This is a genomic window from Brucella sp. MAB-22 (assembly GCF_025908475.1).
In the GTDB taxonomy this organism is placed as follows: domain Bacteria; phylum Pseudomonadota; class Alphaproteobacteria; order Rhizobiales; family Rhizobiaceae; genus Brucella; species Brucella anthropi.
This window is the reverse complement of the sequence record NZ_CP109781.1, coordinates 565,344-1,026,716: the sequence shown is the minus strand read 5'-3', so window position 1 is coordinate 1,026,716 and position 461,373 is coordinate 565,344. Positions and strand designations below refer to the sequence as shown.

Below are 461,373 nucleotides of genomic sequence, written 5' to 3'. Positions count from 1 at the left end.
GATGAGATTGTCGAGGCGCGCAAGGATGTGGCCGTGGTTCTGCACCCACTGACTGACGACCGCCGTCTTCTTCCATTGGAACGTACCGGCGAGTTGCTTGAAGCACCGGACCGCTTCATGCTCGTCGTATCTTATAATCCGGGTTACCAGAACCTGTTAAAATCACTGAAGCCGAGCACGCGCCAGCGCTTCGTCGCCATTGAATTCGACTTCCTGCCCAAGGAACAGGAAATCGCAGTGGTGAGCGAAGAGAGCGGCCTCACGGCTCAAAAGGTTGCGCCACTGGTGGCGTTGGCTCACCGGCTGCGCGGGCTGAAAGGCCATGATCTGGAAGAAGGCGTTTCAACCCGTCTGCTGGTCTACTGCGCCACGCTGATCGACGCCGGCATGTCGCAACGCGAAGCGGCGCGTGCCGCGATGATCGAGCCGCTGACCGATGAGCCTGACGTGAAAGCCGCTTTGATTGAAGTTGCCGATGCAATGCTGAAATAGGCGGGCATATCATGCTGGATTTTCTGGAACTGGAGGAAACCGTTGGCCGGGCCTGGCACCGCCTGATCGGCAAGACCGGATCGTGGCCGCATTATCCCCAGCACGCCGTGCAGCTTGGCGATATTCGCCAGAAGCTCGCCATCTGCTTTCGTGGTTTTGGTGGCGATGTTGCCGTACAGATTGCCCCGGCCCGTGCGCGAACCTCAGGGCACAGGCTGGGCTTGCGGCAGCGCATGGCTCTGGGCGAAGAGAAACTTAGTCAGCCGTTGCGGGATGAAGCGACATTGATGCTGCCGCCCGAAATTGCGCTCTTTCCCGATCGCATGCTCAATTACGATCTCTATGTCTGGCTTGCAGGCTATATGGCGGTGATGCCGACTGAAGTGGGCGAGCTTCCGCATGACCCATTGCGCCGTAATCTTGCAGCGCTTGCAGTGGCATCGGATACGGTTGCAAAGACTTGCCGGATATTTCCGGGCCTGCAGAAACGTTATGCGCGATTGTGCGAAGCGGTGTTGGCTGTGCGCCCCAAACGTCCGCTCTATGGTCTGGAGCAACAAGTGGAGGAGCGCATTCTGGCGCTTCTGAAACAGGGAGCAGGACTGCCGGACGACAGTCTCGCTACCATCTTTCCGCATTGCGCACCCGCGAGCTATCTGCCCGCCCTGCCCGTCCCGCTCTGGCCGGAGTTGATCAGACGCGAAGAGACCGCGCCGCGCGATAACGATGACCAGCCAGTGCTGAACAGCAAGGCGGACGGTGTCGAAACCGGACGGCAGATTGCCAACCGCGAGAAGCAGGATCCGAGGCTGGCCAACCGGAGTCCGTTCATTCTCAATCGCTTTGAGAAAATCCTTGCCATGGCGGAGATGGTGAGCGTCGACAGGCCAACGGACGATAGCGACGAGCAGAATGCAAAATCTGCAGACGAGCTTGACGATCTGACATTGGGCGAACGCAAGGGCAGACCCGCCGCCCGTTTCCGTTTCGATCTCGACCTGCCGCCCGAAGCCGTCGACCGAACGGCTCTTACCGCCAAACTGACCTATCCGGAATGGGATTACCGGAAAGGTGTTTATCTTCCCGACCATTGCAGTGTTCTGGCAGGACCAGCACAGGGCCGTGAAGAAGCTATGGAACTGGATGACGAGGCACAAAGCCTTGTGCGTCGGGTGCGCCGCCAGTTCGAGATATTGCGGCCAGGGCGTGAATTGATGCGGGCACAGCTTGATGGCAACGATCTCGATCTTGATGCCGTGGTGCGTTCACGATGCGACTTTGCCGCCGGAGGACAGGGCAGCGACCATGTGCACCTGATGAGCCGACCCAAGGCAAACGACCTTGCCGTCACCATTCTGGTGGATGTCTCACTGTCCACCGATGCATGGATCGACAATCGGCGTGTGCTGGATGTTGAAAAGGAGGCGCTGCTGGTTCTGGCCAACGGCATCGCCGCATGTGGCGACCGCTGTTCCATCCAGACATTCACCTCACGCCGTCGTTCATGGGTGCGGGTCGAAACGGTAAAGGACTTCGACGAAACTTTTGGTCCTGCCGTAGAACACCGGATTGCGGCGCTGAAGCCCGGTTTCTACACGCGCATGGGAGCCGCCATCCGTCACGCAACAGCAAAGCTTGCCGAACAGCCCAACAGAAAGAAGCTTCTGCTGGTCCTGACGGACGGCAAACCGAACGATGTTGACCATTATGAAGGCCGGTTCGCACTCGAAGACAGTCGCAGGGCCGTTGCTGAAGCACGCACAACAGGCGTCAACGTCTTTGCCGTGACCGTTGATCGGGAGGCGAATGCATACCTTCCCACGCTTTTCGGCCGTAGAAACTACGCTCTTGTCGCCAAACTGTCGAAACTGCCTGTCGCTCTACCGGCGATCTATCGAATGATGACCGGATGAGTAATCGTCACGGACAGCATTTCAAGTCAGTGAACAGGGCATGTAGCTTGCCGGTGTCTTTGACACCTTGAGTACCGAAGCAGGCCAACCCGCCGCCAGTGATCAATGGCGACGGGTCTGAAAAGCGATTAAAGAGAAGTCGCCTACAGGCTGTTCACCAGACGGTGCGAGACGTTTTTCACGACCGTATAATGATGCAGTCCTTCGGCGCCGCCTTCGCGGCCGAGTCCGCTATCCTTGACACCACCAAATGGCGTCTCGGCAACAGAAGCCTCAAGCGTGTTGATGGAGACGTTTCCAGCTTCCAGTCCCGTCATCAGACGGTCCACATTTTCCGCTGAGTTTGCGAAACCATATGCCGCCAGACCAAACGGAAGCGAATTCGCCTTTTCAATAGCCGCATCAAGAGAGGCAACCGGATTGATCAGCGCCAGCGGACCAAATGGCTCCTCCGACATCGCGCGGGCATCGTCCGGCAGTTCAGCCAGAGCCGTTGGCGGGAAGAAATAGCCATTGTTCTTCAGGCGACGACCACCGAAAAGCAGTTTCGCACCTTTCGCTTCTGCATCGCTGACCAACTCTTCGAGAGCCATGACGCGGCGATCATTGGCGACCGGGCCCATCTGGACCCCCTCATCCATGCCGTTGCCCACACGGATCGATTGCGCCGTTTCGATGAAAGCCGCAGTGAAACGTTCATAATGGCTTTCGTGAACGAAGAAGCGCGTCGGCGAGGTGCATACCTGACCCGAATTGCGGTATTTGCGGCGCGCCGAGGCAATACCCGCAACGACCGGATCGGCATCCTCGCAAACGATGACGGGAGCGTGGCCGCCAAGTTCCATCAGCGCCGGTTTCATGTGGCGCGCAGCGATTTCGGTCAGGTGTTTGCCAACGGCAGTCGATCCGGTGAACGCAATCGCCCGGATTTCCGGGCGCGGGATAAGAAACTGCGAAATATCGGCAGGAACGCCGAAGACCAGATTCAACACACCGGCTGGCAGGCCTGCATCCTCGAATGCACGCGCAATATGTGTCACCGCCGTCGGTGTTTCCTCGGAAGCTTTCAGGATAATGGAGCAACCGGCAGCTAAGGCGCCTGCAATCTTGCGTGCTGGCTGGCTCATCGGGAAATTCCACGGCGCAAACGCTGCGACCGGACCGATTGGCTCGTGCACGACGATATAGCGAATGCCGGGCGCGCTCGGAATGACGCGGCCATAGAAACGAATGCACTCGCCAGCATCCCATTCGAAGAATTCGCAGCCACGAATAACCTCAAGCCGGGCTTCGCTGATCGGCTTCCCGTTTTCCAGCGTAATCGCGCGTGCAATCTCTTCCTGCCGCTCGCGCATGAGCGCCGAGGCCTTCATGATGATCGCAGCACGGGCCGCAGGCGCAGTGTTGCGCCAGACCTGATAACCGTCCCACGCCGCCTGAAGTGCCGCCTCCAGATCCTCGCGTTCCGCGACCGCAACTTGCCCGATTTCAGTCTCGTCTGCGGGATTGATGATGGGAAGCGTATTGGCGGTCTTGCGCCATTCACCACCTATGAAAAGCTGCACGTCGGATTTTTGCATCAGAAAGCCTCTGCAATCTAAAAATTCGGGCCACGCCCAGATCATCGTTACGGTCAGAATGGGATGTTTTAATTCATGCGACAATTCATCTTAAAACCATATATCCATGAGGATAACCGCATGAATTAGTATAAAGCTGGCAAGTTTTGCCCGCGCGAAACCACCAGCCGCGCTTCGCTACGCGACCGTACAATTTCTTTTCGAAAGCCGATCAGAGCACGTTTCGATCTGATCGAATCAGATCGGTGCTCCAAATATTTGCTTTGAACCGCACATCTTTTCCGAAACCCGTTTCACACTTTTCGGGATACGCTCTAACACTACAGTTGCAAATTCGTCAGGCCGTGGCGAAAAGAGTGATTTGGAGTACCGGAGCGGAGCGTACTTAAAGGTACGTGAGCACCGAAACGCAGATAAAGCGCTCTTTGCAGCCCGGCATCACGAAGAATGCAACTGTAGTGCTAACCGATGTTGCGAATACCGGCGAGCAGAGCCTGCGACATCTCGGTTTCGGACGAGCACCAGTCCATCAGAATATCGTAATGGTTCCGGTTTGCGACCTCGATGGTTTTCACCTCTCCGCCTGCTGCAGCCCAGCCTTTGGCATAAGCGCGGGACTGACGCTTGAAACCGTCAGCCTCATGCTCTGCCCATGCCACGGCAATCGGACAACCACGCACGGGAATGTGGCGGATCGGACTGAGCTGATCGACATCGGCGGGCCCGAGATTCAGCCATTCCTGCGGAAAGGTTGCCGCCAGTGGTGCAAGCTCGAAAAGCCCGCTGACCGGCATGGCAAACTTAACAACATCCGACGGCAAACCGAAATCGTCCTGCCAGCCTTCCGCAACAAGCGCACCAGCAAGATGACCACCTGCCGAACTCCCCCCAACCGATATCCGGTCGGGATCGAGACCATATTCCCGTCCATGACGCCAGACGAAGGCAAGTGCCGCGCGCACCTCCCGCGTAATTTCCGCGAGGGAGACTTCCGGCGCCAGACGATAATCGACGACAACGGTCGCAATACCTTCGGCCGCGAGCATCCCCGCCATCATGGCAGAATCTTCCTTTGACAGCGCGCGCCAGTAACCGCCGTGAACAAACACGAAGACCGGACACGGTCCACTTTGGGAAGGCGGGCCGAAAATATCGATCCGCTGTCCGCTTTCTTCGTCATAGACCACGTCGAAATGCCGGCCCCAATCGGCCCGGGGCGCGATGCTTGCCTCGCGATAGCGCACCATTTCGGCGGCGAAAGCTTCCGGCGAAACGGTGGCCTTGGCATTGTAATCGCGATCAAGGCGGGCAGGCTCGAAACCTGCTTCTTCAGTGAGTTTTATCATGCGTTGAACACGCTGATGACGTTGGCCACATTCGCAGGCTGTTCAAGCGTCGGGAAATGGGTCGTACCGGGGAGCTTCTTGGGCTGGAACCACGGATTGCGAGCTGCAAAATCCACCTGTGCCTGCGTATATTCCGGCTCGAATGGCTGCGAATAAATATGGGTGATCGGACGGTTTTCGGCCATGGCTGCCATCCGCTGCATGGGGCTGCCCCATTTGCGATAGGCTTTGCCGATCTCCCGCCCCGAGCGGGCCCACATTTCATAGGAATAGCCCGCCATCTCGTTGTTCACGTGATTGACGATATCGGCATTCTTCGTGTCGCCGATCCAGTAATCGAAGAAGCCTGCACGACCATTCTCCCAGACCTGCCGGTCCTGAATACCGTCGATCAGTTCGAAGAAGGTTTCGTTCGGCTGGTTCATGATCCAGTCAATAACAACCGATTTCGGCACGCGGCTTGATCCCAGCCGGTCAGTGACTTCGATATTGGCCCAGCCGCCATGAGAGGTCGAGACGGGAAGAAAGGTCTCAAGCTCCAGCGCGTCGACGAAAGCGACAAGATCGTCGGCTTGCTGGTTGATGTCGAAGTCGCCGTCATGGTCACGATGGTCGCCGTGACCGCGCCAGTCGAAGCGGATGACGCGATGATTCTTCGCCAGTTCCGGCGCCAGTGTCTTGAACAGACGGTGATCCTGACACCATCCGGAAAGCAGCACGATGGCCGGGCCGCTTCCGGTTTCATCCCAGGAAAATATATTGTTGCCAATTTTCATCGAGTTCATGGAAATCTCCATCATCCGGCGTTTCAGGCTGCGCCTGTTGGAATATGCAAAGCGGTCTTCATACGTTCGGCACCAAGCGGAGCGCATTTCCCGGTAATTTTCAGCACTTGCGAGCGCACGTCGTCGGGCCAGTAATTCATGTCGCCCAGTCGCTCCGCAGTATCCTGCGTATGTTCGGTCAGCGGGCGTTCGCGCGCCTCCCAGGCAGCCAGCGCTTCGCTCACATCCGTATGTTCGTCCAGCGCAACCGCCAGACCGAGCGCATTCATCAGAGCGCAACCACCGCCTTGTCCGAGATAAGGCGGCATCGCATGAGCGCCATCACCGAGGATCGCCACCCGGCCCTTGCTCCATGATTTCAGCTTCAGGACTTCGAATGCATCCCACCGCCCCGCATCGCCGAAACGAGCGATCAAAGATGCAAGATGCGGGAAACTTTCGGTCCAGAGCGCGGTATCGACCGGTGTGCGATAGGCCGCCTCGTCTTCAACCGATGCACAGAGCGCGATATAGAGATCAGTCTCGCTGGCGGGCGTATAAAGAATACGGCGCGAGCCGGAGAAATGCTCGATATAGCGCGGCAGATCTTCAACGGGAGCGTCTGCGCTATCACGCTTTATCATCATGCGCACGGCACCGTAGCCAAGCGGCTTTCGGTACATCATGAGATCGAGCGAATCTCGAACCTTGGAATTGATGCCATCCGCCCCGATGACCAGATCGGCAGCAAGTCGCTTACCGTCGGCCAGCAGCAATTCACCCTCGGGCGTTGCGCCGACAGCTTCCGCACCGGTGACGACTTCAACGCCGGCACGACGCGCAGCATTGAGCAATGCCGTCAGCAATGTTTCACGCAGGATTGTTATGAGGCGCGCTGGTCCGTTGCCATTGATTGGAATCTCTTCCATCGTTTCATTGCGGTGATCGCGCGTATGGAACTCCGGTCCTTCATGAGCGCCGATCACGGCCTCGTCGTAAGCGCCGAGGGCCTTGAGCACATGCAGGCCATTGCTCCAGATATAAATCCCGGCACCGAATGTGCGCAGATTGGGCGAGCGCTCGTGCACCCTTACGCTCCATCCGCGTTGGGCGAGCGCTGTGGCAGAAGCCAGCCCCGCAATGCCTGCGCCAGCGATCTCCGCGTGACGTTTCGTCATTCCAATTCTCCTCAACCCATTTCGATGAGAGATTTCCAAGTCCTGCCGACAAAGGAAAGTGAATTCTGACCGCGACAGATATGAGGAAATAGAATATCTGTGAGCGGACATATCCTTGAGGAGGCGATATGGCATTGCTCACCAATCATCTGACGATCCGGTATATCCGCATCATCGATGCGATCGAGGAGGAGCGCAGCATTGCGCGCGCTGCCGATCGGTTGAACGTTACCCAATCCGCCGTCACCAAGGCATTGCAGGAAATCGAAGCCCTGACCGGATTGCGGCTTTTCACGCGCACCAACAGGGGCGTTGTCCCGACCCATGCGGGTATGCAGCTGACCACAGATGCAAGACGTCTTCTGGCTCATCTGATGGTGGCCGAGCAAAATCTTGCCGATCTGCGCGACGGGACAGGCGGACGGCTGGCCATCGGGACCCTGCTTTCAGCGTCTGCCGATCTGCTTCCCAGAGCCATCGCCAAAGTCCGGCGCGACAATCGCCGCATCGTGGTCAAGGTCGTGACGGGAACGGATGATGTCTTGATGCCAGCATTGCGGGCGGGTGAGCTGGACATGGTGATAGGCCGCCTTTCCGAGCGACATGAACCGGTCAATCTCGTGCAGGAAGTCCTGATTCCGGATAACGCCGTCGTCGTTGTGCGCCGCAACCATCCATTGACGCTGCGCCCCGCACTTCGCCTTCATGATCTGATCGAATGGGATTGGATCTTGCCACCGAAGGAAACCAATCTCCGCCTCCAGATCGATCGCACATTCCGCGAGGAAGGCGTTCCGCCGCCTGCACAATCCGTCGAATCCGTCTCACCGCTCATCAATAGGGGCTTGCTCTTGCAGGCGGATTATATTTGCGTCATGCCCGCGCAGGTGGCGCGGATTGAAGAAGCGTCGGGACAGCTTGCCATCCTGCCGGTTCAGCTTGGCGCCACTTCCGGCTTTCTGGGGATCACCACGCTTCCTGAGAGCAACCGTTCCGCCACGGCCGACCTGTTCATTCAGGTGCTTCGGGAAATTGCCCGGACAGGTTGAAGACAGGTTGAAGACAGGCTCCCTCCCATACTCGACACACCCTTCTGATATTCCTGAGCCTCATAGCAGTGCGAAGAGTGTTCAGTTTACGGACTTCAAGTTTCAGCATGAAATGACCGGCAAGACCTCCTGTCCGGAACAACGTTTTCAAGCGCGGGACAGAGAAAAGGTCGTGAAGGGCAATCAAGAGAGGAACTTTCATGCTCAAGCTTTCACTGCTTGGTGCTTCGGCACTCTGTCTATCTCTGGCCGGAACTGTCGCGGCTTTCGCCAAGGAACCCGTTACCATCGGCATGATCACAACCTTGTCCGGCCCTGCCGGTTATCTTGGGCAGGACATTCGGGACGGTTTCCAGCTCGCAATCGATCAGAATGGCGGCGAACTGGGAGGCAAGCCGGTCGCGCTCAAGGTCGAGGATGACGGCCTCAAGCCGGGCAATGCCAAGCAGATTGCCGAAGCCATGTTGTCCGAACAGGGCGTAAAACTCTTTACCGGCATGGTCTTCGCCAATGTCGCCGGTGCGGCTCTGCCAGATATTCTCGACGAAGGCGGCATCTATATCAGCCCCAACACCGCATCTGCCGAATTTGCAGGCAAGGAATGCCACCCGAACTATTTCGTCAGCTCCTGGCAGGATGACAGCCAGGGAGAAAGCGCTGGCGCGCTGGCGCAATCAATGGATTATCCTTCGGCATTCCTGATCGCGCCGAATTATCAGGCCGGGCGCGAGACGATGGATGCGTTCAAGCGCTTCTACAAGGGCAAGATCGTCGGCGAAGTCTATACCCAGATGGACCAGACCGACTTTGCCGCTGAAATCGCACAGATCCGTGCCGCAAAGCCAGCGATGGTCTATGAATTCGAACCGGGCGGTATGGGCATTGCGTTTCTGCAGCAATATCAGCAGTCAGGTCTGCTGAAAGAAATCCCGATGGTCGTCCATCCGGCATCGCTCGATCAGGTGATCGTCAATGTTGTCGGAAAGGCAGCCGACGGCGTACGGGTGACCAGCCACTGGAACGACGATTTCGACAATCCGGAAAACAAAAAATTCGTTGCCGCCTGGAAAGCGAAATTCGGGGATCGCCCGATCACCTATTATGCCGCACAAGGCTATGATGCCGCGCTGATGATGGGTGCCGGTCTTGCTGGCGTCTCGGGTGACGAGATCGATGCCAAGACATTCCGCAAGGCGTTGCTTTCCGCGCAAATTCCTTCCGTGCGCGGAGAATTCAAACTCGGACCGAACCAGCATCCCGTTCAGGATTGGTATGCGCTGGGTGTAGCCGAAGGCGCCAACGGCAAGCCTTATCTGAAGACCGAGAAGAAAGTCCTGACCGCGCATGGCGATATCTATGCCGCACAATGCAAGATGGATGCGGAATAAGGCTTCCGAATAGAAAAAGCCCCGCTACTGCGGGGCTTTTCGTTAAACAAGTGCATCAGATGACAGTCGTGGCGACACGGTTCTCGATCGCACGCACAAGGTTGAGCGCGGTCATTTCAGACGATTTCGGGTTGGTCGCGAGCGGACCATTTTCAAAACGCAGATGCATCCGACCGAAATCGCCTTCGGCAATGATCTCATGCGTGTTGAGACGCGCTGCCGGGTCCGCAACCAATGTGACACGGGTACGATCGAGACCAATCCCAGCAAGCGAGGTAATCACCGCGACATTGGCATTTTGCGGAAAAGCATCGGCTGCCTTGCGTGCCGTATCCATGAAGAAGACCGTGGCCTCACTGATTTCATCGAGCGGCACCAGCTGGGCGGCCTGCGTGCCCGCCCATGCTTTTGCAGGCTTGATGATGCGATGCTCGACACTTTCAATCGAAAGCCGGCTTGCAGCCGAAAGCGCGTCGATGCCGCCCAGCGCGCCGGGTGGAATAATAAGCTTCGCGCCGCTGGCCGCAGCCGCATCCTTCAGCCTTTGAAACAGGGCATCATCGACGAAAGCCGATGTCGATGAAACCGCAAAATCCATTCCGACGGAAAGCGCCGCCTCGCCCCACGGCAAGACGCTGGGGCGACCTGCCGCCTCCACCACAAGACTTGCGCCGGTGGCAGCAAGCTCGGCAGGATTTTCGATGAGCACGGCACCGGCAGGCAGTCCGTCACGGGATGCCGCCCGGTCACGCACCGCCACCGCGCCGATTCTTACTGGACTTTTCCGCTCAGCGAGAAGGTCCGCAACCCGCTTGCCGATAGCGCCCCATCCAACGAGGACGATCGTCTCAGATACCGACATAAGCATGCACCTGCTCACGGTCGCGTTCGAGATCGGCACTCGTCCCGCGCCAGACCGTTCGACCTTTCTCGACAATATAGTGGCGATCCGCCAACTTCTTCAAAACCGCGATATTCTTATCGATCAGAAGGATCGACTGGCCCATTTCGCGCAATTGCATGATGCAATGCCAGATTTCCGTGCGAATGACGGGGGCAAGCCCTTCCGTCGCTTCATCGAGGATCAGAAGATGCGGGTTCGTCATCAATGCACGCCCGATGGCCAGCATCTGCTGTTCGCCACCTGAAAGCGTGCCCGCCGTCTGATCCGCCCTCTCCTGCATGCGCGGGAAAAGCGCATATATCTTGGCAAGATCCCATGGCGACTGTCGCTTGCAGCGGTTGGATGCGGTTGCGACCAGATTTTCCCGCACGGTCAATGTCGGGAAAATCTGTCGGCCCTCCGGCACAAGACCGACGCCAAGGCGTGCCACTTTTTCGGGGCTGTAGCTGGTCGTGTCGCGCCCCGCGATCTGGACCTGTCCCCCTTTTGGAGCGAGCAGACCCATCAATGTGCGTATGGTGGTGGTCTTGCCCATGCCGTTGCGGCCCATGAGGGTGACCAGTTCCCCTTCATTCACCTCCAGCGAGACGTCGAACAATACCTGCGAATGGCCATAGGCGGCCTGAAGTCCTTCGATTTTCAGCACAGTTCCTCCTCCCCGCCGAGATAGGCTTCCCGCACAGCTTCACTTGCCCGAATGTCTTCTACCGTACCTGTGAGGATGAGACGACCATAGACCAGCACCGATATGCGGTCAGCGAGCGCAAACACCGCCTCCATATCGTGCTCGACGAGCAGCATCGAAACCTTGCCGCGCAGCCCCTGCAAAAGCTCGATCATTTCCTGGCTTTCGACATGGCCGAGACCAGCCATCGGTTCATCGAGGAGCAGAAGCTTCGGCTTTCCGGCCAGCGCCATCAGCAGTTCCAGCTGCTTGCGCCCACCACTCGACAGATCGCCTGCAAGCTTCTCCGGGTGATTGGCCAGACGGCTTCCGGCAAGGATTGCATCAACCTCACGCCAGATGGCGCTGCGGCCTTTCAGACTGTCGAGAATCCGGAAATTGTGCCCCTCCCGCGCCTGCACCGCCATCGCGATGTTCTGGCGCACACTCATATCGTTCAGGAGCGTCGATATCTGGAATGTGCGTCCCAACCCGCGCCCGACACGCGTTGCTGCGGGTAGATTGGTGATATCTTCACCCATCAGGCTGATCGTCCCCGATGTGGGAGCCAGCTCACCACACAGCTGATTGATGAGCGTGGACTTGCCCGCTCCGTTCGGGCCTATCAGGGCATGGATATGCCCTTCCGTGACGTCGAGCGTCACATGATCCGTCGCGACCAGTCCGGCAAAGCGTTTCACCAGATCGCGGACCTGCAATATCGTCGTCATGCGGGCACCTCAACTTTCCGGTCTTTGCGAAACGGACGGCAAAGCGCGCGCCAGCCGCCGACAATACCGCCCTTGGTTCCCAAAACAACGACGAGCAGAATGATGCCCATGGCAAGCTGCCAATGTTCAGTCCAGGAGGCGAGATAGGTCTGCAGGATCAGGAAGGCGGCTGCTCCCCAGATCGGCCCGAAGAACGTGCCGACCCCACCCAAAATGACCATCACCATCAACTCGCCCGATTTGGTCCAGTGCAGCGTATCCGGGCTTGCAAAACGCATAAAGATGGTGAGAAGCGCGCCAGCCAGACCAGCGCCCATTCCGGCAAGGACAAAGCCGTAAAGCTTGTAGCGATAGGTTTCGATCCCCATGGCCGTCATGCGCCGCTCGCTCTGGCGAATGCCGGAAAGCACCGCGCCATAGGACGAATGCACGACCCTCCAGAGGAAACCGAAATACAGGATCATCGAAACGAGGATGACATAATACATCGTCGTCTTGTCACGCAGGCTGAGGCCGAAAAGATCATTTGCCCGGCGCACGATGATACCGTCTTCGCCGCCATAGGTTTTGAGCGAAACGAAGAGGAAGAACAGCATCTGGGCAAAGGCGAGCGTAATCATGATGAACTGCACGCCGGAAGTGCGCAGCGCCAGCGCACCGATGACCAGCGCGGCAAGACCTGCCACCAGCATGGCCGCCGGAACGGTGATCAGAAACTGGTCGGAACCCGGAATGAAGCCGAAAAGCAATGTCTCTTCCGCGTGGTGGAAATAAAGGATACCCACGACATAGGAGCCGATCCCGAAGAAGGCGGCATGACCGAAGGAAACCATCCCGCCATAGCCGAGGATCAGATTGAGGCTGGCCGCGGCGATGGCATAGATCATGATCCGGGCAACAAGGCTGGATGCAGCCGTCTGCCCCAGCGCTTCGGCCCCGAAGGGGAAAAGTGCAAGCGCCACGCAGCCGAGGAAAACAAACAAAATACGATATGACATGATTCAGGCTCCCACCGGAAAGAGGCCTCTCGGGCGGAACAGAAGAACGATGGCCATCAGCAGATAGATGCCCATGGACGCAATGCCCACGCCAAGCGCGTCAGCTTCGGCCCCGGCCATGAATTGACGCAGAATGGAAGGCAGAAAGGCGCGCAGGCAGGTATCGATGATACCGAGCGAAATACCGGCAATGAAGGCTCCCTTGATCGAGCCAACGCCGCCAATAACCACGACCACGAAGGTGGCAAGCAGGATTTGCTCGCCCATACCGACCTGAACGGCAAGGATCGGTCCGGTCATGAATCCTGCAAGACCCGCAAAAGCCGCACCAAGCGCAAACACCAGCGTATAGAGCAGACGGATATCCACGCCGAGCGCGCGGACCATATCGCGGTTGGTCGAACCTGCCCGAACCAGCATGCCGATGCGGGTGCGGTTGATGAGCAGATAAAGACCACCGGCAACCAGCAGGCCAGCCACAATGATGAGCAGCCGGAACGGCGGATAGCTCAGGCCTGAAAACAGTTCGATCGGTTGCGAGAGCGATGCAGGCAACTGCGTGAAAATCGGTTGGCGGCCAAAGATCAGCACGGTCAGCTCATTGAAAATCAGAATGAGCGAAAAAGTCGCCAGCACCTGATCCAGATGATCGCGCTGATAGAGCTTTCGCATGACGCCAAGCTCGATCACGATACCGGCAATCGTCGCGGCCAGAATGGCTGCGGGCAAGCCCAACCAGAAATTCCCGGTCTGCACGGCCACCCAGGTGCCGATGAAAGCGCCGATCATGTAGAGCGAGCCATGAGCGAGGTTGATGACGCCCATGATCCCGAAGATCAGCGTCAGCCCTGCTGCCAGAAGGAACAACATGACGCCGTAGAGAAGGCCATTCAAAAGTTGCTCGAAGATGAGTGTCATTGGAGGAAACGACCTTCATGAGAAATGAAAAGAAGCGTGGCGCGCACTTTCGCGCGCGCCGAACGGTGGCTGTTAGAGCTTGCACTCTGCAGAATAGGAATCACCGTAATTTTCGATCAGCTTCTTCTTGATCCTGGTGGTAGGGTTGCCGTCCTCGCCCTTGACGACATCAAGGAGATACCAGTCCTGCAACGGATGCTGGTTCGGACCGAAGGCAAAATTGCCACGCACCGACTGGAAGTCAGCCTTCCGCAACGCTTCGCGCACCGCATCGATATCGTCAACGCCGCCGGTCTGCTTCAAGGCAGAAGCAATTAGGCGAGCCACGTCGTAGCCTTGCGTGCCGTAATAGGTCAGAGGCCGGTCAGGATAAGCGGCTTTCCACTTTGCCACGAGTTCCTTGCTCGCGGCATTGTCCATATCCGGGCTCCAGTGGCTGGTGGCCATGATACCGACCGAAGCATCACCCAGTGATTTGAGGATCACCGCATCGCTGGACGGTTCGGAAAGAACCATCGGAATCTTGCCGAGAAGGCCTGCCTGCTGATACTGGCGCATGAACGCAATGCCCATGCCGCCTGGATGAAACTGGAAGACCACATCAGGGTTTGCGGCGCGAATTTGCGCCATCTCAGCCGAATAGTCGGTCTGGTCGAGCTGGGTGTAGATTTCACCGACAACTTCGCCCTTGAACCGGCGCTTGAAACCTGCCAGCGCATCCTTGCCTGCCTGATAGTTCGGCGCAAGAATGAAGGCGCGCTTGAACCCTTCCTGTTCCGCAGCAATGCCCGATGCCTCGTGGAGCGAGTCATTCTGCCAGGAAACCACGAAGTAATTCGCATCGCAGCCCTTGCCCGCCATGTTCGATGGCGCGGCGTTGGCGCTGATATAGATACTGTCATTATCGATGATATCCGGCACGGTTGCGCCGGCTACATTCGAGAAGATGATGCCGGTAAAAAGCTTGACGCCGTCTTCCGACATGAACCGCTCGGCGATCTGTCGTCCGTTGCCGGGCTTGGCAGCGTCGTCCTCGACCTTCAGTTCAACCGGCACACCGCCGAGCTTGCCACCTTCGGCATCAATGGCAAGCTTCATGCCATCGCGCACGTCCTGACCGAGATAACCTCCCGGACCTGACAAGGTCGTAATCACGCCGATCTTGACCGGTTCAGCAGCAGCAGCACCGGTCGTCAGCCCCGCCAGCAGGCCGATCATCAGGAGTTTGTTTTTCATTTCATTTCCCCTTGTCTTTTTATGGATGGGTGCCCGGCAGTTCCGCCGGGCATGCCTCGTCAGAGCGCAACCCAGCCTTCCGGCGGGTTCTTGCCGGGGTGGACGGTATTGCAATGTGGGCAGGTCCGCAGTTTCTCATCGTTGTAGAAAGCAGCGTAAAGCGGCGGCAGATCGTCGACGATGGATTCCAGATCCACTTCGGCGCGATGAACGAGACCGCTGCATTCGAAGCAATACCATTCGACGGCATCGAGAACGCCTTCAGGACGGGCCGGTTCGATCACCAGACCGATGGAACCTTCCTGCGGGCGCTGCGGCGAATGACGGATATGCGCCGGCAGAAGGAAGATATCGCCTTCGCGGATCGGCACGTCGTAAAATTCGCCCGTCGACGTGTCATGCAGCTTCAGCAGCATGTCGCCCTTGAGCTGGTAGAAGAACTCTTCGACCGGATCGTCGTGGTAATCGGTGCGCTTGTTCGGGCCGCCAACGACCGTCACCATCAGGTCCGCGTCCTTGAACACCAGCTGATTGCCGACAGGCGGCTTCAGCAGGTGCTTGTGTTCATCGATCCATTTCTGGAAATTGAAAGCGCTGAGTTTTGTCATTCTTGTTCCCCTTTTCGGTTCGATCAGGACAGTTTGAGACCGCAGCTATCAAATGCCTCCCGGATTGCCCGTTTTTCAGCGTCGGTCAGCTCAAGCATCGGCGCGCGAACAGGTCCACCAACCTGGCCGAGCAGCTCCTGCCAGTATTTTTGATGCGAAGTGGGCTTTTCAGCCGGTCGCGTCGACTTGAAGGCATGACGGACAGGCTCGAGGCTCTGCCAGACGGCGCGCGCCTCGGCCTCTTTGCCCGCAAAGGCCAGGTCGGTATAATCGCGCATGCGGCGATCAACCTTGGTCTGCAGCGTGTAGGGCGGTGAAGAGCAGAGATAGAGCTGCCAGCCCAGTTCGAGAATATTATCCAGCCATTCGTCTTCCGATGCGGTCGAGACCAGAATGCGGTCGCCTGCAAGTTCCGTGAGCTTGCGATACATGTCGCGCGGGACCGAATATTTGATCGCGACGACGGTTTCTATATCGGCCAGACGATTGCAGAGCTCAGGGCTCATCAAATAACCGCTATCCGGATGCGACCAGAGTGCAAGACCGATATCCACCTTCGAGGCAATGGTTTCATAGTAGCGCAGCAGCGTTTCGTCCTGCGCACGCAGGAAATGCAGAACAGGTGCATGGACGACGATATAGTCCGCGCCGCAGGCCTGCGCATGCTTGGCCAGATCGATAACCACATCCATGTTCTGGTCCGAGCAGGACATGATTGTCTGCGCCTTGTCACCTACTGCCGAGACAGCCAGATCGAACATGCGCTTGCGCTCGTCAACCGACATTGAGAAGAATTCGCCCTGCTTTCCCGCGACGAAAAGTCCGTCAATGCCCAGATCGTTGATCCAATGGTCGACATTCTTGCGAAAGCCGCCTTCATCGATCGATCCGTCCTGATTGAAAGGCGTGTTTGCCGCAGCCCAGATACCGCGCATCGTAGCGCGCGAATGGGCCTTGGCGTTCTGACGGTCATACTTCATCGGAATCCTCGCTTCGGGGCGGGTCACTCCAAACCCGCGTCTCCCTGATCGAGCCTGACTTTCTTTCATTCGAGAAGTCTTGTAAGTAGAATATATTCATAAACAAAAACTCATAAGTGAGCCGATGCGTCCCACTCTCCGCCAGATTGAATGTTTTCAAGCCGTGGTCGAACTGGGAAATTTTTCCCGCGCAGCCGAGCGTGTCAGGACGACCCAGGCCAATCTTTCCCACACGATCCGTGATCTGGAGACGGTGCTGGACGCGCGGCTTTTCGACCGGACAACACGGCGCGTCAGCCTGACAGATGCCGGACGTGCCTTTGCCGAAGGTGCGCTTGCCGGTCTTGCCGAAATTGACCGCGCCGCCGAAGTCGTGCGCGATCTGGGGAAATTGCGGCGCGGTCAGGTCAGCATCGCAGCCCCGCCTTTGCTGTGCACGACAGTGCTTCCGCATCTGGTTCGCCGTGTGGCTGATGAACACCCCAACCTCGTCATCAAGATCGAGGATGTCGGACCCGAAATCGTCATCGAACAGGTTCGCAACGGGCGTTGCGACCTCGGCGTTGGCACTTTTTCCGGTGAAGATTCCGACGTCGAAAGCCAGATGGCACTGCGCGATCAGCTGATGATTTTCGTGTCGCCCCATCACGATTTCGCCGGGCATGAGCAGGTCCGTTGGACAGAACTCGACGATCAGCCCATCATTACACTTACCCAGAAAAGCAATATCCGGCTTTTGACGGAAATCGGCTTCGAACAGGCAAAACTGGCGCTTCGACCGCATATGGAGGTCAACCAGATTCACTCGGTGTTGTCGCTGGTCGAGGTCAATGCCGGTATTGCTGTTCTACCCGCCTATGCCTTTACCGCGCTGCGCGGTCGCGGCATCGTGGCCCGCCCCCTGACGGACCCGGCCATCGTGCGCGAGGTGCGCCTTATCACGCCCCGCGACCGCGAACAGTCTGCAGCCACCGTCGCCGTACGATCCATCCTGCGAAACCTGCTGCGTCAGATGATCCCCGAAATCCCCGGAACCGGCAGCGCCAGTTAAACCATCTCTACGCATGCCTCCCGAGCCTTTTGAGCTTGCTTCACGAGCCTTTGCGCGTTCAAATGCTGCCGCACCGCTGTTTAGAATCATCTGAAAAAGTCGATACTGAACAACCCGTTGAAGGTCGGTCGCGTCGCAAGCAAGGGAATGCAGCCTCATGAATACATACGGAAAACTATTTTCAGCCGCGCTGGTCGCGGCTGCGCTCAACAGCACGGCGGTCGGACAGGTCTTTGCCAAGACGTTGATCTATTGCTCCGAGGCATCTCCTGAAATGTTCGATGCGGCGCAAACGACATCCGGCGCCGTGTATGACGCGTCGGCGCGCAATGTGTCCAACGGACTTATCAAGATCAAGCGCGGCTCGACGGAACTGGAACCCGGCCTCGCGGAAAGCTGGGACGTTTCTGCCGACGGCAAGGAATATACGTTTCACCTGCGAAAGGGCGTGAAGTTTCACACCACGAGTTTTTTCACTCCGACGCGTGAATTCAATGCAGACGATGTGATCTTCACGTTCGACCGTCAGGGGAACAAGGATAATCCCTACTACAATCAGGGTACATGGCCGCAATTCGGAGCCTATTCCTTCCCGTCGCTGATCGAGAAAATCGAAAAGATCGACGATCACACGGTCAAGTTTGTGCTGACGCATCCCGAAGCGACCTTTATCTCGACGCTGTCGCTGACATTCGCCGTCATTCAGTCCAAGGAATATGCCGACAAGCTGGTCGCCGAAGGCCGCATTGCGGAGTTCAGCCAGCAGCCAGTCGGAACCGGCCCTTATCAGTTTGTTGCCTATCAGAAGGATAGCGCCATCCGCTATCAGGCCAATCCCGACTACTGGGCGGGCAAGCAGAAAATCGACAATCTCATCTTTGCGATCACGCCGGATGCGGCAGTGCGCTATCAGAAACTGAAGTCGGGCGAGTGCCATATCATTGCCGCTCCCAATCCCGCCGATATTGCGGAGATGAAGAAAGACCCGGCCGTCGAAATGCTGCACAAGGAAGGTTTGAACCTGTCCTTCCTAGCCTACAACACCCAGCAAAAACCGTTTGACGATGTGCGTGTCCGCAAGGCGCTGAACATGGCAGTCAACAAGGCTGCGATCATCGATGCGGTCTATCTCGGCTCTGCGGTCGCTTCGGTCAATCCGCTCCCGCCCAGTGTCTGGGGCTACAACAAGAACGTCAAGGACGACGCTTACGATCCTGAACAGTCGCGCAAGATGCTCGATGAAGCGGGCGTCAAAGACCTGAAAATGAAGATTTGGGCCATGCCCGTGCAGCGGCCCTATATGCCGAATGCGCGCCGTGCAGCCGAGCTCATTCAGTCCGACTTCGCCAAGGTGGGGGTAACGGCGGAAATCGTCACCTATGACTGGGGCGAATATCTCAAGCGTTCGCTGGATAAGGACCGCGATGGTGCCGTCATGCTTGGCTGGACCGGTGGCATTGCCGATCCCGACAACTTCCTCGCCGCTCTTTTGAGCTGCCAGGCCATCGGCAGCGCCAATCGCGCAAACTGGTGCGATCAGGACTTCGAGAAGCTCATTCAGGCAGCCAAGCTGACCACCGATCAGGCCGAGCGCACCAAGCTCTACGAGCAGGCGCAGGTCGTGTTCAAGGAACAGGCTCCCTGGCTGACCATTGCTCATCAGATTGTCGAGCAGCCGATCAGCAAGAAAGTCAAAGACTTCCGCATCGATCCCTTTGGCGGCTATCTGTTCGAAGATGTCGACATCGAAGAATAGGCTTCGTCCTCCGCCGGTTTGATGACTGGTGATGAAATTCGGGGTAGCGGGCATAGAGCATAATCCGACCGGAGTGAAACGAGGATCGATAAGATTATGCTTTGGAGAGAAACGTTTAGAGCGCCGATCTGATTGAATCAGATCGGCGCTCTAAACGCCCGCTATTCTTCTTTGGTTCTCGGATCAAATCCGGGCCGATTCCGACCAATAGCCGAGAAAATATAATGGATATCGTAGACCGCTTTCTAGCCTATACCCGCATCAACACGACCGCTGTGCCGAATGCAAGCAACCTCCCGTCGAGCGAGGGACAAACCGATCTCGCAAAGTTGCTCGCCAGCGAAATGCGCGCCATGGGCATGGATGTTGAAGAGCGTGACCACTCGATCGTTGTCGGCACATTGCCTGCCAATGTCTCGAATGCCGATCAGCAGTTTCCGACGATTGCATGGGTCGCCCATCTCGATACGTCCGGCGAATATACGACCGATACCCGTGCTCATGTGGTCGATTATCGGGGCGGAGATATCCTGCTCAACGAAACGACCGGTGCTGTCATGCGGCTTGCCGAGTTCCCGGAGCTGGAACGTTATGTCGGGGACCGGATCATCGTGACGGACGGCACCAGCCTGCTCGGCGCCGATAACAAATCTGCCATTGCCGAGGTCATGCATGCCATGCAGATCCTGACCACGCATCCCGAAATCGAGCACGGCACGGTCAAGGTTGTTTTCGTTCCCGATGAGGAAATCGGATTGCTCGGAGCCAAGGCGCTCGACGTCGCGTCCCTGAACGCCGATTTCGCCTATACGCTCGACTGCTGTGCGGTTGGCGAGATCGTGTATGAAAACTGGAACGCCGGTGAATTCCGCCTCACCTTCAAAGGCCAGCCAGCCCATCCGATGTCGGCCAAGGGCAAGCTGCGCAATGCCATTCTCTACGCCCAGCAATTCATTGCCATGATGCCGGGCGGCGAACGCCCGGAATATACGGAAGGTACCGAAGGCTATTATTGGGCCAAGGGCATTCAAGGAACAGTAGCCGAGACCAGCCTGATCATCGACATCCGTGATTTCACGAAGGACGGTTACGAAACACGTCGTGCATTCATCGAAAACCTCGCCGCAAGTTTCAACCAGCTTCATGGCGAGGGCACGGTTCATGTAGACTACAAGGCTGTCTACCGGAACGCTGCCGAGAGCCTGCAAGGCGAAAATCGCTATCCGGTCGTTCTTGCCCTTCAGGCCATGAAGGCAATAGGCGTGACACCGACACCGCTGCCGATGCGCGGCGGTTATGACGGTGCGGTGCTGTCCGAAAAAGGACTGCCATGCCCGAACCTGTTCTGCGGCGCGCACAACTTCCACTCGATTTACGAATTTCTGCCGGTCGGTTCGCTTAACAAAGCCTCCGAAATGGTCATCGAAATACTGAAGAGCGCACGGATAACCGACAAAAGCATTGGTTGATCCGACACAGACATTGAGGAGACGTGAATTCATCTCGTCTCCTCGCTCTGTCTATGCCTTCGGCCACCGGCAAAGCGGTTCTGTTTTAGAGCATTTCCTGTTTTGATTGAATCATTAGAAATGCTCTATCTGTTTGTTTTTACGCATGTCTTTATCCCGAAACCGGTTCCCAATTTCGGGAGACATGCTCTAGTATCCTATTGCAGCACCAGCGACGGCACGGCTGTCGATAGCACCGTAGTAGCGGTTGTCGCCACCCTTTTCGATGGCTGCCATATCCTTGCCGCCGACAAGAATGCCAGCTGCCTCGCCCCAGACCGGCCAGTCAGCGTCTTCCCCGACCATATAGCCCATGCCGGTCAGCAACCGGATCGTATCCGGCGAAAGCGCGTTCGCTTCCATATAGACCCGATCCGGCAGCCACTGGTGATGGATGCGCGGGGCATCGATAGCCTCCTGAATGTCCATGCCGTGATCGATGACATTCATGATCGCCTCAAGCGTGATCGTGATGATGCGCGAACCGCCGGGGCTGCCGATGACCATGAACGGCTTGCCATCCTTCGATACAATAGTCGGACTCATTGAGGACAACGGTGACTTGCGCGGTTCGATGGCATTGGCTTCGCCTTGTATGAGACCATAGAGATTGGCCACGCCCGGCTTGATGGTGAAGTCGTCCATCTCGTTGTTGAGGAGAATTCCGGTGCCCTCAGCCACCTTGGCCGTGCCGAACGATCCGTTCAGCGTATAGGTCACGGCGACAGCATTGCCGTCCTTGTCCACGATGGAATAATGCGTGGTTTCGTTGGACTCCTTGAATTCAGCCGGCTTCAGCGCCTCGCTGACACCAGCGCGATAAGGATCGATACGACTGCGAATTTCTGCAGCATAGGCCTTGCTGGTGAGCTTCTCGATCGGATTGTCAACGAAATCAGGGTCGCCCAGCGCCGTGTTGCGGTCCACATAGGCGTGGCGCATCGCTTCCACCATCAAACGCGTGGTTTCCGCGGAACCATAGCCCAGATAGGAAATCGGGTAGCCCTCAAGCACGTTCAGGATTTCACAGATGATCAGTCCGCCCGAAGAAGGCGGCGGCGACGAAACGATGTCATAGCCGCGATAGCTGCACTTGACCGGTTCGAGCTCACGGACCTTGTATTCTTCGAAATCGGCCTTGGCGAGAATGCCGCCATTCTCCTTGCTCGATTTGACAATCAGATCGGCGATATCGCCCTGATAGAAGGCCGATGGCCCCTTTTCCGAAATGGCCGAAAGCGACTTTGCCAGATCCGGCTGGACAAGCTTCTCGCCCAACGGAATCGGTTTTCCGTCTTTCAGGAAGATTTTCGCCGCCGCCGGGTCTTTAGCCAGTCTTTCATTGCCATCAGCAAAGGAGAGAATATCGCCCAGCTCGAGCGTAAAGCCATCCTTGGCAAGTTTCAGTGCCGGGTCGATCAGCTCCTCGCGCTTGCGGGTGCCATATTTTTCGCGTGCTTCCTCAAGGCCAGCCACCGTGCCCGGCACGCCGATGGCGAGATAGGTTTCAGTGCTGGCGCCTTCGACCGGCTTGCCATCCTTGTCCAGATACATGGTCTTTGTTGCAGCAAGCGGCGCACGCTCGCGAAAATCGAGAAAGGTGCTCTTGCCGTCCTTGAAGCGGATCGTCATGAAGCCACCCCCGCCGAGATTACCGGCAGTCGGATAGACAACCGCCAGTGCATAGCCGACAGCGACAGCCGCATCGACGGCATTGCCGCCGTTCTTCAGCACATCGATACCAACCTGCGAGGCAAGATGCTGGGCCGTAACCACCATGCCGTTCTGGCCTTCTGCCGGCGCTGGTGATGCCGCGTAAGCCGAAGGCAGATGGCCCGCAACGGCAATGACTGCGGCAAGGGAAAGCGATTTCAGTCTGTAATGCTGCATGTCTTTCCTCCCGTATGTTCTCCCGAATGGGAGTCCGACAACAACGTCCGCAATATCTTGCGCAAAAGCAAGCGTGAGAAATTCTATCCAGCCGAACTTGCGGATAGAGCGCTAAGAGATGATAATGCGAAGTATTCGGTTCAGATGCTGCTGGACTTGCAGCCGAACCCGAAGCCCTAGCCAGTTCCTTCCGGAACACTCCGGCCATTCGGGCTGTATTTCCATTCCATTTCTGATGATGCGATCTCACCTTGCAGGAGAAATCCATGACCTATGCTCAATGCGTATGCGGAAATCTGACAGTAACGCCCCACGGGCCACCACAATTAACGGCACTGTGCCACTGCTTCGCCTGTCAGCGGAGAACAGGTTCGCCATTCAGTGCAAATGCCTTCTATGCGATAGGCTGCGTTGAAATTTCAGGCGCATCGACGGAATTCATTCGGACGGCGGAAAGTGGCCGCAAGGTCCGGATGCATTTTTGCCCGGCTTGCGGCTCGACCGTCTATTGGCTGCCTGATGCGGTCCCTTCCGTAATCGGCGTGGCAGTTGGCCTTTTTGCCGATCCGGCTTTTGCCCAGCCCACCCTATCTGTATTCGAACAATCGAAGCATGAATGGGTGTTCCTTGATGAAACGATGGAGCACTTTCCACGTTTGCCGGAAAACGACTAGAGCATGTCTCTCGAAAGAGGGAACCGGTTTCGGGATAAAGACATGCGTAAAAACAAACGGATAGAGCGTTTCCTATGATCCAATCAAAACAGGAAATGCTCTGGCAGTCTGCTTCCGACAGATCGTCAAACTATTCCGATCATTCTTCTGGAACTTTACGCACCGGTCGTTGCCAGCGTTCGTAGCAGGGTTGAGAAAGTGAGGGAGCGGTTCGCGTCAGACTGGCTGTCACTGATGCCGTCGTTTCGCGACAGCGACTTGCGGACATTGCTCGGACTATAGCCAAAATGCTGCGTGAATGCCCGCGTGAAATTGGCTGCCGTATCGAAGCCAAACAGCTGCGCTATGTCGGACACCCTGCGGTTTTCGGATGCATCCGCAAGCATCTCATGTGCTGCAAGCAAACGCTTCTGGCGAATATAGTTGAGTACCCCGCCCGAGCCTTCGAACAGCTGATAGAGATGTGTGCGTGAGATGGCGAGCTCCTTGCTCAGTGCATCGGGCGTGAGTTCACGGGACGTGAGATTTTTCTGGATGAAGCGTCTGGCCTTGGTCATCAACCCCAGAGAGGCCCCGAGAGACGCATTGTGTTCGCTCGCATCGTTTTCCTTTACCAAAGGGGCGATCGTGTCAAATACGATCTGGCGCAGGGCGTCGCGCAGCTCCGGCAGGTCTTCGCTTCTGATATGGTCAAGTCCCGCCTGGATCGTCGATACGAAATCGATCAGCAGCTTGGCGCGATAGCCTCCGAGCGTCGCATTGTTACACGCTTCCGGCATACCGCCCAGACCAGCGAAATGATCGACCGGAATGATCAGCAGCACCACGTCCGTTGCCAGCGCACGACCGCGAAACGGATAACCAAACGAACGGATATTGATCATGCCGGGCTCGTTTTCCGCCACACGATCATCCACCGCCGTCCATGTGCGACCGCTTCGCAGAAAACTGATCTGCCAGTGATCAATCGGGCTGGAACGAACCTTTTCCGCTGTACGTTCATAACTGAATGGAGGAACAGTCTGTTCTATCAGCAGCATGCCGCGCAGATTCCAGACTTTCTGGGTAACGGCAAAACCGTCTTCGGCGTTCACACCATCCGGCATCCGCACATCATAGAGGGGAGCCACGTGCTGTTGCCATGTGGGAAACTGTGCGCAGGGTTCCAGCTCTTCGGTCGTAAAGACCAGCGGGGTCAGAATATTGGTGCTTCGGGCATCTTCTCCAAGGGGCGCGAGTGGAACGCGCACTGACTGGCGGCGCTCCACAAAATCGGGCTTCAGATCACGCGAGGCCTTGTCGCTCGGGGATGTCACGGCAACTCCCTAAACCAACCCGGAGGCTCGAGGCGCGGTAATGGCGACCCAAGCCCTGCGTTGATAGTAGCATTTGCACGTATAAAAACAAAATAAGCTGGAACACTATCAGCCACGTAACCGTTCAGACCGGTAGCCGACGTTTCCTCTTACGCGCCGACAACCCCGCTTTCCCGGCCTTTTCCCAGATTTGGCCGGAAGTGTCGGAGCGCGCAAAACGGTCTCTGAAATGAGTTGATTGCATCCCATTTGATGAAAATTTTCAGGAAAATCCGGCCAGAATATTAAAACGCGTCCGATAGAAAGCACGGTAATAACAACCGGAGGCAATCGCATGAACAATGTATTTGCATATACTGTGCGCCGCGAAAGCTTGAAATGGGCTGCCGCTATTGTCGTTGGACTGTCCGCTTCATTATGCCTGACGGCAGGCGCCGAAGCCAAGGATGCCCGCAAGCAGAAAAGCGAAACAGTTTCCGTTTACCTCGTCAAGTACAAGGTGAATAGCCAAGCGCGCTACAACAAGCCTGCATCGGCCAAGGTCATCAGGGTTTCCGCCACGCAATATGCGGCCGGCACGCCCTATGTGTGCACGCCGAGCGGTTTCGGGCAGAAATCCCGCTGCTTCATCCGCGATTAGAGCACAATCCGACCGGCGTGAAACTGTTTTCGGAATGCACTCCTTGGCATACCGGCTCGCAAGAACTCCATACAGATCAGCGAGCCGGCATGCTTGCCTGGCGATTATCTCGCCTTGGCTTTCATGATCGCCAGTCCCTTGCTAACACGGTCGCCGCGCAGCAGCTTGGCGGCCTCATCGGTCGGGCGTGGCGGATTGTTGCGGAAGACATACCAGCTGCCGCCCAGTGAGCGCTTCTGATAGATGACGCCATCTTTCTCACGATGGAGGAAGCAGGTCGTATCGCTGCCGCCGCCCATCTTGTTGACCCAATAGGCCTGCAGGCAAAGCTTGCCGCGATTGGTGGCATACCAGCGCCCCTGCCCGTAAGACCACGCCCTGCCTTTCTGCGACCAGGCGATGAAACGATGTCTGTCGGCGGAGAAATAGCCGCCACCATCCTTCCATTTCCATGACTTACCGGAATAGAGCGCCTCAAGCGCGTCGGCTGACAGCGGTGCAGCCGCCGCAGCCTTGATGGCGATCGGGTCCTCGGTTTTCTGTTTCGGCGCCGCATCGGCAGCGCCTGCCAGAAGAAGTACGGACAGCGCCGCACTTACGGTTCTCAAACGGATCGAAAACATTGTCGTATTCCTGTTCAGACGTTGGAGCATTTCCAGCAAAAATGCGAAGCGGTTTTGCGTGAGGTAAATGCGACATCAATCAAGCGGATGGTTCGCAACCCGCCAGTCAGGCCGCCCGACACCCCGTGGCCACGGATAGACTTCGCGGTCGTTGAAGTAGACGGTCGCAGTCAGTTCCGGAAATTCGGGCTGCGGCTTGTTGGTTTCCTGTGCCCAGGCCCGGACATAGGCGTCGCTTCCTTCATAACCGAGCTCGGCGATAACAATCGGCTTCTTGAAGCCTACCACCCGGTCGTATCCCGGTTTTGTCCGTTCAACGAATGTGGACGCATGTCCCAGTTCCAGCATATCGTAAGGTTCGTAGCCGAACACCGACAGGCCGATCACATCGACATAACCATCGCCCGGATAATAGGCCTCAAGCCCCGCATCTCCCTTCGGCGACCACATATATTTGGCGTTCGGCAATGACTTGCGGCAGACATTGACCGCATGCTGATAGGCGCGGACATACCCCTGTGCCGACCAGTAGGACCAGGTGAACTGACCCGTCTTGTCGTCCATTTCCTGCGCCCAGCGAATGGTCACAGGGCTCTTCAGCTTCGAAGCAGCGGAGCAGACGGCGGCCATGTTTGTATCGTAATGCCCCCGCACGATTCCGCTCAGGAGATCATCCGGTGCAACGCGCCAGTCGCGAGCCCACGACCAGGGTTCGACGGTGATCAGCAATTCGCGGCCCCGTTCCTGCGCATAGGCATCAGCGGTTGACAGGCTCGTCAGGTCCACATCCTCCCACGGAAGGAACAGATGTTCGATGCGGGAATTGGGATCGTTGGTGAAATCCCCGTGCGGATCATAGGCTCCGAACGTGATGGATTGCGGTGTTATCACCGGGCGCTTGTCGTGGAACATATTTCGAGTGTCGACATTGGCACCCGAAACACCGCTCGCCGCGTAAACAGCGGTTGAAAGCAGCCCACCGCAAAGAATGGCCGTTGCTATTTTATATGAGGTTTTCATCGCCGCCTCCTTTATTGTACGGGCGATTGGGCAACGGGCAACGCCAGATTCAGCGCTTCCGTTTTGGGCGTTATTGTTTCGATGGAGAGAAGCTTGCGTGCTTCGTCATCCTTGTTTCCGCCAGCATGGCGGAAGACGTACCAGACACCGTCCGGCTCGCGTTTCTGATAGATCGTCCCATCGGCGATACGGTGGGAGAAACAGGTCTTGTTCGGGAAGACGCCCTGAGCCAGATGCCATTTCGCATCGAAGCACATCTGGCCCGACCAGGTGATCCGCCAGCGGCCTTCAGCCCAGGCCTTGCCCTTCTCCCCATCGACACGGGCGGTGAAACGGCGGTTCTGGCTTTCCATCCGGCCAGCGCCGTCAGCCCACTGCCAGTTCTTGTCGCGATAGAGTAGGTAAAGCTCGGCAGGCGTCATCACACGGGCGCCGTCGGGCAAACCATCTGCCGGAACCGTTGCCGCTCCAGCCGGTCCACTTAGCCCCGCAAGCAGGACAACCAGCGGCAGGACATATCTGCTCCGATCAGTGTTCCGACCAGATCGGGACCGTTGGCCTTCAAACATCACATGTTTCATTTGAACCTCCCACGACCTTCAGGTTGCGCGCACCCGCCAAGGGTTCTTGCGATTGACGGATGCGCGCGTGCGGCAGAACGTTTGTTGGTCTTGTTTCCTGCCGCAGTTGAACAGGACGGCCGATTGTCGAAATCCGGAAGCCCAGATTCTCGGCAACCGCCGGTGAAAAGACATTGCGCAAGTCAACGAGTACGGCGTCCCGCATGACCTGTTTCATCCGAACGAGATCAAGCTTGCGGACACTGTCCCATTCGGTCACGACCACTGCCGCATCGGCAGTGCTCAGGCACTCGTAAGGGTCGTCGTAAAACTCGACGTCGCTGAGAAGACGGCGCGCATTCTCCATTCCGGCCGGATCGTAGGCCCGGATGCTGGCACCGAAGCGTTGCAGGGTTTCGATGAGCGGGATGGACGGCGCATCGCGCATATCATCCGTATCGGGTTTGAACGTCAGGCCGAGGACGGCAATCGTCCGGCCTTCGACACTGCCGCCGAGCGCATCCAGCACCTTCAGCGCCATGCGACGCTTGCGCGCTTCATTGACGGTGACCGTTTCCTCGACCAGCCGCAGGGCGACCCCGTGATCCTGCGCAGTGCGCAGCAGCGCTATCGTATCCTTCGGAAAACAGGAGCCACCATAACCCGGCCCCGCATTGAGAAAACTGGTGCCGATACGCTTGTCCAGTCCCATGCCGAGCGCCAGCTCGGTGACATCGCTGCCGACTTCCTCACACAGATCCGCCAGTTCGTTGATGAAGGTGATCTTGGTGGCGAGAAAAGCGTTGGCCGCATATTTGATCAGTTCCGATGTCCGGCGCTGCGTGATCACGATTGGCGTCTTTGCGGCCTCAAGCGGTGGAGCGTAAAGGGCGACGAGCGCAGAACGAGCGCGCTCATCTTCCACGCCGATGACGACGCGATCGGGCTCGAGGAAATCGCGGATCGCGACACCCTCGCGCAGGAACTCCGGATTGGACGCAACAGAGAATGTGCCGGGTCGGCGCACCGAGCCGATGATCTTCTGCACCACATCGCCTGTGCCGACCGGAACGGTGGACTTGACCACGACGACGCTATGGTCTTCGATCAGCGGCGCAAGCTCGCGAGCGGCCATATAGACGAAGGACAGATCGGCATCGCCGTGCCCCGCCCGTGCCGGTGTGCCGACGGCAATGAAGACAAGCTCCGCACCCTTGACGGCTTCCGCCAGATTGGTCGTGAAGCTGAGCCGGCCAAAGGCGAAATTGCGTTCCACCAGTTCATCCAGCCCCGGCTGGTAGATCGGCACGATGCCGCGCTCCAGCCGGACAATCTTCTGGGCATCCTTGTCGACGCAGACGACCTCGTGTCCCCATGCCGCGAAGCACGTGCCACTGACCAATCCGACATATCCCGTACCGATGACAGCGATCTTCATAATCGTCGCGCCTTTCCCGCTAGTTCGTTCCACTGGCGGTATTCGTGCGCCAGCGTGGATTGAAAATTGTCCTGTGGACGTCGCGTCCGCCTACACCGGCACCGGCAACCGAGAAGCGGTCGTCAAATACCGTGAAGCTTTTCGTGCCCCAGCTCAGTGCCTCGATGCCGTCGCGTCCGCGCTCGACAGTGGTAAAGCCGGTCAGCGCGACCAGCGCCGTAAAACTGCATGCCATTGCCGGTCGATAGAGGCGGCTCGTCATCCGCACGTTATTTTCGCGTGTGTGCTGGATCACGATCATTGCCATCAGGAACAGGTAGAAGCACGCATTGATGATGGCGAAGATGAAGAAGCCCCGCGTCTGATCCGCACCGCCGACGAGAAGGACCGGCAGAATGGACAGGCCGGAGATCAGCGCATAGGGAGCGATTACCCGTAGCGGCACCGGATCGACCTCGGATGAGCCTTTCGGCGTGACACGAAAATCGACAAAGGAACCGGTCAGCCAGTCACGGAAAGCTGCGAAGGTTCCAGCCAGAACCCAGGGCCACCGCGCCAGTAGGAACAGCATCGCTTCCCAGCTGAAAATCCTGCCGTCGACCGGACGGAACGTCTTGCTCGACCGCCACCAGAATGCCAGCGCCAAAATCACGAGCGATTGCGGCATGAAGTGCATCAGGAAAGCGGGATAGGTAACGCTGACGAAATTATCACCATAAGCCAGAATGGCTATCGGCAGAACGAATGTCAGTGCCAGAAAGAAAGCATAGAGAGGATACCAGAGCTGCGAGAACAGAAACTGGATCTTCAGGCGCAGCGGCAACCGACCGATCAGCTTCGGCGTATATTGCAACAGGATCATCACGAGGCTGCGCGACCACTGGAATTCCTGCGTCACAAGATCGGCGAAGGTGCGCGGACCGTCGCCATGGGCGATGGCATCCAGCGCGTGAACACCCCGCCAGCCATGCGCGTTCATGAACAGGGTCGTGGAATGATCCTCGGCCAGTTCCGGCCCAAGACCGCCGATCTCCTTCAGCGCTGCCGTGCGTACCGCATAATGAGAGCCGATGCAGACTGGGGCAAAGCCGCCGTTGTAACCGGCCTGCAGCGAGCCATGCATGCTGGCTTCCACATAGAGACGCCCGCGGGCCGACCAGCTTTCATGCGCATTGCGATCACAAATGCTTGGCGCGGAAACATAACCGACAGCGGGATCAGCGAAGGGCCGCAGCATATTGAAGAGATAACCCGGCTCAGGCACATGGTCGGCATCGAGCTGCGAGACGAAATCATAGCGCTCATAGCCATAGTGATCGTAGAAGAAGGCGAGATTGCCTTCCTTGCACCGGGTACGGCGCGGCCAGGTCTGCCGATGATAGTCGGCACGGCCCTTGCGTGTGGAAACGAACACGCCATGCTCACGGCACCAGGCAAGTGTCGAGGGTGAAGGATCCTCATCGGCAAGCCATGTATCGTGCGGCACATCCTGCGCCAGCATGGCGCGCAATGTTTCAGCCACCACCTCGAAAGGCTCAGACGGAGCCTTGGTGACGACCATGGCGACGCGGCTTCCGGCGGGGATGCGAAGCGGGCCGGTCGGGCGCGCTGCGTGGAAGAAAATAGTGATGAAATAAAGCGGCAGGATCGTGATCCAGGCCAGCAGCGCGGTCACCAGAATGGAGCCGAGCAGATGATTGTGCTTCGCGCTGATGAACCACCATTGCCAGAAATAGGTGATGGCGAGCGCCCACAGGATGATGCCCACCACATATTCCACCCGCTTGCGGCCAGTGAAGATGGGCGCCAGCAATGGTTCCCTTTCGCCGTTGTCGCCGTCAATGGCCGGATGAAATCCGCGCCGTGTCATGTCCGCATCTCCAGACCAAAGAAGGGCGCAGCCGTGCGGATGATCGTGTCAAGATCGGAATGGAGCGTGCGAAACCCAAGCTTCGCTGCCGCTTCAGCCGGGTCGGCATAAAGCACCGGCGGATCGCCAGCCCGGCGCGCGCGCATTTCGACAGGCACCTTGCGTCCGGTAAGCCGGTCTATCGCATCCACGATTTCCTTGATGGATGTTCCGCGCCCGGTTCCCAGATTAAGGACCAGATTGCCGCCGCCATTCAGCAGATGCTCGACCGCAAGCACATGCGCCCGCGCCAGATCGACCACGTGAATATAGTCGCGAATGCAGGTGCCATCCGGCGTTTCATAATCGTCGCCATAGACTTCCAGACAATCCGCCATGCCCGCCGCAGCCAGCATGGCGCGCGGTATCAAATGAGTTTCGGGATCGTGCTTTTCGCCCAGTTCGCCATCCAGATCAGCACCGCAAGCATTGAAGTAGCGCAGTGCCGCATAGGGCATGCCATAGGCTGCCGAATAATCGGCCAGCATATGTTCCGCGATCAGTTTTGTGCGTCCGTAAGGGTTGATCGGATTCTGCATTTCGCCTTCGCGGATCGGCAGCACATCCGGAATGCCATAGGTGGCGCAGCTCGACGAGAAAATGACCGGGCGTCCACCTGTCAGGCGGCTGGCCTCCAGAACGGACTGGATGCCGCCGACATTGTTGCGATAATATTTTGCGGGGTCCGTGACGGATTCACCCACATAGGCCGAAGCCGCAAAGTGGATGATGGCAGCCGGATCGAAGGTTCTGATAGCAGCGATAAGCTGTTCCTGCGAAAGCGTGTCGCCCTCGACAAACTCGCCCCAGCGCACGGAAGACCGGTGACCCGTCGACAGGTTGTCATAGACGACCGGCGAGAATCCGCTCTTGTGCAGAAGCTTGGCGGTATGGCTGCCAATGAAGCCAGCACCACCGGTGACGAGTATATTTTGCCGGGTCATCTCGCCACCTCGAAGAGCTCGCCCGATGGTCTGACCAGCTGGCGTTCAAAATAGGCGATCGTCTGCTTCAGCCCTTCGACAAGTGCAATCTGTGGTTCCCAGCCAAGTTCACGCTTGGCGAGCATGATGTCCGGGCGCCGCTGGCGCGGATCATCAGTTGGCAGCGGGCGATAGACGATGCGCGAGGACGAATTTGTCAGCGCAATGATCTGCTCGGCCAGCTCACGCACAGTAAACTCGCCCGGATTGCCGAGATTGACGGGCTTCTGAACCTGGCTGCTCATCAAGCGGCTGAAGCCTTCGATCAGGTCATCGACATAGCAGAAGGAACGGGTCTGCGAGCCGTCGCCATAAATGGTGATATCTTCACGCTTGAGGGCCTGAACGATGAAGTTCGACACGACACGACCATCGTCGGGCCGCATGCGCGGGCCATAGGTGTTGAAGATGCGCACGATACGGATATCGACGCCGTACTGCTTGTGAAAATCGTAGAACAGCGTTTCGGCCGAGCGCTTGCCTTCGTCGTAGCAGGACCGGGGGCCGAAAGAGTTCACATTGCCCCAATAGGCTTCCGGCTGCGGATGCGTTTGCGGGTCGCCATACACTTCCGAGGTTGAAGCCTGAAAAATCCGAGCCTGATAATGCGCGGCAAGCTCGAGCAGATTGAGCGAGCCAATGACGCTCGTCTTCATCGTGTGCACCGGATCGGCCTGATAGTGCGGCGGCGAAGCGGGGCATGCGAGATTGTAAATCTCGTCCACCGGCAGATCGATCGGGTTGACAATATCGTGGCGCACGAAGCTGAACGTGTCGTAGCGCAGGAGATTGCGCAGGTTCTCAAGCCGCCCTGTCGAAAAATTATCGACGCAGATGACGAAGTTTCCTTCGTTCAAAAGACGTTCGCAAAGATGAGAACCGAGAAATCCGGCACCGCCTGCTACAAGAATGCGCCGTGTTGACATGCGCTCTGCAGATATACCCGATGATCTGAAGTTTATACTCACGAGAACCTCCAACGCTACTTCTTCACTTGCGTGATCCGGCAAAAAGCAAAGAATTTTCCTCAACGCACCCCAATAGAAGCGCGCTGGTCGGTGTTTTTCGATTGCTTTACTAGATGATTGAAGATAGCGGGGCTGAAGTCTTGAGTCGTTAGCGTAGAATCCGGAATCTTATCCTTGCGTCCATTTTTGAAATGGAGCGATTTTTGTTATCCGGTGCTTTCGTGCTGCTGTGAATGCGCTGTTTCGCGCCATATTTCAGAGCATGTCACCCATAAGGGAAACCGCTTTCGGAAAACATGCTCTAACGCAAAATATCGGACAGACGCTTCTGTTCTTTTTCGACGCGCTCGAGATTGAGGCCCGCCAGAAGATCAAGAATATGGGTCTTCATCAGGGCCGCAGCGTCGTCGCTCCTGTGCTCTTCGATGGCATCGACCAGCGCATGATGCGCGTCGCTCTGGCAGGTCGTCTCGCGCCGTTCCCAATAGAGCGAAATGATGAGCGAGGAACGCGGCAGCAGATCGCCGACAAAACCCGCCAGGATCGAGTGTCCCGAAATTTCGGCCAGATGCGTATGGAAAAGCGCCGACAGCATGATCGCCTCGCTGTCGCGTCCGGCATGAAGTGCTTCGTGCTCGTCATGGAGATGCTGGCGCAGCTGCTTGACCTGCTGGGGCTTGATGACCTTCGCCGCAAGCGATGCCACCTCCGGCTCGATCAGCAAGCGCGCCTCGAACACTTCGCGCGCTTCCTCGCGCGAGGGTTCGGCAACGAAGGCACCGCGATTGGGTTCCAGACGCACCAGCCTGTCATGCGCCAGCGCCTGCAGGGCGGAGCGAACAAAGGCACGGCTGACGGAATAGATCGTCGCCAGCTCGTCCTCCGGCAACTTGGTGCCCGGAAGCAGACGATGGCTGACGACCGCCTCGCGCAAGCCGTTATAGACCGGAAGCCAACGCACATTCCCGCCGTTTTGGTCTGTCATGTTCGTCGCAGCCAGGTTCATCATCATCCAGTAGAAGCTGTTCAAATGGCAGATGCAATCGGTCGATACTGCATCCGCAAATCCTCTATCAATTTCCTTACATATCGAACACAGGTCCGGCGAGTGTCAACAATGTCGCGAGTTTTGATGCACAAACCCGACTGAAATCATCTGAACGTCAATTCTGGGGCGAAAAAGGTTCAAAAATACCTTGAAAATCCTTCATTCGCGGCAGCTGATAGCCACCCAGTTTCGATGTTTTCAAGCCGAGACCGACAAGGCTTTCACACAGTTTCACCGCACAGGTCACGCCGTCGATGACCGGCAGCCCATGCTCCCTGGACAGAGAAGCAGCAAGGTCGGCCATGCCCGCACAACCAAGCACAATCGCTTCGGCATGGTCTTCCCGAATGGCCTTCGCGATCTCGTTCGAGACCTTGTTGCGCGCGTCTGATCCCGGAATTTCGAGGTCAAGTACGGCCACGTCGCTGGCCCGAACACGGGCGCAACGCGACATGAGACCATAGCGGGACAGGTTATGCTCGATTGCAGGCACCGAACGCGACAATGTGGTGACAACGCTGAACTTTCCGGCAATGAGGCTTGCCATGTGAAAAGCCGCCTCGCCGATGCCGATCACCGGCATGGTTCCGGCACAGCGCGCTGCATCAAGGCCGGTATCGTCGAAACAGGCAATGACGCAGGCATCGGCGGTAGGGCGCTTCTGCATTTCCCCGATCATGCCAGGAATGGCAAAAACCTCGTCGAAATATCCTTCGATGCTCGGCGGACCGTCGGCGGGATTGCTCGCGATGATTGTCGTGCCGGCACCTGCCACGCTGCGTGCAGCCTCGCCGATCTTGTGCGTCATCGATGCAGTTGTATTGGGGTTGATGACAAGTATTTCCATTTTCCTCGAACCATCGAAATATTTGTTTTCGTTCTGGATGGTCCAGAGCGTCTTTCGGACGCTCTGCCTAGTCTGCAATACCGGCGGTCAGATTTCCCCGCCCAGATAGAGTTTCGCGACGCGATCATCCGTCGCCAGTTCTTCCGAATTACCGGACAGGACGATCTTTCCGGTCGTCAGGGCATAGGCGCGCTGCGAGATGCGGAGCGCCATGCGTGAATTCTGCTCGACCAGAAGAACGCTCACCTTTTCGTCGCGGTTGATGGCGACGATGGAGCGGGCGATATCCTGCACCAGTTTGGGTGCGACCCCGAGAGATGGCTCGTCCAGCAGCAAAAGCTTCGGTTTGGCCATGAGCGCGCGCCCGATGACCAGCATCTGCTGCTCGCCGCCGCTCATTGTGCCTGCGGCCTGCGAATAGCGTTCCTTCAGGCGCGGGAACCGCCCCAGAACCATCTCCAGCGTGTTGGCGATATCCGCCTTGCTGGAACGGGTGAACGCCCCCATCATCAGATTGTCACGCACGCTCATATAGGGAAAGACGCGGCGGCCTTCCGGCACCATGGCAATCCCCATCTTGACGATCTCATCCGACCGGGTGCCGTCGATCCGGCGGCCCTCATAATGGATTTCGCCCTTGCGGATCTTTTTCAGCCCAGTGATCGCCCGCAGGATCGAGGATTTGCCCGCACCATTTGCGCCGATCAGCGCGACTGTCTCTCCCTCCTGAACGCTCAGCGAAACGCCTTTCAGCGCATAGACGTGATCGTAATAGAGTTCGGCATCGGAAACTTTGAGAAGCTCTGCCATGGTCAATATCCAATCGTTTCGTCTTCTGCGCCGAGATAGGCTTCGATCACCTTCTCGTTTTCCTGGATCTGCTTCGGCGTTCCTTCCGCGATCTTCTGGCCGAAATTGATGACGACGATCCGGTCGGAAATATTCATCACCGCCGGCATGTCATGTTCCACCAGCAGCACCGTGACACCCCGGTCACGGACCGCCCGCACCATTTCCACCGCCTTGACGGTTTCGTCATGGTTCATCCCGGCAAAGGGTTCATCCAGAAGCAGGATTTTCGGCTCCGTGGCGAGACCGATGGCAATGCCAAGCGCCCGCAAGTGACCATGCGGCAGGTTCTGCGCAACCTCGTCCCGCTGCTTCCACAGGCCGAGAAACTGCAGGATTTCATCGGCGGAGCGTCCGAATTCCTCCTGATCCCGGCGAGCAAGGCTTGACCCCACATAGCAGCCGAGGAAACTCGCCTTGGCGCGCAGATGGTGGCCGACAATCACATTGTCGCGCACTGTCATGCCCTTGAAGATCGTCGTTTCCTGAAAGGTGCGCACCACGCCCTTTCGCGCCACGATATGCGGTGCCAGACCGGAAATGCGTTCGCCCTTGAAGCGGACTTCCCCGGAGGTGGGCGTGAGAAATGAAGCGATCAGCTTGAACAGCGTGGATTTGCCCGCGCCATTCGGCCCGATGACCGACAGGATTTCCTTTTCACGCACCGAAAAGGAGACATCGTTGACCGCCACCAGACCGCCGAAACGTTTGGTAACGCTTTTGACTTCCAGAAGATCGCTCATGATCCTGCTCCCTTCTTTCCGGTCAGTCTGAGGCTGAGAAGCCCGTTAGGCAGGAACAGCATCAGGATGATGAGAACGCTGGAGAAGATCAGAAGCTGGAACTTGCCGGTCTGGAACAGGAAGTCCCAGCCGAAATAGAGGACGAAGGTTCCAATGATCGGACCGAAGACATAGCCAAGCCCGCCCAGGAAGCAGTTGAGCATGAAATTGACCGAGTCCGTGACGGTGAAGCTCGACGGATAGATCGACTGCGAGATCGCCACGAACATCGCACCGCCAAGCCCGCCAAGGAAGGACGAGATCGCATAGGCCAGCACACGCAGATTGGTGATGTTGACGCCAATCGACGAGGCAAGCTCCTCATTTTGCTGCAACGACTGGCAAAGACCACCGATGCGCGAATTGATGAGGCGATAAAGCCCCGCGAAGCACAGCACCATCAGCACAATGGATACGAAATAGAAGGCCGCGCGCGGGTTCTGCAATGTTGCGAAATCCGGCAGGATGGTCAGGCCGAAAAGCGATATGCCACCCGGCATCGGAATGCTGACCATGCCCTTGGCGCCATTGGTGATGGGCAGCGCCATCGCCAGAAGACGGGCAACTTCGGTCAGAACCAGCGTGACCATGGCGAAATAGACGCCGCGAAGCCGCAGGATCGGAATGCCGATCAGGATGCTGGCGAACGCGCAGAACAGCCCGGCCAGAGGAAGCGTCAGCCAGAAGGAGACGCCATATTTCACCATCAGGATCGCCGACACATAGCCGCCCATAAGAGCATAGGCACCCTGGCCGATATTGATGCGACCGATATAGAAGGTGAGCCACACCCCGCCACTGACGATGGAGAGAAGCGCCACCGAAGTGAGCGTATAGTAAAGGTCGTGCCGTCCGGTCGTCTCGATCAGGACCGGAATACCGATGAAGATCAGGGCCAGAAAGGCGGCAACGCCGATAAGCTTTGTTGTCTTTGTCATGATTGCCCCCTCAACCCCACGGCTTGCCCATGAGTCCATTCGGACGGATGCTCAGGAACACCATCAATGCGGCGAAGATGACAAGATAGGTGATGTCGCCATAGGAGCGCAGCACCGTCAGCCCGACGGATTCCATCATGCCAAGGATGAAGCCGCCAGCAATGGCACCGCTCACGACGCCTGCGCCGCCGATCATCACCATCATGAAAGCCTTGATGGAGATGGCGCCGCCGATGCCGGAATTGACGCCGGTAATCGCGACCGGCAACCCGCCCACCAGACCTGCAAGCATTGCCCCCAGCGCGAAGCCGATCATTGAATAACGATCGACATTCACACCCATCAACTGCGCGGCCACGCGGTCCTGGGCAAGTGCGCGCATGGCGCGACCGGGTTTGGTGTATTGCATGAAAAGAACGAAAGCTGCGATGAAGACCACGGCAAGCACACCGATCAGAATGCGGTCATAAGGCATGATCAGGCTGTCGGAGACGAACACGCCATTGACGATCTTCGGCACGCCGCGTTGTTTTTCACCGAACAGAAGCAGGATCACCGCATCGAGGAAGAAAGCGACAGCCGCAGCAAGCAGCATCGTGCTTTCATCGCGTAGACTTCGCTTGATGACCGGCCGGAAGAGAAATTTTTCGATCAGCGCACCAACGATCATCAAAGTGACCGCGGAAGCCAGAAGAGCGACAACAAACGGCAGGCCAAGCTGTCCGTAAACCGTATAGGTGACAAAACCGCCCAGCACATACATCTGGCCGTGCGCGAAATTGAGGACGTTCATGAGCGCGAAGATCAGCGTCAGTCCCAACGCGATCAGTGCATATTGCGCACCCAGATATAGCCCATTGGCTATCACTTGTTCCATGAAGGCAGACTCCCTCGTGCGAAGTGTCGAGCAAACTGCAAGGCAGGCCCAAAACTCCGTGACAGTTCCTGGAGCATTTCCCGTTTGGCATGAGCCATTGGAAACGCTCTAACTGTTTGTTTTAACGCGCATCTTATCCCGAAAACCGCTTCGCACTTTTCGGGATGCGCTCTAGCGATTGGGAGGCCCGAAGCAGAAGTACCCCTCTTCCGCTTCGGGCTTTTCACAGGCCTATCGGTTAATCGACCTGGCCGACGAAAAGCGTTTCAAACTTGCCGTCCTTGTATTCTGTCACAACCATCGGAATACCGAGCTGGCGCTTCTGCGTGAAGGAGGAGGTGCCGACATAGGTCAGCTTGGAACCGTCGCCATCGCCCTTGACGAAAGGATTGGGCGCGGAGAACGTGTCCACCGTCTTCTTGAATTCCTCGACATTGTCGACCGCAGCCGGGTTGGCCTTCAGCGTCTCGACAATGTATTCGAGCGCATAGACCTTGGTGTTGGACTCGTCATTATATTCGCCATAGGCCTTGGTATAACGGTCAACGAATTCCTTCATCACGTCTGATGCAATTTCAGGCGTGGAAGCGCCACCCACCGAGATGAAGCCATTGGCGAGTTCGCCTGCACCTTCTTCCAGAACCTTGGCGTCCTGCGCGGTTTCGGTGGAAATGAAGCCCTGATAACCAAGCTCACGCGCAGCGCGGATCAGCAACGGCGCATTGCCCGGCGCAACGCCCGACAGAACCAGCAGATCCGGCTTCTGCATGACAATCGGCGTCAGAACAGGCGTGAAGTCGCGCGTATCGTTCTGATAGGCATCGTTGGTGGAGACGACTTCAAGACCGAGCGCCTTGGCTGCCTCGATGCCGCTGTCGCGCTGGCTGAGCGGATCGGATTCATTGGCCGCCACAAAGGCCACCGTCTTGATGCCCTTGTTTTCCTTCAGATATTTATAGATCGCCGGGCCGGACTGATAGTTGGCGATCATGCCGAGAACAGCATTGGACGCTGGTGGCGTATAAAGTTCCTTCGGGAAGGAATAAGGGAAATAGATGATGCCCTTGGCTTCCGCCACCGGACGGACGGCAGCGGCGCCGTCATCCACATTCGGACCCACGACGTAGTGAATGCCTTCCTGTGCCATCTTTTCCATGCCGGCGATGGCGCGCTTCGGGTCTTTCTGATCATCGAAGGTGACGACTTTGATCTTGTAGGTATCGTCGCCGATCTTCACGCCGCCCTGCTCGTTGAGCCAGTCGGCACGAACCTGCATCGAGCGAACATTGGATGTGCCCCAGGCCGCCGCAGGGCCGCTGGTGACACCGACGAAACCGATCTTCAGCTCCTTGTCCGCTGCCTGGGAGGCCGACGCGGACATGAGCGCAAATATAGAAACGGCGCCTAGCGCCGCAGTCTTAACAACTGCGCGTCTATTGATCATTTTAGTTCCCCTTACTTAGCTTTACCTTTCCCTCATTTGGCGGAGAAAGGATATTCAAGCTAAACACGCGTTCGAAATATTGTCAACAATCTGAATATTTTTAATGAACGATCTTGGAACGACGCGTCATCAATTCCAGAAAATTTCTGAACGGAAAAAGGCGCGTCGGTTTCCGACGCGCCTATTGAAATGACAAACTGGGAACAGACTAGCTCCGCGCCTGCAACTGCGCGAAATGGGCGAGCATCCGGTTCGGGTCAGCCTTGATGCCACTGAAGAGTTCAAACGCGCCGACCGCCTGAAACACAGCCATGCCGCCACCGTCGAGTACGCGGCATCCGCGCTCCCTGGCAAGCCGGACAAGCGCCGTCTGCAGAGGAAAATAAACAATGTCCGAAACCCAGAGGTGCGGCTGCACCAGCTCAGGCGCAAGCGGCAGACCCGGATGCGCGTCCATGCCCGTTGGTGTTGCATGGACCAGACCCGAAGCCTGTGCCAGAGTCTCCTCCAGATTGGCCCCGGCAATGAAACTGCATTGCGGCTGCACCGAAACAAGCTTGCCAATTACCGCATCGACCTTCGCGGCATCGAGGTCGAAGATGTGGACCTCCCGTGCGCCCATTTCCGCCAGCGCATAGGCAACGGCAACGCCCGCCCCGCCCGCACCGAGCAACACGACACGCTCCAACGATGCATCCGGCAGGCCGCGGCGAAACCCTTCAGCGTAGCCCCACCAGTCGGTATTGTGACCGATGCGCCTGCCGTCGGAAAACACCACCGTGTTGATTGATTGCAGGGCCAAGGCATGGGGCGAAAGTTCATCGACCAGCGCCACCGCAGCCTGCTTGCAGGGATGGGTGATATTGAGCCCGGCAAATCCTGCAGCTTCGGCCTCCGCGACAAGGGCCGACAGATCGCGTTCCGAACGCCCGTTCTCGGCGATGTCGATAATGTCGTAGCGATAGGCCAGCCCGGCGGCCTCGCCTTCCCGCATATGCATTGCCGGCGAAAGCGAACGTTGAATGTTTGCGCCGATCAGACCCACATGCACACGACGTTTGGTCACTTCACTTATCAATTCTCATCTCCGCAGGATCGGACGACATGTCGATCCTCGTTATTCCGGGCTTTTCAAAAGAGCGATGATCGTATCGCTGATCAGGCGGCGATGCCGTGCCTTCACGTCGGACGCCATCAGATCGGTGCCGAAAATCGCGCCGAACGTATGTCTGTTGGACACACGAAAGAAGCATTGCGCACTGATCAGCATGTGAAGGTCGAGCGCGGAAATGCGCCGTTGAAAGATGCCCTGCTCGCGCCCGCGCTCAAGGATTTTCTCGATCGTTTCCAGAATGGTTACATTCTGGCGCGACAGAACATCGGAGCGTTCCATATGTTCGGCGCGGTGAATATTTTCCACCGCAACGAGCCGCACGAAATCCGGATTGGCATCGTCATGGTCGAAAGTGCTTTCCACCAGACTGCGCATGGCGGATTCCGGGTCCTGATCGTCGAGCGACAGTGAGCTTTCAAGCGTGCGTATCTTGCCATAGGCCCGTTCCAGCACGGCGAGATAAAGCCCATCCTTGCTGCCGAAATAATAGTAGATCATGCGCTTGGACGTGCGGGTCTGCGCCGCGATTTCATCCACGCGCGCGCCGGAGAAACCCGATGCCACGAACTCCCGCGCCGCGACATCGAGAATATTCTCGCGCGTTGCGTCAGGATCGTTCTTGCGCGGCTGCGCCTTGGCGAGTGCCTTTGCCATAGTCCTCCCCCTTCAGCGTTCAGAGTGCCACAGCACTTTTTGGCATGCCCGCCGGACGCATGTATCGCCGCAGCGCCGCAATGCGGAAGATCGCATTGGCTGCGCCATATCCCTTGTAGCCTCGCCTCTGCACGACTTCGAAAAAGAAGCCCTGATCGTCGGTCGGGCTGTAAAGCTGGAAATATTCGCCGCTCTCGTCGCGATCATAAAGCACGTTCGCGGCCTTGAGCCGGTCGGTGAATTCCGGATCGAGACCGAGACGTGCTTCCAGATCGTCGTAATAATTCGGCGAGATTTCCAGCGTATGGAAACCGTTGTCGCGCAAAGCCGCAGCCGTCGCGAAGATATCATCCGTCGCAAAGGCCAGATGCTGGATGCCCGACCCGAAGGTCTCGGCAATGAAGCGACCGGCCAGCGTGCGACGGTTTTCCGCGCCGTTGAGCGTGATGCGCAGCGTTCCCTCGTCGTTTTCCACCACCTGACTGCGCACGACACCGCCCGGATCGACGATGTCGACCATGGGCGACTTTCGCGATTCCGTAAGCGAAGTATAGAAAAGCAGCCAGGTCAGAAGTTCATCGAACTTCATCGTCTGGGCAACGTGATCGATATGGGTGAGACCAACACTGGTCCCTGTATCATTGCCTGCAACCGGCTCGAACTCGATATCGAAGATGCGACCGAGATCGGTCTTCTCATCGAGGAAATAGACCAGCCCGCCGCCAACGCCACGAATGGCGGGCATACCGATTTCGCCCGGATCGAGCGGTTGCTCAAAACTTTCCGCGCCCATGGCCACTGCGCGGGCATGGGCCTCAGCCGCATCGTCCACGACAAGCCCCATGGCATAAGCAGCAGTGCCGTGTACTGCATAGGCCGAGCTGGCGAAGCCGCGCGTATCCGTATTGATGACGAGGTTGATGTCGCCCTGCCGGTAGAGCGCAACGTCCTTCGTGCGATGCTTGCCAGCGAGTTTGAAGCCCAGCGCACCAACTGCGGAAACCAGCCGTTCGGCATCATCGGCATGGGTGGCAAACTCGACAAAGCCGACACGGTGCACCTTTGCGCGGGGCGGCATGGCAGCAACCGTCAGCTTGTTGTCCGGCTCGACCCGGCGAACCTGATCGCCAAGATAGATCAGCGAACGGCGTCCGTCGGCGGCGATGGTGGCTGGCGATCCGCCACGGAACTGGTCGTTGAAGATTTCGAGCGAGAAATAACCGTCATAGCCGGTCGCAGCCACCGCACGCATGAAATCCAGCACCGGCAGGTCGCCCTCGCCCGGCATGTTGCGATAATGGCGGCTCCAGTAAAGCAGATCCATATCGATCAGTGGCGCGTCGGCCATCTGGATGATGAAAAGCTTGTCCTTCGGAATGGAGCGGATCGAGTTCACGTCGATCTTGCGCGCCAGAGTATGAAAACTGTCGAGGATAAGGCCGACATTGGGATGATCGGCGCGGCGCACAATCTCCCATGCATCGCGATGGTCGCTGATATGGCGACCCCAGGCGAGAGCCTCATAACCGACACGCAGATTGCGCCGTGCCGCTCTTTCGCCAAGCTCGCGAAAATCGTCCGCCGCGCGGTCGATGCCACCAATGGCAGCTGGCGACACGTTGGAGCAGACCAGAACGAGATCGGTGCCCAGCTCCTGCATGAGGTCGAACTTGCGTTCCGCCCGATCGAAAGTGCGGCTGCGCAAAGGCTCCGGCATGCCTTCAAAATCACGGAATGGCTGGAAAAGTGTGATCTCCAGGCCAAGGTCGCGCGCCATCTGGCCCACCTGACGCGGGCTTTCGTCAAAGGTGAGAAAATCGTTCTCGAAAATCTCGACCCCGTCGAAACCGGCTTTGGCGATGGCCCCCAGTTTCTGCTGGAGATCGCCGCTGATGGAGACGGTTGCTATCGAAGTCTTCATGTCACACTCCTGTCTCCGGCCAGACCGGAGTCCACTGGCGGTTCCGGACAAATCGGCCCGGAACCATCTAGTTCAGTATCGGCAAGATATTCAGCCGTACTGTTTTAGTTTTCGCCGCGTACCTTCTTCAATTCGGCAAAGAGTTCATCGACCGTTTCTGCACCGATTTCGGCGGTAAACTTGTCGATGATCGGCTTTACCGCATCGCGCAGGCGCGTGGTTTCTTCCGGCGTAAGCTCGGTAACCTGCATGCCGGTCTTCTTGATCTCGTCCAGCGCCGTCGCATCCTGCTCGCGCGAAACCTTGCGCTGATAGTCCCGCGCCTCGACCGCCGCCTGTTCGATCACCGCTTTTTCCTCATCGTTGAGGCGATCCCAGAACTTCTTGCTGATCATGACGATCTGCGGATTATACTGGTGGCGGGTCAGCGTCAGATATTTCTGCACTTCATAGAATTTGGCATTGATGATGTTGGCATTGGGATTTTCCTGCCCATCCACCGTACCGGTTTCAAGCGCCGTATAAAGCTCGGTATAGGGCAGCGGCACCGCATTGGCGCCAAGTGCATTGAACAAGGCAACCGGAACCGGCGATTGCAGGGTGCGGATCTTCAGCCCGGCAATGTCCTCCAGCTTTGCGACCGGATGACGGTTGTTGGTCAGATTGCGGAAACCGAGTTCCCAATAGGCAAGCCCGATCAGACCCGTATCGGGCAGGCGTTTCATCAGATTGGTACCGAAGGGGCCATCCATGACCTTGTCGGCTTCCTCGCCGCTGTTGAACAGGAATGGCAAATCAACCGCTTCGAATGCCTTGACGGTGCTGGACAGGATGCCCGCATTCATCACCGTCATTTCCACGACGCCGCCCTGCAAGCCGGAAAGTGTCTGCGGATCGCTGCCCAGAACACCGCCGGGGAACAGTTTCACATTGATCTGCCCGCCGCTCTTTTCCTTCACCAGCTCGGCAAATTTCTCCATGCCCGTGACCTGCGGATGGCCCTTGCTGTTGGCGGCAGCAAACTTGATTGTCTGCGAACGGATTTCAGCCATGGCGTTGGTCGTCATCAGTGCCAGCGGCAGCACCACGCCCAGTGCCATTGTCTTCAGTATTTTCTTCATGTCTTCCTCCCACTCAAAAATTCTGTCTCTGTTTTTACGCATGTCTCCCGAAACCGGTTTCCACTTTCGGGAGACATGCTTTGATTTAATGGAACCAGTTCATCGGGACCGTCACCAGTTGCGGGAACAGCACCATCAGGAAAAGCACCACCAGCTGTGCAATCAGGAACGGCAGCACGCCCGTCATCACCTTCTCAAAGGGCAGGCGCGCGACGCCGCAAACCACATTCAGCACCGTGCCGACAGGCGGGGTGATGAGGCCGATGGAATTGTTGATGATGAACAGCACACCGAAATAGACCGGATCGATGCCCGCCTCCTTGATGATCGGCATCAGCACCGGCGTCAGGATCAGGATTGTCGGGGTCATGTCCATCGCCATGCCGACGAGAACAACCAAGAGCATGATGGCAAGCAGCAGCAGCGTCTGGTTATCCATCAAAGGCCGCACCAGTTCGGCCAGTTCACCCGGCACATCGGCAACCGTAATCATCCAGGCCGAAACGCTGGCGCTGGCAACGAGGAACATCACCACGGCGGTCGTCTTCGCCGCATCGACCATTGCTGGATAGAGCCTTGAAAGCGGTAATTCCCGATAGATCACGGTTGCGACGAACAGCGAATAGACAGCGGCAACCACGCCCGCTTCCGTCGGCGTGAACACACCGAAGCGAAGGCCGACAATGATGATGACCGGCAGCATCAAGGCCCAGATACTGTCGAGGAAAGCCCGCATCCGTGCACCGGGTTCGGCCTTTTTCGGCAGTTCGAACTGTTCGCGACGCGCAAGGATGAACCAGGTCACGCACAGCGCGACGGCAATCATCAGGCCGGGGAAAATCCCCGCCAGAAACAGCTTGGTGATCGAAACGCCGCCGACCACGCCAAACAGGATGAAACCGATGGATGGCGGGATGATCGGTGCGATGATCGATGCCGAGGCGATCAGCCCGGCGGCGCGACCCGGCTCGTGTCCGGCATTGCGCATCATGGGAAACAGCAATGCGCCGAGCGCTGCCGCATCGGCGACCGCCGAACCCGAAAGGCTTGCAATCACACAGGCTGCAAAGATCGCGACGAAACCGAGACCGCCGCGCACATGCCCCACCATGACCAGCGCCAGATTGACGATGCGGCGCGAAAGGCCGCCCGCATTCATGATTTCCCCGGCAAGCAGGAAAAAGGGAACGGCCATCAGCGGAAAACTGTCGGCGCCGTTCAGCACGTTCTGCGCCACGATCTGGGCGTCGAACAGATCCATATACATCATCAGCGCCGCACCGCTGATGATGAGCGCAAAGGCAACCGGGACGCCGAGCGCCATTGGAACCAGAAGGGCGGCGAGAAAGATGAGCAAGGTCATGGTCGGCGCGCCCTATTTACGATCTTCGTCGGTCGGGACGGGCGTGACATGCTCCTCGCTGTCCGTCACGAAATGCGTTTTGGCAACGTCGATCCGCCCGGTTGCGATGCCAAAGCCGTTCCACGCAATGATCAGGAGTGCAGGGACGGCAAAGGCCAGTCCTGCGCCGTAAAACCAGCCCATCGACATACCCGTCGCCGGGGCCAGAGTCGGAATATTGATAAGCGTCTGCGTCCAGCTTCCCGAAAGAACGAGCCATGTCGCGCCAAACATCATGATATGGCCAGCGACCAGCGCAATGCGCGCGCCCGCAGGTGACAGGCGGCGCACCAGAGAATCCACGCCCAGATGCGCATGGTCGCGCATGGCAACCACTGCGCCAAGAAAGGTGAGCCAGATGAAGAACATGCGCGACAGCTCTTCCGAAACGGTTATGCCCTGATTGAAGGCATAGCGCAGCACCACATTGCCGAACACGAGCACCACCATGCAGCCCAGAAGGCAGGCAATGGCGAACCGCGCCGCGGTAAAATAGAAATCGACTAGACCTTTCACGGTTCCTCCTCCCGGCCTCCTCGGCGCATCGCTTGCAGACTGCTGCCCCTTTTCGGGTTTCGGGTGAAAGCAACGCAGCATCACTGGCAGGATGCGCCGTGCATCCGAGGTGAAACTTCGCTTTCTCCACAGTCCTTGACCGTTTCCGGGCCGACCATCACAATGAAAGGCGCGTCAGAAAACCATTCCGGCTCCCCGCAGTGCCTCATCGCGAGCTGCAATCCGTGCCTCCTCAGTCCATCCCACTTCAGAACTGAATCGCATCGGTCGGCTGCGCCACCCCCCTAAAATGTACTAACTGGTTAGGAAGTCAATCGCTTCTGTTCAAACAGGCGCATGAAAGGCTTTCATTCCATCAATATCAGGAATGTTCCATCTGGTTCAAAATCGCTGATTTCTGTGCGGAGTGCAGGCTATTGGAGAAAATCAGCCGCCGTTCACCAGCGCCAGAACAAGCTGCTGGACATTGCCGCCATTGCCCATCTCGACCTTGTCGAAGGCGCGGCCCTGAGCACGCTGGACGTCCACCATATCGGTGATTTCCTTGATGAGCACCTTGCGGATTTTCTGGCATTTCGGGTCGTTTGGAACCGACAGGCCAACGGTCCGGCGCACGATCTCGCGTGTCATGTCCTTGGCATGGTCGCCATGCACAAGCTCGTGCTTGCGGATGCCTTCGGAGAAAGTTTCCCAGTGTTCTTTCACCGGGGAATTGAGCTTCTGCGAGGGCTTCGGCAGCGTATAGGTGATCTTCAGCTTCGGCGTGGCGGACAGGATCGTGCAGGCATTGTTGGAGCGGTCGAACTTCCGGTCCCAGGTCAGCACATAGCTGGTATGGGCGATGACGCGGGTTTTGCCGCCGCCGATCTTCGGGCCACGCTCGCCGATGGATTCATAAAGTTCGGGACCGGTTTTCCCGGCTATGGCGTAGGTCTTGATTTCCTCGACGGCTTTCCAATTGTCTTCTGCCAGTGCAGGTGCCGCCACCAGAATTCCAAGGAATGCGAATGCTGCCGCTTTTTTCACGCTTGCCCCGATCCATCGATTTGCCCGGATGATTTGCGGGCAAGCTACAATATCAGCGGGCGATGCGTAAGCGGCTTTCCAGCAAAAAGCCCGCCCCGGTTTCCCGAGGCGAGCTTTTTAGATCATATATTGATCTTACTTTTCGATGGTACGATTCCAGCGGCTGTTGAGCTGCTGGCGACCTTCATTGACGGCATCCCAGTCGAGCGTATTGGCTGTTTTCATGTAACCGTTGAAAGCGTCGAGCTTGGCTTGCGCATCGGGCGTACCGGCCTTCGCCTTCTGGTTCGACGGAATGAGGTTGCCATGGTCGAGCGCCTTGCTCTGTGCATCGGCGGAAAGCAGATAGTGAGCAAGCTTCTGGCTCAGTTCCGGTTCGTTATTGCCTGCAAGCACGCATTCGGTCACGGCGAGGACGACAGAGCCTTCCTTTGGCTGTGCATATTCAACCGGAATTCCCTTGGCCTTCAGGTTGTTGACGCCCGTCGGCGTCAGCGGGAAGATCGCTGCCTCGCCGGTCTGCACCATTTCCGAAATCTTGGCCGATGACGGAATGTATTCCAGAACGTTCTTGCCGATTGTGTCCGGGAATTTTTCGAAGCCCGGCTCGAGGTTCTTTTCATCACCGCCCTGAATGCGGTTGAACATCAGGAAGGCATGGAGGCCGAAAGTCGAAGCGGAAGCCGACTGGAACACCACGGCGTTCGCATATTTTTCGTCGGCAAAGTCCATCCACGAGGTCGGTGCTGCCCAGCCCTTTTCGTCGAAAAGCTTCTTGTTATAGGCAATGCCGGTCATGCCCATATCGATGCCGATGGCCATGTCGTCCTTGAGGCGTGCGGCAGGCTGAATGTCAGCCAGAACCGGATCATCCGAAATCTTCTGGCACAGGCCGGAACTGATCGCGCGCACCATGACGCCGTCGTCGAGCAGCATGACATGCATCTGCGGATTGTCTTTCTGCGCGGTTGCCTTGGCGAGAATATCCGCCGAAGTGCCCGGCACGACAACGACCTTCACGTCATTGGCCTTTTCGAATTCCGGCAGAACGTGCTCGGTATAGGCCTTCTCCATATTGCCGCCATTCATGCCGATATAGAGCGTCTTGGTTTCAGCCGATGCGGCGGAAGCAAAGGCGACCGACAGGCCGAGCGCCAACAGGGCGGACTTGGTGATGGCCTTGTTAGTGAATTGAGTTTTCATGCTACTCCCCTTTGTGGTTTGAGTTTTTATCGAACCGGTCGATGCGGAATGCATCGATCGGTGTTTCCGTCTCGCCTTTAACGGCGAGATCGCAAAGAACGGCACCCACAGCCGGACCGGTCTGGAAACCGGCGCCGCAAAATCCGAAGGCGTGAAAGAGGTTTTTGACCCGGCTGCTTGGCCCGATCACCGGATTGTCGTCCGGCATTTCCGATTCAGTGCCAGACCAGAAACGGATAACCTGGGCGTTTTTCAGATGCGGAAAAAGTTCGATGGCGCGCAGCATCACCGATGAAGCCGCATTGACCGAAGGCCGTGAAAAATCCGGGTTTTCAAGCGGCGTGCCGCGTCCGCCACCCATAACATAATTGCCGCGCGTGACCTGACGGCCGTAGAAGCCGCCGCCCTCTTCGCCAAGGCTCATCGGCAGGCGAAACGGCATTGGCTCGGTTACAACCATCGACGGATAGATACGCTGGAGCGGCACCGGCTCGCCAAATGAAGCCGCAAACTGATCCGACCATGCACCGGCACAATTGAACAAGAGACGCGAGCGGATTTCGATACCGTTTCCCGCCAAAATGGCAAAACCATCGCCGGTTTCACGCGCTTCGATGACCGGGGTGTTTTCCAGTACAGTGGCCCCCGCTGCCAGTGCAGCGCGGGCAAAGGCAGGTGAAACCAGACGCGGATTGGCATGTCCATCTTCCGCACAAAGCGAAGCACCCGCGACGTTGCCCGGAAGCCATGGGAAACGCTCTCGCACGGCATTGCCACCGATCAGCTCGACATCGAGCCCAAGCGGCTGAACTGTAGCCGCATAGGCTTCAAGCTTCGCAAAATGCGCTTCCGTGCGGGCAAGCTTCAAATGGCCGCTGCGGATATATTCGCCATCGATGCCGATCAGTTCCGGCAGACGCGCCCACAATGCGTGCGAACGCTGTGCGAGCGGCAGCTGTTCCGGCGCCCGACCCTGCCTGCGAACGCCACCGTAATTCACGCCGCTTGCCTGCGCCCCGCAAAAGCCCTTGTCGAGCAGAATGACCGACAACCCGGCCTGACGCATGAAAAGCGCCGCCGAACCGCCAACAATCCCGCCGCCAATAATGACCACATCGGCCTGAAGATGCTTTGTCATGACGAAGCGCCTTCTCTGGCCGGGGCGCCAAACCCAAGCGGGATCGGCTTGACTGGTGCCTGGGCGCGGATGCGGCCCGCTTCTTCGGGCGCCTTGTCCTGCATCGACGCCAGAAGTTCTGCGGCGGCAGCGGTACACATGCGCCCCTGACAACGCCCCATCCCCACACGGGTAAGCGCCTTGAGCCGGTTGATCTCGCGCACATCACCCTTGCCGATAACCGTCTTGGCATCACGCACCGCGATTTCTTCGCAACGGCAAAGCGTGACATCGCCTGCGATTGTATCGAACCAGTCGCGCGGGAACGGGAAAGCTTTTTCGACGATCAGGCGCTCGCGATAGATATGATCGAGCTTTGCGAGAAGGCCGCGTTCGGTGCCTTCGTCAAACGGCAGGCCCCTGTCGCGCAGCAAGGCCATCGCGGCCAATGACCCACGAATTTCAGCAGCATCCGCACCCGCAATGCCCGCGCCATCGCCCGCCACGTAAACACCTTCGCGGCTTGAACGGCCGAGCTTGTCGGCAGCAGGAAGCCATGCGCGGTCACGTTCTTCAAAGCGGAATTCGCAACCGGCGAGATCGGCAAGCTGGGTTTCAGGACGCAGCGCAAAACCATAGGCCAGCGCATCGCATTCAACCTCGCGAACATGCTTGCCCGTGCGATAGCGAATGGCTTCGACATGGCCCTCGCCCAGAACTTCATCTGGTCGCACATTATAGTGGATCGGCACGCCACCAAGCTTCAGTCGCAGGCCGTAATAAGCGCCGAGAGCGACAATGCGCGGTGCATAAAGCGCCAGATGTGCCAGATGAAACTTTGAAGCGAAGGGCGCTGTGTCCAGCACGGCTGCAACCTTCGCACCGGCATGATGATATTGCCAGGCGACCAGATAAAGCAGCGGCCCCGAACCCATGAACACCACGCGTTCGCCAACCGTGCAGCCTTGCGCCTTGAGTGCGGTCTGTGATGCACCAAGCGTATAGACGCCGGGCTTGGTCCAGCCTTTGAACGGCAGAACCCGATCAGTCGCACCCGTCGCCAGAATGAGATGGCTGTAAGGCAGCTGGCTATGCACACCCTTGGTCAGGAGATCGAGACGATCACTCTCACCGCGCGTGATATTCCAGACCAGTGTTTCCGGACGATAGTCGATTACGCTACGCAACGCGTCGAATGTCTTGTGCAGCGCTTCGGCCTTATGCGCTTCCGACCCGTAACGGTTGCGATAGCTGCGCCCGTCATCGAGCGGCGGGCGACGATAGATCTGACCACCGGAACGAAAACCTTCGTCGAGTACGATAGGCTTGAGACCCGCCTTGACCAGCGTTTCGGCGGCGCGAATGCCCGCAGGACCAGCGCCCACAATAACCGGATTGGGAACCGCACTCATATGGCAGGCTCCGTCACAAAGGCCATGCCGTCTTCCAGAAGCGTGGTGCAGGCGCGGAGCTTGTGGCCCTCAGCCGTCATGACGTGGCAATCCTGACATGCGCCGATCAGGCAGAAGCCCGCCCGCGGTTCGCCGGTAAATTCGGTATGACGCAGCTTTCCCTGCACGGAGAGAATGGCGGTCAACACGGTATCGCCACGGCGTCCCTCGAAGGAAACGCCGTCAAGCGCGAAGCTGATCGGCTGCTCAGTCAGCCGATACCGTCTGCGGAACTGAGCCGCTGAAGGGGAAACCGGGATCGTCATGATCTGCCTGCTCAGCCCTTGCCCACCAGCAGCCGGTCGAGGCCGAACATGCGATCGATGATAATCATGGTCACGGTGGCGACGAGGATCATCAGGGCCGAAACCGCTGCCATCATCGGGTCGATGGATTCGCTGGCATACATATACATGCGGACCGGCAGCGTGACCGTGGACGGCGAGGTCACGAAGATCGACATGGTGAGTTCGTCGAACGAATTGATGAAGGCAAGCAGCCAGCCGCCCGACAGACCCGGCACAAGCAATGGCAAGGTGACGCGACGGAACACGGTCCATTCACCGGCGCCCAGCGTGCGCGCCGCGTTTTCCGCATTGCGATCCATGCTGCCAAGCGAAGCAAGGATAAGGCGCAGTGCATAGGGCGTGACGACAATCGAATGTGCCGCAACCAGCCAGACGAAGGAGCCGGTAAAGCCCATCAGCGAGAACAGACGCAGGAACGCCACACCCAACACCAGATGCGGGATGATGAGCGGCGACAGGAAAAGCGCGTTCAACGCATCGCGACCACGGAAATTATACTGCGCAATCGCGAGCCCCGATGGCACGGCCAGAAGCGTCGAAATGGATGCCGAGAAGAAGGCGAGCTGCACACTGTTATAGAACGAGGTCATGAAATCATTGTGCGCAAACACGGCAGCGAACCAGCGCAGTGAAAGGCCGTTCCACGGCATTGTCAGCGTGTTTTCCGGCGTGAAGGCCACCAGACACACCACAACCATCGGCGCCAGCATGAAGATGACGATCAGCGTGTGGAAGAAAAGAGCGAAAGGACCGTTCTTTGTCATGGCGGTTACCCCAGCTTCTTTCTCGCTTGCCCTTCGAGCATGCGATTATAGGCAATCATGATCACGAGATTGGCGACCAGAACGATGATGGCGATGGCAGCACCCAGCGGCCAGTTCAGCTCGATCAGGAACTCGTCATAGACAACCGTTGCCGCCATCTTGAGACGACGCCCACCAAGCAGGCCCGGAATGGCAAAGGAGCTGGCCGAAAGCGCAAACACGATGAGGCTGCCCGACAGGATGCCAAGCACTGCCTGCGGAAACACCACACGGCGAAGTGCTGTCAGGCGCGATGCGCCGAGCGTCAGCGCTGCGGCTTCCACCGACGGATCGAGCTTTTGCAGCACGGTCCAGACCGGGATCACCATGAATGGCAGCATGATATGCACCAGACCGATGACGATGGCTGTCTCGCTGTAGAGGATTTGCGTCGTCGGCAGGCCCACCATGTCGAGCGCGCTGTTCACGAGGCCATTGCGCCCCAGCAACATGCTCCAGCCAAATGTGCGGACCACGACCGAAACCAGAAGCGGGCCGATGATGACCAAAAGGAAGATCGAGCGCCATGGCTTGCGCATATTGGAAAGAATATAGGCCTCGGGCACACCGATCAGCACCGTGATGACGGTTGTGATCAGCGCCAGCTTGAGCGTGCGCCAGAAGATCGAGAGGTAATAGGGGTCTTTGAGAACCTGCGTATAATTGGCAAGCGTGTAGACGTTCTCGATGCCTTTGTCATAGCTGTAGCTGTTGAATGAAAGCAGCACGGTGAGACCGAGCGGCAACAGCACCAGCGCGAAGAACAGAAGCGTCGACGGCCCGACCAGAAAGAGCGGCGTCAGATCGCGCTGCCCTTTGGGCGCGGCGGATGTATCCTGTGAGGTGACGGCCGACATGTTCAGTTCACCCCTGCGGTGAGGATACGGCAATCCTCATGGTTCCAGCTGAGGCCGACCGATGTGCCTTCCGATGGCGGTGGGTTGCCAAGATTGGGCAGGGCCACCGAAAGCTGGCCCGCAGGCGTGGTCACGCCGAGCAGCCACTGCGCACCCATGAAGTAGCGCGTCGTCACTTCACCGGCGACATGCCCCTCACCCGCTGCAACGAGCTGCACCTTTTCAGGACGGATGAAGACAGAAAGCTCGCCGGAAACCTGTTTGCCATTTGCAGGGAAGCGGATTGTCGTTTCGGCCAGCGCGATCATATCGCCTTCAGCGCGCGCCTTCAGGAAGTTCGACTTGCCGACGAAGTTGGAAATGAAGTGGTTATGCGGATGCTCGTAGAGCTTGTAGGGCGCATCGACCTGCGTGATGACGCCCTTTTCCATAACCACGATGCGATCGCTGATCGAAAGCGCTTCGGCCTGATCATGCGTCACCATGATGGTGGTAATGCCGACAGTACGCTGGATGCGACGCAGCTCGAACTGCATTTCTTCACGCAGCTGCGCATCGAGATTGGACAGCGGCTCGTCGAGCAGCAAGACCGGCGGATTGATGACCAGCGCACGGGCAATGGCCACACGCTGGCGCTGACCGCCCGACATTTCACGCGGATAACGATCGGCAAGTGCGCTGAGATGCACCAGTTCCAGCACGTCGCGAACGCGCTTTTCGCGCTCTGCCTTTGGCACCTTGCGCATTTCAAGACCAAAGCTCACATTCTGCGCCACCGTCATATGCGGGAAGAGTGCATAGCTCTGGAAAACGACGCCCAGTTCACGCTTGGCCGGGGCAAGGCGCGTGATTTCACGTCCGTCAAGCGTGATGGAACCTGCCGTCGGCGTCACCAGCCCGGCGATCATCTGCAAGGTCGTGGTCTTGCCGCAGCCGGAAGGACCGAGAAGCGAAATGAACTCGCCCTTTTCAATCGCCAAGTTGAAATTGCCGACAGCCGCGAACTTGCCGTAGTGGCGGGAAATTCCGGAAAGGGTCAAAAAGCTCATTGCATCTCCCTCTCGGCCCAATCTCCCCCTGAATGACAGGGAGCAGAAACGCCGTGATATTGTCTCACGTCGCCTCTTCATCGGGGCTGGCTGGCGGGAGCGGCTTGATCGCGCATTTTCTGCGCTGACCGGACCTTGGGTCTTTTGAACGCGTGATTATCCAGCCGCTAACGCAGCCGCAGCGTTCCCCATTGCGTCAAGTTAAAACCGCCGACCCGCTTACAGCATTGGTTGCAATACCTTGCCGGACCTTCCCATTGGCGACGGTTCCAGTTGGCGGAAAATCCCGCAGGAATGCAAATTATAATTTCCATATCCGGAAGAAATTATATATTTCTTTCAAAATACAGAATTTGGAAGCAATCTTATGGATGATATATCTGAGAATCCGAAATCCGGCGCCGCACTTAACTCAAGTTTGGTGAAGGCAATCCATATTTTGAAAGGTCTGGCATCCAGCACCGAGGATGGCGTGCGGCTGATCGATCTGGCGCGGGACCTCGAACTCAGCCAGCCATCGACCCATCGCCTGCTGAAGACGCTGATTGCGGAAAATCTTGTCGAACAGCTTCCCGACAAGAAGGCCTATCGCCTGTCGCTGGAGTTTTTCGCGATGGCAGCGCAGGCGCGCCAGCGCGACGGCATATTGAGCATTGCGCGCCCGTCACTGCTGCGGCTTTCGACCACGTTCAACGATACGGTCTTCCTGCTGGTGCGCAGCAACTTCGATGCGGTCTGCCTCGACCGCGTGGAAGGCCCGTTTCCGATCCGCTCCTTTACCGGCGACATTGGCGGCAAAGTGCCGCTCGGCATCGGTCAGGGCAGCCTCGCCATCCTCTCCTTCCTGCCTGAAGAAGAGCGAGAGGCGATCATACGCTTCAACATGCCCCGCATTCTGGACAAATCGTCAGTGGACGAGGTCGACCTGCGCATCATGATCGAGGAAGTGCGCAAGAGCGGTGCGGCAACCTTCAACTTCAACATGATCGACGGTATGGCGGGTCTCGGCGTACCAATTTTGAACGGCGACGGTGAAGCCGTGGCAGCGCTCAGCATCGGCACGCTTGCCGCGCGCCTCACCGAAAAGCGCCAGCAGACGGTGACGGAACTGCTGCGCAAGGAAGCGGCAATCATCTCGCAAAAGCTCAATCCATTCGACCCGACACTGCGGCATCCAAATCAGGCTTTATTGAAATAATCGAAAGCTTTAGCCCCGTTGCGCGCAACAGACTTGCTTTGTCCACAGCGGGCAAAAAGTTTGGCGATTGACTCACACACGCCGTCAGCGTTTGATCGCTGTCAGGTGTGGGGGTTCTGTGGGCGGAGGCAAATTATCCAAAGCAGAAAATCCATCTCTATAACGCTACAGTATTGGAGTTCTGTTGTGATCAAATCCACCAGACGGGGAATAATCCACCTTGCCTTTGCTCTCGCCGCATCGACGGCGATGGGCACGTTTGCCACCACGGCAGCACAGGCTCAGGACAAGATCCTGCTCATCATCAATGGCGCGCTCGGCGACAAGTCGTTCTTCGACAGCGCTGCCAAGGGCATGAAGATGATCAAGGACAAGTATGGCGACGACGTCGAGACCAAGATTCTCGAAATCGGCGACGATCCGACCAAATGGGAGCCGGTGTTCCTCGATGCGTCCGAGCAGGACTGGGACCTGATCATCGGCGGCACCTACCAGATGTCGGAAACCGTCGGTTCCGTTGCCCAGCAATATCCCGACAAGAAATACATCCTCTATGATGCGAGCGTGCCTTATGAAGAAGGCGGCTACGACAATGTCTATTCCATCCAGTACAAGCAGAACGAAGGTTCTTATCTCGGCGGCATGCTGGCAGCTTCGCTCCTGAAGGAAGGCAAGCTCGGCGATACCGGCAAGAATCTCGGCTTCCTCGGCGGCATGGACATTCCGGTCATCAACGATTTCCTCGTCGGCTACATTGCCGGTGCGCAGTCCGTGATGCCTGATGCCAAGATCGCGATTTCCTATGCCGGTTCCTTCATGGATGCCGCAAAGGGCAAGGAGCTTGGCCTCGCGCAGTATCGTTCCGACGTGTCGCTCGGCTTCGTCGTCGCCTCGCAGACCGGCCTCGGCCAGCTTTCCGCTGCCAAGGAAACCGGCAAATATGTTCTGGGCGTCGATTCCGATCAGGAAGCGATCTTCAAGGACAGCGATCCGGCCATTGCCAAGCAGGTCGTCAGCTCCGTTCTGAAGAATGTCGATGTCAGCCTTCTGCAAGCTTATGAACGTTTCAAGGCAGGCGACCTGCCGTTCGGCAAGGCGGAAGCGCTTGGCCTCAAGGAAGGCGCTGTCGGCATCGTGCAGGACGGCAACATGGCTTCCATGGCCACGCAGGAAATGAAGGATGCCATCAAGAAGGCTTCCGACGAGATTTCCGAAGGCAAGATCACGGTTCCGACCGCATTCGGCATGAGCACCGAGGATCTTAACGCGATCCGCAACAAGGTTCGTCCCTGATCGTGGAAAATCCAGCTGAAAATATTGAAGGCGGCGATGCTATCGTCGCCTTCCGCCCAATCGTCGCCTTCCGCGATGTGAGCAAGGTCTATCCGAACGGCACGCAAGCGCTTCGCGACGTGTCTTTTTCGATCCGCGCAGGCTCCATCCACGCCATTTGCGGCGAGAACGGTGCGGGCAAATCCACGCTCATGAAAATCCTGTTCGGCATCGAAAATGCCACGGCAGGCGAAATCATCGTCGATGGACAGCACATTGCGTCCTGGTCGCCGGAAGATGCTGCGGCACAAGGCATTGGCATGGTGCACCAGCATTTCTCGCTCGTGCCGACCCTGACGGTTACCGAAAACATCATTCTCGGCCATGAGCCGGTGAAGGCCGGGCTGATCGACCGTGTGAGCGCGCGCAAAATGGTCGAAGCGCTGATGCAGCAATATGATCTGCACGCTGACCCCGAAGCGATCACGGGCGTGCTTTCCGTCGCCGCCCAGCAGAAGGTTGAAATCCTGAAAGCGCTGGCGCGCCGCACGAGGCTCCTGATCCTCGACGAGCCGACCGCTGTTCTCTCTCCGCCGGAGATCGAGGAGCTGATGCGCAAGCTGAAGGCGCTGCGCGACGAAGGCATTACCATCCTCTTCATTTCCCACAAGCTGAACGAAGTGCGCGAGCTGGCTGAAAGCGTGACCGTATTGCGTGCAGGCGCGGTTGCGGGCACGGAAAAGCTTGCCGACGTGCCGGACGATGCCATCATGCAGATGGTGATGGGCCATGCGGTCGACATTCCGCAACGCGCCCACAAGCACGGCACAATGAAAACCGTTCTCGACATGAGGAATGTCACGACAAAAGCAGCCGACCCGGCAGACCGCATCAAGGATGTGAACCTGACCGTCGGTGCAGGCGAGATCGTCGGCGTCGCCGGTGTCGATGGCAGCGGCCAACGCGGCCTCGTATCGGTGCTTTCCGGCCTTGCCGAAGCGGCCAGCGGCACGATCAGCCTCAACGGTGAGGATATGCTGCGCGCCGACACGGCAAGCTGGCGCAGACAAGGTCTCGCTCATCTGCCAGCCGACCGCTTTTCGCAAGGTGGCGCACCCGGCCTGTCTCTCGCCGAAAACGCGATCGCCGGAACTGGATCGATTACCGCCGACAAGCAGATCTTCTGGGGGCCGTTCCTGCGCTGGAATGCGATCAAGGCCCGTGTCAGCGGAATGATAAAGCAATATTCGGTGCGCGCAGGCGCAATCACCGAACGGCTCGATTCCCTTTCCGGCGGCAATGCGCAAAAGCTCATCGCCGCGCGCGAACTTGCCACCAATCCGAAATTCCTGATCGCCGACCAGCCAACACGCGGCATCGACGTTTCGGCGGCAGCCTTCCTGCACCGCCGCATCGACGAAGTGGCGCAAGGCGGCTGCGCCGTGCTGCTGGTCAGCGCCGATCTCGATGAATTGCTGCGCCTGAGCGACCGAATCGTCGTTCTCTTCAACGGACGTATCGTTGCCGTTCTGGAAAACGGACCAGACATCACACCGGCTGTCCTTGGACCTTATATGCTGGGGACACGAGCATGATCCCAAAAAGTGTAACGCGGTTTTTGGATGAGATCATGCTCAAGCAGAGAGTTGCAGCGTAATGCGCAGACTGATTTCCTATCTCATTCCATTCTTCCTGACCGTGCTTGTCATCGCCGTCATCATGGCGGTGCTTCTGGTGCCGCTGGCGCTGATGCAGGACAATCCCACCGGGGTTCTCAAGACGTTTTTCCTCGGACCATTCGGCAGCATTCGCCATATGGGCAATGTGGTGGAAGCGGCAACGCCGATCATGCTGACCGGCCTTGCGATCACCATCATGTTCCGCTCCGGCCTGTTCAATCTCGGCGCGGAAAGCGGCTTCTTCCTCGGCGCGCTCGGCGCTGTGGCGGGCGCTGTTCTGCTCCCTTCGCTCGGCTGGTTCTCGCTGCCGGTCGCCATTTTGTGCGGTGCGGTTGCGGGCAGTTTCGCCTGCACCATCCCGGCAGCGCTGCGGCTGCGTTTCGGCGCATCGGAAATGGTGACGTCGCTCGTCCTGAACTACGCCTTCCTGTTTCTCGGCCTGTTCGTCCTCAACTATGTCATCCGCGACCCGGCTGCGGGCGGGATGATGTCGCTCAGGATTCCGCCGGATGCCAAGCTTGACCGCCTGCTCGCCGGTACGCGTCTCAACAGCGGTTCGATCATTGCCATTCTGGCCTGTATCGCTGGCGGCATCTGGCTTTACTGGACGCGCTCGGGCCTCAATATCCGTATCGCAGGCTCCAGTCCTGGCTTTGCCAATCATCTTGGCCTGCCGCTCAAGGGCATCATCATGCGTGCCCAGATTGTCGGCGGACTGGTGGCGGGCATGGCCGGTGCGCTGGAAGTGCTCGGCCTTCATGCCCGCTTTGCCTGGCTCGATCTGCCCGGCTATGGCTGGACCGGCCTCGTCGTCGCCATTCTGGCGCGCGAAAATCCGTTCCTGCTTATTCCGTCCGCACTTTTCCTTGGCTTCGTGCAGATTGGCGGCGATCTTCTGGCCCGCAACATGAACATCCCGACCGAAGTGGTGGGGCTTGTGACCGCCGCCATCATGGTGGGCGCGACGGCAAGCGTCATTCACAATCATCCGACCGTATTGCGGCTCATCCGCAACCTTCGCAATCGCGAAGGAGAACAAGCGGTAGTGCAGGCCGGAGTACAACCATGAGCATGGTTCTCGCACAAATTCTCGATCCATCCTTCATCGGCACCATCCTGCGCGTGGCAACACCATTGTTGCTGGCGGCACTTGGCGTGATGATTTCCGATCGCGCAGGCGTTCTCAATATCGGCATGGAAGGCATGATGCTGTCGGCGGCGCTCATTGCCGTTCTGGCCAGTGCGGCTACCGGAAGCCCGGCTATTGGCCTGCTGGCAGCGCTCATCACAGGTGCAGCTCTTGGCTGGCTGATGTCGCTTTCGGTCAACCGGCTGGGCACTGACCTTATCATGACCGGCATTGCACTCAACATCGCGGCTGCAGCGGCAACGACGCTCGGGCTTTTTCTTGCTACGGGCGACAAGGGCATGTCGGGCGCGTTGAAAAGCGGTGCTCTGCCAAGCCTTCCCGTGCCTTTCATCGGCAATATCCACATATTGACCTTCGCCGCCCTTCTCGCCGTCCCGGCGGTCAGCCTCCTGATGATGCGCACGCGCTTCGGCCTGCATCTGCGCGCCACCGGCGTTGATCCGAAATCGGCACGCGCCGCCGGTATCCATACGGGCCGGGTACAGATGATGGCGCTTGTCCTGTCCGGTCTCTTCGGCGGTGCAGCCGGTGCCTATCTGTCGCTCGGCTATGTCACCTGGTTCGCCCAGAACATGACTGCGGGTCGCGGTTTCATCGCCATTGCGGCGGAAGTCATGGGACAGGGAACCGCATGGGGCACGCTTGTGGCAAGCCTGGTTCTTGCGGCGGCTGAATCTTTCGCCATCACGCTTCAGAGCCTCGGACTGCCGTTCGAACTGATGCAGATGATCCCTTATCTCGTCCCGGTCGTCGTGCTGACGATCCACGCGGCGCGCCGTCAGCGGCGCGCAAAGCAACTGAAAAACTCCTGAAATGCATAAAAATGAGAATGAAATGAAAGCTTGGGAATTGACCCGCGATCTGCTGCGCGACACCAAACCGGTGGTGCGCACAGCGGAAGAACAGACCTGGGATGCAAGCGCCGTCATGAAGGCGCAGGACGATCTCATGGCCATGTTCTGGAAAAGCAATGTGCCGGGATCGGCAGCACCTGAATGCCTGATGGCCGGTGCGCTGCAATCGCTGGAAAACAAGGGCTTCGTTCTTGCTCCCTATGAGGAGCTTCTTCGCGACGGGCTGACCGCACTTGAACGCGGCGATTTTGAAACGCTGTATCGCATCGACATGCGCCTGCGTGTCCTCATGCGCGCTGCACGGCCCGATCCGGACCATCCGTCGCAAAAGACGGTGCGCTATGGGTCGTGGGACGAATTCGACGCTGCCGTTCAATGGCCTGACGATGTGCTCTATGCCGTCCAGTCCGATGATTTCCGCGACCGCACCGCTGCCGCCTGGATGGCGCAGCTCGTGGGCGCTGCGGCTGGCACGGCGCTCGAAGGCTACACGGCGGAAAACATCGCCGAGGTCTTCGGACCGATCCGCGATTATGTGCGCGAGCCAAACACCTATAATGACGACATCACTTTCGAGATCGCATTTCTCGAAGCCTTCGGCGACAAGGGGTCTGCTGTGACCAGCGCCGACATTGCCGAGCGCTGGACGTCGCTGATCCCGCTTGGCTGGTCGGCGGAGGCAATCGCGCTTTCCAATATGCGGCGCGGCCTCACCGCGCCTGAAACCGGCACGTCCGACAATCCGTTCGACGAATGGATCGGTGCACAAATGCGCGGCACTATCTGCGGCATGGTTGTACCGGGTCGCGCCCGCGAAGCCGCCCGCCTCGCATGGATGGACGCGGAAATCTCCCATGCCGGAAACGGTATTTTGGGCGAAGTCTTCAATGCTGTCATGGCGGCGCGCGCCTTTGCGGTCAGCGACACGCGCGAATTGCTGGTCTCGACAGCGGCGCTTTTCTCAACCGACACCGAATATGGCGCGGTTCTGGCCTTCGCGCTCGACGCCTGCCGTTCTGCCGGCAACTGGCAGGACGCATGGGCGAAATGCGATGTGGAATATGCCGAATATAACTGGATTCACGTCTATCCGAATGCAGCCGCACAGGTAATTGCGCTCTGGTTCGGCGAAGGCGATTTCGACCGCACGCTCGAAATCGTCTGCGGCATTGGCCACGACGTCGACTGCAATGCCGCGCAGATTCTGAGCATGATCGCCATCCAGCGCGGGTCCGCCATCATCGCCGAACGATGGTCGAAGCCGCTGCTGGCCGACGACATCGTCACCTATATGCGCCGCCCGGCGAAAATCTCCTTTGACGCGCTTGTCGACCAGACGGTCAGTGCCGCGCGCAACGCTCTCTAAATCCCCTCATCAGGAAACCATCATGGCCCGTAAAATCATTATCGATACCGATCCCGGTCAGGACGATGCAGTCGCCATTCTTCTGGCCTTGGCAAGCCCGGAACTCGACATTCTCGGCATCACCGCAGTGGCAGGCAACGGCCCACTGGCGCGCACCGAAATCAACGCCCGCACAATCTGTGAAGTGGCCAAAAAGCCGGAAACCAAGGTTTTTGCAGGCTCCATCCGTCCTCTGGTACGCCCGCTTGTGACGGCTGAAAACGTCCACGGCAAGACCGGTCTCGACGGTTACGACCTGCCCAAGCCGACCATGCCGCTGCAGGCGCAGCACGGCGTCGATTTCATCATCGAAACGCTGATGAAAGAGGAGCCGGGCACCGTCACGCTTTGCCCGCTCGGACCGCTGACCAACATCGCATCCGCACTGATCCGCGAGCCGAAGATTGCTGAGCGCGTCAAGGAAATCGTGCTGATGGGCGGCGGCTATTTCGAGGGCGGCAACATCACACCGTCGGCGGAATTCAACATCTATGTTGATCCGCACGCCGCTGCGGTCGTGTTCAAATCCGGCATCAAGATCACCATGATGCCGCTCGATGTGACACACAAGGTTCTGACCACCGAAAAGCGCATCGCCGCCATTCGCGGCATCGGCACCCATGTTGGCGAAGTAGTCGCCGCATGGCTCGAATTCTTCGAGCGCTATGACGAAGCCAAGTACGGCACCGACGGCGGCCCGCTGCATGACCCGAACGTCATCGCCTATCTCATCAAGCCGGAACTCTATTCCGGACGCGAGTGCAATGTGGAAATCGAAATCAATTCGGAACTGACGATCGGCGAAACGGTCGTCGACTGGTGGGAAGTGACCGACCGTCCGAAGAACGCGCTCTTCATCAAGGATGTGGATGCAGACGGCTTCTTCAGCCTGCTGACCGAACGTCTCGCAACGCTCTGATTTTTTCTGAGCATGATCCCGAAAACCGGAAGTTCACTTTTCGGGATCATGCCATAAACCACATTTTTGCCACAAAAAAGCCGCGAGCACCTTATTCTCGCGGCTTCTTCGCCATGTTTGACAAGAGGTTTTTGCGCAGTTTTCTGCTCAAAATGAGCGAAACTGGCGCAAAATGCCCCGAGTTTTCATTCGGCCTTAATTTGCAGAAGTGCCGCCACTTCCCCGGCGGTCGGTGCAGCCGCTCCCGCGCCCGCTCTTGTGACTGCAATCGCACCCGCTGCCGAGCCATACCGCACGCAATCATGCAAGGGTTGGCCCTGCGAGAAAGCGACCGCAAAACCGCCGTTGAAACTGTCACCGGCGGCAACCGTATCCACCACCTTGACCTTGAACGGCGCGAAGTGTTTCACCTCGTCTGCCGTCACCAGCAATGCGCCACGGCTTCCAAGCTTGACGATGACCGTCTTCGGCCCGCGCTCCAGAAGATTGCGCGCGGCAGCTTCCGCCGAAGCAAGATCGGTCGGCTCGATACCGGTAATTTCAGCAGCTTCTGTTTCGTTGGGAGAGATGATGTCGCTCAATGAAATCAGGTCCGCCATGCGGCTTGCATCGCCGACCGGTGCCGGGTCAAGCAAAACACTGCCGCCAGCCGCACGCGCGGCTTTTGCCACGGCAAGATTGGCTTCATGCGGAACTTCGCGTTGCAACAGCGTAATCTTCGCCCTGGCAATATCGGCAGTATAGGCATTGACGTCGGCAGCCGACCAGTGCGCATTGGCTCCGGCACAAACAGCAATCGTGTTCTGTCCGGCTTCCTCAACCTGAATGATCGCCATGCCCGTATCGACACCGTCAATCACGCGCACGCTTCCGGTGTTGAGGCCAAATTCCTGCATCTGCTTCAAGGCCAGCTCGCCGAAGGCATCGTTGCCGACAGCACCGACGAAGCGGACATCACCGCCCATCTTGGCGACCGCAACCGCCTGATTGGCACCCTTGCCACCGAGGCCGATACCATAGCCCGATGCATTCACGGTCTGCCCCGGACGCGGCAGCGCGGCCATCCGGGCGCTGACATCCACATTCACACTGCCGAAAATAAAAATCTTCAACGGTTTTCTCCATCGCTTTGCTGCCGCACCATAGCTGCGCCGAAACAAAACTTCCACGCCGGGCTTGCCACCATGCACAGAGAGAAAAAAGCCGCGGATTTCTCCGCGGCTTCATCATAGGACCTGTTCAGAGGCTTATTCGGCCTTCAGGAACTCACCCACTTCCAGCAGCACGAATTCATTGTCATCCACCTTGTCGAGGAAACGACCAGCTGAGAACGGCAGATTGTTGTCGTTGCCGACCACAATATGCGTGTCGTCCACACGATCCACATTCTCGATGGTCAGGAACGGCATATCGTAAATGCCTTCACGTCCACCTTGACGGCGCTTGTTTTCCGGGTCGGCGATGGCGAGCAGATCGATATAGCCGATCTTGCGCACTTCCTTGCCGACATTGCTGTCGTCGAAAGCGATCTTGTAGATGCGCTTGACCTTCGACGGCACATCGAAGCAATCGGCCTGCGGCTTCTTCGGATCGGCGCAAGCCTTGTCCGCCGTGCCGACGCCGTTGTCACGCTCGATGACCAGCGCCGTGGTTTCATCCAGCATGTTGAAATCGCCGATGGCTTCGCCACCCTCGGCCAGAGGATAGAGCCAGGAGCGGCCTGTCCACTTCTTGTCGGCAACGTTGAATTCGATGACCCGCAGGCCCGTCTTGCCGCTTTCAGTCTTTTCCGGCGCGCCATCGACGAAAAGCGGGCCTTCCAGAAGACCATAAAGCTTCGAGCCGTCCTTCGACATCGCCAGCCCCTCGAAGCCCCCCGAGCGCTTCAGATTGTAAGACGGCAGTTTGAGGCTCGGATTGGCGGGCAAAGCGAGCTTCGGATTGTCCGGTGACACGACTTGTGTCTCACCGACAACCGTCGGAATAACGTCGGTCAGCTTGCCGTCCATATCGAATTTCAACAGGAAAGGACCGAATTCCTCGCCGACCCAGAAGCCATCCGCAACGGGCTGGATAGATTCCACATCGAAATCGGCGCCGGTCAGATAGCGCTTTTCAGCGCCTTCCATGACGATGGGAAACGGAGCCTTCTTGTCCGGATCGCTGAGGAACACGGTCTTCACGCGCTCCACCGTACCCTTGTCCCAGTCGAACTTGACATTGTGCAGCATCAGCATGGCATCCGGCGAGTTAAGCTTGGAGCCGAAGCCATTGTCGGACAGTGACCAGAAGCTGCCGTCTTCCATGGTCTTGATGCCGGAAAAGCCCTGCACCGGCTGGCCGTCGAACGGCAAAGACAGGCCGGTCTTGCGCACGCCGTCCTTGCCTTCAACAGTGCCGATGCCCTCAGCACGCTTGCGGTCGGCGGTGGTGAACTTGCCCGACGTCTTCAGGTGATCCGCCGCGTCTTCCGGTGCAGCGATGATCGTGTTCGCGGGCAGGATGGCATGGGCCTTGAGCGTTGCAGGAAAAGCCTTTTCTTCAGCGGAGGCCGGAAAAGCCAATGCGACGGCACCGGCAAGCATGGTCGAAGCGACGAGACGCGATATCATGATAAGTCCCCGTTGGAATTCAAATACAGGGACGCAATTAGGCTGGCTTTGTATCGCTGGCTTGACGCTTCCATGAAGCTTTGACGAAGGCCCCCAACTTTCACCGGGGGCCAACTGTCTCATCAAGTCATTACACCAGGTCGCTGAGATGCTAACGCATCACGCCCTGAAAATGCTCAGTCGCCGCACGGGCTTAACCAAAACTCGATGAGTTAAACTCATCGAGTTTTGGTATTACACCGCGATCTTGCCGCCGCCCTGCTTGGTGATTGCCACCACGGCAGGCCGAACCGGCATATCGTCCTTGAAATCCGGCCAGCGGGTGGACAGGTCCTCGTAATAGGACGGACGGCCATGACCGTCCCAATCCTCGCCGCCGTCGCCCGGATGCTGCACGGCGACGAAAGCCGTCTCATCGTCGGGTGCGAACAGCGGACCGCACATTTCTGCACCCACCGGCACGCGGTAGAACAGTTTCGAGGTCGCGCGCGCATCGCCTTCCGTATCGACCGCCCAAAGTCCGTCCGTGCGACCGGTACCCTTGTTGCTGTTGCCATCGGTTGCGACCCAAAGCCGACCGGCACTGTCGACGGCGGCGTTGTCCGGCATACCGAACCAGCCATTGCGCGTCGTATCGGTGGAAAAGCTGGCACCGACTTCTGCCACAGAAGGATCGCCGCATTTCAACAGCACCTCCCACTTGCCCGTCGTGGCGGCAAAATCCTGACCATCTTCCTCGATCTCGATGATATGGCCGAAGGCGTTCTTGGCGCGCGGATTGGCGGCATCCACCTGATCGTCCTTGCGCTTGGTATTGTTGGTGAGCATGACATAAACACGGCCATTGACCGGGTTCGGCTGCACGTCCTCGGGGCGATCCATCTTGGTCGCGCCGAGAAGATCACCGGCACGCCGGGTTTCGATCAGCACATCGGCCTGACTTTTGAAGCCGTTCTGCTCGGTCAGCGGACCCTGACCGAATACCAGCGGCATCCACTCAACCTTGCCATCTTCATGGAATTTGGCCACGTGAAGCGTGCCTTCATCCAGCAGATCCATATTGGCAGCGCGATCATCCGGGTTGAACTTGCCCGCCGTCACGAACTTGTAGACATAGTCGAAGCGTTCGTCGTCGCCCAGATAGAAGACCACGCGCCCGTCCTTGTTGACGATGGATTCGGCGCCCTCATGCTTGAAACGGCCAAGCGCGGTCCGCTTCTTCGGCACGGAGTTCGGATCGGACACATCGACCTCGACGATCCAGCCGAAACGGTTCGGTTCGTTCGGTTCCTTGGAAACATCGAAACGGTCGTAGAAACGTCCCCATTCGTATGAACCTTCGGGAATGCCCATGCGCTTGTAATTGGCCGTCTCCGCGTGACCTTCCGGCAGTTCGCCGATGAAATAGCCATGGATGTTTTCCTCGGCCATGATGTAGGTGCCCCAGGGTGTGACGCCGCCTGCACAATTGTTGACCGTGCCGAAAACCTTGGTGCCGGAAGGATCGGCATTGGTCTTGACGCGATCATGACCGGCGGCGGGACCGCTCAGCGCCATCTCGGTATTGGAGGTGATGCGGCGATTGTTTGCACCGTCGAGCACCGGTTGCCACTTGCCGTCCTGCTTGCGGATTTCGACAATCGTGCCGCCATGGGCGGCCATTTCGATATCCACCTGTTCCTTCGAAAGCGGAGCCTGCTCTACCTTGCCGTCGACGATCTTGACGAGACCGGGGAACATCAGGTGCGGATTGGTATATTCGTGATTGACCACGAGGAAGCCATGTTCCGGCGATCCCTCGATGGCGATATAGCCGACATAATCATTGTTGTAGCCGAACTGGCGCGCCTGCGCTTCGGCTGACTGTTTGGTCGGATCGAATTCCGGCGCATCGGCGAAAAGCTTGTCACCCCAGCGCAAAAGCACATCGGCATCATAGCCTTCCGCGACATGGTGATGGGCATCCACACCGGCCTCGACCTCCTTGAAGGAAAAGGCCGAACCGGATGCAGCGCGCGCATCACCGGCGCTCATCAGGGCGAGCGGGCTGACCGTTGCCGCAATGGCCGAGACAGCGAGCGATCCACGCAGAAAGCCACGGCGGGAAAAGCGCCGGCTGATGATTTCGCCCATGGTTGGATTATCGGACGGATTGCGCGGATCGGCATCTGCTTCTTCCAACTGGCTGGTCTTGAACAGACTTTGCTGGGAAAGATTCTCTGACATTGCTGGCTCCCTATCGAATTGTGGAGTTGCAAATTAGAAGCACTAGATGACAGCCGGACGACATCGGGCTGTCCAAATTGGATTCCCACATGCATCGCGGGCCTGCATGGTTGCGTCTCTGTTGTCCGCTCAGGTTTTGTATGAGTGAAGACGCGCTCGCTGATGCGATAATTATTCAAACTGATAGACCAGCAGCCCAACTCTGCCTACTCTGTCAGTATAATTTCATTCCAGATTTGAGATATATTCGCTCTTCAATAAGTATATAGGTGAAGAATGGCTATCGAAATCTCGTTGAAACCCGGATTCTTGGTCATGAATGGCGATGATCACGAGTATGTTTTGGTGACACTAACCAATAACGGACAAGGTTTTTCCGGAGAGGTAAATATATATTCCGATAATTCGACAGAGCTTTTAACTGCGCAGTTCGGTATTGACGAAAGCACTATAGTTACAAAGCCGGATGGCACATATGAAGCTGGCTTCTCATCAGATTATGATGGGCGATCAAAACCGCCACATAGCGGCCCTCTGCCCACGATGAATGGTACAATTTACTTTCAATACGCTGACGATCATGGCGTCAATACCGCCTGCAATGTCTCTATCGGAGCACTGGACGAATAATATTATGGGCTAATTGCCAAATATCCTCTTAAACCCGGATGCGTCGTCACATCCATCTCATCGTTTGAAACGGAATAGCTGACCCAGTCAAAAAATGTTCTAACCAGCTGTAGAATAATTTTGCCGGTAAATGCGCTTTCCGATAAAACCATCCCGGTTTATCGATTGAGGGGTTGGTTATGACCGACGCGACGGCTGCACGACGCAATATTGTTATCCTGACGATTGCACAGGCACTGGGCGCTTCCAGCCCGCCTATCGTGATTTCGCTTGGCGGTCTGGTAGGCCAGAAACTGTCTTCCGATCCGGCACTCGTCACGCTGCCCGTCAGTCTGTTCAATCTCGGCCTTGCGCTTGGCACACTGCCTGCCGCTTTCTTCATGCGCCAGTTCGGACGCCGCAATGCCTATATGCTGGGCGCGCTTGTCGGCGCCTCGGCAGGTGTGATCGCAGCCGCAGGTATTTTTGCCGCCTCCTTCCTCATCTTCTGTCTCGGAACGTTGACTGCCGGTTTCTACGCCTCTTATGTCCAGAGCTATCGCTTTGCCGCGACCGATGCGGCAACGGACGACATGAAGGCGCGCGCCATATCATGGGTCATGGTGGGTGGGCTCGTTGCGGCAATCGTTGGGCCACAGCTCGTCATCTGGACACGCGATACCATTCCGGATGCGATGTTTGCTGGCAGTTTCCTCAGCCAGGCTGTTCTTGGGCTTCTCGCCCTCCCCGTCCTTTTCATGCTGCGCGCACCGAAGGTCCGGAAAGATCCGAACGCTATCCATGATACAGGCCGCCCGCTGGGCGAAATTCTCCGTTCACCGCGCTTCATCCTTTCCGTGGCTGCTGGCGTCTGTTCCTATGCGCTGATGACTTTCGTGATGACGGCAGCGCCCATCGCCATGGTCGGCCATGGCCATTCCGTCGATCATGCGGCCCTTGGCATCCAGTGGCATGTGCTTGCCATGTTCGCGCCAAGCTTCTTCACCGGAAAGCTCATCACCCGTTTCGGCAAGGAAAAGATCACCGCGCTCGGTCTGGTTTTGATCGCGTTCTCCGCCATTATTGCATTGGGCGGCTTTGATGTCGGTCATTTCTGGGGTGCGCTGATCTTCCTTGGTATCGGCTGGAATTTCGGCTTTATTGGCGCGACTGCCATGGTGACCGACTGCCACACGCCAGCTGAACGCGGCAAGGCGCAGGGCGCCAATGATTTCATCATGTTTGGTACAGTGGCCTGCGCTTCGTTCTTTGCAGGGTCGCTGCTGCATTCGTCAGGCTGGGAAACCATCAACTGGCTCGTCTTCCCGATCGTCGCCCTTGTTCTGGTTCCGCTTATCCTGCGCCTGAAGCCGAAAGGCGCAGCAGCCGAAGCCTGACCGATTAAAAACCCTGCTCTCTCATCCAGAGCCTGCCGCCTTCGGACACCGCGTCATAAACCGTACCACCGAGAGCGGCGCCGATATCCGTATGCAAACCCGCATATGATGCTGCCTCTCCCGCCTGCCCGTGTGGAGCGGAAACGGCGATGCAATCCGTTCCAGTCCCTGTTGCGGTTCTACCGCCGACAATTAGGCCAAGTTCGATAATGGCAGTGGTGCGGGCCTCGGCAGCAATCGACATTGCCTCTATATGGGCTGCGACCGACAATGGTTTGTCGATGTGGACCAGAAGATTGATCGTTCCAACGGGCATCTTCATCTGTGTGAGTTCCCCCACCCTTCCCGCATTCGACAGGCCGACAGTGGCAAGACAGGCGGCATGCGTTTCGCCGGAGCGTCGCGTCGCAACATGGTGCTTCTGTACGCTGCGCGATGTCATCATCTGCACCGCTCCGCCGTAACCGGCTTCGGCCAGTTTCTCCTGCAGCATAAGCACCGGGTCCACTTCCAACGTCAGATCGTCATTGCGTACTTCCAGCCAGGCGACGGAGCACGCCGAAACGAACCCCGGACGTGTCAGAGACCAGCTCAGGATGTTTTGCCTGTCTGGGAATTCAGCCGCGAGGATCGGGCCGGAACAATGGATTGAAAAAGGCAGCATGACCAACCTATCGCAGATCGGTGCGAAGTTCGCGACCAGCGCCTGCCAGCCATCCACAGGAGCGCAATGTCGCGATACCAACGGCGCGGCGATAAAGCACGCCTTCGTGACTTGGCCCTGGTTTCGCCAGACGGTATTGATCTCGGGATATTGTTTCGCGCGTCACGGAAACGGACAAGCGGTTTGCTTTGGATTGCGTCATGATCAACGATCTCACCGATGAGATATTCTGGATATTCACCATCGGGTGCTGCATCCTCTTCATCATGCGCCTTCTTTCGCCTCCCCCGCGTCATAAGGTTGATCAAAAACAAGACCTAAACACTTTGCGCCCTCGCCGCCGTTCACGCCGTCGCCGCTTTCAGGCACTGGACTAAGACCAGACCTAGCAGCCACATAAAGTTTCAAAGCGCGAACCCTTCGCGAGCTGTATAGTCTTAACCGCAATTGCCGTGTCTGTTTTCCGGCCTACACTGGATAGCTTGATCTCCTTGAACTTCATGAACGATACGAAACCTAAATAGCCGTTTGGTTTTGTCACGCTGACTGGGCTTTATGGTTAACGACTTTGTCCATTCAGGGCAGCCATAAGCATTGGTCTGATCGAGAACGAACCGTTGGCAGCCTTTTCCGTCAGAATTCGCAAATAGCCGCCAGCGGACTGGATTTGCTCATAGCGCTGCAGGATATAAGCGATCACGATCGATGCATTGTGAGTTCCCAGCGTTTTCTTTGCGAGATCGTAGAGCTTTCCATCGATCCCGAGGAAAGAGCGTACTTTCTCTGCTGTATTGGCCAAATCCTGCCAATGTCGGATGGATGAAATCGCATAGGCCGTGATCTCGGGACAGGAACGGAGCACCATGTCGAGCGAAACCGTGGGTTCAAACGGAGCGCTGGTGATTTCATTGATGCGCTGATCGATAAATTCAGGCGTTGCCTTTTCAAAATGGGAATCTGGATTCGATTCAATTTGCTGCCGCTCATTTTGAGATTCATTGGCGCGCAAATTTTGAACATTTTCATGAATTTTCAACGCGTTATCGATTTCTGTACGAATGTACTGCATGGATTCGACCAGAGCCGCCAGTTCTTCATAGTCTGCACGACGAGGAATGCTGTCGACGATCAGGCGGAAACGATGATGGATGTCTTCCCAGTCTCCGGCCAGTTCTTCCAGTGCGGCGAATTCGATAAGCTTGGTAATGTCACGGCGCAGCAATGTCAGGCGTTCGCGCATTTCACGCAACGCCGTCTTTTCTGCCCTCACCTGCTCTGCAGCCGCTTCCAGTTCACAAGCACGTGCCAGCAGCGGTGTCAGTGAAAAGCCGAATGCAATTTGCACGTCTCCACTTTTGGCACGGCGTGCATAGCGCTTACCATTCGGGCTGTCCTGACGATGGATGAAACCGCTATCGACCAGCGCTGCCAGATGACGGCGCAAGGTTGCATCGGCCATGCCATGGGCTCGCAATGCCAGTTGCTTGTTGGACGGGAACACGATCAGGCTGTTCTGCGCATTCAGTTCCGTTTCCGGATAGAATGACAACAGGGCTGAAAGAACCGCCAGAGAACGATCATTCAGGCCGAACTGCGTCTTTGCTTCGCACAGCCAGCGATGTAGTTGCCACTTATCGGCAACCGTTCCCGGTGCGATTTGCTGTGTGTTCTGTTGACTTGCCAACAAGGCAAACGTCATCCTTCGACTGCCAAACGGCGTCGAGGCCAATTGAATCTCCATTTTCTTTCACCTTCCACAAGGCAAAAGAAATCCACCCGCCGAAATGACGCTAATTACACTTGACAGTGATTCGTGGATTTGCGATTCTCTAGCTGCTAAACCAATGAGAAGGGCTTCCACACGGCGACGTTTGGGGGCCTTTTTCTTTTGCTGTCTCGTTCCTCTTCCTGAACAGTTTCAACGCAAACACACTTACTATTGAACGCTAGCGCATTTCCTGTTTGTTTGAACGCATTGGAAATGCTCCATTTCTTTGTTTTACGCATGTCTTTACCCCGAAACCGGTTCCCACTTTCGGGAGACATGCTCTACACAGTCGAACCGTGGCAACCGCCGCCGTTCGTTACGCTTACTTACTTCTCCTCGCTCTGGAACGACGCATAAAGTTCATCCAGATTACGAGAAAGCCAATCGGCAAAACGAGGCCCGTTGGCTGCACTGAGCGCCAATGTAGCCGATTTGCCATTCTGTTTGATAACTGCGCTGACCGTCTTGTCAGAAGCTGTCCAGCTGGTGCCAGGACGCAGAGCCGCCTTGGTAACAGGCTTCTTCTGCTTGCCGCCTTTCAGATAGCCGTAAAGCTGCTCAAAACGATCAACGGACGTCGCGTTTGAAAATGCTGATGTCACCAGAAGCTCTTCTGCAGCATCTTTTCTGCCCGGGATCTCGATCAGTTTCCGCAGTTCCAACCAGCGGTCACGACCAATGCCCTTGGCCGGACCGATAGCCAGAAGAATATGTTCCGGAATAGCCTTCGGAATGGTCAGCATCTTCGACAAGGTCTGGTAATCGACTGTCAATGCTGCCTGTATGGCTTCACGCTCAAAACCAAGCGCTTCCAGACGCGCTGCAAAGAAAACACGCTCAATGAAGCTCAAATTGGCGCGCGCCGAGTTTTCCTGGCCCTGGCTCAGAATATGTTCCAGATCGGCGAGGGGCTTGATGACGGCTTTGACCTTGATGCCAAGCTCTCTGGCAACCCGCGCGCGCCGATGGCCGAAAACGATCATATAGCGATCGCTGGTCTTGGGATGCGGACGAACGAGAATAGGACTGTCCTGACCACGTTCGCGAATGGCTTCCAGAAGTTCCCGATATTCTTCGTCATCCGTTTCAGGCAGACGGTCCGCCACGAAGGAGACATCAAGATTGGCGGGATCAAGCTCGATAATGGCTTCGCCATCAAGCTTCTGGGCTGCCTGCTTTGCCAGCTCGTCAATCGAAGCGGACAGAGACTTGGCGGCACCGAACCGGCGCGATACGTTTTCGACCGACTGTGAGGCTTGTTCGGCCGCCGGTTCGTCCCGCATAACGCTTTCGAAGATGTTCTTTCTTGCCATTCTCATGTCCTCAAACCGGTCAGAGACCTGATTTTATTCAATATTCGCCGCTTTAGACGGCAGTCTAACGCCCCCATGCCTCGTGAATGAGGCCGCGAATTTCAGCGTTAACCGCTTCCATGGCTTCCATGGCGCGATCATAGGTGCCGCGATTCATCGATGAACGCTCGACCTCGTAAAGCGTCTGCTTGGTCAGACCAGCATCCGAAATCGCGGTTGATTTCAACATCTGGTGCTTCAGCATGTGCGAGGCGAGCATGCTCTGCATAAAACCGACCATCTGCGCCTGCGGAACGTCGGTCGGCTCGTAACGGGTAATCAGATAGCGGAACCAGTCGAGTTGCACCGCACCACCTGCCTGACGAACGGTCTTCAGAATGTCGCCGAGCATCAGGAGGAATTGCGACATGGACATCAGGTCGAGCATCTGCGGGTGAACGGTAATCAGGACGGATGTTGCGGCAGATAGCGCCGTCAGCGTCAGATAGCCGAGCTGGGGAGGGCAGTCGATGACGACCACATCATAGTCACCATCCACATCGGCGAGAGCCTGCGCGATGCGGTTCCAGAAAGTCTTGCCCTCGCCGCCATTCTGCATGGCAAGCGGGGTATCATACTCATATTCCTGCAGCTCCAGCATGGCTGGAATAATATCGAGGCCGGGGAAATTCGTCCGGCGAATGACCTCACGGATAGACTTCCTTTCGGAATCGTAACGAATGGCTTCATAGAGCGACGGAAACTCATCGAGCTCCGGCTGAATGCCATGCAGAGCCGATAGCGAAGCCTGCGGGTCGAGATCGATTGCAAGTACGCGATGACCGGTCAGGGCCATGTGTTGCGCCAGATGTGCAGCCGTTGTCGTCTTGCCCGAGCCGCCCTTGAAATTGACGACGCCGATGACCTGAAGCTTCTCATTGCCGCGACGATGCGGAACGTAGCGCTTCACCTCAGCGCGACCATTCTGGTCAAGCCACTGGCGCAGCTCCTGAATCTGTTCGACACTATAGGCGCGACGGCCACCTGTCAGAATGGTCGGCTCGACACCTTTACCTTCCAGATGTAGTTTCTTGAGATTGCTGGGGGAGACACCAAGGAAGTACGCAGCCTCGGCCATCGAAAACTGGCGCAGCATATTCTTGCGCGCATCTGGCGGAAAGTTTTCGTGACGCAGCAGATTGAGCTTGCGAGAAATCTCGCGCCCTTGCGATAGTATCATGTCGTCAAACGACAAAGCTGCTGCTGGATTTGCGATATTCATTTACTTGGGATCCCTAGTGACGGCACTGGAACTAATACCGCCTAAATATCGTCATTATGTCCGATTCTTATTCTATCGCAAGAGGCGACCGAATTAACAAAGAGTTAGCGCCGAGAGTAAAACTAAACAAAATTTTATCGATTCGGCTGAAGTTGGTCTATCTATTTGTTTTTGTATGATAATATTGATTTTAGACGGCAGTCTATGATTCAGAGGCCTCCTTCATCTGAAGATTTCAATTGAGAAGAGTCTGTTTCCACATGGGAATGAGGCAGCTTTCCCGTTGTTGGAGGCACCGGGCTGATTCTCTGACGGTATAGTTTATCAAGCATCATTCCGACGCCGAAATGATAAATTGGCATTGCTTGAACCCGTCGGACGGAGTGGTTCTGCTCGGATCCTAGCTCGAGAAGAGACAGGTTATACAGAACGGAAATTTGGGGCGTTACCAACGCGTATGTTGTTCGCAGCGAAGCATGCCTTCTGCGCTTTTCCCCATGCTGAGGTTTGTCCTGAATGGTTTTTGACCAGGTCGATAACCGCCGTTGGAAAGTACAAGGAAGGCGACATACTCATTTTATGACGGGATGATTTCGCTAACGGCTTTATTTCGGCCCGCTTCACATGACTTCCTGCAGATGCGACGGAGCGAATACGAAACGCGCAATTGCGGAACGATAGAAGGTGCGCCGGTGGCTCCGGCGATCTAACGACGAAAGCTCGAAGAGGGGAGGGGCGGTGAATTTTTTTTGAAAGTTAGAGGCCGGATTCGTTGCGGCTCGGTTCCAATTTTGATGTCGAGCTCGTTTTTTGGCTTCCGATCACTGGTTTCAATGACCATGGCCTTTCTCCCACGATGGTGCAAACCAGCGCCTCCCATCTTTCAGTCTGTGGGGCTTTTCATCTCTGGGGGATAGATTTCTTAACCAAATCGGGTTAGCATCGGAATCGTCAAGGAGATTGCTCCTGCGCTGTCAGATCAACGCATCGCGACGCGCCACATACCCTTCCCAGAACAGCGAAAACCATTGTCAGCCAGACGAAATCTAAGGCGGATTTAGCTTTAGTAGTGTCCATAATCGCTAAGTTTTTCAGTATATTACCTATGCGACTCGACATCATAGAAAGTGGCCGACAGGATTGATTGGTTATGCGTGTTCGGTAAGACGATGCTCGCAGGAGTGCTATGCAAGAGAAGAAGCTGGCGACGGCTTCATTGCATATGGCCATTGCTATCTCTGGCTGCGAAGAGATGCGTTATGCCAAGCTCATGCTTTCAAGCTGCATAGGCTGTCCGTTCGTCAGCCCTGCCCTCTTTGCCTGGGCCGACAAGTGTTGAGCGTAGGAAAAATTGTAGGGAGCGCTTGTCAGCAATGGCGCCCCGAACTTCGCCACGTCCTTCGGTACCAATCCAAATCGTGCCTTGAATGCCTTCGTAAATTGTGTGCCGTCATTAAAACCGCATTGATAGGCTATTCTTTTCAGTGAGGCCGACGGTCCTGTCTGCCTCACCAGCGTTTGGTATGCACTGTCGAGCCGTTTATCGCGAATGACCTTGGCTACGCCTCCATCAGGTTCAAAGGCGCGATAGAGGTGTGAGCGAGAGACGCGAAAGTTTCGCATGATGGATTGGGGGCTGAGCGAGGGGTTGTTCAGGTTTTCATTGATGTGAGCGAGGATGCATTTACGCATCGTGAGGTTCACGGCTGCATTTTCGATGGCGTCGCCTTTGATGCTGGCATTCAGCAGAGAAAGCATCGCTTCTTGCGCTGAATAGACCTCTGACGCACTCAATTTGCTGGCTACGTCGTGCAGTCCTCGTAAATAAGCAAACAGGAGACGCGTCATTGGTTCATGGGCACGCAGAACGACGCCATGCAGATTTCGCCACCCAACCACCTTCTCCAGCTCGTCGCGCGCAAGCATCACGGTGATGCGGCTTCCTTCATATGCCGTGCTTTGAACTGTTTGTGTGAAATCTATGATGACGATATCGCCAGGCTTGGCCCAGACGTCGACGCCGTTGAAATCGCCGCGTAAATCCCCAGCGGTTATGAGCTGGAGAATATATTGGTCGAGGCCTCCATGTGCGATGATCTTAGGCGTGCGTAGATAGTTTTGGGTGTTGAAACGGGTCGAGCCAATTTGAAGGGAAGAGCTGATCGCACTGCCCCTTGCGAAGCCAAAAAGCTGATAATTTCGTATTTCTCCATCCAATGTGATTTCATACATTGGCTTCAGAACTTCACGCCAAAAATCGTTACGTAATTGATCTTCGATCATATCTGTCGAAAAAGAGATCTGATTCATTATGGCTTGCCGACATGCCCAATCCGAGAAACAGTGGCTATCATAGCCCTGTTTATAGGGAGTTTGGAAGATCGATTATTGGTTCAGCTGCAAACGGATTGCTCGGGATCGCGTCGTCGTCATTTTGGCGTTTCAGGAGCTGCAGTTTTTGATGTTCTGAGGTTGCCAATTTGATCAGTTCTTCGTTCTTTCCTGAAGACATAGCCAGCACCGGAGCGGACATGCCGGTGTCGAATGCGTTCTTAGGCAGGTGGTCAGCTGTTTTCGCATAAGCCATGACACGTTATCTGAAACAGAAAAATCAAGGTTTCTGAGGTTCAGGCTAATATAGATAGAACTCAGTTTAAATATATAATAATTTAGAAATTTATTGCTCTATTCAATACCGGTGTATTCATTCAATATATTATACGGAAAGGGAGGGATGATTATATTATGAACAAGTGATCGAAAATTATTTCGATATTTTATATTATATTGCATAGCATATTAGCTAGTATTGATATTTTATTTCATCGATTAAGAAATTTTCTAAAAGGATATTGCAATGAAGAAATATGCATTGATGCCACTGGTTATTGCTTCCATTCTTTGGGGTGTTGGCGGCGCTTTTGCGGTAGAAATGAGTAATCAAAGCGTTCAAGCGATGAGCATGTCGACCCGTAATCATTCGCTTACGCAGATTGCCGACGGCGGCAGTCAGGAAGAATGCAAGAAAAAGGCGCAGACCATTTGCAACCCCATAAAAGACCAGCCTTACGAGTATAATAACTGCATCAAGCGTGAAGTGGCAAAATGCATGGGCACGCCCTTCAAGTTCTGATCGGATACTTGCTTTAGGATGAATGAATGCCTGACACCGGAACTCCGGTGTCAGGTTTTGCCGAGTCGTACCCAATTTATGAGGCGGCCGATGACGCAGCTGAGCTCCCACCGCCTCGATTGCTTCTATGATGCCTGCAATCCTGTGAGCAGGCAGAGTATCCAAACAAGCAGAAATCTTTTCGACCCGCGTTTCGCATCGGTCGGATCATGCTTTAATTCTTCGAAGCGGTGGTTAGCGGAACGACGATCTCTTTCCAGAATTTGTCTTCATCGATGTAGTTCTGAATGGCGGCTTTCTGAGTGCCGACCGGTCCCGGTTTTGCCTCCGCATTGCCTCCTATATCATTGTTGGTGAAAGCAAGGCTTCGGCCATAGTCGAGACCCATCTCGGTGTTCACGTCGACATAGACACCGGTGGCAGGTACAGCTGCGCCATCCTTGGGGCGAGGGGCATTGTTCCAGGCAAGGACAATCGACGGGTCGATGACATAGGCGGCCGCAAACAGGTCCCAGACGTTATCGGGTCCGAATGTGGTTCCGCCTTGCGCCTTGATCTGTTCTTCCCGTGCAAGCCAGAGTTTCTGAATGCCGGGAGGGCTATTGTCGACCATTTTCCGATAGAGGTCCTCCGGCATTCCTCCCGTATGTTCATTGGCTTCCAGACCGGAGATCACCTGATTGCCATATGCCTTGAAGGATTCGGAATTCGGATCGCCCCATTTCGACCTGACACTGATCTTGGCGGCTTCAGGGTCTGCCCACCAGTTGAACTCTGCCGATGCCGACGAATTCCCCGGAACGTAGAAGGCGCCGCCCATATAGACGATTTCAGCGACCTTCGATGGAAAGCTCGGATCCTTCAGGATGGCGCGTGCAATATTGGTGAGTGGACCAATTGCCACCAGCTTGACCTGGCCGGGATACTTGTTGACGGTGTCGACGAGAAAATCCACAGCGTCTCTGTTGCCATCCGGGTCCGGATTATCCAGGCCATACACCCGTTTATAGGATGGGGCCTCGCCATATTTATGCTTGTAGACGTCGGACCATTTTGCCGTCGGATCGGCATCAATCTCATTGCCCGCATCCGGCCGCAGATAACCGCCCCAACCGGTGATCGGGCTGATTTGCAGTTCGGCTGCCAGCACCTCCGGGGTGGCTTTGTTTCCTCGCCAGTTGCGAATGCCGTAACGGCTGCCTTCGTAGATTGGCACCTCAGAGCCGAGCGCCTCCAGTTGTCGCGCGCCCGCGGCGACACCAGCTGGCATGGGTGTGTTTCCTGAAACGACGGTTACGCCCAGCAGGTCGATGTTGGGAGCGCGCTCCAGCAGAAGCATGGCGGTGCCATCATCGAATAGCTCGACCATATCCGCGTCTAAAATGACTTTCGTGCGCGTTTCTTGAGAAAATGCAACGCCAGATACTGCCAGCGAACAAGTCAAAGTCCAGGCAAAGATAGACGGCCTGATATCCATTCTGTCCTCCCTTTGTGTTGATCGGTTCTCACAGATCGAAACAGGATGAATAAAATATTACACAGTTTTTTTGTCAACATGAGGCGGTGATGTATAGCGAAACATTATAGAACAAATCAGCAGTCTAAATTATGGAGTTACAGTTAGAGTTTGGTCTGTGTCTATTAGAGTGCCGACGCGCCTACATATTCTGTAGCAATTATTTTTTCAGTGAAGGTTGTTACGGAGTTTCGGTTTTTTTGAAGTCGAGCGTCCCGGGCGTTTGTTGCATACTGGCGTCAGTTCCGGCGAGGCGAAAAACACTCTAACGGAATAGTCCAATGATTTCCGTCGTTTATGAAGTGGTTGGATATTGATGGATGCTATCCCGAGAGAACAAGAGACTGTTTGGGATAATTTCCGCGCCAGCAAATTCAATGACTTACGTTTAGAAAATGCGAGCGGATCAAGAACCGTTAGCCTTAGCCCTGCCCAGCCTGGTCAACGCAAAGAGATACTCGGCTTTGCCCCACGTTGGCCAGATATATCTTTTCATCATACGACACACTACCGCAGACTTGGGTGTGTGTTCGCAAGACAGCGGGCGCATAATATGAGAACGGGAGGCTCTTCAGAAACAGTAAGGTGACCATCATGAAACCGTACTCACTATTCGTTGTTGCTGGATTGGCGTTAATGAATGCCACAATTGCTTATGCGGGTTCAAACACAGCATTACAAAGCACGTCCACATTACCATCGACTGATCCAGCAGAGACAATCGTCCATGGGGCAACGTCAGCGCAGCTGAAAGCCGCTAAGCCACGAGTCTGTCAATATAAGACTTGGCAAGATTGCATAGCAGCCTGCGGAACCTCGCTGTGCATATATTGCTCAGGCAATGGAAAATATGCCTGCGAAAAGGAGAAATGAGACGTGGTGCATGGATGCGGACGGAATTCAGGTGTGTACACAGTTCAACATATGATCGAGTGCTCAGCAGCCAAGGACGACTTCCGTTCGCTAATTGGGGTCGGTTCCAGCAGAGGGCGAAATGGTACGTTTAACTGTCTCAATTTAACCCGTTCGCATTTTCTAAACGTAAGTCATTGAATTTGCTGGCGCGGAAATTATCCCAAACAGTCTCTTGTTCTCTCGGGATAGCATCCATCAATATCCAATCATTCATAAATATCGAAAATCATTGGACTATTCCGTTAAAGTTTTTTCCGCCCCAGCCGAAACCGACCCAATAATCCGATCTGCTTCAATCAAATTGAATCGCACCCCGATTGTTTGACGGGCACAAGACATTCTCCGACATAAAAACGTTTTTATTTTTCTTGAAAACGTTTTTATATGTTGTTACCGTTTTGGTATGACGATTGTGGGAGCTTGAAATGTCGAGGTCGATTGACCGAATAAAAACGCGTGTGCGACCGACGATCAAAACGCTCGCGGAACACACGGGCTATTCGATTGCGACGATTTCGAAGGCATTGCACGGTTCGCCGGTCGTGACGGAAGAGACACGCAAGATTATTCTCTCCGCTGCAGACGAGCTTGGCTATCAGGCCAATGCCCGTGGCATGGCGTTGCGTACCGGCAAGACCTATCAAGCCGCCGTATTGATGCCGATGAATTCGGTGGCGGGTTATGAATGGGACGGTGTCGAATATACGCAGATTCTCAGCGGTCTCAGCCAGATTCTCGATGATAGCGATTATCAGCTTTCCGTTTATGGCTATCGCAGTTTTGACGATGCCTGTGCCATCACGCGCCGCATCGTCGATCAAAGCCTCGCCGATGGTCTGATCTTTTCAGGCGTTCTGGCCGACGATGCGCGCATCGACATGCTGGTCGAGGCTGACTTTCCTTTCGTGTCCCTGGGGAGATGCCGCAAATCGCTCGTTTATGCCCATGTCGACGTGGACAATGAATGGGCCGCACATGCCGCAACTGCACGACTGATCGCTGGCGGGCACCGGCGCATCGGTCTGGTGAATGCGGATGCGCGTTTTTCCTATGCTCTCGACAGGATCGATGGTTTTACGCGTGCCTTCACAGAGGCAGGTGCTGCGCCATGTACCGATCTGGTTATCGGCGGCGACTTGTCCACACGCTTCGGACGCGATTCTGCGCTGGCTCTCCGGGAAGAGCGTGATCCACCGACGGCGCTGGTCTGTGTCAATGAAGCGACAACGCTCGGTGTGTTGTCCGCATTGCGGTCGCTGGGGCTGGAAGTCGGGCAGGACATCGACGTCATCGCCTATGACGACATCAATGTCAGCGCCTATTTCACTCCGCCGGTCACGACCCTCTATCAGCCGATCGAAGTGTTGGGGCAACGGCTGGGGGAATTTCTGTTGCGGCGTATGGGAGGGGAAGACCCTGCGCAATTGAGGGAGGTTTTTCGTCCGGAGCTCGTCGCGCGTCAGCCCGACGATCTGGGCGGGAAGCTTAATTCCTAGAGCGGTTTGGCCTTCTCACGGGGTGGCGGGAACCGCTCCGGCGAACAGCTTTCAATGCTGTTTCAGAGGCGCAACCGCTTCGTGCATTCGTCGAAAGTGTTCTAATGGGAGGAGTACACATGAAAAAGACAATTCTGACTTTGGCGCTCGCGCTGATGTCCTCTGTCGCTGCACATGCGGCCGATCTTGAGGGAAAAATGCTCAAGGTCGGTTCCGACACGACCTCGCCGCCGATGGAAAGCGTCGATCCGGCTACGGGGCAGATCGTCGGCTTCGATGTCGACGTGGTGAATGCAATCTGCGCCAAGATCAATTGCAAGGCGGAATTCGTGACCACGGGCTGGGATGGCATTTTCGCGGCTCTGGAGCAGGGCAATTTCGATCTCGTTGCATCGGGAGTCTCGATTACCGATGAACGCAAGAAGGCGATGGATTTCTCCGAGCCTTACATCGTCAACAGCCAGGCCGTTTTGATGCGTGCCGAAGATGATGGCCTGACACTTGATGACTTCAAGTCGAAAGGCAAAAAGCTGTCGGCGCAGGCGAATACGACCGACGCTCAGGTAGCCGAAGGTATTGTCGGCAAGGATAATGTTGTTGCCTATGACAGTTTCAGCGCCTCCGTCATCGCGCTCAAGAACAAGGACGTCGACGGCGTGGTGATCAACGGGGCCAATGCACCCGCCTATGAAAAGGAATTCGCAGGCGAGCTCGTCGTTCCAATTCGCGACCTGCAATCCGATCCGCTGGGGCTGGTCTTCCGCAAGGGCGATGAAACCGCTGCCGCCTTCAACGAAGGGATCAAGGCCATCAAGGAAGACGGCACGCTCGATGCACTCATCAGCAAATATTGGGGCGCAAAATAGTCCGGAACATTTCTGGCGGTGAACCTGCGAAAGTAAAGCACGTGCTGCCGAGATGATGCGCAAAACCAAGAAGGTGAGCCTATCCCGAAGAACGCATGGCGGTTTTCGGGATAGCCAAAACAGATAGAGCAGTTCCAACGACTCCAACTCCGTTGGCCTTGGCCCACACGCAACGCCTCTGGAACATCGCATCCAGAGGGTCGGGAGACGGTTCAAATGTATTTTTTGATGCGCTTGCGTCCGAGCAACATGATCGTGCTCGCCGCACTGCCATTTGTCGTCTATCTCTTCGCCAGTTCAAACGACTACCAGCGTTCGCTTCTGGCTATCCTGGGCGTCGAGCCGGGATCATCAGCTTTCGTGCCGGGTTTTGTGCTGCTTTGCGCAGCCTTTGCCTCCGGTCTTGCCACGATGTTGTTCATGCGCAGGAACAATACGCGCTGGGGGATTCCTTGCGCGGCGCTCAATCTCCTGTCGGCTGCCGCGCTCGTGGCAACACCTGTTGTGTATCCCTATCTGCACTCGGTTGTGGCCAATGGGGTCGATCCGTTCACGTCCGATCTCGTGGTGAAAGGCGTCACACCGCGGCGCCTTACCGAGGCCGCGGCACTAGCGACGGATCGGTACGGGTTCATCATCCTGTTGAGCTATCTCGGTGCGACCGTTCTGGGTCTGCTCCTGAGCCTGACGGGGCGATCCGGGAACGGATTGTCGGGATCGCGCAAGGCGGGTTTCATCCTGCTGGCAACGATCAACGGGCTTGGATTATTTCTTGTCCTCTTTGCAGCGCATGTGGCATTTGCCGCCGGGGTTGCAACGACCATTCGGGCGGCCATTTCGGCCTATATCATTGCGGCGCTTCTGGCCCTGCTTTGGGTTGGCCTGCAAAAGCTTCAATATAGCAGCCGGGGAGACTTTATCTTCATCGGCCTGACGTTGCTGATGGCCTGCATGGCTGCCTGGTTTCTGTTTCAGCCGCGCCAGGCCTATACGCTCGCCGGCACCCTCGACGGCAAGATCGGCGTGGTAACCGGCACGCCATCGAGCATGATCGGTACGGTGCGATACGGCCAGTTTCCCGATGGTCCCGAAAACGAAGTGCCATTGCGCACATTTCGCGGTCCGCCTGAAGCGCTCGCCGCCCTTGGCAAGAAGGCCGATGTCAGCGCGGTACTGCTTCCGGCGGCTTCAGTCCCGGCGAACGTGCCTGTCCTGTGGCAGACGGAAGCGTTGAACGACCGCGACAAGTCGGCGGGCATTGCCTTCGTCGTTCTGGCCATTGCGCTCGGATTGCTGACGGCTTGCGGTCATATCCATCGCCGTCATCCTCTCTCCATCGGCTCAGAATTCATCGTGGATACGATCCGGGGCATTCCCATGCTCGTCATCGTACTCTATGTCGGCCTGCCCTTGAGTGGCGCATTGAAGGACGCCACGCAGGGCGTGATCGATCCGCCGAATATGGCTCGCGGTGTGGCGGCGATGGCGTTGGCCTACTCGGCCTATCTGGCGGAAATTTTCCGCTCCGGCATCAACGCAATTCCGCGGGGACAAATCGAGGCGGCGCGCAGCCTTGGTCTCAACGGCTGGCAGACCGCCCGTCTGGTGATCCTGCCACAGGCTTTCCGTATCATCATCCCGCCGCTCGGCAACGAACTGATCGCTATTCTCAAGGACACGTCGCTTCTGTCGATCCTGTCCATTCGGGATATCACGCAGCGCATGCGCGAGTTCCAGTCAGCAAGCTTCCTGCCGTTCGCGCCGTATAATTCGGCTGCGATCTTCTACATCCTCCTCACGCTGGCTGCGGCCAGTCTCGTCAGCACAATCGAGAGAAAATATGATGCCAACAAACATCGTTAAAGCCCGCCAAGACCTGCAGCAGCGCGCCTCCGGACTGGTCTTTCCGAATAATTTTGCCTTTGGTGCCGCGACCTCGGCCTATCAGATCGAAGGCGCCCCTTGTGAAGACGGCAAGAGCGAGAGCATCTGGGACCGGTTCTGCAAAAAGCCGGGCGCCATCATCGACCAGTCCAGCGGTGACGTTGCTTGCGATCACTACCATCGCTGGCGCGAGGACATTGCGGTGCTGAAAGCGATGGACCTCAAAGCCTATCGCTTCTCCCTCGCCTGGACCCGGATTCTGCCGGGGGGGTACGGTGCGGTCAATTCCAAGGGAATAGGCTTTTACGACCGCCTCATAGACGATCTACTGGAGGCGGGCATCGAACCCTATGCGACGCTCTATCATTGGGATCTGCCGCAGGTCTTGCAGGACAAGGGCGGCTGGTATGTTCGGGAGACTGCGGATGCGCTGGCCGAATATGCCTCGGTTGCCGTTCGCAGTTTCGGTGATCGCGTCAAGAAGTGGACGACGCTCAATGAACCATGGACCTTCTGCTGGTCAGGCCATGCCAGCGCCGAAGATGCGCCGGGCTTGGCTGATGGCGTAAAAGGCGGGGTCACGTCAAGCCATCATGCACTGCTTGGCCACGGCAAGGCTGTTCAGGCCATTCGTGCAGAACGCGCTGATGTCTCCGTGGGCATTGTGTTCGATCTCAACGTGGCGGAACCGGCCAGCGACGATCCGCGTGACGTTGCGGCAGCGAAACGTTTCGATGGTGCACAGAACCGCTGGTTCCTAGATGCCGTTTTCAAGGGCGCCTATCCGCAGGACATGTTGGAGCTTTACGGCGATCTCCTGCCGCCCATCCATCCGGAAGACAACAAGACGATTGCGGAGCCGCTCGATTATCTGGGCGTTAACATCTATCGCCGGTCTGTGATCGCGGCAGGTGACGAACTGCCACCGCTCAACTATCGTCGCGTACAGCCGGAAGGCACCTATTCCGCAGTTGGTTATGAAGTCTGGCCGCGCTGCATCTATGACATTCTTCATTATGTTAATGACGGCTATGCGCCAAAGGAAATCTATATTTCCGAAAGCGGCGTGGCAACGCGGCCGGAAGATGTGGGGCCGGATGGGCATGTCTGGGACGATCTGCGAGCGAAATATTATGTCGATCATCTGGAGCAGGTGGCCAAAGCCATTGATGAGGGCGTGCCGGTGAGGGGTTACTTCGCCTGGACGCTGACAGACAATTTTGAGTGGGCCTTTGGTTACACGACACCGTTCGGCATTACCCATATCGATTTCAAAACCCAGGAGCGTCGCGTCAAATATTCTGGCGAGGTTTATGCCCTCATTGCAAGGCAGGACGGAAATATTGAAACGAGGAGCGCGGCGATTGGCTGACAACGGGCACAGGACCGTCCTCATTACCGGAGCCACACGCGGCCTTGGCCGCGAACTGGCATGGCAATATGCCAAGGATGGCTGGCGTGTGATCGCCTGCGGTCGCCGGCCGCCTGAAACGCCATGCGCCCCCGGTATCGAGTTTCAGATGCTCGATACGGCTGACCCGGTTTCGGTGGCAGCGCTTGGTGATCGTCTGGCCATGCGTTCTCTGGACCTTGTCATCAACAATGCGGCTGTTCGCAGTCGCATTGCTGGCCTTGCGCCGCTCGATCCGGATGATTTCATGGCAGTCGTCAGGACAAATATGCTCGGCCCTGTTCTGGTAGCGCGCGCATTGCGGAACTGCCTGGCGCGTGGCACGGAGCCGATGATTGCCAATATCAGCAGCCGGGCCGGCTCGATCTCAGAGGGTCTGCTGGACGATGACGATGACGATTATGCCTATCGGTGCTCCAAAGCCGGATTGAACATGGCGACCGCCCAACTGGCCTTGGATCTTCGGGCTGAAGGCATAAAGGTGATTGCACTTCACCCCGGCTGGGTAAAGACGGATATGGGCGGTGAAGGAGCAGTCGTGAATGCGGAGAACAGCGCGTGTGGATTGAGAACGGTAATCGCCGGTGCTCCCAAAACCGGGGCCTTCCTGTCCTATAATGGCGACGAAATCAGTTGGTAAGCTGAAAGATCAGGACACTACGCCCGGCCATCATCTTCGACAAGAAGTGGGCGACGGCCACTACAATTCTCCGAGTTTGGTTTTCAGTTGCTCCTTAAAAGGAGTTTGAGCCGGGCATTTTCGGCTGCCAACGCTTTCGGTTCTTCAATTTTGTAACGAGACGTTTGCCGGTAGTCGCATCGTCGGGCGACCTTCCTGCTCGCGCTGGAATGGATTGAATAGATGCTGTTTGTCTAAGACAGGCGGCACGACGGCCTCAGCGACGATAACCGATCACAGCTGCTTGAGCGGAACGCAAGGAACGTGTTGGTAGAACTTGCCTCCAGTGAGACGATACGGATTCAATCACAATATTCATAATTATATCAATTTCATTGCAACATATTTATTCAATATAATAAATATAATTATTAGTAACTTGAGTTATATAATAGAATTATTTTTTATTGGATTGGTGGATTTAATTCATATACATTGATAAAAATTCAATTATTTTCTCCGGAAATATTATGATCAAATTATATACTTTCTTCTTAAATGGTGCATCATATTTGGCTCTGACCATTTCCGTTGTGTCTCCACTAACGGTTGCGCCTCTCATTGGCGGCGTCACTATCGCTCGCGCCGATGATCTGCCAGGGAATGCCGGAGGGGTGGGAACGACAAATGACGATACAGACTTGCCAAATGATATAACTGCCACAGGCGGTCGAGGTAATGGCTATGGAGGTGGGGGAGCCGGTGGTAGTCTAGGTGCCAGTCATACTCTAGGTGGGAATCCATCAATAGATGGGGCCGGTGGAGATGGTGCCTTCGCGATCGTTAACGGAAAAACGTATCTGGGTGGTGCGGGAGGGAGTGTTGGCCAGACGGCTCTTGGAACGGATACTGTACATATAAATGGCGGGGCCGGCAGTCAGGGCATTAATGAAATAGGTTCAGGCGGCGGCGGTGGTGGCGCAGGTTTGTTTCTTTCGGGTGGCGGCTCTTTCTCGCTTGCAACCGGCTCGACGATTACGGGAGGAGCAGGAGGCTTTGGCGGTGCCGGTATTTATTCAGGCGCTAACGGAGCCGGCGGCGGCGGCGGCGCTGGCGTATTATTGCGTGGGACGACCCTGATTACATCAACTGCGACAACAGTTACCGGAGGCAATGGCGGTAATGGAGGAACCCGTCCCGGCACATTGAAGTCCGGCGGTGGTGCGGGGGGCGACGGCGTTGTCGTTCAGGGCGGGGTACTCGTCAATCAGGGCACTGTAACGGGAGGTACTGGTGGTAGTGCTTCAGATAGCTACGCCGATACTCAACTCGGCTCGTCTGGAGGAGACGGGGGTAGTGGCGTCTACGTCAGTCAAGGTACGCTTGTAAACCGCGGGCAGATCAATGGCGGTGTGGTTGGCCGCATTCCTCAAAGGAGCACAGTTGGAGCATCGGGTTCCGGTGTCCGGGTCGGATCGAACTCACATGTCGTCAATGAAGGCACAATTTCTGCAGGCGGGGCCGACGCCAATGCAGTCGATATTCTCGGCAGCAATAACACATTTGAGATTCATGATGGCTCGTCCATCACAGGAAACGTTGTGGTGGCAGGTGGCACACAGGGAAATACCTTTGTGCTTGGCGGTTCAGATGACGGCAGTTTCGACGTATCTTTGATTGGTACACAGTATCAAGGATTTCAATCCAATCGCAAAGACGGTTCCGGTACCTGGACACTGACCGGAACAGGCAATTTTACTCAAGGTTTTACCATTGCCGATGGTGTGCTTTCCGTTTCTTCGGATGCGAGCCTTGGTGCGGCTGCTGCCGGTCTGACGCTTGACGGCGGCACGCTGCAGGTGACGGGTACGAGCTTCACCTCCACCGCTCGGTCACTGACCTTGGGTGAGCATGGTGGCGGGCTTGATATCGCGGATGCCGGTAACACATTCACTGTTTCACAGGCATTGTCGGGCAATGGGTATCTTCGCAAGCAAGGCGATGGCACTTTGGTGTTGTCCGGCAATAACAATTTTACCGGTGGCCTGATCATTGAGAAAGGGACAGTTCAAGCTGGAACTGCCGATCATGCTTTCGGTTCAGGTCTGTTGACCGTCAATGAAGGTGCGAAGGTCGATCTCGCGAATTTCAATACGACGACAGGTGGTCTTGCCGGTGCGGGCGATGTCGCTATGGGCGGCGGCAATCTCAACCTTGACCAGAGTTTCGATACGCTGTTCTCCGGTGTGGTCGATGGCTCCGGCGCTTTGACCAAGACTGGTTCCGGCACACTTACATTGGCTGGCGTCAATAGTTACACAGGCCAGACGGTGGTTTCCGGCGGCACTTTGAAACAGGGCGCACAAGGCGCTTTCAACGCATCATCTTCGGGCTATGAAGTTGCCAGCAACGGCACACTTGATCTTGGTGGCTACTCCACTTCGCTTGCCAGCCTTGGCAACACCGGGAACGTCAATTTCGGCGGAACAGGCGGAACCGTGCTCAACATTGCAGGCAATTACACCGGCAATGGCGGCATGATGACCGTCAATACGGTTCTGGGTGGCGATGATTCCAAAACCGACATGCTGAAGGTCGATGGTGATACATCGGGGTCGACAAAGCTATATGTGAACAATGCAGGTGGTTCCGGCGCACAGACCGTCAACGGCATCAAGGTCGTCGATGTGTCAGGCTCATCGAATGGCTCGTTCTCGCTGGCAAACAGCTACAAGACCAAGGATGGCCAGCAGGCAGTTGTCGGCGGAGCCTATGCCTATACCTTGCAGCAGGGCAGCAAGAGGACGCCGGCTGACGGTGACTGGTATCTCGTCAGTCATGTCGATGGACCCAATTCCGGCTCCAACCCGAGACCCCGTTACAGCGCCGGTGTTCCTGTTTACGAGGGCTATGTTCAAAACATGCTGGCTCTCAACAAATTGCCCACCCTCCAGCAGCGTGTCGGCAGTCGTTACTGGACTGGCGAGAACGGCAGTGGTTCAGACAACGGCGCAACGGTGAATGAGTATGGTGTCTGGGCACGCGTCGAAGGCGGGCATAATCGTCTTGAGCCAGACACGTCAACGTCGCAGATGAAGCAGGACATCAATACTGTCATCATGCAGGCCGGTGTCGATGGCCAGTTCTATGAGGGCGAGAATGGCAAGCTGATTGGCGGCATCACCGGACAATACGGCCATGCCCGCGGCGATGTCTCTTCCTTCCATGGCGATGGTGATATCAGCACGGATGCATGGAGCCTTGGAGCGACCGCGACCTGGTACGGCAATAACGGCTTCTATGTTGACGGTCAGGGTCAGGTGACGTGGTTCGACAACGACCTCAACTCCTGGACCGCCAATACCGGCCTTGCCGATGGACGCAAGGCGACAGGCTATGCACTGAGCATCGAAGCCGGGCAGCGTATCCCGATACGGGGCAGCTGGGCACTCACGCCACAAGCACAGCTGATGTGGTCATCCATTGATGCAGATGAATTCAGCGATACATGGGGCAGTCGCGTCAGTTTGCATGATGGTGACAGTCTTTTGGGACGCCTGGGCCTCGCAGCGGATTATCGCTCGGACTGGAAAGGCAATGACGGACTGATGGTCAATACCAGCGTCTATGGCATTGCCAATGTCTATCAGGCATTCCTTGGCGGGACGACGGTCAACGTGTCCGGCATCGACTTCGAAACCGACAATGACCGGACCTGGGCTGGGATCGGCGCTGGCGGCACCTATGCCTGGGCAGACAACAAATATGCTGTCTACGGCGAAGGCTCTATCAACACTTCCCTCAATCACTTCGCCAACAGCTATGCCGTCAAGGGGAGTGTTGGCTTCAAGGTGAAGTGGTAGGTGCTGGCTTCGACGATAACCTTCGCAGCATGAGACTCCCTATCTCCATCAATGATATGGGAGTCTCATTCTCGCACTCTGGAAAGATTAAAAGAAAAATGCACCGCCATCAACGCGATGGGGAGTATCATCTCGATATTGAAAGAGTTTGAGCGGGAGCAGCAAATACCTCATTCTATTCAGCCTATCGAGACAAGCTCTTGTGAAAGAACGTTCATGGTTTCAGCGCCATCGGCGGTGATGAGGAACTGTTCTTCGATCATGAGGGCTCCTAGTCCGTTTGCGTAAAACGGCGCCTCCACGGCCAGCACCATGTTCGGTTCGATGGCCATGTCGTTGCCATGCGAGATGAAAGGCCATTCCTCGATCCCGAGCGCCGAGCCGACCGAGTGCCCGAAATGCCCACGATAATATTCGCTAAAGCCATGACGACGCATGGTGGAGAGCATCGCTTCGTGAACCTGACCGAATGTGTTGCCGGGTTTCAGCAGAGCTGTTCCGGCTTGAAAGGTCTCCTGGAGCGCTTTGTAAATCTGCTCTGCAAGAGGAGCAGGCTTGCCATAGACGAAGGTGCGCGCGCCATCCGAAGAATAACCATTCACAAGCGTGCCGACATCGGCCTTGATGAGGTCGCCTTGCGCCAGTTGTGCGGCAGGGTTTTGAAGGTTCGGCCCGACCGAAATATACGCCCAATGGCCGGACAGGCTCTGGCCGTTTGCTTTGGCAGCATTGGTCGCTCCGGTCAGCCAGGCATCGGAAAGCTCGGCGGCTGTGGAGCCCGACCGCGCTGCAGTCGCCATATTCTGCAACCCGCTTTCCGCATAACGGGCGGCATTGCGTAGATATCCAATCTCGCGGGGGCTCTTTATCAGGCGCAACCGCCTTACGATGCTGGAAGCATCGCGCCATTGGGCAAAAGGCAGAATTTCTTTCAACAACACAAAATCAGCCACAGGCATGAATTCAAGGTCGACGCCGAGGCTGGCTTGAGCGAGACCACGTTCGGCAATCATATCTGCAAGCAGTTGAAAGGCTGCTTTCTGGTCGAAGGTTTCCGGGCGGGGACCGATATTACCACTGTTGCGATAGGCAGCGTTGAGGTCTTCTATCGAGTGGGCGTCTCGAACCGTGACGGCGTCAATCCAGATTCGATGCGAGCGGAAGTCGATCTCATCAGCCGTTGCGCGTGCTGCTGTCAGCGCCTGATCGCTGACAATAGCGCCAGGACGTGCCGAGGCATCCGCTGGAACCAGCGCTATGGCCGAACCGGCGCGCCCCCACATTGTCGCCACGCCCGCAGCAATTCCGGTGGCATAACGAAAGTTTTCCGGCTGAAAAAGCACCAGTGCATCCAGTCCTTCTGCAGTGAGCAGATCCTGTACGCGGTTCCGATCCATATAAGTCATGGCTGATCTCTTGAGGTTATGCTTTGTCAGTGCGCCTTATATCGGACGGCTTGTGCTGCAGTCCGGATGGTTTGTCCAATAGATTGACTCTTTATGGAATAAATTTCTAATAATTCTCGCTATCTCACGGTGCCACCGCTTACCGATGCTCTCGCGGTCGCGGTATAAGCGTTGCTAACGGAGAGCCTGATAGGGCGCTTTCCACGCAGGAGAATAATATGGGCGGCTTCAACATTCGTGATCGCAAATCTGGATTGGCTTACTGGAGCTTGAGCGCGGCATTGGCCGTGACGCTCGGTATCGGATCGTTCAGCCAGGCGTTGGCGCAGGAAAGCGACCCGGACGCGACAATCAATATCGGCTCGCTCTACGAGCCGCAAAACCTCGACAATACCGCCGGTGCAGGGCAGGGCATCAACGAAGCCTTCAACGGCAATGTCTATGAGGCCCTGTTCCGGCTTGCCGACGACGGCAAAGTCGAGCCGGTCCTGTCGAAGGATTACAGCGTCAGCGACGACGGGCTGACCTATACGTTCAAGCTGCAGCCGGGCGTGACTTTTCACTCTGGAGCGCCGTTGACTTCCAAGGACGTCAAATTCTCCATCGAGCGCGTTGCCGCGCCGGAATCGAAGAGCTCACGCAAAAGCAGCCTCAAGACTATTTCGGCCGTTGAGACTCCGGATGATGAAACCGTTATCGTCAAGCTGTCTTCGCGCTCAATCTCGCTGCCGTACAATCTAAGCTATGTATGGGTGGTGAACGACGAAGCGAAGGATCTGCAGTCGAAGGAAGACGGAACCGGACCTTACGAGCTGGAAGACTGGCGTCGCGGGTCGTCCCTGTCGATGAAGCGCTTCGATAAATATTGGGGCGCCAAGCCGAAAAACGGCGAGGTGGTGTTCCAGTATTTCACCGATGCAAGCGCGCTGAACAATGCTTTGCTGACCGGTTCGGTTGATATCATCACGTCGGTTCAAAGCCCGGACTCGCTAGCCCAGTTCAAGGACAATCCCGATTTCACCGTCAGCGAAGGGCAGTCGACCACCAAGCTGCTGCTGGCCTATAACGACCGTATTGCGCCATTCGACAATGTCAAAGTGCGCAAGGCGCTCGCCCGTGCAATCGACGACCAGAAGCTTTTGAAGGCTGTGTGGGGCGATTATGGCACGCTGATCGGCTCATTCGTACCGCCGACCGATCCGTGGTATGTCGATCTCACCAAGGTCGACGCCTATGATCCTGAAAGTGCCAAGGAACTTCTCAAGGAAGCTGGTTACCCGGATGGCTTCACCTTCACTATCGATACGCCGAATTACGATCCACACCCGATTGCCGCGCAGTTCATCCAGAGCGAGCTGGCCAAGGTCGGCGTAACCGTCAAGATCAACGTCATCACTGCCAATGAGTGGTACACGAAGGTCTATAAGGCACACGATTTCCAGGCCACCTTGCAGGAGCATGTGAACCATCGCGATATCGTGTTCTATGGCAATCCCGATTTCTATTGGGGTTATAACAATCCGAAGGTTGTCGAGCTCATCAAGGAAGCGGAAGCAAGTGCTACGACGGATGAACAGACGGCCAAGCTGACCGAGGCGAACAAGATCATTGCCGAAGATGCGGCCAGCAACTGGTTCTACCTCTATCCGCAGATCGTTGTTTCGAAAAAATCAGTGAGCGGCTACCCGATCAACGGCCTGAACTCCCAGTTTTCTGCCTATGACATTGTGAAAGCGGAATAATAACCGCCAGTCGATATCGAGAACATCAACTCGACAGATCGCGCCGCCTGAATTAATTTCCGGCGGCGTTGTCGCATTTGCATGAGGGTCCGAGCGCTGCCCTGACATCGGAGAGGTAAACGCTATTTTCGCCTATATCATACGCCGTTCAGCCATATTGGTTCTGTCGGTTTTCATCGCATCGATCGTGTTGTTTCTGCTGTTGCGCCTTCTGCCGGGCGATCCCGCAAATGCGCTTGTTTCTGTCGGCGCGGATGCGGCGCAGATCGAGGCAGCGCGCAAGCAGGTCGGTTCGGACCTGCCTCTCTACGAGCAGTTTCTGCGTTTTATCGGTAGCCTCCTGCGCTTTGATCTTGGTAATTCCTTTGTGAGTGGAGCACCGGTTCTTGCCGAAATCGGCAAGCGGCTGATTGTGACCGTGCCTTTGACGCTGATGGCATTCGTCGTTGCGATCATGATCGCGGTGCCACTCGGCATTCTGTCGGTTGTGCGCCAGAACCGCTGGTATGGAACGGTGATATCCGTCATCTCCCAGCTCGGCATCGCCGTGCCTGTGTTCTGGATAGGCATTCTGCTGGTCTGGTTTTTTGCAGTTAAGCTGCGGTTGTTCCCTTCGGGTGGTTTCCCATCACGAGGATGGCAGTCGGCGCCGGCTGCTTTTCAATCGCTGGTGTTGCCGGTCACAACCATTGCCATCGTCATGTCGGCATCGTTGATCCGTTATGTCCGTTCGGCCACGCAGGACGTGCTTGGCAGCGACTATCTTCGTACCGCACGGGCGCTTGGCGCGACATTCTCGCAGGCTCTTGTCCGTCACGGTATCCGCAACGGCGCGGTGCCGGTGATCTCGATCCTCGGTATCGAGCTTGCCTCGACTTTGCTTGGTGCTGTGGTGGTCGAACGTGTCTTCTCGTTGCCGGGTCTCGGTTCGATGCTTCTGCTCGGCATAGAGCAGCGCGACTATCCCAATGTTCAGGGTGTTCTGTTTGTATCGACGCTTCTGGTGCTGCTGGTCGGCTTTGCCGCAGATCTCCTGCAACGACTGATCGACCCGCGCTTGCGCCAGCGGTCTGCGGGAGGTCGTGCATGACGGAGCCTGCTGATATGACGCCTGCCGTCGGGGATGAAAAGCCGGCTTACCGACTGCCATGGCCCCTTATTGTGGGTGGATTGCTGCTGGGGTTGCATCTGGCCGTCGCTCTTCTCTCGCTGGTCTGGACACCTTACGGTGCTGGCGAAATGGTCGGTGGACGACTGGAGGCTCCGTCCTGGCTGCATTGGGCCGGTACGGATCGTCTGGGACGCGATTTGATGACACAAATCATGATCGGTTCGCGCATTGCGCTTATCGTCGGCTGTGGAGCCATCGCACTCAGCGCAGTGATTGGCGTCACGCTGGGTGTGCTTGCGGCGTTTGCAACGCAGACGCTTGATGACGTGCTGGCGGCAACGCTCGATATTCTCATCGCCTTCCCAACCCTGTTGCTGGCCATGTTGATCGTGGCTTCCAGCGACGGTGCAAGCCTGACGACCGCCATCATGGCCATCGGTATCGCCGGATCGGCCATCGTGGCACGTCTGACCCGCATCCTCGCAAAGCGGGTTCTGGCGATGGATTACATTACGGCATCGCGCATTTCCGGCACATCACGGCTCGGGTTGGTCCGCATCCATGTGCTGCCGAACATCTGGCCGACACTGATCGTCAATTTTGCGCTTCAGTTCGGTCTGGCGGTGATCGCGGAAGCATCGCTTTCCTATCTTGGTCTTGGCGCTCCACCGCCCAATTCATCCTGGGGACGGCTTCTGCAGGAGGCACAGGCGTCGGTTTATACGGCGCCGTTCGGTGCCATAGCACCCGGTCTGGCGCTTGTCTCATTGGTGATCGGGCTCAATCTGTTTGCCGACGGGCTGCGTGACGTGGCCGACCCAACACGGAGGAGACAACGTTGAGCATTTTGCTGAATGTGGAGAACCTCCAGATAGAAACGGCAGGCAGGTCTCTGGTTTCCGGCGTCTCGCTGTCGGTTGGGCAGGGGGAACGGGTCGGTCTGATCGGTGAATCCGGTTCGGGCAAGTCGTTGACGGCTCTTGCCATCATGGGACTGTTGCCGGACGGCATGCGGGCAAGCGGATCGATCACGCTCGACGGCCACCAAGTGATAGGGGCGCGAGACCGTGAGCTGGTGCCATTGCGCGGGCAGAGCATTGCAACGGTTTTTCAGGAACCGATGACGGCGCTCGACCCGCTGATGCGGATTGGCAAACAAGTCGGTTTGGTCGTCCGTCGCCGCGCGCTTCGGGATGGTCGCAGAATTGGGCAAGCTGACGTGAATGCCGAGGTTCACTCGCTTCTGGAGCGTGTATCCCTGCCGGACCCGGAACGCATTGCCCGTTCCTGGCCACACGAAATATCGGGCGGTCAACGCCAGCGTGCGGCTATCGCTATGGCTCTTGCCTGTCGCCCCAAGCTTTTGATCGCGGATGAGCCGACGACGGCGCTCGATGTCACCACGCAGGCCGAGATTTTGAAACTACTGGAGCAATTGGTGCGGGACGAGGGAATGGGGCTTCTCTTCATAAGTCACGATTTGCCAGTGGTTGCGACCGTTACCGAACGCGCGCTGGTCCTGCGGAACGGAAAACTTATAGAAGAAGGGCCGGTTGCGGCACTCTTCACCGATCCGCAGCAGCCATATACGCAGGGGCTCGTGGCCGCTGCACGGGCGTTTGATGCTGCTCTGGAGGTTGCGCGATGACATTGATGGACCTTTCGGGCGTTTCCTTTGCCTATGCCGGTGGTAAGACGGTTTTGCATGATGTCGATCTGAAACTTGAGACCGGAAGCAATCTGGGCATTGTCGGTGAGTCCGGTTCCGGCAAAACAACCATGTTGAAACTGCTGCTTGGACTGCAGCGCCCGTCTTCGGGGAACGTTTCGTTTCGCGGCAAGCCTCTGGATATTGGCAATCGCGGTTTCATGCGCGATTTTCGCCGTTCGGTGCAGGCGGTGTTTCAAGATCCCTATTCATCGCTCGATCCGCGCCAGCGTGTCTTCGACATCATTGCCGAGCCGCTGCGATCTTTGAAAATCGAGACCGATATTGCGCAGGCTGTTGCGCAGGCGCTCGATTCCGTCGATTTGCCAGCGGATGCCGCCCGCCGCTATCCGCACGAGTTTTCAGGTGGCCAGCGCCAGCGTATAGCCATCGCTCGGGCGATTGTCTCTAAACCTGAGCTCGTCATCGCCGACGAAGTGGTCAGCGCGCTCGATCTGACAACACGGGCCCGTATCATCGATCTCATGCGCTCTCTTTCAGAACGCACGACTTTTGTGGTGGTGTCACACGACATCGCACTGGTTGCGCTCTTGTGCGAACGGCTGATCGTTCTGGAAAGTGGCCGGATCGTGGAGCAGGGCAATACGCGGGACATTCTGGCCGATCCGCAGCATGCCTATACGAGGAAACTGCTGACCAGTTTGCCGAGAATGCCTCAACCCGCTTGAGGATCGAAGCATCATTATATCATCGCGATGCCGGCTCATTGATCTGCAAATGATGTGATATTTTAGGTACATCCGGGCAACAAAGTTTCCGCCGCCGCCCTCTTGTTTCCAATGAAAGCGGGCGCGAGTTCCCCGCCGAAGCCAATGTTTTAAAACGATAAAAGATGAGTATTTGACGCATGTTTGTTTTCTCTGCCTGGAACTCTTCTAAATCATTGTGATTGCGCGATATTTTCCGGGCCTTTATCGCGTGAATGAGTGTCTGTTCGTCCGCAGATGCTGGAGCATATGTTTAGTTCGGAGCACGCGAACAAATGACTTCCCGGTTGTGGGATCTGGCAGAACTCTATGAAAGCGAGCAGATCAGTCTGCGGGCTTTTGTGCGTCGTATTGTCGGAAATACCGCCACGGCTGAAGATGTCGTTCAGCAAGCCTTCCTGAACCTGCTTTCCCGCTATGAAGATACGGCACAGGCGCCAGGTCCTGCTTATGTAAAGCGCACAGCGCGCAATCTTGCGCTCAATCACTTACGCGATGCCCGCCGCAGGGCGGATGTCGAAATCGAGGTCGATGAGCCCGAGCGCTTTGCCGATGCGCGACCATCGCCGGAAATGACGGTGCTTTATCGCAGCGAGCTTCATCGTCTTTTACATTCCGTCGCGCAGCTTCCGCCGCGTCGGCGCGAAGCCTTTGTTCTCAACCGGATCGAGGGGTTGAGTTATGACGAAGTTGCCGAGCGTATGGGAATTTCCCGAAATACGGTTATAACGCAGATCGTGTCAGCGCTGGCTGAACTCGACTGGCGGCTTTCAGAGTAATTATAAGCGGGAACATCAAGACGCCCATGAAGGAGTTTGAAACCGATCCGGTTTACATGAAGGCGCTGGAATGGTTTGTGCTGTTACAGGACAAAACCGTCAGCGCCGATGACCGGCGTGCGTTTTCAGCTTGGATTGCATCTGACCCTGCGCATCGAGTGGCCTATGAGCGTGCGCAGACGCTGTGGCAACGCTTCGATGCCGTGAAGCCTGAATATGACCGCATCCGCCAATCGGGCCATAAATCGGACGGTCGTGTGGGCCGGCGCGGCGTTGTTCTGGGTGGCCTTGCCGCTCTCGTTCTTCTGCCTGGCGCTTATCTCTTGTCGCGTCCCGGTCTGTTTGCGACTTATCAAACGGGTGTCGGTGAACGTCGCAGCTTTACGCTTGCCGATGGAAGCACTGTCGAGCTTGGCAGCTATTCGGCGCTTTCCCTCGATTTTTCGGGCAACGGGCGCAACCTTGTGCTCCATGAAGGGCAGGGGTTCTTTCAGGTCGCCTCCGATCCGTCGCGCCCCTTTGTGGTTAGCGCCAATGGCGGCACGATCACTGCGCTCGGGACTGCTTTTGACGTGAAACTGATCGATCGGGCGGTCACTGTTTCAGTGGTTGAGCATGCAGTTTCAGTGGCTTTTGGTCAAAGCGATCCGGTGCGCCTTGATGAGGGCTGGCAGATAACTTATGGCCGTGATGAAGCGGCTTTGCCGCAACGGGCCGACCCGCAGACGGTTGAAGCCTGGCGCAATGACAGGATTATCTTTGAGGACGTTCCGCTCAGCCGCGTACTGAGCGAGCTGGAACGCTATCGTCGTGGCAGGATTTTCCTCACCGACACAGAAATCGGCAATATGCCGGTTACGGCAATTTTTGATACGCGTGATGCCGAAGCGGCTCTTGCAACCATTGCCGAAACCTTGCCGGTCAGAGTCCTGAACGGTTCCGGCTGGGTGACCGTCGTTACACGGCGATAATAACTGGATTAAAAAAATCAAATTTTTTTAATCTACCGATCATTAGATCGCGTTTCCGAGGTGTCTATTCCACTGAGGGGCTGCGAGGCAGCCATGAAGTAACAGGAAAATCCTGCCCAAAGCAGGGGTGTCAGACATCGGGGATTAAACTATGCGCGTCGATATGAAGAGCCGAATTAAGACCGGTCGTGGCCAAGGTTCGCGGGCTTTTCTTAAAAGCGGGCTGTCAGCGCATTTGCTCGCGGCGAGTGCGCTGGTTGCGGTTGCCGCATTTGCGCCGAGTGCTGTCTGGGCGCAAGCCGCAGCAAACAGCCAGGTGCAGCGCACGTCGTTTGATATTGCAGCACAGCCATTATCCAAAGCGCTGGTGCAATACTCGAACAAAACCGGCGTTCAGCTGTTCTTTGATGCAAATATTGTGCGCGGCAAGAACTCCGGCGGTGCACAAGGTTCGCTGACACGTTCGGAAGCACTGGGCCGAATTCTCTCCGGTTCTGGCCTCACATATAGTTTGCGCGGCAATACCGTCGCGATATCGGCGCAGCAATCAGTCGATGCTGGCGCGGTTGCTCCTGATGGGTCTTTGCTCCTCGATACGATTACCGTTGAAGGCAATAGTGGCAGCGACACGTCGAGGAGCGTTGTCGTTGAAAGCTCTGGCGGAGCCACCAAGACCAATACGCCGCTTATCGAGGTGCCGCAGTCAGTATCTGTTGTCAGCCGCAAGCAGATCGAGATGCAGAATGCGCAAAGCGTCACGGAAATGCTGCGTTATGTCCCCGGCGTAAGCATTGAAACCTATGGTCCGGATCCAAAAGGCTATGACTGGATTTTCATGCGCGGTTTCAACGCGCAGTCGACCAGTTCCTATCAGAACGGCCTGCGTCAGCTCTCCAATTCCTACACCTTCTTCCGTACCGATCCATACGAGCTGGATTCCATCGAAGTGCTGCGTGGTCCTGTTTCGTCGCTTTACGGACAGAGTGATGCTGGCGGTCTGGTCAATCGCGTTACCAAGAAGCCGCAGGCTGAAGCTTCGCATGAAGCATCGGTCGAATATGGCAGTTTCAATCGCAAGCAGGTTGGCGTCGACCTGACCGGGCCGGTCAATGAAGACAAGACGCTGCTCTATCGTTTGGTCGGCGTGGTTCGCAAGGGCAACACGCAGTTCGAATATTCCAATGGCGACGAGGTCAAGGACGATCGCTACATGATCGCGCCTTCGCTCACCTGGGCACCCGATGCGGATACGTCGCTGACGGTTTCGGGCCAGTTGCTGCGCGACGATAGTGGCGGCAGCGTGCTGCCTGCGACGATTAGCAGCCTTTATCCGAATTACCCAAACATTCTGGTTGGTGATCCTGATTTCAACCGCAGCGTCCAGAAACAGGGCAGCATCGGCTATGAGTTTGAACATCATATCAACGACACCTGGACGGTGAAGCAGAACCTTCGTTACGGACAGGTCAGCTTCCTGCTCGACAATGTGCTGGCGCTTGGGCTCGGACCGACCGGCATCACCCGTCAGGCGCGTCGCTTCGATGAGAATATGAGCGGGCTGGTGGTCGACAATCAGGCCATCGCAGAATTTGAAACCGGCAATATTTCGCATCAGGCTCTGTTCGGCCTTGATTACTCCTATTCGGATTCCGATGTGACGCAGTATCGTGATCCGGCCCCGACGCTGAACCCGTTCAATCCGTCTTATGGTATTCCGATTTCTGTTCCGACCACGGTAACGCAGAGCTATCGCCAGAAATACAACCAGACCGGGCTTTATGCGCAGGATCAGATCAAGTTCAATGACAACTGGATTGTCACTTTGGGCGGGCGCTATGACTGGCTGGACCTCAACAGCCATAATCGTCTCGATTCCAGTGATACAGATCAGAATATCGGGAAATTCAGCGGTCGCGCAGGTGTCACCTATGTGACGCCATGGGGCATCGCGCCCTATGTCAGCTATTCGGAATCCTTCGTGCCCAATCTCGGCGCGGATAACAGCGGCAACACTTTCGATCCGTCGGAAGGCCGTCAGTGGGAAGTCGGCGTAAAATATCAGCCAAAGGAAATCGACGCGCTGTTCACGCTGGCGTGGTTCGACATCGTGAAATCGAATGTCGTTTCCTACAGCTATATCGATGGGCCACAGGCAACGGGCGAGGTGCATTCGCGCGGGCTGGAACTCGAAGGCAAGGTCGATCTGAGCTATGGCTGGGATTTCGTCGGTTCCTACACCTATACCAAGGCGGAAATCACCGAAGATGCTGCGGCGTTCATCGGCAAGCAGGTGACGATGGTGCCGGAACACCAGGCTTCGGCTTGGCTCAATTACACGTTCAACAGCGGCATGCTTGAAGGCCTCAGCCTTGGTAGCGGCGTGCGTTATGTGGGTGCGAGCTATGGCGACAAAGCCAATACGATCAAGGTCGATGGCCGAACACTCGTCGATGCCGGTGTGAGCTACAAGTACAAGGACATGACCTTCCAGGTGAATGCCACAAACCTGTTTGACAAGAAGTATTTCACCACCTGCGAGGATGCGTTCAGCTGCTACGAAGGCGATCGCCGCTCGGTCATAGGCCGTGTGAAGGTCAGTTTCTGAGGCGAGCGTTTTGCTGACACGTCGCCAGATAATGTTCGGTTCGGGCCTCGCGCTTTGCGCGGGGCTTTCTGGCTTTGGTTTCAGAGCCGCCGCTGCATCTCCTCCACGTGTGGTGGCGATCGACTGGGCAGCGGCAGAAGCCATGCTTTCATTCGGGATTGTGCCCGTAGGGCTTTCCGATACAGCATTCTATCGTCAGCGCATGGCAGCACCGGTTTTGCCGGAAACGGTTGTTGATGTCGGGCCGTTCTGGGAGATCAATCTTGAAGCCCTTGCAGCGCTGAAGCCCGATTTTGTGATAGCAACGGATTATAATCTCGTGATGACGCCGCGCATCGCGGATGTTGCGCGTGTCGAGCTGGTGCCGAGCATCACAACGCCGAATGTCGAACGATACCAGCTGGCGATCGAGATACTGAACCGCGTCGCGGACTTGTGCGGTGTTTCGCCTTCCGTGCCGTCTTCTGTGGTTGAGGACGCGGAAAGCCGCTTTGAAAAGGCACGCGAGACTGTCTCGAAGCATAAGTATGCGGTGGGTATCATGCTGCCTGATATCGGCGGGCGTGAAATGACCATGTACGGCGAAGGCACGCTGCCCGATGCCGTGTTGCAGAAACTTAGACTTTCCAATGTCTGGAAAGGCCCGGTGAATGGAACCGGCATGGCGCGTGTCGGACTTGATCGGCTGATGGAAAGCGCTGATGCGGCGTTTCTCGTCGTGGATATTCCCTCGCAGCGGGTTCAGACCGAACGCTCCTTACAACAGAACACGATGTGGAAATTGCTGAGACCAGTGCGTGACGGGCGCGTGGCATGGTTGAACCAGTTCCACCCTTTTGGCGGTGTACCTTCTGCGGCCCATCTGGCCGATCTCATCGCCTCGGCATTGGAGAACATGGCGTGAGCAGCGTTGAAGTAACCCACGGTCGCACGCGAGCTTCCCCGCTGCGCTGGGCAATGCTGGGTTTGTCGGTCGCATTTGTATTGTCGCTCATTGTTCAGGGCTTTCTCAGCATTGCTGCGCCTTCGGAATGGCTGCGCATCGTGACAGCTACCAATCTGGACGATCCACGCCATGTGATCGGTTATTACAGCTTTCTGCCGCGTCTTGCGGTTGGCCTGCTTGTGGGTGGTGCGCTCGGGCTTGGCGGCGCAGTGTTTCAAACCGTTCTGCGCAATCCGCTGGCTGAACCCGGACTTCTGGGCGTTGCCTCCGGCGCGCAGATCGCACTGGCTTTCACGCTGGTTTTCGCACCCGGCCTATGGATTGCGGGCAACGAAGTCATCGCGCTCATCGGTGCTGGACTGGCACTCAGCCTTTCGCTGTTTATCGCCTCTCGCGGACGGTTTTCATCGACAACTGTGGTGCTGGCCGGCTTGATGGTCGGGCTTTATTGCAATGCAATCTTCAGCCTGCTCGTACTTTTCAATCATGATTACCTCATTAACCTGCTGACGTGGCAGGCCGGTTCTTTGCAGCAGGGGGGCTGGGAAGTCTGTCTTTATCTTCTCCCGCGTCTCCTGCCGCTTGCTGCACTCATCTTCATCCTGCAACGACCGCTCAGCCTTCTTTCGCTTGGCGATAATCAGGCGAAGGGGCTTGGCATTTCACCAGCAATGATGCGGCTGGTTCTGCTTGCTGCTGCGGCGGCCATTGCTGCGGTTGTTACCAGCAGTCTTGGGCTGATTGGTATGATCGGACTTGCCGCCCCCAATCTGGCGCGTGCCTTCGCGCCCGGCCAGGATGGCCGCAGGCTCTTGTGGTCGACCTTGCTTGGCGCGTTGCTGCTGGTGGGTATCGATCAGCTGCTGCGGGCCATAGCACCTTTCGTCGGCAATATTCCCGCGGGTGCCGCTGCAGGTCTTTTCACAGGCCCAATTCTTGTCATTCTGGCAAGCCGCGTTCGTCTGCCTGCTGTGCCTTCAACGCAGGAAATCACCCCGGCGAGAGAGCAGATCAAGAAACCGCTTCGCCTGCTTTTAGCGCTTTCATGCACTCTTGCCCTTTGCATGATCATATCGGCGCTGGTGTCGAGAACACCTGAAGGCTGGAGCTTGGGCGCACCAGAGGTCGTAACATGGTGGCGTGTGCCACGTATTTTTACGGCGGCCGGCGCAGGCATATGTCTTGCGGTTGCGGGCCTTGTTCTACAGGGTACGCTCCGAAACCCGATGGCCAGTCCCGACTTGCTTGGCATTGGTTATGGCGCGGGCTTCGGGCTTGCAATCGCAGTGCTCTTCATTGGCGATGCAAGCGGCCTTTCCAAGCTTGTGGTTGCCACCATCGGCGCTTTGGTGGTGCTCAGCGCCATTGCCGGGATCGGCTGGCGTATGGCGTTCCAGCCAGAGCGTGTTCTTCTTGTCGGCGTCGGCTTGGGAAGCATGTTCCATGCTCTGATGATCCTGCTTCTTGCCAGCGGCAATCCACGTGTAGCTGGCCTCCTGAACTGGTTTTCCGGTTCCATGGGCAATATCGGCTGGAATGATGCGGCCTTGGTTTGCATCTGCGCGATTATCGTTCTGCTTGCGGCTCTTCTTTTCAGGCGCCCACTCGACATCTTTCCGTTGGGCGATGTGACAGCGCGCGCTGTTGGCCTCAAAGTCTCGTCAAGCCGTGCGATCCTTCTTGCTCTTGCAGGTGTTGGAACAACAGCGGCAACGATCACTATCGGGCCTGTCAGTTTCATCGGTCTTATGGTGCCGCATTTTGCTGCCCTGCTCGGGTTCAAAAGCGTGACGACGCGCCTGCTGGCCAGCGCTCTGCTCGGCGCATTGCTGCTCGTTTTTGCGGATTGGCTTGGGCGCAATCTCGCTTATCCGTGGCCCATGTCTGCAGGGTTGCTCGCATCCCTCATCGGGGGCGGCTTTTTTCTCAGGTTACTTTCCAAACCAAATTAGCCAAATCAAACTAGCCAAGTAAAACTAGCCAAGTAAAATTGGATTGACCTTTAGTCTGAAAACCATTCCGGCTTTCAATCATTCCAGGCAGATTGAAGAAGCGAGTGACACTATTCGCTTTTCGCGTAAGGTCGACTGACTTCTATTGGATTTCTGGAACTCGCATTCATCGGCAAAAAATCCGTGACGAGATAATCCATCGGAGGGGCTTGACTGACAAGGACCCGATACAGAAAACCTAAACCATAAAAAGATACATGCCTTCTGAGAAACGGGAGAAATAAACTTTGGCAGTCGGTCGTCAATCCATGCCGCCGCTCAACGCGCTGGTAGTTTTCGACAGTGCGGCTCGGCTCGGGAGTTTCTCTCGCGCAGGTTTGGAGCTCGGCCTCACCCAAAGCGCCGTCAGTCGGCAGATTGGCAAGCTGGAAGCCTTCATAGGCTCGAAACTGTTCAACCGTCTGCCTGTCGGCGTGCAGTTGACTGCTATCGGAGAGAGCTATGCTTCGGAGGTAAGCCGACTTCTGGGCGATCTGAGCGCTGTCACAGACGGCTTGCGGGCATGGATTGGGCCGCGACAAATCACGATCGCCTGTTCACGCGGGATTGCCGATCAGTGGTTCCTATCACGAATAGGCAGGCTGAAGGCGGAAATTCCCGGAATCGAAATCCGGTTGCGTGTAACTGATGATGTGGCACATCTGCGCCTGGACGAGTTTGATCTCGCGCTATTCTATCGCAAGGAGCGGCCCATCGGGGTCAATCTGACCGTGCTGGGCCGGGAGGAAGTCGTACCCGTCTCAGCGCCAGGCGTGCCCGGTATCATGGAGCAGGAGGCACCGGTTCTGCTCGCCATCGAAGACACAATGCGCGAGTGGCAGGGTTGGCCGGAATGGTGGCATGATGCCAGACTTTCTCGTCCTGCCGGTGCACTGGAATGGCGGCTCGGTGACTATGGTCTTTGCGTTGCTGCCGCAACGCAGGGCATCGGTATCACGCTAGGCTGGACTTGGCTTATCAAGGAGCAGCTTGCGAGCGGAACATTGGTCCCGGCGCATAGCCACATGATGCGGTCGGACGCCTATTTCTATCTCATGCGACCAGCTGATCGTCACCAGCGCAAAATCGTGCGGGAAGTATCCGACTGGCTGATAGCAAGCAATGGAACCGATCCAATCACATAAAGATGATCGGATCTGTTAAACATATCATTCCTGCGGAAGAGCGACGCGGCGACGCGCAACCATGCGGAAACGGATGTATCCGATAACGGTGATGATCAGCCAGGCAACCTGTGAGATGAAGGAGCCGAGGTTGAAATTCCAGGCAAGCGAATAGATCAGCGCGACCCCGCCCAAAACATTCAGCAACGGAATGACCGGATCATCGACGGTAAAAATACGCAATTGAATCAGCGCATAGCCCAGAAGGTAAAAGAACGCGCCCACCAAGCCGACCACATCCGGCAAACCCATTTTCGATCTCCAGGATCATCAAAATCTGAAAAAGCAGGGATTGCTTTCCTGAACGAAAAGCACCCCTGCCATCACTGTTGAACGCTCCTTTATTCCTGTTCGTGCAAATGCCAAGACACACATTTCGCATGGGGGTATGCACAAAAGTCATACCCAGAAATTCGACATCAACCCTTGAAAATAAGGGGTCCAGTGAGCTACCCCACCCGCAAAAGCCAATAAGCTATGACTTAAACACAGGGGTACAGAATGCCTGAGCAAAAAAGCCAGTTTCAATTGACACGCCGCTCTTTCATGTCGGGCGCAGCCGGCTTTGGCCTTGTTGCGGCAAGTGGCATGAGTGGCCTTATCAATTCTGCAATGGCGGCAGAAGGTGATGGCACACCAAAGAAAGGCGGAGTGCTCAAGCTCGGCATTGGAGGCGGCTCTACCACAGACAATTTCGATCCGCGCCTGCTGAAGGATTGGGTTCCGGTCAATCAGGCTTACATGCTGATGAACGGCCTTGTCGAAATCGACGCCAACAACAAGGCTGTGCCTGAGCTGTTTGAAAGCTGGGAACCGTCTGCCGACGCCAAGGAATGGACCTTCAAGGTTCGTCAGGGCGTGACCTTCCACAATGGCAAGACGCTCGACGCTGACGACATCATCTATTCGATCAACCTGCATCGCGGCGAAACCACATCCGGTGCTCGTTCGCTCGCTTCGGAATTTACCGATGTCGTCAAGGTTGATGCCGCTACAGTCAAGATTACGCTGACGAGCGGCAACGCCGATCTGCCTTACATCCTGTCCGATTATCACTTCCTCGTGGTTCCCAAGGACTGGACCGATTTCAACAAGCCGGTCGGCACCGGTCCTTTTGTCTTCGAGCGTTTCCAGCCGGGCGTGCGTTCGCGTTTCACGCGTAATGAAAGCTACTGGAAGCCCAATACGGCCTGGGTCGATGCAGTTGAAGTCATCGTCATCAATGATGTGTCGGCCCGTACCAACGCCATGATGTCCGGTCAGGTGCACGCCATCAATCAGCTTGATTTCAAAACCGTCGATCTGCTCAAGCGCAATCCGAACCTCAACATTGTCCAGTCGTCCGGCGGCCAGCATTTCTCCTTCCTGATGGACTGCACGCAGGTGCCGTTCACCGACAACAACGTCCGCCTTGCCGTCAAGCACGCCATCGACCGGGAGCAACTGCTCAAGACAGCCTTGCGCGGCTACGGACGCTTGGGTAACGACAATCCGATCCCGAGCACCGACCCGTTCTTCGACGCTGCACTGCCGCAGCGTGCCTATGATCCGGAAAAGGCAAAGTTCTATCTGAAGCAGGCTGGCATGGATTCACTGAAAATCCAGCTTTCGGCTTCTGACGCAGCCTTCACCGGCGCCGTCGATGCAGCCGCGATCTTCCGCACTGCTGCAGCCAAGTCAGGGATCGAGATCGATATCAAGCGTGAGCCAGCCGACGGATATTGGGACAATGTCTGGATGAAGGCACCGTTCTGCATGTCTTATCGTGGTGGTCGCCCGACTGCTGATCAGGCCCTGTCGGTCGCTTATGCATCCAACGCATCGCAAAACGATACGCATTGGAAGAGCGCTGATTTCGACGCCAAATTGCTCGAAGCCCGTGCAATGCTCGATCAGGCCAAGCGCAAGGAAATCTATGCCGAGCTGCAGGCCATGATCAGCAATGATGGCGGCGCGCTAATCCCAATGTTCGGCGACTATCTCGACGCCACCTCCAAGAAGCTCAAGGGCGTCACCACGCATCCGATGTTCAATCTGATGGGCGCTCGCCTTGCCGAAAAAGTCTGGCTGGAAGCATAATGTTCGTTCTAATTCTCAAGCGTGTGGGGCTCGGGCTCCTCACGCTGTTCCTCGTGTCGGCGTTGATTTTCGCCGGCACGCAGATTCTGCCGGGTGATGTGGCGTCCGCCATTCTCGGTCAGAATGCCACGCCGGAAGCGCTTGCCACTTTGCGCGAAAGCCTCGGTCTCAATCAACCGGTCCTCGCACGCTATTTCGCGTGGCTTGCAGGTTTCGTGACCGGTGATCTTGGCACCTCACTTGCCAACCAGCAGCCAGTTGCCGATCTTTTGTGGCCACGCTTCTGGAATACGATGGCACTGGCAGCCTTTGCCGCGGTCGTCAGCGTTCCAATCGCCATCCTTCTCGGCCTTGTCACCGCGGTCAAACGCGGCGGTATTTTCGACCGTGTTATCAACATTGTGGCGCTGGCCTTCGTTTCACTGCCTGAATATTTCCTCGGCCTGTTGCTGATCCTGTTCCTGTCGATCCGCTTCAACCTGCTGCCAAGCCTTGCCGACACCTATGAAGGCATGACCTTCCTCGAATGGATTCAGGCCACGGCCCTGCCCGCATTGACGCTGGTTCTCGTGACCGTCGCGCAGATGATGCGCATGACCCGCACGGCCGTTTTGTCGGTGATGGATCAGGCCTATGTCGAAACGGCATATCTCAAAGGACTTCGCACCAAGCGCGTTGTGACCAAGCACGCCTTGCCCAATGCGGCGGCGCCTATCGTCAATGTGGTGGCGTTCAACATCGCCTACCTCATCACCGGTGTGGTGCTTGTCGAAGCTGTTTTCAACTATAACGGCCTTGGCCGCTTCATGGTTGATGCCGTTTCAAAGCGTGACCTTCCGCTCGTGCAGGCTGCGGCCCTCGTCTTTGGCGCGGCCTATGTCATTCTCAATATCATCGCCGATGTCGCTGCCATCGCGCTCAATCCGCGTCTGAGGCACCCCCGATGAAAAAGTCTATTCCCCTGACGGCGTGGGTCGGTCTTGCGATCGTCACGCTCTGCCTCCTGATGTTTCTGTTCGGCCCGCTAATCGCGCCTTATGGTCAGGAAGAAATCGTTGGTGCACCGTTTGATCCGCCATCGGCACAGTTCTGGTTCGGTCTCGATCAGAATGGTCGCGACATGCTCTCGCGCTTGCTCTTCGGTGCGCAGATGTCGATTGGCGTGTCGCTCGCAGCGTCGCTCCTGTCATTCAGCGTTGGGGTGCCGCTCGGCTTCCTTGCAGCCATCTTCGGCGGCTGGGTCGATACGATCCTTTCGCGCATCGTCGATACCGTCATGTGCATTCCGGTGCTCATTTCGGCGCTTGTCATCCTGCAGGCGCTCGGCTCGTCACTGCCGGTTCTGATCATCACCATCGCATTGCTTGATTCCACCCGCGTGTTTCGTTTGGCGCGTATCGTGGCGCAGGGCGTCAATGTGCTGGAATATGCTGAAACCGCCCGTCTTCGTGGCGAAGGTCTTGGCTGGTTGATCTGGCGTGAAATCCTGCCGAATACGCTGCCGCCGCTGATTGCGGAATTCGGCCTGCGTTTTTGCTTCACCTTCCTTTTCGTGGCCGGTCTGTCGTTCCTTGGCCTTGGCATTCAGCCGCCATTCGCGGACTGGGGCGGCATGGTGAAGGACAACCAGCAGGCTATTCTCTACGGCCTCTACGCACCGCTTTTCCCGGCGGCTGCAATCGCCATCCTCACTGTTGGCGTCAATCTCGTCGTTGACTGGCTTCTCGCCGGACGCACGACCACGCAGGGAGCTGATCGATGAGCAAGGATATCGTTCTTTCAATCTCCGACCTCGTCGTCAAAGCACCCAATGGCGCAACGCTTGTTGATCATGTCGATGTGACGCTGAAGCGCGGTGAAGTGCTCGGTCTCATTGGCGAGTCCGGTGCAGGTAAATCCACCATCGGCCTTGCCGCGATGGGCTATGGCCGTGGTGGCTGCAGGATCGCTGAAGGCACAGTTGTCGTTGACGATATTTCGCTGATGGATGGCACCCGCGAGACCCGTGAAAAGGCGCGCGGCGCACGCATCGCCTATGTGGCACAAAGTGCGGCGGCGTCGTTTAATCCGGCGCACCGCATCGGTGATCAGATCATGGAAGGACCGCTTTATCACGGCCTCATGACCAAAGCCGAAGCAAAGAGCTGGATGCTGGAGCTGCTGCATACATTGCAGCTTCCAGATGCCGACACTTTTGGCGATCGCTATCCGCATCAGGTTTCCGGCGGACAGTTGCAGCGCGCGATGGTTGCCATGGCCATGTCATGCCGCCCGGATATTCTGGTGCTGGACGAGCCGACAACCGCGCTTGACGTGACAACGCAGATCGAAGTGCTGGCACTGCTGCGCAGCCTGATCCAGCGTTACAACACTGCCGCTCTTTACATCACGCATGACCTTGCAGTCGTGGCCCAAATTGCCGACCGCATCATGGTTCTGCGTCACGGCAAAATGGTCGAGCTTGGTTCTGCAGAAGAAATTCTCGAAGCGCCAAAGCAGGACTATACCCAGCGTCTGGTGTCTGAGCGTGAATCGAGCATTTCGGGCGAGCAGGCCGAACACAAGACCGGCGAAATCCTGCTCGAAGTGAAAAACGCAACCGCCTATTACGGCAAGAAGCTCGTCCTGACCGATGTGGGTTGCTACATCCGTCGCGGCGAAACGCTTGCGGTCGTGGGTGAATCCGGTTCCGGAAAATCAACGCTTGCGCGCATTATTGCAGGCCTGCCGCCGCACTCAAGCGGTATCATCACGCTTGCCGGACAACGGCTGGAAGCGAACTACAAAAAGCGCTCGCGCGAAGAACTGCGCCGCATTCAACTGGTTTACCAGCTGCCCGATGTGGCATTGAACCCACGCCAGACCGTTGGTGAGATCATCGGTCGTCCGATGAAGTTCTATTTCGGCATGAATGAGGACCAGCGCGAGATCGAGGTCAAACGTCTGCTTGAACTGATCGGACTGCCTGCCGATTTCGCAAGCCGCCTGCCGGGTGCGCTTTCGGGCGGACAGAAGCAGCGTGTGTGTATCGCACGTGCGCTGGCAGCAAAGCCTGATCTCATCATCTGCGATGAAGTCACCTCGGCGCTCGACCCGCTCGTGGCTGAGGAAATTCTCAGACTTCTGCGCAAGTTGCAGGACGAATTGCACGTGTCTTATCTCTTCATCACCCACGACCTTGGCGTCGTCCGTCGGCTCGCCGACCGCACCATGGTGATGCAGAAGGGCAAGGTGGTTGAAACCGGCACCACGAAGGCAATCTTCGAACCGCCTTACGAGCCCTATACGGAGCAGCTCATCACATCCGTTCCGGAGCTGCGCCGCGACTGGCTGGACGACATACTCAAGGTTCGCGCCGCCAGCTAAACTACCGATGCGGCGCTAATGCCGCACCGGCTCCTCTTTATTGAAATTGGAACCGATCATGACCGTCAATATCACCGAGCACCTGTGGATCACCCTGAAAGATGGCACCCGTCTTGGCGCGCGCCTGTGGCTGCCTGAAGGCGCCGAGGCAAATCCCGTTCCTGCCGTGCTCGAATATATTCCATACCGCAAGCGCGACGGCACGCGCGGCCGCGATGAGCCAATGCATGGCTATTTCGCACAGAACGGCTATGCCGCGATCCGTGTCGACATGCGTGGTACGGGCGAATCCGATGGACATATGGCTGACGAATACATCCAGCAGGAACAGGATGACGCGCTGGAAGTCATCGCCTGGATCGCTGAGCAACCATGGTGCAGCGGCAATGTCGGCATGATGGGCAAGAGCTGGGGTGGCTTCAACGGCCTTCAGGTCGCAGCCTGCCGTCCACCAGCATTGAAGGCGATCATCACCGCCTATTCGACCGACGACCGTTTCCGCGACGACATCCACTACATGGGCGGCCTGCTGCTCAATGATAATCTCTGGTGGGGCACCATCATGCTCGCCTATCAGTCGCGTCCGCTCGATCCGGCGATTGTGGGTGCCAGTTGGCGTGATGCATGGATTGAACGTCTGGAACGCCTGCCATTCTTCCCGGCGCTCTGGCTCGAACACCAGCATTACGATGAATACTGGAAGCATGGCTCGGTCTGCGAAGACTGGTCGGCAATCCAGTGCCCGGTTCTCGCCATTGGCGCATGGGCCGACAGTTACACCAATGCTGTTCCGCGCCTGCTCGAAAACCTGCAAGTTCCTGCGCGCGGCATTATCGGCCCTTGGGGCCATGTCTATCCGCAGGACGGCCTGCCGGGTCCGGCAATCGGCTTCCTGCAGGAAGCAGTGCGCTGGTGGGACCAGTGGCTCAAGGGCAAAGACACCGGCATCATGGACGAGCCGAAGCTGCGCGCCTATGTCTGCGATACCATCGAGCCGACTGGCTCACGCGACTTCACCAATGGACGCTGGGTTGGCGAACAGAACTGGCCGTCGACGGAAATCACGCCTAAGTCCTTCGCGCTTGGTGCAGATTTCACGCTGGGCAAGGCCGATGCCGCCAAGGCTGTGCTTTCGATTTCCTCGCCAAACAGCCACGGTAAGGCTGGCGGCGAATGGATGGCAACGGGTTGCCCCGGCGAACACCCGACCGATCAGCGTCTTGACGATGGCGGCTCGCTCAACTTCGACACACCCGTCCTGACCGAAGATCTTGAAATTCTGGGTGCGCCGGTTGCTCGCCTGACATTTACCGTTGATCAACCGGTTGCACAGGTTTCGCTGCGCCTGAGCGACGTTCTGCCGGATGGCCGCATCACCCGCGTCAGCTATCAGGTCTTCAACCTCAACCACATCAACGGCCACGACAAGCCGGAAATGCTGGTGCCGGGCAAGACCTATGAAATCGCGATCAAGCTCAACGATAGCGGCTACAGCTTCAAGAAGGGTCATCGCATCCGTCTTTCGGTTGCAACCGGCTACTGGCCGATGGTCTGGCCATCGCCAAAGCGTGTAACACTGACGCTCGATACCGCTTCGTCGGTTCTCGATCTGCCAGTGCGCCCGGCATCTGTCGATGACGCGAAGGTTGTCTTCCAGAAGCCAGCGCATGGCCCCGCAACGCCGATGACCCAGCTTGATCCGGGCAGCGTCCGCCGCTGGACCGAACAGGATCACGTCACCGGCGAAACGCTCTATGTGACGGAAGGCATCGGCGGTCTGTTCGGCGAAGGCATCTTGCGCTTTGACGATCTCGGCACGCAGTTGAGCCACAGCCTCAAGCGCGAGCTGCGCGTCAATGACAATGATCCGCTATCGGCATCCTATGTGCTGACACAGGCCTATCAGATGGGGCGTGAAGGCTGGATGATCGACATCGAAAGCACCACGAAGATGCATTCAGATGCTGAGAGTTTCTACATTTCCGGCGTACTGACGGCGAAGGAAAATGGCGAGACGGTCAAAATCCGCGAATGGAACCAGACTATTCCGCGCGACCATCTTTAAATGGTCACCACCAGCGTCAGTCCACTTTATTGGATTGACGCTGGTGATGAAACGTATGCCGGACAGCACAATGCCAGTTCAATTCAGCTGAACAAAACGTCGTCGGACGTCAACTCGCTCAGCAAGACACCTTCAATTACAATCCCATTCGTTGCGCCATCGATGCTGACGAAAACACCGTCTGGTGTATCAACTGACGCGGCGACGAAGCTGGCGAAATCAGTTATGACCTCAGTATCCCGGAACAAAAGCACATCGCCACCTTGGACATCAAAGTCGGTGACGTGATCAATATCGTTGGATTGCAGTGATGCATTGTCCCAAATGAATGTATCGGCTTCAGTTCCACCGCTGAGAGTGTCTGCACCGGTTCCGCCCAATAACCGGTCAGAGCTTGCGCCACCATACAGTTTATCATCGCCCTCGCCACCGAGAAGGCTGTCCAGCCCAAACGCTCCATGGATCACGTCGTTGCCCCCGCGACCATTATAGGTATCGTTCCCACTCAAACCTTCACGATAACTCTCGATGCTGACGATGCGGTCGTCGCCGTTTCCGCCGAATATCTGAGCACCCTGATAGGCGGAGATGACGCTGATGTTGAACACCTCGGTCGAGTTATAGTCGGCGGCGTCGAATTTGAAACCGGCTGCCACATCGTCGAAAGTGACGGCCAATGTATCAATACCGTCGCCTCCATCAATGGTGCCAAGTCCTCCATCCGAATAGATCGAAAACGTGTCGTTTCCGGCACCGCCGTGCATTTCAAACCAATAGCCACTATAGCCGCTGTCTATTGATCCTGCGGTGAAGTAGTCGTTTCCGTCGCCTCCAAACAAGGTATCGCCGTCCGTGCCCGTGTTTTGTAAATAGTCGTCGCCTGCTCCACCCAATAATATGTCGGTTCCAGCTCCGCCGTAGAGACGGTCATTGCCATCTCCTCCATTCAGCGTGTCGTTACCTTCGTCGCCCATCAGGGTATCGTTTCCCCTGCCGCCGCTGAGCTTATCGTTGCCATCATTACCGGACAGCGTGTCATTGCCATTACCGCCGTCGATCACATCATCACCGCTGCCGCCCTTGATCTGGTCGTCACCATCCCCGCCCAGTAGATTGTCGTGGCCCGCTCCACCGGTTATCTGGTCGTTGCCAGTGCCGCCTCGCACATAATCATTGCCCGCGCCTGCATGTATGTTGGCAAACTGGAAGCCCATAGCATCTATAGTATCATTGCCAGCGCCGGTCTTGAGGTTGAGGCGTTCCAGATCGGTGAAGTAGAGGTGATCAAAGCTTGAGCTGCCATCTCCCCAATAGGCATGCCCCTGGATTGCGTTAAACGCAACTGAGTCTGAACGATTGGATAAATCGGTAACGAGCGTATCAACCCCTTCACCACCTCTTGCCGCACCGCCCGAAAAATTGAATATGAGGCGGTCGTTGCCGCTGGCGCCGTTTAATTCATCGAACTCCGGCACATTGCGCCATGTTGTTGTCAGGACGTCATCGCCCGCACCGCCGTCGATGATATCGCTACCAAGACCTCCGTCAACGATGTCATTTCCCGCAAAGGCCCAGATGCGGTCATTCTCTTCCGTGCCAACTATAGTATCGGCATCATTGGTTCCAACGATCTTCGGCATCGCATGTCCTCCTACTGAAGATAGCAGAAGTATGGGCGAATATTTCATCATAGTTAAATAAGATAATATTACATTCAAAACTATTTTGATTATCAAAGTAATTTAATGATAGATATTATGGTATATGGAAGGTAATTGTAAATTATAAGTCGACTTGGTTGTTAGCCGATATTCTCATCGAAGCGAAGTGCGATTTGGAACGGAAGCTTCGATTACTTTCATCCAGATGGATGCTTCATCGACCGCAACTGACCGGTGTATGGACGGTACGATTAGGCTTCGTACTCAGTCCCTATTGCAATAGCAGTGCGCGCTTGCTTAATTGAAAAAATGGCGTTTACCCTGCGGCAGTTACAATATTTCATCGCTGTGGCCGAACAGGGGTCTGTGACCCGTGCGGCGCAGAAACTATCCATTTCCCAATCGTCTGTCACGGAAGCCGTCAAAGAACTTGAGACGGACCTGAATGTAGAGCTTTTCGAACGGCACCCTCGCGGCCTTACCGTTACACATAACGGTCATCAGTTTTTGCGCCACGCAACGAAAATTCTGGCAGACGTATCGGATGCCCGTCGCTCCTTCACGGACAATCGCATTCAGGAAAAAGGTAAACTCAATCTCGGCGTCACCTCGCTCGTCGCGGGTTATGTGCTGTCGGACCTGCTTGCCCGCTATCGCCGGGCTTTTCCCGGCGTTGAAATCAGCGCCATCGAGGATAACGGTTCCTATCTTGAACATCTCCTGGTCGGTGGTGAACTGGACGTGGCAGTGATGGTTATCTCCAATCTCCGGGACCGTATGGCACTTCACGCGGAAATTCTCGAAACCTCGCCCTATCGGCTGTGGCTGCCTCTTGGCCATGAGCTGGTCTCCATTGACAGCATTTCTGTTAGCGATATCGCGAAGGAACCTCTGATCATGCTGACAGTGGATGAAATCGAGGAAAATACCGGCAAGCTTCTGGCCGCCCTCGGCGCCCGTCCGCATGTGGCTTTCCGCACGCGTTCGGTGGAAGCCGTGCGCAGTTTGGTAGCCACCGGTGCAGGCATCGCGCTCCTTCCCGATCTCGTCTATCGCCCTTGGTCGCTGGAAGGCGATCGCATCGAAAGCCGCGATGTTTCGGGGTCGCTGCCCGTCGTGCAGATCGGCATGGCCTGGCGCAAGGGATCGAGCCTGCCCCAATCCGCGCGTGACTTTATTGGCATTGCCGAAGCTGCCCGTTCCGGCAGGCTGCGTTAGTCTTCGATATCGGAAAAACCGATATCAGCTTTTCGATAAATGAATTTGCGAAAGGCAAGGTTTCAGCACACGATCCGTTCCGGGAACAAAATCACTGAATGTGAAAAAACGGGAGTGGTCGATGAAAAAGATTCTGCAATCCTGTACCGCTTTGATGGCTGTCGCAAGCTTTGCGACGCAGGCCATCGCCGCCGAACCGCTGAAAGCGATCGGCGAAGGTGAAGGCGCGCTGAGCATCGTGGCCTGGGCGGGCTATATTGAACGCGGCGAGACCGACAAGAATTACGACTGGGTTACGGATTTCGAGAAGGAAACCGGCTGCAAGGTCAGCGTGAAGACCGCCGCCACTTCCGATGAAATGGTCGCGCTGATGAATGAAGGTGGCTTCGATCTGGTCACCGCTTCCGGTGATGCCTCACTTCGCCTTGTGGCTGGCAAGCGTGTTCAGCCGATCAATACCGACCTTATCCCAAGCTGGAAGACCGTAGACGAACGGCTGCAAAATGCGCCGTGGTTCACCGTCAAGGACGTGCATTACGGTGTGCCCTATCTCTGGGGGCCGAATGTGCTGATGTACAACACTGATGTTTTCAAGGACGAAGCGCCGAAGAGCTGGAACGTGGTGTTCGAAGAACAGAACCTGCCGGATGGCAAGTCCAACAAGGGCCGCGTGCAGGCCTATGACGGGCCGATCTATATTGCGGACGCTGCCCTTTATCTCATGAAGCACAAGCCGGAACTCGGTATCAAGAATCCATACGAACTCAATGAAGATCAGTACAAGGCTGCGCTTGACCTCTTGCGTGGACAGCGCAAGCTCGTCAGCCGTTATTGGCATGATGCCATGATCCAGATTGACGATTTCAAGAATGAAGGTGTCGTAGCTTCCGGCTCATGGCCGTTCCAGGTCAATCTTCTGAAATCGGAAAACGCAAAGATTGGCTCGACTTTCCCGGAGGAAGGTGCGACCGGCTGGGCCGACACCACCATGCTGCATGTGGATAGCGAGCACCCCAATTGTGCCTATAAGTGGTTCGAACATTCGCTAAAACCGAAAGTTCAGGGCGATGCCGCAGCCTGGTTCGGTGCTGTACCGTCCGTTCCGGCAGCCTGCAAGGGTAATGCGCTCCTGACCGATGAAGGTTGCGCGACCAATGGCTTCGATAATTTCGCCAAGATCAGCTTCTGGCGCACGCCGACAGCCAAATGCGAAAGCCAGGGCGAATGCGTGCCCTATCATCGCTGGGTATCGGATTATATCGGCGTCATTGGCGGTCGCTGACATCGACTATCATAAGCTCGAAGATCGCCCTTCCTTCTGTTGAAGGAAGGGAACGGAAAGACGTGCCCGCCCGCCAACAGAGGCTGGCGCTCCATGATGGATAGAACCATGACAGCAGCAGTTCGTTTCGAAAATGTGAGCCGTTACTTCGGCGAAGTCCGTGCCGTCGATCATGTCAATTTGACCATCGCGTCCGGTGAATTCTTTGCCATGCTCGGCCCTTCCGGTTCTGGCAAGACAACCTGTCTGCGGCTGATTGCAGGCTTCGAGCAGCCGACTGACGGCAAGATTGAGATCTTTGGCGAAAGTGCTGGCGGCGTGCCGCCCTACCGGCGCAACGTCAACACGGTCTTTCAGGATTATGCGCTGTTTCCGCATCTCAGCATTCTGGACAATGTGGCCTATGGGTTGATGGTGCGGGGCGCCGGAAAGGCCGAACGACACCGTGCCGCCGAGGACATGCTGGAACTGGTCAAGCTGCCCGGTTATGGCGCACGCAAGCCGAGCCAGCTTTCCGGCGGACAGCGACAGCGCGTCGCGCTGGCTCGCGCCCTCGTCAATAAGCCCAAAGTGCTGCTTCTCGATGAACCGCTTGGTGCCCTCGACCTCAAACTGCGCGAGCAGATGCAGGAAGAGCTGAAGAGCCTGCAAAAGGCGCTTGGTATCACCTTTGTTTTCGTGACCCACGATCAGGGCGAGGCGCTGTCCATGGCGGACCGTATCGCTGTCTTCAACAATGGTCGTATCGTTCAGGCCGGAACGCCGCAGGAAATATATAACCGCCCGCAAACCCGGTTTGTTGCCGATTTTGTCGGCTCCTCCAATGTGGTCGCGCCGGAGGTTATGGCTGCATTCGGCGGCGAACGACGTTGGGCAAGCCTCCGACCGGAATCCATTCGCCTTGCAGACAAGAGTGATACGGTTGGGGTCGCGGCGCGGATCGAAACCGCCAGCTTCCTTGGGTCCGCTACACGTCTCGGTGTTGAAGCTGAAGGCGCCAGACTGCATGTCATGCTGCCGGCTGGTGCAACCGTTCCCGAGACCGGGTCGGAGATCCGTATTGTCTGGAATCCGGGTGACGTTCATTACATGGATCAGGCAGCATGAGCGGCGCGCAGGCTTCCACACTCGGAAACTCCGGAGCAAATCCGACCTCCATCATGCCGCAGCGCGGCGGAATGCTCGGTCGTCTTTCGGACCTGTTCTGGCGTCGTCCGGGGTTGCTCCTGTTTCTCATGCTCACGCCGCCGCTTTTGTGGCTGGGCATTATCTATATCGGCTCGCTGATAGCGCTTCTCTTGCAGAGCTTCTTTTCGGTCGATGATTTCTCCGGTCTGATCGACTATAATTTCACGCTCGCCACCTATGCTCAGCTGCTGAATTCCGCCAATCTCGACATCATCATACGCACCGTCCTCATGGCTACGCTGGTCACGGTCGCTTCGGCTTTCGTCGCCTTTCCCATCGCCTATTATGCCGCCCGTTACGCACGCGGACGCTGGAAGGCGCTGTTCTATCTCGGCATCATGCTACCACTCTGGTCGAGCTATCTGGTCAAGGTCTATGCGTGGAAACTGATCCTTGCCAAGGAAGGCATCCTGACCTGGATATTTGCGAAGCTGCATTTGTCCTGGCTGCTTGACGGCATCCTGTCCTTACCCGTCATCGGCGGCAATTCGCTGTCGGTCAGCTATCTCGGCACGTTCATCGTCTTTGTCTATATCTGGCTGCCCTATATGATCCTGCCGACGCAGGCAGCACTTGAGCGTGTGCCCGGCAATCTGGTCGAGGCGTCGTCCGATCTCGGGGCAACGCCGGCGCAGACTTTCCGAACCGTGCTTATGCCGCTTGCCATGCCCGGCATCATCGCCGGCTCGATCTTCACCTTTTCGCTGACACTTGGCGATTACATCATTCCGCAGATCATCGGTTCGTCGCGCCTGTTCATCGGACAGGCCGTCTATACCCAGCAGGGAACGGCAGGCAATGTGCCGCTGGCGGCTGCCTTCTCCGTCGTGCCGATCGTCATCATGGCCGTCTATCTCTGGATCGCCAAGAAACAGGGGGCTTTTGATGCGCTCTGATCGCAACAACCGCGCTTCCTTCGGATTGAAGCTTGCTGCCGGACTGGGCCTCGCCTTCCTGCATCTGCCGATCCTGCTGATCTTCGTCTATGCCTTCACGACGGAAGAAAAAAGTTATCAATGGCCGCCGCCGGGCTTCACGCTGCAATGGTTCGCAGTGACATGGAACCGTGCCGATGTGTGGTCATCGCTTGCGCTCTCCGTGCAGGTGGCCACGATTGCCACCGTGATCGCGCTCGTACTCGGAACGTTGTGTGCTGCCGCCGTCAGCCGAACGCATTTCTTCGGACGCGAAAGCATTTCGCTGCTGGTCATCCTGCCCATAGCTTTGCCCGGCGTTGTAACCGGCATCGCCTTGCGCTCGGCCTTCTCGCTGTTCGACATTCCGTTTTCGATGTGGACCATCGTGCTCGGTCACGCGACCTTCTGCGTGGTGGTCGTCTACAACAACGCGGTTGCACGTTTCCGGCGCACCTCCGGTTCGCTGATTGAAGCCTCGATGGATCTTGGCGCCAACGGGTTCCAGACATTCCGCTATGTGATCCTGCCGAATATCGGAACGGCCCTGCTCGCAGGCGGCATGCTCGCCTTTGCACTGTCCTTCGATGAGGTGATCGTCACCACATTTACTGGCGGCCAGCAGATGACCCTGCCGATCTGGATGCTTCAGGAACTGATCCGTCCACGCCAGCGCCCCGTCACCAATGTGGTGGCCATGGTGGTGGTTCTGGTGACCTTCCTGCCCATCCTCGCAGCCTACTATCTCACTCGTGATGGCGATCAGGTCGCCGGTCATGGGAAATGACACAAGGGAGAACGACATGAACACCGAAATGTTGATTGGCTCGCGCTTTGAAGCGGGTACGGAGACGGAAGAAAACGTCCTCAATCCCAAGACCGGAGAGACCGTTCTCAAGCTGCCCGAGGCATCGCTAGGACAGGTCGACGCTGCAGTCGCCGCCGCCGACAAGGCATTCAAGACCTGGTCACGCACCACACCCGCCGAACGTTCCAATTATCTCCTCAAAATCGCCGATGCGATTGAGCGGGACGCTGAAGGGTTCGCCACGCTGGAAGCGCTCAATTGCGGCAAGCCGATCAATGCTGTCATCAATGACGAGATTCCGGCCATCGTGGATTGTTATCGCTTCTTTGCGGGTGCAGTGCGTAATCTTCATGGACCGCTTGCCGCCGAATATATCCCGAACCACACATCGATGATCCGTCGTGATCCGGTTGGCATTGTCGGCTCCATCGCTCCTTGGAATTATCCTTTGATGATGATGGCATGGAAACTGGCGCCAGCCATTGCGGGCGGCAATACGGTGGTTTTCAAACCGTCCGAACAGACCCCGCTGACCGCGCTGAAAATGGCCAGGCTGCTGGCGGATATTCTGCCCGAGGGCGTCGTCAATGTCGTTCTGGGGCGCGGTGAAACCGTGGGCAATGCGCTGATCAATCATCCGCGCATCGACATGGTGTCGATTACTGGCGATGTCGCGACCGGCAAGAAGGTCTTGCAGGCCGCGGCCAAGACCGTGAAGCGCACTCATCTGGAGCTTGGCGGCAAAGCGCCGGTCATTGTTTTCGACGATGCGGACATCGAAGCCGTCGTCAACGGTATCCGCACCTTCGGCTATTACAATGCCGGACAGGACTGCACCGCTGCCTGCCGCATCTATGCAGATGCACGCATTTACGACCGTTTCGTCGCTGACCTGTCGTCGGCCGTTTCCAGCATTCGCTACAATCTGGACGACGACAGCCAGAACGAGATCGGACCGCTCATCTCCCGCCGGCAGCGCGACCGCGTCGAAAGTTTTGTGGCTCGCGCTCGCGAGCACAAGCATATCGAAGTGACGACCGGCGGCAAGACATCGGGTGCCAATGGCTTCTACTTCGAGCCGACCGTCATTGCAGGTGCATTGCAGGAAGACGAGATCGTGCGACGCGAAGTATTCGGACCAGTCGTATCGGTGACGCGCTTCAGCGATGTCGATGAAGCCGTGCGATGGGCCAACGACAGTGATTACGGCCTTGCCTCGTCGGTCTGGACCAAGGATGTCAGCAAGGGAATGCAGGCCGCAGCCCGCCTGCAATATGGCTGCACATGGATTAACACCCACTTCATGCTGACAAACGAGATGCCGCATGGCGGCCTGAAACAGTCGGGCTACGGCAAGGACATGTCGATTTACGCGCTGGAAGATTACACCGCCGTGCGCCATGTCATGATAGCTCACTAGGGGAAATGCCGAGAAGTGAGAGGCATTGTTCGGAACGAGATGCGCGCCCAAAACCATAATAGTTAGAGCGTTGATCCGATTGTAACAGATCGACACTCTAACGCTCGCGACGGATGTGTTGATCGGTGTGGATAGCAGCGGGTTCCGCTGCTATCCACAAGTCGTTAAGCGCGCATATCTGGTTTTGTTATGATTTCATCAGGCCAGAAGTAAAATATCTCCGTGTGCAATTTTGCTGCGAGCCCCGCAAGAACATGAAACGGCGAACAATGGTCTTTTGCGAACTGGTTGCAATTCTGGAAGGTAGTCGCAATCGGACGCCCTTTGGTTCCGCGGCGAACCAGAGGAAGATGCTTCAATCTCATAGATCTGGTCAAATAGCCCGAAGACACGGCTAGCAATACTCCTAATGGGATCTTGCTCGTTCATATTTTGCGTTGGCAACGATGCATCTCTGCATCCAAGAAAGCGCTTTCGCTCAAAATAAAAGAATAGTTCTATTTTTAGAATAGACGTACTCTATATATAAATAATCCTCTATTTTTTATCTCACAACTTATACTATAAATATCTCTTCGTAATCCCGTAATCCGATTTTGTAAATTACGAAGATGCTCATGAAATGAATCCCTGAGAGCAGTATTATCCGGGGATCCATCAAGGCCGATATTTATATTTCTACGCTCGCCAATCAGGTCCGATTTCTCTCTTGTTAGGCTTGTATGCTCATTCCTTAACTCTCTCACGCTATGATTTTCATAAGGCTGTGCATTTGGATTTTTCTCTGGTCCAAATTCTGGTCTGTTTAGCTCCTGATTTTCCCCATCGCCTCGTGGGTTTCCACTGCCACCGGGAGCATCACCGCCGCCACTGCCACCCGAGGCATCGCCACCGCCACTGCCGCTTGGAGCGTCACCGCTGCCACTGCCACCCGGGGCATCACCGCCGCCACTGCCACCGGGAGCATCACTGCCGCCACTTGGCTCGTTGGGTCGGGATTTTTTAGCAGGCGGTTCATCGCTGTCGACGTCTTTTGCTGCGTCTTCAGCGCCGTCCTTCAGAGCCCTGTCACCGGCTTTCTCGGCATCTTTTACCAGCGGTTCTTCATCGCCATCTGCCACCTCAGCTGCCTGAACGCCAACCCTAACTGCGTCATTCAATACCGGCGCCACGGGCCCTAATACTTTATCCTCGACATCCACTACATCTCTTTCAACTCTTCTTACATCTTTCCTTATCGCCTTAAATACATGAATATGTCCGGTTGGATCGGTATTGTTGATGGGATCGCCCGCACAATAGGCATAGGGATTGATGCCGCCTTGACCGAAAGGACTGAGACTGTCGGGTGCCGTGAATCGACGCAAAACGGGACTGTAGAGCCGATATCCATTGCCCAGATGATAGCCGTCGAGGAGCGCAGATTTGCGTTCGCCATTGTAACCAAGCAGACTGGTATCGTCGGCGTCAGTCGATTGTTCCCCATGCGGACCATAGGCCAGGGGGTGGGACGTATTGCTGCTGTCAACGCTGAGGATGGATCCGCTGGCATCAGCACCTGAAAGCCAAACACCTGCATTGCTGCCCGTGTGCACCTGAGCGAGATTGCCGCCCGGCCCGGCAACGAAACGCACGTTGTTGGCATCCTGGATTTGATTGACGAGCGTGGAGCCCCGATAGAACAGTTTGGTTCCATCTTCATCGATGAGGCGGCCCAGGGGGTCATAGGCCAGGTTCGATGTCTGGCCTGCTTTCGTGACAGACAGGAGCGCGCCGCAATTGATGCCGATATCGTAAGTAAATATACGCCCCTCGCCATCGTTCACAAGACACCCGGCTTCATCATAGATGAGCGTGGTGACAACGGGCATTGTGGTCACGCCGAAAGAACTCGTCTGTATATGGGTGACGGTTTTCAGTTGACACGGATCGGTAGCGTCGTAGGCGCAAAGCATTTGATCGTACGACTTGTCCTGATAGGTCGTGGAAAGTTGCGTGATGTTGTCGTATGGATCATAAGTGAACGTCTGTTTTTGTATGGCCAGTCCCTTGGAATCCTGGGCAGGCTCTGTGCCGCTGCAGTCATACTCAGTGAGACGATTGCGCGCGTCGTAAGTGTAGGTTTCAACGCGAACTGAGTTGCCATTGCGCTTCAATGTTTTGCCGGCAAGCTGATGGTTGACATTATAGGTGGACGTAAGGGACCAGCTATTTCCAGATGAGCTGCTGGTGACCGTCCAGGTGTCTTCACGATCAAGCTTGTCCCAAGCGAGCGTTGTGGTCAGGGTTGGTTTATTGCCGGCGGAAAGATCGGTCGCTTTCCAGCTATTGAGGCGGCCCAGCACATCATAAGACAGGTCAAGCTGGACATCCGTGTCAGCCACTTGTGTCGGGCGGCCATAGTGGTCACGATTCTTGATACTCCATGTAACGCCGGTCACATCGGTATAGCTTTTTGTCTTTCCTGCTGTGGTGTAGGCGTATGCGGTAGCAGCAGAACCACCCTGAGAGAAAGTTTCACTTTGAAGGCGGCCCGTTGCCTCAAATGTGTTGGAAATGCTGGAGCTGCCTTGCGCGTTCGTACTCGTGGCGGTTTCCAGTGCTCCGGTCCATTTTTGGTAGGTCAGGGTTTTGCTGTCTGCGCCCGGACCGGTGTTACCTGTTACTGAACTGGACGCGATCTTTTTGCTGGCAAGCTTGCCACCCAATTCCGCTTGGTAGATATAGTCTACGGTTACGCCATAAGGCGAGGTGACAGAGGCTGGCGCAGTCAGGCTGCCGCAATCACTATCGTAGGCTGCTGTAAAGCTGCGGCCGCCTGAGGTCTGGCTGGTACAACGCCCTAACCCGTCCACAACACGCTTGCCCATCGAAACGCCATTCACACAGATATCAATCAGAATTTGCGATGGAGAGTCCGGACTGTATGCGCGCGTCACCACAGTCGCGCTCGTCTCTCCATCCGCCTGCGGTAATGTCGTTTTGATGACCCGATCAAAAGCGTCGTAATCGTAGGTGGTTGTCCGACCGAGCTCGTCCGTGCTTGAGCGCAACCGGTTCCATCCGTCATATTTCTGGGTCACGGTGCTATAGGCTGATGCACCACTTGCAGCATCGGATGGATAAAGTGCGGTGTGGGTAGCGTATAGGGAGACATCCTGCGTCGAAACTGTTTTGCTGGTTTTCTTGTCGTCGTTCGTAGTATCTTCATACACACTATCTTCACACAAACTATCTTCACACAAACTATCTTCATACACACTATACTTGGCTTTTGTCAGTGCAATGGGATCCATTGAGGCAAAATGCTGGATATTCAACGCAGTCGTGCAATCGGAATTGCCCCAGTCATCATAATTCGTGCTTGTTGTAATCTGGCCATAGAAGGTGGTGCTGGTCAGCAGATCAAAATCCTGGCTGGTTGTGCTCGTCAGGCGACCGGCATCATCATAGCTGCGCGTTTGCATGACTTGCCAGTCCGAACCACCCTTCAGCATTACCTGTCCGGTAAGGAAGCCACCCAGCCCATCCATTACGGTCTGGCCTTTATTGCCGAATGCATCGGTCGCCGTGATTGTATACGGGGCAGTACTATTGCCGATCACATAGTCGAACGAACGGGTATTTTCGTAATCCGTTCCAACGGCTGTTGTAGCAGCTACAACGCGGCCAAGCTTGTCATAACTTGCCTGCGAGACAACGCCGAGGGCGTTGACGGTTTCCGTAACACGACCTGTAAACCGTGAAGCCGTTTGCTTCTGACTGGTGCCGATGCTGTCGTGTGTCGTGACGGTTGTGGTGCGCGTGATTGTAGGGTCAGAGGGCGTCGTTTTCATAACCGCAGTGGTCACATAACTATCGGAAGCCTCTCCTTGCGGATAATGGGTCTCAACTGTCTGCAAAAGCCGTCCGAATTCACTGCTGGTGCTGTCATACGTATATTCTATTTTTGCCAGAAGCTGATTGCCGCTGAAATGCCGTTCTTCAGCCTTGAGGACGGCATAGCTGTCGAGGCCGGCTGTTGTCGCCTGGGTGGGAAAATTATACTTCTCATAACGATATTGCACCACGTGGTTCTGAACATCGCTGTAAGATGTGGTCGCCGGCGTGGTGGTTTGTGTTTTGATGAAACGGGGAATGTTGCTTGTGATATTGAAGGGATTGGGATCGGCCGGGCAGCCGAGGCCATTTTTGTCATCTTGATCTTCGCCAGACGGCTCGTAATAAGCGTAAGTGATCTGTCCCAACGAAACAGAGTTTTGGGCCGCATCCTGCTTGGTGGAACTTTGTGTCACCATGTTGCCGAAATCGTCATAGGTGAAACTGGCCGTTTCCTGGCGCGACTGGGTTACAATTTTGCCGTTTTCTGTTGTGGTGCGGCTCCAGGTCGTCGTGCTTGCCGTAGGGAACTGGTAATTGGCGGGCTGGCCAGTCACTGGAGTATTCGCGGTTGTGTTATACGTCGTGGATTTGGTGACCGAGCAGTCTTTTTTCTTCGTCACCTGTGAAATCATTTGGTGAAAGCGGTTATAGGTTCGCGTAATAGTCGCGTTCACCTGATCGGCATCAGTGAATGTTTCTGCTGATTGATACGTGTACTCGTTCGCACAGTTTAAAAGTGTGTCCTGTGATGCGTCCCAGGAAAAGACATTCGGCGCACCAAAACCAAGGAAATTGTTGCCGGTGTTATCGGGATTATAATCATAGGTCAGCGTCAAATCGGGCTGTTGAGCGCCCCCACCTGGCTGGCGCGTGAACCGAGTGACATAAGGCAATCTCAGATTCTGCATTGAAGTTGCGTTCAAGGGAAAGCGGTGACCGGTGCCATAAGTGGCTGTTTCAACCAGACCGCCGGGGCTTGTCAGCTTGTATGCCCATTGCCCAGGCCACTTGGAGCCGAAGCTGGTATAATCTATTGCCCACTCCAGGGTCTTGTCTGACGCACCCAGCGCATCGCAATTCGCCTTGAGCAAATAGCCATTATTGAATGACAGAGTGACATTGTATCCTTCTGTTCTTTCCGGCAGTACGGAAAGGACCGTCTGGAGACTGCTGGCATCAGGATACTTGATCGAAAGCAGGGATGTTCCTGCTTCATCCTGAATAGATTGCAAGCGCGGCGGGTTCTGGCTGTAATCCCAGCTCAGGGAGACATAACGACCTTCAGGGGAGAATATCTTTCGCGTCACCTTGACGGCATTGGCAGTGCCCGGCCCGTCAAGAAGCTCAACCGTGCCGTTCTTGTAAAGGACTTTGTAGTTTTTGCCGTCATTCTGAAGCGAAACTGCCTGAAGCCTGTTTTGTTTCAGAATAAGTTTCGTATCCGTATAATATTGTTCTCCACTCGATAACGACAACAGTGTCTGCTGCGTGTCATAACTGGACAGGCCAATCGAAAATCCAATGCCGAAACCCATATTGCCCGTATTCTGAGGCGAGTAACTCAGCCCTAGGGGAATACTGGGACCTAGCAAGTCATTGGCGTTCAATGTGCCGATCGCCAGGTTGATCGTATACTGCCCCATGCGCGGGTCGACGTTACCCGAAAGCGCCGAAGCAAAATTCGTCGCCCTCGTGTAAAACTGAGAAGATATACTGGTCATAGAATACTACTTTCAATATTGATATAAATATAGATTCCATATAAATAAATTTATTGGGTATAATGTATTTGAATATTGTTATAAAGAAGATCATCTGTCAATTGTAAGAGGTGGCTTGAAACCAAGCGAAAAGGCCGAATCTCCGATATCAATTCCGCTGACCGACTTCCGCTCAGCTATTAATCGCCTCGGGGCCTCAGCGTCCATGATCGATGTTGATGACGCCAGTCTGAAGGGCAGGCTGGCGTCATCACGTGCATAAAACTCGAGCGATGACTGCTTTACAGATCGTCCCTATCTACTTACAGGTATCAAACGATACGATTCGGGCTCTCTGTTTGACAGCCAGTTTGCTCTTAATGGCTTTTTCGAAATAACCATTCGACCATTATCGCACCTTCATCATGTATCAGAGATGAACCAGACCGCGGTTCCCTTCTGGGGGTCCATCCCGCTGCTGGAATAAGCTCCCAAATAAACATTATAATAACCGCTATTTTCATCCGAAATGGCTTGTGACATATCCACGGTCAGGTAAAGAGCTTCTTCCTGGTTGTATATTGCAAATGCTTGTGACGACCATATTGGTAGGAAACTATATAATATACTTTGTTGCCAATTATACTGAATATCGACAGAATAAAAAGTCAATGTTAAGCTAGGGACTATAGGGCTGCTTTTCCCGTATGGAGTGTATTGGCTTTCTGTTTCAGACATGTACTGGTCTGTTTGTACGTTATTGACATAAAATGAAAGGGAATTATATGTATAAAAATACCAGCTGGAAGTATTAGGATTTCCAATTATATTGTCTTTGACAATAATATTTTTTGTAGGCTGATTTCCACTCAATTGTAAGCATGCGTATAACCCCGCTGGGGTTTTCATGGACATGGAGCCTTTTCGGTAGTGAGTATTAATCGCACCAGGGGTGCTGGATGGAGAGGCGATGGCCGTCCATGTGGGAGTGTTTGGAGGTGGGGCCGCCAGATCCGTATAGCTCGGAAGAGCGACTGAAGGGGAAAAAGCCCCAGAATTTCCGGACAGATCATAAGCTGTAATGATATAATCATAGGTATAATCAGTGAAGTTTCTAGAGTCGTCACGTACAAGACTTGGGCTGAATATCAGGGTACCCCTTATGGTGTTGGGGTTTTTCACAGTAATATCAATATAAAGGTAGTCTGTGTAGCCGGGAATTGTTATTCCTTGCTGAGCATCGGCATTATCAGGCCAAATATATGCTGTAGTATTGTATCCATTTTTGGATTTACTGGCGTATGGTACAAAACCGCTGGGGTAGTTTAAAGCAATGGTTTGCGTTGGTACATTGGGAGATATTCGATAGATAACAGATGTCCCAGTATTCAAAGTAATTCCAAAATTATATTGACGCCATATTTGGGGAGCGAAATCTGGATAGTTCGTCGGTGGGGTCGTTGAGAAGCTGTCGGTCTCACCATCGTGATATTTATGTTCCAGAGTGCAAGAAAAATCACCTGCTCCATACACTCGGGGAGGCTGTGCCATAATCTCTTTTGGGCCATTGCTGCCTAAATTAGACAATCCGTTCCTATAGTACTTGAGAAGATCACCATCAGTGGGCTGTATTTGAACGCCGAGCGTAAGAGGATTTCGATTGGGATTTGCCATGTTGCATAGAATATAGAACGTTACGCAACTTTGGGAGCTGTCATCAATTTGCCTCGACGAAGCCCCTGTACCTAGGGTTATAAAATCGTTGGCCGTTTGGGTTTGGGCCCAACTCTTGAAGTTCTGAAATTCAGGGGACGAAACAGGGTGATCAGGTGTTGGCGGCGTCGTTAGAAATGGTATTTCCGCACCTGTGTCATAGTCGATCAACCGGGTAGCTGAATTTAGGATGTCTTGAGGAGCGGAAGCTGGTATTGGTGCATTTCCCGGCCCATTTGAATAAGTAGGTGTGAACCAGACATCGACACGCACCATATTATAACCATTGGAATAGAGAGTTTGACTGTAATCTGGATCTATTTCAAGGTTAGTGACAGAATCCCATAACATGGCGTCGTCATTCAATTCGCGATAATTTTTAGGCATTTCTTTCCAATCTGCTTTAATGAATACTATTAATATTATACTCATTAAGTATATTTTTTTATATAATTATCTCAATATAATATCTTGATAGGCAATATTATTAAATTATAGTTATTCTTTACTCTTAACATGATTTAATATTAGATATAACTGTTATTAATTCGGGTTTCGATATAGTGAATACGCACTGTAACTCTACTCGCGTAAAGCCGACCTTGGTATCGCGGTGCTTCGGATCAGAGCTTCAACCGCAACAGCATTTGAAATGAAATGCGGCTTTACGATCAGGCGCTGACATAAAGTATGGCAGTGCCTATGATCATTCATCAATATTGTTGAACGATATCTTCCATGTTAGAACTTGTCCGTCATGGAATGCGCGGTGGCGTATCGTGGCGATCCAAACCCAAGAGAACCACAGAGCGCTTCATGAAGATAAATTCGATCACGCCGCGGCCTGCCGATGCCGCTGCTCGCATGGCCGTCAAACCAGTGATCTGTTATCCGGTCGATACGCTGCCACGACCTGATCTCGATGCCTATCGCGCCCTTCGCGACAAACTTGTTCTTGTCGAGCGCATCACCGTGCAGCCGAGGGATGCAGAGTGCTGGTCCGTTCCGGCCGGGCATTTCTGCCGTATCGTATGCAGCGAGGGACCGCAGGTCGGTGATCTCAACCTGTTCAATGCGGACGACCTCAACGAGAAATTCTATAGCGGCAAGACGCGCGCGCTCAACGGAACCCATGTGGGGCTGGGAGACCAGCTGTTCTCCAGTTTTCCTTACTTGCGTCCGATGGCCACCATCACTCACGACAGTCTGGACTGGTATGGTTTCGACGAATTTGGCGGTGCGGTGCATGACGTGATCGGCACGCGCTGCGATCCTTATACCAATAATCTTCTGAGTCATGGCGGGCAGTACCATCACTGCTGCCATTCCAACCTTACGCGCGCTTTTGCGAAGCAGACGGGCAAGCCGCTGCACGAGGCCGAAACCTATATTCACGACGTGCTCAATGTGTTCATGTGCACGGGCTTCACCCGGGATACTGGGCAATATTTCATGAAGGCAAGCCCTGTTCGACCGGGCGACTATCTGGAATTCTTTGCCGAGATCAATCTTCTTGGCTGTCTGTCGGCCTGTCCCGGGGGTGACTGTTCGGCAGAACATTCTTCCGATACTGCCGCCTGCCATCCGATGGTGGTAGAGATTTACAAGCCAGAACGTCTGCCGGAAGGCTGGGCGCCGCCTGCTCTCAACGGATATGATCGCACACACGGTTTCTGAACCAACAGCAGATCAACAAAAACGCCGCGATCAATCGCGGCGTTTTCTTTCAATTGCCGAAAACTCTATACTTCAGTCGGCGGGAGCGTAGCTGCCATCTTCGCGGTGCACCTCATTGCCAGCCAGCGGTGGCGTGAAAACGCAGACCAGTACAAGGTCGCCCTTGGTCGCGCGCAGGATATGCGGGTCGTTTTCGTTCAGCGCATAGATGGTGCCGGGGCGGATCGGAAACACTTCGCCGCTCAACTTGTGTTCGACTTCGCCTTCACCGGAAAAGCAATAATTGGTTTCGAAGTGATTCTTGTAGTGCAGGTGCAGTTCAGCGCCTTCCTTGACGCGGGTTTCGTGGACTGAATGGCCCATGCCGTCGTCACGCACGATCATGCGGCGGCTTTCCCAACCGGGTCCGGAAGCATCGCGTGCGGTGCCTGCGATTTCATCGGATGTCACGACAATCATAGTATTCTCCTCATTTCAGTGTCAAAAAAGGCTGTTAAAACTTGGCGGCCAGCGGATCGAGTACTTCTGCGATGGCCAGTAGCGTCTCGTCCTCGCCGCGCAGTCCGGTCAGCATGAGACCGGCAGGGTGCTTCCCGATTGGCAGCGATATGCTGGGCAGATCAAGACGATTGGCGAATTCTGTCAGCGAGAATGCACGCCGGTTGAGCGCCAGATAGGTTTCCTCGTCAGCAAGCGTGGCCAAGGCGGGCGGCAGCATAGGAACGGTCGGCAGAATGAAACCGTCAAAACCCTCGATTTCCGCGTCGAACTGCTCACGGCAGGCAGCAAGGGCGTTCAATGCATTCACATAGAGATAGGCGGGATTTTCCCGACCTTTTTGAATGCGTGTTCCGACCAAGGGATCGTAACTATCGAAATCGACGGCGAGCCGCTCGCGGTGAAGCGCGTAAGCCTCGGCACCGATCATCCCGCCATCGACGGCAATCCTGGCACTCTCGATCAAGCTTGGAAGTTCGATATCCTGGACGACAATTCCTGCTGCTTCCAGAGCGGACCGGCAAGCCCCGTAAAGATCTTCAACGGTATCGTCGAGAGCGGTTTCCGAAAGCAGGCGGGGAACTGCCAGTCTTATCTGCTTTGAGTGTCGCGGTTTCCTTGCCAGAATGCCGGTGGCAACATCATCGATCAGGCGACAATGGGCGACGGAAGTGCCGATGATCCCCGGCACGTCAAAGCTGGTCGACAACCAGTGCATTCCATCGGTTTCGTAGCGTCCGCGGCTTGGTTTGAAGCCCACGACGCCACAGAAAGCCGCTGGAATGCGTGCTGAACCGCTGGTATCGGAGCAGATGGCGAAATCGCTATATCCGCGCGCGACGGCCACCGCTGCACCGGAACTAGAGCCGCCAGCGATTGCCTCTCCGGCAGGGTCGAGCGGCGTGCGTGGCGTGCCGAAATGTGTGTTGACCCCCAGCGCGCCATAAGCGAATTCGGTCATGTTTGTCTGCGCGAGCAGTGTTGCGCCACCCATGCGAAGTCTGCGCACCAGAGCAGCGCTTGCACTTGCAGGAGCTGCCTCTTGTAATGCTTTCGAACCACAGCTTGTCACCCAGCCTTCAGTGTCGAAGCAGGCCTTGACCGTCATTGTCAGTCCTGCAAGCGGCGGGAGTTCACGATTGGTTTCACTGAGTGCTTGCCAATGGCCGAGCTCGGTGCGGGCCGCCTCGAACCGCCGGTTGAGAAAAATCTCTCGCGCATTCCAGTCACGCGCCACATAGTCGGCCAGCGCCAGGTCGAGCTTTTCAACCCGGTTGCAAGCCATGGCAGATCCCAATCCGGATTTGTCTTGCGGATCGTGTTTCATAAAGCATGTCCCGTTAGAGCATTATCCGACCGAAGTGAAACGAGGATCGATAAGATTATGCTTGAAATATAAGAGGTTAGAGCGCCGATCTGCTTCAATCGAAGCGAAACGCGCTCTATCGCAATCGGCTGCGATCAGTTCCGGACCAATGCCGTCAGCATTTTCTCTGAATCCGCCAGATAGTTCTCAAGCTGATCGGCGGCGGCTTCGCAGTCACCCGCTGCGATGAGGCGGCAGATTTCGGCTTCTCTTTTCAACCAAGGCTCATGGAAAGCCTGTTCGTTGCCGGTGACGAAAACCAGACGCAGCTGGGTCACGAGCAGGGAGAACATCTGATCGAAGATAGGACTACCATGCAGCGATACGATTTCCTGGTGAAAGAGAAGGCTCTGGCGGGCCACCGCCGTCCAGTCCGCGCGTGCGGTCGCTTCACTTTCATTGCGGATCACCTCGTTGAGCCTTTCCAGCCAGTCGGCGGGAACCGAGTTTCGCCCACGGAGGGCGCCGAGCTCGACGACCCGGCGCACCACGAAGATGTCGCGAATGTCCGTTTCCGTTAGCCTTTTCACGCGGACGCTCTTGTTCGGCTCCTGCGAGACCAGTCCCTGCTGGCGCAGAAGCTGCATGGCTTCGCGCAGGGTGTTGCGCGATACATCGTAGACATTGATCAGTTCGGCCTCGATCAGGCTCGTGCCGCTCAACAGGCGGCCTTTGAGAATGTCGTCGCGTATGGCATTGGCGACGCGAATGAATGCGGGATCACGAAGGGTGGCAGGCTGGTTCATGTGTCAGACCGTCATATTCTTCAGGAAAGGTTTCAGCTGCGGATAGATACCGGATTTGAGTTTATCCGGCGTATCGTCGCAGACGACCTTGCCCGCGTCCATAAAGAGAATTCTGTCGGAGACTTCGAAAGCGAAGTTCATTTCGTGGGTTACGATGACCATCGTCACGCCTTCGCTTGCGAGCGAGCGGATAGCGCCCAGCACTTCCTCGACGGTTTCCGGGTCGAGTGCCGAAGTGGGTTCATCGAACAGAATGATGCTTGGCGACATCATCAGGGCGCGAGCGATTGCAACGCGCTGCTGCTGACCGCCCGAAAGCTGGTGCGGATATTTTTCCGCATGGGCGGCCATGCCCACCTTGTTCAGATAATGAAAGGCTTGCCGCTCAAGGTCGGCTCGCGCACCGATCTTGTGGTACAGAGGCGCGAGGAGCATGTTTTCAAGCACAGTCTTGTGATTGAAAAGATTGAAGCTCTGGAACACCATGCCGACATCGCGGATCAGGGAAACGTCTTCCCGGAAGACATGCTTGCCCGATTGCGTCAATTCGGCCGAGATGAACGGCGAGCCGTGCAGTTTTACTTCACCGGCATCGAGACGTTCCAGTCCGTTGAGCAGGCGAATGAAGGTCGTCTTGCCCGAGCCCGAACGACCGATGATGGAGATGACCTCACCGGATTTCACCGTCAGGCTGACGCCCTTCAACACTTCATGCGAACCATAGGCCTTGCGAAGTTCAGTTGCTTCCAGGGCAATGGTGTCGGCTTGCTGGGATTTGCCTTGCGCGCGATCGACGGGAGCTTCAGTGCCGGACAGTTTTGCCGCAACCTCCTGTGGCGACAAGGTGCGTGCCTTCTGACCGCGCCGTATCACATCCGAGCGGCGTTCCAGCATTGAAAGACCGCGATCAAACAGCGTGACGATGAGGACGTAGAAGAAGGCGACGACGGTGAGCGTCTCGAGCACCAGAAAATTCTGCGTATAGAGCCGCTGGCCGACAAGCAGGATTTCGGCAAGCGAAATGACGGAAACCAAAGAGGTAAGCTTGACGATGGTGACGAGTTCATTCGACATTGCGGGTAATGAAACCCGGATTGCCTGTGGAACGACGATCAGGCGCTGGATACCGAGGAAGCTCAGACCCAGCGCACGCCCCGCCTCGATCTGGCCTTTATGAATGGCGAGCAAACCACCCCGATGGATTTCTGCCATATAAGCGGTTTCACTGATGACAAGCGCGATCAGGCCAGCCGCGAAAGCATTCGACAGGAGGGTGCGAAGGACCGGAAAGACCTGCGGCAGGCTGTAGATGAAAATCAGCAGTACCAGAAGCGGAAGGCTTCGGAAGAACCAGATATAGGCCCGCGCGGGACCGTTGATCACCGACCATGATGATTGCTTTGCCAGTGCCAGACCGAAGCCCGCAATCGCCGCCAGAAGCCAACTCAGCAGGCTGAGCTTGATCACAACCCAGCTCGCCTCCCAGAAATCCCGGTCTGCAAGCAGACCGAGCGCGTAATGCCAATCGTAGTTCAAGCGAAGCCTCCCGTTTCGGCCATGCAGAGGGAAATGGGGCCAGTCCGCCCCGCTTCCGGTTTATTGAGCCGTGGAAACGACCGCTTTGATTTCATCGTCGGTGACAGGCTCCATGCCATAGGTTTTGACGAGCGCGTCATAGGAACCATCCTTTCGCATCTGGGCGAAAGCATCGTTCATGGCATTGAAAAGCTCTTTGTTCTGCGGGGTGGTGGCTACACCCACCATGATCGGATAGATGAGCGCACTGGATGTAACGGCATAATCGTCGGGGAACTTCTTCAGCAGTTCGGCAGCAACGACATTATCCATGAATTCCACGTCGACCGAGCCGCTGCGCAATGCCTGCGTGACCTGCGCATCTGTATCGAATTCGCGTGTCTCGATGGCGCCGAGATTGTTCTTGGCGCAATAATCTTCCGAGAGTGCCTTCAGCTTCGGGAGCCAGGACGCTCCTTGCATCGACCCGATGATCTTGCCGCACAGCTCCTTTTCGTTCGCCGGGCGGAACTTGGCGTCCTTCAGCACGAGCAGGGACGAGCCAGCCTTGATGTACGGGATGAAATTGAGAATCTTCTGCCGCTCAGGCGTGACGTAAAGCGCCGATGCAATGACATCGAAATGGTTGGCGCGTGCACCAGTGATGAGGCTGGTGAAGCGCGTGTCCTTGAACTCTGCAGCAAGCCCAAGCTGCTTTGCCACCCCTTCCATCAGCTCGACATCGAAACCTGCCGGCTTGCCGTCCTTCATGTAGACGAAGGGAGGATAGGTCAGGTCAGATCCGACCGACAGTGTGTTTTCCTTGACGGTCTGAGGCGCGGCTGCGGCCTCATGCGGCGCCAACGCGACGACGGCAAATGTGGCGGCGAGCAGGGCTGATTTCAGTTCAGTCACGCGTTTTGAGATTGTCGGAGCAGGCATATCGTTCCCTTTTTTGTTCAATAATATTGTTGAACAATTAAGAGATGGGCTGTGCGATGTCAATATGTCTTCACGCGGGAGCGATGAAGACACGTATGCTCGTCTCTTCCGATGCGATTAGGCGGTATCGGAGCTTCATTTTCGGAACTGGTTTCCAAAACTGGTCTTGGCAAGTTTAGCAGACTTTTGAAGGGTAGCTTTTCGCCAGAGCGCTCCCAGTTAAAACGGAGTCGCTGAAACCGCCCTAAGTATTTGGTTCATTGCATTTGCCTCACGTAAAACCGCTCCGCACTTTTGCTGGAAATGCTTTAACTCTCGAAATCGCCAAAAATATCCTGGAGACGGGTCAGGCTCTGCACTCTTTCATCCACCTGACTACCGAGCTGTATGATGATATGCGAAAGCATGAGATCCATGATGGCAGTCATCGTTGCGGCGCCGTCCCAAAGTGGACCGTGAGAACCGGGTACGATCAGCGCAATATCGGCGACCTCGCTTGCCCACGGGCAAAATTCATCGGTAAAAAGTATCACTTTTACGCCCATTCGGCGCGCTTCAATGGCTAGAGGGCGGGCTTTTGACGCGAAACGGCGGACATCGTGCAGAAACAGAACGCGGTTTTCCCTGGAACCATCCAGGACTTCTGCATAGGTGCCGTTCAACCCGTCCATGAAGGACACTCCCGGACGCGAATAGGATAGCTGTGACGCAAAATATTGCGCTATGCCGCGCACATTCTGATAGGCTGCAACATAGACCTCGCTTGCCCCGATCAGTGCGTCGATGGTCTCCTGCCATTCAGAACGGGTAGTCAGCTCGTAGACGGTGCCGAGATTCTCGATCTGCTGTTGCACCAGGCCGGCAAGCAGTTTGCCTTCGCGAAAATCCTGCTGGAGCCGGGCAACCGGCCCCTTGACCTGCCATGCAGGATTGGAACGACCGCGCCTTAATGCTGTTTTTAACTCCTCCAGCCCGTCGAAACCGAGCCGTCGCAAATAGCGACCGACCGTCATCTGAGAAATGCCAAGACGCTCGGCGATGGACTTTGCCGTTTCGAATGGCAGTTCTGCCAGATTACGCTCGATATAGCTTGCGATCAGCTTGTCGGCCTTGGATTTGCGTAATTCCGCACTTTGGAGACGTATGAGAATTTCTTTAGACAAACTTACCCCTCCCGCTTTGGCTCCGACCCTGATGATGAAGACCGGAGCCAGCACAACAGCTTATTGCGCTGTTTTTACCTTTGTCCATGCCCGGTCGAGCTGGCGCACGCCGGAACCCAGATCCTCGAAGATCTGGAGCCGTTTCATCGTTTCGTCTGTCGGATTGATTTCCGTGCTGTTCTTGATGTTGTCAGGTGTCAGCTGACGTGCCGGCACATTGGGCGTCCCGTTGGTCTGTTGGGCTACGTTGAGCGCGGCGATTTCCGGGCGCGTGTAAAACTGCATGAACTTGATGGCATTGTCCTTGTTAGGAGCTGTTTTGAGAACGCACATATCTTCCTGGTACATGGTCGCACCTTCTTCCGGAATGACGTAACCCAAATCTTTCGGATTGCCTAAGACATCCACCATGCTGCCGATAAAATAATGCGCGGCGGCAACGTCGCCCGCGCCGACCATGGGACGGGAATCATAGGTGAAAGCAGCCACATACGGCTTCATTTCGATGACGGTGTCTGCGGCCTGCTGAAGTTGCTTCGGGTCGGTGGAGTTTACGGAGTTTCCGTTGAGAAGAAGCCCAACACCAAGCACCTCACGCATGTCATCGAGAAGCGTGATCTTGAGACCCTTTTCCTTGACCGTCGCAAGCAGATCCTTCCAGCCGGTCACGTCCTTGCCGAGCACGCGACGGTTATAGAGAATGCCCACCGTGCCGAAGGCGTAAGGCAGGCAATATTCTCCGTTGGGGTCGCTTTTGGCGCGCAGAAAGCGCGGGTCGATGTTCTTGAAGCCCTCATATGTATTGATATCGGTTTTCGCAAGCAGATCGAGCTTGGCCATGATGTCCTGCATATGCACGGACGGAAACACGATATCGTAACCGCTGGCGCCACCCTGAATCTTGGCCAGCATTTCCTCATTGGAGGAGTAGGTCGATAGATTGACCTTGACCTTGGTCTCTTCTTCGAATTTCTGAAGCACCGCAGGATTGATGTATTCGCCCCAGTTATAGATGTTCAATTCATCTGCAAAGCTATTGCCTGCAGACATGCCCAGAACGGTGAGCGCAATCAATCCAAGGCGCGGAACGGCACCATTGAAGATCGTCATTGTAGTTCCCCTTGTCATATTTTTCCCCGCAGCCCGCTTTCATTTCTCTGCCTTGGCAGGGATGCAAAGTACGGTCTTCGAGGCGTTGACTTGTACTGGAAAATGATATCAACATAACCAAATCACGCAAGAGTTAATTAAATAACATTTCGGGGAACGAAAATGCGGGATGCGATTGTACGGCTGGTTTCCGCGGCCAAGACCTTTGCGAGTCCAGAAGGCGGCGAGGTCAAGGCACTGGACGGTATCGATCTGGATATCGGCCGTAATGAATTCATCACTTTGCTGGGCCCGTCGGGCTGCGGCAAGACGACTTTGCTACAGGCGATCAGCGGGTTCGCTGCGTTGGATGCCGGACGGATCGAGATCGACGGCGTCGACATGACGGATCGTCCACCTTATCGCCGCCCGGTCAATACGGTCTTTCAGAACTATGCGTTGTTTCCGCATATGAGTGTGGGGCAGAACGCCGGATATGCTCTGGAAGTCGCCGGTATCGGCAAGGCGGAGCGCACGGAGCGTGTCAGGGCTGTTTTGCAGATGGTGGGGCTGGCTGGTTTGGAGGCCCGCCTGCCGCGACAGCTCTCGGGTGGCCAGCAGCAACGTGTGGCTCTGGCCCGGGCCATCGTGGCCCGCCCTAAGGTGCTGTTGCTCGATGAGCCGCTATCTGCACTTGATAAGAACCTGCGCGAGGCGATGCAGTTCGAACTGAAGACCTTGCAGCACGAGCTGGGCATTACCTTCATCTTTGTCACGCACGACCAGCAGGAAGCGCTGACAATGTCGGATCGGGTGGCGGTGCTCTCGAATGGGCGCATCCAGCAACTGGACGCGCCGCGGGTTGTGTATGATCGCCCGGTCAATGCCTTCGTCGCCAATTTCGTCGGTGCGAGCAATCTTCTGGAAGGACAAGTCGACGCCAACGGCTTTGTGCTGACGGATGGAACGGTTCTGCAGCACGATGGTGAAGGCAAAGCCAAAGGCAGGGGCACCGCACTTCTGCGTCCAGAAAATTTCTCGCTTATCGCGCGCAATGAAAGACAGGGGGCGCTTGATGTCACGCTCGACCAGATTGCCTTTATCGGTTCGTCTTTCGAATTGCTCGGACACCTCGCTTCCGGGCGCAAGCTGACGGCGCAGATTCCGGCGGTGGACCGAAACTCGGTCAATGATCTGCAGCCGGGGCAGGCCGCGCGCTGGTATTATGATCCGGCTACAGTCCATCTTCTTTGCGAAGGGGAGGCTGCATGATGAACCTCGCGAGCTTGCGGCGTCTTCAGCTGGCAGTTCTTCTCGGACCGGCGACGCTGTTCCTGATCGTTTTCTTCGCCATTCCGCTCGCGATCATGGTGGTAACGAGCTTTCTCGCACCTGGCCTTTATGGTGGTGTCGAATGGGAGTTCTATCCTCATAATTTCGGGCGTATCCTCGGTTTTGCGGATCCGGCATTTGAGGAATTCGACCCGATCTATCTGGCGATTTTCTTCCGATCGGTGAGGATCGCCATCGTGACGGTCATTGCCGCATTGCTGGTCGCTTATCCGGCCGCCTTTTATATCAGCAGGCTTCCCGACAGGTGGAAGAACTTCTGCATCTTCCTCATTACCTTGCCATTCTTCGCCAGCCTGATTGTGCGGCTGTTCGTATGGGTGATGATCCTGCGCCCGACAGGGTTGCTCAACGAGACCTTGATGTCGCTCGGCATTATCTCGCGTCCCCTCGACATGATCTATACCGACGGCGCTATCGTGCTGGGCATGGTCTATGTGTTCCTGCCGTTCATGTTCATGCCTGTCTATGCAAGCATTGAAAAGCTGGACTGGCGTCTGGTGCAGGCGTCGCTTGATCTGGGGGCCGGCCCGGTGCGGACATTCTTCCGGATTGTCCTGCCGCTGACCACGCCCGGCATTGCTGCCGGTTCGGTAATTGTCTTCATTCCTGCGCTCGGAAACTTTGTCGTGCCTGCAGTGCTGGGCGGAGCCAAGGTGATGATGCTCGGCAATCTGATCGAAGGACAGTTCCTGTCGGCGCGCAATTGGCCGTTCGGGTCGGCGCTCGCGATGATGGTGATGGCCGTCATGTTGCTGCTGCTGTTTGGCTATGTGCTCTTTACGAACCGGCGCAATGCCGCCGAAGCGTTGTCGCGGTAAGGGAGACGCAACCATGAAAATCGCCCGTTCCCTCTTCAATGGCGGATTGCTGCTCTACGTCGCGCTGTTCTTCGCCTTCATCTATATCCCGCTGGCACTTATCATCGTCTATTCGTTCAACGCCAATCCGGTGAACATGATGGTGTGGAGCGGCTTTACGACCGACTGGTATGCGCAGGTTCTGGGCTTCAAGACAGTGGTTTCGGAAAGCGCACTCTATATTGAATCGACGGATCAGCTTGTGGCAGCCGTGTTCAACAGCCTGAAGATTGCGACTTCAACGACACTGATATCGACTGTTCTCGGAACTGCGCTGGCGCTGGCCATGCATCGCTACAATTTTCTGGGAAAGCGGTTCTATCAGGTGACGCTTTTCATGCCCATGCTGATGCCGGATATCGTGCTGGGCATTGCGCTCCTGATCTTCTTCGTCAACGCGGGTATTCATCTGGGGCTGACCACGATCATCATCGGCCAATGCACTTTTCTGATCTCTTATGTCTTCATTGTCGTTTCGGCCCGGCTGGCCGGCATGGACCGCACGCTGGAACATGCATCGGCCGATCTTGGCGCTAATGAATGGACCACGTTCCGCAAGGTCGTCATGCCCCAGCTCATGCCCGGCATTCTCGGTGGCGCGTTACTTGCCTTCATCATTTCCATGGATGACCTCGTCATCACCTATTTTATCGCAGGCGTTGATGTTACGACCCTGCCGATGTTCATCTTCGCCATGCTGCGTCGCGGCATCAAACCGGAAATCAATGCGATTGCCGTGATGATGCTGACCTTCTCATTCGTTGTGGCTTCGCTCGGTCTCTATCTTCGTTCTCGGCAGAAATAATATGACTTCACAAACACCTACACGTAAACTGCGCGCTCGCGATCTGGGGCTTCCTTTCACTGGTGTGACCGGTCCGTACAACGCGATCACCGATGTCGATGGCGTTGGCGTCGGCTTTCAGACCATTATCGAGAACGAGCCGCGCCCCGGCCGCAAGCGTCCGGCGCGTAGCGGCGTGACCGCCATTCTGCCGCATATGCAGTCTGAAACCCCGGTTCCGGTTTATGCAGGCGTCCATCGCTTCAACGGCAATGGTGAGATGACCGGAACGCACTGGATCGAAGATGGCGGCTACTTCCTCGGCCCTGTCGTTATCACCAACACGCACGGTATCGGCATGGCACATCATGCGACAGTGCGCTGGATGGTCGACCGCTATGCCTCGACCTACCAGACCGACGATTTCCTCTGGATCATGCCGGTTATCGCAGAAACTTATGACGGTGCACTCAACGACATCAACGGCTTTCCTGTGACGGAAGCGGATGTGCGCAAGGCGCTCGACAATGTTGCATCCGGCCCGGTGCAGGAAGGCAATTGCGGCGGCGGCACCGGTATGATCACCTATGGCTTCAAGGGCGGTACAGGCACGGCATCGCGCGTCGTGGAGTTCGGCGGTCGCAGTTTCACCATCGGTGCGCTGGTGCAGGCCAATCACGGGCAGCGCGATTGGCTGACCATTGCCGGTGTGCCGGTGGGGCAGCATATGCGGGATGGCACGCCGCAGAGCCAGTTGCAGGAGCGCGGCTCGATCATCGTCGTGCTGGCGACCGATCTGCCGCTGATGCCGCACCAGCTGAAGCGCCTTGCGCGTCGTGCAAGCATCGGCATCGGCCGTAACGGAACGCCGGGCGGCAATAATTCCGGCGATATTTTTATCGCTTTTTCCACCGCCAACCAGCGACCTATGCAGCATCGTTCCACGCCCTTTCTGGACGTCGAGATGGTGAATGACGAGCCGCTTGATCCCGTCTATCTGGCGGCGGTCGATAGTGTGGAAGAGGCAGTGGTCAATGCGATGATTGCGGCTGAGGATATGGGTGGAACACCCTATGATCGGCTGCTTGTTCAGGCCATAGATCACGAACGTCTTCGTGCTGTGCTGCGCCAGTATGGGCGTCTTGCCTGACTCTTCGTAGGATAAGGATTGGAACTCCAGTTCCATCTGATAGCGATCTGGTTCGTGTCACGCGGTTTCCGTCATGCAGGACGGAAATCGCGAATGTCTCCCTTTATCTTGCCGTCTTGACAGTATTCTATCGACGGCACTACGCTACAGTAACACGGCAGATTTTACTGAAGTGAGGGGAGGAATTCATGACTAAAAGTTCAATTATTACAGGGCTGGGTCGGGTTTCAATTTCACGACGCCAGTTTATAACATCGAGCGCACTGAGCGCCGGTGCTCTGCTTCTACCGTCCCTGCCATCTTTTGCAGCTGACAAGCCCAAAGTCGGTCTGGTCATGAAGTCGCTCGCCAACGAGTTCTTCAAGCAGATGCAGGCAGGTGCGGAGGACTACGCCGCCAAGAAAACCGACAAGTTCTCCTTTGCCGCTGTTGGCATGAAGGACGAACGTGATTTTGCCGCACAGGTCGATGCTGTGGAAAATTTCATCACGCAGCAGTTCAATGTGATCGTGCTGGCTCCGGCGGATTCCAAGGCCATGGTGACGCCGGTTAAAAAGGCTCTGGAGGCCGGCATCAAAGTCATCAATATTGACGTGGCGCTCGATGAAGAGGCGAAAAAGCAGGCGGGTGTTGACCTTGCCTTTTTCGGTCCGGACAATCGCGAGGGCGCAAAGCTTGCCGGCATGGCGCTTGCCAAGGAGCTCGGCAAGGGCGGCAAGGTGGTTATCCTTGAAGGCAATCCTGAGGCAGACAATGCCAAGGAACGCAAGAAGGGCTTTGACGATGCCGTGGCCGAAGGCGGTTTGACACTGCTCGATTCCAAGACTGCCCATTGGGAAACGGAAGAAGCCAACACGCTGATGACCAATTTCCTGACCCAGTATCAGGACATTCAAGGTGTTATGGCGGCCAACGATTCTATGGCGCTCGGCGTCGTGAAGGCGCTGGATGCCGCCGGAAAATCGGGCCAGATCAAGGTCGTGGGCTTCGACAACATTCCTGCTGTCCAGCCTTTGATCAAGGACGGCAAGATGCTCGCAACCGTCGATCAGTTCGGCGCACAGATGGCGGCCGTGGGCATTGATTACGGCCTCAAGGAACTGGCAGGCGAAAAGTTCTCCGGTTGGGTCAAGACGGACATCAAGCTCATCACGGCCCAGGATCTCTGAAAACCGGGATCTTCCAAACATTGCCAATTGTGGGCGGCGCTCCAAGTGCCGCTCCTCTTCACCCGGCAGGCAGGAACAGATATGCAGTCAGCCGACGCCATTTTGAGATTGGAAAATGTCGGCAAGACCTTTCCGGGGGTGGTTGCGCTAAACGGTATCACGCTGGAGCTGCAGCGTGGCGAGACGCATATCATTCTGGGTGAAAACGGTGCGGGTAAATCGACTCTCATCAAGCTTCTTGCTGGCATATATCAGCCCGACACAGGCGAGATTTTTCTGAACGGCCGGCCCTACAAGCCAAAGACCCCGCATGACGCGCAGGTTCAGGGAATCCGCATCGTTCATCAGGAACTCAACCTGCTGTCGCATCTTTCCATTGCCGAAAACCTGATGCTGGAAAGCCTGCCGAGACGTTTCGGCATCATGTACCGAGCGACATTGAACCGGCGCGCCGAAGAGCTTTTGGCCGAGGTCGGTCTGGCGGTCGATCCGCGTATGCCGGTTTCGGAGCTGGGCGTTGCGCAAATGCAGTTGGTCGAGATTGCCAAGGCGCTCGGTTATGACAGCAAACTACTTGTTCTGGATGAGCCGACGGCGACATTGACACCGCCGGAAATCGAACGGTTGTTTGCGATCATCAAGCGGCTGAAGGCAAAGGGTGTCACGATCATCTACATCTCCCACCGTCTGCACGAGGTCTTCGAGATTGGCGACCGCGTGACGGTGCTGCGCAATGGCCGTCTGGTCGAGACGCGCGACCTGCAGGGGCTGAGCGTGCCGGATCTGGTACGCATGATGATCGGTCGCGACATTGCGGATGAGTATGGCTTTAATGCCGATATCAAGCTTGGTTCCGTCGCTCTGGAAGTGAGGAACGTGAAGCGCAACAGCGGCGCTCCGCCGGTTTCGTTTTCGGTGCGTCATGGAGAAATTCTGGGTGTCGCCGGTCTGGTCGGGTCGGGCCGCACCGAGGTGATGCGTGCAATCTTCGGCGCCGATCCAAGATCGGCAGGGGAAATCGATATAGATGGAAGGCCGGTGACTATCCGTGACCCGCGCGATGCCGTGCGTAATGGTCTGGGTTTTCTGACAGAAGACCGCAAGAGCCAGGGGCTGCTGCTTGATATGCCCGTGTCCGTCAACACCACGATCACCGACCTGAAGAAAATCTCGCACGGTGGCCTGCTGGATAGCCGGGTGGAGAAAGGTGCGGTAACGGAGCTGGTCGAGCGGCTGCGCGTCAAGACTGCGTCTATCGATACGCCGGTGCGTAACCTCTCCGGAGGCAATCAGCAAAAGGTGGTTCTGGCAAAATGGCTGTTTCGCGGGTCATCCACATTGATACTGGATGAACCGACGCGTGGGGTCGATGTCGGCGCCAGACGCGAGATTTATCAACTTCTGTGGATGCTGGCTGCGAACCAGAAGGCCATTATCATGATTTCGTCGGATCTGCCCGAGCTGATCGGCATGTGTCACCGCATCATTGTTTTCTCGAACGGCAAACTGGTTGGGGAACTGGACCGGTCGCAATTTGATCAGGAGCGTATTCTTTCGCTCGCCTATCAGGAGCATGTTCACGCATGACGGAACCCATTTCTCCATCTGCCCAACACCCCGGTGCTGCCGACCGTCAGAAGCTGAAGCGCTTCCTGTTGCGTGATGCCGGCGTATTCTTGGCGTTGATCCTGATAACGCTGGTATTTTCCGTCACTGCGCCCTATTTCGCAACATCGGGCAACGCGCTGAAGATCTTCGTTCAGATTGCGATCAACACAGTCCTTGCGGCAGGTATGACTTTTGTCATTCTGACTGGTGGCATTGACCTCTCAGTCGGCTCGGTTCTCGCCTTATGCACGGTCGTCGGTGCGCTTATCATGACGTCCGGTCTGGAGCCTGCCTTGTCAATTCCGCTGGCTGTTCTGGCATGTATCGCCGTTGGCGGGCTTTGCGGCTTCATCAACGGCAAGGTGTCAACCTACTGGAAAATCCCGTCGTTTATCGTCACGCTGGGCATGCTGAACATCGCCGCCGGTGCGGCACGGGTGGTTTCCAACAACTCCACCATTACCGGTCTTCCGCAGGGTTTTGTCGATTTCGGTAATCTGATTGTCGGCGGCTTTCTGCCGTCAATTTTCCTGATCGCAGTGGCCGTGATCGCTGTCGGCTGGTTCGTTTTGCGCTTTACCGTCTTCGGTCGCATGATCTATGCGGTTGGCGCCAATGATGAGGCTGTGCGCCTGTCGGGACACAATCCCGACACATACAAAATCGCTGCGTTTGTCATTTCCGGCGTCACCGCTGGTATTGCCGCGATTGTCTATCTCCTGCGCCTGAACATCGGCAGCCCGATTGCAGGGGTTGGCTATGAACTGAACGCGATTGCAGCCGTCATCATCGGCGGGACGAGCCTTTTCGGTGGTAAGGGCTCAATCGTCGGCACATTGGCCGGGGCCTGTATTTTGCAGGTGCTCGCGACCGGGCTGCAATTGCTTGGTATCGGCGATAATTACAAGCCGATCATAATTGGCACCGTGATCATCCTCGCCGTGATTGTCGATACCTATCGTGAGAGGCTGTTACGGCGTATTCGCTGACACCGATACTCGAGATGCAGCCACGACCGAACTCAAAAGAAGGCTTCTTGTCCCGCTAACGCATCACGTAATCGGGACGAAGCCATCTTATGCTGGAGTTCAACTGCAGTTAGATATTGATGTTGCCGCGATCTCCGGTCGGAGCCTCCATTTTATTTATAGATGTTCGGCAGGATCGGAGGGAGATTTCGCTGTAGTGGCAAGAGACGGCAAAGTTGTGAGTTTCTCAGAATATTCTTTGCTCCGAATCCTAAGGAAATAACACCATATTTCTCATGAGGCGTAATTTATATATTATAAATTACTGATACTTAAAGTAAATTACAGGAATTGATTTTAACATAAATCAGGTTATACGTTTCAAATAAGCCATTATGAGATTCTCATGGATGAGAATTATTCAATGAATTTCCAAGCAGGCGTCAAATGTTTGGAAATTATAAACAAAATTATTAATCGTCAAGAATTATATTAATACAGAAATTATTAATATAATTATTTTCGGAGAAATTAATATGCATTCCCGTCTGAATTCATCCATTGCGAGTAATATTATAAGTCGGGATGTATTGAGATTAACTTCTGGAATCAGCGCAATAAGTATTCCATTGCTTTTTGGTGTTTTGTTTTCTACCCATGTTAACGCCACGGACTATACAGCACCTGTAACCACCAGCCTTCAAAACGGTGATACTGTCACGATTGTCGGTAATGGCAATGAGGTGAGGGCGCTGTCGAGTGCAAATGGAACAACGCTGACGCTGCCGGGAAATAACACCATAACTGCAACTGGCCCCGCAGCCGCCGGGCTTTATGCCACCGGAAGCGGTTCGGTAATCAATGCTACGGGGGTTGTTGTAATCACCACTGGTTCCAGCAATTCATTCGGCGTTGGTGCCGTCAGTGGTGGGGTCATCAATCTTTATGGCGCGCGAATTTCGACCTCGGGGACGGGAAGCCATGCACTGAAGATCGGTAGTGCTGGAAGTAATGTTACGACCGACAAGAATACGAAAATTTCAGCTTCCGGTGCCAGCGCCTACGCGATTCAGGTCTATTCCGGTGCAGTGAAACAATACGATAAGACATTACCTGCCAATGCTCTGGCAGGAGAGATCAGCGCAACCGGGACCGACGGCGCGGCATTTCAGGTAACTGGGACCGGCTCAAGGCTTATTTTTAAAGATATTGATTTCGCCAACGACACGAAAATCACGCTTGGCAACTCGTCATGGACAGGAATTGTCGCATCAAACGGGTTCATGCAGTTTCAAGGTAATAGCAGCGCCTCCAATTCAAGGTTCCTTGTCGGCACGGGAACACTAGGTTTCGCTGGGAATTCCACTGCACAAGGCAGCCAGTTCACGTTGAACGGTTCGAGCTCTATTCTGGATCTGCGGAGTTATACGGGGACGTCGGATTTTAATGTTGCCAGCATTGACGGGGCTACTGGCGCACGCATTCTGATAGGCAGCAACACATTTGTGGTTGACGGAAGTACGTCAACCACTTTCTCCGGTACCATCGATGGCACCGGGCGCCTGGTGCGCGGTGGAAGCGGCACTCTTACACTTTCCGGCACCAACACATATTCCGGCGGAACTTTTTTCAACTCCGGAGCCATTGCGGTCAGCAAGGATGCCAGCCTCGGCGCATCAACTGGAGGGCTCAACTTCAATGGCGGTACGCTTCAACTGACCGACAGTTTCGTATCGGCGCGTTCTGTCACACTGGGTGCTCAGGGAGGTACGGTTCAAACGGCGGCAAACGAGATTAACGAGCTCTCGGGCGGTATTGTCGGATCAGGCAAGCTCATAAAGACGGGTGCCGGTACGCTGGTTTTGTCGGGTTCCAATACCTATAGCGGCGGCACCGTGATCAATGGCGGCACTGTATCGATCAGTGCCGATAAAAACCTAGGCGATGCCACCGGCACGTTGGCCATGAATAATAACGCCACGCTTCTGCTGGTTGATAGTTTCGACAATAGCCGGGCGGTTACGCTGGGCAGCGGTGGAGGCACGATTCAGACCGTCATGGGCAAAAGCAACGCTTTTGCTGGCGCAATCGACGGCTCAGGTCCGCTGACAAAATCGGGCGATGGCACGCTGACGCTTTCGGGCGCCAATACTTATAGCGGCGGGACGGTCATCAATGATGGTGTTGTCTCGGTGGGCGCGGATAGCAATCTTGGGGCTGCGACCGGTGCGCTTTCGTTTGACGGCGGCACGCTGCACCTGACGGGCAGTTTCAACAACAGCCGTGCGGTGACGCTTGGCGCCGGAGGCGGTACGATCCAGACAAGCCTGCTTCACAGCAATGAGTTTTCGGGGACGATCGGCGGTACAGGCAAGCTGACGAAGAACGGCGCGGGTACGCTGACGCTTGCAGGCGACAACAGCTATACGGGCGGCACGGTTGTCAATGCCGGTGTTTTGTCGGTCAGCGCCGATAAAAACCTTGGTGATTTGTCGGGCGGAGTGCAGCTCAATAGCGGCACGCTGCGGCTGACGGGCGATGTTACGAGCGATCGGGTGGTTGCGTTTGATGCGGCGGGTGGAACTATTGATGCGGCGGCTGGTACCAACAGCACATTCTCCGGGCTGATTGATGGACTTGGCTCATTGACCAAGACTGGCGCAGGCATACTGGTACTGTCTGGGAGTAATGATTATCTGGGCGGGACCGTTGTTGAAGCCGGCACACTGTCAATCAGTTCGAATGACAATCTCGGCGATGCAGCAAGTAACTTGACCTTCAATGGCGGTACGCTTCGAGTTGCAGATTCTATCACGACTGACCGCAATGTTGTTCTCAACGCAAATGGCGGTACGATCGAAACCACTGCAGGTACAAGCACCTCTTTCACGCAAGGCATTACCGGCACAGGCAAACTGAACAAGGATGGTGACGGCACCCTGATCCTTACAGGCAACAATGTCTATGCCGGTGGAACCCACGTCTCGAAAGGTGTTCTTCAGATAGGGGCAGGCAGTACGGTTGGACAGATCGGCGGCAATGCCCAGGTTGATGCGGACGCTGCTCTCGCTTTCGATCGATCCGATGATATTATATTTGCCGACGTTATCAGTGGGGAGGGCGCCCTCCGTCATGATGGCTCAGGAAAACTGACGCTTACCGGCGAAAACAGCTTTACTGGCGGGACCACGATTTCGACAGGCGTGCTGGAAATCGGCAATGGCGGTACAACCGGCAGTATTGCAGGCGATGTGGCCAATAACGGCACGTTAGCCTTCAATCGCAGCAACCCGCTCGACTTCTCCGGCGCCATCAGCGGCACGGGACTTGTTCAGCAGAATGGTGCGGGCAGCCTGACACTGAGTGGCGACAGCAGCGCTTTCGGCGGTAGCACCTCCGTTGCAGCGGGCACGCTTCTTGTTGACGGTTCGCTTGGCGGAACTGTGAGTGTTGCCAGCGGTGCCAGCCTCGGCGGCGGCGGAACCATCGGCGGCAATACGACGGTTGCTGACGGCGCAACATTGGCGGGCAGTGGGGCGCAGACGCTGACATTTGATAAGAACCTCAGCCTTGGTGCTGCTTCAGTGGTTTCTGTCAGCTATGGCACTAGCGCCGGTTCATCGCCTTTCCTTGTGAAAGGCGATCTCGCCCTTGGAGGCGTGATCAATGTCACTGACTTCGGTCACAATGGCCCCGGCATCTATCGCGTGTTCAGCTATGCGAATAATCTGACTGGCACGATTGGATTAGGCAGCCTGCCAACCAGTATAACCGATCCGTCTACTGTTACTCTCCAGACCACGGATGATGCAGTCAATCTGATCAACACCGTTGGTCTGGTTCTCAATTTCTGGGATGGACAGGCTGCAGGCCATTCTTTGAATGGTCAAGCCAACGGCGGTAGCGGCACCTGGAACAAACAGAACAACAACTGGACGGGCCTGCCGGATTTCCAGTTGAATGGTCCATGGTCGACAGGCGAGTTCGCCATCTTCCAGGGCGCGAGCGGCATCGTTACAATCGACAACAGCGCCGGAACCATTTCAGCAGCGGGTATGCAGTTTACAACCGGTGGCTATGAAATCACAGGCGACGACCTCACATTGGCATCGACTGCGGCCAATGCCGGCGATACGCCGATAATCCATGTTGGCGATGGCTCCATTAATGACGACACCGAAGTGGTGACGATTTCGACGCGAATTCTTAGTACAGAAGGTATTGATAAAACGGGCTTGGGTACGTTGGTGCTCACCGCAGACAATAACTATACGGGCGGTACATTTGTCACGGGTGGCATCTTGCAGCTTGGCGACGGAACATCTGGCGGTAAGGGCGGGGTTGAAGGTGAGATCAATCTTGGCTCTACAGCTGCTTCCGCAGGTACGCTTGCAATCAACCGTGCTGGCTCTGTTACAATTGACAATACCATTACCGGCTCTGGTCATGTTGTCATCGACAGTCCTGGCGAGATCGAGTTCAATCAGACGAATTCTTATCTGGCTGGTACTTTCATCAAGAATGGCGTTTTGATTGTCTCCAGTGACGACAATCTCGGGGACACCAACAGTGATGTGCAGATTGAAGGCGGATCGACACTGCGTTTCAAGTCTGCTTTCAGCAGCAGCCATAACTATGTGTTGGGAACAGGTGGCGGTTCGATTGAAACAACGGGCACCAACATCAACAAGATCCTGACTGCCGTTACGGGCGTAGGCTCTCTGACCAAGACCGGCACCGGCACGTTGGTTTTTTCGGGTGATAATGATTATGTTGGTGTCACGACGATTTCGGATGGCACTTTGCAGATTGGAGATGGCGGCGGCACGGGCAGTGTTGTCGGCGACAACACCAACAATGCGCGTCTGGCCTTCAACCGCAACAATGCTTACGCTTATAACGGTTTGATTTCCGGTACGGGCTCTGTTGTGCAGGCGGGGACCGGTACTACGACGCTGACAGGCCAGAACACCTATGCGGGCGGCACGGTTGTGTCTGCGGGCGTCCTTCAAGTGTCCAGTGACAAAAATCTTGGTGCAAGCTCAGGCAATCTGACCATTGACGGCGGTACTTTTGCCAACACGTCTGCTTTGACCAGTGCACGCGCTGTCAATGTCACTGCAAATGGCGGGTCGATCCGCACGGATGCCACTTTGACCCTGACCGGAGCCTTTGATGGTTCGCCGGCTTCAGACTGGCACAAGACCGGTACCGGCCTTCTGGTGTTTGACAGCAGTGCGACCGGTGACGTTGGCGCTGGAGCCAATGTCGACGCTGGCAAGATCGTTGTTGAGGGCAGCCTCGATGGAAGCTTCGCTGTAAACAGCGGTGCGACGCTTGAGATCAGTGGCACGCAAGGGGGCGATGTCAATGTGAACGCCGGTGGCACATTGATGGGGTCCGGTCAGGTCGGCCAGAATGTCGTGGTCGCGGACAATGGCAATTTGCAAGGCAAATATGGCCAGACGCTTCAGATTGGCGGCAATCTTGCTCTTGATGCCAACAGCCAGGTCAATGTCACACTCGGCATGCCGAGCCAGACCGCCCTTTACGATGTGCAGGGCAATGTCACTCTGGCCGGGTCGCTGAACATCACGGACGGCGGCGGCTTCGGTCCGGGCCTTTATCGTCTCATCGACTATCAGGGCAACCTGACGGACAATGGGATGACCATTGGCACGGCTCCGGGAGGTGATCCCACACGGATGTGGATCGATACGGATGAGGCGAACAAGCAGGTCAATCTGATGAGCAGCTACGGGGTCAGGCTGAACGTCTGGGATGGCGGCAATGGTGCCTGGAACCTTGTGTCCGATCATTCCAATGATGTCTGGACGGATAATGCAGACAATATCAAGGGTCCTTATGATCAGGGGTCGTTCGCCGTGTTTCGGGGTACGCCGGGTACGGTGACGATCAGCAATGCCGCAGGCAATGTGACGGCATCCGGTCTTAATTTTGCAACCGATGGCTATGTTTTGGCGGGCGATGCGCTCGATCTCGACAATACCGACCAGCCGATTATCAACGTCGGTGACGCCACCGATGCAAGCAAGTCGATGACGGCAACTATCGCAGCGACGCTGACGGGCAACAAGGGCATCAGCAAGACCAACTACGGCACCTTGGTTCTGACGGGTGCGAACAGTTATAGCGGCGGGACGACGGTGACAGGCGGTGTCCTGCAGATCGGTGACGGTGGCAATACGGGCAGCATCAAGGGTGACGTTGCGGTTTCGAGCAGCGCCTATGGTGACGGCACGCTGGCCTTCAACCGGAGCGATGATACGGAGTTTGACGGCAACATCACCGGTGATGGCAAGGGTGGTGTGGTCCAGAAAGGCGCAGGCACAACGACGTTTACCGGCGACAACACCTTCTCGGGCGGTCTGACGGTTGAGAATGGCGGGGTCAAGGCAGGTGTCGCTGGCCATGCCTTCGGCACGGGCACCTTGAAGGTCAAGGCGGGTGCAACGGCCGATCTCGACGGCTTCGACACGACGGTTGGCGGTCTTGCGGCCTTCGACGCGAGCGGCACGACGGGCGATGGCGATATTGCACTTGGATCGGGCAAGCTGACGGTCGAACAAAGCTTCGACAGCAAGTTCTCCGGTGTAATCTCTGGTGCTGGCGATTTGACCAAAAGTGGCACTGGTACCCTGACCCTCAATACGGCCGGCACCTATACCGGTGCGACCAATGTCGATGGCGGCACGCTGAAGCAGGGCGCAGCCGGTGTCTTCAACAATGCATCGTCGGGCTACACTGTCGGTACAGACGGGACGCTCGATCTTGGCGGTTTCGATACCACGCTGGCCGCGCTGTCGAATGGCGGTCTCATCACGATGGGAACACAGCAGACGGCAGGTACGACACTGAGCGTGACCGGCAACTATACCGGCACCGGTGGCACGGTCGTCATCAATACGGTGCTCGGCGACGACAGTTCCAAAACCGATCGCCTGAAGGTGGGTGGTGACACATCCGGCACGACTAATCTGAAGGTCAACAATCGCGGCGGACTGGGGGCACAGACTGTCAACGGCATCGAAGTGGTCGAGGTTGCCGGTCAGTCGAACGGAACCTTCTCGCTTGTCAGCGACTACACCACCAAGGACGGTCAGAAGGCGGTTGTCGGTGGGGCCTATGCCTATACGCTGCAACAGGGGGCGGGCAGCGGCAACAAGGACGGCAACTGGTATCTGACCAGCCAGACGACACAGGAACCGCCGGCCCCCGATTGCCAGCAGACCAATACCTGCCCGGTCGATCCGGACAACCCGCGCTATAGTGCCGGTGTTCCGGTCTATCAGGGCTATGCGCAGAACATGCAGGTGCTCAACAAACTGCCCACGCTGCAGGAACGTGTCGGCAATCGCTATCTGACGAGCGGGAACGACAACGACGCGAGCAATACAGGCAGCAGCACTGTCGACAGCCGCGGGATCTGGGCGCGCATCGAGGGCGCGCATAACCGGCTTGAGCCGCACAGCGCGACCGGCATGAAGCAGGATATCAACAGCTTCATCATGCAGACCGGTGTCGACGGGCAGTTCTATGAGGATGCCAACGGGAAGCTGATTGCCGGGATCACCGGGCAATATGGTACGGCACATGGCAATTCCAGCTCGTTCTTCGGTGACGGTTATACCGACACCAGCGCCTGGAGCCTTGGCGCGACCGCAACCTGGTATGGCAATGACGGCTTCTATGTCGATACGCAGGGCCAGCTGACATGGTTCGACAATGATCTCAACTCCGATACGGCCAATAGCGGGCTGGCCGATGGCGCAAAGGCATTCGGCTATGCGCTGAGTGCCGAGGTGGGGCAGCGGATTGCGCTCGACGAACATTGGTCGCTGACGCCACAGGCGCAGCTGATGTGGTCATCACTCGATGCGGATGCGTTCCACGACATCTGGGGCAATCGTGTGCACATGCAGGATGGCGACAGCCTGACGGCGCGTTTCGGCCTTGCCGCCAACTATCAGGACAGCTGGCAGGGGGATGACGGCCGCATGGTCAACACATCGGTCTATGGCATCGCCAATGTCTATCAGGAGTTCCTCGGCGGCACCCGCATCAATGTGGCTGGTGTCAACGTTGATACCGACAATGACAAAACCTGGGCCGGCATCGGCGCCGGCGGCACCTATGCATGGGCCGACAGCAAATATGCAATCTACGGCCAGGGCTCCATCAACACCTCCCTCAACCACTCAACCGACAGCTATGCCGTCAAGGGGAATATAGGGTTCATCGTCAGGTGGTAACCAGCAAGCCACAACCAAAAATCGCCGCAATACAAGGCTCGCGCCTCCAAAGGACCTGCGCGAGCCTGCTTTCCTAACGCTAAAAGAAGGGCGGATGTGCGCATACATTCTTGTCAGCCATGTATTACAGCGACCGCCGTCCGCTAGCTTTGATTTAACCAGTACTAAGTCTAGTTATCCTGTCCCGTCATCGCGCTGATAAATCGTGAGAACAGCTCTCCCTGCGAATTGATGTGAAGTTTACCGTATATATTGCGTCGATGGATGCGCACGGTTCCACATGATATTCCTAAAGCATGTGCGGTCGCTTCGGCTGAATAGCCTTTCAGAATATACTCTGTTACCTCCACCTCACGGGTGGTTAAAATCTGACGTTCCAGATTGCGAAAAGCATGCTGGATAATTTTTGAAAGATTGTCTGTTTCCGGTTGCTGAGAGGTTTGGGTGAATTGCTTCGACAAGTCCGCCCAATTGTGCCGTCCTACTGCACCAATGAATGGCACCAGTTCCCCCAGCTTGCGAAATTCATGCGCAGAAAACGGCTTTGAAGTTCGCATGGCAGAAATTACAATGCAGATATTTGGTTCAACATTGAACATGAACCCGATTTCTTCGGCCAGTTCCGTTTGGACATAGTAGTTACGGAAATACTCTCCCTGATAAAAACGGTCGGGTGCCATATCCCGCAATCGTACGAGGCGGGGATCACCGGGCCGGGATGATTGCAGGTAAAATGGATCGAGGAGATAAGGTCCTTCCTGATAGTCCTCGACCATAACCTTGTGTTTCCATACGGGGAATTCTGAATGCAGAGCGATGGGGCGCCGGTTGCCACAATAGGCGAAGGTCACCGTATGCTCGAAAGGCACCACGCTGCGGATCGCTTCGATCAGCGTTGCTGGAAAATGTGGCTGGTGTAACGCATCAATGACCCGTGCAGACGTCTGCGCCCAGTTCATTCGGAATCTCCGTCTCTATGCCTTTTGTGATATATACACATATCGACTAGTTTTATATGTTTTTCTCAAAATAAGGGATATGCCGCTTTAGGCAAAGCTCTCTAGGGGAATATATTTTGATGGTATACGCTACCGAGGCTTCTGTTGGTCGAAGCAGCGACACTGTTGCGGAATTTGTCGGCACCACGAAACGCTATGGTGCCGTACTTGCAGCCAGTCAGCTGAACCTGCGAATCCGGCGAGGGGAGTTTCTTTCCTTTCTCGGACCATCGGGCTGCGGCAAGACAACGGCACTGAGGATGTTAGCCGGATTCGAGCAGCCAAGCGAAGGCGAAATATTGATCGACGGGTCAGAGGTGGGGACGACACCGGCCTACAAGCGCCCCGTCAATATGGTATTTCAAAGCTACGCTCTCTTCCCGCACATGACCGTAGCCCAGAATGTGGCTTATGGATTGAGGCAGCGTCGACCGCGATTGGCAAAGTCCGACATCGAGCTTCGGGTCGCAAAAGCGTTGGAAACCGTTCGCCTTGCCGATTTCGGCGGGCGGCGGATCTGGGAGATCTCGGGTGGCCAGCAACAGCGCGTGGCACTTGCCCGTGCGATCGTGAACGAGCCAAAGATATTGCTGCTCGATGAACCCATGGCCGCACTCGACGCCAAGCTTCGGACCGAGATGCAGCTTGAACTTTTGTCGCTACAACGCGAGCTGGGCATCACTTTCGTTCTCGTCACTCATGATCAGCAGGAAGCATTGTCGATGTCCGACCGCATCTGCATCATGGGGCATGGCCGTATCGCTCAGATAGGGACGCCGCGCGAACTCTATGACCGTCCTGCCAATCGCTATGTTGCCAACTTTGTTGGGCGCGCCAACATTCTCGCCGGGAAGGTCGAACATACCGACGGTGACGATGTGGCGGTCAGCCTGGCTTCGGGCCACAAGGTGGTAGTTGAGACAGCTTTTGCTGTGGCGCCCGGCGATGTTGTCGACGTCATGATCCGACCTGAAGCGCTGCGCCTGACTATCTCCCCAACGGAGGGGGAGCAGACGATTGAAGTACAGGTTGCCAACAAGATTTTCCTCGGCGAGCACATCGAATTCCTGCTGACGCACCCGGTTCTGGGCCAGTTGCAGGTTCTGGTTCCGAGGCAGGCGGAAAGAGCATTGCCGGGCGTCGAAGTGGGCTCGAGCGCGCATCTTGTCTGGGATCGTGGAGCAGGACTGATCCTTGAGCGTGGCGAATGAGTTTTGCGAGTTTGGCGTCTGGCTGGCATCCGTGAGGACAAACCTCAAGCGCCAAATTCGATCTGCTGACAATAAACGGGAGGGATGAAATGACGAAGAACGACAAGCCGGTTTCCCGGCAGACTTTCATGGAAGAACTGCGCCGTTACCAGAAAGGTTCGGTTACACGCCGCCATTTTTTGGGCGTGACCGGATTGGGTGCCGCAACGGCGGTCCTGGCGGGCGCAATACCGGGATTTTTGCCAACACGCTCCTGGGCAGGCGACATTGGTGACCGGGTTTCGATCGCAACATGGCCAAATTATCAGGACCCCGACAATTTGGCGGCCTTCCAGAAAGCGACTGGCGCAGCGGTGCAAGTGAATGTTTTCGGTTCAAACGAGGAAATGTTCGCCAAGCTGCAGGCCGGTGGAGCAGGCTGGGATATTGTGGTCGCTACGAACTACGCTATCAGCACCTATGCCGACAGCAAGATGATAGAGCCACTCGATCTGACAAAAATACCCAACTACAACGCCGAGTCCTTCGAGGCGCGTTTCGCAACGCCCGGCACTGTCGACGGCAAGCTCTACGGTATCCCAAAACTATGGGGCACAACGGGTATGGCCTGGGACAGCAACAAGGCGAAGACACCTTTCACCAGCTGGAAGGATTTTTTCGACCGGACCAAAACCGACTTTTCAGGTCGCACAATTATCCACGACTATCAGCTGACCGCTATCGGAAATGCCCTGAAATATTACGGCTATTCGTTCAATTCCGTCGATCCGAAGGAATTGGCCGATGCAGAGAAACTGCTGATCGAGGTGAAGCCGCATCTCTTTGCCATCACCTCCGACTATCAGCCCTCCATGCGTAACGGCGATGCCTGGCTGACGATGTGCTGGACCGGAGATGCGAAACAGATGAATCGCGATCTGCCGGAAATCCAATACACGCTCGGAAAGGAAGGCGGCGAAATCTGGTCCGATTTCTATACCATTCCCACAAGCGCGCCCAATCGTGAAGGCGCTTACGCATTGCTGAACTTCCTGCTCGATCCTTCGGTCAATGCGCGCGAGGAACTCTTCCATGGTTATCCGGTGCCCGACGCACGCGTCGAAGCTCTGGTGCCGGAGGAAATGCGCAATGATCCTATCCTTCATCCGGCGGCGGAACTTCTGTCGACACTGGAGTTCGGGGCGGCGGTCACGTTGACCGATCCAAACCGGGCAGAACTTATTGCCCGCTTCAAATCGGCATAACGGACGGACACAATGGCACTGTCTCAGCGAAAAATGCGCTGGCTCCTGCTGGGGCCGGCGGGCCTGTGGTACGCTGCGCTCCTTGTACTGCCGCTGGCGGTCGTCCTCGTCTATTCCTTCGGGGAGCGCGGGGCAGCTGGTGGTTACGAGCCGGCTTTCACCCTTGCGCAATACGCCAATCTGGGAAGTCGCTGGGCCGCATTCCGCAACACATTGACGCTGGCGCCCATCGGCACCATCGCGGCGCTGCTGATCGCTTATCCGCTGGCCTATTATCTTGCATTGCGGGTCGGCAAGCAGTGGCGAACATTGCTGCTTGTGTTGGTGATTGTGCCATTCTGGACTTCGATCCTGATCCGCTCCTATGCGTGGATATTTCTTCTTGGCGGGCGGGGAATTCCCCAATTGCTGTCGGCGTTCGGGCTCGGTGAGTTCCGCCTGATCAATACGCCTTTCGCCGTTCTGGTGGGCATCGTCTACGGTTATCTGCCGCTGATGTTCTTCCCGATCTATGTGAGTCTCGAAAAACTCGACCGACGGCTGTTGGAAGCGGCAGACGATCTTGGGACGCCACCCTGGCGGCGTTTCCTGCAGATTACCCTGCCCCTGTCGCTCCCCGGCGTGGCAACCGGCTCGATGCTCGTCTTCATTCTGCTCATGGGTGAATATCTCATCCCGCAGATGCTGGGTGGAGGCAACGTTTTCTTCGTCGGAAATGCGCTGGTCGACCTTTTCCTGCAATCGCGTAACTGGGCGTTCGGCTCCGCCGTGTCGATAACGCTGGTGGCGATCATGTTGCTTGTCGTCTCCCTTTACATGCGTTTCCTGCGCTTGATGGGGACAGCGCGCGACGATGTCAGTTTGATGTGAGGAAACCATGCGCATTTATGCTTTTGCAGTTTATCTGTTCCTCTATCTTCCTATCGGGATTATCGCGCTGTTCAGCTTTTCTGCGGGCCGATCGGCGAGCCAGCTTCAGGGTTTCTCGACGCAATGGTATTCCAAGGCACTCGACAACCCATTCGTTATCGATGCTCTCAAGACTTCGGCATCAGTCGCGTTGACATCGGCGTTCCTGTCTTGCCTGCTTGGCACGATGGCTGCGATTGCATTGACGGGCCTGAAAGGAAAATTGCGCGTTCTCTTTGATGCCCTCATCTATATTGCAGTGATGATCCCAGGCATTGTCATCGGCATTGCAACGCTGATCGCGTTGGTGACCGTATTCAACACCGTTAATCCCTGGCTTCAGGCGGTGACGGGTTTGAAGCTCTCTTTGGGGTATGGCTCGCTCATAGCGGCGCATGTGCTGTTCACCATGTCTCTCGTTATCATTCTGGTGCGTGCCCGTATCGACGGCATGGATCGTTCTTTGCTGGAAGCTTCCTTCGATCTCGGTGCAGGGCCAATCGGCACCTTCCGGCAAGTAACACTGCCAATGCTGATGCCTGCGATAATGGCCGGATTCCTGCTCAGTTTCACCTTCAGTTTCGATGATTTCATCATCGCTTTCTTTGTTGCCGGGCCAGAAACGACCCTTCCGATCTACATCTTTTCGTCAATCCGTCGCGGAGTGACGCCGGAGATCAATGCCATCGGCACGATGGTAATGGTGTTCTCTCTGCTGCTGCTTGTCTTCGCACAAATCATTCTCCGGCGCGGGAAACCGGCAGGTCATTAGATGCCAAAAGCATTTCAAGCGCCTGCCTTCCTCCTGTTCTCCGCGATCATTCTAGGGAAAAAATCATGAAATCTTGTCTTGAGGGCCGGGTTGCCCTTGTCACTGGCGCCGGATCAGGTATCGGCCGCGCAGGCGCGATTGCCATGGCGGCAGAAGGCGCGACCGTTGTAGTTACGGATCTTCGCGCGGAACTTGCTGAAGCGACTGCGCAGGCGATCAGAGATGCCGGAGGGCAGGCGGAGAGCGCAGTGCTCGATGCCCGTGATGACGCCGCCATCACAGAAACAGTTTCCGGCGTTGCCGCTCGTTACGGACGACTTGATGTTGTGCATTCGCATGTCGGCATCCAGATTGCAGGCAAACTGGAGGATGTGACGCCTGCCCAGATGGATCTGGCATGGGCGTTGAATGTGCGGTCGCATTTTGTTGTGGCGCAGGCCGCGCTTGCGCCAATGCGGGCGCAGGGCGGGGGATCGGTGATTATTACTGCCTCCAATTCCGGATGCCAGTATGATCGCGGCATGATTTCATATGCCACTACCAAGCATGCAGCCGTGGCGATGGTACGGCAGATGGCGGCTGACTATGCGCGGGAGAACATCCGGTTCAATGCGCTTTGTCCGGGATTTGTCGATACGCCTTTCAATGCTGGCTTTGAACAGCAGATGGGTGGTCGAGAGGCCCTCGAAAACTACGTCGCCGAAACGATACCGATGGGGCGCTGGGCATCGCCAGAGGAAATTGCAGCCGGTATAGTATACCTCGCCTCGCCGCAGTCGGCTTTCGTGACTGGTCTCGCGCTGGTCATCGACGGAGGCGAAGTTCTTTAGAACGATGGGGTGGATCCTGCTTGGCGTGCTATGTGACATACCCACAAAAGAGTATGTGATTTGACGGATCTCGAATGGTCAATGCTTGAACCGCTTCTTCCGACCGAAGTGCGCGATAAGGAGCGTATTGATGATCAGCTCCTCATCGATCCGCGTTCATCAACATGGGACCAAAGATCCGAAAAAGCGAAAGATCAAGTTGCATGGGTCGCTCGCGCGGCGGGATGACCACAAAATTTATGTTCTTGTCGATGCCAATAATGGAAGTGGCTGCCCGGCAATTACTAACGGCTGAATTCGGCTCGATGTTGGTCGCTCGCTGATTTCATAAGAGACAGATTGCAGTGCTTGACAAGAGCTTTCATTGCGGGGGTATCTTTGGGCGAAGCAAGATTGCCGTTGATCGATTTGGAAGGCGGCGCCACATTAAGTTGCGCGCAACGCTTGGGTGGTATGCCAGGAGAGATGAAGCAACAGGTACGGCGATAAGGGTGAAACAGACTGCAAAGCGAAAGATGAAGCCGAAACTGGCAAAGCAGCGGGCGTCAGTGTCCCGATCTCATGTCAATCCAGCAACGCGGCATCAAGATTCGGTTATGCGGATTATCGCGCTCAATTCAACGGACAGGCAGAACCGCTCGCTTACCGGCATCCCTGATATCACGGCAACGCGATGGATGTGTTTTGGCATTGCCATGCTCTTGTCGTGTGTTGCGTTGGCGCTTCCTGCACTCACGTTTCTCATCCGACCCAGCCTTGACCATGATCCGATAGCCCTCATTGTATCGACACTCGTGGCGGCAATGCTTCTTGTTCCGGCCTTCATGTTTGCACGCGCTGGTCTTTTGGCTGGTGCCTGGATCACCATTACACCGGAGAATGTCCAATATGGATCAGGTGATGGGCTTGCGGATCAGCAAGGCACCAAGATCGAATGGGCGCGCATAGCGTTCGATCAGATGGCACGTTATGACGTGCGTCTCATTTTGAAAGGGCCCGTGCGGGAGCCCCGGATAGCGTTCGGTTATAAAATGCCCGACGGAACGCAGAGCGAGTATTCGCTTCCAATGTCATTGCGGGAACGTGGCATGCAATGTCTGTGGTTCGTCAATGCTGACGCCCTGCGTATTGCTCTGCTACAGAACATGGCAGCTCGCTCGAATTTGCGTTTCGACCCGGATATTTTCGTTGAAGCCGGTATTGATCCGGAGACGTGGCATCTGATGCCAAAGCCCCGCAAGGTTGAGTGGGCGATAGCCATAGCTTCGATGGCAGCGGTGTTGATATTCGGCAGTTTTATATCGGCGACGACATCTGTCGTGTTGGTCGTTGGGGGTGTTTTCGCAATTCTGGGATTGGGCCTTCTTGCAACATTCAGTTTCAGGAAGAGAGCTTATCCGGGCTTCGATCACGTCATCTGTTTTCGTGAAAACCGATAGTTCGTGCTGGGTTACTGTGGTTCTTCCATATCCGCATAAACCAGATAGCGAAGCGGTCCAGGCGTGATAGCATCGAATGGATAACAGGTTGCCAGCACAACATGGCGGCCTTCGCTATTCACGGCGATCTTCGCTTCATCCCAACGCGCGACGGCCATATGACTGACACGATAGGAAATCGTCTTACCGTCGCTGCGGGTGACGAGTATCTGATCGTTCTTCTCGATATTCTTCAGAAAAGCGAAATGTGTGTCGCGATGCGCAGCATAGACGGCTGTTCCCCGTTCCCCAGCCATCGGCGTATTGTCCAGATGACCGGGGCCGAAAGCCAATGCCTGACCGCTGGCGCCTTTCAGCGCGATGGCGGATTCATTAAGTCGTGGAGCTTCGATGCGGGCAACCGGCCATGTATCGACCCAGCTCCAGGGTTTGACTGGTGCGCCAGTTTCAATGCTTTCCGCAAAAGCTCGTTCGAGGAGGATCTGTGCCACAAATGCCTTCGCATGGATCCAGATTCCCTGACTGGCAATTATCATCCCGAGCGCAATCAGCACCATGCCCACCGTGGGAAGTAGGGAGCGCCACAGTGCGCTCCCCGTCATAATCGGATTGATAGACATCACACGTTCTCCTTGCGGCGGAAGAACCAGAAGACGAACAGGCCAATCAGCATCAAACCCAAGCCTTGCATGAGCAGCAGTGTCGCTAGCGTTGCCGTCTGCGGCAACGGGATCGACTGCGATGGCGATGATGGTGATGCAGGGCTTTCGTGGCTGCGGACAGCGTCATTTACACCATTCATGTCCATGCTTGCGTGATCCCCGACGGTGCGATCCGCACGGATGTCGAACAGCTTGTCATAATCCCAGCCCGCGGGCAGTTGCAGAGGAATATCGGCACGGGTCAGCGGAGAATTTGCCGGTCGCGACGGTGTCTTGTCGACAGCCACAAGGCTCGTCAGCCGGCTGACCAGATGATGCTCCAGTGCAAGGTGGAGAATGCGCGCATCAGCAGCGTCCTGGGAAATTTTCCCAAGGGTTAGTTCCACTTCCGCATCATCGATTTTGCGACGTGCCCACAGTTTTGAAATGCCTTCAGCATTCATTGCCTGATCGAGTGGCAGATTGACTGTCCACGGACGGCCATCAATCTGGCCTTCAATAGCAAGGTTTCTGATCGCCTTGCCCATTCGCGCTGCGATGACAAGTGGTTCACCACGATAAAGATCGGGCAAAAGGGAAGGTGTCATGCTCACATTCTTTTCCGAGAAATTGGCCTTCAGATCGGTAACAGCCGGGTTTTCAAGCTTGTCGAACAGAGCCCGCATGCGTTCGTCCACTTCAGCCGCCGACCCGATATGGGTGAAGGTTCCACGTCCAAGTTCTGCCGCACGGTTCATCAGATAGGAGTTCGGGGCAGAGCCGATGCCGACCATGAAAATACGCGAGCGCCCCCGACGTGCTGCAACGGCATCCAGCAATTGCTGCTCATTGCTGATCTCGCCGTCGGTCAGAAACACGATCTGGCGCAATCCATTACCCTGATTACTGTCATCAAGCGCGGCATGAAGGGCAGGCAACATTTCCGTGCCGCCTTGCGCTTCAAGGCTCGTCACGAAACGGCGGGCGGACGCGATATTCTCCTGATTGGCATCGACTGAATCTTCGAAGAATTTGGTCAATGTGTCGTCGAAGCGGATCACGTTGAAACGATCTCCGGGCTGAAGTTGCGACAGTGCATAATCCAGGCTGGCCTTCGCCTGTTCAATGGAAGTACCACCCATTGATCCGGAATTATCGATCACGAAGATGACCTCACGCTGGACCTTTTTTGGGCTGGCAAGCGCCGGTGGCGTAACATAGGCAAGCACATAATCGTCCTTGCCGATATGTTCGCGGAACAGCCCGACCTGCGGTGCATCGCTTGCGACGGCGCTCCACTCCAGAACGAAATCGCGATCTGCAGCCGCCATTCCGTCCAGCGTGATTTCCCGTGTCGCGTCGTTCGTCGTATCGATCTTGACCTTGTGGAAAAGGCTCTCAACCTTTCCAAGCGGGAAGCCTGCCTTCAGTTTGACTGAGATGCTCACAGGATTTGTTCGCAGGGCAGCCGGTGGGGCCAAAGGCGTTACGAGTGGCGCATTGTAAGTATCAGGCTCGCCCGTATCGCTCGACTTGCCCCAGCCGTTCTTCATTTCGACTTCCTGGACAACCGGGGAGGCATTGTCCGGATTGTAACGGGGTGCGACGACCAAAGGCACACGCAGCGAGAAACGCTCATCGGAAAGTCGCACCGCCTGCTGATACTCGATCTGGATGACGACTTTCTCGTGCGGACCGATATTGGCGACCGCATTGGTAAACACGTTGGGTCGCTGCTGCTCGATCAGCGTTGCTTTTTTGCCTTCGCTTTTCGCCTGTTCATATATTTCGCGGGCTGTCTGCTTCTCCTTGATGTCAGCGACAATCACGCGATCACCGATGACCATCTTCAGCGAATAGACCGCACTTTCTTCTGGCAATGGGAAAACATACAAGGCTTCAACGAAACCATTGGTCGGGTTCTCGAATGCCTGCGTCAGCCGGGCTCGGGCCGTCGGTCCACTCACATCGAGATTGACGTCCGTTGCGAGCCGAGGCGCTTCGACGTAACGTCCGGCTTGGTTTGTCTCAAGCAGAAGGCTGCCGGATTGAACCTCGTTCGGCGTGACCAGAGCGGGCGTTTCAGCGCGGGCCTGCACGATCTGCAACAGACAGAAAAAGACAGCCAATGCGGGCAACAACGCCATGTTGCAGAACCAGACGAGTGAGCAGAAGCAAGAGAGTACCCGACCTCTATTGCTATGATTTGGAAGATTTATCGCGGGTGACATGACGTGCTCCTTGTTCACCTCGAAGAACTGGAGCCATTGTCGCTGGAGCCACTGTTTCCACTCCAGCGTAAGCTTTGCCAAGTTTCAGCCGTCACTTTCCGCAAACCGCCTTGCCGGTTACGCATATGTGTGGAATTGTGCAGAAAAGTACGCAGTTCAGGATAAGCCATGTCCGATCAGGACCCTCATCTACCCGACCAGATCAATGCCCGTGTTGCAGTCCGGGTTCGTGAGGAAATCGCCCGACGGCGTATTTCGCGCCAGCTTCTGGCCGATGAAGCGCGGATCAGCCTCTCGACTTTGGAAAAGGCGCTGTCGGGTCACAGGCCCTTCACGCTCGCAACCATCATCCGGCTCGAACAGGCAATGGGTGTCGCCCTGCGCGAACAGGCAGGTGAAGCGCCCGCCCAGCTGGCCAGAAATGGCAACAGTCACGCAGCGGAAGAGCTGGGCGCCTATTCGCGCGCCTCGGTTTCATGGCTCGAAGGTGATTACCTGACCTTGCGTCCGTCCTTTGGGGAGGACAAGGCCATCTTCGCTTACATCACGGAAATCGGTTGGGATTTCGATGCCGGGCATCTCAATTTTCGTGAGCGTGAACGTTCTGACGTCTCGTTCTCACAACAGGGGGCTGTCTCCGTTCCACATCTTTCGGGACACATCTATCTCGTCACGAATACATCCGGCCAGTACCGTATGGCCGTGCTCTCCCGCCCAAGCATCACAGGCGAAATGTTCGGCATCCTGACGACATTGCGCGCCGGGCAGGGTGCACATCTGACACCAGTTTCGACACCACTTGCACTTGTTCCCATGAAGCAGTTCGCTGATCCGTCATTTGGGCGGGTGCGACCTGGCGACATATCCTTTGCAGCTTATTCGGCAATTCTGCACAAGACATTGGACGACGGCTATGCGGGTTTTATTTCAGGGTAATTTTACAGCGAAATCCAATTCGTTTTGGCCTTACTCCGTTCAATCCCTCTGTCCGTGAACGGTGTCGTTATGATGATTAAGTGTACTTCCGTAGCCATGAAATCTCGTATACTTTCCGCTGGCTAACTCCTAACCCGGAGGATTGTCGCGTTGAAAAATTTATTGAGCGCAGCATTTTGTGTCCTGCTACTTGGGGCTTTCAGCCAGTCCGCGTCCGGTGCGTCAATCGGTGCTGGCAATCCCTATCCTGTTAGCCACTACAAGTGCGAGGATGGCACTCAGTTGGCGGTACGCCTCTTCGGCGACCGTGCTTCCGTCTCTGTTAACGGCAATGCGGCGATTGATTTACCTTCTATCGGCAAAGAAGGTACGACCTATTCGAACGGCCGACAAACGCTGACCATCATACAGGGACGTCTCTCATGGGGCGTGGGCCGCGCTGTTCCTTCAGCATGCAAGGGCGGTTGAAGGGCAGGTCTTGCCACGTGGGAATTGGCAGGCATAGGAAATCAGTCCATTGAACTGATTTCCTTCGTTAGGTGCTTTGCGTGTTTACTGGAAATGGCCTAACTCGGACTGTGAATAATCCAAAACTTCTCCAGATCACTCGGATTGTCCCATGCTGCTACAGCGCCGGGACGAACGAGGAAGATATCGCCCGCCACGAATGTCACGCTTCCCTCATCAGGGTTTGACAATGTCACCTCGCCCCTGCGCAGCATCATCAATTCCGAGAATGAATAGGTGATCGGATGACGAGCATAAGGCGTCGTGGCCCAGATGCCCCAGGCGATTGGATCGTCACTTTGGAACTCGTGACGGGAAGTTGTTGGTGCAGGGGTGGTCAGAAGTGCCGGATTGGGCGCTCCGCCGGGTGACATGGGATGGTCAAGATCAAGTTTACCGAAGGATACGCTTAGGCTCTCTTGATGTATCGTGAGGATGACACAATCTGCCGCGCGCGCCTCCCATGAAAATATGCCTGCAGGCAGACTTGCTACCTCACCTTGGGTCAGTGTGATTTCGAGACCATTATTGTCCCGGATATTCAAAGCACCATCACGCAGCATTATGATGGAGGAAAACAGGCTTTCCACCCCTGTTCCTTGGCCAGAAAGGATTGCGCGTCCGAAGCCGAAAGGTTCCGTCGACTGACCGTCCAGGCTGACGGCTCGGAAAGCTGTTTCCAGATCGGAGCCGCAAGAAGGTGCAACGCCCAGATTGATTACGTTTCTCAGCACGTTAGGTTCTCTCTGCATGGGATTTATTTCGATGCGAAACCAAGGCTGTCCTTGATCCAGTACCAGCGGATGCCGAGGTCCATGACAGGCTTGCGGATCGCATGCCAGGCAAGGCGCGGTATATTTGTGGTTGGATAAACCATGGGGCGGCCTTCGGCGATATATTCGGCATACATCTTGCCAAAAGCGGTGGCCATGGCAACGCCCCGGCCATTATAGCCAAGCATGGCATGCAAGCCCGCAGTAGGATTGTGAAGATGTGGCAGGCCATCCATGGTCAGCGCCACGTGCCCGGACCAGTGATAATCGATGCCGATACCTTCGAGCTGTGGAAACAGCCGCACCATTCCGGCTTTCAACGCTTCCATCAGCGCGTTCTTTTCGTTCATTCCGACGGCGCCGCGTCCGCCAATAAGAAAACGCCCGTCTTCAGATTGGCGCATATAAAAAGCGATCTTGCGTGTTTCGGATAGAACCACTCCGCCTGGTATGATCTCCCGCCGCTGCTTTTCTGAAAGCGGCTCTGTCGCGATCAGCATGCTTTGCACCGGAAGAATGCTTTGAGCAAGACCCGGTACGAGGTTGTCAGTGTAAGCGTTGGTGGCGACAAGTGCTTCGCGCGCGCGAACCGACCCATTTGCGGTCTTTGCAATCCAGTCGCCTTTCTCCGGCATCAGAGAAGTAACGGAGGAATCTTCAAAAATCTGAACGCCGCGTGCCGTGGCGGCGCGGGCAAGCCCACGGGCATAATCCAGCGGCTGCAGAGCACCTGCGCGAGGATCGCGCCATCCGCCGAAATAGCGCTCAGTGCCGGAAAGTTCAGTAATCTGCGCGCGATCCAAAATCTCGACTTCGACGCCTTGTGCCTGCCATTGCCGCGCACGCTTATGGACGGCAGCGGTTGCAAGCTGGGAATGGGCGGCCTGTATCCACCCGGCTCGAACAGGAGAGCATTGGATATCATGTTCGCGTACAAGGTCGAAAACAAGATCGCCTACACCACCCACGAGGTCGATCATGCGCTTGCCGTGTTCTGGACCATAGGCAGCCAGAAGATCTTCTGGGTCATGCTTCAAACCGGGGATCACCTGTCCGCCGTTGCGTCCCGATGCGCCGAAGCCGACATGGCGCGCCTCAAGGATCACCACCGTTTTCCCGCGTTCGGCAAGGAACAACGCGCTGGAAAGGCCTGTAAAGCCACCTCCAACAATAACGACGTCCGCCTCATGCACACCGTTCAGTTTGGGATGATTCGGTTTTGCCTCGCCAGCTGCGTTCCACCATAATGAGCGTGAGAAGCTCTCAGGGCTGCTTGCCATTTTCATCTTTCTCCAGCGTTTTTTCGGCCTGTCGAGCGACTTCACTCGGGTTTGTTCACCCAGAGCACGAAGGCTTCGGCTTCACCATTATTGAAGAATCTGTGGCGGGTCGTTGAAGGCAGTGCAAATCCGTCACCTGCTGAAAGCAGGTACTGTGCGTCTTCAATCTGCAGCGTGAAACTGCCCGAAATGACGTAACCCAGCTCCTCGCCGGAATGCGTGTAGCATTCCTCACCGGAACTCCCGCCCGGAATGATCCGCACCGCGAAGGATTTCATGGTCTCAATGAGTTCAGGCGAAGCACGGTGCTTGATGACACCACCAGCGTTCAGCACTTCTGGCTGTTCTCCGGCACGCAATACATAGGGATTAGCTCGGGCAGCTGCGGCAAAGCCTTGCGGGTCGATGAGCTGGGCCGGGCTCATGGAGAGCACCTCGGCAATCGTATAGAGGGTGCGCACAGTCGGCGATACGAGGCCCCGCTCGATCTGTGACAAGGCACCCGTCGACAGACCAGAGACTTCCGACAGATAACCGAGAGTGAGACCCAGCGTCTGCCGTCGCAAGCGAATGCGCGCTCCGATATCCCCTGCGTCGTTGGGAGCAGGCTCGCTGGTCGGGGCGGTCGGGGATATTTCTGCCTTGTTCACTTTTGGCATCCTTTGATGGCTCTCGCTACAAACAGGATTGAATCGGGGTTGATTAGTTTTCACTATTCTGCTTCATATTTGATCTACGTTCAATAAACTAAAAACAAAATCCATCCAAAACATGGAGGGGGACATATCGGACATGGCTCACAAGGATACACCTTATTGGTGGGAAGCCGCTCCGCCGCGTAGCATCGAGAACCACGAGATCGAGCGGGATTGCGACGTTGCCATTGTTGGCGCGGGTTATGCGGGGCTTTGCGCTGCTCTTCATCTGGCGCGCGCAGGGCGAAAAGTTCAGGTTTTCGAGCGGGAACAACTGGGGTTTGGCGCTTCCAGCCGCAACGGCGGCTTTACCAGTGGCAATATTCGTCCCGACGACAAGACACTGGTGCGCAAGTTCGGCTTGGAGCGTGCGGTCAAGATTGCTGCTGAAGGCCATGAAGCGCGTCGCTTCATGATCGATTTTCTGGCTAATGAAGGCATCGACGCGGATTTCCAGCTTGTGGGACGGTTCAGCGGTGCGATGACGCGCGCCGAATATGACGATATGGCGCGAAGTGCTGAAGGTATCCAGCGCGCGACCGGCATTGAATCCTATGCGGTTCCCTTGAACGAGGTTCGCCGCCATATCGCCACGGACCTCTATGCTGGCGGCAGCGTGCGTATGGATATAGGCGGTCTGCATCCGGCAAAATTTCATGCGGAACTGGTGCGGCTTGCACTCGCTGAAGGGGTGCTGATTCACGCCGAATGCCGCGTAGAAGGTATCGACCAAGGCGCTGATAAAAAGACAGTAATTACCGCGCGTGGCCGCGCTCAGGCACGCGAAGTCCTTGTTTGCACGAACGGTTATACCGACCATTCGGACCGTTGGTTGCGTCAGCGGCTGGTGCCTTTGCGTTCACGAATCATCGCAACCGAGGATCTGGGTGAGGAACGTGTGCGCGACTTGGTGCCGGGGTTGAAAATGCTCACCGACACCCGTGCTATGACTTACTATTTCCGCCCATCGCCGGATGGACGGCGCATTTTGTTCGGTGGGCGTGACGTAACAAGCCGAGGCGACCCGGATAGTGCCACGCAGCGCAATTATGCAGAAATGTGCAGGGTTTTCCCTCAACTTGAAGGCGTTGGTATCTCGCATAGCTGGTTTGGCTATGTGGCGATGAATCGGGACATGGTGCCTCGAATTTTTCAACGTGGAGCGGTTCATTATGCAACCGGTTTCTGTGGCTCGGGTGTTGTCTGGGCTCCCTGGCTCGGCCTCAAAGCAGCGCAGAAAATACTGGGTGTACCGAACAGCGAGAGCAGTTTCGATTTTCGTCCCCCACGTCTTGTTCCTACGTGGCGCGGAAAAGCCTGGTTCATGCCGCTGGTTTTCGCCGACCTTGAACGGAAGGATCGCAAGTTGGAGGCAACCGCATCCAGTGAACGAGCATTGAGAAACAGCACGGGTTCTCAGGGTGGCCACAAGTGAGAAGCCGCAACGCGGACGCTGGTCACAACGAATTTCACTTTATCAAACGCGGTTTCACAACCGGCGTTACGAATAACAGGCTTATCGCTGCATTTAGGAAGGAGAATGTCATGCGTCTCAAGAAAATTTTCGGTCTGGCGGCTATGGCGGTCATCATGGGGGGCGCGATGCCTGCCTTGGCCCAGGAGGTCGTCAAAGTAGGCTCTTCGCCCACCGGTTTGCCGTTTACTTTTGTGAACACGGAAACCAAGGCGATGGATGGCGTATTGGTCGATGTAGTCAAGGCCATTGAATCGGATATCGGCATCAAGCCGGAATTCGAAGCCGTGCAGTTTTCGGCGCTCGTGCCATCGCTAACCTCGAACAAGATCGACATGATTGCTTCGGCAATGTTCATCACGGAAGAACGTGCAAAGGTCGTGGACTTCTCTGATCCTGTCTATGGTTATGGCGAAGGTGTCTTCGTACCGGTTTCGGATGATACTGCCTACAAGACCTATGCGGATCTCAAGGGCAAGACCATCGGCGTGCAGGTGGGGACCACTTTCGTCGATCTCTTCAAGAAGAGCGGGCTGTTCAGCGATGTTAAGGTCTACAAGGGCATTCCCGATATCATTGCTGACGTGAACGCCGGGCGTATCGATGCCGGTTTCGGGGATGGTCCGATGGCTGCGTATTATCTTTCGCAGGGCCGGTTCCCCAAGGTGAAGATGGTAGAGAGTTATGAAGCTTCGGCTGGCGGCGAGTTTGGCCTGGCCCTGCGCAAAGGCGATGAACGTATGCCCAAGATCAACGCGGCCATTGCCCGCATCAAGTCGGACGGTACGCTTCAGAAAATTCTTGCGAAATACGGACTGAAATAATTCCAGTGCGAGCATGGGGATCAATCCCCATGCTCGAAATTTCAGGTGTGCTCCACGCGCGCGTCCAAGCTGAAGCTCTTCATGCTTTTCGGTCTGCGCACGAGACGGGGCCTACCGGCCGCAAGGCCTAATCCCCGTTTGATCGCGCCAAATAAATAGAGTTAAAGCCAATGCAAAATTTTCTCATGGACATCCGCGAGTTCTTCCCGATCTTGCTGGAAGGCGTAAAATACACGCTTCTCGTGACCCTGGGTTCCCTTGTCCTTTCGACGCTTCTGGGGCTCGTTTGGGCGCTGATGCGGGTATCGGGGATCCGTTGGGTGTCGGCCATTGCCGCAGCTATCGTTAATGTGATCCGCGGTATCCCCATTCTGGTGCAGCTGTTCTATATCTACTTCGTTCTACCGGAATTCGGCATTGCGCTTTCCGCTCTTCAGGCTGGTATCATCGGTCTCGGCATTGCCTATTCGGCCTATCAGGCAGAAAATTTCCGCGCCGGTATCGAAGCCATCGACCATGGGCAGACGGAAGCCGCGCAGTCCATCGGTATGGGCTGGTTCATGACGATGCGCCGCGTGATCCTGCCGCAGGCTGTTCGTGTGATTCTGCCGCCTTACGGCAACATCATGGTCATGCTGTTGAAGGACAGCTCGCAGGCATCGGCCATCACCGTTGCTGAACTAACTCTACAAGGTCAGCTGCTTGCCTCTTCGACCTTCAAAAACATGAGCGTCTATACGCTGGTTGCCATGTTCTACCTCTGCCTGAGCTTGCCGTTGATGATGGCTGTCGGGCGTCTCGAAAAGCTCTTTGGTAAAAGAAACGGACACTGATCATGGCGATGATTGAAATAAAGAACGTCACCAAATCCTATGGTCCGCTTCAGGTTCTCAAGGGCATCAGTGCTGATGTGCAGAAGGGTGAAGTGGTCTGCCTCATAGGTCCCTCCGGTTCGGGAAAATCCACGATGCTGCGCTGCCTGAACGGGCTGGAAACCTATCAGGGCGGCGATATTCTGATCGAAGGCCAGCGGGTCAACGCGAAGGATCGTTCGATCCACGATATTCGCACGCGAATGGCGATGGTCTTCCAGCGGTTCAACCTGTTTCCCCATCGAACCGCACTTGAGAATGTCATTGAGGGGCCGGTCTACGTCAAAGGTGAAAAGCCGGCCGAAGCTCGCAAATATGGCGAGCATCTGCTTCAGCGTGTGGGTCTCGGAGACCGGGCCAACCATTATCCGGGCCAGCTTTCCGGAGGTCAGATGCAGCGTGTTGCGATTGCTCGCGCCTTGGCGATGCGGCCGCAGGCAATCCTTTTCGATGAGCCCACGTCTGCGCTCGATCCTGAACTGGTGGGCGATGTGCTCGATGTCATGCGTAGTCTTGCCGATGAGGGGCTCACCATGCTGGTGGTGACGCACGAGATGGGTTTTGCCCGCGACGTAGCTGACCGTGTACTTTTTCTCGACGGCGGCGTCATCGTTGAACAGGGTAAGGCCAAGGACGTGCTCGGCGCACCCCAGCATCCGCGTACACAGGACTTCCTGCGCCGCGTTCTCAATCATTGATCCAAATTTACGCGTGACACATGCCTTGTGTCGCGCTGGAGGCGTCATGGCTTTCTATTGTTATCTGGATGCAGCGCGGACCGAGCAGATTCGCGACGTGTTTGCCCACGAACTGCCGGAGATGGAGTTCCTCTCCGGCGCGTTGGATGCAGACACTGCGGCAAGGGTTCGTCATTTATTATGCTGGCAGGTTCCTGAAGGGCTGGCGGAGCGCTTCCCTGCATTGGAAATCATTTTCTCAAGTGGGGCGGGCGTAGAGCAATTTCTTGAAGCAGATATTCCTTCTCACGTTCGCATTGTCCGCATGACCGAGCCAGGTCTTGCACGGATGATGCAGGAATATGTGACGCTCGCCGTGCTGTCCGTATTCCGGCAATTGCCCGCTTATCTGAAACAAAGCCGTGACGAGATTTGGCAGACGCTTCCTCAGCCAAGTGCGCATCGCCGCCGGGTGGGTGTAATGGGGCTTGGATATCTTGGACAGGCCGCGTTGACGGCGCTCAAGCCTTTCGGTTTCCCACTGTCCGGCTGGAGCCGCAGCGAGAAGAATATTGAGGGTGTGCAGTGTTTTTCCGGTGAGGATGGGCTTCACGAATTCGTTGCGCAAACAGACATACTGGTTTGCCTTCTGCCGCTCACAACGGAGACGGAGGGCTTGATCAATGCCGGGTTTATTGCGCGCCTGCCGAGGGGGGCAAGTGTGGTTCTGGTCGGTCGCGGGCCGCATACGGATTATGATGCGCTTCTTACAGCTCTCGATAGCGGACATCTTTCGTCGGCTTTCATTGACGTGACTGCACCTGAACCACTTCCATCGGCGCATCCCCTCTGGTCGCATCCAAAAGTAATCCTTACCCCCCATATTGCTTGCGTGACTGACAGCCATGGAGCGGCTGACATACTCGTTGAAAACCTGCAGCGGCTGCAGACGGGCGAAGCGCTTATGGGGGAGATTGACCGCAAGCGAGGCTACTGAAGCAGAGGGGGGAGCCATAACGTTGGCGATCGATCAACGAACCTCCATCGTGGCGGGGTGCAGTTTGATATTGTTCACTCCGTTGCGGCAACAAGGCGTTTGCATGCGCTGACCAGATCAGGTTCCGACAGCAGTGCACCGCCGACGAGGTACATGATGTCATTGCCGTAAGCTTCGCGCATTTCCGGGATGCGGGCGAAGGTCATGCCGCCGCCGGGAGCGGCGACGATGGCCTTGGGACCACCCATATCCACGGAGCAGGTCTTTGCGATCGATTGACATTCCTCGCGAGTAAAGCCGAAACGGCCACCGAAATTTGGATAGACCACGGCGTCAGCGCCCATCAGGCGGTGCAGCGTGCCAAAAAAGGCACGGTGCGAGAAGCCACAATCGGGTGAGACGACGTTGGCGCCGGAAAAGGCCGGGTGCGAGACGATAGGCAGGGAAAAATCCGAATCTGCAGCAAGTGTACGCACGATATCATAGCCTGCAAGCGCTGGAGCGATCATCACACCGCCTGCGCCGTATTCCTGCGCCTGCTTTGCCCGCTCGATGATCGCGGTTGCAGGGCCTGTGATGTTAGGAACGAAACTCGTGCGACCGCCGCTCTTCGCATTAGCCTCGCCGACCGCCTCAATACAGGCCTTCAGCCGCTCCTCGAAGGGAGCGGTCTTCTGGTCGACGAGACCGTGGTCGTCCTTCACAAAATGCATACCGCCCAGCGTGAAATCATAGGCGAGGCGGGCAAGCTCCGTAGTCGACAGGCCGGCCGGCTTGATGGCGGACATCAAGAGCGGCTTTTCGCCGATGCCAGCGCGGGCACGCAGGCCTACTATGCCGTGGCGTGGTCCCTTGCACAGATCAAGCAGGCCCGGCGACAGGCCAATATCCTCGACCTTGATGCCGGGCTTGATGGAGCTGTTACCGAAGACGATGTTGAGAAACTGCAGGAAATCCCCGCCGATATCGTCCTCCGAATAGGAGATTGCGGCGAGAAATCCCGGTCTGCCTTCGGGATCCTGGAGCAGGCTTTCCAACCGACCGAGTATCTCGTCCTCGACATAGCCTTTCGGCACGACGTTGCGCGGGATTTCCACGGTCTGTTCCAGCGCGATGTCGAGCGCACGCGCTTTGGCCTCCGCCTCGTCGGCGGCGCGCACGAAATAGGTAACCGTAAAGCGCGGTGCCATCAAAGCGCCTCGGCCTTCTGTGCGGAATGCACATGATCGAGGCGCACTTCCACCAGCTCCTCTTCGCCGATGGCGAGATTCTTGCCGACAAGTTCTTCAATTGCCGAAACCAGAGCGCCAGCATCAAGCCCATATTTCTTCATGAGATATGGCTTCGAGGCGCCGTGCGCAAAAGTGTCGTTGAGACCAAGGCGCTTGAGGCGGATACCAAGCCCTTCTTCCGCAAGGATTTCCGAGACAAGCGAGCCGAGGCCGCCGATGATGGTGTGGTTTTCCAGCGTGACGATACCCTTCTTGCCGCGCGCGGCTCTCAGGAGACCGTCCTTATCGAATGGTTTCAGCGTGGAGGCGTGAAGATGATGGATGCCGACACCACGCGCGGCAAGTGGGCCGGTGGCGCGCAGCGCTTCCTCGGTACATACGCCGGAAGAGACGACGAGGATATCGTCGCCTTCCGAGAGCGTGCGCAGCTTATTGAATTCAAAGGGCGTTGAAAACAGACGAGGTACTTCGCCGCGCAGGATGCGCACATAGACCGGGCCGTCGATGCTGTCGGCGACTTCCAACACAGTCTCGACTTCCGTCGCATCACCCGTTTCGAGGATCGTCATGTTCGGTACCGCGCGCAACACGGCAATATCCTCAATCGCCTGATGCGTAATGCCGCCCGGTGTGGTGATGCCGGGAAGGAACCCCATCAATCGCACCTTGCGATTGGAATAGGCAATCGAGTTGATCAGCTGGTCATAGGGCCGTCGATAGAGGAAAACTGAAAAGGTATGGATGAACGGCCGGAACCCCTGCATGGCGAGACCGCCAGCAAAGGACAACATGTTCTGTTCGGCCATGCCGAGAGTGAGAAACTGCTCCGGATGCCGATCGCGAAAACCGTCGACTTCGCAAGACGAGGTGAGATCAGCCGAAAGGCACAGAACTTCCGGACGCGCGGTGGCGAAGGCTTCGAAAGCCTTGGCGTAAGGGCGGTTGACGATTTCGACCATTGTCAGGCCCTTTCCATCGCAGTGAGTTCGATACCGAGTTCGATGGCAAGTGCCGTCTGCATTTCCTGCCTCTCTTCCGCGCTCTTGAATCGGACATAGTGCAGGCGCGGGAAACGCTTTTTCAGAAAATCCATGCCCTGGTAAGGCGAGGTGTTGGCGAGGATGACAAGTGGTTTGCCAGCTTCCGCGCTCTCGGCAGCTGCACGTAGTGCGCCCAGATCGTGGCCATCCACCGAACGGCAGGTGACCCCAAAGGACGCCACACGGGACGCAAGGTCGCCAAGGTCGAGCACGGAAGACATGGCGCCGTCGCATTGCTGGCGGTTTACATCGACGATCACGCGGATGTTGTCGATCTTGTGGTAGCTCATCGCCGCAAGACATTCCCAGGTCTGGCCTTCCTGGAATTCGCCGTCGGACATATAGACCCAGACTTTGCCGGGCTCCTTTTTACGCAGCCGCGCCCAGGCAACGCCTGACGCCATGGAAAGCCCCTGGGCCAGCGATCCTGTGGTCACTTCCATGCCGGGGCTATGTTCGGCGCCGATCATTTCGACGGAACCGCCATCCTTGTTGAAATGATCAAGCGCGTGTTCGTCCATCCGTCCCATTTCGATCAGCACGGAATAGATGACGAGCGCATAATGGGCAGGCGAGATGAAGAAGCGGTCGAAGTTCGGACCGACGGGACCATGATATCCGGCGCCGGTGAAGGCATCCGGATTATGCGCCGAAGGCACGCCACGGAAAGGCAACGGCACTTTCGGCAGGGTTGGCTCGCCGAGCGTCAGCAACTCATTGTAGAGCAGCGCAAGGCTCTCGGCGGCGGAGCAGGCCTGGCTCAGATAGCCGCCATTGTTCTTCATCGTATGGAAGAAGACCCGTCGACGGATGCCGAGTGCGATTTCCTCGGTGGATTTTTCGTTGGTCAGAATCATCGTCTCAGCTCCTTTCCGGGAAGAGCGCCTTCAGGCCTTCAGGCGACGGCGTTGCGATGCCGCGCTCCGTGATGAGGCCGGTGATGAGGCGGGCTGGCGTGACATCAAAGGCGGGATTGGCGGCAGGGCTGCCTTCGGGCGAGATGCGGACGCTCGCAATGGACCCATCGGCGGCGCGGCCCTGGACGAAGCTCACTTCGTCGGCGGTGCGTTCTTCGATCGGGATTTCCTTGACGCCGTCCTGCACCGTCCAGTCGATGGTTGGCGAGGGGAGTGCAACATAGAACGGCACGTCGTTGTCACGCGCCGCGAGCGCCTTGAGGTAGGTGCCGATCTTGTTGCAGACATCGCCGTTTGCAGTGGTGCGATCTGTGCCGACGATCACCATATCGATATCGCCGTGCTGCATCAGATGTCCACCGGCATTGTCGACGATCAGCGTGTGCGGCACACCATGGCCGTTCATTTCCCAAGCCGTCAGATAGGCACCCTGATTGCGCGGACGCGTCTCATCGACATAGACATGGACCGGGATTCCTTCTTCAACGGCCATATAGATCGGCGCGGTCGCGGTGCCATAATCGACGGTAGCAAGCCAGCCGGCGTTGCAATGGGTAAGGATGCGCACGGGCTCGCCCGGCTTCTTTTTCGAAGCGATCTCGCGAATGACATCGAGGCCGTTCGCGCCGATTGCGCGGTTGAGCTCAACATCTTCTTCGGCGATCTCGGCGGCACGCTTATAGGCAGCATCCGCACGTTCTGCCTCAGGCAATGGACGCAGATATTCGCGCATCGCATTCAGCGCCCAGCGCAGGTTGATGGCGGTGGGGCGGGTCTCGTTGAGTTCTTCCCATACGGCATCGAGGTGAGCATCCGAGGGGTCTTTCGCCATCGCGATGGCAACGCCGTAGGCGGCGGTGACGCCGATCAGCGGCGCGCCGCGTACCCACATGTCGCGGATTGCATCGGCGACATCGGCGACGGTTTTCAGTGTTACGACACGGAATTCATGCGGCAGCCAGCGCTGGTCGATGATGTCAACGGAGCGACCGTCTTCGTTCAGCCAGATCGTATGGTAGTGGCGTTCTCCGACTTTCACGCGAGAATCTCCTTTTCAAGCCGTTCCACGGTCTCTCGGATATCCCGAAGACTATGGATGCGCTGCCGGTTGACGGCGAGGTGACGCCCGAACTTCAGCGCCTTGCTCTCGCAAGAAGCGCGGCGGTCGGGGTCGGTGATGGTTTCAAAATCGGCATTGTGGGCAAGACCCAGGATGCGGCGATGGGTTTCGATGCCGGCAAAGCCCAGCATTTCGTGCCAGATCTCGTCGATGACGATGTTGAGTGCCTGTTCGGCGGCAAGCGGGTCCTGGCGATCTTCGAAGAGGCTTGCCTGATAGAGGATACCCTTACGCTCCGTACGCCACAGGGCAGCGAATTCGGCGCGGAACGTTTCCCAAAGTGTGTCGATCGTATCCAGAAGATAGGCACGCATGCTGTCGCGAGCGCCGGGTGCAGTCTCATGACCAGCCTGTGAAAAATAGCTCATCCAGAAATTGGCGATCAGCATACCGACGTCGAAGCTGATCGGACCGTAAAAGGCAAATTCCGGATCGATGACACGGGTCTCATCGTCGGTCACCATGACCGAACCGGTGTGCAGGTCGCCATGGCATAGTGTTTCAGCCTTGGCAGAGAAGAGGTGTTTCAGCCGCTGCGCTTCCACCTTGAGCTCGCGGTCGGCGCGCAATTCCGCCACGATTGGATCGAGCTGCGGTGTGGTGTGGTGATTGAGCTTTGCCTCGAAATAGGGATCGGAAAAGACGAGATTTTCCGTGATGTCACAGAGCTCGACATTGTCAGAGAACAAGGCGACGTCCGCTTTCTTCTCGCGGGTCACCATGGAAAGGTCGGACCCCCGGAAAAGAGTACGAGCAACGAAGAGGCCGAGGTCACGACCGATCTTCGGAAGTTCGCGACCGTCAATCAAAGCGCGGCGCAGAATGATGTGCGGGGTCAGGAATTCCATGACGATGATTGCCTGGGCTTCGTCAAAGAACAGGATTTCCGGCACCATACCCGGGTCACGCGCACCCTGGCGCTTGAGAGCGTGATATTCGAAAAACGAGCGTTTGAGCGGAAGCGGCCAGCTTTCGCCGACGAGGCGCACGTAAGGCAGTGCCTGCTTGACGATCACAGCGCCCGCTTCGCCTGTGACGATGAAGACCAGATTGAGATTACCGTCACCAACTTCCCTGATGGCCCAGCGTGACGAATCGCTCCCGACCTTCTCTTTCATGGCGGCATTGCCACCAAGCCGAACTGGCAATGTCTCTGTACTCAGCGCCTCGAAGACGTGGCTGTCCATAATGCTCTCCTCCTGCGCATGGGCCGCCTCCACCATGCGCCGCCATGCCGTCTTTCCCACAGCTAAGGCATCATTCTGTCAAATGTCAATGGCCTTGACATTTGATGGCAGCCTATCTTAACGTGGCGTCAGTGGGAGGAATTTATGAGCGAACAGCCAGTGTTTCGCATTGAGGGCGTGCGCAAATCCTTTGGACCGGTGACGGTCTTGCAAGGTGTTGACCTCGACCTCAAAGCAGGCGCAGTGACGGTTTTGATGGGGGCCAACGGCGCCGGAAAATCGACGCTCGTGCGCATCCTCTCGGGCGTCTATACACGCGGTGCCGGCACTATCACGCTGGCAGATGCTGCCTTTGATCCAGCGACGCCCGCCGAGGCAATCCGTGCTGGCGTTGTCACAGTGCATCAGAACATCAATGACGGCGTCATCGCCGATCTCGATGTGGCGACCAATCTCACGCTCGATCGGTTGAACGGGCGTGGTGCGCGGCTTTTTTTCAATCCGCGCCGGGTGCGTCGCGAAGCGGCGGCGGTCGCCTCGCGCATGGGCCTTGCCATCGACCTTTCGGCCAAAATCACTGACCTGACACTTGCGGATCGCCAGATGGTGGCGATTGCGCGTGCCATGGCGCATGAACCGAAGGTACTGATCCTCGACGAACCAACATCGTCGCTTTCCAGTGCCGAGGCGGATCGTCTGTTCGACCTCGTTGATCGGTTGAAGGCGCGGGGTGTCGCCATTCTCTATATCTCGCACCGCATGTCGGATATTCGTCGCCTTGCCGACAGCATCGTGTCGCTGCGCGACGGTCGCATCACTGGCCGTTTCGAGGGGCCGGAACTCGATTACGAGGGCGCGGTCAATGCCATGCTGGGGCGCAAGGTGTCGGCTGGTGCCGTTGCCGTGCGTGACGCAAGTCGTCCGGTCTTTAGCGTGCGGGGCCTTAAGCTTTCCGAACAGGCGCGACCCTTCGATTTCGATCTCGGGGATGGTGAGATCGTCGCGGTCACGGGTCTTGTTGGTGTCGGCAAGACGGCACTTGCTGAAACGCTGTTTGGTGCGCGGACCCCGGAAGCAGGCGAAATGACGTTGGATGGTGTGAACTACGCACCGAAGACGACTGGTCAAGCGATAGCCAGAGGCGTTTTCCTTGTCGCCAAGGACCGTGCGATCAGCGGCATCGTGCCGGACTTCAATATCTACGAAAATATCAGCTTGCCATTCTTACGCCGGCTTTCGACTTTCGGCATTTCAAGCCGACGGGCAGAGAAGGCAACGGCGCGCCAGCAGATTTCGTCGCTCGGTGTCGTCTGCCGCAATGAGCGTGACGAGATGCAGACGCTGTCGGGCGGCAACCAGCAGAAGGTTATGGTCGGTCGCTGGCTTTCCGAGCCATCGCGACTGCTCATCCTCGATGAGCCCTTCCAGGGAGTTGATATCGCCGCTCGTCGCGACATAGGTGAGAAGCTGCGCGCTTCTGCGGCAGGGCGCACCACAATTCTTTTCCTGACGGAGCTCGACGAAGCCTTCGAAGTCGCCGACCGCATTCTCGTGATGTCGGAACACACTATCGTGGGCGAGCACCGCAATGTCGACATCGATGTCGAGCGGCTGCTCTCCGAGATTGCCGGACAATCCCATCAACAGGTCAGTGCATGATGATAAGTGAACAGAGCAAATCCACCGCCACCGGCGCAATTCCGCCTGCGGGCCTGAATATCCGGGAAACCGCGATCAAATATGGCTTCCTCGTGCTGCTTGCTGGCATGGTGCTCTATTTCTCGGCTGTGACCGGTGGTTTCGCTTCGCCCCAGAGCGCGGTCTTTATCCTGCAATCCGTGTCTATCACCGGTATTCTTGCACTTGGTGTCACCGCGACGCTCGTTGTTGGCGGTTTTGATCTTTCCATCGGTTCCGTCGCAACGACTGCCATGATGGCTTCGTCTTATGTGATGGTGGTCATGGGTGGGGACGCCCTGACGGCGACACTTGTTTGCCTTGCCGTCGGTGTGCTCGTCGGTTTGGTCAATGGGATCATCATCGTCTATATGCGCGTTCCCGATCTTCTGGCGACGCTCGGAATGATGTTCCTGCTGCTCGGCCTGCAACGCATCCCGACTGAAGGACGCTCGATTGCAACGGGCATGACGTTGCCGGATGGCTCGACGGCAGCCGGTGCTTTCAGTCCGGCCTTTCTGGCGCTTGGCCGTCATCGTTTCGATTTCATCCTGCCCAATCTGGTGCCAGTTTCGGTAGTGGTGCTGATCGTGCTGGCCATCGTCATCTGGTTCTTCCTTGAATATACCCGCTTCGGCCGGATGATGTACGCTGTCGGCTCCAACGAGCGCGCGGCAAGCCTCGCTGGCGCGCCGGTCAATGCCTACAAGATCTCGGCCTATATCATCTCCGGCGTCTTCGCCTCGATCGGCGGCATTCTGCTTGCCGCCCGCCTCGGGCGCGGGGATATCGCCTCGGGCAATAATCTGCTTCTCGATGCCGTTGCCGCGGCCCTCATTGGTTTCGCAGTGCTTGGCGCTGCCAAGCCGAATGCGTTCGGCACTGCCGTTGGCGCTCTCTTCGTCGGCATTCTTTTGCAGGGCCTGACGATGATGAACGCGCCTTACTACACACAGGATTTCGTCAAGGGCGCCGTGCTCGTCATGGCCCTGATTTTCACCTTTGCGCTCTCGAAAAGAGGCAAACGCTGAGGCGGGAACCTTCAGCGGGCTAACAATATTGATCAGTGGAGGAGACTGACATGAATTTCACGCGTAGAACCCTGGGCAAGCTGACGCTCGGGCTGATGGCTGCAGCAACATTTGGTACGCCATCCTTTGCGGCCGATATGCCGAAACCCTTTGACAAGCCGGGAGAGGTGAAGATCGCACTCGTGCGCTATCTGTCGACCGGCGACTTCTTCCAGTCCTACCTCGCGGGCGTTGAAGCACAAGCCAAGGCGTTGGGTGTTCAGCTGCAGGTGTTCGACAGCCGTCAGGATGCAGCTCTGCAGGCCGATATGGTCGATCAGGCCATTGCGCTTGGTGTGCAGGGCATCATCATCCAGCACGGCCTGACGGAATCCATGAAGGAGGCCGCCAAGCGTGCGGTCGACGCGGGCATCAAGGTGGTCGCTTTCGATGTGAACGTCGAGAACGAGAATATCCCGCAAGTCGAGCAGTCCGATCATGATCTCGCTCGTTTGGCACTTGAGCAGGCGATCAAGGACAATGGCGAGAGCTTCAAGGCTGGCTATGTCTATGTCGCAGGCATCGCACCGCTCGACCGTCGTGACGAGAAATGGAAAGAGTTCAAGGCGAAATATTCCGGCATCAAGGAAGCCGCCCAGTTCGGCACGATGGACAATCCCATTGCAAATTCGGTCGCCAATCAGGCACGCTCGGTGATCTCCGCCAACCCTGACATCACGGTGATGTTTGCACCCTATGACGAATTCGCCAAGGGCGTGAAGATTGCGGTCGACGAAGCTGGTATGTCTTCCGACGTGAAAATTTACTCGGCGGATATCTCGACCTCCGACATCGCCGCCATGCGTGAATCCGGTTCTGCATGGGTTGCGACGGCAGCGACCAACCCGGCTGTAGTTGGTCAGGTGTCTGTACGCTCGCTCGCCATGCTGCTGGCCGGTGAAAATCCTGGCAAGCAGGTCATCGTGCCGCCGACCCTGATTACGCAGAAAGATCTCAACGATCAGGACATCAAGAATATGGAAGAGCTCGGCACGAAACTGCCGCAGTTCGCTCATGCCGATGTTGCCATGCCTGCATGGATGCCGAAGCCCTGATTTAGAGCATTTCCAGCAAAGGTGCGAAGCGGCTCTGTGTAGGATAATGCGCCGAAACAACTGCTCTAGGCATGACGGAATGAAGAAGGGGCGGTCCATCGGACCGCCCCTTTCTGTATGTCTGGAAGGCTGAAGCAGTTGTCTGCACCAGCCCAAAAGATCAACGCATGGCTGCTGCGATATTGCCGCCATCGACTGTAGTCACGTCGGCAGTCGTGCGTTCGGCTAGTGCGTGATGGACAAAGGCACGGGCAACGTCTTCAGCCGTCACTTCAAGGCCAAGCAGATTGCCGCCCATATAGTCCTTGACGGAGAGGCCGCGAGCCGCAGCCCGATTGGCAATCATCTCATCGTTCAGCAGGCCGGAACGGATACGATCGGCATTGACCGCATTGACGCGGATGTTGTCGGCACCGTGTTCCAGCGCGTATTGGCGCGACAGGAAGAGCGTTGCCGCTTTCGGCAGGCCGTAGGCACCGAATTTCGCGCCGGGATTGACGGCCTGCTTGGAGGCATTGAACAGCAGAACGCCGCCGGTTTTCTGTGCCTTCATGATGCGCACGGCATTTTGTGCGACGGTCTGATGAGCGAAGAAATTGAGCTCGAAACTCTTGCGCAGCAGCGTGTCGTCCATCGTGGCGATAGGGCTTTCCCAGGCCGCGCCGGCATTTGACACCGCAATATCGACGCCGCCAAATGTTGCGACTGCCTTGTCAAAGGCGGCTCGCACAGATGCGGGATCGGTGATGTCGCAGGCAATGCCGATGGAACTGTTTCCGGCAGCCTTCGCAACCGCCGAAGCCTTCTCGCCATCGAGATCGAGCGCAACGACATGAGCGCCCTCGGCTGCAAAGGCCTTGACGACGGCAGCACCGATGGCCCCCGCACCGCCAGTGACGACAGCGACCTGCCCAGTGAACGGTTTCGGCTTGGCGCCCGCGAGCTTTGCCTGTTCGAGCGACCAATATTCGAGATCGAAGAGATCGGGACGACTGACCGGCTCAAAGCGACCAACGGATTCGGCATCGCGCGCTGCTTCGATCCACATCTCGCCGACATCGACGGCGATGGTCGCATCCTTGAAGGTTCGACCATGGCCAAACATGCCAAGGCCGGGCACCAGCGTCAGGCGCGGCATGGGGTCGAGCATGGTGCGCTTGACGTCGTCGCGCGCATCGTTGCTACGGAAATATTCGGTGTAATTGGCGACGAAGGTTGCGACGTGCTCGTCGATGACGGCACGGTAGCCGGCGAGATCATCCGTGGCCGGTGCGGGCAACACCATAGGGCCGGTCTTGATGCGGATTGAAAGATCGGGTGTGGAGACACCGCGCGCCGCCATGTCCGCGACCTCGCGGGCATTGACGAAATCGAGAATAGCCGGAGTTGTGCGGAAAACGCTGACCATCCGGTCATAGCGGCCTTCTCCCTTGTCGACGGCAACTGCGCCGCGCAGCATGGAGACGATATCGCCGGGCCTTGCCAGCGAAGCAGGCAGGGTAGCGGGCGTGAACGGATTGCGACCGTGGTTCTTGACGTGATCCTCCGCGACCGTGACATAGTGAATCATCCGGTCATAGGCTTCCTTCGCAGTGTCGCCAAAGGTGAAGATGCCGTGCTTGTCGAGGATCAGGCCCTCAACCGTCGAGTCCTGTTCGAACACTTCGGCGGCCGCTTTGGCGAGCGCGAAGCCGGGCATGATATAGGGCACAAAGCCCATTTTCTTGCCGAAGAGTTCTGTGCTCATTTTCTGGCTCTCGGCCTGATCCGCAATGGCGAGAATAGCCGTCGAATGTGTGTGGTCGATGAACTTGTGCGGGAGGAAGGCATGCAGTAGCGCTTCTACCGAAGGGTTCGGAGCGGCGGGTTCGATGAGATTGGCGCGCAGCAGCGTCACCATATCCTCGTCCGAAAGCCTGTCGAGTTTGCGGCTCTTGAGAAGGGCGTCGATTTTCACAGCGGGCAGGCCTGCCGGTTCGATAGTTCCCATGTCCCAGCCGCTGCCTTTGACGCAGAGCACCGCATGCGTGTCGCCGACGAGGTCTGTCACCTCGGTTTTTACCGACGTGTTGCCGCCGCCATGTAACACCAGTCGTGGCTCGCCGCCCAGAAGCCGCGTCGTATAGGTACGCAGCGCCAAATCGCGGTTGACGCCTTTCGCGGCGTATTCGGCGATGACCTTTTCCGCTTCGTCATCGCGCCAGAGATTTTCCATGGTAGTCAGCCTCCCGATAAACCGGCCCGGCCGGCATCGGCGGACCCAAACTTTTCTGGCTCAAGCCTTGCTTGAACCGCCTTTGCCGAGCCCATCCTTGCTCCAGCGATCCAGAATCCGACGCGCCATCGAGGTGGTAATGACGAGATGGGAAGCAAAGCCGCCCTTCAATGCCGCCACCAGCGGCTCGAACTTGTTGTCTTCCTGCACGACAAGCATGCGTTTCTTGATGGCGCGAATGGAAGCGAGGTCGGCGGAAATGCAGCGCCTGTTGTGATTGCAATCCAGCCATTGGCCATCGCGGTCTATGAGCTGACCGGCAATGACCCCGGCAGCGCCCTTTTCGCCCATGGCATGCATGTCGGCGGCCGAAAGCGCGCCGCATTTAACGAGATGGCTGTCATCCTCAATACCGCCGACGGAATAAAGCGCCAGATTGCAGTCCGGGATTGTAGCGAGCTGTTCTTTGATGACAGGTTCACCGCGCAATTCATCAGCGAGGCGCTCGGAAGAGAGAACGAGCGGCGCATAGAAGTTGATGCCTTCCGCATTGAGACGGCGGGCGATTTCCGTAGTGCACTGGTCCGGCCTATAGGAATAGGGCGCACCGAGATTGCCGCAGAGCTGGACAACGGTAACGCCGCTCAGATCCGCGAAAGGCATTACGTCGGCAATGTGATAGACGGTGCGGCCCCAGGCAACGCCGACGCGGTCGCCCTTGTTGAGGAGTTCAAGGAAAACAGAAGCTGCGACGACAGGCATTTCAGCTGCGGGATCCATCGCTTGACGGTCTTCCGGCACCAGCCAGACAGTGTTTAGGCCCGTCGCGTCTTCCAGTTCGCGCGCCAGCACATCGTCTGAAAACAGTTCCGAGGAGGTCGAGATGGTAACAATCCCCATCTCGCGGGCCTTGCGCAGATACATTGCAATCGAGGCGCGGGAGATTTCGAGACGTTGGGCCACTTCGTCCTGGCGCAGGCCGTGCGTATAATAAAGCCAGGCGGCCTTGTGGATGATCTGGTCATTCGGTCGGACAGGCATTGAGGTTCTTTCGTTGGATATTCTGACATTAGTCACTGATGCTGACAAAAGTCAATGCTCCAACATGGTGCGGCAGCGTGATGGTTGACGAGAAACGACGACCTGCCGTCGCGGTCGCAATATTTTGCAACGCGACGATGGAAGAAGGTAGTTCCATTGCTACCGGTATTCCTTGGTTTGCATCTTCCCCGACGAACACATTAGGCACCCTTGCGCGTACACCATTTGTCGACTTTGATGCCAGAACTTGAAGCGAGATGGTGTTACACAATCTCATTGAGTTTGAAACCCGGCTGAATAGATTGAGGAAGTGCGCGAAAAAGCCCTTGAACGATCAGCTGACCGTAATACGCTATGGTCGATGATGGCTTTCGATCTTTCCAAACAATTTTGAAAAACGGGGTGGGACCACGCGCCGATGACCAAAGACTATCCATGGCGTAGTGTTCTTAACGACGAACTGCATTCGCGTCCGTCGATTTATTTTGATGCTCCGGCAGTGGTTTGGCATGAAGCTTTTTTTGTCGGAAACGAGACCACGCGTGTTCCCGACACTCTTCTAAAGCTGGGATTGAAGAATACCAGTGACGGCAAAAGCGGTATTGCACAAACGACAAGCGGTCGCATCAAGTGGGAAATCCACGCTGAATTTGTATCGCTGACCTATGTCATTCAATGGAGCGGCGACTACAATGCCATCCCGCTCAGAGAAGAAATCTGGATCAAACTCGTCAATGAAATGCCGGGACAGCGCATCAATTCCATTGAAATTGTCGTTGGTCTTGCGGGTACGCATGATGCGAAGCTTATGCTCGGTGCAGAAACGGATACAGATGTTGCCGTTTCTGCAATAGGCAATTGCGACGCTGAAATCTGGTCGACGTTTCGGTTCAACGAAGCCAACGCGACGCGCTTTGTCCTGCTCAATCACAATCTCAATGCGTTTCGGACCGGACGTATGGTTCGGCGATTACTCGAAATCGAAGATTACCGTCTCATGGCGTTGATCAGCCTGCCGCTGGCGCAGGACACTTTTGCACGTTGTTCCGAGTTCGAGACCCGGTTGCAGACAATCGTTGATGCACTTGGCAAAGAAGCCCACCAGCAGGAACGTCTTCTCAAGGATTTGGCACAGCTTGCCAGCGAAATTCTCGACGTATCGGTCAATACGGGGGAGCGCTTCAGCGCCACTGCTGCCTATGCGGAACTGGTGTTTGCGCGGCTTGCTGAATTGCGCGAACAACATGTCGATGGTTATCAAAGGCTCGGCGTATTCATCGAGCGTCGTTTCCGCCCCGCTATCAGGTTTTGCGCGCAAGCCAGCAGACGCGTCGAGAATTCAGCCACCCGCGTTGCCCGCGCCAGCGATTTGTTGCGAACGTCGGTTCAGGTTGAGTTGGAGCAGCAAAACCTGCAACTGCTGGAATCGATGGAAAAACGGGTGCAGGTGCAGACCAAGCTTCAGGAAGCCGTTGAAGGGTTCTCTATCGTCGCCATCAGCTATTACGCCATCGGTCTCTACAAGACGCTACTGGAAAGCCTGAGCCATGTTGAAGTTATCTCCGGTCTGAAAACGCTTCTGACGCTTGCGGGCTTCCCGGTAATCATTGTTGCCGTGTGGTATCTTGTGCGCCGGGCGAAAAAACTTACCCATCTCTGACCGGTGAACTGTTTTCGTTACAGGTTGGATATCGCTTGGCGGGAAGTTTGACTTCGGAGTAAGCATAGATGAGCGGTTGCTAAAGCCTGAAATTTTCATTTGTCTAGATGGATTGAACATGGCCACAGATGGTATTTCTTCGCTCCCAGTTTCCCAGTCAGTTGTCGGAAAGCTGACGAGAGCCGCTATCTTTCTTGTCGTAACCATCAACGAGGGCGTTGATGCAGAGCGGACGGTTCGGGGGTTGTGCGCGGACCTTTCAAGCCTTGTACGAGGCGTTGGATTTCGGCGGTTGAATGGACAGCTCTCCTGCATAACCGGTTTTGGTTCGGAGGCTTGGGACCGGCTCTTCGGCTCACCAAAGCCGAAAGAACTGCATGCGTTCCGGGAGATTCGCGGTGTTCACACGGCTGTATCGACACCCGGCGATATTCTTTTTCACATACGCGCAGACAGCATGGATCAGTGCTTCGAGCTGGCCAGCCACATTATGTCCAGGCTTTCAGGTAACGTTGCAGTTGTTGATGAGGTGCACGGTTTCAAGTTTTTTGATGACCGCGACCTGTTGGGTTTTGTTGATGGCACGGAAAACCCGGTTGATCAGGCAGCCTTGTCGGCAACTCTCATCGGCAATGAAGACCCGGAATTTTCCGGCTGTAGCTACGTAATCGTCCAGAAGTATCTTCATGACCTCGATAGCTGGAACAAAGTCCCCGTTGAGGAACAGGAGAATATAATAGGTCGGCACAAGCTTTCCGATATTGAGCAACGCGATGAGCAAAAGAAACCCTACGCACACAATGTACTGACAAACATTGAAGAGAATGGAGAGCAGTTGCAGATCGTGCGTGACAACATGCCCTTTGGCGAGATTGGAAAAGGCGAGTTCGGAACTTATTTTATCGGCTTTGCCCGTTCGCCGTCACGTATTGAAAAAATGTTGGAGAATATGTTCATCGGCAACCCGCCGGGAACCTATGACCATGTTCTCGATTTTAGTCGTGCGGTAACGGGCTCTCTGTTCTTCGTTCCCACGGTGAACTTTCTTGATGACGTCACCCCGGACACAAAAAACAACAGGAAGCTTTGATGCTTGAAACGCACGTCGGATGTCTGTGTCGTTAAGGACCTGGCGTCATCTGACAATCGGCCAACTGCGAACCAGCAAACGTCGCGGTCGGTTACCGTCTTCAAATGCTCGATACGGCTTCCTCTAATCGCCCTTGGAAAAGTGGTAAATTATACATTCTTAAATTATTATATAATTAACACAAAGAGTTACTTATATATTGGCGTTGAAAGGTTTTCGTATTTGATGTCAAATAACAATGCAAAGATAATTAGCTTTGCTTAGTAAATATGGAGAAATATTATTATGATTAAGAAAACTTTTATTACGCTTTTTATTGCTCTTGCTCCTTTTGCAGCCCATGCCGGGACCATGAAGTCGCCAGTAGAATCGGGCGTTGCTCAAAAGTCCCCGGCAGCGACGACCCTGTTCCAGGGCAATGGTGGCAACAATACTGGTAATGGCAACAGCGGCTCCGGTAACTCCGGTGACAATAGCGGCAACGGCAACACCAACAACGGCGGCCGTTGGTAAAATAAATGAAGCGCCTACCTGAGATATGGTAGGCGCTTATAATAGGTATTATGGGGGCTCTGGGGCGAAAGTTGTTCAGCGCTTTGTCTTTCGACATACTTGTGCCGCAGGGTCTTCATCGGCATACTCGCTGTCACCGACGACTTTACGATAATACTCCACCAGAGCCTTGTTTACACCTCCAGCGCGATAGCGCTCGATTGACCAGCCGATGGCACTCCAGTTCTGGAGCCGCGTATTCCTGTTAAGAGATTTCTCGTAGTGGCACTTGGTGAACATCAAGCACGTTCTGCACTTTGAAAGGCCAAGGCCTTGGTCGGCATCGTCGCCGAGATGTTCAAAATAGAGACCTTCTATATCGCTCAAATTATCGCGAGCCAGGGCAGTCTTCTGGAAGGCCGCCTGGCTCGCGCTGGTCTGGGAAATAATATTATAGACCTAGTCTAAGCGATCAATACAACCTCCAAATTTTGGTCAACTTTAGTTGTTATTGCCATTTCCGCTATAGTCTCCGCTATTTCCACTGCCAGAATTGTAGCTATTTACGATATTGTTATAATCTTTTTTGGATCTATTTCTGTTATTCAACAGCAATATTGGCAGAGTGCTGGATAGCGTGCTGCTGGATGAACTAATCAAAGCATTGGCGATGCTACTTTCGGATCCAACCGCGTGGGATACCAATTCGCTCTTCTTGTTTGGGCGAATATGAAAAGTTTTAACGCCGGTTACAGTAGGGGAGAGCCCTTTTCCGTCAGACCCAACGGTAACGACATCTTGATATGTGTCACCATTACTTAATTTATATGGGGGAAGCACTTTTGAACTCGGCGTCGAGCAGCCAAATAAAAAGAAAGGGATGCAATAAATAAATAAATTGTTCTTCATTTTATAGTCCTCATTTTTAAATATATAAATAGTATAATTATGTATTTATAATAAATGTTATAGTATAGAATTAGTCATAATAATATGACTATCGTATCTTATTTTATTAGATTTATATATCGCTATTGATTGCTATCTCAAAAAATTAACTATTCCATGGCGGTATTCTTTTTTTGTATATAATTTCCTTATTTTCTGAGATCAGATTGCTGGCAAAATTGGATGCTTATTCGAGCGTCTATTTGAATTCTAGAAAGCATGAGTTTGCATGAGCGTGTATTCATGATCGCGGTTTGTCTTTCGAGGAATTACTGGGCTCCGTGGGCTTACCGGACGTGTTTCGTTCCCGGAGAAGATCTCTTTTCGTTTCTCGCTAGAGGTGGTCACCGTCCTGCCAGGCTGATCATTCAGTTCCGAGGAAACATCGTCAGTTGGCTCGCTTAGCTCACAGATGCTGGGCCGATGTATCAGAGATATCTTCTCGGCATGGCTTTTCCAGGATGTCTTGAATTTTCAATCCGGCCCGACGAGTGCGCGGTTCCGTTGTCGAGTCAATGGGACGAAAGCTCGTAAAGGCTCGTCGATGCCCAATCCAATAGGAATGATGTGGTCAGATCATCTTGAAGCTCCCCAGGGTGCGGCAGCTCAGCGCTTCATGTGGAATTTTTGTCGATTATAGAGTATATTTTCAGCAAAATAAGTATATATAATTATTATATATTAGTAATGTATGATAAATAATCAAGCGAAATGCACCATAATTTCTATACTATTGAGGTATTTGGGAAATCAGTTTACACCGTTCATTAATAACGCATGTGATTATTTTTTATGTCATACTTCGTGGAGAAATCCTTTGGCGGGTTTTTATTGCTCAGTTTCAGCAGTCGTGCCGTTCACACGGCGTGAAACCAGATATAAAAAATCTGGCGGTGGCGTCCTGGCTTCCGCAGCGCTTGTGCTGGCCATTTCCGTCTCCACGCTGGCGCTTTCCGTCGGCTCCGGAAGGGCGATGGATTATTTGACCACGGTGACCAATCAGAATTTGCAAGTCGGCGACACTATTACGACGACAGCAGACAATACACCGGGATTCCATGCCTCCAGCGGCACGTTTAGTTTTGGCGGCAGCAACCAGATCACCACGTCGGGCGCTGGTTCAGCCGGAATTTTGGTTGAGAGTGGCAATAGAGTTGTCACGAATGGTGCGACAATCAAAACCACTGGCGATGGCAGCCATGGGGTGGTGGTGCATGGGACTGGCTCTGCTGATCTGAGCGGCGCGACGATTTCGGTTTCCGGCAAGCAAAGCGCTGGTGTCTATTTTGACAATCAAGGTGGAGGGTCGTGGGGGCCTTGGAATGCCAATGCGACATTCGATAACAATACGAATATTACGGTAAATGATGACGGCGGGTACGGTATCGAAGCTCGACTCGCGACGACCGTGACATTTGATTCAACGCATCAGCTTCCGGGAAAAATAACCGTATCTGGTAGTAACTCCGCTGCTTTTTATGTCGCTGATAGGGTTCAAGCTGGAGGTGCTCTCGGCACTTCATTTATTTTTAACAACGTTGATCTTGTTTCTGGAAATAATATAGTATTGCAGAATGGTGCATGGACTGCAAAGACAGGTAACTACGGGATCATAACATTTCAGGGGACTGCTCGAGCAGAGAATGGACGTTTTTCCATTGCTTCCTCCAGCAACATAGAATTTGACAACCAATCCAGTGCTCCCGACTCTTTTATTTATCTTGACGGGCGGATGATTGTTAATGCCACACAAGATGTCACGATTGGGTCTCTGTCAGGGAGAGGGGGCGCTGAATTAACGTCGGCAGGTCTCATTTTTTCTGGTTCTGAAACCGCAAATTTCAGTGGCGTCATTAGTGGCGGATACGGCTTACATTATAACGCAACTGGTTCCGGCACGCAGACACTGAGCGGAAACAATACTTATACGGGCGGAACTTTCCTCAATTCAGGTACCCTGATCGTTAGCAGCGACACTAATCTCGGCGATCCGACTGGTGGTGTGACATTTGACGGCGGTACGCTCGGACTGGCCGGAGACTTGACGCGTGCTGCGACGCTGAACGCGGGCGGCGGCGGGCTTGATGTGGCCACCGGTGCAAGCCACACCTATTCCGGTGTTTTGTCTGGTACGGGCGGATTGAACAAGACCGGCGCTGGCACGCTGACGCTTTCGGGCACCAACACCTATTCCGGCGGCACGTCACTTAACGCGGGCACATTGATTGTCAGCAGCGACAGCAATCTTGGTACAGGCGCTTTGACATTTAACGGCGGCACACTCGGGCTGGCAGGGGACCTGACACGCGCGGCAACCTTGAATGCAGGCGGTGGCACCATTGATGTGGCTACGGGTGCAAGCCACACCTATTCCGGTGTCATGTCCGGCACTGGCGGGTTGACCAAGACCGGTGATGGCACGCTGACGCTTTCGGGCACCAACACTTATTCCGGCGGCACGTCGCTCAATGCGGGTACTTTGATCGTCAGCAGTGACAGCAATCTTGGTACGGGTGCTTTGACATTTGATGGCGGCGCGCTTGGTCTGGGCGGCGACTTGACCCTGGCTGCGACGCTGAATGCTGGCGGCGGCACGATTGATGTGGCCACGGGTGCAAGCCATAGTTTCAGCGGCAAGCTGAGCGGCACCGGCAAGCTGACCAAGACGGGCGCTGGCACGCTGACGCTTTCAGGTGCCAACACTTATTCCGGCGGCACGGATATCAATGCGGGCACGCTTGCCGTTGGCGGCATGAGCGCACTCGGCACGGGTCCGCTTGGCTTCAACGGTGGTGCCTTGCAGCTGACCGCCGATGTCAGTTTCGGCGGTACGGTTGCGTTGGGCGCGGGTGGCGGCTCCATCGAGACGAATACCAGCACGAACAGCACGTTTTCAGGGGTGATGAGCGGCGCGGGCAGCCTGACCAAGACCGGTGCGGGATCGCTGAAGCTTTCGGGCACCAACAGCTATACGGGCGGGACCTTTATCAATGACGGTGTTCTGAAGGTCACAAGCGATGCCAATCTGGGTGCTGCAACTGGCGCGGTGACGCTCAATGGCGGCACGCTGGAAACCGACGGAACTTTCTCCTCCGCACGCAAGATGCATCTCACTGCAGATGCTACAATCCATAACACTGGCGGAGCCGCATCATTCTCCGGCGTAGTTGATGGGAATGGTGCGTTGACAATTGAAACGTTGAATTACTACACGGCAGTAACCCTTACAGGTCAGAATACATATAAAGGGGGTACTGTTGTAGCGGATAGTTCATTGCTGGTGATCAGCAGCGATGAGAATCTGGGTGATGCCAGTGGGGACCTGACATTATATTCATATTCTACGTTGCGATTGGCCGACCAGTTTTCCACAAATCGCAAAATTCATCTGGCCAGTGATAGCGGCTGGGTCGACACCAACGGCCATGATGTGATCTTCAAGGGCGCGATTGATGGTACGGGTATGTTGGCCAAGGACGGGGAAGGTACGCTGACACTTTCAGGCAACAACACCTTTTCGGGTGGCGTCGGCCTTGTAAAGGGCACGCTGATTGTCAGCAAGGATGAGAATCTTGGCGACAAGGCAGGTGTTATCGAGTTTGACGGCGGCGGTCTGCAGCTTAGCGGTTCCGGCTTTTCGTCCGCGCGGGAATTGCGTCTTAACGCAGCCGCAATGATCGATACCAATGGGTTCAATGGCACTTTGAGCGGTGTTATTCATAATGGCGATGACCCCGACTACAAGGGCCAGCTGACGAAGTCTGGCGCGGGCACGCTGACGCTTTCGGGTGTCAATACGTATACGGGCGGGACGGTCATCAACGGTGGTGTTGTCTCGGTGGGCGCGGATGAGAATCTTGGGGCTGCGACCGGCGCGCTTTCGTTTAACGGCGGATTGCTGCAGCTGACGGGCAGCTTCGACAACAGTCGCGTGGTGACGCTCGATGCCGGTGGCGGCACGATCCAGACCAGTCTGCTTCACAGCAACGGTTTTTCCGGTGTGATCGGCGGTGCGGGCCAGCTGACCAAGACGGGCGCGGGCACGCTGACGCTTTCGGGCGTCAATAGTTATACAGGCGGGACGGCGGTCAATGGCGGTGTCCTGTCTGTCGGTGCGGATGCCAATCTCGGGGCTGCGACCGGCGCGCTTTCGTTTGGTGGCGGCACGCTGCACCTGACCGACAGTTTCGACAACAGCCGCGCGGTGACGCTCGGCGGGAGTGGCGGTACGATCGAGACAACGGCGGCCAAGAGCAACGGTTTTTCCGGTGTGATCAGCGGTGCGGGCAAGCTGACCAAGACCGGCGCCGGCACGCTGGCACTTTCAGGCGTCAACAGCTATACGGGCGGGACGGCGGTCAATGGCGGTGTCCTGTCTGTCGGTGCGGATGAGAATCTTGGCGCGACGGCTGGTGCGCTTTCGTTTAACGGCGGCACGCTTCTGCTGACCGACAGTTTCGACAGCGCGCGCGCGGTAACGCTCGGCGTGGGTGGCGGCACGATCGAGACAACGGCGGCCAAGAGCAACGATTTTTCCGGTGTCATCAGCGGTGCTGGCAAGCTGACCAAGGACGGCGACGGCATACTGGTCCTGTCAGGCGCGAATAGCTACAGCGGCACGACGACGGTCTCGAAAGGCACGTTGCAGATCGGCAATGGCAGCACGACGGGCAGTATCACAGGCACAGTCGATATCGCCTCGGGGGCCACGCTCACCTTCAAGCGCAGCGATGCATATACATATAGTGACGTGATCAAGGGCGCCGGGGCACTGCATCAGGATGGCAGCGGCACGCTGACGCTGACAGGGACAAACACCTATACGGGCGGCACCACGATTTCGGCGGGCACGCTGCAGATCGGCAATGGCAGCACCACCGGCAGCATTGCCGGCAATGTGGACAATAACGGCACGCTGGCGTTCAATCGCAGCAACACGCTCGACTTCTCCGGTGTCATCAGCGGCACGGGCATTGTTCAGCAGAATGGTGCAGGCAGCGTGACATTGAGTGGTGACAGCAGCGCTTTCGGTGGTAGTACCTCCGTTGCGGCGGGCACGCTTCTTGTTGACGGTTCGCTCGGCGGAACCGTGAGTGTCGCCAGCGGCGCCAGCTTTGGCGGAGCCGGAACCATTGGTGGCAATGTGACGGTTGCCGACGGTGCTTCACTGGTCGGTCAGGCCGGTCAGGTCCTGACTTTCGACAAGAACCTCAGCCTCGCCAATAACAGCACCATCGAGGCCTCATTCGGCGGCGCCAGCCAGACGGGGCTGTTCAATGTCAAGGGCGACCTGACGCTGGGCGGCACAATCAATGTCGGCACTTTCGGCGACGATGGGCCGGGTATCTACACGGTCTTCGACTATTCCGGAAACCTGACAGACAATACGCTTTCTGTAGGAACCCTGCCGTCCGGTCAGGATGCTGCCAAGGTGAGCGTGCAGACAAACCAGCCGGGCAAGATCAATATCGTCAATACCAACGGGGGTGAACTGACGTTCTGGGATGGCGACGATGCTGCCAACCAGGGCGACGGTGTGCCAAACGGCGGTGACGGCACCTGGACGAACGAGGCCAGCAACAAAAGCTGGACCGATCATAACTATCTTCTCAACGGTCCATGGGACGATTCCGGCTTTGCGATCTTCACAGGGGCCAAAGGTACGGTAACGATCGACAATAGCGCCGGTGCAGTCAAAGCTTCGGGCATGCAGTTCCAGACCGACGGCTATGAGGTGACCGGCGGTGATCTCACCCTGGTGTCGCCTGCCTCCAATCTGTCGGGAGCACCGATCATTCGCGTTGGCGGCGGCACGAATGACGGCGATATGAAAGCCACGATCTCGGCCAAGCTGGTTGGCACTGATGGAATGCGCAAGACTTATGCGGGGCGGTTGGTCCTGACGGCTGATAATCAATATACCGGCGGCACTGACATTCTGGGCGGTACTCTGCAGCTTGGAGATGGCGGCACGAGCGGAAGCGTTCTGGGCGATATCGACACGGGCATAGACGGCATCAACAGAGGGCTTCTTGCTGTCGACCGTTCCGGTACTGTGACGGTTGACAATACGATCACCGGCACGGGAGTCGTCAGTATTACAGGCAGTGGTGAAATCACACTCTCGGGTAACAACAGCTATAGCGGCGGAACGTATGTCAGGTCTGGAACTCTTGTCGTCGCGCAAGATGACAATCTGGGGCTTGCCGAAAGCGTCGTAGCGGTCGGAGCGGACCCCGAGGATGTCGCCGGAGGCGCTACCGGGAACGCGGTCTTGAAGTTCGGCGCGGACTTTACGGGCGCAAACACTTTCACACACACAATCGAGCTGAATACAGCGCAAAGCCAGCTCGACACGAACGGCCATACAGTCATTGCCAGCGGCGTCATCCTGGGTAGCGATGGTCTCACCAAGACGGGCGACGGTACGCTGATCCTGACCTATAACAATGACTATGACGGCGGCACCACGATTTCGAAGGGAACTTTGCAGATCGGTAATGGCGGAACGTCCGGCACGATCGAAGGCGATGTGACCAATAACGGCATTCTGGCTTTCAACCGTTCCGATGCCTATGCGTTCGATGATAAAATCTCCGGTACCGGCAGTGTCGAACAAATCGGCACCGATACGCTGACGCTTACAGGCGCGAATGATTATACGGGTGGAACCTCTGTCAAGAGCGGCACGCTGGCCGTGGCATCGAATGGTGTACTCGGGGACCAGTCTGGCAAGCTGACGCTGGATGGCGGCATATTCGAGAACACGGCAGCCTTCTCGACGCAATCACGGGCCATCGAGATCGGCAATGGCGGCGGCACGTTCCAGACGGATGCCGATCTGACACTTGAAGGTGCACTCACGGGAACCGGAACCTGGACCAAGACCGGGACCGGCGACCTGATTTTTGGCGGTGACGAAAGCGCCTTTGCGGGCACAGGCACAGTTCAGACCGGCACGGTGCGCGTGGATGGCACGCTCGGGGGCGATCTGGCGGTTCAGACCGGGGCAACGCTCAGGGGAACCGGTACTATCGATGGAAATACGACAATCGATAGTGGTGCAACACTTGTCGGGCTGGATAATAATACGCTGACAATGAACGGTAATCTGACGCTTGCGAACGGTAGCATGACGAATATCGCGCTCGGCACGCCAACCGGAAGCGCGCTGTTCGACGTCAAGGGAGATCTGACGCTTGGTGGTACACTGAATGTGACCGAGGATGTTGGCGGCTTTGGCGCCGGGGTGTACCGCATCTTTGATTATGGCGGCACCCTGACGGACAACGGGATGACCATCGGCACTGTCCCCCAGAACTCTGACGCATCTGGAATGTGGATTCAGACGGATTACGAACATCAGGTCAATCTGGTCAATCAGAACGGTGTCGAGGTGACGTTCTGGAATGCGGAAGGTGACCGCAGCCAGAACAACCAGAACAGCAAGATCGTCGGCGGCAGCGGTACCTGGGATGTCAGCAATGACAACTGGACCGAGGACGACAAGGGCTCCCAACAGGGGCAGCTCTTTAACGGTCGCTGGGATAATGGTTCATTTGCCGTGTTCGGCGGTAATGCCGGTACGGTCACAATCAATAATCAGAACGGAACGGTGACGGCATCCGGTCTTAATTTTGCAACCGATGGCTATGTGCTGACGGGCGATGCGCTGATGCTCGATAACGGTGCGCCGGGCACTGCGCCAATCATTCGCGTCGGCGACGGCAAGGCGGATTCGAATATCACGGCAACGATCAGTGCCGAACTGCAGGGAACGGGCGGTTTGCGCAAAACCGACTACGGCACCTTGGTTCTGACGGGTGCGAACAGTTATAGCGGCGGGACGACGGTGACAGGCGGTGTCCTGCAGATCGGTGACGGTGGCAATACGGGCAGCATCAAGGGTGACGTTGCGGTTTCGAGCAGCGCCTATGGTGACGGCACGCTGGCCTTCAACCGGAGCGATGATACGGAGTTTGACGGCAACATCACCGGTGATGGCAAGGGTGGTGTGGTCCAGAAAGGCACAGGCACAACGACGTTTACCGGCGACAACACCTTCTCGGGCGGTCTGACGGTTGAGAATGGCGGGGTCAAGGCAGGTGTCGCTGGCCATGCCTTCGGTACAGGCACCTTGAAGGTCAAGGCGGGTGCAACGGCCGATCTCGACGGCTTCGACACGACGGTCGGCGGTCTTGCGGCCTTCGACGCGAGCGGCACGACGGGCGATGGCGATATTGCACTTGGATCGGGCAAGCTGACGGTCGAACAAAGCTTCGACAGCAAGTTCTCCGGTGTAATCTCTGGTGCTGGCGATTTGACCAAAAGTGGCACTGGTACCCTGACCCTCAATACGGCCGGCACCTATACCGGTGCGACCAATGTCGATGGCGGCACGCTGAAGCAGGGCGCAGCCGGTGTCTTCAACAATGCATCGTCGGGCTACACTGTCGGTACAGACGGGACGCTCGATCTTGGCGGTTTCGATACCACGCTGGCCGCGCTGTCGAATGGCGGTCTCATCACGATGGGAACACAGCAGACGGCAGGTACGACACTGAGCGTGACCGGCAACTATACCGGCACCGGTGGCACGGTCGTCATCAATACGGTGCTCGGCGACGACAGTTCCAAAACCGATCGCCTGAAGGTGGGTGGTGACACATCCGGCACGACTAATCTGAAGGTCAACAATCGCGGCGGACTGGGGGCACAGACTGTCAACGGCATCGAAGTGGTCGAGGTTGCCGGTCAGTCGAACGGAACCTTCTCGCTTGTCAGCGACTACACCACCAAGGACGGTCAGAAGGCGGTTGTCGGTGGGGCCTATGCCTATACGCTGCAACAGGGGGCGGGCAGCGGCAACAAGGACGGCAACTGGTATCTGACCAGCCAGACGACACAGGAACCGCCGGCCCCCGATTGCCAGCAGACCAATACCTGCCCGGTCGATCCGGACAACCCGCGCTATAGTGCCGGTGTTCCGGTCTATCAGGGCTATGCGCAGAACATGCAGGTGCTCAACAAACTGCCCACGCTGCAGGAACGTGTCGGCAATCGCTATCTGACGAGCGGGAACGACAACGACGCGAGCAATACAGGCAGCAGCACTGTCGACAGCCGCGGGATCTGGGCGCGCATCGAGGGCGCGCATAACCGGCTTGAGCCGCACAGCGCGACCGGCATGAAGCAGGATATCAACAGCTTCATCATGCAGACCGGTGTCGACGGGCAGTTCTATGAGGATGCCAACGGGAAGCTGATTGCCGGGATCACCGGGCAATATGGTACGGCACATGGCAATTCCAGCTCGTTCTTCGGTGACGGTTATACCGACACCAGCGCCTGGAGCCTTGGCGCGACCGCAACCTGGTATGGCAATGACGGCTTCTATGTCGATACGCAGGGCCAGCTGACATGGTTCGACAATGATCTCAACTCCGATACGGCCAATAGCGGGCTGGCCGATGGCGCAAAGGCATTCGGCTATGCGCTGAGTGCCGAGGTGGGGCAGCGGATTGCGCTCGACGAACATTGGTCGCTGACGCCACAGGCGCAGCTGATGTGGTCATCACTCGATGCGGATGCGTTCCACGACATCTGGGGCAATCGTGTGCACATGCAGGATGGCGACAGCCTGACGGCGCGTTTCGGCCTTGCCGCCAACTATCAGGACAGCTGGCAGGGGGATGACGGCCGCATGGTCAACACATCGGTCTATGGCATCGCCAATGTCTATCAGGAGTTCCTCGGCGGCACCCGCATCAATGTGGCTGGTGTCAACGTCGATACCGACAATGACAAAACCTGGGCCGGCATCGGCGCCGGCGGCACCTATGCATGGGCCGACAGCAAATATGCAATCTACGGCCAGGGCTCCATCAACACGTCCCTCAACCACTCAACCGACAGCTATGCCGTCAAGGGGAATATAGGGTTCACAATACGATGGTAGCCGTTGTGAAAAGATAGCCAATGAAGAAGCCCTTCGGGGCTTCTTTCATTTTCTGGTGCGTGTGGGACGTTGTGACAGTCAACTGTTGCTACTGTGGCTCGAGCCAAGGCCAAGGCTTTGCAGGTGAATTCAAATGATCTTAGGTTTCGAACGTCTGTCCGAGTTGTTGGCGTCAATAAAACCCATAATCCGTTGGGCCGGAACCGTCTGATTCTGGCAAGCGATGTTTGATGCTATTTCATGTACGATCTAATCGGTGCCTGTTGTAGAGTGATTTCTCTCGATGACGGTTCCGCTGCCGGATATATGGGAAAAAGCTTTCTACTCTTTCCGCTCGACGAAAATCAGATATCACGTGGGATGATCAGTTCCGTCGGTATCATTTCCGGTAGGTCGGTTGTTTGAACTGGTTCGTCCAGAAGCTTAAAGGCGCGTTCGATCATTGCTTGAACATTTTGCCGGACCATCACAACCGGGAAGTGGAGAACTTCGATGAAGGGATCCCAGTCGAAACATCCGATGGAGCACTCCCGAACCTCGTCAACCGGCAGTGTCTTGAGAAAACTGACGACGCCCTCAAAGGGACTCGTCGAATTAACGAACAATGCCTCTGGCAATCCATTCAACTTGCCATAAATGTCCCGGATCGTCACTGCGGCGGTATCGGGACCATATCCATTCGTGACGATGGTGTCGGCATGAATGGCGATGTTCAGTGCAGCTAGCTCATCTTGATAGCCGAGCACGCGTGCACGCGTGTTGTGGTCACTATCCACGCCACCGATGAAGTAGAAGCTGTTTTCCTTTCGATGTGACCTGCGACTGGCAATCTGTTGCGTCAGCACGCGGGCGCCTTCATAATTGTCACTGATTACGGATGCACCGTGCTTCCCGGGAAGGTCCACATTTATATGTTTCAGATGAGCCTTTTCGCAGAGTTCGGCGACACTGTCCGGATCGGTTGCGCCCGCGATCAGCAAAGCGTCGACATTGTGGGCAATCAATGTTTCCACAGTGCTGCGTTCCTGTTGTGGATCGCGCAATGTGCTGGCTACGACGGGAATAAGATTCCGTGAGCGTGCTACCGTCTCAAACGACGCGGCCATGGAGCTGAAGTAACGGTTGTCCAGCATCGGCAAGATCATGCCGATCAAACCCGAATTGGATATGCGTAACCCGCGTGCTTGAAGGTTGGTGGTATAGCCAAGTTCACTCGCTATTACTCGTACTCTGTCAGCTGTTGCTTTTGTAATTCTCCGATTTTCCCATGAGCCATTCATAACGGAAGCAACCGTAGATGCGGATACACCGGCTCGCTCCGATATATCATATATGGTTACTTTGCGGGGAATGTTCATTAGGACTGCTTTTCGTCTGGATTGGCCCTCGATCTTAGCGGTCCGATAGCATTCGCTGCAAGTAGGGGAAGACGTAATCCAATCCATTCCTCTGTCATTTTTCCCCTTGACCAGATGCCAGATGTTGAGCGATGGTTATGCTGCACTATCGATGGTGCAACTTGATTATATGCCGAGAGGAGCGGTGCACACATGCCGAGGCCGGGAAAAAGGCTTCCCTTCATGCGTGACAAGCCCTGTGAGTATTGTTCGATTTGATTGTCGTGCCGCAAAGCAAGACGGCGCCGGAATACAGGAGTCTCAGGGAGCCGGAGGTCGCTATAGGGAGAACATATGGGGTGGAATAGCGAGATAAAATTTGTCTGCAAGTTTACGTAAAATACAAAATTAAAACCCAATGGGAGTGAGACATGAAGAATATACTTGGTAAAGCAGCTTTTGCTGCAGTGGTGCTGTCGTCGTTCGCGGGCAATGCGCAGGCAGAAGTGAAGGATGCAGTGGTCGGCTTTTTGATGCCAGACCAGGCATCGACACGCTATGAGGAGCGCGACTATCCGGGCTTCGCCGCAGAGATGAAGAAAATCTGTGAAAGCTGTAAGGTGCTTTATCTCAATGCCGATGGCGATGCGAGCAAGCAGCAGCAGCAGTTCAACTCGGTCATTTCACAGGGTGCGAAGGTGATCGTGCTCGACGCGGTCGATACGGCGGCGGCAGCTTCGCTGGTCAAACTCGCCCAGTCGCAGGATATCAAGGTCATCGCCTATGACCGTCCGATCCCGGATGCGACCTCCGATTTCTATGTGTCGTTCGACAATGAAGCTATCGGCAAGTCGATTGCGGAATCACTGGTCAAGCATCTGAAGGACAAAGGCGTTGCGGGTGATAAGGGCGGCGTTCTGCAGATCAACGGTTCGCCGACCGATGCTGCAGCCGGTCTCATCAAGAACGGTATTCATGCCGGCCTGAAGGATAGCGGTTACAAGACGCTTGCCGAATATGACACGCCGGAATGGGCGCCGAGCAAGGCTCAGCAGTGGGCGAGCGGCCAGATCACCCGCTTCAACGACCAGATCGTCGGTGTGGTCGCTGCCAATGATGGCACTGCAGGCGGTGCGATTGCAGCTATGAAAGCGGCTGGCATTGATCCGCTTCCACCTGTTACCGGCAACGATGCGACGATTGCCGCACTTCAGCTCATCATTTCGGGCGATCAGTACAACACGATCAACAAGCCGTCTGAAATCGTTGCAGCAGAAGCCGCCCGCGTCGCAGGTCAGCTTCTGAACGGTGAGACCCCGAAGGCTGAAGCTACGCTCTACAATACGCCGTCGAAGCTTTTCGTTCCGGTGGTTGTAACGGCTGAAAACCTCAAGGCGGAGATCATCGACAAGAACATCGTTTCAGCTGAAACGCTGTGCGTCGACCGTTACGCCGAAGGCTGCAAGAAGCTCGGTATCACGAAGTAACCCAACCATGGCGTCCGGCTTGGGCCGGACGCTTTCTTTCCCCGCGCGTGTTAATATGCGCGGTGGATGTTGGGGAAAACTGCGACACCCAGGGAAAAGCGAACATGTCCCAAGATCACAATGCCGCTATATCGTCGCGGCAGCCAGTGCTGCGTCTAAGCGGAATATCCAAGAATTTCGGCGCCGTTTCAGCGCTGACAGATATCGATCTGGAAGTCTTTCCGGGCGAAGTTGTCGCTCTTGTCGGCGATAACGGCGCGGGAAAGTCTACCCTTATCAAGACGCTGGCAGGCGTCCATCAGCCGACATCCGGCACCATCGAATTCAATGGCGAGAAGGTTGTGCTTTCGTCGCCGGGCATTGCGCTCGATCTCGGCATTGCGACGGTCTTTCAGGATCTGGCGCTTTGCGAGAATCTCGACGTTGTTGCCAATATTTTCCTTGGCCGCGAAATGAGCCCCTATCGCCTTGATGAAGTGTCCATGGAGATCAAGGCGTGGAAGCTTCTGAACGAGCTTTCCGCCCGTATCCCGAGCGTACGCGAGCCGGTCGCGTCCCTGTCGGGTGGTCAGCGCCAGACGGTTGCGATCTCGCGCTCGCTGCTGCTCGATCCGAAGCTCATCATGCTTGACGAACCAACGGCGGCACTGGGCGTAGCACAGACGGCCGAGGTTCTCGATCTTATCGAGCGTGTTCGCGACCGTGGGCTCGGTGTCTTGATGATCAGCCACAATATGGAAGATGTGCGCGCAGTTGCTGATCGCATCGTGGTGTTGCGCCTTGGCCGCAACAACGGCGTTTTCTACCCGGATTCCTCGAATGAGGAACTGGTCGCGGCCATCACCGGCGCGAGCAGCAATTCCGTTTCCCGTCGTGCCGAACGGCGTCAGGCGCAGCATGAAGCCGATCAGACCCATGATCGGGGAGAAGCATAATGAATCAGGCAAGCGGAAATACCCCTCTCGACCGTCAGGATACACGCGTGCGCCATGATGAAGGCGTTTCAGGCGCGCTGCGCAGTTTCTTTGATCGTGTGCGTTCAGGCGACCTCGGATCACTGCCGGTTATCATCGGACTCGTCATCATCTGGACTGTTTTCCAGACGTTGAACCCGGTCTTCCTGTCGAGCAACAACCTTGTCAATCTGCTGTTTGATTGCTCGACCATCGGCGTGATTTCGCTCGGTATCGTCTGCATCCTGATGCTGGGCGAGATCGATCTTTCGGTCGGTTCGGTTAGCGGTCTGGCATCGGCCATCGTCGGTGTGCTCTGGGTCAATCATGGCTGGCCCGTCGGCTTTGCAATGCTGGCGGCACTGTGCACTGGCGCGCTGATCGGCCTGCTTTACGCATTCCTCTATAACCGCTTCAGCATGCCGAGCTTCGTTTCCACGCTGGCCGGTCTGCTGGCCGCGCTCGGTCTCCAGCTTTATCTGCTCGGTAATACCGGCTCAATCAATCTGCCTTACGGCTCCTGGCTCGTGAGCTTCGGCCAGCTTCTGGTTATGCCGCGCCCTGTGTCCTACGCATTGGTGCTGATTGCCGGACTTGCCATCTTCTTCACCGGGTTCCGTTCTGCACAGCGTCGCCGCGAAGCCGGTCTGTCGGCGCCTTCGTCGGTTGGAATTGCGTTCAAGGCTATCGTCATCACGGTCATTGTCGGTGGCGCGGTATTTTATCTCAACCAGTCGCGCGGTGTGCCGTGGATGTTCGGCCTGTTCGTGGCGCTAGTCATTGCGATGAATTATGCACTTACCCGCACCCAGTGGGGGCGTGCCATGCAGGCGGTTGGCGGCAATCGTGAAGCAGCGCGCCGTGCCGGTATCAATGTGAACTTCATCTACATATCGGCCTTCGTAACTTGTTCGGTCTTGGCCGCAGCAGGTGGCATCTTGGCCGCTTCGCGTCTTGCCTCATCCAGCCAGCAGGCCGGCACCGGTGACGTTAACCTCAACGCCATTGCGGCGGCTGTCATTGGTGGTACCAGCCTCTTCGGCGGACGTGGCAGCGCCTGGTCGGCTCTGCTGGGTATCATTGTCATCCAGTCGATTGCCAGCGGTCTGACGCTGCTCGATCTGTCATCTTCGCTTCGTTACATGATCACAGGTGCAGTGCTTGCAATTGCGGTGATCGTCGATTCTCTCGCCCGCCGCTCGCGCCAGTCGCACGGCCGCGCCTAAACCTTCAAGGACTGAAAAATGGCTCAGGATCTCAACGGAAAAGTTGGCGCCGTTACTGGTGCTGCCTCTGGCATCGGCTTCGAATGTGCAAAGCACATGATCGAAGCGGGCATGACGGTGTTTCTTGTCGACCGTGATGACAAGGCGCTTAAGGAAAAATGCGCCGAGCTTGGCGACAAGGCCAAACCGTTGGTCATCGATCTGCTCAATCCGGCGTCTGTCGCCACGATGATGCCGCAGATACTCGAACAGGCGGGCCAGCTCGACGTGTTCCATGCCAATGCGGGCGCTTATATTGGCGGACCTCTTTGGGAAGGCGACCCGGATGCATGGGACCGCATGCTGAACCTCAACATTAACGCGGCCTTCCGCACCATTCATGCCGTGCTGCCGCATATGATGGAACGAAAGACCGGCGATATCATCATGACAAGTTCCGTTGCGGGTGTTGTGCCGGTGATCTGGGAGCCGATCTATACGGCATCCAAACACGCCGTTCAGGCCTTCGTGCATACGGTTCGCCGTCAGGTCGCCCCGCATGGTATCCGCGTTGGCGGCGTTCTGCCGGGACCGGTTGTGACCGCACTCATCAGCGACTGGCCGAAGGCCAAGCTTGATGAAGCACTGGCCGCAGGCAGCCTGATGGAGCCAAAGGAAGTTGCGGAATCGGTGATGTTCATGCTGACCCGCCCGCGCAATATCACCATTCGCGATCTGGTCATTCTTCCGCAGAGCCTCGATCTGTAAATGGGAGCGACCATGACCAGCTACTATCTGGGCGTCGATGTCGGCACCGGTAGCGCCCGCGCCGGTCTGTTCGACGCGAGCGGCACCATGCTTGCTTCGGCCAAGCGCGATATCACCATCTGGCGTGAGGCGGGCAGCATTGTCGAGCAGTCGAGTGCCAATATCTGGCAGGCTGTTTGCGAAAGCGTGCGTGAGGCGGTCGCGATCGCTGGCGTCGACCCGACGGATATCGCCGGTATCGGCTATGACGCGACCTGTTCGCTGGTTGTGCTGGGCGAGGGCGGCAAGCCGCTTGCCGTAGGTCCATCCAACGATCCTGCGCGGGACATCATCGTGTGGATGGATCACCGTGCTGTCGGACAGGCCGAGCGCATCAATGCGACCGAGGCTAAGGTCCTCGACTATGTTGGCGGTACCATTTCCCCTGAGATGGAGACGCCGAAGCTGTTGTGGCTCAAGGAAAACAAGCCCGAAACCTTCGCTGCTGCCTGGCAGTTTTTCGATCTTACCGATTTTCTCACATGGAAATCCTGCGGCAGTCTTGCTCGTTCAGCCTGCACGGTCACTTGCAAATGGACTTATCTCAGCCATGAAAAGCGCTGGGACGAGGCTTATTTCCGTGAAGTCGGCCTTGGCGAACTGGCGGATGAAAATTTCGTCCGTATCGGTACCGACGTTCGCGCTGGTGGCGAAAACCTCGGTGGTTTGAGCGAACAGGCTGCGGCAGAACTTGGCCTCAAGCCGGGTACTGCAATTGCCGCCGGTCTGATCGACGCTCATGCGGGCGGCATCGGCACAGTTGGAGCGCGTGGTTCGGAAGGCCAGATATTGTCACGCATGGCCTATGTGTTCGGCACTTCGGCCTGCACCATGACCACGACCGAACAGCCTGTTTTCGTGGACGGTGTGTGGGGCCCGTATTATTCGGCAATGGTGCCGGGTCTCTGGCTCAATGAAGGTGGCCAGTCAGCAGCAGGTGCTGCTATTGATCACCTGATCCATATGCATCCCTTCGCGGCAGAAGCTGAAAAGCTGGCAGCAGCTCAGGGCAACGGTTTAGCCGACAGTCTTGCTGCTGAAGTTGAGGCAAGGGGCGGCGTTGAAAAGACGGCCATGATCGTTGGTGACATTCATGTCGTGCCCGAATTCCTCGGTAATCGTGCACCGTTCGCTGATCCCGATGCGCGTGCGATCATTGTCGGGCTCGATCTCGACGCCGGGATCGATAGTCTGACGGCGCTTTATCTCGCCGGTCTGTGCGGTCTCGGCTATGGTGCGCGGCAGATCGTCGAGGCACAAAAGGCAAAAGGTATCGTGACCGATACCATCGTCGTCTCAGGTGGGGCTGCGCGTTCGCATCTGGTGCGACAAGTGCTTGCCGACACAACCGGCCTTGTCATCGTCGCCTCCACCTCGCCAGAGCCGGTTCTGCTCGGCTCTGCCATGCTGGGCGCTGTGGCGTCAGGGGCATATCCTGACCTTGCCTCTGCGATGCATGCCATGTCGGAACTTGGTGAGGTGAACAGACCGGATGCCGGGCGCGCCAGATGGCATGACAGGCGTTTCGAGGCTTTTACACTGTTGCAGGCAACTGCGCGGAAAATCCGCTCTATGGATGGCTCGAACTAACTTGAAAATAAACAGGCGGCGACAGGAAGTTTCCTGTCGCCGCCTGTTTATGCATTAATCTCACGCGACCTGTTGTCGCCTTGTCAGAATGAGACCTTGAGACCGACGGTGCCATTTACGCCGAAGCTATCGCTTGGATGCGCAAGGCTGGTCTTCAACATGCCTTCTCCGTAAAGCGAATATTTCCCGCCAGACCAGCTGTAAGTGCCGCCAAGGCCGACGCCGCCCCAGAATCTGTCGTTCTCGGTGCTGAGGGCTGTTCCTGCAAGATTGACACGAGCGCCATCTAGAAACTCATAGTAGAGATTGGCGATGCCATATACGTTGGTGCTGGAAATCAACCCGTTCGCAGCCTGCCAGCTTTTGCGATAGTCAGCTGATAGGCCAAGGCGACCATTGAGGCTGTCGCCGTCTTTCAGCGATACGCGTGCACCAAACCCATCGTTAAAGCTGTCAAAATCAATCGACGAATAGATCAGTTGCGCTTGTGGCGTCAGCGTCCAGCCAGGGGCAACGGCAAACCGTTTTCCGGTTTCCATGCCCAGCGCATAGCCAAAGCCCTTGTTGCCATCGGTCATGCCTCTTTCTGCTGTCACAGAAGAAAGATCGCTGTCGAACCAGTTGGCCTGAACCTGACCGTCGACATAAATGCCATTGTCGCCATACCATGTCAGTGTCGCGCCAAGCCCGTAGCCATCGGTATCGATGGTACCGTCACCGAATACTGACCAGACGTCTGCGGATGCCTTGCCATATTGCGCCGTCAATCCGCCGATCAGTCTACCGCTATCGCCGTCGAAGAACTGGCCATCGAGGCCAGCCTGCATTTTGTAGGTATCGACGTCGTACGATGTCAATGTCGTCGTCGAGTTGGGCGTGAGGCGGTTATGTGCGCCTTCAATTCGACCCCATACCGACGATCGGGTCGTGTTGCTCGTGCCCCCATTCTCGTCCGTAGCCCAATAGCGATCACCAACTCGCTGTTGCAGCGTAGACAGGCCGTTCAATGCCTGAAGCACCTGCGGATAAGCTTCATAGAGCGGAGCACCCGCCTGATAGAGCGGCTTTGAAGGGCTTGTCGGTGTTACCGGATCGACCGTTTTGGGCTTTAATGCCGAACGCAGGTACCAGTCGCCGTCGGTCGGATTGGTTTTACCGTTCTTGTAGAGCTGATAAGCGTATGCTCCAGCTACAACAGCCTGCTCGCCCTGGATTTCATAATCGCCCTTGAGTGAAAATTCGCCGTCGGACACTCCGCCGATCTCAATAATTTTAATCCCCTCGACGGTCGGCGCACCTTCGCCTTTGAGATTGTTAACGTTGACTGTGGAATTGCCTGAAGTGTCGCCGGTGACCACGAGCCTATCCGTAGCAGAATCATCGCCTCCAAGATCGGTGTTCAGGATAAGCAGACCATCGTTGCCAGTATAGTTTCCGGCAATCGTCAATGTTGTTCCGGGCTTCGTGCCAAATTTCAACGTGCCTGCATTTGAAAAACTGGCGATGGATTGATTATAACCACCGAGATCGAGTGTGGCTCCTGCGGCCAGATCAACGGCGCTGGCTGCACTGAAAGTGTTTGCAGCGCCAGCCCGCAGCGTGCCAGCCAGCACATTCGTGGAGCCGGTATAAGTGTTGGCGCCCGCAACGATCAGGGTGCCGTCTCCTTGCTTGGTGAGGGAACCGTCGCCGCTGATATTACCGCCGAGCGTTTCATTGAAAGTGCCGGTATCGATTGCCGATGTGTTGCCGCTTGCAAGAATGATGTCATTCTTAATCACCAAGTCATCGACGAGGAAGCCGAGTGCAGCAGTGCCTTGCATGTTTACCGCACCGCTGCCCAATGCCTTGGCATTGCCAACGTACAGATGGGCGCTGTTGATATCTGTGCCACCACTATAAGTGCTTTCTCCGGAAAGAACGGTAGTGCCTTGCTGCAAGATGAGCTTTCCGGTTCCCGAAATCTGTCCGGCAAAGTCGTTCCCGCCTTCGTTCAAGGTCAGATTGCGTGCGCCGAGCACGATGCTGCCATTGCCGGTCAGGACGGCCACGCTGGTGCCTCCCGGAATTCCCGAAGGGTCATACTGACCGTCGGCGGTCGCAGAAATATCGAAAACACCGTCGACACGAACAACGCTGGAACGTCGCAAGCTGGCAGTGCCTATCAGAGCCAGTGTTCCCTGTTGGATCCAGGTGCTTCCGGAATACTGCGCGGGCGAGTCAGTGAATGCCGAATTATTGGTGTATCCTTCGATAGTCAGAAGCCCTGCGCCAGTCTTGACCAGATTTCCCGAACCAATAATTTCATAACCTCCGGTTACATTCATTAGGTTGGCTGTGTTGACTGGATCAAAAGTCACGGTATAGCCGTTTGTCTCAAGAAAGCCCCTGGCACCTGACCCGACAGGAGGAGCATAAAAACTAAATCCGCCCCCGACTTCGTTGGTCGCCCGGATGGATATATTGCCCCCGACATTTGTTCCGCGGAAGAAATTTATCATCTGGTCGGCATCTGATTGGACGCCCAAACCGTCGATCCCATTGATGGTAATGGTAGCAGCATTTGAAGACTGATTGAACGTGTTCAGGGCGCTGGTTTGGGTTATCCATATTGAACCAATAGCGCTTGCAGCGGGGATGATTCCAGTTGCAGATCCCGCAATAATGGCCCGGTCGCTGCCGCCGGGAATCTTGCCTTCTGCCCAGGACGCAGGCCTACCCCATCTGTCTATAAGAGAGTGTGTGCCGATATAATGATAATCATCGGCCCAAACGGGATTGGCAATGGCTATTGTCGCCGCTCCAGCCAACGCAATTGCAGAATAGGAGACGGTCGAGCACAAGTACTGCGAAAGACCGTGAGCCAATGCCTTTATGCGCCTTTGCGTAAGCTTGGCGGATGAGGTGGTGCAATCTGTTCCGGTTGAATGTTTCATACTGCTCCTGCCGCTCAACGAATTTGCAAGACAAGCAGTTTCGTCGAAAATATTGCAATCAATTCATAAGTCACTAATTGAGTATAGATTATGGATTGGCAACAGCCCTGAAGTTGTAATGAGCGCCGAGTTTTCTATATCTATATTTTTAGTTGATTTAGAGACTTCTTAAATAATAATAAATAAGAATGTGCTAGATATATATATTTGGTTATCATTAATAATGAGCGAGCGAGAGTTGTCTTGGAAAGCAAGCTTGCCGGAGTTCGAGCGTCTGGACTGCCGAAGCCTGCCGCTTGAATATGACGAGCTGATCCTTGTGCTCGAAGGCAGGCTATCGATTGAAACTGTATGAAACGCTGGAGGCGGGCATGTTCGATACGATCTGGTTGCCTGCCGGAACAGAACTCACCTATTTAGCCGAGAACGCGCTGGTATTTTACAGCCTTTATCCGTCCGACTGGGCGCAGCAGTTTGAAAGCAGACCATGAAGAAGATCGGATTACTTCCCCAAGATGACAAGACCAACGGCTGGAGCGCACTTCTGCCAGCACGGCAACCGAAGCCGTCATTGCGCGGTGATATTGTCGCCGATTTTGTTGTCATCGGTGCCGGATTTGCCGGACTTGGTGCTGCGCGTCGTCTTGCGGAGCTACGGCCAGATGCAAAGATTGTGATATTGGATGGCCAGCAACTTGGCGAAGGATCATCCGGGCGTAATTCCGGTTTTGCCATAGATCTCCCGCACAATGTCGGGTCATCTCTGGAGGAACTGGCGAAGGGGCATGCTTATCTGCGGTTGGCACGGGCAGGCATCGCTTCATTACGCGATAGCGTTACAACATATGGTATTGACTGCGACTGGAGTGAGGACGGCAAATATCATACGGCTTCGTCGGAGCGTGGCGCGAAAGAGATTCTGCAGCCGACGCTCGAGATGTTGAAGACGCTGAATGAGCCCTATGAATGGCTGGATGGCAAAGAAACGACGAAACGTCTGGGCACGTCGCATTTCGCGGCCTCGATCTATACGCCCGGTACGGTTCTGATCAATCCGGCTGCGCTCAATCGTGGGTTGGGCGACGCATTGCCAGAGAATGTGACACTCTTTGAACAGTCTCCGGTTCTGGAGGCGGATTTCGGTTCGAAAGTGCTTCTGCGGACTGCGGAAGGAACTGTTGCCGCTCCGAAAGCGATTGTGGCGGTTAACGGCTTTGCGATGCGCTTCGGTTTCTGGAAGGGACGACTTCTGAATTTTGCAGCCCATGCCAGTTTCACGAGACCTCTGACCGAAAAGGAACAAGGTATTTTCGGTAATATCGGGTCATGGGGCTCAACACCTGCCAACGCCTTTGCAGGCATTACGATGCGCTATACCAATGATCGCCGTATTCTCATCCGGCAGAACATTGAGTTCAGCCCCGGAATGCGCCAGTCGGATGCGCGCCGGGCTTCGGTTCGGCAGGATCACCAGCGTCTTTTTGACGAACGGTTTCCGATGCTTCGTGGCGTCGATGTCGAGCACACATGGACCGGCTATATCTGCCTTTCGCGCAATGGCGCGCCGGGTTTCGGCAAGGTCGCTCCAAATGTCTGGAGTGCCGTCTGTCAGAATGCAGTCGGTGTCGCCAAGGGCACGATCAGCGGAAGGCTGGCTGCCGAAATGGCATTGGGTGAGGATAATGGGCTGATCTCTGATATATTGAGCCTCGGCACGCCATCGGCTGTTCCGCCAAGACCGTTTCTCGATATCGGTGTTCGTGCAAGATTTGCCTATGAGCTCTATCGCAATCAGCACGAGGCATGATCGGGTTTCAACCGGCGCCAATTTTCCAGACTGCCGCGCCTGCAAGCATTCCGGCACCGGCTGCCGATAAGAGCAGCCGCTCGCCTGACTGAAAAGGCCGCGATTTTGATGCGAGCGATAGCGAAAGCGGGATCGTCGCCGCCGACGAGTTGCCGAACACGTCAATCGTTCTGGCGGCGATGGAAGCGGGCAGATGCAATTGATCGCACACCGTATCGATGATCCGTCCATTCGCCTGATGGGGAAAGAACCGGTTCACATCGGCGGCGGTAAGTTTTGCCTGTTCAAGCGCATCCATTGCGCAGTTTGTCATCATGCGAACGGCCTGCGTAAAGACGGCTTTTCCGTCCTGCATGGCTATACTCTTTTCACCGGCGGGAATGGAGATCAGGCCATAATTTCCGCCATCGGATATGAGCGCCGATCCACCAAGTCCTTCATGCGGATTGCTTGACGGTGCGAGCAGAACGGCTCCGGCAGCGTCCGCGAAGAGAATTGCCGTGTTGCGTTCCTCCATGCTGATGCGACGGCTCAATATATTGGCGGCGACGACCAGAACCGGCTTTCGGAAGTTTTTGACGAAGCCGTCGGCCAGCACAAGTGCATAGAGAAAACCTGAGCAAGCGCCCGCCAGATCGATCCCGCCGCAGTTTTCCAGCCCCAGCTTGTGCGCGAGAAGGGGCGCGGAAGGCGGCAGAAGATGATCGGGCGTCGATGTGGCGAGAATGACGAGCGCTACCGAATTATGCGGAAGACCGGCATCGTCGAGCGCCATTGTTCCAGCCTTCATTGCCATATCCGTCAGCGTTTCATCCGGCGCCGCCCAGCGTCGTTCGCGGATGCCGGTGCGTCTCTCGATCCAGCCAGCTTCAAGCCCAAAACGCTGCTCCAGTTCGGCATTTGCAACACGGCGGTCTGGCACATAATGACCGAAGCCCGCCATACGGCTCGAAATGCTCATCGCGCCCCGCCCCTTATCGTGTCCGCTGCCGCGTCGATCGCGTCATAGGCGAGGTCCAGATCAGCTGGCGTCACGCAATAGGGCGGCATTAGATAGATCACATTTCCGAGCGGGCGCAGAAGCACACCCCGTTCGCGGAAGAAGGCTTTCAGTTTCGGCCCCGCATCGGAGAGATAGCCGGTTTGTTCGACCGCGAGATCGAGGGCAGCAATGGTCCCTTGCTGGCGCAGATTGGTAAAACGAGGATCACCCTGAAAGCGTGAAAGTCGTTCGGAATGCCATTGACCGAGCGTCTTGATACGATCCGCAACGGGTTCTGTTTGCCAGACTTCGATATTGGCACATGCTGCCGCGCAGGCTATCGGATTGGCCGTATAGGAACTGGAATGAAAGAACGTGCGGCTGCGGTCTTTCGAAAAATGCGCATCGAAGATTTCAGCAGTACTGAGCGTCGCAGCCAACGGAAGAGCGCCGCCAGTAATACCTTTGGAAAGGCACAAAATATCTGGCGAGATGAATGCGTGTTCGCAGGCGAACATGGTGCCCGTGCGTCCCCATCCGGTCATCACTTCATCGGCGATGAGAAGTGTTCCGTGGAGCTGCGTAATCCGCCGGAATTCAGCCAGCAAATGCGCGGAATAGATTTTCATGCCGCCTGCACCCAGAACCAGCGGTTCAATCAGCAGGGCTGCAACCTCGCCATTGCGGCAGAAATGTTCCAGCGCATCAAGCGTTTCCTGCTCTCGCCCCGCCGACGGAAACGGAATGGTGTCGACCTGAAACAGCAAGGGTTCATAAGCGGCGTTGAACACGCCGCGCGCGCCGGTGGACATGGTGCCGATCGTATCGCCGTGATAACTATGCTCCATCACCACGATGCGTGAACGCGGTTCGTTTCTGTTGTGATAGAAGCCGAGCGCCATCTTGATCGCGACTTCGACCGCTGTGGAACCGCTGTCGGAATAGAACACATGGGCGAGGCCCTGCGGGGCGAGTTTGACCAGTTCTTGCGCCAGCCTTTCTGCCGGTTCGTGAGTGAACTCGGCAAAGATGATCTGATCAAACTGTTCCAATGCGTCCCGGATTGCCGCCATGATCTTTGGGTGGCGGTGCCCATGGGTAATCACCCACCATGACGATATGGCATCCAGCACGGAACAGCCGGTTTCATCCTGCAGATAGGCACCGTCAGTTTTGACGATCCTGCGGAAAGCCGGTTCGGTGGCGTGTTGGGTGAAAGGATGCCAGACGGGAGACGAATGCGCGGTCATTCGGAAGCTCCGCCAAAAATGTTTATGTCGAAATGCTCGCGAAAGGCTTGGCGGAGTGCGTCCGGATCAAGTTTCGCAAGGCGGGGCAGCCGCCCCAGTCTGCGCACGCCGCTCAGTTCCGGGATGATCTTCTCTGTATCCGGTTGATGATCGCCGACGAAGGCAATGCCGAGCACGGGAATATTGCGCCGGTTCAATGCCTCAAGCGAAAGCAATGTGTGATTGATGGTGCCGAGGCCGGTTCTTGCACAGAGGATGACTGGCTTCTGCCAGCGCGCAAAGACATCGATGAAAGTCGTGCGCCGCGTCAGCGGCACATGCAATCCGCCTGCGCCTTCAATCACCAGAGGCGCGTCGACCGATGGCACTTCGAGTGCATCCGCATCAATTTCCACTCCATCGATCTGTGCTGCAAGATGCGGCGAAGCAGGCGTGTTCAGGCGCCAGCTTTCCGGGATGATGTTCTGGTGTGAAAGCCCGGCAAGCTGGATAACCGTTTCGCTGTCGGTTGCTTCTTCCAGTCCCGACTGAACTGGCTTCCAGTAATAGGCACTGAGCGCACCCGCGAGAGCTGCAGAAAACACAGTCTTGCCGATACCCGTATCGGTGCCGGTGATGATGAAGGTGCGGTTCATATCATTTCCTCTACCATGATCGCGGCAAGGTGCTCGAACATGCGCGCTATCGTCGGTTCATCGACATTGAGCGTGATGGTGATGCGCAGTCGCGCCGTGCCGGCAGGCACTGTTGGCGGGCGGATGGCGCGTATGTCGAAGCCTTCTGCCTGCATGCGATGTGCAATGCGCAAGGTGCGGTCGGCATCGCCGATGATGAGCGGCAATATCTGTGTCCCGCTGCCGGGTCTGCCGAAGAGATTGGCGAATTGTGCATTGGCGACGTCGATAAGCCGGTGCAATTCGTGCCGACGGTGTTGTTCGGCGATCATGGTTTTCAGCGCAAGCCGCGTTGCGGACACTTGCAAGGGTGAGGGCGCGGTCGAATAGATGAATGGCCGTGCGCGATTGACGAGAAAATCGCGAAGGATTGGATTTGCCCCAACCAGCCCGCCGGCGCTGCCCATTGCTTTGCCGCAGGTATGTAGCGTGATGACGTTCTGCCGGCCTTCCAGTCTCGCAGAAAAGCCGCGTCCGTCCGGCCCGTGCACGCCCGTTGCATGGGCTTCGTCAATAAAAAGAAAAGCGTCGTGGCGGTCTGCTATCTCAATGAGGTCGGAAAGCGATGCGCAGTCGCCATCCATCGAATAGAGGCTTTCTACCACAATCCAGGGGGTGCCAATTCCTCCCTTCTCGCGCCATATGCGGATGGCTCTCTCGAATGCATCCGCATCGTTATGCGGAACGGAGACGATGTCGGCCTTTCCGGCCCGCATGCCTTCATGTGCGCTGGCATGGATCAGTTCGTCATAGACAATCAGATCGCGGCGTTGCGGCAAAGTCGAGAGAACTGCGAGGTTTGCCGCATAACCATTGCTGAAATAAAGCATCGACGGCGCGCGAAAACAGGAAGCAGCTTCAGCCTCCAGAAGCTCGTGTTCCGGGTGATTGCCGCGCAACAGCCGGGAGCCGCCAGACCCGGCGGCAAGGCCGTTTTCCAGCTCGGCAATCAAAGCATTGCGGATCGACGGTGATGCGGCAAGGCCCAGATAGTCGTTCGAACTGAAGTCTGCGCCCTTATTGCCCGAAAGCGTGCGCAGATGCCGCCGCCGCTCAAGGTTTTTCAGCTTGGCGGCGTAACGGGCCAATGGATTCGTTTTATGCATGGTTGTCCAGCGTATCGGCGGTCAGGCCAAGCCGCCTCATAAGGCTTGTGTCGCGGTCTTCGCCCGGATTGGCGGCGGTCAGCAGCGTGTCGCCGATAAAGATCGAATTGGCGCCTGCGAAAAAGCACAGAGCCTGCATTTCATCGCTCATCGAATTGCGCCCGGCTGTCAGCCGCACATGCGATTGCGGCATCATCAGGCGGGCAAGCGCGATAATGCGGACAAAGGCGATAGGATCGACGGGCGATGCGTTCTCCAGCCGCGATCCGGGCATCGGGATCAGCATATTGATTGGCACGCTTTCCGGTGGTGTCGGCAGATTTGCCAGCGTCACCAGCATATCGATGCGATCATCTTCGGTTTCTCCAAGGCCGAGAATGCCGCCGCTGCAAACCTTGATTCCGGCTTCACGAACATGGGCGAGTGTTTCCAGCCGATCATCGAAACTGCGCGTCGTGATGACCTGCGGATAAAACCGCTCCGACGTATCGATATTGTGGTTGTAATAATCAAGGCCCGCTTCCGCAAAGGTCTGCGCCTGATCCGGGCTCAACATGCCAAGCGTCATGCAGGTTTCCAGGCCGAGCGCCTTCACCTGTTTGACCATTTCCACGATTGCCGGTTCGTCGCGCGGCTTCGGGCTGCGCCAGGCGGCACCCATGCAATAGCGGGTTGCGCCGCTATCCTTCGCCCTCTGCGCTTCTTCCAGAACCGTATCCAGGCTCATCAGTTTCGAGGCTTTCAGACCCGAGGCATGATGTGCCGACTGGCTGCAATAACCACAATCTTCGGGGCAGCCGCCCGTCTTGATGTTGAGTAGTTTGCTGAGTTGAACGCGGTTCGGGTCGAAATTGGCGCGATGAACGCTCTGTGCCTCGAAAAGCAGATCGTTGAATGGAAGATCGTAGAGCAGGCGCGCGCTTGCGAGCGTCCATGCGCCTTCATTCGATTTGGGCGCTGTTTTCTCAACGCCTCCGGGGATCGATTGCACCGTGTCGAGCATGCTTTCTCCATTTTATCTATAAAAACAGAAAGAATCTATGAAATATAGATTATTCGCATGTATGCTGGCGACTCAAGTGAAATTATTATAGATAAAAAAGGCGTGTTAAATGACGCACTGCATTGTGACTGCGCCAGAACGAAAAACGCCGCGATCAACGGATCACGGCGCTATAAAATCAGTGGGGCAGAGAAGTCAGCAAAAGCCTGTTGCAGCGCAGGCGGCTATCCGTCTGAGGGTTCGAGCTGCGTTTCAAGACGTTCTTGACGGAGGCGATGACGTCCCAAAGGCAGCATGATGGGGCGACCGGAGGTCGGGTCGGTCATGATGCGGCTTTCCAAATGAAAGACATCGCGGACATTTTGTTCCGTCAGCACTTCGTCAGGCGTCCCGGTTACGTGTAGCTGTCCGTTAGCCATTGCGACCAGAAAATCTGCATAGCGGGCAGCAAGATTGAGATCGTGCAGAACCATGACGATTGTGGTTCCGCGCTCCCGGTTGAGGTCGGTGAGGAGGTCCAGAACCTCAACCTGGTGACTGATGTCGAGAAAGGTCGTCGGCTCGTCCAACAGGAGGATGTCGGTCTGCTGCGCCAGTGCCATCGCAATCCACACGCGCTGGCGCTGGCCGCCGGAAAGTTCGTCTACCGGTCTGTCAGCCAGTTCGGTTGTCCTAGTTGCTTCAAGTGCCGCTGCGATTGCTTCGTCATCGGCCCGCGTCCATTGCGAGAAAACGCCGTGATAGGGGTTTCGACCTCGGCTGACGAGATCGGCGACCAATATGCCTTCTGGCGCCACCGGCGATTGCGGCAGCAGACCGAGCGTCTGCGCCAGTTGCCGGGAGGGGAGGGTGTGGATCGACTTGCCGTCAAGCAGCACCTGCCCGTGGCGCGGGACCAGAAGCCGTGACATGGTGCGCAGCAAGGTAGACTTCCCACAGGCATTCGCTCCGACTATCGCGGTCACCTTGCCGGAGGGGATTTCAAGATCGAGACCGTCCAGCACAAGCCTGTCACCATAGCCGGTGGTCAGCTCACGCACGATGAGAGTGTGATCGGTCATAGGGATGCCCCGCTGCGATTGGCACGTATGATAAGGTAGATGAGATAGGGAGCGCCCAGAGCTCCGGTGACGACGCCAACCGGATAGCGGCCCGGCAGCAGGAATTGTCCGCAATAGTCGCCAGCGAGAACAAGTATGGCTCCGATCAGCGCAGACGGGACGAGCAGGGAACCGTTACTGCCGATGATGCGTGCTGCAATGGGGCCGGACAGAAAGGCGACGAAGGCGATGGGGCCTGAGACGGCTGTGGCGAAGGCTATCATACCGACGGCGGCAATGATGATGACGATCCGGGTTCGCCCGACATTGGTTCCCAATGCTGCAGCGCTGTCGTCGCCCAGCCGCAATGCTTCGAGATCGCGAGACCGGCTCAAAAGCAAACCGCCTAAAACGATCAGGGCGATCAGAAGCGGAAGCATCTGGTCCAGCCTTGCGCCGTTGACGCTGCCGGTGAGCCAACGCATGGCTTCCTGCAAGCTCCATGCCGGCGCGCTCGACAGAATATAGGCGATGAAGCTTTCGAGCATCGCCGAAACGCCAATGCCGACAAGGATAAGACGGGTTCCGGCAATCCCGTTCCTGAAGGAAAGTCCATAGACGGCAAGCGCTACGGCAAGCCCAGCCACAACGGCAAAGATCGAAACAATGGGGCCGCTCAGCGAGAGCACAACGATTGCAAAAACAGCTGCAGCACTTGCACCGGAACTGATGCCGATAATGTCGGGGCTTGCGAGCGAATTGCGCAGCATAAGCTGGAATGCGACGCCGCCGAGGCCGAAGCTCAGCCCTGCCAATACGGACAGGACGGCGCGCGGCAGGCGCAACTTCCCGACCGTGAAGCTTGCGCCTTGAACATCTTCGCCCAGAAGCACCCGCACAACATCTTTCGGCGGGGTGAAAGATTGGCCCAGCATCAAAGTGAGGAGGAAGAGGGCGACGAGAATGACCAGAAGAAGGCCGATCACAAGATTGCGCTTGCGGGTGCGGCTGCGACGGTTTCGGGCGATGAGATCAGCGGTGGCATGCAGCATGGTTACAACTCGCGAACCCGTTGGCGTCTGACGATCCAGATGAAGAACGGCGCACCGATCAGGGCGGTGACGATCCCGACATCGAGTTCGGCAGGACGGGCAATGAGGCGTCCGACAATATCGGCAACAAGCAGGAGACAGGCTCCGCTGAGGGCCGAGAACGGTAACAGCCAGCGGTGATCCACGCCTACCAGCAGGCGGCAGAGATGCGGCACAACCAGACCCACAAAGCCGATGGGACCGCAGATGGCGGTGGTTGCGCCACACAGCAGAATTGCACCGAACGCCGCAACAGCGCGTGCGACGGCAACCTTTTCTCCCAACCCGGCGGCAAGTTCGTCGCCGAGTGCGAGCGAGTTCAGTTTGCGCGCCGATAGAAGGCTGACAATGAAACCGGCGGCGAGAAACGGCAGCACATAAGAGAGCCGGTCGAAAGTTGCACCGCCAACGCCGCCGATCTGCCAGGCGCGAATGCCACCGGCAATGTCGTTGCGAGGCAGCACGACGGCGATAACCAACGAGGAAAATGCCACCGACGTGGCTGCACCGGCCAGCGCGAGCTTGAGCGGTGTCGCGCCGCCACGGTCAAGCGATCCGACCATATAGACGAAGACGGCGGCACAACCGGCACCGAATATGGCTGCCCAGATATAAGCCGATGCGGAAACGATGTTGAACCATGCAACACCGATGACGACAGCAAGCGATGCGCCCATATTGATGCCCAGAATGCCGGGGTCCGCCAGCGGATTGCGGGTGATGCCTTGCATGATCGCGCCCGCCAGTCCGAGTGCCGCACCGGCGAGAACCGCCAGCAAGGTGCGCGGAATGCGCATGGCGACAGCGGCCTGTCCGACGGTGTCCATATGGCCGCGCAGGGCCGCGACAATGTCAGACCACGGCACTTCACGCGTGCCGAGCGACACGGATAGAACGCAGAGGATCACGAGAAGAAGGACGACGGCGCCGAGCCAGCCGGTCCTTGCTTTGTTGGACCGATATATAGTGATCGGCTGGCTTGAGCGCCGGACGCGGGCGAAAGTCATTTTGCTTTATCGTCCGCGCCGGCGAGAAGGGCGACATAGTCCTTCAGTACCCAGGAAATGGAAAGCGGCGTGGGATTGGCAGCGGTCCCGAGCGGATTTCTGCCCAGCATGACCACTGCATTGTTTTCGACCACTGGCATTCTGGCGAGAAGCGGATTGTGTTTCATGGCATCCAGCAATTCCTGACTGCCATAGGTCACGACGATGTCCACGTCATCGAACATGTCGACGCGCTCGGCACTGATGGAGCCAGAGAACTGGCCCGGCTTGGAGGCGTCGACCACGCTTTTGGGGGAGTTCAGGCCAAGGTCCTTGAAAAATCTCACCCGCGTATCGTTGGTGGTGTAGAAATTGACCGTGCTCAGGTCTGTCGTGTCGAGATGCGTGACGAACATGGCCGACTTGTCCTTCAGGTGCGGATACTGGCTGACCGTCTCGGCAATCTCGCCTTCGATCTTTGTGATCAGCGCTTCACCTTCTTCCGCCATGCCCATGCCGGCGCTGTTGAGGCGGATCATGTCGCGCCAGTCGGTTGACCAGGGCGCTTCGGGATAGGCAACGACGGGGGCGATCTGGCTGAGTGTCTCGTAGTCGGACCGGCTCAGGCCGGAATAGGATGCGAGGATGACGTCGGGCTGCGTTTCGGCCACGGCCTCGAAATCGATCCCGTCGCCCTCATCGAAGAGCACGGGCGTATCAGCGTCGAGTTCCCTCAACTTTGCGGCCACCCAAGGCAAGAGACCATCATTGTCCTCATCACCGAAATTGGCTCGCGCAAACCCAACGGGAACCACGCCGAGTGCAAGGGGAACCTCATGGTTCGCCCAGGCAACGGTGACAATCCGCGTCGGCTTTTTCTCTATCGTGGTTGTTCCGAAAGCATGTTTTATAACAATCGGGTAGGCTGTTTTCTCATCAGCTTGAACCCCTTGCGGCGCGATGATCGCCAAGCAGGACAGGGCAACGAAAACGAGAGAGCGAATGGACCACGTCATCCGGCGCATTCTCCTTGTGTATAAAGTGGCCTTTCAGTCTCAAGTTAAGCTCATCGCGTCAAGGCCGAAGCTCGCACCTTGATAAAGCTGTTGCGAATTAACCGTGATTTCCTACAAAAAAGCAGTTTTCTACAATACTGGACAAAGCTTCTCAAGTTAGTGGCGATCCGGGGACAATTTCAGTTTCTTGATTGCTTCGACGATCGGGCTCATCCGGTCGTTGATCGCAACGCTGGTCGATGTCTCCACACTTTGAAAACCGTCGCCGAAAGCGATCGCCGCAAACTGCATATCGGACCTGACCATGGACATTGAAAAGACCGCTGAGATGAAGAAAACCACCCAGGTTCGCTACCGCAGGGCAATTCTTCTGGGGTGCACGGCGCTTGTCGTTTCCATGCCGGGTCTGGCTTTGGCGCAGCAGGCGACGACAACGGAAGCGCCGACGGTGCTCAAGACCATTACTGTTGATGGGACTGGCGGGCGCGACGACGATTCCAAGTCGATTGTCGCGACGAGAACCACCGGCGGCGGCAAGATGGCGACGGATATCATGGATACGGCAGCGTCCGTATCGGTGATCACCGCCAAGGAAATACAGGAGCGCAACGCCCAGACCGTCGAACAGGTGCTGCAATATACGGCAGGCGTTTCCACCAATTTTTACGGGTCGGATGACCGGTTCGACTTTTTCCAGATCCGCGGCTTCGATGCTAACACCTATCGCGATGGGCTGTCCCTCGGCCGTCCTTTTGGCGGCATACGCGAAGAACCCTATGCGTTTGAACGGATTGAAGTTCTGAAAGGCGCGAGTTCCACGGCTTTCGGTGTTTCCGATCCGGGTGGCATGGTCAATTATGTGACCAAGCGCCCGAAGCGTGAGCGCTTCGGCGAAGCCTATGTCACGGGCGGCTCGTTCAATCACAAGGAAGTCGGCTTCGATTTCGGTGATAATCTGACCGGCGACGAAACGCTGTCCTATCGCCTAACCGGCAAATTCAAGGATTCCGACGCCGAATATGATTATTCGCGCGATGATGAAAAGTTCATCATGGGCGGGCTGACGTGGCGTCCGAGCGATGCGACCAATCTGACGGTGATCTTCGATCATCTTCACCGCAATGGCGTGCCCGGAAGCGGTGGTCATCCGGTCGGCACTAATTTCAACAGAAGCCGCTTTTTCGGCGAGCCGGATTTCAACTATCGCGGCACCGACAGAAATACTGTCAGCGCCATGTTCGATCATGATTTCGGCAATGGTTTGAGCATGAGCGCCAACGGGCGTTACAGCAAGCAGGACACCGATTTCGGCTATGCCTATATTGCGTCCACACCGACCGATGGTTCCACGATTGCCAAGCGCGACTTCTTCGGCAATGAAGCTTCAGCCGAGAACTTCGTGGGCGATGCGAACCTGAAATATGAGACAAGCTTTGACCGGTTCGAAAGCCGGACGATGGCGGGCGTCGAATACAATAATTATTCGGCCACCAACAAGACGCTCTGGGGCCCGGCACCGAGCATCGACTGGACCAATCCTGTCTTTACCGGTGCTCCGGTCAATCTGCCTCTTATCGGCAGCACGTCAACCAAGCAGAAAACCAAGGCGATCTACTTTCAGCAGGATCTGACATTCGCGGAAAAGCTGATCGCCAGTGTGGGTCTGCGCAATGACTGGCTCGACCTGTCTCAGACGAACAATCTCAGCAACAGGACGACAGATGGCGATCTGAGCGAATTCACCAGCCGCTTCGGCCTCACCTATCGGGTGACGGATGAATGGGCGGTCTATACGAGCTATGCTGAATCGGTCGCTCCTCCGGCCATCGGCGTCGATCCCGAGCGCGGCGAACAGATCGAAGTCGGCGTGAAATACCAGCCAACTGCATTTCCGGCCCTGTTCACCGCGTCCGTTTATGATCTGACCAAGAACAATATCTCGGTCAACAATCCTATCACGCTTCAGCCATCCACGATTGGCGAGGTTCGCGTTCGCGGCATCGATCTGGAAGCCAAGGCCGAGCTGACGAACAATCTCAACCTGATCGCGGCCTATTCCTATATGGACCCGGAGATCGTAGAGAACGGTACCGGTGGCAATGAGGGCAACCGCCCGCAATTTGTTTCTAAGCACCTCGCTTCGCTTTGGGCGAACTACAAGATCGAGGGCAGTGGTCGTCGCGGCGACATGACAATCGGTGTCGGCGGTCGTTATATTGGTGCGTATTACTTCACGCCAGCCAATACGTCGGGCACCAGCGGCAATGTCGTGTTCGATGCCGCATTCACCTACGAGTTCCTCGATAATTCAGCGCTGCAGGTCAATGTCAGCAATCTGTTCGACAAGAAATACGTCGCCTATGGCGGTTTCGGAGCGGATTTCTACAATCCCGGTCGCGAGATCACGGCAACGCTTCGCCGCACCTGGTAGGATGAGCAGCTCCGCCGGAAACAGGCGGCGGAGCTTACAATCCGAAATTGGTCAGCGGTTCGACTGGAAGCGCCGCCATGCGGCTGGCGTTTCTCCCACCACCTGACGGAAAGCCTTGGTCAGATGAGCCTGATCGGTGAACCCGAGCTGTGCTGCGATGCCAGCGACGGTCAGGTTGCTATCTGCCAGCAATTGTTGCGCCAGATCGATGCGCTTCGCCATTTGCCATTGCAGCGGAGTTTTCCCGGTTGTCTGCTTGAAGACATTGGCAAACCAGCTTTCCGACAGACCCACCGCTGCCGCCATTTCGGCGACGCTTAACCGGCGATCACCGCAACTGTCGAACCGTGCGTTCAGCTTGTTCATCTGCGCCATGGTGAGGCGGCCGTAGCCCTGCTTGTTATCCTCGTTCGGTATATCGAGAAGCCCGGTCAGAATGCTGCCGATGAGGTTTTCCGCAAAAAGCCCGTGTTTTACCGGATTGGCTGTTTCATCGACGAGCAGGCGGGCAAGCATTTCTATGGCGCCAAGGTCCTGAATTTCCACCGGACTGCGCATGGCGGCCATGGCCATAGAGGTGCCGAGTGTCGGACTTAGATATTTGAGCAGCCGATCCTTGTGAAAATGCAGGTTCAGGTGCGAAAACCGGTGAAGCGAAACCGTATTCGTCCACATCGGTACGCCAGCGGGTATGTAGATCGCACGCGTCATCGGGCGGTGATGCTGGGTAAGGACGCTGCTGTCGTTCGATATGCGAATGTTTGACGAAACATCCTGAAAAAAGATCATGATGCGGGGATCGTGCGACAGGAAATAGCCATTGGCTCCCGTCTGGCTTTCAGCCTCCCAATAGACACTGACCAGCCCGTCCAGTACGCGCCATTGAACCGGCGCAACCACCCGGATGCCTTCGGCTTGCCAGATCATCGAATGCCAGAAGCCCAAAACGTTCCGATCCGTATGCGACAGCGTTTCATTGGAATTCCGGCTTCATGGCCGGACATGTTTCGTAAGAAATGCGTCGGGATATCGTCGCATTAACATGACTAAAATTATCATCTTTGAAGACGAAGACAAGATAATTCTACCAAAATGCGGGGGAGACGTTGCCCCTATTTCACTCGAGGTCCTCCTGCTCGAAATGTTGGGTAACGTGAATATCGGTTGTTTCCAGACGCCCGGGCCCGAGATTGATGAACTTGTGCGGTATGTTTGCCGGACCGAAGACAACCTGTCCCTCCGTCGCCTCGATCTGTTCATCGCCAACAATGAACAGGGCATTTCCCTGACGGACGATGAAAATCTCGTCATAGGGTGCCGGTGCAGTTTGGGACCATGCCCTACAACATCGGTCGAGAAGAATATGATCGACGCATCGGTGCCAAATCTCTTGCCTTCGACGCGCCCAGACCAGGCATCATCACGCCTCGCCCATTCTTCTCTTTTCAAGACAACGGCTTGTTTCGTCAAAACGGTTCTCCCGGCTTTTCAAGGCACTGGAATTTCGACCCTGCTGTTGGCATTTCCCGATTGGGAACGGAAGGTCAAATTCTAACGAGACCGGAGCGCTTCAACAACCCCATCAGAACCAAGGGCAAAAGCGTGGTGATGAGAATGGCGATGAATGCCATGGCCATGCCGAGGCCGACTGAGCCTTGCTCGAACTGACGCCAGATGAAGATCGAGATGGTCTGCATTCCAACCGGAGCCACCAGTATTGATGCGACGAGCTCACGCGTGGCGACGGCAAAGACGAGCAACATCGCCGTTATCAGGCTGGGGGCGATCAGAGGCAGCATGATGCGCCGGAAAGCGGTAAAGCTGTTTGCGCCGCACACTCGTGCCGCAGCTTCCAGATTGTCGCCGATCTGGTGGAAGGCAGCCGATGCATAGCGGATCGGCTGCGGCAGAAGAATGCAACAATAGGCAAGCAGCAGGATCAGCGGCGTATTGTAGGGCGAGACAGGCAGCATCGGCTGGTTCCATGCCAGAATGAGACCGACTGCGACGACGACACCGGGCAAAGCATTTGGCAGGACGGTCAGTATGTCGAGCCAGAAACGCCCGCGAAAGCGCATCTTCACGACGGCATAGGCGGCAACCGCGCCGAGCAACCCTGTCAGCAGGGCACTCGCAACACCGAGTGACAGGCTGTTGACCAGTGCACGCATGCCACCTGCGCTGTCTTTGGCAATGGCTGCAAAATTGTCGAAGCCGAGGTTCGATGGGGTCAACCCGCCAGATACGGTTTTGGAAAGAGCGGTCGCCAGAATGGCCAGCAGAGGAATGCCGGTTGCAGCAAAGGCGATGATGGCGAACAGAACCACCACCGGAATTGTAAGGGCTCCAAGCGGACGCTTGTCCTTTGCCTGCGGCTTGCCGCCCGTCGTCACATAGGAGCGGCGCGTCAGTATCCAGCGCTGGACGAGAAAGGCGGCCAGCGACAGGCATACAAGCGCCAGCGAAAAGACGGCAGCTCCAGCAAGGTCGATGGGCCAGTCGGAAATGCGCAGATCAATTTCCGTCACCAGAACGTCAAAGCCGGAACGGCGTCCAAGGGCTGCTGGCGTACCGTATTCCTCGATAGCTGCCGCGAAAACCAGAAGAAGACTTGCCGCGAGGCCCGGCGTCGCCAGGGGCAGGGTAATGCGGAAGAAGGAGCGCCACGGCGAAGCCCCGAACACCCGTCCGACATCGGAATAGCGAGCACCAACTGCTTCAATCGTACGCGACACCGCAAAATAGACGAGCGGAAATGTGTTCAGCGCCATGACGAAGCTCATGCCTGCGACCGAGAACAGGAAGGGAGCCAGATTGAACCCGGCGAGCTGCTCAAGATAGCCGCGCGGCTGCAGGGTCATTATCCAGCCAAGCGTGGCGATATAGGGCGGGATCATGAAGGGCACGAGCATCAGCACGTCCCACAGCACGGCGAACGGCACCTTGTAGAGTGCCCGGAACACTGCAAGCGGTACGGCGATAAGGGCGGAAAGCACAACCACCGAAAGCCCGAGCAGAACGGTATTGCCGCTCATGCGCAAAAGCTTCGGGTCTTCAAACAGGGCCGAGAGATGCAGGAAAGGCTCGGCCAGCGAGCCTCTCCCCAGTTGCGGAAAGATCGCCTGAAGGACGATGAAGACGAACGGCACCGCGACGATGAATGCGAGCCCGGCGACCGCAACGAATCCGAGCGGATTGCCAGCCGCCGCACTGCCTGTCTTCATGTCTGCTGATCCTTCAAGAGTTAGTTGCTGGCGGCGAAAGCGGCACCGAATTCCTTCAGCGTATCGTTGCGCTTGCCATAGACGTCCTTGGCGTCAATCGGCAGGATTTTCAGGTCGCCGATCAGCGGGCGATTGGCCGGAATGTCGGTGCGCGACGGCATCAGATAGGTGTCGGCAACCATTTTCTGGCCTTCGTCGGACAGCATATAATCGATGAACTGCTTGGCTTCGTCCTGGTTCTTCGACCATTTGAGGATCATGGCCGGGCGTGGCGCGATCACGGTGCCGGATACCGGGAAAATGACGTCGATGGATTCACCCTTGGCCTTGCCCGCGAGCGAGATGTAGTCGACGGCACCGAACACGGCGGCCTTGGCGCCCTGAAGGACGGGGTTCAAAGCTTCTGCATTGGCACCGGCGACAGTTGCACCATTCTCGTGCAGGTTCCGGAACAGGTCCCAACCCTGTTGCGCCTGAAGGGCGGCAACGAGCTCGAAGGTCGCTCCCGACTGTGCCGGGTCCGGCAGATTGACGAGATCCTTGTATTCAGGCTTGGCGAGATCCGCCCATTCGGCGGGCTTCGGCGTCTTGCTGGCTGGGTTCCACGCGATACCGAGGGCAGAGACGCCCTGCGCGACCGCTGTTTCATTCTTGAGGAAATCCGGCACTTTTTCGGCGTTCGGGCTGGTATAGGCGACCAACCAGTCACGCTTGGCAAAATCGGTTGCCGTATCCCACGAGGCCGAGATCAGAACGTCGACAACCGGATTGGCGGCTTCCGCTTCGATGCGCGCCATGACTTTGCCGGTCGTCGCCTGAAAGACATTGACCTTCGCACCGGTCTTGGCGGTGAAGCCTGCGGCAAGCTTTTCGATCAGGCTGCCCGGACCAGCCGAGTAAACCGTGATATCTGCATAGGCCGCAGTGCTGGCCAGCAAAGCGGTGACAAGCGCAAGCCCCGCGCCGAGAATGGATTTTTTCATGTTTGCCTCCTGAGATATTCCTGATGGAAAGGTCTATTTTGAGAACCAGCGCAGCTGGCTGGCATCGATTGAGATGCCGACAGGAACGCCGGGTGAAAGACGGATGCTGTCGAGATAGGTCAGTTCGTGGCCGTCCTGCTGCGAGCCGATGCGCACTGTGGTCAGATGACCGTCGCCGCGAAACTGCGAGCGCAGGACCGTTGCCGGGATTGCAGCTTCATGGACGGGCACGCTGCGAACCGAGCGCGACGGCAACAAGACATGCGTTGCCTGTCCCGCATGAGAGCCATGGGCGATGTGGATCTCGGTGCGCGCAATCCTGTAGGCGTTTTCACACCGCTCCACCGGGACGACACAGCCGAGCCGCAGAAAATCTGCAACTTCCGGTGTCGTCGGTTCTGCGACAAGCGCCTCGGGGGCGGCGAGCTGTTCGATCACACCGGCGCGCATGACAGCTACCTGATCGGCAAGCGAGAAAGCTTCGCTCTGGTCGTGGGTGACATAGATCGCGGTCAGGCCGAGATTGGCGACAAGCTGTCCGATCTCGGTGACCATGTTTTCGCGTAGTTCGCGGTCGAGATTGGAAAGCGGCTCGTCGAACAATACCAGTCCCGGCTCGGCGACGATGGCGCGGGCAATGGCGACGCGTTGCTGCTGGCCGCCCGACATATCGCTGATGGCACGCTCGCCGAAGCCCGAAAGACCGACGCGGTCGAGTGCCGAGGCAACGCGCTTTTCGCGCTCCGCACGACTGAGGCCGCGCATTTCGAGCGGAAAGGACACATTGCCGAAAACAGTCATATGCGGCCAGAGCGCATAATCCTGAAACACCATGCCGAGATGGCGCTTCTCAGGCGGAATGAACGATCCTGTCTTGGCATCGGCGACGGTGACGCCGTTGATTGTGATCGAGCCCTTGGTCGGGGCGAGAAGGCCAGCCACGAGACGGAGCAGCGTTGTCTTGCCGCAACCGGATGGCCCGAGCAAAGCGAGCGTCTGTCCCTTCGGCAGTGAAAGATCGATATTTTTCAAGATGGTGGCCGTGCCGTAGGCCAGATTCAGCCCTTCGGCCCGAACGGCGACATCCGCTTTAATATTCGAGGAATGCAACATTTTCCCACAATCCAAATAGATTGGGAGCTTCTATTCCGATTGCATGACAGTGGCATGACGCTGCGGAAGCCCATCTTGTTTACCGTTGGGAACCAATCGCCATCGCATCGGTTTGTCCCTTCATGCGACAAAGGAAGGGAAGACGATGAGATTTGGAAAACTTGCTCTTGGTCTGACAGGATTGGCGGTAGGATATGCGCTGACACGGGCAAGTTCGCCGCAAATCCCGCAGGGTATCGTGCCGGTAAAACCCTTCGATCTCACGCGCTATCTCGGCAAGTGGTACGAGATCGGGCGGATTGAAAACCGCTTCGAGCGCGGTTTAACCCGGACGACGGCGGAATATTCATTGAATCCCGATCAAACCGTAAAAGTGGTCAATCGCGGCTTCGATCCATGGAAAGCGCGTTGGACGCAAGCCACAGGAACCGCCCGTTTTGTGCGATCCGCCGACGAAGGCGCGTTGAAAGTTTCATTCTTCGGACCCTTCTACGGGGGCTATAATATCGTGGATATCGATGAAGACGATTATCAGTGGTCGATCATTGTCGGTTCGACGCGGAGCTATTTCTGGGTACTTTCGCGCGAGCCCGAGGCAAGCGGAGAACTGAAGGCGCGAGCGGTCGCACAGGCCCTCCTGTTGGGGATCAATCCAGACACTATTTTGTGGGTGCCGCAATAAGCGCGAAAACCCTGCATGAAAAGGCCCGCCGAAGCGGGCCTTTTGGTTCTGATCTATGCTCCGTATGGCACCCAGATATTCTTCACCTGAATGGCCCGGCGCAGATAATCCCGGCCCTGTCCTTCGGTCTTGTTGAGCCAGTTCGGCAAGCGGCCATTGCTGACCCACGTGGCCTTGAGATTGCCTGCTGACGCCTTTTCGACCATGGCGCTGCCTTCGCGTGAACCGAAATACCAGAGCGCTGCAACGTCATCATGTTCGGCAAGTGTCTTCGTCAGAAGATCGCGTTCGCCGGTGACGATGTTGACCACGCCGCCCGGTACATCGGATGTGTCGAGCACCTGATAGAAATCACCTGCGATCAGCGGATGACGGCTCGAAGGTACGACCACCGTGCGGTTGCCCATGGCAATGGCGGGAAGTATCAGCGAAACGAGCGATAGAAGCGGCGCTTCGTCGGGGCAGACGATGCCCATCACGCCCCACGGCTCGTTCATCGCCAGTGTCACATGACGCGACTTGGTGGAATGAACCGCTCCGTCGAACTTGTCGGCCTGTGCGGCATAATAGAAAATCCGGCGCAGCGCGGTTTCAAATTCCTCTTCCGCTTTTTTCTCGCTGATGCCGGTGTTTTCGATCAGCCGTGCCACGAAATCCGTGCGGCGTGCATCGAGGTTTTCACCAAGATAATAGAGTACCTGCGCTCGGTTGTGCGCCGTCGCCGCGCCCCAGCTTCCGGCCTTGCTTGCAGCTTCTACGGCGTTGCGGATGTCTTTGCGGTTGCCGATGCCAGCCTGACCGATGACCACACCGCCCTTGCCGGTGACCGAATAGCTGTAGCCGCCATCCGGACGTGCCTGCTTGCCGCCAATATAGTTTTTCATCGTGCGGTCGATACCGTCGATGGTGATCTTGTCATCGCCGGAGGGTGAAGCTGATGGCACGAAGGCGTCCGTAACCTTGGCCGAGGGGAGCGCTTTCTCCCAATCGGAAACAAGATATTCGTACATGCCTTCGCGTGCGCCCTCGCGACCGAATCCGCTTTCGCGGTAGCCGCCGAAGCCTGCGCCCGCATCCAGCATGTTGGTGCAGTTGATCCAGACGACACCGGCTTTGACGCGGGCTGCAAGATCAAGCGCGACATTGATGTTTTCAGACCAGATCGACGCGGCAAGCCCGTAGCGCGTATTGTTGGCAAGCGAGACGGCTTCGTCCGGCGTGCGGAAGGTTGTTGCTGCCGCAATCGGCCCAAAAATTTCCACCTGACAAACGGTTGATGCCTGATCCACATCGGTGAAGAAGCCGGGAGCGATATAATTGCCTTTGGCCGGAAGCGGATTCGGCGTCTGCCAGAGCTCGCCGCCTTCGTCGATACCCTTTTGGATAAGATCGGAAATGCGCTTCACTTGACCGGGTGAAACGATGGCGCCGACATCGGTGGATTTGTCCAGCGGATCGCCGACGCGTAAACTTTCGAGACGCTTTCTGAGCTTGGCATAGAAGCGGTCGGCAATGCCTTCCTGCACGAGCAAGCGCGAACCCGCACAGCACACTTCGCCCTGATTGAACCAGATGGCATCGACCACGCCTTCAACGGCGGCATCCAGATCGGCATCTTCAAAGACGATGAAGGGCGATTTTCCGCCCAGTTCCAGCGACAGCTTCTTGCCCGATCCGGCAATCTGCTCGCGAATGACACGACCGACCTGTGTTGAACCGGTGAAGGCCACCTTGTCCACACCATTATGACCGCAGATTTCCGCGCCGGTCGTGCCATCGCCCTGCACGATGTTGACGACACCGGCGGGCAGGCCGACTTCATGGCAGATCTCGGCAAAGGCAATGGCCGAGAGCGGCGTCAGATCGGCGGGTTTCAGCACGACCGTGTTACCGGCGGCCAAAGCTGGTGCGATCTTCCAGGCAAGCATGAGAAGCGGGAAATTCCACGGAATGACCTGACCGCAGACGCCAACCGGCGAAAAGCCCTTGAATTCGTCTTCAACCATCTCGGCCCAGCCTGCATGGTGATAGAAGTGACGGGCGGCGAGCGGAATGTCGATGTCGCGGGTTTCGCGGATCGGCTTGCCGTTATCCATGGTTTCCAGCACGGCCAGAAAACGCTCGCGCTTCTGAATATGGCGCGCGATGGCATAGAGATACTTGGCCCGCTCATAGCCCGAAAGTTTGGACCATTTGCCGAAAGCGGTGCGGGCAGCTTTCACCGCCTGATCGACATCATCCGCATTGCCGCAGATGATGTCGGCGAGCTTGTCACCATTGGCCGGATTGGCAACCGAAATTGCCTTGCGGCCTTCCGGTTTGACGAAGGCCTCGTTGATATAGTGGCCGAAAGAACGGCCATGCTGTTCCAGCCACAGGTTCACATCGCCGTTTGCTTCGGGGGAAGGTCCATATTCCATGGTCTTCAGGATGTCCTTGATGGGTCGCATTGAATTCATTCCTTACGAGCATTTCCAGCAAAAGTGCGAAGCGGTTTTGCGTAGGAGAATGCGAAATTCCAAGTTTAAGCAGCGGCGTGACGGTTGGCGGCGGAGTAGCGCCCGGTCACGAAGTGCTCCAATTGCCGTTCGATATCGCCAAGCATCGACGATGCGCCGATGCGGAACAGATCGGGCTCCAGCCAGCGAATGCCGAGTTCTTCCTTCATCAGCGTGAGCCAGGCCAGCGCGTCCTTCGCGGTCTTGAGGCCGCCCGCGGGTTTGAAGCCGACACTCTGACCGGAAAGCTCGCCATAATCGCGCAGCGCCCGCACCATGGTCAGGCTCACTGGCAAGGTGGCGTTGACGTCCTCCTTGCCCGTCGAGGTCTTGATGAAATCGGAGCCTGCCTGCATCGCCACCATCGAGGCGCGATAAACATTGGTCAGCGTATTGAGATCGCCGGTGGCGAGGATCGCCTTCATATGCGCATCCCCGCAGACTTCGCGCATGGCGGCAATTTCATCGTAAAGAGCCGACCAATTCTGTGTCAGCACATGCTCGCGCGTAATCACGATGTCGATTTCATGTGCGCCTTGCTCGACGGCATAGGTGATCTCCGCAAGGCGGAGCGGCAGCGGCGTCAGTCCGGCGGGAAAGCCTGTCGCCACCGAGGCAACCGGAATGCCGGAACCTTCGAGCGCCTTAACGGCATGGGACACCATGGTCGGGTAGACGCAGACCGCGCCGGTGGTGATGCCTGCATCTGCAAGGCCGAGTGCTTCCAGAATATCCTCGCGCACCGGACGGCGCGCCTTGGCGCAGAGCCTGCGCACGCGGCCCGCCGTGTCGTCGCCTGCAAGCGTCGTCAGGTCTATGCACTGGATGGCGCGGATGAGCCACGCCGCCTGATATTCCTTTTTCACCGAACGGCGGGCGCTAATCGTGGCGGCACGGCGCTCGGAAGCGCTGCGATTGACGGATACATCCTCAAACCATTCCGGCTTGAGCGGTGTCCCGTTATTGCGGGGGAGGGCTTCGGTCATTTCATTGTCCGTTCGTGGGTTCAATTACGTTCAAGTGCGATCAGGCACGTTCGGTCGAAGGGGCGTGATCGCGGCAGAACGTTTCGAATTCTTCCTGGCTGGCATAGGCTTTCTGCGTGCCCGGCCGGGTGATGGAATGGGCCGCATAAAGAGCGGCCTTGCGAAGCGAGGCTTCCACATCGCCGGTCCCGGCGTAGAAGCGGGCAAAGGAGCCGATAAAGGCATCACCCGCGCCTGTCGTGTCTTTCGGTGTGACCTTGACTGGTGGAATATTGACGATTTCGCTTGCCGTAATCATGCGCGCACCGCGTCCGCCGAGCGTGACGATGACGGTGCGGATGCCGCGCGCGATGAGCGAACGCGCAGCGGTAATGATTTCATCGTCCGTGCCGGTCGGCAGGCCGGAGAGGATCGCAAGCTCGCTCTCGTTCGGCACGAGAAAGGTCACCTGCCGGATAAGTTCGGGGTCAAGATCGGCGGCAGCAGGCGCAGGATTCAAAATGGTTTCGATGCCGTTTTCAGCGGCGAAAGCGATGGTGTGATAGACGGTCTCGACCGGAACTTCCATCTGCATCAGGATGAGGCCGCACGCTTTCAGATCGTCCGCAGCCTTGTCGACTTCGGCAGGCAGAAGATCGGCATTGGCGCCCTTGACGATCAGGATCGAGTTTTCACCCGATGGTTCCACGAAGATGGGTGCTACACCGCTCGACTTGCCGGAAACCTTGCGCACATGGCGCGTATCGACGCCGAACTCGTTCAGGTTGCGGATGGTATTGTCGGCAAAAATATCGTCGCCCACACGCGTGACCATCATCACATCTGCGCCAAGGCGCGCGGCAGCCACGGCCTGATTGGCGCCTTTTCCACCACAGCCGATTTCAAATGTCGGGGCTTCCAGCGTTTCGCCGGGGCCGGGCATACGGTTCACATAGGTGATGAGGTCCACCATGTTGGAGCCGACCACTCCGATCTTTCTGGTCATGAGACGTTCCTTTGAAATTTCAGAGTGCCTTGATCGAGGCTTCAAACTGCTCGGCGGCGGTTGTATCGAGATAACCGACGCGCACGGGGAAAACGGCGCGCTCACCCGATGCCAGCACCTGCACATTGTTCTTGGCCTTTTCCGCCAGATAGCCTTCCGGCTCGCAGGTCGAGGGCAGGGCAAAGGCTGCAACCTGGGCATCGCCGTTCACGAGAATCCAGCGCACGGTTTTTGGGAAGATTTCGGTCGGGTAGGAAATGCCAAATCCGTCGCCCTCGGGAAGCTGCATCATCAGATGGGTGTTGCCTTCGGCATCTTTCGGCAATCCGCGAATATAGAAGACCTGCTCGGGATCGTAGCGCTCCGGTTCGTCCAGCACTTCCATCGCGGCTGGATCGGTGGCCAATTCGTCGATCAGCGACAGGTAATCATCATTGGGCGTAACGTGGCCGGGAACGGCTGTGCGAACCTGCACGTGATCCGGCGTATAGGGCACTGGCTGGACGATCCGCGCGCCTTCCGCATAGGCAAAATTGACGTGGCACATATACATCAGCTCCATCGGAGCGGATGAGAGGTTTTCGACATCCATGGTAATGTCGAACAGCGTTGCATCGGCGTAAAGGCGGACACTTGGCCGTGCCAGATAATGCGCGCCAAAGCCCATCACATATTCATATTCGCTGGTGATTTCGACGAAGGCGCCGCGCTCGTCATGGCCAAAGAGAAGGCCGGCCTTGTCCATTTTCGCGCAAGCCATTTCGCCATGCAGAAGATGATTGTCCTGAGGCGAAGGACAGCCATTGCGCAGGATGCCGCTATGGAACGCAAAGCAGCCGTAGGTCTCGACGATGGTCGTTGCCGGGCGCGGCATGGAGAAGCTGTTGCCCATGGTCAGATCGACGCCGTCGAACTCCGCGCCCCAGATCATCTGCCCCATGAAAGGCAGCACGATGAGATTGCCGCGTTCGTTCTCGACCAGCAGCGCCTCGATGCCGCTTGGATAGCGAAAGGCGGTGACGCTGAGGCCATAGGTATTGGCGACGACATGCGGCTGTTGGACAAAATCCTGACGGCGAAGATGAAATTCGATGTCCTGCATAAGGGATCACCTGCCCTGATTGCGCGATGCGTTGATCGCAATGACGAGAATGAGGAAAGCGCCCCAGATGAAATCGATGAGGTGGTTGGAGAACCGCATCATCTGGAAGCCGGAGGAAAGCAGCATCAGTGCAATCAGTGCGATGGCAATGCCCAACACACGCCCCTTTCCACCCGCCGGATTGGTGCCGCCGAGAACGGCGATCAACACGGCTTGCAGCAGATAGGATGCGCCATAGTCCGACTTGGCGGCATTGGTGCGGCCCGAAAGGATGATCCCGGCTATGGAGGCGAGCACGCCGGTGAGCATGTAGGAATAGAGGATCATGCGATCCTTGCGGATACCGGCAAAGGCGGCTGCACGCGGATTGGTGCCGATCAGCATGAGATTGATGCCGAGCGTCGTGCGTGTCAGGAGAATTGCCACGACGATGCACACGGCGATGAACAGCAGGAATGGCGTGGCGATGCCGAACAGCTTGCCATTGCCGACCCAGTTCCACGCATCAGGGAAGCCGACGATGGCCGGGCCGCCTGTCAGAACCAGTGCCAGCCCCATCAAAACCTGTCCGGTGCCGAGTGTGGCAAGGATTGGCGTGATGCGGAGTTTGGCTATGAGCAGGCCGTTGATCAGTCCCGATAGCAGGCCGATCAACACGGCAAGTAATATGCCGATGATGGTGTAGAACAGCATGCCGGAGCCCGACGTCTGCGCTGCCTGCACCATGGACGAATGGAAATAAACCCCGGCCATGATACCCGCCAGATTGGCGATGCCCACCACCGAAAGATCGATGCCGCCTGTCAGCATGGCAATCATCATGGCGACGGAGAGGATGCCCAGCTCCGGCATGATGTAGCTGATGGATTCGAAGTTGTAATAGCGCAGGAACTTGTCCGGGTTCATCCAGGTCATCAGCGCAAAGACCAGTACGGTGATGACGATGAGCTGGATGATATTATTGTCTCCGCCAAGGATGCGGCGCATGTCGAAAGACTGTTTCATGTCGCGTTCTCCCCTCAGGCGATACTTTTGCGGTCACGCCATGCGGTGATGGCTGTGGCGACGATGATGATGAGGCCGACAACGACGCGCTGCCATGTGGTGTCCACCTTCATGATGATGAGCGAGTTCTTGACCATGACGAGCATGAAGACGCCCATCAGCGTGCCGAGAACCGTGCCCCGTCCGCCGAAGATCGATGCGCCGCCCAGAACCACGGCTGCGATCACGTCCAGTTCAAGCCCGACGAAATCGCGCGGATTGGCAAGCCAGATCATCGAGGAATGCAGAAGCCCTGCGAAACCTGCCAGTGCACCGGCCACGCAATAGACGAAGAAGATCGTGCGGCGGGTATTGAAGCCGACACGCTTTGCCGCTTCCGGTGAGCCGCCATAGGCATAAACGCTGCGCCCGATCATCGTATAATTGAGGATCAGGTGGATCAGCAGCGCTAGCGCCAGATAGACGAGGAACATTGCGGTCAGGCTAAAGGCTGTTCCGGCGGCATTGGTCAGCGAAACAACATCCGTCTTGCCAAACTCGATCAGCTCCTTCGGCATCTTGTTGATGTTAACGGTGCTTGTACCCACCAGACCAAGCACCAGCCCGCGCACGATGGAGCCAGTACCGAGCGTCACGATCAGCGGGATCATCTTGAAACGATGGATGATGAAGCCGTTGAATGCGCCAAGCAGCAGGCCGATCAGCGTTGCTGCCACAAACGGAATGAGCACGCCGTCATAGCCGAGATAAACCATGGCGCGGACGGTCAGATACATGGCCGCGATGGCAAAGGCGGTGAAGGAGACGTCGATGCCGCCGGAAATCATCACAAGCAACACACCGAGCGCCATGATGCCGATCACGACATTGGAACGCAGAAGGCCGAAGATATTGTCCAGCGACCAGAATGCCGGATTGATGAGGCCGATAATAACCATGGCCGCGAACAGCACGCAGGCAATGATGAATTCGGTACTGCGAAAAAACTTCATGTGCCGGTTCCTCAATTCAGCGTCTTGAGCCGGTCATTGACGGCATCTTCGGTCATGGTTTCACCGGAAAGTTCGTCGACGAAACGTCCGCGATGCATCACCAGCACACGATTGCAGTTCTGCACCAGCTCGGGCACATCGTCGGAAATCATCAGGACGGCGAGCCCTTCATCACTGGCGAGCTTGCGGATGATATTGTGGATCTGTGCCTTGGAGCCGACATCGACACCGACGGTTGGTCCATTGAGGATCAGGATTTTGGCACCTGTCAAAAGCCAGCGTGCCAGCACCACACGCTGCGCATTGCCGCCCGACAGGTGATTGACCGGCGTATGCGGACCGGGGGCAACGATGTGCATCGCCGAAAACATGTCGCGGGTTGTGGTGTCAGCTTGTCTGCGGTCGATGAAGAGGCCGCGCACGAATTTTTCGATGGAAGTGACGATGATGTTGCGCTCGATCGATTGCGTCAGGAACAGGCCTTCCGTCAGGCGGTCTTCCGGCACATAGGCGACGCCGCAGGCGATCCCTTCCTGAACTGTCTTTGGATGAACTTGCCTGCCGTCGATACGAACAGTGCCGGTGAAATCCGGCTTCATGCCGAAGAGCGCGAGTGCGAGTTCCGTGCGACCGGAGCCAATCAACCCGGATATGCCGACGATCTCGCCCGCATTGAGAGTGAGGCTGGCATTTTCCACCGACCCCGGAACAGAAAGGTTCGTGATTTCAAGGGTCGGATTGGCTGGAGCGCCTTCACGCGGGGTCCAGTGATAATGGTCCGATGTGAGTTCCTGACCGGTCATCGCGCGGGTGATCGACGGTTCGTCGAAATCGGAAATCGGGCCTTCGGCAACCTTCTTGCCATTGCGGAAGACGGTCAGCCTTTCGCTGATTTCCAGCATCTCGCGCATCTTGTGGCTGACGAAAAGCACCGCGATGCCTTGTGCCTGAATATCGCGCACGATCTTGAACAGTGCATCGACTTCATGCCGCGTCAGCGCGGTGGTCGGCTCGTCCATGATAATGAGGCGGGCGTCAGCCATGACGGCGCGCGCAATCGCCACGATCTGCTTGCCTGATGTCGGCAGGCTGTCCACATCCGCATCGAGGTCGATGCTGACATCGAGCCGCGCCAGCGCCTTCTGTGCTAGGTCACGCACGCGCTTCCAGTCGACGCCCTTGCGGCCTTCGATAAGAAAAGTATTGATTGCCAGATTTTCAGCAACCGTCAGGTTCCCGAACAGCGAGAAATCCTGATAGATCACCTGAATGCCGTGGTGAACCGACTTGACGGGGTCAAGTTTGCCGACTGATTTGCCGTCGATCAGTATCTCGCCGTCTTCCGGCGTGTAGACGCCCGACATGACCTTGATGATGGTGGACTTGCCGGAACCGTTCTCGCCCGCGAGACAGTGGATTTCGCCGGGCTTGATGGCAAAGGAAACATCGTCCAGCGCCCTGACGCCACCGAAACGTTTTCCGATATGGCGCAGTTCGATCAGGTTTTCATTCATATGGGGGCCTCGTGCAAGGCTGGAATGCGATTTGTCCGATAGGAGGGGCAGGAAGCCCCTCCCGTCAGGCAGCCATGGATATCAGAAGTCGTACTTATCCATGTTTTCCTTGGTCACACCGACCCAGCCTGCACCATAGAGCAGGTTCGGCTTGGCAGCGTCAGGCGCCAGCAGGCTTTCATAGCCCGGCAGACCCAGATTGAGACCGGCCTTGATCTGGTCGTTCTTCTTTTCAAGCGCTGCGACGGCCAGCATGTTCATGGCATAGCCCGCAACTGCCGGGTCCCAGAACTGAATATATTGAACGTCGTCATTCTTGATATATTCGCCTGCGACCGAAACGAGACCGGTGCCCGCGAAGAAGACCTTGCCCTTGAGGCCGCCTTCGGCGATCAGGCGTCCGGCACCGGCAGAGGTCGGCATCGGCGCACCGAGGATGCCCGTGATGTCCGGATAGGCGGTCATCGCTTCCTTGAGCTTGTTATAGTCGGTGTTGGCATCGTCATAGGTTTCGAGACGGCCAGTTGCTTCCGACATTTCCGGGAAATTGGCCTTCTGGTATTCGACGGCACCGTCGATCCATTCCATCTGCGACTTGGAGGTCAGGCTGCCGACGGTCGTGACATACTTGCCCTTGCCACCCATCGACTTGCCGAGTTCCTTCATGAGATTGGCGCCATAGGCCTTGTTGTCGAAGGCTTCGATGTCGTAATCGACGTTCTGGATGTTGGAGGCTTCATGGCTGATGACCACGATGCCACGCTCACGCGCCTTCTTCAGAACCGGCTCGACGGCTTCAACGGAGAACGGCACGATGGCGATGGCGTCAACGCCCTGCGCGATCAGGTTTTCGACAATCTGCACCTGTGCCGCGGCATCCGCCTGGCTCGGACCGACCATCCAGACATCGTTGCCGGTGTCTGCCTTGAACTGGTCGACGCCGTCGCGCATACGGTCGAACCATGCAATGCCATCAACCTTCACGACGGTTGCGATGGTGTATTTCTTGTCATTGGCAGTGGTAATCAGTTCCTTGTTGATCTTCGACGTATCAACGACGCCTTCCGCGAAAGCGTGCGGAACGGCTACGGACATGGCAATCGCCACGGATGCTAGAAATTTTTTCACCGGTGTTTCCTCCCAAGACGCATCTCCAAAGCGCTGACCGGTTCGGATAGATGCGCATTACTCCAAAATTTCGGAGCTCCTTCAGCGTATTCGACCAGAAGAAACTCCGAACTCCCTGTCCCGCCGCGCCATTGGCTGCAGTAGGACGATGCTGACGCTGACGCACCCTGGAACGGTAGGGCGCGTCAGCGTTCTCCTCCATGCCCGGCTTCCCGGCCGGGCGAAAATTCGATCTGTTTTCCCGCCTGTCTGACGTCCTCGAAGAACGGAATTCTGTTCGAGGCGTGCAAAACCCTGTTGTTTTATCCTCCCAACAATGCGAATTATAATGTTACAATCCGATCATTATGTTTGGATCGTTTCACATTTATGTTCGGCCTGTCAAGATCGGATGATCGCATTGCGTGAAATGTGACGGACGTATAAACGGGTGAGCGGATCGCAAGGATTGGGGACAGCGTGAGCAGAATCAGCCGGAAGGAAGAGCGGATTGCCGAACTGGCGGCGCTGGTCGATGACGTTGGCGTGCTTCGCCTGCGGGATGCGGCAGCGCGTCTTGGCGTGTCGGAAATGACGATTCGCCGCGATATCGGCAGCGATGGCGGGATGCTGAATTGTTTGGGTGGTTACATTATTCCCACGCAGGACGGTGTGAATGGCGATTATGTCTTTGATTTTGAAAAAGACAGCCATGCCAATGCCAAAGCGCAGGCTTGTGCCGCAGCGGCAGCGTTGATCGAACCCTATGATACTGTTTTCATAGATTGCGGCACGACAATGCCGCACCTTGCTCACCGCATACCGCAGAACCAGCATATTACGGTTGTCTGCTACGCTCTCAACATTGCGGAAATCCTGTCGCAGCGCCGTGATGTGCGGCTTATTGTTTTGGGCGGACTTTATCACCCGGAAGCGGCGTCGTTTTCAGGGGATGAGGGGATCGACGTCCTGAAGCGCGTCAACATCAACAAAGCTTTCCTGTCGGCTGGCGGCGTCGACGAGCAGCACGGGGTTACGTGTTCACACTTCCATGAAGTACCGATCAAGCAGATGGCGATGCTGCGCGCTGTCGAAAAACATCTCGTCGTCGACAAGAGCAAATATAGCAAGGTTCGCGCGGCGCGCTTCGCGGGCATAACCGACTTCACGTCGATTGTGTCGGGCTAGTTCATTTTTTTCGGATCAGCAGGCCTTCCAGAAGCTTCCGGAATGCCTTGACGGCCCGCTTCGATGTGGCCTCGGGATCGTCTGAATTGGCAATCCATTGCGCCGCAGCACTGCTCGCCGCATTGATCAGCCGCGCGGCGGCTTCCGAGTCGATATCGACGATGACACCTTCTTCATGCAATGCGACGAGGCTGGTCGTTATCGTGCGGATACAGCCATTGGCGCTCGGCCAGCTGGAGGGATCGCCGAACACCGCCGGTCCGTCGCGAAACATGATGCGCTGGATTTCCGGTTCCAGTGCCATTTCGATATAGGCCGTATTCTCGTCGACAAAGCCCTGCCAGCGGTCGGGTGCCTTGGCGGAAATCGTGCACAGCCTTGCGGCCATCTCGCAATCGATTTCGTTGATTACGGCCTGCAGAAGGCCTTTCTTGTCGCCGAAATGATGATAGAGCGCGCCGCGTGTCAGCCCGGCAGAGGCTGTAAAATCATCCATCGAAGCCTCAGTGTAACCAACGGTCCCGAAAGCCTTGCGGCCCGCAGCCATCAGCTTCGTCCTCGTTTCAGCAATCATTTCGCTTCGCGGTTTACGCATCATGATTCCTTTTATTTGCATACGCTGCGTATATTAGTTGACATACGCCGCGTATCAATTATTTAATTAACATACGGACCGTATGCAAGTGTTGTAATTTCCCCTTTCAAGGACCCACTCCGATGTCCAATCCATATAGAGAAATTTTCAGCGCCCCAGGCGCTATCGGCTTTTCGGCGGCGGCCTTTTTCGCCCGTCTTCCCATCGCGATGGCCCCTGTCGGCATCGTGGCCATGCTTGCGCAGACGCACGGCGAATATTGGCTGGCGGGCGCGGTGTCTGCCACTTTCGCGCTCACGAATGCATTCATAGCGCCGCAGATTTCACGCCTTGTCGACCGTTACGGACAAAGCCACATCGTCATGCCTGCCACGGTCGTTTCGGTGATAGCCTTCGCCTTTCTGCTCGTAGCGACAAATCAGGGCTGGGCAAACTGGACATTGTTCGTCTCGGCATTTTTTGCCGGTGCCATGCCCAGCATCCCGGCCATGGTAAGGGCAAGATGGACGGAAATTTTCCGCAATCGCCCCGAACTGAACACCGCTTTCGCATTCGAGTCGGCGGCGGATGAACTGGTCTATATTTCAGGCGCTTCCCTTTCCGTGGCGCTGGCGGTGTCCCTTTTCCCCGAAGCGGGGATGCTTATCAGCACGGCTTTTCTGGCCGTGGGCACGATCGCCTTCCTCCTGCAGCGCTCCAGTGAACCGCCAGTTCGTGCGCTCGATCAGGACAGCCCGCAACGTTCCGCTATCTGGTCGCGTCCCGTTCAGATCATCACGCTGGCACTTATCTTCGTCGGCTCCACCTTTGCGACAGCCGAAGTCAGTGCTGTGGCGATCACAAGCGAGCTTGGTCAGCCCGGTGCGGCCAGCCTTGTGATCGGTGTCTATGCCATCGGTTCGTTTCTTGTGGGGATAACGCTCGGTGCATTGTCGCTTCGGATGCCTCTGCAGCGCCAGTTGATGATTGCCGTCAGCGTGCTGGCACTGACTGCCTTGCCATTACCCTTCGCTGGCACATCGACCACGCTTCTTGCCGTGGCGGTGTTCGTCAGCGGTGTTGCGATTTCTCCGACATTCATCACGGCCTTCGGCCTTATCGAACGCCGCGTGCCTGAGACTATGCTGACCGAAGGCATTACCTGGGTCATGACGGGCATCGGCATCGGAATGGCGTTTGGTGCGTTCGTTTCCGGTTGGGTGGTCGACAATTTCGGTGCAGCAAACGGCTTCTGGGTTTCTGTTGTCGCCAGCCTCAGCGCGGTCGCAACCGTCGCGCTTGGTCAGGCCAGCCTGTCCGGCACGCGGGAAGCAGTCGAATGCGACGCGCTGTGCGCAGCAGAAGCGGCAGAGTAGCTAAATAAGGACGAGCGGGTAGGGCCCGCTCGTCAATCTCCGTAAATACGGTCTTCAAGCGGTGTGGAAACGATCAATCCCTTCAATCCGGCCAGCATGGCTTTCTCGGCCTTGTTGAGATTGGTTTCCGGATTGTGGATCAGGAAAACATCGATAGCGGGCGGGTTATCGTAAGGCGGCAAACGCCAGAGAAGGCCGTCATCGATCTCGCGTCGCGCCACATGCAGCGGAAGCGGGCCGATACCAAGGCCGGTAATGATCATCCGGCGCACTTCTTCAAGGCTCGACGAGGTGCCGACGACATCCGGTGAAAGCCGCGCCTCACTGCGCAGCAGAGCTACCGGGCGCAGCGCGTCAGCAATGTGGTCGGTCTGGAATGAAACCGACGGTTCTCCCTTCAGATCGGCAAGCGTCAACCCGGACTGGCCGAACATCCGGTGTCGGGGGCCGCAGAAAAACCCGAAGAACTCACGATAGACCATGATGTAGTCGAGCGCGGGATCACGATTGCTCACCAGCCCAAGACCGAAAGAAGCGCGCTTCTCCCGAACCAGTCGCGCGACTTCGGTGCTGGCGGATACATTGATCGTCAGCGTCGCTCGCGGGTGCTGTTCGTGAAAAAGTTCAAGCGCCCGGTCGAAGATCGGCGAAACAATGTGACTGGCCACCGATATGGTGACATGGCCGGTTACATCGTCACCGACCCCACGCACAAGCTGCGGCAGTTGCGAAATAGCGCCGAAGACTTCGATGCTCTGTTCATAGAGCAGTTTGCCGACTTCGGTCAGCTCAAAATGGGTGGCGTCACGCTCCACCAGTCGCTGGCCGATGCGGTCTTCCAGCCGGCGCAGCGCATTGCTCACACTTGGTTGCTTGAGATTGAGCCGTTCCGCAGCGCGGGTGATGCTTTTCACTTCAGCAATCACCACGAAACTGCGCAGAAGGTTCCAGTCCAGATCCCAGACAAGGCGCTCGGGGCGGTGCAGCGACATGGCTTTATCCATTCATGAAATCTATGCAATCCATTCCCATTATCTATTTGCGAAATGAATCCATAAAAGCAATCATGAAAATTGGGAGGCATCAAATAGCCTCAAGAAAAACAAACAAGAGGAAGTCGGGAACAGCATGTTTAACAAATTCACGGGTTTCATTGCCGCTGCTGCGATTGCCGCTACCGCAGTTTTTGCGGTTGCGTCCGCACAGGCGGATGATCTTGAAAAGATCAAGGCATCGGGCGAACTGAAGATCGCCATGAGCGGCCAGTACCCGCCGTTCAATTTCGTCAATGAGAAGAACGAGGTCGTGGGTTTCGATGCTTCCATCGGTTCGGCGATTGCCGAGCGCATGCAGTTGAAGCCACAGCTCATCACCACCGCATGGGACGGTATCGTTGCCGGTCTTCGGGCGGGGAAGTTCGACACGGTGGTCGGCTCCATGACGATCACGCCGGAACGCGAGAAGGCAGTGGACTTTGTGGGACCATATTATCACGCGGGCCGCGCGGTTTTCGTGAAGGAAGATTCCGCCGTTCAGAAGCTCGACGATCTCAAGGGCAAGACACTGGGCGTAACGCTTGGTGAAACCCATGAGAAGTGGGCGCGAGAACAGGGTGGCTGGACCATTCGCACCTATAAGGGTCTGCCGGAACTGATGCTTGAACTGAATTCGGGTCGTGTCGACGCCATTGTCGTCGACAACATCCCGGTCATGGTGGCGATCAAGGAAACCGGACAGAAAGTCCGCAAGCTCGATACGCCGGACATTGAAGGCGGCAGCGTTGCAATCGGTATCGCCATTCGCAAGAACAATCCCGAGCTGAAGGCAGCGATGCAGAAAGCTCTCGACGAGATCATGGCCGATGGCACCTATGAAAAGATCTCGATGGAATGGGTCGGCAGCGACATTCGCTGATACGTCGTCATTCCGGCCCGGCATATGTCCGGGCCGGTTGAGAACCGATTGACCGGAGTTTTCCGATGGATTTTGCGTTGATGCAGCGCGTCCTCCCGTTCTTTCTGGAGGCGGCATGGGTAACTGTGCAAATTTCCGCGCTGGCCCTGATCCTGGGCTTTGCGGTGGCCGCAATACTCGTGGCGGGCCGCTTGTCTCGTTCCCCCATTCTGCGCGGACTTGCAACTGCCTATGTCAGTGTCTTTCGCGGCACGCCTTGCCTTGTGCAGCTCTTCATTCTCTATTTCGGCGGTCCGCAGATCGGCATCAATCTGGAACCGTTTGCCGCTGGCGTCATCGGGTTGGGTTTAAACATCGGCGCCTATATGTCGGAATCGATCCGTGGCGCGATCCAGAGCGTTGATCGCGGCCAGAGCGAAGCCGCGCGCTCCATCGGCTTCGGGCGTGGCCAGACCATGCGGTTCGTCGTGCTGCCGCAGGCCGCTCGCCTCATGATCCGTCCGCTGGGCGTCAACGCTATTGCCCTTTTGAAGGGTTCGGCGCTGGTCTCGACCATTTCGGTGGTTGAGCTGACCTATACGGCGCAGCGTTTCATCGGTTCGACCTACAAACCGTTCGAGATTTTCGGCGTTGCAGCCGTTCTCTACATGATCATCATCTATATCGTGGCGCGCGGGGTCGATCTCCTCGACAAGCGCTTCGCGGCGCAGTGAGGGAGGACTGGATGCAAGCCCTCGATTTCAGCATCGTCACTCCCTATACGGATCTGCTTCTGATCGGCCTTTGGTGGACGCTGGTTCTGACCGTTTCGTCGGCATTCTTGAGCTTCGTGCTGGGGATCGCATTTGCGCTGGTTGTGCTTTATGCGCCTGCCATTCTGGCCTATCCGGTGCGCTTCTTCATGTGGCTGTTCATGGGAACGCCGCTTCTGCTGCAACTGTTCCTGATCTATTTCGGGCTGGTACAGATCGGCATCAATATTCCCGCCCTCGGCGCTGGCATTATCGGCCTTAGCCTGCACTTCGCGGTCTATAATGCCGACATCATCCGGGCAGGCATTGTGGCTGTCGATCCCGGCCAGATGGAAGGCGCCCGTTCCATCGGTTTCAGCCACGGTCAGGCTTTGCGTTATGTTGTCATTCCGCAGGCGATCCGCAACACGATCCCGCCCATTGGCAACAACATGATCGTTCTTCTGAAGGACACGTCGCTGGTTTCGATCATCGGCATTGCGGAACTGGTGCACAGCGCCCAGCTTGCCATCAGCGAAACCTTCAGCCCGTTTGAATTCTATATCACCGTCGCGGCCATCTATTACGTGGTCAATCTCGTCCTTGAGGCAGGCCTGCGGCGCATTGAAAGAAAAGTGGAGGTCACGCGATGAGCAGCTCCAAATCGGCAAAACCGATGGTCGAAGTGAAGGATGCCCGGAAGGCTTACGGCGCGCTGGAAGTGCTGAAAGGCATCGACCTTTCAGTGGCGCGCGGCCAGATCGTGGCGATCATCGGTCCCAGCGGTTCCGGCAAAAGCACGCTTCTGCGTTCGATCAATCATCTGGAAACGCTGAATGGTGGCGAAGTCTGGCTCGATGGCGTGCAGGTCAACCAGCCGCTGGCAGGACAGGCCTTCGAAAAGCACATCAATGCGGTGCGCCAGCAGATGGGCATGGTGTTCCAGCACTTCAACCTGTTTCCGCATCTGACGGTGCTGGAAAACATTACGCTCGGTCCGATCAAGCTCAAGGGCATGGGCAAGGATGCGGCCCGCACACTGGCGCTGGAGCTTTTGTCGAAGGTGGGGCTTGCCGACAAGATCGACGTTTACCCTTCGCGCCTGTCGGGCGGTCAGAAGCAGCGCGTGGCCATTGCACGTGCGCTCGCCATGCAGCCGAAGGTGATGCTGTTCGACGAGGCTACTTCGGCGCTCGATCCCGAGCTGGTGGACGAAGTCAATGCCGTCATGAAGCAGCTTGCCGCCGAACATATGACGATGCTGATCGTCACGCACGAGATGCGTTTTGCGGGCGAGGTGGCTGACCGCATCCTGTTCATGGATGGCGGCGTGGTGGTGGAAGAGGGATCGCCGGATCAGATTTTGAGCAATCCGGTGCAGGAGCGTACCCGCTCCTTCCTCAAGAAATATCTGGCTGCGTGAGGTATCAGAATGAGCGAGAGACACCTCAACGACTTTCCTGATTTCGGGCTGACCCCGGCGCAGCGGCGTGAAGCCGTGCTTGGCCATTATTACGAATATCCTGGCATGGACGGGCCTCGCGGCGAAATCTGGTGCTATACCGACGCCTATTCCTATCTTCCGGGTGCGACGGTTCATCTACAGGTGAGCGCAACGGCCTCGCGTTTCGATATCGAGATTGTGCGGGATGGGGCGGTCGAAACGCCGGTCTTCTCCAAACGCGGGATTGACTGCAAATGGCAGGAAACACCGGCGCAATGTTCGGTTGTCGGTTGCGGCTGGGAAACGACTTTCGATTTCAAGACGGATGAGAACTGGCCTTCCGGTGCTTATCGCATCACGTTGAAGGCGCATGGCAATGACGGTCAGCCGATCCATTGCCATCACCTTTTCATCCTGCGCCCAGCAGCGGGCCGTAAGCCGGGTCGTATCCTGCAGGTGGCTGCAACCGGCACATGGACGGCCTATAATACCTGGGGCGGCTCCAACCATTATCAGGGCATCACAGGGCCGAATGGCGATCAATATGCAACGACGGTGAGCATCGAGCGCCCGTTCTGCCGTGGCTTTGTTGTCCTGCCGTCCGATGCGCCTCGTGTTCCGCTGGAAATTGTGACGCCGCCTGCCGCGCCGCCGCGCTATCCGCATATGGAATGGGCCTACGCCAACGGCTATTCCAAGAAATATACCTCTTCCGGCTGGGCAAGTTATGACAGCCTGTTCTTCCGCTGGGCGGAGCGGGAAGGCTATGCGGTCGATCTTGCCAGCCAGCATGAGCTGCATTTCTCGCCGGAAATCCTCGAGGGTTATGACTGCGTTGCCTTTGTCGGCCACGACGAGTACTGGACGTGGGAAATGCGTGATGCCGTCGATAATTATGTCGATGGCGGCGGTCGTGCGGCCCGTTTTGCGGGCAATTTCATGTGGCAGACACGGCTTGAGGACAATGGCAAGCGCCAGACCTGCTACAAGTATCGCGCCCGCGCCGAAGACCCGGTCTATCGCTCCGCTGATCCGCGTCGCACCAGCGGGTGCTGGGAAGCGACTGAAACCGGACGGCCTGCTGCCGAAACTTTCGGCCTCAATGCGTTGCGCGGGCTTTACGTCGGCTGGGGCGGTTGTGCCCCGCGCGGCGTACGCGGCTTCCCGGTCTATCGCCCAGAGCATTGGGCCTTTGCGGGAACCGGCATCTATTACGGCGATCTCCTGGGCTCGGAAGGCCATGCCTTCGGCTATGAGGTTGACGGGCTCGACTATGTGATCCGGGGAGGATTGCCGGAGCCGGAGGAGGGCAGTGGCGCTCCCGATGGACTGCAGATTCTGGCGCTCGGCATGTCGTCTCTCAAGGAGGAGAGTGCGGATATTCCAGCCGACGACCAGTTCCTCTCCGATGCCGATGCCAAATTCGTGGCCGATACGCTGATCGGCGACAATGGTGATGCAGCCGTCGAACGCATCAAGCGCGGCTGCGGCATGATCGTCAATTTCCCACGCGGCAAGGGCGAGGTCTTCCACGCCGGAAGCTGCGAGTGGGTAGCGGCTCTCAAACGCGGCGACCGCATGGTCGAGCGTGTGACCGCCAATGTTCTCAACCAATATCTCAAGCGCTGACAGAGTAACGCCATGCTCAACACAAAAGCACAGAACGAACGCCCGGCATCGCATCTTTTCTACCAGTCACGCCTGCGCAGGCCGCTGGTGGATCGTGCCGAAGGCATCTATATCTGGGATCAGGACGGACGCCGCGTCATCGACGGGTCGAGCGGCGCGATGGTGGTCAATATCGGCCATGGCAATCGCAACGTGCTCGATGCCATGAAAGAGCAGATGGACCGCGTGACCTTCGCCTATCGCCTGCACTTTGAAAACGAACCGGCGGAAGATCTGGCACGCATGGCCGCCGAGCGTATGCCGGAAGGGCTGGACAAGATATTCTTCGTTTCCGGCGGTTCGGAAGCGGTCGAATCCTGCATCAAGCTCGCCCGTCAATGGGCAGTCGCGACCGGGCAGGGCAAGCGCTGGAAAGTGATTTCGCGCTTTCCGTCCTATCACGGCGGCACGCTTGGCGCGTTGGCTGTCACCGGCTACGCGGCCCTGAGCGAGCCCTTCGCGCCCATCATGCGCGAAATGCCGAAAGTCCCGGCTCCGACCGCCTATCTCGACCGCGATAATCTCACGATGGAGCAACGCGGGCAGAAATATGCCGACATGCTGGAGGAGAAGATTCAGGAAGAAGGTCCTGAAAGCGTGCTTGCCTTCATCATGGAGCCGATCGGCGGAGCGTCCACCGGCGCGCTGGTTGCGCCCGACAGCTATTATCCGCGCATCCGCGAAATCTGCGACCGTTATGGCATCCTGTTGATTCATGACGAGGTGATGAGCGGTGCCGGGCGCACCGGCAAGTTTTTGGGCGGTGATCACTGGAACTGCAAGCCTGATCTGATCGCGCTTTCCAAGGGCTTTGCCTCCGGTTATTGCCCGCTTGGCGCGATGGCGGCACCGGCCCGCATCGTCCAGCCGGTTTTGGATGCCGGGGGCTTTCTGCATGGCTTCACTTATGCCGGCAATCCGCTGGCCTGTGCCGCGGGCAAGGCCGTGCTGCAGGAGATCGATCGTCTCGATCTGGTCGGCAATGCCGATCGCATGGGCGATGCATTGAAGGGTGAGCTGGAAGGGCTTGCGAAACGCTTCCCCTTCATCGGCGACGTGCGCGGCAAAGGCCTGCTGCTGGCTGCCGAGTTTGTTTCTGACCCCGAAACCATGAAGCCGCTGCCGAAGGAACTGAACGCCCATCAGCGCATGGTCGATCTCGCCTATGAACGCGGGCTCATCATCTATTCGCGCCGCACGCGCGGCGGCGTCGAGGGCGATCATTTCCTCGTCTGCCCGCCAATGATCGTGAGCCGCGAACAGGTCGGCGAGATCACCGCCATTCTCGGTGATACGCTGGAGGTTCTGGCGCGTGAACTCAAACTGCCTGTGAACGCCTAAGGAAACCGGATCATGACCGACAAGAAGAAGACGCGTCGCAAGGTGATCATCACCTGCGCGGTGACAGGCTCCGTCCATACGCCCTCCATGTCGCCGCATCTGCCGGTGACGCCCGACGAGATTGCGAGCGAAGCCATTGCGGCGGCGGAAGCGGGCGCATCCATCCTGCATCTTCACGCCCGCGATCCACGCGACGGCAGGCCGTCCGCCAATCCGGACCTGTTCATGCAGTTTCTTCCGCGCATCAAGCAATCGACGGCGGCGGTGGTGAATATCTCCACTGGCGGCTCGTCGCTGATGACACTGGAAGACCGGTTGGCCGCGCCGCTTAAGGCGCAACCGGAAATGTGTTCGCTCAATATGGGCTCGATGAATTTCGCGCTGTTTCCGGCACTCGACAAGCCGCGTGAATGGAAACACGCGTGGGAGCCGGAACTGCTGGAGGCCACCCGCCATTCGATCTTCAAGAACACTTTCGCGGATATGGAAGGCATTCTGACCAGTCTCGGCCAAGGCTGTGGCACCCGTTTCGAATTCGAATGCTACGATGTCGGCCATCTCTATTCGCTGGCGCATTTCCGCGACCGGGGGCTGGTGTCCGGCCATCTGTTTATCCAGTTCGTCTTCGGGGTTCTGGGTGGTATCGGGGCCGATCCGGATAATCTCATGCATATGAAGCGGATCGCCGACAAGCTGTTCGGAGACGACTATTCCTTCTCCGTGCTGGCGGCGGGACGGCACCAGATTCCGATGATTACCATGGCAGCGGCGATGGGCGGCAATGTTCGCGTCGGGCTGGAAGACAGCCTTTATGACGGGCGTGGCCAGCTTGCCAAAAGCAATGCCGATCAGGTGCGGCGCATCCGCAGCATTCTTGACGGCCTGTCGCTGGACGTTGCAACGCCTGACGAGGCGCGTGAATATCTGGGTCTCAAAGGTGGAGACAGGGTGGCGTTCTAGAGCATGTCTCCCGAAAGTGGGAACCGGTTTCGGGATAAAGACATGCGTAAAAACAAAAGGATCGAGAGTTTCCAATGATTCAATCAAAACAGGAAATGCTCTGATGCCGAAGATCGTGTTGGACAGTAAAACCGGCGTCGTGGTTCGGCTTGGCGAACTTGCCGATGCCGAACAGATTCACGCAGCAATCTGCACGATGGGCGCAGGACTTGGCGCTACAGACAAAATCTCCAGCACGGTTGAGGATTTCCGCTGTTATGGTTTTGGTCCCTATGCGGCTTTCACCAGTCTGATCGCCGAGGTGGACGATAGGTTTGCCGGTCTTGCCCTGTTCTTCCCGATCTTCTCGACATGGTTGGGCAAACCGGGCGTCTACGTGCAGGACCTCTATGTCGACGAAACCTTTCGCGGCAAGGGGATCGGCGAGGTGCTTTTGCGTCATGTCGCCTCCTGGTCGATGGCGCGTGGCGGCGTCTATCTGCGGCTGGCCGTGGACCGGGACAATGTCGCAGCGCAAAGATTTTATGACCGGCTGGGTATCGGCTGGATTGAAGCCGACCGCGATCACGGTGCCTATGGCGATGATTTCGCCCGCTTGGCGCGTATCAATCAAATCAGGGAGTAATCATGAAAGCCTTTTACGCTGTCGAGCAGAAGCGTCACGACCCGAAAGCCTTTCTTTCCAGCGGTGCGCCGCAGCCTAACCCCGAACAGCCGGAACGTGTCGAGCGCCTGCTCGCCGGCGCGAAGGCCGCAGGCTACGAAATCATCCGTCCGCAAAATCATGGTCTGGGCCCGATTGCAGCCGTGCATACGCCGGAATATCTTGAATTCCTCCAGCACATCTATGCCCGTTGGCGGCGTATTGATGAGGCTTCGGAAGAGGTGATCCCGAATATCCACCCGCTGGCGCGTGATGGCCGCTATCCGGCGTCTGCCGTGGGGCAGGTTGGCTATCACATGGCTGATACGGCGTGCCCGATTGCTGAACATACTTGGGAAAGCGTGTGCTGGAGCGCATGGAGCGCGGTCGATGCCGCCGATGCGGTGCTTGCAGGCGAGGTCGCGGCCTATGCGCTCTGCCGTCCCCCGGGGCATCATGCCTTTGCCGATGTGGCTGGCGGTTTCTGCTTCGTCAATAATTCGGCGGTCGCAGCCCAGCGCCTGCGCTCGAAAGCCGAGCGCGTGGCGATTCTAGACGTTGATCTGCATCACGGTAACGGGACGCAAGGCATATTCTATGCCCGTCCCGACGTGCTGACCGTCTCGATCCATGCCGATCCGGTGCGCTTCTATCCATTTTTCTGGGGCCATGCCGATGAGCGCGGCGAGGGTGCGGGGCTTGGTTACAATCTCAACCTGCCGCTGCCGCGCAAATCCGGCGATGCCGAATTCCTTGCGTCACTCGACACGGCCTTCCGCCGTATCGAAGCCTTTGCGCCGGATGTGCTGGTGGTGGCGCTTGGCCTTGATCCATTTGAAGGCGACCCGTTCGGCGGATTGTCGGTCACCACTGGCGGTTTTGGCCGGATTGCCGAAGCAATCGCGATGCTTCGGCTGCCAACCGTTATCGTGCAGGAAGGTGGCTACCTTTGCGATGCGCTGGGCGATAACCTCACGGCTTTCCTCGGTGGCTATCAATCGGTGGCGCGATGAGTGGTCTTGTTACCTTTGTTGGCGTCGCGCATCCGTGGGTGTGCGATGTCATGGGGCACATGAATGTCCGGCATTATGCCGGGATGTTCGATGATGCGAGCTTTCAGCTTTTGGGCCATATCGCTGGGAAAATTCCCGATGACAGCTTTGGCTGGGCAGATGTGCGCGCGACAACCGAATACAAGCAGGAAGTGCCAGCCGGAGACCTGCTGACGATCCGTTCGCATGTGCTGAAAGTCGGGCGCTCGTCGATCACCTTTCGCCAGATCATGGTGGGTTCGCTGGACGGCGAACTGCGCGCGGTCAATGAGACGACTACGGTTTGTTTCGACAAGATTGCGCGACGTTCGACCGAGCTCGGATCGGACATGCGTGTCAGGGCCGAAAAGCTGCTTGCGGATTATCCCGCTGGCTGACACGAAAAACGCAGCACGCTTTTCGTGCAATCGCATTCGAGGTCGCGCAACAGGCCATCTTTGAGGCCGTAAATCCAGCCATGCACGACGATATCCTTGTTCTGTTTCCAGGCCGATTGCAGAACCGGCGTGCGCGACAGGCTTTCCACCTGCGAGGCCACGGTCAGCTCGCAAAGCCGGTTCAGACGTTCTTCGGGATCAGCAAAACCGTCCAGCTCCTGTTCATTTGCCTGCGCAATATCGCGAACCGGCTGGAGCCAGTTGTCGATGATGCCGTGGCCATATCCGGCCATGGCAGCACGCACGCCACCGCATCCGTAATGGCCGCAGACGATGATGTGCTTGATCTCCAACACCTCGACGGCAAACTCAAGCACCGACAGAAGGTTCAGATCGGCGCGATGGACGAGATTGGCGACATTGCGGTGTACGAAGACTTCGCCCGGCTGCAATCCGGTGACGACATTGGCCGGAACGCGACTGTCCGAACATCCGATCCAGAGATATTCCGGACGCTGCATCGATGACAGCCGGCTGAAATATTCAGGGTCTTCCTGGCGCTTTTCCGCTGCCCATTGCCGGTTGTGTTCGAAAAGGTCTGATAACATGAGCCCGTCTCATCCGGATGATCTTCGTTCACAGACATAGACGAATACAAAAATACAGTAATTGATGTCGATCAAGTATGAGCTGCTTCAGCATGGAAGGAGCGGGACAAGTGCCCGCTCCCCTTTGTCTTATGCCGCAGGTTTCTCGCTGCGACCAATGCCGAGCAACTGATAGAAGACGAGAGCGGCAAGCGTCGATGTTGCAATACCGCCAAGAGCGAAATCGCCGATCTTCAGCGTGAAGTCGCCGGCGCCGAAAATCAGCGCCACGCCAGCGGTGAAGAGATTGCGGGAATCCGCGAAGTCCACCTTATTGACGATCCAGATGCGGGCCATTGCCGAGGCGATCAGGCCGAACACTGAAACGGCAAGACCCGCCAGAACCGGGGCAGGGATGGTCTGCAGGATCGCGCCGAATTTCGGCGACATGCCGAGGATCAGTGCCATGACGGCCGCAATGACAAAGATCAGTGTCGAATAAACTTTGGTCATCGCCATGACGCCGATATTTTCGGCATAGGTGGTGACGCCGGTGCCGCCGCCCGAGCCGGAAATCATGGTGGCGATGCCATCGCCGAGGAAGCCGCGGCCGATGTAGCGATCCATGTTCTGGCCGGTGATGGAGCCGAGCGCTTTGATATGACCGAGATTTTCAGCCACCAGAACGACGGCGACCGGCGCGATGAGGGTGATCGCCTGCCAGTTAAATTCCGGCGCGGTGAAATGCGGCAGGCCGAACCAGGCCGCGTTGCTGACGGCGGTGAAATCGATGCCGGGCACGATGCCGAGGCCGTTGCCGAGGATCAGGACGAGAAGATAGCCGAACAGCAGTGCGAAGAGCACCGACAGGCGCTTGGTTCCACGGGGTCCATAGGCTGCGATCATCGCCATGCAGAGAACGGTGAGCAGCGCGATGGTGATGTGCGTGCCGCTTCCCTTCAACTGGCCGACGGCGACCGGCGCAAGGTTGAGGCCGATGGAAACGCCGATGGCGCCGGTGACGACTGGAGGCATCAGTCGTTCGACCCAGCCTGTGCCGATGGCCATGACCACAAGGCCGATAAGGGCATAGAGCGCGCCGCAGGCAATGATGCCGCCGAGCGCGATGGCGATATTGGGATTGGGGCCGGAACCGCTATAACCGGTTGCGGCGATCACGACCGCGATAAACGCGAAGGACGAGCCGAGATAGCTTGGCACACGACCTGCCGTCAGCACGAAGAACAGAAGCGTGCCGATACCGGAGAAGAAGACGGCCACATTGGGATCGAAACCCATCAGCAGTGGGGCGACGATGGTCGAGCCCGACATTGCGAGAAGATGCTGCACGCCCATCGGTATGGCGGCGGCGGCTGGCAGGCGCTCGTCAGGAAGCACGACGGCGTTTGATGTCAAACGCCAACTTGGAAAATAGCCCATGATGTCCCTCTGGAAAATATTATCCTGTTGCCTTTATCGCCTCATGGCGGCGATTTCCAGAGAAGAAAGGCCCAAACGGCAAGCGAGCTGTTGATGAGCCGACTCAACAATTCCTATCCTGTTACCGTCACGCGGCCTGCATCGTCTGTCACCTTTCCGACGATGCAGGCAGATGGATAACCCGCGCCGCGGATGCTGTTCAAAAGCCTTTCGGCTTCCTCCGATGCGCAGGATATCAGAAGCCCGCCGGAGGTCTGCGGGTCGGTCAGCAATTGCTGTTTCCAGAGCGGATAATCGTCCGGCAGCTGCACATCATGTCCATAGCTTGCCCAGTTGCGGGTGGAGGCTCCGGTCACGAAACCGCCTTGCGTCAACTTTTCGGCCTGCTTGAGAAACGGCAGCGCAGCATAGTCGAGGCTGATACCTGCATTCGAACCGCGCGCCATTTCGAGTGCATGTCCGAGAATGCCAAAGCCGGTGACGTCGGTGACAGCGTGGACGGCACTATCCTTGCCTAGCTCGACGCCAACCCGGTTCAGCAAGGTGACGGACGCCATCATTTCATCGTAACCGGCGCTGTCGAGTTCCTGCTTCTTGAAGGCAGCGGAATAAATACCGACACCGATTGCCTTGGTCAGGATCAGTGTGTCTCCCGGACGCGCGCCGCTGTTCTTGCGCAGGCTGGAAAGCTTGCAAGTGCCGATAACGGCCAATCCGTAGATCGGCTCCGGCGCGTCGATGGAATGTCCGCCCGCGACCGGAATGCCAGCTTCAGCACAGATGCTGGAACCGCCTTTCAGGATTTCGCGGATCATTTCGGTGGGCATCTTGTTCACCGGCATGCCGAGGATCGCCAGCGCCATGATCGGTGTTCCGCCCATGGCATAAACGTCGGATATTGCATTGGTGGCTGCGATACGTCCGAAATCGAACGGATCGTCCACCATCGGCATGAAGAAATCCGTGGTGGCGATCACGCAATTTTCGTCATCCAGTTGCCAGACAGCGGCATCGTCGCCGGTTTCCGTTCCGACAAGAAGCTGGCTGAAAGGCTGCATGGCGGGTTGGCCCGACAGTAGATCCTGCAGGACGGCGGGAGCCAGCTTGCAGCCGCAACCGCCACCATGGGCAAGTGTGCTGAGACGAATGGGCGACGCGATATCCATGCTATTTCCTCAAGCTAAATTGTTATTTCGCGTGCGGTCATCGCGTAACGGAATGCATCCGCGTCGAGGCAATCCAGACGGGCGCTGGCAACTTCGGCCTGCGGATACATCAGGAAGCCGAGTTCCGGTCCTTGAGCAGAAGGCAGGGCGATATCGCTGCCATCATTGAAGGCGATCCAGTTGCCCTCCCACGACCCGAAAAGCTTTTGCCGCACGGCAGCGACACGCGGATCGTCGGCGGTCAGCCCGTCCTTTTCCTCTTCCAGCATCACCTTGCGCACATCTGCCGGATCAGTTGCGACCCAGCCAATACCGTCGAGATAGATTTCGGCGCGGCAATGCTGGGCCTTGGTGATAACCTCGTTCTTTGCGCCGAGGCTTTTGTAGCCGAAGGCGGAAGGCGCAACGCGCACGCCATAGAGGTCGCGGGCCGGAATTCCCGCTGCCCTGACCAGCGCCACGAACAGCGGATTGAGGTCGGCGCATTTGCCGCCGAGATCGCCGCTGTCGAGTATGGCGACGATATTGCCGTCGCCACAGCCTCGTGTCGAGGCGCGCCGGTAGGTGTTGGCGACGACCCAATCGTAGATGAGGCGGGCCTTCTCCTGATCGGTGTCTGCACCTGCAACGATCTTGTCCGAGGTCTGTTTGACGATGCCATCAACGGGTGCAAGGCGCGTCCCGGCCAGATAGCGTTCGCGTTCTGCGTGGGTCAGCGGCACGACCTTTGCCGATGTATCGAGATTGCTTGCACGGTCGCGGGTGGAGATGAGGCTGATGACTTCGGCTTGCGGTTTCGCTTCGTTTGCGTCCCATTCGAGGTAAAGCAAGCCGGTGCCGCTGGCCGGATCGCGATCGAGCCGCGCGACCTTGGCGTTTGTCGTCCAGCGATTGCCTTCCGGACGATTCCAGTCATTGCCATTGAACCCGGCCATCGGAACCCAGACACGAATGACTTCCCCCGAAGTGGCAGGCGTGATGCTGGTGGTGACCTCGAAGCTGCGCCAGCCCGACGGTTGCGGTGCGAATGTATTTCCGGCCGCAGATGCAAAATTCGGCAGCATGCTGAAAGCAGCGCAAGCCGCACCGGATTTAAGAACTTCCCGACGGTTCATGACGATCCCCTTTTTGCTTTGAATTGTTGTTGTTGCGATTACGCGAGAAAAATCGTTCCGCCGCCTTCAGTTCGGAAAGCGGCAGGTATGCAGCGATTGCAGGAAATCTGGATGCAGCTTTGCTCGATTGAAGAGAGCCTGAGCTGAGGGCCGCACAACACCGTCGCACCGGGTCAAAGAAGCCGACGCGAGGCAAGAGCCACACAAAATTCATGCCCCGAAACTCGGGAGCAACAAAAGAAGCCACGACATCAGTCTGGCGTTTTTACACAGGAACGTCAATCAGCCAGCGCGTTTTCAAGTCATTCTCGTGATGAAGTCCATGTATTAATACATGACAATTAAAGTCATGTTATTGATAAATGCACCTTATTGTTAATTTTTTTAGCCTGCTGTTCGGTTGACAACTTGGTTTTATTGCGGTGAACTGATGTCAGGCAAGTCCAATTTAAAGAAGAATATGCTTCGGCGTTTTTCTTCTGACGATCAGGGAGGTGCAGCGCAATGAATGTGGAGCTCTCACGCCGCCAGTTTCTGGGCGGAACGGGGGCGGTAGTGGCGGCTTCGGCGCTTGGGTCCTTCGGTTTCGGTGCAGTGGAAAGCGCCTATGCCGAATCCATTCGCCCATTCAAGTTGACCAACACGGCCGAAACCCGAAATACCTGCCCTTACTGCTCGGTCGCCTGCGGTATTATTCTTTATTCCAAGGGTGATGTCAGGAAAGGCGAAAAGGCCGAGCTGATCCACGTTGAAGGCGACACGGATCATCCGACCAATCGCGGCACGCTTTGCCCCAAGGGCGCGGCACTGAAGGATTTCGTCAAGGCGAAGACCCGCCTGCAATATCCGCAGGTACGCGAACCGGGTTCGTCCGAGTTCAAACAGATTGCCTGGGAAGATGCGCTTGACCGTATCGCGCGGCATCTGAAAGACGACCGCGACGCCAACTTCATCGCGAAGAACGCGGCGGGCACCACGGTCAATCGCTGGACCTCGACAGGCTTCCTTGCGGCTTCGGCAACCACCAATGAAACGGCGTTTCTCACCTACAAGGTGGTGCGCAGCACAGGCATAGTTGCATTCGATAACCAGGCACGCGTCTGACACGGCCCGACGGTGGCGAGTCTCGCCCCAACATTTGGCCGCGGAGCAATGACCAACTCCTGGACCGATATCAAGAACACCGATCTCGTCGTCGTCATGGGCGGCAATGCGGCGGAAGCGCATCCTTGCGGCTTCAAATGGGTGACGGAGGCCAAGGCCAACCGCGGTGCCCGGCTGATCGTCGTCGATCCGCGGTTCACGCGCACGGCTTCCGTGGCGGATTTCTATGCGCCTATCCGGCAGGGTTCGGATATCGCCTTCCTGCTTGGCGTCATCAATTACTGCATCCAGAATGACAAGGTGCAGTGGGATTATGTGAAGCATTTCACCAATGCCAGCTACATCATCAAGGATGGCTTCGAATACAAGGACGGGCTGTTTACCGGCTATGATGAGGAAAAGCGGGATTATGACCGCTCGAGCTGGGACTATGTGATCGGCGATGACGGCTATGCGGTTGTCGATGACACGTTGCAGAACCCGCGCTGCGTCTGGAACCTGCTGAAGCAGCATGTTTCGATCTTCACGCCGGAAATGGTGGAACGCATCTGTGGCACGCCGAAGGAGAAATTCCTGAAAGTGGCCGAGATGATGTCCGAATGCTCGGCGCCCGACAAGACGATGACGTCGATGTATGCGCTCGGCTGGACGCAGCATTCCAAGGGGTCGCAGAATATTCGCTGCATGGCGATGCTGCAGCTGATCCTCGGCAATATCGGCGTGCGTGGCGGCGGCATGAATGCGCTGCGCGGTCACTCCAACATTCAGGGGCTGACCGATATCGGTCTGATGTCCAATCTTCTGCCGGGCTATATGAATATCCCGGTTGAAAAGGAAACCGATCTCGAAATCTATATGTCGACACGCGGTTTCAAGCCGCTGCGCCCGAACCAGACGAGCTACTGGCAGAACTATCGCAAGTTCTTCGTCAGTTTCCAGAAGGCGATGTGGGGCAGTGCCGCAACTGTCGAAAACGACTTCGTCTATGACTGGCTGCCGAAGCTGGACGTGCCGAATTACGACATGCTTCGTATCTTCGACATGATGTATGAAGGCAAGGTCAACGGCTATGTCTGTCAGGGCTTCAATCCGCTGATGGCGGTGCCGAACCGCAAGAAGCTGACCGATGCTTTGTCGAAGCTGAAATTCCTCGTGACGATGGACCCGCTGGAAACGGAAACCTCCCGTTTCTGGGAAAACCACGGTGAATTCAACGATGTGGATTCGGCTTCCATCCAGACGGAAGTGTTCCAGCTGCCCTCCACCTGCTTTGCAGAGGATGAGGGTTCGCTCACCAATTCCGGACGCTGGCTGCAATGGCACTGGCCTGGTGCTACACCGCCCGGCGACGCGAAGACCGATAACTGGATCATGGCGCAGATATATCTGCGGCTGAAGGAGCTTTATCGTAAGGAAGGCGGTGCTTTCCCCGATCCGATCCTCAATCTCGTGTGGGATTACAAGGATGAGGGCGAACCGACGGCTGAAGAACTGGCCAAGGAACTGAACGGTCGTGCGATTGGCACGGTGACCGATCCAACCGATCCGACCAAGGTGGTTGCGGAGGCTGGCAAACTTCTGTCCGGCTTTGCGGCATTGCGCGACGACGGTTCGACGGCATCAGGCTGCTGGATTTATTCCGGCTGCTTCACCGAAGCTGGCAACAATATGGCTCGCCGCGACAACCATGATCCGGACGAGACAGGCGCCTATCTCAACTGGTCTTGGTCGTGGCCTGCAAACCGTCGCATTCTCTATAACCGCGCCTCCGCCGACCTCAACGGCAAGCCGTGGGACCCGAGCCGCAAGCTCATCGAATGGGACGGTTCGAAATGGACGGGCTATGACGTGCCGGACATCGCGCCGACCGCCAAGCCGAACGAGGTCGGTCCGTTCATCATGAATGCGGAAGGCTCGTCGCGCCTGTTCAGCCGCGGCATGATGCGTGACGGTCCGTTCCCGGCCCATTACGAGCCGTTTGAATCGCCTGTCGCCAATGTGATCGCGCCGAAGGTTCGGGGCAATCCGGTGGCACGCGTCTTCAACGACGACTTCAAGCAGTTCGCGGAAACGGCCTCGGAGGAATTCCCCTATGCGGCGACTTCCTACCGCCTGACCGAGCATTTCCACTACTGGACGAAGCACGTCACAGTGAATGCCGTTCTGCAGCCGGAATTCTTCGTGGAAATCTCGGAAGAGCTGGCGAAGGAAAAGGGCATTGCCAAGGGCGACTGGGTGCGGGTGTGGTCGAAGCGCGGCTCGGTCAAGGCCAAGGCCGTGGTGACCAAGCGCATCAAGCCGCTCATCTGCGACGGCAAGACGGTGCATGTGGTCGGCATCCCGCTCCATTGGGGCTTCATGGGGGCTGCCCGTAAGGGCTTCGGTCCGAACTCGCTGACACCTTTCGTCGGCGACGCGAACATCGAAACGCCGGAGTTCAAGGCGTTTCTGGTCAATATCGAGCGCTCAAGCGCGCCTGTAGCTTAGGAGGGACTAGAGATGTTTCCACCCGTTCCCAATCCTAGCGTCCAGCCGCAACAGCCGCGTTTCGGTGACAAGGACCTGATCAGGCGGTCGGCGTCGAATGTGACGCCGCCTGCCGAGCGCCAGACCGAGGTGGCGAAGCTCATCGACGTGTCGAAATGCATCGGCTGCAAGGCCTGCCAGTCGGCCTGCGCGGAATGGAACGACACGCATGAGGAGGTTGGCATCAATGTGGGTGTCTATGACAATCCGCACGATCTGACGCCGAACACCTTCACCTTGATGCGCTTTACCGAGTGGGACAATCCCGACACCGGCAATCTGGAGTGGCTGATCCGCAAGGACGGCTGTATGCATTGCGAAGACCCCGGCTGCCTCAAGGCATGTCCCGCGCCAGGCGCAATCGTGCAATATTCCAACGGTATCGTCGATTTTATCCACGATAACTGCATCGGCTGCGGCTATTGCATCAAGGGGTGCCCGTTCAACATTCCGCGTGTTTCGGAAGTAACCCACAAGGCCTATAAGTGCACGCTCTGCTCCGACCGCATCGCGGTGGGACAGGGACCGGCCTGTGCCAAGGCCTGCCCGACACAGGCCATCGTCTATGGTACCAAGGACGAGATGAAGGAATGGGCCGATGGCCGCATCAAGGATCTGAAATCGCGCGGCTTCGAAAATGCCGGGCTCTACGATCCGCCGGGCGTTGGCGGCACGCATGTCATGTATGTGCTGCAACACGCCGACAAGCCGGAAATCTACGCCAACCTGCCGAACAATCCACGCATCAGCCCGGTTGTCGAAGCGTGGAAGGGTGTGTCCAAATATGCAGGCATGGCCGCAATGGGGCTGGCTGCGGCAGCAGGTCTGCTGCATTATATCTTCAAGGGTCCGAACGTCGTGACAGAGCATGACGAGGAACAGGCCGAAAAGCTCACGGGAGAGAAAAGCTCATGAGCAAGACCGACTTTGACGATGTTGAACGCGGTGACGGGATAGAACTCGGTAAGCCGGTCAAGGTGCATCGCTATTCCGGTGGCGCACGCATCAATCACTGGATCACCGCCATCAGCCTCGTGCTGCTGGCCCTGTCCGGCCTTGCGATGTTCCACCCATCGCTGTTTTTCCTGTCGGGCCTGTTCGGCGGCGGACAATGGACACGCGCCGTCCATCCATGGATTGGCGTAGTGCTGTTCTTCAGCTTTCTGGGGCTTTTCGTGCGTTTCTGGAGCGCCAATCTGTGGAAGCGCGAAGACAGCCAATGGCTCGCACATGCTAATGATGTGATTTCCGGCAATGAGGAAAAGCTGCCTGAAGTCGGCAAATATAATGCCGGTCAGAAGCTTGTCTTCTGGTCCATGTCTTTGCTGATCATCATCCTGATTGTTTCCGGCGTGATGATCTGGAACGAATATTTTGGTTCCTTCACCAGCATCAACCAGCAGCGCTGGGCCCTGCTTGTCCATTCCATGGCGGCGGTGGCGGCGATCTGTGTCTGGATCGTGCACGTTTATGCCGCGATCTGGGTCAAGGGCACGATCAATGCGATGACACGCGGCACAGTTACCGGCGGCTGGGCATGGCGACATCACCGCAAGTGGTTGCGCGAACTGACATCGAAGCAGAAAGTGAAGCAGGGCGGCAGCAAGCCTGCCGCCTGAACTTACTCGGCGTCCTAGAGGGTAATAATATTCCGTGGTTTACGTGACCCGTTGGGTTCGTGAGGAGTGACATGGCAGGCAAGAAAGATCTGGTGCCGGACCCGACGGTCATCGGCGAAATATCGGCCCCACCCTTCGTGCAATTGCCGGACCCCGGCGCGCTTTTTGCCAGAAGAGCAGAGCGTCTGCGTTTTCTGGGTTCGGTCAGCCCGCTGAAACCTTATCTGGAGTTCATTGCCGACCTGAGCGAGGCACAGTCTGAAATAGCGGCTGGTCTCGGTCCTGTCGCCGCGCGACACGGCGACGACCGGGGACGGGAATTCGGCATGCCGACGATCGATCGTGCGGATGCCATATCGGAACCAGCACTCGGGACTGTCTTCGACCGGCTGTTCGAGCACGCCCGCACGATCGCCAAACCGCAAGATGCCGCCGATGCGCTGGAACGTGTGGCGAACAGCGATGCGGGTGCGCGTCGCCGAATGATCGAGGCAATTTTTGCCGGTATTCTGCCGCCGGAAGCAATTGCTGAACATATCTATGTCTGGGCAGGCTTGCAGCTCCATTTCACGCGGCTTGCAGCGGCGCTTGACCCGAAGTCGCTGAAACCCGTTGCCGATGGCGTCTGCCCGACTTGCGGCAGCATTCCGTCAAGCTCGATGGTCGTGGGCTGGCACGGTGCGCATGGCGCGCGTTTCTGCTCCTGTTCCGTCTGCAACACGCTCTGGCACTATGTCCGGGTCAAATGTGTGTGCTGCGGCTCGACAAAGGGTATCGGCTACAAGGAAGTCGAGGAAGGTGGCGGCATTATCAAGGCTGAAACCTGCGACGAATGCCAGCGCTGGGTCAAGATCATCTATCAGCAGCTATCGGCGGATGCCGATCCTATGACCGACGATATTGCGAGCCTCGGCCTTGATATATTAATGCGCGAGACGCCTTACAGGCGAGGCGGCTTCTCGCCGCTTCTTGCCGGACTGTGAGGCAGCATGGACCAGATCAAGTCTTCGCTGCGTCACCTGCCGTCCGTGGATACCATCCTGCAAATGCCGGAGCTTTCCGGGGCATTGGAGAGTTTTGGCCGCGCGTCGGTGACTGAGGCTATTCGCAAGGTGCTGGGCGATGAGCGCGAGGCGGTGAAATCCGGCGCCTCGCTCTCCAGCAACATGCATTTGGCTGAACGGGTTCTCCACTTGCTTAAAGCGTCAGGGCAATCGAGCCTGCGCCCGCTGTTCAATCTGACCGGAACTGTCCTGCACACCAATCTGGGGCGAGCCATTCTTGCCGAAGCCGCCGTCGAGGCTGCCACACAAGCCATGCGGCAGGCGGTTTCGCTTGAATTTGACCTGTCATCGGGCGGGCGTGGCGAGCGCGATGATCATCTGCGGGCGCTTGTCTGTGAACTGACGGGGGCGGAAGATGCCACCGTCGTCAACAACAATGCCGCTGCTGTACTTCTGGTGCTGAACAGCCTTGCTGCAGGCAGGGAGGCCATTGTGTCACGCGGCGAACTGATCGAGATCGGTGGCGCGTTTCGCATGCCGGACATCATGACCCGCGCCGGGACACGGCTTGTCGAAGTCGGCACCACGAACCGCACCCATCCGCGTGACTACGAGAATGCAATCAACCCCGATACAGGGCTGGTACTGAAGGTCCATACGTCCAATTATCGGATCGAAGGATTTACGCGGGAGGTCACAGCGTCGGAACTGGCCGCTATTGCGCAGGCCAAAGGCGTGCCGCTGGTCAATGACCTTGGCTCCGGCACACTTGCCGATCTGACTTCCTTCGGTCTCACACACGAGCCGACAGTGCGCGAAGCGGTCGCTGAAGGTGCAGATATCGTCACCTTTTCCGGCGATAAGCTTCTCGGTGGACCACAGGCGGGCTTCATTGTCGGGCGACGCGATCTGATTGCCCGTATTAACAAGAACCCGATGAAGCGTGCTTTGCGGGTGGACAAAATCAGGCTCGCAGCACTTGAAGCGACGTTGAAACTTTATCGCAACCCCGAACGACTTTCTGAAAAGCTGCCGACTATTCGCTATCTGGCGCGTCCGCAGACCGAAATTGCCGCGCAGGCGGCACGGCTCAAGCCGGAGCTGGAGAGAATACTCGGCCCGGCTTTCATTGTGGCGGTGACAGATTGCGCCAGCCAGATCGGCTCCGGCGCATTGCCGCTCTCGACCGTTCCAAGCGCCGGATTGTCGATTGTGCCGAAAAACGGTAGCGGCTCCGCGCTGACAGCGCTCGGCGGTTCATTGCGTGCACTGCCTCTGCCGGTCATCGGGCGGATCGAAAAGGGCGCACTCGTGCTCGATCTGCGCTGCCTTGATGACGAGACCAGTTTCGTTCGGAACCTGTCATCCTATGCGGCTCGCTGATCTTTTCACCCGCAAGCCCAAGCCGGATACGACAGCTCAAGCGCTGGAAAAGGCGCTTGTCGTTGCAAAGGCGGGTGATTACGCAGCGGCGCTTTCCATCTGGGAGCCGCTGGCGCGTGCAGGCAATGCGCGCGCGCAGAACAATATCGGTGCCTGCTTTGCGGGCGGCATGGGCGTTGAGAAAAATGTCGTCCTTGCGCAGCGATGGCTGACCCTGTCGGCCGTGGCTGGCGATGCTTCCGGCCAACGCAATCTCGCTTCGCTTTTGTTCAAGGGAGAAGACATTGAAGCCGACTATCCGGAAGCCGCAAGGCTTTACCGGCTGGCAGCAGAACAGGGCGACCCGCAGGCGCAGGACATGCTGAGCTGGATGCTCATGGAAGGTGAGGTGATAGCCGCCGACCCGGTTGAGGCGCGCGAATGGGCGTTGAAGGCGGCGGAAGGCGGCATAGCTGCAGCCATGACGCGGCTTGGCATGATCTATCATAATGCTCTCGGCGTGCCCCGCGATCCCTCTCAGGCCGTACACTGGTGGCGGAAGGCGTCCGCCGCAGGTGACCCGGATGGCGAAGCCATGCTTGGCGCGGCACTCCATCTTGGCATGGGTGTAGAACGTGATCCTTCGTCGGCTTACGAACATCTGCTGCGCGCTGAGGAGGCCGGCAGCGCCCTTGCCTCCCCTTTCATCGAGGCAGCGCGCAATGCGCTGAACGAAAAGCCATGATCGTCGGAACGGCGGGGCATATCGATCATGGAAAGACCTCGCTGGTGCGCGCCCTTACACAGGTCGACACAGACCGGCTGAAGGAGGAAAAAGCGCGGGGCATTTCCATCGATCTCGGCTTTGCCTATCTGCCCTTGTCCGGCGACGAAAAGGGCATACTCGGCTTTGTTGACGTGCCGGGGCATGAAAAATTCGTGCATACGATGCTTGCCGGTGCGGCGAGCATCGATTTTGTCATGCTGGTTGTCGCTGCCGATGACGGGATCATGCCGCAAACGCGCGAACATCTGGCAATCGTCAACCTGCTCGGTATCCGGCGTGGCATCGCCGTCATCACCAAATCCGATCTTGTCGAACCTGACCGTCTTGCCGAAGTTGAAACCGCTATCAGCAATGAACTGGCGCTGACGGGACTTGCCGACATTCCCGTGCTGGCGGTTTCCACCGTGTCCGGTGCTGGGATCGACGATCTGAAGGCGCTGCTGGAAGTGCAAGCGCATGCATTCGGTGAGCGGCGGACAAACGGACGCTTTCGTCTTGCGGTGGACCGCTCCTTCACGCTCAAGGGCGCTGGCACAGTGGTCACGGGCACGGTGCTGTCCGGCAAGGCCGCCATTGGCGATCATCTGGTCATCAGCCCGTCTGGCAAGGAGGCGCGTATCCGCACCATTCATGCGCAGAACCAGCCAGCCGAAATAGCGCATGCGGGTGATCGCTGCGCGCTCAATCTGGCAGGTGACGGCATAACGAAAGAGGCGGTACATCGCGGCGACACGCTGGTTTTGCCCGGCCTTCATCGCCCGACGGATCGCATCGACGCATCGTTGCAAATCCTGTCCTCGGAGAAAAAGCCGCTTGGTCAGTGGTTCCCGGTTCGCTTGCATCATGCCTCGACGGAAGTCGGTGCCCGCATCGTGCTTTTGCGGGATGAAGAGCTCCAGCCGGGCACCGAAGATCGGGTGCAACTGGTGCTGGATCGTCCTGTCTCGGCTGCAGCCGGAGACCGCTTCGTCATCCGTGATGTGTCCGCACAACGCACCATTGGTGGCGGACGTTTTCTCGATCTGCGCCCGCCGCAACGCAAGCGCCGCAGTCCGGAGCGCATGGCACAGCTTGACGCCCATTCCATTGACGACCCGGTAGAATCGGCACGCGCACTGCTGGCTGCTGAACCTTACTATCTTGATGCGACGGCATTCCTGCGCGACCGCGCGCTGGCGGACGACCCGCAAGGTTTGGCGCACGCGCTCGATGCCGTAATGCTCCCGCAGGCAAATTCCGTGCTGTTGTTATTGCCGCAACGATGGGACGCTCTGCGTGACGATATTCTGGCGCTACTGGCCACCTTCCATGACGAAAATCCAGACCTGATCGGCATGGGTGTCGAACGGCTGCGGTTGTTGTTGAAACCGCGCCTGCCAGCGCCCGCCTTTCGCGCTGCCATCGCTGCGCTGGTCGAGGCGGACCTGCTGAGACTGGACGGTGCCTGGCTTCGCCTGCGTGATCATGAAGTGACGATGAGCGATTCCGACGAGGCGCTCTGGCAGCGTATCGCACCTCTGCTTGGCGGTGAGGCTCGTTTTCGTCCGCCGCGCGTGCGCGATATTGCGGGTCTGCTTGATGAGCGGGAGGAAGATATTCGCCGCCTGCTCAAGCTTTCCGGGCGTATGGGCCGGGTGCATGAAGTGGCGCACGACCATTTTTTCCTGCGGGGAACGATTGCTGAAATGATCGGCATCCTGTCGGATATGGATGCGGCATTTGATAGTGGCTGGTTCATTGCGGCGCGGTTTCGCGACCGGGTGGATAGCGGTCGCAAGGTGGCGATCCAGATACTGGAATTCTTCGATCGCAACAGCGTCACGATAAGGCGCGGAGACATGCGCCGCCTGAACCGCCGCAAGCTGGACTTGTTTGGCGATTTCACGCAAGGGGAAGCAGGGACAACCGGAGGAACAAAGTGAAATCTCTGTCGACGACTATCTGCCTGTTACTCGTTCTGGCCGCCATTGGCGGCTGCGCCAACCGACCGTGCAATGAATGGCCGGGAACCTGCATCATTCAGTGACCGGCGACTGGAATCCAGCCGTCCAGATTGACGCTTTGATTGCTCGTGCTGTAGGAATGAGGAGCGAATGAAAGAGTAGCAACAGGTTGGAAATCTGCCCTTTGCTACAGCGTGCCGATACGAATTTATGCAATGAATTCAATATATGGAAGGGATACATGCCCGGTGGCATGTCCGGACTTCAAATCCGGGAGGGGCCGATAGACGGTCTTTGGTGGGTTCGACTCCCATTCTCTTCCGCCAATCGGCTTTTCAGGTCATCTTGAGCGTACGATGCTCAGCACATTGCGAACCACTTCGTCCTGAAGCGGGCGCTGCTTCTCGATGTTGAAATGGCCGATATCCTTCATGCCTGAGAAGTCGCGATTGTCGAGGTTGCCCTTGAAACGCGGACCGGCAGCCAGCGGCATGCCCCAGCCGTGCTGCTTGAAATAGAAGTTCACGACACGCCTTATATTGCCAGGCAAAGGGGCTGGCGCGGTGGCGGCAAAGGTGGCCATATAAGTGACCTGAATGCCCTTCTTTTCGAGCGCGGTTGCAATATCGATGACGGCATTGGCGCCGAGTGAATGGCCGATCAGCACCACGGGTGCGCGTGGGTTCATTCGCTGGTCGGCGAGGATCTGGTTCAGCACGAAACGCCAGGCCTGATGCCCCTCGACATGCGCATCCACTCCGTTGGCCTGCAACTGCTTGCCGATCTCGTCGATGCCGGTGGAGAAGACGTCCCCGAAACCGCGCAGAAGATAGACATCGGCTTGCGGCGAGCTTCTGGAAGGCGTTTTGGGTGCCGCCTGTGCCGCGCTACTATAGAACGCAAGTGCAGCCCCGGCAAACAGGAGGCCGCGACGGGTCAGGGATTTCGGACGCAAACTGTTCGTCTTTGAAGTCATCTTCGATTACTCGTTGGAGCACGTTCGAGAACGATGAAACGACTTTGAACGCGATATACTGGAACAGGTATCTAGAGCGCCGATCCGTTTCAGCCAAATCACTAGAACTTGATTTTTGGAATGACACGGCCTGTCCGGCTTGCATATTCGTCATAGGATGTGCCGAATGCCGCGCGCATCATCGCCTCCTCGTGATCGACTCGATAGAAATAGAGGATAGCGACGCCGACAAGGCCAGCCAGACCGGCAAACCAGTTCGGCAGCAGGCAGAATTGGGCAATCGCCCACAGCCAGAATGACAGATACATAGGATGACGGACATATTTGTAAAGCCCGTCCGTCACGAGCTTGTGCTCGCGGCGGATTTCAAGCGAAACAGACCAGTTTTTGCCCAACTGGCGATGGCTTGCATAGAAAAGCCAGAGGAACGCGATCTCGACAATCAGACCGATCCAGGCCAGCCATGGCTGGAAAGCATAGTCAGCAAAGGCGGGAAAGCCGGTTGCGACATAGGCAATCGGGATCAGCGACAGGCCGACGCTCGCCGCACCCAGCGCCAGCCGATCAGCCAGCGTTTTTGCATTGTTCGCAACCTTGATCTTGCGCGCGCGCCGCTGATGCGGAATGCGGATAACGACCCAGGCAACAAGCCCTATAGCCCAGACGATTGCGGCCAGTGTCGGTGTCATTCTGCAATAGCTTCCTTCTTTGGCAGGGCACCGATTATTCGGTCATCCGTCCGGTCTCTAAGCGAGATCGGACCACAACAAATCTGAAAGAAATCATACCAATAGGGTTTCGTATTTCCGAATACATATTGATAGTGCACGCGAAAAAGATTCCGCTTCACACGTTTGTAGATTTCCGGCTGCAGCATTTCCTTCATCCGCACGGTCTTTGTGACAGGGAAGGGCCGTTGCGGCTCCCGCTTCAGGCCCATCTCGGCCACAGGATCGGTCTTGTAGAAGTTGATCGCGTCGGTCAGGCACTGGATTTCCACCCAGTCGATCTTGCTGTCGTCCACGAGCCGTTGCACGCCTTCGCGAAAATGTCCGCCTGCAGGGTGATAGCCTGCCTTGAGCGCGGTTGAACCAAGCGTGAGGACCGTCACTTTGGGCGCGCGGCTGCTGAACTCCGGATCGATGGCAAGGCAGCGCGCGGCAACGTCCAGCATCAGCATGCCGCCGGTGCTGTGGCCGATCAGAATGACTTCGTCGTAATGTTTTGCGGTGATGCGCTCCACGATACCGGCTGCAAAGCGCTGCATCAGAGATTCAGCGTCCTGCCGCCGCCCCCGAATGAAATTGAGCGAAAACGACCATAGGTCCATCAGATGGTTGGTTGACCACCGCTTGCCGAGAACGGCGAGCGCTGCGGAAAAAACCATCAGACCGAGGAGCCAGCTGACGGCGCCCAGCCATTGCACAGTCCATCGCGCCACGGCATAGCCTGCTGCTGCAAACAAAGCGAGCACAAGAAACGGGTAGAGGAAATAGAGCCCGAAGCGCCAGGCTTTCGCAAAGAAACGAAAGGCTGTGCCGGTTACGACGAAATCGCCGAAAGCGACAAGATATTTGGCCAGCCTGACAGGCAGGGGGCGGTCGAAATCCGCCAGCACTATTCTGTCCAGAACGAGAAAATTAAAGTCGGTTTCGGTATCCCAATCGTCGTCGGCAGGAACCGTTTTGATCAACACGGAGCCGATTTCGCAATCAGGCGAGATGCTGACATCCGAAACATCGGAACGAACGCCCCAGAGTGTCTCGAACCTTTTGATTTCTCTATTCAATCGACCAAAAAACGCCTTGGGCGTTTTAGGGTCATAGCCGCCAATGAAGAAGACAGCGCGTCGTCGAACCGGTTGCTTCATGCGCAAACCGTAGTTTGGGGGTTTCTGATTGTCGAGATCATTGCCGGTCATCCCCAAACAAATATGTTTGAACTTGCTCGCTTATCTCATGTCAACGAGACCGCGCCTTATTGCTTCACGGGTTGCCTCGGCGCGAGAAGAGACGCTCAGCTTTTGATAGATGGCCTTCACATAGTCGCTGACTGTATGTTCCGATAGTCCAAGTTTGCGGGCGATTTCACCATTTTTGTGCCCGTCCCCGATCTCCTTCAGCACTTCGGTTTCCCGGCGCGAAAGATGGATGAACTCGCCTTCCAGTTCCATTGCCGCCGGATGGGCGGATATGGCTTTCACCCGAGCGACCAGATTGAGCCTCGCGCGGATTGTGAGGATGAGAACGTCGAAATCGATTGGCTTGGTCAGATAATCGTCAGCGCCGGCCTCCCTGCCGGTCAGCTCGTGGCTGCGGTCAGCGAGCGCAGTCAGAAACAGGAATGGCGTTCCCGCAAGGTCAGAACGGGCGCCGCGAATCTGTTCCAGAAACTGCAGGCCATTGGTGCCGGGCATCAATATATCGCAGATGATGATGTCGGGCGTCGTCGTGTCCAGCATGCGCAGCGCTTCGCCTGCATTGGCCGCGCCGATAGCGTTGAAACCCGAAGTGCTCAGTTCATCGATCAGTTCTTCCAGAATATGGGTTTCGTCCTCGATGCAGAGGACGGTCGGCATGGAGAGGGTTTCAGGTAGTCGCATGCGGGGCCACCTTTGGTAGGGTCAGAATGAACACCGTACCTTGTCCTTCAACCGAAGTGAAGACAAGCGTTCCGCCGTGTAATTCGGCCAAAGCGCGCGACAGGCTGAGACCAAGGCCGGTGCCTGCCATGTGCGATGCGTTGCTGGCGCGGAAAAAGCGCGTGAATATGCGGTCGGTATCCTCTGCCGGTATGCCGATACCGTAATCGCGAACGATGCATCTGAACCCGTTTTCGTCTTCTTCGGTGGTCACCTCGATGGGCTTGTCGGCAGGGGAATATTTGGTGGCATTGCCAAGCAGGTTGACCAGAATCTGCTCGACCAGAATGCCGTCGCAATAACAGAAGGTCTCGCTGTCCTGAATGTTTGTGACCAGCTCCAGCTCCGGATGCAATTCCTGATGATAGGTGCAGGTATTGCGGACCAGTTCCGAGAAATCGACTGGTTGCCGGTTGATCTGAAATCCGTTCTCATCAAGACGTTCCGCATTGGCGGTACTCTCCAGAAGCAGGATCAGGCGGCGGCTGGCGTTCCGCATCCGCTTTGCCTTGTCGACGATGATTTCGGGCGTGAATTCGTCGGCGCGACGGATGAAACGCTGGGCGATGATGTCGATGATCGATACGGGTGTGCGGAACTGGTGAGACACCGTGGTGATGAAACTCTTGTAGAGTTCTTTGGCCTTGCGCTCACTCTCCAGTGCCTCGCGCAGGGCGGCTGTGCGATCAGCGACGGTGTGTTCCAGTTGCTGCTTGTATTCCTGCAACGCCTTGTGGGCGCGCTCGGCCTTGCGCATGTTGGAAAATACCTGCCATGACAGAATGGCGCCGGTGGCCATGATGCCCAATACCGCGAACATGATCAGATAGATCGACTGCAATTGCTGGTCGCGCTGTGCGCCGCCGCGGTCACGCTCCAGTATCATCGCATCATTGGCAACTTTGGTCAGTTCCTCGCGCATGGGAACCAGCGCTTCATAGATGGCAATCGGATCGAATTTGTCAGGCTTCGCATCGATCATCGCCTCGATCTCGGGAAGCCGGTCGGCATTGCGCTGGATGGTTTGGGCGCCGCCCGGAATGCGGGCGAAATATTTCTTCTGCGGGGCATCGGCCAGCAGCGCAAAACGGCTGTAGAGAACGTCGAGACGGAGTGAGAGATCGGCGGTGTTTGTGTTGCCGCTTGGTAGGGTCAGCGCGGTTTCGCCGAGACGCCCGGCGTCACGTTCGGTCTGGGTGATGGCCCAGACCATGTTTTCGCCGACATAGGTAGCGAGCGATTTCTGGATGACGAGAAGCTGAATGAAAGCATAGGCGAGCAGGGCCGCAAACCCCACCATGACAAGGCCGGAAAGAATGTAGCCCCGCTTTAATCTCATTTCACCTCGATCTGCTTCAGCTGCCATGCCCAGCGGTGATCATAGCGCGAATCGTTCAGTTCCTCATGCTGGTCGCGCGGGTAGACGATCCAGTATGGCCCCTTGTCTCGCCGGTTCAACTCCTTGCCGTTCATCTTGTGCGCGACAAGGACGTCGTATTTATAGGCGTCTTCCAGCGGAATGCTGATGCTGTAATCGTTGAGCGCAAGCACCGTAATCGAGTGGCTGCCTGCTTCTGTTCCGTCGACACCCACCGTCGCCAGCACATCGCGCAGCAATACGCCGTCGAAATTCTGCGGCCCTTCGGTCCATGCGGTGTTGGTTTGCAAGCTGTTCTGCGGCAGTTTCGTGAAATCATCGCTGCTCAGCACGCGCGTCGTTCCATTCGGAGCGACAATAGTCAGTGTGATGGTTGCCGCAGCGGGTGGTGCGGCATCAGCCGGGCCAGTGAAATGGATGACTTGGCAGATGGCGAAAAGCGCGATCAGTGCCCTGAACGCCAGAAGACGCTGGAAAGCGAACATCCAGTTTGCACATGACACGTGAGGCATCTCCAGAAGCGAAAAATTGCGAATGTATCCAAGCTTAAACGGGAGGACGCGCGCAATTTCAAGATTCTCTTGAGCTTGCCGAGCGAAATTCTCCTTCAAAAGCGATAATTCACACATAACACTAAAAAATTTTGGTCCAATTCCAAATAAATATCAAACTGATTCACGAAATTTTTTAATCTCTACCGGCGGTTACACGTCAGTTTTGGATAAAATGGTTGGTTTTTCTTTGTGAACTATCCCCCTGAATAGGGGAATTGTTTTTCGCTACTAGAGCGTTCACTAAATGATCGCCGGCCTGTTGGGGCTTAGGAGGCTGGCGCAAAAATTGGGCGGGGGCTGCTTATCGACCGCGGGGAGTCGGGGTCGATAGGCAGCCAACCAGTCCGGATAGCGCGGAAGCGGCGATAACGGTTACTCTCGGAGCGATGCGTTTCGAGCTACGAATAAAAACCGATCCTGCAATCATTGTTGCTTTCCGGGAAGAATGGCCGACTGGCATCTGGTCGAGCCTTGTGAACCTGCCGTTCGGGTTCCTCGATCAGAGCGAGCTTGCACCTCTTTCGCGTCCTTCATCTGGAGGGCGCGCTTTTTTTTGGCGTTTCGCTGAAGCGCATAATGTTTTTTTGGTCATGCTTCGCGAATTCTCGGTTGTGCGCTGCTGCATCTATTGGTTGCAAGTACATCGAGGAAAGCTTCGAATAAATCCAATATTACTACCAAAAAATTGCGGTTTCTTCTTTTGTTTCAGCAATTCGCAATGTAAAAGCGATAAAGCGCGTTCGCGCTGTTCAATAAAATCTATGCATCGCAGGCGGGTTTCCGGGGGGATTCACATGACAGGCGTGTTGCGTCACAAATCCATGCTGTTGATGACGACGGCGGCGCTGGGTTTTTACGTAACGACCGCACGGGGGGCAGGCGTCGATCTCGACACCGCAGGGGGTTCCTATGACATTAGTGCGGCAGGCGGAAACCAGACCATTGAATCCTTAAGCGGCGTTTCCGGTACGTCTGTTTTGCTCGGTCCCAACACACTGACATTCGGCAATGCGACCAGTCAGACCTTTGCCGGGACGATCAACGGTACGGGTGGTATTGTCAAACAGGGTAGTGGCACACAGATACTCACTGGCACAAACATCTATACCGGCGGCACGACAATCAACGCAGGCAAGCTGGCACTGGGTGCCGGCGGGGCGCTTGCGGCTGCAGGTTCTGTAAATCTCGGTGCGTCAGGTGCTGGTTTCGATATCAGCGGGGCAGGCAGCAACCAGACTATCGGCGCATTGAGCGGTGTTGCTGGAACAAGCGTAACACTTGGTCCCAACACACTGAGCTTCGGCGATGCCACCAATCAAATCTTTGCCGGGACGATCAGCGGTACGGGTGGAATTGTCAAACAGGGTATTGGCACACAAATCCTCACCGGCGCCAATGATTTCAGCGGGGGCACAAACTTTGCCGCTGGTGGTATCGTCGTCGGCAATAATAGTGCATTGGGAAGCGGCGGCATTACGGTCAATGGGAATGCCCAGCTCGACAACAGCGCCTCTGTCAGTCTTGCAAACCGTATAGATGTGGCTGGTGGGGCGACGCTTTCGGTGAACGGCTCCAATGGATTGACCCTGGGCGGGGTCATTTCAGGGGGCGGCGGATTGACCAAGAACGGCGCCGCCACACTAACGTTGAGCGGCTCCAACACCTATACCGGCGGCACAACGATCAATTCAGGCACGCTGATGATCACTAGCGGTGGGGCACTTGCAAGCACCGGCGCTATGAACCTCGCAGGTGCAGGTGCGGCTCTGGATATCAGCGCGGCTGTCTCGTCACAATCTATTGGTGAACTGACCGGAGCGGCCGGAACCAGTATTGCTATGGGAGCGAACTCCCTGACATTAGGTGGTGCCGCAAACGCCACATTCGGCGGAACGATCGGCGGCATGGGCGGAATCACGAAAACGGGGTGGGGCAGGCAGACACTCACCGGCACAAACACTTATACCGGCGGCACGACAATCAATGCAGGCACGCTGGCGCTCGGTGCCGGTGGGGCGCTCGCGACTGGTGGCTTTGTAAATCTCGGCGCGGCAGGCGCTGATTTCGACATCAGTGCAGCAGGCAGCCAAACCATCGGCGCATTGAGCGGTGTTGCTGGAACGCGCGTAACACTTGGTCCCGGCACGCTGAGCTTCGGCGATGCGACCAGCCGGACCTTCGCCGGGGCGATCAGCGGTGCGGGCAGCATTGTCAAACAAGGCAGCGGACGGCAGGTTTTCAACGGTATCAGCATCCATGCCGGACTTACCAGTGTCATGGCTGGCAGTCTCATTATCGGAGATACAAGAGGCACGAGCGCATCGATTGCGGGCAATGTTACGGTTGGTGCAGGCGCAACAATTGGCGGGCATGGTCGCATTGGTGGTGATTTGACCCTCGCCTCGGGCAGTCATTTAAGCCCTGGCGCCAGCATCGGAACACTGACGGTCGACGGCAATCTTACGGTTGGGCAGGGGAGCCAGCTTGATTTCGAGTTTGGCGCGCCGGGTATAAATTTCGCGACTTTCGGTCAGAGTGACAGTGTCAGTGTCCGAGGCGATCTGACCGTAAACGCTTCTGTCCTCAATGTCATCAACGGCGGTGGCATGGGGCCGGGTCTATACAATCTGTTCAGCTATGGTGGGGCTCTCAGTTTCAATGGCGGGGGGTTCTTTCCGCCTGCGGGAAGTGCTATCCAAATTCTCACCGGTACCAAGCAGATCAATCTGGTCAACATGACTCCCGGGGTCGAACTCAATTTCTGGAATGCAAACGGCCTGGCAGGTCCCTCCCAGATGGGCGGCGGCTCTGGTACGTGGTCCGTTGCCAACGCGAACTGGACGGATAGTCAGGGCAGTTTTACGGGGCCTATGACTCCGCAACCGGGTTTTGCAATATTCGGTGGAGCGTCGGGCACCGTCACGGTTGATGACAACGCCGGGACGGTTGGCGCGCTTGGAATGCAGTTTGCCAGCGACGGCTATCGGCTAGACGGCGATATTCTGATCCTTCAGAGCCAGAACGCGACAATGCCTGAAATTCGCGTGGGTGACGGTTCGGCCGCAAGCGCAAACTGGACTGCAACCATCGACACCGTTATCGCTGGTATAGACGGTATCACCAAGACCGGCGCGGGGACGCTCGTTCTCAATGCCAGCAATCTCTATAGCGGCGGTACACGGATCAGCGCCGGCACACTTTCTGTATCGAACGACAGCAATATGAGCTTTGTCAGCGATGGCCTCATCCTTGATGGCGGAACGCTGCGGATTACGGGAACAGGGTTCTCGCAAACAGCCCGCAGCGTGACCATGACTGGCAATGGCGGTGGCTTTGACATTGCCGACGCTGCGGCACGCTTTACGGTGTCGCAGGCTCTCTCGGGCAGCGGCGCTCTGGTCAAATCCGGTGACGGCACCTTGGTGCTGTCAGGCGCAAACAGCTATAGCGGTGGCACGCTTGTCAGCGGCGGCACCTTGCAGGGTGATGCGGCAAGCCTGCAGGGCAATATCACCAACAATGCACGGCTCGTCTTCGACCAGCAGAGCGACGGCACATTTGCAGGGGACCTTTCCGGCACTGGCGCATTTGTCAAATCGGGCAGCGGCACATTGGTCCTGTCGGGCGCCAGCAGTTATAGCGGCGGCACGCTTGTCAGCGGCGGCACCTTGCTGGGCGATACGGCAAGCCTGCAGGGCAATATCACCAACAATGCGCAGCTTGTCTTCGATCAGCAGAGCGATGGCATTTTCACAGGTAGCCTTTCCGGTAGCGGAAGCCTTGTGAAACAGGGTTCGGGCATGCTGGTTTTCAACGGCAACGGTGCGGGTTTTGCCGGTTCCACAGTCGTCGAAAACGGTATGCTCAAGGTCGGCGATGCCGACCCTTCCGCTGCGGTTCTGGGTGGCGATGTCACCATCGGGACAGGCGGCACCTTGCGAGGTCACGGCGTCATTCTCGGGTCGGTGACCAATCAGGGCATCTTGCGTCCGGGCGGTTCCGTCGGAACGCTGACCATCAATGGCAATCTGGTGCAGACGGCAAACAGCGTCCTGCAGATCGACACCACGCCTGCGGGAGAGGCCGGCAAGCTCGTGGTCGGCGGTTCTGCGCAGCTTGCGGGTGGTCTTTCGATCATTGGCGAAAATGGCAGTTGGTCACCGCAGACCAACTATACGATCCTGACTTCGGCGGGTGGCATCAGCGGGACCTTTGCGAACATCGACAGCAATCTGGCATTCCTGACGCCAAGCCTGACTTATGGCGCGACGACACTCGATCTCCGTCTTGACCGCAACGACACCAGCTTTGCCAGCGTCGGCGAGACGCGCAACCAGAAAGCGGTGGCGGGCGCTGCCGACAGGCTGGGCCGTGGCGAGGTTTACAATGCGCTCGTCAGCTTGAGTGCTGCCGAAGCGCGAGCAGGTTTCGACGCCTTGTCGGGCGAAATCCATGCCAGCGTCAAAGGCGCTCTGATTGATGAAAGCCGGTTTGCACGTGACGCCATCGGCGACCGTTTGCGCGCTGCGTTCGATGCAAATTGCAAGGCGGGCAATCCGGTGTGGACCGGCAAAGGCAGCGCCGGAGCCTACGGTCAAGCTTGTGCCAATACCGCCGAAACGGCCTTCTGGCTGCAAGGTTATGGCGCTTGGGGCTCCAATGATGGCGACGGCAATGCTGCCAAGCTTTCCGGTTCTACAGGCGGTGTTTTCATCGGTACCGACATTCCGGTCGGCAGCTGGCGTACCGGTCTGATGGCAGGCTATGGCAATTCTTCCTTTGATGCGGATGACCGCTTTTCAAGCGCCGATGTAGACTCCTATACGCTGGGTGCCTACGCCGGAACTGTGATCGAAAAGGTTGGCGCAGGCGATATAGGGCTTCGTTTCGGCGCGACCCATAGCTGGTACAATATCGACACCGGGCGCTCGATTTCCTTTGCCGGCTTCAAAGCGGTGGAAGAAACTTCGTATGATGCACAGGCGCTGCAATTGTTCGGCGAGGCCGGATACAAGATGCAGGCCGGTCGCGCGAGCTTCGAGCCTTTTGCCAATCTGGCCTATGTGCGGCTTCATACTGACGGTTATGATGGGGATGGCGTCGCTGGCCTTCACAGCGACAGCGACAATAGCGACGTCACCTATACGACGCTGGGGCTCAGAGCCGCGACCGATCTGACGCTTGGCGGTTTAGCCTCGACATTGCACGCAACGCTTGGCTGGCAACATGCGGCGGGTGACATCACACCCGTTGCCCGTCATGCCTTCGCCGGTTCGGAACCCTTCAGCGTGGCAGGCGTGCCGATTGCCGAAGACGCAGCCCTGATCGAGGCTGGTCTGAACTTCCAGTTCAGTGAAAATGCTTCACTTGCTGCCGGTTACAAGGGGCAATTCGGTGATGGAGCGGTGCGGAATGGCTTCAACGCTTCGTTCAACGTGAAGTTCTAAAGCGGTTCCAATTAAACTGAATCATGGAACCGCTCTATTTATTTATTTTTACGCATTATCCTGCGCAAAAGTGCGAAGCGGTTTTGCTGGAAATGCTCCTATAAAAATTTGTGACGATGGTTGCTTATGGCAACGATCGTCACAAATGAAGATATGGCAGTTCAGCTTCAAACATTCCGGCAGCTATTTCTGTTCCGGTGCCGTTGTCTGAATGCTTGCAGTTGTCTGAGGCTTCTCCATCTTCGTGGAGGATTGAGCATTATGATAAGTGCAGTCTGCCATCGCAGCTGTAACCGACAGAGCGAGGACAGCTGTAGTCACGAATACGACTTTCATGTCTGTCTCCCTTCAGTTTGGGTGTGGCATTGCAACGGCAAGTTTAGCAGAGCGGGATCGCCCTGTCGCATCACATTGTCCCGGAATATCATCTGCCATATTTTGGTCATGATTTAGTCGGGCGTTCGCCGTAATTTCCGTCGGGAAAACGCAATGCTTCTGCTCGTAAAAACGCATCTGGCGCGAAAATCGCGCCAGATCATGGTTATGCCTTAATGTGATTTAGGGGCGGTCAGGAGGCGCAGCGGCTCACCACTGCCCGCTTGCCACCCATGGACAGGAACGAGATATGCAGCGACTGGCCGACAGGTGAAATAGTGATGTTTTCGTTCGACTGTTGACCGTTGGCAGTGCAGGACATGGCGACGGTAAACGTGCCTTCGTAATTGTTGATCCGTGTTACAGAGCACTGGCTGTTGCGGCTGTCAAAACGCTCGCCGGAAATGGAGAACCGCTGGCCATCGGAGCTGCACCAGTTGCCGGTGATGGGTGTCGGATCGACAGGCGGTTTTGCAGGAGCGGCACTTGCCGACGGGCCGGGCGTTGTTTCGGAACACGCTGTTAGCGCAGTGACAACAAGGGCGAGGGCAAGCAAACCGGACTTTTGCAACAATCTTCTCCTTCATGCATCGAACAAGCTCCCTCTTAAGAAACAGATTCGGGCGATATCGCGACGCGAAGAAAATAAATCCGCTGACTACATGAAAAGGGCCGGATTGCTCCGGCCCTTCTGATCAGGTCTTGAGGTGACGCCGGGGTTATTCCCCCGGCGCCAGATGCGGGGCTTCGATCTTGGCGCCTGCATGTTTCAACGGGCGTTCGCCGGAGAGCTTGCGGATCAGCACATAGAACACCGGCGTCATGAAGATGCCGAAGGCTGTCACGCCGATCATGCCTGCAAAGACCGCCACACCCATCGCTGAGCGCATTTCCGCGCCGGCACCTGTCGACATCACCAGAGGCACCACGCCCATGATGAAGGCCATCGAGGTCATCAGGATCGGGCGCAGACGCAACCGGCTTGCCTCGACCGCCGCCTGCACGACGCTTCGTCCGGACAGCTCCAGCTCGCGGGCGAATTCCACGATCAGGATTGCGTTCTTCGCCGATAGCCCCACAAGGACTATCAAGCCGATCTGGGTGAAGACGTTGTTGTCACCTCCTGTCAGCCAGACACCGGTGAGTGCGGCCATGATCCCCATCGGCACGATCATGATGATCGACAGCGGCAGGGCAAGGCTTTCATATTGCGCAGCCAGAACCAGATAGACGAGCAGCAGCGCCAGCGGGAAGACGAGGAAGCCTGAGTTACCGGCGAGAATTTGCTGGTAGGTCAGATCGGTCCACTCGTAAGCGATGCCCGGAGGCAGGGTTTCTTCCGCGATCCGTTCGATGGCAGCCTGTGCCTGACCGGACGAGAATCCGGGAGCCGGGTTACCGTTGATATCGGCAGAAAGGAAGCCGTTATAACGGATGGCGCGTTCCGCACCCACGGTCTGCTCGACTTTCAGAAGAGCCGACAGCGGGATCATCTCGCCCGACTGCGAACGCACTTTCAGCTTGCCGATATCTTCGGCATGGCTGCGATAATTCGCGTCGGCCTGAATGCGCACGCTGTAGGTGCGTCCAAAGGCATTGAAGTCGTTGACATAGAGCGAACCCAGATAAATCTGCAGGGTTTCGAACACATCGGTCACAGCCACGCCCAGCTGCCGTGCCTTCGTGCGGTCAAGATCGGCATAGAGCTGTGGCACATTGATCTGGTAGCTCGAATAGAGACCGGCCAGCTCGGGTGTCTGATAGGCCTTGGCGAGAAACGCTTTGGTCGCATCGTCCAGCGCCTTGAAGCCAAGCCCGTTGCGATCCTCAAGCTGGAGCTTGAAGCCGCCTGTCGTGCCGAGACCCTGAACGGGCGGTGGCGGGAACATGGCGATGAAAGCATCCTGAATGGCGCCGAACTGCTGGTTCAGTTCTCCCGTGATTGCATTGGCCGAAAGTTCCGGCGATTTACGCTCCTCGAACGGCTTCAGCGTCACGAAAACGATGCCGGAGTTCGATGAGTTGGTGAAACCATTGATCGACAGGCCGGGGAAGGCGATGGCATTGGCCACACCCGGATGCTTGAGGGCAATGTCGCTCATGCGGCGGATCACGTCTTCCGAGCGGTCGAGCGTTGCCGCATCCGGCAATTGCGCGAAGCCGATCAGATATTGCTTGTCCTGCGCCGGAACGAAGCCGCCGGGCACTGCACGGAACAGCACGAAGGTGACGCCGAGCAGCACGACATAGAGGCCCATCACCAGCGACTTGCGCGAGAGAATGCTGCCAACGCCGCGTCCATAGGCGTTTGAACTTGCACCAAAGAAACGGTTGAAGCCACGGAAGAACCAGCCGAACAGCTTGTCCATGATCCGCGTCAGACGATCCTTCGGCGCATCGTGGCCGCGCAGCAGCAGAGCTGCCAGAGCAGGCGAAAGCGTCAGCGAGTTGAAGGCGGAGATCACCGTCGAGATCGCGATGGTGAGAGCGAACTGGCGGTAGAACTGACCGGTCAGACCGGTGATGAAGGCAAGCGGCACGAAGACCGCAACCAGCACCAGCGCGATGGCGATGATCGGCCCGGACACTTCCTGCATGGCGCGATAGGTTGCCTCGACCGGCGACAGTCCTTGTTCGATGTTACGCTCGACATTTTCCACCACCACAATGGCGTCATCGACCACGATGCCGATGGCAAGCACGAGGCCGAAGAGGCTGAGCGCATTGATGGAGAAGCCGAACACATACATCACCGCAAACGTGCCGACGATGGAGACGGGAACGGCAACCAGTGGGATGATGGAGGCGCGCCATGTCTGCAGGAACATGATAACGACGATCACCACCAGCACGATGGCTTCAAGCAGGGTATGAATGACCGATTCAATCGAGGCTTTCACAAACGCCGTCGTGTCATAGACGATGTCGAAATCCACGCCTTCCGGCATAGTTTTCTTCAGGTCGGCCATGGCGGCATGGACGTTTTCGGAAATTTCAAGCGCATTGGAGCCGGGTGCCTGAAACACACCCATGCCAACCGCTGACTTGTTGTCGAGGAGCGAGCGCAGGGAATAATCAGCGGCGCCCATTTCGACACGCGCAACATCGCCCAGCCGGGTGATTTCACCTTCGCTGCCTGATTTCACGACGATGTTGGCAAATTCTTCCGGTGACTGGAGACGGCCTTGCGCATTGACGGATAGCTGAAGGTCGAGGCCCGAAACGGACGGCGATGCGCCGATGACACCGGCAGCAGCCTGAACGTTCTGCTGGCGGATGGCAGTGGCGATATCGCTTGCAGAAAGTCCGCGTTCGGCTGCCTTCTGCGGGTCAATCCAGACGCGCATCGAATAATCACCGCCGCCGAATATCTGCACCTGACCGACGCCCGGAATACGGGCTATACGGTCCTTGACGTTCAGAACGGCATAATTGCGCAGATAGTTCACGTCATATCGCCCATCGGGCGAGATAAGGTGAACGACCAGCGTCAGGTCGGGCGAGCTTTTGGCGGTTGTGACGCCAAGGGTACGCACTTCTTCCGGCAGGCGCGGTTCGGCCTGCGAAATACGGTTCTGCACCAGCTGCTGGGCCTGATCGGGATCGGTGCCGAGCGCAAATGTGACGGTCAGCGTCATGACGCCGTCGGCGGTCGCCTGGCTCTGCATATAAAGCATGCCTTCGACGCCGTTGATCTGTTCTTCAAGCGGCGTGGCGACGGTTTCGGAAATAACGGCTGGGTTGGCGCCCGGATATTGCGCGCGGACCACGATCTGTGGCGGCACGACTTCCGGATATTCAGAGATCGGCAGACCTGTCATGCCGATCAGACCGGCAACGAAGATCAGGACCGACAGAACGCCAGCGAAGACCGGGCGGTCGACGAAAAAGCGAGAAAAGTTCATGTCAGTATCCCCCTTTAGGCGGATGGGCAAAGACTCTCCCGGCCCGCGAAATCGGCAGATTCCGCGGGTTAATGAGGCCGAGCATTTGCGTTTATGCGCGTTTCAGGCGCGCACTGCTGCGATCAATTTTTTGCAAGCGTTTCGGTTACAGGCTGCGGTACGACGACCACGCCCGGACGAATGCGTTGCAGGCCGTTCACGACGATATTCTCGCCGGGCTTCAGCCCGCTTTCGACAATGCGCAAGCCGTCATAGTTGCGGCCGAGAACCACCTGCCGGTATTCAACCTTGTTATCCGTGCCGACTACGAAAACGAACTTCTTGTCCTGATCGGAAGAAATCGCCCGGTCGCTCACCACCAGTTTTTCATCCGGTTCCGGCTCACCGAAACGAATGCGGACAAACTGGCCCGGAATGAGCCTTCCGTCCGGATTGTCGATTGCCGCACGAACCCGAATTGTGCCGGTTGTGGCATCGACTTCATTGTTGATGAGCTGGATATGGCCGGAAATCGGGGTGCCTTCATCGGAAGCGGTGCCGATCTGGACAGGAATGCGCTCGATGGCGTTTCCGCCAGGCGAGGCTGCAAGCTTGGCCAGTGCCTTGGTGACGACTTCCTCATTGGCGCTGAAGCTTGCATAGATCGGATCGACCGAAACAAGCGTGGTCAGAACCGGCGAGGCGGAACTTGCCGCAACGAGATTGCCTGCCGTGACTTCCAGCCGCCCGACGCGACCGGAAATCGGTGCGCGCACTTCGGTATATTGAAGATCGAGCTCGGCGGAACGCAGGGCTGCCTTGGCGGAACGTAAGGTCGCCTGCGTCTCGTCATAGGCGCTGGAGCGCTGGTCGAGGCCGCTTTGGGCGATCGTACGGGTGGTCACGAGCTGGCGCCCGCGTTCCAGTTCGGTCTTGGCCAGTGCGACGCGGGCTTCTTCAGCGGAAACCTGCGCTTTTGCCTTTTCGACGGCTGCCGCATAGGGCTCGGGATCGATGGTGACGAGCAGGTCACCCTGTTTCACCAGAGCGCCTTCGCGGAAATGGGCTTTCAGGATGGCGCCGCCGACACGCGGCCGAATTTCTACCCGGTCAATCGCTTCCAGACGGCCGGAAAACTCTTCCCAGCTTACGATGCGTCGCGATTCTGCCTTGGCGACCGATACCGGCACGGCAGGCGGTGGAGCGGAAATATCGGTTGCAGCATCGGCCTTGAGGTGAGGCGCGCCAAAGAGAATGGCGCCGCCGCCGGCTGCAGACAATAGGATACTCAGGCCGGCGCCCCATAGGGCCCGGCGGGCTGTGATCGATGTCATTGTTGTATCTCCTGGAGCATAATCCGACCGGAGTGGAACGAGGATCGGTCAGATTATGCTTTCAATAAAGGAGGTTAGAGCTTCGCTCTAACCGGTGGGGGCCGGCTTCAATGTGAGCACCAGATCAAAGCTTGGGAGGACTTTAAAACTGGTTATTTCAAGCATGTCTTTGTCCCATCGTAGCGGGATCAGAAATCAATCCAGTGGATTGATTTCCCCGCGAAGGCGGTTCCCACTTTTGGGAGACATGCTTTATGCTGCGATTGGCTTTGCTCCTGCCTGCCGGAAGAAATCGGAAAACAGGTCGATAAGTTTATGTTCCTGTGGCGACCAGTCGGTGCTCGCCACCTTGTTTTCGGGTATCCAGCCAGCTTTTCCGGGCAGGACATGAGACTGAACCTTCACGCCCGCCTGACGGAGACGCTCGGCATAGGCCTGCGTTTCATCTCGCATCGGGCACTGGGCGCTGGTGACAAGCAAGGTGGGTGCCAGACCAGCAAGACGCGTACACAGGGCAGGCGCGGCGTAGGGGTGGGTGAAACCCGCACACTCGCCCAGATAATGCTGCCAGCCATCCGACATCGTCTGGACGGCGCTTTCCGGGCAATACTTGCGGAAAGACGCCGTGGCGAGGCAGGGGTCGAGCATGGGCGAAAGCAGTATCTGACCCTTGAGCTCGGTCAGATATTGATCGCGCGCCATGAGGGCTACGCCGGCAGCAATATTACCGCCCGCCTCTTCACCGGCGACGAACAGCATCGACTTCTTGTGCGCTAATTCAGGGCAACGCGCGCGCATCGAAGACAAAATGGAGTAAGCTATCTCAAGCGCCGCCGGGAACGGGTTGAGACAGGCCGACGAATATTCTGGCGACACGACCACCGCACCTGCCTCGGCAAGTGTTTCGGCAACGCGCTCGCAGTCACCAAGGCAGTTGACCGAGAAAGCACCGCCGTGAAGGTGCAACACCACCGGCGGAGGAGAGAGCAACTTGGCGCCCTTATAAATGCGCGCCGTGCAGTTGGTGGTACCCGCCTGCCCATGGGCTTGCCCGTGAAGCTGCAATGTCTCTACACTAAACTTCTCGCACATCTTTCTTGGCCTTCATGTATAGCGGCAAACCGCCATAATTAGATATTAGCATTGTCTATAGGCTGGAATAGTCCCCTATAATTGGTTACACTGTCCAGAATTTCGAACAATGACGGCTTTTTGATAATGGACCAGCTCTCGGCCATGCGCGCTTTTCTCCGGGTTGTTGAAACCGGGAACTTCACGCGCGCCTCCGCCTCCCTCAATATGCCCAAGGCAACGATCAGCAATCTTATCCAGGGATTGGAAGCCCATCTTCGTACAAAACTCCTCAATCGTACGACCCGCCGTGTTCTCGTAACACCGGACGGCGCACTTTACTATGAGCGCGCTGCACGATTGCTGGCCGATCTTGCGGAACTTGACGGCAGCTTGTCGAGCGCCCAGACCTTGCCCAAAGGTCGCCTGCGCGTCGAAATGGCAAGCGCGGTCGCCAATCTCATCATCATTCCGGCGCTGATCGAGTTTCATCAGCGTTATCCCGATATCCAGATCGATCTTGGCGTATCGGACCGGCCTGTCGATTATGTGGCGGAGAACGTCGATTGCGCCATCCGCATTGGCGAGCTGGCCGACCAGTCGCTGATTGCGCGACGCATCGGCGACATGCATTTCATCGCCTGTGCTTCCGCCGAATATCTCGACCGTTGTTCCACGCCGCTGCATCCGTCCGATCTCGGCAGGAACTGCACGGTGGTCGGTTATTTCCGGCCATCGACCGGCCAGCAGATGCCGTTCCGTTTCAAAAAAGGGACGGAGGAAATCGAGGTCAACGGACGCTATGTGGTGGCAGCGAACGAATCGACCACCTATCTCGCTGCCGCTCGCGCAGGTCTCGGCGTGGTGCAGGCGCCTTTGTTCATGGTGAAGGACGACATCGAAAACGGCACGTTGCGCCCTGTCCTGCAGGAGTGGGAAATCGAGCCGATGCCGATTTATCTGGTTTATCCACCCAACCGGCATCTCAGCAACCGCCTTCGTGTCTTTGCCGACTGGGTGGTCAAGACCGTTGCAAAGTCACAGCTCAACGGGAATTAGCGCGCACAGCGTCGCTTGTTGAGCCGGACCTTGATCTTGTCGGGAGAGCTGCTTTTTGCCTTGTGACCCGACGAGACGATATGCGCGCGCACGGTGCAGTCGCCTGCGAGAACCTCGAAATTATTGGAGCGGATATACATCACCGTATTGATCGGCTGGTCGGGCATTTTCTGCGCGACGGCGTTGACGACAGCGGTGACTTCCTTCGCCCTTTGTTTCGAACTGCCATTACTGGCAGCCAGCGCCGGGCTGAGCGCGGATGAAAATGCGAATATGCCCGCAAACAGAAAAGCAGTCTTAGCTTTCTTCATTGGCATGGCCTCCGATTGAGCTGGAATTGAATGGACCAACATAGGCCCCAATTGCGTCAATACCAGTACCGGAAAGCCGTTTTACCCGCTCTTTGTCTCGCTTATGCCGTTTGCGATGCGCTTGACCGTAGTCGCGACCAGAAGCAGGCATAGGAGCGGCTGCAGCCAGAAAATCCATTGTGGCAGAATGCCATCAATGGCAATCCACGCACCGAGCACGCCAAAGACCACAGCGCGGTCGCTTTTGCCCATCGGGCCGTCATAGCGGCGGTTCGCACCCACGGACGCACCGGCAACGCCTGCAAATTCCGTAAGGGTGGCCAGAAAGATAATCGCGAATATCCATGGGCCGGTGAACGGCGCGATGATCGCGAAGGGCGCATAAAGGGCAGCATCGGAAACAACGTCTCCAATCTCGTTGAGATAGGCACCCAGCGTCGATTTCTGCCCATGTTCGCGCGCCAGCATTCCGTCGACGGCGTTCAGCGCCATCCGCAGGAAAAGCCAGATCGGGACGAGTGCAAACCATGCCGCGTTACCGCTCCACGCCAGAAAAGCGCCAAGTATGATCGAGACGAGCGCGGCAGCGACTGTAACCTGATTGGCCGTTACACCGCCTGCAGCAAGTCGCACGACAAGAGGTCTCAGTAAATTCTGGAAACGCGACTTGAGTTGATAAACCGACATCAAGAATCTCTTGGGAAACGAAGAATAAGTATTGAACAGCTATTTGCGGTTCGCTCCAGCTCGTTTATTCAAACATTTTGTTTCACTCAATAGAAATTGCGGGCAATTGTCCCATGAGGAAACAGGTGGAGAGGGGATGGCATGAACGAGCACGCTACAAATCGGCATCGCGCGGCGCAGGAAAGCCAGTTCGTCACCCATGACGGCACGTCGCTGTTCTACCGTTTCTGGCCGGCAATTTCCGGCAAGCCGAAAGGCGTGATTGTTCTCCTGCATCGTGGCCATGAGCACAGCGGACGCGTCGCGCACCTCGTTGATGAGCTGGGGCTGGATGACTACGCCTTCTACGCCTGGGATGCACGCGGCCACGGCCAGTCGCCGGGCGTGCGCGGCTTCTCGCCGTCCTTCGGCGCGTCGATCCGTGACCTCGACAGTTTTGTCGCCCATATCCGTCAGGAAACTGGCACCGCCATCGAGGATGTGGCAATCATCGCGCAGAGTGTCGGCGCGGTTCTGGCTGCGGCCTGGGTGCATGACTATGCGCCGAATATTCGGGCGCTGGTGCTGGCTTCGCCCGCTTTCGACATCAATCTCTATGTGCCATTCGCCAAGGAAGGCATCGGCCTGTGGCAGAAGCTGAAAGGCACTTTCTACGTCAATTCATACGTCAAGCCGCAATTCCTGACCCACGATCCGGAGCGCATCGAATCCTATCGTACCGATCCGCTGATCACGCGCCCCATCGCCTCGCACATCCTGCTGCAACTCTATGAGACGGCGAAGCGCGTGGTGGACGATGCGCGGGCGATCACCGTTCCGACACAACTGCTCATTTCCGGCAGTGATTTTGTCGTGCGTCCTGCGCCGCAACATCGCTTCTTTGAAAATCTCGGCAGCCGCATCAAGGAGCGGCATGTTCTGAAAGGGTTCTATCACGACACGCTCGGCGAACGGGATCGCAAACCCGCAATCGAACTCATCCACGATTTCATCGAGGTCCGTTTTGCCGAAAAGCCGCAGCGCGCCGATCTGACGGATGCGCATATTGCAGGCCACACGCGCGACGAGGCAGACCGGTTGTCGAGCCCGCTGCCGCTTCTGACTGCGCAGGGGCTTTACTGGGCGTCGACACGCGCTTCGATAGCCTTCGGTGCGTTGTTTTCGGAAGGGTTGAAAGTCGGCAAGCGCACGGGATTCGATTCCGGTTCCACGCTCGATTATGTCTATGAGAATGAAGCGCGGGGCCTCGGGCCGGGTGGCAAGCTCATCGACAAGCAGTTTCTGGAAGCGATCGGCTGGCGGGGTATCCGCCAGCGCAAGGTGCATCTGGAAGAACTGATCGGTGCGGCGATAAAGCGGCTTAAGAGCGAAGGTCGCTCGACCAATATTCTCGACATTGCCTGCGGCCATGGCCGCTATGTCATCGATGCGGTGGTGCGTGCCGACGCCATGCCGGACAGTATTCACCTGCGCGATTATTCGCCGATCAATGTGCTGGCGGGTAACAAGCTCATCCGGGATCGCGGGCTTGAAGCAATCGCTCATATGGAAGAGGGTGACGCTTTCAACGAGGAAAGCCTTGCAGCGGTCACGCCGCAGCCGGACCTCGCCATCGTGTCCGGTCTTTACGAACTTTTCCCCGATAATGCGCTGATCAACCGGTCACTTTCGGGCCTCGCCCGCGTGCAGAAACCCGGCTCATTGCTGATCTACACCAACCAGCCATGGCATCCGCAGCTTGAAATGATTGCGCGTGCGCTCACGTCACATCGCGGCGGCGAGGCATGGGTGATGCGCCGCCGCACGCAGGGCGAAATGGACCAGCTTGTCGAGAAGGCCGGTTATCGCAAGATCGAACAGCGCGTCGATCAGTGGGGCATTTTCACCGTCTCGATTGCGGAGCGCGTGGGAGACGGCGAAGCGTGACAGTGCATTTGACGGAACTTGACGGATCTTCGCGGCGGCCTGTGATCCGTCGCGCGATCCTTTGGCTTCTGTTTCTCGCGCCCTTTTTCTACCTGACCTACGGTACGGCCAACTGGCTCGCATCGCAGCAAGGTCATGTGCCGAACCTTGCTTTCGGATGGGAAAGCCAAGTTCCGTTTATCGCGTGGAGCATCGTTCCCTATTGGTCGGTCAATCTGTTTTATGCGATTGCGCTGTTCGTCAATGACAGCCCCGAACAGGTCGACCGGCTGGCAAAACGCTATCTGACGGCACAGATCATCGCTGTTCTCTGCTTCGTCGCTTTTCCGTTGACCGCAACTTTCGTAAAACCGGCAACGGCTGGTCTTCCGGGTTTTATGTTCGATGTACTTGGCGGCTTCGACAAACCCTTTAATCAAGCGCCCTCGCTGCATATCGCGCTCTTGATCATCATCTGGGATCAGATGCGCCGCGTGATGGGTGATACCATGCGCGTGATCTGGCATGTCTGGTGTCTGCTGATCGGTCTGTCGGTGCTGACCACCTATCAGCACCACGCGGTCGATATTCCGGCAGGCGCTTTGCTCGGGCTGTTTGCCTTGTGGCTTTTTCCCCGCAGCGGTCCTCCCCCGCTGGCAGAGTTTCGGTTCACATCAGACCCCAAAGCCAGAAGGATCGGGTTTTACTATCTGGCAGGCGCAATCCTGTTTCTGGTGCTCGCCATCCATGGCCTGACCGTCACCGGCTATGCAGTTTTCTGGCTCTGGCCTGCAACCGCACTGGCCATCGTGGCACTTGGCTATTTCGGTGCAGGTGCTGGCATTTTCCAGAAGCTGACAGACGGTTCGGTCAGTCTCGCAAGCCGCTGGCTGCTTTGGCCCTACCGGTTTTTTGCCCGGCTGAATGTGCGGTTCTGGACACGCAAGCTGCCGCCGCATGTCGAGCTTGCCGACGGGGTGTTTCTCGGGCGTTTTCCAAGAGCCGCAGAACTCTCATCCGTTGCTGCCGTCATTGATCTTGCCGCTGAAATGGTGCCACCGCTGCATGTCACGGAATGGAAAAATTTTGGCACGCTCGATCTGGTCGCGCCGTCATCGGAAAAGATGCAACTGGCCTCCGATGCCGTTGAAGCCGCACGCCATCACGGCCCGGTTCTTGTCTGTTGCGCGCTTGGTTTTCAGCGCAGCGCAACAGTTGCGGTCGCATGGCTCATCTCTACTGGCCGTGTCGCCAATGCGCGGGAAGCCGAAGCGCTGATCCGCGCAAAAGGCTGGCCGGTGCATCTGCATTTGGCGGAGGAGCTGACATGAATTCTCCGGCAGCGTCCACAGCAATTGTTCTGCGCCGCAATGCCTTTCTCGGCATCGTTGTCGCCATGGCTTTGCTTGCGGTCGCGCCCTTCATGCGCCCGGTGCATGATCTGGCCTTCTGGCTGATCTGGCCGCTTTTGTTGGTAAGCGCATTGATCGTGCTGGGTATCGCTGCGCACCTCCTGTTCGATGCCGCGCTTTTCAAGCTGATCGCCGGTTCCGGTGAAACGGGATTGGGTGAGGTAGACAGCATTCTTGAGCGCATGGGTTTGCGCTCCAATGACGGCACGGTCCGTCCACTTGCGAAAAGGATAGAAGGCTCGCGACGCATCATGGGGCGTCTGCGGTTCTTCATGGGGCTGGGTATCGTACTTTTCATTCTGCTGGCCACGGTGCCATTGGGTCAGGGGCTGTGACATGCGGGAACTGATCCGCCATCAGGTGCAATCCACGTTCGGTTCGTTTCTGGCAATCCTGTCGCGCGGGATTACCGGCGTGCGGCCAATCTGGAGCGGCACTGGTCCGTCGCGCAATCAGCGTATCTATTTTGCCAACCATACAAGCCACGGCGATTTCATCCTGCTTTCCTCCTGTCTCGATCAGGAAGAACGCGCGCGTACCCGCGCTGTCGCTGGTGCCGATTACTGGCGGGGCAACCGCGTGCGCCAGTTCATGGCCGAAGTTCTGTTGCGCACTGTGCTTGTTGAGCGCAACTGGGTTGAGCGTACACAGGATCCGATGGAAGTGATGCTGAAAGCGCTGGCCGATGGCCATTCGCTCATCATCTTTCCCGAAGGCACACGCAACATGACCGACGAGGCGCTGCTGCGCTTTCGTTCCGGCATCTACAATCTGGCGCTGGCACGCCCCGATGTCGAGCTGGTGCCGTGCTGGATCGAAAACATGTCGCGCGTGCTACCCAAGGGCGCCATGCTGCCGGTGCCGCTTCTTTGCCGTGTCATTTTCGGTGCGCCGGTGCAGCTTGGTGAGGGTGAGGACCGCAAGGAATTTCTCGCCCGCGCCCGTCAGAGCCTTCTCGATATTCAGCCTCAGAATGGTAATCACTCATGAGTGAAACGACCCGATTATTCCTTGGCCTCATGGGCGTTCTGATAACGGCAAGCGCCGTTGCCGGTGTTCTTTCATGGCGCGCGCCGAAGCCGCTTTCATCCACGCTGGTCAATCTCAATGCCCGCATCAAGGCGTGGTGGATCATGGTCGGGGCCATGTGCATCGCCTTCCTGTTCGGCAAGGGCGGCGTGATCGTGCTGTTCGCGCTGATATCATTCGCGGCCTTGCGCGAATATGCGACGCTGACGCAGACACGACGCGCCGACCATCGCGTGCTGCTCGGCATGTTCCTGCTGGTCATTCCGGTGCAATATTATCTGATCTGGATCGACTGGTACGGGCTCTATTCCATCTTCATCCCGGTCTATTGCTTCCTCGCCATGCCGGTTCTGACTGCACTTTCCGGGGACACGTCGCGCTTTCTGGAGCGTATCAGCGAGCAGCAATGGGGCATCATGCTGTCGGTCTATTGCATAAGCCATGTGCCCGCGCTGATGACACTGGATATTCCCGGTTTTGACGGCAAGAAACTGCTTCTGATCGCGTTTCTGGTGGCCACCGTGCAGGGCAGCGATGTGCTGCAGTATATTTTCGGAAAGCTGTTTGGAAAACATCGCATCGCGCCCAGCATATCGCCGTCCAAAACCTGGGAAGGTTTTGTGGGCGGTGTCGCGAGCGCCTCTCTTCTGGGGGCCGGTCTTGCATGGCTGACGCCGTTTTCGCCTGTGCAGGCGGGTGCCCTTGCGGCCACATCATGCATCATGGGCTTCTTCGGCGGGCTTGTTGCTTCCGCTATCAAGCGCGATCGCGGCGTGAAGGACTGGGGCCACATGATCGAAGGACATGGCGGGATGCTCGACCGGGCCGACAGTCTCGTCTTTTCGGCTCCGGTCTTCTTCCATATCGTGCGCTATTTCTGGACCTGAGCTCTGAATATTTGTTTCGTCGCATTATGCTACGCAAAACCGCTTCGCACTTTTGCTGGAAATGCCCGGGTCGGTCAGGGCAGCTTCAAAGCAATGAACTGTGAAACCTGACCGTGGTTGAAATTGTTATCCGAGGCAAGGATCAGCGTTCTCTTGCCGTCAGTCACCGGCCCGAAGGTGATGGCCTCGATATTGTCGATGTCGAGGCCGAAATCACCTTCGTTCAGCTGGAGGAAAAGTTTCTTGCCGAGCGATGTCACAGGCTGACTGGCCAGTGAGGGCACATCCTTCACATTGCTGGCGCCATCGAAAGATGCGCGGTAGAGCGTAATGCGATTGCCCACACCCATGGCGAAGGAGCGTTCGACAGTGAGGAGATCGTTTCCATCAGAAACGAATTCCGACAGGCCATTATCGTTCCAGAAGGGCGGCAGCGTCGCCTTGGTGAAGATCGGGTCGGTGTCATAGGCATATTCTGCCGTCACATTGCCTGAGGCGAGGTCAAAGGCGATGATGCGTGAACGGCTGCCATGGTCGAGTGTCGCCTTGTCTCCATCCTGTGTCAGGGCGTTTTCCGTCCCCGCCAGAAGCGTCTTGCCGTCCGGTGTGATGGTCAGGCTTTCAAAAGACAGATTGTTGCGGACGCCGCGTGTCTTGCCTTCGTCGGGAATGTAGGCTTCCGGCAAAGCAAATTCGCGAATGAAACCGCCATCGGTCTTTGCTTCGCCGATAAAAGGCCTGCCGTTCTTATCGCCTTCGCTTGACCAGTAGATCGTGCCGGTCGCCACGTTGAAGCGGATGCTTTCAGGGTCCACATCCTTCAGCGCAAATGATTTGCCGGCCTTGTCCAGAAGCGTGACCGTTTCCAGAACATCAAGGCTTTGCACGCCGGAACCGTCGATGGCGAGCTTGAGCTTGTAAAAGCGCGCAGGTGCGTTTTCCGAACGATCGTCGGATATGGCGTAATAGATATCTTCACGTGGGTCGTAGTCGAGGCCGGAAATTCCGCCGAATTCAATGCCACCGATTTTCAGGCCGGTCGGTAGCGTGATAGCGCCGATAAGTTCCGGCTTCTGCATTTCCTGCGCCGCGGCGCTGGTGGCAAGGGCAAGAAACAGTGCAACAAAAGGTGCTTTCATGGCGGATATCCGTTCGATCAGGAAAGTCACCGGATAGTCGTTCTGTTTGACAGGAAGATGAAAGCCGGTCTCAAACCCTGTCGGCCGTGCGCGCCGGTTCTTCCCTGTCGATCAGATGGGAAGGTGCCGCAAACTGCAGCAGCTTGTTCTTGTTCGTGATCTTGATTGCAGAGGCCTGCACACTGACACCGTGGGACCCGAGCGTTGCAAAACTGCGCGACAGGTTCTCCGGCGTCATGCCGAGATAGGCGGCAAGTGTCCGTTTTTCATAAGGGATCATTACGACGTCGGCGCCGTTGTTAAAGAGCGATTCCTTGACGATCCAGTTGGCGAGGCGCTGCACACTGCTTCTAAGCTTCTGCGCCTTCAGCTCTTTGACCAGACGACGATAGGCGCGTGCCGTTTCAAAGACGACGGCGCGCATGAAACCGACGTCCTCGCTCATCAAGTCCCGAACCAGACTTGAAGGCACCATCAGCACACGGGTTGGCGTGAGAGTCTGTGCAGTTTGCAGGCACACATCGTCATTGAGCACGGCTGCGAGAATGAAAATATCGGCGGCGCGCAATATTTCCAGCGCGGTTTCGCCGTCGTCCGATTTCGCGGACATCAACACGAGGCCGTCCAGGATTGCGAACAGGAAGTCCGCAGGCTCGTCTTCCTTGATAAGGGTCGTGCGTGGCGGAAACGACTGCACGAAGCTCGGGCGCATGATCCGCTCGAAAGTGGCATCTGCCATATCCATGAAGAGCGGCAAATTCTTCAGCGCGTCGATGTCTTCTTTCCGCATTAAACCTCACTTTTGGGGTCAAGTTTTTATCAGTCTATTATGCTTGATAAATATCAATTGCGCAATGCGCATAAATCAATACTTTGAACTAACTAGGTCTATTTTGGTCGTTAAGCCACGAATATCTAAAATTCAACTTGAATAGTCTAAAGATATTGATCTTAATCAATGTATTCATCTGAAAGTCGACGCATAAGTGCATACGAAACCTCCAATGGTATTCAATTCGGAGTACGCCTATGCAACATGTCGCAGGGGAAAATCCCAGGGCGCAGACCACGGCGCTAGCGATGAGTACGACCGCTTTCACAGTGTGTTTTGCGGTCTGGACCATCTTTGCAATCATCGGCATTGAAATTCGATCCGAGCTGGGCTTAAGCGAAACCCAGTTCGGCTTGCTCGTCGGTACGCCGATCCTTACGGGATCGCTGATCCGCGTCATTCTGGGCATCTGGGCGGATCGCTATGGCGGTCGGGCCATCTTCACGCTCACAATGCTGGTCTCGGCGGTTGCCACCTATCTTCTGACCTACGCCACCACCTATCCGCAAATGCTGATTGCAGCGCTTGGCGTTGGCGTGGCGGGCGGGTCGTTCTCGGTTGGCGTTGCCTATGTCTCGCGCTGGTATCCGCCGGAAAAGCAGGGCGTTGCGCTTGGCATTTTCGGCGCGGGCAATGTTGGAGCGGCGGTGACGAAGTTCTTCGCGCCGATGGTCATGGTTGCATTCGGCTGGCATACGGTCGCCGAAGTCTGGGCGGCCGCGATGGTCGTCATGGCGTTGATTTTCTATTTCACCACGAGCGACGATCCGGTCCTGGTCGAGCGTCGGCGCAAGGGCGAAAAACCCGCCAGCACCCTGATGGAGCTGGAACCGCTGAAGAATATTCAGGTCTGGCGTTTCTCGCTTTACTATTTCTTCGTCTTCGGCGCCTTCGTGGCTCTCGCGCTGTGGCTGCCGCAATATCTGATCCATGTCTATGGCGTCGATATTCGCCTCGCAGGCATCATCGCGGCGTTCTTCTCTGTCCCGGCAAGTCTTTTCCGCGCCTATGGCGGACATCTTTCGGATGTCTATGGCGCGCGCCGGGTCATGTACTGGACCTTCGCCGTCTCGCTGGTCGCGACATTCATACTGTCCTATCCGCCGACGGATTATGTCATCCAGAGCGATAATGGCCCACTGGCCTTCCACGCGGAAATGGGCGTGATCGGCTTCACCATCACCGTCTTCATCCTCGGCTTCTTCATGGCGTTGGGCAAGGCGGCCGTCTTCAAGCACATTCCGGTCTATTATCCGGGCAATGTCGGCTCCGTCGGCGGTCTGGTGGGCATGATCGGCGGTCTTGGCGGCTTCATCCTGCCGATCCTGTTCGGTGTACTTCTGGACCAGACCGGCCTCTGGACGAGCTGCTTCATGCTGCTCTTTGTCATCGTCGCGGTTTCCTTTGCGTGGATGCATGTCTCGATCCGCCAGATGGAACGCGCAGCCGAGGGCAAGACGACGGAAGAGCTTCCGGCCTTTGCTGAATTGCAGGGCTTGAAGAAAGCCGATGTCAAGCCGGCAAAGGGCGATTCCGTCCTGACCGACTGGCGCCCGGACGACCCGACCTTCTGGGAAGAGAAGGGAAGGAGGATCGCCAAGCGCAACCTGTGGCTTTCGATCCCGGCACTGCTTCTGTCCTTCGCCATCTGGCAGGTCTGGTCCGTGGTGGTGGCAAAGCTGCCGCTGGTGGGTTACCAGTTCACGACCGATCAGCTGTTCTGGCTGGCGGCGCTCCCCGGCATTTCGGGCGCGACCTTCCGCATCTTCTATTCCTTCATGGTGCCGATCTTCGGCGGCCGCCTGTGGACCACACTGACCACCTGGTCGCTGGTCATTCCGGCCATCGGTATCGGCTATGCCGTGCAGAACCCGAATACGCCTTACTTCATCTTCCTGCTGCTGGCGCTCTGCTGTGGCTTCGGCGGCGGTAATTTCGCCTCCTCCATGTCCAACATCTCCTTCTTTTTCCCGAAGAAAGAGAAGGGCAATGCGGCAGCGCTCAATGCAGGCCTCGGCAATCTCGGCGTCAGCGTCGTGCAGTTCGTGGTTCCGCTGGTCATCACTGCCGGTATCTTCGGTAAGCTTGGCGGCGATCCGTCAATGGTTGCGACCGAAGCGGGCAGCACGCCGCTCTGGCTGCAGAATGCCGGCTTCTTCTTCGTGCCGTTCATCATCGTCACGGCTTTCGCCAACTGGTTCGGCATGAACGATATCGCGTCGGCCAAGGCTTCCTTTGCCGATCAGGCCGTCATTTTCCGCCGCAGGCACAATTGGATCATGTGCTGGCTCTATACCGGCACGTTCGGCTCGTTCATCGGTTATTCGGCTGGCTTCCCGCTTCTGACCAATATCCTGTTCCCTGAGGTTAATGCGCTTCAGTTCGCCTTCCTCGGGCCTCTCGTCGGCGCGCTGTCGCGGTCGGGTTCGGGCTGGCTTGCCGATAAATATGGCGGCGGACGCGTCACCATCTGGGCATTCGTCCTGATGATGATCGGCGTGGCGGGCGTGCTGTACTTCGTCGGCATCAAGGATCAGCCGAATGCGTTCTGGGGCTTCTTTGCTTCCTTCATCCTGCTGTTCTTCGCAACGGGCATCGGCAATGCCTCCACCTTCCAGATGATCCCGGCGATCATGTCGAAAGAGATGGACAGGCTTATGCCCAATGCCACCCCGGAAGAACGCCGTCACGAAGCAGACAAGGAATCTGCAGCCATCACCGGCTTCACCTCGGCCATTGCTGCCTTCGGCGCCTTCTTCATCCCGAAGGGTTACGGCACCTCGATCAGCATGACCGGCGGACCGGAAGCCGCACTCTGGGCCTTCCTGATCTTCTACGTGACCTGCCTCGTCATCACCTGGGGCGTCTACACCCGAAAAGGCGGTCTGCTCTACGACGTGGAGCACCGCAGCAAACCAGCCGCTGCTGCTGCCTGAAGAAATAAAGTGAGGATATAATCATGAGTCTACTCCTCGATCGCCTGAACTTTCTTGCGCGCAAGAATGTCGGCACCTTCTCGGAAGGCCATGGCGTCACGACCAATGAGAACCGTGACTGGGAAGACGCCTATCGCAAGCGCTGGCAGCACGACAAGATTGTCCGCTCCACCCATGGCGTGAACTGCACCGGCTCCTGCTCGTGGAAAGTCTACGTCAAGGGCGGCATCATCACCTGGGAAACCCAGCAGACGGATTATCCGCGCACCCGGGCCGACCTGCCGAACCATGAGCCGCGCGGCTGTTCGCGCGGGGCAAGCTATAGCTGGTATGTCTATTCTGCCAACCGGGTGAAATATCCGCTGATCCGCTCGCGTCTCCTGAAGCTGTGGCGCAAGGAACGCACGCTGAAAACGCCTGTCGCGGCCTGGGCCGCGATCCAGCAGGACCCCGCCAAGCGTGCCGACTATATGAAGGTGCGCGGTCTCGGCGGCTTCGTTCGCGCAACGTGGGAAGAAGTCAACGAGATCATCGCCGCGGCCAATGCCTATACGGCCAAGACCTATGGACCGGACCGCGTGATCGGCTTCTCGCCGATCCCGGCCATGTCGATGGTGTCCTATGCGGCGGGCTCGCGTTACCTGTCGCTGCTCGGCGGCGTCTGCATGTCGTTCTATGACTGGTATTGCGATCTGCCGCCCGCTTCGCCGATGACATGGGGCGAACAGACCGACGTGCCGGAATCGGCAGACTGGTACAATGCCGGTTTCCTGATGCTCTGGGGTTCCAACGTACCGCAGACCCGCACGCCGGATGCGCATTTCTATACGGAAGTGCGTTACAAGGGCACCAAGTCGGTCGTGGTCTCGCCCGACTATTCGGAAGCAGCGAAGTTTTCCGATCTGTGGCTGCATCCCAAGCAGGGCACCGATGCCGCGCTTGCCATGGCGCTTGGCCATGTGATTCTGCGCGAATATCACCTTGACCGGCAGGTTCCCTATTTCGAGAATTACTGCCGTAAATATTCCGACTTCCCGATGCTGGTCATGCTCTCGAAGAAGGGCGGACGTTATGTGCCGGACCGCTTCCTGCGCGCTTCCGACTTCAAGGGCGATCTCGGCGAAGGCAACAATCCAGACTGGAAGACGGTCGCCTTCGATACGAAGTCGGGCGCCTATGTTGCACCGCAGGGCTCCATCGGCTTCCGCTGGGGTGACGATGGCCAGTGGAACCTCGAAGAAAAGGACGGCAAGGGCAAGGATGTGGAACTTGCCAAGAGCTTCATCGACAAGGACAGCCATGATGCCGTCGCCGATGTGGCTTTCCCATATTTCGGCAACCGCGAGCACGATTATTTTGAAGGCACGGACCATGACAGCGTGCTGGTGCGCAAGGTTCCGGCCCGCAAGCTGAAGATCAAGGGTGGCGACGTCATGGTCGCGACGGTGTTCGACCTGTTTGCCGCCAATTACGGTCTTGATCGCGGGCTTGGCGACGCGAACTCTGCCAAGTCCTATGACGAGGGCCTGCCATATACCCCGGCCTGGGCTGAGAAGATCACGGGTGTCCCGCGCGACCAGATCATTGCTGTCGCCCGCGAATTCGCAACCAATGCCGAAAAGACCAATGGTCGTTCCATGGTCATCCTCGGTGCCGGTCTCAACCACTGGTACCACATGGACATGAACTATCGTGGCATCATCAACATGCTGGTGATGTGCGGCTGTATTGGTCAGTCCGGCGGCGGCTGGAGCCATTATGTGGGGCAGGAAAAGCTGCGCCCGCAGACCGGCTGGACGGCGCTTGCCTTCGCGCTCGACTGGAACCGTCCGCCGCGTCACATGAACTCCACCTCGTTCTTCTATGCGCATACCGATCAGTGGCGCTACGAGACCGTGAAAGTGCAGGACATTCTCTCGCCCACCGCGCCTGAGGGCGCGTGGGACGGTACGATGATCGACTACAACATCCGCGCCGAGCGCATGGGCTGGCTGCCTTCCGCGCCGCAGCTTCAGACCAATCCGCTGGAGCTTGCCAAGGAGGCAGCCGCATCAGGCAAGGAGCCGAAAGACTTCATCGCGAATGCTTTGAAGAACGGCACCGTCACCATGTCCTGCGAGGACCCCGACCACGAGGCCAACTGGCCGCGCAACATGTTCGTCTGGCGCTCGAACCTGCTCGGTTCGTCGGGCAAGGGGCATGAGTATTTCCTGAAGCACCTGCTCGGCACGTCGAACGGTCTGCTTGGCAAGGATCTGGGTCAGGAAGGCGCACAGGAAAGCCGCGAGGCGGTGTGGCATGAGAATGCTCCGGAAGGAAAGCTCGACCTTCTGGTCACGCTCGATTTCCGCATGTCCACAACTTGCGTCTATTCCGATATCGTTCTGCCGACTGCCACCTGGTACGAGAAGAACGACCTCAATACTTCCGACATGCACCCTTTCATCCATCCGCTGTCAAGCGCAGCCGACCCGGCATGGGAAGCACGCAGCGACTGGGACATCTTCAAGGGTATCGCGAAGAAGTTCTCGGAAGTGGCGCCGGAAGTGCTGGGTGTCGAGAAGGACATCGTTCTCGTGCCGACCCTGCATGACACGGCGGGCGAACTGGCCCAGCCGAAGGACGTTCTCGACTGGAAGAAGGGCGAAGTCGAGCCGATCCCCGGCAAGACCATGCCATCGGTTGTGGTTGTGGAGCGCGACTATCCGAACCTCTACAAGCGCTATACCTCCGTTGGACCGCTTCTCGACAAGCTGGGCAATGGCGGCAAGGGTATTTCGTGGAACACCGAACATGAGGTTGATCTGCTGGGCAAACTGAACGGCAAGGTTCATGAGCCGGGCGCAAGCGAGGGACGTCCGCGCATCTATACCGACGTCGACGCAACCGAGGTCATTCTGTCGCTCGCGCCGGAAACCAACGGTGAGGTGGCGGTCAAGGCATGGGAAGCGCTGTCGAAGTTCACAGGTCGCGACCATTCGCATCTGGCCATTCCCAAGGAAGACGAGAAGATCCGCTATCGCGATATTGTTGCGCAGCCGCGCAAGATCATCTCCTCGCCAACCTGGTCGGGCATTGAATCCGAAACCGTCTGCTACAATGCAGGCTATACCAACGTGCACGAGCTGATCCCGTGGCGCACGCTGACCGGCCGTCAGCAGCTCTATCAAGATCACCTGTGGATGCGCGCTTTCGGCGAAGGCTTCTGCGTCTATCGCCCGCCAATCGATACCAAGACGGTCAATCCGGCAATCCGTGAAAAGGCGGACGGCCAGCCGCATCTGGTGCTGAACTTCATCACGCCGCACCAGAAATGGGGCATCCACTCCACCTATACGGACAATCTCCTGATGCTGACGCTCAATCGCGGCGGGCCGGTTGTCTGGATTTCGGAGCCGGATGCCGCAAAGGCTGGCATCGTCGATAATGACTGGGTGGAAGTCTACAACGCCAACGGCGCCATTGTGGCCCGTGCGGTCGTCTCCCAGCGCATGAAGGACGGAACCGTCTTCATGTATCACGCACAGGAGAAGATCGTGAATACGCCCGGCTCGCCGCTCACCGGCCAGCGCGGCGGCATTCACAACTCCGTCACCCGCATCATCACCAAGCCGACGCATATGATCGGCGGCTACGCCCACCAGTCCTATGGGTTCAACTATTACGGAACCGTCGGCTCAAACCGTGACGAGTTCGTGGTCGTGCGCAAGCTTGAGAAAGTGGACTGGATGGAAGGTCCGCTTGAAGAAGGCAACCAGAGCTCCGCAGCGAAGGAGGCAGCAGAATGAAAATCCGTGCGCAAATTGGAATGGTGCTCAATCTCGACAAGTGCATCGGCTGCCACACCTGCTCCGTGACGTGCAAGAACGTCTGGACCAACCGTGAAGGCGTGGAATATGCCTGGTTCAACAATGTTGAAACCAAGCCCGGCATCGGCTTCCCGAAGGAATGGGAAAACCAGAAGAAGTGGAACGGCGGCTGGGTTCGCAAGAAGAACGGCAAGATCGAGCCGAAGATGGGCTCCAAGTGGCGCATCCTCGCCAAGATTTTCGCCAATCCGGACCTGCCGGAAATCGACGACTATTACGAGCCGTTCGACTTCGATTATGGCCATCTCCAGACGGCAGGCGAAAGCAAGACCATGCCGACCGCCCGTCCGCGCTCGCTGATTTCCGGCGAGCGGATGGAAAAGATCGAATGGGGTCCGAACTGGGAAGAAATTCTCGGTGGTGAATTTGCCAAGCGTTCGAAGGATTACAATTTCGAAGGCGTGGAGAAGGAAATCTACGGCCAGTTCGAAAACACCTTCATGATGTATCTGCCGCGCCTGTGCGAGCACTGCCTCAATCCAACCTGCGTTGCGGCCTGCCCGTCAGGGGCGATCTACAAGCGCGAGGATGACGGCATTGTCCTGATCGATCAGGAAAAGTGCCGCGGCTGGCGCATGTGCGTCTCCGGCTGCCCCTACAAGAAGATTTACTACAATTGGAGTTCGGGCAAGTCCGAAAAGTGCATCTTCTGCTATCCGCGCATTGAAGCCGGCCAGCCGACCGTATGTTCTGAAACCTGCGTTGGCCGCATTCGTTATCTGGGCGTGATGCTCTATGATGCCGACCGTATTTCGGAGGCCGCTTCCACGGCCAATGAACAGGATCTCTATCAGGAACAGCTCAACATCTTCCTCGATCCGAACGATCCTGCCGTGATCGAGCAGGCGCGCAAGGATGGTGTGCCGGAAGCCTGGCTGGAATCCGCCAAGCATTCGCCGGTCTACAAGATGGCGATGGACTGGAAGATTGCCTTCCCGCTTCATCCTGAATACCGCACCTTGCCTATGGTCTGGTATGTGCCGCCGCTCTCGCCGCTCCAGTCGGCTGCCGCTGCTGGCAAGCTTGGCATGGATGGCCCGCTGCCGGATGTCCGCTCCATGCGCATCCCGGTCCGCTACCTTGCCAATCTTCTGACAGCAGGCAAGGAAGAGCCGGTCATCTCGGCGCTGGAACGTATGCTCGCCATGCGTGCCTATATGCGCGCCAAGACCGTCGATGGTGTTATCGATGAGGCGATTGCCGACCGCGTCGGCATGAGCAGTGCGATGATCGAGGAAATGTACCACATCATGGCGATTGCCAATTACGAAGACCGCTTCGTCATCCCGACCACGCATCGTGAAATCACCGAGGATGCCTATGACGTGCGCGGCTCCTGCGGCTTCACCTTCGGCAATGGCTGTTCGGGTGGAACGTCGACCGAAGACCTGTTCGGCTCCAAGCGCCAGAAGGTTGTCCAGACACCAACGGATATTTTCCGGGAGCAGGTGTAATGAACAAGACCCTGAAAATCATTTCGCTGCTGCTTTCCTATCCGACCGCAGAGTTGCAACTCGGCGGCGAGGAACTGAAAAAAGCACTGGCCGGGGAAAAGCTTTCCCCCGGCATCCGCAGGCTGCTCGACAGCCTTGTCGATTATGTCTGCGACTGCGATCTCTACGAGGCGCAGGAACGTTACGTGCATCTTTTTGACCGCACGCGCTCGCTGTCGCTGCATCTTTTCGAGCATGTGCATGGTGAAAGCCGCGACCGCGGCCAGGCCATGGTCGATCTCATGAAGATGTATGACGACAACGGCTTTGTCGTAGATGCCAAGGAACTGCCGGACTATCTGCCGCTGTTCCTCGAATTCCTGTCGACACGCTCGCCAGAGGAAATCCACGATCTTCTCACCCAGACCGGCCATATCTCGGCCGCTATCGGTGAGCGTCTGCGCAAGCGCCAGTCGCCCTATGCCAACGCCTTTGCGGCGCTGCTGCATGTCGCCAATGCCAAGCCGGACAAGAACCTCGTCGGAGAATTACTTCGGCAAGAGGAAGACGACCCGAACGATCTCGCCGCGCTCGACCGCATCTGGGAAGAAGAAGCGGTAACGTTTGGCGGCAATGCGGGCGACAATTCCTGCGGCCCGGACCGGTTGCGCACGCAGATGCGTGCAGCACAGCGCAAGCCCGGCAACCCGTCCAACCCTTCACATATATAGGAGACGGAAAATGGCTTATCTCCATACGTTTCTTTTCGGCATCTATCCCTACATCGCACTGAGCGTGCTCGTGCTCGGTTCGATCTTCCGCTATGACCGCGAGCCCTATACGTGGCGTTCCGGCTCAAGCCAGCTCTTGCGGCGCAAGCAGCTCATGTGGGGCTCGGTTCTGTTCCATCTTGGCGTGCTGTTTATCTTCGCCGGTCATTTCGTCGGCCTGCTGACGCCGATCTGGGTCTTCGACATGCTTGGCGTCAGCCATGAAGCAAAGCAGATTCTTGCCGTCGTGGCGGGTGGCATCGCCGGTGTGATGGCAATCGTCGGCGCCAGCATGCTTGTGCATCGCCGTGTATTCGATCCGCGTGTTCGTGCGTCCTCGCGACCGACCGACACGCTGATTATCATTCTGTTGTGGTTGCAGCTTCTGCTCGGTCTCAGCACCATTCCGATCTCGCTGCAGCATCTGGACGGCGGCGAAATGGTGACATTCATGAACTGGGCGCAAGGCATCTTCACCTTCAATCCGGCTGCATCAAGCTACATCACCAATGCGTCGATCATCTTCAAGATGCATATCTTCCTGGGGCTCACCATATTCCTGCTGTTCCCGTTCACGCGTCTTGTGCATATGCTGAGCGCGCCAGTGCGCTACATCTGGCGTCCGGGCTATCAGGTCGTGCGTGAGCGCAACCATACGGCTCAGCCCTCGCATATGCGTATTCCTGCGGAGTAAGGCTCATGGTGACACTTTTTGACCGGAAACAGCCAACTGAACAGCCAGCTGAACATTCGCACGGAGCACATGCTCATAATGCGGGCTACACGACCTATCAGGAGCCGGATACGCGCGTGCCGCCGAAGCCGCGCCCGGTCTTTGATGCGGTGTCCGTCAATGGCGTGGCGATCAACGAAACCGACATTCTGACGGAGGCACAAAACCATCCGTCGGAAAACCCCGGCGCGGCACTGCTTGCCGCCGCGCGGGCGCTGGCGATCCGTGAGCTTCTTCTGCAGCGTGCGAGGGAAACCGGCATCGTGCCCGAGCACGAGAAGGATGCAGAAGGGCGCAGCGAGACCGACGAGGATGCGCTGGTGCGCATGGTAATCGAACGGGAGGTGGAAGTGCCTTCCGCCACACGCGAGGAAGCCTTGCGCTTTTACGAAAACAACCGCCACCGCTTCACCAGTGCGCCTATTCTGGAGGCGAGCCATATCCTGATCGCTGCCGATCCTGCCGACAGCCAAGCCCGCGAAAAGGCCCGCACGACCGCATCCCATCTGGCATCCTCGGTGATTGCCGCGCCTGCCACATTCGCCTCGGTTGCGCATGAATATTCGTCCTGCCCTTCGGGCGCGCAAGGCGGCAATCTGGGTCAGCTCACACGCGGCAGCACGGTGCCTGAATTCGAGCGGGCGCTGGAACGCCTGACACCTGGTGAAATAACGCCAGCCCCGATTGAAAGCCGTTTCGGCTTTCATATCGTACGGCTTGACCGCCGTATCGAGGGCGAGGAACTGCCGTTCGATTATGTTGCCGACAGGATTGCCGGCTGGCTTGAAGCCTCCACCTGGTCGAAGGCCGTGTCGCAATATATCGCGATCCTCGCAGCCGATGCCGACATTACCGGCATCGATCTGCTGTCGAACGAGGGAGCCGAGGCATGACCCGCGAACCGACACTTGCAGCCATCCTGGCCGCAAAGGATGTGCCGGTGGACCAGCTTCTGGCTGGCGTAGCGCATCGGGCGAGGCAGGCAGGGCTGCGCGTGGCGGGCTTTCTCCAGCACCGCGAGAGCAATACGGATGAATGCTGCCGCGATATCGAGATCGAGCATATTGGCACCGGCGTGACGCAGATTATCTCGCAGTCGCTCGGTTCGGGGTCGAAGGGGTGTCGTCTCGATCCAGCGGCGCTTGCCGATGTGGCAGGTTCGCTTCTGGCGGAACTCGATAGCGGCGCCGATATGCTGATCCTCAACCGTTTCGGCAAGGGCGAGACGGAAGGGCATGGTTTCCGCTCCATCATCGAAATCGCCTATGCGCGCCAGATTCCGGTGCTGACTGTGGTACGGGAAACCTATGTCGAAGGCTGGAACGACTTCGCCGGTGATTGCGGCGTTCTTCTGGCTCCTGATAGCCAGGCAACGCTTGGATGGTTCGACCGGGTAACAGAACCCCAGCAGCTGTCGGAAGCCGTTTGACGGCGGATATACTATTTTTTACGCATTATCCTGCGCAAAACCGCTTCGCACTTTTGCTGGAAATGCTCTACAGGTCCAGCTGGTCGCGACGGTCTTCCGCAATGAGCTTGCGGATCTGATAGACGATCTGGTCTCCATGCGCCTTGCCAAGCAGATCGGCTGTATCCACGTCCCGTTCTTCGATGGCGCGGATCATGTCTTCATGCTCGGTGACGTAGCGCTCGGGCAGGCGATCGGCGAAAGACTGGTAATAGAGGCGCAACAGCCTGCGCCCTTCATCGAGAAGCCTCGAAAAGAAGGTGGTGTAGAAGGGATTGCGACCCGCTTCAGCAATAGCGGCGTGAAAATCGCGGTTGGTCGCGATCATTTCCAGCGCATTTTGTGAACGGACTGCGCGGGCAAAAGCTTCCTGATGCGCACGGATGTTCTCAAGATCCTTGTCGGTCCGGTTGCGGGCGGCAAGCCGCGTGGTCACGCGGTACATCAGCGTTACTGCGTCGAAAAATGCGGGCAGGCTCAAAAAGTCGATATTGGACACAACGGTCGAGCGATTGGGAAGCGTGGTTACGAAACCGTCGCTTGCCAGCCGCACCAATGCTTCGCGTATAGGCGTGCGCGACATGGAAAAGCGTTCGGCCAGCTGGTTTTCATCAATGGGGCTACCCGGCGCGAGCGAAAGATCGATGATCTCGTCGCGCAGCACGTCGTAAACCAGCTTGACACCTGAACCCTTTTTCCGGTCGGCTGTCTGGTTTGCGTCGTCTTTGTCCATGATCTTGTCTGTCCTCTGTCGGTGTATTTGCCGCAGCACAACTGCATTCTAACACCAGTTTAAATCTCATCGGTCAAGCAATCCTATCCCGAAATAAAATTTTGGTCGACAAGAAAAATACAAAGTGTATATTTGACTTCAATACAAGGTTCGGCAGACCGATTGTAGATCCAGCCCGCGTGAAGAACGCTCAAGGAAAAACGTCCAAGGAACGACGCTATGACCTCTAATATTTTCTCCGGTTGCATTCCGGCCCTCATGACCCCCTGCAAGCCCGACCGCACGCCGGATTTCGATGCGCTGGTCCGCAAAGGCAAGGAACTGATCGCGAAGGGCATGTCTGCGGTTGTCTATTGCGGTTCCATGGGCGACTGGCCGCTGCTCTCGGATGAGGAACGCATGGCTGGCGTTGAAGCGCTTGCCAAGGCAGGCGTGCCCGTCGTCGTCGGCACCGGCGCTGTCAACACGAAGATCGCTGCTGCCCACGCAGCCCATGCGCAGAAAGTTGGCGCGAAGGGCCTGATGGTCATTCCGCGCGTTCTCTCGCGTGGTTCGTCGATCTCGGCGCAGAAGGCCCATTTCAAGGCGATCCTTGCGGCAGCTCCCGATCTGCCAGCCGTTATCTACAACAGCCCGTATTACGGCTTTGCGACCCGCGCCGACCTGTTCTTCGCACTGCGTGCGGAACATCCGAACCTCATCGGCTTCAAGGAGTTCGGCGGTGCGGAAGCCATGCGTTATGCAGCCGAAAACATCACGAGCGCCGATGACAATGTAACCCTGATGGTCGGCGTCGATACCGGCGTTTTCCACGGCTTCGTCAATTGCGGTGCAACTGGTGCGATCACCGGCATCGGCAATGTGCTGCCGAAGGAAGTCCAGCATCTGGTGGCACTGTCGAAGGCCGCTGCCAAAGGCGATGTCGAGGCACGCAAGCTGGCGCTGGAACTGGAAGCCGCACTGGATGTGCTGTCATCCTTCGATGAAGGCCCGGACCTCGTTCTCTTCTACAAGCATATGATGGTTCTGACCGGCAATCCGGAATATGAGCTGCATTTCAATGAGACGGACAAGCTGTCCGATAGCCAGCGCGGCTATTGCGAAACCCAGCTTAAGCTGTTCCAGACCTGGTATGCCGACTGGCTCAAGCAGGGCAGTGCGGCGGCGAAATACGCTGCCTGAAACGCATACAGATAAAAGAAAAAGGCGCCGAATTCCGGCGCCTTTTTTGTGTCTGGTCAGGATATGGCGTCCAGACCTTTATCTTTCAATTTTTCCAGAAGCGCCATTTCGGCAGCCGTAAGCGTGATGCCTTTGGCCAATGAATCGCGGCGGGCGGCAAAGCGGCGCTGCGACGGCAGGCGCGCGCCCTGTCCGGCTATCGCTTCGATCAGGATTTCGCCGCGCTCCTGCGGGTTGCCGCGACCACCTGCCATGCGGGCAGGGTCAAAGGCAATGATAAGTTCGCCATGGCGTGGCGCAAGCGTCGTCGTGCCAAGGAAGTCGAGCGCTTCGGGGCTGGTGAAATCACCGATCATCACACCGGCCAAAAGTTCGATCATCGTGGAAATGGCCGATCCCTTGTGCCCGCCAAATGGCAGCATCGCGCCTGCAAGGGCGGCTTCCGGATCGGTCGTCGGATTGCCGTCTGCATCGACGGCCCAGCCTTCCGGCAGCTGTTTCCCGGCGCGACGGTAGAGTTCCAGCTCGCCACGCGCGGCAACGCTGGTCGCAAAGTCGAACACATAAGGATAATCGCCGGAGCGAGGCCAGCCGAAGGCGAAGGGGTTGGTGCCGAGAAGCGGCTTCGTCCCGCCAGCGGGCGCCACGGTGGCATAGCTCGGGCACATGGCCATTGCCGCAAGTCCCTGTTCGGCGAGTGCTTCGACTTCCGGCCACAAGGCCGCGAAATGGGTGCAGTCGTTGATCGCCAGCGCCGCGACGCCGAGCTTGCGCGCCTTCTCGACGAGGGCAGGCGTACCGCGCTCGAACGCCAGATTGGCAAAGCCGCCCTTGGCATCGACGCGAACGACGGCGCTGTCATCAGTCGTGACGACCGGATCGGCATCGGCGACGACCTTGCCGCTCTTCAGCGTGCGCAGGCAGCCTTCGATACGGTAGACACCATGCGATTTGCAGCCGTCGCGCTCACCCGCCACAATCGTCTTGGCAATGGCTGTGGCATGATCGGCGCTGAAACCTGCCTTGTGCAGGATTTCTCGCACAAGCCTGGCGAGTTCTTCTGTCGAAATCGAAATAGTGTCGCTCATTCTGTCATTCCTTGCCAATTCTCGGGGGCCGTTCTTAAGGGGGCAGTGCTGGGCTGTAATAGGCGTGAAGGTGAGTATCGTTCGTTGAATGCATACAAGATGCATGCAGGCTTGTCATGTCGCGCAGGCCGGCCGGAGGCTGCGGCAAAAGGGCTGGCGGGCACATCGAATGGTGCGATGGTGGGATGCAGAAAATCAATTAGTTTTATTCTGAGCGTCATTATCATGAATAACTTCACCTGTTTGATCCAGATCAAAGAGGTTGGCAGGCGACAGGTCTAAACCCCGTTACGTGGCGTGTTGAGGCCGAGACGGCAGGTGCGCCAATCGTTGGAGATCAGGACAAAATGCGTAACATCGCGATCAAATTTGCTGCCGCAGGCATCCTCGCCATGCTGGCTGCCCCCGCTCTTGCCGAAAATATCGAAGTTCATATGCTCAACAAGGGCGCCGAGGGCGCCATGGTTTTCGAGCCTGCCTATATCAAGGCCAATCCCGGCGACACGGTCACCTTTATTCCGGTGGACAAAGGACATAATGTCGAATCCATCAAGGACATGATCCCTGAAGGCGCCGAAAAGTTCAAAAGCAAGATCAACGAGAACTATGTGCTGACGGTTACCCAGCCCGGCGCATATCTGGTAAAGTGCACACCGCATTATGCCATGGGTATGATCGCGCTCATCGCTGTCGGTGACAGCCCGGCCAATCTCGACCAGATCGTTTCGGCCAAGAAGCCGAAGATTGTTCAGGAGCGGCTGGAAAAGGTCATCGCCAGCGCCAAATAAGATTGACCGAAAACTCTCGATGAGCCGAACTTGAACCGGCTTCATGACGAGGACATCATGACCAGACAGCCAAGCCTGCAGGCAGTACCTGCTGCGATGCCATCCGATCAAAAAGGTATGCCGCGCGGACTGAAAATGACCGGTCCCGTCCTCCTCAGCTATGGCTTCCGCCCATTCTTTCTGGGCGGAGCCATATGGGCCGTTCTGGCCATGCTCTTCTGGATATTGTCACTGACACTCGGAATGCCGCTCGGCGGCTCCTATGGCGGGTTGAACTGGCACGCCCATGAAATGGTGTTCGGATTCTCCTCGGCCGTTCTGGCAGGCTTTCTGCTGACCGCCATTCCGAACTGGACGGGAGGCTTGCCGGTATCTGGCACACCGCTCGCCATTCTCTGCGGGGTATGGCTTGCCGGACGGCTGGTCTTTCTGGAGCCTGACCTGATCGATGTGCGCTTTGCAGTCGTTGTCGAAAGCCTGTTTCTGCCCTTGCTGCTTTTCATCTGTGCGCGGGAAATCATTGCCGGGCGCCAATGGAAAAACCTGAAGGTACTGGTTGGTGTGACGACGGTGATGGTTGCCAATCTTGTCTTCCATTATCTGATCCTGACCGACGGCGACGTGGCATTGGCCAACCGCATCGGGGTCAGCGCCTATGTCCTGCTGGTCATGGTGATTGGCGGGCGCATTGTGCCAAGCTTCACCCGCAACTGGCTCAACAAGGTGGGGAAGACACGCTTTCCGGTGCCTTTCAACCGCTATGACGGTTTCAGCATTCTTGTCGGGGTGGCTGCCTGCATCGGCTGGATCGCCGCTCCTGATCAGACGATAACGGCGGTGCTGGCGTGGATCGCAGCCCTGTTTCACATCGTCCGGCTTTACCGCTGGCGGGGATGGTCTGTGGCGCGGGAAAAGCTGCTGCTGGTTCTTCATGTCGCCTATGCGTTCATCCCGCTCGGTTTCATCGCCATCGGTCTTTCGGCCATTGATCGCCTCAACCCCTATTCTGCCTTGCATGTCGTGACTGTCGGCGCAATCGGCTGCATGATGCTGGCGGTCATGACGCGGGCCACCCGCGGCCATACCGGGCGCGAACTGACTGCCTCGCCCGTCACACAGGTCGCTTATCTTTGCCTTGTCGCGGCAGCGCTGATCCGACCGCTGGCGGAAGTCATGCCGAATTTCTTCCATACCATCCTCGCAGCATCGGCTTTGCTTTGGATGGGCGCTTTCGGGCTTTATGTCATGGAATACGGTCCGATGCTGTTGCGTGAGAGACGCCAGCGCATGGCCGGGGCGTAATCCGCCTCATCTCGATACCATTATAAAGCGCAGTCCGTGGTGATCTACGGGCTGCTTTTTTGTGTTTTGAGAGGTGAGTCGCGACGCCAGAGCTGCGATTCGGCCCGTCCGAAGGGCCTGAAACAGGGGTGTGGAAAGAAAAATCACACTCAAGATCACATTTAAATCGTTATAATGTTATGGCCGTATTGTTATGCTTTTGAAACGGTGTTACCGGAATTGGTGCCTGAGAGGCTGGCCTTAAAAGGACTGCGAAATCTCAGGCAGCACGAGCGCAATGCGCTCTGGCTTAGTTGTTTTACGCATATCGGCACCGAACCGGGTTTCGTTTGCCGGACATGCTCAAGGCTTTGCTTTTGGCAAGGAGGTTGCCGCCGATGAATTTCGCCCCGCCCGTATCAGATATGCTGCAACTCGCCAACTGCATTCGCGCCCTCTCGATCGATGCCGTCGATGCCGCCAATTCCGGCCATCCGGGAATGCCGCTCGGCATGGCTGACGCCGCAGCCGTTCTGTTCTCGAAGCATCTGAAATTCGACGCATCGGCTCCCAACTGGGCGGACCGCGACCGTTTCGTGCTCTCCAACGGTCACGGTTCGATGCTGCTTTACAGCGCGCTCTATCTGGCGGGCTACAAGGATGTGTCCATCGATGAGCTGAAGAACTTCCGCCAGTGGGGTTCGAAGACCGCCGGTCATCCGGAATATGGTCATACAGAAGGCGTTGAGCTGACCACCGGCCCGCTCGGTCAGGGTCTCGCCAGCTCTGTCGGCATGGCAATCGCCGAACGCGCGCTCGCCGACCAGTTCGGCAAGGATATTGTCGATCACCGCACTTATGTGTTCTGCGGCGACGGCTGCCTCATGGAAGGCGTGGGACAGGAAGCGATCTCGCTTGCCGGTCACCTTCGCCTCGGCAAGCTGATCCTGCTTTATGATGATAACGGTATCACCATCGATGGCAGCACGGAAATCGCCTTCACCGACGATATTCCTGCCAAGTTCAAGGCTTGCGGCTGGAATGTCGAAAAGGTCGACGGTCACGATCACGACGCCATCGATGCGGCGCTGACGCGCGCCAAGGCTCAAGCCGACCGCCCGACGCTGATCGCGCTCAAGACTGTCATCGGCTATGGTTCGCCAAATCGCGCCGGTACGAGTGGCGTGCATGGCGCGCCGCTGGGTGCCGCTGAAAACGCCGCCACTAAGGCAGCGCTCGGCTGGACGGCGGAAGCTTTCGAAATCCCTGCACCGTTGCTCAATGCCTGGCGTGAAGCCGGTGCGCGTGGCGTTTCGGAACGTGAAGCATGGCAGAAGCGCGTTGATACGCTGCCTGCAACCGAACGCGCCGAATTCGACCGTCGTATCGCTGGCGTTCTGCCGGAAGGCTTTGCGGCAGTTGTCCACGACGCCAAGCAGCGCCTCCTCGACAAGCCGCTGAATGTTGCGACCCGCAAGGCAAGCCAGATCGCGCTTGAAAGCCTGACGGCAGCCCTGCCGGAAATGATCGGCGGTTCGGCTGACCTTACCCATTCGAACCTCACCCGCGTTCCTGCCGTCGACAGCGATTTCACGCCGGAAAAGAGCGGTCGCTATGTCAGCTACGGTGTGCGTGAATTTGCAATGGGCGCGGCTATGAACGGTATAGCGGTCCATGGCGGTTTCATCCCTTACGGCGGCACCTTCATGGTGTTCTCCGATTACGCCCGTAACGCCATCCGCCTTTCGGCGCTGATGGGTGTGCGTGTCATTCATGTGCTGACACACGACTCCATCGGTCTCGGCGAAGACGGGCCGACCCACCAGCCGGTCGAACATCTGGCCAGCCTGCGCGCCATGCCGAACCTTCATGTCTTCCGTCCGGCAGACACGATTGAAACGCTGGAATGCTGGGCTGTGGCGGTTTCTGATCCGCATACGCCTTCGGTTCTGGCCCTGTCGCGCCAGAACGTGCCGCAGCTGCGCACCGATAATGGCGAGAACCTTTCCGCACGCGGCGCCTATGTGCTGCGTGAGGCGAAGGGCGAACGCCAGATCACGCTGCTTGCCACGGGCACGGAAGTTTCGCTCGCAGTGAAGGCCGCCGAAAAGCTTGCAGAAGAAGGCATCGCAACGGCGGTTGTCTCCATGCCGAGCTGGGATCTGTTTGAAAAGCAGGGCAAGGATTACCGCAAGGGTGTTCTGGGCGATGCGCCGCGCATCGCCGTCGAGGCCGCAGGCAAGTTCGGCTGGACACGGTATGTCGACAGCGAAGACGACGTGATCGGCATGGATGGCTTCGGCGCTTCGGCACCTGCTGAAGTGCTCTATGAAAAATTCGGCATTACGGCCGAGGCGATTATCGCCCGCGCCAAATTCTTGCTGGAGCAGGGCAAATGACGATGGCTGGCAATTTTTCTCCACTGGTTCTGGTGGGCGATAGCGATCGCGTGGAAGCCGAAGCGGTCGGCGCCTATCTCGACAACTGGGCTGGCAAGGACGGCTTGCGTCTTGCGACCGCCGACGCCATCAAGGCTATTCTTGCTGGCGCAACGCGGCTCGCCGGACGCATTGCACGCGGTTCGCTTCCCGGCGATCCGGGCAAGCTTGTCGGCGTCAACAGCGATCAGGACCAGCAGAAGTGCATCGATGTCGGTTCACACAATCTGTTCGTCGAACTGCTGATTGCGGCGGGTGCAGCCTCCGTTCTTTCGGAAGAAGCGGACCTCCCCGTCGCAGGCAAGGCGGATGGGCTGATTGCCGTTGCCATCGATCCGCTCGACGGTTCGGGCAATGTGGGTCTCGGCGCCCCGCTTGGCACGATTTTCTCGATTTTCCCGGCAGATACGGCGGAGCCGTTTTTGCAGCCCGGCAACCGCCAGATTGCTGCCGGTTATGTTTCCTACGGCAATTCGGTCGATCTCGGCTTTTCGGTCGGCGAGGGTGTGATCTTCGCGACCTTCGATCCGGCAAGCGGGGTTTTCCATATCACGCGCCGCAATGTGACGCTGCCGGAACGCACGTCCGATCTGGCGTTCAACGCATCCGTCCAGCGGCATTTGTCCGCTGGTATGCAGGCCTATGTCAACGACGCATTCCTTGGAAAGGATGGTCCGCGCGGGCGTAACTTCAACATGCGCTGGCTCGGTGCTGCGGTGGGCGACATGCACCGCATCATGCAGCGTGGCGGTTTGTTCTTCTATGTGAATGACAGCCGCCCCGGCTACGAAAAGGGTCGCTTGCGGCTCGTCTACGAAGCCAATCCAATTGCTTTCCTCGCCCGTGAGGCGGGTGGCAAGGCGACCGACGGTTCGAGATCCATTCTTGATATCGTCCCGCAAACCTATCACGAGCGCAGTGCGCTGGTGTTCGGCGTGGCCGAAGAGGTGGATATCCTCGGCGAATACTTCGCGAAATAACCTGATCTGACATCGTCTGGAGCATTGGAAATGCTCCATCCATTTGTTTTACGCGCATCTTGTTCCGAACACTGTTTCACACTTTTCGGGATGCGCTCTAGGAGGCTAGAAATGGCGCGCATTACGCTGCGGCAATTGCTCGATCACGCCGCTGAACAGGGTTACGGCGTCCCGGCATTCAACATCAACAACATGGAACAGGCGCTTGCCATCATGGAAGCGGCGGACGCCGCCGATGCGCCGGTGATCCTGCAGGCTTCGCGTGGCGCGCGTTCCTATGCAAACGACATCATGCTCCGTCATATGATGGATGCGGTGACGGAAATCTATCCGCATATCCCGGTTTGCGTGCATCTGGACCATGGCAACGAAGCTGCTACCTGCATGACCGCCATCCAGGCAGGCTTTACCTCCGTCATGATGGACGGTTCGCTCAAAGCTGACGGCAAGACGCCTGCCGACTGGGACTACAATGTTTCAGTCACGCGTCAGGTCAGCGAGATGTCGCATCTCGGCGGCATTTCGGTGGAGGGTGAACTCGGGGTTCTGGGTTCGCTCGAAACCGGCATGGGCGATGCAGAAGACGGCCACGGCGCGGAAGGCGTGCTGTCGCACGACCAGCTTCTGACCGATCCGGACGAAGCCGTGAAATTCGTGCGCGAAACCAAGGTCGATGCACTGGCGATCGCCATGGGCACGTCGCATGGTGCTTACAAGTTCAGCCGCAAGCCTGACGGTTCCGTCCTCGCCATGAACGTGATCGAGGAAATCCATCGCAAGCTGCCGAACACGCATCTTGTCATGCACGGTTCGTCTTCGGTGCCGGAAGAGCTGCAGGAAATCATCAACAAATACGGCGGCAAGATGAAGCCGACCTGGGGCGTTCCGGTTGAGGAAATCCAGCGCGGCATCAAGCATGGCGTGCGCAAGATCAACATCGACACGGACAACCGCATGGCGCTGACCGGCCAGATCCGCCGCGTCCTGCAGGAAGATCCAAGCGAATTCGATCCGCGCAAATACCTGAAGCCTGCAATGGCTGCTATGACCAAGCTCTGCAAGGAGCGTTTTGAGCAGTTCGGCACTGCCGGTCATGCTGCCTCGATCCGTCCGATCCCGCTTTCCGAAATGGCAAAGCGCTATCGCGATGGTTCGCTGGACCCGAAGTTCAGCTAAATTCTGCTGTTAAACCAAGTCTCGCTGAGACTTGGTTAAGCCCGTGCGGCGATTGAGCATCTTCAGGGCGTGATGCGTTAGCATCTTAGCGCCCTGCTATAAGCCAAAAGAAAAGCGGCCTGATGGCCGCTTTTTTTGTTTTCAAGAAACTGAATAATCAGCCCTTGTTGTACTTCGCGTCAACTTCGTTGATCGCGTTGACATTGCCAGCCGAACGGCCATTTTCGTCAAAGGTCTCAGCGAGGAAGGCGTCGGCAATGGTCTTGGCCACTTCCGAGCCGATGACGCGGGCGCCCATGGTGATGATCTGGGCATTGTTGGAAAGCGCTGCGCGCTCTGCCGAATAGGTGTCATGCGTCAGCGCGGCGCGGATGCCCGGAACCTTATTGGCTGCAATGCATACGCCGATGCCGGTGCCGCAAACGAGGATGGCGCGGTCATAGGTGCCGTCGAGAACGGCGGAAGCCACGCGGTCGGAGAGGTTGGCGTAGAATGTATCTGCGCCAGCGTCTGTACGCGAGATTTCCGAAACCTCGAAGCGATCCTTGAGGTGATCGGCGAGAACCTTGGCCAGACCTTCACCGGCGCTGTCGCCTGCTACTGCTACTTTCATCATATTGCTCCTTAATTAGCTCGAATCTTGGCGGCGCACTTGGCCAGAATGTCGAGATAACCTTCGACGTTCCATGCCGAGCGACCGATGAAAAGCCCGTCAATGTGCGGGCAGGCAATCAGCTCTTCGCAATTGCCCGGATTGACCGAGCCGCCATAGAGGCAAGGCACGCGACGACCGAGCATGCTTTCTGCAACCGCAATGATTTCCGCCTGGCGCGCATCGGCATAATCTGCTGATGCCGGGATACCATTTTCGCCGATGGCCCAGACCGGCTCATAGGCAAACAGGATTTCCGCCTGCTTCTGATCGTCGGAAAGCTTGGAAAGTGCTCCGCGCACTTCTTCCTCAAGCACTTCCGCGGCGCGTCCGCTTTCGCGGTCTTCCAGCGTCTCACCGATGCAGATGAGCGGGATCAGGCCGTGGCGCACCGCAGCTTCGACCTTGAGGCCGACCGTTTCGTTGGTTTCACCGAAATGTTCACGGCGCTCGGAATGGCCAAGCTCGACGATATCGAGATTGCAGTCCTTGAGCATCAGCGGCGAAATCTCGCCGGTCCATGCACCCTGATCGGCCCAATGCATGTTCTGCGCGCCGACCTTGACGGAAGTGCCGGACAGGATTTCCTTCACTTCGCGCACGGCGGTAAAGGGCGGGATGACGAAACGCTGAATGTCGGTCGAGCGGCTTGCATCGGCAGCTTTCAAGGCTTCGGCGAAAATGCGGGCCTCGGCCAGCGTCTTGTTCATCTTCCAGCTGGTGCCAATCCAGAATTTTGTCATGCTCAATTTTCGTCCTCTAGGTTTATGCGCAGTCGTCAGCGATGGTCAGTGCAATGCCAGCCTGTTCAAGATCGGCCAGTACAGTCGCGTCGGGGGAGGCATCGGTGATGATCGCGTCGAAATCGGAAAGATCAGCCATCACATGCAGGGCAGGGCGTCCGAACCGCTGGTGATTGACCAGAAGGCAGGTGCGGGCGGCGGATGCCGTCATGGCGCGCTTGGTGCGAACAACATTCTCATCCATGTGATAGACGAGCTTGCCATTGACTGCAGGCGAGGAAATGAAGGCGATGTCGGCGCTCAGATGCGACAGGGCTCCTTCCGTCAGGATACCGAAAAACGCATTGAACTTGGCTGAATAGGTTCCGCCGAGCGCAATCAGATTGATCCCGTTCTCGCCCTTCAGCTCATCGATGATGACGGCATTGTTGGTGATGACTGTCAGCGGACGCTTTTCCAGAAGCATGCCGCCAAGGACAGCCGCCATGGAGCCGTCATTAATCATCACCGTCATGCCGGGTTCAACAAGCTCAAGCGCGGCGCGGGCCATTTTCTGCTTCGCTTCGCCGTCCTGCCGTTCGCGGAAGCGGAAATCGCTTTCAAATTGCGTGCCGGTATCGATCGTCGCTCCGCCGCGTACCTTGCGCAGCACGCCGGTATGTTCCAGCGAATCCAGATCGCGATGGATCGTCATTTTGGAAACAGCAAACCGATCCGCCAGATCGTCGAGATCGACGGCCTGATTTTCGATCAGAAGGTTGATGATTGCCTGTCTTCTGTCGTCGCGCTTCACGCTCTCGTCCGATCTCATTGGCGGAACATTTATCGCATGAAGTTAGATCACAAAATCACAAAATAATCCATTGCAAAAATGTTATTATGTTATTTTCCGTTCGGCTGCTCAACGAGCGTCTTTGCCGTGCGTTCATCGGTGATGAGACCGTAAAGACGACCGCTTTTCAGCACGGCGCGGATGGCTTCCGCCTTGGAAATTCCACCGGCAAGGCCCACGATTCGGCTCATATCCGCGTTTTCGACCGATGCGGCGATGGTGCGGGCGGTCAATGCTGTTTCGAGGCGCTGGCCATTGGCGTCAAAGAAATGACCGAGCATTTCGCCAACACCGCCGAGGCTGGCGATCTCTTCCACTTCAGCCAGTTCTATCATGCCGGATGTGACAAGCTGCGCCTGTGCATCGACTGTGCCGATGCCGACGATCTTCAGTTCGGCCTGGCAACCCATGTCGAAAACGGTGGTGACGCCGCGCTGTGCGAGCAGCACTTCGCGGTCTTCCGCCGTGTTGGCGAAGAAGGGTACCGGCATCACATAAGCGGGCATGCCGGTCTTTTCGGCGATGCGGTGCATCACATCATGCGGGTTGGCGGCGAAATTGCGCGTCAGGCCGCCGAGCAGCGACACAAAGCGCAGATCATTGGCGACGACGCGCGGCATATAGTTGACTGCAGCCGAAAGCGTGCGGCCATGGCCGATGCCGATGACTTCATGGTCGCCATGCTCGATCTCGCGGCGCAGAAAATCCGCACCCGCATGGCCAAGCGCCATGAGCGGCAGACCTTCCTCGCCGATGTCGGGCACGACTTCGCAATAGTCGAGGCAGTACATATCGGCGAGACGATTTTCGAGGTCGATACATTCGGTAATGTCGCCGTCAATACTGACTTTCACCGCACCGTCGGCGACAGCTTTGGCAATAAGGCGATGCGCTTTCACGGAGGGCAGACCAAGGCGCTTCGCAACGGCTGACTGGGTCATGCCCGCCACGAAGTGAAGCCATGCGGCGCGCAGCGCCAGTGAATCGTCAGCATCTGCCATTGAAAGCGGTCCGGTTCCTGAAATCGTTTATATCTTCAAGTCCTTAGCGCCGGTGTCAATGTGCGGAGCCCAGAAAGCCACACTTTCCGCAATCTGCGGAATGACTTCACGGTCGTTCGGCTCGCGTTCCTTGAACGACAGTTCGAGGCAGATTTCATTGTCCACCGCGCCGCCTTCGGCAAAGGCTTTCAGAAGCGGTTCCGGCTGGATGCGCCCCTTGGCATTGAACGCGGCGGTGAAAGGACGATGCCCGCCCTTGTCCATAAGGCTCTGCTTGATGTGAATGATCGGCGAGACTTTCGGCACGGCGCGTGCCCAGGCGTATGGATCGAAATCGTCCGGATTGGCGGATGTCACATCGCCATGGTCGATATCGGCCATCATCCACATCGGAATAGCCATGTCGGCGGCGGTCAGGCGATCCTGAAGCTTCATGCATTCGGCAATCGTCTCGCCAAATTCACGCCCGATGCTCATCGGTTCCCAGAACACATAGTCGAGACCGGCACGGCTCGCATGTTCGGCGACTTCCGCCCAGCAATCGATGGCGATCTTGATCAGGTCTTCGCGGCGCGCAGCGTCATCGAAATCCTTATAGGGGAAGATCGCAAACTGCGTGCCGACCGACTTGCCGCCAAGATCGCCGATAATGTCGGCAAAGGTCTTGAACCAGTCGATATAATAACGACGTACTTCTGCATCCGGATGGCCGAAATGGTTGAGGCGGCCATAGGGGCCGGTCATACCCGAAGTGACGCGGACACCGGTGCGCTGCAAGGCCTTGTCCATATCGCGCGTCAGGCGGCGAATGGTTGAAGCCTGCCAGCTTGGATTGATGAATTCGTGGGTGAGCTGGAGGTCACGCAGGCGCAGATCGCGTGCAACTGTTTCGATCAGATCATCCGGCTCGGCAAAGCGGTTCACAAGTGGATTGGTGTTCAGAGAAAGCGTAAGGGCCATAGTGTCCTCAAGAGACCATTCTAGCGTTGTCGAACCATTCCACGAAAGCGGCACGTTCGGCTTCGGTCAGGTGCAGATAGTGCTTGGTGCGGCGATAGAGAATGTCTTCCGCCGTCTTCGCCCATTCCCTGGCCACCAGATAGCGCACTTCCGCCTCATGGAAATTGCCGCCGAAATGACGGCCAAGCCCTTCGAGGTTCTGTGCGCCTGCAACAACGTCTTTCGTGCGCGCTCCGTAGAGACGACCATAGTGCTGGACAAGCGTGCGCGGCATCCACGGATAGGTGTCGCGCAAGCTATTGGCGAAAGTTTCATAATCGGCATTGGCGATTTCGCCGCCCGGAAGCGGTGCGCCATGAGTCCAGTCGCCGCCCATCTTCGGGAAGATGTGCTTGAGGCGATGCATGCCGCGCTCCGCCAGCTCGCGGAAGGTGGTGATCTTGCCGCCAAAGACGTTGAGCAGCGGCGCATCATTGGTTTCATCGAGGTCGAAGACGTAATCGCGGGTGACGGCGGAAGGGTTGCCCTTGCCGTCGTCGAACAGCGGACGCACACCGGAGAAGGAATGCAGCACGTCTTCGCGCCTCAGCTTTTCCTTGAAATAGCGGTTCACTGCAGTCAGCAGATATTCGATTTCCTTCTCATCTGCTGCAACATCTTCGGCACGGCCTTCATAGGCGATGTCGGTGGTGCCGATCAGCGCCTTGTCGCCCTCGTAAGGATTGATAAAGATAACACGCTTGTCGTGGTTCTGGACGAGATAGGCATTTGCGCCCGACCAGAATTTCGGAACGATGATGTGGCTGCCCTTGACGAGACGCACATTGCGCGACGAGTTGGAGCCGGCAACATTGTGGATGACATCCGTGACCCATGGTCCGGCGCAGTTGATGATGCAGCGCGCGCGGAATGTGCGGGTTTCGCCCGTGTCTCGGTTCTTCGTTTCCACGATCCAGCCGCCTTTTTCGCGGCGTGCGGAGACGACAGGCGTGCGGGTCAGAATGGTCGCGCCTTTTTCAGCAGCGCCAACCGCATTCAATGCAACGAGACGGGCATCATCGACCCAGCAGTCGGAGTATTCGAAGCCCTTGGTATATTGGTCGAGGATCGGCGTGCCTTCCGGATCGCGCCGCAGGTCGAGCGTGCGTGTGCCGGGAAGCTTCTTGCGACCGCCGAGGTGGTCATAGAGAAACAAGCCAAGCCGCACCAGCCAGGCGGGGCGGTCCTGCGGGCTGTGCGGCAGAACGAAACGCATTGGCCAGATGATATGGGGAGCGGCGTTCAACAGCACTTCGCGCTCGATCAGCGCTTCGCGCACAAGGCGGAACTCATAATATTCGAGATAACGCAAACCACCATGTACCAGCTTGCCGGAGCGTGACGAAGTTCCTTGCGCCAGATCGTCTTTTTCCGCCAGCACCACCTTGAGGCCGCGCCCGGCGGCGTCACGGGCCACGCCCGCGCCGTTGATGCCACCACCGATTACAAAGAGATCGCAGGTTTCCGGTTCAGCCATTTCATGCTCCTTCGGATGCAATTGCATCCCATAGTCTATATGTGCCGGAAGGGAGGTCCGGCCTTATTCGTTTTGTTCACCGCATTTCCGAACGCAAAACCGCTTCACGCTTTTGCTGGAAATGCTCTATCGGAAGCCAACTTGTCCCAGACGGGCGTCAGTGCCAGCCGGGCTTCCTGATAGGCAACGAAGAGTTCTTCATAGTGCTTTGCGCGCGGACCATCCGGGGCCTCGCAAGGGCCAAGCAGCGGCTCGACCCATTCCGCAATACATGCATCCATGCTTGGATAAGCGCCAATGGCCACCGCGGCCATCATGGCAGCACCTGCGGCTCCCGCCTCTTCACGCGAGGAAACGCGCACGGGCGCATTTACCGCTGCGGCAAGGGTGCTGCGCAATGCTTTTGAACGCGCTGCACCGCCGGTGATACGCAATTCTGCGGGCATTTCACCCATGGCCGTGTAGCAATCGCGCGTCGCCATTCCGAGGCCCTCGACAACCGAGCGCACCATTTCCGGGAAACGGTCGCGGCTGGAAAGACCGACGAAACCGGCCCGGGCATAGGCATTGACGAAGGGACCGCGTTCGCCCGCTTCCGAAATATACGGATGATAGAGGATTGCACCCGGACGGCTGGCATTAAACCAGTCATCAAGGCGGGGAATGAGGTCACTGAGCGAAACAGGCTTGTCTGGCGTCGACATGAGGTCGGCAGCAACCTGCAATATCCAGTCGATGTTGATCGTCGCCCCCATATTGGTCTGCACCTGGGTGACGATGCCGGGAATGGGCAGCGCGATGACGTAACCGGTGCCTTCCTTGTTCAGGTGGATATCGGCAACCGGCTTGGCGCGCATATGGACGCCTGTCGAACCGATGGTCGAGCACCCGGCGCCTGCTGTACCGCCGCGCACGCCCGCACCAAGTGCTGTCATGGCCATATCGACATAGGCGAGACTCACCGGCGTCCCTGCCCGCAAACCCGTTGCAGCTGCCGCTTCGGGGGATAGCGGATGCTGCACTTCGGTGCCGTCGATGATTTCCGGCAGCAATCCACGCCGTTTCGTCAGTCCGAGTGCGTCGATGACGACATCGTCATACTGGCGATTGCGGAAATTGCCGAAGGTGAAGCTTGCTTCCGAAGGGTCGGTGGCGCGAACGCCGGTGAGATTGAGATAGAGCCAGTCCTTGCAGTGGAGCGCGACTTCGGCATTGTCCAGCAGCTCGGGCGCGATGCTGTCCATATGCGCCATCTGCGAGCCTTGCTGGCAGGTGTTCAGCCCGGTGCCGGTCGCTTCAAAGCGCGCACGGTTCATGGGGCCAGCGGCGAGGCGCGTCACCGTCGTTGCCGCGCGGGCATCGAGCCACAGCCAGGCATCGCCGACCGGCTGGTTGTCGCGGCCGACAAGCCAGGTTCCGTCACCCTGACCGGTAACGGCGATTGCCGCAGTGCGTTCGGCAAGGCCGGGCATCTTCGCGCCGAGGTCGCGCAATGCTCGCGCGCAGTCCTGCCACGTCTGGGAAAGCGATTGTGTGACAGCGCCATGTTCGCCGGTATCGTATTTGTTGCGAACGGCAGCAGATTCGATCTGGCGTCCGCTAAGGTCGAAAGCGACTGCCTTGAGCACAGACGTGCCTGCGTCGATCCCGATGATGATGTCACCTTTCTCACGCATGGCGGCTATGTGCTTTCATTGACATTTGGATTCCTCCCGCGACTGAAAATACGTCGCTCGCAGCCCTGTTTATAATGAAATCGGGCGATGGCGTATGCTGGAGATAACATAACGCTATCACGTTGTCTGTAAAATTTTCTAGAAGGAGCATTTTTTTTCACCAAAGAGTGAATGCAGGGGAAATCTCCGCGCCTTCGAGTGCGGTTTTCCCACTGTTTTCCATCGATGGCTTAATGTTTCTTTGGTTTTGAGTGTATTTAATTCATTGAAAATAAAAGAAAATATAGAAATTTGCGAGTATCTCTATGGCTGACTTTGCGAGAAAAGACGGCGCTGTGAATAGTGCGATTGATAACGAATTATGTAGTGGATTTCTCTAGATCGTGATCGAGATTCGGCGCGAAATTGTGCTATTTCACCGGTGTTTCGAAAACATCCGATTGACAGCTTTCGAGCTTTATAACATCATTATTGGAGTTAATAACACGCCGCTATCATAGGTTTTGATTGCGGCGCATCTGTTTCCAGGATGCACGGAGGAGCGGGGCCCTGGAATTCATGTGGAGGCTATCATGATCTCGTCTGTCGCGTCCTGCACCGCTTTGGCGGAGGCTTTTGCCTATCCGGTAAGCGTGATGACAATGGTCGAGGGTAATCTCCGGGCGGTCTAATTCAGCCGCATCATCCGTTTCCATAACGACAATACGGCAGAATTGCTGAAGGCGTTTGATAATGAGTGCACAAACCAGTCAAGTTTCACAAAAACCCGCCAAGCTGAGCCGCGCCGTCGTCTGGAGCGTGATCGCTGCGATCGTGGTTGTCGGTGCGATTGCCTTCGACACGAAGGTCGTGAAGATCGGGTCTGATTCCGATGTGCGCCAGCAGGCTTTCTCCCCCGATGCCTACGGTGCTTCCGAATTCCCCAAGGTGAAGGCGAGCGTTGAGCAGCGCGCCGTGGATGCAGTGGAAGTTGGAACGGCTCTCGCCGCCGACAAGGCCGCCGCCGGAAAGAAATATGGCGTCGGCGACGTCAATCCGGTTGTCCCGGTCAAGTTTACAGGCACCGTTGAGGAGCGCAAGTCCAACTACAATGTCGTGAAGGTCGACGGCCTGCCGGAAGGCGTTGCCATCCGCGTTCAGACCGGCCCTGCCGTCAACGGCACCGATCTGCGCGATGCAACCGGCGAAATCCAGTTCGGCCAGTTCAAGAACCAGATCGAATATCAAAATGCCGGTTCTGCGCTGAACAACGAGATGAAGAAGCAGGTGCTTTCCGGCGTCGATGTCGAGAATCTCGTCGGCAAAACCGTGACGGTTGTGGGCGTGTTCAAGGTCGTCAATCCGAAGAACTGGCTCGTCACGCCCGTGGGGCTCGAAGTGAAATGAGCACCGCTTCGAAAATCGAAGGCAAAAACGGTGATGTCGTTCTTGCCGCAAACAACGTTGCCAAATCCTATGGTCGCATTCATGCCCTGAAGGGCGTGAATTTCGAGATTCGCCGTGGTCAGGTCACGACGCTTTTCGGCGAAAACGGCGCTGGCAAATCGACGTTGATGAAAGTGCTTTCGGGCGTCATCCAGCCGACTTCGGGCACGATCATTCTCGATGGCGAACCTGTGACGTTCAATTCGTCCACCGAAGCGCGCGACCTCGGCATCTCGATCATCCATCAGGAATTGAGCCTCGCGCCCAACATGAACGTGCGCGACAACATCTTCATGGGGCGCGAAATCCGCACCGCCACCGGCGTTGATTTTGCCGAGGAAGAACGCCTGACGCGCGCGCTTCTGAAGGAACTGGAAGAAGATATCGACCCGCTGACGCCGGTCGAGGAACTTCGTCTCGGCCAGCAGCAGGTCGTTGAAATCGCCCGCGCCCTTTCGGTCAATTCGCGCATTCTCATCATGGATGAGCCGACTTCGGCGCTCAGCGCCTCGGAAGTGGAAGTCCTGTTCAAGGTCATTCGCGACCTGACGGCGCGCGGTGTCGCCATCGTCTACATTTCGCATCATCTGGAAGAAGCGTTGCAGATCACCAATCATGCGGTGGTGCTGCGCGACGGAACCATGACGGCCTATGCGCCGCGTGAGGAAATTGATCTGGAATGGATCGTGCGCAACATGGTCGGCGAGAACTTCGATCTCGGCTCGCCTCCAACCGGATATGACTGGGGCGATGTGGCGCTCTCTGTTGAGAACCTGACCGTTCCCGACCCGGGTGGCGCGGGCTTCTCGCTGGTCGACCGCATGTCGCTCAATGTGCGCGCAGGTGAAATCGTCTGCATTTATGGTCTTATGGGCGCCGGTCGCACGGAACTTCTGGAAACCGTTGCCGGTCGTCTCAAGGCAAGCGGCGGACGCGTTCTCCTCAAAGGGCAGGACGTTTCCGGCCTCACCATCGCACAACGTATCGAGAAGGGCCTTGTGCTGGTGCCGGAAGATCGCCAGCGCGACGGTCTCGTCCAGACGATGACGGTCGGCAAGAATCTGTCGCTCGCCAGCATCACCGAAATGACCAAGAGTCTGTTCACATCGCGCAAGCGCGAAAAGCAGATTGTCGATCAGTCGATCAAGAATGTGCATATCAAGACGGATGGCGGCGAAGCGGCAATCGGTTCGCTTTCCGGTGGCAACCAGCAGAAGGTCGTGATCGGCAAGATGCTGGCGACCGAACCGGAAGTCATCCTGCTCGATGAGCCGAGCCGCGGCATCGACATCGGGGCGAAGGCGGAAGTGTTCAAGCTTCTGGCTGAAAAGGCGAAGCAGGGTCTGGCCGTCGTCTACACGACGTCGGAAGTCGGCGAATGCCTCAGCATCGCTCATCGTATCATCGTCATGCACCGTGGACGCATCTCTGCCGAATTCGGATCGGACGTGTCCAAGGAGAAGATCATGGCCGCCTCGGGCGAAGCCATGGTCGGTCACTAAAGCATAATCCCGAAAAGTTGCAGACTTTTCGGACAAGATTATGCGTTAAAACAAAAGGATAGAGCATAAGACCCGACAAGGTCGGGTTGTTAAATGCTCTGGTTATGGAGCACTGATAGAATGTCAGTCACGAGCACCAACAAAGAAACAGCGGCTCCGAACGGCGCGAAGCGGAAACCCGGCATCGTGCATCTGCTGCTCGAAGGTCGTGCATTTTTTGCACTGATCGCGATCATCGCAGTATTCTCGTTCCTTTCGCCTTATTATTTCTCGGTCGATAACTTCCTCATCATGTCGTCGCACGTGGCCATTTTCGGCCTGCTTGCCATCGGCATGCTGCTCGTCATCCTCAATGGCGGTATCGATCTTTCCGTCGGTTCCACATTGGGGCTCGCCGGTGTGGTCGCCGGTTTCCTCATGCAGGGCGTGACGCTGCAGGAATTCGGCATCATTCTCTATTTCCCGGTTTGGGCCGTGGTTCTCATCACCTGTGCGCTCGGTGCGTTCGTCGGTGCGGTCAATGGCGTGCTCATCGCCTATCTGCGTGTTCCGGCGTTCGTTGCGACGCTCGGCGTTCTTTATTGCGCCCGCGGCGTGGCGCTTCTGATGACCAATGGCCTGACCTACAACAATCTCGGCGGACGTCCTGAGCTTGGTAATACAGGCTTTGACTGGCTCGGTTTCAACAAGCTATTCGGCGTGCCGATCGGCGTTCTGGTTCTGGCGGTTCTCGCCATCATCTGCGCCATCGTTCTCAACCGCACTGCATTTGGCCGCTGGCTCTATGCGTCGGGTGGCAACGAACGTGCGGCTGAACTGTCCGGCGTTCCGGTCAAGCGCGTCAAGGTGTCGGTCTATGTCATTTCCGGCATCTGCGCTGCCATTGCAGGTCTGGTTCTTTCTTCGCAGCTTACGTCGGCTGGTCCGACGGCAGGCACCACCTACGAACTGACGGCAATCGCTGCCGTGGTTATCGGTGGCGCTGCGCTCACTGGGGGGCGCGGTACTATCCAGGGCACACTTCTCGGCGCTTTCGTGATCGGTTTCCTTTCCGACGGCCTCGTGATTATCGGCGTGTCCTCCTACTGGCAGACCGTCTTTACCGGCGCGGTAATCGTGCTCGCGGTTCTGCTCAACAGCATTCAATACTCCCGGCGATGATCGATAGCGGCTCTGTCCACCGTTCCGGACGGAGCCGCGAAAATAACCGGGCGTATCGAAAGACTTCCAAAAGGGCACAGGAACTCGAAAACGGCCTGATGGAAATGAGTACCGCCGGGGAACCGGCATAACGCAAACGAAAAATGTTAAGGGAGTGAGACCATGTTCAAGAAGGGAATGCGCGTTCTGTTCGCCGCTGCGGCAGCGTTGCCTCTCATCGCCAGCACGGCCTGGGCGGAAGGACTGATGACGATCATCGTCAACGATCCATCCAACCCGTACTGGTACACCGAAGGTGAAATCGCCAAGAAGACCGCTGAAGGTCTCGGCTACAAGGCTGTTGTCGGCGGCCACAAGGGCGACACCAACACCGAAAGCAACCTGATCGACACGGCTATCACCAACAAGTCGGTTGCCATCATTCTCGATCCGGCCAATGCGGACGGTTCGGTCGGCGCGGTCAAGCGTGCAATCGCCGCCAACATCCCGGTTTTCCTCGTCAATGCGGAAATCAACCAGGAAGGTTTGGCCAAGGCACAGCTCGTTTCCAACAACGCACAGGGTGCCGCTCTCGGTGCGACCCAGTGGGTCGAAAGCGTTGGCGACAAGGGCAAGTATGTAGAGCTGTTCGGTTCGCCATCGGACAACAACGCCGCAACGCGCTCGAACGGCTATGAAACCGTTCTGTCGCAGTATCCGGATCTGGTGAAGGCCGGTCAGGACGTCGCCAACTGGGACCGTACCCAGGGTCACGACAAGATGCAGGCTCTGCTTCAGGCCAATCCGGACATCATCGGCGTTATCTCCGGTAATGACGAAATGGCTCTGGGCGCAATTGCTGCTCTGAAGAAGGCCGGCAAGCTGGATCAGGTGAAGGTTGGTGGTTTCGACGGTTCGCCGGATGCGGTTGCAGCCATCAAGGCGGGTGAACTGCAGTACACCGTTCTGCAGCCGGTTGCCGTGTTCTCGGAAGCTGCGGTCAAGCAGGCCGACAACTTCATCAAGACCGGCAAGACTGGTGTGGATCATGAAAAGCAGCTCTTCGACTGCATCCTGATCACCAAGGACAATGTCGACAAGTACACCTCGCCGTTCGTTCTCGAACAGTAAGGTTTGAAAAGACGCATCCCGACAGCAGAAAGCTTTCGGGATGCGCATTCTGGAAGTCCCTCTCCGCAAGAAAGTCCCATGCAACCACTCGCTGGATTTTGGGGCTGAAGACCGCGCAATATGAAGCCTATCAGGCGATTTCGAGGCTTTCGAAACGCGCAAGCAAGGGGACAAGTGACAGGCATGGCAGTGAGCAACAAAGCAAGCATTGACAAGCTGATGACGAATGGCCTCACAACGGGGCAAGTGCCGAACGACAGCCGGCATGCGCGTCAGCTCGTCCGGCGCCAGCAGATTGCGGAAACTGTAATGGCTGAAGGCTCGATGCGTATCGAGGACCTCACCGAACGGTTCGGCATCAGCCTGATGACAGCGCATCGCGACGTCGATGAACTGGTAAGCCGTGGCCTGTTTCGCAAGTCGCGCGGCATCGTGTCGGCTGCGCCCACAAGCCTGATCGAGGCAAGCGATCTTTATCGCGTTACCCGCCAGTCGGAAGAAAAGAAACTGATCGCCGAAGCTGCAATGCAGTTCGTTGAACCGGGACAGGCCATTTTCTTCGACGATTCCACCACTGTTCTGCAAATGGTGCCGCATCTTCCGGGCAAGGGACCGCTCACCGTCATCACCAATTCGCTGATCCTGATGAACGAGGTGCGTGACATCAAGGATGTGACGCTGCTTGGCCTTGGCGGTCAGCTCTATAACTGGTGCAACGCATTCGTCGGCGGCATGACGATCCACGAAATTCGTCGTCTTCGCGCCGATGTGGCTTTCATTTCGATTGCAGCGATCACCGACGACCTTCTGTTCCATCAGTCGCCGGAAATGGTGGAAACCAAGCGTGCCATGCTGGACTGCGCCGCCAAGCGCATTCTTCTGGCCGATCACACAAAATTCGAGCGCCGCGCTTTGCACAATTTCGGGGCACTCAGCGACTTCGATGTCGTCATCGTGGATGAAGATACGCCTTTCGCGCATATCGAGCGCATGGAGGCGCAAGGCATCAACGTGGTGGTTGCCCGCGCCGGAACAGGCGGCAAGCAAGAATAGCCCGCGCATATTTATCAGGAATACGATACATGCCTTCTCTGCTCGGAATCGACAGCGGACTGACCGTCACCAAAGCCGTATTGTTCGATATTGACGGAACCACCCTTGCCGTTGCGCGCCGTCGCGTGGCGCAATCCTTTCCGCGCGCCCGCCATGTCGAACGCGACATGGATGAATTCTGGAATGCAACAGCGGATGCGATTGCCGAAGCTATAGCCAAAAGCGGGCGGCCTGCTTCGGACATTCTGGCCATCGCCACCACAGCGCATGGTGATGGCATCTACATGCTCGACAAGGACCGCCGTCCGCTTGGCGCAGGCATATTGTCTCTCGACAGCCGCGCCGTCGATGTTGCGGAGTGTTGGGTCAATAGTCCCGTTGCAGAACAGGCCATAACCATCACCGGCCAGCTTCCCCATGCATCGGCACCATCGGCTATTCTGGCATGGGTGAAGGAAAATGAGCCGGAACGCTATCGCCGCATCGCGCATGTGATTGCCTGCAAGGACTGGCTGCGCTTTTGCCTGACCGGCGATGTGGGAACGGATCGCACTGAAGCCTCGACCTCCTTCACCGATGTCAACACGCAGGAATATTCGAAAGAAGCGCTTGCCCTTTTCGGGCTGGATGCGCTTTGGGATGCGCTGCCACCCATGTCGCGTTCCGATGAAATTGTGGGTAGCGTCTCGGGCGCATGCGCGGAACGCACCGGCCTCGTTGCCGGAACACCGGTTGTCGGTGGCTTGCACGATGTCACCGCTTCAGCGCTTGGCGTCGGCGGGCTTGGCATCGGGACCGTTGCCGTGGTTGCCGGAACCTATTCCATCAACGAAACGCTGTCTTCCGAACCGCGTGTCAATAAAAGCTGGTTCTGCCGCAATGGCATTGCGCCGGGCGAATGGAACAATATGTCGATCTCGCCCGCATCGACGGCCAATTACGACTGGTTCCTCGATAAGCTCTGCCCGGCAGAACGGCGCGAGGCAGAGGAAACAGGACGTTCCATCCACGACATGCTGCGCCCGGAAATCGATGCGGCATTGGCAAAGCCTTCGACGGCAATGTTCCATCCCTACCTCTTCGGTTCGCCCTATGGAGCGATGGCGAGCGGTGCGTTTTTCGGTCTGCGTGGCTGGCAGGATCGGGGCGACATGCTGCGCGCGATCTGGGAAGGCATTGCCTTCAATCATCGTATCCATGTCGATCACCTGAAAGACGGGTTTGCAATCTCCGCCGCGCGCCTCACTGGCGGCGTTTCGCGCAGCCCGGCTTTCGCGCATATGTTCGCCAATGTTCTCGGCATGCCCGTTACCGTCACGGATACGGACGAGGCCGCTGCCTGGGGTGCCGCCCTTTGCGCTGGCAAGGGCGCAGGTGTCTTTGCCAATGTCTACAGCGACCCGCGCGATCTCGACGCCATAGGCCGCACCTATGAGCCGGATGCAGCCCGAAGCGCGCTTTATGAAAAGCGCTATCAGCTTTTCAAGGAGATCGCATCGGCGCTTGGGCCGGTCTGGCCGAAGATCGAAGCGCTCACGGATTGAAATAAACGGCGTGTCCCGCGCCTCAGCGACGTAAAGACAGTAAGATGAATGACTTCGCAGGCAATGCCGAAATGAAAAGCCGCATCGGACAACTCGAGACCGAGGGCGTGGATGTGCTCATCCTTGGCGCGGGGGTTAACGGAGCAGGCCTTTATCGCGATCTTTGCGAGCAGGGCGTTAGCTGTCTCATTGTCGACAAGGCGGATTTTGGTTCAGGCACAAGTGCTGCGCCGTCGCGGCTTATCCATGGTGGTCTCAAATATCTGGAAACCGGCGAGTTCGGGCTTGTGGCCCAGTCCACGCTCGAGCGCAACCTGCTTCTGAAGAATGCGCCGCATAATGTCGAGCCGCTGCCGACTTTCATACCTGTCTTCTCATGGACAAAGGGTATTACGGCGGCGCTGCGCACCCTGTTCGGCTCGACGACCGCGCCGCGCAGCCGTGGCGCCGTGCTGATCAAGATCGGTCTGGCACTTTACGATTATTTTGGTGCGCGCGAGCGCGTCATGCCACGTCACCGTTTTCTGTTGAAGGAGACGGCGACGAAGGAAATGCCCTATATCACGCCCGCAATCGTGGCGGGCGGCATCTATCATGATGCGAAGGTCAGCCAGCCGGAACGTCTGGTCTATGAACTCGTCAGCGACGGGCTGCGCGCCAATCCGAAAAGCGCTGCCGCCAATTTCACGACGCTGGTTTCCGCCGAGAACGGCCTTATCGGCTTTGAAGGGCCGGATGGCGTAAAATTCGCGGTGAGGCCGAAGCTGGTCATCAACGCGGCTGGCCCGTGGATCGACCGGGTCAATGCTGCACTCGGCAAGCCGACCAAGATGATCGGTGGCACCAAGGGTTCGCATATTCTTGTCGATCACCCCGAACTGGTGAAGAGCCTCAACGGACGAATGATCTATTTCGAGGCGGATGACGGGCGCATCTGTCTCGTCTACGACTATCACGGTCTGGCGCTGGTAGGTTCCACCGATATTCCATCGGACGATCCGGACAATGTGCGTTGCGACGATCATGAAACCGACTATTTCATCGACAGCCTGCGTTCGCTGCTGCCGAAGCTCAAATTCGACCGCAGCCAGATTGTCTACACTTATAGCGGCATTCGTCCACTTCCGGCTTCCAATGCTTCCGAACCGGGTTTGATCAGTCGCGATCATTCGGCGCCCATCATCGAGCCGGATAACGAACGGCCATTCGCAGTCATTTCGCTGGTCGGCGGCAAGTGGACCACATTCCGCGGCTTTGCCGAGGAAGTGGCCGACAAGGTTCTGGGCCGGTTCGACAAGACGCGGCAGGTTTCAACGCGCAACCTCCCTATAGGCGGTGGCAGGGACTATCCGTCCGATGATCGCGCCCGCAAAGCTTGGGTGACGAAATATGCCACCGAAACAAAGTTGTCCGCCGCACGGGTTGAGACCCTGTTGAAGCGCTATGGCAGCACGGCCTTGCCGATCCTCCGCGAGGAGGCAGGGGCAACGGTTGCAATGCTGCCGGAAACCGACACGGTCAGCGCGACGGAAATCGCATGGATCGCACGCAACGAGCTTGTCGTGCATCTGGCGGACGTCGTTTTGCGGCGCACCACACTTGCAATCGACGGGGCGCTGACGACCGGCAATCTCGCTGCAATCGCCGATGTTCTGGCGCGGGAGCTTGGCTGGGACGATGCGCGCAAGGCGCAGGAAATCGAAGCGGTCAACACAGAACTTACGAAACGACATAACGTGATTTTGCAGCGGAACCCGGCCAAAAGGCGCTGAACAGTCCGTGAAGTTGATCTATGTTGCGTTGTGAACAGGAAAGGAAACGCCTCATGGATATCAAGCGAAACGGAACCGATCCTTCGGGAAAAGGTCCAGCCGACTGGTTTACGGGCAATGTCCGTATCGATCCGCTGTTTTCTCCCAATAATGCCCGGCGTGCTGCGGCTGCGACCGTAACCTTTGAGCCCGGCGCCCGCACTGCCTGGCACACGCATCCGCTTGGCCAGACCCTGATCGTGACCGCCGGGCTTGGCCTCGTGCAACGCGAAGGCGGACCGATTGAAGAAATCCGGCCCGGCGATGTGGTCTGGTTTGAGCCGGGCGAGAAACACTGGCACGGGGCATCCGCGAGCAATGCCATGACTCATATAGCCATTCAGGAACAGCTCGACGGCAAAGTCGTTGACTGGATGGAGCATGTCAGCGACGTGCAATATGGCGGTGGGAAATAAATTTCGCCCCGGTTTTGCGCAGCTTTCAGAAATCGGCCCGATCGATCAATGGTCAAAGGTTGCGCAAAACGCAAAGATGATTGCGCATATTGCGAACAGGCGTTTCCTGTTTCCCCTATCATGTTGTTCTCAATAAAAACAAAGGGGAGAAGATAATGAAACGCCTATTTCTTTTGCTTGCAGCAAGCGTCGCCAGCCTTGCCAGCGTGCAGGCGCATGCCGCTGAAGGCGCAAACTGCAAGGCACCCAAATTCTCCGATGTCGGCTGGACCGACATTACTGCAACGACGGCGCTCGCTTCTCTGCTGCTTGAAAAAGCCGGATACGAGCCGCAGACAACCATCCTTTCCGTGCCGGTCACCTTCCAGTCGCTGGAAAATGGACAGATCGATATTTTCCTCGGCAACTGGATGCCGCTTCAGGAAGAAGCGCGCAAACCCTATCTTGAAGGCAAGAAGATCGAGCAGGCTGGCGTCAATCTCGAAGGCGCAAAGATCGGTCTTGCTGCGACGGGCAAGGACCTTGGCATCAAGAATTATGCCGATATCGCAAAATTCAAGGACCAGCTTGGCGGCAAGATTTACGGCATCGAGGCTGGCAGCAGCGCAAACGCCACGATCCAATCGATGGTCGAGCAGGACAAATTCGGCCTGAAGGATTTCCAGCTCGCGGAATCGAGCGAGCAGGCCATGCTCTCGCAGGTTCAAAATGCGGTGCGCAAGGATGAGCCCGTTGTGTTCTTTGCCTGGACGCCGCATCCAATGAACATTCGCTACAAGCTCACCTATCTGGAAAATGGTGAAAACCTGTTCGGACCGGATGATGGCGCGGCAACCGTCGAAACACTGACCCGCAAGGGCTATGCAACCGACTGCCCCAACGTCTCGCGCTTTGTGTCGAACCTGAAGTTCAACACGGATATGGAAAGCACGATGATGAACATGATCCTGAACGATGGCATGGAAGCCAAGGATGCCGTCACGAAATGGATCAAGGAGAACCCGGCGCAGCTTGATGCGTGGCTTGACGGCGTGACCACTTTCGACGGCAAACCAGCACTTGCTGAGGTGAAGTCGGGGCTGGGCCTTTAAGTAAGGGTGCCTTTACTGCCGCAGCTTGCTCGGCGACTGACCGAAATGCCGTTTGAAGGCGCGTGACAGTGAACTGATCGACGAAAAGCCGGTCTGTTCCGCTGTGTCCGCCATGGAAAGATGCGTATCGAGGATCAGCCGCCGGGCTGCTTTCAGCCGAAGCGACAGGTAGTAATTGCCCGGTGACTGCCCGATTACATTGGCGAACAGCAATTCAAGGCTGCGTGTGGAAAGCCCAAGTCTTCGGGCGATGCTCGACACGGGGATCGGGCGGTCGATATGGGTTTCCATGATTTTTATGGCATCTGCCAAGCGTGGTTCGCGGTTGAGCAAACGGCCAAGAGAGACCAGCGGCTGTGCGTCGGAAGCCTGTTTCACCTCATCGTAAATATAGAGGCTCGCCACATCCAGCGCGATGGAATAGCCGTGGCGGGCGCGAATGAGCGCCAGCATCATGTCGAGCGCCGGTGCAGCGCCTCCGGTTGTCAGAAAAGCTCCATCCCGCACCCAACGATCCGATTGCATTTCGACTTCCGGGAAGCGCTGTGAGAATGCTTCCATGTCTTCCCAGTGCGTCGTTGCCTTGCGTCCATTGAGCAATCCCGCCTTTGCCAGCACCCATGATCCGGCTTCCACACCCACGACGAGTTTCGATTGCTTGGCCGCCTGGCGCAGCATGGCGAGAAGCTTCGGCGTCGCATGTTCCAGCGCATGAAAGGCGCTGACGATAATGAGAATGTCCTGCGCGCCGACCTCGAAACGGCCATTAGCCGCAACTTTGAGGCCACTGGATGTGACGGGATCGCTGCCATCCGGTGACACCACCCGCCAGCGATAAAGTGAGCGGCCCGTCACGCGGTTGGCGCCGCGCATTGGGTCCAGCGTTGCGGCCAGCGACATCAGCGAACAATCCGGCAGGACCAGCAGGGTAACGCTCAGTTCTTCGTCGGAGGGTTCAAAGATCATGCGTTTCGCTCTTCGCCAAATAGATTTCGTAAAATGATAATCCCGGCATTTCGCGACCTGTCAAGCTCGGCGAAAATTGAGGGAAACGATCATGCCTTTAAAGCCCGCCCGCGAAATATTCATCACTGCTGCCGTCACCGGTGCCGGAGCCACCACGCACCGCTCAAACAAGGTGCCGATCACGCCGCGCCAGATTGCGGATGCGGCCATTGAAAGTGCGGAAGCAGGTGCCGCCGTTGCGCATATTCATGTGCGCGATCCGGAAACGGGTGAACCATCGCGCAAGCTGGAGCTTTTCCGCGAGGTTGTGGACCACATCCGGGCGTCCGGTGTCGATATCGTGCTGAACCTGACTGCAGGCGTTGGCGGTGATCTGGTCTTTGGGTCGCCAGAAGCTCCACTGCCACCCGATGCCGCCAAGACCGATATGGCGGGCGCGACGGAACGGCTTGCTCATGTCGCTGAACTCTTGCCGGAAATCTGCACGCTGGATTGCGGCACGATGAATTTCGGCGAAGGCGATTACGTGATGACCAACACGCCTGCCATGCTCAGGGAAATGGCCGGACAGATACAACGGCTTGGCGTGCGTCCGGAGATCGAGATTTTCGACACCGGCCATCTGCCGCTCGCCCAATGGCTGCAACAGCAGGGCCTGCTTGATGACCCGGTTCTGGTGCAACTGTGCATGGGTATTCCTTGGGGCGCGCCGGACGATCTGGCGACGTTGGTTTCCATCGTCCACAACCTGCCGGACAACTGGATTTTCTCGGCGTTTTCCATTGGCCGCAATCAGTTGCCTTATGCGGCCCTTGCCGTGCTGGCGGGTGGCAATATCCGTGTGGGTCTCGAAGACAATATCTGGCTCGACAAGGGCGTTCTGGCGTCGAATGGCGATCTGGTCGAACGGGCCAAAGCCATCGCCGTTAATATGGGAACGAAAGTTCTGACGCCTGCTGAAGTCCGCGAAAAACTCAAGCTTACAAAGCGCTGGTGATATCCATGAACAGCCATCCTCCCAAGATTGCCTGCATCGGCAGCGGTGTCATCGGCAGCGGCTGGGCCGCACGCTTTCTGCTGAACGGTTTCGACGTTGCCGTTTACGATCCGTCGCCCGATGCAAAGGCGACGACCGAACACATTCTCGATAATGCACGCAAGGCGCTGGCGGCGTTGACTACCGTGCGCCTTCCGCAGGAGGGGCAACTGTCCTTTTCCGCTTCGCTGGCAGAGGCGGTTGCGGACGCGGCGCTTATACAGGAAAGCGTTCCCGAACGCCTTGACCTTAAACTTGCCGTGCTCGCGGAGATTGAAGCCGCTGGTGCAAACGATGCGCTGATCGCGTCGTCCACTTCCGGCTTTCTTCCAAGCAAGTTGCAGGCTGGGTTGCGGCATCCGGAGCGCCTCTTGATCGCGCATCCCTATAATCCCGTTTACCTGTTGCCGCTGGTGGAACTCGTGCCGGGAGGCAAGACTTCCGTATCGACAATTGAAAGTGCGTCCGCTCTCTACCGCCAGACCGGAATGGAGCCGGTCGTGCTCGAAAAAGAGATTGACGCTTTTGTTGGCGACAGGCTTCTGGAAGCGCTGTGGCGAGAGGCCTTGTGGCTCGTGCGCGACGGCATCGCCACGGTCGAGCAGATTGACGACATCATCCGCTATTCGTTCGGCCTTCGCTGGGCACAGATGGGGCTGTTCCAGACCTATCGCATTGCCGGCGGTCCGGCAGGTATGCGACACTTCCTCGCCCAGTTCGGGCCTGCGCTACAATGGCCATGGACGAAGCTGACAGATGTGCCCGATCTTGATGGCAGCCTGATCAGCCGCATCGCGGATCAGTCGGACGAGCAGAATGAAGGGCTTTCAATCCACGATCTGGAACGGATTCGTGACGAAAATCTGGTTGCGATCATTCGCGCTCTCGCGCATCAGCAAAACGGCAAGGGTTGGGGTGCGGGCGCGCTTCTCAATGCCTATACCGCACGGCTCGATGGGGCGGGCTCTTCCAAGGCAGGTTCCGGCCCGTTGCGTCTTCTGGATGCGCGCGTGATCCCGGAGTGGATCGACTATAACGGGCATATGACCGAGCATCGTTATCTCGATGTATTCGGCCAGACGACGGACAGGTTTCTGGCACATATCGGTGTGGACGAAGCCTATCTGAAATCCGGTCACAGCTACTACACGGTCGAAACCCATATCATGCATCGCGGCGAGGCCAAGATAGGCGATGCGCTACATGTGGAAACGCAGTTGCTCTCCTTTGACGAGAAGCGCGCGCATGTCTTTCACAGTCTGAGGCGGGGCGATACGGAAATCGCCAGCGCCGAGCAGATGCTGCTGCATGTCGATAGCACAGCGGGCAAGGCGGTCGCTGCGAAGGCCGGAATTCTGGCCGCATTGGAGGCGCTTTCTCATGCACACCGTGAGATGCCGACACCGATCGCCGTCGGGCGGCATGTTGGAAGACGGGGCTGAACGACGTCTATAATTTTCAGTGAAATCAAGGTGCTGATCCAAGATTGGCGCTTTGGCTTTTGTCGTGCTTGACATTTAATCAATCGATTGATTAAATCATGATATGAGCAAAGCGAAACATACAAGGCAAGAGCCTCCGTCACCTTCGGTCGATCAGACGCGAGCGGCGCTGATCCACGCGGCCTTGCAACTATTTGGCTCGAAGGGTTTCGATGCCACATCGACGCGTGAGATCGCCGGTCTGGCCAAGGCGAATATCGGTTCCATCGCGTATCATTTCGGCGGCAAGGAAGGGCTGCGACTGGCGGCGGCAGACTATATTGTCGAAACGATACAAGGCATAGCCGGGCAGGCGCTTGGACATCACGGTGTGATCAGTGCACCTGCCGAAACGAAGGAAACGGCCCGCCAGCAGCTCGGTCTGGCGCTGGAGCGGATGACGCATTTCATCGTCGCGCAACCACAGTCCGGCGAGATCGTTCAGTTTCTCTTGCGCGAACTGGCGCATCCGACCGCAGCACTCGATCGCATCTATTCCGGTGTTTTCGAGCCGACGCACAAAAGGCTTTGCGCCATCTGGGAAGTCGCGACGGGCGAACCTGCCGAGAGCGAGGCCACACGGCTTCTCATCTTCACCCTGCTTGGGCAGATCGTTTATTTCCGCATTGGCCGGGAAGCTGTGAAACGGCGCATGGGCTGGTCCACGATGGGCGCGGAAGAGGCGGCGGCTGTCGCGGCAATCGCACGCCAGAATTTGATGGCCATTCTCGCAGCGAAGGACGCCATCAAAGACGGCGAGGTGAAAGCATGAGTATTCTCTGTATTGTTCCTTTCGCCTCTTATCTTTTCGCCGCATGCAGCGCGCAGCCCCTTGCTGTTGGTTACGTTGAGGGGGAATTCGTGCAGCTTGCGCCGCTGGAAGTGGCGCAGGTTCAGTCCGTTGCCGTCAGGCGTGGGGATCATGTCGAGCCGGGCAAGCCCATAGCAATGACGGAGGACGCGGACGCAAAGATTGCCGTCGCGCAGGCCGAGGCAGCATTGGCGCAGGCACGCGCGCAACTGGCGGATTTGCAGGTTGGCAAGCGTCCCGATGAAATTGCAGTTCTGGAAGCGGCGGTCAGGACGGCCAAAGCACAGGCAGACGATGCCCAGCGAACGCTTTTGCGCACGCAAGACCTGACGAAACGCGGAGTGATGACACAGGCGCAGCTTGACGACGCGGCCACCAAGGTTGAAGTGGCTGAGGCCTCGATCAATCAGGCCACAGCCAATCTGGCGGTCGGTCGCTTGCCCGCGCGCTCGGAAGAGATCAAGGCGGCGGAAAATGCCGTCAAGAGTGCCGAAGCGCAGCTTGATTCCGCGCGCTGGCATCTGACAAAACGAACGATTGAAGCGCCCGCTCCGGGCCGGATCACCGATGTCATCCGCAATCCAGGCGATATTGCCGGTCCGTCTGCGCCGGTGCTGACCATGCTGCCCGATGGTGCGATCAAGCTGAAGGTCTACATACCGGAAGACAAGTTCTCGGCCGTGCGGGTGGGCGATACGTTGTCTGTGCGCTGCGATGGTTGCGCGCCCGGCCTGCAAGCCCGTGTGAGCTATGTTTCGCCCGATCCGGAATTCACGCCGCCCGTCATCTACTCGCTCGAAACGCGCCAGAAGCTTGTCTATCTTGTCGAGGCGCATCCTGTCGATCCCGCATCGCCTTTGCAGCCCGGCCAGATCGTGGATGTCGATCTGGCTGCCCGATAGGCGGAGGCGGCAATGGCGAACGCTATCGATGTCAAAGGTCTCGTCAAGCGGTTCGGTGACGCTACGGTCGTTGATCATGTGAGCATGTCGGTGGCCGAAGGTGAGATTGTCGGCTTTCTGGGGCCGAACGGTTCGGGCAAGACGACCACCATCCGCATAATGTGCGGGCTGCTGACGCCCGACGAGGGTGAAGGCAAGGTGCTTGGTTTCGATCTTCGTACCGAAGGGCTGAAGATCAAGCGTGAAGTCGGCTACATGACGCAGCGCTTTTCATTCTATGAAGACCTGACAATTGCCGAGAACCTTGAATTCGTTGCGCGTCTCTACCGGTTGAAGCCAGTGAAGGAGCATGTGGCACGGACACTTGAGGAACTGGGCCTGACATCACGTGGAGACCAGCTGGCGGGCACGCTTTCCGGCGGCTGGAAACAGCGGCTGGCACTGGCAGCCTGTATCATGCACAAGCCAAAGCTTCTGCTGCTGGATGAACCAACTGCCGGGGTTGATCCGAAGGCGCGGCGCGACTTCTGGGACGAGATACATCGTCTCGCCGATGGCGGGCTGACTGTGCTCGTTTCGACCCATTACATGGATGAAGCCGAACGCTGCCACCGCATCAGCTATATTTCCTACGGCAAGCTATTGGCGACGGGAACCGTCCGGGACGTTATCGATAAGGCAGGGCTGACAACCTTCATCGTCAACGGTCCGAGGCTCGGCGAAGTGGCGCGCGAACTGGAGGGCGAACCGGGTGTCGAGCAGGTTGCACCTTTTGGTGCGACGCTCCATGTCGTGGGGTCCGACAGGGTGAAGCTTGAGGCGGCTCTGGAAAAGATCAGGCATCGTGAAGGAATTACCGTCGAGGCTGGTGAAACCAGCCTAGAGGATGTGTTCATCCAGTTCATGGCCAATGCGCAGGACAATATGTCGAAGGGCAGAAATTCCGGGAGCAGCAAACAATGAATGGCTGGTTCTCGTTCGAGCGTCTTGGCGCAATGCTGGTGAAGGAATTCATCCAGATGCGGCGTGACCGCATTACCTTCGCCATGATGCTGGTCGTCCCGCTGATGCAGTTGCTGCTTTTCGGCTTTGCCATCAACAATGATCCGAAGAGCCTGCCGAGCGCATTGGTTGTGACCAGTCAGGATCATTATACACGCGCCATGATTTCCGCTCTGGAAACCACGGGCTATTACCGTTTCGACCATGTCGTGCAAAGTGCGGCAGAAGCCGAGGCGTTGATTGCCGATGGCACGGTTTCCTTCGTGGTGACAATCCCGTCGGATTTCGCAAGGCGTGTCGATGCCGGCGAACAGCCGCAAATTCTGATCGAGGCCGACGCGACCGATCCGTCAGTGGCAAGCGGTGCCATTTCCACGCTTGGAACCGTCGCAGGTCAGGCGCTCCTGCGTGAACAGGGCAAGCAGGCCGAAGCCGCAGAAGCCGCGCGAAGCCAGCTACAGGTCGTCGTGCATCGGCGTTACAACCCGGAAGGCGTGTCGCAATATAATATAGTTCCCGGTCTGCTGGGTGTCATTCTGCAAATGACGATGGTGATGATGACGGCCATGGCACTGACCCGTGAGACCGAACGCGGCACGATGGAAAACCTGCTTGCCATGCCCGCCACACCTGCCGAAATCATGCTGGGCAAGGTTCTGCCATTTCTGGTCGTCGGCGGCGTGCAGGTTGTGGTCGTGCTGGTCGCGGCAAAGCTTCTGTTCGGCGTACCCTTTGTGGGATCGCTGGCACTTCTCCTGACCTGCGTGCTGATCTTCGTCCTGTCGCTGGTCCTGCTCGGCTACACGATCTCGACGGCATCGCGCACACAGATGCAGGCCATGCAGCTTACCTTCTTTTTCTTTCTGCCATCGCTGATGCTGTCTGGCTTCATGTTCCCGTTTCGGGGTATGCCCGATTGGGCGCAGGCGTTGGGCGAAATTTTTCCGCTGACGCATTTTCTGCGGATCGTCCGCGCAGTCATGCTTAAGGGCGCCCACCTTTCCGACATTGCCGGAGAGGTGAACGCCCTCATATTTTTCGTGTTCCTGTTTGCGTCGCTGGCGCTTTTGCGCTTCAGGAGAACGTTGGATTAGCAGGCCGATGGCGCCAGCGCTGTTTTCGGGCGGCGGGACAGTGTGAACAACAGTCCTGCCGCTGCCAGAAGACCGCCTGCGACGGGAATGGCTGCATAGCCATAGCCTGCGCTGATGACGCCGCCGCCAAGGGCCGCGCCCACCGCATTGCCGAGGTTGAACGCACCGATATTGATCGACGATGCCAGCCCCGGTGCTTCCGATGCAGCCTGCATCACGCGGGTCTGAACTGGAGGAACGATTGCGAAGGCCGCCGCACCCCAGGCGAGCAGGCCGATTGCTGCGCCGATATGGCTTCCCAGCAGGAACGGCAGTGCCAGACTGATGATGGCAAGTGCTGCAAGAAATATCCGTGTCGCGCCATTGAGCGACCAGTCAGCGAGGCGTCCGCCGAGCGCGTTGCCGATAGTGAAGCCCACGCCGATAAGAATGAGCGCCAGCGTCACGAAGCCTTCCGAAGCGCCGGTAAGGTCGGTCAGTACAGGTGCTACATAGGTGTAGAGCGTGAACATGGCGCCAGCACCCATGACGGTTGTTGCGAGCGACATCAGCACGGTCGGGCGCATCAGGACGCCAAGCTCGCGCCGGATGTCGGGCATCTTGCCTGCCTCGCCGCGCGGCAGTGAAAGCCAGAGCGCCGAGATGGCGAGCAGACCCAGAACAGCAGTACCGGCAAATGACATGCGCCAGCCGATCTGCTGGCCGATCCAGGTCGCAGCCGGGACGCCGCCGATATTGGCAATTGTCAGACCCATGAACATGGTGGCAACCGCGCTTGCCCGCTTTTCAGGAGGCACGACGCTGGCTGCAACAATGGAACCGAGGCCGAAAAATGCACCGTGATTGAGGCTTGTTACCAAGCGTGCTGCAAGCAGCGTCCAGTAGTCCGGTGCGAGAGCCGACAGGATGTTGCCAAGCGTGAAAATACCCATCAGCAGCATCAGGGCCGTGCGTTTGCCGAACCGCCCGAAGGCAAGCGTCATGATCGGTGCGCCGACCATCACGCCGATGGCATAGGCGCTGACCAGAAGCCCGGCTGTCGGGATGGAAACGTCAACGCCGTCGGCAATGACCGGCAGCAGACCCATAGGTGCAAATTCAGTGGTGCCAATACCGAAGGCACCAATTGCAAGCGCCAGAAGCGGCCAGTTGAAACCGGCCGTCTTCGTCGCGCTGTCGTGAGACGTCATCGTGCTCATCATAGTCTCCGTTATTTGTCCCAGACTGGAGCCAGACCTTCGGGGTTGACCAGTCGTCCATCGGGGCGGGCGAGTTTGGAAATCGCCGTCATGTCTTCAGCACTGAGCTCAAAGTCGAATATGTCGAAATTTTCAGCGACACGCTCGGGCTTGGCCGTCTTGGAAAGGGCGATGAAGCCGTGTTCAATCAGCCAGCGCAGACCGACCTGAGCTGCAGTCTTGCCGTATCGGGAGCCAATGGCCTGCAAGATGGGGTCGCGCGGCACTGCGCCATCAGCCATACCGTAATAGGTGGTGATAGCGACGCCTGCTGCCTTTGCGGCCTCGGCTACGGCATTCTGGTCGAGATAGGGATGGACCTCGATCTGGTTGGTGACGATGGGCGCGGCACTGCGAAGGATAGACTCTTTCATTTGCGCGACATTCTGATTGCTCACGCCAATGAAGCGCGTCTTGCCTGCCGTTTGCACTGTGTTCAGCATGTCAATCTGGTCGGCAATAGCCACCTTGTCGGCAGGCCAGTGCAGAAGCAGAAGGTCGACCTGATCCACTTTCAGCTTGTCGAGGCTTTCGTCGACGGATGTACTGAATTTGTCAGGACTGTAATTATCGACCCAGACTTTCGTGGTGAGGAACAGGTCCTCGCGTCGTGCGCCGGCCTTTTCCAGTGCGCGCCCGAGAGCAGCCTCGTTCTGGTAGATCTGCGCCGTGTCGAAATGGCGGAAGCCAGCTTCCAGCGCTGCTGGAACAACGTTTTCCACTTCCGCATCCGTCATGCGGAAAACACCGAAGCCGAGCGCGGGTATGGCCGCGCCGTGTGCGTTCACGATTTTCATATTATCTCCTGTTGACTGGCCTTCGGCGTTTCGCGTGAAGAGCGCGAGCTTGGGAGGCTCATGCTTCGGGCCGTCATTTTGTTGATCCTGTACCAAGCAGCTTTCGGTCAGGTTTGATTTCGTGAAGCAGAAATAGGATAATCGCGCGGGCTTGAAAATCCGCTCGGAATCCACATTATCTGTGAAACGGTTTCATAGATGGAGCGGGCGATGGATAATCGCGTTGGTGAAATGCAGGTCTTTCTGCGGGTGGTGGAAACAGGCAGTTTCTCCGAAGCGGCCCGTCTTCTGCGCATGAACCCTTCGACCATCAGCAAGCTCATATCCCGTATCGAAGCAAGGCTCGGCGTGCGGCTTTTGGAACGCTCGTCCCGCCGCCTGTCGCTGACGACCGAGGGGCAGATTTATTATGAGCGTAGTCAGGGGCTGCTGCGCGATTTCGAGGAAGTCGAACGCGAACTTTCGCAAGGTTCTGCAAGCACGGGCGGTACGGTCCGCGTCAATGCATCGGTTGCATTGGGCACGCTGGCGCTGGAGCCTTTGTTGCCAGAATTTCTGTCAGCCTATCCGAATATCGTGATCGACCTGTCCCTGTCGGACGAGCTGGTTGATCTTTATCTTGATCGCACCGATGTGGCTTTCCGTATCGGCACCTTGCCCAATTCCAGCATGATGGCGCGCAAGCTTGGCACGGCTCGGCGCAAGATCGTGGCGGCTCCCGCCTATCTGGAACGCTGCGGGATGCCGTTGACCATAGATGATCTCATCGATCACAATTGCATCGGTTTCAATTTCCGCCGTGCGGCACCTGTATGGCCGCTGAAGGAAAGCGGTCGCATCGTGGATCGCGCGGTCTACGGTTCGCTGCTGGCCAATAATGGGGAGACGGTCCGGCGCATGGCGGTCGCAGGGCTGGGGCTCGCTCGTATCGGCGATTATCACGCGCGGAACGACCTCGCGTCTGGCGCATTGGTAGAGGTTCTGGCCGAGGCGGTCGAAAACGACATAGAGGAAGTACACGCCGTGTTTCTGGGCGGTGCGCGACTGCCGCAACGGGTCCGTGTCTTCCTCGATTTTGTAGTGCCGCGTCTGCAGGCTTATCTCGCGGCTCAGTAGGGTCTTTTTGCTCGAATCATTGGCAATGATCCCCGGAAACGTCGAATTTCCGGTGTAAAACGTGCGCTTCATCCAAAATAATTAGCTTTCCGATAGCCCAACGATTTCAGCTTGTTGCTGATGCGAACCCCTATGATCACGGGTTAGTGCTCCGCTTTTGTGTTGACTATTAACACTCCGTTAACCACAGTTTGTTGCAATATGTTACAAAGCGTTATCACTCAGTTGTCAAAACGAGGTGTGGATTGAGCAAAAACCGGCAGACCAGACAGCAATCCTTGCAGGCAAGGGAGAGGTCTGCCGTGGCTGACATGACGTCGTTCTGGGGGCTGATGCGGGCCTATTGGGTTTCCGACCGCTGGAAGGAGGCCTGGGTTCTCACCTTCGCAATCTTCCTGATGACGGCCTTTGTGAGCAAGACCACCGTATGGGTGGCCGAGGCCTCGGGCCTGCTCATGAATTCCATTGTTAACGTCAACACTGCGCCTGTTCAGCATCCTCTCATGACCATTGCCGCCAATGCGGGCATTCTTGTTCTGCTGATGCTGGCAAAGGATGTGATGCTGGTCGGTTCCCGCCATTTCCTGTCCACGACGCTGCACCGTAAATGGCGCAAATGGCTGAACGACCAGTTCTCCACTGCGCTTTTGAACGGCAAGCATACACATTTCCATCTGCAACAGGGCAGGGGCAAGGATCAGCCCGACAATATCGATCAGCGTCTGCAGGAATCGATCAAGGGCATGACCGGCGGGGCCATCGGCCTCGTCATGGGCATTGTCGGTGTGTTCCTGTCTGCTTTCTTCATCGGCCAGAAGCTGATCGAAATGTCCACCCACGTGGAGGGGCTGGATTTCCTCGGCAGTTATGGCAGCGCCGTTCTGGCCTTTGCTGCGATCGTGATCTACGTCCCGCTCGGAACGCTGGTCGCGATCAAGATCGGTAAGCGTCTGGAGCGCCTCAATCTCGGCATCCAGAAGGCCGAAGGTTCCTATCGTGGTGAGTGGACGACGCTGCTGCGTCGCAGTTTCCAGATTTCGGCATCCGGCGGCGAGGCCGTCCAACGGTCGGTCAATGACCGTCTCTACAAGGATGTCGATGGCACCTGGAACCGGCTCAATCGTTTCGATGCTGCCTATCTCGCCTTCTCGCAAGCCTATGGCTTTCTGTCGAACCGTATCGTTGCCTATATTCCGGGCCTTCTGCCCTATATGAGCGGTTCCGTCAGTTTTCGGAACTATGTAACGGGCGCGGAACTCGTCGCAGCAATGATCAACGATTGCTCGTGGTTCATTCAGGTGATGCCGGCGATTGCCAATCTGCGCGCCAATGCGGGCCGCGTGATCGGCCTCGCGCAGGCTATCGAGAATGTTCAGGACCCGACCGATTTCTACAGCCGCTCCGGTATCAATCGCTTCGCTTTTGCTGAACAGCATCCGCGTTTCGGCCTGTCGGTACGCAATCTCACCCTCATGCAGGGACCGGATAGCGAAGCACCGTTCCTGCGCTCTGGCGTGATCAATATTCGTTCAGGCGACTGGGTCTATATGCGCGGTGAATCCGGTTCGGGCAAAACTTCCTTCGTAAAGGCGCTGAACGGCCTGTGGCCATATGGTACCGGCGATATCATTTATCCGCAGAATGCCACCTCGTTTTATGCGACCCAGGAGGCCAAGTTCCCCTCCGTCTCCTTGAAGCAGCTTGTCAGCCTGCCCGCCGATGAGAGCCTGTTCAGCGATCTCGCTGTTGCTGCCGTCCTGCATGAGGCGGGGCTGGGTGAATTCATCGAGCGTATGAATGACGCCGATGCCGATGGCACGCCTTGGGATATGGTTCTTTCCGGCGGCCAGAAGCAGAAGATCGTGCTGGCGCGCATTCTCCTGCACAAGCCGTCGATTGTCTTCCTCGACGAGGCAACCGGTGCCCTCGATCCGGCTTCCAAGATGCGGTTCCATGAGGCGCTGAAGACGCGCTGCCCGCAAGCCATCGTCATCAGCATCATGCATGAGGACAAGCTGCCGCAGCTCGAAAACGGCCAGAACGTCTATTCGCATGTGCTGGACATCCGCAACGGCTATGTCTCGCTGCGTCCGGTCCATTTCGATACAATGCCGGATGTGGCTGCCGAAACGCCCCTTATCGCCGCCGAATAAAGCCTGTCTCATCGTTTGAAACACCGTAGAGTTGCAAAAGTCCAAATTTGGACTATATTCTGATCTGGACGATCGGAGGCAATTATGGCCAGAAGCAATACGGTGTTGAAGACAATGATAGGCAAGGGGCCTGATGTTCTCGACGCGGCTCGTTTTGCTCCTCATTCGCGCAAGCGATTGAGCGGGCCGGGCCTGCGTACATTTCTGACCATTGCCGATCTGTGGGGGCTGGACGAGCAGCAACGGCTGATGGTGCTGGGTCTGCCTTCCAGATCAACCTATTACAACTGGGTGAAGGCGGTGCGCGAGCATCGCGATATCACGCTGGATGTGGATGTGCTGATGCGCTTGTCCGCCGTGCTTGGCATTCATCAGGCGCTGGGCGTACTTTATCCAGATGGGAAAGCTGGTATCCGCTGGCTGCACACGCCCAATCAGTCCGGTGTCTTCGGCGGTCATCCGCCGTTGAGCCTGATAACAAGCGGTCTGCAGGATGGCTTGCTGACAGCTCGCCGGTTTCTGGATGCGGCGCGCGGCGGCCTTTATATGGAACCGAACGAACTGGATCGCGAGTTCCGACCTTATCGCGATGAAGACGTGGTGTTCTCGTGAAGCGCAATCCCGCGCCACAGCCAAGCTATCGCCTGATCCCGTCGCGTTTCCCGCCGATTGGTCTTTTTGACACGGTTGCCACTGCTGCCGATCTGGAAGCGGTGATGGAACTGGCTGGCTGGACGAATGACCGTCTTCTCAGTGAACGATTGCAGCGCCTTCCCCATGAGGAGTGGGTGTTCGGCAGACCCAATTCCAGCATCGTCATGGCGACGTTTCTGCATGTAGCGCCGGGCGGTATGCGCTTCAATGGTCCTGAGCTTGGCGCCTGGTATGCGGCGGCGCGCCTGACCACGTCCGTCGTCGAGGTTGCGCACCACATGCGTCGCGAAACCGTTGCGATACAGCAGGACAGTCTGGCTCGCACCTTTCGGGTCTATACGGCGAAGCTGGAAGAGGATTTCATCGATATATGCGGCGAACAGGCAGCATTGCCTGCCATCTACGATCCGACAGATTACGCCGCGTCACAGACGTTCGGCGAGGAGATGCGCGAGAGTGGCGAGTTCGGAATTCTGTTTAACAGTTTACGCCACGATGGCGGTATCAATGCCGTTGCGTTTCGTCCAAGCCGTATCGCTGAGGTAACGCAGGGCGGCCATTACGAAATCACGGTCGAAAGAGCGTCTTCGCGCATTCAGGCGAAGAAGCTCAGTGCCTGAAAAGGCAGGCGTCGCCGCCTGCCTCAGCTGACCCGATTATGACCACCCATATTCCTCATCGAGATCTTGAAATTTCTTCAGGTCAACGATGTCGCAATATTGCTGATAGGTGATCATATCGCCGGAGCGGGCCTTCGGCGTACCGTCGCGCTTGAGGACTGACAGCGTGTCGCTCATTGCCTTCACAGCCGAGAAAAGCGTTGAAAGTGCATAGAATATGACGTTGAAGCCCATCTGTTCGAGGTCGGCGGCCGTCAGAGCCACGGTTTCGTTGCCGTCGACAATGCTGACGACCTTCGGCCCTTCGACGTGTCGGGCGACAGCTTCGACTTCCGCGATGGTCTTGATGCCGTCGACGAAAACAAGATCGACACCCGTATCCTGATACATTTTCGCGCGGCGGATGGCTTCTTCCGCACCGGCCGCAGGCATGGCGTCGGTGCGGGCGATCAGGAGCAGGTCCTTGTCGGCGCGCGCCGCAATCGCGCATTTGAGGCGGCGCACATTTTCTTCTGCGGGGATCAGCCGGATACCGGCAAGCTGGCCACAGCGTTTCGGCGCCATCTGGTCTTCCAGATGAATGGCGGCGACACCGGACTGGATATATTCCTCCACTGTACGAACGATATTGGCCGGGCCGCCGTAGCCAGTATCGGCATCGGCGATGACCGGAATATCCACCACGCGGGTCATATCCCGCGCGTGGGTTGTCATTTCGGTCTGTGTGAGAAGACCAAGATCGGGCGTGCCGAGGCGGCTTGCCGTCGCGCCGAACCCGGTCATGTAAATGGCCGGAAACCCTGCCTGCTGCACGAGACGAGCGGTCAACGGATCGGGTGCGCCCGGCGCCTGAATGATGCGACCGGTTTCGATGAGGCTTTTCAGGGTCTTTGCCTGCGTCATCATTGTCTCCTTATCGCCCGCCCGAAACGTCAAGCACAACACCGGTAATATAGGCCGCTCCCGGCGACAGCAGCCAGATGGCTGCGTCTGCAACTTCGTCGGCAGTTCCAAGCCGCTTCAACGGAATGAGGTCGGCCATTTTCGCGATACTGGCGGGATCGGCAAAGACGTCCTTCTGGATTTCAGTGTCGATCACGCCGGGCGCCAGTGCATTGACGCGGATTTCCGGCGCAAGCTCCTTGGCGAGTGCGTAGGTGTAGGAAGCGATTGCTCCCTTAGTCGTCGCATAGGCGATATTGCCGACCATGCCGCCGGTACGGCCGGCGATGGAAGACAGGCCAACAATCGATTTACTCGGCTTGATGCCCGGATTGTTGAGGAAAGCACTGGAAACGTAGAATACACTTTTCAGATTGACGGCCAGCACCCGATCCAGTTCGTCCGCATCGAATTCCTTCACGGTCATGCGCTGACCGATGATGCCTGCGTTGTTGACGAGATGATCGATGCCACCCCATTTGGCGGCGATATCATGCGCTGCGCGATCAACTGCGGCCTTGTCAGAGACATCCACAATGGCCGTCAGAACCTGCTCGCCATGTTTGTCCGCCATTTCCTGCAGGCGCGCGCCGTTCACATCCCAAAGCACTACCTTGGCCTTGAGCGCGATGAGCTTTTCAGCAACGGCCTTGCCGATGCCCGATGCGCCGCCGGTGACAAGCACCACCCGGTCTGCAAAAAAATCGGCTAGAAACGCTGTTGAACTTGTCGTCATGAAATCTTCCTCCTCGAAGATGGACGCTATTGCGCGCCCATAGGTCACCGAAGAGAATCTGCAGACTCAACCATTCGGCGACAGTGGCTTTAAAAGCCACGTGCGGACACTTCTGTCAATCTAAGGTACAAGATTTTGTATGCTACTTGTAAAGTAGTTGTTTGCACGCTAATCATTGCAGTGGGAGTGAGACGATAACGGCCGGATCAGTGCTCGTGGCCTGTCCGTGATCGGGATTGCCTATCTGTTGGAAGTGAGCCGGATTGGCCTCGGTTCCATTTCCGCTGATGAAGCTCTGAACGGGAGCGCGCATTAACGTGTGACAGCTCCCGCAAAGATTATTGCATGCCGCTCATGCTGGAACGTGAGCGGAGACCTGGGAGGACATCGTGGTCAATTCCACTCTGAGTGCGGTCGGCGCAACGCCCGACCTGCGCGACAGCACCATTCGCAAGCTCAATCTGCGGATCGTTCTGTTCTGCTTTATCTGCTTTATCGTCAACTATCTCGACCGTGTGAATATCGGCTACGCCGCGCTTCACATGAACAATGATATCGGCCTGACACCCTATATGTTTGGCATCGGTGCGGGTATTTTCTTCATTGGCTATATGCTGTTCGAAGTGCCGAGCAACATGATGCTGCACAAGCTCGGCTCGCGCGTCTGGATTGCGCGCATCATGGTCACGTGGGGGATCGTGTCCTGCGCCATGGCTTTCGTGCAGGGCCCGGTTTCGTTCTATGTTCTGCGCTTCCTGCTTGGCGTGGCAGAAGCCGGTTTTGCGCCGGGCGTTCTGCTTTATCTGACCTACTGGTTCCCGGCCAAGGAACGTGGTCGCGCAACGGCCCTGTTCATGACTGCAACCGTGCTTTCCATCGTCGTGGGCGCACCGTTCTCCGGCTGGCTGATGGATGCGGGCGAGGGGCTTTTCGGTTTGCATGGCTGGCAGGCGATGTTCATTCTTGAAGGGCTTCCCGCCGTGATCCTCGGTGTCGTGACCTTCTTCTATCTGGTCGACAGTCCGGAAAAGGACAAGCGTTGGCTGACCGCCGACGAACGCGCATGGCTGATGGCCGAACTTGCCAAGGAAAATACAGGCAAGCAGGCCGATACCCGTCACTCGCTCAAAGAAGTGTTCAGCGATTACCGCGTCTGGCTTCTGACGCTGGTTTATATGTTCAACGGTATCGCTGTTTACGGCGTGATCATGTGGTTGCCGCAGATCGTAAAGAGCCTTGGCGATTATACCGCAGCGCAGACCGGGCTCATTTCGGCCATTCCGTTCGTGTTTGCCGCGATCGGACTTGTCGTGATTTCGCGCAGTTCGGATCGTACCGGCGAGCGCAAGATCCACACGGCAATTGCCGGCCTGTTCGGCGGTGTCTTTCTTGCCGCCAGCGCGCTGGCTCCGTCGCCGATCCTGAGCCTCGTGCTCCTGTCGGTCTGCGCGTTCTTCCTGTGGTCCTATCTCGGCGTGTTCTGGACGCTGCCGACGCAATTCCTGTCCGGCGCCGCTGCCGCTGGTGGACTTGCGGCCATCAATGGCTTTGCACAGCTTGGCGGGTTCACAGGGCCCTATCTGGTCGGCTGGGTCAAATCCACGACTGACAGCTTCTCGCTGTCGCTGCTGGCTTTGTCCATCTTCCCGATCCTTGGCTTCTTCCTCTGCATGAGCCTGAAAGCCAAACGGGACTAATCAGATTGACGGGTCCGGTTTTCGGTCGGGCCCGTCATCGTTGATGGGTGTAATTTGAATGCGGTTTCAACCGCTCTATACGTCGCAATAAGGCGTCTGTAAGATTCGGACATGAGAGAGATTCGAGGCAAGAGCAAGAAGTCGCTGGCAAGCAGCATCGCCGAACGTATTCGCGGTGCCATTGTCGATGCAGAGTTTCAATTCGGAGAGAACCTCTCCGAAGACATGCTCGCTGCGGCTTTCGATGTCAGTCGCACGCCGGTGCGCGAGGCACTCAACATTCTGCAGATGCAGGAACTGGTTCACATCGTTCCGAAGTCCGGCACCTATGTTTTCACGCCGACGCAGGAAGATATAGCCGAGCTTTGCGATTTCCGCGTCGGGCTGGAAGATCAGGCCATGCGGTTGGCGCTGATCGGCAATCGCAAGAAGCTCGTCTCTCAATTGAAAAAGCAGTACGATCTTATGCGTGCGGCAATAGATGAGGACGATCTGCGCGCTTACGGGCGTTGCGACACCGAATTCCATCTGGCCTTTTTCCGCGTCTGCGGTAATCGCTATCTCGCCCGTGCCTATGACAGCATTCTGGGGCGCGTCGCAGCCTTGCGGACACATCTTGCCATCGGTGCCGAAGGCGAGCCTGCGCGATCCTTCGCCGACCATGCCACCATCATCGAGCTGGCCGATGCCGACAAGCCCGAGGAATTGCGGGAAATACTGGAGGCGCACATCATGCGCACCAAGACCAATTATTTGAATGCTTTCAATCGGCTGCCTCGTCAGCCGGGGGACAGCCGCACGATGCGGCTGCGCCGACAGTTGTCGCTGACGAACGAGTAACAACCATTCAGGTCAGACGGCCCACTCCACATCCGTCGTAAACGCGATGGTCAACCACCGGTCCGGCCCCTCACCGCCGAGTGCATTACCGATTTCGTCGCGTAACGCATCCCACTCCTCGAGCTTTCGTGGCGGAAGATCGGGCGGAACGATGAAATAGAGTTCGATCTGCTTGCCGCGACCGACCTTGGCGACATAAGCGCGGTATGACAGAAAGCCGTTGCGTTTGACGAACTCTTCCGCAACCGCATCGACATGCTGCTTAAGGTCGATAGGCGTAACAAGAAATATGTCAGCCAATGCCTGTCTGATCGTGCCGACCGGCATGGGGATGATGACAAGACAAACAACCGCGAGAACTGCCGGATCGATATAGGGCGTCAGCCAGCCGAGTTCTGTTCCTTCAATGGCATAGCCGACCGAAAAAGCGATCAGAAGTGCCGCGGTTATGCCGCCGGACATGATCCAGGCTTTGGCATCAAGTGCGACGAAATCTGATTTTAGGGTTCGGTTTGCACGCATTTCCAGGAGTGCCATACCGAGGCAGGCAATCAGGGCAACGACGGCATAGAAAATCGCGTAGCTGAATTCGAGATCGCGTCCGCCATCCATCAGGCTGCCGACTGCGTTGATGAGCGCGTAGATCGCAACGCCGGTGAGCATCATACCGTTAAGGCCAAGCACCATCGGTTCGAGATGCCAGAAGCCCATTGTGAAGCGATCGCGCAATTTTCCGCGTGGCTGTTCCGGTAAGGCAGAAAGGGCGATGAGGCGTGAGACGAGGAGAGCTAAGCCGCTCATCGCAGCATCAGCCAGCATGTAAACACCATCGAATACGATAGAAAATGAGCCGGATAACAGGCCGAAAACGACACCGAAACCAGCAACCAGAAGAGTAACCGCTATTGAAATTTGAAGAATAGATTGTTCACTACGCAATTTTTACTCCGATATAAACCGCATGCAACGCGGCTTGGTTTCGGATGCGTATTTCTACGTGCTGAACCAATTCCGCGTTGCACGACAAATCTACACCAGCGGCCTGAATCTGACAAATCGCGTCAAATCTTGAATATTACTAGGCCCATTCCGGCACGCGGGTTGCTGATTCTCGCAGGATCAGTTCGACCGGCCATAATTCATGGATGTCAGTTGCCGCGCGTCCGTCGAGTATGTCCATCAGGAGATCGGCGCAACGTTTTCCCGCAGCGCGCATCGACGAGCGGGTTGCGGTCAGGGACGGCACCATATTGTCGGCGCTCAGGAACGAGATGACATCGTCATGGGCGATGACGGAAATATCCTTGCCGATAGTCAGGCCGAAAGAGCGCGCGGCCCGGTATATGCCAAGCGCAGTCATCATAGAGCCGGCAACAAACGCGGTCGGGCGCGGATCGCGCTCCAGAAGTTTGCGCGCGAGACGATAACCGATCTCGTCCGTGAAGTCGCCGTGCTCGACAAGTTCCGGATCGAAGGCGATGCCTCTGCTTTCGAGAGCGTTCCGGTAGCCTTCGTCGCGATGAAGCGAAAAGGTGAAGCCGTAGCGACCGTTTATCATTGCAATCCGACGGTGGCCGAGGTCGAGCAGATGGGCAGTCGAACGGTAAACTGCGCCTTCATTGTCGATGTCGAGCCATGCATGCGGAATATCGGTTTCAGACCGTCCGTGCACGAGGAATGGCATGCCCAGTTCGTGCAGCATGCGGATGCGCTCATCATTGGGCTTTGGAGATGTCACGATGATGGCATCGACGCGATGGCTGGTGGCCAGACGTCGGCAAAGCTGCACTTCGTCGTCGGTGCCGTTGTTTGCAATCGGGCTGACGAGAATATCGACTTCATCCTGACTGAGCCGTTCTGCCATGCCGCGCATGAACTCGGCGAAGTGAAACTCGCTGTTGCGGCCCATCACGACGCCGATTGCACCGGCACGCCCGGTAACCAGTCTGACCGCGTTGACGTTAGGCCGGTAACCGAGACGTACAGCCTCGTCCATGACCCGCTTGCGCGTGCTTTCCGCCACTTCGGGATAGCCGCTCAACGCCCGGCTGACGGTCGTGGCTGAGAGGCCGAGATGTTTGGCGAATTCACGGAGCTTCATTTGGCTTTCGAATTATTCAGGCAGGCAAGGCAGCGGATTATAGCCGCTTCCTTGCGATTAACAATTGGTCGGTTGAGTTCTTTGAACTGCTGCAACATATAGGGTGCACGAAAACCAAACCGATTTCAAGTTTGTTTCAGTTTTCGCTTTGTGATGTTTGGGAAGCTAAGGCTCCAGACCGACAATCAACAATGAAACGGAACGGTAAGATATTGAAATATCGCTGTTTCATGGTTGGTGTTGGATGAAGTGAAGCATGGTGCAGAATCTGCGGCTTGACAGAAATGCGGTCCTCTGCAACCTTTTCGCCATCCAAACCGTTTTCGATTTTATCAAACCGCTTACAGAATGGATGGGAGGAGGGAACAATGAAGGCTTTTCAGGGTGTGCTCGCGGCCTGCGTGGCATTTGGTATGGCGACAGTGAGCGCTCATGCGGTGGAGATTTCCATCGCAGCCAATTCAACGGGCAATAACATCAAGTTTCTGCAGGAGCAGATCGTCAAGTTCGAGAAGGATACCGGCAACAAGGTCAACATCGTCTCGATGCCATCGTCAAGCAGCGAGCAGTTCAGCCAGTATCGTCTGTGGCTTGCAGCCGGTAACGCCGATATCGACGTTTACCAGACGGATGTAGTCTGGGCGCCGCAGCTGTCCGAACAGTTTGTTGATCTGACGGAAGCCACCAAGGATGTCACGGGCGCGCATTTCCCGTCCATTATCGCGTCGCAGACCGTGAATGGAAAGCTGGTTGCGTTGCCATTCTATACTGACGCTCCGGCACTTTTCTATCGCAAGGATCTCCTCGAAAAATACAACAAGCAGGTTCCCAAGACCTGGGACGAGATGACGGCGACTGCCAAGGAAATCATGGACAAGGAACGGGCCGAGGGAAAGTCCGATCTCTGGGGTTTCGTGTTTCAGGGCAATGCCTATGAGGGCCTGACCTGTAATGCGCTCGAATGGGTAAAGTCGTCGGGTGGCGGCCAGATCGTCGAAGCCGACGGCACGATTTCCATCAACAATGAAAAGGCTGCGGCAGCGATCGATCGCGCCAAGGGCTGGATCGGTTCGATATCGCCGCAGGGCGCACTCGCCTATCAGGAAGAGGAATCGCGTGGCGTCTGGCAGACCGGCAATGCCGTCTTCATGCGCAACTGGCCTTACGCCTATGCGCTTGGCAACAGTGCCGATAGCGGCGTGAAAGGCAAGTTCGACGTTGCGCCATTGCCTGCCGGTGCTGAGGGCGACGCGCCATCCTCGACGCTTGGCGGCTGGAATCTCGCCGTTTCCAAATATTCCACCAAGCAGGATGCTGCCATCGCGCTGGTGAAATATCTGGCATCGCCGGAAGTGCAGAAGGTGCAGGCGGTCCAGATTTCGCGCCTGCCAACCATTGAAGTGCTTTACGACGACAAGGATATCATTGCAGCGCAGCCATTCATGGCCAACTGGAAGCCGATCTTCCAGAATGCAGTGCCGCGCCCGTCCGCTGCGACGAAGGTGAAATACAACGAAGTGTCGTCGAAATTCTGGACTGCCGTGCACAAGACGCTCTCGGGCAACGGTACGGCTGCGGAGAATCTCGAAATGCTTGAGGTCGAGCTGACTGAGCTGGAAGGCTCCGGCTGGTAGGGACCGATCAAGCCGCGTCCGGGTTGTCCTCCCAAGCCCCCGAAAAGGGCAGCCCGGACGCTCCAGTTTCTCTGAGCAGGACCAAGAGTGGGATCATGACGGAGACTTCTCTCGATATGTCGGGGAGCTCGGCCACAAAAAGCCGGGTTCACTCCGATCTGCGCGCGCAGCGTATCCGGTCGGCATGGGTGTTTCTCGCACCAACACTGATCGTGCTGGCGCTGGTGGCGGGCTGGCCGCTGCTGCGGACCATCTATTTCAGTTTCACCAATGCATCGCTGACGAGCCTCGGTACGGCGGAATTCGTTGGCTTTAACAATTATCTGTCCTGGGTGACGCTCAAGAGCGGGCGTACCGTCTATCGCGGTCTTCTGGCTGATCCCGCCTGGTGGGGTGCGGTCTGGAACACGATCCGGTTCACTATTCTGTCGGTCAGCCTTGAAACGATTTTTGGATTGATCGTCGCTCTGGTGCTGAACGCGAATTTCCGGGGGCGTGGGCTCGTGCGCGCCGCAATCCTGATCCCGTGGGCAATCCCGACGATTGTTTCAGCCAAGATGTGGGGCTGGATGCTCAACGACCAGTTCGGCATCCTCAATCATATCCTGCTCAATCTGGGCCTCATCAGCCAGAAGATCGCCTGGACGGCCAATCCCGACACCGCGATGATTGCGATCCTGATTGTCGACGTCTGGAAGACGACGCCCTTCATGGCGCTGCTTATTCTGGCCGGTCTGCAAATGGTGCCATCCGACATTTACGAAGCGGCCAAGATCGATGGCGTGCATCCGGTCAAGGTGTTCTGGCGGGTAACGCTGCCGTTGATCCGTCCAGCGCTGATGGTGGCGATCATCTTCCGTATGCTGGATGCCTTGCGCATCTTCGATCTGATCTATGTGCTGACGCCGAATAACGCGCAGACCAAGACCATGTCGGTTTTCGCCCGCGAAAATCTCTTCGATTTCGACAAATTCGCCTATGGTGCGGCGGCATCGACGATGCTGTTCCTCATCATTGCGGCGATCACCGTGCTCTACATGTTCTTCGGACGCGTCAATGTCGGCAGCAGGGGGGGAATAGCATGATGCACTATGTGAAAACCCTCAGCTTCTATCTGCTGGTGGCGCTCATCATTTTGATCGCGGTGTTCCCGTTCTATTATGCGATCATCACCAGTCTCAAATCCGGGACGGCGCTGTTTCAGGTCGATTACTGGCCAAGCAGTTTCTCGCTCGACAATTATGCCGGTGTTCTCACGCAGGGCAGCTTCCTACGCAGTCTTGGCAATTCACTGCTGGTGGCTACCGTTGTAGTGGCAATCTCGCTGTTGCTGGCCGTGACAGCTGCCTATGCGCTGGCGCGTGTGAGTTTTCGCGGACGGGGCTTGTTGCTTCTCACCATTCTTTCGGTGTCCATGTTTCCGCAGATCGCCGTTCTGGCGGGTCTGTTCGAGCTGATCCGCTTCCTCGGCATCTTCAATACGCCGCTGGCGCTGATCTTCTCCTATATGATCTTCACGCTGCCGTTTACGGTCTGGGTCCTCACCACCTTCATGCGTGACCTGCCGATCGAGATTGAGGAAGCGGCCATCGTGGATGGCGCATCGCCATGGGTGATTATCACGCGTGTTTTCATGCCACTGATGTGGCCGGCGCTGGTGACAACCGGATTGCTCGCTTTCATCTCGGCATGGAACGAGTTCCTGTTCGCGCTCACCTTCACCTCTTCGGGCAGCCAGCGCACCGTGCCTGTGGCTATCGCGCTTCTGTCCGGCAGCAGTCAGTTTGAAATCCCCTGGGGCAACATCATGGCGGCTTCCGTCATCGTGACGGTTCCCCTCGTCATCCTCGTGCTCATCTTCCAGCGGCGGATCGTGTCCGGTCTGACGGCAGGCGGCGTAAAGGGTTAGGTACAACCATGGCAGAACTTCAGTTGCGCGATGTGCGCAAGTCTTTCGGTAACTTCGAGGTCATCAAGGGCGTGGATATGGATATCCGGCCCGGCGAGTTCATGGTCTTCGTCGGTCCATCCGGTTGCGGAAAGTCCACGCTATTGCGCCTCATTGCAGGCTTGGAGGAAATCTCATCGGGTGATCTGTCCATCGACGGAACGGTGGTCAACAGCTTCGCACCTTCGAAGCGCGGCATCGCCATGGTGTTCCAGTCCTATGCGCTTTATCCGCATATGACAGTCTACGAGAACATGGCCTTCGGCATGCAACTCGCGGGCAAGAGCAAGGATGAATGCAAGAGCCGCATTCACAAGGCTGCGGAGATGCTGCAGCTGACGCCTTATCTCGAGCGCCTGCCACGCCAGCTTTCCGGTGGGCAGCGGCAGCGTGTCGCGATTGGTCGTGCCATCGTGCGCGATCCGAAAGTATTCCTCTTCGATGAACCCTTGTCCAACCTCGATGCGGCGCTACGTGTGGCTACAAGGCTTGAGATCGCCAAGCTCCACCAGAGCATGGAAGACACCACCATGATCTATGTGACGCACGATCAGGTGGAGGCGATGACGCTGGCCGACCGCATCTGTGTGCTGCGCGACGGACGCGTGGAGCAGATCGGAACGCCGCTCGAGCTTTACGAAAAGCCAAATTCGCTTTTCGTCGCCGGGTTCATCGGATCACCGAAGATGAATTTCCTGACCGGCAGATATAGTGAGCCTTTTGGCGCGCATACAGTGGGCTTGCGTCCCGAACATCTCGCTATCGTACACGAAAATGGTCACTGGACCGGTCAGGTAATCCATACCGAAATTCTCGGTTCCGATACCTATGTCTATATCGATCTCGGCCTGGAGGAACCGCTGGTGGTCCGCGAAAGCGGCGTGGCAGCGCGTAAATCAGGTGAGACGCTTTCGGTTTCCCCGATGGGTGAAAACATTCATCGTTTCGATGAAAAGGGCCGCGCCGTCTGACGCTGACCTCCCAAGCTTAATGACACATGAGACAAATGGGCTGTGATGCCCGCAGTAAGGAGAATACTCGTGCCTATTCTTACCATCGTCTGGGGTGAAAACATTCACGAGCAGATCAATGAAACAGTGCGTTCGGTTTATCCGGACGGCATGCACAACACTATCGCCAGGGCGCTGAGCGAGGATAGCGCCATCGAAGCGACGACTGCCACCCTGCAGGAACCAGAGCACGGCTTGACTGAAGAGCGTCTCGCCAAGACCGACGTGCTGGTCTGGTGGGGCCACAAGGATCATGGTGGCGTCAGTGACGAGGTTGTGGAACGCGTGGCCAAACGCGTCTTCGAAGGGATGGGGCTTATCGTACTCCATTCCGGACATTTCTCCAAAATCTTCAAGCGTCTGATGGGAACGCCCTGTGCGCTCAAATGGCGTGAAGCGGGCGAGCGCGAGCGGCTCTGGGTGGTCAATCGCGGCCATCCGATCACACAGGGACTGGACGAGAACTTTGTGCTTGAGAACGAGGAAATGTACGGTGAACAGTTTTCCGTGCCGGAACCGCTCGAAACCGTTTTCATCTCGTGGTTCGCGGGCGGTGAAGTCTTCCGCTCGGGCATGACATGGCGGCGCGGTGCGGGCAATGTGTTCTACTTCCGCCCCGGTCATGAAACCTACCCAACCTATCATGATGCGAATGTGCAGACGGTTCTGCGCAACTCGGTCAAATGGGCCTACAATCCGCAACCGGCATGGGCGGGCATTCACACCGCGCCGAATGTTCCGGTCGACAAGGCGCCGGAGCCTATTGTCGAGCGTGGGCCTAAACTGCACAAGCCGGGCGAAGCCGGTTATCGTTGAGGTGCATGATGCGTCTTCTTATTCTGGGAACAGGCGGCATGGCGAAAAACCATGCCGAAGCCTTCAAGGCCATCGAGGGCGTCGAGGTGGTTGCCGCATGTGACGTTTCGGCGGAGCGTGTCGATGGCTTCTCTGAAAATCACGACATCCACAACCGCTTCACGCGGCTTGAGGATGCGCTGGAGTGGGGCCGCTTCGATGCCGTTGCCAATGTCACGCCGGATGCCATTCATCATCCGACCACACTTGCGCTGGTGGGCGCGGGAAAGCATGTCTTCTGCGAAAAACCGCTTGCAGAAAGCTACGAAAAAGCCGCTGAAATGGCGGATGCTGCCGAGCAGGCCAATGTCATCAACATGGTCAACCTGACCTATCGCAATGTCGCGCCCCTGCAAAAGGCGCGCGAAATGGTGATGGCGGGTGAGATCGGCCAGGTGCGCCATTTCGAGGCGTCCTATCTGCAAAGCTGGCTGGTCTCGAAGACATGGGGCGACTGGAAAACTGAAAGCAAATGGCTCTGGCGCCTTTCGACCCGACACGGTTCGAACGGTGTTCTGGGCGATGTCGGCATCCATATTCTCGACTTTGCGAGCTATGCTATCGGCAGCGATGTGGAGCGGGCCTCGGCACGTCTCAAGACATTTGAAAAGGCGGATAATAACCATATCGGTGAGTATGTGCTCGATGCGAATGACAGCTTCGTCATGATGGCGGAATACGCCAATGGCGCGCTGGGTGTCATTCACGCCAGCCGTTGGGCAACGGGGCACCTGAACGAGCTGCGGCTGCGGATCCATGGCGACAAGGGTGCGCTGGAAATCCTCCACGCACCGACAGGCTCAAGCCTGCGTGGTTCCATCGGCGAGGACATTGAAACGCCAGTCTGGCGGGACATCGATGCGGGAACGGTAGAGACGAACTACCAGCGTTTTGCGCGTGCTGTGGCCGATGGTACGGAACTGGAACCGAGTTTCCGTCACGCCGCCAATCTGCAACGGGTTCTCGATCATGCGATGACAGTGGATCGACCGTTGCCTGAAGTCGTGAGTGGATAAAAACCAGAAGCCCTCCCGGTGGGACCGGGAGGGCTATCGGTCAGTTGTCTTTGGTAAAAGTGTTGTCTACTTCACCACGGAAGAAGTCACGGCCATATATCAAAAGGCAGAGGACGACACCGGTCGCAAAAGCCCAGGCTGCACCGCGAGTGGCAAGAACCGCACCGACCACACCGGCAATGCCAAGATCGCGTTGGGAACGTGCTTCGAGAATGCCGACGCGAACCGAAACATATCCCTGAATAAGCAAGGTGAGGGCGAGTGCGACGCCAAGGATCGGCTGCACCAGAGTGACGATCGGCATCAGAAACAAGCCGGTATTGGTGCCCCAGCGAAATGAGCCTGCGCCACCAAAGATCGAATGCATGGCCTTCTTTCCTTGCGAAAAACGCTCGGTGATGACGACGTGCATAGCCGACCAGAGCGGGCCGCACATGCATACATCCGGTCCAAGAACACTCATTGCAGCATTGCGTCCGCCAAAGATGAGATGGGCCCGGTCGGGGTTGTAGTCCACTTTTTCATCAGGACGCGCTTCATCGGCTTCCTTCAGAATGGCGCGGCTTTGCAGGACATCGCCGAACACGACGATATAGGCCGCAAGCATTGTCGGGATTGCGCTGAGGAACATCGAAAGCGGCGGCAAGCCGAGGCCGAAAACCGTATATTCGCGCCATAGCGTGGTGAAATCCGGACTTGTGATCGACCATTCAAGCTTTGGCCACTGTGCTTCACCGAAGAGGGGAGCGATAACGACAGCGAGCAGAATGATCGGGAACACACCAAGCTTTCCGACAATGGCAAGCACCGGATTACTGTTCTTGATACGCGCAAAATGGCGGGAGAAGATGACGTAGAAGCCGAGGCCAACAGCAATGGTGATCGTGAACGGGAACGTATCGAAACGTCCGCCCAGCTGGAAAACCGATATCACGGCGGCAAATCCGGCGCCGACAATGATACCCGCCTTGATGGCGGCGGGAATAAGCTGCACCACCCGATGCGCCATGCCCGTCGCACCGATAAAGATCGAGAATATGCCGAGCATCATTTGGAATGCGACCAGAGCGTGAACGCGTTCGGGACCTTCGGGGAATGTGGAGCAATAGGCCATCAGAAGCGGGATGGCAGGCGTGATCCAGCCCGGAACAACGGGATCGCCCAGAAGATGATGCGCAAGATAGAACAAGCCGTTCAGCACGACCACAGCAAGGGCGACCTCGAAAGGCATCCCAAGAAGTTCAGTCATGAGCGGGATGGCCGACAGATCCACTGCGCACATCAGCAGCCCTTGAAAATAATCGGGCCATTCGAATTTGTAGTGAACGAAAGGCAGACGAATTTTGAATGGTCCGGCAGGCCAATAGGGCTGCTCCTGACCGTCGATACGTTCAGTGCTCAATTTATTCTCCAAAGACACAGAGACAAGCTGCGGAGAAGCAGCTGTCAGCTCGCTTCTCCGGTGTCCGGTCCGTCAGGTCGTTATGTTTGATCAGAAAGCTTCGCGATAAAGCGCCAGAGCGTCGGCCTCGGTTACATCGACCGGGTTGTTACCCAGAAGCCGTGTTTGCAGCATTGCGTCGCGCGCGAGCATTTCGAGGCTTTCTTCCGTCACGCCGACATCACGCAGGCGGCGCGGTGCGCCGGACTTGTTCATCAGCCCTTCCATATAGGTGACGAATGCTGCAGAACGCTCTTCCGTCGTGCCTTCGGATTTCTCCAGCAGCAGATCGGCGAGTTCTGCGTAAAGCGTGGCAGCGCCCGCCATGTTGTAACGCAGCACAGGCCCCAGCATCAGCGCATTGGAAAGGCCATGCGGCACATGGTAGTGACCGCCGAGCGGATAAGCCAACGCGTGAACAGCGCCGACGGGCGAGTTGGAGAAAGCCTGACCGGCATAATTCGCGCCGAGTAGCATGGCCTCACGGGCATGACGATCATTGCCGTTTTCGCAAGCGGCGATCAGATTGGCCGAAAGAAGCTTCAGCGCTTCGCGTGCAAATGCGTCGGACAGCGGGTTCTTCTTGATCCGGCTTGTATAGGCCTCGATTGCGTGGACCATGGCGTCGATGCCGGTTGCGGCTGTATGTAGGGCAGGCAGGCCACAGGTCAGTTCTGCATCGAGAATAACGAAATCGGCGTAGAGCTGACGGGCAACGACGCCCATCTTCGTGGTTTCACCGGTCGTCAGAATGGTGATGTTCGTGACTTCAGATCCGGTTCCAGCTGTGGTCGGGATTTGGATCAGCGGAAGACGGCTGCCCTGCACCTTGCCGATACCATACAGTTCGGAAAGTTCCTGTTCGGAGACAAGCAGCACTGCTGCGAGCTTGGCGATATCCATGGACGAACCGCCACCCAAACCGAGCACGATGTCGCAACCAGCGGTCTTTGCTTGCTCGACGCAGGTAAACAGCACGGATTCCGGCGGATCGGCCACCACGTCATCGAAAACGCTGATACCGAAACCAGCTTTCTCCAAAGAAGCCAGTGCATGGTCGAGAACGCCTGCCTTGTGCAGGCCTTTGTCCGTCACGATCAGAATATTGCGTTCGGAAAACCGTTCGCCGAGGATTTCGCCGAGGCGCTTCGCAGCGCTCCATTCGACGAGCATCGAACCGACGGTGTCGAACGAAAATGGCTTGATCTCTGTTGTCATCATTCCACCCTTATCACATTCACCAGCGCCGAGGTCTCTCATTTCCTCACCGGCACACAACGCTGGGCTTATCCCGGACCTGCTTCTGTCTTGGGAAGGAAGCGTATCCGTAATTCTCCGATGCAGCCGATGCACCGGTGGCTTTGAAAGAAGGCCTTGGGAGAACCTTTCGATTGTTCAATATATTGAACGATGTTCAAAACCTAAAGATCGATACAGGATGGAAAGGCGGACTGTCAATTTCTCCCTTCGGCTAAGACGCTGAAACTAAGCCCTAAAAGCCGACAAGCGAAACATGCCCGAACATAAGTGGTTGAAAATGTTTACCAGTTCTTCGACGCCAGCCACACAACTTTGTGAATGTTTTATTTAATGCAGCTTGCCGGGCACTGCCTGACGCTACAGCGCGCCATGGAAAAGCACGTTCGCGTCTCCGCCGGATGCAGGATGGACGGAGAACCTCCTGCGCGGAGATCCATGACGATGCCGCAACCGCTTCGGTGGGGCCGTGCTGAACACTTCCGCACATTTTATCAAATGAGGATTCTAAAAAGTGACGAAACAAGCAGGATTTGCACTTGACCTCAACCAAGGTTGAGGAACTAGAGAAGCATGGCCGATCATCTGGAGTATCGCCCATGCGCTTGTCGCTTCTTCTTGTTCCCCTGGCATTTCCCGCTGCGCTCTTCGTCTCAACAGCTGCCTTTGGCGCGGAGGATGACGCTAGTGCGGGAGAAAAACTCTTCAAGCGGTGCTCCGTCTGCCACACAGCCGAGGCTGACAAGAGCAAGCGTGGGCCGTCATTGAACGGTGTCGTGGGCCGAACAGCCGCATCCTATCCCGGCTATCCCTATTCGGACGCGATGCGCAAGGCCGCCGCCGAGGGGCTTGTCTGGAATGAGGATGAACTGAAGAGCTTTCTCAGGAAACCGCAGGCCAGGGTCAAAGGCACCTGGATGGTTTTTGCCGGACTGACCAAGGAAAAAGACCTCGAAAACATGATTGCCTATCTGAAACAGCATTCCGAGTAGTGCTCGTTTCAGTTCGATGTGGCCGAGCGGGTATCCCGCCGCAAGGCCATAGCCGGTCGGAAACGCTGCGGGGTGTTTCCGACCGGCGCTACACAGGTATTCAATCCGAAGGGTTTGCAAGATGATGAACAGAAACGTGCTGCACTTAGATCGCGACGCAATAGGTGCTGTTTCGAAACGAGAGTTCGCGGATGCGATGTCGCGGATGGCATCCACCGTGTCCGTGGTGACAGCGTGCGATGCAGGAGAGGCCCATGGTCGCACGGTAACCGCAGTCTTATCACTTTCAGCAGAACCGCCGATGGTTCTGGTCTCGGTGAAAAGTGACAGTGCACTGGCTACAGCAATCATGGCGGATGGCGGTTTCTCGCTTGCCATGCTCGCGGAAGGGCAGGAAATGATCGGTGATGCCTTCGCAGGCAAGGTACAGCATGCGCAACGCTTCCTCATCGGCGTATGGGGGGAATGGCCGTCTGGCAGGCCGCATCTCTTTGGCGCTTCGGCTGCCATCGATTGCGAATTGGCGGGCAGCGTTCCAATGGCGGATCACACGCTTTTTGCCGGGCTGGTAACGGACACTGATTTGCCGTTGCATTCACGCCCATTGCTATGGGCGCGCCGCAATTATCGCGCACTGAGACATGACACGGATTTATGAGATATCTTGCATTGCCATGAGGCCGCAGCCTACACAGTTTGCATGATTGAGTTTGACGATATGGAACAGTCTGGTCTCAAGAAAAGCCTGGCGGTCGGTGATGTTTCCCGGCGCGCCGGTGTGGCGGTCTCCACGGTTCATTTCTATGAAACCAAGGGCCTGATCGAAGGCTGGCGTACGGAAGGAAACCAGCGTCGCTATCACCGCGCTGTGCTGCGCCGCATCGCCATTATCAAGATCGCGCAGCGCGCGGGCATCCCTCTGGTGATCATTCGTGAGGCCTTGGCGGATCTTCCGCACGATCACGTGCCAACGGTAGAAGACTGGCGGCGGTTTTCTGAAGCCTGGAAAGATATGCTTCAGGAACGTATTGACAGTCTGATGCAGCTTCGCGACCAGATAACGAGCTGCATCGGCTGCGGTTGTCTCTCGCTTTCCGAATGTCCGTTGCGAAATCCCGATGATGTCCTTGGACAACAGGGCGCTGGTCCCATAAGGTTGATGGTCAAGACCGGCAACCTCACCTAATCGCACAGCGCCTGCATTGAGCCTTCTTTGACCGCAAATAGAGCATGTGGCGTGCTGCATCAGGTCTTTTCGCTGCGCTTGCGGTGTTGGCGACGAGCCTGTTTCATGAGGCGCTACGGAAGATTGTCGGTCTCGGTGCCTCGAAATTCATAATCGTCGTTATAGCAGCCATTCCATCGCGCAAAGTCTAAAGTGCTAGACGCATGGATCGGCCTGCCTGTACCTTACCTGTCGTCTGATCGATAGGCAGGGAGGGCCTCGCATGGACGTGACGATCATAACGGGAGCATCGGATGGGATCGGTGCCGAAACTGCACGGCAGATTGCCCAGCGTGACCGTGCCAATGCTGCTCTGGTGCTTGCTGCGCGCAATGTTGAAAAGCTGGAAAATCTGGCCACAGAGTTGCGACAACTTGGCAGTTCGGTTCTCGTGGTACCAACCGATGTGAAAGATCGTACAGCCTGTATCGATCTTATCAATAAAACCGTTTCCGCTTTCGGTCGTATCGACACTTTGATTGTGAATGCAGGCATGTCGGCCCACGCCAATTTTGCTGAGATCAAACCAGATGATCTCAACTGGATGCATGATCTGATGGAGTTGAATTACTGGGGCAGCGTCTGGCCCATTCATGCAGCACTTCCGTATCTTGCCGCCAGCAAGGGACGGATCGTGGCTTTGTCTTCTGTTGCCGGATTGATCGGTGTGCCGGGGCGCACTGCCTATAGCGGAACGAAGTTCGCTCTTTCGGGTTTTTGCGAGGCGCTTCGCGCGGAACTGGAACCAAGCGGTATATCCATTACCATCGTCTATCCGGGCGTCGTCAAAACCGACATTCGCAAGGTGGGTTACAGCGCAAGCGGCGGTGCGCTGGGAACAAGTGGTGTGCGCGAAGATGACATGATGCCCGTCGAGGAAGCTGTGCGGCTGATGCTGGAAGGCGTGCAGGCTCGCAAGCGTGAAGTGTTGATGACACGCCAGATGCGATTCGGGCGCTGGTTGAAACTGATTGTCCCCTCAATGGTGGATCGCATGGCCCTCAAGGCCATCAAACCGGAGTTCAGACCGAAGCCGATTAAGCCAGTTGGGTAAAGAACGCTTCGTTCATTCTACGCTTTGCGGCCAACTATCTGTTGACGAGTTTTTAACTTAGACTACTATATATAGTGTTCTAGGTTCTTTCGATTCGTTGGGTCGAAAGCTAAGACGGGAATCCGGTGCGTTTCATCCATGATGGATGCGGCAATGCCGGAGCTGCCCCCGCAACTGTAAGCGGAGAGTTCTGTCCATCACGTCACTGGCTTTGGCTGGGAAGGCGGACAGAATGTTGATCCGTGAGCCAGGAGACCTGCCTTGAACGAGTACGTCCACGGGCGGGGTGTCCGGTTGGCGCGCAATCTTGTGTGGCAAATCGTTGCCTTACGGGTTGCTGCCCCGAACTTCCCGTTCATAGCTTCGGGGTGAAGTCCATGTCCAGTTTATTCAGTTTCGGTTCCGATCCTCCCTTCGAGGCATAGTTTGTGTGGTCAGGCTGCTTGTTCGTGCGGCTGGCCGATCCCGTATCTCATGTCTTTCGACGCGCATTTTGCGATGCGCGAACGGCTCTTTGCGTCTCCTATCGAGAGTATTCCAGTTTAAACCGGACCGTTGGAAATACTCTATCTCTTTGTTTTTATGCATGTCTTAACCCCAAAACCGGTTCCCACTTTTGGGAGACATGCTCCAGTGAGGAAAAAATGAACGTCACCGTTTACAGCAAACCCGCCTGCGTCCAGTGCACGGCCACCACGCGCGCCCTCGACCGCCAGGGTATCGAATATGAAGTCATCGATATCTCTGCCGATGCCGATGCTTTCCATCTCGTTCAAGACATGGGTTATCGCCAGGTGCCGGTGGTTGTGGCAGGTGAATCCCATTGGGCGGGCTTCCGGCCCGATATGATCAGCGCTCTCGCCTGAGGGCTATGGTCACATGAGCCTGATCGTCTATTTCTCCAGCCGGTCGGAAAATACACACCGGTTTGTCGAGCGGCTTGGAATGCGGTCGAACCGTATCCCGATGGGCGGTTCAGGCGGATTGCAGGTGCGCGAGCCATTCGTGCTTGTGACGCCCACATATGGCGGCGGCGGCTCCAAGGGCGCTGTCCCCAAGCCTGTGATCCGCTTTCTCAACGATGAGAGCAACCGCTCTTTCATCCGCGGCGTGATTGCCGCGGGAAACAGCAATTTCGGCGAGGCTTTCTGTATCGCCGGCAACATTATCTCCGCCAAATGTCAGGTTCCCTATCTCTACCGCTTCGAGCTTCTGGGAACCGATGAGGACATTGGCAATGTCAAGAACGGGATGGAACGATTTTGGACACGGCAGACACGACCTTGATCCGAGAGCGCGAGGCACAGCCAGTGGCGCAGGATGCGCCTCAAGCTGTAACTTCCAACAGCAGTAAACCGTCAAAATCCTTGGACGGGCTGGATTATCACGCACTCAACGCGATGCTGAACCTTTACGATGACGAGGGAAAAATCCAGCTTGACCGCGACCGGCAGGCTGCGCGCCAATATTTCCTCCAGCACGTGAACCAGAACACGGTCTTTTTCCATAACTTGCGGGAAAAGATCGATTATCTGGTGACCGAAGGCTATTACGAGCAAGAGGTACTGGATCAGTATTCCTTCAATTTCGTGCGCGATCTTTTCGACGAAGCCTATGCGAAGAAATTCCGGTTTCCGACCTTTCTCGGCGCGTTCAAATATTACACCAGCTATACGCTGAAAACCTTCGATGGAAAGCGCTATCTGGAGCGCTATGAAGACCGTGTCTGCATGGTAGCGCTGACGCTGGCGCGCGGCAATGAACAGCTGGCACGCAATCTGATGGAGGAGATCATTGCAGGCCGCTACCAACCTGCGACGCCGACTTTCCTCAATGCAGGCAAGAAGCAGCGCGGCGAGCTCGTTTCCTGTTTTCTGCTGCGGGTTGAAGACAATATGGAGTCCATCGGGCGCTCAATCAATTCGGCGTTGCAATTGTCGAAGCGGGGCGGCGGGGTGGCCTTGAGCCTTACCAATATTCGTGAGGCGGGCGCGCCTATCAAGCAGATTCAGAACCAGTCATCCGGCATCATTCCGGTGATGAAGCTTCTTGAGGATTCCTTTTCCTACGCCAATCAGCTTGGCGCGCGACAAGGTGCGGGCGCTGTCTATCTGCATGCGCATCACCCGGATATCATGCGCTTTCTGGATACGAAGCGCGAAAACGCCGACGAGAAAATCCGCATTAAAACCTTGTCGCTTGGTGTGGTCATTCCAGACATTACCTTCGAACTCGCAAAGAATAACGAGGATATGTACCTCTTCTCGCCCTATGATGTGGAGCGGGTTTACGGCGTGCCACTGACCGAAATTTCGGTCACTGAAAAATATCGGGAAATGGTCGATGATGCGCGTATTGCCAAGAAGAAGATCAATGCACGCGAGTTCTTTCAGGTGCTGGCGGAAATCCAGTTCGAGTCCGGTTATCCCTATATCATGTTCGAGGACACGGTGAACCGCGCCAATCCGATCGACGGGCGTATCACCATGAGCAATCTCTGTTCGGAAATCCTCCAGGTGAGTGAGGCGAGCATCTTTGGTGAAGACCTTTCCTATGATCATCTCGGCAAGGATATTTCGTGTAATCTGGGTTCGCTCAACATTGCATCGGCAATGGACTCGTCAGATTTCGGCAAGACCATCGAAACCTCCATCCGTGCTCTGACAGCAGTTTCCGATATGAGCCAAATCGGTTCCGTGCCGTCGGTCGCTCGAGGTAATGATGAAAGCCATGCCATCGGTCTCGGCCAGATGAATCTGCATGGTTATCTCGCCCGAGAGCGGATTTATTACGGTTCCGATGAAGGCGTCGATTTCACGAATATCTATTTTTATACGGTTACCTATCACGCGATCCGCGCATCGAACCTGATTGCGGTGGAAACGAACAAGTCCTTTAAAGGTTTCGAGAAATCCAAATATGCAACGGGTGAATACTTCGCCAAATATACCGAGCAGCTTTGGGAACCGGCGACGGAAACGGTTCGAGAAATTTTCGAAAAGGCTGGCATTGCGATTCCGACGCAGGATGACTGGCGCGATCTGAAAAATGCGGTGATGGAGGGCGGGCTTTATAACCAGAACCTTCAGGCCGTGCCGCCGACAGGCTCGATTTCCTACATCAATCATTCGACGTCATCGATTCATCCGATCGTGTCGAAGATTGAAATCCGCAAGGAGGGCAAGATCGGTCGCGTCTACTATCCGGCAGCGTTCATGACCAATGACAATCTCGATTACTATCAGGACGCCTATGAGATCGGGCCGGAGAAGATCATCGACACCTATGCGGCAGCAACACAGCACGTCGATCAGGGCCTGTCTCTGACATTGTTCTTCCGCGATACCGCAACGACACGCGATATCAACCGCGCACAGATCTACGCGTGGAAGAAGGGCATCAAGACCATCTACTACATTCGCCTGCGCCAGATGGCGCTCTCCGGCACGGAAGTGCAGGGTTGCGTTTCCTGCGCCCTCTGACCACTGGTGATGACCAATGAATATTCAAGTGAAAACCAAGAACCCGAAACCCGCCGCAGTGCGTGCGATCAACTGGAACCGGATCGAAGATGAGAAAGACCTTGAGGTCTGGAACCGTCTGACCGGTAATTTCTGGTTGCCGGAAAAGGTGCCGCTTTCGAACGATATTCAGTCGTGGGAAACGCTGAAACAGCAGGAAAAGCAACTGACGATCCGCGTTTTCACCGGGCTCACACTTCTCGATACGATCCAGAACGCAGTCGGTGCCGTGAAGCTGATGGATGATGCAGCGACGCCGCATGAAGAAGCGGTGCTGTCCAATATCTCCTTCATGGAAGCGGTTCATGCACGATCCTATTCGTCGATTTTCTCGACGCTGTGCCTGACGCCGGATGTTGACGATGCCTATCGCTGGTCCGAGGAAAACGAATTCCTGCAGCGCAAGTCCATACTGATCCTGGACCAGTATCGCGCGGATGATCCGCTGAAAAAGAAGATCGCCAGCGTTTTTCTGGAGAGCTTTTTGTTCTATTCTGGCTTCTATCTGCCGATGTACTGGTCGAGCCGGGCAAAGCTGACGAATACAGCCGATCTTATCCGGCTCATCATCCGTGATGAGGCTGTGCATGGCTATTACATCGGTTACAAATTCCAGCGCGGACTGGAACGCTTGAACGAAGAGCAGAAGCAGGCAATCAAGGATTTTGCCTTCGAGCTTCTTCTGGAACTTTACGACAATGAGGTTCGCTACACGGAAGCGCTATATGATGGCGTTGGCCTGACTGAAGACGTCAAGAAATTCCTGCATTACAACGCCAACAAGGCCCTCATGAACCTTGGTTATGAGGCACTCTTCCCGGCTGAAGCGTGCAAGGTCAATCCGGCGATCCTGTCTGCGCTTTCGCCAAATGCAGACGAAAACCACGACTTTTTCTCCGGTTCCGGCTCTTCTTACGTCATCGGCAAGGCGGTCGCGACTGAGGATGAAGACTGGAGTTTCTGATGGCATCTCGGCGCCGCGTAACACCGGTGCCGAAGTTTTCTGTTCTGGAGATGACGTTGACGTTGCGGTCTTGTTTTGCGACACATGAATGATGCAGACCGCCATCACAATCGATCAGGACTATCTCGTAACACGGCTCAAGGCGCTTCTCGCCATACCGAGCCCGACCGGGTTTACCGACGAAGCCGTGCGTTATGTTGCGCGCGAGCTGGAGCATCTGGGGCTTGAGGTTATGCTGACGCGCCGGGGGGCTATTCGCGCGCGCAGGGCAGGTGTTACGGAGAGGCCGGCACGCGGGATCGTATCGCATGTCGATACACTCGGCGCGCAGGTAAAATATCTTAAGGAAAACGGACGGCTGGAACTGGTTTCCATCGGTAACTGGTCAGCGCGTTTCGCTGAAGGTGCCCGCGTTTCCATCTTCTCGTTCAAAGGAATTTATCGCGGTTCGATCCTGCCGTTGAAAGCTTCCGGCCATACATTCAATGACGAAGTCGATACGCAGCCGGTCGGCTGGCCTTATGTCGAACTCCGCGTCGATGCGCTCGCCCGAAATCGTGATGATCTGCTGCAGCTCGGTATCGATGTCGGTGACATAGTTGCCGTCGATCCCGCGCCCGAATTCATCGATAATGGCTTTATCGTCTCGCGTCACCTTGATGACAAGGCAGGCGTTGCAATCATGCTTGCGGCCCTCGAAGCGATGCAGAGAGCCAATGTGGAAACGCCGGTCGACAGCTATTGGCTGTTCACCATCGGCGAGGAAGTTGGAGTGGGTGCCTCTGCGGTCGTTGTGCCGGATATTGCCTCGCTGGTCGCCATCGATAATGGCACGACTGCGCCGGGCCAGAATTCATCGGAGTTCGGTGTCACGCTTGCCATGGCGGACCAGACCGGACCGTTCGATTACCATCTGACGAAGAAACTTTACGAGCTTTGCGGAGAGCATGACATTCAGGTCCAGAAGGACGTGTTCCGTTATTACCGTTCCGATGCTGCGTCTGCGGTTGAGGCGGGGCATGATGTGCGCACGGCTTTGCTGACCTTCGGTGTTGATGCCTCGCATGGTTATGAGCGCATTCATCTAAGCGCTCTGACTTCCATTGCAAAACTTGCAGTTCATTATGCAATGAGCGAAGTCGAGATCAAACGCGATGCCGAGGAAACCGTCAAGGGCCTCAAGGGTTTCACGCATCAGAAATCGACCAAGGCGGAGCAGGATTTGAAACCCGAGGATACGCCTGCAGAATAGGCTCTGAACTTTCTGAAATCGCGAGCGGGCTCAGGCCCGTTTTTTTGTCTCGCAAAAATTAATTATGATAATTCATTGATGATCGTTGATTTATGCCTATAAATTAGAGTCTGACGGATTTGACAAATGAAGGGGAACCCCATGAGAAGGTTATTCCGTGCCGTCCTGACTGCTATGGCGCTTTCGGTCGCCGGGGCGGGCACAGTCGCGCTGGCCCAAACGCCGCCCAATGTGCTGATTGTCGGGCAGATTGCAGAGCCGCAATCGCTCGATCCGCATACAGTCACGGCTACCAATGATTTCCGCATCCTCGTCAATATTTATGACGGCCTTGTGCGCTACAAGGACGGAACGCTGGAAGTAGAACCGGCACTGGCGGAAAGCTGGACGATTTCGGACGACGGCAAGACCTATACGTTCAAGCTGCGTCAAGGCGTGAAGTTCCATGACGGTTCGGATTTCAATGCCGAAGCGGTCAAGTTCAACTTCGACAGAATGCTAAAGGAAGACCATCCGTTCTATAACACTGGCCCATTTCCGCTTTCGTTCAATTTCTCGTCCATCGATGCAGTCAATGTGCTCGATGAACACACTGTCGAGTTCAAGCTGAAGGAGACTTTCGCTCCATTTCTTTCCAATCTGGCCTATCCGACCGGCCTGATCGTGTCGCCGGAAGCGGTCAAGAAATACGGTAAGGAATTTGGCCGTCATCCATCAGGAACCGGTCCGTTCAAGTTCGCGGAATGGCAATCCGGCCAGCGTGTGGTGGTGGAGCGTAATCCCGACTATTGGGACACAGCGCCAGCATTGGAAGCGGTTGTGTTTCGCCCGATCACAGATGCCAATACCCGCGTCGCGGAGATGATGGCAGGCGGGCTGGATGTCATGGTGGAAGTGCCGCCAGATAATCTTGCCACCTTCAAACAGGACGCGAATTTTGCGGTTGCCGAACAGGCGGGCCCCCATGTCTGGTTTGCCATCCTGAACGCGAAGAGCGGTCCATTCGCGGATAAGAAAGTGCGTCAGGCGGCGAATTATGCGGTTAACAAGCAAGGCCTCGTAGATAATGTGTTGCAGGGTTCCGCAACTGTTGCTGCCGGGCCGATCCCACCCGCCTTCAACTGGGTCGAGAACAAAACCGAACCCTATCCTTATGATCCGGAAAAGGCCAAGGCGCTCCTTGCCGAAGCTGGTGCAAGCAATCCTGAAATCACGTTCTATGTGACCGAAGGCGGTTCGGGCATGCTTGATCCAATCACGATGGGCGCCGCAATCCAGGCCGATCTTCAGGCTGTGGGCTTCAAGGTCAAGATTGAAACCTATGAGTGGAACACGTTCCTTGGCCGGGTCAATCCGGGGCTGGAGGGCAAGGCCGATATGGCCGAGATGGCATGGATGACCAATGATCCGGACACGGTGCCTTATCTGACGCTTCGCAGCGACGCACTACCGGACAAGGGCGGCTTCAATTCCGGTTACTATTCCAACCCCAAAGTGGATGAGCTTCTGGAGAAGGCGCGGTCATCGACCGATCAAACCGAGCGCGGCAAGCTTTATGGCGAAGTGCAGAGCATTGTCCATGACGATGCACCATGGCTGTTCGTGGCGAACTGGAAGCAAAATGCAGTCACGACCGCTGCCGTCAAGGGGTTCAAGTTGCAGCCGTCCTTCCTGCTGCATTTGAAAGACGTAACCAAGCAATAAGCGGGGAGGGCATTCATGCCAGCCTATATCCTCAAGCGACTTGTCGCCGTTGTTCCTGTGTTGCTCGGGCTCTCGATCATCGTTTTTCTCGTCATGGCGATGATCCCCGGTGATACGGCGACTGCCTTGCTCGGATCATATGCGACGCCGGAAAATGTCGAGCGGATCAATCGCGATCTCGGTCTCGACAAGCCGTTGCTGCAACAATATTTCATCTGGATGGGCAATCTCCTGCATGGGGATTTCGGGCGTTCCTTCGTGCTCAATCGTCCGGTGCTGGATGAGGTTATGGAGCGCTTTCAGGCGACACTCGTGCTTGCAGGCGTAGCACTGGTACTGTGTTCAGTCTTCGGCCTGCTCGCGGGTATCGTTTCGGCAGTGCGCCAGTTCGGCTGGGCAGACAGGGCGATCACTTTCATCGTGCTTGCCGGAATTTCCATTCCCTCATTCTGGTTGGGGTTGCTTCTGATCTATCTCTTCGCGGTCCATTGGCGCATTCTGCCAGCGTCCGGCATGTATGCTGTTTATGGCGGCGGTGACCTGAAGGATCTGCTCTGGCATCTGATCCTGCCTGCCACGACGCTGGCCGTGGTGGCGGCAGGCGTGATCGCACGTCTGACCCGCGGCGCGATGCTGGAAGTGCTTCGTCAGGACTATATCCGAACAGCCCGGGCCAAAGGTCTCAACGAACGTCGTGTGATATACGGTCATGCGTTTCGCGCCGCACTTGTCAGCGTCATTCCTGTGATCGGTATTCAGGCGGGATTTGTGCTGGGCGGCGCCGTCTACATCGAAACCGTGTTCCAGTGGCCCGGTATTGGCGCCATGCTGGTGAAAGCCATTTCCACCCGCGATATCTTGCTGGTGCAGGGTGGCGTGCTTGTGGTTGCCGCGAGTTATGTCCTCTTCAATCTGCTCGCTGATGTCATCCAGACCATGCTCGATCCAAGGATACGCTCATGAGCGCGCTTCCAGAAATTTCTGCCGCGCCAACGGCGGTCCGCATGTCATCATGGCGGCTCCTGATGAGCAATCGACTGGCGGCTTTCGGCTTTTTTATGCTGGTCCTGATCTGCCTCGTCATTCTGCTGGCCCCGGTTCTCCCGCTTCCCAATCCTGACGCGACTTCTCCCGCAATGCGATTGAAACCCGTGTTCAGCGAAGGACATCTTCTTGGAACGGATCAACTCGGGCGCGATATATTGAGTCGTGTCATATGGGGCACGCGGGTGTCTGTCGCGGTAGGATTTGCAGCGACGCTGATCGCAGCGATTGTTGGCTCGGCGATCGGTCTCGTGGCCGGCTATGCGGGCGGACGAACCGACAATTTGATGATGCGCGGCATCGATATGCTGATGGCATTTCCTTATATCCTGCTGGCGCTGGCTATCGTGGCGGTACTCGGGCCGGGCCTGATGAATGCGCTTTACGCGATCGCCGTGGTCAATATTCCGTTCTTCGCGCGTAATGTTCGCGGGGTTACGCTTGGTCTCGCGCATCGTGAGTTTATTGATGCTGCCCGGCTCTCCGGGAAAAGTCCGGTTTCGATCCTGTTAAGCGAAGTGCTGCCCAATGTGCTGCCGGTTATCGTCATTACCATGTCGACCACGGCGGGCTGGATGATCCTTGAAACGGCTGGCTTGAGCTTCCTTGGTCTTGGCGCACAGCCGCCGCAGGCCGATCTCGGCTCCATGCTCGGCGAGGGCCGCGCGCAACTGTTCAATGCCCCGCATGTCTCCATCGTGCCGGGATTGATGATCTTCCTGCTGGTCATCAGTCTCAACGTATTGGGAGATGGGGTGCGCGATGTTCTCGATCCGCGATTGCGGTCAGGTGCGCTGGGGCGGCCAGGCGCGATAACCGATATTGCCAAGGACCGGTCATCGCCCGTGATCAAGGATAGCGAAAAAGCTCTTTCTATTGCCGGTCTCGAAACGGGCTTCGTCAATGGTGGGCATTTCACCCCCGCTGTCCGCAATGTTTCACTGGAACTTGAACGCGGCGAATGTCTCGGCCTGATCGGGGAGAGCGGATCGGGCAAAAGCGTGACCGCCCTGTCAGTAATGGGCCTCGTGGCGTCCCCGCCCGGACTTATCCGCAACGGCGCGATCTATCTGGGCGACCGGGACGTTCTTTCAATGTCTGAAACCGAGTTGACGGCGGCACGGGGCGCAAGAGTTGCTTATGTGTTTCAGGACCCACTAACAACGTTGCATCCTATGTATCCGGTCGGTCGGCAGGTCGAGGAAGCAATTGCAGCGCATCGGCGGATTGGAGCCAGTGAGCGGCGGGAACAGGCGATTGTGCTTCTTGACAAGGTTGGCATTCCAGATGCAGCAGAACGGGCCAATCACTATCCGCACCAGCTTTCAGGTGGCCAGCGTCAGCGTGTCGGCATTGCCATGGCTCTGGCCAATGATCCAGACATCATCATTGCGGACGAGCCGACCACGCCGCTCGATGTTACGGTGCAGGCGCACATTCTCGAGCTGCTACGCGATCTCCAGCGCGAGCGCGGCATGGCTCTCCTGTTTATCACCCATGATTTTGGAGTGGTTTCGGAGATATGCGACCGCGTGGCAGTGATGAAAGACGGCGAGATTGTCGAGACGGGCACGACATCGGAAGTTCTTTCCAATCCACAGCACAGCTATACGAAACGCTTGATAGCCTGCGTTCCCGAACTTGGGCAGGGCGCCGACTTTCTGGAACGTGTGGCTGGTCTCTTCAAGCGCGAAAACGGGAGGGTGGCAGGATGAGCGGAAATGCGATCAGCGTTCGCGATCTCACCAAAACCTTCGGTGGCGGACGAACACTTCTGGGTAAAGAGCGTCACAAGGTCGAGGCGGTTAAAAATGTTTCGTTCGATCTTAAAAGCGGTGAGACACTGGCGATTGTCGGTGAAAGCGGATCGGGCAAAAGCACGCTCGCCAGAATGCTCGTCGGGCTGACAGAGCCGACGGGCGGTACGATGACGATTGCTGGACGCGACGCGCATGAACTGCGAAATTCCGGTGCTCGGGCATTCGGCAAGGTCATACAATATGTGTTTCAGGACCCTGTCGCTTCACTCAACCCCAGAAAGACGATCCGGCAGATACTGGAAACACCACTGAAGCTTCTGGGCGGGCTGGATTCAGCTCAGTGCCAGCAACGCATGATCCAGTTGCTGGACGCCGTTCAGATGCCCAAGGATACGCTGGAACGCTATCCGCACGAATTCTCCGGCGGGCAGGCGCAACGTATCGCCATTGCGCGCACGCTGGCCGCTGAAGCGGAAATCGTCGTGCTCGATGAACCGGTTAGCGCGCTTGATGTCTCAGTTCAGGCACAGGTTCTTCTGCTTCTGGATCAACTGAAGAAAGAGTTTGGTCTCTCCTATCTCTTCATCAGTCATGATCTTGCCGTGGTGGAAGCCATCTCCGACAGGGTTGCGGTTATGTATTTCGGGGAAATCGTTGAGGAAGCAACCGCAAGCGCTCTTTTTGCCAGACCTGAACATGCCTATACACGACAACTCGTGGAAAGCGCGCCGCGCATAAGGAGAGAGTAGCAAGATATGGTCAGAATGGCCCGGAATTCCGATCACGAACCGCAATCGCGCGCGAGGGCGGCAAAGATCCGTCGGCGACCGGAAGAGATTGCTGACCGTATCAAGGATGTTATCCGTTCCGATGCATTGAGGCCGGGAGATCGACTGCCACAGGAAAAGGAACTGATTGACCAGTTCAAGGCCGCCAAGGGCACTGTGCGCGAAGCGATGAAGGCGCTGGAGACGCAGGGTCTGATTTTTACGCGCAGCGGTCCCGGCGGCGGGGCTTTTGTGGCCGAACCTTCCGCCCAGCACGCAATGGAAATGCTCGGAAGCTATTTCTTTTTCGATCAGCCGAGCCTTGCCGAAGTTTACGCTATCCGTAAGCTTCTCGAACCGGAGGTTGCCGCTCTCTTGTCCGGCAGATTGACTGGTGACGACATTGCTCGGCTGGAAAATGCGATGCGGGTCTACGATCGCCCGCCGGTCGATCTTGATGATCAATATCGCCAGCGCATTGCGGAACTGGATTTCCATTCCTTGCTGGCACAGCTTTGTCCGGACCGTCTGTTGGGCTTTATCTGCGGATTGACCCACAATCTGTTGCGAAGCCTGCCAATAGCGCGCGCGATCTATGCTGATCCGACACCGGCTTCGCGCGAAGAAGGACTTATCTTCCAGCACCGATTGCTTGCAGCGCTTGTCGAAAATCGCAGCGAGGATGCGCGCCGTATAACGTTTGAGCATATGGTTTCCGCTGAAAACTATATGCTTTCCAAGGCGAATTTAGTCGGGAAAGCCACATAGCGGAAACGAAAAGGTTGGGAACAATCCCGGCGCTCCCGCATTTGCAATTATGCAGGCCGCCGCCTTAACAGATGCGACGGCCTCATTTGTTTATGAATGACAATGGAGGCTTCGACCCTTTTTATGTGTGGTATTTGCGGAGAAGTCAGGTTTGACGGTGGTTCGCCGTCAGTTTCGGCAGTCTCGAAAATGGCGGATGTACTCAGTCCTCGCGGGCCCGATGCATCCGGGATTGTGATCCGGGGCAATATCGGCTTCGGGCATCGAAGATTGAGAATCCTTGATCTTTCCGAAAAATCGCAGCAACCGATGATCGACGCCGACCTCGGTTTGACGCTTGTGTTCAATGGCTGCATCTATAATTTCCGCGAATTGCGCACAGAGCTGGAACAGAAGGGCTACAAGTTCTTCTCCGACGGTGACACAGAAGTCATTCTCAAGGCATGGCATGCATGGGGCGAAAGCTGTGTAACGCGTTTTCTTGGCATGTTTGCTTTCGCCATTCACGAACGTGATACCGGCAGGGTTATCCTCGCGCGTGATCGGTTCGGCATCAAGCCGCTCTATATTGCTGAGGCGGAGGGTGCCTTGCGGTTCGCCTCTTCCTTGCCTGCTCTGGTTAAGGCAGGCGGCATCGACACCTCGATAGACCGCGCGGCCTTGCACAATTACATGAGTTTTCATGCCGTCGTGCCGCCACCGCGCACGATCTATAATGGTGTTCGAAAGCTCCCCCCGGCGACGATCCGTGTCTATGAACCGAATGGGCGTTTCGCTGACCGCATCTATTGGCAGGCGCCTTATCGCCGACTGCCCGGCGACGGCGCGTTGAGCCGCGAGGAATGGCAGGAGCAATTGCTCGCTATGCTGCGTGTCGCAGTCAAGCGCCGGATGATTTCCGACGTGCCGGTCGGCGTGCTTTTATCCGGCGGGGTGGATTCCAGCCTGATCGTCGGTCTGCTTGCTGAGGCCGGTCAATCGGGACTGATGAGTTTTTCAGTTGGCTTTGAGGAAGCAAACGGGGAAAAAGGCGACGAATTTGTCTATTCCGATCTGATTGCCGAGCATTTCGGCACCGAACATCATAAGATCTTTGTGCCCTCGGCAGACCTCATGGACGCCTTGCCGGGAACGATCGCGGCAATGTCCGAACCAATGGTGTCCTATGATAATGTCGGCTTCTACCTCCTTTCCAAGGAGGTTTCGAAGCATATCAAGGTTGTCCAGTCGGGACAGGGGGCAGATGAAGTTTTCGGCGGCTATCACTGGTATCCACCGCTAGTCGATTCCAACGATGTCGTCAGCGACTATGCCAAAGGGTTCCGTGACCGCTCGCATGACGTTCTCGCCACGCAGCTATCGCCGGAATGGATGCCGGAACGTGATTACAGTCAGGACCTTCTGGAAGAACATCTGCTGCAGGATGGAGCGGATACGCCTGTCGACCGTGCGCTGCGGCTCGATACGAATGTGATGCTCGTGGACGACCCGGTCAAGCGCGTGGACAACATGACGATGGCTTGGGGGCTTGAAGCGCGGGTGCCATTTCTGGATCATGAATTGGTCGAGCTTGCCGCCCGCATTCCGCCGGAGGAAAAACTGCGTGACGGCGGCAAGGGTATCCTAAAGGATGTGGCGAGAAAGGTCGTTCCAAGCGAAGTGATTGATCGCAAGAAGGGATATTTCCCGGTTCCGCAGCTCAAATATATCGATGGCCCTTATCTCGATATGTTGCGAGACGCCCTCTCTTCACAAAAGGCGAGGGAGCGCGGGCTTTTCCAGCGCGATTATCTTGAACGCCTGTTTGCAAAACCGTCCGAACACATAACGCCGTTGCGCGGTTCTGAGCTTTGGCAGGCCGGCCTCCTTGAAATGTGGCTGCAAACGCAGGAGGCATGAAATGCGGAAAACCGGTGAGGTGGATATGACCCGGCAGAAAGCGAAAGGTCGCAAAGCCTTTTCGCACCGTCTTACGCGCTTGCGTACACCTGAAAGCGCAGGCTTTTATCAGGAACATGCGCACGGCCATGACAAGGCGGGAAGCGAAGATCGCAAGCAGGATGTGGTTGTCGATTGCGGCTGGGGCCGACTACTCTTCGCGCAGACCTTCGAGACCAATGAAGCCATAGTGGAAGCATTGCGGGGGGAAGCGCCAGCGAGCCGCGATATCGTCTTTTACGTCAGCGATCCTCACGTACTGCTGTCACTCGCACCACATGAGATATTTCTCGATCCGTCGCATACATACCGGATTGAACTTGCGACCTATCGACCGGGCGGGCGACGGATACGTGGCATCACCATACGTCGCGCAGTCTCCGAAGTGGACGCGGAAGGCATCAACGCTGTTTACGCGGCCTGTGGCATGGTTCAGCTACGTCCCGACTTTTTTTCATCGGAGCGAGACAACCGTGCTGTTACCTATTTTGTGGCTCAGGACGATGCTACCGGCGAAATTGTTGGCACCGTAACTGGCATCGACCATCAGCGCCTTTTCGATGATCCTGATCGCAGTGCTTCGCTTTGGTGTCTTGCAGTTCATCCTCAAGCGCGGCAGCCGGGTATTGGTGAAAAACTGGTGCGAAAACTTGCCGAGCATTTTCAGGCTCGCGGCTTGAGCCATATCGATCTCTCGGTTCTGCACGATAATGAGAATGCCATAAGGCTCTATGAAAAGCTGAAGTTTCGTCGCGTTCCGCTCTTCGCGATAAAGCGTAAGAACGCAATCAACGAGAAATTTTTCGCCTCACATCTCGAAACCTTCGATGCGCTCAATCCCTATGCTCGCATAATCGTGGATGAAGCAGTGCGTCGTGGTATTCAGGTTGAAATAACCGATGCTGAAGGCGGCTTTTTCCGCCTCTCCTATGGCGGGCGTTCCGTCCATTGCCGTGAGAGCTTGTCTGAAATGACATCGGGTGTAGCGATGTCAATCTGCGACGACAAGGCTGTGACGCGGCGCGTCGTCGAGAAGGCTGGTCTGATAGTGCCGGAGCAGATTGCCGCCGAAGCGGACGATGATGCGCTGGAAGCTTTTCTAAAACGTCACAGCAAGCTGGTGGTGAAACCAGCCCGGGGCGAACAGGGAAGAGGAATTTCCGTCGGCATATCGACCATGAAAGACCTGCGAACGGCAATCAAACAGGCGCGAACCGTGTGCGACCGCGTGCTGCTGGAGGCGTGTTTTGAAGGTGAGGACCTTCGGCTGGTGGTTATCGACTACCAGCTCGTTGCCGCTGCGGTTCGTCGTCCGCCACGCATTGTCGGTGACGGCAAGGCAACCATCCGCAAGCTTATCGAGATACAATCGCGCAGACGCGCTGCGGCGACTGGCGGAGAAAGCCGCATACCGGTCGATACGGAAACGAAAAGGTGTCTTGAGGAACAAGGCCTGTCGCTCGATTCCGTTCTGGAAGATCATCGTGAAATCACAGTGCGCAAGGCGGCCAATCTACATACAGGCGGTACGATCCACGACGTGACAGCGACTGTTCATAGAAACCTTGTCGATGCTGCCTGTAAGGCTGCGCGTGCAATCGGCATTCCCGTTGTCGGGATCGATTTTATGGTCAAGCAGCCCGAAAAGCCGGACTATATTTTCATCGAAGCCAATGAGCGTCCCGGCCTTGCCAACCACGAACCGCAACCGACTGCAGGCAAGTTTGTCGATTTGCTTTTTCCGGGCTCAAGATAATGATAGTTTAGAGATGTCTAAACTATGGAATGTTCGCCGGAAAGTCTCTCCAGCGAACTTGAAACTATGCAACCCGCAAACAATATGCTGTATTTTAGCTATTGAGGAAATTTTAAGCAGAAACTGTACTCAGCAAATCAATTCTCGATTGTAATGGAAAAATTCATTTTTCATTTGGTTTCTGCCTCTATCCCTTTACGACAGGGGGCTCGGGCGGAAAAGGTTGATCGAACCGCATTCACGCCTGAGCGGAAAAGGGCTGAAAATGGATACGCGGGGGCAAAGCAGCAAGAATGTGCCGCTGGCAGTCGATCTGGACGGAACTCTGGTTTCGACCGATCTGCTGTGGGAGGGTATTTTTCTTCTTTTGAAGAGGAACATCCTGTTCGTCATCATGCTGCCGGTGTGGCTGTTCTCAGGCAAGGCATATCTCAAGCGACAGGTGGCTGAGCGCGTAACGCTCGATGCATCGCGACTTCCCTACCGAACCGAGTTTCTGGAATTTCTGCGTAGCGAACATGGGGCGGGGCGGACTTTGGTGCTGGCAACAGCTGCTGCTGAACCGATGGCCAAGGCTGTTGCGTCTGAGCTTGGGATTTTCAGCGCTGTCTATTCAACATCCGGTACGACCAATCTTTCGGCACAGCGCAAGGCTGATCTGCTTGTCGAGCACTATGGGCGACAGGGATTCGACTATGCCGGAAATGATCGTGATGACCTGCCTGTTTTCGACGCAGCCCGACAGGCGATCGTTGTCGCACCTGATCGTGCAGCGGCACATTTCCAGAAGCAAACTGGTTGTGAACTTTTCAGTGCCGAAAAACCAACTATTCGAACCTATGCTCGTATGCTCCGCGTTCATCAGTGGCTAAAGAATCTGCTCGTCTTTGTCCCGGCCATTCTGGCGCATGACATAATGAAGCCAGACGTGTTGATTGCGACTTGCCTGGCATTCGTGGCCTTTTCTGCGGCATCGTCTGCGATCTATATCGTCAATGATATTGTCGATCTTCCGGTGGATCGAAGACATGTGCGAAAAAATCAGCGACCTTTTGCACACGGAAAGATATCCATTCCCTTTGGCCTAAGCGTTGCGGCCCTGTTGTTGCTTCTGACGGCTTTTGTCTGCTTTTTCCTTCCGCCCGCCTTTACGCTTGCAATCGTCACCTATCTGTTTTTCACGACCGCCTATACCTTCGCCTTGAAACGCATGTTGTTGGGAGACGTGATTTGCCTCGCGGGACTTTACAGCCTGCGGCTATTGGGAGGGTCGGCGGCTTCCTATATCCCGCCATCGTTCTGGCTGATGGCCTTTGCCATGTTTTTCTTTCTGTCGCTGGCGCTGGTGAAGCGTTATGTCGAACTGCAGGGCGCTACCGTGACAGAAAAGGACCGGATTTTGGGGCGAGGCTACCGTCCGGAAGATCGCGATATTGTCGGACAGTGTGGGGTCGCAGCCGCGTTTACCGCAGCGCTGGTTTTGGCACTCTATATCAATAGCGATGCCGTCAAGACGCTCTACACCTATCCCTGGCTGATATGGCCGCTCGGTCCGATCGTGCTCTATATCAACGTGCGTGTGTGGATACTGGCGCATCGCGGCGACATGGATGACGACCCGGTTCTCTTCATTGCCAGGGATTGGCGCAGTCAGGTCGTCATCGCGCTTGGCGCGGTGCTGCTTCTTGTGGCTGGTATGCGCTGATGGAACAATCCTTCGACAGTTTCGGACGTATTAACCGGCGAAGGCGGCAATACCTTCCGCTGGAGAGACTGGAGACTGATTTCACGCGAGCCTTGCCCGGCGATGCGAGCCTTTTGCCATTCGGAAATGGTCGCTCCTACGGCGATAGCTGCCATAATGATATGGGCTTTCTCGTGCCCATGCAGGCGCGGAAAAAGATACTAAACTTCGATCCAGATACGGGATTGCTGACGGCTGAAAGCGGCGTGTTTTTGAGTGAAATCGTCGCCCATGTTGCTCCGCATGGCTATTTTCTGCCTGTCACGCCGGGCACGCAGTTTGTGACGCTCGGCGGCGCCATTGCCAATGACGTGCATGGTAAAAACCATCACCGGCAGGGTACTTTCGGGTGTCATGTTGAAAGGCTGGAACTGCTTCGCTCGGACGGCGTCTACTACAGATGTTCCGATACGGAGAACATCGATCTGTTTCGGGCAACCATCGGTGGAATGGGACTAACCGGATTAATTCTTCGCGCAACGATCCGGCTCAAGCGGGTCGGCGGTCTCGATGTCGAGGAAAAGGTTCTGCCCTTCGCCAACCTCGATGCTTATTTTGATATGGCCGAGGTGGCCGATCATGAAAATGAATATGCTGTTGCCTGGGTCAATCAACTCTCCGATGGCCGGGGCTTGCTGATGGTCGGTAATCATGTTGCCGCGCCGAATGGCTCTATTTCGATCGCTGGGCGGTTTGGCGTGCCGGTTGAATTGCCATTCTCGCTGTTGAACAAGATAAGCCTGTCGCTTTTCAATGCGGCCTATTTCCAGCACAAGAGGCGGCTGAAAACAGCGCGTAGAGTGCCGTATCAAAGCTTCTTTTATCCACTCGACGGAGTGAGAAACTGGAACAGGCTTTACGGCTCGGCAGGGCTCTACCAGCATCAAAGTGTAATTCCGTTCGAAGCAGCCCGAAAGATCGTTCCAGCGATGCTTGAGGCAAGTCGCAATGCAGGACAGGTCTCCTTTCTGACGGTACTCAAGCGTTTCGGTTCGATGAAGTCTCCCGGTCTCATGTCATTTCCGATGCCGGGATATACGCTGACGATGGATTTCCCCAATCGTGGCCACACAACGCTGGAATTGCTGAACCGTCTGGACCAGATGACTGTTGAGGCCGGTGGCCGGGTCAGTCCGTATAAGGACCAAAGGATGAGCGCAGAGGTTTTTGCTGCAAGCTATCCGCGCTGGCGCGATTTCGAGGCTTTTCGCGACAAGGCTTTCAATTCCAATTTCTGGCGCCGGACCGCATTGATGCTCGGCGCTGCAGGTTAGGAAACGTGATGAAATATATTCCCTTCATCCTGTTCACAGTCATGACCAATGCTGCCGCGCAGTTGATGTTGAAATATGGCATGCTGACGCTCGGGCCGATCAGCTTTTCAGCCGAAACATTGATCCAGCGCATATTCCAGATTGTCTTCAACCCCTGGATTTTTGCCGGTTTGCTCACCTTCGTGATCTCGATGGCGTCGCATCTTTACGTGCTGTCGAAAGTGGATCTTTCGTTTGCCTATCCGTTCCTCAGTCTTGCCTATGTCGCGGTCGCTCTGTTCGCCTGGCTTTTGTTCAAGGAGGAACTTGGCGCTTACAAGATTGCGGGAATTGCGTTCATCTGCATCGGGACAGTGCTGATCGCACAAAGCGGCAAGCCGTCCGAACCGCAGGCGGAGACGCATGTGAATCAGCAGACGCATAGTTGAATGGGGGCAGTACGATGAGACATGTAATCTTCGGTGGCGACGGTTTTGTCGGGCGCTATCTTGCTCCAAAGCTACTTGCCGATGGTCAGGAGGTCATTGTCGCGGATATCGTGAAAAGCGATCTGCCACACTATGCTGATACCGCTTTCGTCGCGACTGATGTGACCGATCCGGAAGCAATCCGCAGGCTTGGTATCCGCGCAGACGACATGGTCTACAATCTATCCGCCAAGATGCTTTCACCAATTCAGGTCCGGGCGAAGCGTCATGATTTTTTCTTTCCCGTCAACTATTACGGGACGGAAAACATCATCAAGGCAATGGATGCGGTTGGTGCGAACAAGCTCGTCCATTTCACCACCGATATGGTGTACGGGCACACCTATGTCTGGCCGCAGAAAGAAGATCATCCGTGCAAGCCGCTCGGTGAGTACGGCCTGTCAAAACTGAAAACCGAAGAACTCGCCATTGAATGGCGCGTGCGGGGCATGAATATCTCCCTTTTTCGTCCTCGTCTTATCATTGGACCGGGCCGTCTCGGCATTCTGGAAAAGCTGTTCAAGCTGATTGATTACAATTTGCCGGTGCCGATGATCGGCTCGGGCAGGAACCCTTACCAGTTCATTTCGGTGTTCGACTGTGCGGAGGTGGCACTTGCCGCTTTCAAGGCTGGTGTTCCAAACGAGGCCTATAATCTCGGCTCGCTCAATCCGCCTCCTGTCCGCAAACTGCTTGGTGATCTGATCAGCCATGCAGGTTCGAAATCTATTTTGTTGCCAACACCCGCCTGGGCGGTGAAACGCACGCTGGATCTGCTGGACTGGATGAACATGCCGATCATGGACCCGGAGCAATATCTGATTGCCGACGAAATGTGTGTTCTCGATGTCTCGAAGGGCGAGCGCGAACTTGGCTGGATACCGCAATATCGTGATGAGGATATGCTGATCGCGGCTTACAGCGAATATCGCAAGAAAATCGGCGCTGCATCGTCGGATGTGCGGGCTTCCGAAACGGCATAGGGGCAGAAATGAACAAGACGAACACAACGCCAAAGCCGAAGCTGTTAACGGTTGCCGAGGCGAAAGCGCTCGATCTGCCGAGGATGACGGAGCTGTTTACCGCTCATCTTAATCCCGGCCAGCTTCACTTCATGAAGCTGCTCGGCTTTCATAAGGTGAAGATCGAGCGTGCTGAAGGCATGTATTATTATGACCAGAATGGGCGCCCCATTCTCGATTTTTTCGGTGGTTTCGGATCGCTGGCTTTCGGCCATAATCATCTACGTATTCTCGAAGCACGGCGTCAGTTTCAGGAAGAAATGCGCCACGAGATTGCAATCGCCTTCATGTCGCAATATGCGGCCGCTCTTGCTTATGACATTGCGGCTTGCTCGCCGGGCGATCTCGACATGGTGTTTCTGGGGTCTTCCGGTTCTGAGGCGATGGAAGCCGCGATCAAGGTCGCAGAGCGCGCCGCGGGGCCGAAAAAGCCCAAGATCGTCTATGCGGAAAATTCGTTCCACGGCAAAACGAAGGGTGTTCTGTCCATCACTGATGGTGGGCTATATCGTGGCGAATTCAAGCTGGTCGATAACACCGTTCGGGTTCCCTTCGGTGACATTGCAGCCATTGAAAATGCGTTTCGCTCTGACCCCGAGATCGGGGTGATTGTGCTTGAAACGGTGCAAGGTGGCGGCGGTATCATTCAGGCTGATGCACAGTTCTGGCAGAAGCTGCGGAGCCTTTGCGACCAGTATGGTGTGATCTGGGTTGCCGATGAAGTGCAATGTGGACTGGGGCGAACCGGGAAATTCTATGCTTTCGAGCATTATGGCGTCATACCGGACGTCACCGCGCTGGCGAAGTCGCTTGGCGGTGGAAAGACCGCAATGGCCGCCATGATCGCGCGCCGCGACGTCTATATGAAGGCTTACGGCACGCCCAAGACGGCGATGATCCATGCGATGGCGACGTTTGGCGGGATTGGCGAAGCCTGCGTTACGTCGATTGAAGCTCTGAACGTGCTTTACGACGAGCATCTGATCGACAATGCAGCCGATGTCGGGGAATATCTTCTGGATCGTCTGCATGAGCTGCAGAGCCGCTATCCTGCGCTTTTGAAAGACGTGCGCGGGAAGGGGATGATGGTGGGGCTGGAGTTCCATGATTTTTCCCAGACGATGCCGGTCGTGTTGCGACCTGTCCTGGCGATGCTTGATGAGAAGCTGAAAGGTTCGCTTCCCGGCTTTATTGGCAGTCATCTGCTGCGCGATCATGGGGTGCTCGTCGCCTTTACCGAGTATAATCGAAACGTCATCCGTCTTGAGCCACCGCTGATCTGCGGGCGGGAGCATGTGGACGCATTCATCAAGGCGCTGGATGAGGTTCTTTCACGCGGCATCGTCCGGATTGTGCGGGATTTCGTCAAGGCTCAGATCAAATGAGCCATTTCTGATTACGGGATCAGACCGGGGCGAAGCAGCAAATCCCAACAGGGGTTCAAAGCGACGACATCACGATCCTGCAGTGCTTCGGCATATATTTTCTGCAAGGCAAGACGATTGGTCGTCGTCGGACATTTCGGGCGCAATATACCGTCTGTTGCTTCTACGGCAGCCTTCGTTTCCTTGGATAACGCCGGGACAGTGCGGAAGGGATCGGCGCCGATCTGGATATGCCGTGTCGCATCGCGATCCAATATCCATGCAAACGGATTGACGAAGTCGAGCGACATGACGCTTTGCAGGCGAACGTTGTTCCGGGTCTCGAAGGATTTCAGATCCTTCACCATCCGGTTTGCAGAAACGAGCCAATAGACCTGGAAATCGATTTCCGAATAAAGCTGCCAGCTAGGTAGTTGGCCTTGAGCTGCCAGCGCGTCATAGGCTGCATTGTTTTCCGGGTAGTGGGTTTCGAAAAGCTCTGCCCGTTGCAGGAAATCGGGCCGGGTCAACACCTGCCCGAGGTTCTTCAATTCCGGGAAGGACGGTTGCACATAAGTCGGGGCTACGGCAACGGCGCGCAGGGTACGGTGCGCAACCTTGGTGAATGTCGGGAGGACACAGAAGGCAGTGAGCACGACGAAGGCGATTTTGAGCTTCTCGGTGCCGGCTTTCATCCGTTGAAAAATCATAAGCAGGATGGGCCAAAGGAATATGAATTCCTGGCTTCCGGTGTTCTGTGTCTCAAGGATGATGCCACCCAGAAGCCCAACGGCGAGCCAGACTGAACTCCGGTCGAAAAAGCGATTGTGTTTGCCGGAATGGAACTGTTCATTCCAGAAAAGAATGAGAACAAGGATCGCCGCTGGCAGAATGACGTCCAGCTTCAACGATATGACGGTCAGGAAACGCGGGAGCAGGGCTTCTTCGTTCAGGGCGATCAATGAGGCGATATCGCGAACATATCCGCCGATAATCCCGTTGTGCAACTCAAGAACGAGCAGAAATGCAATGGTAACGGCGGCGGCCAGCAGAACGTTGCGTATAGAGATTCGTCCAGCGAGAAGTGCCGCAAGCCCGAACAGTCCACCTGCAAGAAAGCCCGTGACCTTCATCAAAAACAAGGCGAGCATCACTGCCGCACAAAACAGCACGAGCTTTGCGCCGTTTCGCATAAACAGTAATCCACACATCAGCACGTAGAGCAAAAGCGATGTATGGCGATTATAAATGCCAAACCCATCCAGTCCGGGATAGGGATAAAAGCTCTGTGTATTGGCCGGAAAGATTGCGAAAACCAGAAATGGAACAAGGATCAGAAATCCGGTTATTCGATTATGGGGGGGAAGCTCTGTCAGTACCCATGCCATCAGAGGGGCTGCAACGACCAATATTGACCATTGAACGAGCAAAAGCGGTTGTGCCTGTGGGAGCAGGGAGTGTCCCCATGCAAAAAGATAGTAGCCAAGCGGTCCGACAGGCGTGGAGAAGTCTACACCGGGAATCTGGTCCATTCTTATGCGCTGGGCTGCGTCGAAGTAGATGTAGCTGTCCCAGTACATTGGCCCAATGGGGGCATTGAGCCTGAATGACAGAAGCGCGATCAGCAGAACGAAAACAAAACCTAGCCAGAGCATAGGCGCGCATAGCAGCGACGGTCTGGCCGATTTGAAGGTCGTGCTGAAGAACATGGAACCCCGCTCCCTCGTGCATCACGCGCAGAAATTACCTGCAAACCCTTAAAACTACTGAAATAGCCACAGGGTCACCTGATTGGGCGCAAATTTCCGATATGTGTGAAGAGTTTTCCAGAAAAGAGAGCGCCCACTGCACTGGGAGGAGGAATGTGCAGTGGGCGGATCTATAAAGCGCGATTGGGAGGAGGAGTATCGCGCTTTGGGTTCGGTTTTTGGGAGGAGGAGTAAAACCGAACAAGCCCAAGATAGGAATAAGGGCCGCTGCTTACAAGGGGCAACGCTGCAATGCAGATATGCATTTTTGGGTAGCTAAAAAAGAAACCGCCCCGCAGCGGTCTAGCGCGCTGGGGCGGTACTCCCTCCTCCAAGTGAGAGGAACAATAACCGTGCTCATGGAGAAAGCAACCCCCTAATAGAACTCTATAATTTTCAGAAAATACTGAAATTTGTGTAGGATTATTGAGTGATACTCATTCAGGTTCCACCCGGTACAAGAGCATTTTAATTGCACTGCAGGACTGAACTATACCCGATCTTTAATAGTGTTTAGTCGAACGGTTGCAGACGCGGAAAAGTTCGTTGAGATAGGTTTCTCAACCATTGGCTGATATTGTTCACCAGATTTTCAAGTGTGCGTGCAGATTGTCTATTTATTTTCGTCAAAGCTGTGGGTAAGTTCCTCTATCTTCTTCGATTGGGGGCTTTCGGGGGAGATATGCCGCCTCAGCGCGTTCATTCGCTGCGAGGCGGTTTTCATTTGGATCTGTTGAAAGTGCATATCAGCAATGCAAGCTTGTTGATTGAGTAGGCCGGCCGGACGGGTTATTAAAAAAAACGTCCGGTTCACTCCTCCTCCCAAGAACCGGACCCAAAGCGCGATACTCCTCCTCCCAATCGCGCTTACAGATTAAGCCCACAACGTTCTCCTCCTCCCGAGCGTTGTGGGCTTTTCTATATTCTACTCACGTAATTTTTCAGGCTGGAACGTATTGTTAGTTCCAGAATCGGAGCTAACGTTCCATTTTCCCTGTGCGTGCACTCCTGAGAGCTCGCCCGCCTCGCGCCCCTAAGCCCCCCGCCCAAACGCGAGGCGGTTCCTTTGAGCGGAACCTTCCAGAAGATTTATATTTCAGTGTTTCCGTCAGGGATTATTCCCACTGAATAAAGCTGCGTTCGAAGAGGAATGAAAGCGATCAGAAAGATCGCTGTTGCTTCGTTGGGTTATACTCATTTGCTGCGTCGGCTAGATTGGCTGATAGGGTGTGTGAAGATTCTTCAGGGAATTCTTGACGCAGTGTCGACAATACCAGAAACTGATTTAGTTGATCTGCAATCTCGGAAAAATTAGAAGAAATATACCTTAAAAAGAATCGGATAAGGTTCGGCAGCTTTCCACTTGCTACAAGTTATTCTGATTTTTGGCCAAATAAAAATATATTATAAAATTATAATACATTACGTAGCGTCATATTTGATTGGAAATTAAGTTTATATTTTCTGCGCTGTCTTCTGTGGATGGGTGAAGAAACGATGATTATCGATCCTGATATCCGTTTACAATCAAGAATAGGCTGAGTCGTTTCCAGGCTGGAGGCGCTTTCGGCTGTTCAGGTGGGCACAATGTTGCGTTCTGTGTCTGGAGGCTAATGCCTCGTCGATAGTTATGCTTTGATCGTCAAAAGAGACCGGCCGCTCCAGCAATGGGGGCGTTCTGGCTTCAGAAATTAACCATCTGTTAACCATTGCGCATATAGACCGGATAAACCGTTTTTTAACCAAGATGAATCAAGTGCTAACACAGTCTCGTCCAATCCGTTTGAAAGGGAGATCCTTTCTTGCGCTGGTACTCTCGCCTGAACTGCCGCTCGATGGCTGGCTCGACAAGCTGGACGATCTTGCAGCCCGTTCCGTGGGTTTCTTTCTGAATCGCCCGATCGTTCTCGATCTGGAGAACGTTTCGATCGAGCGTCCGCAATTGGTTCAATTGCTTGAGGATTTGGTTAAACGTGGTGTCTGGATCACGGGCTTTGAAAATGCGCGGCCCTCTCTGCTGGGGCCAGGCATGCCGCCAGCGATGCGTGGCGGACAACCTGCCGCAGATTTCGACCCGGAGATCACAGAACCGAAGTCGCAGGAGCGCACTCCGGTGGCACCCGCATCGGTACAACTCGTCAAGGCCGTTCCGTCCATGGTGGTTACCGAGCCGGTACGGTCTGGTCAGTCGGTCTACTTTCCGGACGGCGATGTAACGATTGTTGGTTCTGTAGCGTCCGGTGCGGAAGTGGTGGCTGGTGGCTCGATCCACGTTTATGGCGCGCTGCGCGGTCGTGCGATGGCTGGGACAGCCGGAAATGCCGATGCGCGCATTTTCTGTCGCAAGATGGAGGCAGAACTCGTTGCCATCGACGGTCTTTACAAGACGGCCGAAGACATGGAGAGCCGATTGCGCGGACAGGCAGTCCAGCTCTGGCTCGACGGCGATTACATGATGGCCGAAACGCTAAACTAGCATTTTCCCAAAAGGCCAACAGCCTTGAGAAAATGCTGGTCCAGACAAATTGTCAGGGCACTTTTGAGTGCTGAAAAAGAAAAGCAGAGCATTTCATATCCCGGGTAACGAATGCTCTGGAGGCGCGCGGGAGATACAGGAGACAAATATGGCAAAAGTGATTGTTGTAACTTCCGGTAAGGGTGGCGTTGGCAAAACGACATCAACCGCTGCAATCGGCGCTGCGCTGGCGCAACGCGGCGAGAAGACAGTCGTTATCGACTTCGATGTTGGTCTGCGTAACCTTGACCTGGTCATGGGAGCAGAACGTCGCGTCGTATTCGATCTGGTCAATGTCATTCAGGGTGATGCAAAGCTTCCGCAGGCTTTGATCCGCGACAAGCGCCTTGAGACACTGTATCTGCTGCCTGCCTCCCAGACGCGCGATAAGGATAACCTGACCACTGATGGCGTCGACCGCGTCATGGAAGATCTCAAGAAAGAGTTCGACTGGATCATTTGCGATAGCCCCGCCGGGATCGAACGCGGTGCCACACTCGCCATGCGTCATGCGGATATGGCTGTGGTTGTCACGAATCCTGAAGTGTCGTCTGTGCGCGATTCCGACCGTATCATCGGTCTGCTGGATGCCAAGACACTCAAGGCCGAACGTGGCGAGCGTGTGGAAAAGCATCTCTTGCTGACCCGTTATGACCCGGTACGTGCCGAGCGCGGCGACATGCTGAAGGTTGATGACGTTCTCGAAATTCTGTCCATTCCGCTTCTGGGTATTATTCCGGAAAGCCAGGACGTTCTGCGGGCATCCAATATTGGTTCCCCCGTAACGCTCGCCGATCAGCGCAGTGCGCCTGCATTGGCTTATCTCGACGCAGCCCGCCGCCTCGCCGGCGAAGAAGTGCCGATGACTGTTCCATCCGAAAAGCGCGGCCTTCTGGGTAAACTTTTCGGAAGGAGAGCGGCATGAGCCTGTTTCGTTTCTTCAGCAAACCTGCTTCCGCGCCGCAAGCGCGAGAACGGTTGCAGGTTCTGCTCGCCCATGAAAGGGCGTCACACGAACATTCCGATCTTGTTGCGGTATTGCGGGAGGAAATTCTCGCCGTTATCGCCAAGCATATCCAGATTGATCGCGACAAGGTCAGCGTGAAAATGGATCGAGGTGACCAGATGTCGACGCTCGAAGTCGATATCGAGCTTCCGTTGAAAACAAAAGCGAAGGTGCGGGCAGCCTGATTAAAGCATAATCCGACCGGAGTGAAACGAAGGTCGATAAGATTATGCTTACAATAGAAAAGGTTAGAGCGCCGATCTGATTTAATCGGATCGAAATGCATTCTAACACCAGTCTTGCGGATAGCCAGAAAGATGGAGGGAAAACCATGAACCGCGGTGCACTTCTCACCAGATTGAAGGAGCTTCAGGAGCTTCCAAAGTTTCAGAAGCGGGATATCTGTACCATAAGCGCTTTCCTGCAGCTTGAGGCACTGGCTGAACATGTCAGAGTCTGCGAAGAGGCAGCGGGCGTTGCACAAACGGGGCAGGATCATTGATCCTGCCTTTTCCTTGTAGGATTGAGCTTTCCTGAACACTCATAGCGTGTGTTCTCGGCAGATCAAGATTGTTGCGTGTTTACGGCACGGCAAAAAACATCTGCAAATAGCAGCCGAGAAAGGCAAGGGCGATCAGCGCCACGATGAGGAACAGGAGCTTCATGCATCATGCATCGCTCAATCGCTGTTCACGTTCAAGAAAACAGATGGTGATTGACGGCAATGGTACAGAAAATATTGCTTCATCCCATTGTTTCCATGTGTTTTTCGAATTGGCGGCTTTCCTCATTTGTTTGAGATAGGCGCAAGCTCCTGTCGTGCCGTCGTCAAAACCGTCTGTGTGAGGCTTGCGAGCCTGTCGGCCGCAAGGCGGTTGACCTGCCAGAACAGGGGAATATCCAGCGGCGTATCCGGGATGAGTTCCACCAGTTTGCCCGACTGCAAATGGTCACCGACCAACTGCACCGGATTCATCCCCCATCCCATGCCTGACAGGCTTGCCTCGACAAAAGCCTGTGTCGAGGGAAGCCAATGTGTCGGGCATGCTATATCGGTTCGGAGGGCAGTGCGCACCCACTGATCCTGCAATCTGTCCTTTTGGTTGAACGTCAGTGCCGGCGCTTTGGCAATAGCATCGTGGGTTATTCCGTCTGGAAAGTGGCGAGCGATGAATTCCGGTGATGCCGTGGCGCGATATTGAAGGATACCAAGCGGGGTTAGACGACAGCCTTGAACTGGTTTTGATAAAGAAGTCACGGCGGCTACGACACGCCCGCGCTGCAGCCATTCGGCAGTGTGATCCTGATCGTCGACCGCAATGTTGAAAAGATATTCCGCTGTCGTGCTGAAATGCGAGATTGCTTTCAGAAACCACGTGCCCAGACTATCAGCGTTGGTCGCTATATGAAGCGTTACGCGCTGTGCAGTATTTTCGCTTCCGGACAGTCCAGGCAACTCTGCCAGAAGTTCGCGTTCGAGCATGCCTACCTGCTCGATATGCCGGCACAACCAGTCTCCTTTTTCGGTCGCCGTGCAAGGAGAGCCTCGCTCAATGAGTACTGCGCCAAGCCGCTCTTCGAGATGTTTGACACGTTGCGAGATTGCTGACGGAGTGACGTTCAACGCTCGTGCGGCTTTCTCAAAACTGCCCGTCTGAACCACCATCGCCACTGCTCTCAAGGCGGAATAGTCGATCATTAGAATTCCTAAACTGTAGTTATTAAGTTTAATTATTCTAATCCTTTAGCATTTGGTATCCAAGTGCCAACTTACTCCCAGATGGCGACCATTTATGAACACTTCAATCTACGTAACCGGCTTTACCATGGGCCTCACCCTCATTGTCGCGATTGGTGCACAAAACGCTTTCGTTCTGCGGCAGGGTTTACGCGATGAGCATGTGTTCGCCGTCAGCCTCGCTTGTGCCGTATCGGATGCCATCCTGATCCTGATAGGTGTGACAAGCTTCCAGAAGATCGCTGCCATCATGCCTGCGCTTGATCCCATCATGCGATATGGCGGTGCAGCTTTTCTGATCTGGTATGGTGCGCGAAGCCTTTATTCCGCTTTCACCTCGTCAGCGGTTCTGGCCACTGCGAACGGGGCGTCCGTGAGCCTTACCAAGACGCTTGCAACCTGTCTGGCACTGACATGGCTCAATCCGCATGTCTATCTGGATACTGTCGTGCTGCTCGGAACGATTTCTACGCAGTTTCCCGGTTTGGAAACGTCGTTCGCGGCGGGGGCTATCACGGCATCCTTCGTGTTTTTCTTTTCGCTTGGCTTCGGTGCCCGCTGGCTGCGCCCGATCTTTGCCCGCCCGTCGTCATGGCGCATTCTTGAAGGCGTCATTGCCGTTACGATGTGGTCTATCGCGCTGAAGCTCGTGACCGGCGTGTAACGATCTCAGGCTATCCAAACTAAAAAGCCGGATGCGTTTACTGCATCCGGCTTTTTAGTTTTTGGAAGAACACACCTAGAGGCCCATAGCCTTCAATTCCTGAAGCGGAGGGATCGTTTCGTACATAACAGGATCGAGGCGGTCCCATATGATTCCGCAGGTTGGCTTGTGCGGGTCCTTCACCTCTATTGTGCGGGTGGGTGTGAAAATCACGTCCGCGACGGTGTCATAGACATCCGGCGTGAGCTTTTCGCTCAGAACCTGACAGTCGTGTACGACAGCGGCAGCAGGCGTCGCTGCAGTGATGCGGCCCAGACGGTAAAGCATACCCCATTCGGCATCGAAGAAGCCATGCCCTTTGCCGAAGCGTACGCCCTCGAGATTGATCGCGCCGGTGCCGGTGACCATGTAATCGACGACTGGCATAGCCGAGATATCTTTCAGCGTGACCGGCTGTCCCACACGCTCCATGCCGTCGAGCGTCGAGGCGTAAAGATAATAATCCGGCGAAATCAGCTTCGGATCGAGAACCCAGAAGCCGCGCTTGATGGAATATGTGGTTATCAGAACGGTCTTGCCGTCTTTCAAAGCCTGAAGACGCAGGCGGTCGAGACAATTATCGGGCGTAATGAAGATGAAATCTGCATTCTGATAATAATGATGGCTTGTCAGCCGGGCTACCGCATCCTCTCCACCTTCAAAATCTGCGATGAACTCGCCGAAGTCGAAATGGAAACGGCTATCCGGGACAGCAACCTTGCGCAACTCGCTCCACACACGTTCGCGAACGGAAGCTTTGTGATCAGTGATTTCCATGGGGACTCCTTGCATTTTAGTCTGCCGGGCTCATGCCGCGGCGTGCGAGCACCTGGCGCTCGCAGAGGGCTACGATTTGATAGAAAATGACGGACAGCATCACGGACACCACGGCAACGGCCCAGATCATGCCGTAGTCGAGATAGCCGCGTGACTGGTTGAGAAGGTTTCCGAGCCCCGTACCCGTTGCCAGCCATTCTGCAATCATGACGCCGAGCAAAGCGCGCGGTACGGCAAGGCGGATGGCAGCGAAGAGATAGGGCAGGGAGGCGGGCACGGATACCAGACGGATTTGTGCCCAGATGCTGGCGCCATAGGCGCGGGGCACATCCAGTGCGGCACGAGGAACCAGTGCCATGCCCTGAGCCATAGTCACGAAGGCAGGGAAGAATGTGACTGAGACCGTAATCCAGAGGATGACGGACGGGCCGCGTCCCAATAACAAAACGAGCAGGGGTGTCAGGGCAACGAGTGGCATTGTCTGCGTGACAAGGGCGACAGGCATGAAGCCGCGCACGATGGCAGGCTTGGCGACTGAGGCGATGGCGAGGGTAAAGGCGAAAAGGATGCCTGCTGCCATGCCAAGAAAGGTAAGCGGTAAAGTCTGTGAAAGCGCTGTCAGCAATTTTGCCTGTGCGGGAGCTGCGGACGGAGCGAGGAAAAGATAGTCGAACAGTCCGGCTGGTGTCTTGGCGATCATGGCCGGTGTTCCCATGAAAACGAGCAGCAGCCACCACAAGACGAACGGAAGCGCGATCGAACAAATGACGAGAATAAAGTTTAGGTCGCGAGAGCCGCGCGGGGCAGTGTTTGGAGCGTTGGCTGGGACGGTGATGGCCTTGGTGCTGCCAGTCAGCATTTTTGCAAGAATGGAAAAGAGCGCATAGGCCAATCCTGCGAGCAAGGTAGCGCACAGACCGATACCCCAGAGCCGGGTCGGTTCTGCTCTCCCGAGAGAACCGATCAGATAGGCGCCGAGACCGAAACGCCCACCGCCACCAAACTCAGCCAGAATGGAGCCTAGAACCGCATTGGGAGCGGCAATACGCAGACCGGCAAGGATTGACGGCAGAGCGGATCGCAATTGGGCTAGACGCAGCACTTTCCATCGGCTGCCACCATAGGCACGAACAATATCCACCATACGGCGGTCCGTCTGGCTGATGCCAGTCATGGTGGCGGCCATGGTGATGAAATAACAACCAAGTGCCGCCAGCGTGATACGCGGTGTCATTCCTGAAAAAGTCAGAACCAGAATAGGCGAGATGGCAATTGGAGGCAGTGCAAAAATCGCGATGTTGACGCCCCGACCCAGTTTCGCGGCAGCTGGAAAGAGGGCGAACAGAATGCCTGCAGCTACGGCAACAAGGTTTCCGATGACAAAGCCAGCACCGGCGCCCTGAAGTGTCGCTAGTATATGAGCTGGATAATCGGCACGGTCGATCCACAGACGGGCCAGGACCGCCGAAGGTGCTGGCAAGGCGCCGCCTGCAATCAGGGAAAAGCGGCCACATATCTCCCAGGCTGCAATGAGGATGACCCAGTTGCGCAAGGTGGAGAGATGGGTTGATGGCTTCATGTCAGCCATGCAAAGCCTCCGCGACGGCGTCCTCCAGCGCATGGAATTGCGATGTGCTGAATATTTCGGGGCTGCGTGGGCGTTCCAGCGGAATATTGATGATCTTCGCGATGCGTCCGGGGCGACTGTGCATCACCACGATCCGGTCGGCGAGGAAAACTGCTTCGTCTATGCCATGGGTGACAAGCAGGGTGGTGGCCTTGCTTTCAAGCCATATGCGTTGAAGCTCAATGTTCATCTGGCGGCGCAATATCTGGTCGAGTGCGCCGAAAGGCTCGTCGAGAAACAGAACGCGCGGATCGGTGACCAGAGAGCGGGCAATTGCCACACGCTGGCGCATGCCGCCGGAAAGCTCACCCGGAAGTGCTTTTTCGAAGCCTTTGAGGCCAACAAGGGCGATCAATTCGGCAATCCGGTCGGCCTTTGCCGAACGAGACAGGCCAAGCACATCCAGTGGCAGAGCAATATTGTCTTCGACACTCCGCCATGGCATGAGCGCTGCATCCTGAAAAGCCACACCGGTCAGTCCGGCCGTTACGGCCTCTACAGGGCTTTTGCCCATGACTGAAATCGAGCCGTTATCAGGCTGATCGAGACCGAGTGCCAGCCGCAACATGGTCGACTTGCCACAACCGGACGGTCCGATGAGTGCAGTGAACGAGCCGGTGGGGCATTCGAGCGAGACATCGGATAGTGCAATTACATTCGTGCCGCGCCCCGAAAAGGAGCGCGTCACATTTTCAAGTTTGATCCCGGACATATCAGGCATCAAATCTCTTCAAGAAGCGTTGTGTCGAAATGATCGCGCTTGGCGGCGATGCCAATCGTACCGAGCGCCTTGATCGTGTTCTCGATGGCTTCTTCGCTCATGGAGAACACACCATTCGGCGTCTCGATCAGCGGCTTCTGCGCCGTGTTGAAATAGACTTCGTTTTCGATCGAGCGGCCGGTGCCCTTGAACCAGCTGTCGGCAAATTTTGGGGGGTAGGCTGCCGGGTCCTTGAGGTTTTCATCCCAGCCGTTGCGGCTTGCGCGAAGGAAAGCAACGAGATCCTTGCGCTTTGTCTTGAGTGTTTCTTCCGTAACGACAACCGTATCGTTGAAGATCGTAAAGCCAAAATCATAGAGCAGGAAGGAAACTGCTTCTTCGCCAGCCTGCTTGATGGTGAAAGGAACATTGGTCGTAAAATCGAGTGAAGCGTCGATTTCACCCTTGATGAGCGGCGTCGGATCATAAGCGTAAGGAACGATGTTGACTTGAGAAGGCTCTATGCCCGAAATCTTCAGCATGGCTTCAACCGAGATGACGTTGACCGGCGGCACAGCCAGCGTTTTGCCGATCAGGTCCTTTGGCTCCCTGATCGGGTTCTTGGCCAGCGAAATAATACCGATTGGGTTCTTCTGATACTGGGCGCCGATGATTTTGAAAGGCGCACCCTGTTCGACGATGGCCTTGATCGTCGTGTCGGGGGTGGTGAGGGTCAGATCGGCCTTGCCCGCAATGATCGTGCTTTCCGGAATGACGTCGGGGCCACCGGAGATATAGTTCAGGTCGAGGCCTTCTTCGCGATAGAAGCCCTTGTCGACTGCAATGAAATAGCCGCTGAATTCCGCGTCATTGATCCAGGAAGCCTGAAAGTTGAATGGTGTATCCGCAGAGGCAAAACGGCTCATGGCTGGCAGAGCGGCTGCGGCGCCCATCAGTCCGAGAAAACGACGGCGATCCAGAGCAATATTCATTGAATTTTCCTTTTGGTGCTGAACTGTCAGGCAATGCCGCGCATGCGCGCAAGCTCACGCAGCGGCGGGATGGACTGGATTTCTTCGGCTGAAACGTCGTTCCAGCGAATACCGCGCGGCCTGCGACGGTTGCGCGTTATCTCGATCAGGCGGCTGGGCGTGGCAATGAAGTCGAGAGCAATATCGTTCTCCGATACGTTGAGGCGCTCTTCCACGATCTGTACGTCATGCACGGCTGCCACAATCAGAGACTGCTCGTCGGCAAGTCCCAGATCGGTGAACATGCCCCATTCCAGATCGAAGAACGCATGGCCTTTGCCAAAACGGACTCCATCGATGGAAACAGCGGATGCGCCAGTCGCAATGACATCAAAACGACCGATATGGGTCAGGTCTTCTAGACTGACCGATCGACCGAAATGTTCCATTCCGTCAAGCCAGGCTGCGGCTTTCTCCAACCCCGGGGGAACGGATCCCGGTTCGAGCAGAAGAAAGCCGCGCTGCATGCCGTAGGTCGGCATGATGAATGGTGTACCCGACATGATCAGGCGACGGCGCAACTCGATCATGGAATTATCTGGCGTCACAAAAACCAATTTGGCTTTCGCAATCCCTTCAATCGCCAGCAAGCGATCCGTAGCTGCCTCTACTCCTTCAAAGTCCGGTATGAATTCCGAGAATTTGAAGTGGAAGCGTGCATCAGGACGCGCGACGTCTTTCAGTCGATCCCAGATGCGCTGCCGTGTATTGCGGGAATACGCCATGGAGAATCCATGAATTTCAATGTTTCACTATCAATGAAACAAATGTTTCAGTATTGCAAGAGGCGATGATAAGCTTTTTTAGTGCACAAAGAGATTCGGAATAAACGCACATGGCTTCACGTCTGGTACTGCGCATACAGGAGCGCTACGCAAAGCTCACGGCAGGCGAGCAGAAAATCGCGCAGCTCGTTCTCGAACGCGAGGACGACATTCTGATTCATTCCGCTACCGAAATCGCGGAGATGGCCGGCGTATCCAAGGCGACCACAGCTCGCTTCTTTCAGCATCTGGGCTATGCCGATTTCAATGAAGTGAAACTTCAGGCGCGTGAGGAGCGTAACCGTACCGAACCTTTTGAATATTCGAGTACGGTTGACGAAGAAGTGCCGCTGGTGCGTACCATCAGCGCACATCTCGATCTGGAGATCGCCAATATTACCCGGACGTTCGAGGCGCTTCGCTCCGACAAGATGCGCGAAGCTGCCGAACTTATTGCAGAAGCACCGCGTGTCTGGGTGATCGGGCTTGGTGACGAGGAAGGGTTTGCGCGCTACGCGCGGCTTCTGTTTTCAAGGCTGCGCCACAGCGTGATGCTCCTGGGCATCAACCAGGGGTCATGGGCTGAGGATCTGGCCATGACTGGTCCGAAGGATGTGTTGCTGCTGATCACATTGCCACCGCATCGGGCATTGCTGAAACAAATTCTGGGTTATGCCGTGACGAGCCGGTTGAATATCGTGACCATTACGGACCGAGGATCTGTTTTTGAGGCACAGCGTTACGCGCGTGTTGTTCTCCCATGTCATGTAGACAGTATCGCATTGGGCGCATCTTATACCGCCGTCAGCAGCGCCATCCGGCTTTTGGCGCTGACCTATGCTTCATATGCGGGGAAATCGGCGCAACAGCGGCTGGAAATCGTCGCCGGTATTCACGACGAACTTGACGATATGGACTGAAACTCAGCCGTTCAGTTGTTTCTGACATGTTCCGGGCGGAAGCCGACACCGATCAACCTGCCCGCAAGATGTGCAAGAATGGGCCAGCGTGCGAGGTGACGCATAAAGGTGGGTGGCTCATCGCGTCTGGTATTGTTTGTTTCACGCTTGCGACGATCACTGCGCATCATCAGTTGCAGTTTCTGCGTTGCCTTTGTGGGAAAGCGACGTCGGGCTTCGACTGCTTGGAGATACGGTTCCAAAGTTTGGTTATCCTTAAGCGGTGCGGCCAGAATATTGGCTGCTGCAACGGCATCCTGAATGGCGAGATTGACCCCAAAGCCACCAATTGGCGACATGGCATGGGCGGCATCGCCGATACACAGAAGCCCCGGTTTCCACCACGTTTTAAGTCGGTCGATGCGTACGCTCAAGAGATGAATGTCATCCCATGTGCCTATTTCGTTCATTCGGTCAGGAGGCAATGGAGAGACTTCTGCAACTGCCTTGCGGAATGCATCGAGTCCTCCCTGCCTGACTTCGGCAAAGGTCTGTTTGCGGAGTACATAACCGCATTGCCAGTAGTCACCGCGATCAATCATGACGAAACCTTGTCGAGGGCCGCCATGGCCCATCGTATAGGGTGGGTCATTGGGAGCGTGCGACAGCTTCATCCAGAGAATTTCGCTTGGCGAGCCAAAACTTTCGACCTCCAGACCGGCTTTTGCGCGCACCACGGAGTTTCTTCCGTCCGCACCCACAACAAGTTTGGCATTGATATTTATGGTTTCAACTGGTGTTGTCGCGACGAGGCCGGTAACACTTCCGTCCCTCTCGGTCAGATTGATCACACTTGCAGGCATAAGGAGCCTGAAGTTTGAATATTTCGCAGTTTCGCGTGCAATGTAATCCAGAAATTCCCATTGCGGCATGAAAGCGATGAAACGACACTGAGCGGGAATTCTCGAAAAATCGGCTATCGTGATGTCCTTGCCGCCGATTTCCGCATGTAGCCGATGCGCCTTGGTATGGGGCAAGTCAAGAAGACCGTCCAGCAAGCCGAGTTCATGCATGACTTGAAGCGTGGACGGGTGAATTGTGTCCCCGCGAAAATCACGCAGAAAATCTGGATGCTTTTCGAGAACGGTCACGTTCACACCAGCGCGCGCAAGCAAAAGTCCCAGCATCATTCCTGCTGGCCCGCCACCCGCTATCGCGCAATCGGTTTCGATATAGCTTATTGGCTGCGTCATGACTGTTCCACTCGACCGCGCTTGTTTTGCACAAGACATAAAAAGACCGGCGCTCTCAATAGGTCAAGCGCCGGCTGGAAGTCTACGCGACCAGTAGAGGTCAAAACATGAATTAAATTATCAAGTTTAATTTGTCAAGCCGGTGAGCCCTGTCGTTGGGTCAGTGATTGGAGCTGATTTGACGGAAAGTACTCGAAACCTCTGACTCGTCGGTATATCAGGCATTGAGAATTGAAACCTATCCAAGCGCGGGTGGATTTCTTTTGCCAAGCTGCCGCTCGCGGAAGACCGAGAACAATCCGGCGCTGACGACGATGACCGCACCGGCAATGATGTTCCATGTCAATTGCTCGTGGAACACTGTGACTGCGATACACGCGCCGATAACGAGCTGCAGATAGGTAAGCGGTTGTACTTCTCCTGCCTCCAGAATGTTGTAGGCACGGATGAGGAAATAATGGCTTGCTATACCGCAGGCACAAAGGGCTGCCATCCAAAACCAGTCGCTTCTGGCAATAGGCATGAGATAGAAACTGCCGACAAATGTGAGGGCAACAGCACCTGCTATGCCAGTGTAGAAGAAGCTGGTCATGGCATCGTCGCTCTTGCTGACGGCGCGTGTCGCAACCGCGTAAACGGCGAACATGACCATCGCCGCCACGGGTAGAAGCAGGCTTGCGTCGAATGTCGCGTTCACTGGATTGATAATCAGCAGAACACCGATCAACCCGACAATAATTGCAGTCCAACGTCTCCAGCCAACCTTTTCGCCAAGGAAGGGCACCGAGAGCATGGTCACCAATAGCGGCGCGCCCTGAAAAATCGATTGTGCCGTTGCCATGCCCGCGCGACTGAGGGCGAATATGAATGTAACGATTTCAGCAGCAAGCAGGATGCCGCGAAAAACCTGCAAAAAGGGACGTTTCGTTGCTGCGGCCTTGGCAATGCCTCCGGAGCGGATTGCAAGCAGGAGAACGAAGGCAGCAAAGACCCAATAGCGGATCATCGTTATGAGGATCGGCGAATAATGGGTGCCAAGATACTTCGAGATACCATCCTGCGTTGCAAAAATGGTAACCGCGAGAAGTGTGAAGAGATAGCCCTGGCCTTTGCGTGTCATGGCGCACTCTTATCGACACAGCATTGGTGCTGCCACCCATAAAATCTGAAATGCCCACATTGTATGAGCATTCCATCGTTATCGGCGGAAGATTTCCAGTCGATGTGCTTTGATGGATTGACACCTCCAAGTTCTCAGTTATTCTTTTATAAAAGCCTATATAACATAATTGTGGAACAAATCAAAAATGGGGGTTCTGCCTTGCGGATCAAATTAGCACTCCTTCTGGCTTCTGCCATGATCTTCAGTCCCGGCGTTTCGCTGGCTCAGGACAAGGGTGGTGTCATCAATGTCGCGACCATTGGCGAGCCGCCGACGCTCGACCCGATGGTATCCACTGCCGATCTTGTGGGTATCGTGACGCAGCATATCTTCGAAACACTCTATACGTTCGACAAGGAATGGAAACCGACACCGCTGCTGGCAGAAAGCCTGCCCGAAATCAGCGCGGACGGAAAAACCTATACGATCAAGCTGCGTTCGGGCATCAAGTTCCATGATGGCAGCGACATGACGTCGGAAGACGTGGTTGCGTCGCTGGAGCGCTGGACGAAGCTGGCTTCGCGCGGAAAGCAGGCGTCAGCCTTCATCGAAAACATTGTCGCTACCGATCCGGCTACGGTGACCATAACGCTCAAACAGCCTTATGCGCCATTGACCTCTTTGCTTGCCTTCAACAATTCTGCGGCGATCATCATACCGTCAGAAAAGCAGGCTGAGCCGATGAATGAATTTATCGGCACCGGTCCCTATATGCTCAAGGAGCGAAAGGCTGATCAGTATATTCAGCTCGTGCGTTTCGATGGTTACAAGTCGCGCGATGGTGAGAGTGATGGTTACGGTGGCGCACGCCATCAGTATCTCGACGAAATACGCTTCGTATCGGTCCCGGACGCCAATACCCGTGTCGAGGCCGCGGTTTCCGGACAGTATGATTATGTCGATTCCATTCCGGTTGAATCATTTGACAAGATCAAGTCTTCGACAGCTTCCCAGCCTTTGCTTCTCAAGCCCTTCGGCTATCCTGTCTTTGTTTTCAACACCAAGGAAGGAGTGGCGTCGAAACTGCCTGTGCGCAAGGCCGTAACACACGCATTAAGCATGGAAGACATGCTTGCGGCTGCGTTTGGCAGTACAGAATTCTACGCATTGGACGGTGCTTTCTATCCGTCCAATTTCGTCTGGAATACAGAAACTGGTGTTGAAGGTAATTACAACGTTGCGCAGCCGGAAGCTGCGGCGGAAGAATTGAAGGCGACCGGCTACAACGGCGAGCCGCTGCGTATTCTGACCAGCCGCCAGTACGAGTTCCATTACAAGATGGCACAGGTGGCTGCCGAATATCTGAAACTTGCCGGTTTTACAGTGGATTTGCAGGTTGTCGATTGGGCGACACTGACACAGCGCCGCGCAGATCCCAAGCTCTGGGATATCTACATAACGCACAGCCCCTTCCTGCCCGAGCCTGCTTTGATGGGCTCTCTGTCGACCAGCTCGCCGGGTTGGTGGGACACGCCAGCGCGTAAAACCGTAGTCGATGCTTTCACGTCCGAATCCAATCCGGAAAAGCGCGTTGCGCTGTGGGCGGACGTTCAGAAGACCATCTATGACGAACTGCCCCTGATCAAGATCGGCGACTTCAATGCCGTTGCAGCGATGTCCACCAAGCTGGAGGGCGTCGAGCCAGCGCCGTGGCCTTACTTCTGGAATGCTTCGTTGAAGAAGTAACTTCCAGCAAGGCGAATGCCGTCCGTCTGGTCGGCATTTGCTGAATTGTTCAATCTGGAGAATCTGATCGCATGGTGCGCTACATCCTTCAGCGGTTTGTCGGCATGGCTGTCGTCATGTTTCTGGTCGTAACGATCGTATTTGTGATCGTTCGTGTGACGCCCGGCGATCCTGCCGCCGTCATGCTTGGGCCGGACGCATCGGCGCAGGACATTGCCGATCTGCGCGCTCGGCTCGGACTCGATCAGTCGCTGGTCATCCAATACTTCTACTACATCGGTCAGCTACTGAAGGGCGATCTCGGTCAGTCGATCTTCCTCAACATGCCGGTTGGTGCAGCATTGCTCGACCGGGCTGAGCCGACCTTCTTTCTGACCGTTCTTTCGCTTCTGATTGCCTGCATCATTGCGCTACCGGTTGGAGTTTATGCAGCTTATCGGCGTGGTTCTTTTGTCGATCAGGCGGCGACAACGGTCGCTATGCTTGCAGCGAGCATACCGAGCTTCTGGCTCGGTCTCATCCTCATGCAGTTTTTTGCCGTCCGGCTGAACCTGTTTCCGGTATCCGGCTATGGCGGGCCGGGTTCGAGCTTCATCGATCGAATGTACCATCTGATCCTGCCAGCCATCGCGCTGGGGCTGGTTTCCTCCGCTCTGATCCTGCGTTTCACGCGCGCCTCAATGCTTGATGTTCTTGGTGACGATTACATCCGCACGGCGCGCGCAAAGGGGTTGATCGAGCGGCGCGTGATCATGAAGCACGCATTGAAGAATGCGCTTATCCCTATCCTCACAGTCGTCGGTCTCACTGCTGCTGTTCTGATCTCCGGCGCTGTGGTGACGGAGACTGTGTTCGGCCTGCCGGGGGTTGGCAATCTTGTCGTGTCTGCGGTCCTCCGACGGGATTATCCGGTAATTCAGGGCGCGCTGCTCGTCATCGCGGGGCTCTATGTCCTGATCAATTTCATCATCGACATGCTCTATCTGTTCGTAGATCCGAGGGTTCGTTACTGATGGCCGATCTTGTTACGACCACGCAAAAAGCCCCTTCGGAACGCGCTTTGTTCATCCGTCGGCTGTTCAAACGCAAGACGGTGGCGGCAGGCATCATTGTGCTTGCCGTCTTCGCTATCCTCGCGCTGCTGGCACCCTGGATCGCACCTTATTCACCGTCGAAGCTTTCTATCGTCAACCGGCTCAAGCCACCAAGCGAGATGTTCTGGTTCGGTACGGATGAGTTCGGGCGCGATGTCTTTTCACGCACGATCTATGCCGGGAGGCTGTCACTTATGGTGGGCGCGGCGGTCGTTGTCCTGTCGGCGATCATAGGGGTTACGCTCGGATTGCTCGCAGGCTTCTTTCATCGTCTGGATACACCGATCGCTCGCCTGATCGATGCGATGATGGCATTCCCCGACATTCTGCTGGCCATTGCGCTGGTCGCGGCGCTCGGCCCGTCGCTGGCGACGGTCATCGTTGCGCTGTCTGTTGTTTATGCACCGAGGCTGGCGCGCATTGTGCGCGCCTCAACGCTGGTCATCCGTGAGCTGCCCTATGTTGAAGCGGCTCAATCGCTTGGAATTTCGACATTCCACATCATGACGAGGCACGTCCTGAGAAATCTGATCTCACCCATCATCGTGCAGTGCACTTTCCTTTTTGCGAGCGCAATGCTCGCCGAAGCGGGGCTTTCCTTCCTCGGTCTCGGCGTTAGCCCCGAGATTCCAACCTGGGGAACCATGATTGCCGCAGGACGCCAATATATCGGTCAGGCCGACTGGATGACCTACTTCCCCGGCTTCGCCATCATTCTTTCTGTTCTCTCGCTCCAGATGGTGGGGGATGGACTACGCGACATGCTTGATCCAAGACTGCGAAGGGATTTGTAATATGATTTCCGGTGAACAGGCAAAGCCGCTTCTTATCACCAATGTCAAACCGGTAGCTTTCGGGGCGGAACACTCCGACGCGACGACCGATATTCTGGTCGGGAAAGACGGTAATATCAACGCCATCGGCAAGTCGTTGAACGCACCAGCCGATGTGGAGCGTGTCGATGGCAAAGGAGCCTGGATTTCGCCGGGTTGGGTCGACCTGCATGTCCATATCTGGCATGGCGGTACGGATATTTCGATACGCCCTTCAGAGTGCGGCGCTGAACGAGGAGTGACGACGCTCGTCGATGCCGGTTCGGCAGGAGAGGCCAATTTCCATGGCTTCCGGGAGTATATCATCGAGCCGTCCAAGGAACGGATCAAAGCCTTCCTCAACCTCGGCTCAATCGGCCTTGTTGCCTGCAACCGGGTTCCGGAACTGCGAGACATCAAGGACATTGATCTCGACCGTATTCTCGAATGCTACGCAGCCAACAGCGAGCATATTGTTGGGATCAAGGTCAGGGCCAGTCACGTCATAACCGGGTCATGGGGCGTTACACCGGTCAAGCTTGGCAAGAAGATCGCCAAGATACTCAAAGTGCCCATGATGGTGCATGTGGGCGAACCGCCGGCGCTCTATGACGAAGTTCTGGAAATCCTTGGGCCAGGCGATGTGGTCACGCATTGCTTCAACGGCAAATCCGGCTCCAGCATCATGGAAGACGAAGATCTCTTCAATCTCGCGGAACGCTGCTCAGGCGAGGGCATCCGGCTGGATATCGGCCATGGTGGGGCATCCTTCTCGTTCAAGGTCGCCGAAGCGGCAATTGAACGCGGTCTCCTTCCATTTTCGATCTCGACGGACCTGCATGGCCATTCGATGAACTTCCCTGTTTGGGATCTGGCGACAACCATGTCCAAACTGCTGTCGGTCAACATGCCGTTTGAAAATGTCATCGAAGCCGTCACACATAATCCGGCGTCGGTGATCAAGCTCTCGATGGAAAACCGGCTGTCGGTTGGGCAACGTGCTGATTTCACGATCTTTGATCTGGTTGACGCCGACTTGGAAGCGACGGATTCCAATGGCGATGTGTCTCGCCTGAACAGGCTATTTGAACCCCGCTACGCCGTCATCGGTGCCGAGGCCATTACGGCCAGCCGCTATATACCGCGTGCGCGCAAACTCGTTCGCCATAGCCATGGCTATTCGTGGCGCTGAAACTGTCGGCGCAGCATTGAATTTGCGGGAACGTCCCGTGACGAAATGATGAGGAAAATTCGTGTCTCATTCTCCCCAAACGACCGAAGTACAGCATTCTCCCTACGACCGGCTGGCTTCACTTGGCATAACTTTGCCGCCACCGCCGCCGCCTATCGCGAATTTTGTCACGCATGTTCGGGAAGGCAATATCCTCTATCTTTCCGGGCAAGGGCCGCGGGAAGAGAGCGGATATTTGCGTGCGGGTAAAGTCGGTGGCGACATCGGCGTGGATCAGGCTTATCAGGATGCACGTCTGACGGGTATCAATCTGCTGGCCGTCATGCACGAGGCGCTTGGTGACCTTTCCCGTGTCAAGCGGGTCGTGAAGCTATTGGGTATGGTCAATGCCGTGCCAGATTTCGAACTGCACCCCAATGTCATCAATGGCTGCTCCGATCTTTTCATCGAAGTATTTGGCGCTGCCGGCCAACATGCGCGTTCAGCCGTCGGCTTCGGTTCCTTGCCGGGCAATATCACGGTAGAAATCGAAGCGATTGTCGCCCTGAACGATTAGGACAGCGTCAATGATTGCGCCAGCCCATCAGCTTTTCGATCTTCGCTGCCGAAGCACGCACCTGACTGGTGTAGCGGCTTTCGTCGGAAAGCACCTTCTGTTCGGGAAGCACGATGGAAATGGTCGCAACGCATTGTCCATCGCGGTCGCAGATCGGGGAAGCAATACAGGCCACCGCATAGTCGGATTCCGCAATCTGGATCGAGAGCCGCTCATCGAAGGCTTTCGCTGCAGCCTCCGAGAGACTTGTGGCGTCGATTTCGGCCCGACCGGTTGGAGAAGTCCGGGCGCAGCGCTTGAAAAGCTCGATCCGTTCATTCGCAGCCAAATGACCGACCAGAAGGCGTCCGGACGCGGTCCAGTTCAAAGGCACTCTTGTGCCGACACGCGAGGCAACCTGAAACGGGCTTGGTCCGTCCGCCATGGCCAGAACGAGCATATGATCTCCGTCCCGGCCGCAAAGCTGCACCGCTTCGTTTGCTTCGCGGCAGAGATCATGCATCTCGTGCGTAGCGACGCTCATGAAATCAAGCGACCGCGCATAGGCAAGACCGTAGTGGTAGAGCCGCGCGCCGAGCCAGATTGCACCATCCGCGTTGCGGGCGAGCATGTTCTTTTCAACGAGATCGTCGATGGTCACATAGACTGTCGACAAAGGCGCCTTGATCGCTTTTGCAATCGCATAGGGACCAGCTGGAGCGCCGGTTTCATAAAGATAATCAATCACTTGCAGCGCGCGGTCTATGCCGCTCACGCGCGAGCGGCGTGTCGACTTGTTTTCAAGGTCGTCCGCAGGGGACGTTTCGGCGGGGACGGTGGGTGATGATGCGCTCACTCAAGTGCTCCATGTGAAACTCAAGAAGTTATTACATTATTATGGCATATTCGTCTATGCCCGAGGCAGTGAAAGAAATGGGAGAAATGAAATGACCGATGATATTCGCCGCAAGATCGGGCTTCGACCGGTCATCAATGTTTCTGGTACGATGACATCACTTGGTGCATCCATCGTTGTGCCCGAGGCAGTAGAGGCGATGGCGGCCATCCTGCCACAATTCGTCGAGGTCAATGATCTGCAGCGTAAGGCGAGCGAAGTGATCGCACGATTGACAGGAGGTGAAGCTGGATTCGTCACCGCGTCCTGCTCATCAGGCATTACGCTTGCCGTTGCCGGAGCTATGACAGGCAACAACCTCCTAGCGATTGAACGATTGCCGGATATCACGTCGGAAAAGAACGAAGTTCTGGTGCAGACCGGTCACGTGGTCAGCTACGGCGCGCCGGTCGATCAGGCAATCCGGCTCGCGGGAGGCAAAGTCGTCCTGATCGGACAGGCAACATCGACCCACCGTTATCACATGGAACATGCGATTACCGAAAAGACGGCGGCGGCGGTTTATGTCGTATCGCATCATGTCGTGGACTACGGCCTTCTCCATTTCAGCGAGTTTGTCGAGATCGCACATGCCAAGGGCGTGCCGGTGATCGTGGACGCTGCATCTGAATATGACATGAAGCTGTTTCTGGAAAAGGGCGCAGATATCGCAATCTATTCGGGACACAAGTTTCTGGGCGGCCCGACCTCCGGCATCGTTGCAGGCAGGAAGGAACTTGTCCGTAATGCTTTCCTGCAGAATCTTGGCATCGGGCGAGGCATGAAAGTCGGCAAAGAGAGCATTTACGGCGTCATGGCAGCGCTGGAAGCGTGGGAAAAGCGTGACCATGCTGGAATTCGCGAGAGGGAAACCGGATATCTGGAACTGTGGAAGAAGACGCTGGATGGTCGCCCCGGTATCACGGCTCTGATCGAACCAGATCCGACCAACAACCCGCTCGACCGCCTGCGAGTAATTGTATCAGCTACTGATGCCCACATCACGGCCTGGGATTTGGTAACCGCTCTTGCGCGAGGGAACCCACCGATCATCACACGTGACCATGAGGTAGAGCACAACTATTTCTATCTCGATCCCTGTAATCTTCATCCCGGTCAGGAAACCGTTGTTGCGCAGCGTCTTGGTGAGGAGCTCGATAAAGCCCGGGCGTCTAATGAGATTATCGCCACTCCTTTTGAGGACCGAAGCAGACATCGTTTCGACGGTTTGCTGCGTTGGCCGGATTGATAATCGGAAGAGCCTGAGTAAAGCGGAGGAACATCATGACGTCTGAGAAAATAGCGACGGTTGGAAAACACGAACCTGTTCTATCCGTTCAAGGACTGACCACTTCTTTTCTGGTCGATGGTGTCTGGAAGCCTGTTGTCGATGACGTTTCCTTCGATGTCCACCCCGGAGAAACCGTGGCAATCGTCGGGGAATCCGGCTCGGGCAAGAGCGTAACCTCGCTGTCGATCATGCGGCTTCTGCAGAAGGATACGAGCCGCACCGAAGGCAGTATCAGGTTGGGAGATCTGGAGCTTCTGACGCTCCCGGAAGAGGAAATGCGCCGGATACGCGGCAATGAAATCTCCATGATCTTTCAAGAGCCGATGACCAGCCTCAACCCGCTCTTCACAATCGGAGACCAGATTTCGGAAGCATTGCTCTGCCATTCGCAAATGTCGAAGGCAGATGCGCGCGCTGAAACGATCCGCTTGCTTGAAAAGGTCCGTATCCCGTCGGCTGCTTCCCGCTTCGATGAATATCCACATCGCTTTTCAGGCGGTATGCGTCAGCGTGTCATGATCGCGATGGCTCTGGCGTCGAGACCCAAACTGCTGATCGCCGACGAACCGACAACGGCATTGGATGTAACCATTCAGGGGCAGATACTCGATCTTATCAAGACATTGCAGGAAGAAGAGGGCACGTCCGTTCTTTTCATCACGCATGACATGGGCGTGGTGGCCGAAATATCGGATCGTACGGTCGTCATGTTTCGGGGAAAGCAGGTCGAGACAGGGCAGACTGCCGATATTTTCCGGCAGAGCCAGCATCCTTATACGCGAGCACTTTTGTCGGCGGTTCCTGTACTGGGTTCAATGCAGGGCTATCAACGTCCTCTGCGGTTTCCGATAGTAGACAATGCGACTGGCCTTTCGGAAACGCCAGTCGAGGTGGCGGATACGGTCGACAAGATCGATGTACCCGTGTTGGAAGTAAAAGGCCTTACAAAGCGCTTCGAGATTTATTCGGGCTTTATGTCTCGCCTGAGCGGGCGTGTTCATGCCGTGGAAAACGTGTCCTTCGATCTTCGCAAGGGCGAAACCCTTTCGCTAGTTGGCGAGAGTGGGTGTGGGAAATCGACGACCGGCCGTGCCATCATGCGGCTGAGCGAACCGGATTCCGGTGAAGTTCTGGTTGAAGGCCGAAACATTCTGTCCCTCGACAAACAGGCTATGCGCGAGATGCGACGGTCGGTTCAGATGATCTTTCAGGATCCCTATGCATCGTTGAACCCGCGCATGACAGTGGGTGCCGCGATCGCGGAACCCTACATTGAACACCGGCTGGGGAGTGTGCGGGACGCGAAGGATGTTGTTGCAGACATGCTGGAGAAAGTTGGCCTCACGCCTGATATGGCAAAGCGCTATCCGCATGAATTCTCTGGCGGGCAAAGGCAGCGTATCTGTATCGCCCGCGCGCTTGCCTTGAAACCTAAAGTCATCGTGGCAGATGAGAGTGTGTCGGCGCTCGACGTCTCGATCAAGGCGCAGGTCATCAATCTCATGCTCGATCTTCAACAAAGTCTCGATCTAGCGTTTCTGTTCATCTCACACGATATGGCCGTCGTCGAGCGTGTAAGCCATCGTGTGGCCGTCATGTATCTGGGCGAGATCGTAGAAATCGGACCGAGATCGGCGGTATTTGAGAACCCTCAACATGATTACACACGCAAGCTGATGGCGGCTGTTCCGGTTCCTGATCCTGACCGACGCCGGGTGAAGCTTTCAAGCGAAACGGGAGAACTCAAGAGCCCAATCCGTCCTGCGGATTTCGTTGTGCCTTTGCGCGAATATCGAGAGGTATCGCCGCAGCACTTCGTGGCGTTGTAGAGCATGCAATTCATTATGGTGCGCCGAGACGATCCAGTGCAGTGCGAAGCGGAGTTTCGGAAATGTGGATCAGTCCGGCATAGGGGCTCGCCATATCCGAAATCACGAAAATCGCGCCGGCAACGGACAATGAGCATACGATTATTATCAGTATGACAGTGCTGTTTAGCGGGGCCTGTAGGCCAAAAGTTGCGAATAAAAGCGCCAGCCATGAAATCAGCACGATGAGAAATGGGACAGGCAGCCCTTCATCTGTCGTTTCCACCAATTGCCAGTGACCTTCTGCAATCATGCCGCTGACTTCAAGCGCGCGTGTTTGGAGAGAGCCTTGCGCGGCGTCCTTCGGGTTCAACGCGCGCAGACTGTCCTGAATATCCTCAATATCCTTGAACTCCGGCAAAGCTCCATTGGAGAGCTCATCGGCCCGCTCGGCATTCCATGCCCGATCAAGACGTTTCTGGATTATTTGCTTGAGTACGGCACGTGGATGCTCCGTTTCAGGACCATAGCGGGCCATGATCCGGTCCAGGAGAACAATGCGGGCTGCCGATGTCTTCATCTCGGCTTGCGCATTGTCGTAATCGGATTTTGCTGAAGCAATCAGAAGTCCGAGAGCGAGAGCGGAAAGTGTTCCGACAACAGCGGTGGCAAGGCGTATGACATCCTTGGACTCAGAGTTAAGATGATGCTCGGGCAAACGCGATCGAGCGAACATGCCAAGCATAGTCGCCAATATCAGGATGAAGAATACCAGTGCGCCAAGCAATAAAGAGTTCAACTTCGCCTTCCGCGACTTGCTCTCGAATGATCGCCCATTGAAACTTAGTATATCATCTGTGAGTTGAGATGCAGCTTCACCAAAGGGATGGTGTTTTCGGCTCGATATGGCCCGGTATGCGAAGAAAGTGCATTCAATAAATCACACTGCGATCAGATGAAAAAGGTCGGCACATATGGCCGACCCTTTGTTATCAAAACTGCTTTCAATCAGTTCTCAGTATGTTGCTGCTTGGCGAGGTCCTCGACGCTCATGTCCGGTTCGTTGCGGGTTTTATACAGCGAATAAAGCACACCGCTTGCGAGGATAGCCAGCGTTACGACAAGCGACAGCAGCGTGTTGATGTGAACGCCCAGCGGTACGAGGAAAATCTTGATGCCGATCAGCACGAGAATGATAGCAAGCGAAACCTGTAGATAGCGGAACCGGTTCATCGCTGCAGCCAGCGCGAAATAAAGCGCGCGCAAACCCAGAACGGCAAAGATGTTCGAAGTGTAGACGATAAACGTGTCCTGAGTGACTGCGAAGACGGCGGGGACAGAGTCGACTGCAAAGATCAGATCGACAGTTTCCACCATGATGAGCGCAACCGCCAGAGGGGTCAGCCAGGTGACCATCTTGCCGGTTTTGGGATGTGGCTGTTTGACCGTGAAGTTGCGACCATGCAATTCGCGGGTGATATTGAACCGGCGACGAAGGAACTTGAAGACAGCGTTCTGCTCGATGTCGGGCGCCTCGTCCTGATGGCCGAACATCTTGAAGCCGGTGAAAACGAGAAACGCGCCAAAGAGGAACAGAATCCAGTTGAACTCGTGCACAAGGGCTGCACCAAGTCCGATCAGGATTGCCCGGAAGGCGATAACGCCGAGAATACCCCAGAACAAAACACGATGCTGGTAAAGACGAGGAATGCCAAGAAAGCCGAAGATCGTTGCGATAACAAACATGTTGTCCATCGCAAGACTCTGTTCGATCAGATAGCCGGTATAAAATTCCAGGCCGGATTCCGCTCCGCGCTGCCACCACACCCAGCCACCGAAGGCGAGTGCGATCAGAACATAAAAGCCATAAAGCAGGAGGCTTTCCTTGGCTTCGATCTCGTGTTCGTCACGATGGAGAATGCCGAGGTCGAAGACAAGCAAGCCAACGACGACGACGATAAACGCCGCCCAGAAATATACAGGTGTGCCAAGAAAATCGCCCGAAAGGGCTACAATAAGCGAATCCATCGCCGGACCATCTCCATTTGAACAAGTGGAGCAGCCCCGACATCGCCATAGCGGTAGCCATGACCAGAGGGGCCCGGCGCTGCATTTCTTCAAATGTGTATGGTTTTGCCAAGTTCAAGAGTGGAACCTGAATTTTTTGTAATGTTCGATCCGGTACGTGTCCCGTTCTGAGAACTTTCAATGCGAGTTACGATATCTAAGTTGGGTACTGGAAGTTGGTTGCCGCTAAACGCGACATGAAAAAAGCCAGGAAGTATCCGGGCTTGTTGTCTATAACATTGATTTTCTTGAAGAAAGTATTGGCTGGGGAACCTGGATTCGAACCAAGACTAGCGGAGTCAGAGTCCGCTGTTCTACCCTTAAACTATTCCCCAGCAGGAATATGCAAATGCCTTCGATCTAGAGGCCTGCAAGCGCGATAAAGCGTCAGCTCATTCGCGACGGCTTCCATCTAGCGAACTCAAACACCGAACGCAATACTTTTCTTCGAAAAAAATCAAAGCGATTTAAGTTATCCAGCAATTGCTGATTTCATGCGATAGGGTCGCTGCAAATTGATGCGCTGAGGAATGGTTTCTGGAAGCCGGCGCATAAAAAAGCCCGGCCAGCGGAGGAGCGGCCGGGCAAAGGGCAGGCTGACCGGGAGGGGACCCGGTATGTGAAGGTGGCGCCTGCCAGATGATTTGTCTGCGGGCTCAAAAAGGCTGCGCCTTACTTACCCGAAGATATGTTGGTTCAGCAGATCAGGCGTGTAGCCTTGATCCGCAACCGAGCGCCTGCCAGCTCACTCAGAACCCGCGTAGGGTCTTCCGTGCCGCGATAATGAGCTGCCGTGTAAATATCCTCACGGCGAAGTCCGATATCGCGCAGCATGTGGTCGTCAAAGCTGCTCAGGTTCAGCACTTGCCGTCGACCATTGGAAAACGTCCAGCGACGCATGATCGACGTAAATACGGTCTTTACCATTTGCACGAACGTGGAGGTTTGTCCGCTTATTGCAGGTAAATGCGTTGTCGTTATCTTGCTTGTCGCTGTCATGTCCGCTCTCCTTTGATCTGGCGGGGCTAAGTGATCCTTATCGTCAGGGTCATTCGCTTTCGCGGCTCCTTTTCCTTTACGATGGCGGCTTTATCCAACAATCGAATTGATTGTTCCAACGAATGTTTTTAATGTAATTCTTCAATAATAATGATGGATGACGCCGATGAGCACGCCTCTGGATCTCGATCAGTTGCAGACCTTCATAGCGATAGCGGATGCGGGCAGTTTTACGCGGGCAGCCGATGCCGTTTTCAAGACGCAATCCGCTGTTTCCATGCAGATGCGCCGGCTGGAAGAGCGTATTGGTAAACCGTTATTTGAACGTGATGGACGGACCAATCGTCTTACTGAAGAGGGTGAGCGGCTTCTGCTTTATGCACGCCGCATGATGCAGCTCAATGGTGAAACCATCGCTGCGTTTGATGACACTCAACTGGAAGGCCACGTGCGTATCGGTACGCCGGACGATTATGCCGATCGGTTTTTGCCGGAAATCATGGCGCGTTTTGCGCGATCAAACCCGCGCGTCGAATTGTCGGTTGTGTGCGAACCGACTGTCAATCTGGACGAGATGATCCGCCGCGGAACACTGGATATTGCTCTTGTCACCCAGTGCGATGATAAGCGTCGCTCCGAGGTCGTTCGTACAGAACCACTGCTATGGGTGACTTCTGCCAATCATGCGGTGCATGAAGAGGCTGTCCTGCCGCTTGCTGTCGGGCGCCCGACCTGTATCTGGCGACATGCAGCCATTGATGTACTGGAAGCGGCCAGACGAGATTATCGCATCATCATCACAAGCTGGTCAGCGACCGTTCTGGCGGCGGCGGTTCTCTCCGGCCTTGCGGTCTCGGTTCTTCCAGAATGTGCACTGCGTCCCGGTATGCGGGTCCTGGGTGAAGCAGATGGGTTTGGAATGCTGCCGGAATTCGGCATTGGCATCATGCGCGGCCATACAAAACAGAATGCCGTTGTCGACGCACTTGCACAGCATATTATTGAAAGTCTAGACAATATATCGTCACCGCAGCCCGGCGCGATGGCTTCGGCGGAAATTTCGCCGTTTCCGGCGGTTCGTACGAGGAGGGTGCGAGCCAACGAATTGCTGCCAGGATGGTGACGACTCCGTAAATCGCCGCATGGCTTCTTGACCAGCCATGCCACCTGGTTGCCTATGATGGGATGAGCATGGGTTCCGATTCGAGTTTTACCGGCGCATCGTCTAATGTTGCCGAGTATAGCGTTTCCGAGATTTCCGGCGCGTTAAAGCGCACGGTTGAGGATACGTTCGGGCATGTGCGCGTGCGCGGCGAAATTTCCGGCTATCGTGGTCCGCATTCGTCGGGGCATGCCTATTTCGCATTGAAAGATGATCGCGCGCGTCTTGAAGCCGTCATCTGGCGCGGTTCGATGAGTCGCCTCCGCTTCCGTCCCGAAGAGGGGATGGAAGTCATTGCTACAGGCAAACTCACGACCTATCCGGGCTCGTCGAAATACCAGATTGTCATCGAACAGATGGAGCCTGCCGGGGCTGGCGCCTTGATGGCGCTTCTGGAAGAACGCAAGCGACGGCTTGCTACTGAAGGGTTGTTTGATCCAGCAGTAAAGCAGCTTCTACCCTTTATGCCCCGTGTGATCGGAGTGGTGACTTCTCCGACCGGTGCCGTCATTCGTGATATCATCCATCGCATTGCTGATCGTTATCCGCTGCATGTCATTGTCTGGCCCGTGCGCGTGCAGGGCGAGACAAGTGGACCTGAAGTGGCCGCCGCGGTGGACGGTTTCAACGCTTTGCCCGACGAAGGGAATATTCCGAGGCCGGATGTGCTGATCGTTGCGCGGGGTGGCGGCAGTCTGGAAGACCTTTGGGGCTTCAATGACGAAATCGTCGTTCGTGCCGTTGCTGCATCGCATATACCGGTAATTTCTGCGGTCGGCCACGAAACCGACTGGACTTTGATTGATCTTGCAGCCGACATTCGTGCTCCCACGCCAACAGGCGCGGCGGAAATGGCGGTGCCTGTAAAGGCGGACCTGCTGGCAACGCTGGCGGGGCAATCCGCGCGGCTTTCGTCGGCCATGTCCCGCTTTATCGACCTTAAACGGCAAGCCCACCGTTCGGCAGCGCGAGCTCTTCCGTCGGCTGACCAGTTGCTGGCTTTGCCGCGTCGGCGTTTCGATGAAGCCGCTGCGCGCCTCACGCGGGCTCTGTTCGTCAATACGCAAAAGAAGCGGGTCCACTTTGACGGTCATGCGCGACAGTTATCGCCGCGCCTCCTTCAACGCCGGTTTACGGAACTGCAGCGCGATGTTTCCGCTCTTGGACAAAGACTGCCTCGTGCGCTCGAGGCATTCCTGCGTGAACGACGAACGGCTTTCATTCATCGGGCAAATCGCCTTTCGGCGGAGCCGATACTGCGGCGAACAAAACTTACGAGCGTTGCAATAGAACAGCTGGATCGTCGTCGCGATCAAGCCGTCCGTCTTCTCATTGAACGAGCTAAACGGCGTGGGCAGGAACTGGAGCGTCTTATGCGTACGCTTTCTTATGAAAGCGTTCTAGAGCGCGGTTTTGCGGTTGTCTTCGATGAAGAAGGGAAACCGGTGAAGCAGGCTGGATCCGTATCGGCTGGCGATGCATTGTCTATTCGGTTTCGCGACGGTGAGGTTGCCGTCGTTGCGGGTGATGAGGACGAGAGCGAGCCCGCAAAGCTTGTACAAACAAAAAAGGTTCAGTCTCCCGGCTCTGGCAATCAGGGATCGTTATTTTAGCAACAGTCAGTCGCTGTATTTTCCGTTTTCTGCTGAGATTGTTTGGCCTTAAGGCTGGCTTAAGCTTGGACGTCTTTTTCTCGCGCATCTGTCATTGTTAGAGATTTAGGATGTCGCGTAAAAAATCCCAGGACGACCTCACAAATGGCTTTGCGAAGGCTGCTTTCAGCCGTCGCGGCTTTCTTATAGGTGTAAGCGCGGTTGCGTTGTCGGGCTGTGTTTCCACGACGCAACAGCCACCTCAACCGGTGAAAAAACTGCCTGAACCTGCACCGTCGCGACCTGTGCCGCTGATGTACCAGGCGCTGCCGGAAGAACAGTTCCCGATCCCGGCTGTCGATACGAGCAAGGTTGATCCAAAATTCTGGCGGCAGGAAGTGGATTATCCAACGGACGAAGTCAGAGGCACTGTTATCGTCGATACGCCGAACAAGTATCTCTACCATGTACTCGGCAATGGGCGGGCCATGCGCTACGGTATCGGTGTCGGGCGCGATGGTTTTGCATGGGCCGGACGCGCCAAGATCGCTTATAAGCGCCAATGGCCGCGCTGGACGCCGCCGGATGAGATGGTTGCACGTCAACCTGCGCTGGAGCCTTACAGCATCGCCAATGGCGGGATGCCTCCTGGTATCAAGAATCCGCTGGGTGCGAGAGCGATGTACATTCACAAGGATGGGCGCGATACGCTCTATCGCATTCACGGATCGCCGGAAGCATGGAGCATCGGTAAAGCCGTGTCGTCGGGGTGCATTCGCATGCTCAATCAAGATGTGATTGATCTTTACAATAATGTACGCGATGGCAGCACGATTGTCGTGATACCCGATCCGAGCAAAGGCCAGCAGGTCACAAGCTGACTAAAACGAAAAGGGCGCGGATACCGCGCCCTTTTTGTTGGATGTGTTTTGCGGCTCAATGCTCAATAGGCATATTCGAGAAAGATTGGATCGACCGACCCTGCCCATACGCTGTTATATGCCTTCAGCATGCGCTCGGCATCCGTGACGCCCGCTGCTACGATTTCTTCAAGCGGCGCAAGGAAATGCGTTTCGTCATGGCCTTCGCTGTTGAGCTTGCTACGGTTCAAAAGACCGAGCCGGGAGATTTTCAAAGTCTCACGAGCGATCTGTTCCAGCGGCTTGCCCCGGAATGTCGTGTTCAAAGCTTTAGCGGGAACCTCGTTACGAAGGGCAAGGACCTCTTCGTAAGTCCAATCCTTGGTGAGAAGCTCGGCAGCAGTCAGAGCCTCTTCATCATAAAGCAGGCCGACCCAGTAGGCTGGAAGCGCACAGATGCGGCGCCACGGACCTCCATCAGCTCCCCGCATCTCAAGGAAGCGTTTCAGACGGACTTCGGGGAAAAGCGTGGAAAGGTGATTGGTCCAGTCGCCCATATTGGGAACCGGGTCGCTCACTTCACCTTTCAGCGCACCATTCATGAACTGACGGAACGTGACATGCGTACAGTCGTGATAATGGCCGTCGCGCAGGATGAAGTACATCGGTATATCAAGCGCCCATTCGACATAATCGGCAAAACCGAAGTTCTCCGAGAAGACGAACGGCAGCACGCCCGAACGCTGGTTATCGGTATCGCGCCAGATATTCGAGCGCCACGACAAAAGGTGGTTTGGCTTGCCTTCGGTGAATGGGGAGCTGGCGAAAAGTGCGGTGGCCACAGATTGCAGCTTCATCGAAACCTGCATCTTGCGGCGCATGTCGCGTTCCGAGCTGAAGTCGAGATTAACCTGAATAGTCGACGTGCGGTACATCATGTCCAGGCCTTCATGCCCGACTTTTGGCATATAGTTGGTCATGATCTTGTAACGCGATTTCGGCATGACAGGTGTTTCAGCCAAGGTCCATTTTGGACTGCCACCAACACCTAAAAATTGGATGCCCAGAGGCTCGGCAATTTCGCGGACCTGGGACAGATGCGCATTCACTTCACGACATGTCTGGTGAATGGTGGAAAGCGGTGCACCGGAAAGCTCAAACTGGCCTCCGGGTTCCAGCGAAATGGCACCCTGTCCGGTTGGCTCTACCAAGCCGATGATATTGCCTTCATCGATAATAGGCTCCCAACCAAGCGTGGCCTGCATGCCTTCGAGTATGGCTTTGATACCGCGCGGCCCCTCATAGGGAACGGGACTGTTATCGGCTGTGTAAAATGGAAATTTCTCATGCTCGGTGCCGATACGCCAGGCATCCTTGGGCTTGCATCCGCCAGCCAGATAGTTCGCCAGTTGTTCAACGCCCGTCAGTGCCGTTTCGTCAGTTGTATCGCGCGCCATGCAGTCTATCCCTAGCCTATTTTTCGCTTTTCAGCGTGATTGGACAAATTTGTCAAATCACGCAAGTCAATTCCATTGAACGTCAGATTTCGAGAACGTCATCCTGCATTCCGCCAGTCTCCGAGCACAGATTGTACCAGAGCCATCGCAGCGACAGCAGCTGTGTCGGCACGCAGGATTCGAGGGCCGAGCGGAATAGCTGTTACGAAGGGGAGATTTCGGAGCGTTTGACGTTCGTCTTCTGAGAAGCCACCTTCGGGACCAATCAACAACGCGACAGGGCCGGGCGCCATTTTCTGCAAAATGGTCAACGGATCGTCCGATTCGTACCCTTCATCGCAGAAGATCAAATGTCGGGATTTGTCCCATTGCTCAATGAAGCGGTCAAAGCGAATGGCCTCACAACATTCCGGTATGGAAAGTACGCCGCACTGTTCCGCAGCTTCTATCGCATTGGCCTTGATGCGATCGGCCCCCAGCCTTGGTACCTGAGTGTGCTGTGTGATGACAGGTTGCAGTATACCTGCGCCCATCTCGACAGCTTTCTGGACCATATAGTCCAGCCGCCCCTGTTTCAGAGGGGCGAAGCAATAAACAAGATCACTCGCTAAAGGCTGCGGACGCGTCTGTTCGAAGGGCATGAGAAACAGACGCTTTTTACCCTCCGGCTTCAGCCGTGATTTCCATTCGCCGTGGCGTCCATTGAATGCGAGAATTTCATCGCCATCTTTCAAGCGCAGGACGTGGGTGAGATAATGTGCGGCCTGCGGGGCGACCTCAATCTGGTCGCCGTCGTCGAGGTCGTTTTCAACGTATAGTCTCTGCATTTTGTAGTTTGCGCGCATGACAGCATCGATGGCAGAGGGCAGGGGCGGCGGTCAAGCGCTTTGGTAATGCATCAAGAGACAATTAATTAGCATTCCTACACAAACAATTGATGGGAAATATCATGGCAGTTGCATTTAATTAGATTGTATCCATATAGGTATGAAGCTATCTATTTGAATGGAATTGATGTGATGAAACAAACTTGGGTCGAATTCGCACCGCTTCTTGCAAGCACCGCCAGAGGATGGCGGAAAGCTTTCGATGCAGCGATGGCGGAACATGGTCTTTCCGACGCGAAAGCCATACCGCTGATGATCCTGTTGCGGCACGGAGATCGTATTCCCCAAGGTGTGCTGGCCGAACGGGTCGGTATCGAGGGAGCAACGATTGTCCGGGTTGTCGACGAGTTGGAGAAGGATGGCCTGATCCAGCGGGTTGCCGACGATGCTGATCGTCGCGTCAAGCTCATTCAACTGACAGAGGACGGTCGCGCCCTTGCCGCCAAGGTGGAAAAGTCTGCTGCCCGTCTTCGCGCCATTTTCCTCGGTGATTTCGATTCCGATGCGGTCGACATCGCCATGGAAGTGCTGCGCAAGCTGAATGAGAAGTTTCAAACACAATCTTTCTGATCGGTCGCGCGACCGGAAAGATGCGATGCATTCAACCGGTGCCCTCACAGCCATGACGAAGCCAGTCGAAACAACTCCGAAGTTCTGGGACGTAGTCTTTTCACTGAAGACTTTCGCTGCAGCCATGCTTGCGCTGTGGATCGGCCTGATGGCCAATTTGCCCAATCCTTACTGGTCCATTGCGGCTGTCTATATTGTTGCGCATCCGCTCTCAGGTGCGACGACATCAAAGGGTTTTTACCGTCTGATCGGTACGATTATCGGCGGAGCAGTGACCATTCTGTTCGTGCCGCATCTGGTCAATTCCCCTGAAATACTGACGCTGGCGATCGGTCTTTGGATGGGCCTCTGCCTTGCGATCAGCCTGCTTGATGGTACGCCGCGCAGTTATTTGTTCATGCTGGCTGGCTATACGGTGGCTATCGCGAGTTTTGCCGTTGTTTCCGTGCCTGAAACGACTTTCGACTATGCCGTGGGTCGTGTGGAAGAGATCGCAATCGGGATTATTTGCGCTGCTGTCGTCAATCGACTTGTTTTTCCACGTCACAGCGGCCCGGTGCTCGTCAGTCGTATCGATAATTGGCTGCGTGACGGCTCAAAGCTGGCGCTGGCAAGCATGCGGGGTGAAGGTGCTACACCTGAATTTCTTCGGGATCGCCAGCGTCTTGCAGCCGATGCGCTCGAGCTGCGCAATCTGACGACGCATGTTGCCTATGACACTTCATCAATCAGAAATGTCGGAACGCAGCTTCACGTTTTGCAGCAGCGTATGGTGGCTGTTCTTCCGATCATATCAAGCTTGCACGATGTGCTGGCGATGAAGCCTGGTGAAAACGAAAAGTCCTGGCATCCAGCGGTGCAGAAACTGTTGGACGAGGCCTGTGACTGGATCGAGAGCGGCGAAAACCTGACAGAGGAACGCCGTGCTGTTTTCTTGCAGTTGATCGACGAAATCGACCGGCATGGGAAGGATGCGACAAGTTGGGGTGAATTGCTGCCGTTCAATGTGGCTGCGCGCGTTCGCGATCTGGTTCAGATATGGAGCGATTGCATCACATTGCGTCAGGACATTGTTTCCGGTTCCCGACATTCGCTGCGCTGGCGTCGCTACGACGCACACTTGAAAGCTCGCCCTATGCATCGGGACTACGGCATGGCCTTCCTGTCTGGCTTTTCCGCCTTTCTGGCAACTTGTGTAGCGACTGCATTCTGGATTGCGAGCGGCTGGTCTCAAGGCAGTGCTGCAGCCATGATGGCCGGTATTTTCTGCTGCATCTTCGCAACCATGGATGATCCGGTGCCGGTCATGCGCAAGTTCAACTGGCTGCTTTTGATTGTCATCGTTGCCGCCTTCATTTTTGAGTTTGCGTTGCTGCCACTTGTGGATGGGTTCTTCCCGCTGGTTCTGGTGCTGGGACTGTTCCTCATCCCGGCAGGCTTACTGCTTGCCATTCCTTCGCAATTTTTGCTCGGCATGGTGCTCTGCGTGAACTTGCCGAACATGCTCATGCTGCAGGGCCATCTGACCCACGATTTTGTCAGCTTTGCCAATGCCAATCTGGCCACCGTAGTGGGGATCGTAATCGCTGCCGTAGTGACTTCAATTGTCCGGTCTGTCGGTGCTGAATGGAGCGTACGCCGCCTGATCAAGGCGGGTTGGAACGATATTGCACTTGCTGCCGAACGGCGTCCTGGACGTTATCGTCGCCAGCGCATGAATCGCCTTTTGCTCCGGATGATCGACCGTATCGGCATGATGACCCCGCGTCTCGCGCTGGTCCCGGCGGCAGATGTCGCGAAGGTCGATCTGTTGCGCGATCTGCGAAACGGCATGAACACGATCGATCTCCAGCAATACCGCTCCAAACTGCCCGAAAACTGTCGGCCAGCTGTCGATGAAGTGCTGGATGGTGTTGGCGCGCATTACCGAGCCTTGGCCAACAAGCCACAGGAGGCAGGTGAAATCGACAGAAACCTGCTCACCTCCATTGATACGGCAATCACGACCATTATCGAGAGCGGATCGCCAGCAATAGCCAAACGTACGCGAATGGCGCTGGTCGCCCTTCGCTTCAATCTGTTTCCGAAAGCGCCACCTTTTGCCTTGCCGCCGCGTCCACTCATGGAACTCCCGCAAGCAGCCTAAGACAACGATGTGATTTGTGATGCAACCTGAACTCGATATCTACGGAATTTACATTCCGACCCTCGGCGTGCTGGCGCTTGGCGCTTATTTTGCAAATACGGTCATGCAACGCCTTTTGGCGCGGGCACGCCTTTATCGTTTCGTCTGGCATCGGCCTTTGTTCGATGCTGCGATGTATTTTTGTATTCTCGGTGTTGCCGCCGTCATTCTCAATGGAATACCTCTATGAAAAAGCTCTTTGCACATTCAGGCCGTGTCTTTGTAACCGTCGTCATGGTCACGATGGCAGGGCTCCTCGGTTGGCATTTGTGGGATTACTACATGAACGCGCCATGGACACGCGATGGCAAAATTCGTGCCGATGTCGTGCGCGTTGCGCCGGATGTCTCGGGCCTTGTTGGCGAAGTGCTCGTCCACGACAATGCGACTGTTCATCAGGGCGACGTTATCTTTCGCATCGATCAGGCCCGTTACAAGCTCGCCCTGCAAACAACGGAAGCAAAGGTTGATAGCAGCAAGGCGGCACTTGATATGGCAAACCGCGATCTGGTCCGCTATCGCCAGCTTAACGACACGACCGTGACACGCCAGAAACTGGAGCAGATTGAAACGACGGCCCAGCAAGCGGAAGCTTCCTATCGGCAGGCGCAACTGGATCGCGATCTTGCAGCACTCAATCTCGATAGATCGTCGGTAAAAGCGCCCGTCAACGGTGTGATTACCAACTTCTCGCTTCAGCCGGGTGATTACGTCTCCGCAGGCTCAGCGGTGACTGCCTTGGTGGATACGGACTCGTTCTACGTTTCTGGCTATTTTGAAGAGAACAAACTCGAGCGTATCCAGATTGGTGACCCGGTAGTGGTCGATATAATGGGCAGCAAAGTGCAACTCAAAGGAAAGGTTGAAGGCATCGCTGGAGGTATTGAAGATCGTGAGCGTAGCGATTCTTCCAGCTTGCTTGCGAATGTTTCGCCGACCTTCAACTGGGTGCGTCTGGCACAACGTGTGCCAGTGCGTGTGAAACTTGAAGAGGTGCCGGACAGTGTCCATCTCGTTGCTGGCCGAACGGTCAGCGTTTCGGTGGTGAACTGATTTAAAGGCCCGGCTGTCGTCCGGGCTTTTTCCATGTTAGCAAAGACAAAAGCGGTTGGGGATTTCTCATGGGTGTGCTGGTTGTCCAGAACTACGATGGGTCCGGATTGGGGCAGATCGAGCCAATTTTGTCGGATGCTGGGCATTCGATTGATCTGCGTCATCCCTACAACGGCGATTCACTACCCTCCGATGACAATGGCTATCAAGCCTTGATCGTTCTTGGTGGTGAGCAAAATGCGCTTGCCGACGATGAGTGTCCTTATTTCCCCCATTTACTCGAGCTTATACGCCAGTTCGGCGATCATGATAAGGCCGTTCTCGGCATTTGTCTGGGCAGCCAGCTCGTGGCTCGTGCTTATGGTGGGGAGAATATTCTGGATCGCCCGATGGAGTTCGGCTGGCAAGAAATTCGGCTTACCGAGGAGGGTAAAAGCGATCCGGTCTTGTCTGCCGCGGGTGACATCTTTCCAATCTTTCATTGGCATCGCGATACGTTTTCGCTTCCGAAGCAAGCTTTGCATATGGCGATAAGCGATATGACACCTCATCAGGCTTATCGCATTGGACGTGCAGTCTATGGCACGCAATTCCATTTCGAGGCGAACACGCAGCTTGTGGCCGAGTGGAATGACCAGCTAAGCGAACTGATCGCGGGTTTCGCGCCGGATTGGGCGTTACAATATCCAGAGCTTGCAAAGAAGTTCGGAGCACAGGCGGATGCCGCAGGTGCTGCATTAGCCAAGGCGTGGGTAAACCAAATCTAGAGGCCTCGTAACTGCGTCTTAACCTTAAGTCGAAGTATCGCGTTGCCGCTTTGCCACAGCGTTCAACCAATTCGGTTTTTCAAGAGAAAAGCGGTGGCTTGGCTGGAACCGTTCAGTTGCGGGTAACTTTTTTCGGGTGTAACTGAACGCCGTCTCCCCCGGGCAGCAACCGAATGAGCAAGGCTGATCGCCATGCTCTCAAGTGGCGGCTCGTCTACCGAACTTTATCCGGCCACCGTCGAAAGAGTTTCCGAATATGACCGCCAAGCATGCCGCTCTTCTCACCGTCCTGATGGTTTCCGCGATTGTATTCATGGCGGTCGGCATATTCACCGTCGATGCGGGCAACAACGCGATGTCTACTGACGGTTATGGCATTTCCAGCGCTCATTGAGCGCGTACTAGCTAGCTTCAATAAAACGCTTTTCAGAGCCGTCGATCACGATGGCTGATAGCTGCCCACTTCTCCATGCATATGTATCGAGATTGACCCTGTTGGGTTGAATATCGATAGCGCTTTGCGGTGTATGCCCGTGGATGATGACCTTTTCGAAGGGCTCAGTCCATTTGAGGAAAGCTGTGCGAATCCAGATCAATTCTTCCGGGTCTTGTGCATCCAGCGGCACGGCAGGGTTTATGCCTGCATGACAGAAGAAGAATTCGCCAAAAGCGACTGAGCGCGGCATGGCGCGAATGAAGTCGATATGGTTTTGGGGGACGGCCTCGACGAGCGCGGCATGACCTCGGTGCGCTGAATCTGCATCAGTAAAATCAATTTCTACACTGTAGGAGCGGGCGGTATCAATGCCACCGTGGAGTGCGAATATCCCGGCAACATCTCCCGTTGCTAGATAGGTAAGAAAACCGTCGTCGTGATTGCCCAACAGCGAAAGGACGCGCTTATCCCGACGTGACACATCAGTCAGAAAATCCAGCACTTCTTTCGAGCGCGGACCGCGATCGATATAATCACCAAGATGAATGATACGCCAGTCGTGAGCGGGGCGGTGGTCAAGGTCGGCGCGGATCAGCCCGTGCATATCCTGCAACAAGTCGAGGCGGCCATGTACGTCGCCGATGGCATAAAGGCGGATACCGTCGGGTCCTTTGGCATCCTTGAAAACTACGCCGTTCATTCGCTATCATTTTCCTTCATGTCCTTGCCTGATTTCGCACCCGCCCGCTGCCGATAGCGCAGACGCGAGACACGTTCGCGTTCTTCGTGAAGCTCGCGATCATGCGTGGCCTGTTCCACGAAACGAATGTGCTTTCGAACCGCTTCGCGTGCTGCTTGCGGATTACCGGCCATGACGGCATCGTAAATGGCGCGGTGCTGCGATAGAAACATGTCGGCGACACCGGGATAGCTGTAAATTAGGCTGCGATTGTAAAAAACGCCATCCTTCAGAAGTTGATAGCAAGACCGCAGGGTGTGCAGCAGAACGATGTTGTGTGCTGCTTCACCAATAGCATTGTGCAATTCCACATCGAGGCGTGCCTCCGTGTCGAAGTCGCTGACGCCATGAGCCTTTTCCATGGCCTCCATGATCTCGGTCAAAAGCGCTTTGTCAGCTGGTGTAGCTCGAAGTGCTGCATATTCTGCGGCAATGCTTTCGATTTCCCGGCGATATTCGAGATAGTCTGCGGTCGCCTTGCGATGATCGGCAAAAAGCTTGACCACAGGGGCGCTGAATACCTGTCCGATCACGTCTGCAACGAATGTTCCTCCACCATGACGAGAGATGAGGAGTTCGGCAGTCTCAAGCCTTTTTAGAGCATCGCGCAATATCGGGCGAGATATATCGAACTGGCGCGCCAGTTCACGCTCGCCGGGAAGCCGGTCGCCACCGCGCAGAACGCCTTCGAGAATGAGCGTTTCGATCTGATGCACAACGTCGTCTGCCGTGCGGCTTGCCTGTATGCGTGAAAAAATTGTTTCGGCCATGCCGTCTGAAGCCCTCTCCATAACGGCGGCAAATTAGCCTTTAGGTCGATGTCCGGCAACGGAATATATTGAAAAGGAAAGTCCGATCGATGATGCGACCGGGCTTTCGGAATACATGATCAAAAAATGATCAGGCTTTTTTGCGCTTGCGTGTAGCGGCGAGTACGAAAAGACCTGCGACAAAGCCGTACATAGCCCATTTAAACGGGAGAGCGTCAGCGGTTTCGCTGCGGATCGGAAGTACAGTCACAGTGCCGGGGCGGCTTTCTACGCCCGATTTGCCTTCGGCTTTAGCTTGTTCGATCTGTTGTGGAGAAACGACCCATTCGGCGCCACGTGATTTGTCATAGAACATGAAACCACAGCCGACGATAACGGCGACGATGATTGCTAGAATAAAACGTAAAGGTGTGTTCATCATTTTTCCCAGAAAATCAGGACAACGGGAGAAAATCATCCGATTCGCTTGAATAACGGATTGCGGGATATTTAAGCCTTTTAGAATCAAAAGCTTAGTTGGCTTTATATGCTGGCGCACTAATATAGCGCGCGACTTATTAACCGACAAATGAAAGCCAGTCTATTTCTTTGCTACTTCGTGCGGAGATGCGCCGCTTTCCCAGTAAGGAACAGGGCCATAAAGATCTGCCAGATAGTCGATGAACAGCCTGACCTTTGCCGGGAGGAACTGTTTCGACGGATAGACGGCATGAATTGCAACGTTGCGAGACGCGGCATAGTCGGGCAGGACTTGCACCAACTTGCCTGCTGCAAGTTCCGGGCCGATATCCCAGGTCGAGCGTTGTGCTATGCCGAGGCCTGCCAGGACTGCCTCGCGTACCATTTCGCTGGAATTGGTTTGCAGTGGCCCCACTGGGCGAATGACGATGGGGCCTTTGGGGCCTTCCAGTCGCCAGGGGTCGTTGTTGTGCGGTGCCAGACAGATATGGTCCTGCAAGTCCTCAATCGTCTGTGGTGTACCGCGTTCCGCGATATAGCCGGGTGAAGCGACGAGAATACGACGCACGGGTGCGAGACGGCGTGCGACGAGGGTTGAATCGGAAAGTTCGGCGATCCGAATGGCAAGATCGTATCCATCGCCCACAATGTCGACCATCTCGTCGGTGAGCTGCATATTGACGGTAAGGTCTGCGTTGGCGCGCATGAACGGCACGAGATAGGGCGCAATGTGCATGCGACCGAAAGTCGTAGGGGCTGAAATTTTCAATGTACCGCGCGCATCGGCAGAACGGCGGGCAACAAAGGCTTCAGCTTCTTCGATGTTGGAGAGAATGGCCAGAACCCGCTCATGATAACCCTGACCGGCCTCAGTCAACGCGATCTGGCGTGTCGTTCGTTGAAGCAGTCGGGTTCCGAGTCGCTCTTCCAGTCGTCCCAGACGTTTTGAGACGACCGCTGGCGAGAGGCCCAGATCGCGAGCGGCTGCTGACATGCTGCCCGTTGCCACGACGCGGGCAAAGATTTCCATATCCGCCAGACTGCTCATCATGTTCTGCTATCTCACTCATTGCCGTGCTTTGCTAAAGCTTTGGGTTTAAAGCATCTAGCCGAGCGCTAGGAAACTAGGCAAGCAATTATGCCGCAGTGTGAAAACTGTTTAGCCGCTGACTAAAGTGGTAAAAATGATTTACCACTTGACGAGAATGGTGCGGAGTGCACTTTGACCACATAAGTGGTGGAGGAGAATATGAGCGGACTCATCATGCCGGAACCGGACGCATCCGTCATGCAGCGGCGCGAGCAGATCGTTGCAGACTTGCGCGACATCGTGCCGGGCGAAGGCGTTGTGGATGCTATCAATGCAATGCGCGTGTTTGAGAGCGATGGCCTGACCGCGCACCGTTCGTTGCCGTTGGTCGTTGTGCTGCCAGAAACAGTTGATCAGGTTTCGCAGGTTCTGCGCTATTGTCACGATAACAACGTTCGTGTCGTGCCACGGGGAGCGGGTACATCACTGTCCGGCGGTTCCATGCCGCTGCAGGATGCGGTTTTGCTTGGCATGTCGCGCTTCAATCGCATTCTTGAAATCGATTATCCGAACCGCGTCGCTGTGGTGCAGCCAGGCGTGACCAATCTCGGCATTACCAAGGCTGTTGAACACGAGGGGTTTTATTATGCGCCTGATCCCTCGTCACAGATTGCCTGTTCCATCGGTGGCAACGTCGCGGAAAATGCGGGTGGTGTGCATTGCCTTAAATACGGTCTGACCGCCAATAATGTGCTCGGCATCGAAATGGTGCTTATCACCGGAGAAGTTATCCGGCTTGGCGGTAAGCATCTCGACAGCGAGGGTTATGATCTTCTCGGTCTGATGACCGGCTCAGAAGGACTGCTCGGTGTCGTGACAGAGATTACGGTCCGTATCCTGCAGAAACCGGAAACGGCGCGTGCAGTCATGGTCGGCTTTCCCTCCAGCGAGCAAGCCGGTCAGTGTGTCGCTGACATCATCGGCGCAGGCATTATACCAGGCGGCATGGAGATGATGGACAGGCCAGCCATCAAGGCCGCCGAAGATTTCGTGCGGGTCGGTTATCCGCTCGATGTTGAAGCGCTGCTGATCGTCGAACTTGATGGGCCGCCCGTCGAAGTGGACTATCTGATAGGTCGGGTCGAAGCACTGGCTCTGACAAACGGTTCCACAACCTGCATTCTGTCGCAGTCGGAAGAACAGCGTCTGGCTTTCTGGGCCGGGCGCAAGGCGGCTTTTCCGGCGGTGGGGCGCATTTCGCCGGACTATCTGTGTATGGATGGCACCATTCCGCGCAAAGAGCTGCCGCGTGTTCTGTCCGGGATGCGCGAACTTTCCGAGAAATACGGATTGCGGGTGGCCAATGTGTTCCACGCGGGCGACGGCAACCTGCATCCGCTTATCCTCTATGATGCGAATATTCCTGGCGAACTGGAAGCCGCGGAAGATTTTGGCGCGGACATTTTGCGCCTTTGCGTGAAAGTCGGTGGTGTTCTCACTGGCGAACATGGAGTAGGCATCGAAAAGCGCGATCTGATGCCGGAAATGTTCAACGAGATCGATCTTGACCAGCAGATGCGCGTCAAATGCGCTTTCGATGCCAAGCATCTGCTCAATCCCGGCAAGGTTTTTCCGCAATTGCGCCGCTGCGCCGAGCTTGGTCGTATGCATGTGCATCGTGGCGAGCTGGCCTTCCCGGATATTCCCCGATTCTGAGTTGTGGTTTGATCATGAGCGATGCAAATATTCTAAAGCCGCAAGATGAGGCTGGTGTTCTGGATGCCGTGCAGGATGCACTGGCCAGTTCCACGCCGCTGGAAATTATCGGCCATGGCTCCAAGCGTGGCATCGGACGCAGGGTTGATGCCGGTCGCGTGCTCGACGTGTCGCGGCTTACGGGCGTGACCTTGTATGAGCCGGACGAACTGGTGCTTTCGGCAAAAGCCGGAACGCCGATGGCCGAGATCGAAAGGCTTTTGGCCGACAACAATCAGTGCTTTCATTTCGAGCCTATGGATTACGGTCCGTTGCTTTCGGGTGAGAGCGGTCGCGGTACGATCGGCGGAGTGCTTGCCGCCAATCTGTCCGGTCCGCGCCGTCTCAAGGCAGGTGCTGCCCGCGATCATGTGCTTGGGGTACGCGTCGTGTCCGGGCGTGGCGAATTGTTCAAATCTGGTGGTCGCGTGGTCAAGAACGTGACGGGCTATGATTTGTCCAAAGGCATGGCTAATTCCTGGGGCACACTGGGCGTTGCCACCGAGGTGACGTTCAAGGTTCTGCCGAAGCCGGAAACGGCGGCAACGCTTGCCGTGCGCGGTCTGACCGACGAACAGGCGGCGCGCGTCATGGCAATGGCTATGGGATCGCGAGAGGAAGTCGCTTCCGCTGCGCATCTGCCACCGACCGTTGCCAATCGCTTCCTTGACGGTAAGCTCGGCTGGGATGCGGCAACCGTGCTGCGGCTCGAAGGCTTTGCACCTTCAGTCGAGCACCGTAGTCGGCAATTGCAGGCGCTGCTGGGCCAATCGGGTGAAGTCGAGATGCTTGATGGGCAGCAGTCGCATCGGCTCTGGCGTGAAGTGCGCGACGTCCTGCCTTATGCCAATGCAGGAGACAATCGCGCCGTCTGGCGCGTTTCGATGACGCCGATGCAAGGCTGGCGTATGGTGGACGAGTTCCGGCGTTATGCAGGTGTCGATGCCTATTACGACTGGCAGGGTGGGCTGATCTGGATGCGGATGGAAGCGGACCCGGAAGCGCAAACTTTGCGCAAGCTGATTACCAAATATGGCGGTGGCCATGCGACGCTCGTGCGCGCATCGGAACATATTCGCGCAAGCAATGCAGTGTTCGAGCCGCAACCGGCAGCACTTGCAGCGCTTTCTCAGCGGTTGAAGCAGCAATTCGATCCAGAAAATATCCTCAATCCGGGGCGTATGCATCCCCGTCAGGCCGGAGCTTGAAGCCATGCAGACCCATTTCAGCCCCGATCAACTGCGCGATCCCGGCGTCAGTGAAGCCGAAAAAATCTTGCGCAAATGCGTGCATTGCGGCTTCTGTACCGCAACATGCCCGACCTATGTGACGCTCGGCAACGAACTCGACAGCCCGCGTGGCCGCATCTATCTCATCAAGGATATGCTGGAAAACGGCCGCCCGGCGGATGAGGAAATCGTGCGCCATGTTGACCGCTGCCTGTCCTGCCTTTCCTGCATGACGACATGTCCTTCCGGGGTCAACTATATGCATTTGGTCGATCATGCGCGGGCGCATATCGAAAAGACCTATAAGCGCCCATTTATGAACCGCTTCCTGCGTGGGGTTTTGGCGCAGGTGCTGCCCTATCCGGGCCGTTTCCGCGCTGCGCTAAAACTGGCAAAACTTGGAAAGCCGTTTGCGCCGCTCCTGCGCAAAAGCCAATCCCTGCGACCGATGGCGGCCATGCTCGACCTAGCGCCGCAAAGTCTGCCAGCGGCTGCCAATATCGAAACAGTTAGTGCTGCCAAAGGTGAGAAGCGTGGTCGCGTGGCGATCCTCAATGGCTGCGCCCAACCTGTGCTCAATCCCGGCATCAACGCTGCAACCTTGCGTCTTCTGAATCGCTTTGGCATTGAAGTCATCACACCGAAAGGCGAAGGTTGCTGCGGTTCGCTGGTCCATCATATGGGCCGCGAGGAGCAGGCGCTTGAACAGGCGCGGCACAATGTCGATGTCTGGACGCGTGAGATCGAAGCGGGCGGTCTCGATGCGATCATCGTCACGGCGTCCGGCTGCGGCACGACGATCAAGGATTATGGTTACATGCTGCGGCTTGATCCGGCCTATCAGGACAAGGCTGCGCGCGTGTCGGCGCTGGCAAAGGACATCACCGAATATCTCACCGGCATCGATCTGCCGGAACCCGATGCGCCGCAGGCGCTGACAGTCGCCTATCACTCGGCCTGCTCGATGCAGCACGGGCAGAAAATTGTGCGGCAGCCGAAAGACCTGCTGTCAAAAGCGGGCTTCACGGTGAAGGAACCGCTGGAAGGGCATCTGTGCTGCGGATCGGCTGGCACCTATAACATCATGCAGCCGGAGATTGCCGCCAAGCTGCGTGACCGCAAGGTAAAGAACATTGAGGCGACAGGCGCCGATCTGATCGCTACCGGCAATATCGGCTGCATGACCCAGATCGCCACTGGCAGCCAGCTACCCATCGTGCACACGGTGGAACTGATCGACTGGGCCTATGGTGGGCCGAAGCCTCAGGGATTGTCACAAATAGCTGCATAAAAAAACCGGGCAATTGCCCGGTTTTGTCTTCGATGTCTGCTCAGCCAGCCGAAAAGGTACTCGGATTCGGGCCGATCCGGCCGTCTGCCTTGTCCAGTTTCGTAATCGCATCGTGATCGGTTCCGTTGAGACGGAAATCGAAAATATCGAAATTTTCTTTGATACGGGCGGGCGTAACGGACTTGGGAATGACGATATTGCCCGTTTCGATGTGCCAGCGCAGGATGATTTGTGCGACCGACTTGCCATGCTTTTCCGCGATGGCCTTCAGCGTGGCATCCTCCAGAATTTTACCCTGACCAAGTGGGCTCCACGCTTCCGTCGCGATGTCGTGTTTGCTGTGGAACAGACGCAACTCGTCCTGCTGGAACTGTGGGTGCAGCTCAATCTGATTGAGAACCGGCGTTACGCCGCTTTCCGTGATGATGCGTTCGAGATCGGCTGTACGGAAGTTGGATACACCAATGGATTTGGCTCGACCCTCTTCTCTCAATTTGAGAAAAGCGCGCCATGTTTCCATGAAAAGATCTTTCGATGGCATCGGCCAGTGGATGAGATAGAGATCCACATAATCCGTGCCAAGCTTTTTCAAGCTGGCTTCGAATGCTTTCAGCGTCGATTCATAGCCTTGTTCACCGTTCCACAGTTTCGTGGTGAGGTAAATGTCGCCGCGCTCGATTCCGGAACTCTTGATCGCCTTGCCGACGCCTTCTTCATTGCCGTAAATGGCAGCAGTGTCGATGTGACGATATCCTGCTTTCAACGCTTCGCTGACAGCGGCCACTGCTTCGTCATTACCTACTTGCCAGACACCGTAACCGAGCTGCGGAATGTGATTGCCGTCGTTCAGTTTAACCGTCGGTACGGTCATGATTTATCCTTTCCCTCCGAAGCATTCAGCGCAAAGGTGGATCCTTTGATGCGCATGAATGCTATTGACCTGCATGCCGGTTCTTTCTCCAGCACGAACTGCCATCTGGCAGCCATTTTCATATCTCTTTGGACTTTGCCACTGTCAGCATATGGGTGTTCGGGGGAAAAAAAAAAGCCCTTTCAATCATGTTTCCAAGTCTGCAATCATTCTTTCTGTGCAGAAATTTTGATCTTTTCAGATTTATGAAAACAATACGACCGCCTCCGAGAGAAGGCGGTCGTAAATGGCATAAAAAAGATGGTTCGATTAGCGGACAACCACCTTCGCGCCAACCGGGACACGTTCATAAAGATCGGTGACGTCTTCATTGCGCATGCGAATGCAGCCGGACGACATTGCCTTGCCGATAGTCCAAGGCTGGTTAGTCCCGTGGATACGATAGAGTGTTGAACCGAGATAAAGCGCGCGCGCGCCAAGCGGGTTATTTATCCCCCCTTCCATACGCGCCGGGAGGATACGCCCCTTCTTGCGCTCGCGGGCGATCATTTCCTTCGGCGGTGTCCAGGTTGGCCATTCAGCCTTGCGGCTGATGCGCTGCGAACCCTTCCAGCTGAAACCTTGTTTCCCGACGCCGACGCCATATCGCATCGCTTTACCGCCGGATTGAACGAGATAAAGGAAGCGCTTGCCTGTATCGATGACGATTGTGCCCGGTTTTTCGTTGCCGGAATAGGAAACCGTCTGCGGCAGGTAAGCGGGATCGATCTGGTGCTTTCGTACTGTGGTTGCCGGATTCGCAGCCGGGCGTTGATACGAAACCTGACGATAGCTGGATTTGGCTTTCTGCTTCTGTCTGGCGGCAACACGTGGCGCTGGCTGCAAAGATTGCGGTACGGCCTTTATGCGGGCAGGCTGTCCATGCAATTGAGCTACCCATGGCGCGGAAAGATCAGGACTCACACGTACCGGCGGCAGCGTTGCATAGCGGTCGTTGGCAAAGGCCATGCCCGTGCTGACGATGGAAACGGCAATCGCCGCAAGCGACCCGATTAAAAGAAGATGCCGTGGTTTCATAATCCCGATCCGTATCTTTGCGCCTGAAAATCTTTGTGACGCAGTTGCCCGTTGCAGCTCCTGACATCTGCTGTCAGGAGAGCGACCCTCATGCTCGTGTGGGGATTGTGTGCCGGAATGGAATCGTAAAGGTAAATTTTGGTCGCGTGTTTTGCCTGACGGCCCTTCCAATTAAAGTTGTGGTTAGTGTCAGGTTGCGCGACATAATTAATTATGGATGAAACTTGAGAGGCGGAACAATGAGCGATGTCGCTGAGGCAAAAACCGGTCTGATCGTCGGCGCCGATGGAATGACGCGTTGCTTCTGGCCGGGTGAGTTACCCGATTATCTTGCTTATCATGACAAGGAATGGGGTGTTCCTGTCTCTGACGATTTCCGGCTTTTCGAAAAAATCTGCCTTGAGGGTTTCCAGTCAGGCCTGTCGTGGCTCACGATTTTGCGAAAACGCGATAATTTTCGGGCAGCTTTCGATGGCTTCGACTTTCATCGTGTTGCGCAGTACAATCAAGAAGATGTGGCGCGCTTGCTGGCCGATAAGGGTATCGTGCGCCATCGCGGCAAGATCGAATCTACGATCAACAACGCCAAGCGCGCAATTGAGCTGGTTGCCGAAAAGGGTTCACTTGCGGCCTATTTCTGGTCATTCGAACCGGGCGTAAAAGATCGCCCTACCGTGGTGGACTATCCAACTCTTGTTGCCAATCCGAAGACTGAAACATCAATTCGCATCTCCAAAGATTTGAAGAAGCGCGGCTGGTCATTCGTTGGTCCAACGACTGTCTATGCTTTCATGCAAGCAATGGGGCTGGTGAACGACCATATTGAAGGTTGCCACTGTCGGACACACATTGAAAAATTGCGACAGAGTTTCAAACGACCCAGCTAGAGCAACGATTGCTAAGCCGCATCATTTCTGCGAGAAACATCCATCTTTGAGTATGGGAGACGATCATGGATTTGGTGTCGTTGTTGGCATTTGCCGGTATTCTGGTTGTGGCGGCGGGTACGCCGGGGCCGAATGTCGGTGCGCTGGTGGCACGCGTCATCAGCCGCGGCCACAAGGGTGTCTTTCCATTCATGTTCGGTCTGTGGCTTGGTGATGCTATCTGGCTTTCACTCGCAGTCTGGGGACTGGCCGCGCTGGCCAACACATTTCACACTGCGTTTCTCATCCTCAAATATGTCGGCGTAGCCTATCTGATCTATCTTTCGTGGAAGATGTGGATCGCACCGGTAGATGAAGTTGCGGATGAAAATGCCATTCCGCGTCAGGGTGAGGCTGGGAAGCTCTTCCTTAGCGCGCTGGCGATAACACTTGGTAATCCGAAGATCATGGTGTTCTACCTCGCCATTCTGCCGACGGTGGTTGATATCACCCATGTTTCGCTGGTTGGTTGGGCTGAATTGCTGGTGGTTATGTTTGCTGTTCTCGCTGCAGTTGATACGGCGTGGGTGGTGCTTGCCGCGCAGGCAAGACGGTTTCTGCGCAGTCCTCGCATGATGCGGATCGCTAACAGAACCAGTGCTGGCATGATGGCGGGTGCAGCCGTCGCCATTGCGACACGCTGAACACGCTTCCTGCACTTGCCGCAACGGACTTGATCGGTTAGGAAACCGGCAACAGAATTGATGCCGGTTCCAATCGGCATGTGTGTATAAATCAGCGATCAGGCAGGAAAAATGGCCGATAAAGCGGACAAGATGAAGGCGCGGTTGCCGCGCGGGTTTGTCGATCGGGTGCCGGATGATTTGCGCGCCGCTGAAAAGATGATGGCGACAATCCGTGAAGTTTACGACCTTTATGGCTTCGAGCCGGTGGAAACTCCGCTCGTGGAATATACGGATGCGCTCGGCAAGTTTCTACCGGATCAGGACCGCCCGAACGAAGGCGTGTTCTCGTTTCAGGACGACGATGAACAATGGCTGTCGCTGCGCTACGATCTGACTGCGCCGCTGGCACGTTACGTCGCTGAAAACTACGAGTCACTGCCAAAACCGTATCGCAGCTATCGCAATGGTTGGGTATTCCGCAATGAGAAGCCGGGACCGGGTCGTTTCCGCCAGTTCATGCAGTTCGACGCTGACACGGTCGGTGCGCCGAATGTCTCGGCCGATGCCGAAATGTGCATGATGATGGCCGACACGATGGAGCGCTTAGGCATCAGTCGTGGCGATTATGCGATCCGCGTCAATAACCGCAAGGTTCTTGACGGTGTGCTGGATGCTATTGGTCTCGAAGGCGAAGGCAATGCTGTCAAGCGCCTCAATGTACTGCGTGCCATCGACAAGCTCGACAAGTTTGGACCTGAAGGCGTTCGCCTTCTGCTCGGCAAGGGCCGTCTTGATGAAAGCGGCGATTTCACCAAGGGCGCTGAACTTACTGATGATGCAATCGAGAAAGTTCTGGCTTTCACTGCGGCGGGCGGGGCGACCGGCGTCGAAACGATCGCCAATCTCCGTGCAGTTGTGGCTGGCAACGCCAAGGGTGAAGAAGGTGTAACCGAACTTGCCGACATGCAGGTGTTGTTCTCGGCGGCTGGCTACGATGGTCGTGTGAAGATTGACCCGTCCGTTGTGCGTGGTCTTGAATATTATACCGGTCCGGTTTTCGAAGCGGAACTGCAATTCGACGTTACCAATGAAGACGGTCAGAAGGTCGTGTTTGGTTCCGTGGGCGGTGGTGGCCGGTATGATGGTCTCGTGTCACGCTTCCGCGGCGAGCCAGTACCGGCGACGGGCATTTCCATTGGTGTTTCGCGCTTGATGACGGCTTTGAAGAACCTCGGCAAACTTGATGTTTCCGATGTTATCGGCCCGGTAGTGGTTCTGGTTATGGACAGAGATACAGAAAGCCTTGGCCGCTATCAGAAGATGGTCTCCGACCTGCGTCAGGCCGGCATTCGCGCTGAAATGTATGTCGGCGGGTCCGGCATGAAGGCGCAGATGAAATATGCTGATCGTCGTGAAGCGCCTTGCGTCATCATTCAGGGCTCGCAGGAGCGTGAGGCCGGTGAGGTGCAGATCAAGGATCTGGTCGAAGGCAAGCGCCTTTCTGCGGAGATTGAGGACAATGTAACCTGGCGCGAAAGCCGCCCGGCTCAGATCACGGCCAAGGAAAATGGCCTCATCGATGCCGTCCGTGAAATCCTTGTCAGCCAGGCGCGAGATCGCGCAGAACAGTCGAAGTGACGGAAGCCATGGCTGGATCGAGCTCGTCTGGTGTTTTCAATTCTCTTCGTGCGACGCTTGATGCGCGCGAAGCCGAACTTGTCGAAATTCCGCTGATTCAGCCAGCTGATCCATTTCTGGACATGGCGGGCGAGGATTTACGCCGTCGTATTTTTCTCACTGAGAACGAGAACGGCGATAGTTTGTGCTTGCGGCCGGAATTTACCATTCCCGTCTGCCGCAACCACATCGCCCTGAATGCTGCCACGCCGAAGCGCTATGCCTATCTGGGCGAGGTGTTCCGTCAGCATCGTGACGGTGCGGCTGAATTCCTTCAGGCCGGTATCGAAGACTTGGGTGCTTCCGACGAAGCCGCATCGGATGCGCGCTCGATTGCTGATGCGCTTTCCTGTGTTCGTGTGGCGGCTCCTGAAGCAGAGCTTGGGATTGTTCTGGGGGACCAGTCGGTTTTTGCGGGTATGCTGAAGGCGCTGGGCCTGCCACAAGGTTGGCGTAAGAAGCTTCTGCGCTCTTTCGGCGATGCGAATTCCATGGAACAGGTACTTGCTGAACTGACCGGCGCACAACGGCGTGATCCGTTACCGGAAACGCTTGCCGGGCTGGTGGCAGAGGGTGATGAATCCGGACTTGCACGCATGCTGGAAGCGGAAATGCTCGAAGCTGGCATTTCGCCCAGTGCAGGACGTTCGCCGGCCGAGATTGCACGCCGGTTGATCGAGAAGGAAGATCTTGCGGCTACGCGCTTTCCTGCATCCGCGCTTGATCTTCTGAAACAGTTTCTTGAAACGCGCGTCTCGCTTGATTCCGCAGCCGTTACCTTGCGGGCATTTGCTTCGGAACACGCCCTTGATCTTGCTGCAGTCTTGCAAAAGTTTGAGGCGCGCAGTGAAGCTATTGCGAATGCGGGCATCGCCACAAAAGATATTATCTACGATGCCTCCTTCGGGCGTCCGCTCGATTACTATACCGGTCTCGTTTATGAAATCCGGGTTCCGGGTGTTGAAAAGGAAGGCGTTCTCGCTGGCGGCGGTCGCTATGACCGGCTTCTGACCATGCTTGGCGCTTCGGAAAACATTCCCGGCGTCGGCTTTTCCATCTGGCTCGACCGACTGCAAATGCTGGCGGGAGAGAAAAAATGAGTGTGACTCTGGCATTGCCGTCCAAAGGGCGCTTGAAGGAACAGACGCTAGCAGTGCTAGACAAGGCAGGTTACAAAGTGATCCTGCCGGATGACTCGCGTAATTACCGGGCTCGTGTTGAGGGCGAAACTGATCTCGACATTCTGTTCCTTTCGGCTTCCGAAATCGCCCGTGAACTGGGATACGGCAGTGTTGATCTGGGCGTTACAGGCGAAGATCTTGTTCGCGAAACATTGGCGCATTCGGAAGAACGCGTGGCCATCGAAGCGGAACTGGGGTTCGGTCATGCTGACGTTGTGGTGGCAGTTCCGGAAGTCTGGCGTGATGTGACCAGCATGGCTGACTTGGACGATGTGGCGGCAGATTTCCGCCAGCGTCATGGTCGCCGTCTGCGCATCGCCACCAAATACTGGCGACTGACACAGCAATTCTTTTCGCAGAAGCATGGCATTCAGGTTTACCGCATCGTTGAAAGCTTGGGGGCTACTGAAGGCGCTCCGGCTGCAGGTTCTGCAGACATGATCGTCGATATTACATCGACGGGTTCAACACTGCGGGCCAACCGCCTAAAGGTTCTGGAAGACGGCGTTATTCTGCGCTCGCAGGCTTGCCTTGTTTCAGCGCGCAGGGCTCGCGAGAATGCACGCGTTACAGAAGTAGCGACCCGTATTCGTAAAGGACTGGGCGGGTAGATAACTTCAAGTTTGTCTTTTATGTTGCGAGTTGCCATTTCACAATTGGAACTCGGAACAGTTCAGATGAATAGTGTGCGGAAATTGATTGGACGTTGTACCTGCGAAGCAGTCCGTTTCACAGTGACGGATGAATTCGAATATGCCCTGAACTGCCATTGCTCATTATGTCGTCGTGCCACTGGCAGTGCATTCAAGGCTTTCGGTGGAATAAAAACCCACGCACTCGAAGAGACGAATAGTAAATCGTCGCTCATGCTTGTCGGCAACGAGATCGATCACGATGTGCGATGCGCTTCTTGTGCTTCTTTTCTATATTCCATCGTTCGCGGGGGCGAGTATGTTCACGTCAATTATGGCGTGTTGGCTGAGGAGCCAAAGCTGAAGCCGTCTGCTCATATTTTCGTCGGCTCGAAAGCTCCATGGTATGACATTTTGGATGACTTACCTCAATTCGAGGAGAATCCTCCTTTTTAACCATTGGCAGCAAGACGCTGGAAATTAAAAACCGCGCCATCTGAATAGCGCGGTTTCTTTATGTTGTGTTGGTGATGTCTGATCAGCCGCGCTTGGCGTCAATCGAAAGCGAACCTGCACCATGCAGGGCGAGGATGAAGAGGCCACCCGCAATTGCGAGGTTTTTCTGCGCCATCATGGCGTTCATGCCTTGCGAGAAGTCCATATGGGCAACAAGCGTCGCGCCGATGGTGAACAGACCGACAATGGCTGCCGCGATGCGGGTCTGAAAGCCGACGAGAATTGCGAGACCGCCGACAAATTCCACCAGACCGACAATGACAGCCGTAACGGTTGGAACCGGAAGGCCGAGACCAGCGAAGTAACCTGCAGTGCCCGAGATGGCGGTAAGCTTGCCGTAGCCGGCAAGAATGAAGAGGATCGAAAGAAAGATGCGGGCGATGAGCGTTACAGCGCCATTGGACTGTGGAGTGATAGAGGACATGCGGGGCTATCTCCTGTTGAACTGAGGCATCAATTAACGACTGCAGACTGTCAAGGAAAGCCGTCTAATCCTCGACAGTTTGTTTACAGTATGAATACCAATTCACTCTGGTGCAATCATTCTCTCTGCCCGCACCAGCCGCTCATAGTCTTCTGCCGACACCAATCCGCTCGCCAATGCTTCTTCACGTAAGGTCGTTCCATTCTTGTGCGCAGTCTTGGCGATCTTGGCTGCATTGTCATAACCGATCGCCGGAGCCAGCGCGGTCACAAGCATCAGCGAGCGGTCCAGCAGTTCTTTGATACGGTTCAGGTTCGGTTCGATTCCCTCCACACAATGATCGGCAAACGACACCATGGCATCACTGAGAATGCGGATCGATTGCAGGACATTATATGCGATTACCGGTTTGAACACGTTAAGCTCGAAGTGACCCTGGCTTGCGGCGACCGTAATTGTGGTCTGGTTGCCAAACACCTGTGTTGTGACCATAGTCAAAGCTTCTGCCTGGGTCGGATTGACCTTGCCCGGCATGATTGAGGAGCCGGGTTCGTTTTCCGGCAGTGACAGTTCACCAAGCCCGGAACGCGGACCCGAACCGAGGAAACGAATGTCATTCGCGATCTTGAAAAGGTCTGCCGCCAAAGCATTCAGGCTGCCATGGAAATTAAGGATAGCACCGTGGCTGGCAAGAGCCTCAAATTTGTTGGGCGCCGTCTTGAAAGGGAGGCCGGTAATTTCGCTCACGGCTTCAGCAAAGCCCGTATCGAAACCGATTGGCGCGTTCAGGCCCGTGCCGACTGCAGTCCCGCCTTGTGCGAGCAGAAAGACGTCTGCGAGCGATTGCTCGATGCGATGGCGCGCATATTCCAACGCGGCGCGATACCCGGAGAATTCCTGTCCCAGTGTAACCGGCGTTGCATCCTGCGTATGGGTACGACCGATCTTGATGATATCCTTGAAGGCCTCTTCCTTGGCCTGGAGCGCCTTGGTCAGATGTTCAACCGCCGGATAAAGCCGATCGACAGCCTCAACTGCCGTGGCAACATGGATTGCCGTTGGGAAGCTATCATTGGACGACTGGCTCATATTCACGTGGTCATTGGGATGGACCGGCTTCTTGGACCCCATTTCACCACCGAGAAGTTCGATAGCCCGGTTTGAAATGACCTCGTTGGCATTCATGTTCGATTGCGTTCCCGAACCAGTCTGCCAGACGACGAGCGGAAAATGATCGTCGAGCTTGCCTTCAATCACTTCGGAGGCTGCAACCGCGATCACCTGACCGAGAACCGGATCGAGTTTGCCAAGCGCAATATTGGTTTCTGCTGCCGCGCGCTTGACGACACCCAGTGCGTGGACCAACGAAAGCGGCATGCGCTCCCCGCCGATCTTGAAGTTTTGCAACGAGCGTTGCGTCTGAGCGCCCCAGTAGCGGTCTGCAGGAACATCAATCGGTCCGAACGTATCTGTTTCGGTACGCGTAGCGGTCATTTCAGGTCTCCGGGTAATTGGACTCGAAACCGAGCCTTCCAAAGCAAATATAGCACCGCCAGGTGCTTGGCGGGCTAATGTTTCTTCGTGAAACTTTTATAACGCAATCATTTGATAAAACATGACTATAAAAGTCAATTTTTGTTGACCGGGACCTCCACGGTCAAGCGTCGTCCTCTTCGTCACCGTTATCCGTTTCGGAAATCCAGGCGGTCGGTTCGATCTTGCGCTGAGTTTTGCTATCGGTGAATGTCCACCAGCCAGTATCTGTCTCATCCCACTGACCGCCACCGGCCTGCAATTGGGCTAGCGTTCGATACTGCGCAATTGACTCATTACGCTGCTCATCTTCATCGGTCCAGACGACTGTAATCTTACGGCCGTCTTTCGGAGCTGTGGCGATAGGAAGTTCTTTACGCATATGATCATCCATTACATTGTGACTGCGGATAATCATAGGGCATACAATGCTAGCGGCAAGCCGGAACTCTAACGTTCCGGCTTGCCGTCTTATTCAGACGGCACGCGCCGACTTAAGTGCCTTGCCCCACCAAACCAACTGATCCAGCATGTTTTTGGCTGCTTCTGCCAGATGAGGGAAGTCGTCCAGCTTATTCTCGCCTTTGACGACGGCGAGATAATCAGGGAAAAGTATATGAACGCCGGTCTTGACTGACATAGAAGACATTTCGACTGCAATCATCCGCAGTTGTTCGACAGCGCGAGCACCACCGACGCCACCATAGCCGACAAATCCCATTGGCTTCTGAATCCAGTCACCATAGTCGATGGCGTTTTTTAGAACAGCAGTAGGAGCGTGATTGTATTCAGCCGCAGTCAGGATGTAGGCATCGAACTCGCGCAGCTTGTTTTTCCATTTGTCAGCAGTTTCCGCCTGTGCGGTCGTGGTGGAAGTGTCGCCATAGAAGCCCATCGGATAATCGGCGACATCGAGAATTTCCACGTCCAGTTCCGGGCGTTCTGCCACGAGTTTCGCAATCCACTGAGCAGGGACTGGAGCAAAACGCTGTTCACGTGTACTGCCGACGATGACGGCGACTTTGAGCTTAGACATTGATAGCACCTTTAATTAGAGTGGTAACCGTTAGAAACTGACGCTATATAAGTGACTTACCTAGCGCACAAGGAGGCACTTTTATGAAACCCGGTGACTTCAAGGAAACCAGTGCATGCAGGACCGTTGCGGATATTCTGTCTCGCGTGGGTGATAAATGGACGGTGCTTGTGGTGAGCTATCTCGGTAATCATCCAATGCGTTTCAACGAATTGCGTCGAAGCGTAGATGGTATTTCTCAGAAAATGCTGACGACGACGTTACGCAATCTGGAGCGAGATGGTTTCGTCACGCGTACGATTTTTCCGACAATTCCGCCCAAGGTCGAATATGAACTGACTGAAATGGGGAGCGATCTCTTGCGGCCTGTGCGCGCATTGGGTGAGTGGGCGATAGCCAATGAAGCAAAGGTAATGATGGCGCGCGCGCGTTATGACGCCTCGACATCAGGGAAGGCGCAGATTGACGCCGCAGAATAGAAGCTGAATTTTTGGAAGTGCAAGTGGAAAGACAGGCCGAAGCCTGCCTTTCCTGTTGCCTGAGACAGGACTTCCAAAGTGCGGGGGCAAACAGGAAGTCCATCTCTGTGTCATTCGGGATTGACCATGATTGGTGGTTATGAGTCAATCAGAAGTTTCTAAAATAACGACTTCGGTGCGGCAAAGCGCGAGCAGAGTAAATTTTTCATAAATCACAAACGGTTACGCAACGTAAAAAGAAAGGCGGCCCAAGGCCGCCTTTCTCGCATTTTCATCAAAGTAAGCTTCATGGACTTCTTGGAAGTCCATGCCGCCACCCGCACCGCTTTGCGGTGCGAGCTTATTCCTGATGGGCGTGCTTTATGGACTTCTTAGAAGTCCATGCCGCCCATGCCGCCCATACCGCCAGGCATGCCAGCCGGAGCTGCATCCTTCTTCGGCAGTTCAGCGATCATGGCTTCCGTCGTGATCAGGAGGCCGGCAACCGATGCAGCATTCTGCAGGGCGGTACGGACAACCTTAACCGGATCGACAACGCCAGCCTTGATCAGGTCGCCGAATTCACCGTTGGCAGTGTTGTAGCCGTAGGTTTCAGAGGCATTCTCAAGGATCTTGCCAACGATAACCGAAGCTTCTTCACCGGCATTGGTCGTGATCTGACGAGCTGGAGCCTGCAGAGCGCGACGAACGATGTTGATACCAGCTTCCTGGTCGGCGTTGATGCCCTTGGCGGAGATCTTGGCCGAAGCGCGGAGGAGGGCGGTGCCGCCACCAGCAACGATGCCTTCTTCAACCGCAGCGCGGGTTGCGTTCAGGGCGTCGTCAACACGGTCCTTCTTTTCCTTCACTTCAACTTCCGTTGCACCGCCGACGCGGATCACGGCAACGCCACCAGCAAGCTTGGCAAGACGTTCCTGAAGCTTTTCACGGTCGTAGTCCGAAGAAGTTTCTTCGATCTGCTGTTTGATCTGGCTAACGCGAGCGTCGATTTCAGCCTTCTGGCCTGCACCGTCAACGATCGTGGTGTTTTCTTTCGAGATCGAAACCTTCTTTGCACGGCCGAGCATGTCGAGCGTAACGGTTTCGAGCTTGATGCCGAGGTCTTCGGAGATAACCTGACCGCCGGTGAGGATCGCGATGTCTTCGAGCATGGCTTTGCGGCGATCGCCGAAGCCAGGAGCCTTGACAGCAGCGATCTTCAGGCCGCCGCGCAGCTTGTTGACAACGAGCGTTGCAAGAGCTTCGCCTTCGACGTCTTCAGCGATGATGACGAGCGGCTTGGAGGTCTGAACGACAGCTTCCAGAACCGGCAGAAGAGCCTGGAGGTTCGAGAGCTTCTTTTCGTGCAGAAGGATGTAAGCGTCTTCGAGGTCAGCAACCATCTTTTCAGGGTTGGTGACGAAGTAAGGCGACAGGTAGCCGCGGTCGAACTGCATGCCTTCGACGACTTCGAGTTCGGTTTCAGCGGTCTTGGCTTCTTCAACCGTGATCACGCCTTCATTGCCGACCTTCTGCATCGCATCAGCGATCATCTTGCCGATTTCGGCTTCACCGTTAGCGGAGATAGTGCCAACCTGAGCAACTTCTTCCGACGTGTTGATCTTCTTGGCCTTGCCGAGAAGTTCAGCAACAACTTCGGTTACTGCGAGGTCGATACCGCGCTTCAGGTCCATCGGGTTCATGCCGGCGGCAACAGCCTTTGCGCCTTCCTGAACGATTGCCTGACCGAGAACGGTAGCGGTCGTCGTGCCGTCACCGGCAGTGTCGTTGGTCTTCGAAGCCACTTCGCGCAGCATCTGTGCGCCCATGTTTTCGAACTTGTCTTCCAGTTCGATTTCCTTGGCGACCGATACGCCGTCCTTGGTGATGCGCGGAGCACCGAAGGACTTGTCGATGACAACGTTACGACCCTTCGGGCCGAGCGTTACCTTTACAGCGTCAGCGAGGATATCGACGCCGCGCAGCATCTTTTCGCGCGCAGAGCGACCGAATTTTACGTCTTTTGCAGCCATTTTACTCTCCTGGGAATTGTCCCGGTCAGATTATGGTGAATTGGTTTGTGGTATATGATCGACTCCGTATGTAGGCCATATTAGCCGACGATACCGAGCCGGAGGCGTTAGCCGACAATACCCAAAATGTCGGATTCCTTCATGATCAGCAGGTCTTCGCCGCCGATCTTGACTTCGGTTCCCGACCACTTGCCGAACAGAACCTTGTCGCCAGCCTTGACTTCCAGAGCGATCAGCTTGCCAGCTTCGTCACGGGCGCCTGCGCCAACAGCGACGATTTCGCCTTCCTGTGGCTTTTCCTTGGCGGTGTCAGGGATGATGATGCCGCCAGCGGTCTTGGCTTCCGATTCAACGCGACGAACGACGACGCGGTCATGAAGCGGGCGGAACTTGATATCAGCCATGGTATAACCCTTGGTGTTATAGACGTTGAACCCTGTTAACGGATCGAGCCGATCCGCGCTTGTTAGCACTCGTCATGCGAGAGTGCTAACGTGGCTCTGAGATAGAAGCCGGACCTTATCTTGTCAAGATTGCCTGAGAAATTTGACAGACGAATGATGGTTAATTTGCACCATCCTTAACGCGGAACGGCCACGGGTTGACTATGTCCGATCCGGCATATGGTGATGTCGTTGGCAATATCAATCCACAATGCGCAAATTGGAGAGTTCGTCGCCGATCTGCCTGAATGTTTCGCTTAGTTCACCGCCGGTTGAGTTCCAGAAAAGCTTGGCTGGTCTGCCGCTCTCCATGCGAACGCGCGAGTTTGAAGAGCAGGATCTCAACAGATCTATTTGTGCTTTCTCGGTGCTGTTCGTCTCGCTGAGATCCAATGCGACTGTCATAACGATGATATTGGCTGACTTGGCGTTGTCGCAGAGCTTTGCAAAACGCGCATTCATAGCCTTCGTATATGTACTGTTATTTTGCGAAACCGAAACGCCGCTTTCCTGAAATAAACGGGCCTGGCTGTAGTGTTTGGTTATGCGAGCAGTGTAGCCGTGCGCTGAATAGTAGGAAAAGTTTGCAGCTCTGTCGGGACCCGAGCCAGCCAGTCCGTCATATTTATAATAGGTGTTGGCGCCGTCGGTCAGCACGATCACAACTTTATCATTGCCGCGTTCGGTCGAAGGCCGGGCTTCTGTAAACGGTGCTCCTCGGACGATCGTTCGCCAGCCCCAGGCCATAGCCTCGGGAACATTCGTACCGCCGCTTGGTACCATCGCCTTGATTGCGGTTTGAATTGTTTTCATCCCCTGTTCGGTAGTGACGTCCGTCAATGGGGTGAGAGGTGATGATGTGCAACTATAGTTGGGGCCACCATCATTCGATCTGCCACCTCGGTAAATCTTGTCGAGGGAATCGCGCAGATAGTATTTCTTGAGATCGCTTTGCCGGGGCGAGTAAGCCAAGGATGTGTCGTCTTGCCACCAGCTGTTCAAAACGGTGGAAGTGACGTTTCCCCTGCTATCGGTATTGTAGTACTCAGCCGGGCCGAACATGGGGACAAATAATGTGTCTGGGTTGTTGTCAGAAGGAGGCGTTACATCCAGCGCATAGGTGCCCGGACGAGACTCGACACAACCCTGCCAAGGGAGCCAAGTCTCTTTCGATCGCAGGGAAAGGTCGGCATAAAGTTCTGCACGCGAATAAGGTTTGTTATTGCGTTCTCCCCAGCCAGTTCCGGATTTGTAGTATCGCCCGCTGCCTACCGGCTTTTCTTCTATCTTGCGTGTACTGTCGATGGTGACAGGCAGCGTAAAGTTTTCGAGATTGACGGGAGACCTGCCTTCCGGATCCATCCAGGCTGCGTTCAAATATTGCGGGCCGACATTTACTGAACCAGCAAAGGGAACGAGTGAAAATTGCACAGGGTTTTCAACGTGGGTTATGAGCGTGGATTGCGCGGCCATTGTCTCCACGAGCTGTGAGGCGGCTTCTTTCAGAAGGTCGATGCGCTTTTTTGTCGACCCGCTTCTGGTTTCATCCATGGAGCGGGAATTGTCGAGAACGAGAGCGACTTCAATCGTGTTCTTAAGCCTGACCGAAGAGCTGAGCGTATATTGGTTTTGATCCCAATCATCTCCTGTAAGGCGAGAAGCAATGACACCAAACAGGGACTTATAAGTGAATCCAGCGGTCGCCTGTATCTGTTGATCAGTTGTTTTATCTTTGGGAAAAGCGACGTCGAAATTGACCGCATCTGCGCTCAGTGCGGTAAGGTTGGCGGTAAAAACTTGCGCACCGTAGACCTGCACGACAGTTTGACTTTCGCCAGTGGAAAATCTCCTACCCACAGCAAGTGCCGCAGCATCGAGCGAAGCCTGCACATTGTTGCGCACGCGCATGAGATTGGCGGAGTCGACTGCAACCATGCCGGCAAGCAACAGGGGCACCAGCACCAAAGCCATTATCATCGCAAAATTACCGCGCTCGTCTTTGGCAAAGCGCAGGCTCATGGGGTGAGTCAAATGGCGAAAACTACGCAGCGCAAGCCTGCTGGTTTGAGTGATCCAGTTTTTCAATGTAGCCCCCGCCGACGGTTGTGTCTGCGACACATGAAATGAAAGGTTGTATCCGCTCCTACCAGCATCTTTCTAACAGTCAGTCACGAAGCACGGTAAATGATCGGTGAAATCACCTATGGGATAATTGGACGCGCTTTGCCGGTCGGATATCCAGGCCAAAGACCGTGACAGATGTGATTGGCTGCGTTAGATGGAGCGCTGGCTGCCTTCTCGGCAGTCTTAAAGACACCCTATAGCGGTTCTCGCCTTACCGATGGATTATCAAGAGGAAACCATGAAGCAGCTCGAACGCCTCGACGATCTGACCGACCAGTACGATGTGCTCTTCTGCGATGTATGGGGCGTGGTGCATAACGGTGAAGCCGCGTATCCGGCTGCAATCGAGGCGCTAAAGCGCGCGCGCGCCAAGGGTGTTACGGTCATTCTGGTGACGAATTCTCCAAGGCCTCATCCTGATGTCGAAAAGCAGATGTTGGGTCTTGGCGTTCCCGCCGATGCCTATGATCGTGTGGTCACATCCGGCGATGTAACGCGTGATCTGATCGCCGAAGGTCCGCGCAAGGTGTTTCACATCGGCTGTGAGCGCGAGTTGACCATCTATGACGGTCTCGATGTTGAATTGGTCGAAGAATTCGAAGCTTCGGGGGTCGTCTGTACCGGACTTTATGATGATGAAAGTGAAACACCGGACGATTATAAGGAATTGCTGGTCCGACTACGCTCGCGCAATCTTCCGTTCATCTGTGCCAATCCGGACATTATGGTTGAGCGCGGTACGCGGCTGATCTGGTGCGCGGGTGCCCTTGCACGCGAATATGGCCAGCTCGGCGGACGCACCCTTATAGCAGGAAAGCCGCATCGCCCGATTTACGAGGCAGCACTGAGCTTCGCTGAAGAGATCCGCGGTGAGACAGTCGAGAAAAGCCGGATTCTCGGTATCGGAGACGGTGTCTTGACCGATGTGAAGGGAGCTGCCGATTTCGGACTGGATGTGCTCTACATCTCCGGCGGAGTTCATGCTGCGGACTATACGACCGATGGTACTGTTGACATCGCCCGAATGGAAGCGTTTCTCCAGAAGCATGGCAATCGTCCGGTTGCTGCGCTTAATGCTCTTGTTTGAGGGCGAGCAATCTCGTTACGACCAACGAAGTTCGGATCACAATGACCCCATCCAGCTTTCAGCGCCTTTCTGGAACGGATTCTTTGCCGGAACGCCTGCAGAATTGTGTCGTGGCAATCGGTAATTTCGATGGTGTCCATCGCGGCCATCAGGCTGTGCTGGAGCGCGCGCTGGAGATTGCTGAAAAAAGCGGTCTGCCAGCAGTAGTCCTGACTTTTGAACCGCACCCGCGTAGCTTCTTCAAGCCAGATGCGCCGATCGATCGTTTGACCGCAGCAGCAAAGAAGGCTGAGATTCTGCGTCTGATGGGTTTTGATGCGGTCGTCGAGCAACCATTTACCGGTGAGTTCTCGTCTCGCTCTGCGGAGGACTTCGTTGAACACATTCTGGTTGAAAGATTGCACGCAAGCTGTGTGGTCACCGGTTATGATTTTCATTTCGGCAAGGGCCGGCGCGGAACACCGGAATTTCTTCAGAAAGCTGGAGAAAAAGCCGGTTTCACGGTTACACTTGTCGACGCCTTTTCAGACGAAGGCGATAACCTCGTCTCATCGACCCGCATAAGAAATCTGCTTTGCGAAGGGGACGTCGTTCAAGCAGCGGGACTTCTTGGTTATCGCTATATGGCTTGCGGTAAAGTTATTCACGGCAAGAAGCTCGGACGTACGCTTGGATTTCCGACCGCGAACATGCAAATCGACGCGCAGGCGGGCTTAAAGCACGGAATCTATGCTGTCAGGTTCCGGCGCGAGAACGGTGACCTTTATGACGGGGTTGCAAGTTTCGGTCGTCGGCCAACCGTCGACAGTGACGGTACGCCCCTTCTTGAAACATTTCTTTTTGACTTTTCGGGCGACCTTTATGGTGAGATCGCTTGTGTATCCTTCTTTGGCTTTCTGCGCGGGGAAATCAAGTTTGATGGCCTTGATCCGCTTATCGATCAGATGAAGCGTGATGACGCAGAGGCACGAGCCCTGCTTGCAAGTGCGAAGCCACTGTCAGAACTGGATCGCTTGCTTTCTTTTGAGTGAGGCGAAGTCTTGGTTTCGTTTTCCACTTAAGATTTAAATCAAATTTTACTTATTCTCGACAAAAAGTGATAAATGCCTCAAAACTTGTTGGGGCGCTTTTTGTTGGAGTTTAATGTGGCACGTATTGTTCCTCTGGCGCTCGTTGCAGGTGCCGCATTCCTAACGAGTAGTTCGCTCGCTTTCTCCGCCGATGTACAGCAAACCGATATTTATGCGGCGGAAACCGTTCAGCCCGCTCGCAAGCATTTCTGGTCCGGCGATTGGTATCTCAAGGTCGGCGCGGCAGGCCTCGTCGCTCCAAAGTTCGAAGGCTCGAACAAATATCGCTTTTCTGCCCAGCCGCTGATCTCGCTTGGCCGACAAGGGCAGGCGACGCGCTTCTCATCGCGAAATGACAATGTGTCCTTCGCGTTGATCGACAATGACCGCTTCCGTGTGGGTCTCGCTGGCAAACTTCTTTTTGAGCGGGATGACGACATTCATGGCCTGAAAGACACAAAGTTTGGCGGTGAAGCGGGCGCTTTTGTCGACGTCTACCCCACCGACTGGATGCGTGTGCGTGGCGAAGTGCGTCACGGTATCCGTGCGCACAATGGCGTCGTGGCCGATATTGCTGCCGATGCATTCTATGATGTTACGCCGACTGTTCGTGTGTCGGGTGGTCCGCGTGCGACTTTTGCCTCAAAGGATTACTTCAAAACCTATTTCGGCGTCGATGCCGAGGAAGCGGTTGCGTCGGGACTTTCCGAATATAGTCCGGGCGGTGGCTTCAAGTCAGCTGGTGTTGGTGGTGCAATTACCTGGAAGGCAACCGACAAGATCGATACGAGCCTGTTTGGTGAGTACAGTCGTCTGCAAGGTTCGGCAAAGGATTCAAGCATCGTGAAGGAACGCGGCTCCCCGGACCAGTTCATGGTCGGCGTTTCTGCGACTTACCGTTTCGATTTCTCGCTGGACTGACCTCAACGGTATCAATGTGAACACTTTCAGGGGCAGGGATGCAGTTTTATTGCGTCTTTGCCCCTCTGGCCTCTTTATTCCTGCGAAGCTCATTGCTAAAAGCGTGCCCATGATGACGGATTTTCGGCTTATCATGACGGCCATACGAATTATTGGCCCGGCCTCCCGCTTTGCCTGAATGGCTGCTTTGCCAGGCAATATCTGGCGCGGAGGTCCGGGAACGACCGGCTGTGCTCTACAGCCCCCTGTTTTCTTTGATCCACTTGCCCGCCATCTCCGGCCGGGGCTTCACAGGCGAATACCCTCATGACTGAGACGACCAAAATCGATTATTCCAAAACCCTTTATCTGCCGCAGACCGAGTTTCCGATGCGTGCTGGCTTGCCGCAGCGCGAGCCCCTTTTCGTCGAGCGCTGGGAGGGACTGAATCTCTACAAAAAGCTGCGCGAGCAGGCCAAGGATCGCCCGCTCTATGTGCTGCACGACGGTCCGCCCTATGCCAATGGCAATATCCATATCGGCCACGCGCTGAACAAGATTCTCAAGGACGTTATCACGCGCTCTTTCCAGATGCGCGGATACAACTCGAATTACGTTCCGGGTTGGGATTGTCACGGTCTGCCGATCGAGTGGAAGATTGAGGAAAAGTATCGCGCCGAAGGCAAGAACAAGGACGAAGTTCCGATCAATGAATTCCGCAGGGAATGCCGTGAATTTGCTTCCAGCTGGATCAAGGTTCAGACGGAAGAGTTCAAGCGTCTCGCAATTCTTGGCGACTTTGAAAATCCTTACACGACAATGAACTTCCATGCTGAATCGCGTATCGCTGGCGAACTTCTCAAGTTTGCGGCCTCCGGTCAGCTATATCGCGGCTCCAAGCCGGTGATGTGGTCGGTCGTCGAGCGCACGGCACTCGCCGAAGCCGAAGTCGAGTATCACGATGTCGAGTCGGATATGATCTGGGTCAAGTTCCCGGTCGCCGGTCAGAATGATCTCTCCGGCAGCGATGTTGTGATCTGGACGACCACGCCGTGGACCATTCCCGGCAATCGTGCCGTGTCCTATTCTTCGCGTATCGAATACGGGCTTTATGAAGTTACGGAAGCTGAGAACGATTTCGGTCCGCGTCCTGGCGAAAAGCTTATCTTCGCCGACAAGCTCGCCGAAGAAAGCTTTGCCAAGGCGAAGCTTCAATTCAAGCGTTTGCGTGGTATCTCGGCTGATGAACTGGGTAAAATCGTTCTCGATCATCCGTTGAAGGGCTTTGGCGATGGTTATGAATTCATCGTGCCAATGCTTGATGGCGACCATGTTACCGATGATGCAGGTACGGGTTTTGTGCATACTGCTCCAAGTCACGGCCGCGAAGACTTTGAGGCATGGATGAACAATGCCCGCGAACTGGAAGCACGCGGTATAGATCCGAGCATCCCGTTCCCGGTTGGTGATGACGGCTTTTATACCAAGGATGCGCCGGGCTTCGGTCCTGACCGTGAGGGTGGTCCCGCGCGGGTTATGGACGATAACGGCAAGAAGGGCGATGCCAACAAGTCTGTCATGGATCAGTTGATCGCGCGCGACAAGCTTTTCGCACGTGGTCGCCTGAAGCATTCTTATCCGCATTCGTGGCGTTCCAAGAAGCAGGTCATCTTCCGCAATACGCCGCAGTGGTTCGTCTATATGGACAAGAACCTCGGTGACGGTACGACCTTGCGTTCACGCGCTTTGAAGGCAATCGACGACACGCGTTTCGTACCGGCAGCCGGACAGACACGCCTGCGCTCGATGATCGAAGGCCGCCCGGACTGGGTGCTTTCGCGTCAGCGTGCATGGGGCGTGCCGATCTGCGTTTTTGTGGATGAAGAAGGCAACATCCTTCAGGACGATGCGGTCAACAAGCGTGTTCTCGATGCATTTGAAGCCGAAGGCGCTGATGCATGGTTTGCAGAAGGCGCGCGCGAGCGCTTTCTCGGAAGCCGTGCCAATGAACCATGGGTGCAGGTGCGCGACATTCTGGACGTATGGTTCGATTCCGGTTCGACCCACACCTTCACGCTGGAAGACCGCCCGGACATGAAGTGGCCGGCTGACGTTTATCTCGAAGGTTCGGACCAGCATCGCGGCTGGTTCCACTCGTCGCTTCTGGAAAGCTGCGGCACCCGCGGTCGTGCGCCATACAATGCCGTGGTGACCCACGGTTTCACCATGGACGAGCACGGCAAGAAAATGTCGAAGTCGCTCGGCAATACGGTAACGCCGCAGGACGTCATCAAGGAATCCGGCGCGGATATCCTGCGTCTTTGGGTCATGACGACCGATTATTGGGAAGATCAGCGCCTCGGCAAGAGCATCATCCAGACTAACATCGACGCTTATCGCAAGTTGCGCAACACGATCCGCTGGATGCTGGGCACGCTCGCTCACGATAAAGGCGAAAATCTTCCCTATGCGAATTTGCCGGAACTTGAGCGCCTGATGCTGCACCGGTTGACTGAATTGGATGAAGTTGTTCGCTCTGGATATGATGCTTTCGACTTCAAGCGCATCGCTCGCACGCTTATCGACTTCATGAATGTCGAGCTCTCGGCCTTCTATTTCGATATCCGCAAGGACGCGCTTTACTGCGATGCGCCGTCGAGCGTTCGCCGTAAGGCAGCGTTGCAGACTGTGCGTGAAATCTTTGATCACTTGACGACCTGGCTGGCGCCAATGCTGCCTTTCACCATGGAAGAAGCTTGGCTCGACCGCTATCCGCAATCGGTTTCGGTTCATGCCGAGCAGTTCCGGCCGACACCTGCCGAATGGCGGGATGATGTGCTGGCGGAAAAGTGGCGCAAGGTTCGTGCGGTGCGTCGTGTCGTTACTGGCGCTCTGGAACTGGAGCGTGCGGATAAGCGCATTGGATCGTCGCTCGAAGCTGCTCCGCTCGTCTACATTTCCGACAAGAGCTTGACCGATTCGCTCGAAGGTCTTGATTTTGCGGAAATCTGCATCACCAGCGGTATTTCGTTGAGCGATGCGGCTGTACCGGAAGACGCTTTCACGCTTTCTGATGTGAAAGGCGTTGCTGTTGTGCCCGTACGCGCCGAAGGTGAAAAGTGCGCCCGTTCGTGGCGTTATACGACGGATGTTGGTTCCGATCCCGAGTTTCCCGAAGTCACGGCGCGCGACGCTGCTGCTCTCCGGGAACTCAAGGCACTCGGCAAGCTTGAAGCTTGATGGAGTTCTGAAAGTTTTACCCTCGGCGTTGCATATGCCGGGGGCATCTTCAGAAGGGAACGGGTTGCAATCCTTTCTTCGGACATGGTGAAATACCGATTAACATCGGATTGCCGCATGGGTTGCACTCATGTACAAGGCATTCCTCGGATAATTTCAAGATCTGCCTTGGAGTTGCCGGTTTCTTCAGTCAAGGCTTGCTTGAGCAAATTTTGGTGAAGATAAAATCGGCAAGCGTAAAAGAAGTGGCGCTAATGAAGATTGAAGGACGAGTTCTGGTGCTTATGACAGCGATAGCGGGCGTTTCGCTATCCGGCTGTGTTTCTTCGCCAACCTATGGAACCGACAAGACCGCAGGAGCACAGCTCTTTGACGATGTGTCGAATATGGCGAGCTTCGGACAGGGTAAGAACAAGAAAGAACGGATTGACTACAAGCCTCGCCCCGACCTGGTTCGTCCGGCTCCGGGGGATAAAGGTCAGTTGCCCGCTCCGCAACAAAGCGTTGTTAGCGCCAACGATCCGAATTGGCCAGAATCGCCGGAACAGCGTCGCAAGCGTTTGCGTGACGAGATCACGGCAAACCGCGATGATCCGAATTTCGTGTCGCCGGTCGTTCAGGATGGTCCGGTAGCGTCCAACATTCAGGCAGCATTGCCGCGTGGTAACAGCCGCCGCGAAGATTATGAGTCCCGTACGCCGACATTCGACCCGGCAAAGGTTGCGGCCTACAAGGCTGCACGCCAGCAGCAGGTTCAGGGTTCCTCGACGACACGCCGTTATTTGAGCGAACCGCCGCTTACTTATCGTGAGCCTGCGTCTACTGCAGCTGTAGGCGAATTGGGTACGGACGAGGCGCAAAAGGAACGTGAGCGCAAGAAGGCATCCGGCAAATCCAAGGGCTGGCGCGACTATCTGCCTTGGAACTAATCGTTTGCTGAATTTATTTTCTTGATAATAAGCCGCAGTAAATAGAATTTACTGCGGCTTATTATTTCAGTAGTTTTAGTGAATGTTTAATCTGTTTTCTCGCAGGAAAGATTATTAAATATTTTTAATGTTGGCAGTTCTGACGTATATTTGATTTCAATCAAAGATTTCTTTCATGCAGATCGTATCATGCCAACTTGGGAAGTAAGGTATGATTTGATGAACGATACGAACACTATCTGGGATACGCCGTCGGGATATGGTCTAATCAGTCGATCTCTTCATTGGCTGATGGCTCTCCTGTTTCTTTGGCAGTTTGCGTCAGCAATTCTACGCGTCGTGGCTAAAGATACGACGATCTACAATATCTTCTGGTCGGCTCATTACCAGCTTGGTTTCGCGCTTCTGGTGCTTGTACTATTACGCGGGGTCTGGGGATTGTTGAACTCAGGTCGTCGTCCGCATAAGTCAGGCCATGTCGGCAAACTGGCTAAACTCGGGCATCTCGTTATCTATGGCCTGATGTTCGCAGTGCCTGCATTGGCTCTGCTGCGCACATATGGCGGCGGGCGAGGCTTCTCATTTCTTGGCATCCGGATTTTCGAGCAGACCGATGTGAAAAATGCCGCGCTGACCGCTCCGGGCAGCGCATTGCATGGTTTGCTGGGTTGGGGCCTGCTTGTGATAATTGCGGGACACGTTCTGATGGCTCTTATTCATCATTTCATGCTGCGAGATAATACGCTGCGCTACATGGCTGGACACAAGGCTCTGAGCAGAAGCTAGCGCTTGTCGCGGAAGAAATCCCGCAGGATTTTCTGTGAATTTCCCTCGGAAAAACCCGCATAAATCTCCGGCACATGGTGGCAGGTGGGCTGCGTATAAAACCGTGGCCCATGTTCCACACCGCCACCTTTCGGGTCGGAGGCGCCGTAATAGAGACGACGTATACGGGCGAAAGAAATGGCGGTTGCGCACATCGCGCATGGTTCCAGCGTCACATAAAGATCGCAGTCGACCAGACGTTCGGATTGTAGGGCTTTTCCAGCCTCACGAATTGCAAGCACTTCGGCATGGGCTGTTACGTCATTGAACTCACGTGTACGATTGCCTGCTCGTGCAATGATCGTGCCCTGATGTACAATGACTGCGCCAATGGGAACCTCTCCACGTGAACCTGCAGCGCGCGCTTCTGCAAGTGCTATCTCCATCGGGGTAGCCATCTTTGGGTCCGGGACTTTGGCACTCTTATTCATGGCTGTTCCATTTCGTGCATTCTTTCGGAAATTTCGCTCGCAAGCCATGAAGCGATTTGTTACTGCATAATTCCCGAAATCGAAACCGATTTGCGAACGGATTTATACAGCGTTCCTGTTTCCGGCTGTCCCTTGCCTGTCGTTAAAGGTGTAAGGTGACACGGCAGCGTTGCTGAAAGGCCAATACCAGATGACTAAAGATGATGACAACAACGATGGCAAGCGTCCGCATGGCCGTGGAGGGCGCTCTGATCGTCCCGGTCGGCCAAATCGTGACACTCGTCCGCGCCGCGATGACGGCGGACGTGACAAGCCACGTAAATTCGCACCGCGCGACGCCGAGGCGCAAGAGGACACGGGCGAACGTATTGCCAAGCGTCTGGCACGCGCAGGCATAGCTTCACGCCGTGAAGCGGAAACGATGATCGCTGCTGGCCGTATTGCCGTGAATGGCAAGGTGCTTGAGAGCCCTGCGGTCAATGTCAAGCGCACGGATATTATTACGGTCGACGGCAAACCATTGAAGCAGACCGAGCGTACCCGTCTCTGGCTTTATCACAAGCCTGCGGGTCTTGTGACGACCAATCGCGATCCTGAAGGTCGCCCAACGGTTTTCGAGGCACTGCCTGCCGAGATGCCACGCGTACTTTCAGTTGGTCGTCTCGACATCAATACCGAAGGTCTGTTGCTGCTCACCAATGATGGTGGGCTTTCACGCGTTCTGGAGCTGCCTTCCACCGGCTGGCTGCGCCGCTATCGCGTTCGCGCCCACGGCAAGGTCACACAGGTGCAGCTTGATGAGCTGAAGAACGGCATTGCCGTCGATGGCGTCTTCTACGGCAGTATTGAAGCAACGCTTGAGCGTGAGCAGGGTGCCAATGTTTGGATCTCTATCGGATTGCGCGAAGGCAAGAACCGTGAAGTAAAGAATATTCTGGGCGCTCTTGGTCTGACTGTTGGACGTCTTATCCGCGTTTCATTCGGTCCTTTCCAGCTCGGCGATCTTGAAGAAGGTGCAGTCCGCGAAATCAAGGGACGTATCCTGCGAGATCAGCTTGGTGACAAGTTGATTGAGGATTCAGGCGCGGATTTCGATGCGCCTGTTCTGAACGAGTTTTCCAATGCCGCTGTTCAGGGACGGACTCGTCGCGACGTGGAAGATGAGGGCGAGGAAGGCGAACGCCGGCGTGGCCCGCGCGAACGTGAATGGATTTCCAGCAGTCCTCAGCGTCGTCGCGGTCGCGACGACAAGGGAGCTGAAAAGGTTGAACCGCGTCGTCGCGGAAACGCCAATGTCTGGATGGCTCCAGGTGCGCGTCCCAAGGGCGAAAATGCGGCTGCCAAGCCCGCCCGTGTCGAACGTCAAGTTCCGCATCGTTCAGCGAAATTCAGTGGCGATCTGCAGATGCGTCCGCGTCGGGCTGGTGATGAGGAGCCGGGACGCGACGAAGGTGGTGAACGCCGCTATAACAAGCGACCGGAAGGCCGCTTTGATAAGGACGCTCGTCCACAGCGTCCGCGTCCGGATGGAAGCCGTTCGGAAGAGGGACGTCCAGAGCGCCGTGAGCAGCGTGAGGATGGACGCAAGGAGCGTCGTCCCGGCAAACGCGAGCGTGCAGAATTGCGCGACGCGGAAGGCCGGACTGTAGAGCACGGTAAGGGTAGCTTCGAGGGCCGCAAGACGGGAAAGCCGGGCGGACCGCGTGGTGAAGGTCGTTTTGGTGCATCCGATCGCGATACGCGCTCAGGCCCGCGCAGCAGCGGACCGGGTAATAAATCTCGTCGTTTTGATGATGGTCCGAAGGATGGACCGCGTCGTGGACCGGGAAACAAGCCGGGTGGTAAACCAGGTGGAAAGCCGGGTGGCGGCAAGTCAGGCGGTGGCAGAACTGGAGGCGGTGGTGCGGATCGTCGGCGGTAGGTTCCGCGGGCGTGCGCTCGTAACACCTTCGACCAACGCCATTCGTCCCACCACCGATCGCACACGCGAGAGCCTGTTCAACATCCTCGCGCATAATTTCCCCAACAAGGTAGAGGGCGCACGCGTCCTCGACCTATTTGCAGGGACAGGCGCGCTTGGTCTTGAGGCCCTATCGCGCGGTGCGCGCTACGCGACCTTCGTGGAAGAATCTGCGGAGGGGCGGGGATTGTTGCGTCAGAATATCGAGGCTTTCAGTCTGCAGGGGCACACCAAGATTTTGCGGCGCGACGCCTGTCAGTTGGGTATCGTCGGTACGATGGAGCCGTTCGACCTGGTTTTTGCCGATCCGCCTTATGGGCGGCATATGGGGGAAAAGGCATTTTTGTCTGCACTTCAAGGTGGTTGGCTTAATCCTGACGCACTTTTGGTGCTTGAAGAAGATGCTGAGGCGGCGCTCGAGCTTGATGAGCGATTCGTCGTGTTGGAAGAGCGCAACTACGGGGGCACGATTATTCGGCTGATCCAGTTGAAAGCCGCCGGTTGAATTAGCGGACGCTTCTGTTCGCATAAAAATTGAAATGCTGCCCGGAAAAACGGGCGGGAATGAAACCGATTGGAGATGTCGCTTGGTGAATAACCCCTCACTCCGGCGCTTGCTGTTGTCCACCGCCTTGGGTTTCGTGCTGGCTTTACCGGTGGCAAGCGGTGCAGTCCGGGCAGAAAGC

The 461,373-nt window shown here is 56.3% G+C and carries 385 protein-coding genes, 2 tRNA genes, 2 pseudogenes and 1 riboswitch (2 of these 390 running past the window's edge); of the genes and pseudogenes, 215 read left to right on the top strand and 174 right to left on the bottom strand.

All coding sequences use genetic code 11. From position 1 onward, the window contains the following. On the top strand, positions 1-492 hold the 3' portion of the coding sequence (locus tag OHI65_RS04545; protein WP_125301079.1) for a CbbQ/NirQ/NorQ/GpvN family protein. Its footprint begins 321 nt before the window's first position; the window shows 492 of its 813 coding nt (coding positions 322-813); its start codon lies beyond the left edge, outside the window; it ends in the stop codon at positions 490-492. A gap of 11 nt (positions 493-503) precedes the next feature. Next, entirely contained in the window at positions 504-2,405 is a 1,902-nt protein-coding gene (locus tag OHI65_RS04540) for a nitric oxide reductase activation protein NorD (protein ID WP_125301080.1), read from the top strand. Between the two features lie 143 nt (positions 2,406-2,548). Here the strand turns inward: OHI65_RS04540 and OHI65_RS04535 are convergent, their stop codons facing one another. The 4 genes from OHI65_RS04535 to OHI65_RS04520 all read right to left on the bottom strand — a co-directional run bounded on the left by OHI65_RS04535 (position 2,549) and on the right by OHI65_RS04520 (position 7,273). After that, positions 2,549-3,985 carry an NAD-dependent succinate-semialdehyde dehydrogenase gene (locus OHI65_RS04535; protein ID WP_094515439.1) on the bottom strand — a complete coding sequence of 479 codons (1,437 nt, stop codon included), beginning with the start codon at positions 3,983-3,985 and terminating at the stop codon, positions 2,549-2,551. A gap of 461 nt (positions 3,986-4,446) precedes the next feature. Continuing rightward, a complete protein-coding gene (locus tag OHI65_RS04530) occupies positions 4,447-5,331 on the bottom strand; it encodes an alpha/beta hydrolase (RefSeq protein ID WP_094515440.1) in 885 nt (294 codons plus the stop codon). Then, entirely contained in the window at positions 5,328-6,116 is a 789-nt protein-coding gene (locus OHI65_RS04525; protein WP_012093671.1) for an alpha/beta hydrolase, read from the bottom strand. Before OHI65_RS04525 ends, OHI65_RS04530 begins: the two co-directional genes overlap by 4 nt. A gap of 23 nt (positions 6,117-6,139) precedes the next feature. Then, the gene (locus OHI65_RS04520; RefSeq protein ID WP_094515441.1) at positions 6,140-7,273 is read right to left on the bottom strand and encodes an FAD-dependent oxidoreductase; all 1,134 of its coding nucleotides are present in this window, start codon (positions 7,271-7,273) and stop codon (positions 6,140-6,142) included. Between the two features lie 128 nt (positions 7,274-7,401). Between OHI65_RS04520 and OHI65_RS04515 the strand changes: the two genes are divergently transcribed. Both OHI65_RS04515 and OHI65_RS04510 read left to right on the top strand, forming a co-directional pair. Continuing rightward, on the top strand, positions 7,402-8,322 hold the full coding sequence (locus OHI65_RS04515; RefSeq protein ID WP_094515442.1) for a LysR substrate-binding domain-containing protein: 921 nt from the start codon (positions 7,402-7,404) through the stop codon (positions 8,320-8,322). Between the two features lie 200 nt (positions 8,323-8,522). Continuing rightward, positions 8,523-9,710 (top strand): ABC transporter substrate-binding protein, encoded by a 1,188-nt coding sequence (locus OHI65_RS04510; protein ID WP_010660597.1) that lies wholly within the window; start codon positions 8,523-8,525, stop codon positions 9,708-9,710. A gap of 55 nt (positions 9,711-9,765) precedes the next feature. Here the strand turns inward: OHI65_RS04510 and OHI65_RS04505 are convergent, their stop codons facing one another. From OHI65_RS04505 to OHI65_RS04470, 8 genes are all read right to left on the bottom strand, one after another. After that, entirely contained in the window at positions 9,766-10,572 is an 807-nt protein-coding gene (locus OHI65_RS04505) for an aspartate dehydrogenase (protein WP_125301081.1), read from the bottom strand. Further along, a complete protein-coding gene (locus OHI65_RS04500; RefSeq protein WP_012093676.1) occupies positions 10,559-11,260 on the bottom strand; it encodes an ABC transporter ATP-binding protein in 702 nt (233 codons plus the stop codon). The genes OHI65_RS04505 and OHI65_RS04500 overlap by 14 nt, the downstream gene beginning before the upstream one ends. Beyond that, entirely contained in the window at positions 11,254-12,009 is a 756-nt protein-coding gene (locus tag OHI65_RS04495) for an ABC transporter ATP-binding protein (protein WP_125301082.1), read from the bottom strand. The genes OHI65_RS04500 and OHI65_RS04495 overlap by 7 nt, the downstream gene beginning before the upstream one ends. Further along, positions 12,006-13,007, bottom strand: a complete 1,002-nt coding sequence (locus OHI65_RS04490) for a branched-chain amino acid ABC transporter permease (protein ID WP_012093678.1) — start codon at positions 13,005-13,007, stop codon at positions 12,006-12,008. The genes OHI65_RS04495 and OHI65_RS04490 overlap by 4 nt, the downstream gene beginning before the upstream one ends. 3 nt (positions 13,008-13,010) lie before the next feature. After that, a complete protein-coding gene (locus tag OHI65_RS04485; RefSeq protein ID WP_010660592.1) occupies positions 13,011-13,925 on the bottom strand; it encodes a branched-chain amino acid ABC transporter permease in 915 nt (304 codons plus the stop codon). A 72-nt stretch (positions 13,926-13,997) separates the two neighbouring features. Next, positions 13,998-15,161 (bottom strand): ABC transporter substrate-binding protein, encoded by a 1,164-nt coding sequence (locus OHI65_RS04480; protein WP_010660591.1) that lies wholly within the window; start codon positions 15,159-15,161, stop codon positions 13,998-14,000. A 59-nt stretch (positions 15,162-15,220) separates the two neighbouring features. Beyond that, on the bottom strand, positions 15,221-15,769 hold the full coding sequence (locus tag OHI65_RS04475) for a 3-hydroxyanthranilate 3,4-dioxygenase (protein ID WP_010660590.1): 549 nt from the start codon (positions 15,767-15,769) through the stop codon (positions 15,221-15,223). 23 nt (positions 15,770-15,792) lie between these two features. Next, on the bottom strand, positions 15,793-16,749 hold the full coding sequence (locus tag OHI65_RS04470; RefSeq protein ID WP_029928726.1) for a dihydrodipicolinate synthase family protein: 957 nt from the start codon (positions 16,747-16,749) through the stop codon (positions 15,793-15,795). Positions 16,750-16,873: 124 nt separating this feature from the next. Between OHI65_RS04470 and OHI65_RS04465 the strand changes: the two genes are divergently transcribed. From OHI65_RS04465 to pepT, 3 genes are all read left to right on the top strand, one after another. Then, on the top strand, positions 16,874-17,800 hold the full coding sequence (locus OHI65_RS04465) for a LysR family transcriptional regulator (protein ID WP_125301083.1): 927 nt from the start codon (positions 16,874-16,876) through the stop codon (positions 17,798-17,800). 157 nt (positions 17,801-17,957) lie between these two features. Next, entirely contained in the window at positions 17,958-19,556 is a 1,599-nt protein-coding gene (locus OHI65_RS04460) for an ABC transporter substrate-binding protein (protein ID WP_125301084.1), read from the top strand. Positions 19,557-19,780: 224 nt separating this feature from the next. After that, positions 19,781-21,025 carry a peptidase T gene (gene pepT, locus OHI65_RS04455; RefSeq protein WP_125301085.1) on the top strand — a complete coding sequence of 415 codons (1,245 nt, stop codon included), beginning with the start codon at positions 19,781-19,783 and terminating at the stop codon, positions 21,023-21,025. Positions 21,026-21,214: 189 nt separating this feature from the next. On the opposite strand, the gene ggt is transcribed toward pepT, so the two are convergent. Next, positions 21,215-22,954, bottom strand: coding sequence for a gamma-glutamyltransferase (gene ggt, locus OHI65_RS04450; RefSeq protein ID WP_125301086.1), 1,740 nt, complete (start codon positions 22,952-22,954; stop codon positions 21,215-21,217). A 266-nt stretch (positions 22,955-23,220) separates the two neighbouring features. Between ggt and OHI65_RS04445 the strand changes: the two genes are divergently transcribed. Beyond that, complete coding sequence (locus tag OHI65_RS04445; protein WP_125301087.1) at positions 23,221-23,628, top strand: GFA family protein; 408 nt, start codon at positions 23,221-23,223, stop codon at positions 23,626-23,628. Between the two features lie 155 nt (positions 23,629-23,783). Here the strand turns inward: OHI65_RS04445 and OHI65_RS04440 are convergent, their stop codons facing one another. Beyond that, positions 23,784-24,944, bottom strand: coding sequence for a helix-turn-helix domain-containing protein (locus OHI65_RS04440; RefSeq protein ID WP_094515448.1), 1,161 nt, complete (start codon positions 24,942-24,944; stop codon positions 23,784-23,786). A 334-nt stretch (positions 24,945-25,278) separates the two neighbouring features. Between OHI65_RS04440 and OHI65_RS04435 the strand changes: the two genes are divergently transcribed. After that, positions 25,279-25,584 (top strand): hypothetical protein, encoded by a 306-nt coding sequence (locus OHI65_RS04435; protein WP_010660582.1) that lies wholly within the window; start codon positions 25,279-25,281, stop codon positions 25,582-25,584. 104 nt (positions 25,585-25,688) lie between these two features. Here the strand turns inward: OHI65_RS04435 and OHI65_RS04430 are convergent, their stop codons facing one another. The 28 genes from OHI65_RS04430 to OHI65_RS04295 all read right to left on the bottom strand — a co-directional run bounded on the left by OHI65_RS04430 (position 25,689) and on the right by OHI65_RS04295 (position 54,412). Next, entirely contained in the window at positions 25,689-26,207 is a 519-nt protein-coding gene (locus OHI65_RS04430; protein ID WP_012093686.1) for a DUF995 domain-containing protein, read from the bottom strand. A 75-nt stretch (positions 26,208-26,282) separates the two neighbouring features. Continuing rightward, positions 26,283-27,227, bottom strand: coding sequence for a glycoside hydrolase family 26 protein (locus tag OHI65_RS04425; protein ID WP_105535035.1), 945 nt, complete (start codon positions 27,225-27,227; stop codon positions 26,283-26,285). Between the two features lie 11 nt (positions 27,228-27,238). Further along, positions 27,239-27,796: a DUF995 domain-containing protein gene (locus OHI65_RS04420; protein ID WP_010660579.1), complete on the bottom strand. Its 558-nt coding sequence runs from the start codon at positions 27,794-27,796 to the stop codon at positions 27,239-27,241. Beyond that, on the bottom strand, positions 27,789-29,225 hold the full coding sequence (locus OHI65_RS04415; RefSeq protein WP_264358743.1) for a UDP-glucose dehydrogenase family protein: 1,437 nt from the start codon (positions 29,223-29,225) through the stop codon (positions 27,789-27,791). Before OHI65_RS04415 ends, OHI65_RS04420 begins: the two co-directional genes overlap by 8 nt. Positions 29,226-29,244: 19 nt before the next feature. After that, on the bottom strand, positions 29,245-31,095 hold the full coding sequence (locus OHI65_RS04410; protein ID WP_125301089.1) for a glycosyltransferase family 2 protein: 1,851 nt from the start codon (positions 31,093-31,095) through the stop codon (positions 29,245-29,247). Continuing rightward, positions 31,092-32,078, bottom strand: coding sequence for a UDP-glucose 4-epimerase GalE (gene galE, locus OHI65_RS04405; protein WP_010660576.1), 987 nt, complete (start codon positions 32,076-32,078; stop codon positions 31,092-31,094). The genes OHI65_RS04410 and galE overlap by 4 nt, the downstream gene beginning before the upstream one ends. Then, on the bottom strand, positions 32,075-33,043 hold the full coding sequence (locus tag OHI65_RS04400) for a UDP-glucuronic acid decarboxylase family protein (RefSeq protein WP_010660575.1): 969 nt from the start codon (positions 33,041-33,043) through the stop codon (positions 32,075-32,077). The genes galE and OHI65_RS04400 overlap by 4 nt, the downstream gene beginning before the upstream one ends. Before the next feature lie 343 nt (positions 33,044-33,386). After that, positions 33,387-34,091 carry a GntR family transcriptional regulator gene (locus OHI65_RS04395; RefSeq protein WP_029928696.1) on the bottom strand — a complete coding sequence of 235 codons (705 nt, stop codon included), beginning with the start codon at positions 34,089-34,091 and terminating at the stop codon, positions 33,387-33,389. Positions 34,092-34,248: 157 nt separating this feature from the next. After that, complete coding sequence (locus tag OHI65_RS04390) at positions 34,249-34,980, bottom strand: aspartate/glutamate racemase family protein (RefSeq protein WP_012093691.1); 732 nt, start codon at positions 34,978-34,980, stop codon at positions 34,249-34,251. Positions 34,981-35,067: 87 nt separating this feature from the next. Continuing rightward, complete coding sequence (locus OHI65_RS04385; RefSeq protein WP_010660572.1) at positions 35,068-35,790, bottom strand: ABC transporter ATP-binding protein; 723 nt, start codon at positions 35,788-35,790, stop codon at positions 35,068-35,070. Between the two features lie 2 nt (positions 35,791-35,792). Continuing rightward, the gene (locus OHI65_RS04380) at positions 35,793-36,572 is read right to left on the bottom strand and encodes an ABC transporter ATP-binding protein (RefSeq protein ID WP_012093692.1); all 780 of its coding nucleotides are present in this window, start codon (positions 36,570-36,572) and stop codon (positions 35,793-35,795) included. Then, complete coding sequence (locus tag OHI65_RS04375; RefSeq protein WP_012093693.1) at positions 36,569-37,549, bottom strand: branched-chain amino acid ABC transporter permease; 981 nt, start codon at positions 37,547-37,549, stop codon at positions 36,569-36,571. Before OHI65_RS04375 ends, OHI65_RS04380 begins: the two co-directional genes overlap by 4 nt. Before the next feature lie 10 nt (positions 37,550-37,559). After that, positions 37,560-38,426: a branched-chain amino acid ABC transporter permease gene (locus OHI65_RS04370; RefSeq protein WP_264358742.1), complete on the bottom strand. Its 867-nt coding sequence runs from the start codon at positions 38,424-38,426 to the stop codon at positions 37,560-37,562. Between the two features lie 238 nt (positions 38,427-38,664). Next, the gene (locus tag OHI65_RS04365) at positions 38,665-39,870 is read right to left on the bottom strand and encodes an ABC transporter substrate-binding protein (RefSeq protein WP_010660568.1); all 1,206 of its coding nucleotides are present in this window, start codon (positions 39,868-39,870) and stop codon (positions 38,665-38,667) included. Between the two features lie 208 nt (positions 39,871-40,078). After that, the gene (locus tag OHI65_RS04360) at positions 40,079-40,945 is read right to left on the bottom strand and encodes a shikimate dehydrogenase (RefSeq protein ID WP_413541916.1); all 867 of its coding nucleotides are present in this window, start codon (positions 40,943-40,945) and stop codon (positions 40,079-40,081) included. Between the two features lie 42 nt (positions 40,946-40,987). Beyond that, the gene (locus tag OHI65_RS04355) at positions 40,988-41,638 is read right to left on the bottom strand and encodes a TetR/AcrR family transcriptional regulator (RefSeq protein WP_010660566.1); all 651 of its coding nucleotides are present in this window, start codon (positions 41,636-41,638) and stop codon (positions 40,988-40,990) included. A gap of 19 nt (positions 41,639-41,657) precedes the next feature. Next, positions 41,658-43,559 (bottom strand): bifunctional sugar phosphate isomerase/epimerase/4-hydroxyphenylpyruvate dioxygenase family protein, encoded by a 1,902-nt coding sequence (locus tag OHI65_RS04350; RefSeq protein WP_012093695.1) that lies wholly within the window; start codon positions 43,557-43,559, stop codon positions 41,658-41,660. A gap of 104 nt (positions 43,560-43,663) precedes the next feature. After that, positions 43,664-44,680, bottom strand: a complete 1,017-nt coding sequence (locus OHI65_RS04345) for a TRAP transporter substrate-binding protein (RefSeq protein ID WP_125301090.1) — start codon at positions 44,678-44,680, stop codon at positions 43,664-43,666. Between the two features lie 85 nt (positions 44,681-44,765). Further along, positions 44,766-46,043 (bottom strand): TRAP transporter large permease subunit, encoded by a 1,278-nt coding sequence (locus OHI65_RS04340; RefSeq protein ID WP_125301091.1) that lies wholly within the window; start codon positions 46,041-46,043, stop codon positions 44,766-44,768. A gap of 12 nt (positions 46,044-46,055) precedes the next feature. Continuing rightward, positions 46,056-46,598, bottom strand: coding sequence for a TRAP transporter small permease (locus OHI65_RS04335; RefSeq protein WP_125301092.1), 543 nt, complete (start codon positions 46,596-46,598; stop codon positions 46,056-46,058). Positions 46,599-47,024: 426 nt separating this feature from the next. Continuing rightward, complete coding sequence (locus OHI65_RS04330) at positions 47,025-47,624, bottom strand: DUF922 domain-containing Zn-dependent protease (protein WP_125301093.1); 600 nt, start codon at positions 47,622-47,624, stop codon at positions 47,025-47,027. Between the two features lie 135 nt (positions 47,625-47,759). Continuing rightward, on the bottom strand, positions 47,760-48,827 hold the full coding sequence (locus tag OHI65_RS04325) for an ABC transporter substrate-binding protein (protein WP_012093698.1): 1,068 nt from the start codon (positions 48,825-48,827) through the stop codon (positions 47,760-47,762). 1 nt (position 48,828) lies between these two features. Beyond that, positions 48,829-49,965, bottom strand: coding sequence for an NAD(P)/FAD-dependent oxidoreductase (locus tag OHI65_RS04320; protein ID WP_029928677.1), 1,137 nt, complete (start codon positions 49,963-49,965; stop codon positions 48,829-48,831). Beyond that, positions 49,962-51,356 carry an NAD(P)/FAD-dependent oxidoreductase gene (locus tag OHI65_RS04315; protein WP_125301094.1) on the bottom strand — a complete coding sequence of 465 codons (1,395 nt, stop codon included), beginning with the start codon at positions 51,354-51,356 and terminating at the stop codon, positions 49,962-49,964. The genes OHI65_RS04320 and OHI65_RS04315 overlap by 4 nt, the downstream gene beginning before the upstream one ends. Next, positions 51,353-51,661, bottom strand: a complete 309-nt coding sequence (locus OHI65_RS04310; protein ID WP_012093701.1) for a (2Fe-2S)-binding protein — start codon at positions 51,659-51,661, stop codon at positions 51,353-51,355. The genes OHI65_RS04315 and OHI65_RS04310 overlap by 4 nt, the downstream gene beginning before the upstream one ends. 11 nt (positions 51,662-51,672) lie before the next feature. After that, the gene (locus OHI65_RS04305) at positions 51,673-52,467 is read right to left on the bottom strand and encodes an ABC transporter permease (protein WP_010660556.1); all 795 of its coding nucleotides are present in this window, start codon (positions 52,465-52,467) and stop codon (positions 51,673-51,675) included. A 5-nt stretch (positions 52,468-52,472) separates the two neighbouring features. After that, the gene (locus OHI65_RS04300; protein ID WP_125301095.1) at positions 52,473-53,363 is read right to left on the bottom strand and encodes an ABC transporter permease; all 891 of its coding nucleotides are present in this window, start codon (positions 53,361-53,363) and stop codon (positions 52,473-52,475) included. A 2-nt stretch (positions 53,364-53,365) separates the two neighbouring features. Beyond that, positions 53,366-54,412, bottom strand: coding sequence for an ABC transporter ATP-binding protein (locus OHI65_RS04295; protein ID WP_125301096.1), 1,047 nt, complete (start codon positions 54,410-54,412; stop codon positions 53,366-53,368). A 367-nt stretch (positions 54,413-54,779) separates the two neighbouring features. On the opposite strand from OHI65_RS04295, the gene OHI65_RS04290 reads away from it, so the two are divergent. From OHI65_RS04290 to OHI65_RS04260, 7 genes are all read left to right on the top strand, one after another. Then, entirely contained in the window at positions 54,780-55,610 is an 831-nt protein-coding gene (locus tag OHI65_RS04290) for an IclR family transcriptional regulator (protein ID WP_010660553.1), read from the top strand. A gap of 186 nt (positions 55,611-55,796) precedes the next feature. Beyond that, a complete protein-coding gene (locus OHI65_RS04285) occupies positions 55,797-56,903 on the top strand; it encodes a BMP family ABC transporter substrate-binding protein (RefSeq protein ID WP_010660552.1) in 1,107 nt (368 codons plus the stop codon). A 2-nt stretch (positions 56,904-56,905) separates the two neighbouring features. Then, positions 56,906-58,477, top strand: a complete 1,572-nt coding sequence (locus tag OHI65_RS04280; protein WP_125301097.1) for an ABC transporter ATP-binding protein — start codon at positions 56,906-56,908, stop codon at positions 58,475-58,477. A gap of 61 nt (positions 58,478-58,538) precedes the next feature. Continuing rightward, complete coding sequence (locus tag OHI65_RS04275; protein ID WP_094515460.1) at positions 58,539-59,630, top strand: ABC transporter permease; 1,092 nt, start codon at positions 58,539-58,541, stop codon at positions 59,628-59,630. Then, a complete protein-coding gene (locus OHI65_RS04270) occupies positions 59,627-60,523 on the top strand; it encodes an ABC transporter permease (protein WP_029928663.1) in 897 nt (298 codons plus the stop codon). The genes OHI65_RS04275 and OHI65_RS04270 overlap by 4 nt, the downstream gene beginning before the upstream one ends. A gap of 22 nt (positions 60,524-60,545) precedes the next feature. After that, positions 60,546-61,931, top strand: coding sequence for an ADP-ribosylglycohydrolase family protein (locus OHI65_RS04265; protein WP_235824422.1), 1,386 nt, complete (start codon positions 60,546-60,548; stop codon positions 61,929-61,931). A gap of 22 nt (positions 61,932-61,953) precedes the next feature. Continuing rightward, positions 61,954-62,889 (top strand): nucleoside hydrolase, encoded by a 936-nt coding sequence (locus OHI65_RS04260; RefSeq protein WP_012093709.1) that lies wholly within the window; start codon positions 61,954-61,956, stop codon positions 62,887-62,889. A 185-nt stretch (positions 62,890-63,074) separates the two neighbouring features. Here OHI65_RS04260 and rbsK (OHI65_RS04255) read toward each other — a convergent pair whose 3' ends face one another. From rbsK (OHI65_RS04255) to OHI65_RS04245, 3 genes are all read right to left on the bottom strand, one after another. After that, the gene (gene rbsK / locus OHI65_RS04255; RefSeq protein WP_235823044.1) at positions 63,075-63,953 is read right to left on the bottom strand and encodes a ribokinase; all 879 of its coding nucleotides are present in this window, start codon (positions 63,951-63,953) and stop codon (positions 63,075-63,077) included. A 183-nt stretch (positions 63,954-64,136) separates the two neighbouring features. Next, positions 64,137-65,501 carry an esterase-like activity of phytase family protein gene (locus OHI65_RS04250; protein WP_125301099.1) on the bottom strand — a complete coding sequence of 455 codons (1,365 nt, stop codon included), beginning with the start codon at positions 65,499-65,501 and terminating at the stop codon, positions 64,137-64,139. Positions 65,502-65,735: 234 nt separating this feature from the next. Next, positions 65,736-67,727, bottom strand: a complete 1,992-nt coding sequence (locus OHI65_RS04245) for a PhoX family protein (RefSeq protein WP_094515464.1) — start codon at positions 67,725-67,727, stop codon at positions 65,736-65,738. 276 nt (positions 67,728-68,003) lie between these two features. Here OHI65_RS04245 and OHI65_RS04240 point away from each other — a divergent pair, with 276 nt between their 5' ends. Next, entirely contained in the window at positions 68,004-68,357 is a 354-nt protein-coding gene (locus OHI65_RS04240; RefSeq protein ID WP_264358741.1) for a hypothetical protein, read from the top strand. 179 nt (positions 68,358-68,536) lie between these two features. Further along, positions 68,537-69,733, top strand: a complete 1,197-nt coding sequence (locus OHI65_RS04235) for an MFS transporter (protein ID WP_125301100.1) — start codon at positions 68,537-68,539, stop codon at positions 69,731-69,733. Between the two features lie 4 nt (positions 69,734-69,737). Here the strand turns inward: OHI65_RS04235 and OHI65_RS04230 are convergent, their stop codons facing one another. From OHI65_RS04230 to OHI65_RS04200, 7 genes are all read right to left on the bottom strand, one after another. Then, positions 69,738-70,397, bottom strand: a complete 660-nt coding sequence (locus tag OHI65_RS04230) for an adenosylcobinamide amidohydrolase (protein WP_094515491.1) — start codon at positions 70,395-70,397, stop codon at positions 69,738-69,740. Between the two features lie 7 nt (positions 70,398-70,404). Further along, entirely contained in the window at positions 70,405-70,665 is a 261-nt protein-coding gene (locus OHI65_RS04225; protein WP_185758003.1) for a hypothetical protein, read from the bottom strand. 291 nt (positions 70,666-70,956) lie between these two features. Beyond that, positions 70,957-72,138, bottom strand: coding sequence for a plasmid replication protein RepC (gene repC, locus OHI65_RS04220; protein ID WP_094515466.1), 1,182 nt, complete (start codon positions 72,136-72,138; stop codon positions 70,957-70,959). Between the two features lie 353 nt (positions 72,139-72,491). Beyond that, positions 72,492-73,478, bottom strand: a complete 987-nt coding sequence (gene repB, locus OHI65_RS04215) for a plasmid partitioning protein RepB (protein WP_012093717.1) — start codon at positions 73,476-73,478, stop codon at positions 72,492-72,494. Between the two features lie 64 nt (positions 73,479-73,542). After that, complete coding sequence (gene repA, locus OHI65_RS04210; RefSeq protein ID WP_012093718.1) at positions 73,543-74,739, bottom strand: plasmid partitioning protein RepA; 1,197 nt, start codon at positions 74,737-74,739, stop codon at positions 73,543-73,545. Positions 74,740-75,996: 1,257 nt separating this feature from the next. Next, positions 75,997-77,049 (bottom strand): helix-turn-helix domain-containing protein, encoded by a 1,053-nt coding sequence (locus tag OHI65_RS04205; protein ID WP_011982514.1) that lies wholly within the window; start codon positions 77,047-77,049, stop codon positions 75,997-75,999. Positions 77,050-77,101: 52 nt separating this feature from the next. Beyond that, the gene (locus OHI65_RS04200) at positions 77,102-77,326 is read right to left on the bottom strand and encodes a hypothetical protein (protein WP_125301102.1); all 225 of its coding nucleotides are present in this window, start codon (positions 77,324-77,326) and stop codon (positions 77,102-77,104) included. 270 nt (positions 77,327-77,596) lie between these two features. Here OHI65_RS04200 and OHI65_RS04195 point away from each other — a divergent pair, with 270 nt between their 5' ends. Then, entirely contained in the window at positions 77,597-77,872 is a 276-nt protein-coding gene (locus OHI65_RS04195; RefSeq protein WP_125301103.1) for a hypothetical protein, read from the top strand. Positions 77,873-78,086: 214 nt separating this feature from the next. On the opposite strand, the gene OHI65_RS04190 is transcribed toward OHI65_RS04195, so the two are convergent. Then, positions 78,087-79,349 carry a nucleoside hydrolase gene (locus OHI65_RS04190; RefSeq protein WP_125301104.1) on the bottom strand — a complete coding sequence of 421 codons (1,263 nt, stop codon included), beginning with the start codon at positions 79,347-79,349 and terminating at the stop codon, positions 78,087-78,089. Positions 79,350-80,728: 1,379 nt separating this feature from the next. Here OHI65_RS04190 and OHI65_RS04185 point away from each other — a divergent pair. From OHI65_RS04185 to OHI65_RS04160, 6 genes are all read left to right on the top strand, one after another. After that, complete coding sequence (locus tag OHI65_RS04185) at positions 80,729-81,799, top strand: LacI family DNA-binding transcriptional regulator (protein ID WP_011982517.1); 1,071 nt, start codon at positions 80,729-80,731, stop codon at positions 81,797-81,799. 119 nt (positions 81,800-81,918) lie between these two features. Continuing rightward, positions 81,919-82,665: a transporter substrate-binding domain-containing protein gene (locus OHI65_RS04180; protein ID WP_011982518.1), complete on the top strand. Its 747-nt coding sequence runs from the start codon at positions 81,919-81,921 to the stop codon at positions 82,663-82,665. Between the two features lie 216 nt (positions 82,666-82,881). Continuing rightward, entirely contained in the window at positions 82,882-84,528 is a 1,647-nt protein-coding gene (locus tag OHI65_RS04175; protein WP_011982519.1) for an amino acid ABC transporter permease, read from the top strand. Then, the gene (locus OHI65_RS04170) at positions 84,506-85,921 is read left to right on the top strand and encodes a GH1 family beta-glucosidase (RefSeq protein ID WP_235824423.1); all 1,416 of its coding nucleotides are present in this window, start codon (positions 84,506-84,508) and stop codon (positions 85,919-85,921) included. Before OHI65_RS04175 ends, OHI65_RS04170 begins: the two co-directional genes overlap by 23 nt. Beyond that, positions 85,914-86,600, top strand: coding sequence for an SDR family oxidoreductase (locus OHI65_RS04165; protein WP_125301106.1), 687 nt, complete (start codon positions 85,914-85,916; stop codon positions 86,598-86,600). The genes OHI65_RS04170 and OHI65_RS04165 overlap by 8 nt, the downstream gene beginning before the upstream one ends. A gap of 965 nt (positions 86,601-87,565) precedes the next feature. Beyond that, on the top strand, positions 87,566-90,442 hold the full coding sequence (locus tag OHI65_RS04160; protein WP_264358740.1) for an autotransporter outer membrane beta-barrel domain-containing protein: 2,877 nt from the start codon (positions 87,566-87,568) through the stop codon (positions 90,440-90,442). A 179-nt stretch (positions 90,443-90,621) separates the two neighbouring features. On the opposite strand, the gene OHI65_RS04155 is transcribed toward OHI65_RS04160, so the two are convergent. Continuing rightward, positions 90,622-91,848: a M24 family metallopeptidase gene (locus tag OHI65_RS04155; protein ID WP_011982523.1), complete on the bottom strand. Its 1,227-nt coding sequence runs from the start codon at positions 91,846-91,848 to the stop codon at positions 90,622-90,624. Positions 91,849-92,066: 218 nt separating this feature from the next. Here OHI65_RS04155 and OHI65_RS04150 point away from each other — a divergent pair, with 218 nt between their 5' ends. The 11 genes from OHI65_RS04150 (at position 92,067) to OHI65_RS04100 (ending at position 105,574) form a co-directional block, all read left to right on the top strand. After that, positions 92,067-93,590, top strand: coding sequence for an ABC transporter substrate-binding protein (locus tag OHI65_RS04150; protein WP_010660522.1), 1,524 nt, complete (start codon positions 92,067-92,069; stop codon positions 93,588-93,590). 157 nt (positions 93,591-93,747) lie between these two features. Beyond that, positions 93,748-94,680 (top strand): ABC transporter permease, encoded by a 933-nt coding sequence (locus OHI65_RS04145; RefSeq protein WP_010660521.1) that lies wholly within the window; start codon positions 93,748-93,750, stop codon positions 94,678-94,680. Then, a complete protein-coding gene (locus tag OHI65_RS04140) occupies positions 94,677-95,543 on the top strand; it encodes an ABC transporter permease (protein ID WP_011982525.1) in 867 nt (288 codons plus the stop codon). Before OHI65_RS04145 ends, OHI65_RS04140 begins: the two co-directional genes overlap by 4 nt. Next, the gene (locus OHI65_RS04135) at positions 95,540-96,349 is read left to right on the top strand and encodes an ATP-binding cassette domain-containing protein (protein WP_125301107.1); all 810 of its coding nucleotides are present in this window, start codon (positions 95,540-95,542) and stop codon (positions 96,347-96,349) included. Before OHI65_RS04140 ends, OHI65_RS04135 begins: the two co-directional genes overlap by 4 nt. Next, positions 96,346-97,098, top strand: a complete 753-nt coding sequence (locus OHI65_RS04130) for an ABC transporter ATP-binding protein (RefSeq protein WP_094515478.1) — start codon at positions 96,346-96,348, stop codon at positions 97,096-97,098. Before OHI65_RS04135 ends, OHI65_RS04130 begins: the two co-directional genes overlap by 4 nt. Before the next feature lie 314 nt (positions 97,099-97,412). After that, positions 97,413-97,916, top strand: a complete 504-nt coding sequence (locus OHI65_RS04125; protein WP_011982528.1) for an RNA polymerase sigma factor — start codon at positions 97,413-97,415, stop codon at positions 97,914-97,916. A gap of 26 nt (positions 97,917-97,942) precedes the next feature. Next, positions 97,943-98,887, top strand: coding sequence for a FecR family protein (locus OHI65_RS04120; RefSeq protein WP_125301108.1), 945 nt, complete (start codon positions 97,943-97,945; stop codon positions 98,885-98,887). A 151-nt stretch (positions 98,888-99,038) separates the two neighbouring features. Then, complete coding sequence (locus OHI65_RS04115) at positions 99,039-101,492, top strand: TonB-dependent siderophore receptor (RefSeq protein ID WP_125301109.1); 2,454 nt, start codon at positions 99,039-99,041, stop codon at positions 101,490-101,492. A gap of 10 nt (positions 101,493-101,502) precedes the next feature. Continuing rightward, a complete protein-coding gene (locus OHI65_RS04110; protein ID WP_235824424.1) occupies positions 101,503-102,396 on the top strand; it encodes an ABC transporter substrate-binding protein in 894 nt (297 codons plus the stop codon). Continuing rightward, entirely contained in the window at positions 102,393-104,390 is a 1,998-nt protein-coding gene (gene fhuB, locus OHI65_RS04105) for a Fe(3+)-hydroxamate ABC transporter permease FhuB (protein WP_125301110.1), read from the top strand. The genes OHI65_RS04110 and fhuB overlap by 4 nt, the downstream gene beginning before the upstream one ends. A gap of 287 nt (positions 104,391-104,677) precedes the next feature. Next, positions 104,678-105,574: a LysR family transcriptional regulator gene (locus OHI65_RS04100; protein ID WP_010660512.1), complete on the top strand. Its 897-nt coding sequence runs from the start codon at positions 104,678-104,680 to the stop codon at positions 105,572-105,574. Between the two features lie 24 nt (positions 105,575-105,598). Here OHI65_RS04100 and OHI65_RS04095 read toward each other — a convergent pair whose 3' ends face one another. Then, on the bottom strand, positions 105,599-105,865 hold the full coding sequence (locus OHI65_RS04095; protein WP_011982533.1) for a CBU_0592 family membrane protein: 267 nt from the start codon (positions 105,863-105,865) through the stop codon (positions 105,599-105,601). A gap of 249 nt (positions 105,866-106,114) precedes the next feature. On the opposite strand from OHI65_RS04095, the gene OHI65_RS04090 reads away from it, so the two are divergent. Genes OHI65_RS04090 through OHI65_RS04070 form a run of 5 tightly spaced genes read left to right on the top strand, consistent with a single transcriptional unit; the run spans position 106,115 to position 113,123 of the window. Next, a complete protein-coding gene (locus OHI65_RS04090; RefSeq protein ID WP_011982534.1) occupies positions 106,115-107,692 on the top strand; it encodes an ABC transporter substrate-binding protein in 1,578 nt (525 codons plus the stop codon). Next, on the top strand, positions 107,692-108,639 hold the full coding sequence (locus OHI65_RS04085) for an ABC transporter permease (protein ID WP_011982535.1): 948 nt from the start codon (positions 107,692-107,694) through the stop codon (positions 108,637-108,639). Before OHI65_RS04090 ends, OHI65_RS04085 begins: the two co-directional genes overlap by 1 nt. Continuing rightward, positions 108,636-109,454, top strand: coding sequence for an ABC transporter permease (locus tag OHI65_RS04080; RefSeq protein ID WP_010660508.1), 819 nt, complete (start codon positions 108,636-108,638; stop codon positions 109,452-109,454). Before OHI65_RS04085 ends, OHI65_RS04080 begins: the two co-directional genes overlap by 4 nt. Then, complete coding sequence (locus OHI65_RS04075; RefSeq protein ID WP_125301111.1) at positions 109,451-111,058, top strand: ABC transporter ATP-binding protein; 1,608 nt, start codon at positions 109,451-109,453, stop codon at positions 111,056-111,058. The genes OHI65_RS04080 and OHI65_RS04075 overlap by 4 nt, the downstream gene beginning before the upstream one ends. 58 nt (positions 111,059-111,116) lie before the next feature. Continuing rightward, positions 111,117-113,123: a CocE/NonD family hydrolase gene (locus OHI65_RS04070; protein WP_264358739.1), complete on the top strand. Its 2,007-nt coding sequence runs from the start codon at positions 111,117-111,119 to the stop codon at positions 113,121-113,123. A gap of 83 nt (positions 113,124-113,206) precedes the next feature. Here OHI65_RS04070 and OHI65_RS22930 read toward each other — a convergent pair whose 3' ends face one another. After that, on the bottom strand, positions 113,207-114,763 hold the full coding sequence (locus OHI65_RS22930) for a calcium-binding protein (RefSeq protein WP_125301113.1): 1,557 nt from the start codon (positions 114,761-114,763) through the stop codon (positions 113,207-113,209). A 330-nt stretch (positions 114,764-115,093) separates the two neighbouring features. Here OHI65_RS22930 and OHI65_RS04050 point away from each other — a divergent pair, with 330 nt between their 5' ends. From OHI65_RS04050 to OHI65_RS04025, 6 genes are all read left to right on the top strand, one after another. After that, a complete protein-coding gene (locus OHI65_RS04050; RefSeq protein ID WP_112593038.1) occupies positions 115,094-116,002 on the top strand; it encodes a LysR family transcriptional regulator in 909 nt (302 codons plus the stop codon). A gap of 121 nt (positions 116,003-116,123) precedes the next feature. Beyond that, positions 116,124-117,284 carry an ABC transporter substrate-binding protein gene (locus tag OHI65_RS04045; protein WP_094515482.1) on the top strand — a complete coding sequence of 387 codons (1,161 nt, stop codon included), beginning with the start codon at positions 116,124-116,126 and terminating at the stop codon, positions 117,282-117,284. A gap of 108 nt (positions 117,285-117,392) precedes the next feature. Next, entirely contained in the window at positions 117,393-118,391 is a 999-nt protein-coding gene (locus OHI65_RS04040) for an ABC transporter ATP-binding protein (RefSeq protein WP_125301114.1), read from the top strand. Beyond that, a complete protein-coding gene (locus tag OHI65_RS04035) occupies positions 118,388-119,368 on the top strand; it encodes an ABC transporter permease (RefSeq protein ID WP_125301115.1) in 981 nt (326 codons plus the stop codon). Before OHI65_RS04040 ends, OHI65_RS04035 begins: the two co-directional genes overlap by 4 nt. Continuing rightward, the gene (locus tag OHI65_RS04030; protein WP_011982544.1) at positions 119,358-120,173 is read left to right on the top strand and encodes an ABC transporter permease; all 816 of its coding nucleotides are present in this window, start codon (positions 119,358-119,360) and stop codon (positions 120,171-120,173) included. The genes OHI65_RS04035 and OHI65_RS04030 overlap by 11 nt, the downstream gene beginning before the upstream one ends. A 16-nt stretch (positions 120,174-120,189) precedes the next feature. Further along, positions 120,190-121,614, top strand: a complete 1,425-nt coding sequence (locus OHI65_RS04025; protein ID WP_125301116.1) for a gamma-aminobutyraldehyde dehydrogenase — start codon at positions 120,190-120,192, stop codon at positions 121,612-121,614. 503 nt (positions 121,615-122,117) lie between these two features. Here the strand turns inward: OHI65_RS04025 and OHI65_RS04020 are convergent. Both OHI65_RS04020 and OHI65_RS04015 read right to left on the bottom strand, forming a co-directional pair. Then, a complete protein-coding gene (locus OHI65_RS04020) occupies positions 122,118-127,217 on the bottom strand; it encodes an RHS repeat-associated core domain-containing protein (protein WP_264358738.1) in 5,100 nt (1,699 codons plus the stop codon). A gap of 402 nt (positions 127,218-127,619) precedes the next feature. Then, entirely contained in the window at positions 127,620-129,296 is a 1,677-nt protein-coding gene (locus tag OHI65_RS04015; RefSeq protein ID WP_125301118.1) for a hypothetical protein, read from the bottom strand. Between the two features lie 429 nt (positions 129,297-129,725). Here OHI65_RS04015 and OHI65_RS04010 point away from each other — a divergent pair, with 429 nt between their 5' ends. Continuing rightward, positions 129,726-130,586: an urea carboxylase-associated family protein gene (locus tag OHI65_RS04010; RefSeq protein WP_125301119.1), complete on the top strand. Its 861-nt coding sequence runs from the start codon at positions 129,726-129,728 to the stop codon at positions 130,584-130,586. Between the two features lie 72 nt (positions 130,587-130,658). Here the strand turns inward: OHI65_RS04010 and OHI65_RS04005 are convergent, their stop codons facing one another. From OHI65_RS04005 to OHI65_RS03975, 7 genes are all read right to left on the bottom strand, one after another. Further along, on the bottom strand, positions 130,659-131,045 hold the full coding sequence (locus OHI65_RS04005; protein ID WP_010660497.1) for an ectoine synthase: 387 nt from the start codon (positions 131,043-131,045) through the stop codon (positions 130,659-130,661). 34 nt (positions 131,046-131,079) lie between these two features. Beyond that, entirely contained in the window at positions 131,080-132,369 is a 1,290-nt protein-coding gene (locus tag OHI65_RS04000; RefSeq protein WP_235824425.1) for an amidase, read from the bottom strand. A gap of 176 nt (positions 132,370-132,545) precedes the next feature. Beyond that, positions 132,546-133,196 carry a GntR family transcriptional regulator gene (locus OHI65_RS03995; protein WP_011982550.1) on the bottom strand — a complete coding sequence of 217 codons (651 nt, stop codon included), beginning with the start codon at positions 133,194-133,196 and terminating at the stop codon, positions 132,546-132,548. A gap of 3 nt (positions 133,197-133,199) precedes the next feature. Next, on the bottom strand, positions 133,200-134,732 hold the full coding sequence (locus tag OHI65_RS03990) for an amino acid ABC transporter permease/ATP-binding protein (protein WP_011982551.1): 1,533 nt from the start codon (positions 134,730-134,732) through the stop codon (positions 133,200-133,202). A gap of 60 nt (positions 134,733-134,792) precedes the next feature. Then, positions 134,793-135,653, bottom strand: coding sequence for an ABC transporter substrate-binding protein (locus OHI65_RS03985; RefSeq protein ID WP_010660493.1), 861 nt, complete (start codon positions 135,651-135,653; stop codon positions 134,793-134,795). A gap of 308 nt (positions 135,654-135,961) precedes the next feature. Beyond that, positions 135,962-136,816, bottom strand: coding sequence for a MurR/RpiR family transcriptional regulator (locus tag OHI65_RS03980; protein WP_125301121.1), 855 nt, complete (start codon positions 136,814-136,816; stop codon positions 135,962-135,964). Between the two features lie 60 nt (positions 136,817-136,876). After that, on the bottom strand, positions 136,877-137,926 hold the full coding sequence (locus OHI65_RS03975; RefSeq protein ID WP_036588306.1) for a spermidine/putrescine ABC transporter substrate-binding protein: 1,050 nt from the start codon (positions 137,924-137,926) through the stop codon (positions 136,877-136,879). A gap of 162 nt (positions 137,927-138,088) precedes the next feature. Between OHI65_RS03975 and OHI65_RS03970 the strand changes: the two genes are divergently transcribed. From OHI65_RS03970 to OHI65_RS03935, 8 genes are all read left to right on the top strand, one after another. Continuing rightward, positions 138,089-139,177 carry an ABC transporter ATP-binding protein gene (locus OHI65_RS03970; RefSeq protein WP_125301122.1) on the top strand — a complete coding sequence of 363 codons (1,089 nt, stop codon included), beginning with the start codon at positions 138,089-138,091 and terminating at the stop codon, positions 139,175-139,177. After that, on the top strand, positions 139,177-140,076 hold the full coding sequence (locus OHI65_RS03965; protein WP_125301130.1) for an ABC transporter permease: 900 nt from the start codon (positions 139,177-139,179) through the stop codon (positions 140,074-140,076). The genes OHI65_RS03970 and OHI65_RS03965 overlap by 1 nt, the downstream gene beginning before the upstream one ends. Before the next feature lie 13 nt (positions 140,077-140,089). Then, positions 140,090-140,920 carry an ABC transporter permease gene (locus OHI65_RS03960; RefSeq protein ID WP_011982555.1) on the top strand — a complete coding sequence of 277 codons (831 nt, stop codon included), beginning with the start codon at positions 140,090-140,092 and terminating at the stop codon, positions 140,918-140,920. A 1-nt stretch (position 140,921) separates the two neighbouring features. Continuing rightward, positions 140,922-142,049: a P1 family peptidase gene (locus tag OHI65_RS03955; RefSeq protein WP_125301123.1), complete on the top strand. Its 1,128-nt coding sequence runs from the start codon at positions 140,922-140,924 to the stop codon at positions 142,047-142,049. Between the two features lie 188 nt (positions 142,050-142,237). Then, the gene (locus tag OHI65_RS03950; protein WP_264358737.1) at positions 142,238-143,218 is read left to right on the top strand and encodes a sugar ABC transporter substrate-binding protein; all 981 of its coding nucleotides are present in this window, start codon (positions 142,238-142,240) and stop codon (positions 143,216-143,218) included. 81 nt (positions 143,219-143,299) lie between these two features. Next, on the top strand, positions 143,300-144,805 hold the full coding sequence (locus OHI65_RS03945; protein ID WP_125301125.1) for a sugar ABC transporter ATP-binding protein: 1,506 nt from the start codon (positions 143,300-143,302) through the stop codon (positions 144,803-144,805). Continuing rightward, on the top strand, positions 144,802-145,815 hold the full coding sequence (locus OHI65_RS03940; protein ID WP_011982559.1) for an ABC transporter permease: 1,014 nt from the start codon (positions 144,802-144,804) through the stop codon (positions 145,813-145,815). Before OHI65_RS03945 ends, OHI65_RS03940 begins: the two co-directional genes overlap by 4 nt. Before the next feature lie 623 nt (positions 145,816-146,438). Further along, positions 146,439-154,067 (top strand): autotransporter-associated beta strand repeat-containing protein, encoded by a 7,629-nt coding sequence (locus OHI65_RS03935; protein ID WP_264358736.1) that lies wholly within the window; start codon positions 146,439-146,441, stop codon positions 154,065-154,067. Between the two features lie 170 nt (positions 154,068-154,237). Here the strand turns inward: OHI65_RS03935 and OHI65_RS03930 are convergent, their stop codons facing one another. Beyond that, positions 154,238-155,026 (bottom strand): response regulator transcription factor, encoded by a 789-nt coding sequence (locus OHI65_RS03930; protein WP_125302654.1) that lies wholly within the window; start codon positions 155,024-155,026, stop codon positions 154,238-154,240. A gap of 119 nt (positions 155,027-155,145) precedes the next feature. Between OHI65_RS03930 and OHI65_RS03925 the strand changes: the two genes are divergently transcribed. The 7 genes from OHI65_RS03925 (at position 155,146) to OHI65_RS03895 (ending at position 161,470) form a co-directional block, all read left to right on the top strand. Continuing rightward, positions 155,146-156,276 (top strand): ABC transporter ATP-binding protein, encoded by a 1,131-nt coding sequence (locus OHI65_RS03925; protein ID WP_125302657.1) that lies wholly within the window; start codon positions 155,146-155,148, stop codon positions 156,274-156,276. Positions 156,277-156,365: 89 nt separating this feature from the next. Further along, positions 156,366-157,520 carry an ABC transporter substrate-binding protein gene (locus tag OHI65_RS03920; protein ID WP_125302660.1) on the top strand — a complete coding sequence of 385 codons (1,155 nt, stop codon included), beginning with the start codon at positions 156,366-156,368 and terminating at the stop codon, positions 157,518-157,520. A gap of 12 nt (positions 157,521-157,532) precedes the next feature. After that, positions 157,533-158,390 (top strand): ABC transporter permease, encoded by an 858-nt coding sequence (locus tag OHI65_RS03915; RefSeq protein WP_011983127.1) that lies wholly within the window; start codon positions 157,533-157,535, stop codon positions 158,388-158,390. Between the two features lie 7 nt (positions 158,391-158,397). Next, entirely contained in the window at positions 158,398-159,201 is an 804-nt protein-coding gene (locus OHI65_RS03910; RefSeq protein WP_011983126.1) for an ABC transporter permease, read from the top strand. A 65-nt stretch (positions 159,202-159,266) separates the two neighbouring features. Then, the gene (locus OHI65_RS03905) at positions 159,267-160,031 is read left to right on the top strand and encodes an SDR family NAD(P)-dependent oxidoreductase (protein WP_011983125.1); all 765 of its coding nucleotides are present in this window, start codon (positions 159,267-159,269) and stop codon (positions 160,029-160,031) included. Positions 160,032-160,091: 60 nt separating this feature from the next. Next, positions 160,092-160,259, top strand: coding sequence for a hypothetical protein (locus OHI65_RS03900; RefSeq protein ID WP_185758035.1), 168 nt, complete (start codon positions 160,092-160,094; stop codon positions 160,257-160,259). 368 nt (positions 160,260-160,627) lie between these two features. Next, on the top strand, positions 160,628-161,470 hold the full coding sequence (locus OHI65_RS03895) for a hypothetical protein (RefSeq protein ID WP_235824481.1): 843 nt from the start codon (positions 160,628-160,630) through the stop codon (positions 161,468-161,470). Between the two features lie 11 nt (positions 161,471-161,481). On the opposite strand, the gene OHI65_RS03890 is transcribed toward OHI65_RS03895, so the two are convergent. Then, positions 161,482-162,090 (bottom strand): class GN sortase, encoded by a 609-nt coding sequence (locus OHI65_RS03890; protein ID WP_125302663.1) that lies wholly within the window; start codon positions 162,088-162,090, stop codon positions 161,482-161,484. Then, a complete protein-coding gene (locus OHI65_RS03885) occupies positions 162,090-164,342 on the bottom strand; it encodes a marine proteobacterial sortase target protein (protein ID WP_255414843.1) in 2,253 nt (750 codons plus the stop codon). Before OHI65_RS03885 ends, OHI65_RS03890 begins: the two co-directional genes overlap by 1 nt. A 168-nt stretch (positions 164,343-164,510) precedes the next feature. On the opposite strand from OHI65_RS03885, the gene OHI65_RS03880 reads away from it, so the two are divergent. Together OHI65_RS03880 and OHI65_RS03875 are read left to right on the top strand one after the other, a co-directional pair. Then, complete coding sequence (locus OHI65_RS03880) at positions 164,511-165,278, top strand: helix-turn-helix domain-containing protein (protein WP_125302666.1); 768 nt, start codon at positions 164,511-164,513, stop codon at positions 165,276-165,278. Positions 165,279-165,428: 150 nt separating this feature from the next. Then, positions 165,429-165,746: a hypothetical protein gene (locus OHI65_RS03875; protein WP_011983120.1), complete on the top strand. Its 318-nt coding sequence runs from the start codon at positions 165,429-165,431 to the stop codon at positions 165,744-165,746. A gap of 98 nt (positions 165,747-165,844) precedes the next feature. Here the strand turns inward: OHI65_RS03875 and OHI65_RS03870 are convergent, their stop codons facing one another. Genes OHI65_RS03870 through OHI65_RS03860 form a run of 3 tightly spaced genes read right to left on the bottom strand, consistent with a single transcriptional unit; the run spans position 165,845 to position 168,497 of the window. After that, positions 165,845-166,519 carry a cupin domain-containing protein gene (locus OHI65_RS03870; RefSeq protein WP_231771529.1) on the bottom strand — a complete coding sequence of 225 codons (675 nt, stop codon included), beginning with the start codon at positions 166,517-166,519 and terminating at the stop codon, positions 165,845-165,847. A gap of 23 nt (positions 166,520-166,542) precedes the next feature. Beyond that, on the bottom strand, positions 166,543-167,838 hold the full coding sequence (locus OHI65_RS03865; protein ID WP_125302668.1) for an NAD(P)/FAD-dependent oxidoreductase: 1,296 nt from the start codon (positions 167,836-167,838) through the stop codon (positions 166,543-166,545). Positions 167,839-167,879: 41 nt separating this feature from the next. Further along, positions 167,880-168,497 (bottom strand): cupin domain-containing protein, encoded by a 618-nt coding sequence (locus tag OHI65_RS03860; RefSeq protein ID WP_125302671.1) that lies wholly within the window; start codon positions 168,495-168,497, stop codon positions 167,880-167,882. 133 nt (positions 168,498-168,630) lie between these two features. Between OHI65_RS03860 and OHI65_RS03855 the strand changes: the two genes are divergently transcribed. The 5 genes from OHI65_RS03855 (at position 168,631) to OHI65_RS03835 (ending at position 173,377) form a co-directional block, all read left to right on the top strand. After that, positions 168,631-169,968, top strand: coding sequence for an NAD(P)/FAD-dependent oxidoreductase (locus OHI65_RS03855; RefSeq protein WP_125302673.1), 1,338 nt, complete (start codon positions 168,631-168,633; stop codon positions 169,966-169,968). A gap of 110 nt (positions 169,969-170,078) precedes the next feature. Next, entirely contained in the window at positions 170,079-170,831 is a 753-nt protein-coding gene (locus OHI65_RS03850) for an ABC transporter substrate-binding protein (RefSeq protein ID WP_010660474.1), read from the top strand. Between the two features lie 170 nt (positions 170,832-171,001). Further along, positions 171,002-171,664, top strand: a complete 663-nt coding sequence (locus OHI65_RS03845; RefSeq protein WP_011983115.1) for an amino acid ABC transporter permease — start codon at positions 171,002-171,004, stop codon at positions 171,662-171,664. Between the two features lie 8 nt (positions 171,665-171,672). Continuing rightward, a complete protein-coding gene (locus tag OHI65_RS03840; RefSeq protein WP_010660472.1) occupies positions 171,673-172,401 on the top strand; it encodes an amino acid ABC transporter ATP-binding protein in 729 nt (242 codons plus the stop codon). A 46-nt stretch (positions 172,402-172,447) separates the two neighbouring features. Further along, a complete protein-coding gene (locus tag OHI65_RS03835; RefSeq protein ID WP_125302676.1) occupies positions 172,448-173,377 on the top strand; it encodes a 2-hydroxyacid dehydrogenase in 930 nt (309 codons plus the stop codon). Between the two features lie 74 nt (positions 173,378-173,451). On the opposite strand, the gene OHI65_RS03830 is transcribed toward OHI65_RS03835, so the two are convergent. From OHI65_RS03830 to mtnK, 5 genes are read right to left on the bottom strand one after another with little or no spacing between them, the layout of a single operon-like run. Beyond that, a complete protein-coding gene (locus OHI65_RS03830; RefSeq protein ID WP_125302678.1) occupies positions 173,452-174,567 on the bottom strand; it encodes a RuBisCO large subunit C-terminal-like domain-containing protein in 1,116 nt (371 codons plus the stop codon). Then, positions 174,567-175,568 carry a transketolase family protein gene (locus tag OHI65_RS03825; protein ID WP_011983111.1) on the bottom strand — a complete coding sequence of 334 codons (1,002 nt, stop codon included), beginning with the start codon at positions 175,566-175,568 and terminating at the stop codon, positions 174,567-174,569. The genes OHI65_RS03830 and OHI65_RS03825 overlap by 1 nt, the downstream gene beginning before the upstream one ends. 2 nt (positions 175,569-175,570) lie before the next feature. Further along, on the bottom strand, positions 175,571-176,506 hold the full coding sequence (locus tag OHI65_RS03820) for a transketolase (protein ID WP_125302681.1): 936 nt from the start codon (positions 176,504-176,506) through the stop codon (positions 175,571-175,573). Positions 176,507-176,510: 4 nt separating this feature from the next. Further along, the gene (gene mtnA, locus OHI65_RS03815; protein ID WP_011983109.1) at positions 176,511-177,605 is read right to left on the bottom strand and encodes an S-methyl-5-thioribose-1-phosphate isomerase; all 1,095 of its coding nucleotides are present in this window, start codon (positions 177,603-177,605) and stop codon (positions 176,511-176,513) included. Next, on the bottom strand, positions 177,602-178,873 hold the full coding sequence (gene mtnK / locus OHI65_RS03810; RefSeq protein WP_011983108.1) for an S-methyl-5-thioribose kinase: 1,272 nt from the start codon (positions 178,871-178,873) through the stop codon (positions 177,602-177,604). Before mtnK ends, mtnA begins: the two co-directional genes overlap by 4 nt. Positions 178,874-179,017: 144 nt before the next feature. On the opposite strand from mtnK, the gene OHI65_RS03805 reads away from it, so the two are divergent. Genes OHI65_RS03805 through OHI65_RS03795 form a run of 3 tightly spaced genes read left to right on the top strand, consistent with a single transcriptional unit; the run spans position 179,018 to position 182,675 of the window. Next, a complete protein-coding gene (locus OHI65_RS03805) occupies positions 179,018-180,532 on the top strand; it encodes a sugar ABC transporter ATP-binding protein (RefSeq protein ID WP_125302683.1) in 1,515 nt (504 codons plus the stop codon). Beyond that, positions 180,532-181,581: an ABC transporter permease gene (locus OHI65_RS03800; RefSeq protein ID WP_185758036.1), complete on the top strand. Its 1,050-nt coding sequence runs from the start codon at positions 180,532-180,534 to the stop codon at positions 181,579-181,581. Before OHI65_RS03805 ends, OHI65_RS03800 begins: the two co-directional genes overlap by 1 nt. A gap of 50 nt (positions 181,582-181,631) precedes the next feature. Then, on the top strand, positions 181,632-182,675 hold the full coding sequence (locus tag OHI65_RS03795; protein WP_011983105.1) for a substrate-binding domain-containing protein: 1,044 nt from the start codon (positions 181,632-181,634) through the stop codon (positions 182,673-182,675). Positions 182,676-182,835: 160 nt separating this feature from the next. On the opposite strand, the gene OHI65_RS03790 is transcribed toward OHI65_RS03795, so the two are convergent. The 3 genes from OHI65_RS03790 to OHI65_RS03780 are packed head-to-tail and all read right to left on the bottom strand — an operon-like array spanning position 182,836 to position 186,088. Continuing rightward, entirely contained in the window at positions 182,836-184,890 is a 2,055-nt protein-coding gene (locus OHI65_RS03790; RefSeq protein ID WP_125302686.1) for a bifunctional aldolase/short-chain dehydrogenase, read from the bottom strand. A 60-nt stretch (positions 184,891-184,950) separates the two neighbouring features. After that, entirely contained in the window at positions 184,951-185,931 is a 981-nt protein-coding gene (locus OHI65_RS03785; protein ID WP_011983103.1) for a sugar-binding transcriptional regulator, read from the bottom strand. Positions 185,932-185,959: 28 nt separating this feature from the next. Continuing rightward, positions 185,960-186,088, bottom strand: coding sequence for a hypothetical protein (locus tag OHI65_RS03780; protein ID WP_255414844.1), 129 nt, complete (start codon positions 186,086-186,088; stop codon positions 185,960-185,962). Between the two features lie 261 nt (positions 186,089-186,349). Between OHI65_RS03780 and OHI65_RS03775 the strand changes: the two genes are divergently transcribed. The 3 genes from OHI65_RS03775 to OHI65_RS03765 all read left to right on the top strand — a co-directional run bounded on the left by OHI65_RS03775 (position 186,350) and on the right by OHI65_RS03765 (position 189,194). Further along, positions 186,350-187,591, top strand: coding sequence for a DUF3422 domain-containing protein (locus OHI65_RS03775; RefSeq protein WP_011983101.1), 1,242 nt, complete (start codon positions 186,350-186,352; stop codon positions 187,589-187,591). 118 nt (positions 187,592-187,709) lie between these two features. Next, complete coding sequence (locus tag OHI65_RS03770) at positions 187,710-188,681, top strand: Dyp-type peroxidase (RefSeq protein ID WP_151689224.1); 972 nt, start codon at positions 187,710-187,712, stop codon at positions 188,679-188,681. Between the two features lie 285 nt (positions 188,682-188,966). Further along, entirely contained in the window at positions 188,967-189,194 is a 228-nt protein-coding gene (locus tag OHI65_RS03765) for a hypothetical protein (RefSeq protein WP_040128498.1), read from the top strand. A 75-nt stretch (positions 189,195-189,269) separates the two neighbouring features. Here the strand turns inward: OHI65_RS03765 and OHI65_RS03760 are convergent, their stop codons facing one another. Both OHI65_RS03760 and OHI65_RS03755 read right to left on the bottom strand, forming a co-directional pair. Then, positions 189,270-189,560, bottom strand: coding sequence for a hypothetical protein (locus OHI65_RS03760; RefSeq protein WP_148101592.1), 291 nt, complete (start codon positions 189,558-189,560; stop codon positions 189,270-189,272). 114 nt (positions 189,561-189,674) lie between these two features. Further along, positions 189,675-190,082 carry a hypothetical protein gene (locus tag OHI65_RS03755; protein WP_125302694.1) on the bottom strand — a complete coding sequence of 136 codons (408 nt, stop codon included), beginning with the start codon at positions 190,080-190,082 and terminating at the stop codon, positions 189,675-189,677. Positions 190,083-190,812: 730 nt separating this feature from the next. On the opposite strand from OHI65_RS03755, the pseudogene OHI65_RS22925 reads away from it, so the two are divergent. Both OHI65_RS22925 and OHI65_RS03745 read left to right on the top strand, forming a co-directional pair. Next, positions 190,813-192,051, top strand: a pseudogene (locus OHI65_RS22925) (hypothetical protein); the annotation flags it as partial. Positions 192,052-192,123: 72 nt separating this feature from the next. Then, entirely contained in the window at positions 192,124-200,079 is a 7,956-nt protein-coding gene (locus tag OHI65_RS03745; RefSeq protein WP_264358744.1) for an autotransporter-associated beta strand repeat-containing protein, read from the top strand. Between the two features lie 344 nt (positions 200,080-200,423). On the opposite strand, the gene OHI65_RS03740 is transcribed toward OHI65_RS03745, so the two are convergent. After that, entirely contained in the window at positions 200,424-201,437 is a 1,014-nt protein-coding gene (locus tag OHI65_RS03740) for a substrate-binding domain-containing protein (protein WP_040128491.1), read from the bottom strand. Positions 201,438-201,847: 410 nt separating this feature from the next. Here OHI65_RS03740 and OHI65_RS03735 point away from each other — a divergent pair, with 410 nt between their 5' ends. The 5 genes from OHI65_RS03735 to OHI65_RS03715 all read left to right on the top strand — a co-directional run bounded on the left by OHI65_RS03735 (position 201,848) and on the right by OHI65_RS03715 (position 207,458). Continuing rightward, entirely contained in the window at positions 201,848-202,903 is a 1,056-nt protein-coding gene (locus tag OHI65_RS03735) for a sugar ABC transporter substrate-binding protein (RefSeq protein WP_125300855.1), read from the top strand. Positions 202,904-203,007: 104 nt separating this feature from the next. Then, positions 203,008-203,838: an ATP-binding cassette domain-containing protein gene (locus OHI65_RS03730; RefSeq protein WP_125300854.1), complete on the top strand. Its 831-nt coding sequence runs from the start codon at positions 203,008-203,010 to the stop codon at positions 203,836-203,838. Then, positions 203,838-205,082 (top strand): sugar ABC transporter permease, encoded by a 1,245-nt coding sequence (locus tag OHI65_RS03725; RefSeq protein ID WP_125300853.1) that lies wholly within the window; start codon positions 203,838-203,840, stop codon positions 205,080-205,082. Before OHI65_RS03730 ends, OHI65_RS03725 begins: the two co-directional genes overlap by 1 nt. An 18-nt stretch (positions 205,083-205,100) precedes the next feature. Further along, the gene (locus OHI65_RS03720) at positions 205,101-205,829 is read left to right on the top strand and encodes an SDR family oxidoreductase (protein ID WP_011982565.1); all 729 of its coding nucleotides are present in this window, start codon (positions 205,101-205,103) and stop codon (positions 205,827-205,829) included. Positions 205,830-205,841: 12 nt separating this feature from the next. Further along, positions 205,842-207,458: an FGGY-family carbohydrate kinase gene (locus OHI65_RS03715; RefSeq protein ID WP_125300852.1), complete on the top strand. Its 1,617-nt coding sequence runs from the start codon at positions 205,842-205,844 to the stop codon at positions 207,456-207,458. 83 nt (positions 207,459-207,541) lie between these two features. On the opposite strand, the gene OHI65_RS03710 is transcribed toward OHI65_RS03715, so the two are convergent. Further along, the gene (locus tag OHI65_RS03710; protein WP_185757990.1) at positions 207,542-209,785 is read right to left on the bottom strand and encodes an autotransporter outer membrane beta-barrel domain-containing protein; all 2,244 of its coding nucleotides are present in this window, start codon (positions 209,783-209,785) and stop codon (positions 207,542-207,544) included. Between the two features lie 1,096 nt (positions 209,786-210,881). Here OHI65_RS03710 and OHI65_RS03705 point away from each other — a divergent pair. Beyond that, positions 210,882-212,201 (top strand): NAD(P)/FAD-dependent oxidoreductase, encoded by a 1,320-nt coding sequence (locus OHI65_RS03705; protein ID WP_125300850.1) that lies wholly within the window; start codon positions 210,882-210,884, stop codon positions 212,199-212,201. A gap of 7 nt (positions 212,202-212,208) precedes the next feature. On the opposite strand, the gene OHI65_RS03700 is transcribed toward OHI65_RS03705, so the two are convergent. The 10 genes from OHI65_RS03700 to OHI65_RS03655 form a co-directional block, all read right to left on the bottom strand. Beyond that, entirely contained in the window at positions 212,209-213,162 is a 954-nt protein-coding gene (locus tag OHI65_RS03700) for a beta-ketoacyl-ACP synthase III (RefSeq protein ID WP_125300849.1), read from the bottom strand. After that, positions 213,159-214,433, bottom strand: a complete 1,275-nt coding sequence (locus OHI65_RS03695) for an adenosylmethionine--8-amino-7-oxononanoate transaminase (protein ID WP_125300848.1) — start codon at positions 214,431-214,433, stop codon at positions 213,159-213,161. The genes OHI65_RS03700 and OHI65_RS03695 overlap by 4 nt, the downstream gene beginning before the upstream one ends. Continuing rightward, positions 214,430-215,068 (bottom strand): dethiobiotin synthase, encoded by a 639-nt coding sequence (gene bioD / locus OHI65_RS03690; RefSeq protein WP_125300847.1) that lies wholly within the window; start codon positions 215,066-215,068, stop codon positions 214,430-214,432. The genes OHI65_RS03695 and bioD overlap by 4 nt, the downstream gene beginning before the upstream one ends. Next, positions 215,065-216,213, bottom strand: a complete 1,149-nt coding sequence (locus OHI65_RS03685) for an 8-amino-7-oxononanoate synthase (protein WP_125300846.1) — start codon at positions 216,211-216,213, stop codon at positions 215,065-215,067. The genes bioD and OHI65_RS03685 overlap by 4 nt, the downstream gene beginning before the upstream one ends. Beyond that, on the bottom strand, positions 216,206-217,216 hold the full coding sequence (gene bioB, locus OHI65_RS03680; protein WP_125300845.1) for a biotin synthase BioB: 1,011 nt from the start codon (positions 217,214-217,216) through the stop codon (positions 216,206-216,208). The genes OHI65_RS03685 and bioB overlap by 8 nt, the downstream gene beginning before the upstream one ends. Positions 217,217-217,440: 224 nt before the next feature. Next, positions 217,441-218,277 (bottom strand): ABC transporter ATP-binding protein, encoded by an 837-nt coding sequence (locus OHI65_RS03675; protein ID WP_011982574.1) that lies wholly within the window; start codon positions 218,275-218,277, stop codon positions 217,441-217,443. Then, positions 218,274-219,308 carry a FecCD family ABC transporter permease gene (locus OHI65_RS03670; RefSeq protein WP_011982575.1) on the bottom strand — a complete coding sequence of 345 codons (1,035 nt, stop codon included), beginning with the start codon at positions 219,306-219,308 and terminating at the stop codon, positions 218,274-218,276. The genes OHI65_RS03675 and OHI65_RS03670 overlap by 4 nt, the downstream gene beginning before the upstream one ends. A 2-nt stretch (positions 219,309-219,310) precedes the next feature. Next, a complete protein-coding gene (locus OHI65_RS03665; protein ID WP_125300844.1) occupies positions 219,311-220,354 on the bottom strand; it encodes a FecCD family ABC transporter permease in 1,044 nt (347 codons plus the stop codon). Next, positions 220,351-221,349, bottom strand: a complete 999-nt coding sequence (locus tag OHI65_RS03660; protein WP_125300843.1) for an iron-siderophore ABC transporter substrate-binding protein — start codon at positions 221,347-221,349, stop codon at positions 220,351-220,353. Before OHI65_RS03660 ends, OHI65_RS03665 begins: the two co-directional genes overlap by 4 nt. 156 nt (positions 221,350-221,505) lie before the next feature. Next, positions 221,506-221,661 carry a hypothetical protein gene (locus OHI65_RS03655; RefSeq protein ID WP_158304333.1) on the bottom strand — a complete coding sequence of 52 codons (156 nt, stop codon included), beginning with the start codon at positions 221,659-221,661 and terminating at the stop codon, positions 221,506-221,508. Between OHI65_RS03655 and OHI65_RS03650 the strand changes: the two genes are divergently transcribed. Beyond that, positions 221,654-223,780, top strand: a complete 2,127-nt coding sequence (locus tag OHI65_RS03650) for a TonB-dependent siderophore receptor (RefSeq protein ID WP_125300842.1) — start codon at positions 221,654-221,656, stop codon at positions 223,778-223,780. The two genes, OHI65_RS03655 and OHI65_RS03650, sit on opposite strands and share 8 nt — an antisense overlap. A gap of 51 nt (positions 223,781-223,831) precedes the next feature. On the opposite strand, the gene OHI65_RS03645 is transcribed toward OHI65_RS03650, so the two are convergent. From OHI65_RS03645 to OHI65_RS03625, 5 genes and pseudogenes are all read right to left on the bottom strand, one after another. Further along, positions 223,832-224,725, bottom strand: a complete 894-nt coding sequence (locus OHI65_RS03645) for a helix-turn-helix domain-containing protein (protein ID WP_040128488.1) — start codon at positions 224,723-224,725, stop codon at positions 223,832-223,834. Positions 224,726-224,897: 172 nt separating this feature from the next. Next, a pseudogene (locus OHI65_RS03640) lies at positions 224,898-225,250 on the bottom strand (cupin domain-containing protein). Positions 225,251-225,324: 74 nt separating this feature from the next. Further along, on the bottom strand, positions 225,325-227,004 hold the full coding sequence (locus tag OHI65_RS03635) for an ABC transporter permease (protein ID WP_125300841.1): 1,680 nt from the start codon (positions 227,002-227,004) through the stop codon (positions 225,325-225,327). A gap of 20 nt (positions 227,005-227,024) precedes the next feature. Further along, complete coding sequence (locus OHI65_RS03630; protein WP_125300840.1) at positions 227,025-227,987, bottom strand: ABC transporter substrate-binding protein; 963 nt, start codon at positions 227,985-227,987, stop codon at positions 227,025-227,027. A 33-nt stretch (positions 227,988-228,020) separates the two neighbouring features. After that, positions 228,021-229,100 (bottom strand): ABC transporter ATP-binding protein, encoded by a 1,080-nt coding sequence (locus tag OHI65_RS03625; protein WP_125300839.1) that lies wholly within the window; start codon positions 229,098-229,100, stop codon positions 228,021-228,023. A 145-nt stretch (positions 229,101-229,245) separates the two neighbouring features. Between OHI65_RS03625 and OHI65_RS03620 the strand changes: the two genes are divergently transcribed. Next, positions 229,246-229,782, top strand: coding sequence for a lipocalin family protein (locus tag OHI65_RS03620; RefSeq protein ID WP_125300838.1), 537 nt, complete (start codon positions 229,246-229,248; stop codon positions 229,780-229,782). A 53-nt stretch (positions 229,783-229,835) separates the two neighbouring features. Here OHI65_RS03620 and OHI65_RS03615 read toward each other — a convergent pair whose 3' ends face one another. The 8 genes from OHI65_RS03615 to OHI65_RS03580 form a co-directional block, all read right to left on the bottom strand. Continuing rightward, positions 229,836-232,232: an aldehyde dehydrogenase family protein gene (locus tag OHI65_RS03615; RefSeq protein WP_185757989.1), complete on the bottom strand. Its 2,397-nt coding sequence runs from the start codon at positions 232,230-232,232 to the stop codon at positions 229,836-229,838. A 74-nt stretch (positions 232,233-232,306) separates the two neighbouring features. Next, positions 232,307-233,266 carry a deoxyribose-phosphate aldolase gene (gene deoC / locus OHI65_RS03610; protein ID WP_125300837.1) on the bottom strand — a complete coding sequence of 320 codons (960 nt, stop codon included), beginning with the start codon at positions 233,264-233,266 and terminating at the stop codon, positions 232,307-232,309. Between the two features lie 40 nt (positions 233,267-233,306). Continuing rightward, a complete protein-coding gene (gene rbsK, locus OHI65_RS03605; RefSeq protein WP_125300836.1) occupies positions 233,307-234,251 on the bottom strand; it encodes a ribokinase in 945 nt (314 codons plus the stop codon). A gap of 19 nt (positions 234,252-234,270) precedes the next feature. Further along, a complete protein-coding gene (locus OHI65_RS03600) occupies positions 234,271-235,353 on the bottom strand; it encodes an aldose 1-epimerase family protein (protein WP_125300835.1) in 1,083 nt (360 codons plus the stop codon). Between the two features lie 6 nt (positions 235,354-235,359). Further along, positions 235,360-236,358, bottom strand: a complete 999-nt coding sequence (locus OHI65_RS03595) for an ABC transporter permease (RefSeq protein ID WP_125300834.1) — start codon at positions 236,356-236,358, stop codon at positions 235,360-235,362. A 14-nt stretch (positions 236,359-236,372) separates the two neighbouring features. Continuing rightward, positions 236,373-237,350 (bottom strand): ABC transporter permease, encoded by a 978-nt coding sequence (locus OHI65_RS03590; RefSeq protein ID WP_011982590.1) that lies wholly within the window; start codon positions 237,348-237,350, stop codon positions 236,373-236,375. Between the two features lie 11 nt (positions 237,351-237,361). Continuing rightward, positions 237,362-238,864 (bottom strand): sugar ABC transporter ATP-binding protein, encoded by a 1,503-nt coding sequence (locus tag OHI65_RS03585; RefSeq protein ID WP_125300833.1) that lies wholly within the window; start codon positions 238,862-238,864, stop codon positions 237,362-237,364. A gap of 81 nt (positions 238,865-238,945) precedes the next feature. Continuing rightward, positions 238,946-239,992, bottom strand: a complete 1,047-nt coding sequence (locus OHI65_RS03580; RefSeq protein ID WP_011982592.1) for an autoinducer 2 ABC transporter substrate-binding protein — start codon at positions 239,990-239,992, stop codon at positions 238,946-238,948. Between the two features lie 459 nt (positions 239,993-240,451). Between OHI65_RS03580 and OHI65_RS03575 the strand changes: the two genes are divergently transcribed. Then, positions 240,452-241,159: a DeoR/GlpR family DNA-binding transcription regulator gene (locus OHI65_RS03575; protein ID WP_125300832.1), complete on the top strand. Its 708-nt coding sequence runs from the start codon at positions 240,452-240,454 to the stop codon at positions 241,157-241,159. Between the two features lies 1 nt (position 241,160). On the opposite strand, the gene OHI65_RS03570 is transcribed toward OHI65_RS03575, so the two are convergent. Next, complete coding sequence (locus OHI65_RS03570) at positions 241,161-241,754, bottom strand: TetR/AcrR family transcriptional regulator (protein ID WP_125300865.1); 594 nt, start codon at positions 241,752-241,754, stop codon at positions 241,161-241,163. A gap of 122 nt (positions 241,755-241,876) precedes the next feature. Here OHI65_RS03570 and OHI65_RS03565 point away from each other — a divergent pair, with 122 nt between their 5' ends. Next, positions 241,877-243,109: an MFS transporter gene (locus tag OHI65_RS03565; RefSeq protein ID WP_125300831.1), complete on the top strand. Its 1,233-nt coding sequence runs from the start codon at positions 241,877-241,879 to the stop codon at positions 243,107-243,109. Positions 243,110-243,141: 32 nt separating this feature from the next. Here OHI65_RS03565 and OHI65_RS03560 read toward each other — a convergent pair whose 3' ends face one another. Continuing rightward, a complete protein-coding gene (locus OHI65_RS03560; protein WP_125300830.1) occupies positions 243,142-244,101 on the bottom strand; it encodes a LysR family transcriptional regulator in 960 nt (319 codons plus the stop codon). A 136-nt stretch (positions 244,102-244,237) separates the two neighbouring features. Here OHI65_RS03560 and OHI65_RS03555 point away from each other — a divergent pair, with 136 nt between their 5' ends. From OHI65_RS03555 to OHI65_RS03510, 10 genes are all read left to right on the top strand, one after another. After that, positions 244,238-245,023: an ABC transporter substrate-binding protein gene (locus OHI65_RS03555; RefSeq protein WP_125300829.1), complete on the top strand. Its 786-nt coding sequence runs from the start codon at positions 244,238-244,240 to the stop codon at positions 245,021-245,023. A 65-nt stretch (positions 245,024-245,088) separates the two neighbouring features. Further along, positions 245,089-245,736, top strand: coding sequence for an amino acid ABC transporter permease (locus tag OHI65_RS03550; RefSeq protein ID WP_125300828.1), 648 nt, complete (start codon positions 245,089-245,091; stop codon positions 245,734-245,736). An 11-nt stretch (positions 245,737-245,747) separates the two neighbouring features. After that, positions 245,748-246,407, top strand: a complete 660-nt coding sequence (locus tag OHI65_RS03545) for an amino acid ABC transporter permease (RefSeq protein WP_125300827.1) — start codon at positions 245,748-245,750, stop codon at positions 246,405-246,407. Between the two features lie 23 nt (positions 246,408-246,430). Beyond that, complete coding sequence (locus tag OHI65_RS03540; protein WP_125300864.1) at positions 246,431-247,177, top strand: amino acid ABC transporter ATP-binding protein; 747 nt, start codon at positions 246,431-246,433, stop codon at positions 247,175-247,177. A 9-nt stretch (positions 247,178-247,186) separates the two neighbouring features. Continuing rightward, the gene (locus tag OHI65_RS03535) at positions 247,187-248,827 is read left to right on the top strand and encodes a N,N-dimethylformamidase beta subunit family domain-containing protein (RefSeq protein WP_125300826.1); all 1,641 of its coding nucleotides are present in this window, start codon (positions 247,187-247,189) and stop codon (positions 248,825-248,827) included. Between the two features lie 12 nt (positions 248,828-248,839). Then, positions 248,840-250,207, top strand: a complete 1,368-nt coding sequence (locus OHI65_RS03530) for an aspartate aminotransferase family protein (RefSeq protein ID WP_264358735.1) — start codon at positions 248,840-248,842, stop codon at positions 250,205-250,207. A gap of 12 nt (positions 250,208-250,219) precedes the next feature. Further along, entirely contained in the window at positions 250,220-251,167 is a 948-nt protein-coding gene (locus tag OHI65_RS03525; RefSeq protein WP_010660814.1) for a 3-keto-5-aminohexanoate cleavage protein, read from the top strand. 103 nt (positions 251,168-251,270) lie between these two features. After that, positions 251,271-251,792: a GNAT family N-acetyltransferase gene (locus OHI65_RS03520; RefSeq protein ID WP_125300824.1), complete on the top strand. Its 522-nt coding sequence runs from the start codon at positions 251,271-251,273 to the stop codon at positions 251,790-251,792. Between the two features lie 2 nt (positions 251,793-251,794). Continuing rightward, complete coding sequence (locus OHI65_RS03515) at positions 251,795-252,823, top strand: histone deacetylase family protein (RefSeq protein WP_125300823.1); 1,029 nt, start codon at positions 251,795-251,797, stop codon at positions 252,821-252,823. Next, complete coding sequence (locus OHI65_RS03510; protein WP_125300822.1) at positions 252,820-253,239, top strand: acyl-CoA thioesterase; 420 nt, start codon at positions 252,820-252,822, stop codon at positions 253,237-253,239. The genes OHI65_RS03515 and OHI65_RS03510 overlap by 4 nt, the downstream gene beginning before the upstream one ends. Here OHI65_RS03510 and can read toward each other — a convergent pair. From can to OHI65_RS03490, 4 genes are all read right to left on the bottom strand, one after another. After that, entirely contained in the window at positions 253,224-253,847 is a 624-nt protein-coding gene (can, locus tag OHI65_RS03505) for a carbonate dehydratase (protein ID WP_011982607.1), read from the bottom strand. The two genes, OHI65_RS03510 and can, sit on opposite strands and share 16 nt — an antisense overlap. Before the next feature lie 129 nt (positions 253,848-253,976). Next, positions 253,977-255,266, bottom strand: a complete 1,290-nt coding sequence (locus OHI65_RS03500; protein ID WP_125300821.1) for a solute carrier family 23 protein — start codon at positions 255,264-255,266, stop codon at positions 253,977-253,979. Positions 255,267-255,379: 113 nt separating this feature from the next. Beyond that, positions 255,380-256,432 carry a selenide, water dikinase SelD gene (selD, locus tag OHI65_RS03495; protein WP_125300820.1) on the bottom strand — a complete coding sequence of 351 codons (1,053 nt, stop codon included), beginning with the start codon at positions 256,430-256,432 and terminating at the stop codon, positions 255,380-255,382. A gap of 14 nt (positions 256,433-256,446) precedes the next feature. Next, a complete protein-coding gene (locus tag OHI65_RS03490; protein WP_125300819.1) occupies positions 256,447-257,547 on the bottom strand; it encodes a transglutaminase-like domain-containing protein in 1,101 nt (366 codons plus the stop codon). A 504-nt stretch (positions 257,548-258,051) separates the two neighbouring features. Between OHI65_RS03490 and fdnG the strand changes: the two genes are divergently transcribed. From fdnG to OHI65_RS03450, 8 genes are all read left to right on the top strand, one after another. Then, positions 258,052-261,138 (top strand): formate dehydrogenase-N subunit alpha, encoded by a 3,087-nt coding sequence (fdnG, locus tag OHI65_RS03485; RefSeq protein ID WP_080728145.1) that lies wholly within the window; start codon positions 258,052-258,054, stop codon positions 261,136-261,138. Positions 261,139-261,150: 12 nt separating this feature from the next. After that, a complete protein-coding gene (gene fdxH / locus OHI65_RS03480) occupies positions 261,151-262,092 on the top strand; it encodes a formate dehydrogenase subunit beta (protein WP_010660824.1) in 942 nt (313 codons plus the stop codon). After that, positions 262,089-262,796, top strand: coding sequence for a formate dehydrogenase subunit gamma (locus OHI65_RS03475; RefSeq protein ID WP_125300818.1), 708 nt, complete (start codon positions 262,089-262,091; stop codon positions 262,794-262,796). Before fdxH ends, OHI65_RS03475 begins: the two co-directional genes overlap by 4 nt. A 71-nt stretch (positions 262,797-262,867) precedes the next feature. Then, a complete protein-coding gene (gene fdhE, locus OHI65_RS03470; RefSeq protein ID WP_125300817.1) occupies positions 262,868-263,779 on the top strand; it encodes a formate dehydrogenase accessory protein FdhE in 912 nt (303 codons plus the stop codon). 6 nt (positions 263,780-263,785) lie between these two features. Further along, on the top strand, positions 263,786-265,183 hold the full coding sequence (gene selA, locus OHI65_RS03465) for an L-seryl-tRNA(Sec) selenium transferase (RefSeq protein WP_125300816.1): 1,398 nt from the start codon (positions 263,786-263,788) through the stop codon (positions 265,181-265,183). Next, positions 265,170-265,907 carry a tetratricopeptide repeat protein gene (locus tag OHI65_RS03460; RefSeq protein WP_125300815.1) on the top strand — a complete coding sequence of 246 codons (738 nt, stop codon included), beginning with the start codon at positions 265,170-265,172 and terminating at the stop codon, positions 265,905-265,907. Before selA ends, OHI65_RS03460 begins: the two co-directional genes overlap by 14 nt. Further along, positions 265,904-267,871 (top strand): selenocysteine-specific translation elongation factor, encoded by a 1,968-nt coding sequence (gene selB, locus OHI65_RS03455; protein ID WP_264358734.1) that lies wholly within the window; start codon positions 265,904-265,906, stop codon positions 267,869-267,871. Before OHI65_RS03460 ends, selB begins: the two co-directional genes overlap by 4 nt. 251 nt (positions 267,872-268,122) lie before the next feature. Continuing rightward, a tRNA-Sec gene (locus tag OHI65_RS03450) sits at positions 268,123-268,218 on the top strand. A 14-nt stretch (positions 268,219-268,232) separates the two neighbouring features. Here the strand turns inward: OHI65_RS03450 and OHI65_RS03445 are convergent. The 6 genes from OHI65_RS03445 to OHI65_RS03420 form a co-directional block, all read right to left on the bottom strand. Beyond that, positions 268,233-268,868: a thioesterase domain-containing protein gene (locus OHI65_RS03445; RefSeq protein ID WP_125300813.1), complete on the bottom strand. Its 636-nt coding sequence runs from the start codon at positions 268,866-268,868 to the stop codon at positions 268,233-268,235. 101 nt (positions 268,869-268,969) lie between these two features. Next, a complete protein-coding gene (locus tag OHI65_RS03440; protein ID WP_125300812.1) occupies positions 268,970-269,557 on the bottom strand; it encodes a protein-S-isoprenylcysteine O-methyltransferase in 588 nt (195 codons plus the stop codon). Beyond that, a complete protein-coding gene (locus OHI65_RS03435; protein WP_125300811.1) occupies positions 269,554-270,738 on the bottom strand; it encodes an alpha/beta fold hydrolase in 1,185 nt (394 codons plus the stop codon). The genes OHI65_RS03440 and OHI65_RS03435 overlap by 4 nt, the downstream gene beginning before the upstream one ends. Positions 270,739-270,819: 81 nt before the next feature. Continuing rightward, a complete protein-coding gene (locus tag OHI65_RS03430; RefSeq protein WP_011982621.1) occupies positions 270,820-271,470 on the bottom strand; it encodes a response regulator transcription factor in 651 nt (216 codons plus the stop codon). Further along, positions 271,457-272,848: a sensor histidine kinase gene (locus tag OHI65_RS03425; protein ID WP_125300810.1), complete on the bottom strand. Its 1,392-nt coding sequence runs from the start codon at positions 272,846-272,848 to the stop codon at positions 271,457-271,459. Before OHI65_RS03425 ends, OHI65_RS03430 begins: the two co-directional genes overlap by 14 nt. Continuing rightward, complete coding sequence (locus tag OHI65_RS03420) at positions 272,845-273,399, bottom strand: molybdopterin-dependent oxidoreductase (RefSeq protein WP_235691851.1); 555 nt, start codon at positions 273,397-273,399, stop codon at positions 272,845-272,847. The genes OHI65_RS03425 and OHI65_RS03420 overlap by 4 nt, the downstream gene beginning before the upstream one ends. 836 nt (positions 273,400-274,235) lie before the next feature. On the opposite strand from OHI65_RS03420, the gene OHI65_RS03415 reads away from it, so the two are divergent. Then, positions 274,236-278,888, top strand: a complete 4,653-nt coding sequence (locus OHI65_RS03415; protein WP_264358733.1) for an autotransporter domain-containing protein — start codon at positions 274,236-274,238, stop codon at positions 278,886-278,888. Positions 278,889-279,456: 568 nt separating this feature from the next. Here the strand turns inward: OHI65_RS03415 and OHI65_RS03410 are convergent. From OHI65_RS03410 to OHI65_RS03395, 4 genes are all read right to left on the bottom strand, one after another. Then, positions 279,457-279,834 (bottom strand): hypothetical protein, encoded by a 378-nt coding sequence (locus tag OHI65_RS03410; protein ID WP_125300807.1) that lies wholly within the window; start codon positions 279,832-279,834, stop codon positions 279,457-279,459. Between the two features lie 148 nt (positions 279,835-279,982). Beyond that, complete coding sequence (locus OHI65_RS03405; protein ID WP_125300806.1) at positions 279,983-283,168, bottom strand: efflux RND transporter permease subunit; 3,186 nt, start codon at positions 283,166-283,168, stop codon at positions 279,983-279,985. Positions 283,169-283,290: 122 nt separating this feature from the next. Then, positions 283,291-284,481 carry an efflux RND transporter periplasmic adaptor subunit gene (locus OHI65_RS03400; protein WP_125300805.1) on the bottom strand — a complete coding sequence of 397 codons (1,191 nt, stop codon included), beginning with the start codon at positions 284,479-284,481 and terminating at the stop codon, positions 283,291-283,293. 252 nt (positions 284,482-284,733) lie between these two features. Then, complete coding sequence (locus OHI65_RS03395) at positions 284,734-285,573, bottom strand: alpha/beta hydrolase (protein WP_125300804.1); 840 nt, start codon at positions 285,571-285,573, stop codon at positions 284,734-284,736. Positions 285,574-285,699: 126 nt separating this feature from the next. On the opposite strand from OHI65_RS03395, the gene OHI65_RS03390 reads away from it, so the two are divergent. After that, complete coding sequence (locus OHI65_RS03390; RefSeq protein ID WP_125300803.1) at positions 285,700-286,611, top strand: LysR family transcriptional regulator; 912 nt, start codon at positions 285,700-285,702, stop codon at positions 286,609-286,611. Here the strand turns inward: OHI65_RS03390 and OHI65_RS03385 are convergent. Further along, positions 286,608-286,922, bottom strand: a complete 315-nt coding sequence (locus OHI65_RS03385; RefSeq protein WP_125300802.1) for a hypothetical protein — start codon at positions 286,920-286,922, stop codon at positions 286,608-286,610. The genes OHI65_RS03390 and OHI65_RS03385 overlap by 4 nt on opposite strands. Positions 286,923-287,003: 81 nt before the next feature. After that, complete coding sequence (locus tag OHI65_RS03380) at positions 287,004-287,609, bottom strand: CDP-alcohol phosphatidyltransferase family protein (RefSeq protein ID WP_011982630.1); 606 nt, start codon at positions 287,607-287,609, stop codon at positions 287,004-287,006. Positions 287,610-287,750: 141 nt separating this feature from the next. Between OHI65_RS03380 and OHI65_RS03375 the strand changes: the two genes are divergently transcribed. Genes OHI65_RS03375 through OHI65_RS03355 form a run of 5 tightly spaced genes read left to right on the top strand, consistent with a single transcriptional unit; the run spans position 287,751 to position 292,842 of the window. Next, the gene (locus OHI65_RS03375; protein WP_125300801.1) at positions 287,751-289,535 is read left to right on the top strand and encodes a bifunctional alpha/beta hydrolase/class I SAM-dependent methyltransferase; all 1,785 of its coding nucleotides are present in this window, start codon (positions 287,751-287,753) and stop codon (positions 289,533-289,535) included. Continuing rightward, positions 289,532-290,845, top strand: a complete 1,314-nt coding sequence (locus tag OHI65_RS03370; protein WP_125300800.1) for a phosphatase PAP2/dual specificity phosphatase family protein — start codon at positions 289,532-289,534, stop codon at positions 290,843-290,845. The genes OHI65_RS03375 and OHI65_RS03370 overlap by 4 nt, the downstream gene beginning before the upstream one ends. Continuing rightward, entirely contained in the window at positions 290,842-291,261 is a 420-nt protein-coding gene (locus OHI65_RS03365) for a hypothetical protein (protein WP_125300799.1), read from the top strand. Before OHI65_RS03370 ends, OHI65_RS03365 begins: the two co-directional genes overlap by 4 nt. A 1-nt stretch (position 291,262) precedes the next feature. Next, positions 291,263-291,916, top strand: a complete 654-nt coding sequence (locus OHI65_RS03360; RefSeq protein WP_011982634.1) for a lysophospholipid acyltransferase family protein — start codon at positions 291,263-291,265, stop codon at positions 291,914-291,916. Beyond that, positions 291,913-292,842 carry a phosphatidate cytidylyltransferase gene (locus OHI65_RS03355; RefSeq protein WP_094541089.1) on the top strand — a complete coding sequence of 310 codons (930 nt, stop codon included), beginning with the start codon at positions 291,913-291,915 and terminating at the stop codon, positions 292,840-292,842. Before OHI65_RS03360 ends, OHI65_RS03355 begins: the two co-directional genes overlap by 4 nt. A 74-nt stretch (positions 292,843-292,916) precedes the next feature. Here the strand turns inward: OHI65_RS03355 and OHI65_RS03350 are convergent, their stop codons facing one another. Together OHI65_RS03350 and OHI65_RS03345 are read right to left on the bottom strand one after the other, a co-directional pair. Next, entirely contained in the window at positions 292,917-293,981 is a 1,065-nt protein-coding gene (locus OHI65_RS03350; RefSeq protein ID WP_125300798.1) for an esterase-like activity of phytase family protein, read from the bottom strand. A gap of 70 nt (positions 293,982-294,051) precedes the next feature. Continuing rightward, a complete protein-coding gene (locus OHI65_RS03345) occupies positions 294,052-294,771 on the bottom strand; it encodes a cyclic nucleotide-binding domain-containing protein (protein WP_010660850.1) in 720 nt (239 codons plus the stop codon). A 239-nt stretch (positions 294,772-295,010) separates the two neighbouring features. On the opposite strand from OHI65_RS03345, the gene OHI65_RS03340 reads away from it, so the two are divergent. The 7 genes from OHI65_RS03340 to OHI65_RS03310 are packed head-to-tail and all read left to right on the top strand — an operon-like array spanning position 295,011 to position 305,983. Next, positions 295,011-297,749, top strand: a complete 2,739-nt coding sequence (locus tag OHI65_RS03340) for a nitrate/nitrite transporter (RefSeq protein WP_125300796.1) — start codon at positions 295,011-295,013, stop codon at positions 297,747-297,749. Between the two features lie 23 nt (positions 297,750-297,772). After that, a complete protein-coding gene (locus OHI65_RS03335; protein WP_125300795.1) occupies positions 297,773-301,537 on the top strand; it encodes a nitrate reductase subunit alpha in 3,765 nt (1,254 codons plus the stop codon). Next, positions 301,534-303,072, top strand: coding sequence for a nitrate reductase subunit beta (gene narH / locus OHI65_RS03330; protein ID WP_011982640.1), 1,539 nt, complete (start codon positions 301,534-301,536; stop codon positions 303,070-303,072). The genes OHI65_RS03335 and narH overlap by 4 nt, the downstream gene beginning before the upstream one ends. Next, on the top strand, positions 303,072-303,782 hold the full coding sequence (gene narJ / locus OHI65_RS03325; protein ID WP_125300794.1) for a nitrate reductase molybdenum cofactor assembly chaperone: 711 nt from the start codon (positions 303,072-303,074) through the stop codon (positions 303,780-303,782). The genes narH and narJ overlap by 1 nt, the downstream gene beginning before the upstream one ends. Positions 303,783-303,792: 10 nt before the next feature. After that, positions 303,793-304,515 carry a respiratory nitrate reductase subunit gamma gene (narI, locus tag OHI65_RS03320; protein WP_125300793.1) on the top strand — a complete coding sequence of 241 codons (723 nt, stop codon included), beginning with the start codon at positions 303,793-303,795 and terminating at the stop codon, positions 304,513-304,515. Between the two features lie 5 nt (positions 304,516-304,520). Then, on the top strand, positions 304,521-305,447 hold the full coding sequence (locus tag OHI65_RS03315) for a peptidylprolyl isomerase (RefSeq protein WP_125300792.1): 927 nt from the start codon (positions 304,521-304,523) through the stop codon (positions 305,445-305,447). Beyond that, a complete protein-coding gene (locus tag OHI65_RS03310) occupies positions 305,444-305,983 on the top strand; it encodes a DUF2478 domain-containing protein (RefSeq protein ID WP_125300791.1) in 540 nt (179 codons plus the stop codon). The genes OHI65_RS03315 and OHI65_RS03310 overlap by 4 nt, the downstream gene beginning before the upstream one ends. Positions 305,984-306,050: 67 nt before the next feature. On the opposite strand, the gene OHI65_RS03305 is transcribed toward OHI65_RS03310, so the two are convergent. Further along, the gene (locus OHI65_RS03305) at positions 306,051-306,755 is read right to left on the bottom strand and encodes a GntR family transcriptional regulator (protein ID WP_006468363.1); all 705 of its coding nucleotides are present in this window, start codon (positions 306,753-306,755) and stop codon (positions 306,051-306,053) included. Between the two features lie 219 nt (positions 306,756-306,974). Here OHI65_RS03305 and OHI65_RS03300 point away from each other — a divergent pair, with 219 nt between their 5' ends. Then, entirely contained in the window at positions 306,975-307,937 is a 963-nt protein-coding gene (locus OHI65_RS03300) for a dihydrodipicolinate synthase family protein (RefSeq protein WP_011982643.1), read from the top strand. Positions 307,938-307,993: 56 nt separating this feature from the next. Here OHI65_RS03300 and OHI65_RS03295 read toward each other — a convergent pair whose 3' ends face one another. Beyond that, a complete protein-coding gene (locus OHI65_RS03295; RefSeq protein ID WP_036587134.1) occupies positions 307,994-309,025 on the bottom strand; it encodes an Ldh family oxidoreductase in 1,032 nt (343 codons plus the stop codon). Between the two features lie 347 nt (positions 309,026-309,372). Between OHI65_RS03295 and OHI65_RS03290 the strand changes: the two genes are divergently transcribed. The 5 genes from OHI65_RS03290 to fba all read left to right on the top strand — a co-directional run bounded on the left by OHI65_RS03290 (position 309,373) and on the right by fba (position 315,688). Continuing rightward, positions 309,373-309,813, top strand: a complete 441-nt coding sequence (locus tag OHI65_RS03290; RefSeq protein ID WP_010660860.1) for a pseudoazurin — start codon at positions 309,373-309,375, stop codon at positions 309,811-309,813. Positions 309,814-309,870: 57 nt separating this feature from the next. Further along, on the top strand, positions 309,871-311,115 hold the full coding sequence (locus OHI65_RS03285) for an NnrS family protein (protein ID WP_125300790.1): 1,245 nt from the start codon (positions 309,871-309,873) through the stop codon (positions 311,113-311,115). A gap of 377 nt (positions 311,116-311,492) precedes the next feature. After that, a complete protein-coding gene (tkt, locus tag OHI65_RS03280) occupies positions 311,493-313,493 on the top strand; it encodes a transketolase (RefSeq protein ID WP_036587135.1) in 2,001 nt (666 codons plus the stop codon). Next, complete coding sequence (locus tag OHI65_RS03275; RefSeq protein ID WP_264358732.1) at positions 313,490-314,512, top strand: class 1 fructose-bisphosphatase; 1,023 nt, start codon at positions 313,490-313,492, stop codon at positions 314,510-314,512. Before tkt ends, OHI65_RS03275 begins: the two co-directional genes overlap by 4 nt. Before the next feature lie 111 nt (positions 314,513-314,623). Next, positions 314,624-315,688 carry a class II fructose-bisphosphate aldolase gene (gene fba / locus OHI65_RS03270; RefSeq protein WP_109986723.1) on the top strand — a complete coding sequence of 355 codons (1,065 nt, stop codon included), beginning with the start codon at positions 314,624-314,626 and terminating at the stop codon, positions 315,686-315,688. Between the two features lie 157 nt (positions 315,689-315,845). Here the strand turns inward: fba and OHI65_RS03265 are convergent, their stop codons facing one another. The 7 genes from OHI65_RS03265 to OHI65_RS03235 all read right to left on the bottom strand — a co-directional run bounded on the left by OHI65_RS03265 (position 315,846) and on the right by OHI65_RS03235 (position 323,068). After that, positions 315,846-316,301, bottom strand: coding sequence for an RpiB/LacA/LacB family sugar-phosphate isomerase (locus OHI65_RS03265; RefSeq protein ID WP_029928121.1), 456 nt, complete (start codon positions 316,299-316,301; stop codon positions 315,846-315,848). An 11-nt stretch (positions 316,302-316,312) separates the two neighbouring features. Then, positions 316,313-317,083: a triose-phosphate isomerase gene (locus OHI65_RS03260; RefSeq protein ID WP_125300788.1), complete on the bottom strand. Its 771-nt coding sequence runs from the start codon at positions 317,081-317,083 to the stop codon at positions 316,313-316,315. 22 nt (positions 317,084-317,105) lie between these two features. Next, a complete protein-coding gene (locus OHI65_RS03255) occupies positions 317,106-317,876 on the bottom strand; it encodes a DeoR/GlpR family DNA-binding transcription regulator (RefSeq protein ID WP_029928117.1) in 771 nt (256 codons plus the stop codon). A gap of 89 nt (positions 317,877-317,965) precedes the next feature. Continuing rightward, the gene (locus OHI65_RS03250) at positions 317,966-318,916 is read right to left on the bottom strand and encodes a sugar-binding transcriptional regulator (protein ID WP_125300787.1); all 951 of its coding nucleotides are present in this window, start codon (positions 318,914-318,916) and stop codon (positions 317,966-317,968) included. A gap of 27 nt (positions 318,917-318,943) precedes the next feature. Then, positions 318,944-319,876 (bottom strand): sugar phosphate isomerase/epimerase family protein, encoded by a 933-nt coding sequence (locus OHI65_RS03245; protein WP_264358731.1) that lies wholly within the window; start codon positions 319,874-319,876, stop codon positions 318,944-318,946. 7 nt (positions 319,877-319,883) lie between these two features. Further along, positions 319,884-321,392 carry a glycerol-3-phosphate dehydrogenase gene (locus OHI65_RS03240; RefSeq protein WP_011982653.1) on the bottom strand — a complete coding sequence of 503 codons (1,509 nt, stop codon included), beginning with the start codon at positions 321,390-321,392 and terminating at the stop codon, positions 319,884-319,886. A 104-nt stretch (positions 321,393-321,496) separates the two neighbouring features. After that, positions 321,497-323,068, bottom strand: a complete 1,572-nt coding sequence (locus OHI65_RS03235) for an FGGY-family carbohydrate kinase (RefSeq protein ID WP_011982654.1) — start codon at positions 323,066-323,068, stop codon at positions 321,497-321,499. 732 nt (positions 323,069-323,800) lie between these two features. Between OHI65_RS03235 and OHI65_RS03230 the strand changes: the two genes are divergently transcribed. The 9 genes from OHI65_RS03230 (at position 323,801) to choX (ending at position 334,181) form a co-directional block, all read left to right on the top strand. After that, complete coding sequence (locus tag OHI65_RS03230) at positions 323,801-324,454, top strand: DUF2291 domain-containing protein (RefSeq protein ID WP_011982655.1); 654 nt, start codon at positions 323,801-323,803, stop codon at positions 324,452-324,454. Beyond that, on the top strand, positions 324,451-325,995 hold the full coding sequence (locus OHI65_RS03225; RefSeq protein WP_264358730.1) for a sugar ABC transporter ATP-binding protein: 1,545 nt from the start codon (positions 324,451-324,453) through the stop codon (positions 325,993-325,995). Before OHI65_RS03230 ends, OHI65_RS03225 begins: the two co-directional genes overlap by 4 nt. 120 nt (positions 325,996-326,115) lie before the next feature. Then, positions 326,116-327,156, top strand: coding sequence for an ABC transporter permease (locus OHI65_RS03220; protein ID WP_010660874.1), 1,041 nt, complete (start codon positions 326,116-326,118; stop codon positions 327,154-327,156). Positions 327,157-327,318: 162 nt separating this feature from the next. Further along, on the top strand, positions 327,319-328,266 hold the full coding sequence (locus tag OHI65_RS03215) for a D-ribose ABC transporter substrate-binding protein (RefSeq protein ID WP_010660875.1): 948 nt from the start codon (positions 327,319-327,321) through the stop codon (positions 328,264-328,266). A 183-nt stretch (positions 328,267-328,449) separates the two neighbouring features. After that, on the top strand, positions 328,450-329,319 hold the full coding sequence (locus OHI65_RS03210; RefSeq protein WP_125300785.1) for a DeoR/GlpR family DNA-binding transcription regulator: 870 nt from the start codon (positions 328,450-328,452) through the stop codon (positions 329,317-329,319). Positions 329,320-329,348: 29 nt separating this feature from the next. After that, positions 329,349-330,863 carry an FGGY-family carbohydrate kinase gene (locus OHI65_RS03205; protein ID WP_125300784.1) on the top strand — a complete coding sequence of 505 codons (1,515 nt, stop codon included), beginning with the start codon at positions 329,349-329,351 and terminating at the stop codon, positions 330,861-330,863. Positions 330,864-330,907: 44 nt separating this feature from the next. Further along, positions 330,908-332,635: a glycerol-3-phosphate dehydrogenase/oxidase gene (locus tag OHI65_RS03200; protein ID WP_125300783.1), complete on the top strand. Its 1,728-nt coding sequence runs from the start codon at positions 330,908-330,910 to the stop codon at positions 332,633-332,635. Positions 332,636-332,688: 53 nt separating this feature from the next. After that, positions 332,689-333,090, top strand: coding sequence for a cupin domain-containing protein (locus tag OHI65_RS03195; RefSeq protein WP_011982660.1), 402 nt, complete (start codon positions 332,689-332,691; stop codon positions 333,088-333,090). Positions 333,091-333,245: 155 nt separating this feature from the next. After that, positions 333,246-334,181 carry a choline ABC transporter substrate-binding protein gene (gene choX, locus OHI65_RS03190; RefSeq protein WP_010660880.1) on the top strand — a complete coding sequence of 312 codons (936 nt, stop codon included), beginning with the start codon at positions 333,246-333,248 and terminating at the stop codon, positions 334,179-334,181. Between the two features lie 12 nt (positions 334,182-334,193). Here the strand turns inward: choX and OHI65_RS03185 are convergent, their stop codons facing one another. Continuing rightward, positions 334,194-335,147, bottom strand: a complete 954-nt coding sequence (locus tag OHI65_RS03185; protein ID WP_125300782.1) for a GlxA family transcriptional regulator — start codon at positions 335,145-335,147, stop codon at positions 334,194-334,196. A gap of 91 nt (positions 335,148-335,238) precedes the next feature. Here OHI65_RS03185 and OHI65_RS03180 point away from each other — a divergent pair, with 91 nt between their 5' ends. From OHI65_RS03180 to OHI65_RS03155, 6 genes are all read left to right on the top strand, one after another. After that, positions 335,239-336,144 (top strand): 3-keto-5-aminohexanoate cleavage protein, encoded by a 906-nt coding sequence (locus OHI65_RS03180; RefSeq protein ID WP_010660882.1) that lies wholly within the window; start codon positions 335,239-335,241, stop codon positions 336,142-336,144. 5 nt (positions 336,145-336,149) lie between these two features. Beyond that, positions 336,150-337,625, top strand: a complete 1,476-nt coding sequence (locus tag OHI65_RS03175) for a carnitine 3-dehydrogenase (protein WP_125300781.1) — start codon at positions 336,150-336,152, stop codon at positions 337,623-337,625. Between the two features lie 103 nt (positions 337,626-337,728). Further along, on the top strand, positions 337,729-338,436 hold the full coding sequence (locus OHI65_RS03170; protein WP_011982665.1) for a DUF1956 domain-containing protein: 708 nt from the start codon (positions 337,729-337,731) through the stop codon (positions 338,434-338,436). Further along, positions 338,433-339,377 (top strand): HlyD family secretion protein, encoded by a 945-nt coding sequence (locus tag OHI65_RS03165; protein WP_125300780.1) that lies wholly within the window; start codon positions 338,433-338,435, stop codon positions 339,375-339,377. Before OHI65_RS03170 ends, OHI65_RS03165 begins: the two co-directional genes overlap by 4 nt. Positions 339,378-339,389: 12 nt before the next feature. Continuing rightward, on the top strand, positions 339,390-340,340 hold the full coding sequence (locus OHI65_RS03160) for an ATP-binding cassette domain-containing protein (RefSeq protein WP_125300779.1): 951 nt from the start codon (positions 339,390-339,392) through the stop codon (positions 340,338-340,340). Further along, positions 340,337-341,473 carry an ABC transporter permease gene (locus OHI65_RS03155; RefSeq protein WP_125300778.1) on the top strand — a complete coding sequence of 379 codons (1,137 nt, stop codon included), beginning with the start codon at positions 340,337-340,339 and terminating at the stop codon, positions 341,471-341,473. Before OHI65_RS03160 ends, OHI65_RS03155 begins: the two co-directional genes overlap by 4 nt. Here the strand turns inward: OHI65_RS03155 and OHI65_RS03150 are convergent. Continuing rightward, entirely contained in the window at positions 341,470-342,672 is a 1,203-nt protein-coding gene (locus OHI65_RS03150) for an MFS transporter (RefSeq protein ID WP_029928091.1), read from the bottom strand. The genes OHI65_RS03155 and OHI65_RS03150 overlap by 4 nt on opposite strands. Positions 342,673-342,683: 11 nt before the next feature. Next, a complete protein-coding gene (locus OHI65_RS03145) occupies positions 342,684-343,508 on the bottom strand; it encodes an aldo/keto reductase (RefSeq protein WP_125300777.1) in 825 nt (274 codons plus the stop codon). A 210-nt stretch (positions 343,509-343,718) separates the two neighbouring features. Here OHI65_RS03145 and OHI65_RS03140 point away from each other — a divergent pair, with 210 nt between their 5' ends. From OHI65_RS03140 to OHI65_RS03125, 4 genes are all read left to right on the top strand, one after another. After that, the gene (locus OHI65_RS03140) at positions 343,719-344,624 is read left to right on the top strand and encodes a LysR family transcriptional regulator (RefSeq protein WP_010660890.1); all 906 of its coding nucleotides are present in this window, start codon (positions 343,719-343,721) and stop codon (positions 344,622-344,624) included. Positions 344,625-344,926: 302 nt separating this feature from the next. Continuing rightward, entirely contained in the window at positions 344,927-346,777 is a 1,851-nt protein-coding gene (locus OHI65_RS03135) for an ABC transporter ATP-binding protein/permease (protein WP_185757987.1), read from the top strand. Positions 346,778-346,861: 84 nt separating this feature from the next. Next, positions 346,862-347,389 carry an MbcA/ParS/Xre antitoxin family protein gene (locus OHI65_RS03130; protein WP_125300775.1) on the top strand — a complete coding sequence of 176 codons (528 nt, stop codon included), beginning with the start codon at positions 346,862-346,864 and terminating at the stop codon, positions 347,387-347,389. Further along, positions 347,386-348,051, top strand: a complete 666-nt coding sequence (locus OHI65_RS03125) for an RES family NAD+ phosphorylase (protein WP_125300774.1) — start codon at positions 347,386-347,388, stop codon at positions 348,049-348,051. The genes OHI65_RS03130 and OHI65_RS03125 overlap by 4 nt, the downstream gene beginning before the upstream one ends. Positions 348,052-348,087: 36 nt before the next feature. Here the strand turns inward: OHI65_RS03125 and OHI65_RS03120 are convergent, their stop codons facing one another. Continuing rightward, positions 348,088-348,957, bottom strand: a complete 870-nt coding sequence (locus OHI65_RS03120; protein WP_264358729.1) for an isocitrate lyase/PEP mutase family protein — start codon at positions 348,955-348,957, stop codon at positions 348,088-348,090. Positions 348,958-348,964: 7 nt separating this feature from the next. Further along, positions 348,965-349,729 (bottom strand): SDR family NAD(P)-dependent oxidoreductase, encoded by a 765-nt coding sequence (locus tag OHI65_RS03115; RefSeq protein WP_125300772.1) that lies wholly within the window; start codon positions 349,727-349,729, stop codon positions 348,965-348,967. Between the two features lie 389 nt (positions 349,730-350,118). Here OHI65_RS03115 and OHI65_RS03110 point away from each other — a divergent pair, with 389 nt between their 5' ends. Further along, positions 350,119-351,426, top strand: coding sequence for an MFS transporter (locus OHI65_RS03110; RefSeq protein ID WP_125300771.1), 1,308 nt, complete (start codon positions 350,119-350,121; stop codon positions 351,424-351,426). Between the two features lie 111 nt (positions 351,427-351,537). Next, positions 351,538-352,266: a GntR family transcriptional regulator gene (locus OHI65_RS03105; RefSeq protein WP_011982676.1), complete on the top strand. Its 729-nt coding sequence runs from the start codon at positions 351,538-351,540 to the stop codon at positions 352,264-352,266. A gap of 12 nt (positions 352,267-352,278) precedes the next feature. Here OHI65_RS03105 and OHI65_RS03100 read toward each other — a convergent pair whose 3' ends face one another. Together OHI65_RS03100 and OHI65_RS03095 are read right to left on the bottom strand one after the other, a co-directional pair. Then, positions 352,279-353,205: a cation diffusion facilitator family transporter gene (locus tag OHI65_RS03100; protein ID WP_125300770.1), complete on the bottom strand. Its 927-nt coding sequence runs from the start codon at positions 353,203-353,205 to the stop codon at positions 352,279-352,281. A 139-nt stretch (positions 353,206-353,344) separates the two neighbouring features. Further along, entirely contained in the window at positions 353,345-354,367 is a 1,023-nt protein-coding gene (locus OHI65_RS03095; protein ID WP_029928076.1) for a substrate-binding domain-containing protein, read from the bottom strand. Between the two features lie 368 nt (positions 354,368-354,735). Here OHI65_RS03095 and OHI65_RS03090 point away from each other — a divergent pair, with 368 nt between their 5' ends. The 6 genes from OHI65_RS03090 to OHI65_RS03065 all read left to right on the top strand — a co-directional run bounded on the left by OHI65_RS03090 (position 354,736) and on the right by OHI65_RS03065 (position 360,830). Further along, entirely contained in the window at positions 354,736-356,001 is a 1,266-nt protein-coding gene (locus tag OHI65_RS03090; protein WP_125300769.1) for an ABC transporter substrate-binding protein, read from the top strand. A 95-nt stretch (positions 356,002-356,096) separates the two neighbouring features. Continuing rightward, on the top strand, positions 356,097-357,086 hold the full coding sequence (locus tag OHI65_RS03085; RefSeq protein WP_125300768.1) for a carbohydrate ABC transporter permease: 990 nt from the start codon (positions 356,097-356,099) through the stop codon (positions 357,084-357,086). Further along, positions 357,083-357,910 (top strand): carbohydrate ABC transporter permease, encoded by an 828-nt coding sequence (locus tag OHI65_RS03080; protein WP_011982680.1) that lies wholly within the window; start codon positions 357,083-357,085, stop codon positions 357,908-357,910. Before OHI65_RS03085 ends, OHI65_RS03080 begins: the two co-directional genes overlap by 4 nt. Before the next feature lie 8 nt (positions 357,911-357,918). Beyond that, entirely contained in the window at positions 357,919-358,920 is a 1,002-nt protein-coding gene (locus OHI65_RS03075; protein WP_010660903.1) for an ABC transporter ATP-binding protein, read from the top strand. 69 nt (positions 358,921-358,989) lie between these two features. Further along, the gene (locus tag OHI65_RS03070; protein WP_185757986.1) at positions 358,990-359,775 is read left to right on the top strand and encodes a ThuA domain-containing protein; all 786 of its coding nucleotides are present in this window, start codon (positions 358,990-358,992) and stop codon (positions 359,773-359,775) included. Between the two features lie 8 nt (positions 359,776-359,783). Further along, positions 359,784-360,830, top strand: a complete 1,047-nt coding sequence (locus tag OHI65_RS03065; protein ID WP_125300861.1) for a Gfo/Idh/MocA family protein — start codon at positions 359,784-359,786, stop codon at positions 360,828-360,830. 40 nt (positions 360,831-360,870) lie between these two features. Here the strand turns inward: OHI65_RS03065 and OHI65_RS03060 are convergent, their stop codons facing one another. Then, positions 360,871-362,232 (bottom strand): hypothetical protein, encoded by a 1,362-nt coding sequence (locus OHI65_RS03060; RefSeq protein WP_010660906.1) that lies wholly within the window; start codon positions 362,230-362,232, stop codon positions 360,871-360,873. Between the two features lie 90 nt (positions 362,233-362,322). After that, entirely contained in the window at positions 362,323-363,492 is a 1,170-nt protein-coding gene (locus tag OHI65_RS03055; protein ID WP_125300766.1) for an iron-containing alcohol dehydrogenase, read from the bottom strand. A 635-nt stretch (positions 363,493-364,127) separates the two neighbouring features. Between OHI65_RS03055 and OHI65_RS03050 the strand changes: the two genes are divergently transcribed. From OHI65_RS03050 to OHI65_RS02950, 21 genes are all read left to right on the top strand, one after another. After that, positions 364,128-364,520 carry a c-type cytochrome gene (locus OHI65_RS03050; protein WP_011982685.1) on the top strand — a complete coding sequence of 131 codons (393 nt, stop codon included), beginning with the start codon at positions 364,128-364,130 and terminating at the stop codon, positions 364,518-364,520. 121 nt (positions 364,521-364,641) lie between these two features. Beyond that, complete coding sequence (locus tag OHI65_RS03045; RefSeq protein ID WP_011982686.1) at positions 364,642-365,178, top strand: flavin reductase family protein; 537 nt, start codon at positions 364,642-364,644, stop codon at positions 365,176-365,178. A 60-nt stretch (positions 365,179-365,238) separates the two neighbouring features. Beyond that, on the top strand, positions 365,239-365,706 hold the full coding sequence (soxR, locus tag OHI65_RS03040; RefSeq protein WP_125300860.1) for a redox-sensitive transcriptional activator SoxR: 468 nt from the start codon (positions 365,239-365,241) through the stop codon (positions 365,704-365,706). A gap of 262 nt (positions 365,707-365,968) precedes the next feature. Continuing rightward, entirely contained in the window at positions 365,969-366,799 is an 831-nt protein-coding gene (locus tag OHI65_RS03035) for an SDR family oxidoreductase (protein ID WP_125300765.1), read from the top strand. 64 nt (positions 366,800-366,863) lie between these two features. Beyond that, positions 366,864-367,078: riboswitch (cobalamin riboswitch) on the top strand. Positions 367,079-367,443: 365 nt separating this feature from the next. Continuing rightward, a complete protein-coding gene (nrdH, locus tag OHI65_RS03030; RefSeq protein ID WP_010660916.1) occupies positions 367,444-367,665 on the top strand; it encodes a glutaredoxin-like protein NrdH in 222 nt (73 codons plus the stop codon). A gap of 13 nt (positions 367,666-367,678) precedes the next feature. Further along, positions 367,679-368,086: a class Ib ribonucleoside-diphosphate reductase assembly flavoprotein NrdI gene (nrdI, locus tag OHI65_RS03025; RefSeq protein WP_125300764.1), complete on the top strand. Its 408-nt coding sequence runs from the start codon at positions 367,679-367,681 to the stop codon at positions 368,084-368,086. Beyond that, complete coding sequence (gene nrdE / locus OHI65_RS03020) at positions 368,062-370,281, top strand: class 1b ribonucleoside-diphosphate reductase subunit alpha (protein ID WP_125300763.1); 2,220 nt, start codon at positions 368,062-368,064, stop codon at positions 370,279-370,281. The genes nrdI and nrdE overlap by 25 nt, the downstream gene beginning before the upstream one ends. Before the next feature lie 16 nt (positions 370,282-370,297). Then, entirely contained in the window at positions 370,298-371,284 is a 987-nt protein-coding gene (gene nrdF / locus OHI65_RS03015) for a class 1b ribonucleoside-diphosphate reductase subunit beta (protein ID WP_125300762.1), read from the top strand. Between the two features lie 91 nt (positions 371,285-371,375). Further along, on the top strand, positions 371,376-372,536 hold the full coding sequence (locus OHI65_RS03010) for an osmoprotectant NAGGN system M42 family peptidase (RefSeq protein ID WP_125300859.1): 1,161 nt from the start codon (positions 371,376-371,378) through the stop codon (positions 372,534-372,536). A gap of 141 nt (positions 372,537-372,677) precedes the next feature. Beyond that, a complete protein-coding gene (locus tag OHI65_RS03005; RefSeq protein ID WP_264358728.1) occupies positions 372,678-374,240 on the top strand; it encodes an ABC transporter substrate-binding protein in 1,563 nt (520 codons plus the stop codon). Between the two features lie 15 nt (positions 374,241-374,255). Next, positions 374,256-375,203, top strand: coding sequence for an ABC transporter permease (locus OHI65_RS03000; protein ID WP_010660922.1), 948 nt, complete (start codon positions 374,256-374,258; stop codon positions 375,201-375,203). Then, positions 375,200-376,999 (top strand): dipeptide/oligopeptide/nickel ABC transporter permease/ATP-binding protein, encoded by a 1,800-nt coding sequence (locus tag OHI65_RS02995; protein ID WP_264358727.1) that lies wholly within the window; start codon positions 375,200-375,202, stop codon positions 376,997-376,999. The genes OHI65_RS03000 and OHI65_RS02995 overlap by 4 nt, the downstream gene beginning before the upstream one ends. Further along, positions 376,996-377,793, top strand: coding sequence for an ATP-binding cassette domain-containing protein (locus tag OHI65_RS02990; protein WP_125300759.1), 798 nt, complete (start codon positions 376,996-376,998; stop codon positions 377,791-377,793). Before OHI65_RS02995 ends, OHI65_RS02990 begins: the two co-directional genes overlap by 4 nt. A gap of 6 nt (positions 377,794-377,799) precedes the next feature. Next, positions 377,800-378,579, top strand: coding sequence for a FadR/GntR family transcriptional regulator (locus OHI65_RS02985; RefSeq protein WP_011982697.1), 780 nt, complete (start codon positions 377,800-377,802; stop codon positions 378,577-378,579). Between the two features lie 123 nt (positions 378,580-378,702). Beyond that, positions 378,703-380,478 carry an N-acetylglutaminylglutamine amidotransferase gene (locus OHI65_RS02980; RefSeq protein WP_029928038.1) on the top strand — a complete coding sequence of 592 codons (1,776 nt, stop codon included), beginning with the start codon at positions 378,703-378,705 and terminating at the stop codon, positions 380,476-380,478. A gap of 1 nt (position 380,479) precedes the next feature. Beyond that, positions 380,480-382,273 carry an N-acetylglutaminylglutamine synthetase gene (gene ngg, locus OHI65_RS02975; RefSeq protein ID WP_125300758.1) on the top strand — a complete coding sequence of 598 codons (1,794 nt, stop codon included), beginning with the start codon at positions 380,480-380,482 and terminating at the stop codon, positions 382,271-382,273. Between the two features lie 265 nt (positions 382,274-382,538). Then, positions 382,539-383,978: a UbiA family prenyltransferase gene (locus OHI65_RS02970; protein ID WP_125300757.1), complete on the top strand. Its 1,440-nt coding sequence runs from the start codon at positions 382,539-382,541 to the stop codon at positions 383,976-383,978. Then, complete coding sequence (locus tag OHI65_RS02965) at positions 383,978-385,291, top strand: FAD-binding oxidoreductase (protein ID WP_125300756.1); 1,314 nt, start codon at positions 383,978-383,980, stop codon at positions 385,289-385,291. Before OHI65_RS02970 ends, OHI65_RS02965 begins: the two co-directional genes overlap by 1 nt. 8 nt (positions 385,292-385,299) lie before the next feature. Further along, the gene (locus tag OHI65_RS02960; RefSeq protein ID WP_010660930.1) at positions 385,300-385,719 is read left to right on the top strand and encodes an EamA family transporter; all 420 of its coding nucleotides are present in this window, start codon (positions 385,300-385,302) and stop codon (positions 385,717-385,719) included. A gap of 14 nt (positions 385,720-385,733) precedes the next feature. Beyond that, complete coding sequence (locus OHI65_RS02955) at positions 385,734-386,741, top strand: NAD-dependent epimerase/dehydratase family protein (protein WP_125300755.1); 1,008 nt, start codon at positions 385,734-385,736, stop codon at positions 386,739-386,741. Positions 386,742-386,749: 8 nt separating this feature from the next. Next, the gene (locus tag OHI65_RS02950; RefSeq protein WP_125300754.1) at positions 386,750-388,165 is read left to right on the top strand and encodes an aspartate aminotransferase family protein; all 1,416 of its coding nucleotides are present in this window, start codon (positions 386,750-386,752) and stop codon (positions 388,163-388,165) included. 11 nt (positions 388,166-388,176) lie between these two features. Here the strand turns inward: OHI65_RS02950 and OHI65_RS02945 are convergent, their stop codons facing one another. Continuing rightward, complete coding sequence (locus OHI65_RS02945; RefSeq protein ID WP_125300753.1) at positions 388,177-389,853, bottom strand: hypothetical protein; 1,677 nt, start codon at positions 389,851-389,853, stop codon at positions 388,177-388,179. Positions 389,854-391,639: 1,786 nt separating this feature from the next. Here OHI65_RS02945 and minC point away from each other — a divergent pair. The 4 genes from minC to OHI65_RS02925 all read left to right on the top strand — a co-directional run bounded on the left by minC (position 391,640) and on the right by OHI65_RS02925 (position 393,915). Beyond that, positions 391,640-392,368 (top strand): septum site-determining protein MinC, encoded by a 729-nt coding sequence (minC, locus tag OHI65_RS02940; protein ID WP_010660935.1) that lies wholly within the window; start codon positions 391,640-391,642, stop codon positions 392,366-392,368. Between the two features lie 148 nt (positions 392,369-392,516). Further along, positions 392,517-393,332 carry a septum site-determining protein MinD gene (gene minD / locus OHI65_RS02935; RefSeq protein ID WP_010660936.1) on the top strand — a complete coding sequence of 272 codons (816 nt, stop codon included), beginning with the start codon at positions 392,517-392,519 and terminating at the stop codon, positions 393,330-393,332. After that, positions 393,329-393,598, top strand: coding sequence for a cell division topological specificity factor MinE (gene minE / locus OHI65_RS02930; protein ID WP_006468449.1), 270 nt, complete (start codon positions 393,329-393,331; stop codon positions 393,596-393,598). The genes minD and minE overlap by 4 nt, the downstream gene beginning before the upstream one ends. Positions 393,599-393,744: 146 nt before the next feature. Further along, on the top strand, positions 393,745-393,915 hold the full coding sequence (locus tag OHI65_RS02925; RefSeq protein WP_010660937.1) for a hypothetical protein: 171 nt from the start codon (positions 393,745-393,747) through the stop codon (positions 393,913-393,915). A gap of 285 nt (positions 393,916-394,200) precedes the next feature. Here OHI65_RS02925 and OHI65_RS02920 read toward each other — a convergent pair whose 3' ends face one another. Next, complete coding sequence (locus OHI65_RS02920) at positions 394,201-395,112, bottom strand: LysR family transcriptional regulator ArgP (RefSeq protein ID WP_011982706.1); 912 nt, start codon at positions 395,110-395,112, stop codon at positions 394,201-394,203. Between the two features lie 94 nt (positions 395,113-395,206). Between OHI65_RS02920 and OHI65_RS02915 the strand changes: the two genes are divergently transcribed. Beyond that, positions 395,207-395,815, top strand: a complete 609-nt coding sequence (locus tag OHI65_RS02915) for a LysE/ArgO family amino acid transporter (RefSeq protein WP_011982707.1) — start codon at positions 395,207-395,209, stop codon at positions 395,813-395,815. 75 nt (positions 395,816-395,890) lie between these two features. On the opposite strand, the gene OHI65_RS02910 is transcribed toward OHI65_RS02915, so the two are convergent. Genes OHI65_RS02910 through OHI65_RS02890 form a run of 5 tightly spaced genes read right to left on the bottom strand, consistent with a single transcriptional unit; the run spans position 395,891 to position 400,714 of the window. Beyond that, positions 395,891-396,631 carry a 5-formyltetrahydrofolate cyclo-ligase gene (locus tag OHI65_RS02910; RefSeq protein ID WP_010660940.1) on the bottom strand — a complete coding sequence of 247 codons (741 nt, stop codon included), beginning with the start codon at positions 396,629-396,631 and terminating at the stop codon, positions 395,891-395,893. A gap of 16 nt (positions 396,632-396,647) precedes the next feature. Beyond that, entirely contained in the window at positions 396,648-398,219 is a 1,572-nt protein-coding gene (locus tag OHI65_RS02905; RefSeq protein WP_125300752.1) for an ABC transporter permease, read from the bottom strand. Beyond that, positions 398,212-398,979 (bottom strand): ABC transporter ATP-binding protein, encoded by a 768-nt coding sequence (locus tag OHI65_RS02900; RefSeq protein ID WP_125300751.1) that lies wholly within the window; start codon positions 398,977-398,979, stop codon positions 398,212-398,214. Before OHI65_RS02900 ends, OHI65_RS02905 begins: the two co-directional genes overlap by 8 nt. Beyond that, complete coding sequence (locus OHI65_RS02895) at positions 398,979-399,950, bottom strand: ABC transporter substrate-binding protein (RefSeq protein ID WP_125300750.1); 972 nt, start codon at positions 399,948-399,950, stop codon at positions 398,979-398,981. Before OHI65_RS02895 ends, OHI65_RS02900 begins: the two co-directional genes overlap by 1 nt. Positions 399,951-399,976: 26 nt before the next feature. Next, positions 399,977-400,714, bottom strand: a complete 738-nt coding sequence (locus tag OHI65_RS02890) for a 5-formyltetrahydrofolate cyclo-ligase (protein ID WP_011982710.1) — start codon at positions 400,712-400,714, stop codon at positions 399,977-399,979. Between the two features lie 110 nt (positions 400,715-400,824). On the opposite strand from OHI65_RS02890, the gene OHI65_RS02885 reads away from it, so the two are divergent. After that, complete coding sequence (locus OHI65_RS02885; RefSeq protein ID WP_125300749.1) at positions 400,825-401,673, top strand: MurR/RpiR family transcriptional regulator; 849 nt, start codon at positions 400,825-400,827, stop codon at positions 401,671-401,673. Positions 401,674-401,684: 11 nt separating this feature from the next. Here the strand turns inward: OHI65_RS02885 and OHI65_RS02880 are convergent, their stop codons facing one another. Further along, positions 401,685-402,905, bottom strand: coding sequence for an FAD-dependent oxidoreductase (locus tag OHI65_RS02880; RefSeq protein WP_125300748.1), 1,221 nt, complete (start codon positions 402,903-402,905; stop codon positions 401,685-401,687). A gap of 238 nt (positions 402,906-403,143) precedes the next feature. Next, positions 403,144-404,025, bottom strand: a complete 882-nt coding sequence (locus OHI65_RS02875; RefSeq protein WP_029928014.1) for a DMT family transporter — start codon at positions 404,023-404,025, stop codon at positions 403,144-403,146. Between the two features lie 201 nt (positions 404,026-404,226). On the opposite strand from OHI65_RS02875, the gene OHI65_RS02870 reads away from it, so the two are divergent. The 5 genes from OHI65_RS02870 (at position 404,227) to OHI65_RS02850 (ending at position 409,407) form a co-directional block, all read left to right on the top strand. After that, a complete protein-coding gene (locus tag OHI65_RS02870) occupies positions 404,227-405,753 on the top strand; it encodes an ABC transporter substrate-binding protein (protein WP_125300747.1) in 1,527 nt (508 codons plus the stop codon). Between the two features lie 71 nt (positions 405,754-405,824). Further along, positions 405,825-406,766, top strand: coding sequence for an ABC transporter permease (locus OHI65_RS02865; RefSeq protein WP_010660949.1), 942 nt, complete (start codon positions 405,825-405,827; stop codon positions 406,764-406,766). Then, positions 406,766-407,641: an ABC transporter permease gene (locus OHI65_RS02860; protein ID WP_011982715.1), complete on the top strand. Its 876-nt coding sequence runs from the start codon at positions 406,766-406,768 to the stop codon at positions 407,639-407,641. Before OHI65_RS02865 ends, OHI65_RS02860 begins: the two co-directional genes overlap by 1 nt. Position 407,642: 1 nt before the next feature. Next, positions 407,643-408,851, top strand: a complete 1,209-nt coding sequence (locus OHI65_RS02855; protein WP_125300746.1) for an amidohydrolase/deacetylase family metallohydrolase — start codon at positions 407,643-407,645, stop codon at positions 408,849-408,851. Between the two features lie 61 nt (positions 408,852-408,912). Continuing rightward, entirely contained in the window at positions 408,913-409,407 is a 495-nt protein-coding gene (locus OHI65_RS02850; protein WP_011982717.1) for a RidA family protein, read from the top strand. 7 nt (positions 409,408-409,414) lie between these two features. Here the strand turns inward: OHI65_RS02850 and OHI65_RS02845 are convergent, their stop codons facing one another. Continuing rightward, positions 409,415-410,242 (bottom strand): IclR family transcriptional regulator, encoded by an 828-nt coding sequence (locus OHI65_RS02845; protein ID WP_125300745.1) that lies wholly within the window; start codon positions 410,240-410,242, stop codon positions 409,415-409,417. Between the two features lie 91 nt (positions 410,243-410,333). Here OHI65_RS02845 and OHI65_RS02840 point away from each other — a divergent pair, with 91 nt between their 5' ends. Both OHI65_RS02840 and OHI65_RS02835 read left to right on the top strand, forming a co-directional pair. Beyond that, complete coding sequence (locus tag OHI65_RS02840) at positions 410,334-411,530, top strand: aminotransferase class V-fold PLP-dependent enzyme (RefSeq protein ID WP_125300744.1); 1,197 nt, start codon at positions 410,334-410,336, stop codon at positions 411,528-411,530. Between the two features lie 35 nt (positions 411,531-411,565). Then, the gene (locus tag OHI65_RS02835; protein ID WP_010660955.1) at positions 411,566-413,401 is read left to right on the top strand and encodes an ABC transporter ATP-binding protein; all 1,836 of its coding nucleotides are present in this window, start codon (positions 411,566-411,568) and stop codon (positions 413,399-413,401) included. Positions 413,402-413,414: 13 nt separating this feature from the next. Here the strand turns inward: OHI65_RS02835 and OHI65_RS02830 are convergent, their stop codons facing one another. From OHI65_RS02830 to OHI65_RS02815, 4 genes are all read right to left on the bottom strand, one after another. Continuing rightward, positions 413,415-414,179: a DUF4239 domain-containing protein gene (locus OHI65_RS02830; RefSeq protein WP_029376213.1), complete on the bottom strand. Its 765-nt coding sequence runs from the start codon at positions 414,177-414,179 to the stop codon at positions 413,415-413,417. A gap of 209 nt (positions 414,180-414,388) precedes the next feature. Further along, a complete protein-coding gene (locus OHI65_RS02825) occupies positions 414,389-415,408 on the bottom strand; it encodes a TerC family protein (RefSeq protein ID WP_125300743.1) in 1,020 nt (339 codons plus the stop codon). A gap of 300 nt (positions 415,409-415,708) precedes the next feature. Continuing rightward, positions 415,709-415,782, bottom strand: a tRNA-Gln gene (locus OHI65_RS02820). A 361-nt stretch (positions 415,783-416,143) separates the two neighbouring features. Continuing rightward, positions 416,144-416,446, bottom strand: a complete 303-nt coding sequence (locus OHI65_RS02815) for a DUF1127 domain-containing protein (protein WP_125300742.1) — start codon at positions 416,444-416,446, stop codon at positions 416,144-416,146. A gap of 166 nt (positions 416,447-416,612) precedes the next feature. On the opposite strand from OHI65_RS02815, the gene OHI65_RS02810 reads away from it, so the two are divergent. The 3 genes from OHI65_RS02810 (at position 416,613) to OHI65_RS02800 (ending at position 420,081) form a co-directional block, all read left to right on the top strand. Further along, positions 416,613-417,569: a LysR substrate-binding domain-containing protein gene (locus tag OHI65_RS02810; RefSeq protein ID WP_125334860.1), complete on the top strand. Its 957-nt coding sequence runs from the start codon at positions 416,613-416,615 to the stop codon at positions 417,567-417,569. A gap of 68 nt (positions 417,570-417,637) precedes the next feature. Then, on the top strand, positions 417,638-419,221 hold the full coding sequence (gene xseA, locus OHI65_RS02805; RefSeq protein ID WP_011982723.1) for an exodeoxyribonuclease VII large subunit: 1,584 nt from the start codon (positions 417,638-417,640) through the stop codon (positions 419,219-419,221). A gap of 110 nt (positions 419,222-419,331) precedes the next feature. Continuing rightward, positions 419,332-420,081 (top strand): L,D-transpeptidase, encoded by a 750-nt coding sequence (locus OHI65_RS02800; protein WP_010660962.1) that lies wholly within the window; start codon positions 419,332-419,334, stop codon positions 420,079-420,081. A 62-nt stretch (positions 420,082-420,143) separates the two neighbouring features. Here the strand turns inward: OHI65_RS02800 and OHI65_RS02795 are convergent, their stop codons facing one another. Together OHI65_RS02795 and OHI65_RS02790 are read right to left on the bottom strand one after the other, a co-directional pair. Further along, on the bottom strand, positions 420,144-421,517 hold the full coding sequence (locus OHI65_RS02795) for a glutamate--cysteine ligase (RefSeq protein WP_011982724.1): 1,374 nt from the start codon (positions 421,515-421,517) through the stop codon (positions 420,144-420,146). A 98-nt stretch (positions 421,518-421,615) separates the two neighbouring features. After that, the gene (locus tag OHI65_RS02790) at positions 421,616-422,362 is read right to left on the bottom strand and encodes a 16S rRNA (uracil(1498)-N(3))-methyltransferase (RefSeq protein ID WP_011982725.1); all 747 of its coding nucleotides are present in this window, start codon (positions 422,360-422,362) and stop codon (positions 421,616-421,618) included. Between the two features lie 174 nt (positions 422,363-422,536). Between OHI65_RS02790 and OHI65_RS02785 the strand changes: the two genes are divergently transcribed. The 6 genes from OHI65_RS02785 (at position 422,537) to OHI65_RS02760 (ending at position 427,373) form a co-directional block, all read left to right on the top strand. Next, positions 422,537-422,974 (top strand): MarR family winged helix-turn-helix transcriptional regulator, encoded by a 438-nt coding sequence (locus tag OHI65_RS02785; protein ID WP_010660965.1) that lies wholly within the window; start codon positions 422,537-422,539, stop codon positions 422,972-422,974. A gap of 52 nt (positions 422,975-423,026) precedes the next feature. After that, positions 423,027-425,120, top strand: coding sequence for an FUSC family protein (locus tag OHI65_RS02780; protein ID WP_011982726.1), 2,094 nt, complete (start codon positions 423,027-423,029; stop codon positions 425,118-425,120). 19 nt (positions 425,121-425,139) lie between these two features. Beyond that, positions 425,140-425,349 (top strand): DUF1656 domain-containing protein, encoded by a 210-nt coding sequence (locus OHI65_RS02775; RefSeq protein WP_010660967.1) that lies wholly within the window; start codon positions 425,140-425,142, stop codon positions 425,347-425,349. Continuing rightward, positions 425,346-426,212 carry an HlyD family secretion protein gene (locus OHI65_RS02770; RefSeq protein ID WP_011982727.1) on the top strand — a complete coding sequence of 289 codons (867 nt, stop codon included), beginning with the start codon at positions 425,346-425,348 and terminating at the stop codon, positions 426,210-426,212. The genes OHI65_RS02775 and OHI65_RS02770 overlap by 4 nt, the downstream gene beginning before the upstream one ends. Positions 426,213-426,280: 68 nt before the next feature. Then, positions 426,281-426,979 (top strand): type 1 glutamine amidotransferase, encoded by a 699-nt coding sequence (locus tag OHI65_RS02765; protein WP_125300739.1) that lies wholly within the window; start codon positions 426,281-426,283, stop codon positions 426,977-426,979. Positions 426,980-427,235: 256 nt separating this feature from the next. After that, positions 427,236-427,373: a hypothetical protein gene (locus OHI65_RS02760; RefSeq protein WP_010660970.1), complete on the top strand. Its 138-nt coding sequence runs from the start codon at positions 427,236-427,238 to the stop codon at positions 427,371-427,373. Between the two features lie 7 nt (positions 427,374-427,380). Here the strand turns inward: OHI65_RS02760 and OHI65_RS02755 are convergent, their stop codons facing one another. The 4 genes from OHI65_RS02755 to OHI65_RS02740 all read right to left on the bottom strand — a co-directional run bounded on the left by OHI65_RS02755 (position 427,381) and on the right by OHI65_RS02740 (position 430,434). Continuing rightward, positions 427,381-428,115, bottom strand: a complete 735-nt coding sequence (locus tag OHI65_RS02755; RefSeq protein WP_011982729.1) for a metallophosphoesterase — start codon at positions 428,113-428,115, stop codon at positions 427,381-427,383. After that, complete coding sequence (locus tag OHI65_RS02750) at positions 428,112-428,924, bottom strand: FCD domain-containing protein (protein WP_011982730.1); 813 nt, start codon at positions 428,922-428,924, stop codon at positions 428,112-428,114. The genes OHI65_RS02755 and OHI65_RS02750 overlap by 4 nt, the downstream gene beginning before the upstream one ends. A gap of 130 nt (positions 428,925-429,054) precedes the next feature. Further along, positions 429,055-429,342 (bottom strand): hypothetical protein, encoded by a 288-nt coding sequence (locus OHI65_RS02745; protein WP_125300858.1) that lies wholly within the window; start codon positions 429,340-429,342, stop codon positions 429,055-429,057. Between the two features lie 162 nt (positions 429,343-429,504). After that, positions 429,505-430,434, bottom strand: coding sequence for a LysR family transcriptional regulator (locus OHI65_RS02740; protein ID WP_010660974.1), 930 nt, complete (start codon positions 430,432-430,434; stop codon positions 429,505-429,507). A 198-nt stretch (positions 430,435-430,632) separates the two neighbouring features. On the opposite strand from OHI65_RS02740, the gene OHI65_RS02735 reads away from it, so the two are divergent. Genes OHI65_RS02735 through glcF form a run of 3 tightly spaced genes read left to right on the top strand, consistent with a single transcriptional unit; the run spans position 430,633 to position 434,688 of the window. Then, positions 430,633-432,129 (top strand): FAD-linked oxidase C-terminal domain-containing protein, encoded by a 1,497-nt coding sequence (locus OHI65_RS02735; protein WP_011982731.1) that lies wholly within the window; start codon positions 430,633-430,635, stop codon positions 432,127-432,129. Positions 432,130-432,143: 14 nt separating this feature from the next. Then, the gene (gene glcE / locus OHI65_RS02730) at positions 432,144-433,376 is read left to right on the top strand and encodes a glycolate oxidase subunit GlcE (protein ID WP_125300738.1); all 1,233 of its coding nucleotides are present in this window, start codon (positions 432,144-432,146) and stop codon (positions 433,374-433,376) included. A gap of 4 nt (positions 433,377-433,380) precedes the next feature. After that, positions 433,381-434,688 (top strand): glycolate oxidase subunit GlcF, encoded by a 1,308-nt coding sequence (gene glcF / locus OHI65_RS02725; protein ID WP_125300737.1) that lies wholly within the window; start codon positions 433,381-433,383, stop codon positions 434,686-434,688. A gap of 40 nt (positions 434,689-434,728) precedes the next feature. Here the strand turns inward: glcF and OHI65_RS02720 are convergent, their stop codons facing one another. Together OHI65_RS02720 and OHI65_RS02715 are read right to left on the bottom strand one after the other, a co-directional pair. Next, positions 434,729-435,559: an aldo/keto reductase gene (locus tag OHI65_RS02720; protein ID WP_011982734.1), complete on the bottom strand. Its 831-nt coding sequence runs from the start codon at positions 435,557-435,559 to the stop codon at positions 434,729-434,731. A gap of 309 nt (positions 435,560-435,868) precedes the next feature. Then, entirely contained in the window at positions 435,869-436,636 is a 768-nt protein-coding gene (locus OHI65_RS02715; protein ID WP_011982735.1) for a L,D-transpeptidase, read from the bottom strand. A gap of 239 nt (positions 436,637-436,875) precedes the next feature. Between OHI65_RS02715 and OHI65_RS02710 the strand changes: the two genes are divergently transcribed. The 6 genes from OHI65_RS02710 (at position 436,876) to OHI65_RS02685 (ending at position 442,134) form a co-directional block, all read left to right on the top strand. Beyond that, positions 436,876-437,523: a DNA-3-methyladenine glycosylase I gene (locus tag OHI65_RS02710; RefSeq protein ID WP_125300736.1), complete on the top strand. Its 648-nt coding sequence runs from the start codon at positions 436,876-436,878 to the stop codon at positions 437,521-437,523. A gap of 65 nt (positions 437,524-437,588) precedes the next feature. Continuing rightward, the gene (locus tag OHI65_RS02705) at positions 437,589-438,206 is read left to right on the top strand and encodes a LysE family translocator (protein WP_011982737.1); all 618 of its coding nucleotides are present in this window, start codon (positions 437,589-437,591) and stop codon (positions 438,204-438,206) included. A 111-nt stretch (positions 438,207-438,317) separates the two neighbouring features. Beyond that, positions 438,318-439,826, top strand: a complete 1,509-nt coding sequence (hisS, locus tag OHI65_RS02700) for a histidine--tRNA ligase (RefSeq protein WP_125300734.1) — start codon at positions 438,318-438,320, stop codon at positions 439,824-439,826. Between the two features lie 8 nt (positions 439,827-439,834). Beyond that, positions 439,835-440,965: an ATP phosphoribosyltransferase regulatory subunit gene (locus OHI65_RS02695; RefSeq protein WP_125300733.1), complete on the top strand. Its 1,131-nt coding sequence runs from the start codon at positions 439,835-439,837 to the stop codon at positions 440,963-440,965. After that, on the top strand, positions 440,962-441,657 hold the full coding sequence (gene hisG, locus OHI65_RS02690; RefSeq protein WP_011982740.1) for an ATP phosphoribosyltransferase: 696 nt from the start codon (positions 440,962-440,964) through the stop codon (positions 441,655-441,657). Before OHI65_RS02695 ends, hisG begins: the two co-directional genes overlap by 4 nt. Positions 441,658-441,780: 123 nt before the next feature. Beyond that, positions 441,781-442,134: a GFA family protein gene (locus OHI65_RS02685; RefSeq protein WP_231771518.1), complete on the top strand. Its 354-nt coding sequence runs from the start codon at positions 441,781-441,783 to the stop codon at positions 442,132-442,134. Positions 442,135-442,216: 82 nt separating this feature from the next. Here the strand turns inward: OHI65_RS02685 and OHI65_RS02680 are convergent, their stop codons facing one another. The 4 genes from OHI65_RS02680 to OHI65_RS02665 form a co-directional block, all read right to left on the bottom strand. Further along, the gene (locus tag OHI65_RS02680; RefSeq protein WP_010660986.1) at positions 442,217-442,618 is read right to left on the bottom strand and encodes a DoxX family protein; all 402 of its coding nucleotides are present in this window, start codon (positions 442,616-442,618) and stop codon (positions 442,217-442,219) included. A gap of 102 nt (positions 442,619-442,720) precedes the next feature. Continuing rightward, entirely contained in the window at positions 442,721-444,112 is a 1,392-nt protein-coding gene (gene fumC / locus OHI65_RS02675; protein WP_125300732.1) for a class II fumarate hydratase, read from the bottom strand. 163 nt (positions 444,113-444,275) lie between these two features. Further along, complete coding sequence (locus OHI65_RS02670; RefSeq protein WP_125300731.1) at positions 444,276-444,533, bottom strand: hypothetical protein; 258 nt, start codon at positions 444,531-444,533, stop codon at positions 444,276-444,278. Between the two features lie 93 nt (positions 444,534-444,626). Beyond that, complete coding sequence (locus OHI65_RS02665; protein ID WP_010660989.1) at positions 444,627-445,187, bottom strand: NADPH-dependent FMN reductase; 561 nt, start codon at positions 445,185-445,187, stop codon at positions 444,627-444,629. Between the two features lie 83 nt (positions 445,188-445,270). Between OHI65_RS02665 and OHI65_RS02660 the strand changes: the two genes are divergently transcribed. Next, the gene (locus OHI65_RS02660; protein WP_125300730.1) at positions 445,271-445,666 is read left to right on the top strand and encodes a winged helix-turn-helix transcriptional regulator; all 396 of its coding nucleotides are present in this window, start codon (positions 445,271-445,273) and stop codon (positions 445,664-445,666) included. A gap of 371 nt (positions 445,667-446,037) precedes the next feature. Here OHI65_RS02660 and groL read toward each other — a convergent pair whose 3' ends face one another. The 3 genes from groL to OHI65_RS02645 all read right to left on the bottom strand — a co-directional run bounded on the left by groL (position 446,038) and on the right by OHI65_RS02645 (position 450,206). Beyond that, complete coding sequence (gene groL / locus OHI65_RS02655; RefSeq protein ID WP_010660991.1) at positions 446,038-447,678, bottom strand: chaperonin GroEL; 1,641 nt, start codon at positions 447,676-447,678, stop codon at positions 446,038-446,040. Positions 447,679-447,785: 107 nt separating this feature from the next. Next, positions 447,786-448,082, bottom strand: coding sequence for a co-chaperone GroES (gene groES / locus OHI65_RS02650; protein WP_006472506.1), 297 nt, complete (start codon positions 448,080-448,082; stop codon positions 447,786-447,788). Positions 448,083-448,322: 240 nt separating this feature from the next. Further along, complete coding sequence (locus OHI65_RS02645; protein ID WP_235824411.1) at positions 448,323-450,206, bottom strand: pilus assembly protein; 1,884 nt, start codon at positions 450,204-450,206, stop codon at positions 448,323-448,325. Positions 450,207-450,483: 277 nt separating this feature from the next. Here OHI65_RS02645 and OHI65_RS02640 point away from each other — a divergent pair, with 277 nt between their 5' ends. The 6 genes from OHI65_RS02640 to OHI65_RS02615 all read left to right on the top strand — a co-directional run bounded on the left by OHI65_RS02640 (position 450,484) and on the right by OHI65_RS02615 (position 458,257). Next, on the top strand, positions 450,484-451,332 hold the full coding sequence (locus OHI65_RS02640; RefSeq protein WP_125300729.1) for a TIGR01459 family HAD-type hydrolase: 849 nt from the start codon (positions 450,484-450,486) through the stop codon (positions 451,330-451,332). Between the two features lie 41 nt (positions 451,333-451,373). Continuing rightward, positions 451,374-452,363 (top strand): bifunctional riboflavin kinase/FAD synthetase, encoded by a 990-nt coding sequence (locus OHI65_RS02635; RefSeq protein WP_125300728.1) that lies wholly within the window; start codon positions 451,374-451,376, stop codon positions 452,361-452,363. Positions 452,364-452,435: 72 nt separating this feature from the next. Beyond that, positions 452,436-453,323 carry a MipA/OmpV family protein gene (locus tag OHI65_RS02630; protein ID WP_185757985.1) on the top strand — a complete coding sequence of 296 codons (888 nt, stop codon included), beginning with the start codon at positions 452,436-452,438 and terminating at the stop codon, positions 453,321-453,323. Between the two features lie 306 nt (positions 453,324-453,629). Further along, a complete protein-coding gene (ileS, locus tag OHI65_RS02625) occupies positions 453,630-456,542 on the top strand; it encodes an isoleucine--tRNA ligase (protein WP_264358726.1) in 2,913 nt (970 codons plus the stop codon). A 254-nt stretch (positions 456,543-456,796) separates the two neighbouring features. Continuing rightward, complete coding sequence (locus OHI65_RS02620; protein WP_011982750.1) at positions 456,797-457,471, top strand: hypothetical protein; 675 nt, start codon at positions 456,797-456,799, stop codon at positions 457,469-457,471. A gap of 219 nt (positions 457,472-457,690) precedes the next feature. Continuing rightward, the gene (locus OHI65_RS02615) at positions 457,691-458,257 is read left to right on the top strand and encodes a cytochrome b (RefSeq protein WP_125300726.1); all 567 of its coding nucleotides are present in this window, start codon (positions 457,691-457,693) and stop codon (positions 458,255-458,257) included. Here OHI65_RS02615 and OHI65_RS02610 read toward each other — a convergent pair. After that, a complete protein-coding gene (locus OHI65_RS02610; RefSeq protein ID WP_125300725.1) occupies positions 458,254-458,727 on the bottom strand; it encodes a nucleoside deaminase in 474 nt (157 codons plus the stop codon). The genes OHI65_RS02615 and OHI65_RS02610 overlap by 4 nt on opposite strands. 190 nt (positions 458,728-458,917) lie before the next feature. On the opposite strand from OHI65_RS02610, the gene OHI65_RS02605 reads away from it, so the two are divergent. The 3 genes from OHI65_RS02605 to OHI65_RS02595 all read left to right on the top strand — a co-directional run. Beyond that, positions 458,918-460,648: a pseudouridine synthase gene (locus OHI65_RS02605; RefSeq protein WP_125300724.1), complete on the top strand. Its 1,731-nt coding sequence runs from the start codon at positions 458,918-458,920 to the stop codon at positions 460,646-460,648. Continuing rightward, on the top strand, positions 460,629-461,192 hold the full coding sequence (gene rsmD / locus OHI65_RS02600) for a 16S rRNA (guanine(966)-N(2))-methyltransferase RsmD (protein ID WP_125300856.1): 564 nt from the start codon (positions 460,629-460,631) through the stop codon (positions 461,190-461,192). Before OHI65_RS02605 ends, rsmD begins: the two co-directional genes overlap by 20 nt. 85 nt (positions 461,193-461,277) lie before the next feature. After that, positions 461,278-461,373: the 5' portion of a M16 family metallopeptidase gene (locus OHI65_RS02595; RefSeq protein ID WP_011982755.1), read on the top strand. The gene runs 1,446 nt beyond the window's last position; 96 of the gene's 1,542 nt are visible here — the first part of the coding sequence; it begins with the start codon at positions 461,278-461,280; the stop codon falls past the right edge of the window.

Coding starts and splice junctions, on each gene's coding strand:
- OHI65_RS02990 (WP_125300759.1), top strand. CDS start 376,996: ATGAGCGGAAATGCGATCAGCGTTCGCGATCTCACCAAAACCTTCGGT.
- OHI65_RS04525 (WP_012093671.1), bottom strand. CDS start 6,116: ATGAACTCGATGAAAATTGGCAACAATATATTTTCCTGGGATGAAACC.
- deoC (WP_125300837.1), bottom strand. CDS start 233,266: ATGACCGAAGCCCTCCCCCGCAATAACGGGACACCGCTCAAGCCGGAA.
- OHI65_RS03940 (WP_011982559.1), top strand. CDS start 144,802: ATGACGGAACCCATTTCTCCATCTGCCCAACACCCCGGTGCTGCCGAC.
- OHI65_RS03915 (WP_011983127.1), top strand. CDS start 157,533: ATGGCACTGTCTCAGCGAAAAATGCGCTGGCTCCTGCTGGGGCCGGCG.
- OHI65_RS03245 (WP_264358731.1), bottom strand. CDS start 319,876: ATGGCCCTTACGCTTTCTCTGAACACCAATCCACTTGTGAACCGCTTT.
- OHI65_RS03120 (WP_264358729.1), bottom strand. CDS start 348,957: ATGATGACGCAGGCAAAGACCCTGAAAAGCCTCATCGAAACCGGTCGC.
- OHI65_RS04005 (WP_010660497.1), bottom strand. CDS start 131,045: ATGATTGTCGTGACATCCGATGAAATCGCAGGCACCGCACGCGATGCT.
- minC (WP_010660935.1), top strand. CDS start 391,640: ATGAATCAAGTGCTAACACAGTCTCGTCCAATCCGTTTGAAAGGGAGA.
- can (WP_011982607.1), bottom strand. CDS start 253,847: ATGTTATCAGACCTTTTCGAACACAACCGGCAATGGGCAGCGGAAAAG.
- OHI65_RS02665 (WP_010660989.1), bottom strand. CDS start 445,187: ATGTCTAAGCTCAAAGTCGCCGTCATCGTCGGCAGTACACGTGAACAG.
- OHI65_RS04365 (WP_010660568.1), bottom strand. CDS start 39,870: ATGATCAATAGACGCGCAGTTGTTAAGACTGCGGCGCTAGGCGCCGTT.
- OHI65_RS04115 (WP_125301109.1), top strand. CDS start 99,039: ATGCGCGTCGATATGAAGAGCCGAATTAAGACCGGTCGTGGCCAAGGT.
- OHI65_RS03265 (WP_029928121.1), bottom strand. CDS start 316,301: ATGAAAGTAGCAGTAGCAGGCGACAGCGCCGGTGAAGGTCTGGCCAAG.
- narJ (WP_125300794.1), top strand. CDS start 303,072: ATGAACAAGACCCTGAAAATCATTTCGCTGCTGCTTTCCTATCCGACC.
- OHI65_RS03090 (WP_125300769.1), top strand. CDS start 354,736: ATGAAGGCTTTTCAGGGTGTGCTCGCGGCCTGCGTGGCATTTGGTATG.
- OHI65_RS03910 (WP_011983126.1), top strand. CDS start 158,398: ATGCGCATTTATGCTTTTGCAGTTTATCTGTTCCTCTATCTTCCTATC.
- OHI65_RS02660 (WP_125300730.1), top strand. CDS start 445,271: ATGAAACCCGGTGACTTCAAGGAAACCAGTGCATGCAGGACCGTTGCG.
- OHI65_RS04230 (WP_094515491.1), bottom strand. CDS start 70,397: ATGCTGCCTTTTTCAATCCATTGTTCCGGCCCGATCCTCGCGGCTGAA.
- OHI65_RS04040 (WP_125301114.1), top strand. CDS start 117,393: ATGACAGCAGCAGTTCGTTTCGAAAATGTGAGCCGTTACTTCGGCGAA.
- OHI65_RS02835 (WP_010660955.1), top strand. CDS start 411,566: ATGACGTCTGAGAAAATAGCGACGGTTGGAAAACACGAACCTGTTCTA.
- OHI65_RS03975 (WP_036588306.1), bottom strand. CDS start 137,926: ATGACGATCTTCAATGGTGCCGTTCCGCGCCTTGGATTGATTGCGCTC.
- OHI65_RS03835 (WP_125302676.1), top strand. CDS start 172,448: ATGGCTTTCTATTGTTATCTGGATGCAGCGCGGACCGAGCAGATTCGC.
- OHI65_RS03540 (WP_125300864.1), top strand. CDS start 246,431: ATGGTCGAAGTGAAGGATGCCCGGAAGGCTTACGGCGCGCTGGAAGTG.
- OHI65_RS03560 (WP_125300830.1), bottom strand. CDS start 244,101: ATGTCGCTGCACCGCCCCGAGCGCCTTGTCTGGGATCTGGACTGGAAC.
- OHI65_RS02795 (WP_011982724.1), bottom strand. CDS start 421,517: ATGGCGCGCGATACAACTGACGAAACGGCACTGACGGGCGTTGAACAA.
- OHI65_RS03650 (WP_125300842.1), top strand. CDS start 221,654: ATGGACATTGAAAAGACCGCTGAGATGAAGAAAACCACCCAGGTTCGC.
- OHI65_RS04370 (WP_264358742.1), bottom strand. CDS start 38,426: ATGGAACAAGTGATAGCCAATGGGCTATATCTGGGTGCGCAATATGCA.
- OHI65_RS03565 (WP_125300831.1), top strand. CDS start 241,877: ATGTCCAATCCATATAGAGAAATTTTCAGCGCCCCAGGCGCTATCGGC.
- OHI65_RS02985 (WP_011982697.1), top strand. CDS start 377,800: ATGGTCAGAATGGCCCGGAATTCCGATCACGAACCGCAATCGCGCGCG.
- OHI65_RS03205 (WP_125300784.1), top strand. CDS start 329,349: ATGCCTTCTCTGCTCGGAATCGACAGCGGACTGACCGTCACCAAAGCC.
- OHI65_RS03000 (WP_010660922.1), top strand. CDS start 374,256: ATGCCAGCCTATATCCTCAAGCGACTTGTCGCCGTTGTTCCTGTGTTG.
- OHI65_RS03380 (WP_011982630.1), bottom strand. CDS start 287,609: ATGTCGGTTTATCAACTCAAGTCGCGTTTCCAGAATTTACTGAGACCT.
- OHI65_RS04075 (WP_125301111.1), top strand. CDS start 109,451: ATGAGCAAGGATATCGTTCTTTCAATCTCCGACCTCGTCGTCAAAGCA.
- OHI65_RS03755 (WP_125302694.1), bottom strand. CDS start 190,082: ATGAAGAACAATTTATTTATTTATTGCATCCCTTTCTTTTTATTTGGC.
- OHI65_RS03195 (WP_011982660.1), top strand. CDS start 332,689: ATGGATATCAAGCGAAACGGAACCGATCCTTCGGGAAAAGGTCCAGCC.
- OHI65_RS02900 (WP_125300751.1), bottom strand. CDS start 398,979: ATGCCTGATATGTCCGGGATCAAACTTGAAAATGTGACGCGCTCCTTT.
- OHI65_RS02860 (WP_011982715.1), top strand. CDS start 406,766: ATGGCCGATCTTGTTACGACCACGCAAAAAGCCCCTTCGGAACGCGCT.
- OHI65_RS04195 (WP_125301103.1), top strand. CDS start 77,597: ATGAAGAAATATGCATTGATGCCACTGGTTATTGCTTCCATTCTTTGG.
- fba (WP_109986723.1), top strand. CDS start 314,624: ATGGCGCGCATTACGCTGCGGCAATTGCTCGATCACGCCGCTGAACAG.
- OHI65_RS04170 (WP_235824423.1), top strand. CDS start 84,506: ATGATGCCAACAAACATCGTTAAAGCCCGCCAAGACCTGCAGCAGCGC.
- OHI65_RS04155 (WP_011982523.1), bottom strand. CDS start 91,848: ATGACTTATATGGATCGGAACCGCGTACAGGATCTGCTCACTGCAGAA.
- OHI65_RS04290 (WP_010660553.1), top strand. CDS start 54,780: ATGGATGATATATCTGAGAATCCGAAATCCGGCGCCGCACTTAACTCA.
- OHI65_RS03405 (WP_125300806.1), bottom strand. CDS start 283,168: ATGAACTTTTCTCGCTTTTTCGTCGACCGCCCGGTCTTCGCTGGCGTT.
- OHI65_RS04420 (WP_010660579.1), bottom strand. CDS start 27,796: ATGTTTGAAGGCCAACGGTCCCGATCTGGTCGGAACACTGATCGGAGC.
- OHI65_RS03285 (WP_125300790.1), top strand. CDS start 309,871: ATGACCAGACAGCCAAGCCTGCAGGCAGTACCTGCTGCGATGCCATCC.
- OHI65_RS03855 (WP_125302673.1), top strand. CDS start 168,631: ATGGCTCACAAGGATACACCTTATTGGTGGGAAGCCGCTCCGCCGCGT.
- OHI65_RS03425 (WP_125300810.1), bottom strand. CDS start 272,848: ATGAGATTAAAGCGGGGCTACATTCTTTCCGGCCTTGTCATGGTGGGG.
- OHI65_RS03800 (WP_185758036.1), top strand. CDS start 180,532: ATGATAAGTGAACAGAGCAAATCCACCGCCACCGGCGCAATTCCGCCT.
- OHI65_RS03890 (WP_125302663.1), bottom strand. CDS start 162,090: ATGTCTATCAATCCGATTATGACGGGGAGCGCACTGTGGCGCTCCCTA.
- OHI65_RS03140 (WP_010660890.1), top strand. CDS start 343,719: ATGGATAATCGCGTTGGTGAAATGCAGGTCTTTCTGCGGGTGGTGGAA.
- OHI65_RS03785 (WP_011983103.1), bottom strand. CDS start 185,931: ATGCCTGTCCGACCGAATGACCAGATCATCCACAAGGCCGCCTGGCTT.
- OHI65_RS02950 (WP_125300754.1), top strand. CDS start 386,750: ATGAACAAGACGAACACAACGCCAAAGCCGAAGCTGTTAACGGTTGCC.
- OHI65_RS02760 (WP_010660970.1), top strand. CDS start 427,236: ATGACCGCCAAGCATGCCGCTCTTCTCACCGTCCTGATGGTTTCCGCG.
- OHI65_RS03305 (WP_006468363.1), bottom strand. CDS start 306,755: ATGGACAAAGACGACGCAAACCAGACAGCCGACCGGAAAAAGGGTTCA.
- OHI65_RS04185 (WP_011982517.1), top strand. CDS start 80,729: ATGTCGAGGTCGATTGACCGAATAAAAACGCGTGTGCGACCGACGATC.
- OHI65_RS03655 (WP_158304333.1), bottom strand. CDS start 221,661: ATGTCCATGGTCAGGTCCGATATGCAGTTTGCGGCGATCGCTTTCGGC.
- OHI65_RS03850 (WP_010660474.1), top strand. CDS start 170,079: ATGCGTCTCAAGAAAATTTTCGGTCTGGCGGCTATGGCGGTCATCATG.
- OHI65_RS02780 (WP_011982726.1), top strand. CDS start 423,027: ATGACGAAGCCAGTCGAAACAACTCCGAAGTTCTGGGACGTAGTCTTT.
- OHI65_RS03715 (WP_125300852.1), top strand. CDS start 205,842: ATGACCAGCTACTATCTGGGCGTCGATGTCGGCACCGGTAGCGCCCGC.
- OHI65_RS02840 (WP_125300744.1), top strand. CDS start 410,334: ATGACCGATGATATTCGCCGCAAGATCGGGCTTCGACCGGTCATCAAT.
- OHI65_RS03625 (WP_125300839.1), bottom strand. CDS start 229,100: ATGTTGCATTCCTCGAATATTAAAGCGGATGTCGCCGTTCGGGCCGAA.
- OHI65_RS03510 (WP_125300822.1), top strand. CDS start 252,820: ATGAGTGGTCTTGTTACCTTTGTTGGCGTCGCGCATCCGTGGGTGTGC.
- OHI65_RS04505 (WP_125301081.1), bottom strand. CDS start 10,572: ATGTCGGTATCTGAGACGATCGTCCTCGTTGGATGGGGCGCTATCGGC.
- OHI65_RS03830 (WP_125302678.1), bottom strand. CDS start 174,567: ATGGCACCGCGCTTTACGGTTACCTATTTCGTGCGCGCCGCCGACGAG.
- OHI65_RS04125 (WP_011982528.1), top strand. CDS start 97,413: ATGACTTCCCGGTTGTGGGATCTGGCAGAACTCTATGAAAGCGAGCAG.
- OHI65_RS03115 (WP_125300772.1), bottom strand. CDS start 349,729: ATGACGACAAGTTCAACAGCGTTTCTAGCCGATTTTTTTGCAGACCGG.
- OHI65_RS04260 (WP_012093709.1), top strand. CDS start 61,954: ATGGCCCGTAAAATCATTATCGATACCGATCCCGGTCAGGACGATGCA.
- OHI65_RS04190 (WP_125301104.1), bottom strand. CDS start 79,349: ATGGATATCAGGCCGTCTATCTTTGCCTGGACTTTGACTTGTTCGCTG.
- OHI65_RS03995 (WP_011982550.1), bottom strand. CDS start 133,196: ATGAACCAGCCTGCCACCCTTCGTGATCCCGCATTCATTCGCGTCGCC.
- bioB (WP_125300845.1), bottom strand. CDS start 217,216: ATGCTCGACACGGTGCAATCGATCCCCGGAGGCGTTGAGAAAACAGCG.
- OHI65_RS03080 (WP_011982680.1), top strand. CDS start 357,083: ATGATGCACTATGTGAAAACCCTCAGCTTCTATCTGCTGGTGGCGCTC.
- OHI65_RS03670 (WP_011982575.1), bottom strand. CDS start 219,308: ATGCTGCATGCCACCGCTGATCTCATCGCCCGAAACCGTCGCAGCCGC.
- OHI65_RS03235 (WP_011982654.1), bottom strand. CDS start 323,068: ATGCGTGAGAAAGGTGACATCATCATCGGGATCGACGCAGGCACGTCT.
- OHI65_RS02965 (WP_125300756.1), top strand. CDS start 383,978: ATGGAACAATCCTTCGACAGTTTCGGACGTATTAACCGGCGAAGGCGG.
- OHI65_RS03970 (WP_125301122.1), top strand. CDS start 138,089: ATGCGGGATGCGATTGTACGGCTGGTTTCCGCGGCCAAGACCTTTGCG.
- OHI65_RS04050 (WP_112593038.1), top strand. CDS start 115,094: ATGGCGTTTACCCTGCGGCAGTTACAATATTTCATCGCTGTGGCCGAA.
- OHI65_RS02890 (WP_011982710.1), bottom strand. CDS start 400,714: ATGGCGTATTCCCGCAATACACGGCAGCGCATCTGGGATCGACTGAAA.
- OHI65_RS03735 (WP_125300855.1), top strand. CDS start 201,848: ATGAAGAATATACTTGGTAAAGCAGCTTTTGCTGCAGTGGTGCTGTCG.
- OHI65_RS03920 (WP_125302660.1), top strand. CDS start 156,366: ATGACGAAGAACGACAAGCCGGTTTCCCGGCAGACTTTCATGGAAGAA.
- OHI65_RS04380 (WP_012093692.1), bottom strand. CDS start 36,572: ATGAGCGATCTTCTGGAAGTCAAAAGCGTTACCAAACGTTTCGGCGGT.
- OHI65_RS03050 (WP_011982685.1), top strand. CDS start 364,128: ATGCGCTTGTCGCTTCTTCTTGTTCCCCTGGCATTTCCCGCTGCGCTC.
- OHI65_RS03960 (WP_011982555.1), top strand. CDS start 140,090: ATGAAAATCGCCCGTTCCCTCTTCAATGGCGGATTGCTGCTCTACGTC.
- OHI65_RS04265 (WP_235824422.1), top strand. CDS start 60,546: ATGAAAGCTTGGGAATTGACCCGCGATCTGCTGCGCGACACCAAACCG.
- OHI65_RS03770 (WP_151689224.1), top strand. CDS start 187,710: ATGGCCACAGATGGTATTTCTTCGCTCCCAGTTTCCCAGTCAGTTGTC.
- OHI65_RS04120 (WP_125301108.1), top strand. CDS start 97,943: ATGAAGGAGTTTGAAACCGATCCGGTTTACATGAAGGCGCTGGAATGG.
- OHI65_RS03005 (WP_264358728.1), top strand. CDS start 372,678: ATGAGAAGGTTATTCCGTGCCGTCCTGACTGCTATGGCGCTTTCGGTC.
- OHI65_RS02925 (WP_010660937.1), top strand. CDS start 393,745: ATGAACCGCGGTGCACTTCTCACCAGATTGAAGGAGCTTCAGGAGCTT.
- OHI65_RS02915 (WP_011982707.1), top strand. CDS start 395,207: ATGAACACTTCAATCTACGTAACCGGCTTTACCATGGGCCTCACCCTC.
- OHI65_RS02815 (WP_125300742.1), bottom strand. CDS start 416,446: ATGACAGCGACAAGCAAGATAACGACAACGCATTTACCTGCAATAAGC.
- OHI65_RS03695 (WP_125300848.1), bottom strand. CDS start 214,433: ATGACCGCGCATTCGTCTCCCGTCTGGCATCCTTTCACCCAACACGCC.
- OHI65_RS04295 (WP_125301096.1), bottom strand. CDS start 54,412: ATGAGCTTTTTGACCCTTTCCGGAATTTCCCGCCACTACGGCAAGTTC.
- OHI65_RS04385 (WP_010660572.1), bottom strand. CDS start 35,790: ATGGCAGAGCTTCTCAAAGTTTCCGATGCCGAACTCTATTACGATCAC.
- OHI65_RS03790 (WP_125302686.1), bottom strand. CDS start 184,890: ATGGAAAATCTCTGGCGCGATGACGAAGCGGAAAAGGTCATCGCCGAA.
- OHI65_RS04140 (WP_011982525.1), top strand. CDS start 94,677: ATGACGGAGCCTGCTGATATGACGCCTGCCGTCGGGGATGAAAAGCCG.
- OHI65_RS02680 (WP_010660986.1), bottom strand. CDS start 442,618: ATGTCCTCTATCACTCCACAGTCCAATGGCGCTGTAACGCTCATCGCC.
- OHI65_RS03945 (WP_125301125.1), top strand. CDS start 143,300: ATGCAGTCAGCCGACGCCATTTTGAGATTGGAAAATGTCGGCAAGACC.
- OHI65_RS03555 (WP_125300829.1), top strand. CDS start 244,238: ATGTTTAACAAATTCACGGGTTTCATTGCCGCTGCTGCGATTGCCGCT.
- OHI65_RS04315 (WP_125301094.1), bottom strand. CDS start 51,356: ATGAGTGCGGTTCCCAATCCGGTTATTGTGGGCGCTGGTCCTGCGGGC.
- repA (WP_012093718.1), bottom strand. CDS start 74,739: ATGAATATCGCAAATCCAGCAGCAGCTTTGTCGTTTGACGACATGATA.
- OHI65_RS04045 (WP_094515482.1), top strand. CDS start 116,124: ATGAAAAAGATTCTGCAATCCTGTACCGCTTTGATGGCTGTCGCAAGC.
- ileS (WP_264358726.1), top strand. CDS start 453,630: ATGACTGAGACGACCAAAATCGATTATTCCAAAACCCTTTATCTGCCG.
- OHI65_RS03420 (WP_235691851.1), bottom strand. CDS start 273,399: ATGCCTCACGTGTCATGTGCAAACTGGATGTTCGCTTTCCAGCGTCTT.
- OHI65_RS03550 (WP_125300828.1), top strand. CDS start 245,089: ATGGATTTTGCGTTGATGCAGCGCGTCCTCCCGTTCTTTCTGGAGGCG.
- OHI65_RS04245 (WP_094515464.1), bottom strand. CDS start 67,727: ATGTCAGAGAATCTTTCCCAGCAAAGTCTGTTCAAGACCAGCCAGTTG.
- OHI65_RS03165 (WP_125300780.1), top strand. CDS start 338,433: ATGAGTATTCTCTGTATTGTTCCTTTCGCCTCTTATCTTTTCGCCGCA.
- OHI65_RS04395 (WP_029928696.1), bottom strand. CDS start 34,091: ATGAACCTGGCTGCGACGAACATGACAGACCAAAACGGCGGGAATGTG.
- OHI65_RS03150 (WP_029928091.1), bottom strand. CDS start 342,672: ATGAGCACGATGACGTCTCACGACAGCGCGACGAAGACGGCCGGTTTC.
- OHI65_RS04495 (WP_125301082.1), bottom strand. CDS start 12,009: ATGACGACGATATTGCAGGTCCGCGATCTGGTGAAACGCTTTGCCGGA.
- OHI65_RS02605 (WP_125300724.1), top strand. CDS start 458,918: ATGACTAAAGATGATGACAACAACGATGGCAAGCGTCCGCATGGCCGT.
- OHI65_RS04025 (WP_125301116.1), top strand. CDS start 120,190: ATGAACACCGAAATGTTGATTGGCTCGCGCTTTGAAGCGGGTACGGAG.
- OHI65_RS03360 (WP_011982634.1), top strand. CDS start 291,263: ATGCGGGAACTGATCCGCCATCAGGTGCAATCCACGTTCGGTTCGTTT.
- OHI65_RS04400 (WP_010660575.1), bottom strand. CDS start 33,043: ATGTCAACACGGCGCATTCTTGTAGCAGGCGGTGCCGGATTTCTCGGT.
- OHI65_RS04205 (WP_011982514.1), bottom strand. CDS start 77,049: ATGAATCAGATCTCTTTTTCGACAGATATGATCGAAGATCAATTACGT.
- OHI65_RS03185 (WP_125300782.1), bottom strand. CDS start 335,147: ATGATCTTTGAACCCTCCGACGAAGAACTGAGCGTTACCCTGCTGGTC.
- OHI65_RS03545 (WP_125300827.1), top strand. CDS start 245,748: ATGCAAGCCCTCGATTTCAGCATCGTCACTCCCTATACGGATCTGCTT.
- OHI65_RS02695 (WP_125300733.1), top strand. CDS start 439,835: ATGGCTGGATCGAGCTCGTCTGGTGTTTTCAATTCTCTTCGTGCGACG.
- OHI65_RS02960 (WP_010660930.1), top strand. CDS start 385,300: ATGAAATATATTCCCTTCATCCTGTTCACAGTCATGACCAATGCTGCC.
- OHI65_RS04390 (WP_012093691.1), bottom strand. CDS start 34,980: ATGGAAATACTTGTCATCAACCCCAATACAACTGCATCGATGACGCAC.
- OHI65_RS03240 (WP_011982653.1), bottom strand. CDS start 321,392: ATGGCTGAACCGGAAACCTGCGATCTCTTTGTAATCGGTGGTGGCATC.
- OHI65_RS04275 (WP_094515460.1), top strand. CDS start 58,539: ATGCGCAGACTGATTTCCTATCTCATTCCATTCTTCCTGACCGTGCTT.
- OHI65_RS03010 (WP_125300859.1), top strand. CDS start 371,376: ATGCAGACCGCCATCACAATCGATCAGGACTATCTCGTAACACGGCTC.
- OHI65_RS03515 (WP_125300823.1), top strand. CDS start 251,795: ATGAAAGCCTTTTACGCTGTCGAGCAGAAGCGTCACGACCCGAAAGCC.
- OHI65_RS04225 (WP_185758003.1), bottom strand. CDS start 70,665: ATGATGAAGAGGATGCAGCACCCGATGGTGAATATCCAGAATATCTCA.
- OHI65_RS04320 (WP_029928677.1), bottom strand. CDS start 49,965: ATGACAAAGCATCTTCAGGCCGATGTGGTCATTATTGGCGGCGGGATT.
- OHI65_RS03435 (WP_125300811.1), bottom strand. CDS start 270,738: ATGAAGCAACCGGTTCGACGACGCGCTGTCTTCTTCATTGGCGGCTAT.
- OHI65_RS03585 (WP_125300833.1), bottom strand. CDS start 238,864: ATGAATGAAAACCTGATCGAACTGCGCCATATCGGAAAACGTTTCGGT.
- OHI65_RS04010 (WP_125301119.1), top strand. CDS start 129,726: ATGAAGATAAATTCGATCACGCCGCGGCCTGCCGATGCCGCTGCTCGC.
- OHI65_RS03175 (WP_125300781.1), top strand. CDS start 336,150: ATGAACAGCCATCCTCCCAAGATTGCCTGCATCGGCAGCGGTGTCATC.
- OHI65_RS03210 (WP_125300785.1), top strand. CDS start 328,450: ATGGCAGTGAGCAACAAAGCAAGCATTGACAAGCTGATGACGAATGGC.
- xseA (WP_011982723.1), top strand. CDS start 417,638: ATGGGTTCCGATTCGAGTTTTACCGGCGCATCGTCTAATGTTGCCGAG.
- OHI65_RS03530 (WP_264358735.1), top strand. CDS start 248,840: ATGCTCAACACAAAAGCACAGAACGAACGCCCGGCATCGCATCTTTTC.
- OHI65_RS02785 (WP_010660965.1), top strand. CDS start 422,537: ATGAAACAAACTTGGGTCGAATTCGCACCGCTTCTTGCAAGCACCGCC.
- OHI65_RS03065 (WP_125300861.1), top strand. CDS start 359,784: ATGCGTCTTCTTATTCTGGGAACAGGCGGCATGGCGAAAAACCATGCC.
- OHI65_RS02670 (WP_125300731.1), bottom strand. CDS start 444,533: ATGCGTAAAGAACTTCCTATCGCCACAGCTCCGAAAGACGGCCGTAAG.
- OHI65_RS03105 (WP_011982676.1), top strand. CDS start 351,538: ATGAGAGAGATTCGAGGCAAGAGCAAGAAGTCGCTGGCAAGCAGCATC.
- OHI65_RS03340 (WP_125300796.1), top strand. CDS start 295,011: ATGCAACATGTCGCAGGGGAAAATCCCAGGGCGCAGACCACGGCGCTA.
- OHI65_RS03925 (WP_125302657.1), top strand. CDS start 155,146: ATGGTATACGCTACCGAGGCTTCTGTTGGTCGAAGCAGCGACACTGTT.
- OHI65_RS03350 (WP_125300798.1), bottom strand. CDS start 293,981: ATGAAAGCACCTTTTGTTGCACTGTTTCTTGCCCTTGCCACCAGCGCC.
- galE (WP_010660576.1), bottom strand. CDS start 32,078: ATGACCCGGCAAAATATACTCGTCACCGGTGGTGCTGGCTTCATTGGC.
- OHI65_RS02945 (WP_125300753.1), bottom strand. CDS start 389,853: ATGTTCTTCAGCACGACCTTCAAATCGGCCAGACCGTCGCTGCTATGC.
- OHI65_RS04430 (WP_012093686.1), bottom strand. CDS start 26,207: ATGTTTTCGATCCGTTTGAGAACCGTAAGTGCGGCGCTGTCCGTACTT.
- OHI65_RS22930 (WP_125301113.1), bottom strand. CDS start 114,763: ATGCCGAAGATCGTTGGAACCAATGATGCCGATACTATAGTTGGCACG.
- bioD (WP_125300847.1), bottom strand. CDS start 215,068: ATGAACCGCACCTTCATCATCACCGGCACCGATACGGGTATCGGCAAG.
- OHI65_RS03345 (WP_010660850.1), bottom strand. CDS start 294,771: ATGCGGAAAGAAGACATCGACGCGCTGAAGAATTTGCCGCTCTTCATG.
- OHI65_RS03820 (WP_125302681.1), bottom strand. CDS start 176,506: ATGATTCTGACCAACGAAAAATCCACCGAGGAAATCGCACTCGGCATC.
- hisS (WP_125300734.1), top strand. CDS start 438,318: ATGGCCGATAAAGCGGACAAGATGAAGGCGCGGTTGCCGCGCGGGTTT.
- OHI65_RS03445 (WP_125300813.1), bottom strand. CDS start 268,868: ATGACTTCAAAGACGAACAGTTTGCGTCCGAAATCCCTGACCCGTCGC.
- OHI65_RS04250 (WP_125301099.1), bottom strand. CDS start 65,501: ATGATATCGCGTCTCGTCGCTTCGACCATGCTTGCCGGTGCCGTCGCA.
- OHI65_RS03230 (WP_011982655.1), top strand. CDS start 323,801: ATGAGTGCACAAACCAGTCAAGTTTCACAAAAACCCGCCAAGCTGAGC.
- glcF (WP_125300737.1), top strand. CDS start 433,381: ATGCAGACCCATTTCAGCCCCGATCAACTGCGCGATCCCGGCGTCAGT.
- OHI65_RS03985 (WP_010660493.1), bottom strand. CDS start 135,653: ATGCCTGCTCCGACAATCTCAAAACGCGTGACTGAACTGAAATCAGCC.
- OHI65_RS04180 (WP_011982518.1), top strand. CDS start 81,919: ATGAAAAAGACAATTCTGACTTTGGCGCTCGCGCTGATGTCCTCTGTC.
- OHI65_RS02720 (WP_011982734.1), bottom strand. CDS start 435,559: ATGACCGTACCGACGGTTAAACTGAACGACGGCAATCACATTCCGCAG.
- OHI65_RS03375 (WP_125300801.1), top strand. CDS start 287,751: ATGAACGAGCACGCTACAAATCGGCATCGCGCGGCGCAGGAAAGCCAG.
- OHI65_RS02895 (WP_125300750.1), bottom strand. CDS start 399,950: ATGAATATTGCTCTGGATCGCCGTCGTTTTCTCGGACTGATGGGCGCC.
- OHI65_RS03400 (WP_125300805.1), bottom strand. CDS start 284,481: ATGACATCGATCACAGCCCGCCGGGCCCTATGGGGCGCCGGCCTGAGT.
- OHI65_RS04425 (WP_105535035.1), bottom strand. CDS start 27,227: ATGAAAACCTCATATAAAATAGCAACGGCCATTCTTTGCGGTGGGCTG.
- OHI65_RS04445 (WP_125301087.1), top strand. CDS start 23,221: ATGACCTATGCTCAATGCGTATGCGGAAATCTGACAGTAACGCCCCAC.
- selA (WP_125300816.1), top strand. CDS start 263,786: ATGGACCAGATCAAGTCTTCGCTGCGTCACCTGCCGTCCGTGGATACC.
- nrdF (WP_125300762.1), top strand. CDS start 370,298: ATGAATATTCAAGTGAAAACCAAGAACCCGAAACCCGCCGCAGTGCGT.
- OHI65_RS02810 (WP_125334860.1), top strand. CDS start 416,613: ATGAGCACGCCTCTGGATCTCGATCAGTTGCAGACCTTCATAGCGATA.
- OHI65_RS02885 (WP_125300749.1), top strand. CDS start 400,825: ATGGCTTCACGTCTGGTACTGCGCATACAGGAGCGCTACGCAAAGCTC.
- OHI65_RS03035 (WP_125300765.1), top strand. CDS start 365,969: ATGGACGTGACGATCATAACGGGAGCATCGGATGGGATCGGTGCCGAA.
- OHI65_RS03430 (WP_011982621.1), bottom strand. CDS start 271,470: ATGCGACTACCTGAAACCCTCTCCATGCCGACCGTCCTCTGCATCGAG.
- OHI65_RS04355 (WP_010660566.1), bottom strand. CDS start 41,638: ATGGCAAAGGCACTCGCCAAGGCGCAGCCGCGCAAGAACGATCCTGAC.
- OHI65_RS03055 (WP_125300766.1), bottom strand. CDS start 363,492: ATGATGACAACAGAGATCAAGCCATTTTCGTTCGACACCGTCGGTTCG.
- OHI65_RS03385 (WP_125300802.1), bottom strand. CDS start 286,922: ATGAAGAAAGCTAAGACTGCTTTTCTGTTTGCGGGCATATTCGCATTT.
- OHI65_RS03355 (WP_094541089.1), top strand. CDS start 291,913: ATGAGTGAAACGACCCGATTATTCCTTGGCCTCATGGGCGTTCTGATA.
- OHI65_RS04475 (WP_010660590.1), bottom strand. CDS start 15,769: ATGACAAAACTCAGCGCTTTCAATTTCCAGAAATGGATCGATGAACAC.
- OHI65_RS03775 (WP_011983101.1), top strand. CDS start 186,350: ATGACCAAAGACTATCCATGGCGTAGTGTTCTTAACGACGAACTGCAT.
- groES (WP_006472506.1), bottom strand. CDS start 448,082: ATGGCTGATATCAAGTTCCGCCCGCTTCATGACCGCGTCGTCGTTCGT.
- OHI65_RS02995 (WP_264358727.1), top strand. CDS start 375,200: ATGAGCGCGCTTCCAGAAATTTCTGCCGCGCCAACGGCGGTCCGCATG.
- OHI65_RS02800 (WP_010660962.1), top strand. CDS start 419,332: ATGTCGCGTAAAAAATCCCAGGACGACCTCACAAATGGCTTTGCGAAG.
- OHI65_RS03160 (WP_125300779.1), top strand. CDS start 339,390: ATGGCGAACGCTATCGATGTCAAAGGTCTCGTCAAGCGGTTCGGTGAC.
- fdhE (WP_125300817.1), top strand. CDS start 262,868: ATGGCAGGCAAGAAAGATCTGGTGCCGGACCCGACGGTCATCGGCGAA.
- OHI65_RS02910 (WP_010660940.1), bottom strand. CDS start 396,631: ATGGAAATCACTGATCACAAAGCTTCCGTTCGCGAACGTGTGTGGAGC.
- OHI65_RS04130 (WP_094515478.1), top strand. CDS start 96,346: ATGACATTGATGGACCTTTCGGGCGTTTCCTTTGCCTATGCCGGTGGT.
- OHI65_RS04085 (WP_011982535.1), top strand. CDS start 107,692: ATGTTCGTTCTAATTCTCAAGCGTGTGGGGCTCGGGCTCCTCACGCTG.
- repB (WP_012093717.1), bottom strand. CDS start 73,478: ATGGCAAGAAAGAACATCTTCGAAAGCGTTATGCGGGACGAACCGGCG.
- OHI65_RS03295 (WP_036587134.1), bottom strand. CDS start 309,025: ATGAGCGACACTATTTCGATTTCGACAGAAGAACTCGCCAGGCTTGTG.
- OHI65_RS02715 (WP_011982735.1), bottom strand. CDS start 436,636: ATGAAACCACGGCATCTTCTTTTAATCGGGTCGCTTGCGGCGATTGCC.
- OHI65_RS03615 (WP_185757989.1), bottom strand. CDS start 232,232: ATGCGACCCATCAAGGACATCCTGAAGACCATGGAATATGGACCTTCC.
- OHI65_RS04470 (WP_029928726.1), bottom strand. CDS start 16,749: ATGAAGTATGACCGTCAGAACGCCAAGGCCCATTCGCGCGCTACGATG.
- OHI65_RS03300 (WP_011982643.1), top strand. CDS start 306,975: ATGACCTCTAATATTTTCTCCGGTTGCATTCCGGCCCTCATGACCCCC.
- OHI65_RS03310 (WP_125300791.1), top strand. CDS start 305,444: ATGACCCGCGAACCGACACTTGCAGCCATCCTGGCCGCAAAGGATGTG.
- OHI65_RS03220 (WP_010660874.1), top strand. CDS start 326,116: ATGTCAGTCACGAGCACCAACAAAGAAACAGCGGCTCCGAACGGCGCG.
- OHI65_RS02755 (WP_011982729.1), bottom strand. CDS start 428,115: ATGAACGGCGTAGTTTTCAAGGATGCCAAAGGACCCGACGGTATCCGC.
- OHI65_RS04540 (WP_125301080.1), top strand. CDS start 504: ATGCTGGATTTTCTGGAACTGGAGGAAACCGTTGGCCGGGCCTGGCAC.
- OHI65_RS03950 (WP_264358737.1), top strand. CDS start 142,238: ATGACTAAAAGTTCAATTATTACAGGGCTGGGTCGGGTTTCAATTTCA.
- selD (WP_125300820.1), bottom strand. CDS start 256,432: ATGGATATCGCGTCGCCCATTCGTCTCAGCACACTTGCCCATGGTGGC.
- OHI65_RS04095 (WP_011982533.1), bottom strand. CDS start 105,865: ATGGGTTTGCCGGATGTGGTCGGCTTGGTGGGCGCGTTCTTTTACCTT.
- OHI65_RS03145 (WP_125300777.1), bottom strand. CDS start 343,508: ATGAAAATCGTGAACGCACACGGCGCGGCCATACCCGCGCTCGGCTTC.
- OHI65_RS03635 (WP_125300841.1), bottom strand. CDS start 227,004: ATGAAGACAGGCAGTGCGGCGGCTGGCAATCCGCTCGGATTCGTTGCG.
- OHI65_RS03045 (WP_011982686.1), top strand. CDS start 364,642: ATGATGAACAGAAACGTGCTGCACTTAGATCGCGACGCAATAGGTGCT.
- OHI65_RS04350 (WP_012093695.1), bottom strand. CDS start 43,559: ATGAAGACTTCGATAGCAACCGTCTCCATCAGCGGCGATCTCCAGCAG.
- OHI65_RS04015 (WP_125301118.1), bottom strand. CDS start 129,296: ATGCCTAAAAATTATCGCGAATTGAATGACGACGCCATGTTATGGGAT.
- OHI65_RS02705 (WP_011982737.1), top strand. CDS start 437,589: ATGGATTTGGTGTCGTTGTTGGCATTTGCCGGTATTCTGGTTGTGGCG.
- narH (WP_011982640.1), top strand. CDS start 301,534: ATGAAAATCCGTGCGCAAATTGGAATGGTGCTCAATCTCGACAAGTGC.
- rbsK (WP_125300836.1), bottom strand. CDS start 234,251: ATGACCAGAAAGATCGGAGTGGTCGGCTCCAACATGGTGGACCTCATC.
- OHI65_RS04345 (WP_125301090.1), bottom strand. CDS start 44,680: ATGAAGAAAATACTGAAGACAATGGCACTGGGCGTGGTGCTGCCGCTG.
- glcE (WP_125300738.1), top strand. CDS start 432,144: ATGAGCGATGCAAATATTCTAAAGCCGCAAGATGAGGCTGGTGTTCTG.
- OHI65_RS04520 (WP_094515441.1), bottom strand. CDS start 7,273: ATGACGAAACGTCACGCGGAGATCGCTGGCGCAGGCATTGCGGGGCTG.
- OHI65_RS02770 (WP_011982727.1), top strand. CDS start 425,346: ATGAAAAAGCTCTTTGCACATTCAGGCCGTGTCTTTGTAACCGTCGTC.
- OHI65_RS03840 (WP_010660472.1), top strand. CDS start 171,673: ATGATTGAAATAAAGAACGTCACCAAATCCTATGGTCCGCTTCAGGTT.
- OHI65_RS04480 (WP_010660591.1), bottom strand. CDS start 15,161: ATGAAAAACAAACTCCTGATGATCGGCCTGCTGGCGGGGCTGACGACC.
- OHI65_RS03880 (WP_125302666.1), top strand. CDS start 164,511: ATGTCCGATCAGGACCCTCATCTACCCGACCAGATCAATGCCCGTGTT.
- OHI65_RS03155 (WP_125300778.1), top strand. CDS start 340,337: ATGAATGGCTGGTTCTCGTTCGAGCGTCTTGGCGCAATGCTGGTGAAG.
- OHI65_RS03275 (WP_264358732.1), top strand. CDS start 313,490: ATGACGATGGCTGGCAATTTTTCTCCACTGGTTCTGGTGGGCGATAGC.
- OHI65_RS03535 (WP_125300826.1), top strand. CDS start 247,187: ATGAGCGAGAGACACCTCAACGACTTTCCTGATTTCGGGCTGACCCCG.
- OHI65_RS03130 (WP_125300775.1), top strand. CDS start 346,862: ATGGCCAGAAGCAATACGGTGTTGAAGACAATGATAGGCAAGGGGCCT.
- OHI65_RS02620 (WP_011982750.1), top strand. CDS start 456,797: ATGAAGATTGAAGGACGAGTTCTGGTGCTTATGACAGCGATAGCGGGC.
- OHI65_RS02825 (WP_125300743.1), bottom strand. CDS start 415,408: ATGGATTCGCTTATTGTAGCCCTTTCGGGCGATTTTCTTGGCACACCT.
- OHI65_RS02635 (WP_125300728.1), top strand. CDS start 451,374: ATGACCCCATCCAGCTTTCAGCGCCTTTCTGGAACGGATTCTTTGCCG.
- OHI65_RS03795 (WP_011983105.1), top strand. CDS start 181,632: ATGAATTTCACGCGTAGAACCCTGGGCAAGCTGACGCTCGGGCTGATG.
- OHI65_RS02710 (WP_125300736.1), top strand. CDS start 436,876: ATGAGCGATGTCGCTGAGGCAAAAACCGGTCTGATCGTCGGCGCCGAT.
- ngg (WP_125300758.1), top strand. CDS start 380,480: ATGCGGAAAACCGGTGAGGTGGATATGACCCGGCAGAAAGCGAAAGGT.
- OHI65_RS04305 (WP_010660556.1), bottom strand. CDS start 52,467: ATGACAAAGAACGGTCCTTTCGCTCTTTTCTTCCACACGCTGATCGTC.
- OHI65_RS03685 (WP_125300846.1), bottom strand. CDS start 216,213: ATGCATAAAACGAATCCATTGGCCCGTTACGCCGCCAAGCTGAAAAAC.
- fumC (WP_125300732.1), bottom strand. CDS start 444,112: ATGACCGCTACGCGTACCGAAACAGATACGTTCGGACCGATTGATGTT.
- OHI65_RS03200 (WP_125300783.1), top strand. CDS start 330,908: ATGAATGACTTCGCAGGCAATGCCGAAATGAAAAGCCGCATCGGACAA.
- OHI65_RS04535 (WP_094515439.1), bottom strand. CDS start 3,985: ATGCAAAAATCCGACGTGCAGCTTTTCATAGGTGGTGAATGGCGCAAG.
- rbsK (WP_235823044.1), bottom strand. CDS start 63,953: ATGGCCGCGCTGCCGCGTCCGGGGCAGACCGTGAATGCATCGGGCTAT.
- pepT (WP_125301085.1), top strand. CDS start 19,781: ATGGATATCGTAGACCGCTTTCTAGCCTATACCCGCATCAACACGACC.
- OHI65_RS04515 (WP_094515442.1), top strand. CDS start 7,402: ATGGCATTGCTCACCAATCATCTGACGATCCGGTATATCCGCATCATC.
- OHI65_RS03180 (WP_010660882.1), top strand. CDS start 335,239: ATGCCTTTAAAGCCCGCCCGCGAAATATTCATCACTGCTGCCGTCACC.
- OHI65_RS03865 (WP_125302668.1), bottom strand. CDS start 167,838: ATGGCAAGCAGCCCTGAGAGCTTCTCACGCTCATTATGGTGGAACGCA.
- OHI65_RS03460 (WP_125300815.1), top strand. CDS start 265,170: ATGCGGCTCGCTGATCTTTTCACCCGCAAGCCCAAGCCGGATACGACA.
- OHI65_RS03170 (WP_011982665.1), top strand. CDS start 337,729: ATGAGCAAAGCGAAACATACAAGGCAAGAGCCTCCGTCACCTTCGGTC.
- OHI65_RS02735 (WP_011982731.1), top strand. CDS start 430,633: ATGAGCGGACTCATCATGCCGGAACCGGACGCATCCGTCATGCAGCGG.
- OHI65_RS03675 (WP_011982574.1), bottom strand. CDS start 218,277: ATGACCGATCACACTCTCATCGTGCGTGAGCTGACCACCGGCTATGGT.
- OHI65_RS04375 (WP_012093693.1), bottom strand. CDS start 37,549: ATGACAAAGACAACAAAGCTTATCGGCGTTGCCGCCTTTCTGGCCCTG.
- OHI65_RS03845 (WP_011983115.1), top strand. CDS start 171,002: ATGCAAAATTTTCTCATGGACATCCGCGAGTTCTTCCCGATCTTGCTG.
- OHI65_RS03700 (WP_125300849.1), bottom strand. CDS start 213,162: ATGAGCATTTCGAGCCGTATGGCGGGCTTCGGTCATTATGTGCCAGAC.
- OHI65_RS03590 (WP_011982590.1), bottom strand. CDS start 237,350: ATGAAGTTTTTTCGCAGTACCGAATTCATCATTGCCTGCGTGCTGTTC.
- OHI65_RS03390 (WP_125300803.1), top strand. CDS start 285,700: ATGGACCAGCTCTCGGCCATGCGCGCTTTTCTCCGGGTTGTTGAAACC.
- OHI65_RS03475 (WP_125300818.1), top strand. CDS start 262,089: ATGAGCAAGACCGACTTTGACGATGTTGAACGCGGTGACGGGATAGAA.
- OHI65_RS03860 (WP_125302671.1), bottom strand. CDS start 168,497: ATGCCAAAAGTGAACAAGGCAGAAATATCCCCGACCGCCCCGACCAGC.
- OHI65_RS04310 (WP_012093701.1), bottom strand. CDS start 51,661: ATGACGATCCCGGTTTCCCCTTCAGCGGCTCAGTTCCGCAGACGGTAT.
- OHI65_RS04460 (WP_125301084.1), top strand. CDS start 17,958: ATGAATACATACGGAAAACTATTTTCAGCCGCGCTGGTCGCGGCTGCG.
- OHI65_RS02615 (WP_125300726.1), top strand. CDS start 457,691: ATGAACGATACGAACACTATCTGGGATACGCCGTCGGGATATGGTCTA.
- OHI65_RS04485 (WP_010660592.1), bottom strand. CDS start 13,925: ATGACACTCATCTTCGAGCAACTTTTGAATGGCCTTCTCTACGGCGTC.
- OHI65_RS04415 (WP_264358743.1), bottom strand. CDS start 29,225: ATGAAGATCGCTGTCATCGGTACGGGATATGTCGGATTGGTCAGTGGC.
- OHI65_RS03520 (WP_125300824.1), top strand. CDS start 251,271: ATGCCGAAGATCGTGTTGGACAGTAAAACCGGCGTCGTGGTTCGGCTT.
- OHI65_RS03705 (WP_125300850.1), top strand. CDS start 210,882: ATGAAGAAGATCGGATTACTTCCCCAAGATGACAAGACCAACGGCTGG.
- OHI65_RS02630 (WP_185757985.1), top strand. CDS start 452,436: ATGCCTCAAAACTTGTTGGGGCGCTTTTTGTTGGAGTTTAATGTGGCA.
- OHI65_RS03075 (WP_010660903.1), top strand. CDS start 357,919: ATGGCAGAACTTCAGTTGCGCGATGTGCGCAAGTCTTTCGGTAACTTC.
- hisG (WP_011982740.1), top strand. CDS start 440,962: ATGAGTGTGACTCTGGCATTGCCGTCCAAAGGGCGCTTGAAGGAACAG.
- OHI65_RS04410 (WP_125301089.1), bottom strand. CDS start 31,095: ATGACACGGCGCGGATTTCATCCGGCCATTGACGGCGACAACGGCGAA.
- OHI65_RS04465 (WP_125301083.1), top strand. CDS start 16,874: ATGCGTCCCACTCTCCGCCAGATTGAATGTTTTCAAGCCGTGGTCGAA.
- OHI65_RS04270 (WP_029928663.1), top strand. CDS start 59,627: ATGAGCATGGTTCTCGCACAAATTCTCGATCCATCCTTCATCGGCACC.
- OHI65_RS03805 (WP_125302683.1), top strand. CDS start 179,018: ATGAGCGAACAGCCAGTGTTTCGCATTGAGGGCGTGCGCAAATCCTTT.
- OHI65_RS03095 (WP_029928076.1), bottom strand. CDS start 354,367: ATGAAGCTCCGTGAATTCGCCAAACATCTCGGCCTCTCAGCCACGACC.
- OHI65_RS04490 (WP_012093678.1), bottom strand. CDS start 13,007: ATGTCATATCGTATTTTGTTTGTTTTCCTCGGCTGCGTGGCGCTTGCA.
- OHI65_RS03290 (WP_010660860.1), top strand. CDS start 309,373: ATGCGTAACATCGCGATCAAATTTGCTGCCGCAGGCATCCTCGCCATG.
- OHI65_RS03620 (WP_125300838.1), top strand. CDS start 229,246: ATGAGATTTGGAAAACTTGCTCTTGGTCTGACAGGATTGGCGGTAGGA.
- OHI65_RS03415 (WP_264358733.1), top strand. CDS start 274,236: ATGACAGGCGTGTTGCGTCACAAATCCATGCTGTTGATGACGACGGCG.
- OHI65_RS04300 (WP_125301095.1), bottom strand. CDS start 53,363: ATGTCGGCCGTCACCTCACAGGATACATCCGCCGCGCCCAAAGGGCAG.
- OHI65_RS02790 (WP_011982725.1), bottom strand. CDS start 422,362: ATGCGCGCAAACTACAAAATGCAGAGACTATACGTTGAAAACGACCTC.
- tkt (WP_036587135.1), top strand. CDS start 311,493: ATGAATTTCGCCCCGCCCGTATCAGATATGCTGCAACTCGCCAACTGC.
- OHI65_RS03725 (WP_125300853.1), top strand. CDS start 203,838: ATGAATCAGGCAAGCGGAAATACCCCTCTCGACCGTCAGGATACACGC.
- nrdH (WP_010660916.1), top strand. CDS start 367,444: ATGAACGTCACCGTTTACAGCAAACCCGCCTGCGTCCAGTGCACGGCC.
- minD (WP_010660936.1), top strand. CDS start 392,517: ATGGCAAAAGTGATTGTTGTAACTTCCGGTAAGGGTGGCGTTGGCAAA.
- selB (WP_264358734.1), top strand. CDS start 265,904: ATGATCGTCGGAACGGCGGGGCATATCGATCATGGAAAGACCTCGCTG.
- OHI65_RS03085 (WP_125300768.1), top strand. CDS start 356,097: ATGACGGAGACTTCTCTCGATATGTCGGGGAGCTCGGCCACAAAAAGC.
- OHI65_RS03225 (WP_264358730.1), top strand. CDS start 324,451: ATGAGCACCGCTTCGAAAATCGAAGGCAAAAACGGTGATGTCGTTCTT.
- repC (WP_094515466.1), bottom strand. CDS start 72,138: ATGGAGATTCAATTGGCCTCGACGCCGTTTGGCAGTCGAAGGATGACG.
- OHI65_RS04240 (WP_264358741.1), top strand. CDS start 68,004: ATGGCTATCGAAATCTCGTTGAAACCCGGATTCTTGGTCATGAATGGC.
- OHI65_RS04150 (WP_010660522.1), top strand. CDS start 92,067: ATGGGCGGCTTCAACATTCGTGATCGCAAATCTGGATTGGCTTACTGG.
- OHI65_RS04175 (WP_011982519.1), top strand. CDS start 82,882: ATGTATTTTTTGATGCGCTTGCGTCCGAGCAACATGATCGTGCTCGCC.
- OHI65_RS03630 (WP_125300840.1), bottom strand. CDS start 227,987: ATGAAAAAATCCATTCTCGGCGCGGGGCTTGCGCTTGTCACCGCTTTG.
- OHI65_RS04200 (WP_125301102.1), bottom strand. CDS start 77,326: ATGGCTTATGCGAAAACAGCTGACCACCTGCCTAAGAACGCATTCGAC.
- OHI65_RS03335 (WP_125300795.1), top strand. CDS start 297,773: ATGAGTCTACTCCTCGATCGCCTGAACTTTCTTGCGCGCAAGAATGTC.
- groL (WP_010660991.1), bottom strand. CDS start 447,678: ATGGCTGCAAAAGACGTAAAATTCGGTCGCTCTGCGCGCGAAAAGATG.
- OHI65_RS03600 (WP_125300835.1), bottom strand. CDS start 235,353: ATGCAGGACATCGAATTTCATCTTCGCCGTCAGGATTTTGTCCAACAG.
- OHI65_RS02905 (WP_125300752.1), bottom strand. CDS start 398,219: ATGGCTGACATGAAGCCATCAACCCATCTCTCCACCTTGCGCAACTGG.
- OHI65_RS04235 (WP_125301100.1), top strand. CDS start 68,537: ATGACCGACGCGACGGCTGCACGACGCAATATTGTTATCCTGACGATT.
- OHI65_RS03740 (WP_040128491.1), bottom strand. CDS start 201,437: ATGAACATTCCCCGCAAAGTAACCATATATGATATATCGGAGCGAGCC.
- ggt (WP_125301086.1), bottom strand. CDS start 22,954: ATGCAGCATTACAGACTGAAATCGCTTTCCCTTGCCGCAGTCATTGCC.
- OHI65_RS04020 (WP_264358738.1), bottom strand. CDS start 127,217: ATGACCAGTATATCTTCTCAGTTTTACACGAGGGCGACGAATTTTGCT.
- OHI65_RS02640 (WP_125300729.1), top strand. CDS start 450,484: ATGAAGCAGCTCGAACGCCTCGACGATCTGACCGACCAGTACGATGTG.
- OHI65_RS03315 (WP_125300792.1), top strand. CDS start 304,521: ATGGTGACACTTTTTGACCGGAAACAGCCAACTGAACAGCCAGCTGAA.
- OHI65_RS02855 (WP_125300746.1), top strand. CDS start 407,643: ATGATTTCCGGTGAACAGGCAAAGCCGCTTCTTATCACCAATGTCAAA.
- OHI65_RS02955 (WP_125300755.1), top strand. CDS start 385,734: ATGAGACATGTAATCTTCGGTGGCGACGGTTTTGTCGGGCGCTATCTT.
- OHI65_RS03395 (WP_125300804.1), bottom strand. CDS start 285,573: ATGTGCGAGAAGTTTAGTGTAGAGACATTGCAGCTTCACGGGCAAGCC.
- soxR (WP_125300860.1), top strand. CDS start 365,239: ATGGAACAGTCTGGTCTCAAGAAAAGCCTGGCGGTCGGTGATGTTTCC.
- OHI65_RS02740 (WP_010660974.1), bottom strand. CDS start 430,434: ATGATGAGCAGTCTGGCGGATATGGAAATCTTTGCCCGCGTCGTGGCA.
- OHI65_RS04340 (WP_125301091.1), bottom strand. CDS start 46,043: ATGACCTTGCTCATCTTTCTCGCCGCCCTTCTGGTTCCAATGGCGCTC.
- OHI65_RS02880 (WP_125300748.1), bottom strand. CDS start 402,905: ATGACGCAGCCAATAAGCTATATCGAAACCGATTGCGCGATAGCGGGT.
- OHI65_RS03595 (WP_125300834.1), bottom strand. CDS start 236,358: ATGAAACAGTCTTTCGACATGCGCCGCATCCTTGGCGGAGACAATAAT.
- OHI65_RS04030 (WP_011982544.1), top strand. CDS start 119,358: ATGCGCTCTGATCGCAACAACCGCGCTTCCTTCGGATTGAAGCTTGCT.
- OHI65_RS03665 (WP_125300844.1), bottom strand. CDS start 220,354: ATGACTTTCGCCCGCGTCCGGCGCTCAAGCCAGCCGATCACTATATAT.
- OHI65_RS03570 (WP_125300865.1), bottom strand. CDS start 241,754: ATGCGTAAACCGCGAAGCGAAATGATTGCTGAAACGAGGACGAAGCTG.
- OHI65_RS03895 (WP_235824481.1), top strand. CDS start 160,628: ATGCGGATTATCGCGCTCAATTCAACGGACAGGCAGAACCGCTCGCTT.
- OHI65_RS03905 (WP_011983125.1), top strand. CDS start 159,267: ATGAAATCTTGTCTTGAGGGCCGGGTTGCCCTTGTCACTGGCGCCGGA.
- OHI65_RS03660 (WP_125300843.1), bottom strand. CDS start 221,349: ATGACGTGGTCCATTCGCTCTCTCGTTTTCGTTGCCCTGTCCTGCTTG.
- OHI65_RS03365 (WP_125300799.1), top strand. CDS start 290,842: ATGAATTCTCCGGCAGCGTCCACAGCAATTGTTCTGCGCCGCAATGCC.
- OHI65_RS03930 (WP_125302654.1), bottom strand. CDS start 155,026: ATGAACTGGGCGCAGACGTCTGCACGGGTCATTGATGCGTTACACCAG.
- minE (WP_006468449.1), top strand. CDS start 393,329: ATGAGCCTGTTTCGTTTCTTCAGCAAACCTGCTTCCGCGCCGCAAGCG.
- OHI65_RS02775 (WP_010660967.1), top strand. CDS start 425,140: ATGCAACCTGAACTCGATATCTACGGAATTTACATTCCGACCCTCGGC.
- fdxH (WP_010660824.1), top strand. CDS start 261,151: ATGTTTCCACCCGTTCCCAATCCTAGCGTCCAGCCGCAACAGCCGCGT.
- mtnK (WP_011983108.1), bottom strand. CDS start 178,873: ATGGACAGCCACGTCTTCGAGGCGCTGAGTACAGAGACATTGCCAGTT.
- OHI65_RS03250 (WP_125300787.1), bottom strand. CDS start 318,916: ATGGCAGATGCTGACGATTCACTGGCGCTGCGCGCCGCATGGCTTCAC.
- OHI65_RS02865 (WP_010660949.1), top strand. CDS start 405,825: ATGGTGCGCTACATCCTTCAGCGGTTTGTCGGCATGGCTGTCGTCATG.
- OHI65_RS02920 (WP_011982706.1), bottom strand. CDS start 395,112: ATGATCGACTATTCCGCCTTGAGAGCAGTGGCGATGGTGGTTCAGACG.
- OHI65_RS02765 (WP_125300739.1), top strand. CDS start 426,281: ATGGGTGTGCTGGTTGTCCAGAACTACGATGGGTCCGGATTGGGGCAG.
- OHI65_RS03780 (WP_255414844.1), bottom strand. CDS start 186,088: ATGGAACTACCTTCTTCCATCGTCGCGTTGCAAAATATTGCGACCGCG.
- OHI65_RS03720 (WP_011982565.1), top strand. CDS start 205,101: ATGGCTCAGGATCTCAACGGAAAAGTTGGCGCCGTTACTGGTGCTGCC.
- OHI65_RS04435 (WP_010660582.1), top strand. CDS start 25,279: ATGAACAATGTATTTGCATATACTGTGCGCCGCGAAAGCTTGAAATGG.
- OHI65_RS03500 (WP_125300821.1), bottom strand. CDS start 255,266: ATGGGCTATTTTCCAAGTTGGCGTTTGACATCAAACGCCGTCGTGCTT.
- OHI65_RS04035 (WP_125301115.1), top strand. CDS start 118,388: ATGAGCGGCGCGCAGGCTTCCACACTCGGAAACTCCGGAGCAAATCCG.
- OHI65_RS03215 (WP_010660875.1), top strand. CDS start 327,319: ATGTTCAAGAAGGGAATGCGCGTTCTGTTCGCCGCTGCGGCAGCGTTG.
- OHI65_RS03730 (WP_125300854.1), top strand. CDS start 203,008: ATGTCCCAAGATCACAATGCCGCTATATCGTCGCGGCAGCCAGTGCTG.
- nrdI (WP_125300764.1), top strand. CDS start 367,679: ATGAGCCTGATCGTCTATTTCTCCAGCCGGTCGGAAAATACACACCGG.
- OHI65_RS02750 (WP_011982730.1), bottom strand. CDS start 428,924: ATGGCCGAAACAATTTTTTCACGCATACAGGCAAGCCGCACGGCAGAC.
- OHI65_RS03260 (WP_125300788.1), bottom strand. CDS start 317,083: ATGACAAAATTCTGGATTGGCACCAGCTGGAAGATGAACAAGACGCTG.
- OHI65_RS03525 (WP_010660814.1), top strand. CDS start 250,220: ATGACCGACAAGAAGAAGACGCGTCGCAAGGTGATCATCACCTGCGCG.
- OHI65_RS02610 (WP_125300725.1), bottom strand. CDS start 458,727: ATGAATAAGAGTGCCAAAGTCCCGGACCCAAAGATGGCTACCCCGATG.
- OHI65_RS02875 (WP_029928014.1), bottom strand. CDS start 404,025: ATGACACGCAAAGGCCAGGGCTATCTCTTCACACTTCTCGCGGTTACC.
- OHI65_RS02745 (WP_125300858.1), bottom strand. CDS start 429,342: ATGAACACACCTTTACGTTTTATTCTAGCAATCATCGTCGCCGTTATC.
- narI (WP_125300793.1), top strand. CDS start 303,793: ATGGCTTATCTCCATACGTTTCTTTTCGGCATCTATCCCTACATCGCA.
- OHI65_RS03765 (WP_040128498.1), top strand. CDS start 188,967: ATGATTAAGAAAACTTTTATTACGCTTTTTATTGCTCTTGCTCCTTTT.
- OHI65_RS03955 (WP_125301123.1), top strand. CDS start 140,922: ATGACTTCACAAACACCTACACGTAAACTGCGCGCTCGCGATCTGGGG.
- choX (WP_010660880.1), top strand. CDS start 333,246: ATGAAACGCCTATTTCTTTTGCTTGCAGCAAGCGTCGCCAGCCTTGCC.
- OHI65_RS03440 (WP_125300812.1), bottom strand. CDS start 269,557: ATGACACCGACACTGGCCGCAATCGTCTGGGCTATAGGGCTTGTTGCC.
- OHI65_RS03490 (WP_125300819.1), bottom strand. CDS start 257,547: ATGAACCGTCGGGAAGTTCTTAAATCCGGTGCGGCTTGCGCTGCTTTC.
- OHI65_RS04090 (WP_011982534.1), top strand. CDS start 106,115: ATGCCTGAGCAAAAAAGCCAGTTTCAATTGACACGCCGCTCTTTCATG.
- OHI65_RS04070 (WP_264358739.1), top strand. CDS start 111,117: ATGACCGTCAATATCACCGAGCACCTGTGGATCACCCTGAAAGATGGC.
- OHI65_RS03825 (WP_011983111.1), bottom strand. CDS start 175,568: ATGGTCGAAATCGTCAACCGCCCTTACGCCAAGGCTTTCGAAGCCTTC.
- OHI65_RS04080 (WP_010660508.1), top strand. CDS start 108,636: ATGAAAAAGTCTATTCCCCTGACGGCGTGGGTCGGTCTTGCGATCGTC.
- OHI65_RS03885 (WP_255414843.1), bottom strand. CDS start 164,342: ATGTCACCCGCGATAAATCTTCCAAATCATAGCAATAGAGGTCGGGTA.
- OHI65_RS04325 (WP_012093698.1), bottom strand. CDS start 48,827: ATGAAAACTCAATTCACTAACAAGGCCATCACCAAGTCCGCCCTGTTG.
- OHI65_RS02980 (WP_029928038.1), top strand. CDS start 378,703: ATGTGTGGTATTTGCGGAGAAGTCAGGTTTGACGGTGGTTCGCCGTCA.
- OHI65_RS03965 (WP_125301130.1), top strand. CDS start 139,177: ATGAACCTCGCGAGCTTGCGGCGTCTTCAGCTGGCAGTTCTTCTCGGA.
- OHI65_RS03710 (WP_185757990.1), bottom strand. CDS start 209,785: ATGAATGTAACCGGAGGTTATGAAATTATTGGTTCGGGAAATCTGGTC.
- OHI65_RS02970 (WP_125300757.1), top strand. CDS start 382,539: ATGGATACGCGGGGGCAAAGCAGCAAGAATGTGCCGCTGGCAGTCGAT.
- OHI65_RS04530 (WP_094515440.1), bottom strand. CDS start 5,331: ATGATAAAACTCACTGAAGAAGCAGGTTTCGAGCCTGCCCGCCTTGAT.
- OHI65_RS04000 (WP_235824425.1), bottom strand. CDS start 132,369: ATGGCTTGCAACCGGGTTGAAAAGCTCGACCTGGCGCTGGCCGACTAT.
- OHI65_RS04510 (WP_010660597.1), top strand. CDS start 8,523: ATGCTCAAGCTTTCACTGCTTGGTGCTTCGGCACTCTGTCTATCTCTG.